This is a genomic window from Schlesneria sphaerica (assembly GCF_044336245.1).
Classification (GTDB): Bacteria; Planctomycetota; Planctomycetia; order Planctomycetales; family Planctomycetaceae; genus Schlesneria; species Schlesneria sphaerica.
The window spans coordinates 3,194,850-3,656,222 of the sequence record NZ_CP172346.1 but is presented as its reverse complement, the minus strand read 5'-3'; the positions used below and the strand labels follow the sequence as shown (position 1 = coordinate 3,656,222).

Here is a 461,373-nt window from a genome sequence, read left to right as displayed (position 1 = left end):
ATCTTCGCAGGCAGGCTTTTGTGAAGCTTAACCGCCCGTATGGCGGCGGCGAACTGAGAATTCTGCCTGAACCTGGCGGCCGGCTTCGGGGTCGTTGTTTGGTTTAATGGGATGTCTGATTGCTGCCCATGGGTTGCCGGGAGGCGTCACAGAGCGACATTGCATTGAGGCGTGCTGGAGCGGTGATTAGATGCTCAAGATGCTCAAGGTTGAGGAACATGAGCATCTAATCACAACACTGTAAAAACAGGGGTTTCTGCAATTAGGTGCTCAAGGTGCTCAAACGTGTGCAGCGTGCAATTCGGATTCCGGATTTCGAGGTGAGTTTGGTTGATCAGCATCGGATACCTTGGGTCCCAAGCCTGCGTCGAAATGCGTAATCGTGTTGTCAGTGTCCGTGAAGTCAGTGGGTGGCGGCGGGCGGGCGCGGAGGTAGACTGACTGGACTGGCCGGAGTGGTGGCGGAGATCAGGCAGGAACCCCTACCGGAATTTCGGTCCCGGCAGGGGATCATTTCAGCGGTCTTGAACTGGATGACGCTCACGCTGCGGGCGCAGCGTGAGGCGAGTTTACTTTATCAGGATAGAGATAATGGCATCGACGATCAGTGTGTTGTTGGAAGTGATGGATTTTTGTCGGGTTCGCACGCTGATGACGCTCGAAGAAATCGCGAAGCTGCCGGATCCCGCCGCAGTCCTGGGATGGCGGCCGGGGCCGGGGCGAGCGCACATCGGGTGGCAGTTAACTCATATTGGCATCACCGAAGAGCTGACCGCGACGGAGCGGATGCTGGGGACGACTCCCGCCTATGCCGATCTGGTTCCCCGGTTTAAGTTCGGCAGTGTTCCGGACGACGACATTCCGTCCGTCGAACAGATTCGCGAAGTGCTGGCCGAGTCGCGCAAGCACGTGCTGGAATGCTTCGCCCGGTTCAGCGATGCCGATCTGGACACGATCCCTCAGTGGTATCAGGAACGGGGCTGGAACATTCGCCGGATCCTGCAGATTTTGAGCTGGCACGAAGCGCACCATCAGGGGCAGGCACATATCACGTTCAATCTGTGGAAAGCCGCTCAGCCGAAGGCGGGAGCGTAGTTCGGGAACATGGACGACCGGCCTCCCGTGTCTGAGGCCGGTCGTGAAGCAGTGGCCGCTTACCTTCCCGATGTCGTCCCCCCCTGCTCCGCCAGAGGCCAAAGAGAGAATGGAACGTTCGCTGCCTGTCTGTGCATGTCAGATTGTTCTGCGAGCCGGGGCGACCATGATGCGATCAGGGGGTGAAGTCGCTCTTGGAATCGACAGACAGGCAGAACTGGGCGATGAGCTCTGCGGCCTGGTCGAGATCCTGAAGCGAAACGACCTCCACGGGACTGTGCATGTAGCGGTTCGGGATACAAACCAAGCCGGTGGCGACACCGCCGCGAGTCAGTTGAAGTTGTGCTGCGTCGTTGCTGGCGGCGGAGGCGAGGCCATTGACCTGTACCGGAATCGAGTTCTGTGCGGCTTTGGCAACGAGTTGATCGAAGAGGACGGGATTGACGTTGGGGCCACGATAGAGGACGGGGCCCTGACCGACTTTGATGCGGCCGAACTGGTTCTCGTCGATGGTGGGGCAGTCGGTGGCGTGGGTCACATCGACGACGATTCCCAGTTGCGGATCAATCTGGTGGGCACTGGTCTGGACACCACGCAGGCCGATCTCTTCCTGCACGGTCGAGACAGCGAAGACAGCCGCCTTGGGATTTTCCCGGCTGACTCGTTCGGCGGCGGAAATGACGGTCCAGGCACCGACCTTGTTATCCATCCCGGGGGCAGCGGCGAACCCGTTACGGAGTTCGCGGAAGCCGAGCTGGACGGTGATCGGGTCACCAATCGAAACAAGGCTGCGTGCTTCGGCACCGTCGCGGACGGCAATATCGACCCACAAGTTCTTGATTTCGGGGACCACTTTGCGGTCGTCGGGGGTTTGCAAATGAATCGCTTTGCGAGCGATCACACCGGGGATGGGGCCGTTTTTGGTCCAGACCTGAACATCCTGACCGAGCAGAACCTGAGGATCCCAGCCACCGATCGCGTGCACCCATAGGAAACCACGGTCGTCGATATGTTTGACAAGCAGGCCGATCTGGTCGCAGTGGCCCGCCAGCATGATGCGGGGTGAACCGGTCGGGTTGACTCCCACGATTACATTTCCGTGCCAGTCGGTGCGGATCGATTCGGTGAAGCCGCTCGCGTAGCGGCGCACCACATCCTGAACAGGTCGCTCGTATCCCGAGGGGCTGGGGGCGAGCAGCAGATCTTTGAGAAATTGAAGTGAAATACTGTCCATGGGCTGAAGCTTTTCGTTCCAGGGGAAGTGATTCGGTTTTGGGAGGAGGATGCGGTCCCGTCTGCTGAGGCTAAGTCTGCGGTAACTGGTGAGACTGGGCGATTTTTGCAGCAAATTGCTGCGTTTGTTTCCCTGAATTCGACTGAAATATTTGTGAAACCGGCTCGAAACCTTTGACCTTCTGACGGAAGCAGAATAGCGTGGCATTATCAACGACTAAGTCGCCATCCGTCCAGAGTTTAATGGTTGCATTGGGGGCGTGGCAGAGAACAGAAATGGTCTCTTTCAATTATGCAGCCCGTAGCGTCGGCGGACGGTTCGGTGAACTTGTCTTGAAATTGCGGTCGTGGGCCTTCTCTCAGAAAATCATGGAGGATGCACTATGCGTTTGACTCCCATCCCAACTCCGCAACAACTCCGCGAACTTCTCGGTCAGGTTGAGCAGGCCGTCCATGCACGAACCGGCGGACGTATCCGCGGCTTGCAGGTCCGGGTCGATGAAGGTTGCGTCGTCGTCTCGGGCAGCACCTCGACCTACTACAATAAGCAACTCGCCACGCATGCAATCCGCGACACGGTCGAGGACCTTGCGGTCCAGAATGAAGTGGAAGTCTGCTGAACCGAATCGATCATTTGGTTTGGTGGGCCTGGTTGAGTTGTGATATGCCCGAGCAGACGTGAACCGACTTCCACGCAGAAAGTCGGGCGAGGAGAGTTCGTTCTGTCGGTGATGCATATCTGCCCGGGATCGATATAATTGCCGTCGCGCTGTGCGGAACGAGACTTGGTCTCTGCAACGACAGCGCACCTTCAAATCGGCCCTGACAGGGTGCTGGCGGGTGGTGGATGACCTCGTTTCATTTCCCACGAAATGGGGATGTGATCCGTAAATGGGGCCACGGTTGAGAATCAGCCTCCATTCCACCAACATAGGGCGGTCCGTGGTGTGTCTGGTGCGTTCTCGCTCAGGACATCCCGTTCACGTTATGTGCCCGGCGCTTTACGAACATTCCACCAATACGAACAGTCTCCAATATGGTTGTCGAACGTCTCAGTAAGACTTGGTTCAATCTCGTTCATGGACGGAACATCGTCTACAACCAGTGTTGGGAAGATCCCCGACTCGACCGGGTTGCTCTGGAACTGACACCGCAGGACCGCGTCGTCGTCATCACCTCGGCCGGCTGCAACGCGCTGGACTACGCTCTGGCGGGGGCCGGGCACGTGCATGCGGTCGACATGAATTCCAAGCAGAACCACCTGCTCGAATTGAAACTGGCGGGGGTGCGGCACCTCGATTACGACACGTTCTGGAAACTGTTCGGGAATGGATGTCTGCCCGAATGGAATTCCGTCTATGCGAGCCAACTGCGGCCTCACCTCCCTTCCGATGCTCGTCGGTATTGGGATCGCAAGGGAGCCTTGTTCAAGGAAGGCCGTCGCAAGTCGTTCTATTTCCGCTGTACCAGCGGCACCTTCGCGTGGTTCGTCAACTATTACATTGATCGTGTCGCCAAGATGCGCGATGCCGTCAATGCACTGCTTTCCGCCGAGAATGTGGAACAGCAGAAGAGCCTGTTCGAGCAATACGATCTGGCGAAGAAGCTGTGGCGTCCGATGATCAAGTTCGCCATGCGGCGTGACGTGACACTGTCGCTGCTGGGTGTTCCCCGAGCTCAGCGGAAGCAAATCGACGAAGGATACCCCGGTGGAATTCTGCAGTTCGTCGTCGATCGCGTGGAAGCGGTCTTCACCAAGATCCCGCTTAAGGACAACTATGCCTGGCGAGTCTATCTGACCGGCCAGTACTCCCCCGAGGCCTGCCCTGAGTACCTCAAGCCAGAAAACTTTGAGCGTCTGAAGGGGGGTGTGGCTGATCATGTCACGACGCACACCAACACGGTTCAGGGTTTTCTCGAACAAGCGGAAGAACCCGTATCGCGATTGGTTCTACTGGATCACATGGACTGGCTGTCTCGCGACCCGGCCAAGCGGATTCTGACTTCGGAATGGCAGGCCATTCTCGACAAAACCACCCCCAATGCACGCGTGTTATGGAGAAGCGCCGGCCTCGATGGAACGTTCATTAATTCCGTGGAAGTCAATGTCGATGGCCAGAAACGTAAGCTGGCGGACCTGCTCCACTACAATCACGCCCTGGCGACCGAACTGCATGCAAAGGACCGCGTGCATACCTACGGCAGCTTCTGTATCGCGGATATTCACCGGTAACGGTAGCGAGAGAGTCCTTGAGAGGAAACCGAGCCCGCCGCGTGTCGCGCGGCGGTTATTCGGGGACTCGCAACAGACGGAACTGGTCGTCGGCCAGGTTGCCGATCATGACTGTGTACTGCGAGGCCCGATGAAGTGCACCGGGATTGATGTCGCGAGTCGCCCCTTCGATTCGATCCGAAGGGATATGCGTGTGACCGGTAAAGAGGTAGTCGGGGTTGCTCGCTCGCAGCCGCCGGTACTCGCGAGGGATATGACCATGCGTGATGCCGATTCGCTTCCCCGCGAGAGTGACTTCGCCGCCCCATCCCAGGTTGATCGAACCTTGGGCTTTCTCGATCGCAGCTTGAATTAACTCGGCACTACACAGGTCATTGTTCCCGAGGACAAAGTAGCACTGGAGGGCCGAGCAAATCGTCACGATGTCGGGGTCGGTCAGGTCGCCACAATGAATGAGTGCTTCTGCCCCCTCGTCCTGCAGGAGTCGAACGGCTGACTCGGTACGTCTTCGCTGGTTATGCGTGTCTGACAAGATACCGATCAGCATCGAAAATTCTCCTTAGCGTGAAATCAAAGAGGCACTTTCTCAACAGAGTGGACGAAGGATCGCGGTCGAGACTGAAGTGAGTCTCTCTATCGGAACAGACAACGGAAATCCCGCTGACGATCCCGACGAATGGCACTTTCAAGTTTTTGTCGGTCGGACTTCCGACCAAAGATGTCAGATCGTGGAAAGAGTAAGGCGCAGGCTGAGCCGACATAAGGGCCGAAACAAAATGTGGGATGCTTTGGGAGAGGTGCAGTCTAGCAAACTCGCGAAGGAAAAAGCTCTATCGTCAGTGCGATCAAGGCGATATCTTCCCAATTCATGCACCCTGGTTTATGTGGCTGTATCGCCGAAAAGATCGACCCTCAGGCAGGAGCGGCCGGCTCAAGGTGACGTTTTTTGAAGGTTCGCTCGACCCTGTAACTGTGAGTTTCCGCCCGGAAGAGATTGAATCGATCGAGCGAACACTTGTCGTGTGGTTCCTCTATTTTCTGATGAGACCCCTATGCGTGCCATCCAACTCGAAAAGCCACTTCAGTTTCGTTTGATCGATATCCCCGAGCCAGAAGCTCCGCAGGCGGATGAGGCCGTTGTTCGAGTCCATCGAATCGGGATCTGCGGAACCGACCTCAGTGGCTACCTCGGCAAGATGCCGTTCTACTCGTACCCGCGAATTCCCGGTCACGAGCTGGGTGTCGAAGTGGTGGCGGTTGGTTCGGGAGTCACCAACGTCAAAGTGGGAGACCGCTGCTCGGTCGAACCTTACATGAATAACCCCAACAGTTTCGCCAGTCGCCGGGGCCGCCCGAACTGTTGTGAGGACCTGCAAGTGTTGGGGGTGCACACCGACGGCGGAATGAGGCCCCTGTTCAAGGTCCCTGCTCGCAAGCTACATCCCTCCGCAAAGCTCTCGCTGGAGCAGTTGGCGCTGGTGGAGACACTGGCCATTGGGTGCCACGCCGTCGCCCGTTGTGCTCCTCAACCCGGAGAGGATGTTCTGGTGATTGGAGCCGGACCGATCGGCCTGAGCGTCATCGAGTTCGTGAAATTGACCGGCGCAAACCTGATCGTGATGGACATGGTCGCCAGCCGACTGGAGTTCTGTCGCAATACGATGGGTGTCAAGCACACCGTTCAGGCCGGGGACGGTCAAGAGGAAGCGACGCTGCGCAAACTGACCGACGGCCATCTTCCGACAATCGTCATCGACGCCACGGGAAGCTGCAAGTCGATGTCACATGCCCTGAACTATGTCGGCCATACGGGCAAGCTGGTATTTGTAGGGATCACGACCGAGAACGTCTCGTTCGGTCATCCCCTGATGCATCGGCGTGAGATGACTCTTCTGGCAAGTCGCAACGCACTCCCGGAAGACTTCGGCCGGATCATTGGGCTGATCGAGGCGGGGACGATCGACACACGTCCCTGGGTGACGCACAGAACAAGCTTCGACGAATTGATCGCGGAGTTCCCCAGCTACACGAAACCGGAAACGGGGGTCATTAAGGCGATCGTGGAAGTGCCGATGTCCTGATAGCCGCAAGGGACCTCCCGCAGTTAAGAAACGGGCGACGCGGTGGCTTGGTCTGCCGCTCGCCCGGGGCACTTTAATCGACCATAGAAACGCAGGACGTTTGAGAAAAACTGAAGGAGCAGACGCGGGGCCGCTCACACCTGAATCGAGACCGGCTACACGGTCTGGTCTGTGCCCGCTGACGTAGCGGCATCGGCCTGCTGCTTCCGCTGTGCTTCGAACGCTCGCTTCATCGCGGTGTAGCGGCGTTCCAGGAAGAAGATGATGAGCAGAATGATCGGGATACCGCCCCACTTGATCAGGGGCGAGTTTTCGAGGTTATCAGGGAGGCTATCCTTCACGAGAACCGTCAGTGCCAACATGGCGCCGTTTCCGATAACGGCCCCCAGTGTACTCCCCCAGAAAATGGCCCAGCGGGAAAGACCCAGTAGACGACCAAAAATGGCACCACCGGCACTTCCGGTAGCAGCCAGAGGAAATGCGATAAACGCCAGGAGGCCCAGAAACGTCATGCGTTTCATCCAGGGCTGGTGAGCCAGAATGAACTCGCTGTCACTGGACAACGAGGCGATTTTGGGGCCGATCCACGGAAGACGAAACATGAAGCCCACATGGAAGGCAAAGAACAGTGCGACCATCGCATCCTGGTAAGTCACCATCCAGAAGAGGGTCGTCGGGCTGAGACCACTAAAGGGGGTGACGATCGAAAAGCGACCGAGGAAGGCGAATGAGCAGGCGGCAGCAAAGAGAAGCTTTCCGCAGAAGACCGGACCGCTGACGAGATAGACCACGCCGAACAGCAGCATCGTCGTCAGTAGGGGACCAATCAATGTCCCCAGCCAGATCGCAAAGTGATTTTTGTGGAAGTCCTTCTCGAACTTCAGAAACGACTCCACCATCCGCTCGTGTTCCACGGCGTCCGGCAGGGTGTTCTCAGGCGGAGGTGAGTGGTGGTTTTCGAGCATGTGGATATCGGGAGAATTCAGCTCGCATCCGGCCAGTTCCCTTGTTGAGGTCTCTGGTCGGATGCGATTGTCGAGCGTGATCTTCATCATCCCGAAAGATCATAACCAATCAAATTGCGATGCGAGAAGCAGAGGGTCTCGCACTTCACATTCAAGGCATAATGCTTTGGATTGGAGTCCACAGCCAACCGGGCAGGAAGAACAGCCCAATGGTACCAATCAGGCAGAGTCCGGCAGCGATCAGCGAAGGCGTTTCCGGCTGACTATCGTACTCGCTTCGATCAACAGGGTCACGCAGGAACATGACACCGATAATCTTCAGATAGTACCAGGCACCCAGAACCGCGTTGATCGCGAGGATCACGGCCAACTGCTTGCTCCCTTCGCTTCCCTGTGACCAGGCGGCGAAGAAGAGATTAAGCTTACCGAGCAAACCGGCTGTCGGTGGCAACCCGGCGAGACTGAACAGAAAGACCGAGAGGATCAGAGCCAGAGCCGGGCGGTGGTGAGACAACCCGTTCAGGTCATCGTAGGTTTCAATTCGCTTGTTCTTCCGGCTGGCGGCAATCAGAACGGCGAATGTACCCAGTGTCATAGAACCATAGACGGCGAGGTAGAACAGCATAGCGCCGATGCCACTGACGGCATTCCGGGTAACTCCCTCCGCCAGGGTGCCGGTTTCTTTGTGGAACTCGTGCTCCATGCCCACAATCAGACCGACCATCATGTAACCAGCGTGCGACACGCTGGAATAAGCCAACAGTCGGCGAATGTCGGTCTGAAGCAGAGCCATGAGGTTGCCGACAAACATCGTGATGACCGCCAGCCACCACAGGACGGGAACCGCCGCGGGTGTGATCGACCACGCTGTCAGAATCTCATCGGAACCGGTCGCTGGGACGAGAAGCCGGAGCAATGCGACGAGACCCGCCACTTTGGGGATGAACGACAACATCGCAGCCGATGAAGTCGGAGCCCCCTGGAAGACGTCAGGAGCGTAAAAATGGAACGGCACAGCAGTCAATCGAAAGCCGAGACCGGCGATGATCATCACCGTGGCAACCGTCACCAGAGAGTTGATCGGATGAGGTCCTGCAGTGAGGGCGGCGTGGATCGCCGCAAGATTCGTGGTTCCGGTGACTCCGTAGAGATAACTCATTCCGAACAGCACGAAGGCGGACGAGAAGATACTCAGCAGGAAGTACTTCAGCGTTGCCTCTTGAGCAGGGGCGTCACGTCGAGGAAGCAGCAGGAAGAGGTAGGTCGGGACGCTGACCAGTTCCAGAGCAACAAAGAGCTCGACCAGATCATTTGCGGCGGCGATCAAGTTGACGCCCGCAAGAATCGCCAAAAGGCAAGCGTGAGATTCGGCCGACCGCGAGTCGTCAGCCTGATTCCAGTGCAGCAGAACCAGGATGGCACCGAAAACCAGTGTCAGGCCACGGACGTACCAGGTCAATTCGTCAAGAATGAAAGGGCCGAGTGTCCGGGTAACAGGGGTCGACTGCCACCAGGCGCAGCCAGCGATCAGGATGGCCAGCAGGGAAAACATTCCCCAGCGATGTCGAAGACCTGCCGGCGCTTCTCCTCGTTCACTCACGAGAAAAGGAGCGGCAAAGAAGATCAGACATGCGGAGGCCAACAGGATCGCATCTGGGACAACGAGCGAGAATGCCCCATTCAGATGTTGAATGGCTTCGTTCAAGGGAGGACCTCCGAGCCGAGAGCCACGCTCGGCAGATTATTCAAAGTTGTATGAGTTGCGACTTCAGGTTGAGTGGCCTTGAAGTTGCCGTAGAGCTTGGCGACGGCTTCAACATCAGGCCGGATCAGGTTCAGGAGGGGCTGTGGGAACAATCCCAGCACCAGGCACAGCGTCAGCAAGGGAGCCAGTGCGGCGACTTCGCGGACATTCAGGTCGGTAGCAGGCTCATGGTGTCCGTGACTATGGTCTTCAGCGGGCAATCGGACCTTACCGAAGAATGCGTGCTGCACAACACCGAGCAGATACCAGGCACCGAGAACGACACCCACGGCACCAAGTGCGGCGAGGATGACTCCCTGTCCGCCACCTGCCTTGAACATCCCGGCAAGGCACAGGAATTCACCAACGAAGCCGTTCAGGCCGGGCAGGCCGATACTTGCAAAGGAGGTGAAAACCATTGCCACGCCCATCAGCGGGAGCTTGGTGGCAAGGCCACCCAGTTCGGTCAGTTGGCGAGTGTGATAGCGTTCGTAGAACATCCCGACGATACAGAACAACGCCCCGGTCGATAGACCGTGGTTGATCATCTGCAGCACGCCGCCGCTGATCCCTTCAACGTTCAAGGCAAACAAGCCCAGCATGCAGAAGCCAAGGTGAGCGACCGAACTATAGGCGACTAGTTTCTTAATGTCTGTTTGTGACAGAGCACAGAAGGATCCGTAGATGATGCCAATGGCGGCCATGCTTCCGATCAATGGCAGGCCAGTGTTGAGGCATGCATCGGGCAGCATAGGCAGCAAAAGTCGGAGAAAACCGTAGGTTCCAAGCTTGAGGAGGACACCTGCCAGCAGGACCGAACCTGCCGTGGGGGCTTCCACGTGAGCCAGTGGAAGCCACGTGTGGAACGGGAACAAGGGGACCTTCACCATGAATCCGGCTGAGATCATGAGGAATAGTGTGAACTGTGTTGCGGCCGGCAGCGGATTGCGTACGAGAGCCGATGCCAAGTCGGGGATGGAAAACGGGGTAGTCAGACCGGGATTGAGCTGGACTGTCGTCACGACGAGGGAGACAAGTCCGAGCAGCGTGATCAAGCTGCCAGCAAGAGTGTAGACGAAGAACTTGCCTGCGGCGTAACGTCGAAGCGGCCCCCCCCAGATGCCCACGAGGAAGAATAGCGGGATCAGCGTGAACTCGAAGAACACATAGAACAGGATGATGTCGAAGGCGCAGAAGACCCCAATCAGCCCTGTTTCCAGGATCAGCAGGCACGCATAGAACTCGGCAGCACGCTCCTTGATGGCCGTCCAGGAGACGAGCACCGACGAGATGGTCAAGATGGTCGTCAGGACCACCATTGCGGTACTGATTCCATCAAGACCGAGGAAAAATTCCAGCTTGATGTTGGGGCTATGCGGACCTGCTTGTGACAAATCCAGCCAGGTGTGGCGCTGGACAAGTTGTGGATGAACCGGTCCACGCTCGGAAGAGGGGACTTCCGGCAAGGCCAGAAACTGAGCCGCGACACCCCACGAAACGAAGAAGGTGACCAGCGTGGCCAGCAAGGCGACCCAGCGAGCGCGTGATGCAGGAGCCTGTGGATCCAGCAGCAGCAACGCCCCTGCAGCGACTGCCGGTATGAAAATCATGATCACTAATAGACTGGACATCGAAAAAACTTCCTCACATCGTTGCCGCTAACGCTCTGAGCACCGAGACCAAGCACACTACGAGACCAATCATCATGACGGCCCCGTAGTTCTGCACCATGCCGTTCTGGACTGGCCGGATGATGCTTCCCAGCAGGCCGGGAAGAAATCCAAAGCAATCCACCAGCGTATCCACTACCCAGCGATCGAAGAGTTCGCAAATGGTGGCGAAAACTCGAAGCGGAGCGGCGATGATTTTGTAACCCAACCAATCGATATAAAGACCTTCCTGTGAGGCGGCGTAGCCGTAGGAAAGTTTCTGTTTGAGGTTCTCTGCAGTGCGAGGGGAAACAACGTAGAGGAAGTAGGCGATCGCAATGCCGCCGATGGCGAGGACGGAACTGATGCCCATCATTAACCAGTTGAGGGCAAAATCGTGCCCCTCTGGAAGACCGGGGGTGTGATGCAGATAGTGGCTGTAAAGGTGTGTTGGTCCGGTGACGAGACCGATCGCCAGTGCGGCAACAGCGAGAATGGCAAGTGGTCCTGCCATGGCTGGTGGGGCGTCGTGCGGATGATGACCTGCTTCCTCGGGGAACTTCTCTTCGCCCCAGAAGGTCATGAAGTAGGCGCGGAATGTATAGAACGCCGTCATCAGGGAGGTCAGCAACGCGACACCGAGAATGATGCGGTAATAGCCAGGGTTTCGGCCGTGGCTTGAGGCCGAGGCCAGAACCGCCAGGATCTCGTCCTTACTCCAGAAACCGGACAGCAGGGGGACACCGGCGAGAGCGAGTGCTCCGGCGAGGAAGGCCCAATGGGTAATAGGCAAGGCCTTACGCAAGCCGCTGAAACGCCGCATATCGATAATGTCGCCCATCGCGTGCATGACCGAACCTGCTGAGAGGAACAGGACAGCTTTGAAGAACGCGTGTGTGAACATATGGAACATGGCATAAGTGACAGCATGAATCGCCAGGTCTTCGCTACTGCCGGCAGCACCCAGAGACATGAACATATAACCGAGTTGACTGACCGTGGAGTACGCGAGGACGCGTTTCAGGTCGTATTGAGTCAGTGCGGTGATCGCAGCAATCAAAGCCGTTGCGGCACCGATTCCTGAGATACCCATTTGGATGTAGGGGGCATGAACGAAGAACGGAGTACAGCGTGCGACAAGGTAAACGCCTGCGGTGACCATGGTGGCGGCGTGGATGAGTGCCGAAACAGGAGTCGGACCTTCCATCGCGTCGGGAAGCCACACTTGCAGTGGGAACTGAGCCGACTTACCAACGGCTCCGACGAACAGCAACAGGCAAATCCAATGGAAGACCTCTGGCTGGGATTTCAGAACTTCGTTGATCAGATCAGGCGACTCGAACAGCGCGATGAAATCGAGAGTGCCAAAGGTTTGCCAGATCAGGAACATTGCCAGCAGGAAACCGAAGTCGCCGATACGGTTAACGACGAAGGCTTTCTTGGCTGCCGCGGCGGCACTGGGTTTGTGAAACCAGAAGCCAATCAACAGATAACTGCAAAGGCCCACTGCTTCCCAGAACACGAACATCAGCAGAAAATTGCTGGCGAGGACGAGCATGCACATCGAGAAGACGAACAATGACATCGCGGCGAAAAAGCGGGGATAGCCGGGATCACCCTTCATGTAGCTGCTGGCGAAGATCGCAACCAGCAGACTGACCGACGTCACCATGGCAAGCATCAGAGCCGACATGGCATCGGCGCGAAGCGTGACGGGAACATCGAGCGTTCCGACCTGGATCCATTGGTAGATGAAGGTCGTGATGGAATGGCTCGCCTCGTGTGCATCGTGTCCAAACCCCTGCGGCACTACGGCCAGCAGAAGATAGAGCGATGACAGGAAGGAGACCGTCAATCCGAGCACCAGAGGTCGGTGCGCGTATTGTCGGCGGACCACCTGCCCTACCAGCACAATCCACAGGCACGCCAGCAATGGGGCGGCCGGAATCAGCCAGAGCACGTTTTCTTGCAACCAGTTCGTCACGTTGAACTCCGCGTTTTCATTCGCATTAAAACTTAAAATCTGGCGAGCCGGATTTCTTTATGTTCCCGATTCGGTGTGCAGCGTCCATCGGGGTGGTGGGTAGGTCGAGTCACCTCAGCGAGGCCAGTTCCTGTCGAGATCAGGTCCTGGCGTGAGTGCCGGTTGGCGTTTTTGGCATTCGCCCAGCAGGTGTCAGGTGAGGCAAATCCAGGTTCGGGTCTGGTGTCACAGGTGCTTGAGGAGCAGGTGGGGCCGTAAAGACCGGCAAGTCCTCTTCACCCAGCTTGCCCCAAAGATTGACGTCCAGGGATTTCCGGCGCTGATAAAGTGAGAGGATCATGGCGAGGGCGAGGCCTGCTTCACACGCAGCGATCGTTAGCACGAAGATCGTAAAGACATCCCCTTGCGGGTTGCCATGGTAGCGGCTGAATGCGGTGAGGTTGATCGAAACTCCGTGCAGCATGAGTTCTGCAGAGAGCATAATCAGAATGAGATTCCGGCGCGTGAGGAAGCCGATCATTCCCAGAATGAACAGGATCGCGCCGATAACAAGTTGGCTTTCCAGAGCGGTGGCAGTCATAGTGTTCCCTGAGACTTTCGTGGCGCAATAGCGATGGCCCCAATGGTGGCAATCAGCAAAACTGTTCCAGCCATCTCGACGGCGTACAGGTAATCTCCAAACAGCGAGCGACCCAGCACACGCAACGAACCAATTTCGTGCGGATTGTCTACAGGTGCCTGGCTGAGTGGATTTGGGTGAAGTGCTTCAGGAACAGCAATGAACCGCCCCTGTTCTGCAGTAACGTTCTTGACCTTCCAATCCTGGAGCGAGAACAGGAGGGCGCCTAACAGGATGAAAGCACCCAGTGATGCAAAGGCGGGCTGACTCGGGTTGAGATCATAACTGGAGTCGGCACCAGACTGATTCGCGAGCATGATGACGAAGAGGAAGACGACGATGATCGCACCGGCGTAGACAATAATCGTGGAGGCCGCGAGAAACGGCGCCGAACTGAGCACGAATAATCCGCAGACCGCCATCGTCGTGAGCGCAAACCAGAGGGCCGAGTAGACCGGATTCGGATCTGTGACCATCAGACCCGCAGCAATCACTGCGGATGAGGCAAACAGATAGAAGAGAACGTTCCGGACCACATCCCCTGCGGGAGGCAGCAGCATCTGCTGAAGCATGAGGAGTGCAGCAAGTGCGGCAAGCCCGCCGAGGATCCGCGGTCGCTGTCTACCTGCGGGCATCAACCCCCAAACGGAGAGCCACCCCAAACCCAGGGGGATCAGCAGCAATCCGTTGTTGTCGTTCCATTCCATCTCGATCTCTTCCCTATTGCAATTCAGCAGAAGGATACTGGCTTTGATTACCGCCGGGTCGTCCAGTTGCCTGAAAGTTGTCACCGGACTGCATTCAGAAGAATGCTTGTATCACATTCGTGCAGGATTCTTTACTTGATGACCCCTGCCGACTCGGCCTTCGCGGCGCGGTCGTCAGGTCGAACTTCGGTTGCGGGGCCGAGGGTGGGAAGTTCGCTGAAGTCGCTGGCGTGCCCCAGCTTCCCTTTGTGCGTTCGAATTGGGTCTCGTCCCGAATCCTTCGTCTGGTCGAAGACGCTCAGCAGCTTTTCTTTGTCGAACAGCATTTCCTGTCGCGTCATACCGGTCAGGTCGAAAATGTTCGTCAATTCAATCGAATCAACCGGGCAGGCCTCTTCACACATCCCGCAGTAGATACACTTCAGTTCGTCGATGACGAACGACTTGGGGAACTTGTCCCGGTCTGCCCAGTTGGGATCGTCCTTAGGAGCATCCTGAGCGACGATCTCGATGCAGCGAGCCGGACAGGCCGTGGCGCACATCATACATGCAACGCACTTGACTCGCCCCTTGTCATCCCGGTTCAGACGATGAACACCCCGGTAGTGTAACGGGAGGTTCGGCTTCTGTTCAGGATAGAACTCGGTAATTGGATTAAAGTCGACAACGTGCTGACCTGTTGTCCGCAGGCCACTGACAACCGCGGGAAGATACGTCGATTCCCAAAAATTCATCGACGGTTCTTCAACCCACTCGATGTCCTTCGGATCAATTGGCATGGTCGTTCCTCGTTCTTTCCGCGCCGGCGTGTGCCGGAAAATCTCTTCGTGATCTCACACCGTAGTGGGCCACGTCTGTTAATTCGGTTCGTCTTGTCCTGATGTTGCTCGGTCTATCAATGGGCCGGTGCATGATGGGCATGCCCGTGCGGTTCGGGGACAGTGTCGACAACCCGGCGAGCGAAGGGCCGAGTGGCTTGCGTGCCAATCAAACCCGCACCCAGGAACAAGCCGGCTGACATCGGCAGGAGCCACCAGGGATTCAATTGAAACTGCTTTACGAGCATGACGCAGACGACGTTCAAGGTGGCCAGTGGGATCAGCACTTTCCAGGCAAGTCCCATCAGCTGGTCGAACCGGAATCGAGGAATCGTCCAGCGAAGCATTTGAATCACGATGATGAAGGCGAACGATTTCGTCAGCAGGACGAGTACTTTCACCAGTGTCGACCCGAGATAGTTGCTGTTGGCTTCTGCGATGAGGGGGAAATGCCAGCCGCCGAAGAACAGGATGCTCGTCAGGAAGCTAATTGTGATCACGTGCGTGTATTCGCCGAGGAAGAAGAGTCCCCACTTCATTGCGCTATATTCTGTGTGCCATCCGCCCACCAGTTCCTGCTCGCATTCGGAAAGGTCGAAGGGAAGTCGTTGTGCTTCTGCCATCGCGGCCACGAAGAAGATCACGCAGGCCAGGGGTTGATACCAGAAGTACCATCCGAGGACGCCAGCGTTGGCCTGGTTCAGCAGAATCTTTTCCACGTTCATTGATCCCGTCAGCATCGCCAGTCCGACGACAGAGAGACCGAGGGGAATTTCATAGCTGACCACCTGGGCGCTGGCTCGCATGGCGCCGAGTGCACTGTATTTGTTATTCGATGCCCATCCCCCGAGGATGACACCATACACAGCGAGACTGGAGACGGCGAAGATGAAGACGAGTCCCAGATCCACCCCCGGAGCGATGATGAAGGGGAACTGCCCATCGGTGGGGGTCAGGTTCGAAGGGACGGGACCGAAGGGAACGACCGCGAAAGCCAGCATCGTGGTGAAAACAGAGATACCGGGGGCCAGAACGTAAAGGAACTTGTCGACATGCCCGGGGATCACATCTTCCTTCAGCAGCAGCTTCAACATGTCTGCGACTGGCTGGAACAATCCCCATGGTCCGACCCGATTCGGCCCGACACGGTCTTGCATCCATGCGGACAGCTTGCGTTCCAGGAGAATCAGATACGAGCAAACCCCCAGATTCACCTGCAGCACGATGACGATTGTCAGCAACGGCATGATGAATGGGCGAGCCCATTCCGGAAACCAGTTAATCAGTTGTTCAAGCATGACGCAGGTCGACTCTTTAGTTGACGCTCATCCTCATCATGAGGGCGAGATGAGCGAAATTTGTGGTAAAGCTTCGAAGGACACCATCAGGTCATCCCCTCGGTTTCGTAGCGGAAGAGCGTTTTCCACGCGTCCTTCGGGGTGCTGCGGGAGGATCGCTTCCTCCGACGTTCTCGTAAGGATTTACTTGACTTCCTGCAGATCCGCAACAGGAACGGGTGAGTCCAGCATAACACCTTGTTCACCAAGTACACCTACACTCAAAGCTTGCAGTGCAGGGATCTCTGCCGCGATTTCCTTCCGCAAGCTGTCAGCGTGAAACAATTCCTTGCGGCCCAGCAACTCCAGGAGGATTCGGCCATCCGGACGAGATCCATCGGGACCTCGCAGACCGCGATGAATGGCCTGGGCGAGTCCTTTGTGGTTGATGAATGTTCCCTCTTTCTCGGCCCACGCACCCCCCGGCAGGAGGAAATGAGCCTTGTCGCTTGCGGAGCTGGAGAGCAGATCCTGCACAACGAGCAGCGAAAGTTTGTCGAGTACGCTGACGTCGGAATCGCTGATTGAGCCTTCCGGATCACCGCCCAGAACATACAGCGACTTGACTTCGCCACCCTGGACTTGCTTCAGCAGCGTCGAGAATGGGATGACTTCACCCTGGAAGTGCTTGAGTACGGCTTCCACCCCGAGTCGATTGGGACACTTTTCAGCCCGGATCGTAAACTTGGCGGGAGAGACAGCGTTGCCGTGGACGTCCTTCGGATAGTGATCGTCTTCACCGACGACGCGGACCGGACCGAGCGTCAAACGAGCATTCGGATGCTGCTGTCGGGCGAACTTGGCGAGCAGGTAAGCCTCTTCGACAGTCGCCCAGGGAGAGATGGAAACTGCGAAAACTTCTGACTTCTTGGTGGCCAGACTGGCGATCGTGGACTGAAGTGCGGACAGCACTTGATCCCAGTCGTTCGAGACGGTCTTTCCGCCAGAACGATGTTCTGGTGTCGACAGGCGACGATCGGAATGGATGTACTTCCATCCGAACCGTCCTTCGTCACACATGAAGCTGCCTTGAGCCTTGGGATTTTCACGTGGCTTCAAGCGGTAGAGGACATCGTCGTTTTGATCGACGGTGATGCTGCAACCCGTGCTGCAGTTAGGACAGACGCTGTTCTTGGATTTCAGCCACCAGACGCGTTGCTGGTAGAGGAAGTCCTTGCTGCACAGAGCCCCGACCGGACAGAGGTCGACAACGTTTCCTGCGAGTTTGTTGTTACACGGTTCGCCCGGGAAGATATCGATCTCTTCATGCGTGCCGCGGCTGATGACCTGCATTTCGGCCGTTCCGCTGATCTCGCGGGTAAACCGAACGCAGCGGGTGCACATGATGCAGCGATCGGTGAACAGCGTGATCTGATCGCCGATATAGTCCTTGTCCGGCTTAATGTTCTTTGGTTCCTGCAGACGGCTGTAGCCACGCCCGTAGGTGTAGCTGTAGTCCTGCAGACCGCATTCGCCGGCCTGATCACAGACAGGGCAGTCGAGCGGGTGGTTCAGCAGCAGGTACTCAAGTGTCGCCTTCTGTGCAGCGAGCACCTTCTCGCTGTTCGAGACGATGACGGTGCCGTCTTTCACCGGAGTTTGACAGCCGGGCGAGAGTTTTGGCTGCATGACGATGGTGCCGTCAGGCTTTTTCTCTCCGACTTCCACCAGACACATGCGGCAACTGGCCACGACGGAAAGGTCATGGTGCCAGCAGTAACTCGGAATGGTATCCCCTGCCCGCTCAGCCGCTTGAATGCAGTTAAGCTTCTCGGAAGAGCCAATCTCGACAGGCTTATTATTGACGATGACGGTAGGCATGGGAAATTAGTAGATTATCGCTAGTGTTAGGAAACTCTGTCGCGTCGAACCGACCATTTCACGACTCAATGCACTGCCATCAGTGCTTCTGCTGACTTCACCGTCTTGAGGCCCGAGTTGATGTAGTCTTCAAACTCGCCTCTAAACTTCTTGATTGCGTTCTTGATTGGCCATGCGGCACCGTCGGAAAGACCACAGATTGTGGTTCCGGGAATGATCCCCATCGACGAAGCCACTTCGGTCAGGAGATCCAAGTCGCGGATCTGCCCTTCGCCCATACGAATACGGGTTAGAATCTTGTGCATCCAGGCAGTCCCTTCGCGGCACGGCGTACATTGTCCGCACGACTCGTGAGCGAAGAACCGGGCACAGTTGAAGAGCACATCGACCATACTTGTCTGATCATCAATGACCGTGACAGCCGCCGTACCAAGACCAAGACAGCCGGCTTTTCCGGGCCCGTTGAAGTCCAGTGGCAGGTCAAGTTCGTCGGCAGTCATGAAGCCCATGCTGATGCCGCCCGGAACAACGGCCTTCACTTTGCGACCCTTCCAGACACCACCACCTTGCTCTTCAATCAACTGGCGTGAGGTGACGCCCATCGGTAGTTCGTAACACCCCGGTTTGTTGATGTGGCCGCTGATACAGTAGAGCTTCGGACCATAGCTTCCTGCATCGCGAGGGTTATTGGGGTCTGGCGGAACACCCATGCTTTTGAACCACTCGGCGCCACGGTCGAGGATCTGTTTCACACAGGCCATCGTCTCGATGTTGTTAACAATGGTGGGTTTACGGAACAAACCTTCGATTGCAGGGAATGGTGGTTTGATGCGTGGCCAGGCACGCTTCCCCTCGAGGCTTTCGATCAGTCCCGTTTCTTCCCCGCAAATATAGGCTGCAGCACCCCTGTGCAGAACGACATCGAGGTCAAAGCCGGTGCCGTGAATGTTCTTGCCGAACAAGCCAGCGGCATAACACTCTTCAATTGCCTTCTTAAGAGCGCGGTAGCTGCGTCCGTACTCGTAACGCAGATAGATGTAAGCCTTGTTTGAACGAATCGCATGGCAACTGATGGCGATCCCTTCAAGGACCTGATGCGGATCCATTTCCATCAGGATTCGGTTGTTAAACGTGGCCGGTTCCGATTCATCGCCATTGATGGCGAGATAAATGGGACCTTGATGATCCTTGGGCAGAAACGTCCACTTCAGTCCGGTGGGAAAGCCTGCCCCACCACGACCGCGCAGTCCAGAGTCTTTCACCAGATTGATGACGTCGACAGGCGCCATTCCGAGGGCCTTCTTGAAGCCTTCGTATCCGCCGTCTTTCCGGTAGGTTTCGAGCGACTGGCTGTCGGGCTTGCCAATCCGCGCCAGCAGTGTTGGTTCAAAAGTAGCCATGGTGTTTTAAAGGGATTTCCAATCGGGGAACGATGTTGAATTACGATTGCTGCATCGGTTGATCAACTCGATGGATCACCCATTTCTTTATTTAGAGGGACTTCAAAAGTTCATCCGCCTTCTCTGGCGTGATGTTCATGTGAGCTTCGTCGTCGACCAAGATGCACGGGGCACCGTCACACGCACCGAGGCACTCGGCGAATTCCATTGTGACCTTGCCGTCCGCAGAGGTTTCGCCTGGGTGAACGTGCAGCTTCTCGCACATGTGTTGCAGCAGTTCTTCGCCACCTCGCAGCATGCAGCTGATGCTGCGGCAGACCCACACTCGGTGCTTCCCCAGCTTGTGCTTTTCGTCTTTGAAGAACTGATAGAACGTCATCGTGTCGTGGACTTCGGCAGGACGAAGTTCCAGCAGTTCGGCGATCTCGCGAACGGCTTCAATCGAAACGTGTCGCTCTGCATCCTGCACCAGGTGCAGGGCTGGCAGCACAACGGCTCGCTTATTCGGATAGTTGGGAAACAGCGCCCGAATCTGGTTTCGCAGTTCCTCGCTCAACACTCCCATCGTTTCTCTCATTTCGCGAATAAGTGACTTCAGACAAAGCCTGCAACCAGTCCGCTTTTACAGGGGACACCGGCTCGGTTGCTTGATCACGGCTTATCAGGCTCGTAAGTCGGCTCGTAACAAAACATCGTTATAAGTCACCGCACTGGCAGCACGGTGGTGACTGCCGGACCGGGTTCGGGGTTACCGATCCAGTTCAGCAGCGATGATATTCAGGCTACCCAATACCGCAACGACATCACTGAGCTGATGGTTCTTGATGATGTGCGGGAAGGTTGCAAAGTGGATGTAGCTGGGTGGTCGTGTCCGTGCGCGATAGGAACGAGGACTGCCATCGCCAACAATGTAATAACCGAGTTCACCGTTCGGCGATTCGGTCGCTGCGTAGATTTCTTCCTTCGGAGTTGGAAACCCGCGGTTGGGCATCATGACTTCGAAGTGCTGGATCAGGCCTTCGATACTTCGATAGACCGCTGGTTTCGCCGGGATGACAGCCTTGCTTCCGGCGTCGACGTTGACCGGTCCTTCAGGGATGTTCTCGATGCACTGCTCGATGATCTTGATGCTTTCGAGCATTTCCTGCATGCGGACGAGATAACGTGCGTAGCAATCGCCGTCTTTCGAGGCGATAACCTTGAAGTCGAGGTCAGGGTACGCCAGATACGGTTCGTCCTTACGTAAGTCACGCAGGACGCCGCTGGCTCGGGCGAGTGGACCGGTGACGCCCATGTTGATGGCATCTTCGGTGCTCAGGTAACCGATTCCTTTGACTCGCTCGATGAAAATGCGGTTGCGGGTCAGCAGCCGATGGACTTCGTCGTGAACCGCTGCGAAGCCCTTGACGAAGCTGCGAACCTTGTCGACCCAGGCATTATTGACGTCGAAAGCGACGCCACCCACTCGGGTATAGCTCGTGTGGAAGCGCTGGCCCGAGGCAGTTTCGACAATGTCGTAGATCAGTTCGCGCTGACGGAAGAAGTAAAGGAACGCTGTGAAACCACCCAGGTCCAGCGCACAGGTGCCGGTGTTCAGCAGGTGGTCCTGAATTCGCATTAATTCGGCGAGGATCGTTCGCAGATACTTACACCGAGGAGTCAGTTCGATTCCGAGCAGCTTCTCGACAGCGTGGTGCCACGAAATCTCATTGTGAAGCGGAGAAATGTAATTCATCCGGTCCACAATGGTGACGTACTGATTGAAATCGAGATGCTCACCGAGTTTTTCAAACCCGGAGTGGAGATATCCAATGTGTGGCACCGCGTTGACTACGGTCTCACCATCCAGCGTCAGTACCAGACGGAGGGTGGTGTGCGTAGCAGGATGTTGAGGTCCGAAGTTGAGTGTCCAGAGATACTCTTTATCGGGGGCATCCAATTCAGCGAGATCAGAAACTTCAAAAGGCATGATCGTCTCTTGGACGGTTGTTGGAAATCAGACACGCAACAAAGATGCGGCCGTCAGCTTTCGGCGCGAGTGATCACAGGGAAGTTGTGACGCTCGCCGCGGCCTTTCAGCGGGTAGTCTTTTCGCAGCGGATAAGCCGTGAATTCGTCCGGGGTCAGAATTCGCCGCAAATCGGGGTGGCCCGAGAACCGGATTCCGAACATGTCATAAACTTCACGTTCCAGCCAGTCGGCCGATTTCCACAGGGAATAGACCGATGGAAGCAGCGGCTCGGGATCATTCACGTGCGTCTTCAGGATCAGACGTTCGCCCGTTTTCGTGTTGACGAGGACATAGACCACGCCGAACCGGTCTTTCGCTCCCTCGTACTCGAGGTAGTCGACGGCGGTGATCTCTGACAGCATGTCGAAGTGCTGCTCGTTTTTCAGAAAAGCCAGGATTTCAAACAGCTTTCCTGCTGGAACGACCACGCGTCGATTGTCACGAAACTGACTGAAAGTCAGTTCATCGCCGGGATATGTTGCCTTCAAGGCCTCTTCAGCAGACATTGTTTGTCAACCAGACTGAATAAGTGGATCAAGGTTTCAAGACACGGTCAAAAGGCTCTGTGAGAAGCCATTCAGCGGCAGCCCCTGTGGGTCGCCGCGGTGTCATTCAACTCAGTTCAACGCAACAAGTTTTTCGTTCGCTTCGCGGATGCGAATGAGTTCATCCAGATCGAATGGAGCGGGACCTGTTGGCTGGGTTCGTTTGCCAAACTCAGTTCCGTTCAGGGTGCCCCCGTTCTTGATTTTGTCCTGCAAGGCGATGATGCCTGCCATCAATTGCTCAGGACGGGGAGGACAGCCGGGAACGTAAAGATCGACGGGAATGAAGCGGTCGACTCCTTGCACCACGGCATAGGTGTCGAACACACCGCCGGTGCAGGCGCAAGCGCCCATGCTGATGCACCACTTGGGTTCGGGCATCTGCAGCCAGATACGCTGGAGCACGGGAAGCATCTTCATGGCGACGCGTCCCGCGACGATCATGAGATCGCATTGACGTGGACTGAATCGCATGACTTCGGCACCGAACCGGGCGAGGTCGAAGCGGGAAGATGCCGTTGCCATCAGTTCAATACCACAGCAGGCGGTGGCAAACGGCATTGGCCAGAGGCTGTTGGATCGGGCCCAACTTGCTGCCGCATCCAGACTTGTCATAAAGACATTGTCGGGAACGTCTTTCATCGCCATTTGAAGACCCCTTTTCGCCATGCGTAGACGTACGCAATTGCGAGTGTCGACATAAAGACCAGCATGACACCGAACACAGTGCCTCGCAATTCGACAGGAACGCCTACGGGATTAGCGCCTGTCGAGTCGTCGAGGTAACCCGCAACGGCCCATGGGTACAAAAACAAGAGTTCCACGTCAAACACGAGGAACAGAATGGCGACCAGATAAAACTTGACGTCAAAAGGCTGACGTGCATCGCCGACTGGATCCATCCCCGACTCGTACGGCATCTGTTTTACAGCCGTTTTCTTGCGAGGGCCGACGATGTGGATGATGGTCAGGTTCGTGATGACGAACCCCACCAAAACCCCGACGAACAGCAGTATCGGATACGAACTTTCCATGCGTTGCAGCCTTGGTCCTTCGTAAAATGGCTTCCCATAAGGGAAGAGGTTCCACTATGCGGCGGTCGAAATGCAAGATTCGCGCCACATGAGTCGGGTCGATTCGGGATTCTAGGACCGGCCCCGGTAAACTGCAACGCAATCTTTCGCAGGAAACGGGAACCAGCCGCTTTCTTCAGGGAGAATTGGTCTGAGCACGGACCAGTGGATTGAGAAACCACGTTCCTGGGCCGATCGGATCCGCTTCCGGTAAAGGATATTCCTCCCCTGTGAGTTCTTTTAATGCCCACCGCCTTGCGAGTGAAATGGCATCGTTAGAATTCCCTTTTTCGAGAAGGTTCCGAAATTCCGGCGCGTACTCTTGGGCTTTCATCCGCCCCAGCGACACGATGCTCAATTGTTTGATCAGAATGAACTCTGGAGGCATCGTCCCTTCGTCGTTCACGCGATCGATGAGCAGCTCGGCCACGGTGGGATCCGGGGTTCCCGCGTGCAACTTGCCCAAGGCCCAGATCGCCGCTCCTCGCGAACGCTCACCCATGGCTCCGACTTTGGGGATGTACCCGATCATGTCCCGCTCGGCCTGTTTGACCTGCATTTTTCCGCACGCCTCCAGGAGGTGGGCGACTTGCTGATCGAGCCCCGCGGGATAGACGTTCTTGCGCGCGATGGTCTGTCTGCGAATCTTATCCACGATGGCGGAAGCCGTCGCAGGGTCGGCAATCTTGCGTAAGGCCCAGGCGGAGCTCACCATCACCTCGCGCCGCTCTGATTCCAGCAGTTCGACGAATCGAGTTGAGGCAGGCTGGTGTTCGAGGGACCCGAGTAACAAGGCTGATTGTTCCTGTCCCTGCCACTGATCACGCTGCGCGATGGCCATGGCTGCTGATCGAATCGTTTCGTCAAGCGCGGGATCCTGGGCCAGTCGGAGTAGCTCCGTAGACACATGCTGCCGAATTCCCGGATGAAGGTCATTCAGCAGCTCTGCCAGCGCGGGGATTCGGTCGGTCGTCGGCAGCTTGATGTAGGCAATGGCCCCCTGCATCCGGACATCGGCGTCCAGATTTTTCATCGCCCCCTCGGCAAGTGGCAGCACCAGATGAGAGTCGATCTGGTTGAGTCGCTCCAGGGCGGCCGCTGCGAGTGTGGGTTCCTGTTCGGTTGCGAGTTCCAGCAGCGACTTGATTGCGGCTTCACTGGTGTGACGCTGGAGCAGATGGATGGCGCAGCGGCGATTAATAATCGGGGACTTCCGTTTCTCTGCCTGAAGCAACTGCGCGTCGGACTCAAGGCCGGTTTCCGCCAGTGCACCGGCCGCAGCCGCAGCCGCGAGACGAATATCGGGAGATCGAGCGACATCAAGAGCGATGTTTCTAAGCGTTGGCAGGGCGCTCACTTCCTGAACTCGGGCGAGGCCTCGGACCGCCAGCAGCAGTTCGCGACGATGCTGCTTGTTCGATGCGTCCAGTCGTTCCTTCCAGACAGTGCGAATCGGTTCGAAATCCCAGTCCGCCAGCGCCGGCTCAACGAGTTGCCGCAGATCGGATCCCCCCTTCTGGGACCATTCCAGCAGCTTGCTAGCGGAATCGCGTGAATCAAGCGTGATCAAAGCTCGGGCCGCCGCATAGCGAGCCGCGGGATGCGTTGATTCGGTTGTGAGAATGGTTTCGAGAGTAGGAATCGCCTGGAGCAGGTCTGGGACTCCCTTTTTGTGCGCAAGCGAGATCGATTCGGCGGCCATCCGCTGATAGTCCGTCTCGGGCCGCTTCAGAACTTCAAACCACAACTGAAGGTGCTTCGGCATCGGCTGGACTGGGGCCGGCGGCAGCGGTCGGCAATCCGGGTCTGACTCCATCAGGAAATCAGGCACGATTTCAGCGCAGGCCGTCGACACGATTGCGATGGTGAAGACTATTACGTAAGTGAAGATACGATACAACATGGCAAATCGTCTCTTGTCAGTTAACAGCATTCTTGATTCCGTCCGGTGCAGGCATCGAGGTGTAAAGAGGGGCGTGATCTCGTCAGGCCCCCCGCTCTGCCGCTATGAAAACACCAGACACAGGCAGCTTCGGCGCAATGGCCCTGCGTTACTTTGGCCGCGAGATTCGATACGTCTGCATCAGCAGAACGGCCAGCGAAAGGACTGAGCCAATCCCCAGAATCCACCAGTTTGCAGGGATCAATGAATAGTTTTGAAATCCGGGCATCCGTATGACGGACAGAGCTGCTGCGATCGGGTTGACCGTCAGTGCCGTTTCAACAGTTTTGTGGCCGAAAGGAGCATCTCTGCCCAGCCACACGAGCAGCGGCAGCGCGCAAATCGACAGCAGGATGCCATAAGCTCCGGCCGTGGCGGGGGCTGTCTGGGAGAAGAGGCTGCCGACAGCGGCACTTAACAACATGGCGAACACCGCTGTTGCAGCCAGGCAAACCACGACTCGGGTGACCTGTTGACTCATTCCCGGTTCGATGTAAACCATGATCAGATAGCCGGGCAATGTTGCGCACAAGATCAACATCAGCGGCAGCAGAACGCTGAGCAACTTGCCCCAGACGATCCGCGTGATGGACATGGGGGTTGCCTGCAGGAGTTGCCAGCCCCGGCTTTCGCGTTCGCTGCTCAACAGACCAGCGGACATACTGGGAGTGACGAGTACGACCAGTGCCACCTGCATCACAACCATGATTCCACCGATGGTTTCCACGCCCCAGTTGAACGTTCCCGCTGTGGTCGCGTAGGTGAGTGCCAGGGACAAGACGGCACAGAATGCGACGAGACGCAACAGCCAGTGCAGTCTGCCAAAGCGACGGCAACGGAATTCCTTCATCATGACGGGATTTACAAGCCCGGAAATGCCTTTGGAACGGCGCTGTGGATCCACCAGAAAGAAGAGTCGACGGAAGTACTGAACCGCGCCGGGCTGATCATCGCTGATCGTTCCTGCGGCCCGCGCCTTGTCGAAGATGGTGTGATTCAGTCGAGACATCGTCCAGATCGATGCCACCACCGAGATGATCAGTGAGGCGATCGTGAACTGCCCGAGCAGGTCTTTGTGCGACAGCAATCCCTGACTGCCTAAGTCACCCGCTCCTGTCAGTGAGAGCATCACTGCAAACGGAGAGAGGCTGCGCAGTACTTCACCGAGATCTGCCAGTGCCCCCTTGGTTCCCTGAAAGAAATAATGAGGACCAAGCGTCAGAATGCAAAGGCACAGGACGACACCGTAGGTGATCCGGACAGCGGAATCGATCGAACTGGCGTAACTGCTGACCAGCAGGCCCAGCACTGCGTACTGAACGGCGACCAGCACCAGCAGCTGATAGACTTTGCCAATGTCGTTGTAGAGAGACAGTCCCCCCATGGCGTAGCAGGCACTCGCGGCTGGAAGACTCATCACGAGGATGATTCCTGCGAAGGCGAGCACCGCTGCCAGCTTCCCGAAGAAGATTCGAGCCGGGCCGAGGGGTGTATTGAGCAGCAGCGCGAGCGTTCCCTGAATCTTTTCGCGGATGATGCTGGTTGCGGGAAAGACGGGCAGCAGTAGCAGCAGCGTCGCCAGCAGGCCATAAGCAAATAGCTGAAAGACCTGCTGTGATCGGCTTCCCGACAGGGCGACCCGTGCATCCGTGGGCCACCGCAGCGCGACGAGGACGGCGAAGAGGATGACCAGCCCGCATTGCAGTGTCATCATTCGTCGGCGACGCAGCAGTGTCGTGAGTTCTCGTAACACCATCGCTTTAAGCATGAACGGGACCTCCCGCTTTCACTGGCTTGGACGCAACGGCCACGGGGGGGCGTGTGAAGGACATGAAGGCTTCTTCCAGGTCTGTCTGCACTTCGCGGAACTGTGTGACCCGGATCCCCGATTGAACCAGTTGCGCCAGGACCGAACTGAGTTCGGCTTCCGGTAGTGCTGTGCGGAAGCGGACCGTGGCTTCGGCGGGGGACTCAACTACATCAGCACCGGGCTCGATGGCTTGCCGGATGATGTTACCCGCTTGCGGCACTTGTTCTGCCGAGACGAGTTGAGATTCGATGGTTCGTTGCTGGCTGACCTGGCGTCCAATTTCCGCAACAGTTCCAAAGGCACGCAGGGTTCCGTGCGTCATGATGGCGACACGATCACAAATGCGTGTCAGTTCGGGAAGAATGTGGCTGGTCACCATCAAAGTCTTACCCTGACGTGCGAGTTGAATCAGCAAATCTCGCATCTCGATACGGGCCTGGGGATCGAGGCCGTTGACGGGTTCGTCGAGGATCAGAACCTTGGGATCATGCAGCAGCGTGCGGGCGAGACCGACACGCTGTTGCATCCCGTGGCTCAGACTTTCGACAAAGCGATCCTTCATGTACTCGGTTCCGGTTGTCGCCATGACCTCGTTAATTCGTTGGGAGCGAGGTCCGGGCGCGATTCCGAACGCGGCCCCGAAGAAGTCCAGATATTCCCGCACACGCATGTTGTCGTAAGAGCCGAACTTGTCAGGCATATACCCCACGAGACGCTTGATTTTGGCTGACTCACGGACGCAGTCGACACCGGCAATGCTGGCTGTTCCCGACGTCGGTCGAATCAGACCGACGAGAATCTTGATCGCGGTCGTCTTTCCTGCCCCGTTGGGGCCAATCAGACCAAGGATCTGTCCCGCGTTCAGTGTCAGGGTCAGGTCATTCAGTGCTCTGAACGAACCGTACTCTTTCGTCAGGTTCCGCAGTTCTACAACGGGGGTATCATTTGCTGTTTCGGACGGTGGATTCGATTTCATGTGTTCAATCCTTCGCGACTTGTTCTGTTGCTTTGACCCAAAGCTGAAGCGTCATTGATTCGATTCGCCAGTAATTGACTTTTGAGCTTGGATCAAAGGCGTTATCTCCCAATGATTTCTTCCCCCCCGCTGCATCCCCGACCGCTTCTTTACGGCGGGTGTCTCCTGCGATGAGGCCCAGAGTCAGTTCTCCGTCCTCAGCAATTTTCAGGATGTCCGTGTCCGTTACATCAATCGCCAATTCCCCGACAGGGTCATTGACTGCCTGGACTGAGGTCACCTGGCCGTCCTTCAATCCCAGAATTTCAATACGCCCCACGGGACCTGAGACTCGGAAATCGATTCGAGCGCGACTGGCTTGAAGTGGCAGCAGTTCTTTCGGGACCTGAATTTTCAGCCAGCTCGTGCCCGGTTGGGCTCGTTCCTGCCACTCCTGCTGTGTGTAGCTCCACATCGTCGATGCGGGAGTTCCATCCGGGTGGGTCCGGTTGTGCATCGAGAGGAACGGCGAAGGTATAAGGAACTCGGTCCCCTCTTCGGGGCGTTCCAGAATCAACGGGATTGCCACCAGAGTCGCACCACGGGAGTGGAGATTTTCGCCAAAGCGAATCGAGGGAGCCCACTCGTCAGACCAGAACATCAATTGCGGGCGATTCGGGTAGTCTTTGCGTTTCGGGTTCGCGAGAAGTTTTTCGAACGTTCTGCGATGTCGATCCTGTTCATCACTGATGAGGTCGGCGCTCAGGAACTGATTGCTTTTGAAGACGGCTTCCGCTGGTGCGGAAAAGGTTCCATTGGAATTCAGTGTCACACCGAGCCGGCCTTCATGAGTGGCGATCAGTGGGTCGGTACCAGGTTTCAAGATTCCCGTATACTTTCCTGTGACACCGCTGGCATCAAAGGTCGCACGGGCTTCCAGTCGCTGAGGCACCGTCTCTGACCGGAGGAATGGTGCCGTTCGAAGGCCGGCGGGTTGAGGCAGGTTTTCCCAATGCCACGTTCCGAGATCTGTTGAAACCATCCGGCGGGCGGACCCTTCCAGGCCAGCCATATCGGGCATGAACTGCCCCCCCTTGTTGACTTCGATGCGCTCCGTGCTCCCCTCGGGATGGAAGGCTCCAATGATTCCTTCCAGTACGACTTCATCTGTTCCGGGAACGGCTCGGGCCAGCTGCAATGAGGAAACTGTGGGGGGAATCGCGTGTCGGTATGTGCGGCCAATCGAGATCAAGAGGATGCTGGCCAGGATGGCGAATAGCGACCCGATCCAGCCCAGGTGCTCGAGTTGACCCGTCTTGAGCAGCGCCAAGCTGCTTCCCACAAGCAGGACGGAAAATCCAAACAGAATTCCGACGACCAGATTCCAGGACGGAATGGTGTACCCAACGTATTCCCTCATCTGTGGCTCTACGTTGGCGGGGGGAAGCAGGTCCGCCTCACGCCGGCTGAAAAAGTCCGCCGCGATGTCGTACATTGGGGCCGTCGGGACAAATTCGGTCTGGTAGAGCGGGTCAGCGGACTGTTTCTCTGTTTCCGGTCGCGGGACGATCCAGCCCCGTGCTCCTAGTGTCGTGATAAACACGCGACCCTCACCGCACGGTCTCGACATCGCGGCAGGCCAGCCGTTGACTGCATGGGTGACATCGAGATTGGAAGCGTCCATCCGGACAAAATCGACCGGTTCTTCGAACTCACGTGTTTCCCCGACGACCCCCTGGAGGTCTGCGAGCGTCGGAAGCTTATCGACGCGAACCGATGTCAGACCAACCCGGTCAATGACGGCCCCGGCGAAGTCGTCGCCGAGGATCCGCTCAAGAACAACGGGATCGACCTTATCGAGCATAACCCAGAGTCGACCGCCCGAGTTAACCCACGCCCGCAGTGCAGACAGTGCGGCAAAGTCATCGGTAATTCGATTGTCGACAATGACCATCTGATCGAAACCATCCAGCCCACCGATGTCACCCGGGAGAAAGGTGTCGAGCATCAGAACATAGCCATTGGGCAATTGTTGCGAGACGCGACTGGCCCGGATCAGATCGGAAATCGCCTTGGAGGGGATTTCTTCCCCACCGGTGCTTGTTCCGATGACTCCCGTGTTACGAGTGGCGTGCGTGACATTGAGGACGCCGTCGTGCAGATTCTGCCCAGACTGATTTTTGAGGAACACCTCGTCTTTGGATGACGCATCCAGGACCAGTGTATGCAAGCTGACTGCTCGCCCTTTGGCAGGATCCGTCTTGGGGATCACGACCGGATGAGAAATGCTGAGCGTCGACTTGGCGGGGACCCAGACCCGTCTGGAATACTGCAATGTCGGCTGCTCATCGAAGTAGGTCGCACAGACCAGTTCGCGCGGTTCGTTGCGGGAGTTAACGAGGTTGATGTGCAGTTCGCTCCATTTCTCGGGAACGAAAATGTAACTGCCGCCGGTAGAAACCCAGGCGATCGAAAAGCGGAAATCGTTTCCTGATTCGTCTTCTGTCTGTTCCTGTCGCGCCGGAGTCGTCGTTTCGGCCTCTGTTTGCGCACGAACGAATCCGGGTAGAAAAAACGCAATCAGGACCAGCAGGTTCGCGAGTCTGAATCGAACGACGGGTGACTTGTGCCACGAAAGATTCTGCATGGGAAATTGACTTCAGGATGGGGCGACCAGGTTTGCCAGGGTCGGGTTCGAGGCGATTGTTCGGACGACCCTGTTTGAGCTGAGACGGTCACCGTCGGCAATGGGATTGGTAGCTCAAGCGGCTGATGGGACGTGCGTTGCAGTTCCGATCGGCGGACTCGAGGGACGCGGGTGCCCACTTGGTCACGGGGCCGGCAGGGAAGATCGCAGAGTGAATGTCGTCAGGGCGAACGTCGCGGCCGCAGCACTGCGTGAGACCCGGTTTCGAGCACTTACGTACATGGTCGTCTGGTCCCGTAGGAAAAGGGAACGAAGACTGCCACTCGCGCAGGGGCAAGGTGCAGTGCAATCGATTTGAAGTTCAACGGATTCGTGAATGTTGTTGTGAAGGCTGAAAGTGACCTGATGGAGGATACTGTTCTGCCCCAACTTCCGCCACGCAGGCGGTCTTTGAGGCCGTCAGGAGATGTTGAGATTGGTAATTAAGGAAGAACCCGAATTCGCAGGACGAATCTCTGCATGTTACCTAAAGGTTCGTAGATATCCCATGTTACGCTCGATTGGAAAGATGTTCCGCATTTGTCGGCGGTAAAGTCGGGTGCAACTTAGCTGACTGTTATATGCGGTATAACCCGAGCGCAAAATGACGCAACTCCCTTGTGAAATACAGGCTTGTGTTTCTCAAGAGCAGCCGCTCTTCCCGCCGATTCAATTGCCAGACCCGCTCAGAACGACAACCCTGCAAGCAGGATGAAACGATCGCAGCGAGGGCTGTGAAAGCTGCTCAGTCGGTTTTCGACTGAAGCGTCTGATGAATGAGAAGAGACCGTGATGGACCGTGATTGAGACGACTGAGTTCGGTTTTTTGAGAGCCGACAGAACTGCGACGCGCGTCGCGGGCGGATTGCAGACTCCGGGGATAGCGGAGTGCCGCCTGGGGTTCCTAGGCTCGCCAACTCAGTCGGGGATGAGTCAATGAAGACTCATTCATTTTGGGATTCCCAAGGGAAGGAGACGTTGTTCTATGCGATGGATCAAGTTCTGTGGTGCTGTACTCGCCGCCATGAGTATTGCTAACCTGGCGAACGCCGGATTCTGTGGTACCGCTGGAAACTGCGGTGCATCTAAAGGGAGTGGCTGTGCAACAACCTCCGGCCCCGCTTGCTGTAAACCCGTGATCGTTCGCCCTTGTGGCCCAACGGTTCACACGTATCAACGACGATGCTCAGACATTAAGCCACCTTGCTGTGACTCATGTGCTCCTGGTGGGTGTTCAACGACGAATGGTGGATTGTTCGGTTCACATGGTGGCCACGGCCACCACGGTGCCCTGGGTTGTGCTGCTCCTGCTGCCAACTGTGTTGGTGGCGGTGCAGGAAACTACGGCCCCGCTTGTGCCGCTCCTGCCGCTAACTGTGGTCCTGCAGCTGCTCCCGCTTACGCTGGTCCAGCAACCAGCTGTGCTCCTGCCGCCGGTCCCGCTTGTGCTGCTCCTGCAGCGAACTGCGGTCCTGCTGCGGGTCCCGGCTGTGCAGCTCCTGCTGCAACTTGTGTTGCCGCTTCGAACTGCTCAGGAACGCCAGCTTGTGGCAGCCACTTCGGTGGTGGATTCCTGAAGGGATTGTTCGGCAAGCACCACGGTGCTTCCGGCTGTGCCGCAACCTGTGCCGCTCCTGGTGCGACCTCTTGCACCGCGGTTGACACTCGCTGCTGCAACGCAGATCCCTGCGAAATTGCTAAGCTGATCTATACGTCCCAGACCGCTTGCTACGCACGTCAACGGGCTGCAGCTCTTCGCAAGCTTGGCAATCGCTATGATTGCATCTGCAACCCCGAGATCATGAGTGCATTCGTCTACGGGCTGAATGATGCTGACGAACGAGTTCGTGCTACCGCTGCTAAGGAAATTGGCGATCAGACCCGCAAGAACTGCTGCTGCAGCCCAGAAGTTGTCGCAGCTCTGACCTGTGCTCTTGCTGACTGTGATCGTGGTGTCCGACGCAAAGCTGAACGTGCTCTTCGCTCTTGCGGATACGACATCGTCGACGGTAACTGCGACACCTGCGTCGCAACCGGTTGCAGCAACGGTGGCTGTGCACCAGTCGGTGGTTCGGTTCCTTCGCTGAGCCCTTCGTCAGAACCAGTTTCGCCAGCACCTGTTCCTCCGATCGAAAAGACGGGATCTCGCAAGGGCCACCTGTCCAACGTTCTGGGAATGCGGTTCTAAGCCGAACTGAAAGATAGAGAGTCGACTTCTCAGACATCCTGAGAAAACGTACTACAGTGAACAGCGGCCCTCGGATTCGTCCGGGGGCCGTTTTCGTTGTTAGATGGTTCAATTTCGTCGCCGAATCAGCGATTCAGGCGTCGGCCCCCGTCAATCCCGATTTGCGGTCAGGGGGCACGTGACCTGCGCGAAACGGCCCGGCCTGTGCCCATCAATAAAGGCCCGTGTCAGTTTCGGGCCTTTATTGATGGGGAGAACTCTCTCCTTGATCGTTCCGCTTCATCTCTGCCCTGGTCGTCGACATGGCATCGCGTTTCACGCAGTCGGGCCGTAACTGCGAAGGTTCTTGCGGTGCATGCCCCCAAACCAAGTTTCAAGGACCACAGTCATTTCTTCATCAGGGGTGACATCCCCAGGCCTCGTCGATGGGAATCGCGAACCGCTTCGGAACCCAGTCTGTCCACAATGGCGGTGAAAGACTCTTGCAACCGATCTGCGGTAGCTGCTGCATCGAGCTGTCCTTCAAGGAATTGTCCCAGGATCTCGGACGTCACTGCGCGGAAGTCATTTGCTCCGATGACCGGAAGTTCATAAACAAGTTCTGAGTCACGCAGCGACTGAGCGACCGCGTCGACGTATTGGCTCGCCTCTTCTGACTGAAGTGACGGGGTATACCAGTTGGGTGCCAGTTCCAGTTGAGACTCGCGACAGGGGCTTTTGGGCAAATTCGCAAACGCTTCCTCGAAGAGGGGCGACGAATTCAGGCTTTCGATGAACTGGAGAGCTGCGGATTCCTGCGCTCGATCAGGGGGAAGAACCACTCCGGCGATGAGTCCCGAGAATCCGCACAGGGCCGGGGCGTGGACTGACCCTGTTGGAATCGCGTCCCACTTCTTCGAGTTGCGGTTGTAGACACGTCTCGATCCCGGCAGGCGACAGATTCCGATCTCAATTCCCTCAGCTCGAAGGACTGAGGTCTCTTCGGGGGAGGCTGCCTCCGCAGACGAATTCGACGGCTCAAATGTCAGTCCGATTGCGGCTTTTCCGGCCAGAATCTGATTGCGGCAGTCGGCGGGGGAATAAGACGCCACTTCCCGGGGAAGTTTGTTCCAGACTCTGCCCGCGACTTCCAGTGCTTCGATGAAACCGGGGGAATTCAGGGTCGGTTTGGCGGTATCGATATCGAACCAGACCGAATAGTTTTCCGGGTGTTTGCAGTAGGCGAGAGCGCGTGCAAAGAATGTGGTGGCTCGAGAATCCACGCTGAGCGGCTCGACTGCCACCAACCCATTGGCCCACTGATCGAGCGTGTCGATCAATTGGGTGTACTGGTCCCACGTCTCCGGGGCCTTAAGTCCTGCCGTCCTCAAAAGATCGGCGCGGTAATAGACCACAAGCAACGGGGCAGAGACTGGAATCGCAATGACTTCCCGTTCTCGAGACAGGGTACGCTCCCTCAACCCTTTAAAAATATCCCGGGTATCGATTGTCGTCAGTCGCGAAAGGTGGCGATCGGCCAGATTGAACTGGCGAAAGGGGACCAGAACCAGGCGACCGCCCGATTCTGGAGAAAGGTCGGACAGATTGGGGAACCCCTCGGCTTCGTCGTATTCAGAAATGCGAGTCGTTGCTCCGGTTTGGGACGACCATTCCTGAAGCATCACCTCCCATCGGCCGGGGAGATTGAGGGACTGCGGGGTGACGATTTCCAGTTCCTGCCCGCGCAGTTGTTGTGAGACATTTGAGGTCGGCGGGGGATCTGACGGGCAACCTGCCGTCATCGCGAGGAAAAATGGGGTCAAGATTCCCCGGAAAACACGTTTAACAGAATGCCGATCAAAGTTTGTCCTCATCAGTTCACAAATCCCTGTTTTTCGTCCTGTGTCGGAATGGAGTGCGTCCCTTTGTCGGGGCGGTTCCGCCGCGAGAGTTCGATCAAGCGGCGATTCGTCTGTCCGACGGCTGTCTACGTCTACGCCCGACCCTGCCTGTCTGTGTGATTTCTGTGATGAAATCGAAGGTAGAACCGGATTAATTGTTAGACTGGCGCAAAGAATCATCCGTTGCCTGTATTGCAACCGTTTTTGCGAAACGACGCAATCCTCGGCTGCCGACAGTGAAGATTGAGACCGCGCAGGATCAAGATACGTTCGTGCCAGTGCTGTATGTACTGGTTATGTCAGGTTGCGCGATTTCGTCGGAGAGGAAATAGATCTGAGGGTAGGTGAACATAAACTTCTTGACTCGTGCCAGGCGCCCCTTAGACTGAATATAAGTGTGCGCAAAGCGTAGTCACTTCGTTTCTCCGTCCGGCCATTGTCCATTCGTTGTCTGTTTCGCATTGCACGGTTCTCGCCAAAGGGAAGACCATGGCCTCTGCTGCCAATAAACCAGGTCCCGTACACTACTTTCTGGTTGCGTTTGTCGTGTCCTCTGTCGTTCTGGGGATCACTACATACATGTTCCACCGGGATGCATCTGACAAGTATGCAGAGGTGGCGAAGCTGAACGATGAAAATCAGAAGCTGAACCGGGCACAGAAGACGCGGGACGATGAGGTACTGGCACTCAAGAACAAGATTGGGATCAAGCTCGATCAGGTCGAAGACCCCAATAACCCAGAAAACAAAGCGACCGTCATCAAGGGCCTGGACTCGGAACTGCAGGTGAATGGGCTGGATGCTCAGGGACCCACTGTTGTTGAAACCTTGCGTAAGATGCGTGACGCATTGAATGCGACGACGGCTGATCGTGATTCGAAAGTCGCCAAGATCAACGCACTGGAAAAAGAAATCCTGGCACTCAAGGGTCAGTATCAAGGGCAGGTCGATAACTACGGGCAGCAAACCAAAGATGCCGAGCGAGACAAACTGGCTGTGATCAGCGACCGCGATGAGCGGGTGATCGCCAAGGATCGGGAAATCGCCGCCATCAAGGCAAACCTGAATGCGACCAGCGTCGAATTGACTCAGGAGAAAGAGTCGCGTGAGAAAGAACGCAAAGAGCTGAACGACTTGATTGCCAGTCTGGGTGCACGAATCGATTTCTTCAAGGAAAAGATCGACGAACTTGAGAAGCTGAGTTTTGAAGATGTTGACGGAATGATCCGTCGGGTCGAGCACGATACGGGGACTGTCTGGATCAACGTCGGGGAAGCTGACAACCTGAAACCCCGGATGACATTCAGTGTCTACTCAAAGGATAACCTGGGTGTCGGACGTGGCGCTGAAGATATCAAGGGCAAAATTGAAGTGACGCGACTGCTTGGCCCCCACATGGCCGAGGCCAAGGTCATTGATGAGGATCTCTACCGGCCGATGGTCGCTGGCGATCTGATCTACACCCCCATCTGGAGTCCCGGGCTTGTCGAAAAGATCTCTCTGATCGGTACGTTCGATCTGGACGGAGATGGTCGCAGTGACCGGGAAGAACTTCATCGCATGATGGCTTCCGCAGGCTGCATTATTGATAACGAAATTGATGACGACGGGAACCGGATTCCAGAGGACGGCAAGATCACCGTTCATACCCGCTTCCTGGTCAAGGGGGACATCCTCGAACTACCCAATGCTGTCGGTGCCGCAGAAGAAGCGAAAGCGACCAGACTGCAGAATCACTTGAAAGACATGGTTCAGGAAGCGCGTGCTAACGGTGTCCGCGTGATCAAGATGAATGACTTCCTGGCCTACATCGGGTACCACTCCAAGCGGCGAACGTTCCTTCCAGGTCAACCAGGCAACAAGTGGAACCTGAAGGCAGGATCGGCCAGCGAATCGACCAAAGATGTCACCGGAGATCGTACCTCGAGCGGAAACGTCTCTGGCTCATACTCAAAGCTTCGCCAAGCTCCTCAGCAGCAATCCGACGGGAACACCAGCAAAGTGTTTGGCGGATCAGGGCGATAGAGAGTTCAGTTGCTCATTCGCGTATGATCCGTTCATGGACGCTCAACTTGTCTTTCTCTGTAGTGCCGCGCTCGTTGCCGGAGCCATCAATTCGGTAGCGGGAGGCGGCACTTTGCTTACTTTTCCCGCTCTCACCTGGATTCTCGGGCCTTCCGCAGCCAGCGCCGTGATTGCGAGTGCCACCAGCACTGTTGCACTGTTCCCAGGTTCGCTTGCCGCGACCTGGGGATATCGTCGCGAAATCGTCAGCCAGCGCCGCTGGATCATGCCTTTGATGGTTCCTTCGCTGGTGGGAGGATCGCTCGGCACGTGGCTGGTGGTAAGCCAGAAGGATGCGATCTTTCAGGAAATGGTCCCTTGGTTGATTCTGCTGGCCTCGGCGTTGTTCCTGCTTCAGCCCACCATCAGCCGCTGGACGGGGATCGGTGGTCATCACGTAATGCCGACCACGACCACCATGGCGTGCATCATCGCCTTTCAGAGTCTGATCGCACTCTACGGCGGTTATTTCGGAGCGGGGATTGGCATTCTGATGCTCAGTTCGCTGGCTCTCATAGGAATCAGCGACATTCATCACATGAATGCGCTGAAAAGTCTGCTCGCGTCTGCCATCAATGGAACGTCCGTGGCCGTGTTTGTCTATAACGGCAAAGTCGACTGGACGTACGCCGTCCCGATGATCTTTGCGGGGATCGCGGGGGGCTTTCTTGGTGCGAGTATCGCACGTAAGCTCGACCAGAACGCAGTCCGGTGGGTTGTCGTTTGTATCGGGTTCGGATTAGCCACTTACTACTTCACTCGTGTCTATCTCCCTTCTCAATTCAACGCGTGATACGCGCGCATCTTGCTTGAACGACTGGGGCATTGGCAACAGATCCGTTCAAGATACGCCCGAGAATCCTCACTCGGGCTTCGTGTCCCGGGGGGCCTCTTCGCTGTTGGAGCGAAGTAGCGGATCGCGGCGGCGGGAACTCAATTTGCCTTGACCGGGCCTCTGGGCCGCGACTCATGACGGTGATAAGAGCCGGATCCCGATTTGAGCTGATCGCCAAACAGGGACCGGATCCACCCGCAGAGAAGTGCCTGGCCTCGATTCGAAAGGTGAATGCCGTCCACTGTCGCCCCCCGAGTGGTCAGAATGCTGGTGAACTGCCGTTTCGGGATGAGCGAAACGCGATGTCGTTGCGCTTGCCGTCGCTGGGCGAGACCATAACCGCCCGAGAATGGGGGCAGCGGCAGTTCGAGCATGACGATCGATCGTCCGGAGCCGCTCACTTCCGTTAATAACTGATCCAAGTCCCGTTCAAAGGTCTCGACAGGAAGTCCTTCCAGCATGTCATTGCCGCCAATTTCGAGTACGACGAGCCCGTTTTCGTTGGCGAGTTGCTCATTCTGCGTTCGAGCAGACTTCAATGTCGCTCCGGGCTGCGAGGCGTCATGAACCTTCACGCTGGATTCTCGAGCAAGCTTTCGTGGCCAGGTATCTTCGCCATCATTCAGGCCCGCCGTCACTGAGTCACCGATGACCAATAGCTCGTTGATCTCCACCGGAGGTGGAGGAAAGACGAGGTGGGGAATTTCAGGCATGATCCCGCTCAGCAGCCAGATCTGCGATCCGAGCAGCAGGATCGTTCGCCGCAATCCGCGTTGGGAATTCGGAAGACCTGCTTCCGGCGAGGCAGAGCCCGCGTCTCCGCGAGTTCTTAATGACCACACGATGATTGTCAGCCACAGTGCTGACGCGACCATGTATCCAGCGGAGAGAGGTGGGGGACTGCAAAGAGTAAATACACCCCCCATCACGAAAAGAGCCCCGACTACTTTTGGGCGTAGTTGGGGCATCTTTCGTGGCAACAACAGCATAAGCACCAGCGAACCGGTTGCGATGACGGCAAGTCGACCAGCGTCTCCTCCGGCGAAGAGGAAGATCACCCACCGTATTAGCACGCCAGGCTCTTCCATCGGCAGGTTTTGCTCCGGTTGAGAGGCGTTTCAGATCACTCTGGTGCTTTCGCTCGCTGTTCTGCGTCTTACTTACTGAAGGCGTAGACGTCGTCGATCCAGTCTTGGCTGACTTTCTTCATCTGGCCGACAGCATCAGCAAGCGCAACGTCGATAATGCTGGTTCCGGCGAGAGCGACCATTCGGCCGAACTTCTTTTCCTGGACCAGTCGACCTGCTCCGAGTCCCAGGCGAGTTCCCAGAACGCGGTCAAATGCTGTGGGGGACCCACCGCGCTGGATATGGCCCAGCACGACTTCGCGAGTTTCGATTCCGGTTTTCTCAGTGATGAGCTGCGCGACACGTTGTCCAATGCCACCCAATTGCTCGTGACCGAAGGCATCGACACTTGCACTACGGGTAACCGTCTCTGCGCCGAGCAACTTGGCTCCTTCGCTGACGATGATCATACCCCACTGTTTGCCAGCGGCGCGGCGTTTCTTCAGCAGTTCGCACATCTCGTCGATGTTGACGGGGACTTCGGGAAGCAGAACGTAGTCAGCCCCGACGGCCATCGCTACTTCGCAGGCGATCCAGCCGGCGTGACGTCCCATCGTCTCAACAACACCGATCCGGCGATGTGATTCGACCGTGGTGCGGACGCGTTCCACCGCTTCCACGGCGATATTGATTGCCGTGTCAAAACCGAACGTGACATCGGTGCAGCTGAGGTCGTTGTCAATGGTCTTGGGGCAGCCGACGGTGTTCAACTTGTAGTCAGCGTAAAGTTTACTGGCCACGCCGAGGGTATCATCACCGCCGATCGCGACCAGCGCATCCAGACCCACTTTCTTGTAGGTTTCGAGCAGCTTGGGGACGTCGCGATCCTTCTCTTTGTACGGGTTGGTTCGGGACGAACCGAGAATGGTCCCGCCCTTCCAAATGATGTCATCGGTATTTTCGATGGTGAGGGGCATCGTGTCGCCGTTAATGGCGCCCTTCCATCCATTGATGAAACCGACGCATTCGCCGCCAGCATTGTGGATCGAACGAACGACACCGCGGATGACCGGGTTCAAACCTGGGCAGTCGCCCCCGCCAGTCAAGAGACCAACCTTCATAGCATTCAGCCTTTCGTCATGTGGAAATGGCCGCCACAAGAACTTTCGCCACCACCAAAGAAGGTTCAAGGGGGCAGATCACTGCGGCGAGCGCGAATTCTCAGCTCGATTTTACGAGCAGGTTCTGTTCAATAAATGTCGTATCCATCTTGCCTTCGACGAAGGCAGTATGGTTCAGGATCCGTTTGAGAAGCGGAATTGTCGTCTTGATCCCTTCCACAACAAATTCGTCCAGACATCGCTTCATGCAGGCGATGGCTTCCGGACGCGTCGGTTTGTGGACGATCAGTTTCCCGATCATGGAATCGTAGTACGGTCCGACAACATAGCCTTCATGGATATGCGAATCCCAGCGGACACCATGTCCTCCAGGAATACGCAATTTCGTGATCTTTCCGGGGGACGGACGGAAATCGTTGTCGGGGTCTTCCGCATTGATTCGGACTTCGATGGCGGCACCCTGGCAGGGAATGGCCCGCTGTTTCCAGGGAAGCGGTTCGCCTGAAGCGACGCGAATCTGCTGCTGGATCAGGTCAATTCCCGTGACCATTTCGGTCACAGGGTGCTCGACCTGAATTCGTGCGTTGACTTCGATGAAGTAGAACTGGTTGTTCTTGTCGACGATGAATTCGACGGTACCCGCGTTCGTGTACTTGGCCGCCTGAATCAGTCGGACAGCCGCCTTGCAGATATCTTCACGAACCGAAAGAGGAAGATTTGGGGCGGGAGATTCCTCGATCAGCTTCTGGTGTCGTCGCTGGGAAGAACAGTCGCGTTCCCAGAGGTGAACGACTTCGCCGTGTGTGTCGGCAATGATCTGTACTTCAACGTGGCGTGGGTTCTCGATGTACTTCTCGAGGTAGACCCCGGCATTGTTGAAGGCCTTTTCCGCTTCCATCGCGGCGGCCTTCAGTCCCGCCTTCAGCGAGATGTCGTTGCGGGCAACGCGCATCCCTTTACCCCCACCGCCGGCAGTCGCTTTGATCAGGACCGGATAGCCGATCCGTTCGGCGATGACCAGGGCTTCGGCTTCATTGGTGATCAGGCCGTCGCTGCCGGGGACCAGGTTCACCTGAGCCTGTTTGGCGATTTCTTTTGCCGTGACCTTGTCGCCGAGCTTCGACATGGCATCGGCCGAGGGGCCAATGAATTCGATTTTGCACTCGCGGCAGACTTCGGCGAAGTGTTCGTTCTCAGAGAGAAAACCATATCCAGGATGGATTGCCTGGACATTGCCGATCTCGGCCGCTGCGATGATATTCTTGATGACCAGATAGCTCTGGTTAGCGGCAGCGGGACCGATACAGATCGACTCGTTGGCTGCCTTGAGATAGTCGGCGCCGCGATCGGCCGCACTACATACGGCAACAGTTTCAATACCCATCTCACGACAGGCTCGAAAGACTCGCAAAGCGATTTCGCCGCGATTGGCGACCAGGATACGCTGGAACATAGAGTGAAACGATTCCGTGTTCGAGGGTCAGTCAACTCTTGTAACGGAACAGCGGTGTATCGAATTCAACAGCGTCGCCATTCTGGACGAGCACTGCTGTAATCGTCCCGCTGACCCCAGCCTGAATCTGATTGAAGACCTTCATCTGCTCAATCGTGCAGACAACGGTCTCAGGTGTGACCACGGTTCCCACGCTGACGAAGGGGGGATCCGTGGGCGAGGGGGACGAATAGAACGTACCGATGGTCGGACTCTTGATCGAGAGGCCGCCAGCGTTAGCGTCTGCCGCAGCAGGAGATGCCGGCGCAGATGCCTGCACTGCCGGAGCGGCGGCCGCTGCTGGAGGCGGTGGCGGCAGGTATTGGACAGAGGGCTGAGGCACCGTCTGCAAGACTTCCTTCGCCCCACGTCGTAACCGCCACTGTTCATCGCCGCGGCGCAAATGAACTTCGCTCAGCCCGTGCTTTTCCATCATCTCAACGAGCTGTTGCAGCTTTTCGAGATCAAACGGAGCATTCCCGGAGGACTGTGGTTCAGCCATGCGTTTCCTTTTCGTCGGTTTCGGGGGAGTCCCATCCGTTTCCCGTTTCACGTCATCAACCCCCCAACTCACGAGAGACGGACGTTATGACTTCGTACCCGTCTCGCGTTACCACCACATCATCTTCGATTCGAACACCACCAATACCGGGAAGGTATATTCCAGGTTCGACGGTGACTACCATACCAGGCTTTAAAACTTCGCTGGAAATAGGACTCAGTCGAGGGCCTTCATGGATGTCCAGCCCGATACCATGTCCCAGTCCATGGCCAAAGTATTTCGCGTATCCTGCTTCCTCGATCACCGCACGGGCAACCCTGTCAACGTCCTGGCATTTGACGCCGGGACGAATGGCAGCAATCGCCGCTTGCTGTGCGTTTAACACAACTCCATATATCCTGAGGAGTTTGGGCGGGACTTTACCGGTGCTCCAAACTCGCGTCAAGTCACTGTGATAGCCCTGGGGGCTGACCGCACCCCAGTCACAAAGCACAAATGTAGACTCTTCAAATCGTCGCAGTCCAGCCCGATAGTGCGGAAGTGCGGCGTGATCACCCACGGCAATGATCGGTTCGAAGGCCGCTTTGAGAGCTCCGAACCGTCTCATCCCATGTTCGAGGTCGTGTGCGGCCTGGCGTTCGGTCATGGTCGGCATCAGCATCGACTTCATGATCGAGAAGCCTCGTTCGGCCTGATCGACTGCCAGTCGCAGCTCTTCGATCTCGCCCGCATCCTTAATTTGACGCAATTCTTCGACAAGCCCGGTCTTCGCCACCAGCGTCACTGATCCGAGTTTGTCGGCCAGGTTGTCCCTCACATCGACTGTCATCGATGTTGCTTCGATGCCCAGATTTGGAAGCTTGTGCTTGACCAGTTCCTGAGCCAGGAATTCGATCATTGTTGTCTTCGAATTCCGAATCATCGCGGGAACGCCTGGGCATTCCATCTGGAGCTGGGTCTCGAAGCGACTGTCGCTGAAGATCTGGACGTTTGTCGGGCCAATCAGCAGATACGAGTCCTCACCTGTGAATCCCGTCAGGTAAGAGACGTTCTTGGAGTTGGACACCAGCAGACCAGCGATACCCCCCTTGCGGATGGCCTGAATCAATTTCTGGCGGCGGCTGGAATGCCGGTCGTTCGTCATGGGGCAAGTCTCTTACATCGATGAGGGGGTGTCTACGGGGGCTGCAGGCTCTACCGGAGGTCCCCCCAACCAGGTGCCGAATTTTCCGAAACGACCGCTGTGGAGCAGCACGAGATAGGCTGGAACCAGGATCGGACGAACCACGAAGGTGTCGAGCAGAACGCCAAAAGCGAGGGCGAAGCCGAGCTGGATCATCCCTTTGAGCGATCCGGCACAGAGTGATGCAAACGTCCCCGCCATGATAATGCCGCAACTGGAGATGATTCTCCCGGTCTTTGAGAGCGCTTCGATGACCCCCTTCACCGGTCCATGCTTGCGCTGTTCTTCATCAATTCTGGTCATCAGAAAGATGTTGTAGTCTTCTCCCACAGCGATCAGGATTGTGAAGAGGAACATGGGGACCTTCCAGTCCAGTCCGGCGAACTGCGGATCCGTTACCCAGAAGAACGTATAAGTGGCCCCCAGCGCGACCAGATAGCTGAACAGGACTGTCAGAATCAGATACGTGCACAGTGCGACGCGCCGCAGTAACAGGACCAGAATAAAGAAGACGCTGACTACGACGAGTAAATCAATTCGAACTTGATCCTGGTCGGTCACCGATTTCAGGTCGCGAATACTGGCCGTGGATCCGGAAACAAGAATCTCGGTCTTCGACTTCAGTTCGTTGGGCAGGAGGCGCTTGATCTCTTGCTCCAGCCGAGTAAGCTGCTCAATGCTGTCCCGTGCAAATGGATCCAGTTCCGCCGTCATCTCTAACCGTGTGACGTGGGTCGGATGGTTCACGGACGAGACGTAGTACTCAAGCGATTTCTGCATCGCCACGCGTCGTCGACCCCCTGCTGCCATGTCGAGGATTCGCTCTTCTTTTCCCCCCAGCGGGCGGGAAACGGTCCGAATATCAGCCAGCTGAAGTTCGGACCGTTTTTCTTCGGTTGAGATCGCTTCGGTGAGTTCATCAATCCACGCAAAGCCGGTTGCCTCATCAGTAAAATCGACGTCGTCGTTCTTCAGCAGAACCGTAATTGATCCGGTTGCCCCCGCCGGGAAGTGATTGCGGACCGCCTCGGTTCCCTGGACGCTGGGGGAATTGACGCTCAAGTCGGAAAGGAGCCCGTAACTCAGGTGGGAATAGAACAGAACCCCTACAATCGCGAACGGAAGCATCAGCAGCATGCTGGCGACCCAGATGGCCATGGGCATCTTGAGCAACGCGCGGCCGACGATTTCCCAGGTGTTCTGCAGCCAGTGAATTTCGTTTAATCGCGACCAGAGTGAAGTCGACGAGATCCAGCCACCGCTGACTCGTTCCGTCCTCAGTTGAGGCCAGAAGGCCCATTTGCCCGTAAGTCGCAGCAGGGCAGGTGTAAACGTCAGTGACGCAACGAGGACGATGGTCAGTCCGAAAGAGATGGCGACGCCTGCGTCCCGGAACTTGCCGAATTTTGCGAAAATCATCATGCCGATGCCGCAGATGACCGTCCCTGCACTGGCAGCGATGGCGGCGCCGACCTTGGTCACACTATTAGAAACCGCTTCGTCATAGCTGACGCCGGCGTCGATTTCTTCTTTGTAACGCGCGATCAGAAACAGGCAGTAATCGACTCCGGAACCGTACATCAGCACGGCAACGTAGGACTCAATCCCCTGGAACAGAATGACCCACTGGTGGCTCGCCAGCAGTATCAGCAGCGACATTGAGAGCTGCACAGCGACAACAACGGTCACCAGCGGAATAAAAGCGAGTGCGGGGGAGCGGTAGATGGCACCAAGCAGAATCAGTACCAGGATGAAAGTGAGCCACTCAGTCGCTTTCGCGCTGTCCTTGGCTGCGTTGATCATGTCCCGGCCGACCGTTGCTTCGCCGCTTAATTGGACCGTCAAACCCTCGGGGATGGCCTTCGCGAATTCCTCGCTTTTCAGGATCGCTTCGATCTTGCCGACCGGAGTCCGGTTTCGGCCGTCCATGAATTCCGTGGTGAGGTCCACCAGAATCAGGCGCGCTTTGCCATCGTCGCTTTTGAGCAATTCTCCTGCGTTCGGATCACGGAATGTCCGAATTCCCGAGATGATTTTGGCCTCGTCGTGCTCAGGGTTCTCCTGTTCCTGCTGCAGATGGAGGAGCTGTTCGTAGAGTTCAAACTTACGGTCGGGATGAGTTACTTGATGCTCTGCTTCGTCGACCGAGTCGTCCAGAAAATCTTCATCTTCTGGCGTAATCCCACTTTCCCGGGTAGCGATCACCACGATCCGGCTGGGAACAAAGCCGTCAGGGAACGCCTTGCGAAAGAGTTGTTCGGACAGATGGCTGGGGCTGTCTGCCGGAAGGAACGCAAACTCTTCTGTTTGGGCGACGCGTTCCAGTGGTGGCGCAGCGATCGTTGCGCAGACGACGGCCGCGACCCACGCGATGAGAACCGCAGGCCACGCCCGGACGACAAACTCGCCCAACACCGAAAAAATCTTCTCTTCTCGCGACAATCTATCAGACAATTTTCAGTCCCGCTTCCCGGCTGATGTGTTGAAGAGCCCACTGGTCACTTCGACCATCCGGTCGACGATCGAACGAATGAGCTATGCCGGAACTGGTCAGAATTCTGTTCCATTCGCTGTTCATAGAGGGGCGAATAGAAGCGAGGTCATTAGGCCAGCATTCCCGAAAAGACGAGCGACTCAATGGCTGTCATGCGACGCAGCGTGATGCACGGAAGCATGATCGTGATGACCATGCGATTGATCAGCGTGTTCTGCATCGTCCGTCTCTTCCTCTTCGAACTGGGTTAGCGAACTGTACGCTCCCGAGAGCTGGACCGACCCGCATAAGGCCATAATGGTGAAGAGAATGGTGATGTAGACGGTTTTGCCCACGAAATTAGAGGGATGCAGTCCGAAGAGATGATGCACCCCATCGGGAGGTGGAGCGACGAGTCCCCAGACCAGGATCATCATCAGGCCGATCAGGGCAACACCGATCACGGCCCCGTTAGCCAGCACGGAATACAGCCTTTCCCAGTTGACCGCCAGCAGCCAGAAAGCGACCCACGCAATCAGAGGCGTCCACGGGGTCATCACCGCGAGTAACGTTACCAGGACGTCCCATCCCGCGACGAGCAAATTCTGCACGCTGATTAATAGTTGTTCCATTCAGGAAATCTTTCGACAGAATGCGACAATACGAACGGGCGAAACGCCAATTGTCTGTCAAAAGAGATAACACAACGAGCAACATGAAGCCAGCGTCAAGGATTTTGGGCGTGGACGTCAGGACAGTTGCGCCCGCGCGTCCAACTGACCTGGGCGCAGCAGGCGACCTTGCTGTTCGTGATCGAGAACACAGGAATGTGCTCTGATGTCCTGCCGACACCCCGGCATGAAGGGGGCATGGCGTGAGAAATCGAGGCGACAAAAATCGCTTCGAAGGTCGCCCGCTCGGCCAGTATGGCACTCAAGGTCAGGCAGGATCGCTGGCTTCGGATGTGTCGTTTTTGTTCTCAGAGACTTGCTGAATCAGCAGCCGATCGATCTTCGGTCCATCCATGTCCACAATTTCAATTCGCAGATCGTTCCAGTTCAAGACGTCGCCGATGTGAGGGGGACGTTTTAACAGAGCCAGAACCAATCCCGATATCGTGCCAACCCCCCGCGGCACAGGATCGGTCCAGCGGGAAATATCGAGAGCGGTTTCCAGTTCATGCAGGTTGCAGGTGCCGTCGACAGAGAGGCTGCCATCCTCACGATGCACGATATCCGGCTCGTGGCTGTCACCATCACGTCCGTGCCGGTGTTCGTCGTGAATGTCACCGACCAGCATTTCGAGCACATCTTCCAGCGTTACCATTCCCTGTGTTCCGCCGTATTCGTCCAGCACAATTGCGAGCTGAGTCTTGTGTTCACGAAACAGGGCCAGAAGCCGTGTGATCGTAATGGACTTGGGTATGAAAAGAGGTGCCCGAATCATCCGCCGCAAGTCGATGGGCCGACCGAGATACTGCTGAAGGAACACGTCCTTGAGATAGACGAACCCGAGGATGTGATCAATCGTTCCTTCGCAGACCGGGATACGTGAGAAGCCGGACATGGCCATGGCGCCGATGACCTCGTTGGATGGTGTATCGACATCCAGGGCGTCGATGTCGACGCGGGGCCTCAGAATTTCCGTGACGGTGCGATCCCCCAGACGGAGCGCTTCCATCGCGACTTTCTGTTCGGACTCTTCCAATAGTCCCGCTTCAGTCCCCGCGGTGATCAAATGCTGGATATCTTCCACCGAGACAGTGTGTTGCTGATCCGTTTTCTGACCCAGGATCCGCAGGGCCAGATTACTTGTTGCATGCAGGAACCAGATCGCCGGCCGCGTGATTCGCTGCAAGATCATCATGGGGTAGGCCACGATGCGCGCGATCGGCTCGGCATTCTGGAATGCAATCCGCTTGGGAACCAGTTCGCCCAGGATTAACTGAAGGAATGCGACGCCGAAGACCACGATGGTAAAGGAGAGGCTCGACTTGTTCTCGACGATCAACTGCATGGACGAACGAGCGAGCAGTCCTTCCAGTGGTTCTTTCAGGTGAGCGCCGGCAATCGCAGAAGCGAATGTGCCGACCAGGGTGATCCCCACCTGAACCGTCGGGATGAAACGGTCTGCATCGTTGGCGAGCCCCAGGGCGACACTCGACGAGCGATCCCCTTCATCCGCCCATTGTTCCAGTCGCCCTCGACGCGCCGTTAATATCGCAATCTCTGCTGCGGCGAAGAAGCCATTTAACAACGCCAGCAGTACGATTAAACCCAACTCAACAGGCCAAGGCACATTGATCTCCGACAAACATCTTTTCGTCAGCCGATTCGGCGAGCATCGAGATTATGAACACGTCGAATCCGAACAACCAGTCAACGACGTGTACGTAAGGTTAGTTCTTGCTGCGCACGTTCGTTTAGTTTTTTCGGCCTGCGAATGAAAAATGCCTGCAACTCTCGAAGAGTTTGGTTCTCAAAAAAAGAACTAAATTGCCTCAGATAAGACTACTTTTATTGTTCTTCGGTCATGCCGCCGATGATTGTCCGGTCATAGGCGCGTGATTTCTCTGTATTCGCCACAGCGCCGAGGCCTCGCTCATGTCGACTCCACCACGCGTCCGCATCGTCCATTGACCACGTTCCCGCTGTCGGACAACGTCGCAAAAGGTCCGCCAGATCACGGGCCGTGGCCGGACGCCGATTCCGCGATTTTTCCAGACACGCCATGATGGCGTGTTCCAGTTCCTGTGAGACCGGCTTTCCGAGTCGGTCAGAAACCGAACGAGGCACAGTCTCGACGTGTTGCTGGCAGAGTTCAACCAGGCTGGAACTGTCGAAGACCGGCTTGCCTGTCAGCAGGAAGTAGCCGACCGCACCGACCGCATAGAGATCGCTTCGTCCATCGACGGTGTTCGGTGCCTGGATTGCTTCGGGCGCCATGTAAAGAGGCGTTCCGGTGAGGGAGTTCGAGATAGTTGCTTCGACCTGTTTATTCTCGTCGAGTGCTTTGACCAGCCCGAAGTCGAGCACTTTCACCACGTCGGTTTCTCCGCCGCGGCGATTAATCATGATATTGGCCGGCTTGATATCGCGATGCACGAGTCCCAGTAAATGCGCTTCGTAAAGTGACCCGCAGATATGGGTCAAGATATGGATTACGCGTCCTTCCGGCTGGGGGCCGTAGTTTTCAACGAGTGTTTGCAGGTTAATTCCATCCAGGTATTCCATCGCATAGTAGAAGAGACCTTCGGGCGTGCGGCCATAGTCATAAATGGCAACGGTATTAGGATGGTTCAGCTTGCAGGTAATCTGGACTTCCCGTTCGAACCGGATCAGCGAAGCGTCGTTGACCTTGTCGACGTCCAGCATTTTGATCGCGGTCTCGCGTCGCAGCATGGAATGGTGTCCCTTGTAGACAACTCCCATCGCCCCTGCGGCAAGCTTTTTCTCCAGTGTGTACTGGCCCAGTTGCTGCGCTTCGATCTCGGCTTTCTGCGCCTGTCGACGCAGTCGTCGAACCATGACCGTGAAGACAAAAATCGCAATCGAGCAACAGCCGAGAAGTCCGTGCAGTACCCAGAAGGTGGATTGCAGGATGCTCAAAGGCTGAAACGCTTCCGCCGCATCGATCTCGGAGATCACCCCCAGGTTAATCTCAGGCATCCATTTCCACGCCCCGATGACTGTGACACCCCGGTAGTCTCGAAACCCGTCCAGATCGATCCCCGACGATTCCTTCGCGATGGAAGCTGCCGAACGAGTGAGGGGTAACTGAGTCCGTCTTACATTGGGGCGATGTCCTTTCGTGAGATCCCCCTGCGGATCGCGCACCTGAATGTTCACGATGGACCGGATACCCGGCTGGTCTGCCAGAATTCCAATGAGAATCAGAGAATCATCAAAGCGGCTGTTCGAGACCATCAGTCCTGACTTGTTCACGGCATAGGTTTCCCCCGACGTGCCAAAGCGGCCCAACTGAAGGATTCGCGTAAACTCGAACTCGGGTCGAATTCGCAGGGCGACAGCCGCAACAACTTCAAAGTTGCCATCGCGCAGCGGTGCGCAGACATACATTGTCGGAACCCCGGTGCGAGGCACACCGGCATCGTCCTTCATGGTCATCTGACTGGCAAACGGGGCACAGATCGTTGTCTCGCCTGCCATCGCCGGAGCTACAAATGTTTCGAACTCAAGGATGTCTTTCTTCCCTGTCAGCCCTTCAACCGACGAGGCAATGATGTGACGAGATTTGTCGACCACGAAATAGTCGACGAAGTCGTGCAGCGACATCACGGGACTCATCTGCTTCTGCAATTGCTTGTAGAGTTCTGGTAACCGTGTCTGTGGAGTCTGATCGAGGCCCGCTTCGTGGACTTCCAGTATTCCGTAGATTGTTTCCCGGATCCGCGGATCGTTCGCAGCCAGGGTGGCATTGGCCGACTGAGTTTTGATCCAGTTTTCCAGCATCGCGATTTCGACATCCAGCAGGGTCTGCAATTGAGACCGTAGTGACTCCTTCATGGTAAACTCGATCGCGCGATGCACACCGAAGGCAAGGAGCGAAAGCAGAGCAGTCGCAATGATCGGCCAGAGCCAGATCTGCTTTTTCAGGAAGACGCCAGTCCGCGAAACACTTCGCCCAAAGCTGCTCGTGTCCCACGTCATATGGGCGATGGGCGAGCGTGAGCGCGATCCGCTGCTCGGCTGAAGACGTCGAAAATAACTCAGAGGGTTAAACACAGTCCCTTCTCACGAAATCCACCGGGTGGTGGCCACGACTGCGCACCGGCGGTTGCCATCAGAACTCCTTCCAACTCGAGCGAGCTAATCGAGTAAAGGTAGATGAAGGGAAGTATGGGTCGAACCCCGGGGCGCGCGAAACGGGGATCCACACTGAGGCACAGGATCGGAAGCAATTGATGTTAAGAAGGGTGGGTGGTGATGTTCGTGGCGGTTTTAGCGGCTGCTTCGATCTTGCGGCGGACTGTCGAGCCGTCTCAGACGTAGGCTTCTTGTAGGCGATTGTGGCCGCCTGTCATTCGTGGCGCTAATCGGCGTGCTGCAGAGAAATCGCGAGCACCCGTGTTCAAATTCAAAAGAGATTGACAGCCGATCGCAGAATGATGATACCGTTAGCGAGAACTCAGTAATCCTTTGGAGGGATTGTCGATGCCAATGAACTCAGGATCGTATCGTCCTCAGTCCCCTTCGTCGCGGCCCGCGGCCTCCAGTGATTTCGAGGAACCTCCGATCCGGGAGGAATTTCTCGAACCCCCAATCCAGATTGAAGAACCGCCGATGTCGCAGCAGGAAATCGATGCCGCTGCAGCGGATGAGTTGCTGAAGATTGCGGCCGAGGAAGAACGTGCACTCCAGAAGGTCCGTAAGGATTTGCAGGCCAAAGATACGTTCGTCGTCACGTGCCCGAAGGGGTGCAAGATCCGAGTGAAGGAACAGCACCGGGGCCGTGCGGGCAAGTGTCCCCGCTGTCAGTCAGATTTCATCGTGCCGAAGAAGGCCGCCACCGGGAAAGGTTGATACCGCCATGGGAGATCGGTGCACGATCCTGTCATGAATCCTGCACCCGCGCGGGGACGGCTCCTCAGGCTTCAATCGCACCGCCACGTTTCAGGGTGAGGTGCAGCGGAGAGGGCTTACTTGGGCTCTTCTTCGGTCTTTGAACCCAGCGAATACCGGTAGTAGACCTCAAGGCACATGGTGCTGAGAGCCGTCGAATAAAGTCGGCCGCCGATGCCGGCCCACTTGCCGCGAGGATCCCAGCTTCCCGACAGTGGGCCATCATGTCGCTGCAGCGACACCAGCATGTCCCGCAGCGAAGCGTTCCATTGCTGCCAGGCTTCGTCGTCCTGATTGTGCAGAGCTAACGTCCCGTAGTACCAGTAGTATTCGTCGTAGGCTGTCACGCGGGGAAGGTTTTCTTTCAAATACTGGACGGCTTCCTGGCTGGCTTCGTCATTAGGGCGGATGGCAAACATCTGGCGACAATATAAGGCTTCTGCGGTCATGGCGGGGGTGGGGCGGTCAGCAGTACGGTAACCCGCGAGGCCACCAAACTTTCCACGGCCGCGCGCTTCCAGGAACTTGACCATTCCCCGACGTGTCTCTTCGGGAACCGGAATTCCGGCGTTTACAGCGCTCTTGAGTGCCATCAGTTGCCAGCCGAACATGCTCATGTCACTTTCGGAACTCTCGCCCCCTTTGCCATAGCGCCAGCCTCCGTCCTCATTCTGCAGGACGGAGATCATTTTGATCCCTCGCTTCACGGCATCACGCAGGGCGGGAAAATCGGCAGCGTCATTCTGCACTGCGTACGCTTCTGCCAATGCGAATGTCGCGATCGCATGACAGTAGTTCTGGTCGTATCGAGTCGCATTCCCCCCCAGGTAGCCATTGGGCAACTGCTGGGAGATGAGCCAATCGATCGCTCGCTTCATCTGCTCGGTATAGGGACCTTTTTCGTGGGTGTAGCCCGCTCCGAGAAACGAAAGCACGACGAGACCCGTCACACCGGAGTCGGCGAACTTTCCTCCGTCCTGTCGATCCTGACCCTGGGGATCAAACTTGACGGAGCCTCCCCCATGCCGAGCCGAGGACCAGCGACCGTCAGCTTCCTGGATCGAGGCGAACCACTTCAAGCTGTTCTCGACAGCCTTCTCAGACTCCTCGGTTCCCCCGTGCTTGATGACGTTGGCTTTACGCTGGACAGAGGTGCGTGCCTGGTAGGTTTCGGCGGCACGGGCGGGTGCCCGCATCGAAGCAGGTGCGGATGGCCGTACGAACGCCGGTTGCGGCGAATCGTCCAGCGGGGACGACAGGCTCCGGCCGTTGAGCATGCGATCATCCGGCAGGCGACCTGTTCTGGCTGCATTGCTGGCAACCGTCGGTCGCGAAATCGGTTCATCGGGATCCGCTTCGGGGCGAGTCGCCGGGCGACTATTCCGCTCGGTTCGACGTGTCGCTGCGGGAGCCGGTGCGGTGAATGGGTCCTCTGCACTACTCATTTCGAGGTCTTGCAGTTCAGCCGGGCTGGGCAGGTTGGATCGCTGAATGGTATCGCTGTCGGCCATGACAGGCGGGGCAGGCATACTGTCAGGATTGATGTCAGAAGGGAGTGTCATCGAAGAAACATCTTCTGGCAGCGAGCCGCCCCGTGACGGCGCGGTCCGCTGGAACGCCGGACGCGTGAGTCCTTCGCTGGCTGCGGGAGAACGGCTGATTGACGTTCGCGTGGAGGCTGAACTGGTTGCTTCAGGTCGCGATTCGGATGTAGGTTCGTCGAGCATGAATTCGCTTGACGCGGCGGCGGCCGCCGGTGGACTGGCGGACGACTGCTCAAGACCGGGTGCCGATTCTTCAGTGAAGGCAGTGAAGTCCGGGATCTCGGGCGCGATGACCGTCTCAGGGGCCTTGTCGAGTTCAGGAGACTCAATTTCTGCTGCCAGCTCGTCTCGTTCAACGCGTGACATCGTGCGAGGATCACGAGCAATGAGCGGATCCTGGGTGGAGACACCCTGGTTAAAAATGGGAAGGGGGTTCGTCCCTTCGTCCCGGGCAGCGTCGTCAGCATCAATGAAGGTGATCGGCGTCTGGACAGTGTCACCCTGCCGTTTGGTGGGGGTCTTGGGGTACGAGTCCGCGACAGTGACCCAGCCCATGCAGAAGCAAGCGTGCAGAACCAGGGACAGGAACAGCGACTTGCCCAGCGTGTTCTGATCGCCGTAACGGGTTCCCCAAAGGGAGAATAAATGGACGGTGGCGAAAATGGATAGAGCGGCCAGAACTACGCGCAGCAGGACCCCGCTAGCGTTCATCCCCGCCGTGCTCGCTATCAGGATCTCGAGTAATCGTGTCGGCATCAGATCCCTTTCGGTTTGGGGGTATGTGCCACCGATACGTTTCTAATTCCGGCTTCTTTACACGTCGAGAAGACATCCATCACGAGTTGATAGGGGCAGCGACCGTCACCACGGATCACGACCGATTGATTGGGGTAAGCAAAGCGCGCTGCCTCCAGGAGGATTTTCAGCGCGTCGACATCGAGCTCTTCTTCTTTAACCATGACTTTCCCGGCCGCGTCGACGTTGACGATGATCTCATCAGGTTGACCCGACAGGGCAAAATTTTCTGAGACGCTGGGAAGTTGAATGCCTGTCTGTCGCTCATCCTCGGCGAACTGAGTTCCCACCATAAAGAAGATGATCAGCAACATGACGACATCGAGCATCGACGTCAGGTTGATGGACGGTTCTTCCAGGGGTTCAGTCTTCAGAGGCATCCGAATTGCCAGTGCTGGTAAGATTGTTGAGAATTCTCAGGCGGCCTGATCAGGCAATGTATCATAGCAGATCGGCAATTCTGGCAAGAGGGGTGAGTATCCCGGTCGGAATGTCCCCTAATGCCTGCTCGTCCCAGAATCTGCAGGTCTACGCCTCGTTACAGGTTGCCCAGTCGTTCAGGTTCTTGCAGTGAGAACGGGTTCGGGTTTCGTTCAGCTCACCATCCTCAGTGATGCCATGTTTTCCCTGCCGACGTCTCTGCGGCGGGATCTCGACCACCACAGTACAAACTGAAAGGCGGGGTTGTCGAGATTTTCAAGATTCAGTACAGAGCCGTCTATGAGACCATTGGATACAGGCGCCGATTTCGACTCAAACTGGGCGCGAGGCGCCTGGACCTGGATCGTGATTGCGCTCTCTTTATGTCTTTCAGTCGGTTGCGCGACTCCGCATCGATTGTCGTCACCGACGGCTGCGGGGATCAAGCCAGCCGACCTCGTGGACACGACGGCCGATGGGCTCGACGGCACGCCACCGCTCGTGTTCCGACAACTTTTCGCGCAAGGGGAACGAGTTCGCGAATCTCAAAAGCCCAAAGTGCTTCCTCCCAAAAAGACCGCCCTGGTACTGTCAGGTGGAGGTTCTTATGGAGCCTACACAGCGGGGATACTCTGCGGCTGGACCGAATCGGGAACACGTCCTCAGTTCGATGTCGTGACCGGTGTCAGTACGGGAGCACTGATTGCCATTTTCGCCTTTCTTGGTCCCGAATACGATCAGGAGCTTCGTCGCAACTATACCATGGTCAGGTCCAGGGACATTTACCGACGCAAACACCTTCCCTGGGCTCTGTTTACGGACTCGCTCAATGACAGCAAGCCGCTCTTGCGGCAGATTGAAGCCAACGTCACTCCGGAAGTTGTTCAGAAGATTGCGGACTCACATAACTGCGGACGTCGATTATACATCGGGACAACGGATGTTGAGGGACGTCGACCCGTCGTATGGGACTTGGGGGCGATTGCCGCATCCGACAGACCTGATCGTCGGGCCCTGATCTGCAAGCTGCTACTGGCTTCTGCTGCGATCCCCGGGTTCTTTCCGACGGTTGAGATTCCGGTCGTCGTGAATGGAAAGCAATACATCGAAAGGCATGTTGACGGCGGTCTGACTCAGCCCCTGTTCTTCAGGCCGCCGGCGCTTTCCGAAGATCAGTATACGGCCTCGAGTCTCGCCGAATTGCTTTACGGTTCCGATGAATATGTCATTGTTGCCGGGAAGTTGTATGCTGACCCGCACCCTGTCACGACGCGGGTGCTGAATGTTGTCGGGGATAGCGTTTCGATCTTTCTCTATGCACAAACTCGCGACGCATTGGTTAAGCTTTATATGCAAAGCCTGCTCACGGGTATGCAGTACCATCTGGCTGCGGTGCCCGGCGAATTAGAAGTTTCCAAGTCGGCGGCCGACTTTGATTCGGAGATGATGACGACTCTTTTCGAGGAGGGCCGTCGTCAGGTGCTGGCCGGAACCGCCTGGCGCCACACTCCGCCAGGAATGGCCGGTGGAGAAGAGTTACTGCAACGTGCCGGTACCACTCTGGAGATCGTTCCCCAGGCGCTCAGGACTCTGCCGCAGTCGATGCAAACAGAGGAACTTCCCCTGCCCGACGATTTCGATGACGTCCCTCCCCTGCCCGACGAATAGTCTCTTTTCCGTTCGATGGAAGACTTGATCGGGAATCAGGATGCGGCTGCGTCGCCGCTCGCTCTGGATTCCGTCACAGCGTTGTCATGTTCGTTGTCTGACGTCGTTTACGACTGATTCATCGGGCGATGAATGTTGAACCATTTGTGACAGAACGGGCATTTAACGTCACCCAGCGGGGAAACGTCCGCTCCTTTTCCCAGATGTGCACCACAATTGGTACAAGAATAGACCGGGTGAGTTGGAGGACGCTCACTCGTGTTAACCGCCGGGGAGTCCGGTCTCTCTCGGTGCAGGTCTGCGGGGCTCAACATCGATCCCCCCTTGAGAGCCGCCAGGAACGTGGTTCCTCCCATGACGACGAATATCAAAGCGATGAACGAGCCGAAGACTCGGAAGAACAGGGGTGGCGATCCAAAAGTGTTGAATGGTGTCAGCCAGAGAAAAGCAAGAACGGAAATCCCAATTCCTGCGAAGGCAAACCCGAATGTTCCCGCCACCAGTCTTCCCGCCGCGTTGACAGATGTGGTGGGATCAGGAGGGTTTCGCATGCTCACTCGCCTTGTAGAGGGGGTGTGGTGTGGCGGGTTGGTATGTTGACGGTCGAGCCAGCGTCGCGCACGAACCTCGTCCATTCCGGTTGCTGCCGTCTCCCGTTGCTGAGGTAAGGAAGAATACTAACGGCTTTTACCGCATCACGGATCAAGATCAGGCGAAGATTTGTGTTTGCCAGTTCTTTTGGGAGTGCGGACGAGCAGTCCCTCTTCGATCATTTTGACTGCTGTGTCGATATAAGAATCATTGTCAACAGGCTTACCAAACCGCTCAGCGAAATGCAGGCGGTTGTCGAGCCAGAAGAAGACAATCCCCAGAATCATGACGCTGAGCTGCTGGGCATCCAGGTCGTCGCGGATGAGCTTCTTCTGTTGTGCCACTTCGATCCGCTGCCGGATCAGGTTGAGAAGGTCTGGTTCGCCCGGCCAGACCTGGTGGTCTCCATCAACGCGCGTTCGCGCGCAGAGCTTCATGGCGAGTTCATTTTCCCCGACATAGGTCAGAATCCGCTTCATCTCTGCACGCAGATTGATGGGACGATTGATCGCGCGGGCTGCGGCGGGAAATCGCTGCGCGTAGCCCTCTACCACTCTACGCTTCACTGACGAATAGAGTTCTTCCTTGCTACCGAAGTGGTGCAGGATCAGAGGGTGCGAGACCCCTGAATGGCGAGAAATCTCACGCAGCGACGTATCGGCAAAGCCATGTCGTGCGAACAATTCCAGCGCAGAGTCGAGAACGGTCGTGCGGACGGCGTCAGGGTCTCGAACGCGTCGACTCACCTGCGTCATGGGGAACTCCAGTTCGAATCGGGAGACAAATGCTAAAACGACAGGCCAATGGTGTCAAGAAGTGTACACCAATCGTCTCGCCGCAACATATTTTTCCACAGGCGTTTGTGAATTATCAGGGAGGAGTGCGAACCAAGTGCCTGGCGTGACTGTCCCACCCTGGTTTGCATCGTGCACAGTCTTGCGGGGGCTTCACACGTAACCCGTAATTGATGATGCGGCTTGTTGGGGTGCTGACGGTCAAACCAGGATTGACGCACGTTCATCCATGTATAAGATATTGACCGTTCGGTCAATTGTATTGACCGGGCGGTCAATTCTAACTGGGAGACGAATCGTGTCTATACGAAAGACGGGAATGGCCCTTTGGCTGGCGATGGCTGCTGCGGGCTGCGGTGCGCCGAATGCCTATATCGAGCCTCCCCCTCCCGAAGTGACCGTCAGTAATCCGATCAAACGGACGGTGACCGAGTATCTGGAATTCAGCGGTATGACGCAGCCGATGGAGACGGTTGAGATCCGGGCTCGCGTCAAAGGCTTTCTGAAAGAGAAGCACTTCGTGGAAGGTGCCGAAGTGAAGAAAGGCCAACTGCTTCTGGTGATCGACGAAGAGACCTTCCAGATCCAATTGGATGCCGCCCGGACGCGCCTGCGCGAAGCACAAGCGGCCCTGCAGCAGGCCACAGTTTCGAAATCTCGCGAAGTGGCTCGAGCTCGTGTGAATCTGAGTGAATCGGAAGTGCGACTGGCACGCCAGGAAGAACAGCGCGTTCGCGGACTGTTCCAGAAGCAGATCGCAACTGAGTCAGACATGGATCAGGCATCCTCGACACGCAAGTCACGCGATGCCGATCTGGAATCGGCGAAGGCGAATCTGGAGCAGGCACTGGCCACCTACGAGACCACCATTCTGACCTGCGAAGCGCAGGTCGAGTCAGCCAAGATCGCGGTTCAGAATGCGCAGCTGGATCTCAGCTACTGCCGCATGTCGGCACCGATCGATGGTCGGATCAGTCATATCAATGTCGATATCGGAAATCTGGTCGGTGACGGGCAATCATCGGTACTTGCCACCATCGTCAAGATGAATCCCATTTACGCTTACGCGACGATCAGCGAATCCGATGTTCTGCGGACCCCCGCGCTGACAAAATTCGGATCCGAAAGCACCGATTCCGAGGCCGAGCCAGTTCCTGTTGAACTGGGGCTGGCCAGTCAAAACGGGTTCCCTGCACAGGGCCAGATTAACTACACGGATCCCGGTCTTGATGCCGGGACCGGCACGCTACGTGTGCGAGGCGTGTTCCAGAACGATGACCGAACTTTGCTCCCCGGAATGTTCGTGCGGATGCGAATTCCTGTCGTTGAACGAGTGGATGCCCTGCTGGTTCCCGAGCGGGCGCTCGGAACAGATCAGTCGGGCCAGTATCTACTGGTGGTCGCGGCGGATGGGACCGTGGAATACCGCCCCGTGCGAACGGGTGTCTCTGTCGATGGCTTGCGAGTCGTCGAAGGACAGATTTCGTTAAGTGACCAATTGATCGTCGACGGATTATTGCGAGCCCGACCTGGTGCCAAGGTCTCTCCGAAAACAGAGCCCGCGCCCGCGACCGTGTCGTTAACGACAGGTGCTGGTCGACGTTGATCGGGATTTATTCCTGTACCGCCGTCGTTGTCCAGTTCGCAGCATGACCGCGTAATTCTTATGGTCGCCCCGTACCTCTTGCCAGCAGACGATTATGTTCTCGAAGTTCTTTATTGAGCGGCCGATCTTCGCCAATGTGATCGCCATCGTCACGATGCTGGTCGGTATCGTTGCGGGGATCTCGCTGCCGATTGAGCAGTATCCCGAAATTACACCCCCTACCGTGCAAGTGGCGGCGGTCTATCCAGGTGCCAATGCGGAAGTTCTTTCCGATACGGTCGCAGGCCCCATCGAGCAGGAAATTAACGGTGTCGAGAACATGCTTTACATGTCCTCGTCCTGTTCGAGTAACGGCTCTTACACGCTGACCGTCACCTTCGAGGTGGGAACGAACCTCGACGACGCTCAGGTTCTGGTCCAGAACCGTGTTGCCGTCGCGATGCCGCGACTTCCTCAGGAAGTGCAGCGGCAAGGGGTCACGACCAAGAAACAATCGACGAACATCACTCTCGTTGCGTCACTGATTTCGCCAGACGGAACCTATGATGACCTGTATCTGAGTAACTTTGCGACTTTGCGAGTCAAAGACGCGCTGACTCGGCTGGATGGGGTTGGCGATGTGCAGGTCATTGGTGGCGGTACTTACGGCATGCGAATCTGGATCAGCCCGGATTCGCTGAAGGCACGTAACCTGACCACGGAAGACGTTCTGGCTGCGATTCGCGAACAGAATGTGCAGGTTGCGGCGGGGCAGGTAGGCCAGGCGCCCACTCCCCGTGAACAGGGCTTTCAGTACAACGTGATGGTTCAGGGGCGGTTGAGCGATCCGTCTCAGTTTGAAAATATCATCATCAAGTCAGTTTCGGACGATCGCTCCGGGATGCGAGTGACCCGGGTGAAGGACGTCGCCCGCGTCGAACTGGGGGCTCAAACCTACGACCAGTGGTGTGAAATCGGTGGACGTCCGGCCGCCAGCTTGCTCGTCTATCAGTTGCCCGGAGCAAACGCACTTCGCGTGGCCGAGAACGTCAAAGAAGCGATGCATGAACTCGAACGGAACTTCCCCGAGGGGATCAAGTCCGAGATTCCCTTCGATACGACAATCTTCGTCGATGAGTCGATTCATGAGGTTTATAAGACACTGGCCGAAGCAGGCGTGCTGGTGCTGGTGGTGATTCTGGTCTTCCTGCAGGACTGGCGAGCCACGCTGATTCCTGCAACGACCGTCCCGGTGACCTTGATTGGCGCATTTGCCGCCATGGGGGCCCTGGGCTTCTCGATTAACATGCTGACGCTCTTCGGTCTGGTGCTTGCCATTGGTATCGTTGTGGACGACGCCATCGTGATCGTCGAAAACGCAGTGCACCACATTGACCATGATAAACTGAGTCCCAAAAACGCGACGATTGTCGCGATGGGCGAGGTGATCGGGCCGGTGATGGGGATTACGCTTGTGCTGATGGCCGTGTTCCTTCCCACCGCATTCATGGGGGGGATCACTGGTCAGCTCTATCGCCAGTTCGCACTCACCATCGCCGCGACCGCCGTGATCAGCGCGTTAAACGCAGTGACGCTCAAGCCGGCTCAATGTGCCGTGTATCTGCGGCCAACTCCTGAGAAGAAGAATCTCTTCTACCGCGTCTTTAACCGTGTGTACGACTGGACGGAAGGAGTCTACACGGCGATCGTGAAAGTTGCGGTGCGGCAGATCGTACTGATGATGCTCCTCTTTGTCGGGCTGGTCGGGTTGACGGGATGGTGGTTCGTACAGCTTCCGACCGGCTTCGTGCCCACGGAAGATCAGGGCTACGCGATCGTTGCCATCCAGCTTCCTGATGCGGCATCACAAGAGCGTACTCGCGAAGTGACCCGCAAGGTGAACGCGATTCTGGCCGAGACTCCCGGCGTGCGGACCTGGTTCTTGCTGGGGGGGATGTCGCTGCTGGATTCGTCGGTGACTTCGAACGCGGCCACGATGTTCATTACCTTCACCTCCTTTGAAGATCGGGCCCACCATCCGGAACTCAGCCAGGATGCCATTCTTGGCAACCTGATGGGGCAGTTTCAGTCCGTGCGCGAGGCAATGATTCTGGCGTTTCCACCTCCAGGGATCCGTGGTTTGGGGGTCGCCGGGGGATTTGAAATGAAGATCGAAGATCGCGGTGGTGTCGGGCTGCCGGAACTGCAAAGCGTCGTACAGGAAATGGTGCACGCAGCGGGAGGTCAGACCAGCTTAAGCCGTGTTCAATCGACGTTCCGCTCTGGTGTTCCCCAGATCTATGTCGATATCGACCGGGTCAAAGCCAAAAGCCTTGGGGTGCCTCTCGATACGATCTTCGGCACGATGCAGGCGGCACTCGGTTCGGCCTACGTGAACGACTTCAATAAATTTGGAAAGACCTATCAGGTTCGCGTGCAGGCGGATCAGCAGTTCCGCTTACATCCGGAAGACATCGGTCGACTGGAAGTCCGTAACCGCGAAGGTCGGATGATCCCGCTGGGGACACTGGCGACGATTCGCAAGACGCTCGGGCCGCAGATTGTCCCTCGTTACAACCTGTTTCCTTCCGCGACGATTAACGGAGCGGCTGCTCCGGGCGTCAGTTCGGGACAGGCACTGCAACTGATGGAGCAGATGGCCGAAGCCAAACTTCCCTCCTCCATGGGTTACGAATGGACGGGGATGTCGCTCCAGGAAAAACTGGTCGGATCGCAGGCGATCTACGTTTTTGCTCTGGGGGTGCTCATGGTCTATCTCGTACTGGCCGCCCAGTACGAAAGCTGGCTGATGCCGGCGGCGGTCATCATGGTCGTGCCACTGGCGCTGCTGGGGACTGTGATCGCTGTCTGGGTCCGCGGGATGGATAACAATATCTATACGCAGATTGGAATCGTCCTGATTATTGCTCTGGCAAGTAAGAACGCGATTCTGATTGTGGAGTTTGCTCGCGAACTGCGCATGAAAGGCAGATCGATCATCGATGCTGCGGTCGAAGCCAGCCGGATGCGGTTCCGACCGATTCTGATGACTTCGTTTGCGTTCATCCTCGGGATCGTTCCGTTGATCAACGCGACGGGGGCCGGTGCGGCAAGCCGACGGGCATTGGGAACCGCAGTGTTCGGGGGGATGATTGCGGCGACGGTACTGGCAGTCTTCTTCGTTCCTGTGTTCTATGTACTGATGCAGCGAATGGCTGAGTTCCGAAAAAAGGATCAACCCCAAGACGGGGCCTCTGTCCCTCATGATCCCGCTGGCTCACACGCCGAAGTACGCCCGGTGCTCGTTGCGTCGAGCTCTCAGCATTGATTCGCAGGAAGATTGGTCGAACGAGCGAACCAGAACGTAGAAACGTTGGTCAGTGACCTGTGGCGAGCATGGCAATCGGGAACGGTTGCCATGCTCGTTTTGTTTGGGTCAGATGACAAAGCCTGAGTTGTCCCAACCGGAGACTCGGGGCGTAGTCGTTTGCGTCTTGCGCAACGTGCATGACGCGATCCATGCCAGCGATCAGGGGACGACACGTTCTGCTGGGCTGTGCCACTCGGTCGGAATGGCAGATGCAGCAGGAGTGCGAATTTTACGACTGGCAAATCCTGCCGAACCGGTATGGACACGATTGGCTGCATCCTTACAATCCCGGCCGTCCGACGCTGGGGGGCGACGGGTGCGTCGACAGTTCGAAGTCAGTTCCCAAAGGACTGGTCGTATGCATTGCCGTTTGATTATGTCGGTTGGTCTACTCACCCTTATGGCCTCAGGCTGTATGCTTCACGGTTATCCACCGGGGACGTACGGAAGCAGTCCATACGTTGTCCCGGCCCAGCCATCTGGTAGTTACCCGAGTGGTCCGGTCTATCAACCCGGGGGGACATATACGGCTCCCCTGAACGGCGCGCCGTACGTTCCAGGCAATTCGCCAGGCGTCACGACTCCGACCCCTCTGTCGCCACCAGGTTACTCGACGCCGACTCCGACGTATGAGGCACCCACTAACGGGAACTCGCCCACGTTCAGTCCTGAGCCGGAATCGCCTCGCGGGCGAAACGCGGTTCCGCTGCCGGAAGATGATCCGTCAGAACGCGGAACAAATCGCAGCACGCTGACTCCGACCAGCCACTTCGACCCAAGTGAGGACAGCACACCTTTCACTCAGCAGGAAAGCCGACGGCGCACTCAGGCGTACGACGAAGAGTCCACCGTGAATTCGGACGATCAGGAGATCGAGTTCGAAGAACCGGAGATTCGTCAGGCGTCCGGGGAAGAAGATGACGAGACAAGTGGTATTCAATACAGCCGAGAATTCGGTCGGACGGCTCGTAAGCCGGTACGCAATGGGGGACATCATCCTCAATTCCGCTGGGTCGAAGGGTCCGTCGATTACGACGAATCGACGAAAGAGTGGATCGTGATTTACGATAAAAACCCTTCTGCTTCGGATCAGCTCGGGGGAGTGATCACGCTGGCGGACACCCCTGCTCTCGGCCGATTGAGATCTGGCGATCTGATTCGGTGTGAGGGAGAGCTCGACGGGACAACAGGTGACTCGCGGCAGCTTCCCGTTTTTCGGATGAACACGTTTAAGCGAATCTAATCCTTTCCGCAGTCGTGTTTTACGCACGTCCAAAGGGGCTTGTCGACTTCAGTGTGATCAGTCGCCATGCTCCTGCGGCGGCACTTCTCGGGCTCGTCCACCCGTGATGGAGAGTGAAAAAACGGAGCAATTCCAGATCGCCCCGCGCAGAGATATTCGCCGCAATCTCACGGGAAGCTGATCGGCTTGAGTGGCATCATCACCCCCGAATGTTATCATATCGATCTGTCTCTCGTCAGATTATGGAAATATTCGTTTCAATAGCCATCGAATTGACATCAGTCGCTGACTGATGATTTGAGGTTCTGGAGGGATGATCTGAGTGCGGGAATGGGAGCAATTCCCTTACGACCGCTCAACTCAAGTCCTGATGTCTGACTGCGGAACCGGGTTTCGCGAGTTGACGTCCTTCCGGCAGACTCTCTGATCGCTCGATGGGCCTATTGTTTTGCTGGAAAGCGAGCCCGTTCGTGCCCACAAAATGGATTGCGTGGCAACAGGTTTCTCAGTCGATTCAGGCCGACGACGCGATTCGTGTGCTGCAAGCGGTCGAACAGTTCGTAGCTCGTGCAGTACCGGCGAATTCCGCAGCGGAATTCCTGCGGGATCAACTTCCCGAGATTGCGGGTGAACTTGCCGCGAACTCCGTCGGCTTTTTTATGCGCAATCCTGATTGGGTTGCCGTGAGCCAGCATGGCCGCATCGGTCTGGCCGAAATGCCGAAAAGCCTGTTGATGGATGTGCTCGACCGCGATGCGGGAGTAGTCGCCTCGCTGGATAGCGTTCCGGGGACCTACCTTGCTGCGACGCCCGTTCCCAGCCGCAGTCATACCGGCGCCGTGCTGACATTTGCCGGCCGCAGCTTTCCTGATGATGCACTGCCGTCAGCCATGCTAATGGCGAAGGCGATTGGTGCGTGTCTCGACTTTCTCGCTCGTCGCAGTCAGTCCGTGCGGAGAATCGATCAACTTCAGAGCATTCTGCGGATTTCCTTGAATCTGTCTGCCGTTCATGAAACGGAGCCGCTGCTGCAGTTGATTGCCAAAGAGGCGACTCGGCTGCTGGAATGCGATCGTGCCAGTATTTTCATCTGGGACAAAGAGCATCACGAGCTCGTCGCCTGCCCGGCGCTGGGGGTTGAAGGGAACTCGCTCAGGCTTCCTGATAACACCGGAATCGTCGGTGAGGTGATTCATCAAGGGGTGACCTTGAGAATCGACGATGCCTACAACGATCCACGGTTCAGCCGAAAAGTGGACAACGCCAGCGGTTACAAAACGCGTAACCTTTTGTGCGGTCCCCTTTACGGTTCGGACAAGAAACTGCTGGGGGCGTTCGAGGTCATCAACAAAAACTCGGGGTCCTTCACTGAAGAAGACGAAATCACGCTTGCCGACCTGTCGCTTCAGGTTGCGGTGGCGCTCCAGAACACGCGTGAGCGTGAGTCGTTGCTCAGGTCGCATCACCAGTTGACGCAGCAGGTGACCAAGGGGGCGACCATCATCGGCGACAGTCCGGCGATGCAGGCAATGCGAAGTACCATTCGCCGACTTGCTGCTACGGACCTTCCGATTCTTATTCTGGGCGAGAGTGGAACCGGCAAGGAGGTTGTCGCGCAGGCCCTGCATTATCAGGGGCCCCGGTCCGACCGTCCGTTCGTGGCCGTCAACTGTGCGGCGCTGACAGAGACGCTGCTTGAGAGTGAATTGTTCGGCCACGAAAAAGGGGCCTTCACTGACGCGCGCGAGATGCATCGCGGCAAGTTTGAAATCGCCGAGGGGGGAACGATCTTTCTGGATGAGATCGGTGACATGAGTCCCGGTGGGCAGGCCAAACTGCTGCGGGTGCTTGAGCAGAAAGTGATCACCCGCGTCGGGGGATCTCTTTCGATACCGATCAATGCCCGAGTGATCGCCGCCACGAATGCTCATTTGGCCGATGCGGTTCGGGCGAAGAAGTTTCGTGAGGATCTGTATTTCCGCTTAAACGTGGTCACGCTGGATCTTCCGTCGCTGCGAGAGCGGGCGGATGACGTTTTGCCACTTGCCGATCATTTTCTGAATCTGTTCGCTACTCAGGCCCGCCGCCCCAACCTGAAGATGTCGCCTGAGGCACGAAAGCGCCTGCAAGCCCATGCCTGGCCCGGCAATGTGCGAGAATTACGGAACCTGATGGAACGCGTCGCCTTTCTGGCGACAGGCGATACCGTCGAAGTCGACGACCTGGCATTCATTCTCAGTCCCGAACAGTTGAATGTCTTCGAACCCTCTGTGGACATGCGTCTCAACGAAGCCACGAACGGGTTCCAGCAAAATTTCATTCGCAAGGCAATTAAGCGGGTGAAAGGGAATATGAGTGAAGCGGCCAAGTTGCTGGGACTGCATCGATCGAATCTCTACCGCAAGATGCGCCAACTGGGGATGAGCGAGGCTGGGGGGAAGGACGACGATGTCGACTTTCCGGACGACATGGTTTAATGCTGATTCTGGCAAGATGGGCGATTGGCGAAGCTTGTTTTTGTTCTTCTGATCGTGCCACACAATTTGGTGCTGCGAGTTGAATTTCGGATTCAACCCTTGGAACCCTCACACTCCGGCGAGCCGTTGCGACGATCACTATGTCGTCCGTGAATTGTCCGTTGTCGGAAGTCGACCGGCAGAGTCTGCGGATGGATCGCCGGCCAGATGTGAGGAGATGGTAATGCGCAGTCGGATGGATTTCAGCGTGCGAGTCTGCTTGCTCAGCGCGGCGACAGCAGGCCTGCTGTCGCAGTCAATGACGGTGTACGGACAATCCAAAAACCCCGTCTTTACGAACGCAAAGAATCCCCCTCGATCAGGTGCGGGGACAAGTCCAGTGAAAGCGACTGGCGACGGCAAGACCGAGGTTCAGCGACAGCTGGAGATGCTGTACGAAAAAGATGGCCGCGAAATGCCGGAAATGAACGTCCAGCCGATGACTCCCCTGGCGCGAACGCCTCAAGTGGTCCCGGCTGCTCCATCGGAACAGGACGATCTGGGGCCAGCGAACGTCCAGCCGACGCAGTTGTCTTTCGGAGCGAACACCTCCCGCTCGCGATCGACACCGGCACGAAGTTCCTCTTCGGATGAAGCGGACTATGAAGATGATGAAGAGGCCGAAAAGGCACAGGAGCGGCCAAAACCGATCCGCGGTTTCTTCAAAAAGCTGAATCCCTTCTCAAAGAAAAAGTCGAACTCGTCCGCGTCATCCGATTCGCAGGGGACGATTCCGAATGTCCCGCCTGCATCCGGTGATCGGTCACCGTCATCGCGATCGAACTCGACCCGGTATGGATCGTCAGGGGGCAAATCGACAGCCAAACTGTCTACGAACGCACAGAAGACAGGGTCGAAGCCGGTCTTGCTGCCGGTTCCGGAGGACGCGGCCCCCATTCCGCCTGTCCCGCCTCCCCCCTCCTCCTACGAGTTTGGCCTGGATGACGCCGATGAGGACCCTCTCCTAGAGCTGGATCGTGACCTACCTGCTCTGCCGGACCTCTCTGATGACGCAGAACTTCCTCCCTTGCCGCTGGACTCGTCACCGCGCGCACTCTCTTTTGGAACAGAGAAACCTACTCCTTCTCCTGAACGGCTCAACCCCTTCTCACGGCGGGAGCAGGAAGCGGAAGAGACGGAAGATGACGCGGAAGGGGAGGAAATGGGGCAACTCGTTCTTCCAGATCAGCAAGATCTGACGGAGGACCTGGCGGGATCTTCGGAGGAAGAAGATCCGTTTGCCGTGCAGGGCAAGGCTTTCATTGAACCGCCACTGGAAGATATTGGGACTCCACCGTCGCCCCTCGCCCTTCCCGCACCTGATGAGGGGCGTCCGGCACTCATTCCTGCATTCGACAGTCAGGGATCGATCATCCCTGAAGGTTCGAGCGAATCCTATACAGAGAAAATGCGGCGGATTCGGTCCCGTTTTGGAATGAAAGGCCTGAAGGGGTTCTGTCCCGTTACTTTGAAGGATCGCCGGGAACTTCGAGATGCCAAACCTGAATTTCAGGCGACCTTCCGGGGTCAGAAGTTCCACTTCGCCAGCGAGGAAGCACGCGATCGATTTGCAGACAATCCGGCGTTCTACGCTCCTGCGGCTTATGGTGCGGATGTCGTTGCACTCGGACGAGACAAGGACGTCGTGGAGGGGACGCTGGACTATGCAGCCTGGTTCCAGGGACGCCTCTACCTGTTCGGCAACCAGGAAAACTACGCGACGTTCGTGAAGTCCCCTGCGACTTTTGCGACCTCGGTGGGTGAAGAATAGGTGTGATCAGGTGACTGGGAGGTCGCGCATAGCCTTTGAATAAGCGGCATGAGAGAGCTGCTGATCGCACGACTTTTCGCTTGGCGGAAATTCCTCATTCGCCTGCTGTCTGTCAGCGGCGGGTATCGCACCCGCCACCGCTTGCGTCGAGCGGAAAAAGAACCGCAGGGATGCCTGATTTCGCGTGGAGCCAGGGATGGAACGAAAAGACAGCGCGTCAGAGTGGCCTCTCACGCGCTGTCCTCCCGCACTCTTTTGATTCGTCCAGCGATCCGGGGAGATGTACCCTCTCCCCTTTGTGTCAAAACCCTGTCTTGGGCCTATCGGCCGTATTCCGGTCGGCGCTCAACTAGTCCTTCTTTGAACTGGAAGAATCTCGCTTGGAAGAACTGTCCGCATGGGCCAGTTCTTTCATCAGCTCTTCCGCCTTCTTCATGTGGCGTTCGGTGGTTTCGGCACCCTTCGCCAGGACGTCTTTAAGTTCGCTTGAAGCGTGACGTTCAAACACGGTCAGTTTGGTCTTCATTGCGGCGTGGGCGGCAATCTGATGTCCCACGAAGCATTCATCGAACTTGTCTCCCTCTTTTTCGGTCAGCATCTCCTTTGCGTTGCGGACGCATTCTGCCGCGATCTCACGATGCAACTGAATGAAGTTGACTCCATGATGCCGGTCAGCCGTTTCTTCGGTACCTGCGGTCTGCTGAACCTTGCCAGCTGATGCTTTCACGGTCCCGCCTGCCAGACCGACCTTAGCCTCGACCCCCGTGGTCTTGTCTGCGCCAGCGCGGGTTTTATCGTTGGTGGAGGGTTCATGCTTTTCATGCAGAGAGCCGTCTCGAGCGGCTTCCGGGGCAAATTTTTCCAGCTTTTCAAGAAAGGCCTGATGGTCTTTCACAAGCATCTTCGCAAACTCTTTCACGTCCGAGCTGCGTGCTTTCTCCTGTGCGAACTTGGCGATCGCGATCTCTTCCTGATTTGCTATCGCGACGCACGTTGCCAATGTGTGGTCGGCGGACTTCCAGTCTGACCGCTGGTCGTGCTGTGTGGCGGCATCCGATCGATTGGGCGTTGTTTGTGGCGGTGCATTGTTATTTGTCTGCTGGGCTCCGCTAACGCTGCAAAGACACAAAGCTGCACTACATGCGCTAACGCTAATCCATTTTCGCATCATGATTCTCCATTCCGATCACATTGAGAAGGTGGCACTGAGAAAAGAGATTGAACACTTCAATCAATCTCTCGGGTCTAGTGGTTTTCGTGCAAAGTCAATGCCGGGGTGTGCAGACTGTGACGGAGAAGGGGAACTTATGACTCACCTTTATCACAGGTGGGTCATGACAAACTACGGTCCCTAATTTCGGCATGGACTCGTTTACGGGTCATGGAGTTGAACATAAGACCTTGCAATCCGATGCCCGGCAGTTTCACATCGACTCTGGGTGTCAGTGGGCGCCCAAACAATACCAGTGAAGGGCGCTTCAAAAGGTACCAGTTGAAGACAAAGGGGCTTTTGTTGTCTCGTGACTCATTTTCTTCACAGAAAACGAGTGCATGGGGACGCAATGGCTTATCAACTGGGCATGGACAAGATCTTATCTATTCAGCAGTTACACGCGAGCGGGATGTCGGAGCGTGGAATCGCATTGGCTCTGGAAGTTTCTCGAAACGCTGTTCGGCGTCATTTGTCGGAAATCGGGGCAAACGATACCAAAGCGCCCACCGGCAAAGCGCCCACCGGGTCGGAAGGTTCAAACGATACCACGGCGCCCACCGGGTCGGACGAGCCGGCCAATCACGTTGCAGAGGGCGTTTCCCGGAGCCGTTGCGAGCCCTTTCGTGATGTCGTTTTGTCGAAGCTGGAGCAGGGTCTGGACGCTCAGCGGATCTATCAGGATTTGGTGGAAGAAAACGGCTTTGAAGGAAAATACTGGTCGGTCCGTCGCTTTGTGAAGCGTCTGGGAACGTCACGGGAATTGCCGTTTCGGCGAATCGAAGTCGATCCGGGCTGGGAGCTTCAGGTCGACTTTGGAGCGGGTCGCCCGTGCCCTGATCACACAGGAACGTTACGCAAGACCCATGTCTTTCGGGCGGTCCTCAGCTATTCGCGAAAGGGCTATACAGAAGCGGTGACGCGTTTGACCACCGAGAGCTTCATACGCAGTTTGGAGAATGCGTTTTGGAGACTGGGAGGTGTTCCGAAAACCGTCGTCTTCGATAACGCCAAATGTGTCGTGCTGAAGGCCGACTGGTACGATCCGGAACTGCATCCCAAGATCAACGAGTTCTGCAAACACTACGGCTTCGTGCTACTGCCCACCCGACCAGCGACACCTCGGCATAAGGGGAAGGTCGAACGCGGCGTGGACTATGTGCAAGAGAATGCCTTGAAGGGAAGAACCTTTGAAAGCCTGGCACAGCAGAATAGCCACTTGGATCATTGGGAGAAGACGGTCGCCGATACGCGGATTCATGGAACGACGAAGAAACACGTCGGAGTGGCCTTCGAGAGTACCGAGAAGCCTTGTTTAAAACCGCTTCCGAAAGATCGATTCCCGTTTTATCACGAGGAACAGCGCAAAGTTTCTCGCGACGGTCACATTGCGATTGAACGGGCCTATTACTCGGTTCCACCGGAGTACCTGGGTCACGATGTCTGGGTCCGCTGGAATAGTCAGACGGTTCGGATCCTGAATCAACGCATGGAAAGCATCACGGTCCACTGCACGAAACCAGCTGGCCGATTCAGCACATTGAACGAACACATCCATCCTTCGAAGACTCACATGATCGAGCGCGGGCTCGAATATACGCTACGAAAAGTGCGATTTTTAGGGCCTCACGCAGCGCGTTGGGCGGAAGCCACGATTGAGGCTCGCGGTATTCCCGCAGCTCGAGTCCTTCAGGGATTGTTGAGTCTCACGAAGAAATATCAGACGGAACAAATCGATCGAGCGTGCGACACGGCCTGGCGCAGCCAGGCGTTCAACTATCGCGTGATCAAGCGGCTGCTGGAGAACCAAACAGCCGCCCAACAGCAGACCATGGAGTTCGTGGGCGACCATCCGATCATCCGATCGGTGTCGGAGTACAGCGATTTTATTCAACGTTCCCTTCACGGAGACTAAGATGATGTCTGATGGTTTAACAAACATGCTCAAGAAGCTTCGACTATCGGGATTGGGCGATTCCCTGGAAATTCGATTGCATGAGGCCTCGAGTCGTGGCCTCACGCACCGCGAGTTCTTAGAGTTGATCCTTCAAGATGAATTACTCGTGCGGGATGGCCGACAGATCTCACGCCGAATCACGTCAGCCTGTTTTCGTGATGTGAAGCGGTTGGAAGATTTTGATTTTGGTTTCAATTCCTCGATCAAAAAGAACCGAATCTTCGATCTGGCGACCTGCCACTTCATTCGAGACAAACGTGATGTACTCTGGCTCGGACCTCCTGGGACAGGGAAGAGCCATCTCTGCCAATCGATTGGTGTCGCTGCGATCCGATCCGGCTTTACAGTGTACTACCGCTCGATCTTTGACACGGTCCGCGACTTCCTTCACGACGAGGCGATGGAGGGCCACGAACGGATCCTGCAGCGATACCTCAAGCCCGATCTGTTGATCGTTGATGACATGGGAATGAAGCAGTTGCCGAAGCGATCCGGCGAGTACCTCTTCGAGATCATCATGCGCCGCCACGAACTTCGTTCGACCATGATGACGAGCAATCGCCCCTTGGATGATTGGGGCAAGTTGATCGGTGATGTCCCCAGCGCCACGGCCATTCTTGACCGCTTCCTTCATCGCGCGGAGATCGTGCAAATCACCGGCAAAAGTTATCGATTAGAGAATTCTGAAAAAGGTTCAAAAAGTACCAAAGCGCCCACCGGGTCCAAGACCGAAGAATAAGAGGGCAAACGGAACCATTTCAGACAGAACCACTCAAAATGGTATCGTTTGAGGCGCCCACGACTGGTATCGTTTCAAGCGCCCATCGACACTGGGGATTCCACTTTGGTCCATCCGATTCCTGGCCGAAGGTGTGGTCTGGTTATTAGTGAAATGAGTTGTTCGCGTAGCTTTGAATTGATAGCGATGAGTTCCCGAAGCTGTGGGTAATGTAATGCACGCTTCATCGCGGCTCGCGAGGTGCGGGGTGTAAATGGAAGGTCTTTACCACTCCCGTTCGGCGACATGCCTTTTCTGGTACAGCCGATGAGATGGCTTCGGGCGGTCCACTGGTTGAGCTCTCTGGTCCGAGGCGACTCGCTCTCGCGCCGTGAGGCAACTTGCCAAAAGAAGCTGCCCTTTCAGGTGCCGACGGCGCCGGTTCTCGATGGACAAGCGGCCAATGCTGCCCGTTCCACGTTCGCGGATTGTGGACTGAATAAATCCCCCGCAGCCCTCGAGTCGACATCCGCGATGGGAGAGTTCTTGAGACGCAACAGCTACCACTCGGTTCTATCACCGTATGTACAGCGGAGACTTTCTGCCGGGGTAATCCGCTGCCTGGCTTGATGATACCAGGCACTTGGTTGGGAGCCTCATGGACTAGGCACACGGGTAGGCCCTGGACAGGGCAAGGTTTGAAGTACGCGAAGCGCACTCGTGCGTGCTGTAGAGTGGATTTCCCAGGGAGCGATCGCGATTGAATCGGTCAGGACATCGCATTGATTCGTTGAAGGACCAGGCCCGCGATCGCCGCTCGTCTGCCTGCGTTCACGGTGACCAGCGAGGTCCCCTTGCGAAAGTCCCGCTCATAGCGAGAGGCTGCTTCACCCAGGACCCCCATGTATGTTAGGAGGCCAGCAAGGTTCGAGTCGGGATAGTTTGAGAGGTTGGCCGCCAGTGTTCCTGCCAGGATCGCGGAATCGATTTCGGGGAAGTGCCGGGAAATCAGCAGGAGTCTTCGAGTCATTCCCGGATGATCGGTGGTCCGCGAATCCGAGTCTCCCATCACTTGAATCTGGAGTACAGTATCCTGATGGGTGGCGATGCCAACCTGTGACGCGGAGAACCCGAGATACCCGAGCTCATCAATCGCGGACTTGAGGCTCCATCCGTCGGAGGCGACACCTACGACATTACCCCAATTAGGAAGCGGGCTGCTCATCACTGCACCTGACGGTCTGTACGAGACCCAGAAGGCCGGCACACATTGAGGCCGGTTCATAACACACTTGAGACTGACCGGCCGCGAAACTCGCGACCCGGTTGAGCCTCCAGTTTCTACCGTTCGCAAGATGCATGCCAAGGGCCCGTTATTCAGATGGGGCTTGTTCCTTGCAGTCTTCTTTCACTCCAACAGGCATCGGCTCACGCACGGCATTCCTGCAGCGAGAGCAAGCGCGCCACAAGGATCGCCTCTAAGTGCGATGCCTCGGCGAATCTCAGCGGAGGTGGAGAGGATTAAGGGAGGCAGGAACTCCGGGGTCTGAACACAGAAGAAGGCTTCCGTCTCAAGTGAGGCAGATCAGATCACCAGACGTAGGTTCACCGGGAAGCCGCGTGATGGTGTCTTGAAGGCTCCCAATTCTGTGAGTGGAGATCCCGCCCGCCCGGGGTGCGCTAAATGCATGGGCAAAATAGAACCACCCCCGCAAGCGGAGGCTTGCAGGGGTGTTTGTGTTCCGAGCAACTTGCGGGGATGCGTAAGCGGTCACCGAGCGTGACGGGACGAAGAGGCTTTGCCTGATCGTTATCGGAAACGGTACTCGGGATTGGTCGAATCAAAGTCAGAATCACTTAATGACTGATCAAAGCGAATTTCGGAAAAGTGGTATAACTCGATGAGAGTTACCTCGTCGATCTTTGCCTCGTCAGCACCCTCCTTTGCGGGCCATTCATAGTGCTTCGACAGGCATGGTACGTTCCACTCCTTGTCGATAAAAGTAATCGACTTTCGGTAGGTGGGAGAAATTTCTCGCGATTTGTACGTTGTCTGGAAGACATGACAGGGGCGTCCCTCAAGCTCGCCATCTTCCAGGTGTGAACATGATTTGACGGTCAGCTTTGTGAGATCTTCTTGGTGCGCCTTGAGCATGGTTTCGACGAGTCCTAACAGACCTGCTGAGGTAATCGGGTAGCGTGCACCGCTCATTGCGAGAGCACAGTCTGGTTCGAGGAAGAACGCGGGTATACGAGACTTCCACCCCCCGTCATGGGCAATCATCCTCCCATTGTGCTTCCCTTCGACGTAAATCACCTCTCGTCCGACATCTCCCTGATGCCAATTCAGGTACACGCTGAAGGGTTTGTGACGACACTTGAGCAAGATCCGTTGCTCGTCGAGCAACTGCCCCTGGACGACTTCCTGCTTCGTCAACATGGCTGTGTAATCCGGTTTCTCCTGCAGGTAGGTATAACCTTTTTCCAGAAGATCAACTTTTTTCTTCAGCACTGCATGCGGATCACCTTCAGCAAACGTCATTGTCGAGGGTGAGGCGTCCCGCTCTAAACCGGTGCTACCACGACTTTGCCCTGCAACTCGTTCAGCCGGCCTGAAGGCGAACCGATCACGCTGTGCCTCTTCTGCACGGACGCGACGCAGGAGCTGGACTTCGGTATCAGTATCAAGTTGGACAAATGGCAACCAACCAATCGTCCCGAAGGCCATCGCGGAGAGGATGCCTAGTGTGCGATAGGTGATAATTTTCATTTGAATCGTTCCGAGAAATTGACCTCTTGTTAGTCGACGGTGAGTCCGTCGCCAGATGTCAATCGCAATATCCGTTCCAATGAAGAAAACCTCATGGAATCAGGCTGTAAACCGCTGATTCGGGAAGTTTGCAGGCGAGTCTCCTGGTCTTTGGAGTGTCGTGAATCGAGCGATGCCGGGCTGCAACAGGTGCCCCTGTTCGAACCAGGTTGCACTTACTTCGACCATGAACATCTTTTGGGGAACAATCATTCATGCGAACCTCAAGTCATAGGCAGTGAGCTCGGGTCGTCCCACTGAACCCCCTCCAGTCGGCGCAAAACTTGCCTTCCCTTTTCGACAGAACATTCCCTCAGCGACCTTACTGAGGACCGGTAAAAATCTGTTTGAGACTAAGGCACCACAAATTTCAGGGGAAAGATCATGACTGAAATCCCGTACGCATCCGGTAGTCCCATGCCCGCGCAGCAGCAGGAGCACCCCGGGCTGGAATCCCGGATGAAGCCACTGCCACAGTACAAGGCTCCACGCTATCGCGGATCGGCGAAGCTGCTCGATAAAGTGGCCCTGATCACCGGGGGCGATTCAGGGATTGGTCGCGCCGTCGCGGTACTCTACGCGCGTGAAGGAGCCGACGTTGCGATCGTTTACCTGCCCGCCGAACAGTCGGATGCCGAGGAAACACGTGATGCCGTCGAGGAGGAAGGTCGCAAGGCGTTATTGATTCCGGGCGATGTAACGGATCCCGAGTTTTGCCGTTCGGCAGTAGAGAGAACCGTTCGGGATTTGGGACGGATCGATATTCTGGTGAATAATGCCGCCTATCAGGAATCCGCTGACCGGTTGGAGGATATCACTCACGCTCAATGGGATTTGACCTTTCGGACGAACATTTATGGGTACTTCTACATGGCGCAGGCCGCCCTGCCCTACATGAATGAAGAAGGAAGCATTATCAATTGCGGTTCAATTACCGGTCTGGAGGGGAATAAGACACTGATCGACTATGCTGCGACCAAAGGGGCCATCCATGCTTTTACCAAGTCGCTGGCACAGAATCTGGTGGACCGCAAAATACGGGTGAATTGTGTCGCTCCCGGGCCAATCTGGACAGTTCTGCAACCGGTATCCAAACCCGCTCAGGATGTGGCGGAGCATGGCCTGAAGTCGCCGATGCAGCGGCCTGGTCAGCCAGAAGAAGTCGCGCCCGCATTCGTCTTCTTTGCGTCGAATGCGGACTCAAGCTACATCAGCGGGGAAGTCCTGACCCTCCTCGGGGGTGAGACCAGGGCGAGCTGATTCAGGAACGTCGGCGTCTGCTGAAGGGGGGGCGCACTTGCTGAGCGACATTGCGCTGCCAGAATCGATTCTGGCAGCGTACGACGTGAATCCGTCCTGGTTTAGCAGGGCGAGAATCAGGTCGATCAGAAGGAGAATGCACGTCAATCGCCGTTTTGGGAAGGAACGCCCCCGCGAATGACATCGGTCAGCAGGTCCATGCTGACGGGTTTCGTCAGGTGCTCATCGAACCCGGCCTTCATACTTTGAGTACGGTCCTCGTTCTGCCCGAATCCGGTCAGAGCGACGAGCCTGGTCGTACGGAGCTTCGGAATCGCTCGCAGCCGGCGTGCGACTTCCAGCCCGTCCATGAGGGGCATGGCAATGTCCAGGAAGATCAGGTCAAAGTTCTGTTCTGTTGCCAGCGAAATTGCGGACATTCCGTCGAACGTCGTTTCCACATCCTGCTCCAGCGCTTGCAGCATCATCGCCAGTGTCTTGGCGGATGCCTGGACATCATCGACGACTAGAATCCGAAGTTTTGGCAGGGGAGTGGTCGGTTCCGGTGGAGCCGCCGTAATTTCCCTGGGAGGCTGTTGCAGTTCTTCCTTGATGGGAAGCCGGACGGTGAATTCGCTGCCGCGCCCCACTCCTTCGCTGGCTGCAGTGACGGTTCCGCCGTGCATCTGGACCAGGGTGCGAACCAGCGTCAGTCCGATTCCCAAGCCACCGTTAGCCCGGTCCAGTGTCCATTCGACCTGCATGAAGACGTCGAAGATTTTGTTCAGCATCTCCTTGGCGATACCGGATCCATTGTCGCGGACACGGAAGATGGCTTCGTTTCCTGCTCGTTCCACAGTCAGCCAGAGCTGGCCTTCGGGGTCCGTATACTTGGCCGCGTTGTGCAGCAGGTTCGTAAGGATCTGAGCCAGTCGTGTCGGATCGGCCTCGATCCAGATTTCTTCTTGCGGGACTTTCGCCGTCAGTTGATGGCGGCGCTCGGCGATAATTGGCTGAACCCCCTCCACCGCAGCGGCGACCGCACTGGCGACGCTGATTTTTTCGCAGCGCAGCCGCATTCTTCCCGTGGTGATGCGGGACAGGTCCAGCAGGTCGTCGATTAAACGCGTCATCTGCCGGAGTTGTCTTCTCATGATGTCCAGAAGATCCGCGGCGATATTGGGATCTTTATAGGCCGCCGAGAAGACTTGGATGGCGTTGCTCAGCGGGGCGAGTGGATTGCGAAGTTCGTGCGCCAGGAGGGCGAGGAACTGGTCCTTCCGGATGTGGTCCTCCCGCAGCGCCTCCTCCGCACACTTGTGGTCGTGAATATCCGTATGCGTTCCGACCCACATCGCAATCTGGCCGTCAGGCCGATAGAGAGGCAGGGCTCTGGAGAGATGCCAGCGGTACTCGCCGGTATGTTTCAGGAAGCGTTCTTCAATCTCAAACATGTTGCCGCTCTTCAGCGACTGGGACCACTTCTTCAAGTGATGGGCCACATCGTCCGGATGAACCAGCTCGCGCCAGTCCTTGTCTGTCATCTGTTCGGCTGTCAGCCCGGTATACTCCAGCAGCATCTGATTGACGTAGTCCAGTGTCCCATCCGGGCGAGCCGTCCAGACCTTTTGTGGCATGCATTCCGAGAGGACTCGGAACCTTGCCTCACTCTCCCGCAGCGCTGCTTCGGTCTTCTTGCTTTGCGTCAGATCGGTGATAAAGACCACAATCTGGTCGAGCTCATTCATCAATCTCGCGGCAGAGATCAGCACCGGGACCCGGGTGCCGTCATTGCGAGAGTATGTTTTTTCAATCGGGCCGCAGACACCCTTCTCACGAAGCTCGTCCCACGATGCTCGGTCGAGTGGCGTCTGATTCACAGGGACACCGCTCCAGCTTAGCTTCGTATTATCAAACTCTCCGAAGCGATAGCCAATGAGATCTAGAAACGCGTTATTTGCCTCCAGCAGGCTGCCTTCGGAGGTTCCGATGGCAATTCCGATCAGGGGCGTCTCGAAAACCCGTCGGAAGCGGCGTTCACGCTCGTTTTTCTCTTTTTCGAGTCGTAAGCGTTCCGAGCAGTCACGGAATACAAACACGACTCCCGTGATTCTGCCCATCGTATCCCGGATGGGTGCGGCATTCTCTTCAATCGGGATTTCGGAAAAATCACTTCGACGCAGCAGCGTGTCACCCGTTCGGCGGGGGAAGGTTCCTTCCGTCAGCACCTGGTTGAACGGGTTGGCAATGGGCTCACGCGTGTGGGCGTCGATGAGAGAAAATATTTCCGGCAGGAACCGTCCCTCAACTTCGAGCGGATCGCCCATCAACTGTTTGGCGACGGGGTTGGCCAGCTTGATCTGTCCCGAAGCATCGGCAACGATCACCCCGTCACCGATGCTGGTCAGGGTGACCCACAGGTTCTGTCGTTCAGACAGAGCAGTGGCTTCTGCCTGACGGCGTCTTTGCAGTTCTCGGTCAACAAATCCCCAGGCCGCGATCGTGAGAACCGTTCCGATACAAACGGCGGCGAGATTCGCGGACAGAACTTTGAACAGTCGATGATCCTGTTCCTGGCTACGGACACCCTTCAGTCGAATCTGTTCCTTTTCCAGTTCAGCAATCAACTGCCGAACCTGATCCATGAGCGTTTTCCCGCTGCCCGTGATCACAATCTCACGGGCGGAATCAAATCCTTTCTCTCTCGCATCGATCACTGTCTGGAGCAGTTCGAACCGGTCCTCTGCCAGCTCCCTGATTTGCGCGACCCTTGCGACCTGGACAGGATGGTCAGTGACGGACTCACTCAGTCGACGAAACTGTTCGGGGAGATTCGCCAGCCGGGCCGAGTGCTCGCGCAGGAACCTCTCGTCACCTGCAATTGCAAATCCCAGTACGTCTGTTTCGGCATCGAGGAACGTCGCGAGAAGAGCGCGACTTTGAAGCATGGCTTCGCTACTGCCGTTAATGACCTCTTGTCCCTGATGCAGTGCGATCGAGTTACTGTGAAGGATGAAGCTGTTAAGTACCAGCACCACCAGGACGAGTGCGAAATTTGCCGTCGCATGGGGACTTAAAAACCTTTTCCGCAACCCGTTCATTGGCCGTGCCTTCTGCGAAGCAGTGTTGGTTCGAGCTGTCTTCGGGCCGAACGTAGCGTTCCAGTGGGCAGATTACTACCTGTCATGGGGTGTGTCTTATTCATTACCTAGAAGAGGTTGCCGGGAATTGTCATTCACCAATGGGGCCGTGGCGGTAGGGAAGTTGGGCAGGGCCTCGCAATGTTGTCGTAGCAGAGTACGTGCCGTCGGGGGGAAATCTGCGCGGGGGAGCGCCACACCCGGGATGACCGTGGTGTTGCAAAAACGGGCATGGGGGCTGAGTGGTCGTGTACCTTTTCAGGTCCTCATCTTGCAGAACACGCCACAGAAGCGACCTGGCTTCGGGGAGATCCGGTCCCCGGCGGCTAGTCTATTTGCTACAATCGGTTACAATGGGCCCTCCTTCATGTGTGATCGAAACGTCCCATATCACTACTGATACTCCTGAGTCTTCGGCTCGCTCTTCCCCACGTACGAGATTACGTATGGCATTGGTTCTGGTTGTAGATGATGATCGAAGTGTGCGTCACATGTTGACGCAGACACTGGAGTCGATCAATTACGAAGTCGCCACCGCAGAGACCGCTGAGCAAGCCTTGGTGCTGGTTGCCGAGCGCCAACCGGATGTCGTACTGTTGGACATCATGTTACCCGGGCGGTCGGGGTTAGACGTGCTTCGCGACATTCAGTCGATCGACCGTCGGCTGCCCGTCATTTTTGTGACGGCCGACAGTGGAAGTTCAACCGCCATCGAAGCGATGCAGTTAGGTGCTTACGACTACGTTTCAAAGCCGCTTGATCTGCCCCAACTCAATCGACTGGTCGAGTCTGCGATCGACTCCCGCCGTCTGATGAGTGTTCCCGTCGCGCTATCGGTCGACTCGAGCGGTGAGCAAACGGGAAAGTTATTTGTCGGCCGAAGCCCGGAAATTCTGGATGTTTTCAAGTCGATTGGACGCGTCGCGGCTCAGGACGTACCCGTTTTGATTCGTGGTGAGAGTGGTACGGGGAAAGAACTGGTTGCGCAGGCGCTCTATCAGCATAGCCACCGTCGCGGCGCACCGTTCATGGCAATCAATTGCGCGGCGCTTCCCGATACGTTGCTGGAGAGTGAACTGTTCGGGCACGAAAAAGGTGCTTTTACGGGCGCGGACCGCCGCCGCATCGGAAAGTTCGAACAATGCCACGGGGGGACGATTTTCCTCGATGAAGTGGGCGATATGGCCCCGATTGTCCAGGGGAAGGTGTTGCGCCTGCTCCAGGATCAGCGATTCGAACGCGTCGGCGGAAATGAAACGATCGGCACTGATGTGCGTGTCATCACCGCGACGAATCGACCGCTGGAAGAGATGGTGGAGTCGAAGGCGTTCCGGGCAGATTTGTTGTACCGTTTGAACGGCATGACGATCTTTCTACCTCCGGTTCGTCAGCGCCGCGAAGATGTGCCGCTGCTGCTGAAGTATTTTCTGTCTCGCGCTCTCCAGTCGCTCAATAAAACGCACATTGAGGGGATGTCGCCCGAGTGTCTCGAAATACTGATGAGTTACAGTTGGCCGGGTAATGTCCGGGAAATGCAGAGTGTGGTCCAGCAGGCCGTCTTGAACGCCATTGGTCCCATCATTATCCCCGAATTCTTACCTCGCGAGGTGACTCGAAATCGTTCAGCCGAACCTGTCTCCGTACAGGCAAAGCCCACCCCTGCGGCACCGACGCCGACGGAGGGTTCGGCCTCGCCCGAGGATTCACCTACATCGACCATTGCGGACTTGGGGCAATTCGTCGACGAACAGTTAAAGTCAAATCCCAAAGAGCTTTATAACTCGGTCATTGAACGCGTTGAACGCTACCTGTTCACTCGCGTGCTGCAGGAAACCAACGGAAACCAGAGCCAGGCAGCAGAGATTCTGGGCGTGACCCGAGGGAAAATCCGCGATCGAATTGCCACATTCAACATCTCTATGGAACGTAAAGTGCGGTCAGATCTCGAAACGGGCGAATAAGGGCTGTTGTGACCTGCGTCGTCACGACAGTGTTTGCGGGAGTCTCGCATTTTTCTGTCACGATAGCAGAGTGAATAAAATGATCTCGATGTCTCAAGGGTATGCCACCGCAAATCGTCAAGTTGCACTGAAGCGGTTGGCAGGAAACGAGGCGCTTTTCAAAACCCTCATTGGATTCTTCCTGGAAGACGCGCCATCGCAGTTGGCGCAACTCCAGCAGGCGATGGCGATTGCAGACTGGCCGACCGTGGCGATGAAGGCCCATAGCCTCAAAGGGCTCTCTTCAACGTTTGAAGCGATCCCGTTCATGCAACTGGCTGCTGCAGTGGAATCGCAAGCCGTGCAAGAGGATCAGTTCCATGTCGCTGAGACTGTTCGACAGCTCCAATCGGAATTCCATCGGCTGGTGGCTGAACTGCAGTCTTACGCCCGGTAACTGGGGATGAAACGGGTCAATCATAGAGAGCGATTGCTCAACGCCTTCAAGGGGACTGACACAACGCCTCGGCCTTTGGCTTGGTGCGGTGATTGCTTTTGGCAATGCGCGGAGACGGGTTGAGCACGATTCGGGCAGTCTGAATTTAAATCAGTCAATCCGTTCAGAAATCTTCTGACGTGGGTGCTCGGGACCGGTCCTTGATCGGTGCAGCTTTACACTTGATGTCTGTTGTGTTGCGGCTCGCTGGCTCCCCTCCCCTTATCTCGAACCCAGGTATTCCTGTTGGGAACCTACGAGGGGCTCACGACAAGACAAAATGTTCAGATGCAGATCGGCTGAGGCTCTGACTCACTCCGTGCGATGGAGAATCCTCAGGCATGCATGTATCAGAGTGCTAAGGGCGACGCTCTGCTGAGTTGTGGGATCGACTTGCGAACCCGGGGTGCTCAATAGAACCTCGCCCTTTTTCGTGACCACACGCGCGTGGCGAGCGGAGTCGCCTCCGTCGCTAAATGATCAGCGATACCGCCTGCAGAACCAGCTGCGCAAATGTAATTACGGTTAGCCACGGAAAGCTCATGAAGATTCTGATCATCTGGTCTCATTCCTTCTGCAAAGTCACGCCGGGGTTGATACCGCCAGTTGCTGACGTAGAACAACATCCCTGTTCAGCAAGGGGTAGCAAACTTCGGTCCAATCGGCGTGGACATCAATGACATGGTTCATAGAAGTGGTGCGACGTTTGCTCCCGATTCGTGAAGGAATGACTGGACGCTGCGATGCATTCCACCGGCGATAGGGAAAGCGGCACACCCAGGCAGCGTCTAGAGGAACTCACTGAGTCGGCTTGTCCCCATCGGCTTGATCTGAAATGGCTTTTTGACATGAGGAGCTCGCAATGATCGCATCTACTGTTGCACGTGTTCCTGTTAATACGGCGGACGACGTAAACGAGCGTATCCGATTGATGACCGAGCAGAGTGTCGCGTCGTGTGCCGCTCGCGGTCCGGCGGCGATCGAGCAGCGGCTGGCCGAACTCGATGAGGAATGGGACGTTGAAAGGACGCTCGAAGCGAATGCTTCGATTGTGTCGCTTGTCGGATTAGCATTAGGGGCCACGGTCGATCGACGATGGTTCTGCCTGCCCGCTGCCGTATCGGGTTTTTTGTTGCAACACGCTGTCCAGGGCTGGTGCCCTCCCTTGACCATTCTGCGGCGCCTAGGTGTGCGGACAGCGTCAGAAATCGATTATGAGCGTTACGCCCTGAAAGCCATTCGCGGTGACTTTAAGAGCGTGCCCAGTGGCGCACCGACCTCATTCCAGACTGCTCGTCACGCCTTGAATATCGCACGGCGGAATTAACCTCGTCCATGTGATTGAAGAGGGCGGACACGCCCTTCAGACAATGTTTCGTAGTCACCACAGTAAGGGAGTCAACGCGATGGGACCTCAGCGAGAAATTCCGCCGCGGGAGCCGAATGAAATTCCCAATCCCGCCCCAGATACGTTGCCACCACCGCTTCCTGCCGAGGTTCCGCCGCTGACGGATCCTCGGCCTCCTGCACCGATCAGCCCAGTAGAGCCGATTCCCCAAGAGCACCCTCCTGAAGAGCCGCTGGTGACCAATTAGGCCCAGCAACCAGAGAACGACATTTTCGACCCCTTCCGCGCTCCGGATCTCGCGCGAATTTCATCGCCTGCGGGAATCAAAGTGACTGCCTGCAGGAAGGTTCATGGTTTTCTCATGGCGAACCCTGAGCGTTTCGGCTACTCAATCGCCGTAAAGCGCAGCTCGCGCAAATCACATTCTTGCCCTTGCACAAATCCGCAGAGGCCCCCTTCTCCCACAGAGTTTCCGCCTCCCCGTCGAGATGGGGAACAGCGCGGCGCAGCCCGTCAAACATGTTCAAAAACTTGCATCTTGAAAAATTAAGAATTTGTAAGTATTGTTTGGCTGAGCTGACGTTCGGTGGCGATTGGATGGAAGGGGTGCTTTGTGCCCGTTTCATTGAAGGGATTTCCCGTCGCCTGCAAAATCCACGCAGGAAAGAGTCGGAATTATTGAATGAGTGACATCACAGTAAGAGCGGACGCGAACTCAATCAAAAAAGACTTAGTGGCTGGCGTCATCGTGTTTCTGGTGGCGCTGCCACTCTGCCTGGGCGTGGCCATGGCGTCCAATGCACCGTTGATTTCTGGCGTGCTCGCAGGAATTGTCGGTGGCGCCATCGTTGGGATTTTAAGCGGCTCACACACCAGTGTAAGCGGTCCCTCACCCGCGCTCGCGGCGGTCGTCGTTGCTCTTCTCGCCCAACTCGGTTCCTTCGAAGCGTTGCTGCTGGCGATTCTCGTCAGCGGTGTGATACAGATCATCCTTGGTCTGCTCCGCGTGGGATTCATTGCTGCTTTTATCCCCTTTAGCGTGATTCAGGGGTTGCTTGCCGCCATTGGCGTCATTCTGATTCTGAAGCAGATTCCTCACGTGCTGGGACGCGACACAGACCCCGAAGGAGATATGTCCTTCATTCAGCCAGATGATCAGACGACCTTTTCTGAGTTGGGCGAGCTGTTCACGGGGTTCCAACCCGGCGCCGCCTTTGTTGGGTTTGTCTCGCTGCTGATCTTGAACTTCTGGCACCGCTCCAAAATCTTGCGGCGGCTGCGTATCCCCCCTCCCCTTGTTGTCGTGATGTTCGGGGTTGCTGCTGTACAGATCTTCCGCCAGATCGGTGGCACGTGGTTAATCGCGGAAAGTCATCTGGTACAGGTCCCGGTTGCTCAGTCGTTTAGCGATCTGTTTCAGTTCCTCCATTCACCGGACTTTTCCCGGTGGGATCAGCTCGCCATCTACCAGGCCGGTCTGACGATTGCGATGATCACCACGCTGGAAACGCTTCTAAATATTGACGCGATTGACAAGGTGGACCCCGAACGCCGGGTATCTCCTCCAAGCCGGGAACTGCTCGCTCAGGGGGTTGGGAATGTCATCCTCGGGCTGATTGGCGGGATCCCGATTTCCTCGGTCATTGTCCGCAGTTCGGTCAATATCAACGCAGGGGCTCAAACCAAGCTGTCTGCGATCTTTCATGGCTTCTTGATGCTCTTCTGCGTCATGATGCTGCCGACGTATCTGAACATGATCCCCCTGGCCTGTCTGGCGGCGATCCTGTTGATGACAGGATTACGGCTGATCACTCTTCAGCTCATTCGCAAAATGTGGAGTGATGGGAGGTATCAGTTTATTCCCTTTGCGACCACTCTGGTCGCCATTGTATTGACCGACCTCGTCACAGGAGTGTTGATCGGTCTGGCGGTCAGCATTGGATTCATTCTCAACAGCAATTTCCGGCAACCGCTCAGACGGATTCTGGAGAAGCATCTGGGGGGTGACGTGCTGCGAATTGTGCTCGCAAATCAGGTCAGCTTTCTGAATCGAGGGGCGCTTGAGAAGATATTGCGAGACCTGCCTGAAGGGTCTCATGTATTGCTGGATGCGGAGTCCACCGACTACATCGACCCTGACGTATTGACGCTGATCAGTGACTTCAAGGAACGAGTTGCGTCCAATAGAGGAGTCAAAGTCAGTCTGCGAGGGTTCCGGAAGAAGTACCATCTCGAAGACGACATCCAGTTTGTGGACTACTCGACTCGTCAGCTTCAGGAGAATTTGACTTCTCAGGAAGTGCTGCGGATTCTGAAGGAGGGCAATGAACGGTTTTATACCGGTCAGCGATTAACCCGTGACCTGGGCCGTCAGCTTCATGCGACGTCACAGGGGCAAAGCCCGATTGCGGTGGTGCTGAGCTGTATTGATTCCCGCGCCCCGGCCGAACTGATTCTCGATCTGGGGATTGGCGATATCTTTAGTGTGCGCATGGCCGGGCACGTAACCAGTCAAAAAGTGCTGGGGAGCTTGGAGTACGGCTGTAACGTGGCCGGTTCAAAGTTGATTCTTGTGCTGGGGCACACTCGCTGTGGCGCCGTGACCGCTGCTGTCAATCTGGCTAAAGCGCGGCAGAATGCAGGGCAGGTGACCGGATGTCAGCACCTCGAATCGATTATCCATGACATTCAGTTGGCAATCGACCCACCGACCTTGCAAGTGCTGGAACGAGCTACCGAAGATGAGAAGCCGGCTCTCATTGAAAGTGTCGCCGTTCGGAACGTCGAACTGTGTGTGAAGCGAATTGTCGAAGAGAGTGAGACGATTCGGCGGTTGGTCGAAGAAGGCCGCGTTGCCGTGGTGGGGGCTGTGTTCGATATCACGACAGGAAAAATCGAGTTTCTTAACGATGAATCGACGGTCGACCAGCGCAGCTCCGTGGCATCACTGAGCGCCTCTCTGACCAAGACGGGCTGATCCTCTATTGAATGGCCCCGCCCGTCAGGCAAGCTTCTCGAGATGTTGCCCAACAGCAATACCGTGTGCCGCTGTGCTCGTAATTCTCCTCCCGCTGCTTTGAGGGAAGTAGCGTAGTGAAGGTCTCATTTCTTCACGCGATGGATGAATTACGAGCACAACTGCACACGGGCGGTGAGACGTCGATCTCGAAGAATCTGACGAGCATGCCTCATCCGTTGACGCCTGTCACCTCGGACGGCTGCCACGAATCTCGTCGTCCGGGCTGTCTCGATTCATCAAGAACAGATCGCTCTCGAACCGTCACTGGAGCGGCTGGAACTGCCGCACGATGACTCGTGCGGTTCGAAGTCCGTCGACGGCCGCGCTGACAATTCCGCCCGCATAGCCTGCTCCTTCTCCGACCGGATACAAGCCGGCGATTTTGGGGCACTGCCGCGTTTCAAGATGTCGGTCGATACGAATTGGTGAGCTCCCTCGCATTTCGGGGCCGACCAGAATCGCATTCTTCAGAAAGTTCCCTCGCATTTTCTTATCCAGGATCGGTAGGCCGCTGCGAATCGCTTTGACGACGACTGGTGGCAAAAGCTGATCGAGCTGGCTGGGTTGTACTCCCCGCTGGTACGAGCACTCGAGCCTGGCAGAGGAATCCGGTGCGCGGCCTTTGAGAAAATCCGCAGCCGTCTGAATGGGTGCGAGGTAGTTCGATTGTCCCACTTTATAGGCGATCGCCTCGAACCGCTGCTGCAGGTGGACTCCCGCCAATGGATGAGTATGACCGAATTCCTCGGGATCGAGCGTGACCATGATTCCGCTGTTGGCGAAGGGAGTGTCATGCCGGGAGTTGCTCATGCCGTTCGAACAGAACATGTTCGGTTCGCTGATGCTGGGCATGATGATTCCGCCCGCACACATGCAGAACGTGAAGACATCTTTGGAACCCCGTGCCTGCAACGAATAGTCGGCGGCGCCCAGAATATCGAAGTATTCCGGCCTGCCATACTTGTGGTGATTAATCTGTGATTGGGGCTGCTCGATCCGCAGGCCAAGCTGAAATGCCTTCTGCATCAGCGGGACGCCCAGCTTGTGCAGCATCTGGTACGTGTCCCGGGCGCTATGTCCGATACCCAGGATGAGCTGGCTGCAAGGAATACTTCCCGAGGAAGTGCTGATTCCGACGACGCGCCCGTCACGGATGTCAATTCCTTCCAGTCGACAGCCGAACTTGTATTCGCCCCCCAGAGCCTCAATTTTTCTGCGATAGTTACGGCAGATCATGGGCAGCTTGTTGCTTCCCAAGTGCGGACGATTTTCGTAGATAAGGGAGGGTCGCCCCCCGCAGTCGACGAAACTCTTCAGGACCCAGTCGACATCAGGTCCTTCCAGCCGACAGGTCAGCTTGCCGTCGCTGAAACACCCGGCTCCCCCTTCCCCGAACAGATAATTGTTCTCTCGATCAAATTCCTCCCCCCGGTCAAAGGCGCGTACGACGGGGACACGGTTTTTGACCGCCTCGCCTCGTTCGATGATGAGCGGGCGGTATCCCTTTAGCGCCAGGTAGTAGGCGGCCAGCAGCCCCGCAGGACCTGAGCCGACGACGACGGGCCGCTCTGCAAGTGGGTCTGAACCCGGAACCGCATCATCGAATGATTGTGGTTCGTAAGCCTGGATATCGCCGGAATTGGTACCCCGACCGGGACGGGCGACCCAGTCCGGCGGGGTCTCGACCACGATGGTGTAGACGAACTGCAGATCCCGGTGCGAGCGTGCATCCAGACTTTTCTTCAGAATTCGCCAGGCGGCAAGATCTGCAAGGCGGACCCCCAATCGGGCGGCGATGTGCTGAGGAAGTTCGGCTTCGGGGGTTGTGACGGGAAGACGCAGGTTGGATACACGGATCGGCATACGGTTCAGTCAGTTTCAGGACGGAATGAAAGATCGGATTATAGCCGATTCTACGGTCGATCGGTGGAGCGGCAGGGAGAGAATTCTCGCGGACCGTCTTCCTGTTCGCGGTTGATGCGCTGCACGAGGTTCAGGGATGCGGACTCACGGGGACCTCACCCGAGCGATCGTGCTTCAACAACCGCTCAAGTTGTTCGACCAGTCCCGGTTCGAGCACATGTTCTATCAGATCAGCCTCGCGATCGACCCGGTTGGGAGCGATGTCTGCAAAATGGATCAGATAGAGTTCCCACAACCGATGATTCCGGACCGCACGGGCCGCAAGCCTGACGCCCGAATTGGTGAAGCGATATTGGTCGTCAGAACCGTGTCGCAGCCACCCTTCCTGAATGGCGGATTTCAGCAGTTCGTCTACCCGACCTGAGGACCAGCCACGCGCCGCAATCAGACTGTCGCGGGTGAGCGGGAGTGCTGTCAGATCCGGGCCATCCTGATTTGGATGAGTTGCCCCGGCTTCGCCAAGGGGGAACCTCCCTTCCAGTTCTTCAAAGCAGGCCCGAAGCAGGTCGAGTTGTCCCTTGCGTCGGCTGGCGGTTCGCTGGCGCCAGAACTGCCAGTAAGTGCCCCGCGCGGTTCCGAACAGCAGGCTGAGTCCGAAGGCAAGTGAGCCGACCAGCACAATGATGGGGCCAGCGGCCAATTGTTTAACGGACGCGCTCAGCAGAACGCCGATCGAAGAGCTGATCCCGCCAATCGCCCCTGCAATCAGCACCATCGGCCCCAGTCGATTACTCCAGAACCGGGCTGCCGTGGGAGGAATAATCAGCAGTGCGACTACAAGCAGCAGTCCAACACTCTGCATTCCGATCACCGTCACGCCGACCACCAGCCCTGTCAGCAGCAGGTCGAGTAATTTAACGGGCCATCCCAGTGCGGCGGCGTATTCTTCGTCAAAACTGAGGACCGCAAATTCTTTGAACAGGGCGAAACAGACGAGCAGCACAATGGCGCTGGCCGCGGCAATGAGGCTCACATCGATTGAGGTCATCGACGCGGCCTTTCCGAAAATGAAGTCACTCAGGCCGGCGGCGCTTCCTGTCCTCATCCCCTGGATGATGGTGAGCAGGACGATTCCGGCACCGAAAAACAGACTGAGGACGATCCCCAGCGCGGCGTCTTCTTTGATCAGTCGAGTCTTCTGAATGAGGTTTGTCACCATCACGCCCGCGGTGGCGGAAAGTGACGCCCCGAACAAGAGCCACGGCAATGATTTGCCTGCTCCGGGGGAGAATGCTTCGACGACAAGGTACGAAATGCCGATTCCCGGCAGTGCAGCATGGCTGGCGACATCACCGACCAGCGCTTTCTTGCGCAGGAGCATAAACGCGCCGACGACACCGCTGCACATTCCCAGCAGAAATGTCCCCAGCAGGACGATTCGGGTGTTATACGACATTTTGAATGACTACTCTTAATCGCAGAAAACGATCGCAGGAAACGCGTTTATCCCGGTGGACATTGCCCAGCTCGTTCCTGATACGAAGGCCGACTGAGTTGCGTCTGTTCGTCGTTCTATCAAACGCTGACCGCGACGAAAAACAGAAGTGCTCTCAAAGCCGGTGAAGGGGCCGTTATCCGGACCGAATTCTAGCCAAGTTGAAGTGAACTTGCTGATGGGGACAGGAAAAATTACTCCCCAGGGTTTTGCCGGATTCTCACTCCGAAGTCTACCGATGTGTGTCCCGGCGCGTGTCTAACCAGAATCGCTGCGTCCAAATCAGGAAACATTGCTGCGTGGGTGTCGTTGCACGAGTCGGTTACTTCGGGCGCCGTTTGCGCAACGTCGAAGGGCCTTTCGCACCCCTAACTCCGTTCCAATTCCCGCAGAAAAGGGAAGGATCCTGCCGCTGCGAAACCGTTCGCAGCGCTGACGAATCGTTCAAACGTCCATCGGGAACGACAGGCTTGACTTCACCTTGAGCAAGCCGGATGATCAAATGAAGTGCAAACATCGTAAGTTGTGATGATGCCCATGATCATCCAGAGCGACGGAAATCGGACAGGGAACTGACTATGTCAACGGGTCAAAGGCGAATTGATATCGAAGAAGTTGGTGATGTCACTGTCGCCAAGTTTGTGGATAAGAAGATTCTTGATGAAGCCAATATTCAGGCGATCGGAAACAACTTATTCGCCCTGATCGACGAAGACGGTCGCCGCAAGATCGTGCTGGACTTCAGCCTGGTCGAGTACCTGTCGAGTGCCGCGCTGGGAAAACTGATCACGATGGACAAGAAGGCCAAGGCCGCCAAGTCGAAACTCCGACTTTGCAGCATCCGGCCAGAGATCTACGAAGTCTTCGAGATCACTCGATTGAATAAAATCTTCGATATTAAGGCGACGCAAGAAGACGCTCTCGAAGGTTTCTAAGCTGTGGTGCCAAATAGCGATCAGTTCGAGGTTGTGATCCAGAGCGATTACGAATCGGGGCAATCGATCGTCGAGCGCATCATGGAGGTTGTCAGCCAGACGGGATTCTCGACTCGGGATCAGTTCGGTATCCGACTGGCCGTGGACGAAGCGGTGACTAATGCGATCAAGCATGGGAACCAGCTTAGCCCCGAAAAGAAAGTTCGGATCGATTTCCGAAAAAGCGATGCCGGGGTGCGCATCGAGATCGAGGACGAAGGGGACGGGTTTCGGCCCGAAGACGTTCCCGACTGTACCGCCGATGAAAATCTCGAGCGCCCCACTGGTCGCGGCCTGATGCTGATGCGGGAATTCATGACACGCATTGAATACAGCGAAAAAGGCAACAGGGTCGTGCTCGAGAAACTGCACGGTTCTTGACGAATTACCATGGCCAGACGTGTTCGAACCACTCGCCGCCTGGAAGTGTGGCTCAAAGACACCTCGGTGGCATTGTTCGTGCTGAATGCGCACCGGCGATTAGTCTTTTTCAATACGGGCTGCGAGCGTCTGACGGGGTGGGTCCCTTCCGCCGTACTGGGGCAGGTTTGCGAGTTCGTCTCGGAAGCCGACCCGCACTCAGCGGCTGCTCTTCTGGCATCGCTGGCCCCCCCTGCCAATGTCTGGCGAGGCGACACGGTGACCGTGCCCGCCGTCGTGGCACATCGTGAACTCGATCCCGTCACCAGCCAGATCCATTTCTTTCCTCTGACAGATACCGATAACAGGGTTCAGGCCGCGCTGGGGATTATCCAGTCTGCAGCAACCCCTTCTGCAGCGAGTTCGGTTTCCACGACGCAGCGCTTGCACGTGGAATTGGCCCTACTGAGAAATTCGTTGCGAAAGAACGTCGGGGTGGGGGCACTGATCGGTCAATGTGCGGGGATGCGACGCGTCTTCGATCAACTGCAATTGGCACAGCGTTCCTCCTTGCCGTTGCTGTTTGTCGGTGAGACAGGAACGGGTCGCGAACATATGGCTCGCGTCATTCATGCGGCGGGAGAGCGAAGTGACGACCTGTTCGTACCCCTGGACTGCCGAAGGATGCCTGCTGAACTCCTGGAGTCGACTTTTAAGCGGATTCTCGATTCGCATGCCGGCGCAGGATTTCTGCCGGGGACCCTTTATCTCAACCAGATCGACACGCTGTCCCGCGATCTGCAGTACAGCGTCTTGAGGCTGATCCAGTCTGAGAATCCCTCCGCACCACGAGTCATGGCAGCCGCGTCCAAGCCACTCGAACCACTCATCGAATCCGAGCATTATCTCGAAGAGTTTGTGTATGCTCTGACACCGATGGTCATCACGGTTCCACCCTTGCGCAGTCGTGAGAACGATATGGAGTTGCTGGCGCAATACTTCCTGGAGGAATGCAATCGGAACGAACCCCAGCAGGTGACGGAGATCGACGAAGAGGTCTGGGAGAGGTTTCGGCGATACAACTGGCCGGGGAATGTGGGCGAACTTCGCACCGTTGTCTGGGAGGCACGCAAGACATGCGCTGGCTTCAAGATCGAATCGGCTGACTTGCCATTTCGATTTCGGGCCGGAGTCAGCGGGCAGGCGATCGGTCCGCGGCAGCCGACTCGTGTCGAGCCGTTAGACCCTCTGTTGATGAGGGTCGAGCGTGAGCAAATTGAATTGGCGTTGAAGACGGCCCGCGACAATAAGGCGAAAGCAGCAGAGCTTCTGGGGATCACTCGCCCCCGACTCTATCGTCGAATGGAAGTATTAGGAATCGTCGATGCGGATTCCGCAGCTTCCGATAACACGACGTCTGTCGGCACCAGCGAGATCCCCACCGCGGCAATCCCGGAAACCTTCGAAGACACGGGGCCTGTTGAACCCCTCGAGAACGGTCCCTGACGAGATCTCGATCGAGCCGCCGGAATCGAATCGATGCACATGCCCTACCTCAGGTGATGCTCATTTGCTCGATTGCTTGATCAGGCAGCGATCGATTCCGATGGTTTCTCGACCCAGCTCAGAATGACGTCGGCAGTACGGCGAGTTGCACCTGTGGTGTGGACTCGGCTTCGGAGTGATTCGAGTTCCTTCGTGGCGTCAGCGAGCGCGGTGGGATCGCTGAGCCACAGACTGGCGGAATCCACAACCTTTGCGATGACGGGTTTCGGGTCACCAACGCTGAAGTGCTCGGGCATAATCTTTCGGCCTGCGATCAGATTGGGCAGCGACCAGTACTTGCAAGTAATGACGACGCACCCGACCACGTAGGTCAGCCAGCTCGACCGGTACATCGCGACAAACGGTGTTCGTCTTGCCAGCATTTCAAGGCTGACTGACCCTGACACCATCACGGCACAATCGGCGATTTCGATAATTTCTGGCGTCTTGCCCACGAAAAACGACAGAGGAAGCGGTTGTTCCAGCTTTTGATACTGTTCAACACAGTAGCGCCGCTGCGAGTCTTTGTAGTTGGCAACCAGGAAATTGACATCGGGGAATTTAGCATGCAACTGCTGGATCGTGCTGAGCAGAAGCGGCCAGCAGCGAAGCACTTCCTGCCGCCGGGAACCCGGCAGGATCGCCACCGTGCGGTTGTCAGTGGAGGACCATTCCCGGCAGAAGACCTGATCCAATTGGCGTTCGGCAACCTCATCGAAGAACGGGTGACCGACATACATGACCGGGATACCCCTCTCGGCGTACCACTCTGTTTCAAACGTCAGGCCCGAAAGGACAAGGTCGACGTATTTGCGGACGCGACGGATTCGCCACGAACCCCAGGCCCAAAGTTGGGGGGGCATGTAGTAGATGACAGGAATCCCGGCTGCTTTGGCTTTGCGGGCGATCCACCAGTTGAAACCAGGGAAGTCGACAAGCACAACGACGTCAGGTTTGTGACGGGCAAAATACTGTTCTGCCTGTTTGACGAGTTTATAGAACTTCCAGATCAGCGGAAGGACAGCCACGATACCCATGACGGCCATCGATGTTAACGGAAACAGCAGGTGACACCCTGCTTCTTCCATCGCGGAACCACCAAATCCTGAAATTCGAAGGCCCGGTCGCCGCCGTTGCAATTCCTTGATCAGGTGTGCGGCATGTTGGTCGCCGCTCGGCTCACCGACAGAAAAGAAGATATGCATGGGCTGAATTCGTCATTCTGGAGAGTCGTTGATACCACAGCAAAGATCGAACGGTTCTCAGAAATTGCAAATCTGGTCAAGAGGAATGTTCCGCCGTCGAGGCCCGAGGGGGCCGCGGGGTGTGTCAGCTGTTTTAGGGTTTGCAGTTTAGATCCCCGCCTGCGCTGGGATTTTCACAATCAATTTCCGGATGATCGTCTGCTGTGCACATCGTTGGGTTTTCGCTCAATGTCTCACTGGCCGAATTCCCATAGGAATTCGAATGTCATGTCGGAAACGAAAACGCGGTGCCCGGCGCTGAATTTGCTTTCTGCTGATTCGGAGCCTGGGAGGCCCTGAACCCGTCCACGGATGTTTCATTGACCTCCACTCCTGGACACATCATGTCGTTTCGATCCAGCTGGAAGGGCTATCTCAAGCTCAGTCTCGTTTCTGTCCCGGTCAAAGCGTACTCGGCGGTCAGTTCTGATGAAGGTGAGATTCATTTCAATCAGCTCCATGAAAAATGCCATAGCCGCATCAAGTACGTGAAAACCTGCCCCAAGCACGGGGCAGTCCCATCAGAAGAGATCGTCTCGGGTTACGAATACGCCAAGGGGCAGTACGTCGTCATGGACAGCAGCGAACTGGCTGCCTTGCGGGCTGACAAGGAAAAGTCCGTCAACGTGGAAGCGATCGTTCCGGTCGGGGCAATCGATCCGATGTACCTGACCGAGAAATCGTCCTACCTGATTCCAGATGGACGCGTTGGGGAAAAGCCTTACGCGGTGATCGAACAGTGTCTTGCCAGTCAGAATTCAATCGCCGTGGGGCGGCTGGTCATCAATGGCAAGGACGAAGTCGTCATGATCCGGCCGCTGGATGGATTACTGGTCCTGACCGTCCTCAGCGGGGCGGCGCAAGTGAAACAACCGGGACTCTTCGCGTCCGAACTTCCCAAGGTCAGCGTCTCTGCAGCCGAAGTCAAAATGACGAAGACATTGTTCGAGGCCTATTATCAGGATGAGATCGATCTGGCTCAGTTTACGGACCAGTATACCGAGCGGGTAGCCCAGTTAGTGGAGTCGAAGATCAAGGGGGACGACATCGTCACATCTGTTTCCAGTGAAGAACCGGATGTGATCAACCTGATGGACGCCCTGAAAAAGAGCGTGGAGCAGGCGAAATCCCATTCCAGAAAAACCAAGGTGATGGCGGAAAAGACCCCCGCCAAAACGACTCGGCTGAAAACCCCGGCGAAGCGGAAGTCGAAGTCTGCGTGATGCACTTGAGCCTGCGGCTGTCTGGCACCGACAGCCGCAACTTGCTTTGCCTTGGGCAATGAATGGGGGACGGCCCCTCGTCCTGCACCACCCTTCACTCCTTTAGTTCCGCAGGACCTTATCCAGTTTCTTGCTCGGGGCAGAGAGGGATTGGCGGACTTTGGATATTTCCCGCCAGGGGTCTCGTTTCAGTGTGGCCAGCCGCTGCAGGGCTGTCTTGATTGTGAAGTAGTCCGAAGTAATCTTCGTGGAAACTTCTTCCCACTCCAGTGGCATCGAAACGAAGGCATTCTCTTTGGCTCTGGTCGAATAGGGGGCGACGGCCGTTGCCCCGCGCGCGTTTCGCAAGTAGTCGATAAAGATTTTGTTCTTTCTGGCGGCCTTCGACATGTTCGAAGTGAAGTGGGCGGGAGCCGCTGCGACGATCGCGTCCGCCACGCGTTTGCAGAACTCCTTCGCCTCGTCCCACTCATGTCGACGCTCAATCGGAAGGACGATGTGCAGGCCCTTGCCGCCTGTTGTTTTAATAAAACTCGCTAACCCGAGTTCGTGCAGAAAGTCGTGGATTTGTCGCGCGGACTCAACGACTTTCGCCCAAGAGACATTCTCGTCAGGATCGAGATCAAAAATCAGACGATCAGGGCGTTCGAGGTGATCCTCGGTACTGCCCCAGGTGTGAATCTCGAGGCTTCCCATCTGGACGAGTGACAGTAAGCCCTCAACATCGTCCACCACCACGTAATTCTTTGTCGCGGTACTTTCCTTGATTGGAATTTGTCGCAGATTCTCTGGAGCGCCGGGTTGGGGATGCTTCTGGTAGAAGCACTGTTTGCCAGCCCCGTCGGGGCAGCGCACCACCACGATGGGGCGATGCACGACGTGTGGCAGGATCCATTCTGCGATTTCCCGGTAATAACGAGCGATGTCCAGTTTGGTGAGTTCAGCTTCCGGGTAGACGATTTTTTCAGGATGAGTGAAACGGACCCCCGCAAACATTTCTGACTGCGGATCGTAATCGGAGTTACCTTCTGCGGGTGCACTCTTGCTGTTCTGAGCCCGTTTGCTGCGGGACGTTTTCTGGGTCGCTGCCGCCGATCGTGCCGGTTCCTTCTTGCGAGTGGCTTTCCTGGGGACGGGATTGGTCAGCACTTCCTCAAGTTTGGCAGGTACTTCCTGGCCGACGTCGCGTGGTGGCTTATCCTCTCGCAGGCCCTGGAAGGAGGCGTGTCGCAATCGCATGTCGCGAGTTTTGTCAGCGAACTTGATCTGTCCGACCAGCTTCGGCTGGATCCAGTGAGCCGTCCTCGCATCGCCGACTTTTCGCTGCAGATCAACGAACGGGGAATCTGACACTTCCAGTTCCTTCATGTTCGCATGAAGTTCTTTCAGCAGTTTTGCATCGAAGCCGGTGCCCACCTTACCGGCGTAGTGCAGTTTTTGTTCGTCGTCATAAAAACCAACCAGCAGAGCGCCAAATCCGGTTCGCGATCCGGAGGGGTCCGTGAAGCCACCAATCACGAACTCTTCCTGTTTTAGACACTTCACCTTGAGCCAGTCGGTGCCACGTCCCGGACGGTACGGCTGATCCAGTCGTTTGCAGATGATCCCTTCCAGATGGAGTTTGCATGCTTGTTTGAGGAAGACATCCCCCCTCCCCATGATCGGCTCTGAGTATTGGATGGATCGATGGCTGGATGTGGACTCCAGCAACGTCTGGAGTGCCTGTTTGCGTTCTTGCAGCGGCTGCTCGCGCAGGTCTTCTCCATCCAGATACAGCAGGTCGAAGACGTAGTAGCGCAACTGGTCAGTACCCCGATCACGGAAGGCGTTCTGCAGCGATTGGAAATCGGTCGTCCCGTCGCTACTCATGGCGACGACCTCGCCGTCGAGAATGGCCTGATCGCACTTCAGATGAGCGGCCTGTCTGGCCAGTTCGGAAAGGCGCGCCGTCCAGTCTTTGTGGTTGCGTGTGACAAAGCGACTGGTTCCATCATCAATGTGGCAGAGGATTCGATAGCCATCAAATTTGATTTCGTGGCACCATTCATCCCCTTCTGGCGCTTCGTCAACCAGGGTGGCCAGTTGAACGCTGATTTTGTCGGGCTCGGGGATTGATGAAGCTTGAGTTCGCTTTGATTTGCTCGACTTGGGGGAACTGCTTGAGCGAGTTCGTGATGTGGGGATGTCGGCCGTCTTTGTCGTTTGTTTTTTCTTTCCGGCGTCGGCGTCAGCAGCGATGGTGTCCAGATCGCGTTTTGACGAAACGCTGAGAGGTTGTTCCTCCAGGATATCCCCGTCGTCCATGGAGCGTGCCTGAGCATCCTGTTCTTTGATGAGGAGCCATTGGGGCTTTTGAGACGAGCTGCCCTTGCGGCGAGTGCGGACGAGAGTCCAGCCCCCCTTCAGCTTCTTGCCTTTGAGATTGAACTTCAGCTTGCCTTCCCGCAGTCCAGCTTCCGGGTCCCCGATCGGTTCCCAGCTTCCCGTATCCCACAAGAGGACGGTGCCTCCTCCATACTCCCCCTCGGGGATCGTCCCCTCAAACGTGCCATAGTCGACGGGATGATCTTCGACCTCAATGGCGAGGCGCTTCACCGTTGTATCGAGAGAGGGCCCTTTTGGGACTGCCCAGCTCTTCAGGACTCCATCCAGTTCCAGGCGGAAGTCATAGTGCAGGTGCGATGCGTCGTGCTTCTGAACGACGTACGACCAGCCTTTTCCCGCCTTGGTTTGGGCCGGGGGTTCCGGCGTTTTGTCGAATCGACGCTTGCGCTGGTAGTCGGTGAGTCCCATCTAATGATCCCGCTGATCAATATGAATGGAGAGCGACCAGGGAGCGGACGGCGAGCACGCACCCGTTCGGTTCGCACCCACTGCTGCCCCATCTGGTATGACCTGCCAAAATGAGTGAGCAGGTCTCATACCCCGATGCTCACAGGCAGCCAGAGGCCACTCAGATTTGCCTGGAAGGGAGAGTCACCGGCACGGGAGTCCGGAAGGTGCCGCAGGCAAGAAAATAAAGGTGGCTGCGCGGAATCTCTCTTCCGCCGCAGCCTGATTCAATGGCGCTCAATCATAAATGACTTGAGCAGCTGAGACTTGGGACGGGCAGGTGCTGCTTCCATCATGCCTTGGCGGTTTGCAGGGCTCGCAGTTCCCGTGGAAGTGGGAATGAGACGTGTTCTTCCCGCGTCGTCACCTCTTCTGCTGTGGCGCCGAATTCGGTGCTCAGCCACCCGATGCAATCCTGAACGACGACTTCCGGCGCGCTGGCCCCGGCCGTGATCAGCACCGTCGAAACGTTCTGGAACCACTCGCGCTGCAATTCCTGAGCTCCATCGATCAGGTGCGAGGGCTTCCCGAGTAACGCACCGATTTCCTGAAGTCGACGACTGTTAGAGCTGTTCTGGCTTCCCACGACGATCACGATGTCAGAACGTTGGGCGAGTTGTTTCACAGCATCCTGGCGATTGGTTGTCGCGTAGCAGATGTCTTCCTTCGGGGGACTCTCGATCTTGGGGAATCGCTGCTTGAGCGCCGAAATTACCCGACCCGCTTCTTCAACGCTGAGCGTCGTCTGGGTGAGGTAAGCGAGCTTTGCGTCGGGTGGGAAGGACAGCTTTTCAATGTCTTCGGGTTCTTCAATGAGTGTGATGCTGGCGGGGGCCTCACCCATCGTCCCGATGACCTCGTCATGTCCCTCATGCCCGATCAGGATGATGTGGTACCCCTCTCGCGCGTATTTAATCGCTTCGAGATGGACCTTCGTTACCAGGGGGCAAGTGGCGTCGATGGTTTGCAACTTACGCTGTCGGGATTGTTCCCGGATTTCCGGTGACACTCCGTGTGCCGAGTACAGTAGCAGTGAACCGCTGGGAACTTCGGAAACAGAATTGACGAAAGTCACTCCCTGCTTCTGAAATCGCTCGACCACGTACTTGTTGTGCACGATCTCGTGGTAAACGTAGATGTTCGAACCGAACATGCGAATTGTTTCGTCCAGACATTCGATCGCCATATTCACGCCGGCACAAAAGCCACGCGGATTCGCCACAAGAATTTTCATCGAGATTCCAATTCCAGAAATTCATTCAGGTCCCGCCCGGATTCTAGCAGCGGAATCGGGATTGAGGAGAGCGCTCGCAGGCTTCGTGAGTCATGACACGGGAATCGGGCAGCACGCCTGTCACGTGACTTCGGCTGGTTCGCTGCCACTTGTTTCGCTTGATGAGGGCCGGAGATTCAGGATGACCACAGTATCCGCAGCCAGGTCACCCAGTCGCTGCCAGTGAGGAGTAAACGCAATCAGCAGGACGCCCGGGATCCACGTCAGGAAAAAGAAGCCATCAACGTACACGAGAAGTTCGCGGGTCAGCGACCGCAACAGCCCAGGGGGCCGCAACGTGGTCCGCAACGCGCGGATTCCACAAAGCCACTTGCCTGGCGTAATTCCGTACAGTCCTTGTATGAAGCTCAAGAAGATGACTCCGAGGAACCAGATTCCGAACGTGGCGAACACGAGTTCCACCAATTGAGAACGGATCGGATCTGTCATCCCCAACTTTTCGGCCTCGACTAGATACGGCACTGACATGCCGATGCCGATAAATACGGGGCAAGTGGAAATCAGCAGGTCGATGCCACGGGCAATGGCTCGTCGAGCAACGGAGGCCTGGGTGACGGTCCGCTTGCCAAACAGATACCCGCTACTTCGGTAACGGCGCATCAGCCAGGAGGTGCCGACGGTCAGCATCGTGACTCCGAGAGCGTAACTCAGGAATGTGGGAACGACGGAGAGAAACCATTCCAGGAGGGGCGAGATGGGCTCGAACGGGGCGACTCGCTTCAGCGTCGAGTTTCCCAACTCATACAAATGCAGGAAATCGCTGACCAGATACGCGGGCGTTCCCCCCACTCCCGCCAGACTCTCTGTGAAGAGATTCTCAGAAAGGGGCATGTGGATCCAGGCGTTGTCCTGCCAACGAATTTGCTCAATACTATGGTTGAGGGAAGGCACGTAGTAAATACGGATGTCTCCATCAACATCGACCACGTCCCATACTGTTCCCCAGTTGGAAATTTGATTGATGGGAGTCCAGCCAGCTTCCCTGTCCGTCTCCGAACCCAACTCCGGGAGCGGACTGTTAGCGGGATTCGCTGCCGACGCCGCAGGCGAGTTGCTCACAAATGAAAGTCCCTCACGAAAACGGACTGACGTACCATTGGAGTGGAACAGATAGATCGAGTTCGATGTCGCCAGGACGCGTACTTGGGGGAATAACCAGGCGGCTCCCGTCGCGTTCATTCCAGGGATATCAAGCCTCCCCGCTTCAGACCACTCGTTGTTCTGCCATACCAGTAGATCGTAGTCGTCGTTCGTGTTGCGGTCGATCACCGCTAGTTCGCCGTGGTAAAGAAAAGGATTTGAGGGCTCGTTTAGAGCACGGATCGGCCGTCGAGGAATGGCCTGCTCATCCACGATACGGGTCATCACCCATTTCGAGATGCACCATAACTCATCCCCTACGGAAATTACCCCGGTTGCTCCCGGCTCCAGGCTGATGCCTGAGTCCCGAGTCGCCCCGTCGCTCGGGTTGATGACGACCAGCCGCGATTGTGGCGGAACAAATCCCGGTCGGCGTACTGCGGGAAGAGGTGTCGTGGCAACCGAGACCCATAATTCCCCTTTGTGAAGGGCCGCGCAGTGAGGCAGCAGCGAGTTGTTCCCGGTCCCGATGGCGCTGGAGCGACCTCCTGAACGGGGATACTGCAGCCCGATTGAAATCGCCGCGAAAGAAATGACCTGTAACGCAATCGACGCGAAAGTCAGGAGAACCACCAGGAAGATGTATCTTCCCGGATAGGGAGGCCATATGAGAGTACTCGGATCGGGCACCGCTCGGTTTGTCGACATGGCCAAGGTCCATTCCTGAAGTGTGTGGCGACCCGGAATTCTCTCTGGGGGGTGAATTTACCTGATTTTGTCTCAAATTCCATGGCGAATGGTCTGACGGGTCAATCGGGGCATCGAAACAGTGCAGGACAAACCAGAAAGTGGTTTCATCGGTGAACGTTTCGGCGAGCAAAAGGGCCGGAGGTGGGGATCGGGCAGGAATGTTTTCCGACCCTCGGAACGGGCAGTGGTATTGGCGTTTCCAAGAGTCAGCCGATAACCTACTCTCCTCTGGAATTCTTGTGGAAGGGTAATCCCCCGTCCTCACGCCATTCCACATCTGACATCCAAAGTCAGAGTCCATTGTTGTAGGCCGTTGCTTTTTCGAGTGCTGTGTTAACCTTTGGGGATCGGCTACGGTTAGCACAGGGGCCGACTGGGTAGTTGCGAGATCCGATCCGAAATCACGGTGTGAAATGTCTCATCAGAGTTCAGGCGAGTCAGTAGTGCAGGGTGTTCCGGTTTTGACCGCGGTAGAACAGGCCATCGGTCCGGAATTGCTCGAAGCTGAGCAGATTCTGGCCGAAGAACTGCACAGCTCTAACCCCTACGTGTGCGACATTTTACATCATTCAACGCGGTTTCGTGGCAAGCGGTTACGCCCGATGCTGCTCTTACTGACAGCGAAAGCGACAGGCGGAATTCGACAAGACCACAAAATTCTTTCTGCTGTCGTCGAGATGATTCATCTCGCGACTCTGGTCCATGATGACGTTCTGGACGAAGCGGAAACGCGACGCCATGTGGCAACCGTCAACTCGCGCTGGAACAACGAAACCAGTGTACTCTTCGGTGACTACCTCTTTACCCATTCGTTTCATCTGGCAAGCAGTCTCGACACGACGTACGCCTGTCGCCGAATCGGTCGGGCGACCAATATGGTCTGCGAAGGAGAACTGTCTCAGATCAAGGAGCGGGGTAATCTGGATCTGACCGAGGAAGCGTACTTCAAGATTATCGATGGGAAAACGGCTGAATTGACGGCGCTGTGTGGTCATTTAGGGGCCTACTATTCCCAGTCGGATCCCTCAGTCGTTGCCGCGCTTGAGCAGTACGGTCGATCGCTCGGGCTGGCATTCCAGATTGCTGACGATGTACTGGATTTGATGGGCAGCGAAGGAAAGATTGGTAAGTCACTGGGCAGTGATTTGCTCAAACAGAAACTCACCCTGCCGCTGATTCGCCTCCTTCAGACAGCTTCCGAGCAGGAATCGCAAGAGATTCGTCAGTTGCTGGCGCATCCCGATGAAACTACGCGAAGTCGCCTGACACCTTACTTCGAGCGCAGCGATGCGTTCAGCTACACCAGTCGCGTGGCGAAGAATCTGGCCAGCGAGGCACGAAATCAACTGGAACTGCTACCACAGACACCTGCCCGCCGAATCCTGGCAGACATCGCCGAGTTTGCTGTGCAGCGAACGTTCTGATCCTCGGGCGGCGTCGCATTCATTCCGCGTTTCGATAAATCCAGTGACATCGCTGGGGGCAATGGCGCCTGCTCGAATAGATGGACTGTGGGCAGCTCGTCAGTGAATAGCGTTTGAGTGATCGACGTGTGTTGATGCGTGGCGTGCAGCAGTTCAAAGACGACAAACCTGATACCTCGATTGCACGATAAAAGAGGTCGTTCAGAGCACTACGTTATTCCGATTCTCACAAGGGGGCTCAGGTCTTAAATAATCCCTGCCCCAAACTTATCTTCTTCGTCGTGCCCATTACGCTGGGCGACTGCGAAGGGATTGGAAGAGTTTTCTACCCTGTTCATATGCGGCGTCGAGTGCCGGATATCGGGCAGGTCTCTTCGATGGAGAGATTCTCCATTCCGTTGCAGACGAGGTAGCTCGCTGAGGGGGGACTCGTCTTCACCCAGCTGTGCGTAGCTGTCTTCGCCGTAGTCGTCGTAGATGCAGACATAACCCGGTTGCTTTGAACGTTCCAGTTCGCTGACATAAGCGATAAGGACTTGCTCCTGGATCGTTTCCCGGCAATCAGAATTAATCGGGTGAGCGATATCGGCGTAGAGTTTTGCGCGTCCGTCTTCTGACTTCGCGGCCCGGTCCTGATGCAGCCGAACCCCGCATTCATTGCAGAACTGGGCTCTCAAGTGGTTTTTCGCTGAACAGCGGGGGCAATGGTCTGTTAACTTACGGCTGGGCATCGCCACGAAGGAACCTTTTGTTCCCTGGATGATCTTCAGATCACGGACGACGAAGCTACCGTCAAACGTCAGCGAACAAAATGCCTGCAGACGTTCATTAGGATCGTTCATCAATTTGATGCGAATCTCGGTGATTTCCACAGATCGTCTCCTTAACTCACTACGAACTCACTGCGTGCAGCTCCTGACAACGTAAACCCAGGGAATGCCAGAAGCTTTCAAGCGAGCTGCCATCGATCTGGCATGTCGGGACGAGGAACAAATCCCAAAATAGGACGTGCCACTTCCGGTCATCTGATGGGCGAAAACAGGTAGTTTGTTAAATAGGTTTCGTAAGTGTCGAACGTCTTCGTTCAAGAGCTCTGCTGGTGACTGCAGGTCATTGTGCAACAATCGCACCATGTGGTGAGACTGTGATTGCGGGAGAGTCCGAACAAATTCCTCGACCGTCGTTTGGGTGCGTCCCGGTTCACACTGCTTGAACACCGCTGGGGTGGACAGACCTGACGCCGGTTTGGCAACGACAAAGTGTTGGCTGACTGGGGCTTGCAGCGGGTCGACACGTTCGCCCCGTCCGCGGCAAACCGCCGTCGCAGTCTTTCCGACGAAGAACCCGACGTCACTGCCGAGTTTGGCGGCAAGCTGAAAAAGCTCGTCCTGTGTCAGCGAAATATTCCAAAGGCGGCTCAGTCCTTTGAGTGTTGTGGCTGCATCGCTTGAGCCACCTCCCAGTCCCGCTTCAGACGGAATTCTCTTGATTAAGGTAATTTCTGCCCCTGCCGCGACTTTCGCGTATTCTTTGAGCAGCGTTGCTGCACGGATCACCAGGTTGTTGGGGCCCGTTGGGAGCGTCGGCTGAGGCGGGGTGTGTTGGTCACGTGCAGCACCCATGACGATCTTCAAAGTGACGTCTGACGAGTCGTTTGCTTTGAAGACGAGGGTGTCGTACAGGTTGATCGCTGTCATCAGGGTTTCCAGATCGTGGAAACCATCTTCCCTGCGCCGCACCACGCGCAAGAAAAGATTCAGTTTTGCGGGAGCCCGCATCGTAAGAGAACAAGCTGTAGGCTGGCAGAGCATTCTGGTCACATCCTGTTGACCCGCCCGACCTGCGTTAGTTGATCATGTTGAGCGGAGACTTGTCGAGTCCCCTGGCAATCAACGGACGAAGGGATATTTACCAATTGACGATTCATCGAACGATGAGATCGTGTCTCAAGTCGAAAATCGATGGTAGACCGACTTGTCAAGTCAGTCAAGATGAGTTTAAAGCATCTCAAATCCGGGCAGCCCGCCGAAGCTTGTGCCCTATTCGGGATTCTGGAGTTCGTCCAGGCGGCGGATCGTCTGCTGCAGCAGTTGAGGCAGGCCTTTACCCGAGACGGAGGAGATCTTCAGAACAGGGCGACCAATCCGTTCTTCCAGCAGTTCTGCTGCGGCATCCGCATCCTCAAGTTCCCCCTTGGTGATGCAGATAATTTCGGGTCGAGAGGCCAGTTCTTCGTCATACAGCCGCAGTTCTTCACGGATCGCCAGATAGTTCTCGATCGGATCTGTCTGGTCATCCGGAGAGGGTTCGACCAGATGGATGAACATCTTGGTTCGTTCTACGTGCTTCAGAAATTCGTGGCCGAGTCCCACGCCGGCGTGAGCCCCTTCGATCAATCCCGGAATGTCAGCCATCACAAATTGACGTTCCTGGCCAACCCGGACGATGCCCAGATTGGGGTACTTCGTTGTGAACGGATAATTCGCAATTTCGGGGTTTGCCCGCGACAGCCGGCTCAACAGAGTTGATTTACCCGCATTGGGTTTGCCAATCAGACCGACATCCGCGATGACCTTCAGTTCCAGAATGACGTCGCGGCTTTCACCCGGTTCGCCGGGGCCGAATTCGCGGGGGACGCGGTTCGTCGATGAAGTGAAGCGAGCGTTTCCTTTGCCCCCATCGCCCGCTCGCGCGATAACGACACGGTCTCCGTGCTCGACGAGATCCTTGAGGATGAAATCTCTCTTTGCGTCGCGCAGGATTGTGCCAGGCGGAACGCGGATTACCGTTTCCGCACCCGATTTGCCTGCTTTCAGGGTCGGCTGACCTGGGTGTCCGTTTTCTGCATGCCAGTGTCTCACCCCGACGAGATGGACGAGGCTGCTGACGTTCTCATCCGCTTCGATGACAACGTCCCCTCCCCTGCCACCGTCGCCGCCGTCTGGACCACCGCGCGGAATATGAGCTTCTCGCCGGAAGCTGCATGCACCCGGACCGCCGTCACCCGCTTTACAGAATATGCTGACTTGATCTACGAACATGTTGGTATTCTAGCGGTACGTCCGTCCGCTTAGTAGTGACTAAAAGCTTGCAATCCAAAGGCCCATCGCCGTTCCGCCGGGCTCGTTACAGTCACTTAACTGACTCTGGATTGTGATGAGGGGCCAACGAAGAGGTCTCCGCGCCCGCCGAACCCGAAGTCCCAAACTATTGAATTCGTCCACTTTGGAAGTGACTTCGGAACAGACCTGTATCATCGATCCTGCGGCCGTCGAGGTTCACAAATTGTGGAGATTCCTCAACACGCGGAAAAGTCGGTTCGTATTCGGGTCGACATGCCCTGGCCTTTCTTCACGACGGGATGCTGCATTTCAGAACCAGTTTCGTCAGTTCGGGAACACAATTGTAGCGGACGGGTTCACGACCGCTGATCCCGCGCGACACATACATCAGCGTCGGGTCAATCCAGAACACGCCTGAGGCATAGCGGCAGCCGAATCGACTGGGTGAATAGACCGGTCCTAGAATCGGCAGGCGGATCTGGCCTCCGTGCGTGTGACCCGCCAGCATCAGGTCGATTCCCTGCTCAGTCGCCCAGGTAATGTTATCAGGTGTGTGGCTGAGCAAGATACGGAAGTGCGAGGGATCCACCTGGCTCAGGTCGGGATGAGTGCCCATCCACGGGGTCTCGTCACCAGCCAGAATCAGCGGGCGGGTCTTTTCGGGTGATCTCAGCTCAATGCACTGGCTGGCCAGATCAATCCAGCCCTGCCGCTGCAGTTCCGCACGGATTCGCTCGGCCCCGACCAGCCAGTCGTGGTTGCCCAGAATAAAATACTTGCCCAAGGGGGCGCGAAGTCGACCAAACGTGGAGGGAAGCCAGTCGAGGGTGGATAGATCGTCAAGCAGGTCTCCCGTGAACAGGATGACGTCAGGCTTCAGTCCATTGGCTTCTTCGCACACTCGCTCGAAATAAGTCCGTTTGACGCCACCCAGGAAATGGGTGTCCGCCAGATGCAGAATCGAGAGTCCGTCCCATTCGACGGGAAGTCGTGGCAGGGTGTACGTTTTTGTGCTGACTTCCAGCGTGAATTGCTCATTCCCGGGTAGCAGCGCGATTCCCCGCATCGGCTTTTGTCCCACCAGTGCGTGGTGCCAGTGTTCCGCCGCAGCGGCGTCGCCCGAAGCAGTCGCGGGACCAGGGAATTTCGTGCGGAAATCAAGGATGCAGGTCTCTGACGAGATTTCGCACCGCGGTGGTTGATACAGTTGGAACTTCAATGTCGATCGGACGAGAAATACGAATCCCAGGCATCCCAGCGCGACCAATCCCGCTTCCCAGAGGTTCAGGGACTGCCAGTGGAATTGGCCGAGACTGGTGGTGCGATTCCCCAGACTGAGGGTCAACACGAGGGGATAGAGTGGAATGCTCAGCAGTTGGGGAACTTCGACCAGAACCTGTGTTCGTTTTGATCGAGGGGTCGCCAGAAGGCGGTTCAGCCCCGCAGTCGACAGTTTGGCAAATCCAGCCGACAGCAGCGTTAGCACGCCCAGCGACATCCAGGTCATTCGAATTCCTTAACCGGCTTATCATTGCGACTCAGCGGATTCGACGGGCTCCAGATCGGCGGCGAACTGAAGCGCCGCCAGTTTCGCGTACTCGCCCCCCTCTCGCAGAAGCTCTTCGTGCGTCCCTGATTCAACGATTCGTCCTTGATGGAGAACATGGATTCGATCCGCGTGCCGAACGGAACTGATACGACTGGAAACCAGGATTGTCGTTCGGCCCGCTCCCGCCGTCTGGATGGCCTCTTGAATTTCGTGCTCGGTTTCTGCATCGACCGCAGCAGTTGCATCATCGAGCATGAGGATCGGAGGGTCAAGAAGGAGTGCCCGTGCGATGGCCAGTCGTTGCCGTTGGCCTCCTGAAAGGTTGGAGCCGTGTTCGCCGACCAGACTTTGGTATCCTTGAGGCAATTCTGCGATGAAGTCCGCAGCGGATGCGAGTTGCGCTGCACGCTCAACATCGGTCAAGTCGGCCCCTGGTCGACCAAAGGCAATATTGGCAGCGACAGTATTACTGAACAGGAAGCTCTCCTGGAACACGATTCCGATGTTCCGACGCAAATCCTGTAAGTCGAGTTCCCGGACATCCACTCCGTCGACCAGGACCCGTCCCGAGGTCGTGTCATAAAATCGGGCAATCAACTGCAGCAGTGTTGTCTTGCCCGCACCGGTCTCACCCACGATTCCCACGCATTCACCCGGATGAATCGTCAGGTTGATTTGGTCGAGAACAGGAACGGGATTGTCCTGAGGGGTTTCCGCTTCTGGATTGAGCGAGGTCCCGAGTTGGATATCGATGTCAGGGCGGTGGTAGGTGAAGCTGGCGTTTTCGAACGTGACTTCACCCCTTGCTCGCGCCAGGGGGACGGGATCAGGGAGGCTCTCGATTTCGATCCGGGCATCGAGGATGGCAAAAACACGGTCTGCGCCTGTCAGGCTGCTTTGGATACTGTTGGCGATGTTGATGATCTGGCCGACCTGATTGGCAAACTCATTGATCAGGTTTGCGAACACGAAAAAGCCTGCTCCCAGCGGCAGTTCTCCGCGGATCACCAGCATTCCTCCGTACCCGATCAGGATCAATTGATTGACTTGAGTCAGCAGACCCATGACGGGCTGGTAGAGGCTGAGGCTCCAGAAGATATCAAATTTCTGATCACGCAGCTCACGATTCGCTTGGCGAAACCGCTCGATTTCGTCGTCCTCGCGGGCAAATCCTTTGACGACCTGAATGCCCTGCACGTTCTCCGAAAGGCGCAGGACCATGGTGTCGCCGAGTTCGCTGCTGCGCTGGTACAGGGGACGAACTTTTCGGGAAAACCAGACCGAACCGACGTACAGCAGGGGAGACGTCAGCAGGCATGCAAGGGCGAGTGTCACATGCACCGACAGCATGTAGGCGAGATAGAAGGCCAGCGTCAGGGCCACGGTGAGGATCTTCAGAATAACACCGTCGATGAAGCTGCGAACAGATTGGACGTCTCCGGCGACGCGATTGATTAACGAGCTGCTGTCATGGGCATCGAAGAATCGGAAGCTTAATCGCTGCAGCTTGTCATAAACGTCGGTTCTCAACTGAACGACGATTGCGTGGCTGAGGGCTGCCCCGGCGACGGCAGTGATGAATTTCAGCGCGGCCTGGACCGCTGCCATCCCCAGCACCAGTCCGGCGACAAGAAACACGACCGACATCGGGGTCCAGTCGCTGGGGGGCTGGAAGCCCAAGGGCCACTGGACGGGGGGGCTGCCCGGCTCCAGGGCGTTCCGCAGGACGTCAATCCCCAAGCCGGTGAAGCCCAGGCCGGCCAGGTTCAGTCCTACCAGTAACAGGTTGAGTGTCAGTACATAGACCGACATCACACGGTGTTTCCAGCCAAGCAACAGCATCCGCTGTATCAGAGACCAGTTGGATGCGCTCGACACACGAGGTGGTGGGGAAACAGCACGCACAGACATCGGCTTCGCACGAGGACGAGATTCTGCAATCGACACAGGTCCAAAGATGAATGATGCAACACGGAAGTGCAAGCCGCTCCCCGCCGCACACGTCAATCGGCCCATGGTTGAGGTCAGGCAGAGAAGGTGGCAATGCCGCTCGAAGGTGTTGCCGAGCGATCATCAACATCCCTGGAATGAGCCTGAGAACCGCGAATTGGCGGCTCGTTTCGCAACTTTCGTCAGAACAGAATGCGCGACTGGCGGGTTTATGTTATAGTGCACAAACAGGAGAAACGTGGGCTTTCGAGGAGTTTGGTGGATGAGTTCGATTTCCGCTGGTATGAGACAACTGCACAGATTACGCATTAAACTGCGTGAGATTTCCGATCAGTTGGAAAGAGGCCCCCGTAAAATCGCGGCTCGCAAGCAACTCATTGAGAAGAAAAAAGAAGAGATCGAAGCCCAGCGCAACAAGCTGAAGCAGATGAAGCTGGCCGCCGACCAGAAGAACCTGCAGCTTAAATCCAGTGAAGGACGGATCTACGATCTCTCTGGAAAGCTCAACGCCGCCGCGAGTAACCGCGAATACGAAGCGCTTCGCTCACAGATTGCTGCTGATACGATGGCCAAGAGCGTTCTTGAAGACGAAATTCTGGAAGCGCTCGACAAGGTCGACGTCATCCAGATGGAAATCAAAAAAGCCGAGTTGGACATCACGACCATCGAGTCCGAGCTTCAGACGCTGGTTCAGGAGGTCAATTCCAAGGAAGCGGGTTTGAAAGAACAAGCCGCTGCGTTGGAAGTGGAAATTGCTCAGGCTGAAGAAATCCTCCCCCCTGATATTGTTCCACAATATCGGCGTCTGGTTCAGGCCTACGGGGCCGATGCACTGGCTCCGGTTGTTAACAAGTCCTGCAGCGAGTGTTACGTGTCACTCACAGCCCAGGTCTATCTTGAACTGCGAGCAGGTCGGGTTCGGTTTTGTACTTGTGGCCGTCTGATGTACGTCGCAGAAGAAGAGTAAGGCCCGGACGAGCCCAAGAGTTGCCCCTCCTGATGCAACTCTTGGGCTCTCGTTCTTCCGATCTGAGGCATGACGCGCTTTGTATGTGCTCGATTGACCTCAGTGGGGCTGCTGCTGCATCGCGCCAAGACGTGGCACTGTGCCACGCACGCTGTTAAGACCCCGCAGCGAGGGTGTGGCTTTATCGCAACATTGACATCAGTCGCTGTGGTGAAATTACCACAGCGGTCGGTTCTGCTCCCGTCTCGGCAGGATTTATATCGATCGCAAACCCTTCCGTGTCGGTTGTTTGCGATTCTAACTTCAGGGAAGGTGGGTTCATTTCAGGTCCTCGGTCCAGTCTTTGCGATTAGTGGTGATCGTACCCCGAAGCATCGTTTTCGGAGTTGGCGTTCGTTCCACTCGTGACAGGACAAGGCTTTCATGGCAGTTCAGCGGCGCTTTAAACGGATGCTGATCGACGTTCGGGATGAGTTCTACCTTCTGCAGCTTGGCGAGATGGAGATCTGGGACGGTGCTGACCTCGCGCTGCTTCGCGAAGGGCTGTTTCGCTTGATTCACGATGAGCGTTGTGAGTCGATTGCGATCGACATGCAGTATGTCAAATACATTCCCAGCGGGTTCTTCGGAATGCTGTTTGACTGGCAGGAGAAGTGTGGAACCTGGTTCGCCCTGACGTCTCCACAGCCTAATGTGCAAAGAATGCTGTGGTTCCGACAATTCTTCAAATTAAACAGCGACGGCGTCTACGAGATGATGTCGGAGCCGCAGGAGTCGCTGCTTCCTCCGGAGGCTACTTCCGAGGTCTGCTTGACCGGGCAGACCGTCTGAGTCGGGGGTGGGCTGCTTTAAGACTGGGGTTTGCGCATAACCGAATTCGAACTACAAACTTGCCCGACAATCACACAGGTTGCTCGGCGAGGGCCCGCGACCAGACAATTCCATAACTCGCGTGGAGTTCGTTATGAAATGCCCCCAGTGCAAAAACGATGACGTGTATCTGAGCACGAGTGGTAATTCGAAGGGTTCATTCTGGACCAAGGCTGCACGCTGTCACCGGTGCTGTTACCTGTTCAAGGTCGCCCGTTGGGTGCATGTTCCAGACAAAGAGCCGGTTCGCCAATGCGCTGAGCCCATTCGGCGTGCGGCCTGATACTTGCCTGCCCACGTCCCGGTGATCGTTCTGTCCGCGGGAGCAATGCTTTTACGCTCCTCTTGCGGCCCGATCATTAATGACGCACCACCCGATCGCGTGGTGGTCGCAATACCCACAGGGCTGGCTGAAATCTCGCGGCGGACCTGCGAGGTGTACCGACGAGTTGTAAGCTTTTAAGGAGTGCCTGGCGTTACGCTCGGGGCGATGGGGCGACAAATCTCTTAACGAAAACTTTGGCGTCAGCGGTGCCCTGACTCGGGGCGCGTGTTCTTCAGGGAGAGCCTGAGCCGCGTCGTTTGATCATTCACTGTCGATGATCGCGGGGACCAGGAAGTAAGAGCCGTCGGTGCGGGGTGCGTTCGACAATGCCAGTTGCCGATCGAGCGACTCGGCGACGACATCGGGCCGCAGAACATTTTGAAGTTCTACAGCATGCACCATCGGCGCGATCCCTGTGGTATCCAGTTCGTTGAGGATCTCCACATAACCAACGATTGCGCTGAGATCGCTAACAAGTGTATCTAACTCGTGGTCAGAAACCTTCAGGCGTGCGAGATCTGCGACTTTCTGGACTACGCTGCGCGTGAGTTCCATTGCCACCTCGAAAAACGACGTGACACGACCACCGCGCGACAATCGCAGGCGATCGTGTCACTGACGAAAAATCAGCCTTCGATGGTGAATGGCTTCTTGACCACTCGCTTGACCACCAGGCCCGAGCGAAGGCACTGAACGCATACGCGAACTCGCTTGGATGATTCGCCCAACTGCATCCGCAGAGACTGAAGGTTGGGGCGGAACCAGCGCTTCGTGATACCAGTCGTCTTGCGACCGTTACCGCCCAGGTACTTTGCCTTACCGCGTTCGACCTTCTGGTTGCCGCGAACCGGTTTCTTTTGACAAATAGCGCACTCAGAACCCATGACAACCTCGAAAATCACTTGCGAAAATCTGTTGCTATAATGGCGCCGGCCGAATTGCAGCCAGTGCGGAACGCAGGAGTATAGCTATTAGGGCGCGGGATGCAAGTTAAAGTTCTCCCGTCCCGCAGTCTCGATCAGAAGCTCCCACTGTGGCAGCTTCAAGTTAATGATTAAACCGAAAGATTACAAAGGTTTGCGGAGACATGGCCGGCGACTCCACCGTCCTTCTTCACTTAGCCACCGGATGGGCGAAGCGGATCTGCTGAAAAAGCTGGGTGGACCGTCGGTCATGAAATTACCCGCGGAGGTCCTCAAACAGAGCGGTTGAAAGATAGCGTTCACCGCTGTCGGGCAGGATTGTGACAATCGTCTTGCCGGCCGATTCAGGGCGGGCAGCGACTTTCAGTGCCGCGGCCATTGCGGCTCCGCAACTGATACCGCAGGTGATTCCCTCGAGCCGCATCAGCTTCTTCGCCGTCTCAATCGATTCCTCATCGGTTACCTGAACCACTTCATCGATAACTGAGCGATCGAGGATGTCAGGGATGAAGCCGGCGCCGATCCCCTGAATCTTGTGTTTTCCAGGGGCTCCGCCAGAGAGAACGGGGCTGTTGGTCGGCTCAACCGCGATCGACTTGATCGGCAGCTTCTTCTCGTTTTTCAAGTATCGAGTTACGCCGGTGATGGTACCGCCCGTGCCGACCCCGGCCACGAAGATATCAATCTTCCCTTCGGTGTCGTTGTAGATTTCAGGGCCTGTGGTTTTGAAGTGGATCGCAGGGTTGGCTGGGTTCTTGAACTGTTGTGGCATGAACCAGCCGTCTTGCCGCGAAAGTTCTTCCGCCTTGGCGATAGCCCCTTTCATCCCGTCCGCGCCGGGGGTCAGAATCAGCTCGGCTCCGAAGCTTCGCAGCATCATGCGTCGCTCGACTGACATCGTTTCGGGCATGGTGAGGGTCAGTGAGTATCCGCGAGCCGCACAGACGTAGGCTAGCGCGATCCCGGTGTTACCGCTTGTCGGTTCGACCACGTGCATTCCGGGTTTGAGTTTGCCGTTGGCTTCGGCATCCCAGATCATGGCGGCGCCGATTCGGCACTTGACGCTGTACGCGGGATTTCGGCCTTCAATTTTTGCCAGAATTGTGGCGTTCAAACCCTCGGCGAGGCGATTGATCTTGACGAGTGGTGTTCGGCCGATGGATTCCGAATTGTCCTTAAAAACTGGCATCTGCGAGCTCCCTGCAGCGGTTCGTTGAGTGGAATGGCGAATTGAACACTATTGCATGTCGAGAATTCGGCCTTTTGCCTTAAAGGTAATCGGCTCTTCTCGGCCGCTGATCGTCAAAAAGAAGGTTTCCTCAAACAATCCGGGCTTGTTGGGGGGCGTGAACGTCAAGGTGATCTGGTGAAGCACTTTTGTCTCGTCCGTTTTTTTGACCCGGATCGACGTGTCCTGCTCCGTACGCTCACATTTCTCAATCTTGAACGGCTTGGCGGGCGTTTTGGTGGAACGGACCAGCACCTGAATTTCTTTTGGTTTTCCGGGGGTGAGCGTTCCGAAGTTGGCCTCGGTTACGACAATTTCCGGTTCAATTCGGGCTTCAACCTGCACTGGAATCTGGGGGTTGTTGACGTCGTCTGTCACAAGCATCATCTGGTCGCGGAGCGCTCCGATGGGTGCCGTCGGCTTGAGTTTCACGATCAGGTCGTAGTTGACATTGCCGTTCGCTCGAGATTTTTCCACAATTTCGGCGACAAGGTGGGGGCTATTGAATTTGGCCGATGTGAGCGTCCAGTTATTTCGGCCGGCGTAACTGACGGTCAGGGTCTGTTCTGCCCCTTTTTCCGGGTCAACCGAGCCGAAATTGACTGAACCAGGCTGCAGTACGACATCGGAGCGGATGTAGCCTTCTGCATAAATTCGGGTTGTGCCGAAAATGTTCCTGCTGGGGATGAAGAACGTCACAATTCCGTGCGTTCCGCGTTTTTCACCGTGATGGCGAATCGTGTCCAGACGAAGATTAATATACTTTGTCTGGCCCGGAGGAATGGTGATCGCGGCGGGAAGAGTCAGTGCCCCTGTGGGAGAGAGTCGATTCTCGTCCCATGAGAGGCACCCGCATGACGTCGAAAGTGCGGTAATTTGCACTTCGTCTGCGTGAACATTGGTGACAGGTATCCGAAAGGAAACGTCCTGTCCTCTCGCAACGCTTTTGTAGCTGATCTTTTGCATGTCTTTGTCGATCAGCGCCTTGGCCCAATCGGGGTCCTCTGGCGAGTCTGCGTGCAGCACCGGGGACATGATCAGAAGAAACCCGATCAGACCGAAACACCTAGCTACGGGCGCTTTCGACATTGCTCAAACTTCCTGCAAACACGACACGGATCGTGCTGAGCAGACTATGGTTGCGGTGCGGAAGTTTCAATCACTGGCTTGGCGACAGTGACCGAATGTTCTGCCACGCGACCTTTCGCCTTAAAGGTCACTGGTTGCTCACGTCCGGAGATAGTAAGTGAGAACACTTCTTCAAACAACCCGTCCTGCTCTGACGGAGTGCAAGTGAGTGATAAGGTGTGGATCATCTGATCGGCATCGGAAGATTTCACCTTGAACACATCGTCCTGTTTCTCACGGTCGATTTTCTGGATGCGAAAGGGCTTTTTGCCACGCACGACCACGGTCACTGTCTTCGACTGGCCTGCATCCAATTTCCCTAACTGGACATCTGAGACCACAATGTCGGGTTCAATTTGGGCATCGACGGTGGTCGCATACCCATTGTCACTTCCTTCGTTTGTGACGATCAGCATCTGGTCCCGGAGTTTTCCGACTGGAGCTTTGGCGTCGAGGGTGACAATCACTTCGTAGTTTGCTGTTCCGCCACTGCGGTTCTTTTCCACGACTTTGGTCGTCAGGTGCGGGTTGTTGACTTTTGCGTCAGTAATCTTCCAGTCGGGGCGACCACCGCTGTAGGAAACCGTCATGCGATGCTCCATCGCGCGGCCGATATCAACGACGCCAAAGTTGAGGTTGTTCGTCTGCAGCACAACATCCTGCCGGATTCGGCCTTCGACAGGGATGGTGACCTGCGAGGTCGAGCCTCGGGTCGGTTCCAGCAAGGAAACGAACGCGCGGACGTGTTTGTCCCCCTGGTGCCGGATTGTGTCGAGGCGGATTGTCAGTTCCTGGCGCTCACCCGACGGGATCGTAATGGGAGTTTTGTCCTGCCACGAGATGCAACCGCACGAGGTGCTGACGCTGGAGACCTGAATGGCCTCCTTAAAAATGTTTGTCAGCGTAATCTTGAAAGTTACATCGGAGTTTTTGGCGACTGAACCAAATTTGATTTCGGTCTTGTCGAACATCTTTCGGCCCCAGTTCTGGTCTTGTGCCGATAAGGGGCTGACAGCGAGAAAGGCGGAGAGAAGGCAGGCGGTACGAACTACGCAGAGGAACATTGTCGTCTCGCTTCTGTGAAGCTAAACCCAATCGATCGATGGAAAAGCCTTGGCATGTCCACAGCCAGGGCACGAGGACAAAACCTGTCGTCTCGTTTTGCACATCATTACAACGTCCGTGTTTGACATTATGCGCGCTCTGCACAGCCGTCAACGGAACTTTTTTGCAGAGCGTTTCGAAGTTTCTTCAAATGATTTTGCGGTCCACTTTACGATCAGCAGATCCCTCTCCCCTTTTTTTGACGTTACAGGTTTCCTTTGTGGTCATATCCCGCACGATTCGCCCGGGGACGGCGCATGCAGTCCAGGATCCGAGGCTGGGCATCACATCGTGGGATGATTGCTCTCTGCTCAACCTGACTGAGTGTCGGCCAGGCACCTTCCCCTGTTTTTCAGGCGTTGGCAACTTTTCTCATTTTGAGTTACAAAATACCCAGAGGGAAATAAACCAATATCTGACTTTTGTGGCACTTTCGGTGGGGACGGAGATCGTCTTACGCAAACGGGAGGCCACTCGAGCAAGTTTTCCGAAGTGACTGTTGGGGCATCGCGGAATTCAGTCGGTCATCGCAGTACCGCTGGAAATGAGTCAATCGCCTAGAGACGTTGTCCTGAATCAGTGAGGGGTTTGCACCATGAGCAATTCGCAAGTGAACGTCGCCATGATCGGACTTGGCTTTGGAGCCGAGTTCATTCCAATTTATCAGGCGCATCCCAATGCCAACGTCTACGCCATCTGTCAGCGGAACAAAGAGCATCTGAACGTGATTGGCGATCGATTCAATATCGAGAAGCGATTCACGGATTACAGCGAAGTCCTGAAAGACCCCAAGGTCGATTTCGTTCACATCAATTCGCCCATTCCCGATCACGCGACGATGTCGATGCAGGCCTTGCGGGCGGGCAAGCACGTCATGTGTACGGTCCCGATGGCAACCACGGTCGAAGAATGTCAGCAGATCTGTGAACTGGTCAAGCAGACCGGCCTCAAGTACATGATGGCGGAAACCGTGGTCTACTCACGTGAATTCCTCTTCATCAAGGATCTCTACGAGAAGGGTGAACTCGGGAAAATCCAGCATCTGGCCGCTTCGCATCCGCAGGACATGGATGGGTGGCCCTCGTACTGGGAAAAAATGATCCCGATGCACTACGCCACCCACGTTGTCAGCCCGTGTCTGGGGTTGCTCAACGGGCGTGCCGAGTACGTCAGTTGCTTTGGTTCAGGGACGGTTCGGGACGATATCGCACAAAAGTCGGGGAACAAGTTCGCGGTGGAATCCTGTCACATCAAGATCAAGGATTCTGACGTCACCGCGCACATCTGGCGATTCCTGTATGACGTCGCGCGACAGTACCGTGAGAGCTTCGATGTCTACGGGACCAAGAAGAGCTTTGAATGGACGCTCGTTGAGGGTGAACCTCACGTGATTCACACCGCGAAAAAGCCCGAGCATGAAATTCCGTCCAAGATCGAAGTGCCGGACTTCGCTCACCTCTTGCCAGAGCCGATCCGCAAGTTTACACAGTCAATTCAGGATGCAGATCATCTGTCGTTCATTCAGGGAGGTGGGCACGGGGGATCCCATCCGCATCTGGTTCACGAAATGGTCAGCGCACTGATCGAGAATCGTGATCCCTGGCCGAATGCCACTCTATCCGCCAACTGGACCTGCGTCGGAATTCTGGCGCATGAATCGGCGCTGAAAGGTGGGGAAGTCCTGCGACTGCCCGAGTTTACACTGTCCTGATCGATACCTGCTGATCGACACAGAACGATAGCAAAAAATCACGCGAACCTGGATCGGAACTGGCCCACCTTGAGAAGATTCTTCTCAAGAGGGGTTCGATGGATCCAGGTTCGGAGCACAGTTGGGGGGACACAGTTCCACTTTAACTGACTGACTTAGAACCCAAATTCAAGTTGTTTCTACTACGTACCGGAAGGACACATCCGACATGGCCGTCGAAAACCGTATGGACAAAATCGTCGCGCTTGCGAAGCGGCGGGGATTCATTTTTCAGTCGTCCGAGATCTATGGCGGTTTGAACGGATTCTGGGATTACGGTCCGCTTGGTGTTGAACTCAAGCGAAACGTGCGGCAGGCCTGGTGGGCCGACATGATCACCGAGCATGACGAAGTCACGACGCCCGAAGGGGCACCCAGTCCGTTCGATATGGTGGGTGTCGAAACGTCGATCGTGATGCACCCTCAAGTCTGGAAGGTGTCGGGCCATTTCGATCTGTTCGCGGATAAGCTTCAGGATTGCCGCGAATGTAAAGGACGGTTCCGCGCGGACCATATCGGGACCAGCGAGTGTCCGCTGAAGCCTTCGAAGCATCCTGGCGAGCATGACAAGTGCCAGTTGACCGAACCTCGCGACTTCAACCTGATGTTCGAAACGCATACCGGCGCGGTTCGTTCTGAAGAGACCCGGGCATTCCTGCGGCCTGAAACGGCACAGGGGATGTTCGTGAACTTCAAGAACGTCTGCGATTCCAGTCGCGTCAAGATTCCATTCGGGATTGCGCAGATCGGTAAGAGTTTCCGCAATGAGATCACACCGCGTAACTTCATTTTCCGCTCTCGTGAATTTGAGCAGATGGAGATGGAGTTCTTCTGTCATCCAAGTCAGTCGCTCGAGTGGTACCGCTACTGGCGCGACCGCCGCTACAACTGGTATCTCAAGCATGGGATCTCGGCAGGGAATCTGATTTTGCGAGAACATACCGCCGAAGAGCTTGCGCACTACTCAGTCGGTACTGCGGATCTCGAGTACGCCTTCCCATTCCTCGAAGAGGGATCGTACGGAGAACTTGAAGGGGTTGCGCACCGCGGCGACTTCGACTTGCGGTCCCACTCGGAAGGGAAGCTCTGCAAACAGGATGGCAAGCTGGTCGTTGAACTCGGGCCTGATGGAAAGCCCAAGTATGCGGGGAGTGGCAAAGACCTGTCTTACTTCGATGACCAGATTCGCGAACGATATGTTCCTCACGTGATCGAACCCGCAGCGGGCTGTGATCGTGCCACCCTGGCGTTCCTCTGTGAAGCCTACCACGAAGATGAACAGCCGGACGAAAAGGGTGTCATGCAGTCACGCGTGATGCTGAAGTTCCATCCGAAGCTGGCTCCGATCAAGGTTGCGATCTTCCCGCTGATCAAAAAGGATGGTATGCCAGAGAAGGCGGCCGCCATTTATCGCGAGTTCAAACAGGCCGGGATTGCCGCTGCCTACGACCAGCAGGCCGCGATTGGCCGCCGGTACCGCCGTATGGATGAAATCGGTACTCCGTTCTGCGTTACGGTCGACAGCGAAACCATGTCGGGTGATACCGTCACGATCCGGGACCGCGACACGCTCGAACAGATTCGCGTTCCCGTCAAAGAGATCGTTGACCACGTTCGTAGCCGCATGGCGAGTTGCTGAGACTCGATCAGTCAGACTCGACCGCATGCTCGAATTCAGTTCGGGCATGCGGTCGTTTTCGTTTGACGCAGGTGAGTGACGCTGTGGATTGGATCGAATAGGGCCGGGAACCTGCCGGCATCCCCCCGTGATTTGAAGGCACAAAAAACGGTCCCAGGGCTCTGCACGAATTCGCTTTGAAACGGGTTTCCGTACCAGTGAGTGGGGAGGTCCAAATCAGGCCAGGATGTCGTGCAGGACGTGGCCGTGCACATCGGTCAGGCGGCGTTCAATCCCGTTGTGGTAGAATGACAGTCGCTCGTGATCCAAACCTAGCAGGTGCAGAATGGTCGCGTGCAGGTCATAGATCGTGGTGGGCTGGACGACGGCAGTGTGTCCGAAGTCATCCGTGGCGCCATAACTATACGCTCGTTTGACGCCCGCTCCTGCCAGCCACGTTGTGAACCCCTTCGGGTTATGGTCGCGGCCACTCGCTCCTTTCTGAAACGTGGGCATGCGACCGAACTCTGTCACGAAGACGACGAGTGTATCTTCCAGCAGGCCTGTTCGTTTCAGGTCCGTCAACAATGCGGCGGCGGGCTGGTCAAGAATGGGAGCATGCACCTCGTATTGGGATTTCAGGGTCTTGTGGCCATCCCAGTTTCCCACACCTTCGCCCATGGCATACGAGCCGTTAAAGAGCTGGACGAATCGGACCCCTTGTTCCAGCAGTCGACGTGCGAGCAGACAATTCCGACCGAAGCCAGCTTTGACAGGGTTTGCGTCGAGGATGCCGTAGAGTGCTTGAGTTTCCTGACTCTCGCGGGAAAGGTCCGAGACTTCGGCGGCCCGCAGTTGCAGGCGCGCGGCCAGTTCATAGCTGGCGATCCGCGCTGCGAGGTTAGAATCACCCTGGTGCTGCTCGAGGTGCCGCCGATTGAGTCGCTTGAGGAAGTCGAGCGTGGCCACCTCGTTCGCCTCAGGGATTTCCGCCGGCCTCGACAGGTTCGCGATGGGCTTGTCTGCATTAAACGGGGTTCCCTGGAATACAGCGGGTAGAAAAGCGCTGTTCCAGTTGTTCGATGCTGCTTGCGGGACCCCACGAGGATCGGGGATGGCAACAAAGCTGGGAAGATCGGCGGTCTCACTTCCCAGTGCATAGCTGATCCAGGCACCGATACTGGGGAATCCATCGAGCGTGAATCCGGTGCTCATCTGATTCTCGGCCGGTCCATGCGTATTACTTTTTGCCGTCATGGAATGGATGAAGCACATCTCATCCGCCAGTTCTGCCAGATGGGGCAAGAGTTCGGAGACCATTTTCCCTGACTCACCCCGTGGCTTGAACTCCCATTGTGGGGCAACCAGGTTCCCCTGTTCCCCCTGAAAGGTGATCAGTTTGTCGGCACCGGGAAGGGGTTGCCCGTTGCGTTTGATCAGTTCCGGTTTGTAGTCGAACGAATCGACATGGCTGAGGGCGCCAGAGCAGAAGATCATGACCACGCGTGAGGCACGCGGGGGGAAATGGGGTGCCCGTTGAGCCGTCGGAGCTTCAGGGTTGATCAACGGTCGAATGGGAAGTTTGACGTCGTCGCTTGCGCGAACAGATTGATCCTGAGCCAGCATCGACAAAAGGGCCATCGATCCCAGTCCTGAGGATGCGTCGAACAGAAACTGTCGACGTCCCAGTGGAGTCTGATGGGGGACGAATGATTTCGCTGGTGCGGATCTGGATGTCACGGGTGAGTTCCTGTCTGACCTGGTCACATGGTTGTGTCCGGTTTCAAGTGGCTTGTTCTTGCTTCCACTCTAGTCGACGCGCTGCACTTGTGAGATGTTAACGCATCAATGGGGACAACGCCCACCTCGATTTCATTTCCTGACGCCAGCAGAATTGCGGTGGGTCAATACTTCACAAAGAGGCTTCAATGGATCTTCATCTGCAGGATCGGGTTGCAGTGGTTTTTGGCGGGGCGAGTGGTATCGGACTGGCTTGCGCGACCGAGCTGGCACGTGAAGGCTGCAGGATCGCGCTTTGCGATGTTTCGTCGTCAGGAATCGAAGCCGCGGCATCCCTCGGACACGAGTTTCCGGTTCCAGTAATCGCACTGTCGGTTGACGTGAGTCGCCAGGATCAGGTGCAGTCGGCAGTAGAACAGTTGGAGGCCGAACTGGGACCGGTCGAGATCATGGTGCATGCTGCGGCAGTCGGTTCAGGCAAGTTCGGCTTTCCCTTCACGAACCTGTCTCCTGCTGACTGGCCGCGTGTGCTGGAGATTAACATTCTGGGGATGGTGAATGTGGCCCACATGATTGGTCCCCGCATGATCTCACGCTCTCGTGGAGCGATGACGTTTGTCTCATCGGTGGCCGGACAGATCGGCTCGCAGACAGATCCCCCTTATAGCGCTAGTAAGGCGGCAAACATTAACTTTGCCCAGTGTCTTGCGAAGGACCTGGCCCCACACGGTGTCCGCGTCAATACGGTCTGTCCGGGAATGGTTCAGACGCCGCTGAATCGCGCTGTCTGGCAGGCGTGGAATGATCAGCAGCCGGAGGAAAGTCGCCGCAGCTACGAAGATTGGGCGAACGACAAGGTTCGTAGTGTGATCCCGCTGAAACGCTGGCAAAAGCCGGAAGACATTGCGAATCTGATCACCTTTCTGTCGTCCGATCGCGCTTCGGAAATGACGGGCCAGACCATCAACGTCGATGGCGGGTTTGTCATGCACTGGTAATGCGATCGGTCAGGATAAAAGGCCTTGAAGTGGCTGCGGAAATCCGACGTAATCCTGGGTTGTCTTCTTGATTACGATCGGTTTCTCTCCGGGAATGAGCTGGCTATGATTCCATTCTGATCCGTGTCATTTTCATTGAAAGCCTGAATATCATGAGTGCCGAAGCCCGCGTCGCCGAGTTACAACTGGAACTTCCTCCGGCTCCGAAGCCTGGTGGTATTTATCATCCGGTGTTGATCGTCGGGAACCTGGCCTATGTCTCCGGGCATGGCCCCCTGCGGCAGGATGGGACGATGATTACCGGCCGGGTGGGTGACTCGATGAGTGAAGCTGATGCTTACCTCGCTGCCCGGCAGGTGGGCCTCACCATGCTGGCGACCCTGCGCCGAGAACTGGGAAGCCTCGATCGAATCGAGCGGCTTGTCAAAACTCTGGGAATGGTCAACGCCACTCCCGACTTTGGCAATCATCCCCAGGTCATCAATGGCTTCAGTAATCTGATGGTGGAAGTCTGGGGTGAAACGAAAGGCCGCGGAGCCCGCAGCGCTGTCGGAATGGGGTCGCTCCCTTCGAACATTCCGGTCGAGGTCGAAACGATTTTCGAGTTGAAGGCGTGAACCGTCTCACCCGGCGGAATTGATGATGCAGTTCTGGCGGAAACCGGCATGTGCTGTGAACGCCCTGTTTCCGCCGTCCGTCACGAGTTTCGCGAGGCACCTCGATCGCTCTGGCGACGAACGGCTGACTTTCGTCATATTCCTGACAACCCTTCGTCATTGGCGTGAGAAATATCGCGGCGAGTTCTCACGCCGATTTTCGCTTGGCTCAGGCCCTCACCCGGATAGATAATCACTCATCTCAATGCGCCTTCGTTTCCATTTGTTTCGATCTTCGGATCGGCGAAGGAGTACCCGTCGGTTTCCGCTGACGCGTGCTTTTATCTGTTTTGGTCGTGACGTATGCTGTCAGGATTATGACTTTCCCACTGGAATCACGAAATCAGGTTCGTCAGCGGCGTTTAGAGCTGAATATGACGCAAGCTCAGCTTGCTGATCAGGCGGGGATTTCCCGTACAGCCGTGACCGCCATCGAGGGAAATCGCCTGGTTCCGTCGGTCGCGTCGGCGCTGGCTCTGGCGGCTGTTTTGAAGACATCCGTCGAGGAACTCTTCGCTCGCTCTTCTGCGGTACAACCGACAGAGGTCTGGGCCTGGAAGGGGGGCTCGGAGACAACGCGATGCTGGCGAGCGGATGTCTCGGGAAGGACGGTCATCTATCCAGCCAGTGCCTCGCCCATGCTGGCAATGATCGCGTCATCCGTTAGGCCGTCGCCGGAAGACAGCGCTACGGATGAAGCGAGTGAAACGCTGGTGATGGCGTGTTGTGATCCTGCGGCGGGGCTCTTGGCGAGCTTGTACGCCGCCGTGACGGGTTTGCGTCTGATCGTCCTGCCTCGTTCGAGTCGCCAGGCGATCAGGATGCTGCAGGATGGCTTGGTCCATCTGGCGGGGTTGCACTTTTCGACTCGGGAAGAGCCCGATCGAAACTTTGATGTGATCCACGAGACACTGGGAACCGGCTTTCAATCGATCCGGCTGTCTCGCTGGCAGGAAGGGATAGTTGTCCGTCCGGAGCCGAGGCCTCGAACGGTGGAAGCTCTGCTGAAAACAAGGCTGCGGTGGGTCGGACGTGAGGCCGGTTCGGGGGCCCGCCAGTGCTATGATCGTCTGACTCAGAACGGAAAAGCACCGCGGCATCTGGCCTCGGACCATCGGGGCGTCGTGGAAGCGGTCAAAGCGGGTTGGGCCGACGCAGGAATTTGTGTTCAGCTCGCTTCCGCAGAAGCGGGCCTCGATTTTCTACCTCTTCAGGAAGAGGCGTTCGATGTCTGTTTTCGGGCCGGCAGCATCGATGACCGACGGATAAAAGCCTTTATTAAAGTTGTTCGTTCAACCGCCTACCGCGAAATGATCGGCGAACTGCCGGGGTATGACGTGCGTGAAACGGGCGAGATCAAGGTCTGCCAATGAAAAGATATGGAAGCATGAGGATACAACAGTTTCGCGCGCCCGTGATCGGAGCATTTCTGCTGCTGGTGCTCACCGGCTGCGATCAGTTCACCGATTCCCGCCCGGTACAAAATTCAGCGATCGTCGAACCGAAGGTAACGATCAGTGTTGCCGCCGCGTCTGATCTGAAATATGTACTGGAAGAGATCATCACCGAGTTTCGGCAAGCTCATCCCGAAATCGCCGTCAAACCGACCTATGGCTCGTCGGGAAGCTTCTATTCGCAGCTTTTGAATAAGGCTCCCTTTGATGTCTTCCTCTCAGCGGACGTCGCTTACCCGCAGCAGTTAATCGACCAGGGGCTGGCGATTTCCGAGTCCCTGATCGTCTATGCGATGGGGCGGATCGTGTTGTGGGTCCGTAATGACTGTCCCGTCGATGTGGAACGGGAAGGGATTGCCTCGCTACGAAGTGCCAGCATCAAGAAGATCGCCATCGCCAATCCCCAGCACGCCCCTTATGGTAAAGCGGCCGAAGCTGCGCTCTACCATTTCGATATCTATGAAGAGGTCGAGGATCGAATCGTCTTTGGTGAGAATATTGCTCAGGCAGCTCAGTTCGTCGAATCGGGTGCCGCCGATATCGGAATCATCGCCGTCTCTTTGACGATCGCCGACGCGCTGCGGGAGAAGGGGCGACAGTGGCCATTCCCCAAGGATTCGTACCCGCCCCTGGAACAGGGCGGGGTCATCATGAGTACGACTCAGGAACGGGGGGCGTGTGAAGCGTTCCTCAAGTTCCTGGGCTCGGACGTTTGCCGGGACATCCTGAAACGGTATGCATTCTCGTATCCTGGTGAGATGACTCTGGATGGTCCTGTGGCTCCGTAGGATCTCGATTTCCTACTGCTGTCAGACTGGCCCGGCTCGTCGGCGGACTGGCAGCTCTGTGCGAGGCAGTCTCGATTTCGTTCCCGAATCGTTTGGAATCTGAAGTGCAAAAACCACTTTGTCTGACGCTGCTGTGCGGAATCCTGTGGACCATCCTGGCGCCAATCGGGCTCGCGGGTGAGGTTCACGACCGACACGTGATCGTCATCTGCGTGGATGGTCTGCCCGCTTATCTGTTCGGTGACAAGAACGCTCCGATGCCAAACATTCGGAAGCTTGCGGCGAATGGGGTGGTTGCTGAGGGGATGGTTGTTGCGAATCCGGCTGTGACCTGGCCCAATCACACGTCGCTGATGACGGGTGTCTGGCCAGAGCGACATGGCGTGCTGTTCAATGGTGTGCTTGAACGACCGGGGCTGGGACTGCCGATCAAGGTCAATCCTCGCAAAGACAAGCTGGATCTGGTCCAGGTCCCCACGGTTTATGATGCCATTCATCAGCACGGGATGAAGGTTGCTGCGATCAACTGGCCTTGCACGCGGAATGCATCATCCATCGATGACGACTTTCCGGACGTGCCGGACACGTTCCAATTCACGACGCCGCGACTGATTGCCAGCATGAAGCAGGCAGGGGTCGTCACGGATGAAGATATCGAAGGCTTCATAAAGTTGAGCTCACCGGCACGCGATCGTGTGTGGACCGAGGCGGTCTGTCACGTGATTCGCGAACGAAAGCCGCAACTGACTCTGTTCCATTTATTGAATGTCGATTCAGTTCACCACCAGTATGGCCCGCGGACGAACGCAGGGTACTCTGCTGTTGCTTATGCTGACAGTTGTGTGGGGGATGTCATCGCCGCCGTTGACGACGCCGGTATTCGGGACCGAACGACCATTCTGATTGTCTCGGATCATGGATTTATTCCGGTGCCGAGAACACTTCTGCCCAACGTCGTCTTGCGACAGGCGGGCCTCTTGACGGTGGAAAACGGTCAGGCCGTGACGGCGCGCGTTCATGTCTATCCTGAAGGAGGGATCGGGATGGTTTATCTCACCGTTCCGGATCGGCGTGAGGAAGATCGAGCCAGGGTGATTGAACTCTTCCGCGACCGTCCCGAGATTGCCGAAATTCTGACGCCGGATGATTTTCCTCGTTTCGGCCTGCCCCTTCCTGGCGATCATCCGCAGATGGCCGATCTGGTGCTCGTGGCGAAGGATGGGTTCGGGTTCAACATCAGGCCGACGGGCGATGAGTTCGTCATCAACAGTGAAACGACCGTGGGGATGCACGGCTTTCTGTCGACGAATCCCCGAATGAATGCGACGTTTGTCGCTTCCGGCCACCGCATCCGAAAAGGAATGTCTCTGGGAATGATTGAAAACCGCGATGTCGCACCCACGATTGCGACATTGCTGAGCGTCCCGTTCGAAACGGCCGAGGGACGGGTTCTGAACGAAATCTTCGATGGACCCGCTCAGTCCGCCGAGTAGTCTCTGTGGACGCCGGCATGGCGGGGGGCTTTCCCTTCGCACGATTGAACAAGACGCACGCGGTTCCAGCCTTCAGACATGGTCGGAGCCGCGTGTATCTTCGTACGATTGTTCGAACGTTCGTTGTGCGGAGAGGGACGGGGTGGGAGTCCTGACTTGCCGTCAGGTTAGAACTCGCCCACGACCTCGCCCCCTGCGCGAGTGGCCATCGCTCGCCAGATCCCCAGATCGATATTCTGCGAGATCGTGCGGACGGAGCCGTCCGCGAGAAGGCTGTTGACTGTACCGGTGTGGTAGCTGCGTGAGGTCACGGCCGAGTAGCTGACGCGAGCCAGGTCTGAGCCTTCCTGACGGGACGCAAAGTCACAATCGTAAGTCCCCGCGTTGACGGTGTAGTTCCCTCCGCTGATGGTAGAGCCGACGACCCATTTCACTGCCGTGTTCGGGGTCATCGTCGCTGTGAAGCCGCTATGATGCGAGTGCCCGTTGGCCCATTCCGAGTGCTCCGTTGGTGGATCGACCCGGTCAGGAAGTCCTGTGACGACATACGACAGAACTTCTGCCGGTGTCGCGGGGATGGGAGGAATCTCTGTCGTGCCGGCATTACGGGTATAGGCCTGCCACGTCTTGACTTCGGATGTTGCCAGCGTGTTGCTCGTTCCGTCGGTGATGTCGGACAGACGGATGCGCGAGTTGGGATAGAAAAGGCCTGGCCCCCCTGCTCCGGTGGCGGGATTGAAGACAAACCAGGTCCCGAAGTTGAAGCCGTAGTTGGTCGGGTACAGGCTGACACCTGACGCTAGTCGCGGGGTATCACTTTTAGGATCGGATGGGCAGGCGTAGACAGGAACCCGTCGACCTGAAACGACAGGTCCATTGGTCGCGCTGGACCAGTTCTCCTGAAGGTTGATCTGATTGAAAAAGTTGGCCTGGTCCATATAGGGCATCAACCTGCCATGCACAGACCAGGATGCGTTGGCAGTGACTCTCGGGTTGATGGCCATGCTGGGAGGCAGTGTGTCGAAGGTGGCACTGTAGTTGTGGAGTGCCAGTCCAATCTGCTTCAGGTTGTTCTTGCACTGTGTCCGTCGGGCGGCTTCGCGAGCCTGCTGCACGGCAGGTAGCAACAGGGCGATCAGAACGGCGATAATCGCGATCACAACCAGTAACTCAATTAATGTGAATCCTGCAGGTTTGACCATCTTTCGAGACGACTTCAGCTTCATGGGGGGATCCCGGCAAGACTAATCATGTGCAATCGGAAGAATCGTCGTTCAGCATTCACGACAGTGATGCTGAAATGTTTGTGATGAGTCCCCTGGCAGACCACAGGGGCAAGCTCGGCAGCGGGCCGAGTGACCCCGTTCAAGGGGGCTCGATTTCCTGTTTTTCGGCCCGTTACTTCGAAAGGGTCGAGATCGGCTCGCAATAGCTGAGCGACAAGAGTGCGAAAGCGGTGGCGAGGTCGGGATTCCCTTCAAACCAGCGGTCGCTCTTATTCAGCCAGGCGCCGTTTTCCTGCTGGATGTCGATCAGGTGGCTCGCGAGCTCATTCCTCCAGTCGTGTTGCACGCCCTGGTCGTCCTGCAACCGATCCAGTTTCAAGGTGGCAAGCGTTTTCGCGAAGACGTGGAAGTAGTAGAACTTCCCCTGCTGGCCCAGTCCCGGATTTTCTTCTACCGTGTAATGCTTCTTGATCCACTCTAGTGCCGCTTTGACTCGTTTGTCTTCAGGAGTCAGGCCCGCATAGACCATACTTTTCAGACCTGCGTAGGTCATGCTGCCGTAAGAGCGCAATCCACCGTTCTCAGTGGTTCCCGCCGGTGAGCTTCCGCCTGCGGCGGGGGTGTAGATGAATCCCCCGTCATTCACCTTTGAGGCTGCGGGCAGAGTATTGTGCTCGGACTCGAGGTTCTGACAGCGAGACAGGAAGACGAGAGCATTCTGGACGGCTGGATCGTCGGGTTTGGCTCCGGCAGCTTCCAGGGCTTCCAGAAAGAAGGTTGTGTTCGACAGGTCCGGGCGGCTGTTAGGCCCCCCATAACCGGCTCCCCCAAACCGGGGGTCTGCTTTCTCGGTTTGCTGAGTGTCATCCCACTGCAGATTGCGGAGAAAGGTGTCCGCGTTCTTAATCACGGAGTCGTATTTTTCGCCCTGGTTCGTGGCGCGAAACACGAGCACCAGAATCGATGTTTCATAATTGGCGTGCTGACTCTTGGGCGAGTAGATCCCGCCGTCAGGCTGCACGAATGTTTGGAGATGCTGCAGCGCTTTCGCAATTTCGGGGGTATCTGGTTTTACGCCCGATTCGAGCAGAGCATAGGTCACCAGTCCCGAAATCGCGGGGGACATGGGTGTCGTCCAGCTTCCGTCCCTGGCCTGGGCCGTTTTCAGGTAATTGATCGCCTTCTGTCGCGCAACATCCATGGCGTCTGCCTTCGAGTCCTCCGATTGGGCCCGGAGCGGGGGACTGGCGGAAGCAAGCAGGGCGATGATGAGCAAACAGACAAGGCGATTCGGTTTCATGTCAGTCCTTTTGAAAGGCGTTTCGTCGCACGAAAGGACCGATGGCGAATTTTGGGCCAAGATACTGAAAACTCTTCAACTCAATTGAATCCTTTCGAACAGGTCGCCGCAGCGGCTGCACGGGTTGCTCAAGTGGGGAAAACTTCCTCGCGATGGGGAAAAAATCATCGAAGCCCGCAGTGGCGCCGAGTACTCGGACCGAGGTCGATGGGCGAGGCTCGCAACATCCTCTTGAAGGGGGCCAGGGGCGACGAGATGAGGTTTGCCTGCGATACGGGGCTGACGCGCTGATCGCGAAATCCGTCCTCGATTGAGGAACCGAAAATTACTCTCACGGCAGGCGTCGTGCGGACGATATTTGAGCCGTGAAATGGCAAAGGGGAATCGGCATCACTCAATGCCGATTCCCCCCCCGTTCGTTTCATGACGTCTCTACAGGACTCTGTCAGGCAGTGTTGCGCGCGGCTCGTTCGTTGTCGACGATGTAGTCGCGGACGATTGGCACGGCGTCCCGTTTGTTTGCCAGGATTAATTGGAAGATCATTTCAGAGCCGGTGAGAAACGCGAGTTGTGCGGAGATCAGATAGAACTCCCACATACGGCACATGCGTTCGTCGTAGATGGCGGCGGCCTTGTCCCAGTTCGCCATGAACCGGTCTCGCCAGTCGCGCAGGGTGTAGTAGTAGTGGAGCCGCAGAATTTCACAGTCGGCAACCCAGATCCGCTGACGCTCAGCAGGAGCGAAGATCTCGGACAGTGACGGGGCGTAACCCCCCGGAAAAATGTACTTTCGCACGAATGGGCTGACCGTTCCCGGTGGTGCGTTCCGGCCGATGCTGTGAACAAGGCCAAGACCGTCCTCGTTCAGCAGGCTGCGAAATTTACGGAAGAATTCGTCGTAGTGCCCGACGCCGACGTGTTCGAGCATGCCGACGGAAACCACTCGATCGTACTTACCTTGAAGCTGGCGGTAGTCCATGTGCTCAAAGTGGACCCGGTCCGCCACTCCCAGTGCCTCGGCTCGCTGGCGGGCCACACGAATTTGCTCGATGGAAAGATTCACGGCGGTGACTTCCACGTCCGCAATCTGAGCCATGTACAGGGCAAGGCCCCCCCAGCCGCAACCCAGTTCGGCGATTTTCATCCCGTCCTTGATCTGCAGTTTTGCGCAGACGTGTCGTTTCTTGTTGAGCTGTGCCTCTTCAAGCGTATCGTTGGGGTCGAGGTAGTACGCGCAGGTGTACTGCATGTCTTCGTCGAGGAAGAGGCGGTAGAACTCGTCTGACAGGTCATAGTGATGGGAGGCGTTCTTCAGCGACCTGCTGATGGGGTTGTGCTGATGGAAGCGACGTAGCGAACGCCAGGTGTGTCTCAAAACGGATTGGACGGGATGCGAGGTCAGACCCGTACGGTTGTTCGAAAACAGGTTCAGCAGGTCGAAGACCCGGGAACCTTCTTCAAATGTCAGTTCGCCATCCATGTAGGCTTCACCGACGTAGAGTTCCGGATTGAAAAAGAGTTTTGTGTAGAGCGACTTGTTGTGCAGTCGCATGGTCACGACCGGTTCCGCCGGGGTTCCGGTAAAAGTGTGCAACTTCCCTTCCGCGTCATAGACACGCAGGGTTCCGCTCTTCACGAATCGCCGCAACAACGTAGACAGAAGTTTCATGGTTGCCTTTCGATGACTGCCTGGTTACTGCAATCACGCCCCGGCCCGGGTCCTTCGGCGTAAATGCGGACTCTGATCGTGTGACGTGTCCTGACCCTGACATGTATTTCAGGCCGCGGATCAATCATTTTCAGAACAGATGTGCACAGGGACTGCGTCCCGGCGGCGGTTTTTTAGCAAAGGAGTACAAGTGGGGCTAGATTTATCTGGCCCGATTGAACCGTGTCACTTCGGTGTGAATAAGTACGTCGGGAATGCATCCATTCAGGACGCACTTCTGCTTGGAATGCACGGGGTACTCGCTGCCGTTCTCTGGCATTCTCATCACCTCACCACGCCAATCGCGGAGCGTGACGGCAGTATTCAACGCGATAACATTCTGAAAACAAATTGGTTATGTCTGTTTCTGTGAGGCCGATGCCCTTTGCTCACCGTTGTATTCGGGGAACTGGCAAGCCGGCATGGTTCAGCAAAATGTCCGTTCTGCAAAAGATTTCGTTTGACATTGAGACTCAGTGTCAATAATATCCTCGTCGACCCCCACCGGGGTGCTGGATTCCGTACATTGAACTTCAGCTCACGCGCCCCCAGACGGGAACCGGAGCGGAAGGTGGTGTGCTGAGACGGTGACGAGTCTGGAGGTCGTCAGGACCCCTGTCGGAATGAATTCAGAGCCGATTCGCTCCCAAAGCTGTTAACGACTGGTGGCAAGGCCGGTCGCAGCTGGTGCTCAGAACGGTTCGAGGTTGTTTACGGACGATGAGGACGATTTCGAGTGATGCTTGCCGCATCTGAAGAATGATCTTCTGGCAGGAACGTCAGCCCGGTGACGACCCAGATTTGAATTGCCTGTTCCCCATAGCCAGCCACCGAATGGTAGCCAGCCAACGACTCGGAAGACTTATTTTTTTCGCCTAGTTGGTTCTACCCGTTTGAGGAAGCTGGAATGTTGCGTACCCGTTCGACACGGTCTGCATTTACGTTGATTGAGCTACTGGTGGTGATTGCCATCATCGCGGTGTTGATTGCACTTTTGCTTCCCGCTGTGCAGCAGGCTCGTGAAGCCGCCCGCAGGACACAGTGCTCCAACAATCTGAAACAGATTGGTTTGGCGATCCACAACTACCATGACACCAACACACGTTTCCCGCTAAGTTCGATCGACACCGCTCATGCTCGTTCGGGGGCCTTTGCGAGCATTCTTCCATACATCGACCAGGCGAACTTGTATCAGCGTTACGACTTCAGCCTGGGTAACTCTGATCCCGCCAACCTGATTGCCGTTTCACAGAAGATTACGGCTTATTTGTGTCCGTCTGCTCCGTTCCGCCGCCCTGTTCCGATCAGTGGCTGTGACGCGAACAATCGTGCTCCTGGCACGTACGCCGTTTCGACAGGCAGTGGCGATCCCTGGGGCACCGTTGCATCAGGGGCTCCCCACAACGGGGCAATCGTGAACGCTGGCAGCGGCAGCACCTCGATGCGGGACATCACCGACGGAACTTCAAGTACGTTTCTGGCGGGAGAATCGGCCTGGAATTTTGCTGACTATCTCTTCACCTCGGGGCCCTGCAACGGGCAGGTTCGTTGGGGCTTCACCTACTGGTCATCGCCTTATCCGCTGGCAACGGCCTTCACGACGCGAGGTCCGTTCAATCCGAAATCCCGTGCTGATGACAGCGATCGCCTGGCGAACTTCCGCAGCGAGCACATTGGTGTGGTCAACATGCTGCTGTGCGATGGCTCGGTGAGATACGTCAGTGAAAACATTGATCACACTTTGCTGGACAAGCTGGCAACGCGTGCTGGTGGTGAGACCGTGGGTGAGTTTTAAGCTCACTTCGTCCCACATGACCTCGTTGTTGATTGCAAATCAGGCTCGCCCATCTGAGTGCGACCTGTTCGGCAATCTGTTTTCACCTGCGTTTTTTCTTCTCTCCGGTCGTTTTCTGGATTTCAGAAATGCAGCATCGCATCTTCGGTCATTCTGGGTTTCTGCGTACCGCCTCGTGTGCTCTGATTGCCGCCTGTCTGGCCGGTTGCGGTCAAGCACCAGGACCGCAGCGAGTCGCCATCAGTGGCGAAGTTTTGTTCGGCACCGAGCCACTGGAATCAGGGCGGATCCACTTTATTCCCATCGAGGGGACTCAGGGCCCCGCTGCGGTGGCCCTCGTGACCGACGGGGTCTACTCGTTTGAGCGAAACAATGGACCGGTCGTCGGTACGAACAAGATCATGATCGAGTCGGTGATCGACCCCGGTTTCGAGATCGACGATGAAGTTGCTTATGCCGAAGCTGTCCGTGCTCGGAAGGGGCGACCGGTACTTCCTCGAGAAGTGATTCCCCCGGAATACAACACGAAATCGAACCTCGTGGCCACGGTTTCGCTCGACGAACCCGTGCTGGACTTTGAGCTGAAAAAATCTGAAGTGGCTCAAAAACATTAGTTTGCAACCGCCTGACCTCGGACAGTCGGTGGCTGTTCGAGGTGAGATCATTCCCCTGCGACTCGTCGAAAATTACTGGAATGTCGTTGGGGCGGTGATGGGGGACGTGCGAGGAAACAGGCCGATTGCCGGACTCGCCGGATCAGAGTCCGATTTACGGCGCGCGAGACAGTTTCCCTGGTGGAGTCGATGAGAACGTGCTGGTCGCCCCATTGTGAACGGCTCTACGGTGCCGTTGGGGGGAGCAGGAATCGGAGTTGGTTTTAGGGTCCTTGCCACGTGAGCCAGGGACGAAGTGAAAAGTAGACTCGAGGTAGAAGCATGAGCAGGAATGGACGTTTGGCCGCGATGTGGCGGATCGATCTGATGAGCTTTGGATTGGTCGCGCTGGCGGTCTTTCTGACCTCGTTGACTCACGGGGGTGATGGCACGCAGCCAGCACCGACTGCGGTCAGCCTGATGGAAGAAGCTCACAATGGGCGAGTTGTCTGGAAAGATTTTCCTGGCTTTCGAGCAAAAATCCGTGCCGCGGCTGATGGAAAAGCCGTTGAGGGGACTGTGACCGTCAGCTCCAAGGGGACGATTTCTCTGGAGCTTCCCTCAGGTGAGGGATTCGCCTGGGTCGAAACGTCGCTCAAGTCACTTGTGGGTCACCGCCTTTCCGATGACGGCGCCATCACGACCGTGGCCTTCGCGGACGATGTTACAAGCCATCCATTGGGACGGTTGCTGAAGTCGACAGATGAGTCCGACAAGAGTCTGTGGCGCGTGCAGGGCGATCTGCTGACCGAAGTGCATCGATTCAATGGGAAAACTCGCTTCGTCATTAGCGTCGCGGACGTGGCCCGCAACGCTGAAGGGAAACACCTGCCAAAAAACTTCAGCGTGACAACCTGGGATTCCGTGACCGGACAGATCAAGACGAGTCGCCAGGTCTACAACGAATGGGCTCGGGTCGGGCACCTCGATTTGCCGGCGAAGTTGCTGGCGGCCACCAGCAAAGATGACGGATCACGCCGGGTTGAGCAGTTGGAGCTCTCTGGCCACGAATTGCTCTCAACGACGGCGAATGCCGCTCCGTAGTACGTGACAGGGGATCGCCCTGTCGCACCTGAATCGAAAAGTCACCTCGAACGATGCCTCTTGTTTTACTTCACGGCTGAGGAGCCACTATGAGAATTCGCAGACTTGTACTGGGTTTACTTTTGATGGTTGTGTCTGCTCCAGCGACCAGCTGGGGACACTTCGTCTGGATCGCTTCCGGATCCCAGGCCAAGGATGGCAAGGTCCACGTTTACTTTGCAGAAGCTGTCGAGCCCGATGATCCCGATCTGCTGAACAAGCTGGCCACATTGAAGCTTTGGCAGGTTTCCCAGGACGGAAAAGCAACCGAACTGAAGACGACGAAGGATGCCGATTCCCTGGTCGCAGACGCAACCGAGTCATCGAACTCTATCTTCACCGTCAGTCACAACTATGGCATTCTGGCTCGAGGCGACGAAACCTTTCTCCTCAAATATCACGCCAAGTCGCTTCCCTCCTCCGATCCAAAGTCGTGGCGCGGTGTCGGCAACGCGGCTGTGTTGCCGTTTGAAATTGTGCCGAGTCCGGGATCCGAGAAGACGGTCCTCACCGTTCTCTGGCAGGGTAAGCCACTGGAAGGCTCGATTGTCACCGTGACCGGTCCGGGTATTGAAAAGAAACTGGAATCCACGACTGATGCCAAGGGTGTCGTCGAATTCGACCTTAAATCGGCCGGTCTCTACTCCATCCGAGCGAAGCACAGCGAAGCCATCAAGGGTGAGCATGAAGGGAAGGCGTACACCTCCGTTCGTCACTACACCACGCTGGCGCTGACTCGTGCTGATGCGGGAGACAAGGTGAGCTCAACCGCTTCCCCGTCCGTCGCTCTGCCTCCACTCGATCCCGGCGTGACCAGCTTCGGCGCCGCCATCATTGATAACACCCTGTATGTGTACGGTGGGCACTTTGGTAAGCCTCATCACTATTCCAAAGATGGTCAGTCGGCGAATTTGATGAAGCTCGACCTGTCTCATCCCTCGAAATGGGAAGTTGCTTCGACCGGTCCAAAGCGAACTGGCCTCGCCGCTGTGGCCCATGGTGGCAAGTTCTATCGCATCGGTGGCTTTGAAGCCCGCAACGCCGAAGCCGACAAGCAGTCGCTGTGGTCGATGTCCGACTTTGCTCGATTCGATCCAAAGACCAACCAGTGGGAAACGCTCCCTTCCCTGCCCGAAGGACGCTCCTCGCACGATGCTCTCGTTATTGGCAACATCCTTTACGTTGTCGGTGGCTGGGAACTTCAGGGCGAAGGCGAATCGAAATGGCACGACACGGCGTACACGGTCGATCTGTCAGCCGATCAGTTGGAATGGAAGTCACTCCCTCAGCCACCATTCCAGCGGCGAGCACTAGCCCTGGGTGAATGGCAGGGAAAAGTGGTGGCTGTCGGTGGAATGCAGTCTAAAGGAGGCACGACGACCGCAACGGCGATCTACGATCCCAAGACTCAGGCCTGGGCGGCCGGTCCCAAGCTGAATGGGGAAGACATGGACGGGTTTGGTTCTTCGGCGTTCCTCTGTGCTGACAAGCTGTGCGTAACGACCTTCTCTGGCAGTATTCAGATTCTGTCAGACGACGGTTCAAAATGGGTGAATGCCGGTAAAGTAGCTCATCCACGCTTCTTCCATCGCATGCTGCCGCTGAACGCGACGCAAGCGCTGATCGTCGGAGGGGCGAACATGAAGACGGGGAAGATCATCGAACTGGAAACGATTCCGGTTTCCCTGAGTGCCTCTGGGGATTGACGATCCGAGGGAAGCAGCGGCAGCTAATTCTGCCGCTGCACGGATCTTCTCGCATCTGACGTCCCGAAGACGTCGTGCGGTACCAGGTAAGTCTGGGCGCTACGTGCAGTGACTCCTCAAAATCACAGAAGAATTCATGTCTGAGTGCAGATGTTGATCAAGGTGTCGTTCTGGCGATCTCGGGAAACGGTGACAGGTATGAAACGCAAATCAATGACTTATTCGCTGGCGACGTGCATGGGACTCAGCCTGCTGTCGATGGCCAGCGCAAATGCGACAGAAGCTTGGACAGAGTTTCGCAATGGCGGAAATACGTCCATCGAAGCTCAAGGATTGCCTGTCACCTGGTCGCCCGATGAAGGGATTGCGTGGAAGATCGAGCTGCCCGGTTACGGACAGTCATCCCCCGTTATCTGGAAGGATGTTGTTTATCTGACATCCATTCAGGGAGACGACAAAGAGCAATGCTTCCTGGTTGCGATTGAGATGGCGTCTGGCGACGTTCTCTGGCAGCGTGAGTACCCCGCCACGGTTCGGCTGAAAAATGCAGAGATGGTCAGCCGTGCCGCCCCGACTCCCGTGATTGATGCGAACGGTATCTATGTGCTGTTTGAAAGTGGCGATCTGCATGCCATCTCACACGACGGGTCGTCGCAGTGGCACAAGTCTCTCTTTGAAGATGCCGGTTCCTACAAGAATAATCACGGCTATGCGGCATCGTTGACGCAGATGGATAATGCGGTGATTGTGCTGGTCGATCATACTGGCCCTTCCTATCTGCTGGCTCTGAACAAGCAGACGGGCGAGGAAGTCTGGAAGACCGAACGAACATCGCGTACATCGTGGTCTTCTCCCTGCGTCACGCAGTTTGGAGATCAGGTTCAGGTGATCGTCAGTTCGGGAGGAACTGTCGATGGCTATGACGCGCGAACGGGAAAACAGCTTTGGAGCTGCAGCGGGCTTAATGGGAATACAATCCCTTCTGCGACGCCGGTCGGTGATCTGATCTTTGTCGGTGCGTCACAGGCTCGGGGCGGCGCGAGTGAAGCGGCAGCCGCCTCGAACTGCTGCGTAAAAATTACCCCCGGCGGCGATGCTCCCTATCAGGTCCTTTGGAAGGCCGAAAAAGCACTTTGCAGCTACGTGAGCCCCCTCGCGCATCGCGGGTATGTTTACTACGTCAACAGTGTCGGTGTGCTCTATTGCCTCGAGGCCGCCACGGGTCGACAGTGCTACGCAGAACGAATTGACGGTGCATGCTGGGCTCAACCCGTTGCTGTCGGTGATCTGATTTACTTCTTCACGAAGAAGGGTGTGACTTCGGTTGTGAAGGCCGGTCCGGAATTTGAACAGGTTGCTTCGAATCGATTATGGACTGAAGAAGCCCCTCCTCGCAGAGCTGCGGAAGAAGCCGCACCTGGCGGCGAAAGTGGCGCGGAAGCTCAGCCTCGCTCTCGAGAGCAGATGGATCCCATCATTTATGCTGTTGCAGCGGTAGACCGAGCCTTTGTGATTCGCCTGGGAACGCATCTGTACCGGATTGGTACCAACGTCGCCGTTGCAGCGGGTGAGACCGGCTTGAAATGAGAATCCGTAGCGAGGCATTGGGGACACCTCGCGAGAGCTGTATCCGTTTCATCAGATCGCAAATCAGAATTTGACGGAGCGCGTCAGTCAGAGTGGGATCCCGTCGACGCGTCTGGGTTTGTGAGGAGATTGAGATGAGCGCCCCCGGACGGCGTTGAACACGTTCGGCAGAATCAGATTTCTCCGTGCTGACAGATCAGATGAGTTGGTGGTGCTGAATCAAAAAAAGATTTGTGACGGGTACCTGATATGCAGTCATCGGAGAGTGAGCAGGTGAACGGAGAAGATCTCCGGGCTGCAGCAGCAGTTTTTTGAGTTGATGATCCGGTCGTCGCATTCCTTCTGTTGCACGCAAATTCGAGAAGTGGTCTGCAAACTATGAACTCCAGTCTGGAAAACTCTGAAGGTGCCGAGTTCGATCTCCCTTGTGGGGAAATGCCCGAGGTGGGCACTCCACCGTCCACTCAGATGACACCCAGGTATCGGTATGCCGATTTGAGTCGGGCTGGTCGCGAGGTGTTGATTGAATACGAAGGTCAGATGTATCGCTTACGCACAACACGGAACGGCAAGCTGATCCTGAATAAGTGAAAAACGGCCCCTGCAGAGACTGAGCTGCAGGGGCCGTTTTTCTGTCAGTCCCTCGGCTAGCGTGGTGGAATTCCGAGCGAGAATTCGGTCGCGGGAACGTGATGCGGATACTTCCACTTTCCTACGTTGTCGCGCACCCACTCATAGTAAAACCGGATTCCGCGATCATTGGGTCCTGTCCCGTACCCACCCATTTCGCCGTGGGGGGCGGTGCCGCTGAAATTGGTGATCCCCTGTACGAAGCCAGAATGGAACATGAAGACGGCATGAGGTGCGTCGAGATAGTTTCGACAGTTCGCATAGACCGCGTCGATGTTGGTTTTGTTGAACAGGCCGTCGTTGTTGTAGTAGTCCTCGCGGATCGGCTCGACATTCACCACGAATCCTTCTTTCGGGATCGCCATCCCCTTCTGAATGATTCGCACGTCCATGGTGGGGTATTCGTCTGACGTTCCCGATTTCCAGTGAGGACCCACACCGACAGGGATGTCGCTGGCAATCGCCTTGAACCAGGCCGTCAACTGATCCTTTTTCTGAGGGCCGTCCGGTTCCCGGATCAGCAATTTGTCGGCGGTAAGGGGATGGTTGAATTCGTCGCACAGGTTGACGAAGACATTTCGCAGCCCCTTCTCTTTGAGAAAACGAGCTGTTTCTTCAATCGCGGTCTGGATCGCTTTGTCGTCATGAAAGTCCTGATCCTTGCGAGGGGCAATGACGCCGATCATGACGACCATTCCCCTGTCATCGGCTTCACGAACGAACGATTCAATACGTCGGGCGACCTCGGGTAGCAGCTTTCCGTGTCGACTGAAGCCATTCAGGCCGGCGTTGCCGTCAGGGAATCCCGCATTAACTCCCTGAATGTAGGCCCCGACGAGGTTGATGCCGTGAGCGTTCATGTTATCGAAGTTGCGAATATACCGTTCCGTCACCGCATCGCTGTAGAAGGCGTTACCACAGCGAATCCCCCATAAGTCGATCTCGTGTCCTCCCAGGTAGGGACGGTTTTCCCGGATTTCGAACCTCTTCGTTTCGCCCCGGGGTTCGGCGGGCTTTAAGACGATGGCTTCACCGCTCGCTTTCAGATCATCGAAGTAGGACTGAGCATCCGCTTTCGACCACAGACCGATTCGTCCGAATCCTCGGATCGAGGCATCTTCGACTTCCAGACGAATCTGGTCATCGAGCAGGCAGACGATCTGTTGACCTTTCATTGTGATCTGGAGCGTATGCCAGCGATCATCTGCCGGGGCTTTGACACTGCCGAGCTGAGATCGCTTGCCGTCGATGACTTTGTAGAGACGGAAAGAGTCTTCCAGTGGATTGTATCTGGCCACGTAGTATGTCTGGGCGTTTTTCGCTCGCCAGACAAGTCCCCCACCTTGATCGACCACCCCCTTTACGCCCTTCAGTCGGACGCTCAGTTCGACATCTTCGAAAAGGAGTTCCGGTCGGAAGATAAGATTAAATGCGGAGTCCGCGCTTTGCTCCGTCTGCGCCAGAACTCGATTCGTTCCGTCCATCGTCACGGACCAGCCCCCCACAGCAGTCAAAAATCCCACTGCGGGTGCTGCTACTGCATCCGATTCAAAATCGAAAGCTTTTGACACACGGGTGACTTCCTGCGCTCGTAATGGTCCCAGACAGGCTAGCAAGCCAATCCAGGCGACGATCGACAATCTTCTCATTGTGGCAGCTCCTCAACAGCTTCTCAGAGACAAGTCGCACTTCCGCTTTCAGAATCGTCCTGGCATTCAATCGTCGCCCCGCAGCACAGTCAGTCCTGGGTCGATACCGACCTGGTACTGCACCGTTTTGCTGATGGCTTCCCCTTGGGGTGTCCGCAGTTCAAGTTCGACGCGAACGGTTTGATAAGGAATAATGGGGATCGATTCGTCTTCGAGTTCAAATCCCAGTAGCTGGTTCCCCGCCAGCAGATCATCATCCACAAATCGAATGGGGGGATTCCGTTTGGCCAGGGTCCCGGTCTTTCCGTCTTTCCAGGCCTGGAGAACCGTTTCCAATGTCTGGCGGGCGAGTTCCGGGTCTTGCTCAACGAGGTGGCTGGCGGAATCACGACAGCCACACGTCCCCCACGACCAGACAAGAGCACTACAAATCAAAATCGTGCGCATCGAGGTGTCCCATGGTTTTGATGAGCGGGGATTCAACGATCTCAACAACGCGCACCACGCTCAGACAAACGGGCAACGCCGTCGGTATGACAGCGATCGGGATGTGAGTTGATTTGGAGCCTTCTCGGCTGACGGACGGGCTCAGTAAGAATCTCCTGAAAGGACTTCTGAACCCGCGACTGTGCCAAGCGCACGCCAGATCCGCCCGTCGACAGACGACGAAACAAATCGGACGGTACCGTCCCCCATCAGTGAGTGGACACCTCCGATGTGGTGGCTGCGTGAAGTGATTGCGGCATAGGTCGGCCCCCCCACCCGTTCACGCTGGCTGTTAATGTCAACGTCAGGATAAGCGTTACCAGGTCCGCCGGGGGTCACTTTATTTGGCGGCCAGGCGGTGGTGAATCCGTTGTGATGCACGGCCATTTCTGCCCACTGCGAATGAGCATTCAGAAAGAACGAGCAGCCCCCGGCCAGGTACTCGGGCGCGACCGTCTGCGGGTCGGCGTCAGGTCCGGGGATGTTGTCTGGGGTGTTGATGTTGGCAAGCGGACCACAGTCACGGACATAGGGGGTGTAGTTCTTCACTTCGGACATGAATAGCGTACTGCTGAGTCCATCGGTGATGTCTGCGAATCGTCTTCGTAAATTGACGCCGAAGGCAGACCGCGTGGGTGGACCACCATCAGGGCCTCCCCAGACATACCAGTCACCCATGCTGAATCCATAGTTAACTCCACCGATGGGGCCGAACGTGGCGTGCTGCTGGGGCTGACTGTTCGGTTCGCTCGGGCAGAGAAATCCCTTTGCGACTCGCCCAACAGCGGCTGTGTTAAAGGTGTCTCCGTAGGAGGAGTTCACATTCATGGCGTTGAACGTGTTCCCCTGATCGATAAACGGCAGGATGCGTGCATGCGGTCCCAGGTAACTGGTCCACAATGTGTTGTTGGGCAACCGGACGACAACGGCAGTCGGAGGAAGGCAACTGGCCGTGGATTCGTAGTTGTGCAGCGCGAGGCCCAGTTGCTTCAGGTTGTTTCGGCACTGGGTTCTGCGGGCGGCCTCGCGGGCCTGCTGGACGGCAGGCAGCAACAGGGCAATCAGCACCGCAATGATGGCAATCACCACCAGCAACTCGATCAGCGTGAAGGCGGAACGTCTCGCAGAAAGACGGCTTTGCATGGGGCATCCTCTGTCATCGAGTTGTGAAAGGCGGAATGTCTTGAAAAAGACATTCTTGTTGTAAAATGGCAGAGGCCCAATGTCAACCAGCGGGCTACGACGTTCATCGGTACGTCGCAACGTTCGGGCAGAACGCGAGTTCACACGTCTCGCATGCCGTAGAGGGTCGGATGGCAATGCCTGGAATTGGTTTGCGACATTCGTCATATACGATGTGGGAGGGCGAGCAGAACGGGAGGTGAAAGTGTTTCGCGAAAAACCGATTTCGACTGCAGTTGCTTGGCTGTGATTTCTCTGCAAATTCGCTATCGTCATTTGTGTGGAGTGCGATTCGTTCAGGCCAGCACGCTGCCCGTGAATGACGGGTAAGGCGAACGCTGATGCGATGGTTCTGTAGCAAGTTCCGACTTGAATGCTCGAAGCAGCAGTGGATAACGCTGTTGCTGCTCGCGGTGTTCCTTGCTGCGCTTCTCCCGTTCCCCCTTTCGATCGGGCGAGGTGTTCTTTCCAAGGACTTGTCAGAGCCCTTCCCCTGTCAGGATCGCCCATGCGCGTGTCGCACAGCCGCCCAGTGCAAGAAGCAGTGTTGCTGTTTCACAGCAGAACAAAAACAGGCATGGGGTCAGCGGCATGGCGTGAAAGCCTTCGCTCAACCTGACAATCCGCCGAAGCCTCCTGCGAAGCTGTTGGCGGATCGACAGGGGTGCTGCGAACTTGCCCATTCCGACTCAGATGCCACGAGCACTTCCACAAACGCTCCCGCTGTTGAGGTGACCACTGCGGAAGCGAGTCCTGGTGCCGCGGACCCACGCCCTTCTGCTGGGCAGCCCGTGAATCGATCGTCACGGTATAAGCTGGTCATCGGCCACTTTGCTCAGCAGTGCCAGGGGGTCTCTCATACGCTGGCGGGACTCCCTATTTTCATCGTGCCGCACCCGGTGGAGTTAGTCGCCGGTGTGCCGCGTTCGGTCGAAAGATTCGCGTTCGAGTCTGTCCTGTTTGAATCGGCGAGCCTTGCTCCCCCCGTTCCTCCGCCCCGTCTGGCGTGACGTCGAATTTCATGGCCGGGCGGTCTCGTGGATCTGGTATGCGCGCTGCCCCCTGGCATCTGTTCAGACGGAATCTGACGCCCGAGCGGTCTGAGATGGCGCGCTCACGGCTGGCTGCCGATTCGCTCTCCACAAGTGTGTCTTAGCCCCTGCGTGAGCGTGCCATTCCGGACCGTAACGGCCTGAAATGATTTCTGTGTCGACTCAGTATGCCTGCGCCCTGTGTGATGGCACTACTCAGGCGGAATACCTCGATTTCGATGCAGAAAGCGATTCATTTCGAACAGAACGTCATTCATGGATATCGGTCAGAAGTATCTCAGTCAGGAATAACCCAAGGCTGTTGATTTCCTCACAGTTGATTTCTTCTCAGTGGAGCACGAATGCGCGTGGTGGCGCCGGGTCGTGGCGCTGAGTGGTGGAATGCTGACACCTTCGTCTTTTCCTGACAGAGAACTGCCGACTTGCACCGATGTCCTGCATCGAACTTATTCGCTGGATCGGGAGAATATTATGACTTGCTTTCAAAGTGGCCGGCGTGCTCGCGGGTTCACTCTTATCGAGCTTCTCGTCGTGATTGCCATCATTGCAGTCCTGATCGCGTTGTTGCTGCCTGCCGTTCAGCAGGCCCGCGAGGCGGCACGTCGGACCCAATGTAAAAATAATCTGAAGCAGTTCGGGCTGGCCATGCATAACTACGAGAGCAGTTTTCGTATGTTTCCGATGGCGAGTGCCCAGCTATCCAGCTCGCAGGGATTTTCACCACAGGCACGCCTGCTGCCTTATTTCGATCAGGCGAATCTGCAGTCACTACTCGATTTCAGCCAGCCGGCATTTACTGGTCCCTTCAATGCGCTGGTTCCGAATCCGGCATTCGTGACGGCATTCGCGACGCCGCTCACCCTGATGTTGTGTCCCAGTGACCCTGTACCATCACAGACCCATGGAAACGGCGGGTTTGTTTATGGAGGAACGAACTACATGGTCAGTTACGGCAGTTCGACACGGACCAACTATGACTTGCGCTGGCCGACGGACGGTGTTGTCTATGAAAACTCAAGCGTCGGTTTTCAGAGCATTACGGATGGCGTGTCCAATACCGTAATGATGAGCGAAGCAATACGCAGCGTCGGAGCCACCGTGACACTTCCTCCGGGGACACTTCCCCCCTTCAATTATCGTCTGACATTGAATGGGTCATCGGGTGTCAGTTCGGCGCTGCAACCCGTGCCTGGGCTGGCCGCTTCCGGAAGCTGGTCCGTGTTCACGAATAGCGCGGGAATGATCTTCAACCCCGACCTCGACGACATCTGGCCGAGCATGACCACCTGGCGCGGACCGGCGGACGGGACGATGCGAGGGCGAGGTGTCTCATGGGCGCATTCCGGTGCACTCAGCACACTCACGAATGGCTACAACACGCCCAACAGTCGCATTCCTGACGTTGTCACGCACTTCACGGGATTCTTCGGTCCCCGCAGCATGCACACAGGGGGAGCCCATCTTCTGATGGGGGACGGAGGGGTCCGATTCGTCAGCGACAACATCGACGAAGCATTGCATCGCGGTCTGCACAGTCGGAATGGAGGCGAGGTGACCGGTGAGTTCTAAGCAGGCTGACCGTGCCTGAATGGGAGACTGTTGCGAACTACGTCCTCGCTGGTGTGCAGGCGCGATACGCAAGTGGGTGTGACCGCACTTCCGGAGGATTATGCAGCGATGGCGCAGTTTTGTCGGAGGAATTTCTGGAAGTCGTCCCCGAGGCACCGGCAGGGGGACATCCCATCTTCTGTTGCACTCAATGCGGTTCAGCATTTGATTTTGATGCCTGAAAGGCATCCACAAGCCAGCCCAGGGCAGAACGCCGCGGCAAAGCCGCAAGCGTCGCCCTGGGTTAGGGGCATCATTTGTTGCCAGCCCTGTTAAGGGCGACACGTTCTTTCGCGGCCTGTCTGCGTGTCGGGAGCAGGGTCTTTTAGTCCGAACGTCTTGTTTGTGGGATTCGGTGGCGTGACGTTTGAATGGTTGTTGTGCCCTTAACAGGGCGGAGGAGACGCAACTATTCGCCAACCCAGGGCGGCGCTTTGCGGCTTCGCCGCGGCGCTCTGCCCTGGGCTGATCTCTGGTGGCCTTTCAGGCCGGCGCTAGGCGGTGCGCTCGGGGCCGGGGGGCACAGCAGATCCAAGTTCATACGCTCGGGGGTGGGTCCGGCGGGGGCAACCTCTTGCGGCTGACGCCTGCGAACGGGTTGCACCGGTTGACCGGTCTTCCGGGCTACCGGTGTGCGAAGCACACGAGGTTTTTCCCAACATAACCCAATGCTGCAGAAAGACGTTTCGCACGGGGGTGCGTCCGGCTGGGACAACCTCTTGCGGCTGACGCCGGCCAACGGGTTGCACCGGTTGACCGGTCTTCCGGGCTACCGGTGTGCGCAGCACAAGAGGTTTTTCCCAACACGACCGAATGCTGCAGAAAGACGTTTCGCTCGGGGGTGGGGCCGGCGGGGGCAACCTCTTGCGGCTGACGCCGCCCCGGTAGCCGCGAAGCCCCGGCAACCGGGGCTATCCGGTGTGCTCGGGGCCGGGGGACACAGCAGATCCTGTTCTGGTCGCCTTTCAGGCCGGCAAAGAGGCCGGGGAGGGTCCATTGTCCGCACGTGTCCCTTCTTCCAAACGTCTGGATGTTTGGGCTCGTCGGGTTGCTGTCGGTGATTGAAACTACCCGCATTCCAAATCCTGTGTGGAATGGCGACGAGACCAGAGCGAGGGAATTCAAAATTGAAGAACTTTTTTCGTCAGCGATTTCGGTCAGCGAATGAGGGCGAAGCCCAGCGAGGCGTCGTTCGTCTGGCAGACACTGCACCTCGTCGTCGAGACTCAAGTGGTGAAGGTGAAGACCGTCCATCATTGCGCGAGGTCTTGGGGATCTGGGGCAGGGGGACACGAATCTTGCGACAGGGCGACGTGTCTGCGTGCGATCGGGACGTGGGAGATTGCAAGATTGCCGGGGACGACCCGTGTCGAAGCGTTGTTTCGAGCAGCGGGGGACGTTTGCCGCGACGGGAGCTTTCAACGGGATTTTCAACCCTGTTCAGGGCCTGCTGTGGGGCACTCAGGAAGACGATTCGGGGTGCTGCCGGGGGGCGGGGGGGGACTGGCCAGGCTGGCCAGCCCTTGGCCAGTCGGTGGCCAGTCCCATGTCTCACCGCGATCACGGGTTACGTGTTTTTGAGGGACTGGCCAGGGTGGCCACGGGATTTCTGCTGAGGGCCTTTTCCGCCACTTCACGCGTTGATGAGCGAAGACGCTGAATGAGTGGGGATCACGGCACACAACGGCATATTGAGAGCCGCAGACCGGATCGATGGATTGACTGATCTTTGACAATTCGGAACAAGAACGCGTCGTGCCAAAAGCGGGGCTTCGTGTGGAACCGGCATCCTGCCGGTTTTTGGGACTATGTTGGTCCCGCGTGAAGGGGGGGCCTTGGAATTCACCGGACTGGGGAGCTGAACCGGCACGATGCCGGTTCCACGAGGGCTGTCATGCTCATCGTCGGCATCCTTGCCGTTAATGCCATGGATCTGCTCTCTACCCCAAAGCATGGCATGGAGGCCGCTTTCTTGCACCATCGGTTTCTTACCCAGACAATTCCGGAAGTCCGTTCATACCCTACGCAAGTTGCGGTGGAACACACACACACACACACACACACACACACTTTGCGCATTTCCGTTGGAGGGAGCCGCGTCAGAAGCGAATCGTGACTGGGAAATGGCCTATGGTTCGGGGAATTTCCAGAAAACGAGACTGATCTTCTCGGCGGGCCGGTGACCCTTTTCGTTGCCGGTTCGGGGGCGTAGCATACTGCGATGATCGCCGAGTTTTCTCTATTGCTGATCGTCGGAATGAGTCTAATGTGGTGCCTGATGCCGCGTGCCCAGGTCACAGCAGGGTTCTTTCGTATTCAGATGATGATCGTGATGGGGTTGAGCGTGCTGGCAATCCTGACGCTGGGAGCCCTGTTGAGTTCCGAAGGGGAGCGTCTTGCGGGGCCACTCCTGCGAAATGCTCGAATTGCTGCTGGTACAGCACTGGGATTTGCCTACTTCGGCTCCATTGTCTGGCTGTTGGGTCGCCGAGTTTCCGGCACGGTGGCGATGGTGGGAGTTTTGCTCTCGTCCTTAACAAGTCTGATCCTGGCCCGTGGCGGGGTGAGCACCCTGGGGTTCAATGAGAGTGGCTTTCATCTGCTGTCGAGTCTTGCCACGGCGGGAGTTCTCGGCGGAGTCGTGACCGGCATGTTGCTGGGGCACTGGTACCTGACCGCTCCCACGATGTCGATCACTCCGCTCAATGTACTCTGCTGGTGGCTTGCCGCGGCGATCGCAGTACGGTTTGGGATTTCGACATATGCCTGGCTGGATGCAGGGCACAACCTTCACGGCGGCGTGCAATGGACGTGGTTCGCGCTCCGCTGGCTGGGGGGAATCCTGGGTCCGTTCGTCATCGCAATCATGGCGATTCGGATTCTGCGTTACCGGAACACTCAGGCGGCGACAGGAGTTCTCTTCGCAGGTGTGATTCTGGCGTTCATTGGTGAAATGTCCGCTGCGCTGCTGTATGCAGAACTTCGGCTTCCCTTCTAATTCGAGTCTTCCGATGCAGCTCTATTTCGATTGTCCGAAATGTTTACAGTCGTCTCGCGAGGAAGTGACATCGGCCAGTCGCGAGGTGCGGTGCAATCACTGTAGCTGGGTCCGTCCGATTGATGAGCAGGACATGAAAGGTGACGCCCTCGCGAACTGTGTCGTCTGCGGGTGTGGCGACCTGTGGAGGCAGAAAGACTTTGATCAACGACTCGGCGTCGTGATCGTCGGACTGGGAATCGTGATGAGCACGGTGGCCATTGCTTACATGATGCCAGGCGTCGCGATGATCATTCTGATGGCCTTTGGGTTGGCTGACTGGATTCTGTATGCGATTCTGCCTGACAGGATGGTCTGTTACCGTTGTCATGCCCGATATCGTCAGGTTCCCGACCTCGCTGCGGTTGAAGCGTTCGATCTGGAGGTGAATGAACGCTATCGACAGGAGGCAATTCGGCTCAATCGATCAGCAGATTCTGCCGCCCGCGAATAATGCCGTCCTTCTGCCCCCCTGAATCGTGGATTGGTCCGGATTGTGTTTGCCTTTCCACGGTCTTCGGTCGTTATGCTATCTTGAGGCTCAGAGGAACCATCGTGGCCAGGTGGCGGCGTTGCAGTTCCTGAAGAACAAGACTGGCAGGATGATTGATGAACGAAGCGCTGACCGAAAACAGGGTCTGGGTTGGATTCGACCTTGGCGGCACGAAGATGAACGCCATGCTTTTCGATAGCAAGTTTGACGTACTGGGACGTCGGCGCAAGAAAAGTCGCGGCTCGGAAGGGGCAGACGCGGGTGTCGGTCGCATCATCAACAGCATTACCAAACTTCTGGAAGACGCCGGTCACAAAAAAGAGATGCTGGGCGGAATCGGAATTGGCTGCCCGGGACCCCTCAATCTTGAAGAGGGTGTGATCCTCGAGCTTCCCAATCTCGGGTGGAAGAATGTTCCACTGGAGAAGACGCTGGAAAAAGAATTTGGTTGTCCCGTCTTCGTCTGCAACGATGTCGATGCCGGGCTGTACGGTGAATACCGTTTTGGGGCAGCGGTCGGATCGCGGACAGCCCTCGGCGTCTTTCCCGGCACCGGGATCGGCGGGGCGATGATTTACGACGGCAGAATTTTTCGTGGTCGCACAGGCAGTTGTCTGGAAATCGGACATGTCCCGGTCGATTCCGATGGTCCTCTTTGTGGCTGTGGCCGACGTGGCTGTCTGGAAGCGATTGCCAGTCGTCTGGCGTTGTCAGCCGAGATCGCGAAAGCAGCCTACCGCGGTCAGGCCCCGAACATTCTGCGCGCCGCCGGAACCGATCTGACCAATATTCGCAGCGGCACCATCAAGGATGCGATTGAAGCGGGAGACAAAATCGTCGACGACATCCTCAGGGAAGGGGCACGCCAAATCGGATTGGTACTCGCCGGGACCGTGAACCTGCTGGCGCCCGATATGATCGTACTCGGGGGGGGACTCGTCGAAGCCCTGCCGAAATTATTCGTGGACGAAGTGTCGAAGACGCTCGCAAACCGTGTGATGCCCTCGTACCTGAAGACCTACGATATCAAGGTTGCGAAACTGGGCGACGATGCCGGTTCGATGGGGGCCGCCGCCTGGGCTCGACAATGCGTTGAGGAAGCGTGATGGCAACGGACGCGATCTGAATCGTCCTGACTCGACGGACATCAGCGAAGGGCCGCCCGGCGGATCGCTCCGCTGTGACGTCCTGAGTGGGGCTGCTTTTGTTCATGCCCTCCAGCAGGCAGATCAAGGCCGCAGGTGGCAGCACGAATGGAGTTGTGAAGAGATGAAGATTCTCTTTTTACACGGTTGGAATTCGGTCCCTGGCGGTGTGAAACCGACGTATCTCAAAGATCACGGGCACATCGTGTTCAATCCGGCTCTGGACGACGACGACTTTCGCGCGGCAGTACAGACGGCTCAGGCCGTCTATGATCAGCAGCGGCCTGACGTTGTCGTCGGATCGTCGCGTGGTGGCGCCGTCGCCTTGAACATCCAGTCAGGCAGTACGCCACTCGTACTTCTCTGCCCGGCCTGGAAGCGGTGGGGGACAGCGAAATCAGTGAAGTCCAATGCACTGATTCTCCATTCGAGAAGGGATGACGTCATCCCGTTCACCGAATCCGAGGAATTGATCCGGAATAGTGGTCTGCCGAGAGACGTACTGCTGGAGGTGGGGAATGATCATCGGCTGGCCGATGAATCGTCACTGGGTGTGATGCTCTGGGGGTGCGAACTTCTCACCTCGCAGGAACAGTTGCCGATGCTCGATGAGACGTTGATGGCCGGCACGGAAACTTCAGGGGATGTCACGTATATCTGCGATGCCTGCGGTGAGGAAATTGTGATCCCTCTCGACCGCACGGAAGGGACTCATCAGACGTACGTCGAGGATTGTCCCGTCTGCTGCCGGGCCAATCAGATCCACATCACGATCGACGAGGACGGGACGGTTCAAGTCGCGGCACAGCCGGAACAGGACTATGAAGAGCACTGAGCGTACGATTTCACGGTTTCCCATGCAGGGGTGGGCAGTGGGTACCGGTTACTCACAAGAAAAGAAGTCAGCTGCAGTGGTAAGACTGCAGCTGAGGAGAGAACCGGTCAGATCTAGTCATCGCTGGTTCAGATGATTCCCGTCGGAGCCATGCAGTTTGACCATCTTGTTATACAGCCCCAGAATCAGCAAGGTGGGAGCCCACTGCCCGACGAAGACCCCGTCTTCTTTCCGGTCCGAACAATGGAGTACGAGCGAACCGACGATAGAGGCGCCGGCCGCCCACAGGAACCAGTCTGACGGAATCTGAACTGTCTGCTGCTCGATTGTACGGGCCACAGTCCCTTCAGCGACAGGGGGTTGAGATTGCTGCGGTTGCATCGATCCTTCGTTCCATGGCTCACGACGACCGGATGCCTGCTTGGACGTTTTGTCTGCTTGTGTGAGAGTTTCAGCCATTTTGGGGTGTCCTCATTAACGAAAGAGTGGGTTACACATCCCTTGGGTTTAGCAATCAATGTGCCCAAGCCCCGTGACCACATGCCACCGTCTGGATGCTTCGAGACTGGATTGAATTCCGTCTTGAAAGGATTGCTCCGCCCTTCCCTGGCCCTGATTGCGCGTTGGCCGACCTCCTGCTATTCCTGATTCTCATACGGTATCGCGGTCGCCTTCCTGCGACTTTGAAGACGGAAGAGAAGAGTTCTTGATTAGCCGTAGCGTTAGCCTAAACAGGCCGAGAACTTCGATTTAAGATCCGGCAATCTCGGTTGAAAAAGATTGCCCAATCTGATTGCGCTCGGTTTATTGGGGAGCCGATTCACCCTGCGGACGAACGGAATCTCGGTTACTTGCGGGGCTGTGAAAGATGCTTTTCAATGTCGACGTTGTCTTGATTTCCAGAATCCCTCACCCAATTCCACATGTGGGGCTTCGGTAAGCACCCGATACCACGGCTGGACGTGAGGGGGTGGATCTCCTCTTCTGTAGAAAGCTGCGGGAGAGCTAACAGACAACGATTTCAGCCAGTTTTCACAATGACAGCGCGGACTCGTTTATAGATTGCGATGGCGCGCTGCGTCTGGTAACGCTGCACTCGATGGGCGACCACGATGGCTGGGAACCGCGCATTGAGTCTGTTCGTGTTTCCCATCGTGCTGTTGCCGAGGTTCCCTCTCTATCGAACTCGATAGAGAGGGTTCGTTTCGCCATCTGAAGACGCGTCACCGTTTCGAGCAGGTGTGTATCGAGCCAGTAGTATTACTGAAGTGCCTGCTGCAACGGACAATCGGAGTGTGGTGTTTCTCCGCGTCGATACTGGGTCAGTAAGTCCTTTGATCGCTGGGCCAGCATCCGGCGGACTTCTCGACGTTTCCCTTTGACCCGTTCGATTTTCATCGAGTCGTAAGCGGTTGTCTGATGTCGCATCCACGCGATGACTGCGGCTTCAGCGCGCTGTTCCACAGGGATGCGGGCGGTGCGAGCCACGGTCCCACTCCCTACCGGGGTGGCGTGCTCCGTGACGGCTTTCGCTAACCGCTGTGCGAGCTCGGCGTACCGAGCGTGAAAATCAAGGAACGCGAGGACGGCTCCATAGAAGTCCGTGACATACTCGGATTGGGCTTTCTCGCGACGTCTGGCGTCTGCTTCCTTTTTGCGTGCGTGCCCTTCCGTTGATCGCTCGGCTGCGAGGTCGATCCGGATTCGCTCGATAATCTCTGCGGATGCCCATACACCTTTCGAAAAAACCTTCCTTCCTTTCTTCTCCGCGACGACAAAGTGTTCGCCAGCCCCTTTCACTCGGCGAGTCAGTGCCGCATCACCGGGAGGGAGCAATACCCAGCCTGCGGGGATGGAGAGCACCGTCCCGTCGGCGGCCCGGACTGTATCGGGGGTTAATCCGGGACTGAAAATCCTGTCGCTCATCGGTAAGTCACGTCCTTGGTCTTCTGATTTCGATGGTTGAATTGGGGAAAGGGACGGCACCGCCTCGCGTTCTCTGGCAAGGGGCTGACAACGCTCATGAGGCCTCGAGGTCTGTGCGGCCAGACAGAGACCTACTGTGAACATAATCCCGCAAGCTACGCACGTTACCTATTGTTGATCACAGCAGCCGACCTGCTGCCATGCCGACGGTGACGGCAATCAGACCGAGCACGACCTGTCCGACGATGTTGCCGGCGGCCATCAGCCATTCTGTGTTTCGTATCAGCCCGTCGGTTTCAAATGCGAAGGTCGAGAATGTGGTGAAGGCACCCATGAATCCGGTCAGAATGATTGCTCGATGTTCCACGCTAATGAGCGACCGGCCTTCCGCCAGGGACCAGACGAAGCCAAACATCAGACAACCGAGGACATTAATGACGAACGTTCCCAGCGGGAACGGGCCCTCGTACCACCGATGGATGAGATTGCCGAGTCCGAATCGTGCGAGAGCTCCTAACCCACCGGCGACAAAAATCAGACTCAATTTCGACATAAATCCCGGTTCCTGTGAGTCAGAGTCGGTGAGACGAGCCGGGCCGACTCCGGTATCGAACTCTGTTCTTCATGAAATGCAGGAGGCCCACAGCGAGGCTTCTAGCAACGAATAATGTAGCGGGTCGAGTCGCCAGAGTCTCATGTTCCGCAGCCTGTTTTTGTTCACGCAAAGGTCGGGTGATGCGACGAAGTGAGCTGGCCGCGCGGTGGCCCGTGTTGACCATTTCGAGCCGGTGACTTTGAGGGGCTCACGTCACGTTTTATCATCAGGGGACCGCTGCGTCAGTTCCGCACCACAACGGTGGCCCACCGCAGAGCGGGCGGAGTAGCCTGTTCTACAGTCACTCTCAGCGCGGGAAGGGGACGGATACTCCCGTTCCGTAGTGTCTCTCAACTGGAAGCCGTTTGCCGAGGAGTTCCGAGAATGAAGGCTGTGCGACTACTGACCATCCTGGCGGCAATGGCACTTTGTGGCGACTCGTCCCCCGTGGCGGCACAGGAATGGACGCGGTTTCGAGGGCCGAATGGCACCGGAGAGAGTGAGGCGACGACGACTCCCGCGACATGGACGTCCGAAGACTACAACTGGAACGTCAAGTTGCCCGGACTGGGGCACTCCTCCCCCGTGGTCTGGGGAAATCAGGTGTTTCTGTTGAGTGCAGATCCCGAAACGGCAACCCGTTATGTTTTGAGCTACGACGCAACGCTTGGAACGGAGCTTTGGAATCGTTCGTTCGAATCGACGCCCCACCACCTGCATAAGCAAAGCAGTTATGCATCGAGTACTCCTGCAGTGGACGCCAATCGTGTGTATGTCGCGTGGTCAGATCCTGCCAGCGTGACATTGATGGCGTTATCGCATCAGGGAGAGATTCTCTGGAAAAGTGATCTGGGACGATGGTACAGCCAGCACGGGTTCGGTACTTCGCCGATGCTGGTCGACGATCTCGTCGTGCTGTCAAACTCACAAGAGGCCAAGGATGGTCCCAATCCGGCGGAGGAACCGCAAAGTTTCATGATGGCATTCGATGCCGCGACCGGGGAAGAACGGTGGCGCATCCCCCGTAATCCGGTGAACACAAGTTATGCCGTACCAGCCTTGTTCGAACCGAAGAACCGACCACGGCAAATCGTCTCCATGAGTACGGGTGACGGAATGTTTGGACTGGATCCGCGCACGGGAAAAGAAATTTGGTTCAACAAGTGCTTTGATAAGCGGACCGTCAGTTCGCCACTCGTGATGGGCGACATGATCTTCGGCGGAACGGGTTCGGGCGGCGGAGGCAGTTACGTGGTCGCTTTGCGTAGCGATGGGACCGACGCGTCCCTGGCGTACAAGTTCGACGCTCAGGCCCCTTATGTTCCCACGGTTGTCGCTCGAGGTGACCTGTTGTTTCTGGTTTCCGACGGGGGAGTTGCGAGCTGTATTGATCTCAAGACGGCGAAGGTTCACTGGCGACAGCGGATTGGTGGCAACTACAACAGTTCGCCCGTCCGCGCGCACGACAAGCTGTATTGTCTCAGTCAGGATGGCGAGGTCGTCGTTCTGGCTGCGGAAAAGGAGTTCGCTGAACTGGGCCGAGTTTCGCTCGGTGAAGGTTCACGAGCCACACCGGCGATTGCCAACGGCACGCTGTTCCTGAGAACGTTCTCGCACCTGATGTCCGTCGGTGGTCCCAACGGAAAGCGGGGCGAACGCTGATCCCGATCGGGTGGATGCCGACGTCCACCGTACCGGTCTTGCCAGAATCTCGTCGATCCGATCGCCACAGTCGCAACCGGGACTGTGGCGGCGGGTTATGCTCTGTCCCCTATTTGGAGGCCGACGCAGCAACCCGATGGGTCGGCTGTGGACGGCCTGGCCGGAACATTTGAGCTTTTCCGAAGACAGGAGTTGTCCCGGTCTCGGCACAGATCTTTCGAATCGATTCTTCGCTCAACTTGCCAAGCAGATCCGGGTCGCAGGCCACCCGTGCGTTGAGGACCAGATCGATCTGGCGCGTTGAAGCGTGTGAGGGGAGAGACAGTTCGGGGGCCAGATCACGAGTGACAAGGTTCGCCACTCCGAATGCCGCGGCGCTCAGCCCGATGACTTTCAGGTGCGCGATTTCAAACCCCTGCTCGACGAGGCGGGTTTTGATGTCGCCAATCACTTTTAACAGAAACTGATCGAGTACGAACTCGCTCGGGCTGGTGATCTGCACACTGCTGTTCAGCCAGCCAAGTTCCGCTTCCCCTTCAGCGTAGGTGTCGTAGTCGATGTCGAGAATTCGTCGACCAAAGTCACCCACCTGATCGAGGAATTCGAGATAGGCATCAAATCCCGCACCAGACTTCGCGGAGACGGCGAGTCGGGGTGTGTTGGGGAACTGCGCTTCCAGCAGCGCGTGGAGTTCCGCCAACTCTGCTGGCGAAAGTTCATCGACGCGATTAATGAGAATCACATCGGCCTCTTCCAGTTGCTTTTGCAGGATGTAGGCTGCTTTCGGAGAGAATCCGGTTCCCGGTTCGTTCTTGAGAATCTTCCGGCCCTGGCTCGGTTTCAGAATGACGCCGTAAGGAGCGATTTGAAACCGCGACTGATAAAGCTGTTTGATGGGCTGGATGACGGTGGCCACGAGGTCTGTACAACTCCCGACCGGTTCAGCAAGAATCACATCGGGAGCCTTCTCGATTCCCAGTGAATCAATCGTCGAGATGAGGTCGTCAAATCGGCAGCAGAAGCAGGCGCCAGCCACTTCGCCGACATCGAAACCCTGCGAACGAAGGGATTTCGTATCGACCAGGTCGGCGGCCTGATCGTTGGTCACGATCCCGACATTCAATCCCTTGGAAGTATAGTGACCAGCCAGTCGCGAAAGTGTTGTCGTCTTCCCTGCCCCCAGAAACCCACCGACCATGATGAATCGAACCGACTTTGACATGTCTTCCCTTTCGTGACCTGCGCTGCAATGGATTGAAACTCTCGACGGCAGTATGCGAATCCCGCTCAGGTCCCTGCCTCTCCATGTGCGGCAAAGGTGAGGGACGCTGAGGGTGTTGATCATCTTCTGCTGAATCGTTCCGAGCATAATGGCAGAGAATGATTAAGTTAACCAACAGGGGCGACCGCGTTTGGGGTGGTCAGCATGAGGGGGGGGCGAGACTGCCCGGCTGTGGTGGAACTTTCGGGCGAAAGCGGGATCCCTCAACTGCAACCTCTTCTGCGCTTCACCCGAATTCGATGTCAGGGATGCCGCAGCGTCATGACTTACTTTCAGAACGGGTTCATCCTGTCTGTCCTGCGTTCTGAGTCTGTCGTGATCGGCGATCTCTATTTCTCGGACCTCGCCGCTTTTTCTGCCTCTTTTCGCTTTTTGAAGTCGGCCAGCGTCCCTTCGGGATCGTCATTGAAGGCGTCACGGCAGCCGGTGCAGCAAACGTAGTAGGTTTTGCCCTGATGCATCACGGCAATCGTTCCGAGACCTCCGGTTACGACACATTCCGGACCGGAGTTTCCGACAGCGGCGAGTCTTGTCCCCTCTCGCTGGTATCCGATCTCGGCGACGCGCGAGAAAAACGATTGCTGGTGGGGCCGCTTTTCCAGCAGCAGCGTGATGCGATTTTCGTTCAGGAGGGTCAGAGTGGCTCGCTGGACATCTGGGTCATCCTCCGATGCAGACTCCAGGACCAGCCGTTTTTCAATTGGCTTACCCCGGTAGATCCGAGTCGACTTGTCAGCGAGTGTCACCGTCAGCGTGAACGTTTTGTCTTCTTCGTCGTAACTCAGGAGAGCAGATTCCCATTGTTTGCTCCCGCTGATGGCCCAGCGAATTCCCGTGCTTTTGGGTTTCAGTTCCCAGACCGATTCCACACGTTCCTGCCAGGCTCCGGCTTGTGAACCACGCTTTGGCTGGCCGATTCCGCGCCATGTTCCCACCAGAACGTTGTATTCCTGAAGAGCTTGAATCGCGGCTGACCTGGTTGTCTCTTCCTGTGGCGTGTCAGCCGCCGCAGCGACTGTGATGGCGAGGCAGAGAATCAGGAGTGTTCGACGCAGAAATGGACAACTTCGCATGGTCTGGCTCTCATTTTGGTCTCAGTCATTTTGACTTGTGCAGTATCCCAGTTGCCGGAGCAAAACGCCAGAACGAATCCGAACGACGGTGGAACCGATACGTCCCCAGCGAACTAAGCGGCACCCCTGACTGGGGATGTGAGGAGACGTCGGATCGCCAAGGCCTGTAATTGTCGACGGCGTGCGGCGATCAGCCAGAGTCGCTTTGGGGACAGATACGGATTGTCTATCGCCGATCAACTCCGAAACACTGCCGCAGTGCAGGACTGCATCGCAAACGCGGGAGCTTCTTTTCGAGAACTGAAGAGCGGCATGTTTGACGCTTTCCGTTCAGTTTTTCTTTCATTCCTGGCGATAGCGACGTAAGGAATGGCATCGAATCAGAAGCGATTTGGAACCATACCTCAGTGGCGACATTGGTCTTGAGGTTCTCTGGCCAAAAAGAAATCAGGCCGTCGGAAAATTGATTGACCAACGGGCCGGCCTGGGAACAATCCCAAGTCGGCCAGCAATCCGCGAGCGATGTGTTGATGCATAAAATGTGCAAACGCATTGCGTTCGTTTTCACCGAATGCTATCATCTCCACATCTTACTCATCTTCGTGTTGAATTTTTTTCGGGGCAAATTCATGGGACCCACGTCATCTTTCTCCAGAAATGGTCGCGCTGCGAAATCCCTCCTCACGAACCGACGTCCACCGATCAATCGACAGCGCGGAATCCCCCGCGGTTTTACGCTGATCGAACTGCTGGTCGTCATTGCGATTATCGCGGTACTGATCGCTCTATTGCTGCCCGCAGTACAGCAGGCGCGCGAAGCGGCTCGCAGGACGCAGTGCAAGAACAATCTGAAGCAGATTGGACTCGCTCTGCACAACTACCACGATAATTTTTCTACGCTGCCACCCGGCTGGATCGGTGTGACTGGAACCACTCCCGATGTCTTCGGGATGAACGGTTGGGGCTGGGCCTCGAAGATTCTCCCCCAGATCGATCAGGGACCGCTCTATAACAGCATTAACTTCAGCGCCAAGATGGAGTCACCTGCGAACGCGATTGCCCGTATCAGTCCCATCTCGGCGTTTCGGTGTGCATCCGATACGGCGCCCGGCTCTGTCTGGAAGATTCAAGATGAGTCCGCAACGGATCTCGCCGAACTGGCGGTGGCGAACTACATCGGTGTGTTTGGGACCAGCGAGATGGACCATTGCGCCGATCACCCCAACGCTCCGTGCATGGGTGAGGGGACCTTTTTCCAGAATAGTCGCGTCCAGATTCGTGATATTACCGACGGGCTGAGCAACACATTGATTGTGGGGGAACGAAGGACTCGCCGCGACAACGGCTATAGCTGGACCTCGACCTGGGCCGGGGTGGTCGCCAATGGTGACGACGCGATCACCCGCGTCCTGGGAAGCAGTGATCACACACCGAACAATCCGGCCAACCACATCGACGATTTCAGCAGTTACCACGTCGGGGGAGCTCACTTTGTACTGGGGGACGGCTCGGTCCGGTTCATCAGTGCGAATATGGACCACGGCCTCTACCAGAATCTGACGACGCGAGCCGCTGGTGATCTGGTCGGCGAATTCTAATCGGGGATTGCTCCCGCTAACGCCCGGGGACTCGATGTCTCTCGATGCCGAATTTGGCCGGGGAGGCGCGTTTGGGGTGCTGAACACAAGGGGCGGCCCGTGGCTCCGATGAACTCGTTCGCACGTTTTTCAGTCGTCTTCGTCGCCTTAGAAGAAACTGAAATGGTAGGGGAATGAGTGTGATCCCAGAGGCCACTCGCTATCCTTCCCACCACGTGTCAGTGAGCCGTTCAGGGCTATCGAAGTTCGAGGTGCGTTTGATGAATCGTCCGTTCCCGATGCTTGTGAGCGTGTTGTGCTGGCTGGCCTGTGCTGCTGTTTCTACCGCGGTGGGGGCGGAACAGACGCCGCCTGCAACGCCCCCATGGAGCGGATTTCTGACGGGAATCTCCAGCAACCCGGTCGATCCAGAGCAATTGCCACTGACGTGGACGCCTGAAACCGTGACGTGGAAAGCCTCGCTTCAGGGGGACGGGCAATCGAGTCCCGTGGTTTGGGAAAATTCTGCCTATGTGACTTCGGTTGAGGGACCGAATAAAGAAACGTACTACGTTTCACGAGTTGATCTGGCGGATGGCTCGATTCGCTGGAGCAAACCAATTCCATCGACCGATCCCGTCGAGAGCACGTATCTCATCAGCCGGGCCGCCCCGACTCCCGTCTGTGACGCGACGAATGTCTACGCCTTCTTCGAGAGTGGCGATCTGATTGCGCTGACTCACGATGGCAAGGAAGTCTGGAAGCGGTCACTGTCGGTCGATTACGGTCGCTTCGACAACAAGTTTGGGCTGGCTTCATCGCCCGTTCAGGATGAAAGCTCGCTTTACATTCTGATTGATCATGCCGGACCATCATACATCCTGGCGATCAATAAGAACGATGGCTCGACGCGCTGGAAGACCCCACGCGAGAGTCGCCGAAGCTGGAGTTCACCGTTTCTGGCCCATATTGATGGTCAGCCCCAGATCGTGTGCAGTTCGGTCGGCAGTGTCGATGGATACGACCCCGCTTCGGGTCAGCAGCTTTGGTCTTACGAAGATGTCGGCGGAAATTCGTCCGCGACCCCGATCGTCTTCAATGGAGATCAGGTGCTGCTTGGTGCATCCGCGCGTTCCTCAGAGGGGACGTCAGAAAAGGGTGAGCGGACCAACCTGCTGGGGAGGATCGTCCGTGACAATGATGGCTGGAAGTTCAATGTCCAGTGGGTTGCGGACAAGGCACGAGGCTCGTTCAGTTCACCCGTTTGTTCGCAGCAGCGGGCCTACTGGATCAATTCGTCAGGGGTCATCTTCTGCCTGGATCTGGCGAGCGGCAAGGAGCTCTTCTCTCGCCGCCTTTCGTGCGGAGCATGCTGGGCGACACCCATTCCGGTCGGCGACCGAATCTATGTTTTTGGCAAGGACGGAATTACGACCGTGCTGCAGGCTGCGGACGAATACATCGAACTCGCCGCGGTCAATCGACTCTGGCCATCCCCCGAAGAGGCAGAAAAAAAGCCGGATGTTCCCTCGATCCAGGGGGAGCAGGACCCGAACCGTAGAAGGGCCATGCAGAACGCTGCCGGCCCGATTCAGTATGGAGCGGTCGTCATTCCCCAGGGTGTGGTCATTCGGTCCGGAAATGCGCTCTACTGCGTGAAGATCGTTAGCGCCTCCCAATAACCCGTACACACACACACATGCGAGTTGAGCCTTCGTCGTTGATCCGCATCAGACGTCATCGCCCGATTCCGGTTCTGGCAGTGCGGGCATTCCTAACGCGTCTTCGATTTTTTCCGCGGCTCGCGCCAACCGGGCGAACAGGCGTAGCTGAATCGTCGTCAGTCGTGACTGCATTTGATAAGCGACATCAATCAGTCCACCCAGATCCTGTTCTTCCGGAACATGAGGCAGTGCGTAATCACGCAGGGTGATGTCTGCACGGGCATGATCGAATGGGTAAAGTTGATTTCCCATCTCCTGCTGGATTGTCTCAAGTCGCGATTTGAGAGTCGACAGTTGAGTTTGAAGCAACTTCAGGACACGCGGGCTGAGTTCCCGTGATGCACAGTGCTCCCACAGAGTCATCAGGCGGTGAGTCGTGGTTCGCAGCGATGGCAGTTCACCAATGAGTCGGCTGACGTATTGTGCCTGCGGAAGCAGGTCATCGACTTCATACCATAAGTTTTCACCGTCGCTGATTTTCTCGATAAGATCCGGGACGTGAAGCAGTTGCAGTGCGAATGACAGGCGGTCACCTGCTTCGGTTTCAAAAGCGAGCATTTTTCCGGCGAGTACCATGACGCCATCGCGAGCGCGCTCCAGTTTCGTCTCTACGGCGGGTGCAGATGCGTCTGTCAGGCGATACTGGGCGGGAGGAAACGGAACCTGGGCCTGAAGCAGTATCTGGGCCGCGATCGTGTCAAACAGGACCTCTTCGGCATAACGGTACCGGGGTGAGATGCGCTGATACGTGGGCAGTTCTTCAATCATTCGCTCGCGGGCCCGCTTCAAATGACTGACAATCTCGTCCGGATTCTCGGGGGCGGCTGTCGATTGGGGTGCGATCGGCAGCGGACGCAGGAGGGGAATTTCGGTTTGAAAGTAGCGTCGCAGCGCCTTGCCCGCGTTGATTTCTTCGGTCTGTCGCTGCAGCATTTTCTCCACCGGGTGGATCAGTCGCTGAGAGAATTTGTCATTGAGGGAATCGCGATAGAATTGCTCGGTCACTCCTTTAGAGATCTCCCGAAAGCGATCGAACAGGATCGTTGCGGGAAACTTTTCCCCACTGATCTCACGCGGAAACTGACCTGGAGAACCGTCTCTCTCTGCGGCCAGGATACGATCGCGATCGGAGGGGTGGGTGTCCAGCAGTGATGATTTCTGCTGGGTCATCATCTCACGAATTTTTGACTTCACTCGGGGAGTAATAAATCCCGCGTTGGCGACAGACAGGGCAATGATGTCGTCTGGAAGTCGTCCTTCGTCGTAGAAGGCCGAGATGTCGCGAAGTGACGTCTGTTGTGCGACATCCAGCTCACGCAGCCTGCGCATGGCAGAGGCGAGTGCCTTTGCTCCGACCATTCGGACTTCGCAACGGTCGGCGTTGAATTCCATCTCACGCGACATCAGGCAGCTAATGGCCGTTCCGGCCATCGCAAAGGCGTACAGAATCCAGCGGGAGACCCAGATCATCGCAAGAATCGCCAGCGAACAGATGGCAACCAGCCCCCCCATGGAAGATAGCTGCATCAACCGCTCGTCGACGGCGTCCCGTTCGTACGCAACCGTGAACAGCCAGTGATTTGTGCGGCGGACCATGTTCTCCAGCCACATCGCCGTTTGCTGCGTGAAATGGCCCAATTCATGGGCGAGGATTCCGGTAAACTGCTGTAGGTTCATTCCAGCGACCAGCGGCAGTCCGATGTAGAGAGAAATTCCCCGGCGAATTCCACCACCGGTCCAGCGCCGGCGGATTTCTGCGGCGGCATTCAGGTCACACGTAATGTGAATGGCGGTCGGGCGAGGTGCCCCCAGTGCGTCGCAAAGCCGGTTGATGTATTCAAAGAGAAAGGGCTCCGCTTCTTTCCTCAGGGCGCGAGGTCGCTTGATTGCGGCAGTTCGGGCCAAAAAGGGCTTCAGTAATGCCAGTAGCAGGCCCGTTCCCAATAAGACAACCAGTCCGACCAGGGTTCCCCGTAAGAGAGCGGGCCAACCCGGAAGAATGTGATCGGCGTACCGCACGGTGGCGAATATCAGTCCCGCCAGCAGGATCATCATCGCGAAGTAAAGCAGAGGTAACAGCAGAACCGCTGCAGCAGTGAGCGCCAGGCCCATCACATATTTGTGCGTTACCGGCGGGAGTGGGACTTTTTTCTCGACGGCTTCGAGGATGCGCGCTTTCTGCTTAGACGAGAGGGGCGAAGCTCGAAGTGTCATAGGAGGTCGTCGGTCCAGCCGGGATGAAGTGCTCGAACTTAACTATTTGACAAGACCTGTGAAATTCTGGTGGTGCACTACGATCATTCAGCTTCCGATTATCGGTCGCAGGATTGAGGTTGCTCGTGAGATGGGGGACGGCTGTTGGGCGTTCTCTGCATTCAGAATGCCATCAGAGATGAATGATCACCGATATCAGCCAGATGGCAGAGGCCAGGGTGAGACCGACGGCAAGGGCCGCAAGGATCGGTACCAGGCGGTACCAGCCCGGATTTGCATCCTCTGCTTGCCGGCGACGTAACCGACCTCGTTCTTCAATATAGTTCTCCGGCGTAATCGTGTTGTTGTCCAGGACCGGTATGGGCGTCCCACATTCCTTGCATGCCATAGTACGCCCCTTCCATGCGTCTTTCACACGGTGCTGGGCTCCACAGATATCACATTCCGCCAGGATCGCCATGCGGCGAAATTCCTCTTCCTGTAAGCACAGGATTCTTCAAGTTTTGAAATAACGGACTTAGCAAGCCTGTCATGAACAGCTAGCAGTTGCAGAGTTCTACCTTATACCGGTTTCATTCATCAACCCGGTTAGAATGACGCCCCGAAGTGCGGAATTGAAGAGGAATCATTGTCTGAACCTTACGATTCTGACATTGCTAATCACGGTCAGCTTGTTTTCCGCTTTGATTGCGGTTCAGTCCACTAATGACCCAGCGGACTTATTGACCGTTGGCCAGCGACAAACTGCCGTGCTGCAAGTTGTCGCTGGCCTGGAGTCCGACTGAAAACAGGCCATTGATGATCAGGAAGAAGGGTCAGTCGAGGGACCCCTGATCCCGAATAAAGTTTCGCAGGTAGACTGCGCTTTGCTTGAGAGACGCCTTGCGGGCGTCGAGAGATTCTTCGTAGGCCCGATCTTCTACTTCGACACAGACAGGGCCCCGATAACCGACGTCACCGAGTGTGCCAAAGAACTGGCCCCAGTTGACGTCTCCCAACCCGGGCAGCTTGGGGGTGTGGTACTGGTTTGGATGCGCCAGAATTCCCACTTCATCAAGTTTATGCCGATCGATGCGGACGTCTTTCGCGTGCACATGGACCAGCCGGTCGGCGAATTCACGAATCGGCTTCAGGTAGTCCATCTGCTGCCAGATCATGTGGGACGGATCGTAATTCAGGCCAAAGTTCAGGCTGGGAATGTCATCGAACATCCGTCTCCAGATCGCCGGTGTTGTGGCGAGGTTCTTGCCCCCGGGCCATTCATCCTTTGAGAAGAGCATGGGACAGTTTTCGATCCCAATGCGAACACCGTGATCTTCTGCGAATTTGACCAGTGGTTTCCAAGTGTCGATGAACCGGGGCCAGTTATCGTCGACGGACTTCGTCCAGTCGCGCCCCACGAAGGTGTTGAAGCGGGTTAAGCCGAGCAGCGAGGTCGCTTTAATCACCTTCCGAATGTGCTCGACGTACCGTTCGGCTTCCGCGAGGTCCGGTGCGAGTGGGTTCGGATAGTATCCCAGGCCACTGATCGCGACCCCTGCGTCGCTTATGATCCCCTTCACTTCGTCGGCCTGAGCGGACGAGAAGTCGGTCACATCGACGTGCGTCACCCCGGCGTAGCGCCGCTCGGCTTTGCTGGGGGGCCAGCACATCAGCTCGACGCAGGAAAAACCGTAAGTCCTCGCGAGCCTGGCGACTTCTTTCAGAGAACATTCAGGAAGGATTGCACTGACAAAACCAAGCTGCATTCGTGGGATTCCTGTGAGAACAGACGGGAAGCAAATTCAGGCCGAAACAGGATAGTCACGCCCGGGGAGATTCACCACACAGGCCCTCTCCCCTTGATTGCAGACGACCAGCCAGGCGCTTGTTCACCTCTGCGAAACAGGTTCCTGCCGGGGAGGCCCTCAGCGAGCGAATGCCATCCTCAGAGAGTCGTCATAGATGTGAAAGGGGCACTCTCGTGAGGCTTCGTCGTTCCTGCGAAAAGCTCCCGGGTTACTGGGGGATGCGATTCAGGGTGTAATACGCTTCCTTGTGCAGCAGTGGTTGGCCTGCAGCCGAACGAACTCCACCCGAGATCAGCTCGTGGACGTTTCCTGCTTTCAAACTGTCGACCACCAGCCTGACCGTGAGTTGATCGGGTGAGACCGTGGCACTCACGATTTTCGGATGGGTCTGATCGACTTCGGGACTGCCATATTGGGCCTGGTAGATGTAGCCGTAGGTTTCGAGCTGATAGCTATCGATTGCGGCGGCTGACTTGGGGTCGACGGGTTGAGTGAATTTCAGCTCGAATCCGTCTGGCTTGGCCCGCATTTCCTGAATTTCGAACGGAGTTTTCCCTGTCCAGACAACGCGATCCAGGGAGCCTGGCTTCTGGCCCCGCGAGGCCCAGCCACGATTGGTTCCGCCAACAAACAGTGTACCCGTGTCGGTCAGCAGCATGCCGACGCAGCCTGACCCAAAACCCTCGCGGAATGGGAAACACGCTCCCTGATAATGGCCATCGACCTTTTCGAGAAAACAGCGCATGACTGTGCTGTCGCTCTGGTCTCCGACGAACATCTGCCCCGTGAACGGACCGAATCGTCCCTCGGTTGTGTCGCAGACAATCCCACTGGCGGATTTACCCATTTTGCCGTAGGGGAACAGGACTGCGGCAGGTTCGTACTCGGGAATCGTGCCTGCTTCTGTCATGAAGCGGCTGCCACTTTGCGGGTCTTTCGGGCGAGGTCCCATGGCGGCCTGCACCTCCGGAAGATCGTACCAGCGGTTCCCACCGGGGTGGCCGACAAACTTACCGGGGGAGAGATGCTTGAGCCCACACGTTCCGTTCCACGGTCCCTGGTTGTCGGTATAGAACATCTCTCCTTCTGCGTTCATCCCGATCCCCCCTGGTGACCGAATGCCACTGCAGGTTGGGATCGACTTGCCATCGGGAGTGATCCGGAGGCACCACCCGCGATACTTTGCGTCGCTGCCGAACGAGCCTGTCAGGCAGAGTACGACCCAGATGTTGCCATCGCGGTCGAATCGAGAACCGAAGGCGTATTCATGATAGTCGCCAGAGATCTGCCAGTCGTCGTTAACGGTCTCGAAGAGATCCGCCTGCCCGTCTCCATTGTCATCACGCAGTCGGGTCACCTCACCCCGCTGTGTGGCGTAAAGCCAGCCGTCGCGGTAGGCCAGCCCCAGCACTTCGTGCAGCCCGTGAGCGAAGCGTTTGAACCTGGCGTCGGTCGGGGATTCTGCGAACGGCTTATCCACCAGCCAGATTTCACCCCGACGGGTTGAGACTGCCAGTTCGCCATTGGGGAGCAGTTCGACTCCACCCGCTTCGAGCATGATTTCCTTGGGGACCTCGAACGAGGCCATGCGATAGAAATCGTTCTCGACAGGCTCGGTGTCGGCGCCCCGGACGGCAGTCGAAGCGGGCCAGAAGGCCAGCGCCAGAACAACGTATCGTAAGAACCGCGTCAGGTTTGCTTCGGGTGTCCCCGAGCCGCCGGACGTCCTCGAGTCTGTCTGGTCACTCATAGGGTTCTCGATGTGCGAGGGAACCGATCGGGCGAGAAAATGAAATCTACTTGTTCAGCACTTCATCCAGGTTCATCAGCTCGTTCGCCAGTAACGTCCAGGCGGCCAGCGTTTCGGGCTTGATTGCCGGATCTGGTTTTGATTCCCCGTCTGTGATGAGCTTGTTCGCGTCGTCGGGGTGAGACTCGTAGTACTTTACGAAATCGTCCAGTGAACTCTGGATGATGGGAAGTTCGGCTGACCGGAAGGGGCGAGCAAGCAGTCGCTGGGCCATCGCGTTCAGTCGATGTGTGTCATCGGTTGAGCTGGATTGTTCGTCCGTCAGAACCCTCTGGGCGAGATGTCTGGCTGCCTCGACGAACTGGGTGTCATTCAGGGTCACGAGCGCCTGAAGGGGCGTATTCGTTCGTTCGCGCCGGACGGTGCAGGTTTCACGTGCGGTGGCGTTGAAGATTTCCATCGACGCGGGTGGGGCTGACCTTTTCCAGAATGTGTACATGCTGCGTCGGTAGAGGTTTTCTCCAGAATCACGGCGATAGTCACGCGTGTTACTGCCAATCATTGCCACGGCTTCCCAGACTCCGTCAGGCTGGTAGGGCTTGACGCTGGGGCCGCCGATCTTTTCAACAAGCAACCCGCTTGCAGCGAGTGCGTAATCGCGGATCATTTCGGCATCCATGCGGAAACGAGGTCCACGTGACATCAGGCGGTTTTGTGGATCTTTCTCCAGCTTGTCGGGGGTTGCTTCGGCAGACTGCCGGTAGGTGCTGGACGTCACGATCAAACGGAAGAATCTTTTTACGTCCCACGGTTTGACCTCGGCCGCGGTCTCGAATGGCCAGTTGAGACTGGGACTTCCTTCCCGGAATTCGACCGCCAGCCAGTCGAGGAGCGCCTGGTTGGAAGGAAGTTCACCGGCAATGCCAAAGTCGCCCGAGGTTCTGACGATCCCGGTCCCGAAGACTTCCTGCCAGAAGCGATTGACCGTCACACGAGCGGTGAGGGGGTGAGCCGGTTCCAGCAGCCATTGCGCCAGGCCAAGTCGGTTCCTGGGAGCGGTCGTCGGGAACGGAATTAAAGCGGCAGGAGTCGAAGGCTTAACCGCGTCGCGGCGTTTGTCATAGTCACCTCGAAACAGGACGTAGGCCATGGCCTCTTCGTTCCGTTCGTTCATGACGTGGGCCACGGTGCCCCGCGCTTTGATCGCGTTCTGCTCAGCCTCAAGAGATTCCAGCTTCGCCGTTTGCTCCTGGAATGGGGCGTCACTGGTTCTCAGCCACCACGGGTAAATTTCATTCTTCTCGGCGTCCGTCCGCTGGTCGGCGGGCTTGGCGAGAATTCCAGTAAAGCGAGAGACTTTGGCCATCGACTCGACTTCCGCTGGCGAGAGGGCTCGTTGATAGAGTCGCAGGTCCTGCAGCCCAGTCCCGCTCGCGGGCTGGCCAGAACTTCGTTCACCGATGCGGAACGGGACGCTGGTTCGGATCGATCCCTTCAGGCTGTCGACTTCCGTGTTCGTCACCTGAGCCAGCCCATTGAAGTAAATCTTGACTCCCGCCCCTTTGGACGAGCCGTCATAGGTGATGGTAACGTGAGTCCATTCGTTTCCCGGGAGCTGCGCCTGTGTCAGGACCTTCAGGGCGTCCGTTGGCCAGTTGCTTACCATGTGGGTTCCGATTCGACGACCTTGAACCCACAAGTCCCATCCCTGATGGCCCGGGGGCGGCGCCATGCGTGCCAGAATCGCTCCCGAAGAATCATTCGACTGCACTTTCACCCAGGCGGTGCAGGAGAAGGCCTGGTTCGAATCAAAGTCGCCGGTGTCGGCCAGATCTGCGGCCGCACCTTGTGTTTCCAGCGATTTCGAGGTCAGGCCATCAATCCAGCTCGCCGAATCGTTGAGGTTCACGTCCCGAATTTGTCCATTGATGGCAACCTTGGTGACCTTCCCTGCTCCTTCGTTGAGAGGGGCGTGCATAACCAGGTCCCTGGTCGGGATCGATTGGGCGACTGTCCCCACGTTCGCAGTAGCTAACCAGGTATCGAATTCCGGTCGTGCGTCCCGGCGTCGGGCTTCGACCGCCTCCCGAGCTGAATGAATTTCGGCAGGAAGTGCTTCGAAGCGAGGCCGATCGGCGACGGTGGGGACAACTACGACGGGGGGGGTATCCTTGATGTTGCCGTCCATCGCGTTCTGTGTAGTGTTATTAAAGAACGCGGCCAGTTCGTAGAATTCCTTCTGCGACAGCGGATCAAACTTGTGGTCGTGACAGACGGCACAGCCGGCGGTCATACCCATCCAGACTTGCGCGACGGTATCTGTTCGGTCGCGGCTGTACAGGACGAGGTACTCTTCAGAGATCGCTCCCCCTTCGCTGGTGGTGATGTTGCAGCGATTGAATCCCGATGCGATCTGCTGATCGAGGGATCGACCCGGCAAGAGATCGCCAGCCAGTTGTTCGATCGTGAACTGGTCGAAGGGTTTGTTCTGGTTGAAGGCTGAGATGACGTTGTCCCGGTACGACCACATCTCGCGATAGTTGTCGAAATGGATTCCATGAGAGTCCGCGTAGCGTGAGACATCGAGCCAGTAGCGTCCGCGATGCTCGCCCCATTGCGGTGACTCGAGAAGCGAATCGACGTATTGTTCATAGGCATGAGGACTCGTGTCGGTCACAAATTTCTCGACCGCTTCGGGCTTGGGAGGCAGGCCAATCAGGTCGAGACTCAACCGCCGGGCGAGAGTCCGGCGATCCGCTTCCGGCGCGGGGCTCAAGCCAGAGGCTTCCAGCTTTGCGAGCACCACAGCATCAATGGGATTTCGGACCCAGGCAGTGTCCTTGACAGAAGGGATCGGAGAGCGGACGGGGGCGAGAAATGACCAGTGGGGCTGGTATTCCGCACCTTGCTCAATCCACCGTCGAAGAAGCTGCTTCTGTTCGGGGGAAAGCTGTTTCTTCGTCGCCGGAGGGGGCATGACTTCGTCGGGATCAGCCGATTCGATCCTGTTGATCAATTCGCTTTTCGTGTGATCGCCCGGCGTGATCGCGCTTCGCTCGACAGCCGCATCACGCACATCCAGGCGAAGATCACCTTTGCGAGAAGCACTGTCCGGTCCGTGACATGAGAAACAGTATTCAGTGAGAATCGGCCGAATGTCGCGGTTGAATTCGATCGACGTGTCAGCAGCGAGGACGCTGTTCGAGGCCATGCTGGCAAGAATCACGACGGCCGCACAGGAAGCCGCGTGAAGGATCGTTCGACAGTTCATCAACAGCTCCACAAGCAAAATCGCAGTTTAAGAGTGCTTTCACAACGAAGATCGACTTTGGATGGCCCTCGAACCGTTCGATTCTACACAAAGGGAGACTGGGCAAAAAGTGAGTATACAACCTTGCAGGAACAGGCGCGGGCCTCTGGAAGAGGCACAGAGAATGGACAGGGCAAGAAGGCGATGATGGCGGTCGGCCTGATGAACGGGCCGATACCGTGACGGGCGGCCGCGTTCCGGCAGTTTTCGTCTCGTTCCTGCTAGGATGAAACTCTGTGCCTCTGTGGAGCAGTTATCTTACTTCTGCATTACTTACGATTCGAAGTGGTACTCCTGTTCGGTGAGGGGTTGGTCCAGGATCGAGACCGGGGGGAGTTGTCGGGGCCGGGTTGCCAGTACCCCACAGACGGTCCCCCGCTGACGCCCGGTTCGATAGGCAAGTGCCTCACTGAGGCGATCAGCGCGGAACGTGACATGGGTCTGTTCGATGACGACGTAGCCGACACCGTTCAGTGGCTCCAGTTCATCCTCACTCAGGCATTTCACGTTTGACATCGATTCGAAATAGAACGACCGTTCATGATCCTTGTCGAGGTCGCGACCGGTGACGAGCCATCTTCCCCGTTTCAGTAAGGGATTCAGCGGAAGTGTCGTCGGGTCAAGCGGCTCGTGGTGGACGTCGCGAATCGACACCACCTCGATCCGCCGCAGTTCCGTTCTGTCGGGAAGCTGCTGATAGTTGTAGCGAGGGTAAAGGAACGAATAGGCGCGACCAGGCTTCAACAATCCAGGCTGCATGGGGATTCTCCATCTTGAAGATCCGGCGCGATCACGGGCATGACCTTCCAGGTCACGGCGCGCCACCCGTGAAAGAGTTCACGGTCCAATCCGAGGGTTGTATTGAATCGCTCGTCTCAACCCTTGTCGAGCCACAAACTGTAGTGTACTAAATATGTGGTAGCACCAATTTGATGCGAACGCGGTTTTTATTGGCGCTGGAGTGTGGCACATCGCCACGTTTTTGCCGGTGCCATTCGTGGCCGAAAACGCGTTCAGACTGGTGCGGAGTGACCTGAAAGGCCGTCTGAGAGCGTGCTGCGGATGACCGCGAACTGCCGTGAATATGACGATCGCGGAGGCTCTCTCAAGATCATTTCGGCTCACGCAGGAGCGACGCACTCAGTTACCCAAGGCAGAGCATCGGCGTGTCAGAATTTTTTCTTAATCTCTCTGCCCCTTCCGGGTGTCCGCGTTGCTGAGCAGGAAGCGACGTCACAGAGGGGGGGAGTTCGATCGCGTGGCTCGACCATGTCCCGTGGCAAACCTATACTTGCAAAAACGACTGTGCACTCGATCTCTTCAACTTTGTCTGAGCTTTCATGAACATCCTGCCCTACCCTCACCCCGCGCTGCGATGGAAATCCAAGCAGATCCAGGAAATCAACGACGATCTGCGTCGCGTCGTGGCCGAAATGTTCACTTTGATGTACGCCGCGAAAGGGATTGGACTGGCGGCAAATCAGGTTGGGCTCCCCTACCGGTTATTTGTCCTCAATTTGTCCGGCGATGCAGAAGACAAGGAAGAAGAACTGGTCTTTATCAATCCTGAGATTCTGAAACGCAAAGGGTCGACCGAGGGCGAGGAAGGGTGTCTCAGCTTTCCCGGCATGTACGGGCAGGTCAAACGAGCAGCAAAAATTGAAGTCGAAGCCTTTGATCTGAATGGCCAGTGTTTTGGCTATTCTCTGGATGATCTCGCCGCGCGAGCCGTTCAGCACGAGACCGATCATCTTGACGGTGTCTTGTTCATCGATCGGATGACGGAGACGGCCGCCCGCGATTTGCAGCCTGTCGTCGCCGACTTCGAAACCCAGTTTCGCCGCTGGCAGTCCGATGGGCGTTATCCGTCCGATGAAGTTCTGAAACGCGAACTACTTGCAATGGAATCACGGCCCCCCCTGGTGGCAAAGTCGTAATGAAAAGGTCGTAGCAGAGCAGCGGGGTAAACGTGTCGATTCGCATTCTCTTTCTCGGGACCGGGCCGCTGGCGCTCCCGACTTTTCAGGCGTTGTGTGACTGGCAAGAGCACCACGTCGTCGGATTGGTGACCCAACCCGATCGGACAGGGCGCGGTCATCATCAGCACGTCAACCCGTTGAAACAACTGGCCACCGAGCGAGGTTTGGTCGTCCTGCAGCCGAGTTCGATCAAAACTCCGGAAAGTGTCGATGCCCTGAAGGAGACCGAAGCAGATCTGTTCGTCGTCGCGGCGTATGGCCAGATGCTGTCTGATGCCGTGCTGGCAATTCCGCGACTGGGTACCATCAATCTCCACGCCTCGCTGCTGCCGAAGTATCGAGGGGCAACTCCTATTCATGCGGCGGTCCTGAACGGTGATCGTGAAGCGGGCGTTACGATCATGGAGATCGTCAAGAAGCTCGATGCCGGACCGATGCTGGGGGTTGCGAAAACCGAGATCGGGACGAAGGAAACAACGTCGCAGCTCGAGCAACGGTTGGCCGAGCTGGCGGTGCCTCTCGCGCTGCAGGTCATCAATCAGATCGCATTGGGGCAGGAAACGAGGGTGCCTCAGGACGAATCGCAGATGACTCACGTCCGCAAGCTGTCCAAGAGTGACGGTCTGATCCCGTGGGAGAAATCTGCGGTCGAGGTGGAGCGTCACGTGCGAGGAATGCAGTCGTGGCCCGGCCCCTTCAGCTACCTGCATCAGCCCGGCAAGCCTCCCTTGCGCCTGCAGATTCTGGCTGTGGATCCCGTGGAAAATGCCGCTGGGGCCTTGGCAGTCGTTCCCGGCGCGGTGATCGCGTTGGACTCCAGTTCGATCACAGTCCAGTGCGGAACAGACGCTGTTCGGCTGCAGAACGTGCAACCCGATGGTAAACGGCCCATGCCTGTTTCTGACTTTTTGCGGGGGCGGAAAGTGGAATCCGGTGACCGGTTCGGAGCGGAAGCTCGAATGGAATGACCTGACCGACAGGCCTTTCAGGACGAACGGGTAAGCAACTGCTGTAAGAGCGTTCGAGGAACTCCAATATCAATCACCTGGACCTGGCCCACCCAGTTGGCGGCGCCTGATCGACTGAATCCGATTTTCGGGGCAACGAACGTGGCGGTGTGATCGGCTCGGACGCAGACCCCCAATGGTTCGCCCGTGTCGCAATCAAGGCCTGAAGGGAGGTCCACGGCGTAGACTCGGCAGTTGGAGCGGTTTATTGCATTGATGCAGCTCACGAACGGTTCGCGGATCGTTCCCGCTGTTCCGGTTCCCAGCAGGGCATCGATGATCCAGTCACTTCCGGCCAGTTCCTGATCCCAATCGAGGGGGGGCGACTTGATCGGGGTCCCCGCGACCTGAAGGACCTTCAGATTGACTGCGGCATCCCCTGTGGCCGTTGACGCAGGTGCACATAAGAGGACCTTCACCGCGAACCCACGGTTCTCGAGGTGGCGGGCGATCACAAACCCATCGCCGCCGTTGTTTCCCTTACCGCAACAGATCGTGATCCGGCCAGAAATCCCGAGGTTTATCAGGTGTTCTGCCGCGTTCCGGCCCGCGTTCTCCATCAGCACCAGTCCAGGGAGGCCGTATTCTTCGATCGCAATCCGATCGACTTCGCGAACCTGATTTCGCGTCAAGGGAGGCATCAGCGCGGTTTGCGGGGATGAGGCTGTCATGGGGTTTCTTTCGGCCGTCAGAAGCAGTTCGTTATTACAGGTTCTTCGGGGAACCGCACCGGGCGATGTAGGTGAGGGCTAATTGGTTCCTGAATTCGGCGAACAGTGTGCACGCCTACCATCGGTCATTATCTCAGCCCTTTCGATGTAACATTCTGATGTCACATATTCTTAGATCGATAGTATGGCTTATCGCGAGTGTTGCTTGAGGAATCCAGCTATTAAAAAGTCTTTCACGCGGGTTTGGCGACAAAAAACATTTTCACTTTCGGGCCGGTTTCTTTATTATAAACGAACGTTTCTGCGACCTGCGAGCGCGGTCAGGGATCCGAGACCCGTTGCGAACATACCTGCAAACGTCTTTGGGGACTGGTATTTATGTCGGTTCATCAGCACACACCCGACCACGCTTTTGCCTCCATGCGACCCCGGGAGCTGGAAGGTGTGACCGTACTTGGTCGCCGCAGTATGTTGAAAGCCAGTCTCGCCGGGCTGTCAGGGCTTTCGTTGCCCGGACTGCTGCAAGCGAAAGAACAGGCGGTGACGGGTGGTAAATCATCTCCCCGCCAGAAAAGTGTGATTCTCGTCTGGATGACGGGGGGCCCAAGTCACATCGATACGTGGGATATGAAGCCTGCCGCACCGATCGAAGTGCGGGGACCCTTCTCCCCCATTTCCACCGCGTTGCCGGGAGTGCAGATTTGTGAGTATCTCCCGTTGCAGGCGGCGATGCTCAACAAGATGACACTGATTCGTTCGGTCGACTGCCGGTTCTCCAATCACGAACCGAATATGGTCATGCAGACCGCGAATCTCGACGCGGAACCGCGAATCAATCGTGAGGCAGAAAAGTTTCCTGCGCTCGCCTCGATTATCGCCCGCGAGCGGTTGGAGAGTAATCCTGACCTGCCCCCCTACGTCGTGCTCAATATGAAATCTCGTTCCCATGTTGCCTGGGGCGGATATCTGGGGCACGCGTATGACCCCTTCCAGGGAAAGGATGTCGGAAGCCTGTTTTCCCTGCCGCGCGGGTTGACGACAGAGCGGCTGCATTCCCGTTCTCAATTGACCTCCGACCTTGATCGGCTGCGCCGGGATCTCGATCTTTCGGGCTCGATGGAAGCGACCAACCGCTTCACTCAGCAGGCGGTCAGTATGGTGACCGGCGCGAGTGCTCGCGATGCCTTCGACATCAGCAAAGAACCGGAGTCCGTGCGGTTGAAGTACGGCGACCACGAATGGTGTCAGCAGGCGATGCTGGCAAGACGTCTCGTGGAATCGGGTGTCAGTTTTGTGACCATTGATCTCAGCAATCATGGCGCTTCCGGGACGTGGGATACTCACGGAGATAACATTCCTCCCTATGGGGGAATCTGGAATGGCTTGCGTCCTCTGCTGCCGGTCTTTGACCGGTTGATCACCACACTGGTTAGCGATCTTGAGGAACGGGGACTGCTGGATGATGTCCTGGTGCTTGCCATGGGTGAATTCGGACGAACACCCAAAATCGGGACGCAGGGAAGTTCGGACGGACGAGATCACTGGCCGATCGTGTCGTCGATCACGGTTGCGGGAGGTGGATTCCGCCACGGCCAAGTAATTGGAGCCACCGAGCGTGACGCAGGTCAAATTCTGGAACGTCCGGTCACCCCCGGCGATCTGGCCGCAACAATCTTCCATCACATGGGAGTTCCGCTCGATATCTCGTATCTCGATAATCGCGGCCGTCCTCGCTTCGTGATTGATCAGGGAAAGCCGATCGCCGAACTCTGTGGGTAAGTTCCACTGCTTGCCTTCTTGTGGTTCTCGTGTGGTCAAAGCCTCCGGAGAACGAGCGCCATTCCTGCAGTCACGTCTTCCCGCTGCTAACATCCCTGAGGCCGAGTCGGGAGCCTGGTTGTTGGGGTTTCTGGCGGCATGCCAGTGTGTGATCGTTTGCCGTTTATTGAGCGGAATCCGTCGATCCAGTGGCTTCCCTCTTGGTTCGTTCGCCCAGAATGAGTGTGATCTCCATCTCGCCCTGAAGAATGCCTGATGACGGATGGGGCAGAACGCCGTTGCTGGTTCGCCTCAATTACTAATCAGTCTTCTTGCGTCCGCTTGCGAGTGGACGCGAATTCTGAGATAGCTCTGCAGCGCCGACCGAGTTCCCGATATTTTGAAAGTCGAAAATGGTCTTGCCGAATCGTTATCTCGAGATGGAAGTTGCGGGGACGCCGCGTGAAATGGGGCGTCAGCTCGGCGAAGCAGCAGGAGAACTAATTCGGGGGTTCAGCGCGATTGCGATGGATCGCGTCAATTTGACCCTCGCAATTTCGCGTGAAGCAGCACTGGGTGTAGCGCGCGAATCGATTCCTTTCGTCGAGCGTTACTCGGTCGACATGCTGGAAGAAATGAAAGGGGTCGCAGAAGCCGCCCGGATCTCGCTGGACGAGCTGATGTTGTTGCAGGTCCGCAACCAATTACAGGCGTCCGACTCGGGGTGTACCTCCCTTTCACTGGGGCGCCCGTTTTGTGAGCAGCGGATCCTGGCCCAAAACTGGGATGCGGATCCAGCGCTGGATGAGTTCACGATCGTCCTGACTCGCCGGCCAGTGGGAAAGCCTGCATTCATGAGTGTTACTCAGGCGGGATTGATCGCGTACATCGGGTTCAACTCGGCCGGTGTCGGACTGTGTGCCAATACACTGCCAGCACCCAGTCGCAGGCTGGGCGTTCCGCATTACTTTCTCATCCGCGGGGTCTATGAATCGACCAGTCTGGAGGAAGCGGTTAATGCCGTATCACGGGCTGAGCGAGCGATTCCTGCGAACATGATGCTGACGACCCCACAGGGCCCGGCTGATCTGGAAGTGACTCTGGAATCGGTACAAGTCCTTGATGGTGGTGCGTCAGGCCTGGTGACCCATACGAATCACTGTCGACATCCCGATCTGATCCGGATCAATGACTCGTTTCCCGAACTGATTCAGTCTCATGCTCGCCAGACGCGAATCGACGCACTTCTAAACTTCGGGAACAGGAATGCCGAGCCGGGGTCTCAGGATGCGACGGTGAGCCGGCTGATGACCGCGCTCAGCGACCACGAGGGGCATCCGAGATCGATCTGCCGGCATACGAACGATGATTTACCGCATGGTTTCTGGCAGACGGTGTTCTCTGTCATCATCGAACCTGACAAGCAGCAAATGCAGATCACGCGAGGCACCCCCTGCGATCACCCGTACGAACGCTACATTCTGGCTTGATGTTTCGTTGATCGAGGGAGTACGGCACAACATCAATGCGTTCCTTAATTCTGACTGACTTGAGGGGCAGAGGTGCATTTCCCGGGAACTTCTTGTGGGCAGGAGCCCTTACTTTTATGGCTTTCTTTTCGATCGTCGCGGTGACGGTCGAATGGTAAAAAGTGTTCGTCGGGGACTGTCGATTCTCTCTTGATCTTTTGTGAGTCTTCCTTCATTCTTCCGAAACGGCGAGTTCAGGCATTTTTCGAGCTCGGTTCGGGGCCGTTGAATCGACTTGTGTTGTGGAAAGCCGTGAAAAAACGTCATGAGGAAGACGTGTTTCACCTCGTGTTATTAGGCCGTTCAAGGATTCGTCATGCCTCCTCAAGCGATTTACAGCTTAGATAATCTGGATTTCGATAAGCCTGTCTTCACACTGGAAGACATTCGCAAAGTCAATCCGCAGCGGTTTGAGATGGAGCAGTTGACGGCAATCCTGTCAGTCGACCGCGAAGGGAACGGTCTGATCGGCTATAAGGATATTACGCCCAATGAATTTTGGGTGCGGGGCCACATGCCCGACTTCCCCTTGATGCCTGGGGTCGTCCTGTGTGAGTGTGCCGCACAGTTGGCCGGATTCTACGCCCGGAAGTACGAACTCCTCGCGGGAGACTTCCTGGGTTTCGGCGGTATGGAAGAAGTCCGCTTCCGCTCTCCTGTCTTCGTGGGCGATCGCCTGCTGATCATGGTGAAGATGACGAAGCTGCGACCAGGCCGCCGCGCTGAATTCGCGTTCCAGGGTTTCGTGGAAGAGAAAATGGTCTTCAGCGGTGTCATGATCGGCGTCCCCATTCATCGCGATAAACCGCAGACCGGCGACGAATAGATCGGACAACACCCCCCTTCAGGGTGGGTGACTGTCTGCTCGCTGCCTCACGCTGCGGCCGAACCGCCTGCTTTGGCACGTCTCTTGTAACTCGTTTTGAAGGAATGAGTTGCAAAAGGTGGGTGGTGGGACGCGCTACCCCTTGCGCTGGCAAGGGCGTTCTGTCGATCGTCTGAGGGGGGCTCGCCGGGCTGTTGGCTCCTTGGGGAACATGCCAATCGAATTCTGGTGACGATGTCGCATCGCCGGAAATTCGCTATCATCGTGGCCCTCGTTTGAGCTGCCGAGTTGTCCCTCTTGAGCGGATGCCGGCAGAGTTCCCTACTTGCGCGATCGTTCACGGCGTTGCCCAAACGGGCAGCGAACACAATGCCTCAGCCCGTCGTTGATTTGCACCCCTACTTTGCTCCTCTGGCCGAATTCGAAGGTCTGGTCGATTGGCCAACGATGTTCGGTAACGACCATCCCGTGGAACTCGACATCGGATGTGGTCGGGGGAAGTTTTTGCTCGATTCGAGCCTTGAACACCCGGAGACCAACTGGCTGGGGATTGAGCTCGACTTTGTCGAAGGGCGTCGGGCGGCCAAACGGCTGGCCAAGCGGGAACTCCCCAACGCGCGAGTGATTGGCGGCGATGCAAAACAGTTTCTGATCAATCAGGTTCGTCCGCATTCGGTCGATGCGGCTCATGTTTATTTCCCGGATCCCTGGTGGAAGCGAAAGCACACCAAGCGTCGACTCTTTACTGATGAGTTTGCTGACCTGCTGTCGCGTGTCGTCAAGCCCGGTGGTTTCGTCCATTCCTGGACAGACGTCGGCGACTACTTCAAGGTCATCTCCGGGTTGATGAACCATCACGAGGATTTCGTGATCGATGTGCCGCCTCCCGAACCGGTGGGTGGCGATGAGATGAATTTCCTGACGAATTTCCACCGCCGGGGACGGAAATTGGGCTGCGAAATTCACCGAGGTCTCTGGAAACGCAAACCCCTGTAATCGTATTACCTGGGCGACGCTGCAACGTAGATCATCGACAGTCCGTGCTCAGCAGTTTCGCGGGTGAACCTGCTTCTGCAGGCACAGCCGTCTCCTGACTCCCGTTCAGCGAACGGCATCCGTCGCCAGTTGCGCTTCATGAAGATCGATGAGTTTGAAGAACAGCTCTTCCAGGTCCTGTTGCTGGTGCCGTTCGCGCAGTTCCTCGACCGTCCCCAGTGCCAGAATCTTGCCGCGGTAAATGATGGCGATCCGATGGCAGAGCTTTTCGACCTCACTCATGATGTGGGTCGAGTAGATGATGCACTTGCCCTGATCACGCAGGGATTTGACTTCGTCCAGCACGTTGCGGGCGACCAGGACGTCCAGTCCCGAAGTTGGTTCGTCAAAGATGAGAACCGGGGGATCATGCACGAGCGCGCGGGCGATCGACACCTTTTGTTTCATACCGGTCGACATCTTCGAGCCCAGCACGTCACGAATCGGGTTCATCTTCAGGCGGTCGAAAAGTTTTGCGATCCGTTCCTGCAGTGACCGTTCAGGGATCCCGTACAGACGACCGAAGTACTGGACCATTTCCCAGGCGGTCATGCGGTCATAGATACCTGTGTTGTTCGAGAGAAATCCGATCCGGGCACGAACCTCTTCGGGTGACTGAGCGACATCGTAGCCTGCCACGCGGGCTCGCCCGCGGGTGGGCTTCAGCACCGTGCTCAGGATTCGCAGACACGTGGTTTTACCAGCCCCATTGGGACCGAGCAGTCCAAAAATTTCACCCGGCTGGACGGTGAAAGTGACATCCTCCAGCGCAGTAAAAAGTCCTGCACGCAGGTCTCCGAACTGCTTGGTGAGTCCCTCAACGTTGATCATCTCATCCACTTTGAGAATGCTCCCGACCAATGCTCGATTCAATTCGCTGCCTGAGGAAATCTGCTTCCGATTTTGCCTGGCAACGGAAAATTCGCAGTCCGTAGGAAACCTGAGTATCGATCAGGCCGAGATTGTGTCAACAGGGGTAGAAAAAGGATCGCGCGTAAAGAAAGCCATGGACGAAGCTGGCTAGACTTCGATGGATTCCGGTGGGATGATAAGTTCTCAGTTCCTCTGCACGTTGACGGGGTGGGCTAGACGGGTGCTACCGACGCCCGCTGTTACGTCTCCTCTCCGGTGGAATGGCGATGAACGGGTACAGGCGGTTGGCTGCTGTACTCGTCATGGCACTTCACGACCTCAACATGCGAGGGGCTCGGCTTGAGACGACTTTTCCCAGAGGCGCAGTGTCAAATGTCGATTCAAAGTCCAATTTCGATTCCTCGTTTACCGGCGACGACGACTGTTATCTGCGTGGTGACCGCAGTGCTTTTCTCCTGCAGAGGACTCTTGCTGGCTGAAGAGCGAGTCGAATTTAACCGTGATATTCGACCGATCCTGTCGGACAATTGCTTCGCCTGCCACGGCCCCGATGAAAAAACGCGGTACAGCGGTCTTCGCCTGGATCTTTCGGAACCCGCCCGTGCGGAACTGGAATCGGGCAAGACGGCAATCGTGCCGGGACGGGTGGACGAGAGCGAAATGATCCGTCGGATTCTGGCGGACGATCCTAACGAAAGAATGCCACCAGCAGACAGCGGCAAGTCGCTCACACCGCGACAGATTGAACTGCTTCGTCAGTGGGTTGCCCAGGGGGCAGAGTATCAGCGGCACTGGTCATTTGTCACACCGCGACGACCTCGTGTTCCAGCGATCTCCAGTGAATGGGCACGGGGGCCGATCGATACCTTGGTGGAAGATCGACTGCGACGCGAGGAGCTATCCCCTTCGGAAGCGGCTGACAAAGAACGGATCATTCGCCGAGTTACGCTCGATCTGACCGGGACACCACCGACCATCGCCGAGGTCGATGATTTCCTGGCGGATACTTCACCTGACGCCTACGAGAAACTGGTAGATCGATTGCTGGCGTCACCCCGCTACGGAGAGCGGATGACGCTGGAGTGGCTCGACGCCGCCCGTTACGCGGATACCCACGGATTTAACAACGACACCACCCGCTATATGTGGCGATGGCGAGACTGGACGATTGAAGCCTTCAATTCGGGGATGCCGTTCGATCGCTTCGTGACGGACCAGCTCGCGGGGGATCTGGTTCCGAACCCGACGCTGGATCAGCGGATCGCGACCGGATTCAATCGAAATCACGTCATCAATTCCGAAGGGGGAATCATCCCCGAGGAATACCGGGTCGAGTACGTCGCGGACCGCGTCCATACGACATCCACGATCTTTCTCGGCCTGTCGCTGGGGTGTGCCCGCTGCCACGATCACAAATTTGATCCTCTTACGCAGCGCGAGTATTACCAGTTCTTTGCCTTCTTCAATCAATTGAATGAGCAGGGAGAGGCGGGGCGGGTCGGCAATGCGGAACCCATGATCAAGGCACCCACGCGGGATCAGGTTCAGCAGCTGGATCTGATGACCCAGAGACTTGCGACGATGAGTCGATCAATTGACGAGCAGTTGGCCGAAGCCAGCAGGACCATCACGGAATGGGAACCTCGATTGAGAGAGGTCGCGAATACGACCCCGCAGCAGGCCCAGCCTCTATTGCGCTGGACCTTTGACGAGACTGCCGGCAACGAGGTGACTGAGTACCGCGATTCCCTGCGTAAAGGACAAGTGGTGGGGAACCCCGCCTGGACCGCAGGCAAGCTCAACGGAGCGATCAAGCTGGACGGCAACACCTACGTCGAAGCGGGCGACTTTGCTTCGTTCGAGCGAACGGACAAGTTCTCGTATGGAGCGTGGATTCACGTTGAAAACAAAGAGGCCGCAGCCGTCATTGCCCGGATGGATGATGCGGATGCGTTTCGGGGCTTCGATCTTCTTCTGGGGGGCGGGAAACTGACGGCTCATCTGGTCCATCGCTGGCCGGACGAAGCTTTGCATGTCGTTTCCAAGGCAGAGATCCCCGTCAATCAGTGGACCCATGTGTTCGCGACCTATGACGGATCATCAAAGGCCGAGGGCTTCAAACTGTATATCAACGGTCAGCGGCAGGAAGTGGAAATCACCCATAACCTGCTGACGGCGACGACGAAGACCGAAAAGCCCCTGCGAATCGGTCGGCGTAACCCCGGGGCTCCGTTCAAGGGGCTGATTGATGACGTCCGGATCTATGATCGGGAACTGACGTCACAGGAAGTGCTGGAAGTGGCAGAAGCGGACATCCTTCCTGATCTGCTTGCCATCAGTGCAGACCAACGGACGTCCGAGCAGACCCAGACGATCGTGAAGACCTACCTGAAGCGTTTCAATCCTGCGTTCCTGTCTCTGACCGAACAGCATGCCGAACTTGATAAACGGCGAAGCGAGTTCGAGAAGTCCCTTCCGTCAGCGATGGTCATGCAGGAAATGCCTGAACCACGAAAGACGTTCCTGCTTGGACGTGGTCAGTACGACGCGCCGGAAGAAGAAGTTCAGCCCGACGTACCCGCCAGTCTTCCCCCCTTCCCCGCGAGTGCTCCACGAAATCGGTTAGGACTCGCTCAATGGCTGCTCAGCGCTGATCACCCGCTGACCGCGCGCGTTGCGGTCAATCGGGCGTGGATGACGTTCTATGGGGACGGTTTGGTGGAAACCGTCGAGGACTTCGGCTCGCAGGGGCAGTGGCCCAGCCATCTGGACCTGCTCAACTGGCTGGCGGTCGAATACCAGCAGGGCAGCGGTGGCGATGCCAGCTCCGGCCTTGAGCCACGTCGCTGGGATACCAAGGCCCTGCATCGGCAGATTGTAACCTCTGCGACCTACCGCCAATCGTCTCGTGTCTCACGCGAACTGCTCGAACGGGATCCGTCGAACAAACTGCTGGCCCGAGGACCGCGGCACCGACTTCAGGCAGAGCTGATTCGGGATAACGCACTGGCCCTGGCGGGTTTGTTAAGTGATCGCAGCGGAGGCCCCAGTGTCTCACCCTATCAGCCGGCGGGGCTGTGGGATGATGTGGCGGTGGGGGCCGACTACGAAGGAACCGTCTACAAGCAGGACAAGGGAGAGGGGTTGTACCGAAGGAGTATGTACACATTCTGGAAACGAACCTGTCCTCCACCGGGGTTAAACACCTTTGATGCCCCGGAACGTGAAGTCTGCACCGCTCGTCGTTCTCGCACGAATACTCCACTACAGGCCCTGGTGCTCTTGAACGATCCCACGTATCTGGAAGCCGCGCGCAAGCTGGCGGAGCGAGCGATCACAGCCGGCGGTACGACGGATGAACAGCGAATGGAATTCGCATTCCGGCTGGCAATGTCGCGCAAAGCGACCCCTGCAGAAATCAAGGTTCTACTGAAATCGTTGCAGCAGCGACGTGAACACTATCGGCAGGATGCTGCCGGGGCGAAAGAATTCCTTTCCGTGGGTGAGTCGTCACGAGAAGCTCCTGTCGAGGACAGCGAACTTGCGGCGTGGGCTTCAGTGATGAGTTTAATTCTCAATCTGGATGAAGCGATCACCAAAGGGTAGGTGCACGTGACGCGGTCCTTGTTGGAAGATCAACAACCTGAATGAGTGCTGGAAAACATGCTCCGTAACATCTTTGCACTGTTCTTCCGCTCGCTTCGTAGCGACAGCCGCTCGCTCTGGGTGCATCTGTCATGGTTGTTTCTGCTGCTGGTGATCTACCTGGCGCTGTTATCGGCACAGGAGCAGAGTCGCTACACCGGGGCGCCAGGCCTTGAGTTCTTTCGGATCGTGATTTACCTGGACCTGGCGTTCGTAACGTTGCTGGGGGTCAGCTTTTTTTCCAGTGCGATCTCGGAAGAAAAGGAAGAAGATACCCTGGGGCTGATGACCATGGCGGGTATCAGTCCGTTAGGGCTGTTGCTGGGGAAGTCGACGACACGTTTGTTTCAGGTTTTCCTGCTCTTGGCGGTGCAGTATCCGTTTACCCTGCTGGCGATCACGCTGGGGGGGCTGATGCCGGATCAGATCTATGCGGCGTACGCCGCGCTGCTGGCCTACACCGCGCTGCTCGCCAATATCGGGTTACTCTGCTCGGTTCTGGCCCGCCGCAGTCGGGATGCCGCTGGTCTGACGATGCTCTGGCTGGTCGGATATATCTTCGGTCCACTCTTTGCGCTGGCCGGGTATTCGGCCATCACAACCACCGGTGATCCTTTCTGGGTTCCCTGGGCTCCAGTTCTCAGTCCCATTCTGCAACTGATCTCGAAAACCAGCGTGTTTACGGAACTGTATGAGGTGACGGAGACGGGATATCAGCTTCAATGGACTCCCCAGGTGATTTCAAATCTGGCAGGCGCCGTCGCCCTGTTCGTTCTGGCCAGAATCCTCTTCCCGTTTGTGTCTCATGACATGTCGCAGGAATCGACCCATCGAATGATGGTTCCAAAAGGAGCCGGGCGTTTTCGGGTTCTTGGTACAGGTCGAGCCTGGGGGCAGGCCCTCACCTGGAAGGATTTTCACTTTATTGCGGGCGGCTGGGCGGGAATCTTGATCCGCTGCTGCTTGTATGTTGGTCTGTACTTTCTTGCCGTGGCGGCTTCTTACCCCTGGGATCAGCCTGTGGGGGGGCGGCATCTCCGGTGGGAGGACGTCACCTTCGGCTACGAATTGTTTGTTGTGCCGTTGTTTATTGCCGATTGCGCCATGTGCGCGTCGCGAATCTTTCATGACGAAATTCGCCATCAGACACTCGCCTCGCTGCTGATGCTGCCACGAAATATTAACGATGTGGTCTATTCGAAGATCTGGGGATGTCTCTTCGGTCTGTTTCCCGGGGCCATCGCAGTCGTCGCCTCCTTTCTGGTCATGCAGGGTGGTCGGCGCAGCCTGTACGAGGGGATTGATGAGCCCGTCGCGTGGTGGATGGGTTTGAACTTGATCCTGCTCGTGCATCTCTGTCTCGTAATTTCGTTGTATCTGCGGTGGGGCGTCATTGCGACTGCTGCCGCGTTGACATTTGGTTCGATGATGTTGACCACGATCTTTGCAGACATGTTCCTGCGGCCGATCAGCAGTGGTCGACCCGACGACTACTTCGTTATTCTGATATTCCCCGTGGTACTGGCCATCGTCGGTTGCCATGTGGCTGTTTTGTTGCGATTGCCCGCACTGGGCGAGAAATAGTGATGAATCGAACCGAAAGTGACTCAGCGTTGCCGGCGATCGGTCTTCACCGAAAGGACCCAGAGTGATGTCCCGCCCAGGAACGCGTCAGTCCAAAGAGACACGTGCCGACGAAGTCACTGATGACCAGTTGATGTATCAGCTTCAGGGAGGGGACCGTCACGCGTTCGACCAACTGGTCCGTCGTTATCAGAACCCTCTGGCGGGATTCTTCTTTCGGCATTTACGTGACTGGCAACTGGCCGAGGATTTGACGCAGGAAACCCTGATTCGCGTCCACTCGACGGCGTGGGACTACCTGCCCCGAGGTTGTTTCAAAGGTTGGATGTTCCGGATCGCCCGCAATTTGATGATCGACAGCACCCGGCGGCGATCTCACGACGCTCTGGTGAACGCGTCTCGTACACAGCGGCCCCGCGATGACGAGGATGACATTCTCGAACGGCTGGCGGGTGATTTCGTCCTGCCCGAAGACAAAGCGGATCAGAACGAGTTCGCTCAGATCGTCGGGGACCTGCTGCAGAAAATTCCGGAGGAACAGCGGCTGACATTTATGATGCATCACTTTTCAGGGCTTAGCCTTCCAGAAGTGGCTGACGCCATGGAAGCAAATTTACCGACAACCAAGAGTCGACTTCGCCTGGCACGCGAAAAATTGCGTGAGCTTCTGGCTGAGAGGGGAATTCTTAATCCGGCTGATCTCGAAACGCGTAATGGAGATCGCGAGGTCGAGGTTCCGCAGAATCTGCTTGAGAAATGAGGATGCAGACCAGAATTTCAAGTCCGTATCGATAAAAATGAGAAGTCATGCTGATCCAGCGTGCAACGACTTGCGTTAGGCTCAGGATGATCCCATTCAAACAAGGGGCCGGTAATCCGGCTGTGGAGTAGAGATACAAGATGAGTTATTTCAGCCGTCTGACCGACATTGTCACCTGTAATCTCTCACACTTGCTCGCGGAAGCAGCGGACCCTGCAGTAGCGATTGTCGAGATTATCAAAGAAATGGAGGAAGGACTCACCGGGGCTCAGCGCAGCGTCCGGACGGCTCGGGCTTCGGAAGAGACTTTGCGGCAAGAGATTGACGCACATCGGGTTCAGGTGGAGATGTGGACGGCCAAGGCCAGAGAGCACCTGCAGTCGGGGGCGGAAGCGGATGCTCGCCAGTCGCTGCTGCGTAAACGGGAAGTCGAAGACCTTATCGCCGGTTTGGCGCAACAGCACGAAGCCGCCATCAAGTACTCTGAGCACCTCGCTACCATGCAGCGTGCGCTTGAAGCCCGGCTGGCAGACGCTTTGCGACGTCGCGATGAGATGGGAGTCGATCGATCGGATTCCGAGACAAATGTCCCGCGGTACCTCAGGGTCCCCACTGCCCCTGATGTCAGTGACCTGCATCGGGAAATTGATGATGAGCTCGAAGTATTGCGAAAGCAGATCAGCGGTTGATTGATCGCGATCGGAATGAACTGCTGCAGGCTGGTCTGGCCAGGGGGGCCCGGCGATCTATCCACGACGCCGGGCGGTTCACACGGATTCGGCCTGTGGGTCAGTGGCAGGTTCGTAGAACGATTGTCGTGCGAATTCCAGGTCGCCGTAAATGTCCAGCAGCTTATCTATGCGGACAAGACGTAATATCTGCATCACCGTCCCTTGGATGGCTGCCAGCTTTACAGTCCCTCCTTTTCTTGCCAGTCGTGCTTTCAGTGCGACCAATGCTCCGATTCCCACGCTGGAAATAAAGCCCATGTAGCGGCAATCAATAATGAATTTGGTGAAGCCTGCATCGAGATGGGTCTGGAGCTGACGCTCAAATTCCGGGGTTGAAATGGAATCCAGGTCCCCGCGCAAGACGATGGCCAGGATGTCACCATCGATGATCTCGGACTGGAAAGAAACATCGGAACCCATGATTGCAACCCGCTCGAGTGAATTCGCGATTTGACGAACGTTACGCTGGCCGCCATTAGGCCGTCGTGCTCAAGAGATTGCAACCAAAAACAGGCTGGCACTCGTCAGAACCACCTTCTCTGCGTCTAATAATCCGGTAAGCATCGATCGCCCCGACGGGGGTCGCATCGGGTGAATACCCATCCGACGGGTAGAGACTGTGGCCTGGCCCAGAGCAGGATTGCGTCCCTCCCCTGTCGGTCAGACTGTCGGTGAGACTGCCGATCCCCACGCTGTCGATGGTATCCTGCCATCTTTCGGCTGGTCCCGATTCGTCAGCGCATCATCTGACCGGTCCAACCTGACGCAATCGCTGCTCGTTTCGAACAATTCCCGTCTCTAAGGGGCATTTCATGCGAATCGGCTTCATCGCGATGAGCGGAGTTCGCGCCTGGGATCCCGAGCTGCTGGAACTGGGGCTCACGATGCCCGGATTTGTTGAGCGCAAGGAAGTCATCGCTCAATTACCGAGCCTTGGTCTGTTGACGCTGGCGGGCTTAACGTCAAATCTGGACGAGATTTCTTACCACGAGTTCTTCGATTTCAACCGGGATTCACCCCCCGACGACCAATTCGATCTGGTCGCGATCTCCAGCTTTACGGCTCAGATCGAGGATGCCTACCGGCTTGCGGACCTGTATCGAGAAAGTGGCACGAGAGTGGTACTGGGGGGATTGCACGTCAGTTCTTTGCCTGATGAGGCCATGGAACATGCGGATGCGATTGTCATCGGCGAAGCAGAGGCGATCTGGCCCCAATTAATCGAAGACGCTCGTTCGGGCGGGCTCAAGCCGGTCTATCGCGCGATCGCACCTTGGAATCTTGCGGACTCTCCGATTCCACGCTTCGATCTGCTCGACCCTGCCAAATACAATCGTATTACCGTTCAGACTGCGCGGGGCTGTCCCTGGAGATGTGATTTTTGTGCCAGTTCCATCCTGATTGCTCCCCGATATCAGACCAAGCCCGTTTCCCAGGTAGTCAGCGAAATTCGACGGATCAAAGCGATCTGGTCACGCCCGTTCATCGAGTTCGCAGATGACAATACGTTCGTTAACCGCGGGCATTCCAGAAGCCTCATGCGGTCTCTGATCCCTGAGAAGATTCGCTTCTTTACGGAAACGGATATCAGTTTTGGAGAAGATCTCGAGCTCATTTCACTGGCCCGCGATGCGGGTTGTCGACAGGTTTTGATCGGTTTGGAAAGCCCCTCGTCAGTCGGGTTGAACGGGCTTGAACTGCGGTCGAACTGGAAGCTGAAACAACTCGAACGATACCACGAGGCAATTGCGCGAATTCAGGCCGCAGGCATTACAGTGAATGGCTGCTTCATTCTTGGATTGGATGATCAGTCGACAGAAGTGTTCGACCAGGTGCTGAAGTTCGTTCGAGAAGCGGGCTTGTTTGAGGTTCAGATCACATTACAGACCCCCTTCCCCGGCACTCCACTCTACGACAAGCTCCGTCGCGAAGGCCGACTGTTTGAGGACCGCTTCTGGGAGAAATGCACTCTGTTCGATCTGACACACGAACCGCGCGGAATGACAGCGCAAGAACTGAGATCCGGACTGATCTGGCTGAGCCAGTCTCTTTACAATGAGGATGCAGTCTGGGACCGACGGCAGCGCTATCACCGTGGTGCAAGCCCGGAAAGCTCAGCAAGCGATGATACAAGTCGGAGGTAGCCCTGGCGGTCCCCTACCCTCGCGATGAGACCTCGGAAAACCAGTACAATTGCTAAGGGTAACTGTTCCGGCTTGGGCGGGGGAGCCTTGTCTTTACGATTCTCGCTAAGTAGCACACGAAGCCGGGCGAACGATTCGCTGTCAGTCGTATCAGAATAAAGGCCTTCGCGTGGTCACCGACACTGATTCACCACCCTCAACAGAGCCGCTCACTGTCGTCACACTGGTCAAGTACCTTTTGGGCTCCCGCCAGGCCATTCTCACTGTCGATTCGAATCCTGCCTCAATCTGGGTGGGATTTCTGTTCGTTTTATCGGCAGGATTCGCGCGCGAGTACGACCGCGAGGATCTGCTGCGTGAGCCCTGGCATCTTCTACTGCCATTCGCAGCTTCGGTGGTGACATCAGGCCTGTTGTTCATCATAGTGAGCCGGTTGGCCAAGGTTCGGAATGCAGGTCTCAGGCCGTGGTATGCCGAATATCGCTCATTTCTTGGTCTCTACTGGATGACGGCCCCGCTTGCCTGGTTGTACGCCATCCCCGTCGAAAGACTGTTCAGTCCTGAAGGCGCGGTCAGATCGAATCTTTATCTGCTGGCGATTGTCTCGGTCTGGCGCGTCGCATTGATCATCCGTGTGATTATTGTGACGTATCATGCAAACTTCATCGCGGCAACGTCCGTCGTGATGCTCTTCGCCAGCTTTGTTACTCTCACTCTCTTGGGAATGCTGCCTCAGCAAGTCTCTCTCATGGCATTGATGGCGGGACTCCGCATGACGGAAAGTCAGCGCTTTATCCTGGATGCAACGCTTAAGGTACAGGTGTTAACTGCGCTGTTGCTGCCGTTATGGATCATGGCAACGTTCTTCGCATTCCTGGCACGTACGCCCCGCTGGAGACGAGAGATTCTTCCGCAGGGGGCTGAAACGCGTGCTGGATGGTCAATCTGGTTGCTCTCTATTGTTTCGGTCGCAGGATGGTGTGCGGTACTCCCCGCAACTCAACGCGAACAAGCGCTGCGAACTCAGGTGGAAGACGCGATTCGGGATCACAGATTCGAGGATGCTGTGAATATCATGGCGAGCCATCCACGAAGCGAGTTTCCGCCCCTCTGGGCTCCTTTGCAGCATTCCGACTATCTCACCCGGTTCAAAGTGATGGCGGCGTTGCTCGATCCGTTGGCGGACCGCCCGGACGTGTGGGCGAGATCTCTCGTTCTTGAGGAATTTCGCCGTCAGATACAGGTCTACCACCTCTCGGGGAGTGCTCTCTACGAACTGACGGATGAGGAGCGAGTCAACTTATTGGAAATGTTGAAACGCTTGCCTGAACGGTACGAGATTATCAACGGGGGGGACGACGATAAAGGCTTGAGTCGCGCAGGATTCCAGCACATCCTGCGCGATCTCGCTGGAGAGAACGCAGGGGACGCAGGTGGGCGTCAGGGCCCGCATGCCAAAAAGGTTCTTGACCTCTCTTCGACCTTGTTGCGGGAGTTTACGGAATGGGAAGAGAGCAGAAACTAATGAGTCGTCACGACGATTATGGAGTGTCCGTACGGCATGCTCGTCCTCCGATGTTACTGCTTGCTAGCCAATAATGTGACCTGGAAGGGGGTTCGACCTGCGGATGTCGATTCATGACGGTCTTGCACAGTGAGTTCGTCAGAAGTCTTCGTCGAAATCATCCTCCTCATCATCGTCATCCGCCGTGGCGTATTCTCCGCGGGCTCCCGCTTCCAGAATGGCTTTTCCGGCTTCTACCGAGCGAACCTCGGGAGCTCGAATATCTTCATTCATTTCCAGCTCCCAACAGCAATGGAGCGCATACGCGTCTTCCGGGGGCATGTCGGGGTACGTTTCATCGAACAATGAGAAGGTGGTGCCGCCGAAGAAGCCGAGGCCGCAATCATCCATTTCCCCGGGCTCTTCCGCGACGTACCGGTACTTGAACAACCAGAGCTGCCTGACGTCGTTAGTCGGGGGCCAGAAGATTTCGCGGGTATCGTACTGTTCGATCTCGTCCGGCGCGCGGCCAAACTCTTGCGGATGTGCCAGCCAGTCACACATATCCGCCATCGCACGAAAATTGGCTTCATTCGCTTCGTCAGGAATGAGGTCGTCTCGATTGAGCTCTTCAAGATAGGCGCAGGCCGTCGTCGAAAAGCTGCGATCCAGTGTCAGGCGAACAAGAAACTTGAGCCCCGCTTCACTTCCCAGTCGGGCGGACGCCCATGCGGCTTCCATCTGAACTTTCGGATCAGGGTGATCCATCGCCAGCGCGAGCAACTGTTCCCGGTGGGGTTCGCTGATAAACGGAAGCGAGGCCGCAGAACTGTGCGCAAAACTGAAGTCGTCTTTTTTGCTGCTGCGTAACCAGTGCCGCAGCTTCTGGACCCCTTCATGCGAGTCGAACGGATGCTGCTCGATCACGTCTTCCCGGACCAGCCGGTTCACCCAATCCAGGAATGCGACGCATGCGAAGCCATCCGGCAACGGATCACTCATGCGGTCAACCAGGTCGGGAAGGAGCGGGTCCTGATCGCCTAGCTGTTCGAAGATCACCGACCACAGATACCCTTCACGCAGAACCGGGTGATAGGCGGCCTGCACCAGTCGGTCGAGTCCCTCTTCGAGGCCGTAGCAGGCGAAGATTTTGACCGCGAACAACAATTCGTTCTGCTGTTCTTCCGCGAACGGCAGCCGCTGATCATAGGCTCGGATCAAAGGTGGAATTCCACGCCGGACCAGGTACTGGAACACGCTGACCGTGCTGACTGACTGAAAAAGCGAGACGAGCTGATGAAAGGCGGTGAAAACGCCCGGCGCTTCAATCGGTCGTTCGATGTAAATCTCGAGTGCGTCGACAAGCGCCTCAGCATCGTCAGTGGATTCGATCCGATACTGCCCGAGCTCGTTCAGGGACTCGAACAAGTTCGCGTCGTCAGCCAGACCCTGTTCCAGCGCCGTTTGCAAAGGTGTCTTCTTTGTCATCCGCATCCATCTCACTTCAAATCGACTGATTTCAGACTGCATCGCGCAGCGGTGTCAATTGGCGTTCCGCCGCAGTGCCTGCCGGATCTCACGATCGGCATCATGTTCTTTGAGTTTTTCTCGCTTGTCGTGTCGCTTCAGACCCTTCCCCACGGCGATGGTGACTTTCACATTACCGCGGACCAGGTGGACATCGAGCGGCACAAGCGTCAGACCTTTCTGGCTGGCCACTTCCGCAAATTTACGAATCTCGCGTCGATGGAGCAGCAACTTACGCTGACGCTTCGGATCATGGTTCAGGTAGGTGGCCTGAGGGTATTCAGCAATGTCACACCCGACGAGCCAGACTTCGCCACCGTTGACCCTGACGTGCGCTTCTTCGATCGAGATTTTGTTATTGCGGACGCTTTTGACTTCGCTGCCATGCAGCATGATGCCACATTCGAGCGAGTCCGTGAGTTCGTACTCGTGCTTCGCGCGGCGATTTCGACAAACGACGCGGGACAGGGAGTAGTCTGGTTTGGATTCTGCAGGTTTGGCCATATCTTTTCTCGCGGCTGACAAGGCATTTTCGGAAGCCGGTTTCCGCGTTGTTGCTGAGGCCGAACGCGAAACTCGCCTTCTGGTGCTCTTACCCCATTCTAGTCAGGAACGGTCAGTCCGCGAAATCCGTACGGTCGTGAAATCCGTGAACTCTGGCCCCTTCCCTATTTGAGGGAATGCTCAATAGTCGCGGAGACCGGGCAGACGTGCAGGACTGACGATGGGTTGCTCGGATCCGTTGCCCGCGAGGGCGTAGAAGTTGTGCGATTCCTGTATTCGCTAAATCTGGAATTGCCGGCGCGGCGGACCCGTCTGTTTACGAAAATCAACGCTGTCTACGCAACATATTGCATTTAGTGAACTAGGTTTGATTGTCCGGTGTTCCGTGTGGCGTTCACAGCATGAAACCGAGGTAGAAGTATGACAACCGCGACGGTCAGACAAGATTTCGAGAAACTTCTCGACGAAATAGTGAGCAAATTCCTGGGGCATGCGCCGATTCGACCCGGAGTTCGCAAAGCGCGTCCGCGGTCCAGGTCACCCTTGGTGAAGCGTAGCCACTTTCCCTCATTCAACGGCGAAAGTACCCCCCTGCTGCGCAGAAGGTAACCTGCGCCCTGCGCATTCATACCGAATCACATCGCGGTCAGTGATTCGGTTGAGGATGTCTATCGCAGGGAGCCTCATTGCGGACCTCTGAAATAAATACGTCCCCTCGCACCAGTTCTCTCCCAAAAACTGGCACGAGGGGATCGTAGTTTTTACGTGGCGACGGCAGTGAGCCATCGGGTGTTTCTTAATGTGTGGACTTCCCACCGCTCAATCTTGCCACGTCAGCGTCGCGGACGCAGAGGACGTAGCGGGTGCGGTTGTGATGACCGGTCTGACTGGCATGGCCGGCCGTCGCGGGGGAAATCAGGCAGCGCGTCGGTCCATCATGTGCGAAATTTCGGCGGGTGCATCCATCGGCTGAGTGGCAGGTGACCAGGCCTTGAGGTTCGATCCTGGCCCCCCTCGTGGTGGGTAACCGTACTCGCGGAGTTTTCCCGAAAGAGTTCGGATTCCTATCTGCAGTGCCTTCGCTGTCTTTTCACGATTGCCCGCAAAGCGATTGAAGGCGGCTTCGATCAGCTTTCGCTCCATCTCGGCCAGTGTCATGCCGGGCAGTGCATCGGGACCATCGTTCGTACACTCTTTTGACATCCAGGGTTCGAGCATCGCAGCGGTGAGCTTTGAGCCCCAGTCCAGTGCACACGCACGTTCAATGATGTTTTCGAGTTCGCGAACGTTGCCGGGCCAGTCGTAGCTTTGCAGGACATGCAGGGCTTCGATCATGATCGAACGGGTCGGTTTGCCTTCGCGACCGGCGACGCGACGGAGGAAGTGTTCGGTTAAGGCACCGATGTCTTCCTTGCGGGATCGCAGTGTCGGCAGAACGATCGAAATGCGACAGACTTCTTCGTAGAGATCACGGCGGAAGAGACCACGATCGACGAGTGTTTCCAGTTCGACGTGTGATCCAAACACGAACCGAACGTCAAATCGGATGCGTTCGCGGGTCACGGGGTGTTCAAACCGCTGTTCACGCAGCAGGTTGACGAGTTGTTTCTGGACGGGCAAAGCGATGTGCTGAACCTGGTCGAGCAGCAGTGTGCCGCCGTCTGCCTGTTCGAGTCGACCGGGACGGTGGCGGGTCATCCCCCCAGGTTCGTGTTCGAGCTGTCCGAACAGTTCCTCTTCGAGTGTTTCGGCCGACAGCACGCTGCAATCGACTTTCACAAAGGGGCGATGAGCGCGTCGGCTGGAATCGTGGATGGCCTGTGCGACCAGATCGATTCCTGTCCCTTGTTCTCCCTTCAGCAGTACGCAGCCAATCTGTTCGGCGGTTTGCTGAACCTGCTGACGCAGGCTCTGCATGGCAGGGCTGTGTCCGACCATGTCCCGCAGGTTGCGGTTGCTGAGTTGTCGTTTCAGACGACGGTTTTCGGCGTGCAGCCGTGCTCGCTGGCTGGCGTTGTTCAGCACTCGAGCGAAGATCGCTGGCGAGTAAGGCTCGGCCAGGTGTTCGATACCCGATGCACTGGAGAAGAGCTGAGGGCTGTCCGCAGTGGCTTCGGCGACAACACAGATGACCTGTGTTGACCACCCCTTCTGCTGGATCTGGCTCGTAAACCCGGCGACGGTTTCCCCTGCTCCAAGCACACCAACCAGACAGATGTCGGCTGATTGCGTGTGAAGTGACTGTAGTGCTGCTTCCACGGATGAAACCGTTCGGCAGACCATCCCAAGTGTTTGACCATCGTCACACAGTCGTCGAGCCATCTCGGTGTCAGATGACACCACGAGGACCGAGGGAGCGGGCTCGCTGACATGGACGGGAGCAGCCGGAGGGGCAGCTACCGCTCGTTGTGGAAACGGGATCACATCGGGATAGGAGAAGGTCATAGATACACCGTGGTCTGGGAGGAAACCGGGCGAAAGGATATGAGCGCACCGAGTGCGGTCGGGCTAAGAAGTGAGTTGCCCGAAGCGGTTCGATGCAGACGAATTGTTGAGGGATATACCGACAGACGAACTGACATGTGGCAGCGAACGAATGTTCTTTGCCCGGGTGCCAGTCATCGCGTGTGATCAGTCCGGACGACACACACGGTGCCGACGGGAGATCGCTGTCACAGCCGATGACTGGCGAGTGATTTGAGTTGTGTTTCGTTTGGAGTAGGGGAAAGGCGGGCGAGATGTAATGCTAACCCGGAAGTGTGTCAATCTGTTTCGGCCCTTGTTTTTACGAGATTTCCTGAAGTTGTAGGATCTGCAAAACCGCGTACGAATTCGTGGAATTGGCAATGAATTTCGACCGTCCGCAGAGGAGGAATCGGTGTCGTGAAACCCCTGAGGGGACTTCCGGGCCACCACCCGAACCCCCGCGGCGCTGGCTGACCCAGACACCAGCGCAATGCCCCATCGCGGGAGAATGTCTCCGCCGAGCGCAGAACGGGAGTGGTCTGGCGCGGCTACTTTGACGCCTGTTCGCGTCATGCTCCGCATCACCTAATTGAATTGTGGCGCGGCTTGGGCAGTGTTGGGCATGCGCTGACCGTCCGCGCGGCACGCCAATGCAGAGGAGGCGTGGGGACCTGAAGGCGGACGCGTTTCCGTGGGCTCAGTGTCCTGCGACTTCGGGGCGATCCTGTTCGCTTCTGGTGCGGTTGTGTCAGCGGCATCGTACGTCAAGCGGCCGGCATGCCCTGCTCAGGCGTGTCGGCACTGCTCGATAGCGAAATCTCGATGGTGACGATGAGATCGATCGTGATTTCTTCATACGCGGTGGTAAGCGCGATACCACTTCACGAACCGATCAACTCCGGTCTCAATCGGCGTGCTGGGGCGAAAGCCGACATCCCGCGTCAGGTCATCAACGTCGGCATACGTCGCTGGGACATCACCGGCCTGCATCGGAAGAAAGTTCTTCCGGGCGGTCATCCCCAGCGACTGCTCAAGCGTCTCGATCAGGTGCATCAGTTCCACTGGCTGGTTGTTGCCGATGTTATAAATCCGGTAGGGAGCACGGCTGGTTGCGGGGTCAGGATGAGCCCCCGACCACTCGGGATTTCCTGTGGGAATCCGATCAGTCACGCGGATGATTCCCTGTACGATGTCGTCGATGTACGTGAAATCTCGCCGCATCTTGCCGTTGTTGAAAACGTCGATCGGTTCGCGCGCGAGAATCGCCTTGGTGAACAGCCACAATGCCATGTCTGGCCGACCCCACGGACCATAGACGGTGAAGAATCGCAGTCCCGTTGTGGGCAACTGGTAAAGATGACTGTAAGTGTGCGCCATCAGCTCATTTGCCTTCTTGGTCGCTGCGTAAAGACTGAGGGGATGATCGACGTTGTGGTGAATTGAGAACGGCATCTCGGTGTTGGCGCCGTAGACGGAACTGGACGAGGCGTAGGTCAGATGTTTGACACCGTGATGACGGCAGCCTTCCAGGATGTTCACGAATCCGACGAGATTGCTGTCGACGTAGGCATGAGGGTTCGTCAGTGAGTACCGAACCCCAGCCTGTGCTGCCAGGTTGATGACAGCATCAAATTTTTCTGCGGCGAAGAGGTTCTCCACTCCCGGACGATCGGCCAGTTCCCCTTCGACGAAGCGAAAACCGGGCTTCCCGCTGAGCTGCTCCAGGCGCGATCGTTTCAGTTCCACCGAGTAATAGGGGTTCAGATTGTCGAACCCGACAACCTCGTCACCTCGCCCCAGCAACTCCAGGCTGACGTGCATGCCGATGAAACCCGCCGCGCCGGTGACAAGATATTTCATACGATGAACACTCCGTTTTGATCTCAAGGCGTTGCTGACACGGCAGAGAGTGAATCTGATTTGAAGCAGACCCACCGAAATCCGTTCCCGAAACAGCGAGGCGACGAAACCCTCTTTCGCCGGGCAAAGTCTATGACCCGAGCTTGCGAATGACAAACCTTGTGGAATCCTCACCCTGGAATTCGCTGTGGGGGACTACCGCAGCGACAGACCTCCTGTGCGATTGAGGAGTCGCAGGGCCCCGACCAGTACCTCAGACCGTATCACCATGAGGTCCCGCGAGGGGAGCGCAGCAATCGTCTTGGGCTGAATGACTCGTGGACTGAGCGGGCCCCGGAACAACACACCTGCACACGGCAAATGGGTGAATAGGGGGCTTTGGTGCCAGACTCGGTGTCGCCAATTCGATCAGGCGGCGGGCTGCTGTGAATCGGGGTCGACGTCCCCTTCCGCCTCGGGGGCGTCCCCTTCACTCGTTGCAGTGAGTGTGTATTTGTTTTGTCGCAGCGTGTCCGCCATCGGTAGAGAGTCGAGGCTGGCGAGTCCAAAAAGTTCCAGAAACTGCCGCGTCGTTTCGTAAAGAAATGGTCGGCCCAGCGAATCTTCTTCGCCCCCGATGCGCACCAGACCACGTTCCATCAGTTGTTTGAGCATATCCGAGCACTGGACGCGACGGATTTTTTCGATGTCGACGCGTGTGATTGGCTGACGGTAAGCAACGATCGCCAATGTTTCGAGCGCGGGAGGGGTCAGCTTTAGTTCTGCATTTCGCTGATGCAACTTGCCCAGCCAGAATGCGTAGGCGGGGACGGTCAACAGTCGGAATCCACTGGCGACTCGTTCAACACGGAATGCTGAACCATCAAGATCGTACGCCTGATTCAGTCGCTCGATCAGGTCTCGAGCCTCCGCGACATCGGCCAGAGTTGCCAGTTGCGCGAGGCGTTTTGCGGAGACGGCGGCGTCCGAGACCAGCAGCACAGCCTCGACGCGCGCCATTTTCGGGCTGCGAATACAGGCAGGGTTCGTTCCCGACACCACAAACAGGGTCGGAGAATCGTGCGGGCCCCGGCAAAAGAATGCCCAGCGATGGCCGTTTGCGTTTTTATCGGGCCATGCGGTGTGAGAGGGACCAGGTCGATAACAGGGGGGACCCCAGTTGGTCATTGCTTCTGTCGCCAGGCAACGATCTGTTCAAGAACTTTTTCAACCGCCTTAAGTGGCTCATCCGCTCCGGCCTCGAATCGGTAGGATACAGTCGGCTCCTCAGGGCTGGCATAGGTGCAAATGAAGACAAACTGGCCTGACCGATCGCCGGGTTCCAGTCGAAAATTGCGGATATCGAATTCGTTCAATTGTTCGACTGCCGCGGCCCACGTGAGTGATGCAGGGGCTGTTTCCCGTCGCGATTGACCGCGTGGATCGGAGGGGCGAGGTGTATTCGGTGACTTCGGGCGGCGAGGCTGTGGTTCTTGGGGTTCCGCCTGTTCGTAGGCGACCTGTTTGATCCCGTCATCCTGCTCCTCACTGTCAACTGGCCTGGTTTTGTTTGAGGGATTCTCCTCACGCCGTGACTTTCGTTCATAGCGCGAAGGGAATCCGCCACCTTCTGCCATGGCCTGGAGGTTTCTTTCCATCGCAGCGCGTTCGGCTGCATCCAAGTCGTCAGGTTCGGCGGACGCGCTACGACGCGGAGTTTCCGGCCAGTTCGAGTCGGCTTCGAGATCGTCACCCCACCCAGCGGCCGCACTCTCAGTGCTTCGGCGGTTCCCAGTTTCACGGGATGCCAGTCCCTTTGAATCCCGGTTGGAATTCCCGCGGCGTAACGATGTGCTCGACCCACTTTTCAGTCGGGGTTGCGAGTCCAGCCGGTCCATCTCATCCGGGGCTGCTTCCCGCTGGCTTCGTGATGAGCGGCTAAGCCGCATCTCGCGATCAATCTCGCTGTCGTCCTCGAGGGGTGAGGCCACGACGGGGGCAAACTGAGGGATCCCAAATATGGCAAGAGCCGGTACTGTCAGCACCGGAATTAATATCAAGATCGTGGCGAGACCGTTTGATTTCATCTCCACCTCCATGTGGAATTTCGGTTCACGTCGAATGCCTATCTCCCCGGCATTCTTAACGTATTCTGAGCAAGATCGTAGAACAACTCGTCAAAGCCCGCAATTGGAAATTGTCATTTCGGCATTTCGGACACTTATCCCTCTCAATGGCATGCCATTTGTTTCAGGGTGACGAATGTTAAGGGACGTCTGTTTAGGTCGTCTTGCGTGACTGGACGCACGTATAAAACTCTGTGTCCAAGCCAAATAGTGTATCACAACGCGCAGGTGAAAGATTTTGACCGCGCCGCAACACTCTGTTTGAGTGTGCGAAAATGGCTCAGAATGTAAGATTCGATGCCGCAAATGGTATTAGGACATGAAATCCAGGTAAAATACGCTTGATATTTTGCTGGATGTTTTGAACGATTCCCCGTAGCATTTCCATGAATTCAGGGTGTTTATTGCAGATTTGTCCGCCCCGAGGGCAAGCGACTTGAAATCGCATGTTTTCTGAGCGTAATATGGTGTATAAAATCGAATACCCAATTTGCGACGCCGGATCGGTTGTTCAATCAGCAGGCCCTGCGGTTCATTTGCTCTCCCAGCGTTTTCGGTTCACTCCCCGCGTAGAAGCCTAGAAGCGAAGAAAGAACATGACAAATAAACAGGCTGTTGACGACACGGCGATCATCAAATCCAGTAGAGTCGTAAAGCCTACAGCGCAGTTGGTGATCCGGAGCGGTCCAGCCGAGGGGAGTTCGGTTCCTCTGCAAGTGGGTCAGATCATCACGATCGGTCGGGCGCAGACGAACCGGCTTGTGATTCCTGACGAAATTTGCAGTCGAAATCACTGCGAAGTTTTCTATGACAGTGGTGTCTGGAAGCTGCGCGATCTGGGAAGTCGTAATGGTACACGTGTCAATGGCGAACCGATTTCAGGTGATATTCAACTTACCGATGGAAGACAGTTTCAGATTGGCAGTACGTTTATTGCCTTTACCTGTAACACCAGGACTGGTGCAGGAGACGAAGTAGGCGTGAATACAACTGCGAACCAAATCAATGAAACTGTCAACCATGGCCAGCGACACACGGTGCTGGAGCCACGTCCGTCCGGACAGTTGCCGGAAATCATTCATCGAACGGAAACAACTCGGTACAGATCGCCCGATGTCGCCAACGTGCATGAAGTACGTGGCCACGAAGCACAGCGACTGGTTCGCCTTGGGCTGCGAATGGCAGAAGAGACCGATGTGCGTGTCCTCGCCTCGATCGTACTGGACGAAATCTTCGCAGTAACATCGGCCGACCTGGGGGCTGTGTTGCTCTGGAACGAAGCGGATTCGTCATACCGCGATCACCGCAACCTCGACGTGGTTGCATACAAGTCGCGAGATGCTTCGCGGCCGTTCGAGCGGATTTCGGATTACGTGACCAACATGGCGTTGGAATCACGCACCGCTATTGTCGCTCACGACATCAAGTCTGATGGTCAGTTCACCGCCAGCGACAGTTTGCGGGCGATGCAGGCGGAAAGCATTATCTGTGCTCCGATCCGTACGTCGGATCGCCTGCTGGGTCTGATCCAGCTCTACTCCACCAATCCCGATAATCGCCTTCAGGCTGATGATGCCGAGTTCGCTCTGGCCGTCGCTGATCAGCTCGCAGTTCTGATCGAGAATCTGAACGAACGCCGCCGGCTGGCTGCCGGATTGGCCCGGGTCGAAACGGAAAACAAGACACTACGTGAGCAACTGCTGATCGAAACCGAGCTCGTCGGGGATAGCGAATCGATCCGACGGCTGCGAGACCGCATCCTGCGTATCGCCCCGACCGGTGCAACGGTGCTGATCCGTGGAGAAAGTGGCGTCGGTAAAGAACTTGTGGCTCGTGCGATTCACCAGCACAGCTCGCGAGCCGATGGGCCGTTCGTCACCATGAACTGTGCCGCATTGAGCGAAAGCCTGCTGGAAAGCGAACTCTTCGGCCACGAAAAGGGATCGTTCACAGGGGCTGTCAGCCGAAAGATCGGTAAGTTCGAGCAGGCACACGGCGGTACGATCTTCCTGGACGAAGTCGGTGAAATGAGTCCTGCCATCCAGGCCAAGTTCCTGCGAGTGCTCGAAGGTCATCCTTACGAACGAGTTGGCGGCGGCGGCGAAGTTCGCGTGGACGTGCGAGTTGTCGCTGCCACAAACCGTGACCTGGAAGACTCGGTCGAACAGGGCCGCTTCCGTAAAGACCTCTACTTCCGACTCCAAGTGATGGAATTGGTCGTTGAGCCGTTGCGCGAGCGACGAACCGATATCGCCATTCTTGCCAAGCACTTCATGCAGCGGTTCTCGAAGAAGTGTGGTCGCAACGTGACCTCGATTCTGCCTGCCGCAATGTCGACGCTGGTGAACTATGGCTGGCCTGGCAACGTTCGTGAACTTCAGAACACCATTGAACGTGCGGTTATTCTCTGCTCAGGCGACACCTTAGCTCCTGTTGATATTCAGTTGTCGGCACTCGGCCGGAGCGATGCACCCGCAACGTCGTCGCTGTCGAACTCGGGCTATCGTGCAGTGCCGATCGATGTCATCGAACAGGAGCACATCCTGGCGACACTCGAATGGACAAAATGGAACAAGTCGCAAGCCGCTCACATCCTTGAGATTGAGCGATCGACACTCGATCGTAAGCTGAAGAAATACGAAGTCGAACGACCTTCACGGAAATAGTTTCTTCATCAGCGTCGACGTAATTGACTCAGCCGCGTCGGCGGACTGGCTGATCCTTCAAGAGAGAGCTATTGGGAGATTCCTGATGGCTCTCTTTTTTTGCGTCGCATGAGAAAATTGAAGCGGCGTTGCAATGTGGGGTGTGAGACGATTGGTCTGGATGGGTATTTCCAGAAATTACCGTGTACTTCAAGGCGTCTGTGGCGCTTTCGAGCCTTTCCTTACTGCCTGTTTATTGTGCAGGCAATGTTTATACGGGCGCATTTTGCACGTTGCTCAGGGATGAGTAATGTCGCATCCGGACAGACCGAGCATCGATTCCAGTGTCCGTCAGCGGGATCTGGGGGGCAAATTGATTTTTAGTGCAGAACTCGATCAACGTATCTGATTGCGGTAGTCTCTGGCAGGGCGTAAATGGACATGGCCAGGCGGTCGCTGACTCCGTTTTTGAGCGGATCGTTGAGGTCAGGACGTCCTTATTTTCGTCGCTGAAACTGGAACATTACCTCTGTGGCCTCATCAATGTCTCATCCGATCCGAGCAGGTTTGGGCGATCGTAATGTGGGGAGGTACCCCGTTTGGCTGGTCGTGTCGCTGGTGTGGCTGCTCGGGTTCTTTGCCTGGTTTCAGACGTTTGGGTTTCCCAACAATCCCGCTCTTCAGCGATCCATGGTTTGGGGCGGAATTCCGTTTGAATTGTTGGATCTGGTCGATCCCCCTTTAGAACCGGGGGCCGCACCGTGGAGTTGGTGGAACCTGTTGCAGCGAGGCCCTTACCTGCTTGCCGCGATTCTGATCTGGGGTAGTGCGTGGGGGTTGGGATCACTCGCCCTTCGATGGATGAAACTGCCGCTGCGGGGTGCAGAACAGCTCTTCTTTGCTTGCTCATCGGGGTTGTCCCTGCTGTCGCTTGTGACCCTGTTACTGGGGCTGGCGGGTGGTTTATCTCAGGGACCCTTCGGGGCTCTGCTGCTGATCAGCATCGCCATTGCTGTTGTGGTCCACCGTCGCTTTTCAGTGACCACCGTTGCTGCTGCTTCCGAGGCATTGGCTCGGAAGAGGGAGACTGGGGCTGCAGGCGTCTGTTGGACATGTCGCATCGTGGTCTTGTTACTCATTCCGTTTGTCTTCGTTCAACTGCTGGGGGCGATGACCCCTCAAACCGATTTTGACGTCGTGGAGTATCACCTGGGTGGACCAAAAGAGTGGTTTCTGCAGGGAAGTATTTCACGGCTGCCGCACAACATCTACACGAATTTTCCCTTCCTGACCGAGATGCTCATCCTGGATGGAATGGTCGTTTGTGGCGACTGGCGCTGGGGGGCACTCGCAGGCCAGGCCGTGTTAGCGGGCTTCGCACCGCTGACGGCGCTGGGGCTCTACGCCGCGGGTCGGAGGTGGTTCAGTTCGCAGGCAGGCTCTATCGCCGCGCTGGTGTATCTGACTTCGCCCTGGACCTACCGGATCTCGATTATCGCCTACGCTGAAGGGGGGCTCGCTTGCTACCTCTTCGCGGCTCTCTTTGCGGGGTTGCGAGTCGGGGAGGAATGGGCGGCCTCCGGAAATGACAGAAAGTCTGTGCCCCGCGGCCTTCTTCTCTTGTGCGGCGCGTTGGCGGGAAGCGCCATGGCGTGTAAGTACACCGGTCTCACGTCGGTCGTGATTCCTTTGTCGCTGCTGATGCTGTGGATCTTCCTCTCGCGACCCGGGATCCCTTCATCCCAGGGAGGCAGGCATTTCCCTCAGGTCGTGCTGGCGCTGATGTTGTTCGGTGCCGGGGTGGCAGTCACCGTCGGTCCCTGGTTATTGAAGAACGCAGTCGCAACAGGGAATCCCGTTTATCCGCTGGCGTATCGCGTCTTCGGTGGCAAAGACCGTGATGAGGAACTCGACCAGAAGTGGCGACAGGGACACGCAGCAAAGACCTACACCAGTTGGAGCGAACGGCTGTCTGATCTGCCGGTCAAGTTGTCTGACGTGATGGCCAACAATGACTGGCACAGCCCACTGATGTTCGGGCTGGCACCCTTATCGATCTGGTGGCTCAGAAGGAGACGCGATCGAGCCCCGATAGATGCTGCTGACCCGCGTCAGGGGAGCGACATCGTCATCGTTCTGTGGTTATATGTCGCCTGGCAGTTTGCGACTTGGTGGCTACTGACACATCATATCGATCGCTTCTATGTCCCTATGTTTTCGGTCGTCGCCTTGCTTGCGGGGATAGGAATAACCTGGCCATTCCTTGCCGGGGAGCACGCGAAAAAGGGAGCGTGGTCCTTTGTCTGGCCACTGGTGTCGACCGGCGTTGTCGTCGCATCGATCCTCTACAACGTGCAGATCATGCTGTACGTGGGGGGATTCAATGCTGGCCGTCGCGACCTGAGGGGGGCCGAGCTGATTGCCATCGCACCACGCATTCAGTGGCTGAACGAGATGTATGAATCAGGTCAACTGCCTGCCAAAACGAAGGTGCTCTGCGTGGGCGAGGCGGCATTGTTTCATGCTCGTTTTCCCTACGTCTACAACACGGTGTTCGATCGTTCTGTGTTTGAAGAGATCTGCAAGGCCCCGGGGGACACCAACGGCTCGCTTCGTCCGATTGAGGAAATTCGAAGTGAATTTCACCGGCGTGGGATCACCCATATCGATGTGAACTGGGCCGAAATTCAGCGGTATCGAGCGCCCGGAAGTTACGGTTACTCCGAATTCATTCAGCCGGAACTGTTTGCAGAACTCCAGAAACAAGGACTGTTGGGACCCAACTTGTTCAAAACGGGCCGAGCTGAAGAGGAAAACTCGGCACAAGTCTTTGCTGTTCTGCCGGAGTAGCGTTTACGGAAAGTCTTCTGCGGGCGTGCACCCGGCACGTTGGTGTGAGCCTACATCTGAAGACGTGCCCCCAGACGCGAATGCATCACCACATCTGGAAGCAAGGAGGACGCGGTCAGTAACACGATTGTCACGGGCCGGGCCGCTGACGGCGTTGCCGGCGTTCTTCACGCATTCGTCGGGCTTCTTCGCGGCGCTGGATCATTTCAGGGGTGGGGCCCTCTTCGAGAGCCCGCAGGGCATCCTGCGGTATCGCCTGCTGAAGACCTTCGGGGATGAGAGCTCTGAGGAAAATGGGTCCCAATCCTCGACCTGCAGGTTTGTTGGCGGCTTTTTCGTCAACCTTCTTCTCCGCTGCGGCGGGAACCACCTCACCCTCTGCGGGTCCCAGCACAGCTCCATCGGCACCGGCGGCACGTCGCCGTAGTTCTCCCAGCACTTCAAATTCTTGAGCGTGCCATGACCGGTACGCCGATACCAGGGCCAAGCCAACCTGCACCGGGGGGGCATTGTGCGATTCAAACATCAGGCCATCCGGTTGCCGTGTAATCACCGCTGTAGAATCACCGAAATAGGGTGCAATCGCTGCTGCGGAGGGAAGCGAGAATGCATCCAGTACGACCCCCTCTATCTCAAGTCGCCTGAGCAGCACGTCACCCAGGTAGGGCAATAGGGAACTCATTGTGCTGCTGGCACGGGGGCCATTGAGATAACCATACGAGAGAGTTTCGCCAGCCTGCAGATTGATCTTGCGACCTATTTCCTGATCGAACCCGGGCCGCTTCGATTGTGTGTGACGCAAATGAGCCTTCATGGCCTGAGGATGGACGGCGAACAGCAGGTGTCGATCGAGCAGGCAGAACGTCGGCGTGATCGATACGCGGCCGCGAAATCCCCCGTTGGCGGTGTTGACGAAGTAGAGTGTCTGGCCCAGGAACGTCTGTTGACGCAGCGTGACCGTCGTACCGTAGTCATACTCCGGGTGGTCCGATACGAGAGATTGCTCAATGAGATTCATCAGCCGATCGAAGACCACGGCAGCCTTTTGGGGATTCTTGACCTCCAGACTGACAACCAGACTGGTGGCGATCATTCCTCCGGCGGCGGGTGAGTCAAACGCGACGATTGTATCGCCAAAGGCGGGAAGGACGTCTTCGACAATCCTGAGTTGCAGTTCTGATTCGAGTTGTTTCACCGCTTCATCGAACACGCGCACCGAGATCGGCTGAACTCGCGACAGAATTTGGCGCGACTCCTGGAAAACCCGAGTCAGATTGAGGCTTGTTGCCAGAACCAGATCCGCATCGCCCGGGACATGAGCGAAGTGGTGAGGCTTCAAGGCCTCGCCTGCTGTCAGAACCATGATTCCATCGGTACGCCCACCTGTTGCGATGAACGTTCGCTGGACCATCGTGTCCTGATCGACGCCCGTTGTCTGGACGATGTGATCCAGGGCATCGACTCCGGTCATATTCAAAAGTGGACGCATTAACGTGCCGACGGGGCCGAGGGCGGTGATGACACCATTGAGGATTCCGGCCCCATCGACCCAGCCGACCGTTGCAAGGCGGGGGACGGTGACACGTGCGAGCGACTTCTGGAAGCGGGGGTTCGTGTCGAGACCTGGCTGCCGACCCGCCAGGCCATCGAGAATGCGGGGAAGAGTCCCGTCTCCCAGGGCAAGCAGAACATGCGAACCCTCACGATGCGCCAGCAGCGTATAGCCGGGAATGGGTATGGGGATGGTTTGAGTGGCGGAATTAGGATCGAACTGAAAATCGGGCAGCGTACTCAAGAGTTGATTGAGGGATTGCCAGAGTTGTTCGGTGTCGTCCCCGCTGCTCAGAATGACCCCCGCATGGACGCCTGAGAGCATTCTTACAAACAGCGGGAGGTTCGGGTTGTTCGGAGGTGGCTCCAGTCCCACAAAACCGCAGCCCGGATGAGCAGTCATTAACTTTAATAGCTGCGGGGAGAGAGAGCGTATTTCCGGTAGCAGATCGGATTCGTCCCCCTCGACAAACTCAGCAGTCCCTGCCCGATTGGCGAGTGCGGTGTCGAGAAGCTCGAAGAACTGCTGGATTTCGGGGTCGGCGGCAAATCCGTCGACGCCTGCTGCACCCGGCTTTCCGGGGCCTCGTGCAACCCATTCGAAGTAGGCGACCGTCTGGGGAGGGACCGCTTTGATCAGGGCGGCATCCCGTTCACCGGGGGGGAGTCCGAAGAGTCCACTTCCTGTGAAGATCCAGAACAAGAGTTCCCATATTCCACGAGTCGCTTGCGCCTGCATATTGATTCTCCTTGGCGTCCATTTTCCTGAGGCATCCCCGGAAAGGGAAGGCTGGCGAGGGGAGTGATTCCGCATTCCGGGTCTGGACGGGCCCGATCGGGGAACCAGAGGAGGATGCATTTGGTGTTCCATTCCTCAAGCGCTGGAGCAGGTGATGAGAGGAATGTACCGCCGCTTGGCAGGTGTGAGAAAACCTTGCAGGGTCAGGTTTGGAGCGAACGGCAGCCGGAATGACGCGGTCAAAAACGAAAACGCCCCGGTCCAATATCCAATGGACCGGGGCGTCCCGAGTTCCGCGTCATGTACCGATCCATCAGCCGTCGGCGCGGTCGGAAAGACTTCAGGGGCTAGATGCCGAGCATCTTTAGATGATCAGTGGCTCTCCCTGTTTCAGCTTCTTGTCCAATCACCTTGGCAGATCGGGCGCGATTTTGCAACTTCCACATCAACTGCATCCGTGGCTGGTTCCACAGTTATGGCAGAGATAGCAATTTCCATTTCGCACCGTGATGGCACCACAGTTACTGCAACTGGGGGCATCCGACTGGAATTTTGCAAATTGCTGATTGCGATTCGATACGGATTCTCCACTGGATGCTGCAGCAGGAGCGATCACCACAGGTGATGCCATTCTCTGCAGCACGGCTGTTGGCGTCTTGCCATTGCCACTGGCGTGACCATTCGCGACATGGCCATTGGTCTGGCCATTTGAGTTCGACCCGGTCTGGGGTCGGGTGGAATGGTTTCCATTCACCTGACCTTTTGTCGCCGTGGCCGAAGTTGCAGGCTGTGCCTTGCTTACAGCAACTTCGGCCGAACGATGACTTTCCGAGGTCTCCTCACCATCGTCGAGCCCATTGGATTCAGCCCGTTTCGGGACGTTGGCCTCCCGGAAGCCAGGCAGGAACTGGATGCCCAGCCACCGGAAGATGTAGTCGACCACACTCTTGGCGTTGGGAATGTCCGGGTTGGGTGTCCAGCCGCTTGGTTCAAACCGCGAGTGAGAGAACTTTTCGACCAGCACCTCGAGCGGAACCCCGTACTGCAGACCCATCGAGGTTTCGGTTCCGATGACGTCCATGAGTCCGCCGATCGTGCTTCCCTCTTTGGCCATGCTGATGAACAGTTCGCCCGGAGTGCCGTCCTCGAACAGCCCTACCGTAATGTATCCTTCGTGCCCACCCACGCTGAACTTGTGAGTCAGGGAATGTCGCGTCGCGGGAAGGCGTCGTCGTGCAGGGCGATCGCCGTTGGATCCCCCCTTCTTGCGATCCCCTTCTTTGGTCGTCGACAATGGCTGGCTTTGCTTTGAGCCATCGCGATAGATGGCCAGAGCCTTCAGGCCGAGTCGCCAGCCTTCGAAGTAGGCCTTCTCGATGTCCTCGACGGTACTGTCCGCAGGCATGTTCACCGTTTTGGAGATCGCACCTGACAGGAACGGCTGGGCGGCGGCCATCATGGTGATGTGTGCCTTCCAGTGGATCGTTCGGGTTCCGTTGTTGGCCTTAAAGGCACAGTCGAAGACATTGACGTGCTCGGGCTTCAGATCCGCCGCACCTTCGATCGTTTCGGACTCTTCTATGTGCTTAATGATCCGATCGATCTCAAGGCTGTCGTAGCCGAGCGTCTTCAGGGCGAGCGGAACAGTGCGGTTGACGATCTTCATCATGCCGCCCCCCGCCAGTTGCTTGTACTTGACCAGTGCGATATCGGGTTCGATCCCCGTGGTATCGCAGTCCATCATGAAAGCGATGGTACCGGTCGGTGCGAGCACTGTCGCCTGAGCGTTTCGGTAACCGAACTGACGACCTGAATCAACGCATTCGTCCCAGACTTTACCGGCGGCGTTCCGCAGGTATTCAGGGCAGGACGAGTCGATGCGGTCGACCGAATCACGGTGCATCCGCATGACCCGCAACATCGGTTCGGCGTTCTCTTTGTAGCCTGCGAAGGGACCAAGATAGCCAGCGATACGGCTGGAAGTCAGGTATCCCTGGCCGGTCAGCAACGCAGTGAGGGCTCCTGCGATTCCGCGACCTGCATCGCTGTCGTAGGCAATCCCCATCGACATCAGCAGGCTGCCCAGGTTGGCGTAGCCCAGACCGAGTGGTCGGTAGAGGTGGCTGTTTTTGGCGATGGCCGGTGTCGGGTAGCTCGCGTGATCGACGAGAATTTCCTGGGCCGTGATGAAGATCGACGCGGCGGCGCGGAACCGTTCGACGTCGAACTCCCCTTCGGGTCGCTGGAACTTGCGGAGGTTAAGACTCGACAGGTTACAGGCCGTGTCGTCCAGAAACATGTATTCTGAACAGGGGTTCGATGCATTGATACGACCAGAGTTCGGGCAGGTATGCCACTTGTTGATCGTCGTATCGTACTGGACGCCCGGATCCCCGCACGACCAGGCCCCTTCGGCCATCTGCCGTAGAATGTACTTGGCGTCATACTCGGGGCCGAACTGTGTCTGGTCGGTGACCCAGCGCGTCTTCCACTTCTTTCCTTCTTCGACGGATCGCATGAACTCGTCGCTGAGGCGAACAGAAAGATTGGCGTTCTGAAACATGATCGACGAGTAGGCTTCGCCGTTGAAGTTGGCGTCGTACTCACCGCTATCGATCAGGACGCGAGCCTTCTTCTCTTCCCGCTTCTTGCACTGGATAAAGTCCAGAATGTCGGGGTGCCAGTCCTTGAGTGACTGCATCTTGGCAGCCCGCCGGGTCTTACCGCCCGACTTCACGACAGCGGCGATCTGGTCATACACTCGCATGAATGAAAGCGGGCCGGAAGGAGTCCCGCCGCCAGAGAGCTTTTCTTTCGAGCTGCGAATGGTCGAAAGGTCGGTCCCTGTTCCCGAACCGAATTTGAAGAGCATCGCTTCGCTGGTTGCCAGCCGCATGATGTCTTCCATGTTGTCGTCGACAGCCTGGATGAAGCAGGCGGAAGCCTGAGGCAGTTCGTACGACGTCGCTGGCCGCTCAACCACTTGCGTAGCCGGGTTGAAGTGGTAGTTCCCCCTGGCTCCCTTCACGCCGTACTGGTGGAAGAGTCCGACATTGAACCAGACGGGTGAATTGAACGAACCGTACTGGTGCAGGCAGAGCCAGGCGAGTTCGCGATAGAAGTTCTCGCCATCTTCACGACTGGCGAAATAACCACCGCTGATCCCCCAGTCGGCGATCGTGCGTGCCACGCGGTGGATAACTTGCTTCACACTGGTTTCACGCTCGGGCGTGCCGTGCTCACCGTAGAAGTACTTCGAGACGACCACATTGGTGGCGAGCGGTGACCAGGATGCGGGGATTTCGCAATTGGTCTGCTCGAACAAGACCTTGCCGTTTTCGTCCTTAATCGCTGCCGTTCTGTAATCCCACTCCACAGTGGAAAACGGATCGGTATCGGGAGGACAAAACCGAGGCTGAACTGACATCGCCCGAATTTCTGGGAGGGGACGTCCCGGAAAAGAGGCACCGTTGGGAACAGTCGGAGCGGCCATTGCAGGGCCGGACGAATTCAACTGGTGCATCATGCACACTCCTTATGAAATCCTGGGAGATAAATAACTGCCACAGCCCGGCAGAAGGCATACAGAAAGACGTTGAGGAACTCGAAAACGAAGGTGCTTGCATCACCTGCGGGCGGCACAACCAGTAGCGGTTCAGAAGTGAATTTCACGCTACATATGGGTGCAGACGCGGCAGGGCCACAATAAAAATCGGGGGTCGGAAAGTCAATAGTCTGGATTCGGAATCGCTATTGACAGCCCCCGACAGGCCGCCTAAGTCGAAATTCATCATTGGGTTATTTTCTGACGAAAAAACGGGAAATTGTCGGCCCGATCGCGAATCCGATTTAAATTTCGACACGTTGTGCCGATCTCCAATTCGGTTCAGTGCGGGCGCGCGTCGTGTCGCCAAAACGGGCTGTTCAATGATCGCGCGCAATCAGGCTTGGGAAAGAGGTCGAGCAAAGCCGAAAACAGGTTTTCGTTCACTCGATGTTTCCCCCGTCGTGCGGGGGAGTGACATCATCAAAGCAGAATTGGGCCCGGTCATCGAGGCTCACGGAGCGGACGGAAGTGATTGATTCCGGGAGAGAAGGGAGTTTTCGGGTATTACTGATCTAACCGTTGCTTTCCAACGTTTTCGCCGCGTGATACGATCTTCGGGGTGAACAAATCTTGAAAATTCAGGGGTTTTTGCGGCTTTGCCGCAGAAGAAACAGGACCCCCAATTGAATATTGAATCGCGGCGATCAGCCGCGTGAGTTTTGCTCTCGAAAGCACTTTCTTGGATTTACGGGCAAGGAAATCAGATATGGCGGGGACGAATCCCTTTGGTGTCGAGTCGGTGCTGAAGACGAGTGGCGGCGAGTTCAAGTACTTCTCGCTGCCCCAGTTGGCTGCGAAGGGTTTCGGACAGATCGAAACCCTTCCATTCTCCATGCGAGTCTTGCTGGAAGCCTGTTTGCGTAACGTCGACGGGTTTGTGGTCACTGCAGACCATGTTTCGCAAGTCGCCAACTGGGATGCCGGCAATCCACAGCCGGTGGAAGTCCCCTTTATGGTCGGCCGTGTCGTTCTGCAGGACTTCACCGGTGTTCCCGCGGTGGTCGATATGGCTGCCTTGCGCGATGCCATGATCCGCATGGGAGGCGACCCCAAGAAAATCAATCCTCTTGTTCAGTGCGATCTGGTCATCGATCACTCGGTCCAGGTCGACTACTTTGGCGACAGCGATTCGCTGCAGAAGAACGTCGATCTCGAGTTCGAGCGAAATCTCGAGCGATATCAGTTGCTGCGATGGGCACAGCAGGGGCTCAGCAATTTCCGCGTGGTTCCTCCGGCCACCGGGATTGTGCACCAGGTTAACCTGGAATACCTGGCGAAAGTCGTTCTGACCAAGGACGGGGTGGCCTACCCTGACAGTCTGGTCGGTACAGACAGCCATACAACGATGATCAACGGTCTGGGGATCGTCGGCTGGGGTGTCGGCGGAATCGAAGCCGAAGCCGTGATGCTGGGACAGCCCATCTACATGCTGATGCCACAGGTTGTGGGTTTCAAACTGAGTGGCAAGCTGCCTGAAGGGACCACTGCGACCGACCTGGTGCTGACCGTCACGCAAATGCTGCGAAAGCATGGGGTTGTTAACAAGTTCGTGGAATTCTACGGTCCTGGCCTGGACGGAATGTCGCTGCCTGACCGGGCTACACTCGCCAATATGGCTCCGGAATACGGAGCGACGATGGGCTTCTTCCCGGTTGACGAAGAGACATTGCGATTCCTTCGCCGCACCGGCCGCACCGACGCCGAAGTGGAACTGGTCGAAGCCTACTACAAGGCTCAGGGAATGTTCCGCACGTCCGCCTCGCCCGAGCCGCGGTTCTCGTCGACGCTGGAACTCGACCTGTCGACCGTCGTGGCTTCGATGGCCGGTCCAAAGCGGCCTCAGGATCGTGTCCTCCTGTCCGATATGAAATCGGCCTGGCACAAAGAACTCACGACCAGCTTCGGTCACCCCGTACCCGCCAAGCCCGTCCCCGTGGCAGGAATCGATACCACCATTGGCGATGGTGCTGTGGTGATCGCGGCCATCACCAGCTGTACCAATACCAGCAACCCTTCCGTCATGCTGGGGGCGGGCCTGCTGGCTCGTAATGCAGCGGCGAAGGGATTGAAGAGCAAGCCATGGGTCAAAACCAGTCTTGCTCCCGGTAGCCGTGTCGTTACGGAGTACCTGGCAAAATCCGGTCTCGACAAGTCGCTCAATGCGCTGGGCTTCAATACCGTGGGCTATGGATGTACGACCTGTATCGGAAACAGTGGTCCCCTGCCAGACAATGTTTCACAGGCCGTTACTGAAGGGGATCTGGTTGTCTCGGCCGTGTTGTCCGGTAACCGTAACTTCGAAGGACGTATCAACCCGCAGGTGAAGGCGAACTACCTCGCCAGTCCACCCCTGGTTGTGGCCTATGCTCTTGCTGGAACGACCGACATCGACTTTGCCACCGAGCCACTGGGCAAAGACACCAATGGTCAAGACGTCTATCTGAAAGACATCTGGCCATCGTCACAGGAAATCGAATCGACCATCGCGTCGTCGATCACGCCTGAGATGTTCACGACGGAATATGGGCACGTCGCTCTGGGGCCGGTTGAATGGCAGAAAATTACCGGGGCGACTGGGCCTCTGTATAAGTGGGATCCCAAGAGCACCTACGTTCAGGAACCACCGTTCTTCATCGACATGCCCAAAGAGCCCCAGCCGATTCAGGGGATCAGCGGAGCGGTCTGTCTGCTGTCCGTTGGTGATTCGGTCACCACGGACCACATCAGCCCCGCCGGCTCGATCAAGGCCAGCTCGCCAGCAGGTCTGTTCCTTCAGGCGAACGGCGTCGCACCACTCGATTTCAACAGCTACGGTGCCCGGCGTGGTAATGACCGGGTGATGACGCGAGGGACCTTCGCGAACATTCGCCTGCGAAACCTGCTCTGTCCAGGGACCGAAGGGGGCGTTTCGAAGTACTTCCCCACCGGCGAGCAGATGTCTGTCTATGACGCCGCGATGAAGTACAAAGAGACCGGTACCCCTCTGGTCGTCCTCGCCGGGGCCGAGTACGGCACCGGTTCGTCACGCGACTGGGCGGCGAAAGGGACGTTCCTGCTGGGAATTCGTGTGGTGATCGCGACAAGCTTCGAGCGAATCCACCGATCCAACCTGGTTGGTATGGGGGTCCTGCCCCTGCAGTTCCGACCCGGCGAAAGCCGTGAATTCCTCGGGTTGGACGGAACGGAAACGTTCGACATCCAGCTCAATGACAACCTGAAGCCACTGCAGGCCGTCGAAGTGATGGCCACGAAGCCTGACGGAACGGCGATTCATTTTGTCGCCACCTGCCGCATCGATACACCTGTGGAAGTCGAGTACTACCGCAACGGCGGCATCCTGCACAAGGTCTTGCGAGATCTGGTCAAGAGCTGATCCCGACTCTTGTCGAAAGCAACCTCACGCACGCTTTGGAACTCACGTTCTGGAGCGTGCGTGATTTTATGTTAACTCTGGAATCGTGTCTTTGTGGGGGTCGAGCCTCGACATTTCAATGGGTTGACTGCGACTGTATGCTGCCAATGATTCCACTGTCATGATCGTCCCTGCTGCAAGTCGGGCGCGATTTTCAATGTACCTGCAACGGATCGTCTATCGCTGAACGTTCACTTTCTCGAGGAATTGTCCTTATGGCTCAGACTAACGCGCCGACTGAATTCAAAGCTGTCCTCGACCCTACTGACCTGTCCGCAATCCCGCGTGACCTGAGTTTTCATCCGGTCGCAAATCCCCAGCCCCGGGTTTTGACGAGCGAGCAGATTGAGCAATTCAATCGTGAGGGGTACGTGAAGGGGATTCGTGTCTACAGCGACGAAGAAATTAAGAGTCTTCGCGCGTACTTCGATGCGCTGCTGGCCAAAGTTGTCGCGGAGGGGGGGGATAGCTACTCGATCAGTTCGGCCCACTTGAAGTATGGCCGTGTCTGGGACATTGTCACCAATGCGAAAATCGTTGCCTGTGTGCGCGACCTGCTGGGTGAAAATGTCGTCGGCTGGGGTTCGCACTTCTTTTGTAAAATGCCTCACGACGGAAAGAAGGTCGCCTGGCATCAGGACTCGAGCTATTGGCCCCTCACACCCTCGAAGGCGGTCACCGTCTGGCTGGCGATTGACGATGCCGACGTTGAGAATGCGTGCATGCGGTTTGTGTCCGGGTCCCATCATCACGGCGCAATGACGTTCCGGCCGAGTGATCCCGCCGAGCACAACGTCCTTAATCAGACGATCGAAAATGTGGAGCAGTACGGTCACTTCGTCGATGACTGTCTGAAGGCGGGGGAAATCTCGCTGCACTCCGATCTGTTGCTGCATGGCTCAGAGGCAAACGATTCGGATCGCCGTCGGTGCGGTCTGACCCTGCGTTACGCTCCCGCGGATGTGCATGCCTATCTCGGCTGGAATCAGAAAGGTGTCTGGGTCAGCGGATCGGATCCAACAGGCCACTGGCTGAACCGTCCTCGTCCTGAAAACGAGTGATCGTCCGCTTCTCGACAGGCGAATCGAACTGGCCTCAAACGAGGGCCCGTCGTAACGCGAGAACAGGGCGGCTGAGGATTTCAGGATCGAGCTGAAAAGAGTGGGGGAGGTTCCGATCAGGAACTTCCCCTTTTTTGATAGAGGCGTTCGCGTCGACGTGAAAGGTCAATTGCCGCTGCGATGTCGGAGCGAACGATCGTCCGCTCAGTGTCAGGTCCCGGCGGATGGGAATACTCGCGAAGCTGACTCTCTTCTTTAACGGGAGAGAGTCGACTTCATTCCGAGTGGCCTTCTTTCAGGCGATGGACCAGAAGTCGTCTTCATCGACTTCATGCGAGCGTGAGATCGGAGGTGGCATTTCATCCACGTGCTTGATCACACGTCGGGATTCGACAGGGTCAATTCCGGTCAGTGGGTATGCACTGAGAAGCTGATTAATCCGGATTTCGATGTTCGTCAACTGCTGACCTTCATCGGGCGCGACGAAGGTGATCGCCGCGCCGCTTCCTTCGGTGGAGGAAAGCCGGCCCGTACGTCCCACGCGGTGGACGTAGTCATCACAATCCTGTGGGATATCGTAATTAACAATGTGCGAGATCCCGCTCACGTCGATCCCGCGCCCCATCACGTCGGTGGCGATCAGCAGGCGGATTTCTCCTTTGCGGAACTGCTTCATCACGCGGTCACGAGCGCTTTGTGCCAGGTCGCCGTGAATAAAGGCCATCTTGTTCAGCTTGCCTGCAAAACGCCGATGGACTTCTTCTGCGCCCCGCTTGGTTCTGGTGAAAACGATCGCTTGCTGGGGGCGTTCCTGCAGCAGCAGGCGGACAAGCGTGCCGAACTTTCGGTGATGATCGACGGTGATGTAATACTGGTCGATCGTTCCGTGCGAAATGTTGGTCGCTGATACGTCAATCCGTTCTGGTTCGCGCATGTAGCGGCGAGCCAGTCGTTCGACCGGGGGAGGCAGCGTCGCAGACAGAAGCAGCGTCTGGCGCTCTTCGGGACATTGTCGCAAAATCTTCTCGATGTCAGGACGGAAGCCGATATCCAGCATCCGGTCCGCTTCATCCATCACGACGATACTCAGGTCATCCGTCTTCAGAATATGACGACCCATCAGATCAATGACCCGCCCCGGGGTTCCGATCACAATCTGGGAACCATCCTGCAACCGGCGAATCTGCTGGTGGATGGGGCGGCCTCCGACACAGCAGGCGGTTGTGACTTTGCACTTGTACGCCAGACGCTCCACTTCGTCAGCGACTTGCTGGCTGAGTTCACGAGTCGGGGTCAGGACGAGTGCCTGGGTGCGTGGATCTTCGAGATCGATCCGTTCAAGAATCGGCAAAACAAACGAAGCCGTTTTGCCAGTGCCGGTGCGGGCTTGACCGATGCAGTCAACACCGGAAATTGCGACGGGGATAAATGCGGCCTGAATGGCACTCGGCAATGTGAAACCTGCTCTCTTAATCGAGAACAGGGAGTCCTGACTGAGTCCCAAATCTTCAAACCGGATTGGAGCCTTCTCCATTTCGACGATCAAACGATCAATTCCTTTCCAAACCAACCACCAGGGCAGCTTGTGCCACTGGTATTCAATCTCTCTGCTTCGGGGTTGCTAACACGGGGTCAGAGAGGATCCGGGTTGGCCAACCCTCCACTGCTCTGAAATGCTCCGTTTCCCAAAAGCCACTTTCACTTCTGTGCTAATAGCGTAAGACGCGGTGAGACTCCGGTCAATCGTCTTGCGCGCTGTAACGGCATTACCGGAGCTGAGTGTCGGTTCGAGCAGGCAAAGTCGACTTCTGTGACGCTCTGATCCCCCTGCCACGTGAACGCTTGTGGCGCATCCTGATCGACTCAATGCCATTCATTGAGATTCCCCGAATGCCGTGTCCCCCCTCCCATTCCGAGGTCAGTGGGAGAGGATGCTCTGTCGGCAACGGCTGCGAAAACGCCAACTTCAAGGAATCGGGCGCCGGATATCCTGCGGACGTATTCCGCAGCGAACGGTGTTTGCGGGGACGCACCGAGGTCTCGGTTCTCACGAAAACCGCCGCGTGACAGCGACGTCCCGGTTTCCTGCTGCTGGGAGAGTGGTTGGAGCGAACGTGCGGGTTTTGTTGCTGGCGTGAATCGCGGTCCGCAGCGGCTTTTGTCGAGCCGCTATCGGATGCAGAAAATGTAAGGTCGGCTCAAAGTGCGTGGTACAGCCTTTGCGAATGCCGCTTCTCACACAATCCCACCGGCAAGTCCGATTCTTGACTCCTGCTCCCCACCGCTCAGGCGATGCGAAGCGGAGTCACGTTACGGGACCTGTCCCCTGTTCCTGATGCCGGTCCTGGGGCGTTCACCTGTGGTCTCAAGGAGTTGAGAGACGGGTGTTTCGTTCCACGGTGCTCCAGGAAGGGGTGCGGAGCGGGACAATAACAGACACCTGTGGATCATTTGCTTGAGTAGAAAAGGTTGGAATGTCGCGCCTCAATAGTCGGCTGGTCCCACGCTTCGTTTCTCTCTCCAAACCCTATCTGGCTTCAGAACAGAAGTGGGTGGCACGAGGGCTACTGGCGCTGCTCGTCGTTTTAATGCTGACCAATACAGCGGCCAGCGTGCTCCTCAATAAACAGACGGGCGAATTCTCAGACGCTCTGGCAGACCGCGATTCGGATCGCTACTGGCGTTCGATCTATTATACGCTCGGGCTCATCGCCATCGCGGTCCCCGTGTACGGGCTTTACTACTATGTTCGCGACCGGCTGACCAATCATTGGCGGCGCTGGATGACCACCCGCTTCATCAATAACTATTTCAGCAACACCGCCTTCTATCGGCTGACGTTTGCTGCAGAAATCGATAACCCGGATCAGCGAATCGCCGAAGACATCAACTCGTTCACACAGAAGTCGATTTACTTCCTGCTGATCTTCATCGAGACGGGACTGCAGTTGATCGCGTTTTGCGGGGTCCTGTGGAATATCTCGCAGATCTTGGTGTACTTTATTGTGGTTTACGCCATCGTAGGGACCGCGGTTACCACGTTGGTTTTCGGGCGACCACTGGTCGGCCTGAATTTCTTTCAGTTGCGCCGCGAAGCGGATCTTCGCTATAGCCTGGTTCGTGTGCGAGAAAACGCGGAATCCATCGCCTTCTATCGTGGTGAAAAGCAAGAATCCGATCTGGTGCTGGAACGGTTCAACGATGCCTATATCAACTTTAACAAGCTGGTGAACTGGCAATTCTTTCTGAATATTTTCCAGTACGCTTATATCACGATGACAATGATCATTCCGGGCATCATCCTGGCACCGCGCGTCATGTCCGGGGACATCACGATTGGGGCTGTGGTTCAGGCGACGGGGGCATTTGCAGCCATTTTCGGTGCCTTGAACGTGATTGTGAACAAGTTCGACGTGCTGAGCTACTTCGCTGCGGGAGTCAGCCGACTCGATCGCTTTGCCAAAACCCTCGAAGCGATGGCGCAGACGAGCACCGTTGCGCCCGATCAGGAGCACATCACGACGCAAGAGGGCGACCACTTTCAAGTCGAGCAACTCACCGCCCAGACTCCGGATGGGAAGCGTGATTTAATCAAGGACCTTTCACTTTCGCTCAACGAAGGAGATGGACTCCTGATCGTCGGCGCCAGTGGTGGAGGAAAAAGCTCGCTACTGCGCGTGCTGGGAGGCTTGTGGGACTACGGCAGCGGTCAGCTAACCCGTCCTGGGCTCGAAAAGATGTTGTTCCTGCCTCAGCGCCCCTACCTGATCATCGGCAGCTTACGGGCTCAGTTGCTCTACCCCAACTATCGCGAGGGAGTGACCGACGAAGAATTTCAGTCGATCCTGGAAGAAGTCAATCTTCCGAATCTGATCGAACGCTGCGGGGGTCTGGATGTCGAAGCGGACTGGGGAAAGATGCTCTCGTTGGGTGAACAGCAACGACTGGCCTTCGCGCGAGTCCTGCTGGCAGAAAAGCCGTATGTCATTCTGGACGAAGCGACCAGTGCGCTCGACGAAAAGAACGAAGCGACCCTCTACGATCGACTGCGGCAGGGCGAAGTGACACTCATCAGCGTCACTCATCGGCCACAGGTCGCCCGGTATCACACGCACGTCCTCAGTCTGACCGGAAAGGGGGACTGGGAACTCAAGACGGCGGAAGAGTATCTCGCCGAAATGGAAGCCGATTCTCAAATCGAAACCGCGTGAACTCGCGAGTGGTGTGTGCTGGTGGTGTGCAGACACCCCACACACCACCACCCAGGTGGCGGGTTTTTCTCCTTCCGCCGGGGGGCGAATGCATCCACCCGGAGAGGCATCGCGCGGATGACTCCCGAGGGGGCTCTATTTACTTTCCGAAGTGCCGATAGAAGAAGAACTTCACCGTTTCCATTCCCAGTGCATAAAGAGCTGTGATGATCAGCATCATACCCAGCAACAGTGGCGAGGGAGGAATAAAACCAAGTGTGCTGGCCAGCGGACTGTAGGGAAGCCCGACGACAATCACTGCGATCAGCGCGCAGGCCATCAGCAGCAGCGTGGACGGTTCGCTGCGGAAGAAGGGCCTCTGGGTCCGGACGATCAGCAGAATCAAAAGCCCCGTCAGTGTTGATTCCACAAACCAGCCGGTACGGAACAGATCGTGATTTTCTGCACCGAAGACCAGAAGGATTGCCCCGAACGTCAGGAAGTCAAAACTTGAACTGGCAAAGCCGAAGAACAGCATAAAACGGAAAATGGATTTCGTATCCCATCGCCGCGGCTGAGCCACCTGTTCGGGGTCCACCGAGTCCGTCGCCAGCGACATGGCAGGAAAGTCCGCCAGCAGATTGATCAGCAAAATTTGCGAAGCGAGCAGCGGCTCGAAGGGAAGAAACAGCGAGGCGATCGCCAGGCTGAACATGTAGCCGAAGCAGCCGGCAATGGCGAAATAGACGTACTTGAGTGTATTGGCAAATGTCCGACGCCCCTCTCGAACCCCTTCCACCAAGACGCCGAGGTCGTGTTTCAGCAAGACGATCTGAGCCGCTTCTCGGGCAACATCAACCGCCGTGGCGACCGAGATGCCGACATCGGCCACGTGCAACGCTGATGCGTCATTGATTCCGTCGCCGATGTAACCGACGACCTCGCCGTTCCGCTGCAGTGAACGAATAATCTGTTCTTTCTGATTCGGCTCGATTTCTGCGAAGACGTCCGCCTCACTCACTCGGTGCCGCAGGGCCTCGTCGCTGAGCTGTCGCAACTCCGAACCAGTGATGACTTTCGATGCGGTAATGCCAACCCGCTGGCTCACCGTCGCCGCCACAGCCCGGTTGTCTCCGGTGATAATTTTGAGTTTGACGCCCAACTGCTTTAACTGCTCGAGCGTTTCCCGCGCGTCCGCTTTCGGTGGGTCCGTGAAGACCAGAAACCCGAGGAACGTCATCTCGCACTCGTTCGCCTTCGTCAGGTGCGGCGAGTCGTCTCGACGAACAGCCAGGCCAAGGATCCGCAGCCCTTCGTTGCTCATCTGAGTGAATTGCCGTTCGATCGAATCCCGCAGGGATGCGAGGTCGCAGCAATTGCCTTCGGTCGTTTCGACGGTGGAGCAAACTTCGAGGATATTGGCGAGAGCCCCTTTGGTGATCAGGAGTTTTTCGCCGTCCAGCAGCAGGCGTACGCTGAGTCGTTTGCGGAGGAAGTCGTAGGGAATTTCATCCAGCTTCTGGATGCCGTTTGTCGTAAACCGGGCATCGTCTGCTGTCATCGCGGAAGCGGCGAGTATCGCCCGGTCGACCGGATTCGCGAAACCTGTCTGAAAGAAGGCATTGAGATAGCTCAGTCGTGTCACGCGTTCGCTGGGGTTGCCCGTCGGATCCAGAGCCGAGTGAAGGTGAATCTCCCCTTCGGTCAGGGTTCCCGTTTTGTCCGAGCAGAGGACGGTCATTCCGCCGAGATTCTCGATCGAGAGCAATTGTTTGACGATCACATGATGCCGGGCCATTGACTTGGCCCCTGCCGAGAGCACGACACTGGTGATGGCCGGCAGTAGCTGAGGCGTCATCCCCACGGCCAGGGCGAGTGTGATCAGCAGTGAGTCGGTCACGGGGTCGCCTTGCCAGCCCACTTTGACCGCGAACAGGACAACCGTGATGACACTCACGATCTTGACCAGCATTCGACCAAACTGAGCGAGTCCGCGCGCGAAGCCGGTTTCCGGTCGCTTCTGCTCCAGCCGTTCGGAAATCTTGCCAAATTCGGTATCGCGTGCGGTTCTCACCACCACAGCGGTCCCCATCCCGCTGACAACATGGGTTCCCAGGTAAAGCGTGTTGATTCGCTGGCTGAGCGGGGTCGCCTTCTCCAGAACGGAGTTCACCTTTTCCGCAGGGAAGCTTTCTCCGGTCAATGCGGCTTCGTTCAGGTACAGGTCCTGAGCAGTGAGCAGTCGACAGTCACCGGGAATCAGGTTTCCGGCAGTCAGTCGAATGACATCCCCCGGTACGACAGCGTCGATCGGGACCTCACAGTCTTCGCCGTCGCGAGTCACCATCGCACGTGTCTCAATCAGTCCCAGCAACTTCGCTACCGCGTCAGCCGCGCTGAGTTCCTGCCAGAAGCCGAGCAGCCCGCTGGCGAGCAGAATAAAGATGATGATCCACGCATTCGCGCTCTCGCCCGGCAGACTGAACGAAAGCATGGCGGAACAGAGCAACAGGAGAATGATCGGGTTCTTGAACTGATCGAGCAGCATTCGCCACGGAGACTGCTTGCGGCCGATCAGGCTGCGGTTCGTTGCCAACCGCTTTTGCGCCTCTGCCTGACTGATCCCGTCCTCAGAAGACCCGAGCAGTGTCAGTACCTTCTCCACAGGAACTGCCCAGAAAGGGAGGTCCTGAGGGACGGCCGATCCGGCGCGGCCATTCGTGAGTGAATCCCGTCCTCGCTCTTCTTCGCGCACCGCTTTGACAGGCACCGGTCCACTACCTTCCCAATGAATGATGTCCCCAAGCACTCACCGCCAGAAAATCGCCTCCAGTTGTAGCCCTCAGCGACCCACCACGCCAACATCGAAAGCTGGCCTGTAAGACAGCCCGCCGCGCGACTTCTTTTCCTCTTTCCGTTGCAGTCTGAAATCGTGAACCTCTCGATACCTGGGCATCGACTTACGGAGAATGAATCGCAGTTGTCGAGCGTACGTTGACGGAGCAGGTGACACGAGCGCCAGCCATGCTCAGCGGATTGTTGCTCGCGATGTGCAGTAAAAAATCTTGACGGAAATATGTGTTTGTTTTATCTTCTCGTTCAAGGACGTCAGCTTTGTGTTGAACGAGCGCATGACAAATGACTTTTGCGGAACAATTGCACTGTCGAACGATCGATTTGGAAGTTGCTCAATTCGGGTTTGGAAGTTGTGCAATTTGAGCAACTTTGAATGTGCTGCGAGGACCTGAAAACAGCGGGTTTCCGTTGAAGTTGCTCAACTTGCTCATGTCGCTCAACTCAAATTTTTCCCCCGCGGATTTTGAATTGCACTTCGGGCAATTCCCTCTCGCTGCGCCGCTGGAGAGGTAGTGAGCGAGAAACGGGCGAAATGGGTTGGTTTCGGATGCCTGGGGTGATTGTAGGCTTTGTGGCGATGGTTTTTGTGGATCGCGATCGAGAAGTGCTCGGCAGGCTTTCCCAGTGCCTGGGCGCGATCCTGGTCGCGTCGCAGAGCCCGGACGGGGAAAAATCTCTCGTTCTTTGCCTTCTGGAGAGCCCGGCTGACGAGCCATGGGTGCTGGTGGGCCGGCGCCCCTTTTGGTGGTGCGGTGCTGCGGGACGAGTTTCCTTTCAGGATTCAAGGAAACGCAGGGCGCAGTGACATTGGTTTGCCGATCAATTGCGGGGTTGAAGACTCGTCTTGTATTCTTTTGGACCGACCGCTTTGTCCGCTCCCAAAGTAGAGAACTGATTCGCATGAAGCCCATTCAGAAGCTGTTGATCGCCAATCGTAGCGAGATCGCCATTCGTGTCTGTCGGTCTGCTCATGAGCTGCGGATCCGGACTGTTGCCATCTATACCTACGAAGATCGGTATGCTCTGCACCGGTTCAAGGCCGATGAGGCTTACCAGATCGGGGAACCCGGTGAACCGATTCGGGCCTATCTCGACATCCCCGCAATTATCCAGATCGCCAAGCAGGCGAACGTCGACGCGATTCATCCCGGTTATGGATTTCTCTCAGAGAACCCTGCACTCGCCACCGCTTGTGAAGAGGCGGGGATTGTCTTTGTGGGTCCCTCGGTCAAAGTGCTGGAGTCGCTGGGAAACAAGATCACGGCTCGTGAGATTGCTCGAGCTGCGGGGGTTCCCGTTCTCGGGGGAAGTTCAACACCCATCGCCGATGTCGAAGATGGTCGGAGACTGGCGGAAGCGACCGGTTATCCTGTCATCCTCAAAGCTGCCAACGGTGGGGGCGGACGCGGGATGCGAGTGGTCATGCACCCTGAGGATCTTCCCGGCCTGTTCGATCAGGCGCAGCGAGAATCGATGTCAGCGTTCGGTTCGCCTGACATTTTTGTCGAGAAGTACATTCAGCAGCCGCGACACATCGAAGTGCAGTTACTCGGTGACCGGCACGGGAATCTGGTTCACCTCTTTGAACGCGACTGTTCGGTTCAGCGGCGGCATCAGAAAGTCGTTGAGATCGCGCCGGCACCGTTCCTGGATGAAGGGATCCGTAACCGGATCTGTGAAGCGGCGATCAAAATTGGTAAGGCCGTCGGCTACGAAAATGCGGGGACGGTTGAGTTCCTTTACGACACGGCCAAGAACGACTTCTACTTCATCGAGGTCAATCCCCGGATTCAGGTCGAGCACACCGTTACTGAAGAAGTAACCGGAATCGACATTGTGAAGTCCCAGATCCTGATCGCCCAGGGAACGCCCCTTTCCGATCCGGAAATCAACCTGGGGGCGCAGAGTGAAATCAAGACGAACGGTTACGCCATTCAATGTCGAGTGACAACGGAAGATCCCGGCAACAACTTCATGCCTGACTATGGTCGTGTTTCTCACTACCGCGCCGCAGGGGGAGCAGGCGTTCGGCTGGATGGAGGAAACGCGTTCTCCGGAGCAATCATCAACCCGTTCTATGACTCGTTGCTGGTGAAAGTTTCGGTGCGGGGCCGCCGGTTCGGCGATGCGGCAGCACGGATGGAGCGAGTGCTGCAAGAGTTCCGTATCCGGGGCGTGAAGACCAATATCCCGTTCCTGATCAAAGTGATGACTCACCCCAAATTCATCAATGGGGCCTTCACCACTCGATTCATTGACGAAACGCCAGAACTGTTTCAGTTCGCGCCGCGAAAAGACCGCGCGACGAAACTGCTCACCTTCCTCGCGGATACCATTCTGAATACGGGTAAGGTTCACGCAGTGGCGGCGACCAAGGTCGACCGCTCCCCTGCCCCATTGCCCGTGATTGATCGCAATACGCCCATCCCGAAAGGGACTCGCGACAAGTTTCTTGAACTGGGGCCGAAGAAGTTTTCGGAATGGATCCTGGCTCAGAAGCCGTTGCTGATCACCGATACAACGATGCGCGATGCCCACCAGTCACTGCTGGCAACGCGGTTCCGGACGGTAGATCTGCTGAATATCGCCGATGCCTATGCACGTCTTTGTCCGCAATTCTTCTCACTCGAGATGTGGGGTGGTGCGACCTTCGATACGGCGATGCGTTTCAATAAAGAATGCCCGTGGGACCGGCTGACTCAACTGCGTGAGCGGATCCCGAACATTCTGTTCCAGATGCTGCTGCGGGCATCGAATGCGGTCGGCTACACGAATTATCCCGACAACATCGTGGTCGAATTCGTGAAAGAAGCCGCCGCGGCGGGGATGGATATCTTCCGCGTCTTTGACTCGCTGAACTGGGCACCGAACATGCGTGTCGCCATGGATGCGGTCTGCGAATCAGGGAAACTCTGTGAGGCGGCCATCTGCTACACCGGTGATATCCTCAATCCATCCCGGCCCAAGTATGACCTCAAGTATTACGTCAATCTGGCCAAGGAACTGGAAAAAGGGGGCGCTCATATTCTTGCCATCAAGGATATGGCGGGTTTGTGTAAGCCGGCCGCCGCAGCCTTGCTGGTCAAGACGTTAAAGCAGGAAGTCGGAATACCGATTCACTTTCATACGCATGACACCGCAGGGATTCAGGCGGCATCGATCCTGATGGGAAGCGATGCGGGACTGGATATCGCTGATGCGGCATTGGCCCCGATGTCCGGTGGAACGTCTCAACCGAACCTCAACGCGCTTGTCGAGGCGGTCCGGTTCTCTGACCGAAATCCAGGGCTGAAGACCGAGTACCTCGATGCACTCGCCCGGTACTGGGAAGTCGTGCGGCAGTACTATCAGCCGTTCGAGACGGTGATGCTGCCTGCGACCGCGGATCTCTATCAGCACGAGATGCCCGGGGGACAGTACACAAACCTGTATCAGCAGGCCAAAGCCCTGGGTCTTGCCGACCGCTGGCCCGAGGTTTGCCAGGTCTACGCCGAGGTCAACCAGCTCTTCGGTGACATCGTCAAGGTGACACCCAGTTCCAAAAGTGTTGGGGATATGGCCCTGTTTATGGTCGCGAATAACCTGAGTTCGGAAGATATTCTGAACGAGTCCAAAGACCTGTCGTTCCCGGAAAGTGTGATCGACCTGATCAGTGGAAAAATGGGCCAGCCACCCGGTGGCTTCCCGCTGGCCGTACGCCGTCGAATTCTGCGTGACAGGCCGCTGGTGACGGGACGGCCCGGTGAAAGCCTGCTACCAGCGGACTTTGCGGCAGCGGGTGAAAAGGTTCGGCAGGTGATCAAACGGGAACCGACCAACCGCGAGATCGTGACGTGGCTGCTCTATCCGAAAGTGTATGAGGAATTTGTTGCTCATCAGCAGTTGAACTCCGATACGAGTTGTCTGCCGACACCGGTCTTCTTCTACGGTCAGACACCAAGCGAAGAGATTGCGTTCGACATTGAACCGGGTAAGCGACTGATCGTTAAGTTCCTGTCGATCAGTGATCCACATCCCGACGGTAAACGTACCGTCTTCTTCGAACTGAACGGCCAGCCGCGTGACGTGACCGTGGTCGACAAGTCGCTGGAACCGAAGGGCTCATCGAATCTCAAGGCAGATTCGTCGAACCCCTGCCATATCGGAGCCAGCATGCCAGGGATGATTTCCACAATTGCTGTCCAGCCGGGTGACAACGTCACCAAGGGCCAGAAGCTGTTGAGTCTGGAAGCGATGAAGATGGAAACGAATCTCACCGCGGATCGGGATGGAAAGATTGGTCAGGTGCTGGTCAAGCGAGGGATGCAGGTGGCGGCCGGTGACCTGTTGCTGACACTGGAGTGAACCTCGTTTCATCGAGTCAGTGCGCCGAATGAGTCATTCGGCGCACTGAATGACTGCGGCAGATTGTCCGCGAAACCGGAGACTGTGGAGAAGCCATGAAGCGAGCATTGCTGGTAATCGATGTGCAGAATGAGTACTTCACAGGAGCCTTGCCGATCACCCATCCGGCGGGACACCTTGAACAGATCCTGAAAGTGATGGATGAAGCGGCCAGAAAGAGTGTTCCCACGGTCGTTGTTCGGCATCACCAGATCGAGCCTGACTCCCCCTTCTTCCGGAAGGGATCGGCGGAATGGGAACTGCATCCCGAGGTGGCTCGTCGTCCTTCCAACCTGCTGATCGACAAGACGTTGCCTGGTAGCTTTACCGGGACCGGACTTGAGGATTGGTTGAAGCAGTCGGGAATCGACACGATTTCGATTTGTGGCTACATGACCCATATGTGCTGCGACACGACGGCCCGACAGGCGATGCACAATGGGTATCAGGTCGAGTTCCTCTCGGATGCGACAGGAACACTGGCCGTTCAAAACGCTGCGGGATCCGTGACCGCAGAGGAACTGCACCGAGCCACGTTGTGCGCTCAGCAGATGTTTATCAGTGAAGTGATTAACACGCCTGCCTGGCTGGAGCGGCTCACGTAGCAGGCTCGACAGACGCAGCAGGATGCGTTGGGGAACAGCGGCCGAATGTTGGAAACTTGGGCGGGTTCGCCAGGCGACTGGCGGTTGCGGTGAGATGCCTTCCAGGACGCTCGGTCCTGTTCTGCGTCTGCGGTGTGGAATGGAAGAGCTGCCTTGATGTGGATCGGGTGGCGGCGTGGTTCGAAGTTCATCCTTATCGGGATTCGTTATGCCCCTTTCTGCCGTCACTGTGAGTCTGGTTGCTGAAGCCAAAGGGGGCCCCTTTGTTTTTTGGGACGACCTTCCGGCTGCTTGTGCTCAGGCCAAACGACTGGGGTTTGATGCGATCGAACTTTTCGCGCCGGGACCAGATGCGGTCTCACGGGAAACACTCGGGAAGCTGCTGTCGACACATCAGCTTCGTCTGGCTGCAGTGGGGACCGGAGCCGGGTGGGTCAAACACAAACTCAGCCTGACCAGTCCCGATGCGGATGTCCGTAAGCGGGCCATCGACTTCATCCGTTCGATGGTCGACTTTGGCGGTGTTCATCAGGCGCCGGCCATCATTGGTTCCATGCAGGGGCGATGGGGAGAGGGCGTCTCGAAAGAACAGGCGATTGACTGGCTTCGTGAAGGGCTGAATGAATTGGGGGAACACGCGAGGGGATACGGTGTGCCACTGATCTATGAACCACTGAACCGGTACGAAACCAATCTGGTGAATACGGTTGACGCGGGCGTGGAATTGATGGAATCGCTTGCCACTAACAATGTCCGGCTGTTGGCCGATCTGTTCCACATGAATATCGAGGAGGGTGACTTAGCTGCGGCACTCACGCGTGGAGGTCGGTGGATCGGGCATCTCCATTTTGTGGATTCCAATCGACGACCAGCCGGATGCGGTCACATCGACTATGCACCGATTGCGAAATCGCTGAAAGACATTCATTACGCCGGATATCTCTCGGCCGAGGCGCTCCCCTGGCCGGATTCATCCGCGGCCGCCGAGCAGACGATTTCCGCGTATCGACGCGTTGTTGATATGGTCGAATCGAGCTGATGTCATAGAATTCCAAGGCGACTGTCGCAGCAGGAGCTTCGTTCCGGGCGATCGTGCCGTGAAGTCAGGCGGGGAACGAGCGGTGCGGAATTCCGCTTGCTGTGTGGCGGACGTTGCGGGCTTTTGAATCCGACCCTCGCCTGTTGTTGATGAGTTCAGAGAATTTTATTTCGCGTGATTGCATGTTGTCTCAAATTCGCCATCTGCTGGAACTGATCCGGTTTAGTCATACCGTTTTTGCTTTGCCATTTGCCCTGCTCTCTGCGGCTCTGGCCTGGCGGATGCCGGACAGTCCGTTCTCGTGGGTGCACCTCTTGGGGATCGTGCTCTGCATGATCTTTGCCCGTTCGGCAGCGATGGCCTTCAATCGGATCGTTGATCGCAAATTCGACGCAGAGAATCCCCGCACGCAAAAACGGCATATCCCTGCGGGACTGCTGAAGCTGTCGACGGTGATCCTTTTTACGCTGGTCAGCTCGGCCGGGTTTGTGGCCTCGACACTGCTGTTCCTGCCTAATCCCTGGCCACTGCGTCTATCGGTTCCCGTGTTATTGTTTCTGATGGGCTACTCGTACGCGAAGCGATTTACGGTGCTGTGCCATTACTGGCTCTCGGCGGCGCTCATGCTTTCCCCTCTGGCGGCCTGGATTGCGATCCGAGGGGAAGTGGCCGTCATTCCCGCACTGTTATCTGCGGTAATCTTCTTCTGGGTTGGGGGCTTCGACATTCTGTACGCGTGCCAGGATGCCGATTACGACCGCGAACGGAACCTCTTCAGCATTCCGTCCCGCTGGGGAATCAGGACGGCCCTGCGAATTGCGTTGATCAGCCACCTTTTGACCATTGCCAGCTTGTTTGCCGTCTGGCATTTCGGCGGGCTGGGAACACCGTTCCTCGTCGGTATCATCGCGGTATCGGGCTTGTTGCTCTACGAACATTCACTCGTGACGCCCGCGGACCTCACGAAAGTGAATATCGCCTTTTTCAATGTGAATGCCGTTGTGAGTCTTGGGCTACTGGCAATTGGACTGGCCGATATCTGGTACAACCGGCTCTCAGCCCCTTGACCGTCGAGCTGCGGCCGTGATGACCATTTCGACTCGATACCCAGGAGACAATGCTGCCTGGACACACGCCCGCGCGGGAGCATGGCCTTCCGGAACCCAATTGTCCCAAAGTTCGTTCAGTGCCGGTCCGTCCGTCAGGTCAGCCAGATAAATGAGGACCTGGAGAAGATCCTTTCGGTCACTTCCAAACAGAGCCAGACGAGCGTCAATCTGCGCGAGGATTTGGGCGACCTGACCTGCGACATCCTGCTGCGGATCGTCCGCAACTTCGACGAAATAGGCGGTGCTACCATGGATTACGACATCTGACCAGCGGCGAGTGACGCCGATTCGTTCAATTTCTGACATTTTGTTCCTATTGCGAAGCAGCTCGGCCACAAACGTCGGGATTTCCCGCTTATATGGCACTCCGTTGGCAGTGACTCTTCAGTCAGGAATCCCAAATGGCGAATAAAAACCTCAGACCATTGGGTTGCCTTGAGCCTTCGATTCTACTCGTTCCGACAGAGAAGTCGCTGCAGTCCAGTTTGAAATCAGGACGACTTTGAGATCGAACTCCTGATGAAATAAACCTCTGGGACAAATTCTGGACAAATTTCCACAATCAAGAATTGCTGAGACTGATACGAGTCACAACATCTAAAATATTGTTCGGTCTTTCAGAATTGGACGATGTATAATCGTGCGGGTTTGACCGCCGATGCCGTCTGGATTAATCGAAATCGTTTTCATCCCCCAGTACTTTCCCTCAAGGCAATGATCCATGGCCGGAGAGACCATTCAATCGAGTGATGGGCCTCAACGGCCAGAAAAGGGAACTCCGTCACTGGCCGATCCCCCTGAGAATGTCCCCGCGTGGTTCTCGACTCGCCGTGACCAGAAGATGCGGGAGGATAAGGGCAAACAGGTTCCCTCGCATGATTCTGGTTCGATTCCGCCGCTGGGTGCAACAGTTCTGAAGCCGGTTATTCCCCCGTTACCGGGGCAGCGAGTGAATCCGAAGACAGCAATCGTGAAGGTGGATAAGCCATCGAAGGATCAGGAGGAAACGCACTGGATCTCGAAACAAGGCTTGATCGGGATTGTAACATCCCTTGGGATCCATGCGGTCATTCTGGTGATTCTGGCCTGCATTCTGGTTTCGCGGGTCACGACACAAGAGGTTTCGAGCATTTTTGGGACGAATGGAACAGGGGACGAATTCGCCGCTGATGTCATCCTCGAGACCGAGATGGCAGGTGAAGGAGCGGAAGCTGGTGAGGCGGCTCCGCTCCAGACGTCCGACTTGTCCAAGGTCCTCGACTCTACGGGCAAACAGGGCGATATCGCGGAATCAATGCGAGTCGGACTGGGGGGCCAGGGCGAAGGGGGAGAAGGCGAGGGGGACGGAGACTCTGTAGGAGTTCCCAACGTCCGTGTACCGGGGTATGCCCAGACGAAAGGGAGTTTCAGTGCCTGGGCGGATCCAAAAGATCCGAAACCGGGCGAGGACTACTTCGTCGTCATTCAAGTTCGCTTGCCCAGTCACGTCACCAAGTACCGAGGTTCCGATGTCTCTGGGAACGTCATTGGGACCGATGGTTACAAGCAGCCAATTCGGCTGAAATCGAATGTGATGTTGCCCGTTGAAGATGGTGCTGTGCAGATCAGGATTCCCGTTCCTGGGGCTCGGCAACTGGTCCGGGACACAATTCGGGTTGAATCGAAGCTGTTGAAAGAAAAACAGACATTCGAGATTGAGTTTTAAACTGCAATCTCGAATGTCTGCGAATTCTTAGCCAGAGAGTGGATGACTTTTAGCGGCTCTTGGACTTCGAGCCGCGCCCTCCCTGCTGTTGCTGCATTCCTGGCATCATGCCTCCCGGCATCCCGCTGGCACCACCGGGCATCATCATCATCATTCCCATACCGCCACGTTGTCCCGCCTTTCGGGGATTCTTTTTCTTAGCGCCCCCGCCCTCACCATCTTCTCCATTGCCAGCCATCCCCATCATACCCATGGGTCCCATGCCACCAGGGCCCATCATTCCGGCAGGACCCATATTGTTTTGAGGTGAGAGGCTTTCGCGTGACTTGATCACCGCACGTTCTTCGCTTTCGCGTTTCTTCCAGAAATTGAGGCTCTCGCGATCAATTTCATTCATCGGGCTTCCCAGCGATCTCAGTTCACCAAAAGATGTTGCGACCAGCGCCTCTTCGAGCAAACCCAGACGGACCGTGGGACGTTTTTTATCCGGGGTCAACTTCAGGTCGGGGTGTTGATCAGGAGCAATCTCGATGTCGCTTTCAACGTCAACGAGCATGTCCTGGGTCGAGAAAGCATGCTCGCCCTTTTCCAGCGTTCCGGCAATCAGGTCAGGGATTGGGGTCGCTTTCTTGGTTTCCCCAATATAGGAACCGATGGCAGGTAGGTTCAGCACGTCGCTAAGAACTGCACCCTTCTTGGTGTCCCAGTCATACATGGAAATGAGTGCGACAGGTCGGGTGCTGGATCGGACTTTTTCGTCGGCATACGGATCGCGTTCGATGTCCTGCAGGTAGTAAGCCGCCGTGGGGCGAACATAATCCGGGTTCGAGATGTTGCTCCAGGGAGTTTCACGTTCTTCACCTTTCGCAATTTCCATATCGGCACCGGCCAGTTCTTCGGCAGTCAGTTCGAAGTTCGGGTTTCGAAGCTTCAATTGAACGCGGTAGCGATAGGCTTTGCCCGATTCGACATCGAAGTCAAAGTAACGGAACAGCAGGTATTTGCGTCGTGCGGTCAGGAAGTCGAGCGGATTATTACTGCTTCCTCGCATGCCGCCGCCCATGCCGGGCATTCCCATAGTACCTCGCATCCCGGGCATCCCCATCGATGAACCACCCATTGGCATTCCCTGCATTCCGCGGCCGCCAGCAGCACCCATGGCTGCTCCAGCAGGCATCCCTCGCATGGCTGCTCCCATGCCTGCACCTCCAGGCATCGGCGGCATTCCTTGCATGCCTCCGCCAGTGCTCCGCATGGACTTCATCATTTCTTCCATCATGTTCCGACCGTTGTTATCCGATGAGACACGGCTGGCGAGGTTTCTAAAGTCCCGCTGTGCCGGAGCCAAACCTCGTCGTCGGGGTTGAGCCTCGTCACCCAGGTTCGCTCCGACGGCCACTTCGTTGATCGTTTCAAGGAGCCTCATTTCTTCGGCGATGGCCTCAGGACTCAGTTCCTCATCCCTGATCCGCGGATGTGTGGCATACTCTCGCCAGACTCCCAACAGGTTGAGCGGCAAGTCCATCGTGATCACAGAATCTCGCAGCGCGGTTGGGACGGGATCCTCGGCATCGATGTCAGAGCTATCGGTTAAAACCTGAAGAGCATGCTGGATATCGACGGTTTCCCACTTTGCGTTCTCCCACGGATTGGGCCCGGCATGCGCCGTCTGCCGCTGGAGTTCGAAGTCCGTGATTTCGAGGAGATCTGCCGCCTCTGCTTCTGTAATGTGCAGTGCGTTCTTGTAGTTTTCAATCTGTTTACGGACAGGGAAGACACCTCGGACGGCCATCAGCCGGACACCGCGAACGTCGTTGTCCGAACCCATTCCCATCCCCATTCCGCTCATCATTCCCCCGGGACCCATCATTCCCGCGCTTCGCATGTCTTCATCATCCCCGCGGGCACCGGGAGGCATCATATTGAGACCGGCGCCGGGCCGACCCCTGCCACCGGGAGCAGCATGAGCACCGGGCATCGCTCCTCGGCCCATTCCCGCAGGTCCGGCCATGGGCCCACCGGGACCTGGGCGACCAAACGGTGACTGGCCAGTACCCCCGGAGGAACTCCGCCTGCCGAATTCCGAGTTTTCGTCGTCTTCGGTCGTCTCTTCTTCCGCTTGTTCGGACAGCGCCATTTCAGCCCGCTGCCGTGCTTCCTCGGAAAGAATGCTCAGAGGGACGAATGCCGATTTGACAATCAGGTTCTGTACCGCTTCGTAGATAGGTTCTCGCTTTGGTTCGTCCTTCCGATACAGTGGATGGAATAACCATTGTGAGAAGTCATAGCGGGCGATCGAAGGACTGGTGAAAAGCATTCTTGCTTTCTCAGAGAAGTCGACGATCGCAAACGCGGCCTGTTTCTCTTGGGGCCAGACGTTGTTCGCAGCAATTTTGGCTCGCGCATTCTTGATGTTTTGCTGCATGGTGTCAGGCGTAATCTTCGAATAGCGAGCCCAACTGGTTCCGCCAGCGAGGACTCCGAGCACGATCAGGACAAACAGGCCGAAGACGATCTTCTCGGCATGATTGACGAGCAGTGCTTTCAGGTTCAACTTTTTCATTTTACATGTCCTCCGTCGATTCGACGGGCGAAGAAATCAGGACGGGAAAGGGACCCTGGTCGTTGGAACGCGCTACTTCTCTTCTGTTTCAGGCTCGCCGTCTTCACCTGGAGTGACGGGCGCCGGATCGTCTCCAGTACCTCCCCCTGCGTCGACAGGGGTTTCCCGGGGCGTGTCTCCAGTCAACTCAGCCTCGGCTGCAGGTTCGGTCGCATCGACTTCTTCCGTGGCCGGGATCGCATCGCTCATCTCAGGACCGCCAGCTTCGCTGTTGTCTGCAGCCTCAGACGCTTCTGATTCCTCGGAGGAATCTGCCTCCTGAGGCGAAGACGTGGATTCCGAGTCCGCCTCGACCTTGGTTTCCTCGACCTTCTTATACATGGTGAAGACGCCGCAGAGAGTTACCTGAGCCATGTAGGGATCTCGCAGTGCGATATCCAGCGATTCCTGAGACTCTTTCACCTTTTGCATCAACTGCATACTGGTCGCAGGATTTCGGTTTCCGAACGAGCGGGTGTTGATGAAGGCATCGTATTCATCATCACCACCTCCGCCGAGTGTTGACATGGCTCCCATCGGACCACCCCCCATCGGGCCGCCCGTCATCCCACCAGCGGCACCCATTCGCATCCCCGCTGATCCGCCCGAGAATCCGCTGGCATAAGTGGCGTCGTCTTCATGAAGTCGGGACATTTGCACGCGAAGAATTTCGACCGGCCAGACTGACTTTTCATTTGCCGTCAGCTCGGAAATGAACTGCGGGATTTTTCGGTGGTCCATCTTGACCGACATATAGAAGCCACGAGTTTTGTAGGGCAGGCTTTCGTCCTGCGTCACGTAGCGTTTGATCACTTTTTCCGACTGGGACGAGCCCATTCCTTCATCGTCCATACCACCCATTGCGCCCCCCATCATGGCCATGCTGCTCATCATGCCCATGGGAGCGCCACCACCACCGCCACCACCACGATTGCCTGCACCGCCACCCGCGCCGCTACCATCGTCTCCAAACTCTTCACGGACGTCGAATTCGGCGGAGACAGAGGGAACTGCCGCTGCGCCCCCTCCGGGCATACCGGCCATTCCGCCTGTTGCACCCATATCGCCGCCGCCCCCTCGCATTCCCATGCCGCCCATCATTCCCATCCCGGCAGCACCGCCGAATCCGGCCATGCTGCCGTCGTCGGAACCCCCTCCCGAGCCCCCCAGAGAGGGTTTTTCACCACCTCCGCGCAGTTCAAGAACGTCAATCTGGTGAACACAGGCTTCAGCACGCCCAGCATCAGGACCTCCGTTGGCCTCTGTGATTGACTGGAAAAGTCCTTCCAGCAACCACAGATCTTCCATCACTTCCCAGATGATTTCTGATTTAGGGGGTGCCTTCGTCCACGGCTTCTGGTTCATCAATCGGAACATGGACTGAATGGGAAAATTGACGACCCCAGTTCCATCGGCATCCATCGGGTTAAGCGTCTTCCAGACGCGGGTCACTTCTTCAACATAAGCATCGCGGAAGAGTTCTCGCTCTTCGTTCTTGAGCTTTTCATCGTATTCGACGTGAGGCAGGCCGGCTGGAAGCACCATCCGTTCCTGCTGGCGCTTCCAGAGCCCTAACTGGGTCGACTTGATGGACGATTCCTGTTTCCCATTGACCTCGGCCAGTCGCTTGGTCCAGACCTCGTTTGGAATGTCGGCCGTTGGGATACTGGTGTTGGCGGCTTCAATTTTTGAAGTCCGTTCCGCAATCGCAGCGGCCGTCTTGCCCGTTCCGCTCCACCAGCCAAAGAACGTCATCAATAGTCCGATGCCCAGCAGAATCCAAAACTTCTGTTTCAGGACGGGTTCGAGGGCTTCCATGATTTCTACCTTCTCGGAAAACTGACAGTCTGCAATTCGATGTTGTGCGTAAGGCGGTCTGGTCTGGAACGATCCGTTGCCGTAAGGAATTAACCTTACTGCTCTTCCGTTGCACCCGTCGATTCAGAATTGGTTGGAGTGCCGGTTTGCTCGGGAGGCCAGGGTTTACGTTGGTCAAGTGGCGTTGGCTTCCAGGCAAACACGACCTTGAATACTGTTCGCTGCAGAGTGATGGACTTTTCCGAACCATCATCTTCGCTTTGCAACCGACCTGCATTCGGAGCATATCCCGTAGCACCGCCGGGGAATCCTGCAGGGCCGCCGAATGCTGCACCTGCCGGTGCACCAAAGGGTGCTGCTCCTCCTCCAAAGCTGTTGCGGGACTGTGGTTTTCGGTTGGGAGTGAACAGAATTGGCGTGGACGCGGTTGCCTCGGGCATCGTGGCATGCGTAATCCCGATCAACCGAACGGGCGTCTCGACAAGAGGACCGCCCGAGGGGTCTTCTCGTTTAACCGTCCAACTCTGCAAATTCTTCAGGAATTTGACATCCACATAGGTTGCACCACGTCCCTTGGGGTTTTTGTCCTCGTGGTGGTAGTGAATCCCATGCAGTGTAAAGACGTAGCCCTCGCCGGTGGGACCCACCGACCGGTCGTTGATTTCGTAATCAGGATTCGCAATTTTATCATCGAACTTGGATGCGTTGTCCGGATCCTTGTCTTCACGGAAATAGAGTTTCGCTTCTCCTTCTTCCGCTGCGATTGCCGGTTCGCTGAACCACGAACTGAGGTCACTGTATTTCTTGGTGGTAATACTGCGAATCGAAATCCGATCGCGCAGAGCCATGTTCATTTCATCGAGCTGGTTGTCGGTGTCTCGTGGCAGACATTCATCGATCGCCTTGTAGACTTCCAGCCACTGTTCCCGCGTGTCCAATGAGCGGACCAGAACGTCCCCTGAGGCTTTCAGGGATTTGTTCTTCCCCTCTTCTCCTTCGTAGTCGGAACGAAGTTTACTCGCTTCCTTACTGATTTTTTCTGCTTCTGCCTCCGCTTCACCAAAGCGGGTGGTGCTGACTGACTGCAGGACGTTGCCAAAACCGGCAGCGGAAGTCGCCAATCCCAGCAGCAATGTCGCAGCAGTGGCGACAGCCCAGGGCTTTTTGCGGCGAATCAGACGTGCAGTCGCGATTTCCGGCGGAAGCAGCGTGGTGTGGATGTCAGTCAGATTCAGACACTGAAGCGCCAGACCATACGGGACGCAGAATGTCAGCAGGTTTTCCTGGAACAGGGGAGCGTTGAGGACATTGTCACCCACGGCTGCCTGGAACGTATCGACACGTTCAACCTCGTATTGGAGATTCTGCTGGAGAAACTTCTGCAGACCGGCAAGACGGAAACCGTTTCCGACGCCGATCAGGCGGGAAATTTTCGCACTGCGATTCACGCTTGAGAAAAAGCCGATCGAACGTTGAATCTCGGAGACATAGTCGTTGAAGACAGGACGCAAGGCCTGAAACACGGCTCGCGGATCGGGTGCTTTCGTGGCGTTGCACTTCAGGTGTTCGGCCTTGGCGAACGTCAGCTTCATTTCCTTCGTCAATGCCCGGGTAAAGTGGTTCCCACCCACCGGCATATTGCGAATCCAGATCTTCTTGCCATTGGTCACCATCAGCGACGTAGCATCCGAACCCATGTCGACGACGACTGAGTAGTCTTCGCTCGGCTCACGAGGCTCGTTCTTGCGGTAGCCGAGACGGTCGTAGCACAGGAAGTTGTAGAGCGACAAAGGAGCGATCTGAATCAGCTCAACTTCGACTTTGCGATCAAGAAATGGCTGCAGGTGATGCTGAACCTGCTCACGTTTCATCGCGAAAAGTCCGACTTCGCCGTCCAGCAGGTAGCCACTTTCTTCAACCCCTCCGCCCAGTGCCTGGAAGTCCCAGATCACTTCTTCCAGTGGAAAGGGAATCTGCTGGCGCGCTTCGTACTTCACGATCTCGGCGACTTTGCTCTGTTCAACCGGGGGAAGCTGAATGAACTTCGCCAGCGCGTGCTGACCGGGAAGACTGATCGCGACCAGATCGGAGCCGATCGGGTTTCGTGAAAGGAAGGTGTCCAGGGCCTGCCGAATCAGTTCATCGGGGACGGCATCGGGCTGATTCAACAGTTTCGGATGGGGAATGTAGTCAAAGGCGACGGCCACGACCTGCTGGGCAGCCTCGGTATAGCGGAGCTTGATTGCTTTCAGGCCCGCCTGACCAATCTCAATCCCCCATGCTGCCTGGTTCTCTGCCATGACGAAACTCTTTCCTACAGAGGCCTAAATGGGCAATCCGCCGTTGTTCTTTACGCCGTTCGCGCAAGGCACCACAAGATCACCGCACAATCACATTCTGCAAACCGAAGGGACGACTTTTTGACAAACTCAAGACCGGAAAGGATATCAAATCGAGGGCTGAAAAACCGATATGACGAGCTCAGAAAATGCCCACGGCTGACCAAAACGCGTTCCCAAGAGATACTTACGAATTGTAGCAAAGTCAACAAGAAGAACAGGATCACGCACGGAACGCAGTGGCTTCAGTATCGGCCGAGTGGAACGGAAATGCGATGGTGACGTGACTCGCTATTCTACACTATGAGACGGCATTCTGGCGGGCGAAGTTCCCCACAAACGGGAATTTCAAAGAACTTGACGGCGGCAATTGGGCCGAAAATCAGAACTTTTTCACGGGATCGGCTCAAAAGGACGCACCTCTCCCCGATTGTACGGTGTTTCCGGCACGATCTTGACCTGCGGGAAGGCTTGTTAGATCAGTACAGAAGGTAAAACCTGGTGGTTTCGTTCCTACCTGTCGTGTTCCTCGCTGGATATCATCGGGCTTCCCTTGTCACCGCCATCAAGGTCATCGAGCCGCTGTTTGATTTCGCGCCGACACGAGATCGGGCCGTACAGAAGAGTTTATTGAACCGGAATGACGCATTCCGGCACGACCATTAACTTTGAACGTAACTGACGATCCATGCATTCTCCTGATATTCAGATTTTGATTCCGAGTCACAGTCTCGACGACTTCCCGACTGAACAGACGGACGACCTGGCGGCGAGCCTGCTCAACGCCTTCGCAATCGCGTTTCATCCTCGGCTGCTGGCCTGGACGGGGGAAATGCCTCGCTGGCGTCGCGCGGATGATCCGCCGATTCCCGGTTCGGGACAATTGGTCATCGTCCCGACGGTCTCTGCAGACTGGCTTCCCTGCAGTTGGATCGATGATGCCCGCAAGGCCGGGACGACCGTCGTTTCGGGGTTGTCTGAACGATCGGAAATGTTGAAAGTCGCCCTGACAGCCATCGACAAATCGACGGAGGACCGTGCCGCGGACGGGGAGAATGCAGGAGAACTTCCGGTAGAGGCCTTCTCGGACCCGGCTCCTGAGATCCCATTGAGTGGTGCGGGGGTTGGGTTGGCCGGAGAGCCTGATTCGCAGCTCCCGGTATTGGAATCGGAAAATACAGACCTCGCGACGCCGCTGTTCGATGATCTGGCCGCCGATTTCATGGCTCTGGGGACCTGTTGGCTGCTCGTCGAAATCCTGACTCGCAAAATGAGGCAGTTCGGAAATATCGACGAAACTCGATTTTTCCAGCGAGCCCACGCCGGAGCGAAAGCCGCCATCGCCGAGGATCGGGAAACGGCCGAAGCTCATCTTTCGGGTTGCTTCGAGATGCTGCTGGAAGCGCGTGAACGCTTCTACCCCGTCGAATGTTACTTGCTCGACCTCTGTCTGGCAGTTCCCGACGTCGAGAGTGCACCTCTGGTGGAAGACGCCCGACAATCGATCCCCTGGAGTCTGCTGGCCACCTCGCAGGACCTGAAGGCGATCTGTGAAAAGACCCCAGGGCTGGCGACGGAACTCTCTTCCGCTTGGAATGCCGGTCGAATCAGCGTCCTCGGTGGCGAGGACGAGGAGGCCTCCCTGCCACTGCTTCCGCTTGAAAGTCTCCTCTATCATCTGGAGCGGGGACGAAGCGAATGGCTGTCTCTGGTCGGTCGTTCTCCCACTGTGTGGGGACGGCGCCGCTTTGGATTGACACCACTTTTGCCTCAGATCCTGGTGAAGTCGGGCTTCCTGGCAGCCATGCATGTGGTCCTGGATGATGGAATTTACCCGGATGCCGAGTACACCAAACTCCGCTGGCGTGGTGTTGATGGGACCCTGATCGACGCCTTCAGCCGTATTCCGCTGGCTGCAGAGGGGGCCTCCAGTTACCTGCGATTCCCCGCGCGAATGGCTGAGTCCATGGATCAGGATCACGTTGCCGGTCTGATTCTGGCCCGCTGGCCTGATATCGAAGCACCCTGGTACCACGACCTGCGGCGTTCGCAGAAGTACGCCCCGTGTCTGGGCCGTTTTATCTCGTTTGATCGCTTCTTCGAAGAGACCGAACTTCCCGGTCAGCATAGTACTCATAAGCCGAACGAGTACTTTTCGCCGATCCTGATTCAGCACGTCGCGCGACGTGAGAAGGATCCGATTCAACGGTACACGCTGCATAACAGGCTTCGCCGGCAGTGGGATGCGACAGCGTGGTGTCATGCCGCCGCAGATGCGCTGATGAATCGTCCCATTGATGTTCAATTCGGCCAGGAGGTCGAAACGCGACTCGAGTCTGCGCTGCTGGATCGGGAATTCTCCACGGCAGAGCAACTCGAATCGGACCTGCTTGAGGCGCAAAACGGGGGTGCCCGGCGACTCGCGCGGATTATCATGCATGGGGCCACGGGAGAACGGGGATTCCTTGTTCTCAATCCCCTCTCCTTCACACGTCGGGTTGTCGTTCCACTGCCCGGTATTAAGTCTCCACCACCCATCTCGGGGCCCGTCAAGGCGATCGAGTTCAATCCGGCTCATCCCGAACTGACGGCCTGTGTCGTTGAGGTTCCTGGCAATGGATACGCCTGGATTCCCGAGGCCTCGCAGTCGCCCCGCCCCGCTTTGCCCAAGCAACCTCTCGCCGAAGACTGGCTGCTTCGTAATGATCACTTTGAAGTCGCGATCAATGAGCGAACAGGTGGAATCGCGCATGTGCGGCTGCATAACCAGCGAGCAAAACGGGTCAGCCAGCAGTTGTCGTTTCGGTTTCCTCGGGAGCGGGCCATTCCCGTCGTCGACCAACCGGGCGAGACCACCAAGTCGCAGTACGCGGAAATGCGATGTCTGGGGCACGAAGTGGTTCGCAGCGGCACGGCATGTGGCGAGATCGTCACCTTTGGTGAAATTATCGATCAAGCCAAATCGCAGCGTTTGGCAGCGTACCGGCAAACGGTCCGTGTCTGGCGCACTCGTCCCACGGTCGACATTGAGGTGGAACTGACCGACGTGGTCATGCCCGAGGGGGATCCGTGGAACAACTACTTTGCATCGCGGTTCGCCTGGAGTGACAGTACTGCGGTGGTGACCCGCAGTATCTACCATTCGGCACAGAACTTTGCTGGCGAAAGATTCGAAACGTCCGACTACATCGAAGTCGCTTCGGAAGACGAACGCATGACGATTGTCCCGCATGGTCTCGCTTTTCATCGCAAGACCGGGGATCGAATGGTGGATTCGCTGCTGCTCGTTGCAGGAGATACCGTCCGCAAATTTAAGTTTACGATCGCCATCGATGCCCTGTACCCGCTTGAAGCGGCCTGGAACGAGCTGACTCCCGCACCCGTGGTGCCGACCGAAGTCGGACCCCCTCGAACAGGAGCGACGGGGTGGTTCTTCCATCTGGATTCCCGACACGTGCAGATGACCCGTCTGCTGCCGGTCGAAACCGACAAAACCCCTCCTTCGCCATTGGAACAGTTCGAACACACGAGCGTGCCGAATGATCCGGGTTTCGCGATTCGGTTGATCGAAACCGAAGGATTGTCGAAACCGGTCAAGCTGCGCTGCTTCCGGCAGCCAACGTTCGCCCGCAAGCGAGACTTCCGGGGCGAGACCCTCTCGGAACTTCGGATTGAGGGGGATGCCGTGCTGATTGATTTGACGGCGTTTGAAATCGTCGACATCGAACTCCGTTTCGGTCAGGTGTGAATTTCCCGCCTCTGTCGTGACGAGGCCTTGAGCCTCGCCAGATCATGGCTGTGTGCGATCGTGCTCAAAGAGGGCGATGGCAGACAGTCATGAGTCGCGTTACCTGCAGGAGAGCTTCCCCGTCTTCGACATCACCCGGGCCCCTTTGCCCCAGAGAAAATGCATCAAGGACGGACCTCTTGGTCCGTCCTTGGTTGTATCAATAGACATCGGCTATCCCTTGTCCGATTTGAGAATCATTCATTCGTTTCTGCCGCTTCATGCGGCAACGTGGGTGACGGGAGCTGTGCTGCTGGATCGTCGCAATCGCTCGGCCATGATCTTGGTTCGGAAGTCCTGGATCTGTCGGATCCCCTCTTTCAGCACTTCGTCCTGTTCCTGATCTTCCGTCGACTTGGTCGCCACTTTGAAATCGGGCGTCACACCTGCTCCTGCCATCTCCCGTCCATCCGGACTATAGAACTTGGCGGTGGTCAGCCGCAGTGCGGCAGGAACCGACTGGAGCGGAAACAGCGTCTGAACGGTGCCCTTTCCGTAAGAGGTTTCTCCGATGATGACACCTCGATGGTTTTCTTGAATCGCCGCTGCAAAGATCTCGCTGGCACTCGCACTGTTATGGTCGATCAGCACGACCAGAGGGACACTCCACGTATTCGCATACTGAGCGACTTCTCGGGAGTTATCTGCTCGAGTCCGGCCACGCGTTTCGACGATCGTTCCCGAAGGAAGGAACTTATCCGAAAGCGCGATTGCTGTTGTCAGTAGTCCCCCGGGATTGCCTCGCAGGTCCATAATCAGTGACTTCATCCCCTGCTTGTGAAGTTTCAGCAGTGCGGCATCGATTTCGTCCATCGTGGAATCTGCAAACTGTTCCAGTTTCAGGTAGCCAATTCCCTGATTTTCGTCCTCCATTCGAACATCGACGACACTGTGGAAGACGATCTTCTGGCGGGTGAGTGTCACTTTGCCCGAGCGGTCTCCTCGCGAGGCCTGAATCTGGATCGGGCTGCCGACAGGGCCGACGATCAGGTCGACGGCCTGTTGCAGGTCGAGCGACTTCAGATCCTTTCCATCGACATGGGTAATCACGTCTCCCCGGCGAAAGTCCGCTTGTTCTGCGGGCCCCCCCTGCAGCAGCTTCAAGATCCGCAGACCTTTCGGATGGGATTCAATTTCGACCCCGATCCCCACAATGTTTTCGTTCAGTCCTACGCTCGGTCCTCCATTCTTTTCCGGCGGCAACAGCATTGAGAACTGGTCCAGACTATCCGTTGCACCATAGAGGAATTCGAGTCCCACGGCGGAAGGGTTCATCTTAATTGACCGGGCTGCCTGCTTCTGGACGTCTCTCATCACCATGATGGCATCGCTGGTACTTCGTACTTTGGCCTGACTTCGGATCCGCTCCAGATCGTCGCGAAACTTTTCCACCGCTTCTCCCGATCCCTGGACCTGTGCCGCTTTGATGAAGGCAGGAACCTCGAGCGCGTGGGACAGATGATTGAGTGCTCCATCCACCCGGCGGGCATAACTGGCCGGCGTGATGTGTCGTTCGTCAATCAATTGCGAAACCTCAGCGTAGAAGGATTCCGTTCCTTGAGAGGTTAGCTGCTCAAGCATCCGCAGAACGCGTGGATCCGAGTAACGCTGTCGTATCTTATCTGCGATTGACGGTTGAGTAGGGGCAGTCTGGTCGGGGGTATTCGAAGGTGGGGGCTGACGTTTCTGGGTCGCAACAGGCTCAGCCGATTCTGTCGGAATCAGCGACGGGCTGCTGCGAGTGAGAGGCGAGAAAAGTCCCCCTTCCTCCTGATCCAGATTCGGGTCGCTGGGGTAATAGGGTGAGGTGATGGGAGGAGCATCCTGAACCCGCAGACGGTCTGTGCGAGAGCGTGTCGCCACGTCATTCGACGGGGCGGTGCCTCGGTTGATAACGCCTCGTACAGGGGGGGCAGCACAGCGGGAACATCCATTCTGTACCTGTGCTGTCGCGGGAAGCGACAAGCTGAAAGTCAGTGCGAGAACTGACGCGATGGAAGCGGGAATTGGCAAACGCATGAACAGACCTCCTGATTGAATTCTTGCGATGAAGACCAAGGCAACGTCACATGAGCCTCGTGCCGTCTCATCGCTCCTGAATAGTCCATACCGTCCATCGAGTAGACTCAGTTGCACACCAGCAACGCTTCCAGTTCAGCGATATCGTACGATTCTTCACCGTCATCGCTATCAGCAACAAGCGTGGCTTCCGCAGGCGTTTCGACAGGAACGACTTCCCCTCGCAGGACGCGGACTGAAGCGGGGGCCTCGATCCCCAACTTGACGGACCCTTTGCTGGTCCTCATTACGCGGATCACGATGTCGGAACCAATCTTGATGAACTCGTCTCGTTTTCGCGTCAGCACTAACATGGCATCGACTCCCATTCTTGCAGTATTAGCCTGAACTCGTCATTCGCCTCCCTTGGCGAATCCGTCGTTCAACGAAAGGCTAGTAAAGCACCCGCCGTGCCAAACTCGTCGTTAGTGTCAATAGCGGTCTCGAACGGTGAATCAGAGGCGTTTTTCCCTTGAAAATCAGCTCAAACGGATCGGAACGGCAACATCCGCCGCCGGATTCGTGTAACCCATGCCAGTAAATCGAAGCGAGGGTGTAATTCTTACGAAAATCCCTTTTTGCAGCATTTGGGTTCAAGATTTTACTCAGCCACCGTATTCGATCCGCTACGGGAGTCTTGTCATCCAGGAGGGCCTTTACCTCGCGCGAGTGCAGAAGCTGCCGAGGAGGGGACTCTCGGATCGGGAGGGGTACTCTTGAAGTGGCGACGTCCCCTGGAGCAACTGCTGGGCGAAGGTCGTGAGAACAGCGGCTTACTCAGTACTGAGATACATTCGGCTTGTTTTCTCCATGGCGACTGCCAGCAGGTGTCAGAAGCTGGACGTACACCCGTCCGTCGCTGAAGCAGAATTCAGATGAGCGAGAGCGATGTTTGGGAGATTATTCACGCATTGAAATTTTGGACGCGGGCCCCTTCTGTCATTAACTCCGGGGAATAAGACAAGTTCGATCAGCACGAAGAGGCCGACCGCGATGACGACATCGACTCGCGTCAGTCTCGATCGTGAAGGGTGTTCCGATTGATAATCCCGGTACATATCGACGTCCCCTGAGAAGCTGATCTAAGTGTCGGTATCCCGTCTGAGAAGGTCTTTCCGTGGTTCGATACTGAGGTCGGTCCGTGGCTCATTCGTCGACAATTTTCGCCGTCGTCTGTTCAAGCCGGGCGATTCGAACTGTCTAAGAATCACATCTAATTCCTGAATCCGTTGAGGGAATTGTCTCGCATCCTCTTGTCACTATGCCTGAAATCCGAGTCTGATGCGATTGTGGACATGCTGTCTTTAACACCTGCAAAGTCGTTACCTTATGAGAGCTCGATGCGGCCCATTCATCGCGAACACAGAAAGTGACATTATGCTGGAACGAACTCTCGAGCCCGAAGTCATGGACTCGGAGGCGGAAGCCAGGGACTATGATCAGATGGATCATAGCCAGGTGAACCGTATCTTCGTCGAGGATTTTCTGTCATCGCTCCATCGCTTTGGAGTTGCTGATACCAGCGGCATCCACGTCTTCGACGCGGGGACGGGAACGGCATTGATCCCGATTGAATTGATGCAGCAAGGCTTTGCTGGAAACGTGACAGCCAGTGATCTGGCCGAATCAATGCTGGCCGTCGCGCGGAGGAATGTTCAGGCCGCGGATTTGTCGGCTTCGATCAATGTCGTGTTGCGGGACTGCAAACAACTGCCCGAGCCCGAGGCTACCTACGATGCTGTGATGTCTAACAGCATTGTCCACCATATCCCGGACCCCGGCAAAGTGCTGGCGGAACTCTGGCGAGTCCTCAAACCCGGGGGGCTGCTCTTCGTTCGGGATCTGGTGCGACCCGCCTCGATCGAAGCTGTTGAGAAACTCGTTCTCACCTACGCGGGGGACTCAAATGAGCACCAGCAGCGGATGTTTCGTGAATCGCTTCACGCAGCACTCACGTTGGACGAAGTCGCTGCCATCCTTCAGGAACTGGGTGTCGATGCCAATTCAGTGAAACTGACCAGTGACCGACACTGGACGATCTGCTGTCGCAAATCTTAACGGCATGGGAAGTGGTGTGCTGACTGCGTTTCCCTCGCTGAGACCCCTGAACGGATTCGAGGATCAACCGACCACATCCGGGAACATGATCATTCTCTGCTGCCACATCTCAACTACGAGTACCTGCCCGGGAGACTCCATCTCCCCAGGCTTCAGCTCGCGACGGAACCTGCTGCCGCTTTGACGGTCGATGCGACCAGGGGGAACTTCAGTGTGAACATCGTTCCCGACCCGACGGCACTTTCGACTCGGATCCGGCCGCCGTGCGCTTCCATCACTTTCTGGGCCAGCGAAAGTCCCAGGCCGGTCCCCCCCTGCCCTTGATCGTCGGCTGTCTTCGTCGTGAAGAACGGCTCAAAAATCCGTCGCAGCTTCTCGGGTGGGATACCGCAGCCGCTGTCTTTGATACTGATTTCCGCCTGACCCAGCTCGCGATTCTGGCGGACTGCAATCGTCAGGTTTCCTCCCTGCTCCATGGCCTGCCGTGCATTCACGATCAGGTTCAGCACCACCTGCTGGACCTGACCCGAGTTCACCGCAGCAATCGGGTGATCGTCAAATTGAGTTGTCAGGCGAATCCGGTACCGCTGCAGATCCTTCTCGACAAGCACCAGCACGTCTTCGACCAGCGGGACCAGATCCATCGGTTCTCGACGGTCACTCTGCTGACGTGCGTAGGACAGCATTCCGGTCGTGATCTTTGATGCACGATGGCCTGCCGCCAGAATCTTCTCGAACGATTTGTCACGAATGGCCGGATCTTTATGCCGCACGCCCATCTTCGCATAGTTGATCACCGTCATCAGAATGTTGTTGAACTCATGCGTGATCGAGGAGGCCAGAGCCCCGACGGAGCTCATCTTCTGTGCCTGCAGCAGTTGCTGTTGCAGTGACTGAATCTGCTGCTGCAGTTCGGCAATTTTTGCGGCTGCCCGTCGTTCGTCGAATTCGGGTGGGGTGGCCTTCATGTCGGAAATTACCTTGAATGAACACACAATCAATTTCAGACGACACGTTGACGCGGACAGATTGTGAACCCGCAATCGCTCTCATGTGGTGTATCGGAAACCGCGACGAGTCGACTTCATGCCGATGAGTCGGCGGCGTGTTGTCAGTCATTCGGAATGAGAACGGGATTCCGCGTGCTGAAGTTGTGACAGGCAGGTAATTCAGGGAGGATGTGTCGTCTGTGGCTGTGTTGGACAGGCGAGCGTCGATTCCATGTCCAATCGCACAGGTTGCAGACGGATTCCATTCAAGATTAGGCTGACCCGATGACCGCAGTTCACGTGGATGGTCTCCTGGCGATCGAAGTGAAGGCGGAAAGCTTTCGATGGAGTTAAGTGCGGGGCAGCAGATCCTGCCATGGCGCGAGTCGAGGCTTGAACAGAGACGGCAACGGAATCACAAGCGAACATCGCAAGGGCAGAACGTGCGACGTTGGTGACATCAAACTTGGCTTCAACAGGAAAAATAAACGATGCGCAATTTGAAATGGGTGAATGGTCTGGCTTTTCTGACATCGGTCCTGGGTGTCTCCGTCTGCGGTCACGCTGATGAGTATCTCAATGGAATCGAATGGAAAGAACCGGCTCTGGTTGTCCCGGGTGAGAACGGTGGGGCTCCGTCGGACGCGGTCATCCTTTTCAACGGTAAAGATCTTTCAGCCTGGCAGGGGGCCGAGAACTGGAAGATCGACAACGGTGCGATGGTCAGCGGCAAAGGTGATGTCCGCACAAAAGAGTCCTTCGGTGACTGCCAGCTCCACATCGAGTGGTCTGCTCCGACACCCGCTGTGGGAAGCGGTCAGGGACGGGGCAACAGCGGAATCTTTTTGATGGATACCTACGAGCTTCAGGTGCTCGATTCCTACGACAACAAGACCTATTCCGATGGTCAGGCAGGAGCCATCTACAAGCAGACCCCGCCGCAGGTGAATGTGACTCGTGCTCCTGGCACGTGGAACATCTATGACATCATCTGGACGGCTCCTCGCTTCAAAGAAGATGGTGCACTGGCATCGCCCGCCTATATCACGGCGCTGCACAATGGGGTTCTGATCCTGAACCACTTCGAGCTGAAGGGAGATACTCCTTTCCATCGTCCTCCGGCCTATACCAAGCACGCTGATCGTCTTCCGATCCGCCTGCAGGATCACGGAAACCCGGTCCGCTTCCGAAACATCTGGATCCGCGAAACAAAACCCGTTGTCGGTAAGGCGGTGAAGAAGCCATTCCTGCGTGACGACAAAGGGAACGAAAAACCCATCGAGTAAGCATCAGGGAATTGGTCAGTACGACGGTCAGTTCCCGATGACAATCTGAATTCCGATGCCACTGTACGACCGTCTTCGGTCGTGCAGTGCGCTCTTCAAAAAACGACCGGCCCTTCCCAATCGCCAGCCAGAGACTGATAGGGAACTGGTATCTGAAGGGACTGCTCTTCCGAAGACTGCAGAGCAGTGGCATGTCTTGTCTCAGATCCCCTGCACAAATTTCATATCCGTGGAATATCGAACTCCGATGCCACTGTACGACCGTCTTCGGTCGTGCAGTGCACTCTTCAAAACGACCGGCCCTCCCGATCGTCAGCCAGAGTCTGATAGGGAACTGGTGTCAGAAGGGACTGCTCTTCCGAAGACTGCAGAGCAGTGGCATGTCTTGTTTCAGATCCCCTGCACAAATTTCATATCCGTGGAATGTCGAATTCTGATGCCACTGTACGACCGTCTTCGGTCGTGCAGTGCACTCTTCAAAACGACCTGTCCCTCCCGATCACCAGCCAGAGACTGATAGGGAACTGGCATCAGAAGGGACTGCTCTTCCGAAGACTGCAGAGCAGTGGCATTTCTTGTCTCGATTCCCCTGCTCTCGTGTGACAACAAAACTACCGCGTGCGGGGATTCCGTAAGTAGTAAAAGCGGCCGTCTTCGGCTCCGCCCAGAAAATCCGGGATCCCGTCCGCGTTGAAGTCGACGATGGCTGGACTGACATCGTGACCTTCGATGTTTTGCTGGGCGAGTGACCCGATATGCTCAAACCGCCACTGGCCGTCCACCTGCCCCAGGCCCCGGTAAAGATCTGCGTTGGTCGAATTCAGCAGGATGTCGAGGTTTCCATCTCCGTCCCAGTCGACGACGGCCAGCTTGCGACGGCCGCTCCCTCCTGCCGTGCGATTGTTGAATTGAAGCGGCTTCCCGTCCCTGTCGGTGAACAATCGGCGCGGAGCCAACAGGACGAGGGCACCGTCCCGCCGAGTTCGTTCAAACAGGACGAAAAATCCTTCGTGATCGAGCATTGCCAGGTCAGGGAGACCGTCTCCTGTGAAGTCGTGTACGACCGGTGTTGTTCGCCATTGAGTCACCAGCGCATTCCCTTCCGGCTCCCACCAGGTCCATGCCGGTTTGCGGGGGCCGTCCGTCCATTCGACTGTGACTGGGGTCGCCTCGGTGAACTCGGGAACTTCCCGCGTTCCCATGTTTTTCAACCACTGCACCCGGCCAAGAATGGAATTGAAGAGGATGTCGTTCAGGCCATCTCCATCCCAGTCCGCGACGTTGAGTGTGGTGTATCCCCATTTGGCTTCTGCCGGACCCTGGATGCTTCCATTGGGACCCGCCATCACGCGGAAGACCTTAGAGTTGACCTGCAGTCGACGTGGAGCGGCCCACTTTGGTTGTTCGACCCCACGACCGCTCAGGTTCTCAAAAATCTCGATATAGCCGGCTGTGTTTCCAGAGATGATGTCGATGTCTCCATCAGCGTCCCAGTCGATGGCGAATGGGGTTGCCAGAGCACCACATTTGAGCGTGTCGGCTTCCTGCTGGAAGTAGCGAGGAGCGGCGAAGAGGGGCATGTGGCCCGTCGTGGGTTTCGCTTCCTGTTCCGGTCGAACTTCAGGAGTGACGTTTTCGACGAACGCGACTCGGCCATCTTCGTCGCCGACGATCAGATCCAGGTCACCATCCTTGTCCCAGTCGAAGGCGACCGGAACGATCATCTCCAGGTCCATCTTGAGTGGCGATTCATCCGCTTGAAGCAAAGGAAGACCGGGGGCGTAGACGGGTTCCGTGCGTGTCCCGGTGTTTTCAAAATAGGTGAATCCGTCCAGGAATTCGCCGCAGATCAAATCCAGATCGCCATCCTGGTCAAAGTCGCCGAAGTTGGGCGACGGACAGCCGAACACATCGATCGGTTTGTCTCCCGCCATGATTTTGACGGGGCTGGCGTACTTTGGTTCCTCGGTCGTTCCTTCGTTACGGAGCAGCAGGACGAAACCGTGCAACGGACCATTGGTCCATTCCCCTTGAGCATTAAAGGCGTCGTCCCAACCGTACTCGCTCCAGTCTTCGATCCCCGTGACGAGGTCGAGTGCCCCATCGCCGTCGAAGTCGACGTATCGCCACTGATTGTGTCGAACTTTGGGGCCTTTGGGCTGATTCCAGGCGGGGCGATAGAAGTTCGCCGGGACGGGAAGCGGCAATCGATCTTGCAGCCCTCGTGTCAGGAAATGGGGGTAGGAAAATCCGGGGGTGAGAACATACAGCTTCCCGTCAACGTAGCTGGGCATGACATAGTGCACTGTGGAACTCAGCCGGGTCGCGGGGCGGAAGGTGGGCATTTTATTGACTGAGGTATCGCCCGAGTCGTTGATGAACAGCCAGACCCCGTTGGAAGGTTTGTCGGGGCACGAGACGATCAGGTCGTAATCCCCGTCGCCATCGGCATCGCAAGGAACGGGCCAGGCCCAGAGTCCGACACCCAGGTCCACCTGCAAGCCGGGGTGGTTGTAAGGGAGCCTGGTGAGCCCCTGACCGCAGGCGACATACGGGAACAACAACAGGCACAGCAGCGACAGCGAGGACTTCATCAATCGTAGGCTTTCCACTGTTCGACGGCGCTCAAGGGTGAGGAGGAATGGTTGCGGCTGGATCCGGAGAGGCTTCCGTCGAAGTTGACGAGCCACAACCCCGGCGGGAAACTGCACTTGAGAAGAAACCTTTTCAAATCCCGCGACATCGTACTCCGCCACAAGTCCCGTGATAACCCGCTGGGACGATTTAAGCCCCTCTTTGGGAATTCGCTACCGTCTCTGAGACTCATACGGGTGTCGGATGTCATTCCAGAGAATCGACACGGTTCGATTCTCGTTTTTCGGATGCCATTGAAATGCGCGCTGCAGATTCGTGAGCACCTTGAGCACCTAATCGTCCAAATCCCTGTTTCGCAGGGGTTTCAATTAGATGCTCAAGCGTGAGCATCTTGAGCATGTTGAGCATCTAATCGACCGAACGATTCCGCAGCAGGATTGTGCCGCTGTGTGTCCGGGCAACTCTGTTCGGATCGGTTGCATGAGGATTTCGCCTTTCACGTCGAGCCCGAAAGCGGCTGATTGGTACGGACAGAAAAAACTGGTCTCAGGAACCAATTCTGCCAGGCAAAGCCCGCAATCGATCCCCTTCGCCGATTGTTCCTGATCTTCTTTAATGAAAACAGAAAAATGCGTCAAGAGTAAGTGTCGTTATGAAGTCGTTGTGACGGGTTGAGAATAACGCCCTCCTGTTCTGCTGCCGGGTCGGAGGCTTCGTGGGTTGCCTGCACTGCAAAGTTGCGTGTCGGCCGATGACGACGTTCCGCTCGGAATCTGCGATTGTCGGGAAAAGACGTTAACGATGAGCGGCGCAATTAACGGATCAGTGCAACATCCCGGTGGTTGGAAGCGGAGGCGATCTGTGTGGAAATTCCACTTTCAGATTGGGGCACCATGAAAGCCGAATTGGCTCACGATCCCACAGTTAAGCTTGCCCACAGTTAAGCTTGTCGCGGGAACCTGGCGACGACCTGAGTTCCGCAATCAGGCTGAGACTGAATTTCCAGCGTCCCACCGTGGGCCGAGATGATCTCGCTGGCGATACTCAATCCCAGACCCGTCCCCTGGTTGTCATCAAAGGTGCGAGCACGGTCGCTTCGAAAGAAGGGTTCCAGCATGTGCGGGTGATCTGCCTCAGAGATGCCAATTCCCGAATCAGAAACGACAAGCCAGGCCTGGTCATCCTTGGGGAAGACCGAGACGTGGACCGTCCCGTTTGGTCGGTTATAGCGAATTGCATTAGTGATGAGATTTGTTGCAACCTGGTTCAGACGCAGGGGATCTCCGTAAACGCGTGCAGGTTGCCAGTCCGTTGTGAGTTGGATCGATCGCTCGACCGCAAGGGGTTCCAGCAGCGTCACGACTTCTTTCACAATCTCCCCCAGATCGAGGGAAATCTGCCTTAGTTCAAGCTGGCCCATGTCGGATCGGGCGAGAAGCATGAGGCCATCAATCAGTTGCTTCATTCGCCCGGCCGCAGCGACACAGGTTTCCAGGGCGCTGCGATAGTCTGCGGAACTGCGAGGCCGAGACAGAGTGTGTTCCGCCTGAGTCAGGATGACGGCGACTGGCGTGCGCAGTTCATGAGAAGCATCGGCTGTAAACCTGACCTGCCTCTCGAAGGCTTGTTGCAGTCGGTCCAGCATGGTGTTGATCACGCGGCTGAGCCGTCCGACTTCGCTGGATGTGGCGGGTGAGTTGAGTCGCTGGTTCAACTGGCGCGACGAAATTTGCTCGGCCGTGGAAGTGATTCGTTCCAGAGGGAGGCAGATCCGTCGGGCCAACCACCAGGCGCCGGCGACTCCCACTGCCAGTGCCACAACTCCGAACGTTGTGACTCCGATCAGGAGTCGACGCAGTTCATCGTTCTCTTTTGCCATGGGACGTCCGACCAGGACTTGCTCACCGCGGGGGCCGGTGACGACGATTTCTGCATGGGGCCCGTGCATTCGAGTGAGGTAGGGGCGGGGGCCGGTCAGAGACGACGGATCCTTCACGGGGGCAGCAAACGGAGGGTGAGGCATTGTCCCCCCGATATACTCGCCGTCCCGATCCCAGACAGCAAAGTAGGCATGATCACGAGGGGCCGGACCGAAGCGGTGCCGGTACGTCCTCGCGATTCTCAGCGATGAGAGCTGATCGTGCTTCTGAAGGTCCTGTGAAAGGAGTTGTGCGGCGCCGAGAAGGTCGGCTTCTACCTGGCGATGGGTGGCCTGTCTGACGAGCCAGTAGATCGACCCCCCGTACACCAAGACCAGCAGCGACAACAGGATCAATTGTGAGAGAACCAGATCGGTTCGAATCGATCGCGACCTGTGCCCCTCGTGTGGTTGGGTTGCTATTGAAGTGAGGGCCGCCGATGAGGTTGCAGCGCCAGCGCCGGGACTGGTTCGGTCGGGAAGTGGCGAAGAGTGAGAAACAGGGGGGGGCGATATTGCGAGTGGCTCACGTTCCGATGGATTACTGGGTGACGACATAACCCTGTCCCCGCCGGGTGGCAATGACGTCCCGGCCAAGCTTTTTGCGTAAGTTCGAGATGTGGACATCCAGCGAATTTGAAATGCTGTTGTCCGATTCATCTAACAGGTGATCTGTGATTTCATTACGAGAGACCACGCGTCCGCGATGGAGTACCAGATACTCCAGTACCGAAAATTCGCGTGCCGTCAGTTGTAGATCGACTTCATCCCGCAGGACGCGTCGACCTCGCAGGTCGACGACCAGATCCTCCAGCGAGATTGTCGACTGCGATTGACCGGCGGAGCGGCGAATCAGTGCTCGCAGTCTCGCTAATAACTCCACTCTTTCGAATGGTTTGGCCAGGTAATCGTCCGCACCCAGATCCAGACCCAGCACGCGATCCGAAAGCGCATCCCGGGCGGAGAGGATCAAGACCGGAGTATTATGCGTTTCACGGAGGGATTCGAGCAGCTCCCACCCGTCCATTTGCGGGAGAAGAAGATCCAGAATCACGGCGTCATAGGGCCACGTCACCGCCTTCGATAACCCTTCGTGCCCATCGACAGCGACGTCGACACAGTAACCCGATTCTTCCAGAATCTCTCGCAATAGCCGGCGGATGTTGGGTTCATCTTCTATGACAAGAACTCGCACGCTGCGTTCCTCTCCTTGGCAGAGCTCATCGAATTGCCGCACGAAACAAGGCAAATGCCATGCCATGTTTTGGTCGTCAGAATGGACGACTCTCCTCACGTGACTCAATGGACTTGTCCCATGAGAGCCGCTCGGGGAGTTTATTTCGCAATCACGCCGAAAGAATCGCGAAGGAAAGTAGATGATGAACAGGGACGGCCACATGGCTTTCGCATGGACATTCTCGACGGCAGGATAGGACGTCGAGATATAGAAGTCCTGCGACACATGTGTCCGTCCCGAGGTGAATCACTGAAATGGAGAAGTTGCCAATGAGATCGCAATTACCTTATGGCTTCTGATTGGCTTCGAGCAATCTGCGAATTGCCCTCAGCTCTTCGAGGATTTCAGCGAAAGGTGGCGCATGTTCGTGGCGCCCGGGTTCGTCGCGTTCGAGGATTTTTCCGGTCGCTGACGAGGTAATTCGGTCGGCATGAAGGTGGATGTCTCCCTTCGGAGTCTCGTGTCGGCGGCCTTCGACCTTCACCTCGTCTCCGACTTTCGCGAGGGCTTGTAACTCCTCGCCCAGGTGTGGGGGAAGCTTAACTTCCGTGCCCTCCTCGAGAGCGAACCCGTCGACATCACCGTGCTTGTTTTTATGAAAGTCCCGGATTTTTCCGGCGGCCGACATGGGTCGTTCGGCCTCGCGCCGTGGGCCGTGGGGCGGACGTGGGCCACGGGGTGGTGCTGGTTCATCAATTTCGATCTTCGAATTCCCGCTCTCGATCCGCTCAGCACGGAAGACGGCTTCCCCTTTGGGGGTCGTGTGGTCATGTCCGTAAACTTTCACCTGGCTGTCGGGGGAGACGATTTTCTGAACCTCATCTCCCACGTGCGGCGGAAAATGAACTTTGGTTCCGTCCTCGAGCAGAAGACCGTCGACGTCGCCTCGACCGTTCTTCACGTAACTTTTGACGCGGCCCGTAACAGTTTTTGATCTTTCTTTCACTGCTTCGCTCCCCGGCGGTTTCGTTTCCTGGCCCGTTACCAATGGAAGTAGCCCAAGACCGCTGATTCCCAATCCCGCAAACAGAGTCAACGCCAGCCGATTTGTGCATTTCATTATGTATCAGCCTCTCATGATGCAATCCCGACACCGCTCAGGTCCACGCTGGACATAAGCGATGTCGCAGTACTCAATCATCACGATAGGCGCACAAGATTAAGCCGGCCTAAAGTCAATGATTATCATTCCAGTAAGGTTTGAGTGTGAGTAGGTTGCGATAATGAGAGGCTTTCGGAGGTCGTCAAAGACTGCTGCTGAATCGACGGAAGGCCAGTCTATTTTGCCACTGCCTGGAACCGGTTCCAGGTCGACAGGTCGTCCAAGGAGCGTACGTGCGGGAGTCGAGTTCAGGCAGGATCGATGGTCTCGTCGCTTTCCTCATGCTCCGACGGAATGGCGGGAATCAGGTCCATCCGCTTTCGCATCAGGTGGATGTCCATGCTGGCGATGGTCAGGACCTGGGTTGTTTCCCAGGCGAGCGGCATGATGAATTTGGCATCGCAAGGGGTTCTGAGTACCAGCAATGCGTCGTCGCTGGTCAGCTCGCGGCGCGTCAGTCGATCGAGTGATCGATACAGCAGCTTCCCGGGGTGCAGGTCTTTTTCGATCATGAAGTAGGGGGGATCGAAAAAGATAACGTTGTACGGATACCAGTCTTTCCCCTGTGCTTTGAAGGAACAGCGGAGACAGTCGACACGCCAGCAGAGGGTCCGGTCGGTCACCTTGAGGCTCTCGACATTCTTGACCAGCAGTTCATGAGCCCGATGATCCTGCTCGCAGAAGACGACGCTGGCCGCTCCACGGCTGAGTGATTCCAGCCCCAGTGTGCCCGTCCCCGAGTAAACGTCGAGAACCCTGCTTCCCGGAAGTCGGTGCCGGATGTGGTCAAACAGCATGACCTTCGCCCGGTCAATGATCGGGCGGGTCGTCATTCCAGGGTTGGTGAGAAGCGTTCGTCGACGAAACTGTCCGGCAATAATTCGCATGCATGCACTTTCGGGAGGATCGAAAAGGGCGAGTATAGCAGATTGGCATTTCTGTCCCAATTCGGGGGACACTGCCGGGGCGGGGATCGAGCGGGGGCTGCCAGGGAGGTTTTCCTCCCGGCTCGCCGTTCCGCCAGCGACACGCGGCGTGGTACAGCGGTTCGCCGATTACCTCGATTCCGTCCGAACGGGAAATCCTACCTGCGGCCCGAAGCCATGCGGGATTCCTTGAGCTCTTCCCATTCATCCATGGTCATGACGACTTCCCGGGCCTGGCTGCCGTTGTAACCACCGACAATCCCATCCTCGGCCATCCAGTCGATCAGCCGTGCGCCACGACCATAGCCAACGCCCAGGGCTCGCTGCAGCAGCGAAACGCTTCCCCGGCCTTCCCGGATGACAACTTCCACGGCGTCGTCATAGACGTCATCGCGTTCGCGTGGTTCGCTCGATCCACTCCCTTTACCACCTTTGCCAGACGAAGCCGCCTTCAGTTTGACAAGTTCTTCGTCGTACTGAGGTTCCTGATCGGCGAAGAACTCAATCACTTTTTCGACTTCTTCGTCGCTGACGTAAGTTCCCTGAGCCCGTTGGAGCGAGCTGGTTTCCGGAGCCATGTAGAGCATGTCTCCTTTACCCAGCAACTTGTCGGCGCCCATTTCGTCCAGCACCACACGGCTGTCCATACGGCTGGCAACCTGGAACGAGATACGGGCTGGCAGGTTTGACTTGATCAGGCCCGTGATGACGTCGACGGTCGGCTTCTGGGTCGCGAGGACCAGATGGATGCCCACGGCTCGGGACTTTTGTGCCAACCGGATGATGTGCCCTTCGACGTCTTTCCCTGAGGTCATCATCATGTCAGCCATTTCGTCGGCGACGATGACGATGTAAGGAATGAAGTCAGGGACCATTTCCGCTTCAGGAGTACCTTCCTCAAGCCCCATCTTGGCCAGAATCTTTTCGCGGCCCAGCTTGTTGTAGGAGTCGATATGGCGCACCCCGACGGCGGACAGCAACTGGTAACGTTCTTCCATCTTGTCGACGGCCCAGCCCAGCACGGCTTCGGCCTTCTTCATGTCAGTGATCACCGGATGCATCAGGTGCGGGATGCGGCTGTAGGGGCTCAGTTCGACCATCTTGGGGTCGATCATCAGCATCTTGACCTGGTCGGGGCTGCGGGTCATCAACATCGAGACGATCAGCGTGTTCAGACAAACGCTCTTGCCTGTCCCGGTACGACCGGCGATCAACAGGTGAGGCATCTTGCACATGTCCACAACCAGTGGCTTGCCGCTGGCATCCTTCCCCAAAAACATGGGAAGCGCTTTCGACTCGATGTCTGCAGCCGATGACGTGATGAGCTCTTTCAGTCGTACCATGACACGCACGGCATTCGGGACCTCGACCCCGACGGTGTTTTTGCCCGGAATCGGGGCAATCACACGCACGGACGAGACGCGCAGGGCGATCGCCAGATCGTCGGCCAGTGAGGTCACTTTTGACAGGCGCAGACCTTTTTCAAGTTCCAGTTCGAATTGTGTGATCACGGGGCCGGTGTCGATTTCGACGACCTTGATATTCAGGCCAAATTCCTGGAACGTCTTCTCCAGTGTCGCGGCTGCAATCTTGGCTTTGGAGGCCAGCGTGTCGTAGGGGAATGCTTCGGCGTCATCCAGAATCGAGATGTCCGGCAGGCTATACGGTCCGCTCAATGCCGCCTCGGCTTCTGACTCCGAGACACGTGCGTTCATCCCGATCGGCGGGTTGACCCGAATTGGCGATCGATCGGGCGAAAGCGTAAACGACTTCGGCGCAGGGGCGTCGTCATCGATCAGAGAATCCCCCTCAGGAAGGTCTTCTTCGAAAGAGTGGTCTGCAAAGGATTCGTCCTCGCGGGAGTCGAGTGTTTCGGAAAGGGGCTCCACCTCGGCGGTCGGCGCAGGAGTCTCCTGTTCGGACGTGGCGTCTGTTTCCTTCTTTCGCCACGGGCTGAAGAACCGCTGTCGCAGCGAGGGCTTGTCGGACGGAGCGGCGGCGTCAGGTTCGTCGCTGATCTCTGAGACGGGCTCCTCGGTGTCTGGAGCCAACGTGTCGTCGGTCGCTGCGGTCTCGCTTTCTTGGGAGAGCTCGTTCGCAGGATTAGAGATCATGCTGACGATCGCCGCCAGGGCCTCAGGCGACAAGTTGCCGTCGCTGACCACGACATGCGAGTCTGTCGCCACGTTCTCAGCCGTAGAATCATCCGACCGCGGTTCGTCCGGCTTCGAAAGATTCGCAGCAGGTTCAATCGTCGGTTCAGGCGAAGTCACCCGTTCCGGGGTCGCAACAACCTTGCTGACGGGCTCGGCCGCTTCCACTGGACTGGAGGTGGCAACCTTCGGTGGGGCAGGTTTGGCGGACTTTCGAGGGCCTTTTCCGAACGCCAGGCGACTCCACATCGTGATGGGCAAGGCGCACAGCGAGAGGATTGTCCAGCAAAGACGCTGTTCTCCGGTCAGCATGACCCCTGCGACGATCGCGGTGGCGATCATGATCAGGCTGCCCACCCGGGAGAATTGCTGATCGAGCAGAATGGTGCTCCATGCACCGACGTAGCCCCCATTTCCGGTCATCGAACCGGACAGGGGAACGGGAAGATACCACTGGGAGAGCGCGCACACGCTGAACATGATCAGGATCGCACCGCACAGACGTGTGAGCGGATCCTTGTAGACGTCTCGCGCGAACAGCCGGACGTCCAGAATGACAAGCACGACCAGAACGACATACGCTCCGGCCCCAAAGGCATTGATCAGGGTGTGAGAGAGGAGAGCACCCGTCGCTCCGCAGAGATTCATCGGCGGGTTATGGGTGGGGTAGACGATGTGAGCGGGAGGATCAGCCGGGTGATGGCTGACCAGGCTCAAGCCGACAAAGACCGTCGTCGCCAGTAAGGCGAGCGCCAGCAGGTCGGTTCTGAGCCGCCCGTAATCGATCATTGTTCCTCCCAGAGCGGTTCTTCACCTTGTGAACGCGTTTCGACAGGCGAATCGTCAGCCGTCTCATCCCTGGTGAAGCCACTGAATAAACAGAGTCCACAGAGAAACGTAGCACGGGTTTCGCAGCGCCGTTGAAAAAAGTGAACGTTCGGCGGCGTCTTTCCCCAAAAAGGGGATGGATCAGAGCGGTTGGTAGGGATCTGCGGGGCTTCAGCTTGTCAGATGAGCCGCGATCCATTGCCAGAGCTGGCTGGCGACGTCGGTCTTGGAGCCGGAGTAGTTCGCGACGCCTTTGCCGGATTTGTCGATGATTTCGATCTCGTTGTTCATCGAACCAATTGCGGTGGGACGGTTGAGGACGATGGCGTCGCAGTTCTTGTGTTTCAGCTTGCGAAGTGCGTTGATGTGAGCAAACTCGTCTGATTCGAGTGCGAACCCGACAATCCAGCGGCTTCCTTTGTTCATCCCGAGTTCGGCCAGGACGTCGGCGGTTTCCACCAGTTCCAGCTCGAGCGAGACCCCCGTCTTGGCGAGTTTCCCCTGGAAGCGTTCACGCGGGCGATAGTCGCAAACGGCTGCGGTGGCAATGACCCCGTCGCAGTCACCGAACAGGCGGTTGCACGTGTTGAGCAGTTGTTCTGTCGTCTCAACGTTGTGGGTTTCGCAGCCTTCAGGGGGAGTCAATGTCACAGGGCCCGTGACGAGCACTGCTTCGTGGCCTGCTGCCACGATCGCTTCGGCGATCGCGTATCCCATGCGTCCGCTGCTGGCATTGGAGAGGTATCGGACGTCGTCGAGGTATTCGCGGGTGGGGCCAGCGGTGATCAGGATTCGCATGAGTCTCAATTCTTGAGCCGCTTCAGGCTCACGCAGATTCGAGGAGTTTCGTGATCGCCGCCAGGATTTCGGCCGGCTCGGCCATACGGCCGGCGCCAACCTGACCGCAGCTCAACCAACCCGATCCCGGGGCCACAAAGTTCGCTCCGTCTTCACGAAGCTGGGTGACATTCCGCTGAACGGCTTTCTTCTCCCACATTTCGCAATTCATGGCGGGGGCGAGCAGCAGTGGGCAGGTCGCGGTGAGGACGAGGGTGGAAAGCAGGTCGCCGGCGAAACCTCCTGCTGCCTGGGCGAGGAAATGTGCGGTCGCCGGCGCCACGACAAACAGTTCGGCACGTTGGGCCAGACCGATATGCTCGCCGCGATAGTGTTCGACCGGGTCGAATGAGCCCGTGTAGACCGGGCGTCCGGTCAGCGCTTCAAACGTGGTCGCACCGATGAACTGGGAGGCGGAGTGAGTCATGACGACTGACACATGGCTCCCCACCTGGACCAGCTTGCTGCAGAGATCGGCTGATTTATACGCGGCGATCCCGCCGGTCACCCCCAGCAATATTTCGCGGCCCTTCATCGTCGGCGCGACCTCGATTGGATATCAAGAGACCCGTCAGGGCTTACATGTCGTCCAGTGACGGTCCGCTGGAGAAGTGGCGTTCCCGGTTTTCGTCCCCGCGGGTCATCACAGCACCACTGGCATCCAGGTAGATTTTGTCCTGAATGATTTCCTGAACGACGATTTCCATCGCGTTCTTGCTCTGGGTTTCCACGAGCGGACGAGTACCACGGTTGAGGACAACCATGCGTTTCTGGATCAGCGATGACAACTTGAAACGTCCGCCGACCTTCTTAACGATCTCTTCTTCTTTCAGTTCGTCCAGCATATCGAATTCCAGTTAGATTAAATCGCGTTCTTGACAATGATGGATTTGATCTCATCCACGGCACGGTCAAGGTCATCGTTCACTACTTGATAACAGTATCGGTCTGCCAATGCTAGCTCTTGGTGCACCTTCCGCAGCCGGCGCTGGATCGTTTCTTCCGAGTCGGTTGCTCGCGAGCGAAGTCGTTGTTCACAAATTTCCAGGGACGGAGGCTGCACGAAAATCGTCAACGCATCGGGATACACATCGATGATCTTAAATGCACCCTCGACATCCACCTCCAGAAACGCCCAGCCGTTGGCCTCTCTGGCACGTTGAAGTTCGGACCTCAAGGTGCCGTACCAGTACCCTGCCCCAAACACCTCGGCCGTTTCCAGAAACGCATCTTCAGCGCGGCGACGTTCAAATTCTTCCGGCGTCAGGAAATAATAGGCAACCCCGTCAACCTCACCCTTGCGCTGTGGTCGGGTGGTTGCGGAAATCATCTTCACCAGAGGGACCGGCGATTCAGCGACCAATCGTTCCACGATGGTTGTTTTGCCGCTGCCACTGGGGCCCGACAACACCAGAAGTTGAAACTTTTTTGGTTCTGGCGCTGGTTGCGACATTGTTTCAGCCACCATCGGGGATTCGCGATACTGCAACTGTGTCAATTCTCAGCGACTTTCAGTCAATTGCCAATTCGATAAGACCACGTCGAACGACCGTCACTCGACATTCTGAACGATCTCTCGGATACGTTCGATGCTCGACTTGAGATCAACGGCCGAATGTGACAATCCGATATGGTTGGCTTTGGAGCCAATCGTATTCACTTCCCGGAACATTTCCTGGCAAAGGAAGTCCAGTTTCCGACCGGGTGACGTGCCTGTGTCGATCAGCGACCGGAACTGACTCATATGACTCCGCAACCGCGTGATTTCTTCATGGATATCACAGCGGTCCGCATAGAGTGCGACTTCCCGCAGGACGTCAGACGGCTCGATATTGACGTCAGTCCCGGCGAGCAACTCGCGAGTTCGCTGCACCAGCTTCTCGTGGTAGTCGCGGGCGACTTGAGGGGCCATTTCGACGACCTGGCCAAGAACCTCTTCGATCCTCTCCAGAAGCTGTGCCAGCTCACTGGCGGTCGTGCTTCCTTCTTTCCTGCGGAACTCCTGCAGGTGGGTGGCCGCGGCCGTCACGGCCTGCTCCACCAGAGGCCACAGTCGTTCGACGGTGTCGCTGTCGTAGCTGTCTTCTCGCAGGACGCCGGGCAGATTAAGCAACTGAGCCGGTTCGGGAGCAGCGACGGAGAGTTCCTGGCAGACTTCGTTCAGTTGTCGCCAGTAAGTCTTCAGGAGCTGCGAATTCAGCCGCGGGCCCTGGATATCGCCAATCTGATCGATCTTTACGGACAGATGGACCGACCCGCGCGAGATTGATTCGCGTAGCAGTCGCTCAAAATCCGACTCGTGCTGCAGGAACCCGTCAGGACAGCGAAGTGCCAACTTGAAGTGACGATTGTTGACGCTTCGAATTTCGACACGACAGAACGCCAGTTCGTTCTGAACAATGGCTTCGCCGTATCCCGTCATACTCAGCAGCACGAACTTCACCTGTCAAAAGATCTCGATCTGTCGCAAACAACGCTTACTGTGGCGCTTCGGCGTCCGGTTGTTCCGTCTTGGGCTCTTCGGGTGACTTAGGTTCTTCAGGCGTCGCTTCCGGTTGAGGCTCGGGTTGCTTTTCCGGCGCTGGTTCAGGGGTTGTTGGAGCAGGCTCTTCGGGCTTCGCTTCTGCTGCTTCAGGAGCTGCCGGTTCGGCTTCCCCTTTCTCTGCAGCAGGTTCCGGGTTGGTTGGAGCAGGCTCTTCCGGCTTGGTTGGCGCGGGTTCTTCTGGCTTCGTTGGGGGTACGGACGATTCTGGTGCCGCATCCTGCTTTGGAGCCGGCTCGGTCGTGGTGGTGTCTTCAGGCAGCTTCAGGTCGTCGTCCTGCTGGCCGGACTGTTGTGATCGCAGGTTGTCCAACTGCTTCTGTCGGGCTTCGTCCTGGGCCTTGACGTCAGCGGGATCGGCGAAGGCCGTCGCCCGCTGAGCGGAGGAATTCTGCAGCGCGATCACGCCGCCGGCGCAGAAGAGAATCCAGGCGGCTGCGACACCGATCGTGATCCTGGTGAAAACGTCACCTGCCTTGGTACCGAAAGCGCTCTGGCCCCCCATGCCTCCGAAGGCACCTGCCAATCCACCACCTCGTCCCCGTTGGAGCAGGATCAGGGCGATGAGAAACAGGCCCAAAAGCATCAGCAGGGTCATCAGCACGTAGGAAAAAACGATCATTTGACAGCTAACTTTCCATCAATCGAAACAGAACTCTCAACAGGCTTTCGCGACCTCATTTGCGGCGCGGACGATGGAAAGAAACTGGTCGGCCTTCAAGCTGGCCCCTCCCACCAATGCTCCGTCAATATTTGGCTTTGCGAGCAATTCTTTCGCGTTGTCGCCTTTGACACTTCCGCCGTACTGAATTCGGGTGGCGTTGGCAACTTCGGCACCGAAGCGCTGTGTGAGCCAGTTGCGAATGTAAGCGTGAGTCTCTTCGGCCTGTTCAGGAGAAGCGGTCACACCCGTTCCAATGGCCCAGACTGGCTCATAAGCGATGACGACGTTCGCCATCTGCTGTGGTGACAGTCCGAGAAGTCCCTTCGTCAATTGCGTTTCCAGGACCGCTTCCGTGCGGTTTGTCTGACGGTCTTCCAGCATCTCGCCAATACAGAAAATGACTTTCAGGCCTCGTTCGAGGGCGGCAGTGACTTTCTTGTTAATGACTTCGTCAGTGTCGCCAAAGAACTGACGACGCTCACTGTGCCCGAGGATAACCCATTGGCACCCGACATCCAACAGCATTTCAATGGCCTGCTCGCCCGTGAATGCCCCTGGCTTCTCCGGTGACACGTTCTGGGCGCCAAGTGCGACGCTGGAGCCACGCAGCTTTTCAGCGATGGGCAGCAGGTAAGGTGCAGGTGGGCAGACGCCAACTTCAACGCCTGTGGAGCCACCGGCGAGACCCTGAACGATTTCGGCGGCGAGCGACTGGCCCGACTGCAAAGTCGTGTTCATTTTCCAGTTGCCGACGATAAATAGCGACCGTGTCAAAGCGTTACCCAATCATTTCACTGCGCGGATAGGATCCAAGAATTTCCATGCGGACGGCCAGTCGAGACAACTCGTCCAAGGTCCGCTTTACCTTGGCGTCTTTGGAGTGTCCATCGCAATCGATAAAGAAAATGTAACCGGTTTCAGGACCACGCAACGGGAAGGATTCGATCCAAGTCAGGTTGATCTTGTTCTGTTTGAACAAGCTGAGTGCGTCGGCCAGGGCTCCAGGTTTGTCCCCAATCTGCAGCAGCAGAGAAGTTCGGTCGCGACCCGTTGGTCCGACAGGCTTGTCGCCGATCATCGCAAAGCGGGTGACGTTGTTTTTGTTGTCCTCGACGGAATCCGCGAGAATCTGAAGTCCGTACTCGACGGCGGCCTGACGGCTGGCGATCGCTCCTGCCCCGGGCTTATCGCGAGCCAGTTGTGCAGCGGTGGAGGTGCTGGTGACTTCGATCAGTCGTGCCTGCGGCATGTTGCGGCTGAGCCAGTCGCGGCACTGCGAGAGTGCCTGCGGCTTGCTGTAGACTTCGTTGATCTCACCCCGTGACACTTTGCCCAGCAGGTTATGGTGAATGCAGAGCTGAATTTCTCCACAGATCCGCAGTGGCAGGCGTGTGAACATATCCAGGGTGTCGATGATCCGCCCGTCGGTGCTGTTCTCGATGGGGACCACGCCGAAGTCGGCATGTCCGCGATTCACTTCCTCAAACACCGCAGCGATGGTGTTGACGGGAATGAGGTCCGAGGATTCGCCGAATCGCTCGATGGCGGCCATGTGCGTAAAGCTGAACGCTGGGCCAAGATAGGTGACGCGGCGAGGGCGGACGCGGTTCCGGACAGAGCTCAGGATCTGACGGAAAACACCTCGCACGGCATCTGCGGGAAGCGGACCCTGATTTTCGGTTTCAATCCGCTTCAGAAGGTCGTCATCGGAGCGTGGATCGTAGGTGGCGGTCCACCAGTTGGGATCAGATTCGATCTGTTTTGCCGTAGCGGCTGCTCGACGATTGATCAGCTTGAGGATTTCGGAGTCGAGCTTCGCAATTTCGCTGGCGGATCCGGCGGCAGGCCGCGCGGAATTCGTTGCTGATTTGGCAGAAGTCGGTGCTACATTGCTCTTTGCGGCCTTCTTCGGCACCGGTTTACTGGCCATCCAAGCGACTCCGAGATAGATTCGTGGTACTTCATCAGACCGAGATAGTTGCTGATACCAAAATTCAAGAATTCTTTTACAGCTGAATACCAATAATTGCAAGGAAACGACATAGGGATGAAAAGAGCCCTGACAAACGATTGTCGTTTATCAGGGCTCTTAAATCGTCTCATTCAGACGGCTGGCGATCAGCCTTTCTGGAACATCTTGGTCAGCGCAGCGCCGGGGCTGTGGTCGTAGCAATCATTTTCATGCCACAGAGGAACACCTGCTGCGTAACGGGCTGCCAACATGAGCACTTTTTCTTCTGAGCCTGGCTTTGCGACTGTTGGACCACCGGGGTCGATCCCGAGCGAATCAAAATCGATTTCTTCAAAAATCGCTTCGTCGCCCAGATCTGCACCATCGATGTCGTCAGACACGAGGTCCAGTTCGGGGTCCATTTCGTCAACGTCAAAGTCAAACGACATTCGTGAGCTCCACAGTCCGATACAAATGAACACGAAACAGCGTGTTCACAACCAATTAGCGATAAATAGGGAAGTTCTTGGGCAACTTTTAATCCCATTGGGCATTGTTGAGTTGACAGAGTCGAATGTCAACGATTTTTTTTCTTCGCGTTGAAACATTTCAACGCCCCCAAAAATCAGTTCCCTACGGATTGCCTGGTGTCTCCAGTTCGCTGAACCGACACGACTGGGTTACACTTCGCTTTTCTGTCCTGCGGTGTCCGGATTCGGTGAAGTGGATCGGTCGCACGCGTTGTGGCGGGTATCCCTTATCGACGTAAATAGAGAACTGTTAATAACATGTCATTCAGACGTTATATACTTGCCTCACGCTCGCCCCGCCGGCTGGAGCTGCTGCAAGCAGTGGTACATCCTGATCTGATCGTCGTCACGCCTCCTCCGGTGTCGGACGAAGCGGGGTTTGAAGACTGTCATGACATGCCTTCGATCCGGCAAAGGATGCTGGAAATCGCTCGTCACAAGGCTCTTCAGGTGGTCGAACAGCTGAATCAAGAAGAGCAGGATTTATTCGAAAGACCGCGAACTCTGGTCATCTCTGCCGACACGACGGTGATTGTGGAGGGGGCGGGGGGCATTTTACGTGTGCTCGGGCAGCCCCCCGAGTCCGACGACTGGCGGGAAATTGTCCGCGAATGGTTTCTCGATTTCTACATCGGAAAGAGACACGTCGCTGCCACCGCCGTGCATGTGGTCACCCCCGATGGGCGAATGGCAGAGAAGATCGTCGAAACCCATGTCACTTTTCGCAGCGATGCGGAGCGTTGGTTGAACTGGTATCTGCTGACGGGCGAACCCCGCGGAAAAGCGGGTGGCTACGCCCTTCAGGGGGCCGGAAGTCTGTTCATCGATCGCGTTGAAGGGAGCATCAGCAATGTCGTGGGGCTTCCGCTCGAAGCGCTGCTGGAACTGTTCGCAGAAGTCTCTTTGCGGTAGGGCTTCCCTGAGGAGGCACCGCCGCATTCGTGAGTGTGGCGGCTTCGCAGGGGTCGATCTGGCTGTAACAACTCGTTCGCGACCTGTTCTGTTGGCCGAAACTCAATGAGAGAGGGGCTGATCCGTGTGTCGGCTGTGAAGCGGCTGCAGAGCCGTGTCTCAGTGTGGTGACGCGCGTTGTCGTTGCGGCTGAAAAAGTCATTCAGCAGTCGTTGTTGATCTGTGCCGAGTTGATCTGGATCGAGTCGCCGGTTACTCGGCCGAAATGACTTCGAGTTTCAGATTGCCGATGATGTTCATCAGCGGAGCAAAACCACTCATCGCTGCGGGGCCGTCATCACTCAGGCTGGAATCGGCCAGCTTGATGTGGGCCGCGCCGATTCCATTCTGGCCCAGTGTGGCGTCGAGCGGTATCCACTGGTCGTTGAGCCGGGCTTCGGTCCACATATGTCCGCCGAATGCGAACAGCCGATCCGCGTAGACCAGGCCGACCACCACTCGTGAAGGGATTTGCCTGGCTCGCAGCATGGCGGCGAGCAGGACGGCATGTTCGGTGCAGTCTCCCTCCAGGTTGCGGGCCACTTCTGCGGCGGAGGCCATCGCGGTCGAAAAGTTCTTCTTGCTGAGCTTGTCGCGGACATACGTTTCCATGCGTTGGGCGATGACTCCGGCATCTGTTGCGTCTCCGGCGGCACGATTGGCGTGCTTCTGCACCCCTTCATCGTCTCGCTGCAGGTATTGCGAGGATTCCAGGTATTCGGCGTCGGCAGTGCCGGCACGAGCTGGGGATGGAATCGGCAACGAAATGACGGTCAGTTCCGCTGTTTCGGGAGAGGTCGTTTTCAGTGTCTGAGTTTCACCGCTGGGAATCAGTTCCTGCGGGTTCTGATCGGTGATTGAAAGGCGGTAGACGACCCGTTTTGTGCCATGCCCTTTGACGAGTGGCTTCACCTTGACCAGCGTGTTGACTGCCAGGTCCAGTTCGGCCCCTTCGATGGTTTTCAAGGCTTCTTCTTGCGAGACGACGTAGATATCCATCGCAGAGCCGAGCATCTTGGATGAGACTTTCACGGCCTCGCCTGCGTCATCCAGATAGCTGTCCATGGTGAAGCCGGGAAGGAGTGAGTTGCTCACGCTGACCTTGAACAGCTTTCGCGACTTTCCGCCCAGCAGCTCTGTTTCAACGGTGTCGTGCGCTTTCATCGTCGTGGTGCCGACTTTGGCGAATTCAGGAACAAAGGTCTCGAAAGTGCGAGTCTCGCCCGGCTTCAGCGGGTTTTTCTTCAGGATGCGATCCTGGTAGGTAGGCGATTTGACACCCTCTTTCCAGGCCTGTGTGGTGGTCTTGGCTTTGCCGTTGACCTCCTGGCTGAGTGACAGTTCCTTCCCGTTGATCAGGCCACTGGTGATCGACGACATGGCTGGAGGATTCGCCATTTCAAACCGGAATCGTCGCAGGTCCCCATCAGGCGTTTCTTCTGTCGACAGGTGCTGTTTCATTTCCAGCGTCTGGCCGAATCGCTTGATCGCCATGAAGGTGTTCGTGCTTGACTTCACGACCTGTTCCCCACCGTCGTGCGTCACGGTTTCGACGAGGGAGCGACTGTATCCAATCCGCTGGCCGGCGAGATAAATGACCTGCCAGGACTCATCCTTCGCACTGGCTTTGGCGGCGGCGTCGTCTGCTGCGAAGGCCGGCAAGGCAGGTCCGCATGCCACCAGCGAAATCAGCAGAAACAGTCGTCCTGTGCACCGAATGAATGACGCTGGCATGAGTGGAGGTCCTGTCGGGGCGAGTGGAAAATGGCGGCAGGGCAAGGTTCATTCGCAGGAATTCCCTCCTGCTACCGCACCGTCACCGGGCCAAGTATAGGAAACTACCATTCAGCCGACAAAGAGGCGACTCATACTGTGCCAGAGTTCAGGATCGCACTGCTGACGACAAATGCAATCCAGGCCGCGACATACGCCAGGGACGTCATGTAGACGAACGTGAATACGGCCCAGCCCCAATGGTTTGTCTCGCGATGAATGACCAGCAGTGTCGAAGCACACTGAGCACACAGGGCGAAGAAGACCATGATCGAGATGGCGACCGGAATGGAATAGACGGGTCGACCATCGGGCCATTTTGCGGATTGCACAGCCGTCTGCAGCCCCTGGCTGTTTTCATCGACGTCGCTGCCGAGGCTGTAGATGGTCCCCAGGGTCGAAATGATCACTTCGCGTGCCGGGAAGGAGGCGAGGACTCCGACACCGATCTTCCAGTCCCAGCCGAGCGGTTTGACGGCCGGTTCAATGGTTTTGCCGAGGCGGCCGAGATAGCTGCTGGCGAGCAACTCTTCCGCGATCGCATTGTGTGTTTCTTTCAGTTCCTGCAGCGGTTGCAACTGAGACTCGATGGCCTCGATCTTCTGCTGGATTTCCGCTATCTGGGCGGTGGTGTCAGGAGTGGCTTCTGTCTGCTGCAAAGTCTCGAGCGATTCTTCCAGCGCCCCCTGCTCTTCCAGTTCCGCCTGGAATTGCGACTCCAACTGATCGATCTGTCCGAGGATTCGGTACTCTTCGCTGTGGTCAGACGGGAAGTAGCTGGCAGACCAGATCAGGATCGTGGTGGCGAGAATCAGGGTTCCCGCTCGCATGACGAAGGCGGCAGCTCGTTCGGAAACCCGATGCAGGACGATCACGGGGGATGGCCACTTGTACGTGGGAAGCTCCATGACGAACGGCGGCGTTTCCCCTTTGAACAGGGTTTTCTTAAACAGCCAGGCCACGGGGATCGCGACGATGGCACCGAAAAAGGTCATCGTGAAGAGCATCAGTCCGTGGAGTGTGATCCATCCGTTCGCCCACGCGATCGGGGGGAAAAACGCTGCGATCATGAGCCAGTAAACGGGGGCTCGGGCCGAGCAGCTCATCAAGGGCGCGATCAGAATCGTCACCATCCGGTCGCGCCGGTTCTCGATGGTTCGCGTGGCCATGATTCCGGGAATGGCACAGGCGAACGAAGACATCAGTGGCACAAACGACTTGCCGCTGAGGCCGACCTTTGTCATCAGCTTGTCCATCAGGAAGGCTGCACGAGCCATATAGCCGCAGTCTTCCAGCAGGGCGATGAACAGGAAGAGCAGGCAGATCTGCGGCAGGAAGACCAGGATGCCGCCAACTCCCGCGACAACTCCGTGCACCAGCAGGCTGCGCAAGGGGCCGTGTGGCAAGAGGGAACCGATGAAATCGCCGACTTGCGTCTGTCCGTATTCGAACAGGGACATCAGTGGTTCAGCGACGGTCGAGATCGACTGGAACACGACGAACATCGTGATGCAGAAGATGGCCAATCCCCAGAACTTGTGAGTTAACCAGCGATCAAGTGTGTCAGTGAGGGTGGTTTCCCGTTTCTCGGGGACCGTCATAACCCCCTTCAGTGTCTGCCGGGCCCAGGCGTAGCGAAGCTTGGCTTCCACGCTGGGAACACGGCAACCGGCGGCGGACAGTCGTTCTCGGGCCGCTTTGATGCGCGTGAGCAATTCCTCGGGGTTCGACCGGGTCAGCGTCGTCTCCAGTTGGCCACCGACATCGAGCAGCAGTCGCTTGATGAGGTAGATCGGCTGCTGTGCAACTCCGTGCTGCTGGAGATCCGACTGCAGTTGCTCTGCTTCCTGGGTGAAGGAGGCGGGAAACAGATCCGGGGGAGTGGCGGCTTTCTGGTCACATGCCCGCAGGATGGCGGTCCGGACGGCGTCGATATGTTTTCGTTTGTGGGCCTCGCAGGGGACGACGGTGATTCCCAGTCGTCGTTCCAGTTCAGCGACATCGATCTGGATACCCCGTTCAGTCGCAACGTCCCACATGTTGAGTACAAGGACCGTCGGCAGCCCCAGATCGAGAACCTGACTGACGACGTAGAGGTTGCGTTCCAGGTTCGAGGCATCGGCGATGCAGACGATGGCATCCAGCGAACCGACGTCCGGCTGGCTGCCCAGCAGGACATCGACCGACACCATTTCGTCGAGTGTTCGCGGGGAAAGGCTGTAGGTGCCGGGAAGGTCGACGAGTCGGACCGACTGCCCTTCGTGCTGGAACCAGCCCAGTTTCTTCTCGACGGTGACACCGGGGTAATTGCCGATCCGTGAGTGTACGCCGGTCAGGGCGGTGAAAAGCGTGCTTTTACCGGTGTTAGGGTTACCAATGACCGCGACGGTCCGTTCGGTGGTGAGTGTCTGAGCTTGATCGAGCATGGGTGAGGAGAGCCGTTTTGGTGTTCAGAGATCAGCCGCTCGCTCAGTGCCCTGCCTGGCAATGATCGTGACACGTTTCGCTTCCGCCTGGCGGAGCGAAAGGCGATAGCTGCGAATCAGGTATTCTTTGGGGTCGCCCAGCGGGGCAATTCCCACGAGGGTGATCTCTTCCCCCTCGGTGAGGCCCATTTCCAGCAGGCGGATAGCAATTCCGTCTTCACCCTGGACATCGACAATCTCAGCCGTTTGCCCGATTGCCAATTCATCCAAAGTCATTCTGCGATTTCCACCAGCACGGTCACCAGGTCGTCAAAACGGAACGAAAAGCGTTGCTGTTCAATCTCGAGAATGCACGGTGCCCCCGGCCGAATCAGGCGGATCCGGGTTCCGGTATGCAGTCCCATCTCGGCCAGGCGGACCACGAGTTCCGGAGTGCCATCAATCTCGACGACAACTCCCCGTTCTCCGGCAGCCATCGCCTCAATGGGCAGTGTTCGTGAAACCACGCTCGCCATTCGCGACACCTTCTCAATGCAGAGATCGCAACAGGGGTTGAGACTCAGTCTCAACTTTGATCACGGATTCTATCCACAAGATCGGATGTCAGCCAGTCAGAATTCAGTCCGAGCTCTGAATTTCCCCCCGTCAGCCCCCGTCCAGGGGATGGACACCTGGTCTCAGCTCAAAAGCCCTGAGATCCCGTCTCAACAGGTCGGGGCCGCTGCATCTGGTGGGAATTCCGCCCCCCGGCCCCCGGCACTCGCGTGTGACACGGAGTGGTTCCGGGGGGCGGGCTTGCAGAACGAATTTCTCGAATCGGCCGTCAGCTTCCGGAGACGGTCAGGCCTTATTCAGTTGAGGCCGGCCGGCTTCGACAACGAATGAGGCCCGGGTGACGATGTTGCCACCTGGGGCCAGGACGTCCTCCACGGCGACGTAGTCACTGGTCCAGCTTTGGGGCGTGACGGTACAGCGGATGTAGCCCCGTTCATTGTTGTGCAGCTTGACGAAGGGATGAGTCGCTTGCAGCAGGTCAACATAATCCGGGCGGGCACGCCCGTTTCCTCCGCTGCTCAGGCTGGTGGCGACAAACTCGGTCGCGACCAGCGGCGTGTCCGGATTCCGATCGTCGACTCGCAGTTCGTTGGCCCAGTTCGAGTGAATATCTCCCGTCAGAACTACGGGGTTGGGGATCCGGCGTTCGGCGAGGAAGTTCGCTAACTGGATTCGCTCGTGCGAGTAGCCTGGCCACTGGTCCATCGAATACAGCGGAGTGTCCCCTTCGCGACCAACTCCGACCATTCCCATCATGACCTGCTGCGCCAGGACGTTCCATGCCGCTTGCGAGGTCAGCAGCGACGACTGCAGCCATTGTCGTTGTTTGCGCCCCAGCAAAGTCGCCTGCGGGTTGAGAGCCGCGTCATTGATCGGGCTTCGTTTGTCGTTATTAGGCTGGTCTGTTCGGTACTGACGCGTGTCGAGGATCAGAAACTCGGCCAGGCGCCCGAACGATCCTTTGCGATAAAGTCGCATGTCCGGACCTTTCGGAAGTGAACGGGGCCGCAATGGCATATTTTCGTAATAGGCCTGGTAACTGTTGGCTCGCCGCTGGAGGAAGGCGACGGGGTCTTCGTTCAGTTGCTCCGAAATTTCGCCCGCGTAGTTGTTGTCAAATTCGTGGTCATCCCACGTGACGAACCACGGACAGGCAGCGTGCATCTGCCTCAGCAGAGGATCGGTGCGGTACTGGGCAAAGCGGATGCGATAGTCACCGAGCGAAACGATTTCCTTGCCGAAATGTTTGCGAACAAGATTGTCTCGACCGGGGCCTTCGTAAATGTAATCCCCCAGGTGAAAGACGAGGTCGAGGTCGTCTTTCTGCATCTGCTCGTAGGCGGTGTAAAGTCCCTGTTCGAAGTGCTGGCACGACGTCGATGCGAAACGCAATTTTTCTGGCAGTGAGTCGGCATGAGGCAGTGTTCGGCAGCGCCCGACAGGGCTCTGGGCGTCCCCCGCACGAAATCGATAGAAGTACCAGCGATCCGGCTCAAGTCCCTGCGCCACGGCGTGTACGGAATGTCCGAGCTGCGGAGTTGCCGTCGCTACTCCCGAGGCAGCGATTCTGCTGAACTGTTCGTCGTGCGCGACTTCCCACTGAACGGGGATAGGTTCGGTGGACATCCCCCCATAGGCGTCGAACGGATCCTGGATGAGCCGCGTCCAGAGCACGACGCTCGTCGAATCAGGATCGCCCGAAGCGATGCCGGAAGCGAAGGGGTCCGAAGAGAATGTGACGTTCTTTTCCGCTGCCTGTGCTCGTTCGGCCAACTGCGGGAGGCTTGCTAGTGCGGCACTGTAAGCGAGGAAAAGTCGCCGACTGATTCCCCCTTCGTAACGGACGGCATCGGAAATTCGGGACAGCTCAAACACCGGGCGGCTCCTTTCAGCAAAGTGCGAATATCTGCAGTTCCTGGGTGAGTTTTGAACCATGGCAGGCCCTTCCCGGTTTGTCGAGTGACATCGCCGGGTCGGGGCATTCTTCATCAGAAATTCACCGGGTCGTCGACATCGTCAGGGGCACTACGGGCGACCACAAGGGCGACAAAAAGCTGTGCGGTTCCAAGGGGCTTGAAGGGAGTCTGTGTCTGTCCTGTTGGGGCTTTCATGGGACGGGGGTGCGGCGGCCTTGAATCAGGGGAATATTGTGCGGGAATGGGCGGACCCCAAAGTTGTCCTCTTGGGGTGAATTGAGTAGTCCGAAAGAGAGTGAGTTTGGCGCCGATGTAGCTGTACGGCGCCAAACTCGACGGCCTGGCTGACTGCTGGCCGGGATCGATGTTACTGGCACTTCGCGTGAATGAGAGGCCTGGTGTGAAATCGAGCCACGGCCGACACTAACAATACCGAGCGAACTAGTTTGTTCGTGACGGGAAGCTGCGTCCCTGCTGCGGTGGAGCTTCGCTGGTACGTCGCAAGTCGCTGCGGTCGGCGAGCACGATGGCCATCGAGACCTTTTTCTGACCTCGCCAGACGAACATCCGGATCTGTTTGCCGATCGGTGAAAGGCTGACCAGGTTGATCAGGTGGTCGTGGTCCTGCACATCGATCCCGTCGAAGTTCAGGACGACGTCGTCAAGCTGCAGACCGGCTTTGGACGCAGGTGAATTGTCAAAGACCTGATTCACTCGTGCTCCCGTCACGCGGTCCAGCTTGAGCTTCGCGGCGACACGGGCATCAAAGTTTTCGTCGAGTTTGACGCCGATCCAGGCGCGGGGCACAACGCCGTATTCCAGCAGTTGATCCATGACTCGTTGTGCCAGTTGGCTGGGGATACTGAATCCGATCCCGTCATTTCCTCCGCTGGAAGTGGCGATCGCCGTGTTGATCCCAATCACCCGTCCCTGCAGGTCAATCAGTGGTCCCCCGCTGTTGCCGGGATTGATTGCAGCATCGGTTTGCAGAAAGTCCTGATTGATGACTTCGGTTTTGCCGAGCTGAAGCTTACGGCGGCCTCGGGCGCTGATGATACCGAGTGTGACGGAGCGGCTCAGTCCGAAGGGGCTTCCCATCGCCAGGACCATGTGCCCAATTTCCAGTTTGCGGCTGTCGCCCCACTTCGCGGCGGTGAGATTCGGAGCGTCAATTTTCAGAACGGCGACATCCGATTCCTGATCGGTGTAAACTCGTTCGGGCTGAATGACCCGTCCGTCGTGCAGAGAAATCGAGATTCCGTCGACAGGTGTCTTATCCACCACGTGGCAATTGGTGACGACGAAAAAGCCCGTGGCTCGGGAACTGGTCAGGATGACGCCCGAGCCGGTTTCTTCTTCTTTCGCCCGGCCGGGAACCCGCCGTTCACACTGAATATGGACCACACTGGGTGTGGTGACCGAAGCGATTTTTGCCAGGAGAGCGCTCCCCTCCTGGAGAGGGGAACTGACAGTGCTCAATTCGCGGTAGACACGCTCTGCTGAGGCACTATCTAGGTTCTCTGCCTGAAGCGAGCGATGGAGCGGGAGCGAGAAGGCTCCGGCACCAATCAGAATTCCGGCGACGAGCGTTCCGACACAAAGCATTAAGGCCGTTCGGTGGCGCATGCGATTTTCGATTCACCGCTGGGCGAGTGGAATCAGCCAGACCCATCTCGCAATCCTCGGCCATGAGAACATCCTGCCCCGGCCCTACAGTCAGAAACTTGGGAAGACGGGAAATGATCCGAGCTGGAATTCAAGTCTTCCTGTCTCTGAATGACTCGGCTTCCAGCGCGAATGCAGTCGACTCTATTCTCTATATTACTGGCTGAATCAAGGGTGAGGATTCCACCTATTGTGCCTGTCCCTCATCTCAACGAAATTGTACAGGCACTATCGGTCCGTCAGCGGGATCACTTGGTGTAGTTGTCGAAAACGCGGACTTTTTCCCACGTGGGCTTATTTTCTTCGATGAACTTCAGGTGGTCTGGAGCGGTCTGGTAGATGTCGTGGTCTGCTTTGGAGCGGAAGACGACCAGCAGGGCGACGTCAAAATCGCGATCATTCACGGGGCGAGCCAGTTCGGGGACCAGGGGGCCCGCTCCGAAGAAGGTGACTCCCGGATGATCTTTCAGGTACTTAAAGCAAGCGTCCACCAGCTTCTGGATGTTCTCTTCGGTTCGCTCTTTCAGCGTGAAATAAACATTGTGCACAAGCTGAAGTTGGTTCGATGCGTCGCTCATGTGGCTTTTCCCTGCAGGTTGCAAATCAGGACGAAAAATTCTGGCACTGCCGCCCGTGGCTCGTAGGGCGACACGATCAGCCGCCGCCTCGATCCAGGTTGTCAGGTCGAGGTCCGAAGGGGATCGGCAGGGCCGGGGTTCATCATCACTTTTTGACTCGTCGGTTGCTACCCTGCGGACTATGATCGTTCCGAAAATGCTCTCTGACAGGTTTGGAGTATCTCCCCGGGGCAAAGAGGCGAAATGGATTTACAGCTGATTGAAGACGCGTTGGGTGATCACCGGAACGCCCAAGTCCTTGCGAAGGCATCTGAACTGGCTTACTTGCCCGCCGAGCAGGGAGTGCAGCAATTCAAAGAGAGTCTGGGGTGCGACGCGCGCCTGATCAGTGCCGGAAATACGCAGGTCTACGTCGCGACGAACGACGATCATATTGTCGTTGCCTTTCGGGGGACCGAGTCGCCAGCGACGCTTGAGGGCCTGAAAGACTGGCTGCTTTCAGACGCGGTCAATCTGCTGATTCTACCGACAGGGAGGCTGGGGACGGACTTTGCCGCGGCGGGAGTCGGTGCACGGTTTCACCAGGGGTTCATTAACGCGTTGGATGATGTCTGGGTGCCGCTGCTGTCGGCGGTTCAGGAAGAACTCGCTCGTTCGGATCGTCCACTCTGGATCACCGGTCACAGTCTGGGGGGCGCGCTGGCGGTGCTGAGTGCCTGGCTCTTCCACCGCAAGTTCGTCAATGTCCATCAGGTCTATACGTTTGGTGGGCCGATGATTGGCAACGTCGAAGCTTCCAAGGCATTCGATCGGGAACTGGAGGGGAAAGTGTACCGCTACGTGAACGGCCCTGATCCGGTTCCAAAGCTTCCGACTGTCAGTCTCATCGCGAATGAATTCGGGCATGTGAATCGCGAGATGACGGCCGGTGTGGGGCCGGGGGCGTCATCCTCGGCCGCACTATTTGCCGAGTTCATCAGCCGTTCGGTCGACGGGCTGCTGCAGGGGACGCTGGTCGATGATGTCTGGAAAGCCGTGATGCACACGGTCGATGCTCATCTGATGCCCAGTTATCACAGTTTGATCGAGCGTCTGATTGGCAAGAAGTAGCCAAACGGAAAAACGGGCTGCGACCGCCTGCATTCAGGTCTGTGATGTGAATCGCCTCTCCCGGAGGTTCGACTCCGGGCTGTGTCGGGTCTGGGCTTCCTGCGGCTACGCGATTTTCTCTTTCAGCATCTTCATCGCGGCGTCGAGATCCCCCCGGCGGAAGATTTCGACCAGTTCCCGGTGTTCCTGGTAAATGTCGAGAAGATCGCTGCAGCGGCGCTGTCGGCTGCGGAAGTGCGAGCGGATGCGTCCGACCAGTGTTTCCCAGATCAGCAGCAGGTCCGGTTGCTGAGCCCGGTCAAGCAACTGGCGATGAAAGGCGATGTCGAGTTCGGCGATCGCGTGGTAGTCCCGCTGTTCGCAGGCGTCTTTCATCTGATGGAGTTTGTCTTCCCACTGCTGAAAATCCACCTCATTCAAATCATCGAAAACCATTTCCAAGGCATAGGTTTCGATCGAGCGGCGAATGGGAATGATCAGTCTGCGAATCGGCAGCGGGGCTTCGGGAGCGACGATGGCACCGCAATTGGGTCTCGCCTTCAGCAGGCCCTGTGCGGTGAGCATCTGCACTGCCTCGCGGGCCTGGCCACGGCCGACGCCAAATCGCTTTGACAGGTCCGCTTCGGTGACGCGGAGTCCATCTGTCAGCCTCCCAGAGAGGATCTCTCTTTTGAGCTGGTCTGCCACCCGGTGTGAATCAAGATTTTCTTCTGCCGATCCGAACTGCTTGCGTGCCATACCGAAAATTACCATTCACGATTGCACTGAGTTGCTGGAAATGCCGCAGGAAATGCGCCGGGATTGTCCGCAAACCTGGATTGATTGTCAACAAATGGCGCTGATGCATCAACAGTGATTGTTGACAATCCGAGGCCTCTTGTTCACACTTCAACCGAGATGGTCCAGCGTGAGAACGCTGTCATCGCTTTCGTGCCACTCCCCGAATTTTGACGCGGTGCAATGTCCAAAGTTAAATAGGCGGTGACGAATTGATGAGAGACTTGTTTGCGACGAGCAACCGCTCCGGGATGATTCGTTTAACACTCGTATGGTGTCTGTTCAGCACTGTGCCAGCTCTCGTCAACGGGGCCGAAGAATCCGCGATGGATTTCTTCGAGAAAGAGATTCGCCCTCTCCTGATCGAAAACTGCCAGAAATGTCATGGGGCAACGAAGCAATTTGGTGGCCTTCGTCTGGATTCTCGCGAAGCAGTTCTCAAGGGGGGCGAGAGCGGTGCCGCTGTCGTAGGCGGCAATCTCGCTGAAAGCCTCTTGATCCAGGCTGTGCGGCATGCCGACGGCTTGCAGATGCCACCTGATAAAAAGCTCTCTGCTCCGCAGATTGAAGCACTTGAACGTTGGGTGACGATGGGGGCTCCCTGGCCTGCCTCCGTCGCACAAACCGACGATCTGGCAGAGAAATATCGAACGCACTGGGCGTTTCAGCCTGTCAGCAATCCACCGCTGCCGTCGGTTTCAGAGGATCCCTGGTGCCGGACACCAGTCGACGCGTTCATACTTCAAAAACTGAACGACGTCACGCTCACACCATCACGACGTGCGGACCGCCGCACACTGATTCGCCGCGTGACTTACGATCTGACAGGTCTGCCCCCTTCACCAGAAGAGGTGGCTGCGTTTGAAAACGACGAATCTCCCGACAGCTACGCAAAGCTGGTAGAGCGATTGCTGGATTCACCCCAGTACGGCGAGCAGTGGGCCCGCCACTGGCTGGATGTCGCTCGCTACTCGGACACGAAGGGATACGTCTACGGCCGCGAAGAACGCGTCTGGGTTCACGCACCTGCCTACCGGGACTGGGTCGTCAAGGCATTCAATCGCGACCTCCCCTACAACGAATTTCTGCTGCTGCAGATCGCCGCCGATCAGGCTGCCCCCCACGATCCTTCGGCCGCTGCGGCGATGGGCTTTTTGACCGTCGGTCGCCGATTCCTCGGCGTAACACACGATGTCATCGATGATCGGATTGATGTCGTGACCCGCGGCACGATGGGACTGACGGTGGCTTGCGCCCGTTGTCACGATCATAAGTATGATCCGATTCCAACTGCTGATTATTACTCGCTTTACGGCGTGTTCATGAACTCCACGGAGCGGCTGTCGGCTGCCGGTGAGCCTGCCGTACGGGACGAAGCCTACGCGGCATTCGAAACCGAGCTGGAAAAGCGGAAGCAGACACTGCGCGACACGATGCTCGCCAAGCGGATTGAAGGTTCTGATCGACTCCGACAGCGATTTGACGAATACCTGATTGCGCAGACGGAGCTTTCGAAATATCCCGAGGAAGGGTTTGATCAGGTTCTGGCAGTGACGGACGTGCTTCCGGTCGCTGTGCGGCGCATCGAAGGCTGGCTGGCCATGGAAGACCGGGTCATTGACCCTGTTTTCGCTCCCTGGAGAGCGTACGCCAAACTGAAGGCCGAAGAATTTGCCAGCCGAGGTGGCGAGGTTCTGGCCGAGCTGGCTGCCAGCGGGATTGCGGTCAACTCCCGAGTCGCCCAGGCACTGGCCACGGCTCCCACCAGTATGCGCGATGTCGCCGAACGATATGGCAAGCTGTTCAAGGAAGTGAACCAGCAGTGGCGTGAAGCGAGCGAAGCGGCGAAGGGAGCCAGTCTGCCCGAACCGACGAAGCTGGAGGCTCCGGAAGCAGAAGAGCTGCGGCAAGTTCTCTACGGCCCCGGTTCGCCATGTCTGATTCCAGATGAGCCCATTGTTTCCATCGAGTATCTGTTCGACACGGGGACACTGTCCGAGTTGTGGCGGTTGCAGGGAGAAGTTGATCGCTGGATCATTCAGTCTCCACTTGCTCCTCCGCACGCGTTGTCTCTGGTCGACCGGGCTTCGATTCGTCCGTCGCGAATTTTCCGACGTGGTAACCCGGCGAATCGTGGGGCAGAAGTGTCGCGGCACTTTGTCTCTGTCGTTGCGGGCCCTACTCCGAAGCCATTTACCCAGGGAAGTGGCCGCCATGAACTGGCTCAGGCCATTATTGATCCCTCGAACCCGCTGACCGCTCGCGTCTGGGTGAACCGTGTATGGCAACATCACTTCGGGGTCGGACTGGTGCGAACACCCAGCGATTTCGGGATCCGGGCCGAACCCCCCAGCCATCCTGAACTGCTTGACTGGCTCGCCACGCAACTGATCACCGGGGGCTGGAGCACCAAGAATCTTCATCGTCTGATCCTGCTGTCCAATACCTATCAGCAGATCTCGGCTGCTCCTGCAGATCCTGTCGAGGCGCAGCGGGTCAGTCTGATTGACCCTGAAAACAAACTCCTCTCGCGGATGAATGTCCGCAGAATGTCGTTCGAAGAATTCCGTGATACGTTGCTCGCGGCTTCGGGCCGACTTGATCTTCAGTCGGGAGGTCGTGGTTCCGACATCTTCGCGATGAATGGGACACAGCATCGTCGTCGAACGTTGTATGGATTGATTGACCGGCAATTCCTGCCAGCGACTCTGCGAATCTTCGACTTTGCAAATCCGGATTTGCATATTCCAGCCCGAAGCGAAACGACCGTACCGCAGCAGGCATTGTTTGCGCTCAACCATCCATTCGTTGCCAGCCAGTCGAAGTCACTGGTGTCCTCAGTGCGGGAGGACGGTGCCACGGATGCTCAGCAGGTGACTCGACTCTTTCAACGGGTTTATCAGCGGGAACCGACTGCTAAACAGCTCGAAACGGCCCTGGCATTTCTGCAACTGCCCGCAGGGGAAGATGTGGCTCCGCGGACTGAAAGTCTGGCCTGGAAGTACGGCTACGGCGAGCTCAATCCGGCAACGAAAGAATTGATGAGCTTCACTCCGCTCCCCCACTACACCGGCAGCGCCTGGCAGGGTGGCGAAAACTGGCCTGATGCCGCACTCGGATGGGCCCGACTGACAGCCACCGGAGGACATCCAGGGAACGACCTTCAGCACTGTTGCGTACGACGCTGGGTCGCGCCCCGTGCGGGGACCTACTCTGTTGAATCGACTGTGATTCACAGTACGCCCGCCGGAAATGGGATTCGCTGCTGGGTCTTCTCCAGTCGGAACGGAGCGGTCAGTTCGCTCGAAACGCATAACCAGACGAAGCCGATGAACGTCACGTCGATTGAGCTGCACGAAGGTGATTCGCTGGATTTCGTCGTGGATCTCAACGGCGATTTGAACAATGACCAGTTCGAATGGTCGATGGTTGTCCGCCTGCAGTCAGGTGATGCGCCGGACGCCGCTCCAATGCCCCGTGTCTGGGATTCGGCACAGGATTTCACCGGCCCCATGATGTCACAACTCAATCGTTGGGAGCAGCTTGCTCAAGTCTTGCTAATTTCGAATGAACTCATGTTTGTCGACTGACGAAAATCGGCGATGAGCGAGATCCGGGAGAACATGATGGATTTGATGAAGTCGCTGGAATCACGTCTGACTCGACGATCACTCCTTGAGCGATCGGGGATGGGGATTGGTGCGCTCGCCCTGGCGGGATTGTGTTCGGACGACGCGAGGCGATATGCCCGCGGAGCGTCGGCTGCGGCTGACAAAGGACACGTACAGCAGCCCCACTTTCCAGGTCGGGCAAAGCGCGTCATTCATTTCTTCTTGAATGGCGGCCCCTCGCACGTGGATACGTTCGATCCCAAGCCGGCACTCGAAAAATACGCTGGCCAGCCAGTGCCGATGAACCTGACTACAGAACGGAAAACCGGCGCTGCGCTGCCGTCTCCGTTCAAATTCCAGAAGTATGGTCAAAGCGGACTCGAATTCAGCGAGCTCTTCGCCAAAACCGCGGCCCATGCGGATGATATCGCTGTCATTCGCTCCATGTACGCTCAGGTTCCGAATCACGAACCATCGCTCATGCTGATGAACTGCGGGGACTCCGTCCAGCCCCGTCCCAGTGTCGGCGCCTGGGTCATGTACGGGCTGGGGTCGGAAAACGAAAACCTGCCCGGCTTCATCGCAATGTGTCCGAACGGTCTGCCCGTCAAGGACACTGAGAACTGGCAATCAGGCTTTCTGCCCGGCGCCTACCAGGGAACCTATATCGATTCGCAGCGCAAAGAAATCGATAAGTTGATTGAGAACATCAACAGCCCTCATGCGACCGCTGCGACGCAGCGTCAGCAGCTTGATCTGCTGCGAATGCTGAATACGGAACACCGTAGTTCCCGTGCGGACAGTCGTCTCGAGGCCCGGATCCATTCGTTCGAGCTGGCTTTCCGCATGCAGCATGCGGCTGCAGAAGCCTTCGATATTTCACCCGAGCCCAAGCATATCCAGGAACTTTACGGCGAAGGGGTGCATGCTCGTCAAACGCTGATCGCCCGCCGCCTGCTCGAACGAGGTGTTCGATACGTGCAGCTCTGGCATGGGGCGGGACAGCCCTGGGACAACCATGCTCAGATCGAAGCCAACCATCGTCAACTGGCGGGACAGATCGATCAGCCCATCGCGGCCCTGATCACCGACTTGAAACAGCGCGGGATGCTGGATGACACGCTGATCATCTGCGGCGGTGAATTCGGGCGAACCCCGACCGTTGAACTGGGGGGCGATGGAAAATCGCAACTGGGACGCGATCACAATCACTACGGATTCAGCGTCTGGATGGCAGGGGGCGGAATTCGAGGGGGGACTGCCTACGGCGCCACGGATGACTTCGGGTTTAAGGCCGAGAAGAATCCGACCAGTGTCCACGATCTCCATGCGACGATTCTTCATCTGCTGGGATTTGATCACGAGCGTCTGACCTACCGATACGCAGGAAGAGATTTCCGGCTGACTGACGTCCATGGCGAACTGATCCAGGCAATTCTGGCGTAAGCCTTTCATTCGATAGAAAGTTTCACTTGATGTCTCGCGTTGTCGCCCGTCCAAAACAGCTTGATCTCGATTCTCCCGGTCGTCGTGACTACTGGGTCGCCCTTGAGCATGACAGCATCTGGGGGGATCACCTGATCCCGCTGACCGTCTGGGTTGGTCCCGAAGCCAAGCCGGACGAAGGGCTCGTTTCCTTCGGTTCGAATCATGGTAACGAGTACGAAGGGCCCGTGGTTCTTAAGCACCTGAGTCGCGAAATCGATCTGAAGGACGTTCGCGGACGAATCATTTTCATCCCCGTTCTCAACCCCTCTGCGTTTCGTGCCGGGACACGTGAAAGTTCTCCGGATGACCGGGTGAACCTGAACCGCGCATTCGTGGATGGTGCCGGTGTCCAGCCCTCACTCTCCGGAATTACACACCGCATTGCGGCCTTCGTCCGTGAATATATCTGGCCGCGAGTCCATGTCGTTATCGACCTGCACTCGGGTGGAAATGTGGCACGCTTCTCGATCTGTGCCAGCTTTCATCCTGTGGACGATCCCGTACAGTCGAAGAAGATCGAAGAGACCGCTCGCTGGTTCGGTACTCCCAGCCTGATGATTTACCAGAACATCACGCCCGGGTTGCTCCCCAGTGAAGCCGAACGACTGGGCAAAATCACGGTCGGAACCGAGCTGGGTTGGGGATGTGCGGTCAATCCTGAAGGGGTCCGTTACGGTCGCCACGGGGTGCTGGCAGCGGCCATCCATCACGATCAGCTCCATGGAACGATTGAGAAGATCGGCTATCACGCCGCGGGGACTCAGCGAAAGCTCGAAATGGTCGACCGTGCCTGCTTCTCGGTCGCTCCGTTTGATGGTCACTACGAACCGATCCTCGAATGTGGCACCCAGGTCAAGGAAGGTGACATCGTTGGCTACCTGCACGACTTTGACCATATAGACATGGACCCCTGGCCGGTGAGGGCTGGTGTCGATGGTGTGGTGCTGGCTCAGGCCTGGGTTTCACCGATTCCACGTGGACAACACATCGTCGTCGTGGGGCGGGTGATTGACTGATGGAAACGGGCTGAGAGCGCGACGGTCGTTTCTTTCAAACGGCTCTCAGGTAGATCAATCCTTTCCTTCTTTCCCATGACAGGTGAAGTTACGTATGACAGGTGCAAGCACGACAGCCTCGACATCGCTCGAGTCGCAGCAGACCACTTCTGATGTGGCTCTGCGTCCGACGAACGTCCGTTATGGAGTGCTTGGCCTGTTGTGCGGGCTGTCGATGATTACTTACATCGACCGCGTTTGTTTCGCTTCGGCAGCTTCGGGGATTACGAGAGATTTCGGTTTAAGCGGCCAGGAACAGTTAAAGTGGGCCTACACGGCCTTCGCGATTGCCTATGGACTGTTTGAACTTCCCGCAGGGTGGCTCGGAGATCGACTCGGGCCGCGCAGTACCCTGCTCCGAATCGTGATCTGGTGGTCGCTGTTCACCGCGGCCACGGGATTAGTTGGTCTCAAATTTGGCAGCCTCACACTGGGAGGGCTCACAACGCTCATCGTGATTCGCTTCCTGTTCGGCGCAGGTGAAGCGGGTGCGTATCCGAATATTACCCGAGCGATCCATAACTGGTTCCCCATGAAGAACTGGGAGACAGCTCAGGGCTATATCTGGATGTCGGGACGAATTGCCGGCGGCGTGACTCCGCTTGTCTGGGCGATTCTCGTCAGCGGTACGACATTTTCGACCCCCCTGCTGAACTGGCGCGGCGCGTTCCTCTTCTTCTGCGGACTCGGCCTGGTGTGGTGTGTGGTGTTTGCCTGGTGGTTTCGTGATCAACCGGCAAACCATCCCGCTGTGAACGCGGCAGAACGTGAATTGATCGGATCAACGTGGACTCCGCACAGCCACTCAAATATTCCCGTCAAGGCCATGTTGAAGAATCGAAGCCTGTGGGCTTTGTGTCTCATGTACTCGCTGATCAACTACGGATGGTTTTTTAATGTCAGCTATTTCCCAAGTTATCTGAAGGATCGCTTTCAGTTATCCGAAGGAGACTTACTGGGGGCGGTCTATGCGGGTGCCCCTTTATGGGTCGGGGCGATTGGCTGTATCTCGGGTGGGATCATCATCAGTTTCATTGCCGAGCGGATCGGTGACCGACGCCGGGCACGGCAGATCGTCGGATGTACAGCCATGCTGGTCTGCGCCCTGTCATGGTGGAGCGTCTACCAGGCGAAATCGATTCATCAGTTCTGCATTTCCATTTCCCTTGCGGCTTTATGTGTTGATCTGACGCTGGGGGCTGCCTGGGCGACTTGTCAGGACTTGGGACGACAACACGCCGCGGTGACCGGGGCGCTCATGAACACCGTGGGGACTGTGGGTTCGTCTCTGGCGGCCTGGTTAACGGGGGAAATCGTCCAGCGTTACGTCAAACAGGCTGCAGCTTCCGGGACCGAGGCCTTGACCGCTGCCGAAAAATACACTGCGTCGATGGCTGGCTATCAGGCCGTATTTTTCACGTACGCCTCCGTTTACGTGATTGCGGCACTCTGCTGGTGCTTTATCAACGCTTCGAAACCATTGGAGCCGGAGCAGGCTGCACCTCAGGTTGGAGGACACTGAAAATGAAATTCCTTCCACAAATCCAGACGACGCCACAATGGCACCGACGCCTGTGTCGTCTGACCTCCCTCGGGGGGCTGATCGCCTTGCTGGGTTGCCAGATTGTCTGGGCCAGCGAGCCGACCCCCGAACAGGCCGAATATTTTGAGAATCACGTCCGGCCCTTGCTGATTGAAAGCTGCCAGCAGTGCCACGGCAGCAAAAAGCAGGAAGGAAGTCTTCGCCTGGATAGTCGCGAGACGACTCTCAAGGGGGGGGACAGCGGGCCGGCCATCGTGCTGGGTAAACCGGAGGAGAGTCTGTTAATTGCTGCGGTCCGCCGGTCCGGCGATGCGTCGGCGATGCCTCCCGACAGTACGTTGAAGGCAAATGAAGTCGCGGTTCTCACAAAGTGGATCGAGATGGGAGCTCCCTGGCCGGGTTCGGTCGATACGTCGACCTCCGTCGCTCAGGCGGGGCCGCTGTGGTCGTTGCAGCCAATTCAGGTGGTTGACCCTCCTGAGGCCCAGGAGAGTGCCTGGAATCAGACTCGAATCGATCGTTACATACACGCTGGACATCTTGCACATCAGGTGAAGCCTGTCGGGCTGGCGGACAAACGCACCCTGCTGCGCCGTGTCACCTATGATCTCACGGGTCTCCCCCCGACTATTGAAGAAATCCGGGCGTTTCTCGCGGACTCCTCTCCAGACGCGTTTGCAACCGTCGTCGACCGCCTGCTGGCCACGCCGGAATATGGTGAGCGATGGGGTCGTCATTGGCTGGACGTTGTCCGCTATGCCGATACGGCGGGTGACGGAGCAGACTATCCCGTTCCGGAAGCCTATCGCTACCGCAACTACGTCATCCGATCCATTGCCAACGACAAGCCCTTCGACGAGTTTGTGCGCGAACAACTCGCGGGTGACATCATTGCCAAACAGGCGCTCGAAAGCGGGAATCAAACGCCCGAGCAGTACGCAGACCAAGTCATCGCCACCGGATTTCTGGCTGTCGGAAAGCGGTTCGGTTACAACGACAACACGGAATTCGTGCATCTGGACATCGCGGACACGATCGACTCTGTGGGGCGATCGCTGCTGGGGCTCTCGCTGGGATGTGCCCGGTGTCACGATCACAAGTATGATCCGGTCTCCGCCAATGACTACTACGCCCTGTACGGGATTTTTGCGAGCAGCCGTTTCGCGTTTCCCGGTGGTGAAGAACTGCAGCGTCCGCGACATTTTTCTCCGGTGGTGATGCCATCCGAAGTTCAGCGGCGTGACGAGGAACGTGCGAAGCAACTGGCGGTGCTGGATGGAGAAATCCGCAGACTTGATTTCGATCGCCTGACGCTCGATCCCGCAATGATCGGTGGCGGTCTTGATTACGGTGTGGAACAGCAGGAACTGGGGCAGGCTCCGAAGGCTCCCTGGGTGACTGCAGGCCCCAATCTCGTGCTGTCTGAAGCTCAGAGCCCTTTTACGCATGTGCATCCCGCCGGTTCGCGGGGAGTTCGCGTCAAGAACACCGTCCCGAATGAAGGTGTTCGACGGGAATTCCAGAATCACACGGTCGAGACTTCTCCACAGCTTTATTTCAACCTGGATTTCCGGAACGTCGATCGAGCCGAAGGGGAAGCGGCTTACCGGTTCTACCTGGGGCATGGTGCGATCGTCTCGCTGGCGTTTGAAGCGAGCATCAGTAACGAAGAGTTCCAGGTCCGTAACGGCGACGCGTGGGAACTGGTCTCATCGCTGGAAACTGGTGCCTGGTACAATCTGGCCATTACGTTCGATCTCAAGAATCGAACCTATTCCGGAACGCTGTTGAAGGCGGGTGAAACCAGTCCGATTTCCTTCGAGAACAAGAGTCTCGCAAGTAACTGGGACGGCATCATCAACACGTTTGTGTCCGACGGAATCGGAAAAGCTCCGGGACGGACGGCGGTGCGAGATCTGGACAATCTTGGAATTCAGAACCAGCCCTTTGCAATCTCACGTACCGTTCCTGCTTCGCCCGAGCAGGAGGCGAAGCTGAAGTCAGTGCTGGATTCGCTCGCAGAATTGAAAAAGCAGCGTGAACAGGTTGCGAACAACTCTCTGTACGAACTGGCCTACGCTGTTTCGGAAGCAACCCCGGTGAATGTTCGCGTTCAGAAGCGAGGTGAACCGGATCGTCTGGGAGATGAAGTTCCGCGGCGCAATCTCGAAATCCTGGGAGGTCAGCCCATTCCCGAGGGGGGAGGAAGTGGTCGACTTCAACTGGCGCAATGGTTCACGGACGAATCAAACCCCCTGCTGGCTCGCGTGATTGTTAATCGAGTCTGGCAGTTCCACTTCGGGGCCGGACTGGTTCGTTCCTCCAGCGATTTCGGAGTCCGAGGCGAACGGCCGTCTCATCCGGAACTTCTTGATGATTTGACGGCGACGTTCATTCGCAATGGCTGGTCGTTGAAGTCACTGCATAAGCTTCTCCTCCTTTCGCGGACGTACCAGCTCGCCAGTACCGATGATGCCGAGAATCTGAATCTCGACGCGGAAAACCGGTGGCTGTGGCGATTCCCCAGACTCTCGTTAGACGCCGAGTCCATTCGGGATTCGATGCTCAAGTTGAGCGGGCAATTGGATCCCAGGATGCCCGAGGGGCATCCCTTCCCGCCCACCAGTGCATGGAACTTCACGATCCATTACCCATTCAAGGCCAATTACGATTCGAATCATCGAAGCGTGTATTTAATGGTCCAGCGATCGCAGAAGCATCCCTACCTCTCCCTGTTTGATGGGGCCGACCCGAATGTGAGTACCGCCAGCCGGTTCACCACGACGACGCCGACGCAGGCGCTGTATCTGATGAATTCCCCTTTTGTGAACCGTCAGGCCAGCCAGTTCGGGTTGAAGCTGCTGGGGCAGGCTTCAACTGACGCTGATCGGATCCGGTTTGCGATCGAAAGTACGTGGGGTGTTGAGGCGTCAGCGGACGATGTCACTGATTTCCTTGAGTTCCTGGCGCACTACCGCGAGCAGTCCGCCCGCCTGAACCTGCCGGAAGAAAAGCAGAACGAACTTGCCTGGGGCGCGTTTGCCCGAGTGCTCATGACCAGCAACCAGTTTCTGTTTGTGGACTGATCATGAGACAACCTCAAGTGCTGGAGAATGCCATGAATTTAACTCGCCGGGAACTTCTGCATCGGTCGGCCGGTGGCTTCGGAGCGATTGCGCTGGCAGCGTTGTGTAATGACGTCGATCGGGCTCAGGCATCGGTGACCTCCAACGATCCGCTGGCGCCCAAGGAAACGCATTTTCCTGCCAAGGCCCAGAATGTCATCTTCATTTTTTCGACGGGGGGGGCTTCGCACGTCGATTCATTTGACTACAAGCCGAATCTCTTCCGCGATCACGGTAAGACGATCACCATCGACAACTGGCAGGGAAAGAAGGGCGAGTTTCATCGCGTCCTGAAAAAACCCGATTGGGAATTTCGTCCTCGAGGGGAAAGTGGCGTTTACGTCAGCGACCTGTTCCCCCGGATTGGCAGCGTGATCGACGATATTTGTGTCCTGAATTCTGTGTCGGGGGACCACACCGGACACGACAAGGCCACAATGGGGATGCACACCGGGTCGTTCAACACGGCGCGTCCCAGTATCGGCTCATGGGTCAGTTACGGTCTCGGGACGGAAAATCGAAACCTCCCATCGTTTATGGTTTTCGCTGCCTCGGCACCCTATGCCGGGGCACAAACCTGGGGAAGTGACTTCCTTCCCGGTTGCCACCAGGGAACTCATGTCGTCCCGGGGGCCGAGCCGTTGCCGAATCTTGTCCGCGCGACACCGGCAGAAGAGATGCAGCGGTCGGAACTGGACATGTTGTCCCGAATCAATCGTCGCCATCTGGAGCAGCGACAGGCGGACCTCGCCCTGGACGCCCGCATCCGTTCATTCGAAACGGCTTTCGGCATGCAGCGCGAAGCGCCTGCTGCCTTCGATGTGGCGGAAGAGACGAACGGAACGCTGGATCTTTACGGTCTGAACCGCGGAGATACGACCAGCTTTGGTTGGCAGTGCCTGGTGGCGCGCCGCCTGATTGAGCGCGGTGTGCGCTTTATCGAATTGATCGATACGGGCTCTGGTTCCGGCAGCAACTGGGACTCGCATGGGGACATGGCTGCACACGGTCCGCTGGCGCGTGCGATCGATCAGCCGGTTGCAGGTCTAATCACAGACCTGAAGCGTCGCGGACTCCTGGAATCGACACTCGTCGTCTGGACAACCGAATTCGGCCGCACCCCCTACAATCTCACCGCCGAAGCCAAAGGCCGGGAGCACCACCATCAGGTCTTCTCGTCGTGGTTGGCTGGGGGTGGCGTTAAGGGAGGGATGACCTACGGGACATCGGACGAGCACGGCATTGCGGTTGCTGAAAATAAGGTCCACGTCCATGACTTCCATGCCACAATCCTGCATCTGATCGGTCTTGACCACGAACGGCTGACATACCGCCACGCCGGACGCGATTATCGATTGACGGATGTTCATGGTCGTGTGGTGAGAGAGATCATTGCATAGGCATGATAACCATGATTTAAGAAGGTGCTTAATTGACGTTTGCTAATGTGCGCAGGATTTAGGTGTTTTGTCTTGTTGTTCAGGTGTTGAGAAGCAGCTAATGAGCAATAAACCGATAGCGGAAAGGTCCTGTGTTCACTGTTCCGGCATATTAGGAGGTGCGTCTTGATATCTGCGGCAGTAACCCCTAGAATCGCATTTACTTATCTGTTTCCTCGCCCTAATCGCTTCAACAGGGCTAATATGTTCTCTCGCACCGATTCAAACGGCACTCTGCCCGAAATTTGACATTGTTTCTAACGCTTTCGAGCTTAGCGTCGAATTGACATCGTTCTATATGTTATCCTGTTGCAACGGTGTAGTGTACTGCATTGATTGCGTTCGTTCCCGTTCTTTTCTCGGTTCGTACCTGGTTCTGTACTTTTAAGAGGTTACGCACATGAAGCTACGTCGTAAAGGTTTTACACTGATCGAGCTCCTGGTCGTTATTGCGATCATCGCCGTCTTGATCGCTCTGTTGCTGCCTGCGGTTCAGCAGGCACGCGAAGCGGCTCGCCGGACACAATGTAAGAACAATTTGAAGCAGCTGGGATTGGCTCTCCATTCGTATCACGACACGTTCAGTACGTTGCCTCCTGGCGCGATTCAGGTGTTTGAAACCACGGCACGCAATGAAGCGACCTGGGTCTCGATGATTCTGCCATATATCGATCAGGCCCCCCTTTATAATCGCGCTGATTTTAATTCATGTTTCGGTTGTGTTGCTGGGGTCGGCAATCCTCCGAACGAGATTGTTTCAGTCTCGCTCCCCGGTATGACCTGTCCTTCTGATCCCAACTCAGGCAAGATGGCTTTCAACGCCTATCGCCGTGGAAACTACGTTGCTAACAGCGGAATTGGTGCATTGCGTAGCGTCACCAATCCCGATGATCCATCACGCCTCTTTCCCGGTCCGTTCACAATGAACAGCAAGCGAAGCTTCCGTGACTTCATCGACGGAACCAGTAACACCGCGCTGGTTTCGGAACTGCTGAACTCGACAGGCGACGATTTCCGAGGTGTGATGCACTATCCGGAAGGGGCTCTCTACCAGCACGATCGCAATCCCAACACGACGATTCCCGATGAGTCGCGTGCCGCGTTCTGCGTAAACGGTCTGCGATACCCCTGTATCGGAACGTCGTCCAGCTATGCCGACCGTGCATTGATTTACTCGTCTCGCAGCCAGCACATTGGTGGTGCTCACGTCACCATGGCCGACGGTGCCGTTCGATTCATCAGTGAGAACCTCAGCCTGGTGATCTGGCAGGCGATCGGAACACACAAAGGCAACGAAACGATTGGCGAGTTCTAGTCCAAGTGTTTCCGGGATTCAGCCGAGAGTCATCGTGTCGACTCTCGGCGAATATTTTGTGATCGCTCTTTCATCGGTTTTGAAAATGAAATTTCAGTTTCAGCGAAAGGCTCGAGTCGCCCTGGCTCTCGTCGCATTCGTGTCGACGACTTGGATGTACGGATGCGGAAAGTCTGGCCCGCCACGATACGAGATCTCCGGAACCGTTACCGTTGATGGAATTGCCGTTCCTTCAGGAACGATCGGTTTCTTTCCCGACGGTATTGAAGGGCCCGCTGCGGGTGGCCAGATCGCAGATGGCTTCTACAAGATCAAGGCCTCACAAGGCCCCACGTCGGGAAGTCACAAGGTTGAGATTCGAGGTTTCCGTGAATCTGGTAAGCCGGTGACCACGGGGATCGGTGGAACCACAGTTGGTCCTTCCGCAGTCTCCTCGGCGCAAAAGGTTGAAATGTACGTCCCCGATAAGTTCAACTCCAAGACGACGTTGAAGTATGAAGTTGAGCCTACGAAGAATGAGATGAACTTCGATTTGAAGACGCACTGATCGCTGCGGAGTTCGGCTTCTGCAGGTGAGTTCTCGCTCTGCTGAACGTTGGACGCCAAGTTTGTGGCTGTAACAGGCTGTGGGATTCGCTGGTTGAATCCCACAGCTTTTTTCGTTGTTATCACCATCGCGAGAAGTTCTGTGTCGGGGCGACGAAGTGTGATGTCGTTGGTATGAAATATGAATGTGAAGTGAATGTCGTGAACGATGAATGATGATGCGGGAGCAGTTGTTCGCGGCAGTTGAATTCCTCTAGGCTCCTCTTCTGCAGGTGCGTTCGCTGATCAGTGTTGGGGATCTCATGCCAGCATCTCTTCGAAGTCGCTGACAGCGAATAATTCGCCGAGGGAGGTGTCATCGCATTCGCCGTCCCAGCGTTAGTCACAAGATCTGCCGTCAAGATCGACAGCCACGTCCTCCGGTCTGCGATTCTTTAATGCGGGGGTTCATTCTGAGCGGGCTTGCATCCGCGATCCGGGTGCCGCTTGATTGGGTCGCTGTTTCCTGGGGGGACTTTCCAGAATCAATGCACCGTCCGGTGCGGTTTTGTGAGTCCCCCTTGATCGCCTAAGTGCAGTTTTTGTCAGGATGTCCATGCCCGGTGTATCTCTCATTCCGGGAAAGTCTGAAGACCAGAGCGACTTGGAGCGAAGTGTGGCTCGGGTGGCGATGCGAGCAAATGCGAGTGTGCTCATATCGAGGTGCTGCAGCGAACAGCCTGGCGAAACAGCAACTGATCAAGCTGACGTTACCGCCCAGCAGAACCATCGCGAAGCTCTCGTTGTGGGGCAGTGACGTCTGCATTGCCTCGGGGCGGGTTGCGGTCCGTCGCCTTCTTTTTTTCGGGTGAGGTCGATTTGAACTCGACCGGTTTTCATTGGAGGGGGCCACTTGGCGTTTCCGGAGAACATTTGGTGCATTTAGGCTAGCAAACCAGCCGGGTTCGTCACTTCGCAGTAGAGTCAAAGGCGATCGGCAGCAGCATTTGGCAGGGGCCGTCGACCTAAGCTTGGTTAGAAACCTGAAACGGCGTTCTATGGCCGTTTTGACTTGAGCTCGTCTGCGCGAAGCGTGAGGAAGGGCTCGAGCGTCCCACTCGCGCGCTCACTGATTCCGGTAGAATAAACCTGAAGTTTCCGCGTTTCAGGTCGCTTTCTGCTGCCATGAGAGGGTCAATTGCGCGGTCTCGAAGCGGCGATCACCTGAATTGAGACACAAATCGGGGGTTGGACAGGGTTTTGATGATGATTCGATCAAATCTGCTGCGGCCGAGCATCATTCATGGTCGCCCGTTGTTGGTGGTCTTAGAGAGTATTATGGTGGTCTTAGAGAGTATTAATAGCAATCAGAATGTGGCTTAGTGAAAGGGGGATCGTCTCAAAAGGAGATAATCGCGGCGGCCTGGTCGCGACATCTGTCTCATCGGTGTACGACAAAGGAGAGAGACGTCTTGTGACCTTGTCCGATTTCCCGGTAGGGGCGCAGAATATCCCCGTGTACGAGCGGAATGGTTTCAGGCCGACAAGAAGTAGCTCAGCGGTTTTATGGTCGCGAGCTTGGATTCGGCAGAGATCACTCCAGGGATCAGGAGCCACCCGCGTCCGTGCAAGGTGTTGTGTTCCTGTCATTGCGCCGATCCCGTCCGGCGCAGTCCCGAGCGTTATGCGAGTTTCGCGGAATACTTCACTGCGAACGTACGCAGTTTGCCCAGTGCGATCCCTTCGATTTGACGCACGCGTTCTTTGCAGATGCCCAGTTCACTCGAAAGTTCCATCAGCGTACGTGGTTCTGCTTCGTTCTTGAGTCCGAAGCGACCTTCGATCACGCGGAGTTCCCTCTCGGTCAGATGGTCTGACAGCACTAGCAACATGTGATTAATCAGCTGAGTCTCGTTCGGGGCATCGAAGTCGACTTCGCGGTGGTCAACGGCACTCGTCAAGACTTCAGGGTCCGTCACGGTAAATCGTGTGCGGTCCTTCTGTCGGCGACCAATCTTACGGAAAAAGCTCCGTCGAATGGCGTGCGTAGCGTAGGTGCTGAAACGAAAACCTCGCTGGTAGTCGAATTTCTCTACCGCTTCCATCAGGGCGAGTGTTCCGTCGCTCACCAGGTCTTCGAAGCTGTAGCTGGTAGTGCAGTACTTACCCGCATTTGCGACAACCAGCCGCATGTTGGCGCGGATGAGGTGGTCTCGTGTCTGTTGAGCTTCCGCGAGGAGCCGCTCGATCTCAGCAACCGTTCGCGCGTCAGGGTTCGACTGATCCAGTGTCGACTGTAGACGCTGGGCCGAGAACTTCAGGAAGTTCATACGGCGAAATTCATGCTGTTCTTCGGCGAACGACAGCAGTGATTCACCCAAGGCCGGGGCAAGGCATTTGAGGCTTTCGTCTGATGCCGCGTCCTTGCGTACGACGCTTCCATTCAGGGGAACGGCTTCCAGGACGTTCAGTCGAGCCTTAGCGACTAGCATTGGCTCGAATTCCGTGCTGGGGATGAATTCGATCTGCATCTTCAGGATGCGATCAGACTTCGTTCCCGGCCTTGCTGGCTCGACAACAGAGTCGTGCACTTCTTGTTTTGCAATCACGATTCACGCCTTACAAAAAATAAAAAACGGTCAAATCATTCATCGATCCGACCGCCGAATCTTAAGTTTTGAAAAAAACGTTGACAACCCCCCGCGCATCGAGCTCCTCAGGGGACGAACCCGCGAATAATGCAGCACTTCGTGGGGATTACCCGGAAAAGGCGTGTCAATTGTGAGCGTTGCGTTTACATCAGGGGTGGTGAGGAGGGTGGTGCAAATCGTTCAAATCGTGATATTCGCCTTGACATCCCCAAGGTGTAGCGGGTGTTTAAATTGTCTGACTGATTTGGCACATTTGCAAAATCGGGCGAAGTCGTCCAAAAGGTGCCTCACATCGATTTTAACTGTTGTGACGAAAATTTTATGAAAAATTAGAAGAATTTGGAAAATTGTTTTCCTCGGGTGGCATCCGACCCGAACACGACATGGCTGAGTGGCATGTTTCCCTATCCATCTAGTCATGCAGGCATCCCCCCCCCCCCCACCAGCGTCATTCTCAATGGAAATGCTGGTTAGCAGGGGTATAAATGAAAAACGCGGAGCGATTGCTCGCTCCGCGTTCTGGTTCATATCGATTGGCAGTCAGTTGCGTCCGGATCAGGAAGCGACTGTGCTCTTTTCCGCTGACTTGGCTTCTTCACCGCTGGCAGCTCGTTCGACAACCTGGAGGTTGGGGACCGAGATGTTGGTGATCTTCACGCGGGTGTATTTCTGGCGATGGCCAGTGTGTCGCCGGGAAGCGTTACGGCGGTGGAAGGTCTGAATTTCGAGTTTCAGGCCTTTCAGTTCTGCGGTAACGACTTCTGCGGTGACCGACGCACCGGAGATGACAGGCTGTCCAACGACGCTGGCTCCGCCGCCATTGGCTAGCAGAACCTTGTCAAACGTAATTGTTTGCCCATCTTCCACATCGCTTCGGTAATCAACGGCGAGGACATCGCCCGTCTGGACGCGAAATTGGCGACTTCCGTCTTCAAAAACTGCGAACATAGCATCCGACCTTGAAAGCTTTCTTCCCCGTGTCGGGGCAAACAATTGACGTACCAACTCTGGCGACCCAGAGGGGGAGGGAAAGAATACCGGTTTAGCTCTTCGATTTCGAGTCTGACTGGGTCAAAATTCTCACTTCCGTCCCGGTCGCATTGGAACAGTGGAACTTAAGGTGCTCAGGGCCGACCCCTGTTTTGGCATCAACGGTGATCGAAACGTCGTACGTCTCTTCGAGTTGCGTAATATCTTTGCGTTTCCGGTTGTTCAGAAAGGCGGCGACGCGTTCGTGTGCTTCGACTGTCACTTTCGAAACATCGTCACGATTGGCGTGTGACATCAGTAATCTCATGACGTCGATTGCCATGCTTTCGGCCGTTTTGACCTGTGCTGTTCCCGAGCAGCAGGGGCAATCTTCATAGACAGAACGGCGAAGCGAAGGTCGAATTCGCTGCCTGGTCATCTCGATCAGGCCGAACGGGCTGATGTGCAGGATCTTGGTTCGGGCCCGGTCTCGCTTGACGGCGTTGTGCAGGGCTCGTTCGACCCCGCGTCGGTGCCGTTCTTCCCGCATATCGATAAAGTCGTTGACAATCACGCCGCCGAGATCGCGAAGCCGGATCTGGCGACTGATTTCTTCTGCCGCTCGCAGGTTGACCTGGTAGGCGTTCTCTTCCGCGTCGTCGTCCATGCGGAAGTTTCCGCTGTTAACGTCAATGGCAACAAGAGCTTCCGTCTGGTCGATGACGATCGATCCCCCGCCCTTGAGTGGAACATGCCGACTCTGGATGCGGGTGATTTCCTGCTCGATATCGTACTGCTGGAAGATCGGCTCTTTGCCGTCGTACAGTTTGACTCGGTCGACGTGTCGTGGGAGGACGATTTTCATGAACTCGCACGCCCGTTCGTAAGCGCGGGGTTCGTCGATCCAGATCGCGTCGATTTCAGAGGTGTAGATATCCCGGATTGTCCGGGTGATCATGTCACTCTCTTCATAGATATCGACGGGAGCCGGGAATTTTTTGACGCGGCTGACGATGACTTTCCACAGTCGCAGCAGGTAGTTCAGGTCGCGCTGGAGGTCCGCCTGTGAGCGATCAACACCGGCTGTGCGGATGATGAAGCCCAGTCCTTCGGGGGGGCTCAGGTCGCGGAGAATCCGCTTCAGTCGCTTCCGTGCATCGTCATCGGCGATCTTCCGGCTGACGCCGACTCGCTGTAACCCAGGCATCAGAACGAGGTAACGTCCTGGGATACTGACATAGGTCGAGAGTGTGGGACCCTTGGATCCGATGGCACCCTTGATGACCTGAACGAGGACTTCGCTTCCCCGCTTGAGGATATCCTGAATCGGGGGTTTGTTGCGGACGCTTCGTTCGTTGAATTTGCCACGGGGCTGTCGTGAGGGCCGGCCTTCGTCGTCGTCGTCGTCGCCACCCAGGTCTTCGCCCTCTTTCTCGTCGACCAGATGCTTATAGTACTGGTATTCGACATCGCTGACGTGCAGAAATCCATTGCGTCCTACGCCGAAGTCGACGAAGGCTGCCTGGATGCTGGGTTCGATATTGACGACCCGCCCCTTGTAGATATTTCCGACGTAGTTTTCGAGGCTGTTTCGTTCAACGTAAAGTTCTTGCAGGATGCCATCTTCAACGATGGCAATCCGACTTTCCTCCGGTTGGAGGACATTCATCAGCATTTCTTTTTTCATGACTCACCCTTATCCAGGAATGAGTGCGCTGTGCGCGTTGCAAACTTGTTGAAATGACGGCGAGTCGAGTCCCCGGATGGCTGCCTTGTGAGCGATTCTCACAGGCCAGAGAAGTCTGAATTGAGAGACTTCGGGACAAGAATGGTACGAACAAGTTCAAAAACGACGCACTGTGCCCAGATGTGCAAACCAAACCAAACGGATGATTCGCTTGCTCAATGTCTACCGAACCGGGGTCGGCCTGAACAGTCGATGACGACCGGGAAATCTTTTGATGCGGGGCGGGACCGCGCACGGTGAGAGATTCGACGTGCGTTGTGGTCGTAACCTGTTTGTGATTTCCCCGTTCCCAGACAGCTCCTCCAGCAGGTGGCGGGCTGTAATGACGGTCGTACTGGTCTATCGGCGGCCGGCCTGGTGCGCACTGACCTGCTGACTGCCCGGGGCAGCCAAATCCTTGGTCATCGTTCCAACATTGCGATGCTCGATCAATCGGCAGTCGGTTGTCGGCACCTGGGTCGCACTTGCGCACTCGAAATGATTCCAATCCAATGTGTTTCGTCGCGGTCACACGACCGCGGCAACCTTACGGTTTATGCAGGCGACATGAGCATGGCGAGCCATCGTAAAGGTGGCATTCGCGGTTCAGTCCAACTGCACCAAATCGGGACAGAGTCGCCTCAGTTCCCCTCCAAGATAATTCTCGACATCACGAGCGACCTCAAATGTTTCGGCTCGTTTAGCGATGTTCTCCGCTTTCGAGATCGTCAGACTACGAATAACCTCCTTCAGTTCAGGTATCGCGTGAGGTGTTACACTAAATTGTCGAATTCCCATCCCGATCAGCAGCGGCAGGAACAGAGCATCAGAGCTCATCTGTCCGCACACGGAAACGGGAATGTTGTACTTCACTGCCGCATTTACAACGTTGCGGATCATCCGCAAAATTGAGGGATCGCCCGAACGATAGAGGTTTGCCACTGCCTGGTCCGCTCGATCCACCGCAAGAGTGTACTGGATCAGATCGTTGGTCCCAAGCGAGAAGAAGCCGACTTCCTGAGCGAATTCCTCGGCCATGATGGCCGCTGACGGCACCTCGACCATCATTCCGACAGAAACATCTCGCCGGAACGGAATTCCTTGTTCCTCAAGATCTTCCGCAACATCGCTCAGGACCATCTTGGCCTGGCGGAACTCCAGCAGTGTAGAGATCAGAGGGAACATGATCCGCAGGTCACCGTAGAGGGCTGCCCGCAGTGCGGCTCGCAGTTGCGTTTTGAAAAGCTGCAGGTGTTGCAGGCTGAGTCGGATGCTCCGCACACTCAAGGCCGGGTTGACGCTATCGGGGTACTTTGCCCGGAGCGCCCCGGGCATCTTGTCCGATCCCAGGTCGAGCGTGCGGATTGTCACGGGGCGGTTTGGAAAGGCTTTCAGAACCTGACAATAGGCCTGATAGTGGTCTTCTTCCGTCGGTTCCCGGTTGGATTCCAGATACAGAAACTCGGTGCGATAAAGACCAATCCCGGCCGCCCCTTTTTCCTTGCAGGGCTCGGCTTCCTGAGGGAACTCAATATTCCCCAGCAGCGTGATCGTGACACCGTCCTGGGTCTCGCAAGGGAGCTTGCTGAGTGATTTCAGGCGGCGTTCCTGACTGCGGTACCGCTCTTCCGAGCTGCGGTACTTGATCAACGTCTCTTCATCGGGGTCGATGATGACCAGGCCATGGCTGCCATCGATGATGATCGTTTCTGAGCCGGTGACATCCGACAGGAATTTTCCAATCCCGACGACCGCGGGGATTTCCATCGCTCCTGCAAGGATGGCGGTATGGCTCGTGTGTCCACCGACTTCTGTCGCAAAGCCCAGGACGAGCTTGCGGTCGAGATTGGCTGTTTCACTGGGGGTGAGATTGTTCGCCAGAAGCAGGACGGGCTCGGTCAGGTGCCCCAGTTCTTCGCGACGTTCCCCCAGGAGATGTCGCAAAATGCGCTTCTCAAGGTCAAAGATGTCGACAGATCGCTCAGCCAGGTACTGCCCCCCCAGATTCTGCAGTTGCTTGGCGTACTGGCCCAGGACCTGGCTGACGGCGTACTCGGGAGACTGCTTCTGTTTGATGCGGTTTTCGACCTGTTCCAGCAGTTGCGGGTCGCGGACCAGCATGAGGTGGGCAGAGAAGATGGCGGCATACTGCTCGCCCAGTCGCTCCCGGGCCAGCTTCTCATTGGTGGAAATTTCGCGACAAACCGCTTCCAGAGCCGCGTGGAACCGAGTCAGTTCGAATCCGACGGCACTCGCCGAGAGATAGCGGTGGGGAATACGAAAATTCTCGGAGCCCAGCACCATGGCCGGCCCAATCGCGACACCGGGCGAAACTGCTATGCCGCGTTTGATCTGCATGAAGACAACAATCTACAGGAAACGTCGCCGGAGTATTGGATCAGTACTAAGTCGAGCATTAATGAGATTGATTCGGCGTCTGGAAGCCACGGCTGAACAATTCTGACACTTCAGACAAAACATCGACGGCGTCCGGGCCGCTCGCTTCCAGTTCCAGGTCGGTCCCCTGCTCGGCCGCGAGCGCCAACAGCTCCAGCAGGCTTTTGGCATCGGCGCGGGTGGATCCCCGGGTGATGATCATGGAGCTTTGGTGTTGCTGTACGGCGAGCGCGATCAACTGGCAGGGGCGAAAATGCAATCCCTGCTCGTTGACAACAGTCACTTTTCGGCGATGTACGGTAGGCTCAGACATGATGAAGAGTCATCACGTGGATGTTTATGGTGCAAATACACAGTTGAGATGCGGCGAAATTTAGCGAAATCGGGCCCGTCTCGGCCGTGATCATGACAGATGTTATGAAAAATCGCCAACGTCGCCGCAAGATGAGGCGGTCTGCTCGGGACGAGACGACCGCCGTCAGCGGCTAGATCTCGTTGTTGTCCGCTTCCATGAGCAGTTCCCAAATGTCTTCACTGGTCTTGGACTGGCGAAGGAATTTGCAGAAGTGGTCGTTGCGAAGGTGACGTGAGATGTTTTCGAGCCCACGCAGGTGGTCGCCGGGGCGATCAGGGGGCGAGACCAGCAGGAACACGATGTAGACGGGTTCTCCATCGAGGCTGGCAAAGTCCACGCCGTCTTTGGCCAGAGCGACCGCCGCGATCAGCTTGTCGGTCGAACCATGCTTGGTGTGCGGGACGGCCACGCCGCGGCCGATGCCGGTGGAGCCGAGCTCTTCTCGCTTCAAAATTGCGGCGACGATGTTCTCTTCGTCTTCAGCCTTGATGCTGCCCGCTTTCTGCAGGCTCGACACCATTGCCCGAATGGCGGTCTCTTTCGTCCCTGCTGGAAGCTCCGGGACGATAGCGCCCGGAACAACGAAGTCACACAACTTCATGAAATTTCCCCTTTCGGCTGATCGCCGATCTGTCTCGGTGTTCGGTTTCTGCTGCGACCGCGATCGAGGCATTCTACGAACGCAGTTATCTGCTTCCGGTCCTGGAAACAATCACCATCCTGGAGTCACAGGCATTGCCGCGGCTATTCATCGCCTTCGGAATTGCGCTTTTCCGCAGCTTCCGCGATTTCATTCAACGCCGGGTCACGGCGATGGTCTTGAATCTTCTCTTTGTACTTACGGACTTGCTGTTCCATCTTATGCAATGCCGCGTCGAAAACCGCAATGACATTCTCGCCTGTTTCGCCCAGATGACTCGCCACGAGGTCATGGCGGTGTTCGGCGTCAACAAGGATTTCAGCGTTCACGCGATCGTTATTGAAATCGATTGTGACGTTAATAGCCGTCACGCGATCGAAGAACGTCAGCAGTTTTTCTGCTTTCCGCGCAATATGTTCGTGTGCGCTGGGACTGAGAGACCCGTGTCTGCTGGTAATGGCGACTTGCACCGAAACCTACTCTTTCTTAAAAAACTCACTCAGCGGTAGTACGTCGCGTAAAGTGACCCAGGGGAGGAGCTTCCCTCGGCACCGATCGGCGATTGTATTCATCAGGAATGCTGCGTCAATCACCGGAGTCGTACGCGTTCTGATTGGTGCTGCCCAATCACGTGTTCACCGCCAGGTTCGATCCTCTGCGACCTGTCTGGCTTGTTCAATCGTGACAACGAGCCAAAGTGTAGCACCCCAGCGCCCGAAGGAAAACTGCACAGTTTGCCATCTGACATTTGTCAGTCATCCCTGCGGGAAGGCGTCCCTGCTCTGAACTGAGCATTAATCCTCATCAGCCGCAGAATACGCACGACGGCGCGTGTTCTCACCTGCTCTCGGCAAAGTGAACCTGTTACTCACCCAAATCGCCTCGGCGAGTGAAACTCAACGCCATCCCGAAAGTTCGTGAGCGGTGCGGCGACCCGTCATCGTCTGCACAATGAGGATGTTTCTGGCGGATCTCACTGAAAATCGATCTTGAGGGATGCTGCCCGTCGATCGCGCGAAGCAGGGAGGTCGTCCGTACGAGGTAACGGAATGGAGGCGACTGGTGGATCTTGCGTCACTGTCAAAGAGGCCGCGGTGGGCTGGCCCGTTTTTCCTCTCGGGGTTGAGGGTGTGACTGGATCTGACACGAATTGGGTGGAGACGGGCTGCGAAGAGTGCTTTTTTGAGTCGGATGCGTGATTGGTCGCGGAGTTCTGGAACGCGACCTTCACGGAGACTTCGTCGCGAGACGACCGTGAAATTGACTTATAAGAGGGCGCTGTGTCTTTGCGTTTCCGCTCTTTCAGCTCCAGTCCGAAGAACGGAACGCGCGAATTACTATCAATCGCGAAGCTCTTTCCACCGACCGTACAACCGCTCACAGGTACGGCGAGAGCCAGCATCATGCAGGCAGTCAGCGCAAAACGATGATTAGCGGCCTTCATGGCACGCCCCTTCGAAGGACAACATCAATTAGAGGAGTGATGACGGGGTAATTATCAGGAAGTCGAATTTGTGCAAAGACGAGTTTCCGTCTGGGGGCCAGCAACTCGCACGATTCCTTCCGTCTGGGCAAGGTGAGGGTGCCGTCGTTCGATGAATCGGGAGATGCTGTGCGGAGAAAAAAACTGTTGAGCAAGTTGAACGAGTTGAGCAAGATCCCTGTTTTGTAGAGTCTGGCGAGGGTTTTGAAGTTGCTCAAAATGAGCAGGTTGAGCAACTTCGAATTGCCCGTTGCCAGATACTTCGAATCTCCCTGAGCTTCCCGCTCCTTCTCGATCCGGGCGCTGCCAGCACGTTTCGATTGCTGGCGGGCCATCTGAAGGAGTCGGATTCAGTGTCGGGGTGCCTTGCCTTCGTCGATTTGCAGGCAGCGACCAGCCCGGGGTTCGGCGGATGTCAGACAAAGGAAAGCTTTACCCTGCCGTTCTGAAAAGCTGCTGCGATCGGGTTCTTCCGTTCCATGAATTGAAAATATCACAACTAGCGACAAGTGTCAATATCGCAATTCGGACTGCGGCGACGTACCGGCCGATCTGTCCGGGCAGGCCGACAAGGCCGATAAACGGACCGAATGACAAGCACAAACGTCCCCTGTCACTTGACGATCAGTAGCGTGGCCGTGCGCAAATGGCGTGCGGAACAGTGTTGGCGGTGCTCCGGAATGCAGTCGCCGCAACGCACTGGAATTCATGCCGAGTTTGCTTGGCCGGGTGCTGACAGACTGAATTGAATCTTGTGGATGTTCTACGGCGCCGTTGGAGAAACCTCTTGCGGCTGACGCCGCCACGGTAGCCGCAGGGACGCGTCAACCGTGGCTATCCCTGCGATTGCTGAGTGGGTGTTGATCTGTTTTGTGGAACTTGAGTTTCCTCTTAGGCCAGCAGTTTGATTGTTCTCGTGATCGGGATGCTCAGCGCTGGGACGAGCGAGTCGTCGCTGGCGATCATCGTAAGAACGCGATCGGTCGTGCTGATGTTGGAGCCTGTGGAACTGAAGGTGACGGTTCTCAGCGCTTTACGATAGTCCCCGACGTAGGCTGTGCCAGAGAGTGTGAGCGTCCCCGTGGCGGTATCGAACGAACCGGTGATGCCGAACTGGCTGGTGAAGGAGAGGAGATCCTTTCCGTTGGCATCGTTCTGGTAGCCGGATGTGATCTGGACAGTCAGCTTCGTCAGATTGTGGCTGTCGGGATCGCTGGCCAGGACGGTGTCGGAAATGGTTTTGGGCGGGTCATTCGGCTTGTAAGTCAGAGGTGCCGATTCGATTCCGCCGAGCCAGGGTCGGTGGTTGACTGCTGCGATCGTTCGTGTGACCGGTGCGCTACTGGCCGGTGTGGGGGATTTGTTGTCGGTCGCGATGATCGTGATGACCCGATCGGCCGTGGTGACGTTGGCTCCGGTGGAACTGTAGGTGACCGACCGGAGTGCGGTTCGATAGCTGGCGGCATCGGCTTCACCGGTGAGTGTCAGCGTTCCGGTGGCAGAGTTAAACGAACCTGTGATTCCCAGCTTGTCGGTAAACGAGAGGAAATCCTGTCCGTCGGCGTTGTTCTGGTACCCGGAGGTGATCTGGAGGGTGACCTTGGACAGCTTGGCGCTGTCGGAGTCGGTGACGTCAATCGTGCTGGAAATCGCCGTGGCGGGTGCATTCGCGGAGTACACCAGATTTGCTGTTTCCAGTCCCGAGATGACCGGCGGGAAGTTGAAAACGATTGTCCGGTTAATCGGCAGGCTGAGTGCGGGATTGGGTGAACCTTCATCGGTGGCGATGATGGTCAGAACACGGTTTGCCGCACTGACGTTGGACCCTGCGGAACTGAAGGTGACAGTTCTCAGCGCTTTGCGGTAGTCCCCGACGTACGCGGTTCCGGAGAGAGTGAGTGTCCCCGTGGCGGCATCGAACGAACCGGTGATGCCGAACTGGCTGGTGAAGGAGAGGAGATCCTTCCCGTTGGCATCGTTCTGGTAGCCCGAGGTGATCTGGACGGTCAGCTTCGTCAGGTTGTGACTGTCGGGATCGCTGGCCAGGACGGTGTCGGAAATGGTTTTGGGCGGATCATTCGGCTTGTAAGTCAGAGGTGCCGATTCGATTCCGCCGAGCCAGGGTCGGTGGTTGGCTGCCGTGATGTTTCGTGTGACCGGTGCGCTACTGGCTGGTGTGGGGGCTTTATCGTCGGTGGCGATGATCGTGAGGACCCGATTGGCCGTGGTGACGTTGGCTCCGGTGGAGCTATAGGTGACCGACCGTAGTGCATCCCGATAGCTGGCCGCAGTGGCACTGCCGGACAGTGTCAGCGTTCCGGTGGCAGGGTTAAACGAACCTGTGATTCCCAACTTGTCGGTGAACGAGAGCAGATCCTGTCCGTCGGCGTTGTTCTGGTACCCGGAGGTGATCTGGACAGTGACTTTCGAGAGGAGTGTGCTGTCGGCATCACTGAGGTCGATGGTGCTCGAGATCACTGTCGCGGGCGTGTTCGCAGCGTAGGTGAGGTTTGCCGATTCCAGGCCCGTGATGACCGGTGCAAAGTTGAATACGACGGTTCGCGTAACTGGCTGGCTGAGGGCGGGATTGGGTGAACCGTCATCGGTAGCGATGATGGTCAGAACACGATTTGCCGAACTGACATTAGATCCTGTGGAACTGAAGGTGACGGTCCGGAGCGCTTTGCGATAGTCCCCGACGTAGGCTGTTCCGGAGAGTGTGAGCGTCCCCGTGGCCGCGTCGAATGTGCCTGTGATGCCAAACTGATTGGTGAAGGAAAGGACATCCTTTCCGTTCGCATCGTTCTGGTAGCCGGACGTAATCTGGACGGTCAGCTTCGTCAGGTTTTGGCTGTTGGGGTCACTCGCCAGGACAGTCTCCGAAATGACTTTCGGTGGATCATTCGGTTTATAGGAGAGTGGTGTCGATTCGATTCCACCCAGCCAGGGGGATGGATTGACGCCTGGAATTGCGAGGACGGTCATCTTCATCAGATGCTCTGTCAGACCAAGATTCACACCCCCGTTTTCGGTGGAACCATCATCCTGGACCTTGAAGGCGAATTGGGAATAGCTTGCTCCAACGGCATTCAGCGCCGGGGTGAAGACGAGCTTGCCCGCGCTGATGTCAGCGACAGAGACGAACAGGTTCTGAGAAACGGCGATACCGTTATAGGTTAATGTTCCCGCCGTCGGCAGAGAGGTGATCTGGACTGCTGAGAAGTTGTGAGACGGGTTGTCATTTGGATCTGAGAACCCAAAATCCGCTACAGCAAATGGGTAGGAGGTGTTCCTGTTGATCGCGATCGTGTTGGCTGCCCCCGTGGGTGGCTGGGAGACCTGGAGGGAGGTGACTTGAAAGTCCGTGCTGCTGTAACCCGTCCCGGCATCGCTGCGAACGGCGATCTTTCCGGTGGAAGCTCCCTGTGGCAGGGTGACTTTCACGGTGTTTGCGTCGACCACGATAATGCTGCTGGCGGCTGCGGGGATACCATTAAAGGTGATCGATTCGACCACGGGTACAAAATTGGTGCTCCCCACCAGAGTGTAACCGAATTGGGCTCCGGTGATGGTGATCTGTGTTCCCGGTGCGCCGCTGCTCTGCGAAACCTGGGTGATCACAGGAAGCAGGGTATTGAAGCCGGTCAGTGTGAACGTGGTATTGGGTGGCCCGTCCGTTGAGGGGACTGTGCCGGCGGGGCGGCTCACGAAGACCGCGCCATAGCCCTCCGGGTACGAGGGATCGCTCACACTGTTCTGGTAGGCCACGACGCGCGTTCCTGCGGGCAGGCTGTTGTCACTGGCGGTGACAAGCGCACCGGTGGTGTTCTGGTCTGCGGCGACGAGCAGTGGAATGAGACTCGTGGGGAGTTTAATGACCGTGACGGGGGTGCGATCCGTGTTGCCCGGAATCAGGAATCCCTCTTCGCGCATCTTGGCGAAGGCTACGGAGGTGTTATCGATCTGTCCCTCGCCTACGAGTGTCCCGTAGGGGGCTCCTGACGTGTAGTAATTCAGGTTGTTTAGCTTTTGCGTCGTTCCCGGTGCGGTTGCGGCAGTGCTTCCGTAGGCAATCTGCAGGTTCGATCCCAGGCTCCCAACATCTGCGGTGTCGTCGTCAACCGAGAAGCCATAGCCATTCATCCCCAGCACACGGTGGACGAAGAAGACATACGGATTGAGGTTAAAGACGTTGGATGTGGTCTGTGTCTCGTTGACCAGAGCGCCCGGCAGAACTTTGGACGGATCCGGGTACCACTGTGATGTGGAGCGTGGGTCCTGGATGGTGCCGAACTCCGGGAATTGCTGGAAATCCGAGACGCCGCGCATGATGGATTTGAGCGCGTCTCGTAACTGATCCTGACGCAGGACGGGGACCAGTGAATTACCAGCGAATGAACCAATGTTGCAGCCAATGCAATAGCTGAGCAACTGAGCTGAGAGGCTCAACTTGGCACCCGAGGGGGGGATCTTGCTGAATCCGGACATCACATCGTAGACCGTCTGGGCAAACTCGAGGGGGTTTTCTCCGTAGGGGGCGGTGAATGTGTTATCGAATGTCAACTTATTTGCGGGGTCACCGAATGCGGGTGCGTCACTGGATCGGACGATCGGCAGCGGTGCGCTGAACGTATAGGTGCCGGTTGCGGAGGTCAGGACGGCGTTACTGAGTTGGACAGACGTCGCCGAAAGAATTTTGGTGATGGTGGTGTTGGAAATCGTCAGATTGGCTGTTGCGCCCGATCCTTGTCCCCCCGTGAAGCTGACGATGCCAGCGGGAATCTGAGAATAGGATCCGCTCTGAATGACCTGGATCGCTGTCAGCGCGCCGGCGCTATTGACGCCAAGGACCTTAATCTGCGCCGCGCCGAAGGGGGCGATGGTCGCGCCGCCGGAAACCGTCAGGATGTCGCCGACCTGATAGCCTGTTCCGCCATGGTGGACCTGTGCGTCGCTCACGCGATTCAGGGCAATGTTCGGCCCCGAGACGACGCTGCCGACTCGCAGCTGGCTGGTATCACTGAGGTCGGAAAGGATCAGTGCTTTTTCATCCAGCAGCGAGTTGGTCCCGGTCGTCTTGCCAGACAGGGAGACGGTCGTGGCATCAACATTCTGCACATAGTAATCGGCCCAGGCGTACCACAGGTTGATCAGCTTTTGGGCGACGTAGGAGGCGGGGCTTCCGGCGAAGACGTACGGCGATCCCGCCGATCCAGTTCCTGCGGCAGGAACAAATGGATTCTGGTTCGCGTCGACAAGCGTGACTTCATTGAGGCCGTTGATCGACTGGATGACGGCATACCCGGTAATGCCTGGACCGGTGACCAGCATTCCCGGGCTGAGGAACTGGACCGCTTCGGGATCCAGCCCGGTGATTCGTGGTTGGGTGCCGTCGGTGGCTCCGGTGCTCGAATTCCATCGCGACCCGAGGAACGTCAGTGCGAAGGTCCCCCCGCTGTTACCGGAGTTATCGAAGTAGGCTGGGGTACTGAGTGTCACCGAGTTATTCGCGAGATTAATACTTTCGATGTAGGTTCCCGCACTGAAGTAATTTCCCTGTGCTCCGGGGCCGCTGCCCGAGTCCAGGATGATCATTCCTTTCGCAAGTTGCTTCACGACCGAAGGATCGAGTCCTGTGACTACGTTACTGCCGACCGTGACGACTCCGTTGCCGTTGATGTTTCCTGTCGCGACACGGTTAATGGTGCCGCCACTGACGAGCTTGAAGTGCTGGAACTGTGCCGTGTTGTAGGTAGATTCGCTGTCCGCGAGAGCGGAATCTGCGAAGACGTTGAATCCGCCGGGCAGCAGGCTGAAATCAGAAAGGCTGCCGGGGAAGACGTATTGGTCGTATCCCTTACCGCCAAAGTAATCCCCGAGCAGGCTGTTGGGTGTCCCCGGGATCGTTTGCGTGAACTGGGCAATCAACTGCTGCATCTGCGGGACACTTAAGTCCGCGCCAATCCCGGCGTAAGGTTTGGGGCCGAGTTCCGGATTTGTCTTGGGGAACCCGTCGGTCGTTTCCATCATGGCGGGCAGGCCAAGCTGATCCACGTACGACACGTCATAATTCAGAATCGGATTCACCAACTCGGACTGGGGCATGTTGGGAGCCCAGTTGACCTGCATCTCGTCACGAATCGTGAACTCGGTCAACTGGCCAGGGGTGTCATTCGCGAATCCCTTGGGGCCACCGATCAGCACGTTTGAGTCGTGATACCAGAGCACGCGTCCGTTGGAATTGGCAATGCCTGTCGCAGGGTCAGGAAAGGTGGCACTGTAGGCGGCACCCGGTGCGGGCATATAAGCTTTGGCCGAGAAATTATATTGCCAGGGGTCGGCAGATTGGATGGGGTTGCCGGGGTCGGACGCAGACTCCAGCGGATCCGAACCATTGGTGGCCATGAAAATTCGGGCGCCATCCCAGAACACGAGCGGGAGCTGGATCGTTACCTGACTGTAAGGCTGAAGTCCCGCAATGACTTCGTTGGGGTTATTGGGATTAACCTCGCCAATGTAACCTCGGAAGCCCTGATTGAAGGGGTCGAGCGGATCGTACTGCGAGGTGGGTTTCGTATACGATCCTGCGGTACTGATTGTCGCTGTCGCCGCCGCATTTCTCCCTTTGTTGCCATTGGCACTATCATCAAAGGTAATCGTTGGTGCTGATGTATAGCCCGAACCGATGGGCAGATTTCCCAGTCCCAGCGTCAGCGCGTAGACTTGCCCTTCGGCGTTGACGGAGGCCCGAGCGAACGCACCCGAACCGCTGCCCCCCTCGAATTTAACAAGGGGCGGATTCGCCGGGTCATATCCACTGCCTCCGTTGGTCAGTTCAATCCGGACGACCTGACCTGCCGTGTTATCCATCGTCGAATTCGCGCCGATAAAAATCGGATAGACGACATCCGGACTGTTGTTCATGATCGTCACGTACTTCACCGGAATGTCTGCCGGGATCTCTGGCGCGAGGGTATAGAGTACCTCATGCAGGTTGTTGGCGGTGTTCGTAAGTACGGGAGTGAAAGACAGCAGAATTCTGTCTTCCAGCAGCATGATGTGGCAGGCGAATGCCAGCTTCTGTCGGCCTCTGCGGGTTTTGCTGCGAACGGTGTGACGAGGACGGAACGCAGCTAACCACTTGGAAATCAGCATCGGAGGCACTCTTGCTGGGGAAGGATGTTCGATCGCGGTCATGCTGGCAGTCGTTGCCGAGATCATCTGATCGAGTCGCTGTATGGGCCAGATGACTGCGCAGTTCTGAGAAGCAGGGTAAGATTTCATCTTTGTCGACACGTTGACGTGTGTCAATCAAAAAGAGAAGAGTGTCAACTGTGGAACGAGGCAGGTGACACACCTGGCGCGTACGGTGGGCGGACGGGAGCCTGAGACGTGTCTTGCAGTCACGTCCGCCTGTCATCCTGGTGGACGCGGGTGCCAGGAGCATGCTCTGTCGGGTTAGTGAAGGGATTGCCGACGTGTTTCCAGCAGGTCGTGCTCTGGACCCGAGTGACACGATTGAATGTCGTCTCATCTCTCGGATGGATCATGGGAGTGCGACGATCCTCCTTCGAGCGTCTGCAAGAGATCGTTGGTTGTCTCAGGGTGCTCATTCGTTGCAGCTGAGAGGGAGGCTCATCACGCGGGTCGTGGCGAGCCTCCTTTGAGGAGATGATCGTTGGCGTTGCGGGTTACGACAATCTTCGTCGTCGGTATCTGGCAACGGCCATACTCAGTGTCCCAAGGCCGAGTAGCGCAAGAGACGATGGTTCGGGAACAGGTTCCGGAATTCCGACAGGAGCTGTCGTAACAAAGAAGCTGAAGTAAGAGTTCTCCGGGTCTCTGGCAACACCAGACCCTTCCACGCCCGTTCTACCTGTGATCCGGTAGGTTCGACCGGCGCGCAGCAGAACAGGGTCGACACTCAGCCAGACACGATCATCGGAGAGCGATACAGTCAATGGTCCTTCCTCGTAGGAAGGAGAGTACTGTGTCGTGGAGAGGAATTTATTGTTGTCAACGTCGTATAACCACGCCAGGTAATAGCCACCAAGATCAAAGTTGGATTCAATCCTCAGATAGGAATCAACATCAACGGTGAAATAGACCTCGTATACCCCTCGAGAGTAAGAGTAGTCACTCGCGACCATACTTCCATTAAAGATGCCCGTAAATCGGTCGGCTGATTGATTCAACTGGGCTTCCGCGAATCCGCCTCCAGGAAGTGTGACGTTGACGAGGGACAGATCAGTCACACTTTTTGCGTCTGAACCGATTCCATCGGCTCCGAGTTGAACGGTGGTCTGTGTCGATATCGGACTAATGACTGAGGCGAATACCTTCGTTCCTGAACTCATCGAAACAATCGATGCAAGACAAAGCACAGCCTTGACGAGGCCTTTCATGTGTTCTCCCATTTTCCTGAACTGTTTACCCACTTGAACCAGAGCGCTTAAATTTCTGACGATCGAGTTTGACATTGGGAGTATTCGCACTGGCCCGTGTCAGGCTGCCTTCCACTCTCGAACAAGAATCCGTTCGGTGCAGCCTGAAATGTGACACTCCGTCACCTCGGTACGACCTGCATCGTACTGGACTACGGGTGTTCAGTAAATCAATTGAGCGGGGGGAAAGCGTCAATGAGAGATCCTGTCTGTTGCACCGATGGTCGAATCGAATGCGGTGCCGTGATGAGCGAAGTCCACGTGGGTACGGAATGGCAGTCGGGAGTGCCCAGAGAACACAGCGATGGGATGCCAAGAAAAACTCTCCCCAGTTCGTTGCGTACGGATTGGGAGGGGCTGTTGCGAAGGGCCTAATCGGGGACGTAAACGACTTCCCCGCTTTTCAGGCGATAGGCTGTTCCCAGTCGTTGTCCTTCGCCCTTGAGTTTTTCGTGGCTCACACGGAACTGATCGAGGCGGGTTTGTTGCTCGGACGGGGTCACTTCCGTCGTGGCTGCGGCCTCTGGTGATGCCGCAGATCCGAGTTCCCGGGTACGTGATGCGCTGACCAGGGCCAGCAGCAGCGCGATCGAGAAAACCATCCAGAGGTCGAACAGGTTGACCAGCCCCGCAAGCGGATCATCCTCGGACGCGGCCTCCCAGCGTCGTACCTTACGTCGCATGGCAGGTGTCCTGCACAGAGACGGTCGCGGAATCGCTGACGGAATCGGACTTCAGGAGCGTCGCAACGAACTCGAGATCGCTGAGATCCTGTTCGTACCAGCTTTTGCGGGCTACGCTGGCGGCGTACGAGAAGCCTCCAATCAGAATCCCAAACACGGTGGTGGTAAAGGCGATCACGAGGTTGCTGGAAAGGGCCTGAATATCGCCAGAGGCGAGACCCGTCAGTGCAGGGCCCAGCGGAATCAATGTTCCGATCAGTCCCAGCATTGGTCCGAGCCGGGTACTGAATCCCAGCCGCGCCAGACGGCGTGTGATATCCAGCTCCAGATCTTCCAGCGATTTATTCACCAGTACGGATTGCGAGGCATGGTTCAGTCGCTGCGTCGCCCGCTGATAACGGGCGGGATAGCCGACGAGCAAGAGATCATAGAACGATGCCGCAGCAATTTTTCTGGCGCGGAGCTGTGTGAGGAAAGACCTCCAGCTTCGCAGGCCGAACGCGCGATCGAGGAATTCGCGCAGCAGGCCGCCGAGCATCAGCAGATTTCCCGCCAGAAAGGTGACAATCAGAATGAGTGTCGGAGCGAGCAGTCCTTCGGAGAGAAGGTAGAGAATTTCGACCAGTCGATCCGTCATGGTGTCCCTCGTCGTGCGGCAAATCCAGCGACCATCAGCAGGAGGATCGCCGCTCCCAATGACCAGTAGAGAAGCGAGGGTTTCCCTGGAGGAACGGGCGCTGGAGCCAGATTTTGCTGGTGTTGAATCGATGGGGATGGTGAGGGTTGAAGTCGCTGGCCTTCCACCGTGGTCAGAGGGGTCGCTGGTGCATTTGTCGATTCGAACGGGGTGGTGGCTTGTGTCGAAGTCGAAGCCGGGTCCATGGCCGGAGGAGGAACGGCGTCTGTGGCCGCCGCATCCGAAGGAGCGGTTCCCGGGGCCGTCGTTCCTGCGGCGATGTCCACGGCGGTTCGCTCCGTTTGTTCGTTGAACCGTTGAGTATAGTTGGCCAGCAACCGGGTTGCGGTTGGACTCTGGATCCCCTCCAGTTGTTCTCGCACCATTGTATCGAGCGAAGTATTTCCGCCGCTGGTCATGTGTCCCGACATTCCGTGCCGTGCAACGTTTTCGGCATACGCGCGGGCGACCTGTTGTCGGGTTTGCTCATCGGCTTGCCAGTATCCTTTTCGCATCGCTTCCAGCATCACCGCCATGGAATCCTGGTAGGCGTAGGGATTATTGCGATCCATCCAGTCGGGCAGGCGAAGGTTCAGTTTGTCGTCGATCAGGACCTGTTTCATTTCCTGCCAGTTTTCGCTGCCGACGCTGCCGGGACGCATCACTTCCCAGCCGAAACTGTTGGAGGTCATGAAGCGGATCTGGTCGGCCCCCGCGTAGCCTTCTTTCATCATCCCTTCGAGCCACTTCCGGTTGAACAGCCGGACGCGGTATTCACGTCGCAGAGCGTCTTCGGCACTGATCAGACCCGCTTTGTCGGGGTCACGGACGTCGGATAGAACGAACTCGGGCTTTTTGCCGGTCAGGGCCTCAACGGCGAGACTGAGCGAACCGCCATGCAGCCAGACATATTTACTGGCCAGGGGACTGGTCATGTGATCGGACCAACTGCGGACGACAGTATGCGTTCCCTGAATTGCCGCATCGTAGAGGGGAGAGGCTTCTTCACCCCAGGCCCCTTCCGTGTAGACATGTTTGTGATGGGCGAGGTATTCGGCGGCGATGTCGTCACGGCTGTTCCAGTCGCCGGACTGAGCGACTTTATAGCCCAGGAAGCTGCCCGATTCCCGTCCGGGGGCTCGACCGAATATCCGGGCATGCGACAGCAGTTGAGCCCGGTCTTCCGTCAGTCCCTGACCGACAAGCGTCGTCCGCAGTGTCTGCGTATTCTGGAACAGGGGGTTGTCAGGTTCGTCGGCCTGCGTCGCGAGTCGAATTGCCTTGTCCCAGAGGTTCAGTCGGCTGGGAAGATTCGACTCATACCATGATCCTGCAGCAATGAACACGTCGACGCGCGGGCGACCCAGGTCGTCTCGCGAGATCAGTTTTACGTCGCTCACAAGTTGCCGCTCGTCCCAGACCGGTTCGATTCCGATCAGTCGCAGAATCTGCGCTTCCATCACACCGTAGTCGCGGAACGTGGCCGAACTGCGAAGATCGAATCCGACTTTGGTGGGGAACTGACCGGTTTGCGTCTGGTGCCGTGTGACCAGTTCTTCCGCCAGGCGGTGACCGAGTTCCCAGGAGGGCCGCGAGGGGATTTCTTCGGGGTTCAGCAGGTACATGTTCCGTCCGGTGGGAACGGCACCCGGGTTTCGGATGGGACTGTTTCCCGGACTGGGGGGGACGAACTTTCCCTCCAGTCCTGCCAGCAGATTACCAATTTCATCCGCAGTCCGGTCGAAGTCGGCGTTCAACTTGATCGCCAGTTTCAGGCCTTTGTCGATCGCTTCGGGTAACTCCGAGAGCGTTGTTCCGAGAGTGGCGTTGACGGCATCCAGCGGGTCCATCTGCCGATTCAGTACCAGTTGCAGGATGGCTTCCGCTTCAGGACGGACACCGTGACTGTGCCCCTCGTGGTCGTGATCCCGATTGGCCTGATGCTGCTGATCATGCTTGAGTTCTTTCAATCCATTGATGAACGGCGTTCGCAGGATGGTGACCATGTAGGGGATCAGCAGGTCGCTTCGTGGTCGTTCGCCGTAGACGTGCAGACTGGTCGGAGTGGTTTCTTCCTGGATGGCATGCAGGTAATCAGAGACTTGCCTGATGGCATCCCGCGTCAGCTTTCCATCGTCCGGGATTGTGAGGTGCAGGTCGGTTTCGAGATGGCAAAGCTGGACCTGGCGCGTGATCTCTTCACGGAAATTTTCCTTCAGTGCCCCTTCCTCGAGCGTTTCCCATTTGTCGAGTGTTTCGTGCAGGTTGGCCAGATCGTCACTCAGCCCTGCATCGACAATCGGTGGCGGCAGGTGGCTCAGCAGTGTCCCGTAGACACGTCTGCGGACAGGCGAGGATTCCACCATGTTCTCGATGATCCACGGATTGAAGTTCGGCATCGAGCCCATGATGACGTCACACCAGTCCCGTTGTGACAGGCCGTTCGGTTTGCCCGGCAGGGCGAACTCAGAGCCATGAGTCCCAAAGTGGATCAAGGCATTGGCGTGGAACTGGTGTTCCAGCCAGAAATAGGTCGCCAGATAGTTATGAGGAGGTGTTGTCACCTTGTCATGCGCCTGGGCGTTGGCCCCTTCCTTACCGTGGATTTCCCCTCGGAGCGGTTGGGGCAGGAGGATGACGTTGCCGAGCTCGATCCGGGGAATGACAAGATGCTTACGGCCGTCGCGCTGCCAGACCATGAACTGGCCGGGAGGGGGCCCCCACTTGTCTTCCATCTGTTGCCGGCGATCGGCGGGCACAAACTTTTCGTACCAGACGCGATAGTCGTCCTCGGAGACCAGGACCGGGTCCCCGTGCTGGACAAGTCGATCCAGCTCGGCGGGGGCCCAGACACCAATCTGCCGACCCCGCTCGATCATTCGCATCAGCAATTCGTCCTCGTGCCGGGGGACGCTGGTCATCTGATAACCATGCTTCTGCATTTCCTGCAGGACGTTAGTCAGGCTGCGGGGCCCGTTGAGGTGCATCCCCGTGGAACTGCCTCGCATCAGTTCCCCCTTCCCCATTTCGCGATCGTAGTAAATGATGGCGATCTTCTTCTGCGGGGCGGGTGTTTGAGCCATACGGGCGTGGCCCAGAGCACGCTTGATCAGGTGCTCGACTCGGTCAGGAATGGGCTGAAAGGCCTCGGCACTCCCCTGCCCTGATGTCGTACCGGCGGCCACTTGTGGCTCGATGCCGCCGATCAGTTCCTGACCGATGATGTGGAAGGCAAGTTCGCTGGACGAGAGTCCCTCGGTACTTTCCTGCCATTCGGCGATCGATTGTTTGCGGATGAAGATCGAGTGCAGGTGGGGGACGTTCAGGGCATTTCGCAAAGCGACGGTGTCACCGCTATGGCAGGTATGGATCACCGCGTGCGGAGCAAATGCGACGGCCTGTTCTTCGTACGTTTTTGAGCGGCCGTCAATGATCCCCACGGCGACGGCACCTTGCCGTTCGGCTTCGCGAATCAACGCGTCGACGACACGCGGTTGCTGAAATGCGAGATGGGTGTTGTGAACTGTGATCAGCAGGCGAGGTTTCTCGGGACTGAATGTCCCCCGTGTGCGGCTCCAGACTTCGAACGCACCGGATGAGGGAAAGAAACCTTCGTGGTCGGGATGGTAGAGACCTTCCCGCTCGACTTCCTGTGGGGGTTCGACCTGCAGATCGTGACCGAGGCGTCGGGCTGCGATGAAGATTAGCATCCGCCGGAGATTTTCCGCCGAGCTGCCGTAATAGTTCGCCGCGTCGGAGTCACGTTCGACAGGCTGCTTGAGGTTCATCGTCCGGAAGAAGTCGACCGCATTGGCGGGAAGGACAAAGACGCGCAGGCCGGGATTTTTCCTGGTTGCCTCATCGAGCAGCAGGCGGTAGGTGTCGCGGTCTTCTTCGCGTGTGTGCTGAATGTAGAGCAGGCGTACGGTGCTGAGATCCACCCGTTTGTTCGCGACATCGCCATCCTCGAAATAGGTGAGTCTCAGGTTCAGCGGTTTCGCGTAAGTCTGAAGCTGTTCGTAGACACCGCCGTGCAGTCCGATAAACCCGATCTCGAAGGCGGGGACGGGTGGATCGCTGTCGCTTGAGGCGGGCGATGCCGTTGTCGCTGTCTGAGCCCGCGAGATGGAGGCTGCGCTCGTCAACCCGAGCAAGCTGGCTGCGAATACCGCCATCAAGACCCGGAACCGATGGCCTGACGCCGCCAGGGGAGTTTGAGAGGGGGTGTGGGAATGGAGCACCATTAAAATTCCCCCACGATTTCACCACCTGCGCGGCTGCCGAGTGCTTGAAAGGTGGTGATGCTGATGTTCTCTGAGATGAAGTGGACCGATCCGTCGGCGAAGATCAGGTGGGCTCCTCCCACATGGGCACTGCGAGCGGCCATGTTGGTACAGCCGTAGTTGGGGGCAATACAGTCGAACTGTTTGTCATTGGGCGGGCGGAGAGTGGTCATGATGTTGAACTGCGGTTGACCGCCAAACCAGGCCGTGGCTCGGTCCGATTGAGTCGGGGCGACCGACTGGCAGGTCGAAACGTTCGAGGCGGTCGAGCCGGAAGCGTTGGTGAAGATGTAGTTGTCCTGCAGTGTGGCGGGATTCAAATCCCCTTTCAGGGTTTCACCGCAGGCAATCGTCTGCGACAGGCCATCGGTGATCCACGCGAGACGCGTGTAGGAGCTGTGTCCGAACAGTCCATTGCACGAGTTTCCACGGCAGTCGCAAAGGCTTCCCTGACTGGCCATGTAGTTGGAAGGGGCCAATGTGGGACTGACTCGGCCGATCGGATCACTGGGGCAGAGAAATGCCGGAACGGACTTTCCTGCGACTTCGTAGAACTTCGGGTTCACGTTCGCATTCAGCATCACGTCGGCGTTGCTGAAATTGATCATGTTGAATAAGGGGGTCTGATCGATGTACGGCAGAATTGCCGTCAACCAGCTGAACTGGTGACGGGCCCCGGCGGAGATGTAATCCGTGTAAGTGTCCATATGACCGGCCGGAAACATCCCGAAGGCATCGGCATAGTTATGCAGTGCGAGCCCGAGTTGTTTCAGGTTGTTTTTACACTGGGTTCGGCGTGCTGCTTCGCGAGCCTGCTGAACGGCGGGTAACAGCAATGCGATCAGTACTGCAATGATGGCGATGACGACCAGCAGTTCAATCAATGTGAATGCGCGTCGCCGGTCGCGATGGTTGATTCCTGGTCGCATGTCAGTTCAGGGCTCCTTGATCGTTGATCTTGCGTCTTGTGATTGAGCCGGCACGGCAGCAAAGGGAATGGCTGAGTCGTGTGCCCGCTTAGTGGCTGTGTCCTTCGTGGGCATGCTCCACGTCCAGATCTGCTCTATCAGCACATGCTTCGCTACAGACGATGAACTGATTCCCTTCGACGGTGACCAGATTCTGCTCGGTCACCGATTCGATTTTTCGGCTGCAGGAGACGCAGACTCCTTCCCGTCCGAGGGGGGTGGCCACGGTGACGGTCGGGTACCCGCGCGATTGCCCACAGCCGGCGGGAATGCCTGAGAGCAGGACCAGGAAGACGAGTGGTATCGAGGTTCGAGACCGTGGCAGGGGGATTGTCATGTCAGACAGAGGCTCGGATGCGTGGGGGTGTACGTCAGCGGGCTGTTGCGGACCCACTGGTGCGGGACACGAAGACTGCCATGGGTAAGCAAACGGCGGGCCGAGGCATGCTGGTGACCTGCCTATGCTTCAACACCGGCAGCGTCTTTGGGGCTTTTTCAGCTTTGATCCGCATAAAGCGTGAGCCATCGAATGCGCGCGAGAGAAAATTCCCCAGGCGCGGCGAAGGTTTCACCATGTGAAGGGAAGCGGAGGAGGCGCCGTGGCAGAGGAGCATCGAGAGAGAGACCCGCGCGTGCTGCTCAAATATCAAGAGAGACGGTAGGGGCTTGATACCCCAGTGTTTGATGCCCCGGCGATTGATATCCCGGCGTGGAGCTGAGGAGAATTAGGGGCGAGTCGCACTTTCGGGATCTGCCGGTTGGACTGTCGTCGTGGGGGATGTGCGGGGCGTTCGGATAACGATGGTGTCGGCAACCATGTCGCCGAGACGCTGGCGGTCTTGGCTGAAAGCGAAAATCAGAGTGATCGGGATGTAGGACATCAGGGGAAAGGTATCGATCGCGAACAGCAGGTCTCTGACAAGGGCACGGAAAAACCCGCAGGGGCGAAGCGTGGTTCGAACGGTACGGATGCCGCAGATCCATTTTCCCACGGTGATCCCCCACCTCCCTTGTGTGATGCTGGTGATCGTCAGATAGACCAGGCCCGAGACAAGTGCACCGATAAAGAACAGCCCCATGGGGCCGAGTGAACCATCGGAATCAAGTAGTCTGTCCATGTTTTCGGCGACCTGTTCCTTCGTCGCCACACCCAGCAGAACTGCGAGCAGGTAGTTCGGAATCCAGTACACGAACGAATCGATCAACTTCGCAAAACCGCGCCGGGTGTAGGAAGCTAACTGGACTGTCGTATTTCCGAATTGGTAATCCGAAGAGAGGTAGACGCTCATCAGGCGGCTGAGGCTAAGTGCCAGGATTAACAAGCCGGGCCAGTAGACCCACTTATAGATCTCGGCCCCGCGTTCAAGGGGCTGCTGCATCGGAGTGACGGGGGCTCGCAGGGCGACACCCGTCTGTTTAAGTCGCCCATCGGTAACCTGAAAGAGCCTGAGCGTTTGAGCGACGGACTGGGCGGCGGTATAGACGTTCTGACCGTCAGAGACCAGCACCAGCGACAGCATCGCAGGGGTCGATTTTTCGTCGCTCTTCTGCCATATTTCCTGCTGCTTTCGATAGAGGACCAGTGAGTTTCTCTGGAAGGGATTGCCGATCGCGGATCCCGTCGCGACCACGATTGGCGTTCCCGCAGCGATTCCGGCCTTCCAGCCCCGAAGGTTGCTTCGTCCCCCCGGCACCTGGCAGACAGCCTGCCAGGCGTCGAGATTGCTGTCGTCGACGGCCTCTTGACCCTCTGCGGATGTCTCGGCTGAGTTGGTGGCGAATTCGATGCCCTGGTGATAGGCCACGACTGCTCCGTCGGACACAAACAAGTGATATTGTCCCTCGGCAGGAATGACTTTTACGTCCATCATCCTGGCGCCGAGGCTCGATGGAGATGAAGACTTTACCAGGGTCAATTCGTCGTCCTGCATCGTGGTGGCTAATGCGAACGGAATAAGGACATCCCCTATGGCAGTCCATTCCCCGTCGACCAGTTGCAGCAGCTCTGGATAGGGCAGAGACGTCAGCTCGATCACTGCCACTTTTCCCTCGTAGAGGAACGGTTCGCTCGTTCGTCCTAATTTTCGTTTTGGTTTGTCTTCCACCTGGTTCCCCTGGCGGTAGCGCGTGACCGAGGTCGTTGTCACGCTCCAGAGATGGTCGCCATCTGCGACGAGACCGATAAGCGGATTGGGGGTCGTGAGAGCAGAGTTCTCCACACCACCCTTCACGGGATCGAAGGAAGCGAATTCCGCAACACCGGTGTTACTGTTGGGACCGACTTTTAGAACGGGATACCAGACCCGTTGATTCCAGATGACCGCGTGGCGGTATTCGTGCACCGGCGTTGTGAGCAATTCGGGGAACTGGGGAATCCCATAGGCCCATAAATAGAGGCCAAGCGGGATTGCCAATGTCAGTAGACTGATGGTGCCGACCAGCAGCACCACCCACAGGATGTAGAGCGGTTGCTCTGCGACGCTCTTGCGATCTGTCGAATCAGGCATCGTCTCTTCCCTGTCCAGTGATCGGTGCTGAGAGAATCAGGTATCGCCATCACCTAGAGGCAGTTTCAAAACCCCTTTATTGCAATAACGATTCTGGCAGGCAATTTGCATACCGGTAAGGGAGAAAGGAGTCCCTTACATGCGAATTACCCTGTCCATGTGGCCCCAGCGACGGCGGCCGAATACGACAGGGTCCAGGACGGTCCCGAAGCCTTTTCTTGATGATGCCCAGTGGAATTCCATCAAAGATCTGTTTGCAAACCCTCTTCCATCCCCACTGGGAGGCCGACCACGAGTCGAGCCTCGACCCTGTCTGGAAGGAATTTTGTGGGTCCTGAAGAGCGGAGGACGATGGCAAGATTTACCAGAGCGATACCCGTCTCCTGCAACATGCTGGCGAAGGCTCAAGGAGTGGACGGAGAGAGGAATCATGGTCAAAACGTGGGAACGTCTCCTGAAGTCCCTTGATCGACAGAAACAGCTGAACTGGTCGCAGGCAATGGGTGATGGCACCTTTTCGCCTGCAAAAAAGGGGGCGCCGAGGTTGGTAAGACCAAGAAAGGTAAAGGAACGAAACTCATGCTGATGACGGACGGTAACGGCGTCCCCATCTCGGGGTTCACCATTTCTGCACAGGTCGCCGAAGTCAACACGATCGAGACGCTGGTCGACATTCAAGTTGCTGGCCAGAAACCCGAGAGGCTGCTGTACGATAAAGCGGCTGATGCCGATTGGATTCGTGATACGCTCAAACTGAGAGGCATTGAGCAAATCACACCCCACCGAAAAGGCCGGAAGAAGCCGTCTCGACAAGACGGGCGAAGCCTGAAGAGATATGCGAGTCGCTGGAAAGTGGAACGCACGATCAGTTGGCTAGGCTATCAAAGAAGGCTTCTTGTCCGGCATGAATACTACCCACATCTCTTCGAAGGCTTTTTCCACCTCGCCTGCGTAATGATATGCTTGAACCGGTTTTGAAACTGCCTCTAAGATGACGAGTCGTTATTTAATACTCAATTTCTCTAACGGGTCGCTACCAGTGGCTGCGCGGGTTGCCGTTCTTGCGAGGGCTGAACGTCCACGAGACGTGAAGAGATCAAGCTTCCGAAAAGTTCAGGTCGAGGAGGAGGCGGCGAACTGTGAACGAGGTCGGACGATTTCGTGGCTGATCGCAGCGTGTGCAGTAAGAAACTGCGCGGGAGAAGCAGGGGAAGAGAGTGAGCGAAGGGCCTCGGGCGGGTACGCTGCGCGGCTGTACCCTGGTTTCACCTACAGGGATTTCATGCACAGGCGCGAGCGGGAGCAGCACTGCATGACGGCGGCCGTCATGCAGTGGCATGCTGGCATTTCAGCGGTACGCGTTACAACAGCTTTCCGGCGGCGGTTCCGGCAGCGAGGTCCGCGATCATCTTCTTCGTAGCGGCCTCGGCGGCGGCTTCCCACTGCTTCGCCCCGTACTGTTCGTCATAGGGGGAAGCTTTGAAGGCAAAGTTGATCCCGCGTGAGTTATTGACGACCGCACCCAGGCCGTTGGCATCAAAGGCGGGGGCGACGTCTGCTGCTGCACCCCCCTGGCTGCCGTAACCGGGAATCAGCAGCGGGACGTGTGGCATGGCCGCGCGGAGTTCGACGAGTTCGCGGGGATAGGTTGCCCCGACGACGGCGCCGATACTTCCGTAACCACTTTCGTTGGTCTCGAGGGCCAGTTCTTCGACGACCTGGGCGACGTGGCGGAAGAGTGTTTTATCTTCGGTGATCTTGTCCTGGAACGAGGCTGAACCGGGATTACTGGTTTTGACGAGGACGTAGATGCCGGCTCCTCGCTCGGCGGCCACCTTCACGAAGGGTTCGAGAGTGTCCCGGCCGAGATAGGGGTTGACCGTGAGTGCGTCTGCCTGCCAGGGAGCCGCTTGCGGGTCTGCTCCGGCGAGGTAAGCGCGTGCATAGGCTTCGGCCGTTGTTCCAATATCACCCCGTTTTCCGTCGAAGATGACGATCAGTCCCTTGGTCCGGGCATAGCGGATTACACGGGCGAGGGCGAGGCAGCCATCGGGGCCCCATTCCTCGAAGAACGCCGCCTGCGGTTTCACGGCCGGGACCAGCGGCGCGACGACATCGATGAGCCGGACGCAGAATTCCTCAAATGCCGACGCGGCGACGGCGACCGGGTCGTCGTGAAGTTCGCGGGCGTGTGCGAGGACATCCGGGGGAAGCTGGTTCAGTCGTGGGTCAAGACCGACCAGTGCCGGTGTCTTCTTGGCCTTGATCGCTTCATGGAGTCGTGTTGCGTAGTGAAAACTCATAGTAACCAGTCCTCTTAGCGATGGAGATTTTTTGGTATTAGTACGATTCGACTTAGTTACATTGATTGATCGGTGGAAGTCTCTCTGATCTGGGATGTGATCTTCCCTGCCGTCGTATCACTCTTACGGGTGTGAGCCGCTCGGGTTCTGGGCGGGGGCGAGTTGCTGTTGTCGGATGTTGAGGCCGAATCAGGTTGAGTTCCAGAGGCAGTCAGGTCTTGGCGAATTCCTCGTCGTCCTCAGGAATGTCTGATGTCAATCGTTCCTGGGCCAGCCGCAATTGCGATACGAACCAGTACCCGCAACTCAGATACTGGCACATGACAATCTCACGACCGAAGTGAGCTGCGACGGTCCACCACCAGCGTTGCCCGCTGACCAGATAGGACAAAATCAGGAACACCGTGCCGAAGGAACCCCAGACCCGGAAAGTCAGCCGGGGATAAGCCATCATGAGTGGCAACAGTAAACGGCCGAGCAGACCGGTCAGCAGCATGATGGCGAACGTAACGGGAAGGTAGCCTCGTCGTGAATCGAACCAGACCTGATAACTCAGGTACAGCACGACCATCAGGAGCTGAAGTCGTGTTCCCCACGACACGGTCGTCAGGAATAATTTCAGGCGTCTCATGCGGGCGACTCATTTCCAGGCAAACGTCGTTCCCGTCAGGCGTTCGTATGCTTCGATGTATTTATCCCGCGTCTTGACGACGACGTCCTCTGGAAGTGCGGGAGGGGGGCTGTTCTTGTCCCAATCGGTGGTTTCCAGCCAGTCACGCACAAACTGTTTGTCGTAGCTTGGCTGAGCTCCACCGGGTGAATACTGGTCTGCGGGCCAGAAGCGAGAGCTGTCTGGAGTCAGGACTTCGTCGATCAGGATGATCTGGTCATGAATCACGCCAAACTCGAATTTGGTATCCGCGATAATGATCCCTTTGGACCGGGCGAACTCGGCGGCCTTTGTGTAGACATCCAGGCTGAACTGCTTCAACTGTTCCGCCCGATCAGAGCCGATGATCTCGGCCATGCGTTCGAACGGAATGTTCTCGTCGTGACCCGATTCCGCCTTTGTCGCCGGGGTGAAGATGACTTCGGGGAGCCGTTCACTTTCGCGCAGGCCGGCAGGAAGTTTCAGTCCGCAGACCGTCTGGCTGGCTTTGTATTCTTTCCATCCTGATCCCGAGAGATACCCGCGAACGACACATTCGATCGGGAAGACACGGGTCTTTCTGACCACCATGCTGCGCCCCTGCAGCGACGCGATATCTGTCTTTGCTGGCAAGGGAACATCTTCCGGGTTCATCGACAGCAAGTGATGGGGGACACCCAGGCGGTCGAACCAGAATTTGCTGATCTGCGTCAGGACGCGTCCCTTGTCGGGAATCCCGGTTGGCAGAATCCAGTCGAAGGCACTGATCCGGTCCGTGGCGACGATGAGCAGACGGTCACCGAAGTCGTAGACGTCGCGAACTTTTCCTCGACCTGGTTCCAGACCGGGGAGTTGGCTTTGCAGCAGGGGCGAATTGAGGGGTGCGGGGCTCATCAGATGCAGATCAGTTCCATCTCGAGGCAGGAGAAATACTGCAAAAAGGCTACCAGAAGGCGAGCTTCTTGAACAACCCGCAAGCCGGGACTACACTCGCTGATTGGTCCAGGGAGGCAGGCTCGGTTCCTAATTTCTGGGCGGGTGCGTCTGTGTCATTGATTGCGAAGTCAAAATCAGCATAGACTTATCGTTTCCTGTAGAACTTCTGTGCACCGATTTTTTCCTCTTGATGAAGCAGGCCGGAGCCGCGATGGGGTTGATTCGCTTTGCCGTCTACCCCGCCAGCCTCGTAAACGACTGGCCAGAGGTTCACGCGGGTTATTTGACGGGTGCTGATGGCAGGATCTTTTCGACTCGCATCGAAATCGTCGATAACATTATCGAATGCCGTCGCAGTTCGTCGGAAAGCGTGAAATTCCATGTGGCCTGGCCCGTTCCCGGCTATGGTCGCATCGTCATTCCGACCGCCTCGCTGCCTGAACGGGAAGAACCTTACCTGCTCGCGGTGGAACTGGCTCGCGGTAAGATTGTTCAGGTACGGAATCAGTCGTCCCAGTGGGAACTCGCCGGACTTCAGATTCCCGAAGAATTCCGCGGACCGAACCGGGCCGCCCATCAGAGCTTCTCGCGTGCTGCCGCATCGCAGTCTCAACCCGAACTGGCCAGCCAACTGGCCGAGGAAGCGATTCGCCATGCTTGCGAGGCGGCTGAAATCCTGACTCGGTCGTACGGCGCCCAGGCGCTGGCGGGGCGACTGCAACGATTTGGTTCGCTTCCCGTTTCGATCGGCTGCGAACTCGACGGAGACGTTCCCACCCCGGAAGGGACCGTTCACTTCAACAATGTCTTTCATTCCGCGACCGTCGCCATCCCCTGGACGACCATCGAAGCGGTCGAGGGAGAATACAACTGGGACGCGACCGACCGGCGGGTCGAGTGGTGCGAACAGCAGAAGCTGATGATTCGCGGGGGACCGCTGATTGATCTCGGGCCAGGTGGACTTCCCCCCTGGCTGGCGTTGTGGGAACAGGACGTTTTCAATCTGCAAAGCTTCGTCTGCGATTTTGTCGAGACCGCGATTGCCCGATACTTCGGGCGAATCCATACCTGGGAAGTCTGTACCCGGATGAACACCGGTGGTGCATTGACTCTCTCGGAAGAAAGCCGTCTGACGCTGACTGCCCGTGTCTTCGACGTGGCACGACAGGTAGACGAGGATGCGCACCTGATTGTGCGAGTTGATCAGCCGTGGGGGGACTACCAGTCACGTGGTTCTCACGGACTTTCTCCCATTCAGATGGTCGATGCCCTGATTCGTTCCGGTGTCGGCCTGTCGGGAGTGAATCTGGAAGTCGCGATTGGCTACCGCCCGCACGGTTCGGCACAGCGCGATCTGCTGGAGTGTTCGCGCTTGATCGACACGTGGACCAATCTGGACATTCCGATTTTCGTGACCCTGGTTTGTCCGTCGAGTTCCGAGCCGGACGAGCTGGCTCTGCCAGACATTCAGGTCAATCCCCGTACCTGGCCAACACCGGGCAATGAAAAGATACAGGCGCGCTGGATTGAGTCGATGCTGGATCTGCTCGTGGCCAAGCAGCGGGTAGCGGGTGTGCTGCTGCCCCACCTGTCAGACGGGCAATCTCACCGGTTTCCTCATGCTGGCCTGTTAAACCGGGATGAAACTCCCAAGGAGATCGTCGAACGGCTGATCTCTCATCAAATTAATCAGCGTCTTAAATCCTGATTCGAAAGGATTCCTTGTGAAGGGACTTGTGACATCTTCTCCCGGTGGCTGGCAAAACACGCGGCTGGAACAAGTGGACCTGAGGGTCGGGCGTCCCGAGGAAGTTCTGGTCGAGATCCGGGCGGTGGGACTCAACCCGGCTGACAATTTTCAGATTGAAGGAAAATACCCGGGTGGGCCTCAGCCACCCTTTCTTCCCGGCCGGGACGCCTGTGGAGTGGTCATTCAGGGAGATTCTACAGGGCGCTGGCAACCCGGTGACGAAGTTGTTGCGCTGCAGACATCGACCTCGAACCTCCGCGACGGGACGCTTTGTGAGCAGCAGTGGCTCGCGGCCGAGAACCTGGCCCGCAAGCCCAGGGGCTGGAGTGATGTGGAAGCGGCGGCCGCACCACTGGCCTATCAGACCGCGTGGAAGGCCCTGTTCGATGTGGGCGCTCTCGAGGCGGGTCAGACCGTTGTTGTGACAGGGGCTTCTGGTGGTGTTGGGCTGGCCTGCGTGCAGCTTGCCAGCGCACTCGGAGCCAGAGTTGTGGCACTGTCTCGCTCGGAAGAAAAACGGCAAAAGCTACAGCGGCTTGGTGCCAGTCACGTGTTTGCTCCGGACCATCCCCAGTTAAAGGACCAGATCTTTTCCGCGATCGGAGCTAAAGGAGTCTCTCTTGTCGTGGAGAATGTCGGGGGGCCTTCACTGGCGACATCGATCCATCTGCTGGGGGTGCATGGCCGGGTCAGCGTGGTGGGACTTCTGGCGGGAGTCGAATCGGTGGTTCCTCTCCCCTCGCTGATGTTTAAGCGGGCTTCGATTCACGGGGTCCTGGTGACGGATGACTCGCCCCCCAAAGCGCAGTCTTCGTGGAAAGCGCTCGTTGAGTTGATGAACAGTAAGCAGATTCGGCCGATCGTCTGTGCCACCTACCCGCTGGACTCTGTCGAGAAAGCCTTCAAGCATCTCGGGGGCGACGTCTTCGGTAAGGTCGTCGTCGAAATTCCGTCCGCAATGTGACGGAATTCCGGCGTCCGTTGCGAGAGTTGCCGCTCAGCCGACTCCGCCTTCCTGAATAAATTCCGACCGTCGAGCGTTCTTCTCGGATGATGAGCGGAGAAATGTTCGGTGAGTGAAGCTGCGCAGACTGTTTGGGACCTGTCTGTTTTGTGTGCAAAAGGAGATGCTCGGATCTTTTGTGCAAAGTTGCTCCGATACTACTGAGCAGTGGATTACACGTTGCGTTTGCACTTCGCGGCGGGGGTCCCTGATCACGTTGACCGAGTGATCAAAAGAGATGAGATCCGGCACCCGCTCAACTTTTGCCGTGGTGATCGAGAGAGGGGATGCAAGGCGGTTAGAACCTGGCGTTTGCAAGGATGCAACGAATGAAACCGATAACCCGCTTGTGGCAGAAGTCTGTTGCAGCGTTGCTACTGGGGGGAGCCTTGTCTACAGGGCCGTCAGGCCTGGGGCAGGAGTTTCTGTACGACTCGCCGGTGGAACCAGCTCCCTTTTCTCAGGCATCTCCTTATTTTTCTCCGCAATCGATCGCCGGCAACGCGGCCTACGGATTGGAGAACGATTCGCTTCCTGCTGAACTTGCCGAAGAAGTCGCCGGGGCACGTGTCAGTCAGCCGCTGGGACCACATCCCGTCAGTGATGTCGGTTTCCTGATGAACGAACTGGGGATGAAAAACCTGTTCGGCGACAGCGGGATACGGACTTTCGGCTGGTTCGAGACCGGGTACAGCGGTTCCTCATCAGGGTCTGGACTCTTGTCTGTTCAGCCACGTCAGAACCGGTTTGGAAATGAGTTGCTGGTGGACCAGATCGGCCTGGTGATTCAGAAGCCGTTGAAGCAGGATCAATTCGACCTGGGTTTCAATATTCGCTACTTCGCGGGGGCGGATGCGGCACTCGGTCAGCCCAAAGGGGGGATTGGCAACGCAGACAACACGCGGTTCAGTCAGGACTTCCGAGATTTGAATATCTCTGCCCATTTGCCGATCCTGACGGAAAAGGGGATGGATGTCAAAATTGGCCGTATGAATTCGATCATCGGTTACAATGGCTTTCTCGCTCCGTACCGTCCGTTCTACTCCAGTGATTATCAGTTCTTCTATTCACAAGACGGCGCCTTCACCGGGCTTTTAACGAATCTGCACGTGAACGATCAGCTCGATATCTGGAATGGTATTACATTAGGTGCTAATACGTTCTATACACTGCGAAGTGATAACTCGTACTGCTATATCGGCCAGTTCAACTACTGGCTGACCCCGGAAAAACGGACTCGACTGACGGGCTCCGTCTATGCAGGTCCGGACGCCATTTTCGCTGCACCAGGAATGAGTGGTGACTTCAACACCACGGTTGAAATTCGACTGCAGCATGCCTGGAGCAGATACTTCACGCAGGTCGTGCAGAACAATATGGGGTGGGACCGGAACACACCGGTCGGAACCGGATCATGGTACGGTCTTTACACCATCGGAATCCTGCACCTGAATGCCGAGGTTGATGCCCTGCTGCGGGTGGAATGGTTCGATGACGTTCAGGGGACTCGTACTGGAGTCGCAGCCAATTACTCCGAAGTCACTCTGGGTACGAACTGGCACCCCAATAAGTACCTCGAAATCCGCCCTGAAATTCGGGGCGACTTCGCCGACCGGGCAGCGTTTGGTGTCGGAGGAGCACATACGAACCACAATCAATTGACGGGTGGTATCAGTGCTCTGGTGAAATTCTGAGACGGGCGTGGCGCGGTCCCACTGATCGATTGTCTTGTGATGACCGTGCGCGGAACTCCGAAGTAAAAACTCCAGCTCGAGGGAGGTCCAAGATGAGCCTTCCCTCGAGCTGGCTGTTCGTTTGAGGGACTGCTAAGTCAGTTCCTCGGCGACAACGGGGGTGGTGCCGCGGTTCCAGTCATCGGCACTCATGAACCAGTGGTTTGGAGACAGACTGGAGGAATTCAGCAGCCACGGTGGTGACTGTGGCCCCGATTTCCACGCGGCGGCGATGTGCATGGAGAGGCTGACCAGGTCGGTCGTTACGGCGGAAGGATCACCGCACCAGCGGAAGCATGTTCCCTCGGTGCCGAGCGGAAAGACAGAGCGTCCGGCAGCGGGATTGGGTTCCGGCAGGGAATCCGGTAGCGGACCTCCGATGAACAGGCTGCCGCAGGCCAGCTCGCCCCCGAAGTACCAGCTCGCTTCTTCCGTCGACCAGGGGCCGTCCCAGCGGAATCGGTCACGGTAGATCAGTTCGCCAGCACGGCGTGCTTCAAAGTCCTGCACGATACAATTGAACTGAAAACGTTCAGAAATTTCGGCCCGTTCGTATCGCCCCGGCAGCCAGATATCCCCCCAGATCAGTTTGGCTCGAGGAGCCAGATTGACGCGACCTCGCTGGTAATACTTGCACCCCGCGAAGGGGATGTTCGGTCCCGGCAGAACCACCAGACAGGCATCGTCCTCGACGTCGATCGTCCACTGCTGTGAGGCAAAGCTTTTCAGCGCAGGATGGATTCTCGTCGCTGACTGACCTGTGATCACCGCCTGTGTGCCGCTACGTGCGACGATTTCCAGGTGATGGATGTCGCCATCCATCAGCCCGGCTGTCAGGTTGATGACGTAGAGCAAGGACGCGTGTTCTGATCCGAACACAAACGGCGGCAGCACCCGGACGGGGATCTGCTGGTAGCAGCTCCCCAGTCGCGTCGCGTTGCCGGATTGAACCAGTTCGATTCGTGCTCCACCAACCCGCCCCGCAGGGTGATGGATCGATTCCAGTCCAGCGAATTCGGGTGGTGTCAGGACTTCTTCACGTGTAATGCGAATTGCTCGCGTACCCACTGGACGACTTTCTCCGTTCCTTCTTTTTGCCGAATGCTGATCATCATGAAGGGGCGTTCCCCGCGATTCTTCAGGCTGTCGCGGCGCATGACTTCCAGATCCGCTCCGACGTGCGGTGCCAGATCGATCTTGTTGATCACCAACAGGTCGCTGTTGCAAATCCCCGGCCCCCCCTTGCGTGGAATCTTGTCGCCTTCGGCAACATCAATAACGAAAATAAACTTGTCGGCCAGTTCGCGAGAGAAGACCGCCGTCAGGTTGTCACCACCCGATTCCACGATGACCAGTTCCAGTCCGGGAATCTGCCGCTCGAAATTGGCGATCGCACTGAGGTTTGCGCTGGCGTCGTCGCGAATCGCCGTGTGCGGGCAACCCCCGGTTTGCACCCCCATGATGCGTTCCAGTGGAAGTGCCTGGCGTCGTGACAGGAACTCGGCATCTTCGTGCGTATAGATATCATTCGTAATGACGGCCAGATTGATCTCTGGCCACAGGGCGTGACAGAGGGCTTCCAGCAATGCTGTCTTGCCGGATCCCACTGGACCACAGACACCCAGGGTGAATGTTTTTCGGTTGTTGACCGCAAAGCGGCTTCGTCCGCTGGCCATCTCGTCGTTGTAAGGGAGATGAAAGCGAAGTCCCAGACGGGACAGTCGTCGCTGGCCACGTCGTCGGGGATGGAAGATCTCTCGCGGTTCGAGGCCGTTTTCATGACCGGAACATGCGGGAATAAAGTCGAGTCTGTTCATCACAAAGAACCTCATAAAAGGGGCAACCGGCACCGGCTGTTTCGGCGTCGCGATCGACGAGGGTCGCAACAAGCTCAACAATGTCGTCTTGAAGATAGGCCAGCACCTGTTGTCCGTGTGTGTGGCCGACCGGAATGGCCCTGACTCCGGCGCCGATCATGCCAAGTGCGGCCTGATTCATATAGGCGGTCAGGACGTCCGTGGGTTCTCCCCCGGCAATGGCACCCATGAGCCCGAAGGCGACTGAGTGATGCCAGCCGCGAAGCTCTTCACCCGTTCCTGACAGGCAGGCATGGAGTTCTGCTTCGCTCCAGGCCCACGTTGCCCCCAGTGCAAGGAGCTGTTCGCCCATTTCTCGGCTGGCGCTCCTCACAGTGGGGGGAAGAATGGATGCCTCGGCCTGACGGTTAAGTCGCCGTAAGGTGGCCGAGTCGCGATTTTTACCGGCACGGCAGCCGGCTGCGACCAGGACCCCTTCCAATGGACCAAGGCAGGTCTTCAGCCAGCGACGCGTCCACGTTTCCAGGGTCCCGGGATCATGGACGATCCCGCGACCCATGGCTCCTTCAAGTCCCCAGGAATGTGTGTAGCCTCCAATTGGCAACGCCGAATCAGAAATCTGAAGCAAACGGAGGTTCATCGTTTTCCTGGGCTAGACCGTAATCGTCGTCAAGTAACCGCTGGCGCAGAGGCCATCGTTTAGAACAGGAAGTATCGCTGTGTCATCGGCAGCGTGGCAATCGGCTCGCTGCTGACCTTTTCACCATCAACCCACACCTGATACGTGTCGGCGTCGATGCGGATATCAGGAGTGGCCTCGTTGCGAACCATGTTCTTCTTGCCGATGTTACGGCAGTTTTCGACGGCGACGAGTTCTCGCTGCAGGCCGTATTTCTCGCCGATGCCGGCATTGATCGAGGCCTTGGAGACGAACGAGACGCAGGTCTTGGAGAGTGCCCGACCGAAGGCACCGAACTGAGGTCGCATGTAGACCGGTTCGGGCGTTGCGATACTGGCGTTGGGATCACCCATCTGAGCCATCACGATCATACCACCCTTGAGCACAAGGAACGGCTTGATGCCGAAGTACTTTGGCTCGTAAAGGACGAGGTCTGCCAGCTTGCCCCCTTCGATACTGCCGACACAATGGCTGATTCCGTGAGCGATGGCGGGATTCAGAGTGTACTTGCAGACATATCGCTTGACGCGTTCGTTATCGTTGCGCGAACTGTCTGACGGAAGCGGGCCGAACTGCACCTTCATTTTGTGTGCGGTCTGCCAGGTTCGCAGGATCATTTCACCCACGCGACCCATGGCCTGTGAGTCGGAACTCATGATGCTGATGATGCCGCGGTCGTGAAAGACATCTTCGGCACCGATGGTTTCCGCTCGAATACGGCTTTCTGCGAAAGCGACGTCTTCGGGAATCGACTTCTTCAGGTGGTGACAGACCATCAACATATCGAGGTGTTCGTCGATCGTGTTGTGGGTGAAGGGACGTGTGGGGTTGGTACTGGCGGGCAGCACGTTAGCCTGACCGGCCACTTTCATAATGTCGGGAGCGTGACCACCCCCGGCACCTTCCGTGTGGAAGGTATGAATCGTGCGTCCCTTGAACGCGGCGATGGTGTCATCGACGAAACCGCATTCATTCAGCGTGTCGGTATGGATGGCTATCTGAATGTCATAGTCGTCGGCCACATTCAGGGCGTTGTCGATGACTTCAAGAGTAGTCCCCCAGTCTTCGTGCAGCTTGAGCGTACAGGCACCGGCTTCGATCTGGTCTTTCAACGGTTTGGGAAGGCTGCCGTTGCCTTTGCCCATGATGCCGATGTTGATGGGGAGCGCTTCGAAGCTTTGCAGCATCCGCATGATGTTCCAGGGACCTGGCGTACAGGTCGTCGCCCATGTCCCGGATGCAGAGCCTGTTCCCCCGCCGATCATGCTGGTCACGCCGGTGGCGATGGCGACTTCGACCTGCTGTGGGCAGATCAGGTGGATATGCGAGTCGATCCCCCCTGCGGTGACGATCTTTCCTTCGCCCGAGATGATTTCTGTTCCAGGGCCGATGACCAGACGGGGGTCAACGCCGTCCTGAACCAGTGGGTTGCCCGACTTTCCTACGGCCACGATCCGGCCATCGCGAATTCCGATATCCCCTTTCACAATTCCCCAGTGATCGATGATGACCACATTCGTGATCACCAGATCGCAGTGAGGGGGACTCATGGGTTCGTCGAGAGGGCACTGGTCCTGCCCATCGCGGATCGACTTACCTCCTCCGAACACGGACTCTTCACCGTAGGACGTATAGTCCTTTTCGATTTCGATGATCAGTTCGGTGTCGGCCAACCGAACCCGGTCGCCCGTCGTCGGTCCGTACTTCTCTGCATAGGCCTGGCGGGAAAGTCTTGTACCCATGGGATGAGTCCCTTCAGCAAATCAAATTTTGGAGGATCGAACTGGTTCGTCGGGAGTGCAGTGGCCAGGTGGCGGCGCCATTACGGAGTCATTGCTGCGGCAGCAGAACTACTTGGATGACTTCGGCGGCTTGGTCGCTTTGGCGGTTTTCGCCTGCCCTTCAGGCTCGGCTGGCTTGTGTCCGAAGTTCTGCTCAATACAGCGTTTCATGCTGCATTCACGGGTGTAGGGATCATCCAGACGGCCCATCACCAATCCGTTAAATCCGTAGATCACCCTGTGGCCCAGATAAGGGATCAGTTTGACTTCTTTGACATCACCTGGTTCGAAACGAACGGAGGTTCCGCTGGGGAGGTCCAGTTTCTTCCCGTAAGCCAGCGATCGATCGAAGACGAGGGCGCGATTGACTTCGAAGAAGTGGAAGTGAGCACCAATTTGAATGGGTCGGTCACCCGTGTTGTTGACCGTGATTGTCGTGATCGGACGTCCCTTATTCAGCTCAATGTCTTCGCCATCAAGGATGTACTCACCAGGAATCATGGGAGGCCTCTCTAAAAATTTGGCAGGGGACAGTTCTTAACCAGGAATGCCGGGAGACGGCAGTGGACGAAAGGTGATTTAACGAATGGGTTCGTGAACGGTGACAAGCTTGCTTCCGTCCGGGAAGGTTGGCTCCACCTGAATCATGGTGACCATTTCCGGAACACCTTCCATCACGTCATCTCGAGTGAGGATTTCGCGTCCACTGCTCATGATCTCGGCAACTGACTTGCCGTCACGGGCGAGTTCCATCAATTCCGCTGTGATCAAGGCGACCGATTCGGGAACATTCAATTTGAGTCCGCGCGCTTTGCGATCGCGGGCTACTTGAGCTGCCACGTAAATCAGCAGCTTGTCACGTTCTTGAGGTAGCAGATTCATCGTTTCATTCCTCGGATAGAAATACCTGAGAGCCCCGGCACAAGGACCCGGTGATCAGGAGGGGGATGCCGCTGATTTTTTCAACAAACTTGCTTCGGTCCAACCGAGCAACATGACCAGCCAGGTCGTCAACACGAAGGGGGCCGTGAGGGCCGGAAGCCCCAATGTGGGGATGAGTTCCGTCACGGGCACGGAGAGGATCATTCCCAGCAAGGGGGGAATGACCGACTTTCGCCACAGATAGAGTGCGACGGCAGTCAGAGTCGCGTTGTACCCATAGAGGCCTAAAGCGATGTTGTCAGAGTGCGCATGCTCGAGAAGTCTCTCGATATGCAGCGCGTCAGAACCCGCAGTGGCGTGGTAGGCGGACACCAGCATTCCCACCACCGACCCCAGGAGAACCCAAACAGCATGCGTCCGGTTGCTGATCGCGATTCCCAGCAGGAAGAAGGCACCCCCCCAGAGAGTCCCCTGGAACATGACTTGTCCAATTCCATGGGCAATCACAGAAAGAACACCGACATCCCTCAGCGGAGCACCCGGGTCAACGTGGACCGCGCCCAGCGACCGGCCCAGGAAGTAGATGCCCCAGGTCGTCACAATAAAGGGGGTCGTGTAGGTGGGAAATGGAAGCGAATGTCGCATCCAGCGTGTCAGGAGTGTGGCGACCACGCAGCCCACAAGCAGCAGAAGGAGTGAAACGAGTCCGGGGCGAAAATAGAAAAACGTCGCCATGCCCACCAGTGCGGAGTTAAATCCGTAGATACCCGCCCTGGTTTCGCCTTCATCAAATTTGAGCGTACGGGCGGTGGCCAACCCGATCAATGACCCGACGACGCCACCGACTGCCTCAAGAGGAGCGCCGAAGGCGATCCCGATCACGAACAGAAGTCCGGAAAGGGCATTCTCCTGGAAGAAAACCTGTCCGATCCCCTTCAGCACAACGGCCGCATTCTCCCACAGCAGATCCGGGGAGGCGACGGAATTGGGAAGCGGAGTGTCGGTCTGGCTAGTGCTCACACTCGCCTCCTGAAAATGATGGGCCCAGTGGAGGGGTTCGAGCCTGAACAGCTCGGCCATTCCACATCAACATGTCAACAAGCGACAATCATGCACTCAAGTGCGAAAACGAAAAACGTTCATCAAGGAGAATCAGGATCATAGCACGACAATTTTGTTCAGACAGAATCGTCTTATGAGGCTTGGCCTCTTCGTCAATGGTTCACTATGGCAACAATGCCTCATCGGCCGGTGGGCCTTCGTTCGAGAGAGAAATTACAAATCCACCAAATCTTCTTCGGTGGAAAAGGATCTCGCTAAAGTTTTGGCAGCAAAAGAAATGCAAAAATTTTGTAGTCTGATCGGCAGCCGTTTGCAAGAAACAAGTCATTTCGATGAGAGAAAAATCAAAACAGCCTTCCCAGGGGACTGGTCAAAAATGTGACAGGTTTGAGAAAGGCCTCCCCGTTCGCCGGGAGTCGACCACTTTGCCTCAGTGGACCGAGATTGGCGTTCAGTGGTGATTCCAAATTGGTTGAATTGGCCTCGCCTGACGTGAACGGCTTGCGGGCGTTCCAGGAGGGAGAGTGGGATTCATAAGAGGTGAAATGGAGAGAGCCGCGCGAAGAAATGCTCTTCGTGCGGCTCGTTGCAAAATCAGAGTTGTCTCGTCGGGCGTGTCAGCTCAGCTTAGAAAATCCAGACGACGTCGGTGACGAACAGTCCCTGGTTGTTTTTGGTTCCTGCATCGTACGGAGCGAGCCCGGCGGGGTTCACGTCACGGTTGATGTTGCCGTCGAACCAGTCGAATCGCAGGTTAGGTCGGACGAACAGATTGGGGGTCCCTTTGGGGTACCAGCGTGGTCCAACGGTCAGCTGGTAGAAGTCACCCTGATAGCCCCCGGGCAGGTTGGTGGTACCATTGGGGTTGCCCGTGATACCGCTGGGAAGGTTGCTGGGGAGGAACTGAGCGACTCGGTAGCCTTCTTCGTCACGCCACCATTCGAAGTTCACACCCCATGTCCATTTTTCGTTGACCTTGTAGTAGAGGTATTGGTCAATACCGTACCAGTTGGCTCGTTCGCCCTTGATGGTCGCATCTCGCTGGGTACCGAAGTCGGTCTGTCCGACATATGTCCATTTTTCGTTGATCGGTTTACTGTAGACAACCGACTGGTAGTAGCGCTGTGTGAACTCGAAGTTGAAGTTCGGTTCCTGTGTCAGGAACACGGCATGCGAAAGGCTGGATTTGTCCTGGAAGGTGTAAGCCCAGGTGCCCAGGTATCCCATGTGGGGGTTGTGGCCGTCGAAGTTGTCCCAGCCCTGGATGTAGCCGCTGCTGGCGATGAAGTTCTCGCTGAATTCGTATGTTGCCACCACACCGGTGTGGGTGAATGGTTCCCCCCACTGATAGGTGTAAGGAATCGTATTGAAGAAGTTTTGTGAGGTATCAATGGTGAAGTAACCGACGGGCGAAACGAAGTGACCGGCTTTCACTTTCAGTTTCTTGTACGCCACTTCCGCGTACAGGCTGGGGATCGCCAGTCCATAGGTTCCCGGACCGTTCAGGTTCGGGGTTTCGAGACCGGTCGAGGTTGCCAGACGGGCGTTGGTACCGAACAGCAGGTCAACGCGACCCCCGATATCCCAGTCGTTCTTCGAGGTATCGGTCGCCTTTTCGGCGAACATCCACAACTGGTTGAGCTGGTACTGGTTGGCCTGGTCGGTCCAGGTCACGGGGCCGTTCCATCCGTTACTGGGGTTCTGCCAGTTCCAGGTATAGCTCTGAGCGAGGCTACCGCCGATGTTGTAGCCGTTGTCGGTCAGGTGGTTGTTGCCGCAGTCATCTTCAAAGAGGTCGACCAGAGTCCAGCATTTGGGAGTCTCTTCGCCACTTCCCTCTCCGTCGCTCGAACAGCCGCCGACGCCGCAGGCGGGTGCTGGTAATGCCGGGCCCGAGCCACCATCGCCTTGCAAACCGGCATACAGGCCTCTCAGGCGAGCGGCCGCGTCTGCGAAAATTTGATCATTGCAAACCGGGACTCCCGAAGCGTAGCCGGGAGCTGGCGTGCACTGCATTTCGGCAGCAGTCAGGGCACCTGCCACCAGCATCCCCGCTGTGCCGAACATCATCGACAATCCTGTGCCGATGTCGACAAACCGAACTCGTCTTAGACCCAACATTCACTACTCCTTTGGATTAGAAGGCTTTTTCTGCCATGGGTCGCCGCGTCGCGGATGGGCGTTTCCTCCGGGGGTTCACTTCACAGAGAGTGTGAAGAACTCAAGGCGGAAGACGCTACGTCGCTGGCGATCTCGTACTCACTCCGTTGTCCTCTTCGCGAGCAGCAGAAAGAGGTCAGGTCTACCAAGGCTATCGGACTGTTCAGTGGGACGGTGCGAACTGGAAGTCGTGCTCACATCCGCATGGAGTAATTCGCACAAGTTCGCTGGGCCGTAAAATCTTACATTCCGTCAATTTACGGCGATTTTTTGATCGGCGGAACTGGCCGGAACGGACTTCAGCACCCGGATAAGTCAGAGATTCTGTGGTCTGGGGAAGAGATTTCCTGTGCTGATCGTGCGAGGGGGAAATGCATCTTCGAGCGAGAGGGAGTTTCTGGACAATGTCAACCCGTGATTTGGGTGGCTTACAATACTGTCAGGTTGCTTGTGTAGGGCTGCGTAGCACTGTCGTACCCCCCTTACTATCCTTCTGACCTCGTTTCAGTCCGGACGGCAACAAGGTGTGGGCCGTGAGTCTCCGGGGGACCTGAAATCGACATGGATGAACTGAGAACGATTGTTCGGCCCAGGAGGTTGGTATGCAGATGCTGCAAATGAAGAATGCTTTACAGGGCAGGATGTACGCCCTGTGGAGCAGCCTGTTCTCCGTCGCCCTGTTGGCGACAGTGGCACAGGCCGAAGAGCTCAAGGGATTTGAGCGGGGACGCGCGATCGACTGGAGGGCCTCATATCGCCAGGCAGTCGACGAAGCGAACCGTGACGGGAAGCCACTCATCGTTTCGGTGACAGCGAGCTGGTGCGGTCCGTGCCGGCAAATGAAGCAGTTGACGTTCAATGATTCTCGATTGATTGAAGTTGTCCAGTCGCAATTTGTGCCCTACATGATTGATGCGGATGAACAGCCTGATCTGGTCAGCGGACTGGGGATCGAGGCTTATCCAACGACGCTGGTGATTTCACCCGATCTTTCGATCCAGAAGCGTTTGTCGGGGTTTCAGTCGGCGAGTGAACTGGTCAATGTGTTGAACTCACTGGGGAGTTCCGGCACGTCGGCTCGGACGCTGGTCGCCACCGACGAACCGGCATCGGCCCTTTCGCCGGTCAATGCGGTCTCGTTTGGCTTCGACGGCTACTGTCTGGTCAGTATCCTGGAAGAAAGTCGCGTTCAGCGTGGTTCACCTGAATTTGTTGCAGAGCATCGGGGTCAGTTGATCTGCTTCCAGTCGGATGAGCGTCGCCAGAAATTCCTGGCTAATCCAGAAAAGTACTGGCCCGTTGCGAACGGTCAGTGTCTTGTCAGTTCTCGTGAAGGGACCGAATCCGGGAAGGGTGATCCTCGGATGGCTGTGACCTGGCGAGGCCGGATCTGGTTGTTCAGCGATCGGGAACGGCAGCAGCGTTTCATTCAGATGCCGCTGTACTACGTGAATGAGCTTTGATCTCTCGCACCTCTAATCAGGTCTGAGATCGAAGGTACGACAACAGAGTTGGGCTGGGGACTGTAAAGCCTCTGGCCTCGGTTGCTCGAAAGTGGGTTGAGCAGCCGAGGCGGGTTTTTCTGCAATCAATCGTTTCTGTCTTTTATTGTTTCGTCTTGGGGCCAGCCATCTGGCATGTGTCGCCGCCAGCAGATGTGCTGGTGCTGACGCGCAATTCCCCTCTGCATCGCGAAAACTTTCACAAATCGGTGCCGCCAGTTTTCTTCGGCGGTTCACAGCGTTACATTGGCGGCTTCGGTCCAACAAATTGATCAGGATCGACGTACACACCGCCGCCGGGTCGATTTTCGATCGCGGTGAAGCTCGGTCTACGCTTGTTCTGTTTTGTTTCCGCGAGGTTGTTCATGCTGTCATCGTCACTGTTACCCGCTTTGTTGCTGGCTGCGGAAGATGCCACCCAGCGGGGTTCCTATAACTGGCTGCCTGCGATTCTGATCAGCGTGGCGCTCCTGGTGGCTCTGCTGATTTTTTCTTACGGCACGAAGGCCGGGATCATCGCGCGGGCCACGACGAAAGAGGCGGTGCGACAACCGATCTTCCTGTTGTGTATGGCTTTAGCTCTTGTTGTGCTGCTGCTCAACTACGTCCTTCCGTTTTTCTCACTGGGTGAGGACGTGAAGATGGTGAAGGACTGCGGTCTGGCCACCATTCTGATCACCGGCCTGTTGATCGCTGTCTGGACGGCCAGTACCAGCGTCGCGGATGAAATCGAAGGTAAGACGGCGATGACGCTGCTCTCAAAGCCGATCAATCGCCGCCAGTTTGTGCTCGGCAAATATATCGGGATCCTCCAGGCCGTCCTGTGGTACATGCTGCCCGTCATCACGGTTTTTCTGGTGCTGATTTACTTCAAGGTCAGCTATGACGCGAAGGAAGGCTCGAAAGATATTCCTCCCCATGCCGAGCGGATCGTGGAAGTCTACCAGGTATTGCCCGGCATCGGCCTGCTGTTCATGGAAATCGCGGTGTTGACCGCTGTCAGTGTGGCGATTTCCACCCGGCTTCCGATGGTTGTGAACCTCACCAGTTGTTTTGCGATCTTCGTGGTTGGCCACCTGACCGGTTTACTCGTGCAGGGTGGTGCCCTGAAAATCGAGTTTGTGCCGTTTATGGCGAGGGTGATTGCGACAGTACTTCCGTCACTTGACCTGTTTAATATCAGTGCTGCCGTCGCAACCGGGGATATTGTGCCACCGGTGTATCTTGGCTATTCCGCAATCTACTGCGCCTGTTATTCGGCAGCAGCCATTCTGATGGCGTTCATTCTGTTCGAGGATCGCGACTTGGCATAGTCGTCCCGTTTTGACGGCGAGAAATACGGGAATTTGCTGCCAATTCGGTTTCATTCCGATGGCGGACAGGTGATGATGCAGAAGTGATCAGACCGTTTTGCACGGTCGTCTCTACTCACGGAGGGGATCATGGTTTCTCTCGTGGATTGGCAACGATCGTGGAAGTGACTTCTGCAAGTTCTCTCGACCGAATTATTTCTCGACGCAGTCTGATTCGTGGGCATGCCCGCGTGGCCACCTTCTGGTCAGTTGCGGCCATGCTCGCTTTGATTCTGCTGTTGCTGGATCTGGGGTTGCTGCTGGGGCTACTGGCTGATCGCGGGCGACTCGAACTGCATCTGTCCCCCGCGGAAGTGACCCGATTCGAGCAGCTTACCGGGCTGAACGTGGTCAAGAAGGTGACTGATGAAGTCGCTGAAGAGGGGGAGGGCCCTGCCCCTTCGCCCACGCCTGCACCGGAGGAATCGCTTGCCCCTGCTGATGAAACCGAGTCCACCTACGTCTTTTACGATGAGCATGGAATTCTGCCCGCGGTCTGGCGGACTCGTGACTTCTGGTGGGGCGGGCTGCTCGCAAAGTTATACCGCCAGGTCAGTTGGCTGCAGATGAACATTCTGGCCCTGATCTGGATCCTGTCGGTCGGCGTCTTGCTATTCGTCATCCGGGCGTTCTGTCTCAGTCGGCTACGATACCACTGTTATCGTTTTGCTATCGACGGCGTTTCAGCGACACGACGGCAACTTCATCGCCAGGCCATGCGTCTGGGGCCGGAAGATCTCGACGGAACGGGACACGAGCAATCGATTCAGCTTTTCGTTGGCGAGGTTGACGGCCTGTGTAAATCGCTGTTCGAATCCGTCTCCATCATGACCCGCTATCCGCTGGAACTGGCGGGGTTGCTGATTGTGCTGGTGAGCGTCGACTGGCGGCTGTCGCTGCAGTGGATTGCATCGCTGGCGCTCGGAGTTCTGGTTCTTGGCAGTATTCGCCGCAAGGCTCAGCAGCGGAGTCGACTGGCTGAGGATCGAACTCGGGACGACCAGCAGATTCTCCTGGCCAGTTTCAAAAATGCCCGTTTGACGCGAGGATTGGGGATCGAGCGTGAAGAGCACGACCAGTTCCAGAAGCACCTCGATCGCTACCACACGCAACTGACGAATTTTGCCTGGGCGGAAGAGGCGGTGCATCACCCCCCTGCTCCGGTGATTCTGGCAGGGGCGGCGCTGGTGGCAGCGCTTCTGTTCCTTGTCTGTATTAACGTACTTTCGGCGGGGCGGCACAATGGCCACTCGGGATTCACAATCGCCGAAGCGCTCGTCTTCCTGGCCACGGTGGCCGTCGCCATACCCGGCTTGCTCGCATTGCGGACGCTCGCAGGGTATCGCCGCGAGCTGACGTTAGGTGCGGACAAGATTCAGCGGTACCTCAACCGCGTTCCGGCGGTCAGCCAGGCGGTGGGAGCCAAGTTCCTTCAGCCGCTTTCCAAGGCGCTGCACTTCGAAAACGTGAAGTATCAGACTCCTGCCGGCGAGAAGATTCTGGACGGTGTCGACTTCAAACTGGAAGTCGATAAGTGTTATGCGATTACCTCGATTAATCCGCTTGAGGCGCGAGCCGTCGCACTGATGCTCCCCCGGTTTATTGAGCCGCGCGAAGGGCGAGTCTTGATCGACGGGGAAGATATCTCGTGGGTCACGCTCGAATCACTGCGGGCCGAAACCGTGTTTGTTGCCGCAGATGATCCCCCGTTTGAAGGAACGGTGTTCGATAATATCCGGGGCGGTCAGGCGGACCTCACCCTGCAACAGGTGACCGAAGCGGCCAAGATCACTCATGCCCACAACTTTATCGTCAAGTTGTTCAATGGTTACGAGACCGTCCTGACCAGTCAGGGGGATACGCTCGATCCCGGTCAGCGATTTCGGCTCGGTTTGGCTCGGGCCATCGTTCGTAATCCTGCCCTGCTGATCATCGAGGAACCGTGGTCGACGCTCGATGAAGATACGAAGACGCTGCTGGTTGACGCGTATGATCGCATCTGTCGGGGCCGTACTGTGATCTTCCTGCCCGCCCGGTTATCCACGGTTCGGCGGACCGATCAGGTGATCGTCTTGCACGACGGAAAGGTGGCGGCGATCGGCCCCCATTCGAAACTCGTCTCGCAGTCCGCAATTTACCGTCACTGGGAGTACCTCCACTTCAACGAGTTCCGAAACGAGAGCTGATCGGGCTTCCGGTTGAGGAGCGAATTGAGACGTGACCAGGTACCCATTAGACCAGGTTGGACCAGGGCGGAGAATTCCGCTTCAACGATTCGACAGTCGAGACCGGCAGGGGTGTCTTGTCGCAACCGGACTTTGCGAGTCACTGCGGGATCACGCGAACGTCTCTCGTTCGTGATAGTTGACTTTTGCCTGCTCAACCGCGCTACTGACGCTTGCCACGGTGCTGGCGGTTGAACAGGAATCTGAAAGACGTGCCGAGAGGCATTAGGCAGGAGCGGGACGGAATGGGTAGAGTTTTAACAGCGTTTCGAGCATTCTTCGGAGCGTTGTTCAATGCTGCGATCGCGGCTCGGGTCGAACAGGCGCTCAAGGCAGGAGCCGAAGGTGGGGTTTCGGGTCTGGAGACCACGGTGCCCGTGGTGCCGCCGCAGCTTCAGGAAACAAAGCCGCTGCAAAACGGCGGGATTACCTTGCTCGCAGCCCTTCAGCGCGAAGCACGTTTGATCGATTTCCTGAAAGAAGACATCACCCCTTACACGAATGAGCAAGTGGGAGCGGCCGTCCGGGAAATCCACCGTGACAGTCAAAGCGTGCTCGACCGATTCTTCTCAATTCGATCGATCCTGACTGAAGAAGAAGGGGCTTCGGTTGAAGTTCCCGCTGGCTTCGACGCGGGTCGATACCGGCTGACGGGGAAACTGGCGGGAACGGGCCCCTTCCGCGGAATCCTGCGTCACCATGGCTGGGAAGCCACCCAGTGTGAAATGCCCGCCTTCACGGGCAGTGATTCGGCAGCGAAGACGATTGCTCCGGCGGAAGTCGAAATCCTCTAAACAGGTCCGTACTGCGACTGGGCGAAATCGAGGGTGGGGACTGAGAGGCTGAGCACGTTCGCTCGATCAAACGAGAGAACGGTCAGTCGGTGAAAGGCTTTGTACGAAGCATGTTGGCTCGGGCTTGTGTTGTCCGGTGGCGAAAACATTCGCGGAGCGACATCAAGGCTTAGCGGCTTACGGCCATGAATCTGCCGAGTCCTGAAGGGATGACTCTTCAAGATTTTCGTCGTCTGTGATGGAACTGACCCCTTTGTCGTCGCCGACTGTATCATCCCAGCTTCCACGGGAGGGGGCCCTGCGTGTTGTCGTGGGGAATTCGACGCGGTCGGGGGCATCTCGGGAATCGCGTTCCAGGCCACTCTGCTCAGGCAATTGGTTGTTGTTTGGCCAAAGTCCCTGGTAGGGCCTGGAATTGGTACTGGAAGAGGTGAATTCGGGTTCACTTCCCGGGTGGTCGGCTTCCTCGGCGGTCGTCGTGCGGCGGGTGGTGGTCTGCTCCCATTCCGCAGCCCCCTCGGTGTCTTTCTGGAGAGCTTTTTGATCTGGCAGGGATGCCGCATCCAGTTCCTCTGCTGGCTCAGAAGCCTCTTCTGCCATCGCAGCGGAGTCAGGCGAACTGGTCGTTTCGATTCCTGTTACGACAGAAAAAAGATTTCCGGGGCCGACGTTGAGTCCGAACTCCGTCGCGCGCTGGCTCGACGAACGTGCCAGGGAATTTCGAGGGGTCGCGGGACGAGGGGTGGGCTGGCTGGGGGCGGTTGATTCCGAGGGGATCAGATCGAGCGAAGCCAGAGCGGACTGGCCTCGGGCAGGCTTCACCTGCGAATCTGATTTCATTCCGTTGCCTGATCTCCGAGTGCGGTCGGTGGGGACCGGGACCCCTTGCGGGTGTGCGTCGGCAGCGACATCGTCTGAATCGGCGGCCTGGTCATCCCACGAAATCTGGGCGGTGGTACCGAGTGATTGCGAGGCTGCGGGGTCAACGGACTTGCCTGATTTCCCTCGACCGGTGCGGCGCTGCATCTCGGCCTGCAATTCTTCAGTGCTGACAAGACTCAGGTTTCCGGAACTGGAAGAAGGAACAGACTTGTCCTGCTGGACAGCTCCAGGACGGGTACGGCTTGTCTTGTCGGCGAGGTCAGAGCGTACGCGGTCAGGGAAAAGCTGGGCCAGGTACTTTTCGGCCTCGGCTTCCGATGTTCCGGCCCGAAACAGGGCTTGTGCTTCAGAATACCGATCCTGTTTGGCATAAAGAGAGCCGAGATTGGCCATCGCGGCTCTGTTGCTGGCGTCGATTTTGAGCGCCTTCTTCAGGGTCTTTTCCGACTTTTCCAGATTTCCTCGCAGCATGTACGAGTAACCGTGGTCACTCAACAAGTTGACATCGTTCGGATGAATCTTGAGTGCGGCATCGTAATGCTGATCGGCGACCTCGAACTGTTTCTGTTTATCCGCGAGTATGGCCAGGCGATGGTGAATGTCGGGGCTCTGCGGTGAGATCATCAGGGCGCGCTGGTAGACGACCCGGGCTTCGTCGTACTGCTGATCTTTGCGAAGCGCGTCTCCTTTCTCCATCAGTTCTGCGATTTGCTGCCCTGATCTGGCTCGGTCGTCATCTTTTGCGGTGGCGCGATTATCGGACTTGCCTTTTCCGGTCAATCCCATGGGCCATTTACCCGCAGGCAACTGGCAACCCGAGAGAGCGAACAGCGCAAGGAGCGTCGCACCAACATAATGCGGGGATGAAATTACAAACATTCAACCGATCCTGGTTGAAAGAGGAATCGAACGAGCTTCATTCTGGCAGACTTCGACAGACTTGAATTGGCAAAGCAGACGAGATCGAAGGGGTATGTCCTAATGGATTCCCTATTGAAACAGGGCTTCAGGAAAAAAATCTAGAGGGTATTCCAAAATCTGTCGAGACGAAGTTCTACAGGGGTTGCCCCCCTATCTTTGCCCGTCGCCTTATTCTCTCAATTCAACGGGAAAAGGATCTTGTCTGGATTTGTTCTGAAGCAAATACTGGACTATCTTTGACACTAAAAAGGTAGCAGAATCAGTCTATTAAAGGTGCAATTCGGCGCCGTAGCGATACAGTTGTTCCTGACAGCGATTCTTCGGTCTTCTGAGAAAAATCTGTGCGGAAAGCGAGACAATGCTACGGGGGCCAATCGATTTTGATCTCCTGAGGCTGCTCGATGCAGATGCGCTGCATCCGATGCTCGCACTGCAATTTGAACGTGCCTGGCAAATCCAGCGTCCCGTCTCGATCGAAGAAATTGTTCAGCGACTGCCATCGGCGGATTCCCGCCAGCTGGTGATCATGCTGGCAGAGCTGGAATTTCATCTTCAGCAAAAACGCGGTGAGCAGCCGAGTGCGGGGGACTATCTGAAGCGGTTTCCCCAATACGCCCAGGAATTAAAGGAAGTGTTGCCTGCGGACGAAGCGGGCACATCACATACCATTGGCTCCACCTTGGGCATCGATGACAGCGCTTACGGTAAAAGACTGGCGGCGCGTCAAAACTTGAGCAATTCGGGGCTGGGCCGTTACCAGGTTATTGAGCAACTGGGGAAAGGTTCCTGGGGCGAAGTCTGGAAGGGCTATGACCCGGTTCTGAAACGAGACGTCGCGATCAAACTGCTTCGTGTCGATCGCGGTTTCGGGGCCGACGTTGAAAAGGAATTTCTGGATGAAGGGCGCAGGCTGGCGCAATTGAATCATTCCGGGATTATGGCGATCCACGATGTCGGTAGCGTCGATGGCAACTATTTTCTTGTTTCAGAATATGCCGACGGGGGGAATCTGGCTCAGCGACTCGATAACCCCATCAGCGTCGCGGAAACGATCCGGATTGTCGCCGCAGTGGCTGACGCTCTGCACTATGCGCACACTCACACTTTCGTGCATCGGGATGTAAAACCTCAAAACATCCTGCTGATGAACGACGGGACGGTCAAGCTGGCCGATTTTGGAATGGCTGTCTCGGAAGAAGAACAGCTAGATGAAGAGGCCTCTGTCCGTGGAACCCTGGCGTTCATGCCACCGGAGCAACTCAGAGGCGACAGCCACCTGGCGGATGCCCGATCTGACATTTATGGCTTGGGAGCGGTGATGTACCGGATGCTGGCGGGTCGGCCTCCGTACCTGGCAAAATCGCTGAAGCAGTTACGCGAAGTAGTCCTGAATCGCGAACCCCGTGCGGTCCGCACCTTCAACGATCAGGTCCCCCTGGCGCTGGAAAAGATCTGCCATAAGTGCCTGCGTCTTCAACCTGGTGACCGCTATACAACGGCACTCGACCTGGCGCGTGACCTGCGAGCAGTGCTGGCTCCCACACCCCCTCCTCCCCCTCCCGCCGGGCTTCACTGGCGACGGGATTTCGCGGTCGCCATGATGGGATGCGCGACGATCTTCTGGTGGTTCTCGACCGACCGAACGTTTTCACCCAGAATGCGGGGGCCGATCGATGCCGTGGTGGGGGTGATCAATCAATGGTTCTCGAAGCCACCAGCCTCTCTTCCGGAATCGAACCCGCCGAGTCCTGATTTGCACATCCCTGTGCAGGCGCCGATTACCGTTGCGGCAGATGGTTCCGGCGACTTCCGGACGATCAGTGAGGCTCTTGAACAGGTCCTGCCCCGAGGAACGATCCGGATCACTGACTCGGCCATGTACCAGGAAAACCTGACGATCGATTCCTCCCGCCTCGAAGGAATCACGATCGAAGCGCCGGGGGGGGCGACATTGACATCCCGGTCAGTCGATAGCCCGATTATCAAAATCCACGGTGTCAACCACGTATCGATCCGGAACCTGAAGTTACTGATTGCGAAGTCTGAACACGGCGTGATGATTACTGAGGGAGCCGAGGGAACTCGGCTGGAAGGTCTGAAGATCAGTCAGCCAAAGTCCCCGGATACGGGCGCGGTGCAGATTTACGGCGCAAACCTGCGTCAGGATTCGGCCGAGACTGTGATCACGGACTGCGTTTTTGAGTCACTGTCGACCGGACAGAACGTATGGGTTCACGCAGAACCGGGGGCGATTTACAATCTGGTGATCCGTCGAAATCATTTTCAAAGTCGCAGTAGTGGGTCGCTCGTTGTCGTCCTGGGGACGCTGAGGAACGTCGTTATTCATGACAACCAGTTTGAGGGAGGTCACATCGGACTCAATCTGAGTGCCAGTCCCGCGAGCCGGCAGTCGATCAAGATCCATGGGAATGTGTTTTTACGGTGCGAGAAGTGGATGGGTTTCGTGGATACTCAGCCTGCGAATGTGCAGGGCCACATCACGGGTAACCTAATTCTTTCCTCCCCGATGATTGACATCAAAGATTCTCAACTGGCTGATATCCGTAAGGACTGGGTGATCCAGGATAACTGCTGGGAACTGAACCCGGCGACCGTGACAGAACATTCTCAGTGGGCCCTTCTGGCCCAATTTTATCCCCAGATCCAGGTTACTCCTCGCAAAGACCGGGCAGGTTTTCTGGAACCTGTTGGTCCTCTCCCTTGTCTCAAGCCGTTAGCGAAGGATGAGGGAGACTGAGATCACCCTCGGATCATTCGGTCGAAGTTGCCTGGTCCAGGAACGTCTCTGAATCATCAGGGTTGAGTCTCCGACGCGACTTCGCAGGCCAGTAGCCGAGGCGATCCATCTGAGGAGTGAGTAGCGGGATCCCCCCTGGATTCCTGCGGGAAAGCCCGGTTGCTTTTTGGGAGCAAGGCCTACGTTGTTCGCCCTGTTCCACCGTTGGATTGTGGTGCGGCATTGGTTCGATGTCGCTTCTTGACGTTTCAATGTCCTGTTTTGTCGTGTTACGTGGAAGCCCTTTCTGGAAGTTCTGATGAGCCACCCTGTTCTGCAAGCATTTTCGATGACTCCTTATGGACTTCAGCGCGATTCCACATTGGCGGAATTGCAATTGGCATCGTCTGCCTTTGCCGTTGGGCCGCAACTGGCCCGGGCCGCTGACCCCGTCCCCGGGGCAAAGCCGATCTCAGTTGCGCACCTCGGCCCGTGCCTGTTCCGGGGTGGGGCCGAGCAGCAACTGATCGACCTGCATCATTTCTTCGATCCCAGTCAGGTCGTGCTGACGAAGTGTCTGGTGACAAACTCGAACGCAATTGACCCGCGCGTGGCCGCTGATCTCAAGTGTCCGGTCCTGGTGGCCACGACAGAAGAGCTGGCCAGAACGGCGACAGAGAATGATATTCTGCTGTTCTGGGGGCTTAAGCTGGATGAACTGTTGCCAAAGTCAGACGCTTACAAGGCCAAGTGCGTTTATCTAGCGCATGGCGACAGTTGGTGGACCAAAGAACTTCTGGATGGCAGCAGGGGGATGACGACTCACACGATTGCAGTCAGTCAGCGTGTCGTTGAGGAAACCTGTGATCATGTGCCGCATACGAAGATCCACAACGGCGTTGATACGGCACGTCTGGCGACCACTCGCTCACGCGATGAGATGCGTGCGTCGCTCGGGTTTGAACCCGAAGACTTTGTGGTGGGATTTGTCGGACGGTTCTCGCCCGAGAAGCGGCCCGAACTGCTGATCGAATCGCTCTCCCGGCTGCCCCGTCACTACAAGGCACTGTTCGTCGGGTGGGGTACCCAGCGACAAGAGTTAATGGACAAGGCAAACCGGTTGATCCCGAACCGTTACGCCTTCGCCGTCGCCGACCAGTATCTGGGGGACTACTACCAGTCCATGGATGCTTTCTCATTGCTGTCTGTTCAGGAAGGCTTTGCGATGGTCCTGATCGAAGCCATGTTCAGTGGATTGCCAATCGTGGCGACAAGTGTGGGAGCGGTTCCCGAGGTGATGGTCGATCGGGTCAACGGGTTGGTCGTCGATGGAACTTCCGATCAGATTTCTCGAGCGGTCTCTCTGCTGCAAGAGCGTCGTGAGTGGGCCGCGAGTCTAGGGCGGGAAGCACGCCGATATGCCTGTCAATTCGGGCATGCCCGGCGAATGGCACTCGACTATCAGAATCTGCTGACGTCGCTGTGCCGACAAGGAGCGTAGTTGCGCTTCGACGGAGCCCGGGCTGCTCGGAGACTTTGCGGATGCGTCTCTCAGGGCGTGCGCGGCAGGGGCGAGGGGCATCCGGCGTATGTTGATTCCGAACCGATCCGGTTGGTAATGCAGAAGACGACGTCTACTGGAGAGTGCAACATGATTCGACTGACGAATCGCTTGTTCGGCAGCCATCCCATCGTTGTGCATTGCCCTGGTCCCGTGCAGGGGCATCTCGGTTGGCAGTCCTTTGCTGCCTCGGCGCTGGGGGTTCACGTCGATTCTCACCCCCCTGTCGAGTCATTCACGTTGCTGACCTGGAATGGAGGGGATCGACCGGAAAAGCCGAACGGGATTCTGGAGTCTTCCGCCGCTCGTTTTGGCTGCGAAACACTGGTCCTGGGGCAGACGGTACGTCCGTGGGTGAATGGCAAGAAGCTGCAACTGACCGCCGATGCATTGGCTGGGGTGACGACGGAGTTTGTCGTCGGGATGGATTCAGGAGATGTCCTGCTGGTTGATCATCCCGACGTCATGGTCCAGCGATTCCGCGAGCATTTCAGCTGCGACTTGCTCTTCAACGCGACCGGGTCTGACTGCTGGCCCCCACGTCCGGAATTTATCATGTACGAGCAGCAGCGCCCGGCCGCTCGCTGTGCACAGGGGCGACACTGGTTGAATGCCGGTTGCTGGGTCGGGCGGACTGAGTTCTGCCGGAAGTACTTTCGCGACCTTGCTTCGTTTGCGGCCACGAGCGAATCAGGGCATTGCGATCAGACGATTGTGAAAATGACATGGCCACAGTGGTATCCGCGCGTGCAACTCGATTACGGCTGTCAGATCTTTCAGTGGTTCAATGAGGATCGTCGTGTGTTTCAGGTCGAACGACCTGTCGCCGATCGTCAGTGGCAACTGACGCAGTGGCTACGAGAATTCGACAACGTCCGGTACGGCGTGGAAGTTGGTGTGTTTGATGGCAGTACGAGTGACGTGCTGCTGCGGGAATTTCCGCAGCTCACGTTATGGATGGTTGATCCCTGGGCTCCCTTCACGGGTTGTGAACCACTGTCCCATCTGGATCAGGTTGCCTTCGAGCGTATTTTTCACGAGGCGCTGTGGTGGACCAGTCATGCACCGGAACGGCGTCACGTCCTGCGTGAGACATCAAACAGGGCCGCCTCCGGGTTTTCCGACGGATCGCTCGACTTTGTGTTTATTGATGCGAATCACCAATACGAAACTGTGTGCACGGATCTCGACTGCTGGTGGCCCAAAGTGCGGACGGCAGGGTACCTGTGCGGTCATGACTACGGAGTCTACGGTGATGCAACGGGAGAATGGGGGGTGAAGCGAGCGGTCGATGCATTTGTTGCCACCCAATCACGCGAGCTTCGACTGGGCCGGGACGGAATGTGGCTGCTGCGGAAATAATCGATGCTGTCGTCTGATTACTGCCGTGATTCTTTAGAAGCGGACGTCGATTCGAGCCGAAACGAATATGCCGTTGTCGATCTCAACCGTATCGATTCCTTTCAGCTCGAATCCATCGATTTCCGAGAAGTAGCGATCGAAGGCCCAGCCTGTGGCCACGTCTAAACCGACGTTGGGCTGAACCCACCAGACCATGCCCGTCACCAGTCGCTTCTCGTAGTAGAAGAAATGGCTATCTTCGTTGACTCGCTGAGACAGTCGCCAGTTTTCGTTCGTCCAGTCGAACCCCGAATAGGCCTGCCAGCGGCTGCTGGGTTGATAAACAGTCCGTGCGTGCATGGTTGTCAGGAATGCCCAGACATATTGCATTTGCCAGTCTTTCGCCGGTTTCCAACTGAAGACCGAGAAGGGAAACCCCATGATCGCCTGGAATTCGTCGTTCGGATGATAGAAGTACCCACCCCCGGGAATGGGAAGCCCTGCCAGTACCTGGCTGTTCGTCGATGCGTTGACGCCGACGAACCAGGAACCGGTTTCATCCTGGGGCATCAGCAGGAAAGCGGTTCCCGAGACGAGTGCGTCACGGGAACTCTGGAAAGGTTTGTCTGTGGCGGTACCGACATCAAAGACAATCCCTCCGATATTCCCCCCTTCAAATTGACGGTAGTAGTTACCGCCGATCGCGATGTTGAACAGATCCTGAGGAAACTGCCGCATGGTATTGGGCAGGATGGCGTTCGTGTTGACGTGCGTCGTCTCCACGTCCCCGGTCAGCAGAAAGGTGTTGGCGCCCTTTGAGTACACAGGGACGGCACCCTGAAGGTCTGTTCGAAGCATGCTCAGCGTCGTACCGGGCTGATCCGTGTTCTGTTCGGGATACCAGGACCCACCAGCTTGAGGGTTCGACATCAAGAGGGTGCCGACTCCCCCCGGAAGATTCTTCAGTCCCTTGATGCCACGAAATGACGGAAGGGCGTCGAGTCCTGTTCCCGTCTTCGCACTGCGAGTTCCCAGGTCCTGGGTGTATTCGGGGGGCTCGCCGTATGTCAGGCCGTCGTACGACGGGTCCGCAGGCGGAAGCTGAGTGTTCGTCAGTTGGACGGTCGCCAGAGGTGAGGTACTGGAGATGAGTTGTATCCAATTGCCGGGCGGATCCTGAATCGCCAGCGGGAGAGCACCGGAAGGACGACCGACATGATCGGTTGCCAGAAAGCCTTGGGCAGAGGCAGGGACCCAGTTGACAATCAAAACGAGTGTCAGGGAAAGAGCCGCCATCCGAACGGGCCGCGTACTCACGTTGTAAAACCCCGAAAAAACAGAATCGAAGCCGGCATCCAGTCGCCGGTGTGTCGTCGGCGGGATTCTAGTTGCGATTAAAAAGTGGGTGTAGAGGAAGTTACGGCCGGCGCCACAGCTTCACTCTGCAAGCTCATCTGGAGGTGATCGTTTCCGGCCCATTCAATCAGAAGCGTGCAAGGCGGCAATTTTTGCCGATCGACGATCCTCACTGCTTGATGAGCTGGAAAGTGTGGTCAAGAAAAGAGAAATGGAGCGTGAAGTCGGTAGAACTTCGTCGCGGAGGGGCGGATTTTTGATCATCACGGGGTCAGAGTGGTTGACATTCAACAAAACCGATCTAATATATCATTCATGTGGTCGTCATTAAATTGATGGGCCACAGGAGCGAATGAGCGGCACAGCCGCATTCGTGAATCTGACTCTCTCTGCGTGCAGTCGATGGTCTTCCAAGAAGCCTCGGGATTGCATCTGGCGACAGCGAAAATATCGCTGCTCAGCCCCTGCCCCTCTCGAGACGTCCTATGCGATTTGATCTTCGGGTTCCCTTTGCCCCTGTTTGTGTGCTCGCGCTGTCGTTGTTGCTGGCTGGTTGTAGTGGGAACAAAAACATCGCTTCGGTGACGGGAACGGTGTACCTGGATGGAGAACCACTTCCCAAAGCATTTCTCATCTTTACTCCCCAGGAAGGGGCTGGCGCACCGTCATTCGGCCGAACAGACAATTACGGTCGTTATCAGATGATCTTTTCCACCAACACGAAAGGTGCGTGGATTGGACGGAATCGGGTCACGATCAGTACGGCGGATGCCATCAGCCCCGAAAAAACCACTCCGGAAGTTGTGCCGTCGCGCTACAACCAGAAATCGGAACTCTATGAAGAAGTAGAACCGGGCAGTAACCAGATCGACTTCGATCTCGAGGGGGATGGACACATCAAGAAGGAACTGCCCTATACGGGTTGATCGATCTGAATCCCGCTGCTCTGACCCGATTTGACGCTGCGATCTGTTTTATACGTCTCTTTCATTCAACGAATCATTTTGAAAAGGTTGTCTCCGTGCTTTCTCCCTTGTTTTCGCTACCGCCCAAGCCACTGTCGGGAACCTCGCCCGTGCACCGCAGATCCCGAGGATTTACACTGATCGAACTGCTGGTTGTGATTGCCATCATCGGGGTCCTTGTGGCCCTCTTGCTTCCCGCCGTCCAGCAGGCTCGTGAAGCCGCGCGACGGACGCAGTGTAAGAATAATTTGAAGCAGATTGGTTTGGCACTTCATAATTATCACGATGCCTATAACCAGTTTCCCCCTTCGATGATTTTCCAGACTCAGCATCTGACGGCCCGCGCCAATCGGCCTCAACGAGCCAATGGGTGGGCGTGGACGTCGTTCATTCTGCCCTATATCGATCAGGGGCCGCTCTACAATCAGTTGAACTTCAACACGTCACTGGTGACGCCTGAGAACCAGCTGTTGGTAGGGACCAAGTTGGAGGTTGCCGTCTGCCCTTCAGTTCCCTCGATCAACCACGTCGTTGTCGGTGCCATCAACGCTCCAGGGATCACGGCCACAAACTATGTTGCGAACAGCGGGTCGTATTCTCTGAGTGCCTATTACAACGCTTCAGCAACGCGTAGGAACGGTGTCTTTTCTGAAGATAGCCGAGTCGGAATTCGGGATATCACCGACGGGACTTCGAATACGATCGCCGTGGGCGAGACGGTGTTCTGGGGAACGGGAGACACCGCCAATACCTTCTACTGGGACCCCAGCTGGTTCGGACGTGTGCAGGCGGGAATTCCTACCAGCGACTGCCCCGAGTGCATTACGCGGAACGGTGCGGTTCGCATGAATCCCCCCCGTATCGCCAGCGCCGTGGTCCTCAGAAATGCCTTCTCGAGCAAGCACGTGGGAGGTGCCCAGTTCCTGCTGACGGATGGATCGGTCCGCTTCATCAGCGAATCGATCAACACGACGTCCGTGGATGACGAAACGCTTCCCCCAACGGCGCTCGGTGTCTATCAGTTGCTGTGCGGACGTAACGACGGTCAACCCGTCGGCGAGTTCTAAACGACGAGTTGTCCGACGCGAACGGGGGGACTGCGACGCCCCCCCGTTCGCTGGCTGTTCCTCCCCCAGCGGTGATGGCGTGGAGGCGGATTGATTGATGCCTGTCGCCGGGCCTGTGCGACCCTGCCAGGGCGCGACGACGTATGTTGACATCACGCCCGGAGCCCTTCTCTCCAATATCTGTGCTGTACCATCTGTTCTGATGCGGTCCCTCTCGTAGGATCGATCGGAACAGGCTGGTGCGCCAAGTGGCTGTCGCCGGATTGATCTCAGTGTGGATCGGCCGTTGAGCTTACCTGACAATTCTTTCTGCATCGCGAGGATGCCGTTTCTGGAACACACCTATGCTGAGAATTTTATTCCTATCGACACCCGTTCTCCTTGCACTGGGGGGGCTGCTGACAGCGACCGGGGCTGCTGCGGCAGAAGCCCCGGCAAAAACGGGTCAGCCTAACATTCTGTTTGTCTTCACCGATGATCAAGCGGTCGATACGATCCGGGCGCTGGGGAACTCGGAAATCCAGACACCGAACTTTGATCGTCTGGTCGCCAGCGGTACGACGTTCACTCGCTGTTACAACATGGGTAGCTGGTCGCCCGCGGTCTGTATTGCCAGCCGATCGATGCTGCTTAGCGGGCGGTCGGTCTGGCGGGCTCAGAAAATCTATGACACCGCAGAGCAGGAACGTGAGGCAGGGCGCTGGTGGCCTGCTTACTTCAAGGCGGCAGGTTATCGCACGTATCTGACGGGCAAGTGGCACGTGAAGGCCTCGCCCGAGAAAAGCTTCGATGTCGTGCGTCATGTTCGCCCCGGGATGCCCAGGGATACACCAGAGGGCTACAACCGCCCCCTGTCAGACGCGGAAGACGCCTGGTCACCTTCTGACCCGAAATTGGGAGGCTATTGGCAGGGAGGAAAGCACTGGAGTGAAGTGGTCGCTGACGATGCCGTGGATTATCTGCGTCAGGCCTCTGCAGAGGCTAACCCGTTCTTTATGTATATCGCGTTCAATGCACCCCATGATCCCCGACAGTCACCACGTGAGTTCGTCGAGATGTACCCTCCTGAGAAGATCTCTCTTCCCGGGAACTTTCTGCCCGAGTATCCGTTCAAGGATCTGATTGGCTGCGAACCTGCCTTGCGAGATGAGAAGCTGGCCCCGTTCCCTCGAACTCCCCATTCGATTCGCGTTCACCGCTCAGAGTACTACGCCATCGTTTCGCATCTTGACCGGCAGATCGGCCGTATTCTCGATGCGCTCAAGGAATCGGGGAAGCAGGACAATACGTGGATCTTCTTCACGGCCGACCATGGACTTGCTGTGGGACACCATGGACTTGTCGGTAAGCAGAACCTGTACGATCACAGTGTTCGTGTGCCGTTTGTTGCGGTGGGCCCTCAGGCGATCGCCGGTGAGCGGATTGATGCGGCGATCTATCTTCAGGATGTGATGCCGACCGCCCTGGAACTCGCGGGCGTTGCCAAGCCGGATCACGTCGACTTCCACAGCATTCTGCCGCTCATCAGAAAGGAAACGACTCAGTCGTCCTACTCCGCGGTCTACGGTGCCTATCTGGGATTGCAGCGCATGGTTGAGTCGGACGGTTTCAAGCTGATCGTCTATCCGAAGGCGAATCGCCTGCGACTGTATCACCTTGCCGAAGATCCCCTGGAAAAGCACGATCTGGCCGACGACCCGCGGTATCGTCCTCAGATTCTCAGGCTGGCCAAAGCTCTGCGGGAGAACCAGGAGCGAACAGGTGACTCGCTCTCGCTGGCGAGCTTACTGCCTGCGGAATAGTCTGGACGTTTCGCGTCGAGTTCGCTCCAGGGACCGCACCTTGCTCATCCGCCTCTCCGTCAAAACGCATAACCGGGAAAGTCCTTCTGCATGATATCTCACCTGAGGATGTTCGCTCACAAAACTCGTTCTTCGTTCCCGTCGGCGATGACTATCGGTCAAAGAGGCCCGTGGTCGCTGCTTTCGATGGCGTTGGCCCTTCTCGTCTCGACAGGGGTTTCTCTGGCTGACGGTGACCGTCTGAAACCCAATGTGATTCTGATTCTGACCGACGATCAGGGAACGGTCGATGCGGGTTGCTACGGCGCGAAAGATCTGCAGACGCCGAACATGGATGCATTAGCGGCTCGCGGAGTCCGGTTCACTCAGTTCTATGCAGCCGCCCCGGTTTGCTCTCCCTCTCGAGCGGGCCTGGTAACGGGACGCTACCCGGTACGGGCAGGAGTTTCGAATAACGTCAGTTCGACCGCAGGAGTGGCAGGCATGCCCAACTCCCAGACGACAATTGCGGAGACGTTTCAGGCCGCTGGATATGCCACCGCGCATATTGGCAAGTGGCACCTGGGCTACAGCGGCGAGACCATGCCGCTGGCTCAGGGGTTTGGACTCTCGTTCGGGCACATGGGGGGCTGTATAGATAACTTCTCGCACTTCTTTTACTGGCAGGGACCGAACCGACACGACCTGCACAAAAATGGAGTGGAGATTCAGCGACCGGGGCGGTACTTCCCCGACCTGATGGTGGAAGAAGCGGGGCAGTTCATCGAGTCACATCGTGAGAAACCGTTCTTCATGTACTTCGCGCTGAATGGGCCCCACTACCCCTATCAGGGAGATCCCGAATGGCTGGAGCATTATCAGGATCTCCCCTACCCTCGTAATTTGTATGCAGCGTTTCTGTCATCGATCGATGCACGCATTGGTGCGCTGCTGAAACGGGTCGACGAAGCAGGTCTGCGGGAGCGGACGATTGTTGTATTTCAGTCCGATCATGGCCATTCGACCGAAGAACGAGGCCACCTCGGTGGAGGAAGTGCCGGTCCTTACCGTGGAGCGAAGTTCAGCCTGTTCGAAGGGGGCATCCGGGTCCCGGCGATGATCTCGTGCCCTGCCGGTCTGCCACAGGGCGTTGAACGCAATCAACTCGCTCATTCCTGCGACTGGTTGCCGACAGTCGCCGAACTGGCGGGTATTCCCTTAGTCAATCCGGATCTTGACGGTCTGAGTCTGGTCTCCGTGCTGAAATCGGAAGACGCACCCACGCCCCACACAACAGTGCACTGGCATGTTGGTGACAAGGGGGGCCAATGGGCTGTCCGCGAAGGAGACTGGAAGCTGATTGGCAACGCCATCGACAGCTCGGGGGGAGAACTGACCCCTGATGACAAGAAGCTGTTTCTTTCGAATGTGGTGAGCGATCCTGCCGAGCGTCACAACTTCGCCGCACAGCAGCCCGAGCTCGTGAAAAAATTGCAGCAGGCTCACGATACCTGGCACGCAACAGCCGTCGCCACGGGCACAGCGAAAACATCACGCTGATCGTCTTTCCAGTGTTCCTGTTGCTGCGCTGTGCGTGGGTTTCACGGCCCCGCACAGTTCGCGGAACCCAAAGCCGTCTCTCGCAGGACCAGCAAGCCGAGGTCGTCCCTACCTGAGTCGCCGCAGTTGGGCTTTCCGCAGCTCGGTCGCCCAGCCTCCCTGCGTGATGTGCCGGCGGTTTGCCCGCGATCTCTCTGGTTGCGACTTGGGGTTGGGTAAATTTTTGGGAGCGGGTCATCCCCCCCGCAGAGGTCTCGTTGCACTTGCCCACGGCGACGGGCGAGGTTTCTCGGCGCCTGATTCTCTTTCCCGGTAGGACTTGGGGCTTTTTGCGAGCGGTTTTTCACTGATCGGGGAGCGTCCTCTCGTTGCGAGGGGGCCACACTGCAAGGGGTCACACAGAGACAGGCGATGCGTTTGCGAGGTGATCAAAACGAGAAAGACCACGACTGCCGGAGCGGTCGTGGTCTTTGTTGTGTTCTCGGGTTTTTGATCGCCTGCGGGTCGGGCAAGAACTATTGGATCGAGTTCGGGCCGGCACAGCGAATCAGGTGATCGTGGTCGATGTAGACGACCTGGATTGATTCGTCTTCGTGGCGGAAGGGGATCGGCCAGTCAGACCGCTTGATCAGGTCATAGTAGACCGTGCACTTGTAGTGACAGTGGTGCAGTCGAGCGGGACCAGCGAGCGGGAAGAAGCGGCATTCATCCAGTCGGTCGACAATCGGTTCGGTCACGATCTTGACGTTGTTGCGAACCGTTTCGGCCAGGAAGACCCAGCCGCCCGAGGTTTCCTGGGGCAGTGCCCGCATGACCTCGTCAGCAGAGGGGGGATCCATGCAGAAGATGGGTGCATGTTCACCTTCCACGGGGTCCAGAATCGGTACTTTGTCGTACCGTTCTTCTTTGATGTAAGCATCTTCGATCAGCTCACTGTAGTACGGACTCACCGGAATCAGGGGTGTCGTACCATAGAAAGAGCTGAGCGTGAAGGCCATGGTCAGCATTCTGCCGAACAGGACGCATCCGCTGTTGCTCATCATCATCACGCCAATCGCGGTGATTAGAGCAAATCGCTTCGTTACTGAGCCAGGCTTCGTCATCATTTCTCTCCGGCAGTTCCCGAACCCGCTGAATTGGCGATCATGGGACCGTGTATAGCTTTAGTATCGAAAATACTGATTGAAGACTTGCGAGAATTTTCCGATTTTTCTGATAGTAGGAACTGGAATCCCCATATCGGTTTGGGGCAGCCAGGCACTGGCGTGCGTGACACCTAAGGTCCCTCTCCTCTGTCTACCATCAACCGGTGGCTGGGCACTGAAATGATTAAACAGAAACGTCTGCGGCAGTATTCCCGCCGCAGACGTCGAGCCATTCGGGTACCATCACTCTGTTTACACAGAGTCGTTTCCATGCACTTTCCGCAGGGAGCCCGCCATTCCGGATGAAGAGTGCTCGCACTCATTCATCCGTCGAATGATCACCAGTTGTTAGGATTCATGAACCACCACCAGCGATCGGTGCGCGGTTTGAACATCAGATTCCACTGACCATCGTCCCATCGCAGGGTTGCATCGCGCCAGCCCAGCGGTACCTGTGGATAAGGATAGAAGGGACCGATATAGGGCCATGCACTGGCACTATATTGCTGCGGGTACGACACCGCAGCGGAGTTGGGGTACTGAGCATACGAGGGCCACGCGTGGTCCGGCATGCTCGGGCTGTTGTACACAGCAGGATTGGCTCCACCACCTGGATGCCCGTAGGCAGGCGGATAAGGAGGAGCTCCCCCCGGTCCCATTGGCATCCCGCCACCGGCTGGACCTCCGTAGCCTGGGTATCCCTGTCCTGGTGCAGGAGCAGGAGGAAGTTCCTGACCCGACATCTGCTGACCTGGATACTGCTGCGACATGGCGGCGTACTGAGGGCCACCTTGAGGCATGTAGGCTGCACCGCGGACATTGCCACGAGCGGCGGGGCCGGGGCCCATGCTGTCGGCACATCGCAGCCGGTTGGCGACTTTCTGCACGGCAGGGACCGATCTTGTGGCACGTTCGGCAGCAGCCCGTTCGGCCTGCGTTCCGACCGTTCCTTCCAGGGTGGCGACACCGTTCTGGAACTGAATCGAAATGTCGTAGCCGTCCAGATGGGCTGAAGTCAGAACTTCACCGATCTGCTGGGCGATCTCCTGGTTCCCGACAGCCGCTCCATTGGCACTGACTCCTTCTGGAGCCATTACTTCGGAGTTGACTTGCTTGACGCGGTCACGCTTGGCGGATTCGCCGGCGTGTCCTGCCTGAACGACACTGTTGGTCGATCCTTCGGCGTCAGCACCACGTGAACGTGATGGTGAGCCTTTCTTGCCATTGACGGCCAGGCGATTGTCAACCTTGTTGACGCCGGAAACTTTTCCAGCCAGTTCGGTTGCCTTATCGCGGATCTTGGGGTCGTTCACGGAACCACTCAGAACAGCGGTGCCGTCCCGGTATTCAATGCTGATCTCGCCCTGAACCTTGCCTTTGAGCGCGTTTGCAATCGATTCTGCAACGCGCTGATTGTCGGTCTTCGCTGCTCGAGATCCGGCCGCAGGTTTCGACTCCTTCGACTTCGGACTCGCCGCGAAATTCAAACCGGGGGTTGCCGCCAGCAAGCTGAGCGTTAACACCCACTTCCCGTACTTTCGCATGGAACGTTCTCCTTCCAATTCCTCCCTGACATCTCTGAGGCTGGTGAGCGGAATCGTTCGCAAGGGCGGCACCCGAATGGCATTGTGTGTCGCTGGACTTGATTTTCGAACGCCAAACCGAAGTACCCCTCGATCTGGTCTCATCCGTCACTGGCAGGCGAAGCAAGCTCCGCCCGCGAGGCGCGCTGGCTCCCCGCAGTCTATTCATCGGATGAATTCACACGCTTGCACAACTTTTTCTGATTAATTCGGTAGAAAGTTTTGTAGTGATTTCAGCGAGGGTGCCGGTTTGCGGCTCAGAATGGCCAGATGCGCCGGTTTCAGGTCTCTGTTGGCGGTCCGAATCCCCTTGAGATATACTGGAAGCAGCAAAATCTGCCGGGTGAGTGAATCGCCCGGTTTTCCTCGTAGAAGAATCAATCGAAAAGGCGACGTTCGCAATGGCTAGCAAACGCATGGAGTTGAGAAAGCAGGTCGAAGCTGTTGAAGCTCGCGGCGGCTCGGTCGACACTCCAAAAAAGACAAAGAAGGCGGCCGGCACCAAAACCAAGCGAGTGAAGGAAAAGGTCCAGGCTCGCAAGCGATTGGTCTGGGTCGTGTACAACGGCAGCATGAAAGAAGAGGGGCGATTCCCCTACGACCAGCGAGATGCCGCCGAAGAGAAGATTGAGCTGCTGCGCCAGAAGTCCAAGAAGATGTACTTCATTCAGCCATTGAAAGAAGTCATCGGTGAGCCACCCGGTACTTCCAAGCCAATTTCCGTTGCGGAAATTGAAGATGATGAACAGAAGGTTCTGAAAAGAGCCAGCCTGGAAGACGAGGACGAGGAAGAAGAAGAGGAAGAAGACGACGAGGATGAAGAAGAGGAAGAAGAAGACGACGACGATGAATAACGTCGTCTGACTGATCGGCTACATTCATGCGGCCCCCGACTCGGTTTCGAGTCGGTCGGGCTGTGTGGAGACAAAAAGGGCCCCTTGAGAGTTCTGGTCTCAATCGCTGTCGATTCGCGCCACTGCCGCGCTCCCGCCCTTGCGGTGGAGGATTGGTCCCGTTGTTTTGGGAGTGCCCCTTTCTCGCTTCGGTTCCGAGTCGTTCTCCCGGGGCCGTCTGCACGGGCGTTCGAGATTAGGCGATGTGTTCCCCCTAGCGGCGGAATGGATCGCGGTTTCCGGTCGATAAAACAAAGAACTCACCCCGATTTGTCGGGGTGAGTTCTTTGTTTTAGTGCGAGGCCCGCTGGCTACCCCATCGGCTGAATGTGGTTTGACGACAAGCGGATTGCCGGGTTGTGTCGGCTGGACCTGCCCGGTTCACCATGTCGCGGGATGCACGACTGACGATGAATCGTGATGCAGGACCTGTTCTGGTTTCTCTGCCGGCGTGCTAGGCGAAGTCTCTGTGGTTGGGCGCCGTCCTCTGTGTATGGACGACGTCCGGGGTGTCGATGGCCGCCGGAAAACTTCCCCTCAGTCGGTGTCAGTCTAACGATCTCTGCGGGGTGCCATCTCGCGACATTCGACTCTGGTGTGCACGGTGCGAGCGCGGAGCGCCAACCTATTCCTTGATTCCGAGCTTGTCACGCATGGCCTTGACCTGATTGCGGAAATGATTCGCGTGGAACATCCAGGTTCGTCGCTTTGGCTTGCTTCCGGCAACAGAGGCAAGTCGCTCGTACTTTTCCGCCAGGGCGATCTTCACGTCAATCTTCTTCAATTCGACTTTGGACATCTATAGAGACCTTCAACCAAAAACAACCGAAACCGTCTATCGAAAAGCAATAGACCCGGCGGACCGTCGACGAATCCCGAATGTTAGCGGATTTCCTTCGTCGAGTGTAGCCCTGAAAGTAAGAATTTGATGGACCGATTATAGTGTTGGTTCATAGTGTCACTTTGATGCGTTGTGCGCGGGGTGGTGTACTGGAATGGTGCGGTTTTTCGCTTTTTTGGGAGATGTGGCCTAGAAAAACACCTGACAATGTCGCTATTTTGTGGAAGTGTTCAAGCAAAGCGAAGCGCCTGTTCGGAAATGCTGGTCACGCCTTTCTGCAGATGCTTCGGTTTCGTGCGCACGAAGACGTGAAGAGTAATGGAACTCGGACCAAAGGATTGACACGGTTCCACCAAAGGATTGAGCGCTCAAGCCGCAAGTGGATGGATGTTGATGGTTGCTGGTCGCAGAGCTTTTCGGAAGCGAATCCGATTTTCGCCAAATCGAATAAGCAGCGTCCAGTCTCAATCGACAGTGTTCTCGTGTGCAGAGCTTGTCAATATTGAGGTTCAGTTCTCTGTCGAATTCTGCTCTTTCTTTCGGCAGCGTTCAGTCCCTCGGAGCTTGAGCGACTCTTCAATTCCGCTTGGCGAGACTAAGTGGTCTCGCCGCAGTGACGTCGGCAGCGGTGCGACAGGGCCCAGGGAAGGCACCTCAACAGCGCATGATGTTGCTTCTCCCATCATCGAGAGTAGCGCCGGAAGCTTGTCAGCTGATCAGTCGTTCTCTGGTCGATTGAGGACCAAGTCGGGCGGTCAAGTGACATCTTGTTCACGGCGGAATTCTCTCCAGGCGCCAGTGGTCGACTCGACGGGGCTGGGATCCGATTCTGCTTTCTTAACCTGTCTTTCTTCCGGTCGATGTCGTCAGGATGTTGACGGTGGAGTTGCTAAAAGAGGACAGAGTCGGAACGGTCGAGCCTCCTACGTCTGGCGAATTGGGGGTGACGGAGTTGCTCCAGATTGGTTTTTCGCCAGGGCAGCAGGTCAAAAGCTGTGCGGTAGCGAGGTCTGGGGCTCGGCGAATCATCGCGACCGAGGAAGTGGTGAGGTCCGGCGAGCAGGAAGCTTGCAATTTCCACAGGCAGGTCCCTTGCGAAGAGGCGACGGCCTGTCTGTGGGTGGCATGGTACGTGCACGGGGGTGGGCTGGTCCGTCTTGGGGTAATCTTTCGAACAGTTGTCGCTGCCTTGCGTACATCTGCCATTTTGAAAGTGAAGTCAGGTCGGATTTGATCTCCACTCGTCGAAAGTTCGTTGACGCGAATGTCAGGGTTTTGGAGAGATTGGGGCTTACGCTTAACAGACTGGACAAATGTCGTGACTACCCAAGTTACTTATTCTGTTTGTTCAGTGGTAAAGCGTGAATTCGCGTTACGCGTAGCTGCGTAAAGCCGCAGCACTCCGCATGGAAGCCAAAAAAAGTCTTGCTGAAAAAATCAATGTTGGGATAATCCCGTGGAGCTGCCTGCTGTGCGTTTGTTGTGACCGTAACGCATGTGGAGGTGGTTTTAAGGATTCATAGGTTCGCGTTGCTGAAAGGCAAGTGGATTTTAAGGAAAAATTTCCAGGGACGGGTTGGGTGAACGGACCCACATCACAGTCGAAGGAATGGCTGATTGGGGGACTTCTTAGGACCCTGCAGATCATGCTTACCGGATGGTTGTGGTAAGGAAGTCCAATGTCGTCATTGTTTCCGAGTCGAAGATTCGGAGAGATGGAATGACGCAGTTGAGCGGGTCGACGGACTCGAAGACGTTGGCCCGCGACCGATCGAGTAGATTGGATTTCAAACAGGTTTAGCGGATTTAACGAGGATGGACGTGAAGACAAGTTTGGTTTCAGGGGAGAACGCCATGTGACCTTCTCGGTCGCAGGACCCACCCGCTGATGCGACATTTCAACAATCCGCGCTCTTAACATTCGATCGTGCTAGAAATTGAAGAAAGACCACCAGATGAGAATCCTACCGAAATTCTTAACCCGTCGTGCGCTGCTTTGTGCTGCGCTCCTGATTGTTAACGGTGCAAGCCAGTGCTTTGCCGGTGCGATCGCAACGCCACCAGGTGTCTGGGGAGGACAACAGTTCCGCATCGTGTTTGTCACACCAAACACCACCAATGCGACGTCTTCGAACATCAGCGACTATGATGATTTTGTGAATGCACAAGCAGGGGGCGCTACTTACAACGGAGTCACTGTTCAGTGGCAGGCAATGGCCTCCACCAACGCGGTAAACGCCCGTGATCACGTTGGGCAAACCGGTACGGCAGTCTACCTGGCTGACGGAACTAAGGTTGCCAACTCGGACACCACCGCTGCAGGTGGATTGTGGAGTGCCGGTGGACTTCAGGCCAACATCAGCCAGGACCTGGATGGTAATGACTACTCAGGTCTTGTTTGGACCGGATCCAGCGGGATTGGTACGACGTACGCAACGATTCCCGTTCCTGGCGATCCACCGGTCCAGTGGGGATTGGGATCAAGCGGCTTTAACGGCAACAACAAGTCGGAAACCGGGAGCATCCTCGGTGGTATCGGTGGTTACACGTGGCTCTCGATTCCAGCCGGTGTCCAACTGAATACCGACCTCTACCAGGTCTACGGAATTTCAGAAGTTCTGACCGCAGTGCCCGAACCTTCGTCGTTCCTCATGTCGGGGATCGGACTTGTCGCAATCGGCTTCGTGACGAAGTTGCGACGCCGTCAGGCAGTCGGTTCAGAAACGGTTTGATATGAAAACGGTCACACGTTTGATCTAAATCGATCATAGTGCAAAGTTGAGAAAAGCGGGCTGTGGTTTCACCACAGCCCGTTTTTCTTTCACGGCCTTCGCTGTAACAGAGGCGATCGACCCTCGCAGCCGGCCTGGGTACGGAACCTCGTTCCCCGCACATCAGCCGCAACGTATCCGCAAGAGGAAACGCTCGTCACAGGACTCGCCCTCATCAGAAGCCCTTTTGGATGCGCGGTCGGTCCGGTTCGTTTTTGTTTCCCGTACAAGCGGCGGTCGAACGGAACGGGCGTCTCAGACTCAATGATGACCGGCTGATCCACCGGGAACGCGAGGGGTGCTGCCGGGTGCCGAGGGTGTGGGCGGCAGTGCCATCGCAAAGCCGCCTGATCGGGGCTGAGTCCCTTTCAGGGCGTGATCCACGCCTGTTCCTGGGCGGATCGTCCCGTATTGACTGATCGCCAAACGGTGTGGGGATCGCAGTGCTACGCAGCGGACGATTGTTGAGGCGATGTCTTAAAGTTGCCGTCGTCGCTGACGTCTTCGAATCGGACGCTCATTCGTTTTGAGATCCCCGACTCTTCCATCGTCACTCCGTAGAGGACGTCGGCGACCGTCATTGATCGCTTATGGTGCGTGATCATGATGAACTGGGTGGATTGCTGGAATGCCTTCACCACCGCAGTGAACCGTTCGACGTTGGCTTCGTCCAGTGCTGCATCGACTTCGTCAAGGATACAGAACGGGCTGGGCTTGCTCTTGAAGATCGCCATGATCAAGGCGATGGCCGTCATGGTTTTTTCACCCCCGCTCAGCAAGGAAATGCTGCGAAGTTCTTTCCCGGGGGGACGGGCTGCGATGTCGATGCCGCAGTCGAGCACGTCGTCGGGGTCTTCGAGGACAATGTCCCCTTCACCTCCACCGAACACCTGACGGAACAGTTCCTGAAAATTCTTTCGAATTGTCTCGAACGTCTCGGAGAACAGGCGCCGACTTTCGGAATTGATCTTCCGGATGATGTCTTCCAGTGTCTGTTTGGCTTCGACCAGGTCCTGCAATTGGGATGAAAGCTGCGAATAGCGGCTTTCCAGCATGTCCAGATCGCGGAGGCTGTCCGTGTTGACGGCCCCCATCAGTTTCAGTTGTTTTCGCAACCGGTTCACACGGGATTCAATTTCCGGCCGGACGTCTTCGAATCGCAATCCGCCAAATGGCGAATCTTCGTCGGTGTCCGTAGCGTCCTTATCCTGATGGTCGCTGCCGGTCGATGCCATTTCACCAGCATCCGGGTCGGTTGCGTGCCCGGAATGGACTTCGCGGGTTATCCGGGATTCGAATTCACCCTCTGCCGGATCGCTGGCCGTCGTGTGGGACCCGTCACCTGGTGCAGCAGCCTTGGCCGCTGCGGACTTTCGGCCGGCGTTCAGCCCATTCTTTCCGAGACCGCCCCGTTCGTCGAGGAAGAGTTTGAATGCGGAAACACCTGACTGGACTACCTCAGACAGTTGCAACTGGTAGTCTTCTTCGAGTTGCTCGGCCAGTTTGGCGAGTGAGTTATTCATGTCACGGACGCGGATCTCGTCCGTATGATGGCGATCGGCCAGTTCACGGCGTTCCTTGCGGATGACCAGTTCCTGCTCGACGATCTGACTTCGCTCCACGCGAAGGCCCATTTTCTGTCGGTCGAGTCCTCGTGCCGCCGTCTGGATCTGTTCGGCCGTGAGCAGTAATTCGTCACGCATGGCACGGGTATTCAGGATCTGAAGCAGGATCTGCGATCGTTTACTCGTCGACATCACGAATCGGCGTTCTGCTTCTTCATCCTGTGCAGAACGGGATTGGTGCTCGACTTTCAGCCGCAGCACGTGGGCCTGAAGTCCGTCGAGACGTTCTCGCTGTTTTACGAGGTCGAGCTGCCCTTCACTCCGTCGGTGCTCAATCTCTCGACAAGCTTTTTCCAGCGTCTGCAGTTCCTCTCCGGCGACATCGAGTTTTGCCGCAAGTTGCTGGAGCTGTTGCTCGGTTGCGAGAGCCTGTTCTTCCACCAGTGCGAGTTCCTGTTGCTGGTTTCGCAGGATCTCATCGCTGCTGGCAAGTTGTTCGGTGAGGGTCTGCCGTTCCTGTTTCAGGCGATCGAGGGTTTGATCAACGGCAGAAAGTTCCGCCTTGAGATCAGCCAGTCGCTGATTCGCGTAGTCGAGTTCCGCCGCAGCGGCCTCCAGTTCTGTGTCGGCGCCGGTGAGTGACTGATACATCGCCTGAAGCGAGCTTTCTGCGGCGGTGATATCGCGATCCAGCAGGGACAGGTCGTTTTTCAGTCGCCGCAGTTCGCTCTTGCGAGACAGCAGTGACGTTTCGCTACGGATCGGGCCGACGATCAGGGTTCCATTCGCTTCGAGCAATTCCCCTTGCAGCGTCACGAATCGCAAGTTCGCACCGGGACCCGTTGCAAGGCGCACGGCCACGTCCATGGATTGGACGATCCAGGTGTCCGCCAGGACCGCCGCGGCAAGTCCCTCGATTCCCTTGGTGGAAGCGACCAGCAAATCCGCTCGCATGACGACCCCGGGTTCCTGAGAGAGATCAGGAAGGGCCGCAGGATTGAGCTGCAGATGGATGAAGCGGTGATTTCGAGTGACGGGGGGGACGGCAGCGCGGCTGGTGCGGTCGGGAATCGCCAGAAAGCCGACGCGACCCGAAAGCTGAACGGTCCCCTGGTTCAGGTAATCGAGCAGTGCCTGATACTCTTTGAGAATGATGAGCTGAGCCCGCGAGCCGAGTGCCACTTCGAGTAGTGCGGCCCGTTCGAGATCGACATCCAGCAGGTCAGCAACGCAGCCCTGGATGGAATTCCACGGCGCTTCTCGCGATGTGCGGGCTCGGGTGAGGATATCTTTCACCCCGATCCCCACCCCTTCCTGACGCAGTTCGAGGTCTTCCAGCAGGCTCTTGCGCGCCTGCGCTGCACTGCGGCGTTCTCTCAGTTCCGCGAGCGATTGTTTGGCATTCTCTTGAACGCCCATCAAGTGGCTGCGGTGAGCCTGAGTGTTCCGCAGGCTTTGCAAAGCGGCGGTCTGGATCTGGGCAGCGACGTTGGCGCGCTCGAGGCAGCGTCCCCGCTCGATTTCCCGTTCGGCAAGAGTCCCTTCGAGAGCGTCTCGCAGAGACAGGATTCTTTGTCGATCGGTCTGCTGTCCCGCAATATGAGCCCGTAGCGAGGCGACGGAGTTGGTGGAGGCCGAGACGGTTCGGGTCAGTTCCAGACGCTGGGTGCGGTCACGTTCCACTTCTTCGCGTCGTTCTGCAAGCTCGCGTGCCGCCACCTGCAGGCGTTCTTCCTCGTCCGCAACGCGTTGCTGATTCGTCGCGTAGTCGGCTTCGACTTGTTCCAGCCGCTGCTGCTCGAGCTCGATCTCCAGCGTTGTCGCTTGTGCCCGGCGGGCCAGGGTCAGCTTCTGCTTGCGGAGACGGGCAAGCTCCGACTCCAGTTCCTGAAGACGAGCACTCTGGAACTGAATCGTCGCTTCGTGACCGGCGATCGCTTCGCGTCCGATGGAGTTCTGGCGCTCGACGTCGCGAAGTTGATCATCAAGCGTGGCGAGTTCCGCGTCGAAGGCTGCCTCACGTTGTTCGATGACAGCCTGTCGCTCGTTCAAGACGGCAAGTCGCCCGCTGGAGACGACAAGTTGATCCTCCAGGATTTTTCGTTCGGCGGTGAGGTGTCGGAAATCATCTGCCGCCAGACCCAGCCACCACTGCTTGAGCGCGGTCGAGATGTCATGGTATTTGGCCGCCTTGGCCGCCTGGCTGCGAGTGGAGTTCAGTTGCGCTTCGACTTCGTCGACGATGTCGGTCAGCCGTTCGAGATTCTGCCCCACGCGTTCGAGTTTTTTCTGCGCCTCAACCTTACGGGCCTTAAAACGGCTGATTCCCGCTGCTTCTTCGAAGACGGCACGTCGGCTGGCCGAATTTCCCTGCAGAATCTGATCGACACGTCCCTGTTCGATGATGCTGTAGGCGGCTGTCCCCGCTCCCGTTCCCAGAAACAGGTCCTTGATATCCTTCAGTCGCGCGGGAGCCCGATTGAGAAGGTACTCGGCATCCCCGTTTCTCCAGATCCTCCGACCGATCTGAACTTCCTGCATGTCGAGCGGAAGCTGACCCTGGGAGTTATCAAAGGTTAATGTCGCCTCGGCAAAGGCACTGGCTTTACGACTGGACGAACCGTTGAAGATGACGTCCGTCATCTCTTTGCCACGGAGACTTTTGGCGGACTGGTCCCCCAGAATCCACTTCATTGCGTCGACGACGTTGCTCTTCCCGCTCCCATTCGGTCCGACAACGCAGTTAATACCTGTCGAAAAATCGAATCGAGTTCGGTCGGCGAAACTTTTGAAGCCGAACAGTTCGAGTGACTTGAGCATTTTGGGGTATCGCGTAAGGGAATGACTCATTCCCGGTCGGTCGCTTGTGCGGCCTTCGTGTCGTTGACGGGACTCGCAGAGGGGAGCGCTCTGCTCTTCGGATCTTCATCGGTCCGGGGAGTGTGAGCGTCCCTGAGTGAAGTGGATTCAGTATGTCGGGATGGGCCTCGGCTTTCGGCGGGAACAGGATGGAAATGGGGACGTGCTATTTTTTATTGAACCAGGACCAGCTTCCCTTGGATTTGTCACCTTTCTTTCTGGATGACCTGGAACTGCTGGATTCCATTTCTGCCGGTTCACTGTTGATCGGCTCGACGGGAATGTTGGCCATGGTTCCGCTTCTTTCTTCGTCATCGCCCCGCTCTTCGCGAGCCGAGTCTTCTTTCCGGCGAGCGGCTTCGTCAGGATCATGGATGGCGGGAAAGCTGCCGGGAGCGGACTGGTCGCGTCCAATCTTGACTGCCCGTTTACCCCCGGTGATCGCATCGGCCGAGGGACGATGGTAGACACGGCCGGCTGCCGGCAGTTTGTCTGCGGCGAGTGGGACGGCCAGGTTCTTCTGCTTGGAGGTGTCGGCCAGAAGTTGCAGAACATCCGGGTACGTCGCACCCAGTTCGTTTGCCGCCCGGATCACGTCCGCGACCTTCAGTGAAACTTCTTTACGCTCATCCGGTTTACCCACTTCAAATCGTGCCAGCGAGACCGTTGTGGCTCCGGGTTGAGCAGTCACGATGATCTTCTTCCCCGCCGATGCGTACATGGGGGGGCGAAATTCCTGATGAGCTCCGAAGACGACAATCTCAGGTCGGGTTCTCAGAGTGACGTGGACGAGATCGGGGCCGGTCGTGTGAACGACATGCAGCTTGTACTCATTGTCGAGGTTCTCGTCCCCCTCGCGAATCCCGAGTCGTTCGCCCCGAATGAAGGGGTCGTTTCGATCGAGCGTCCAGAGCGCGCGGAAAGCACCGTAGCGGGTCTCGTCATTGGCCTCGTTCATCAATTCCCGTAGAGCCAGATGAGCTTCTGCGTCTTCCAGAGTTGAGATGGCGGACAAGGCAAAGACGCGGAAGGCACGTTCCTTTCGGGCCGCTTCGATGAGGGCAGGTAAACCGGATGAGTCACCCAGGTAGGCCAGCGCCACGGCAGAGTGAAATCGGGACTCCAGTGTTGGGGCGACAATCCCTTTTTTCAGAATCGGGATCGAATCGTTGCCGATGGCTTCGAGTTGCAGGGCACTGGAGTGAGCCGTTTCGGGAACTTGCAGATCGTGGGCCAGACGGGTCATACGGACGCGCAGCTGAATCGGCTCTTCGCGAAACGCCATGTGCCGGATGACCTGCAGATAGCGGGGAAAGTTATCGCGATAACGGGGGTGGACCGAAAGAACCAGCCGTTGATCAGTCTTGGCGGTCGCAAGTGGTTTCTTGATGCCATGTTCATCGAAGTGGTGGAAGCGACGTCCGATGGCGTCGGCGATGCGTTGTGCATTTCGAACGCTGCGGAAGTCGTTTTTCAGGAACATCGAGAGCTCGCGTTCCTTCTTGACGACCGCTCCACTGAGAACGCGGCCCCGACGCAGCAAAGCAGGTTCCGTGGTGGTGTGAGCGGCCAGTCCGGCAGTCAGAACGGGGCCACGGGCGATGGCGTAATCCCAACCGCTCTTGAGCTCGCCGCCGACCATGGCTTTGTCTGACAGGCGGACATCCAGCAGTTCACCCCCCACCAGGCTGGTGGCATTGGCGCTTTCCGGGATCTGGACTTCGACATCCAGACGATCCCCTTTTTTGGCGGTCGGCGACAGGTAGGCTCGCACGGTCACGAGTGCGGTGGTCGGTGACTCGAGGATCGCATTGGGCACCCGATATCCCTGCTGCTTCAGGTCTTCCATCAGCAGGGAACGGAATTGGGAAGGAGCCGGGTCACCACCGGTTCCCGAAAGTCCGCGGACCAGACCGACGCCGTGAAGAACAATCGGATCCAGGCCCGCGAAGGTCGTATGGTCGCCGATGAGAGGTGTATTGACCTTGGTCTGATATTTCTGGTCATCCTCTTCGTCTTCGTCATTGATCTCGATCGGAGCAGCCGGGCGGGCCCATAGCAATGCGGGAGTGGCGGCAGCGATTGCAGCCGAATGGAGCCAATGGCGTCGGCTGAAGCCTGTTGAATTGAACTCGTTCATGGATTGTGATTCCTTTCACAGTGAATCGATGCCGCTCGAGCTTCGACGATCGTGGACCTGTAAGCTGGGATCGCCAGCTCGTATGCACTAGCCTGAACTGTGAGAATCAATGGCGAAGATCGGGATGTGATCAGCTTTGAAGTGATGCTGGCGAACGTGTCTGATGAAGGACCGTTCCTGACTCGAATTCAGATTGTGCTTCGGGAATGGCGCGGAAGTTATGTTCAGATGGCAAGACGGTCAAGATGAACTTTCCTGCGCCGACGGGCGGGGAATGTCTGCCCCCCAGGCTGTGCGATTCTTCAGTGGGCCTGTCGTCCCGTCCTGTCCTGCGAACCGGCTTTGAATGAGGTGGTGCGAGGAACTGCTGGCGAGACCTGATGGCAGCAAGTCGTGAAATTCGTGGCACTTATGCCTGCGTTTCTCTCATCACCAATAAAGGCATGTGTTGTCGGGGATTAACCGCGGGCATGGATCTTTTTGCTGATTTTGTTCGGTGCGACTTTGATCTAAGTCAGTCTGTTGATTAGCATACTGCGTTGATGGACCGCGGCTTGGGTTTGGACGAAGGGTGACCTGAGCGATCTCTTGAAGTAGTCGCATGGATGCGGGTGGACTCAATGTCAGTGGCTGGCCAACAGTTTGAAACCGATCTGGTAGAGTTGCGTAACCGCGTTAACGCGCGGTTGGCCGACTACATGACTACGTCGACTGACTGTCCCGAGAAATTGCGTGAGGCAATGTCTTACAGCCTTCTCGCCGGGGGCAAACGCCTTCGCCCCGTGCTGGTGCTACTCGCTTGCGAAGCGTGTGGAGGCAAGCTGGAAGAGGCACTGCCCGCCGCTTGCGCTGTCGAAATGATACACACTTATTCGTTGATCCATGACGATTTGCCGGCGATGGACGACGATGATTATCGCCGCGGACGATTGACCAACCACAAGGTGTTCGGCGAAGGGATGGCGATTCTGGCAGGGGATGCGCTGCTGACGCTCGCCTTTGAAGTTCTCGCCCGCGATATTCAGCCAGCAGCGGTCGCTGCGGCCTGCTGTGCCGATCTGGCTTCAGCCGCCGGTTGTTGTGGGATGGTGGGGGGGCAGGTCGCTGATCTGGAAGCCGAACAGCAACTGGAAAAGCAGAACCAGAATTCGACCGATGCACACGGCTCTGGTTCCGATCCCGAGCAGAATCGTGTCCATCTTGCCCAGCTTGAAGCGATTCACCAGCGTAAGACCGGGCGATTGTTGACGTCGGCCGTCACCATGGGGGCACGCGTTGCGCAGGCGAGTGTTGATTCGATTCACCGGCTGCAGGAATTCGGAAAACGTGTTGGTTTGGCCTTTCAGATTGCGGATGACTTGTTGGATGTGACAGGAGATGCCGCAAAGCTTGGCAAAAAGGTGGGAAAAGACGCGACACTGGGGAAAATGACGTATCCTGCCTTGCTGGGGATCGATGCCAGCCGCAAAAAAGCAGATGACCTGATTACTGAGGCATGTCGACTGATCGAGCCGTTGGGGGCTGGAGCTCACCCGCTAGGGGAACTGGCCAAGTTTGTCGCGAGACGAGATCACTAAGACCGAACGCAGAGCGTCGGTAGCGTATAAGATATGATTCCCATTTCGTTTCGGGAATTAATTCACTGGAGTCGATAATGAAGTTTGAACTGCTGCCACGAATTCACTCGCCCCGGGATCTCAAAGGTCTGACGGACCAGCAGCTGGTTCAACTGGCTGACGAGATTCGTGAGGCGTTGTGTAACCTGGTGCAGGAACGGTCGGCTCACTTTGCCAGCAACCTGGGTGTTGTCGAGCTGTGCCTCGCGCTTCATCTGGTCTACGACTTCTCCAAGGATCGCCTGATCTGGGATACCGGTCACCAGATCTATCCGCACAAACTGATCACCGGTCGTTTCGAACAGTTTTCCACGATTCGGACCAAGGGGGGGCTGATGGGCTTTCCCAATCCGAATGAAAGCCCCTACGACCTGTTCATGACGGGCCACGCCGGGGCGAGTGTTTCGACCGTCCTGGGGATGAAAGCGGCAGATGATCTGCTGGGCGATTCGTCCCGCAAGTCGGTCGCTGTCATTGGTGACGGTGCACTGCCATCGGGCGTGGTCTTCGAAGCGATGAACAACGCGGCCGAACTCAACAAAGACCTGCTGGTCATCCTCAACGATAACGAGATGGGGATCTGCCCGCGTGTCGGTGGCTTGGCGACCTATCTCGACAAGGCCCGGACCGCTCCGTTCTATAATGGACTCAAACGGGACGTGAACTGGCTGCTGAACAAGCTGCCGATGGTCGGAAAAACGTCACGCGATGCGATCGGTCAGTTCAAGGACGCGCTGAAGGCGTTCCTGCATGGGGGAATGCTGTTCGAAGAGATGGGCTTCCGGTATATCGGTCCCGTTGATGGCCACGACCTGTTCGCCTTGCGCAATGCGCTCGAGATGGTGAAGGAAGTCACCGGGCCTGTCCTGCTGCACGTCTTCACCCAGAAGGGACATGGGTTTGAGCCGGCATGTGAAGACCCGGTTACTTACCACGCCCCCGCCCCGTTCGCACGGAACACGAAGAACGAAGTCGTCTCGATCAAGAAGTCGACGGCTCGTGCCTATACCAATTCGATGAGCGATGCGATTTACGATGCCATGCAGAGTGATCCCAAAGTCTGCGTCCTCACTGCAGCCATGTGCGAAGGGAACAAGCTGGGCCGGGTTCGCATGGATTTCCCGGATCGGTTCTTCGATACCGGAATTTGCGAGGCACACACCGTTGCCTTCGCGGGGGGGATGGCCAAGAGCGGGATGCGGCCGATCGTGAATATCTACAGCACGTTCCTGCAGAGAAGCTTTGATCATATCTTCCAGGAAGTTGCGCTTCAGAATCTGCCAGTCACGTTCTGTCTGGATCGCGGTGGATTCGCCGGTCCTGATGGACCGACGCACCACGGTGTCTTTGACAATACCTACATGCGTGTGTTCCCGAATATGACTGTGATGGCGCCGGGGGACGAACTGGACGTCGCACCGATGCTGGACTTTGCGCTGGCTCATAGCGGACCGACTTCGATCCGCTATCCGAAAGCCAACGTTGAACACGTGGCACGTGCTGAATGTCCCATCGAGTATGGCAAGGCAGAAGTCCTTCGCTGGGGCGAGGACGGCATGTTCGTCGCCTTCGGGTCGCTGTTTACCGCCTGCGTGGCCGCCTCAGACCGTCTCAAGGAAGAGGGGCTGGACGTGGGGGTGATCAACGCTCGTTTCGCCAAGCCCATCGATCAGGCGACGATCTTCCGTGCACTTGAAGAGACCGGATTCGTCGTCACCGTGGAGGAAAACTCCCTCTGCGGAGGTTTCGGAGCGGCTGTGCTCGAAGCTGCGAACGCTGCGGGAGTCTCCACGAACAATCTCAAGTGCCTCGGCATCCCCGACCGGTTCATCGAGCATGGTGAACGGGAAGAATTACTGGCCGACATCGGGCTGGATGTGGATGGACTTGTTGCCACTGCTCTCGCCCTGGCCGATCGAGGGACACTCGTCGAATAGCTGGCAGGAATCGCCTCACCATCAAGACAAGGATGTTGTCTATGCGCCAAACAGCCCGCTTCGTCTGCCTCGCCCTGAGCGGACTCCTGTTGATGGGACCGTCGATCGCCAGGTCGGCCGACAAGTATAAGTTGGAAGAACCTGTCGATGACGTACGCGTCTTCGGCGTGGGGACTCGCGTTGATGTGTCGGGCAAACTGCTGGTCGCGCCGAAGGCCGAACCCCTTTCTCAAAGCGTTTCGGCCGCTTTGTCTTATCGTGAGCGAAGACTGCTGGGGCCGGGAGCCGAAGCAGAGTCATTTCGGTCGGTCCGGGAATACGAAACGGCGCAGGCCGAGATCAATGTCGACAGCAACAAGACGGCGATCAAGTTGCCTGATCCGCTGAAGCTGATCGTGGCTCAGGGGCGTCCAGATGGTGTCGAACTGTATGGCCTGGCAGGTCTGTTGACCGCTAACGAACTCGATTTGATCCGCTCGCCAGCGGATAGCCTGGCACTCATCGCGCTCCTTCCGAATAAAGAAGTCGAGGTCGGTGATGAGTGGACCGTTCCCGGGTGGGCATTTCAGATGCTGACCGCCCTCGATGCGGTGATCAAGGGAGAACTCAAGTGCAAGCTGGAGTCGATTGAGAAAGGCGTTGCGCGGATTCGAATGAACGGAAAGCTGGAGGGGGCGGCCGTCGGTTCCACGACGGAAGTGACCGTCTCAGGCTTCTATTCCTACCATCTCGAAGGGAAGTACATTTCGGATACCGACTTCGTGCAGCTCGAAACGCGCGCTGTCGGGCCGGTCAGTCCCGGCCTGGAGATCAAGGCCCACATTCGGTTGCTCCGTCAGCCTGCGAAAGTTCCCGGGCGACTGGGCGATCGGAAGATTATTGATCAGTCTAGCGAAGAACCGGACGAATCCGCCAAGTACATTCGATTTGAATCCCCCTGGAATATCGGACTTCAACACGGGCGGCACTGGCACCTGTTCAAGGTTGATGAGAATGTTGCCGTCTTTCGACTGCTGGACCAGGGGAATTTCGTCGCCCAATGTGACATGGCTTCGATTGCTGCCGCCAAACCGGGTGAGCACCTGCCAGAACAGACATTTCTCAGTGATATCCGACGTTCCCTGGGGGATCGCGTTCGTTCGATGAGTAAGGGTGATGTCGTTCCTTCCTCAGATCGCAAGTTTGTGTTTAAGGTGATGGCAGAGGGACTGGTTGGCGAGCGCGCCATGACCTGGGTCTTCTACCTTGTCGCGGATCCGTCGGGGCGGCAGGCATCACTGATGTTCTCTGTCGATACTTCGCTGGTCCCCACAATGGGGAAACACGATCGTGAACTGGTGGATTCTCTGAAGTTCGGCCCTGCCCCACCGCCACGTGCCGCAGGAAGATAGGCATACGACGGGGCGAATCTTGTTACCTGCAAAAGAACGACCGTGAATTCTGAATCGGCTCCTGGTTCACGCGACACACAGGCACCTCTCATCCTGTTGCCAGGTCTGGGGGGTGACAGCCGTATGTTCCGCCCTCAGCGCGTCGCTTTTCCCGACTTGATCGTTCCGGAGTGGATCGAGCCGCTTCCCCGGGAACCTCTGGTCGAGTACGCAGCCCGACTGGCGAAAGAGATCGATCCCGGAAAACCCTGCTACATCGGCGGGGTCTCGTTCGGGGGAGTCGTGGCACTGGAGTTAGCGACGCACTTAAACGCGCGGGAGTGCTTCCTGATCGGGAGTATCCGGTCACATCAGGAATTGCCGCGACGGTTGGCGATGTTTCGTCCGGTCTCGAGTCTGGTCATGGTTCCCAAGTGGCTTTCCCCCTTCGTATTGGGATGCTTTGGCCGCTATTTGCCACCGCTCCGACGGGGTGTGCTTCACCAATTGAATGACGCCGAAGGACGTTTTCTTCGCTGGGCCGCTCAAGCCATCCTCCGCTGGAAGCCTTCGAAGGGAGTCGAGAACCTGCGTGTGTTTCAGATTCACGGTGACCAGGATCTGATCTTCCCGCCCCAATTGACCAGGGCCGATCGAGTGATCGCGGGGGCCGGGCATCTGGTCTCCATGACCCACTCGGCTGCCGTCAACGGGTGCCTGCGCGAGCGGATGACGTTCCGGGATGCGTTGCCCGGTGCGGACTCTCCGCAGGGGTTTCCTGAACTGGACTGAATCGAAGGGCGTTCTGCCCTCCAGGCTGGTCTTCGCGTCACCGAAGTGAAGGTGGTCGAGCGTTGCCGACGTGATCGTGAACGCGGTAGGCTGGAACTGTCTGATCGACAATCCACCACGTGCGGGCCGTTCACTGAAGTCACAGGAGCCTGATTCCATGAAGATTACGAAGTTTGGTTCAGCCGTCTGGGAGGGAGGACTCAAGGATGGCCGAGGGGCGATCTCAACCGAGAGCGGCGCATTGAGCGCTTATCCCTACGGATTCAAGAGTCGGTTCGAAGGGATCCGGGGAAGTAATCCTGAAGAGCTGATTGCTGCGGCTCATGCGAGTTGTTTCACGATGGCATTGTCGCTGATCCTGGGCGAGGCCAATCTGACGGCTGAGAAAATGGAGACGAAAGCGGATGTCACGCTTGAGCAGGTCTCTGACGGATTTGCGATTACGTCGATCCACCTGACGCTCAATGCGAAGATTCCCGGTGCCGACAACGCCACATTTCAGGCACTTGCGGCGAAAGCGAAAGCGGGCTGCCCGGTTTCCAAGCTGATGAAAGCAGACATCACCCTGGATGCCAGGCTCGATGTCTGAATGATCTGATGTTTATGGAATTCCATGAGCGGGGGGGCGAGTCAATCGCTTCCGCCGCTCAGGAATGGATCTGGGAACTGAGGTGAAACGGGCTGGGCGAAAGCCGTCCTTTCGTGTTTCAGGGCCAGTCGATTGAGGTGTGCCTGCGTGATCCCGTTTCCGAGTTCCGTAAATCGCTGTGGGGCGTACCCTAAATCCACTCCTTTCGGAAATTTCGTTTTAGTTGAAGCGAGTTGAGAGCTTCACCCGATTTACTTTATGGGTTAGGAAGGCGGTCTGCCATATAAGGGAGTTGCCGATGGCGTCCATCCTGGATAGTTTGCCCAGTCATCGCGAAGGCGTGCTTTCACTCGCATTCCGACGGTGGCAGATTCAGAATCGGTTCTATCGAAGGTTCGGAACCTACGTAAACTTCAACAATCCGCAGACGGTCAACGAGAAAGTGCAGTATCGCAAGCTGTTTGGTAATCAGCAGCTTTATGCTCTTCTCGCCGATAAGTACCTCGTCCGACAGTTCGTCGAAGAGCGGGTTGGCGGGGGCATCCTGATTCCCTTGTTGGGTGTCCACGATCGTCTCACACAGGATGCGTTTGATCATTTGCCGGACAGCTTTATTATTAAAGCCAATCATGGATGCAAGTGGCATCAGATTGTCCGCGATAAATCAACGCTGGATGTGAAGGCCACCTGCCGCCGCTTTAATCAGTTTCTTGGCCAGAACTATGCCAAAGCCTCGGGTGAGTATCACTATACGTTTATCAAACCTCGCATCATCATAGAACAGCTGCTGGATGATGCGGGTGACTCGCCCGTCGATTACAACTTCTTCTGCTATAACAGTTCCGAAGGCTTTGAGTACTGTCTGTCTGTGTCCACCCCTCGTTTGGAACGTCACGTCCATTTTGAACCGCACGGGGATGGATACGAGGGGACTTGTTCGGCTGAGGAAGTGGGTCGGTTGCGGAACCCGAAAAACTTTGATCGCATGGTCTCGATTGCTCAGGCGTTGTCGCGGGGTTTCGATTTTATGCGAGTAGACCTCTACAACCTGAACGGGGCAATTTACTTCGGTGAAATGACCAGTACTCCCGCCAGCGGGATGCGGGCGATTTCCAATCCCGTCCGGGCTGAACTTCGCAGCCGGCTCTGGAAACTGGATACGCATAATCCCTTGCTCTATCGCCCTCGAAAAGCAGCCTGATGTGCAGGTCGCAGGAGTCGCTGACAGACGTAGTCTCCACAGCGACCTTGAACTGCCAGACACATTGCTGCAGCCCGTGGTCTCTGTGGGCCCTGCAACTGCTGCCGTCGAATAACGAAGTTTGTCACGCTCTGCGCTTTCGTCGCCAAGTCACCGCGGCTCACGGTATGTGAGCTGGAAGATCAGGTTCGCTCTTTTACACGTTGGCGTCCCTTTGTTCTGCGAATTCAGGAACGTACGGACTATGTTCGACACTGTCAGGTTCAATGCAGACAGAGGTGCGCGAATGCGAGTGGGCTTTCTGGCGGATTCATTCCTGCCCACGGTCGGTGGAGCAGAGACCATGCTGGATGGGCTTGCGACACGTCTCACCCAAAGAGGTGATCACGTAACGGTTATGGCGCCGTACATCCGCGGCCGAAATAACTGTCTGAACGTTCCCTATTGTCTGAAGCGTTTCAGTCGCCCGTCATCCAAGCACTTTGGTGTCCGGCAATTGCTGATTCCGCTGGCGTGGCACCACTGGCGACACCAGTTCGATGTCCTGCATTGTAATAGTTCGTACCCATCTGCATTTCTTGGAACGACGCTGAAGTCGTGGACCAACCTGCCGGTTGTCGTTCGCCCGCATGGTGACGACATTCTTCCGAATCAGCGGATCTGCCGGCATCCCAAACTGGCCGCGCGCGTGAGGAAATCCTTGTGCAGCGCGAATGCAATTGTGGCTCAGGGCCAGTTCCTCAGGTCCGCGCTCCTGAACATCGGCGTACCGGACCGGCTGATTCATGTCATCCATAACGGGGTCGATCTGGATCGCTTTGCGGAAGGAGAGCCGTTTCCTCATCCTCGACCCTATATTCTGGCACTCGGCAATCTTTTTCGGCGTAAGGGTTTCGACGTACTTCTGGAAGCCCTGGCCCGAACTCGTCGTTCCGGGATTGACCTGCTGATCGCCGGTGACGGGCCTGAACGGGAACCGCTCACCGCGCTGGCGGCTGAATTAAAGGTTTCTGACCGGGTTTATTTCCTGCGTCATGTCAGCGGTCAGAAAAAGATTGACCTGCTGAGAAGTGCTCTCTTCCTGGTGGTCCCCTCTCGTTGTGAACCATTCGCGAACGTGGTTCTGGAAGGGCTCGCTGCAGGGTTGCCGGTGGTCGCGTCTGAAGTCGATGGCAACCCCGAGATGGTCATTCCCGGTCGGAACGGAACGCTGTTCCCCAATGAAAATGTCGAAGCTCTGGCGGCAGAGCTTCAGCGGTTGATGGAATCCCCGATCGAGCGAGACCGACTCAGGCAGGAAGTCCCCGAGACGGTGCAGCGATTTGACTGGTCACAGATCACTCAGCAGTACGAGTCGCTGTACAGGTCCGTCATTCGCGAGGCCCGGCACACGGGGATCTGGGAAGAACGCAAAGCCGCTTGATGCAGCGATGTTTCAGAAATCTGTCCGAGGCGTAGGACCCTGACCGATTCGGCCGCACTTGCCGACTTAGTTCTGGTGGATGACTCGCGTCAGGTTTTCGAACAGATTGAGCGGGAGAGCAGGCTCGTGCGGTGTCTGCCCCAGTTGCTCGTCTGTGGAAACTCGTCGACCCACGAAGACACGGTCCTTCGGTGTGTCACGACCTTTCAGTCGGTCACACGAGATCACGGCAATCTGCGTCCACTCGAATGGCAATTCCGGCGGGTCGCTGTCGCAGGTGTGCAGGCAGAAGTAGTCATAGTCATCATCGCCGTCTCCTTCCGGAATCGTGACGATGGGAATCGGCTCTTCGTAAAAATACGCGAACGCGTGGTGTACGGGACCCAGGCTGACGAGTTGTGAATCGGCGGGAAGCGATTGCTTGAGCTGTTCAAGTTGGCCGGCAATATCTTCGCAACGACGCTCCTGCACGGTCACAATCAGGCAGACCTCAACCAGGGCCAGAAAGGTGGCGATGCTCATTACGCCGCGTCCCATTCCTCGCTCTGACAGATCCTTGAGGGACGACCAGGCAATGTAGGCCAGAGCGAGAGCCGCCGCCGCATACCCCAACGCGTTGACGACCGACAGGGCAATGCGCATGGCTGGAAACAGCATGGAAACCGCTACGACAACAACGGCGGAACCCGTCATCAGGTAGACCATCGACTGGACATAATTGGTCCAGGCATTATCGGGATCAAGGGTTGGACGGAGTGCTGCCAGTCGATCGACCGCGATTCCAATCAAGGCCGCGAAGCAGGGGAACAGGGGCATGTAGTAGCGCACTTTTGAGCCGGGTGGCAGCCAGACTGAGATGAATGAGAAGCCAATGCAGATGGCCAGAAACAACGCACCTTCCCGCTGTACTCCCGAAAGCTGGCGAACGCGACGGCTGCCATAGGCCAGCAGCAGCAGCGACCAGGGCATCAGTCGCACAAACAGCAGTTCAGCGGGAAATGTGACGAGGTGGCCCAGAAAGACACCCCAGTGACGATCCACGAACCGACCGGCGACGTCTCCGAAATAGATGTTCCAACTGTCTTCGATCCCGCGATACCAGGCGAATGGACCCTGCCACGCTCCTACGGTGACGATGAAGACCGAAATGCCAAGGATGTGAGGCCAGGTGACAATCTTTCTCCAGTTGTTTGTGGCCAGCAGGAAAAGCGTGGTGGCACCAACAAAGTAAAGCGGGGCCTGCAGTCCTTTGGTCAGCATTCCCATCGCAGTAAAAAAATAGCCGATCGACCAGAGTTGCCATTCAGGCCATTTCTTCATCCAGCCCCAATGCCAAAGCAGCATCGATGCCGCGACGAACAGGCTGAATACCGCTTCGGTTTCCGCCGAGCGACCGAATTCCATGACAAGCGTCATTGTCAGAAACGAGGCCACACCTGTCAGGCTGCCAAGTCGGCCGATGTACTGGCGCAGATATCCATACATCATGACGGCGATCAGGGCGACCGAGATGACGCTGGGGATTCGCGCGGACCAGACATCGAAGGCTCCCGTCATCAAACCGACAAACGCAATCAGCCAGTTTTGCAGGGGAGGCCGGCTGGGGAGAAAAACTCGTTGCGTTCCGGGAACCAGCCAGTCACCGCTCTCGACCATTTCGCGAGCGATCTGCGCACGTCGGGGCTCTTCACCAAACAGGGGGAGCGCATCGAGTCTTACGCAGAAAGTGATTCCAATGAGGAACAGGATCAAAAGCAATTCCCGCTCTGTCCACCACCGGGGTTGCTGTTCTGGGTCAGTGGGACGGGGGGTAGCTTCAGACATCCGGACAATCCTTCTTCCAGGTGTGACGAATCCTTGAATGGAAGCGGGGACTGACCTGGAATGACAACCTCGGCAAGCTGGCAAAAACCGCCGATCCCTGCCCGACCAAGTCCTTCCCTGGAGTGATCGCAGCGGGGTTCTAGAAGAATGGGCAATTTCGGTCAATGTGATTTGCACCACCGGCAAAAACTGCCGGAGCGATTTTCGAAATTAGCTCGAAGTTGCCAGCGGTACCGTTCCGATAAGAGCCAGATCAGACTCCTGTCAGTTCGCCTTGCGCGATCCCATCTGTGCACGTCGGCTTCGTTTCCTCGGTGAGAATTGCCGTGTCCACGCTCACGCCTGCAAATGGTCAAAACCGGATCAACGCCTTGAGCGTGCCTGTTTCCGTAGTTGTCTGCGAGAAGGTTGTGAAGCTGGAACAGCTTCTTCAGTGGAGCCCCGGAGATATTCTGACCTTCGACAAATCGCCGTCGTCCGAGTTGTCGCTGCAAATCGGTCATCGCCAGGTTGCTTCCGGCCGAGCGGTAACGGTAGGAAACCATGCAGCGATTCGTCTGGTGAATGTCAGCGACTCGCGTTCGTCTGTCCGCTGACCCTGTGCACGTCCACAGGATTTATTCCTCTGAGACGGACGACTTCCCCTGCAGTCCATTCACAGTTTTCTCGGTCCACAGAATTCCGCGACCCTCGGGCGTGAACAGGATCTCTCTGGGTTCACTGTCCACGACAAGACTCTGTACGACCTCGCCCGTCTGACCACTGCAAATCAGTAACCGCCGAGGCTCGTCTGATTTTGTTCCGATTGGCCAGGTTGCGATCGTCTCGAAGTTAAGTGGTTCCGCAGCATCCTCGGGCAGGGTCTGGTCAGGGCCGGGATGGCCACGCGGTGGCCAGATTAACGCGGTCCGCCACTGCGTCGATACATCGCCCAGGTAGCATTCAAATCGGACCTCGCCGCTTGTCAGTGAGACGCTGCGAAGAGTTCCCTGACTGGCTGCGTAGAGCGTGTTCGGGCCTCCGGTAATCTGCCGGTCGGGTTGTTCGACGGGGAAATCGGCAATCCCTGTCGACCATTTCCGACGACCGTTCACCGGATCAAAACAGAAGAGGGACGACCCGTCGGCGATGACTGTCAGTTCTGTGGGGTGGGGCCAGAGGACCGGGTAGGCATTCCCGATGGAAAAATTTCGATACTCCCAGTCGTTCTGTCGGGTTTCGGTGGTCGGGAGTCCGGTGGTGGCGGGTGTGGGATCCAGTTGCCGCCAGACATACAGGCTCGACAAGTCGTCGAGGCCCGATGTTTCACGGATGCGTGAGTTTCGTCGACGGATGAAGACTTCTTCCGCGATCATCTGCTCCGCCTGCGATGAGGCTGCGACTGGCGTGGTAGGGTGACTCACCTGTGATTGTTCGGTCTTCTGGCAGACCAGATGGAATTGCTGATTGATTCCCATGATGCGACCGCGCATGCTGACGGGGGCCGATTGCCATGGCTCTCCCGCGACGGGAATCTGACTGACTTCCCAGCGCTCGTCGGGGGAGGGAGCGGTGGCCAGCCACGTTCTTGTCGGTTTGGTGGTTTCCATGATCACAGCCAGCGAACGCTGAGGCGTGAGCGAAGTTTGTCCCTCGCCGTCCCGGGGACCGGCGCCGTCGTTGTTGGGACTGGCATCGGGATTCGCACGTGCGGGCACAATAACAGAGCCAATATTGTGGAACGCATGCAAGCGTCCCGGTGGCTTGAGTGTCGCCACCAGTTGTCCGTCATCGGGATCGATGATCCGCAGGCCGCGATCGACGTCGAACTGCGCGGGAAATTTCCCGGACGTGCTCACGTCTAGAGATTCACCAAGGATGTACGGCGTCGACTGGATAAAACTTGTCTCATTCCAGATCCGGCGTCCCGTCTCAGGGACACGGGCTTCCCAGCCGTAGGGGGTTCCGATCAGGAGGTGGGTGTTGGTCCAGCACGCCATCACAGCGGCGTGTGGAGCGTGCTCTTCCCATCGTACCTTCCCCGTTCGTGAATCCAGACATCGCCATACCCAGTCGTTGCGGGTCTTGCGCCGTTGTTCACAGAGCAGGATCGAGGCAAACTCAGGAGAAGGAGGGACGTCTTGCGGCACGACCACTTTTGTTTCAAGGGTGACTGGTCGAGACCAGTTTCGTTCGAGAAAGAAAGGGAGTTGCCCCAGCGAGTCGTGTGCGTGTTTCTTCGCAGACAGAAATTCACCCAGACTGGAGGTCTTGCCACGCGACGTAATGGTGATCGAAGGGTCGAGATGACTGAGCGATTTTCGTAATCGGGATTCAGCCGTTTCCAGTTTTCCTGCTTCGACAAGATCGATCATGGCGACGGTCGATTGGGCCAGTGTCTGGTCATCGGTGGCGTCGCGGCGGAACTCGTTCAGCAGTGCATACGCTTGCGAGATTTCGCCAGCATCCTGATGAATCTGAGCCAGCAGACGACGGGCCTCCCGGGTGACCTCGGCGTGCGGGTAGCTCTGGAGCAACCACTGAATCTCGGCTGTTCGAGGCGAGTCTTTCAGCTCTTCGAGCTTTCGCACGGCCTCGGCTTCGATTTCTCGATAAGGAACCCGGCCATGAACATCGATCAGAGCGGCCATACGGTCGATCGCGTCCTGACCTGCCGTGCGAAATTCGCGTGGGTGCTCCGCCAGCATTTCATCGTTCAGCAATGACTGAAGGCTGGTCAGTGCCGCTTCGATATCTCCCAAGGCCTCTTCCACCCGGGCAAGATCGAAGCGAAGCTGAATACGATCTGTGATTTCTTCAGCCACCTCCTTCGCCCGGCTCCAGTAGTCTCGTGCCGAAGCAAGATCGCTTTTGTCGAACGCGGCCTGTCCCGCAGATTGAAGGAGTTGCGTGAGCTTGCGGCGGGCGAGGGGGACGTTGGGATCGCTGCGGTCTCCTCGCGTCAGAATTGCGCCGTATTCCGTCGCGGCCTGTTCTATGCTGCCTTCCGCCGCCTCGATTTCTGCGAGTTGCAGTTGAATCGACGTATTATCAGGCTGTTGCGTCAGCTCACGCTCAATCCGCTGCCGCAGGATACTGTACTCGCAATAGGCAGACAGGCGATTCGATTGCGCGACCAGGAGAATTCCGTTCGCCAGGGTCAGATTTCCACCAAGCTGAGCCGAGTCGGGAGTACGAAGCGGAACTCGTCGGACCAGATCGCCGGTCTTTTGAGAAACAAAGTCGATCGTATCGCGACCGGGGATAAGAATCTGATCACTGGTCAGGAGACCGCGGCCGGTGCCGGTGACACGCGGGCTGGATGTCGTCCAGACACGGGTCCCTTCGTTGATGTCGATCGCCCAGAGAGAGGTTCCACTGACGATCAGCCGGCCCGCAGCACCTCCTTCGGCCACTCCCAGAATATGGTGCCACTGATTTTCACGTCGTTGCCGGGTTTCGAGTTCGCGGCGTTCCAGCTCGGAAATCTGGTTTGGTGAACTCGTCAGGTAAGGGAACTTCCATAGAGTCTGCCCGGAATCGGCTTGAATGCAATAAGCAAAATCGGCGTCGTTCGGTGCGACGAACAACAACCCGCGGTGGAACATGGGGGGAAGCAATCCCTTACGGCTGGGGTCGCTCAGAACGATCGCAGAGTCATTCGTGCGGCTTTCGTAAGTGACGGCCCATTCCAACCGCCCATCCTGATCATTAAGTGCGATGATCGCTCCCACGTCAGTCGATAAGAACAAGCGGCCTCCCCCTGCCGTCAGCAGCAAGTGGCTGACGCGGTTCGCGCTTTCATCCACGGAGCTGCGAAACCCGCCAACCGGGGTACGCCACAGCAGTCGACCCGACGACGAATCCAGGCACACAACCATCAGCTCCAGTTGCGGATGGCGGCGGCAAACGGCGAAGTAGGCTCGGCCTCCGACGACAACGGGTGATCCTTCGAATCGCCAACCCTCTTCAGCGAACAGTTCTCGCGAGGCGATTTTCCACACCAGCTTCCCTTCCTGAGTCAGATCCAGGCAGACCAGATCCGAGGTCAACTCACGGGACTGCTGGTTCGACGGGCAGTTCACCGGGGATCCCATCCGGGCATAAAGTCGCCCTGCAGAAATCGTCATCGTGTAGTAAGGGATACCGACCGAGACTCGATCCGGGATTTCATTCTGCTCGTCTGGGACGGAAGGATAGATGACAGCCGGATCGTCGCCACTCGACCGCCATGCCGGTTCGCCAGTAAGCAGGTTCCAGGCCCGAATCGAATCCGAGTCGTTAACGAGGACTGTGTTCTCGTAGACGACGGGAAAATAGCTGAGCGGTTCGAACTGAAAAGGAAATGGATCGACCGGGCGGCGCAACAGATTGGGCTTCAGAGGGCGTAGCCACCTCAGTGAACCGACATCGACGGTCTCGGGGCTGTTCCAACTTCGGGTCGGTGTCATGGCAAACGTTTCGACGGTTCCCGTTTTCGAGTTCGGGACCCACGTTTGTGATTCTTCCAGCAGGTTTTTCAGTCGGTTCGCCAGAATGACTCGCTCACCGGCAAGCCAGCCTTCGGACGTGGGGTAGCGTTCTGTGAACTGGCGCACCTCTTCGGTGGCACGGTAGCGGTCCTGTTCGAGTATCGAGCACATGACGATGCGAGCGAGAATGGTCGGTTGATCGAGATCGGCGTCGGGATACCGGAGAACAGCGGGATAGTTGAGGGGATTGACCTTTTCCGGCAGCGGGACGAGTTGTTCCCACCACGATCGGGCCGCCGAAAATTCTCCGCGATCCCATGCTGCTTCACCCAGCGCCAGCAGTGCATCATCACCGTAGCTGCTCATGAAAAATTGATGGACAATGCGCTGTAGTTCTCCCGCATCCCGGGTTCTCTGCCAGTTCTCGTACCAGCGCTTGGCCTGCGGATCGAACTTGCTGCGGTAGGACTGACGCCCTGCTTCAGGGATTCGCGAAAGCAGCACGTTGCAGCGGGATGAGACGTTCAAATACGTGGCCACACCACCGGCAACGCCAGGCTGCAGGCGGACGAGTCCCTTGTTTTCGCTTTGGGCAATCTCCTGCAGGATTGCGATTGCCTCGGTCCATCGTTCATCGGCCAGCAGGTCATTGATGGTTTCAAACCGCTTGAGAAGCTGACTATCAAAAGGAAGCGAGGCGTTTTCGCGGAACGAGCGATGCGGCGGCTGGTTGGTGTGCTGATTCCGGGCCGGCCTGTCACGCAGCACCTCCGTCCCCTGTTCGGCTTCCGCCTCGTTGGGACGCTCTTGGGCCAGAGACGCTGAAGTCCCTGCGAGAATCCCCCACACGATTGCGATCAGGGCTGCGCGGGCCAAAGCATGAATTCGATCGACAGAGTGTCGAATTCCAGCAGACTGCAGCATGGACGTTCTCCAAGTCTTCGACCGACGCGTACGACTCTCTGATCCTGCGAAAGCCGACATCGGATCGGCACTCCATTTAAGAGAGGCCCACGTGACGATGCAAGGTGTGGCCTCCTTCCATGGCCGAAAGTCGGCCCATTTCTCTCGCTTCGCTCAGCGAAGGCAGGGCCTTCACCCAACGCACCTTCGATCAACGTGACAGCATCACGGTGCCGGCCGAACGCGGATCCGCACGCTCTCTCCCGCAGCCCTGTCTCGCCTGCGGGCATTGTTGGTGTTGAACGAGGATTGTCTGCGCCGCCAAACGGGGGCGGAGGGACTTTGTATGGGATCGCTAAACTAAGAGGCTTCCCGCAGGGATGTTCCGATCCAGAAGAGGACCACTGCTGCAGTCAGAAGTCCGGGCATCCAGATCAGGCTGAAGCCAAACTGAAGCTGCCACCATGAGATGAGCGGCGTGGCCGTCAGCACCAGGAATTGCAGCGTAAGGCCGAGGTAATGCTTGATTCGCATGGTGGTTTGGCCGGCGCGAAAATGCTAATTGACCTGATCACAGTGTGGCGAATGTTCGCTGGAGTGTCGCCCATGCTGTAGCCCCAGTGTCCGTCGTCACTTCAACGTCGTTCGTAAAAGTGAGGCAATAGGCCGCCGAAGCGGACGACGGGGCCGGGCGATATGCTCTCTGATTAACCGAGATGCTGTCGTGAACCCTGGATGAAGCCCATGACTTCAGCACGGCTGCTCTGATTGGTTTTGAAGAGTCCGCGGACGGCGCTGGTGATGGTCACGCTGCCCGGCTTGCGGATGCCTCGGATGGTCATGCAGGAATGGCCCGCTTCGAGCACGACGATGACCCCCTTTGGATCCAGTTCTTCCTGGAGAAGGTCTGCGATCTGGTGAGTCATTCGTTCCTGCACTTGAGGTCGATGAGAGACCTCTTCGACAACGCGAGCCAGCTTGGAAAGCCCAACGACTTTTCCTCGCGGCAGGTAACCGACATGCGCGACACCGATGAACGGCAGCAGGTGATGTTCACACATACTGTTGAACGAGATATCACGAACCAGGACAAGTTCGTCATACTGTTCGGCGAAGACTTTCTTGAGATGCCGGCCTGGTTCGAGGTGCAGGCCCATGAACAATTCGGCATACATACGGGCGACGCGTGCGGGAGTTTCCAGCAGACCGTCTCGGTTGGGGTCTTCCCCGACCGCTGCCAGAATTTCCCGGATTGCGCGTTCAATTCGCGGCAGATCTGCCGCGAAGGGAGTTTTCGCCGCCAGTGGCAGCGATGAGCTGCCACTGGAATGCGAACCGTGAATGCAATCGCCGTCTTCTTGCGTTGATGACTCACTCACAATACGAGCCCCCTTCAGGCATTGGCCAACTGACGTGACCGATTTTGCTTGATCGAGGGGGGCATGACGCCGCGCTCAAGTTCCCGAACTTCTGCGGTTGAGGCTTTGAATGCTTTGCGTAGCACTTCCGCAGCCGCTTCCGGTTTGGTCGTAGAACCACAGGTAAAAACGTCGGCCGCCACATATCCGTATTCGGGCCAAGTATGAATCGAAAGGTGGGATTCAGCCAGAACTGCCACTCCGGTGACACCTTGAGGACTGAATTCGTGCACAAAGATATTCAACAATGTCGCGTTTGCAGCTTGCACAGCGTCACGCATTGAGCGTTCGACTCGCGCCGCGTCATTGATGATTTCGCCACAGCCCCACAATTCAATAATGACATGCCTGCCCAAGTGCTCCATCAAAACGCTCTCTTTCTAGCTTGTTGTCGGCGGTGGCCGACGCGGAAACATTGCCCACCCGTGGTGCTGATTCGATTTCGTCTTCAGTCGGTTGCGTGACACGGGTTTCATTCAAAAGGGTGACAGGGACAGAACACCTGACATGATCCAGGTGAACCGGACGCCCACATTTGCCGGTTTTGTCCGTAAAGGATCGTGAGAAGAGATTTCTGCGTGCAGCTTAAGGATGCTGCCGCGTCTCGAAGTTGCCTCCTGAACGGGACAAGATCATCACAAATCTCAGAGGCGGGGTCAATCCGCCCACCATTGTTTTAAGTAACCAAGTGCCGATCCAGTGGTCTTTTGCCCAAATAAAAGGACCTTTCCCCACGGATATCACACCGCCAAAAGCTGTTTATCGGAATTAGTCGCATTTCCCGAATATCACGTCGGCCAATCTTGATGTTCCTGGCACCGCAAGTCGGCCACCGGCGGCGTCATCGAATTGGTGAAGTGATCTCGGCTCACTCTGCCCGGCCTTTTGAGTGAACCCATCGACGAAGCGAACGGAACTGTCAGAGATCTGGTGGTTACCCGGCCGAACAGCAAATTCTGCCGACCGGGCTCCAAAATGCAGCGGAATCAGTTCTACGCCGGGGCGCGATGAATCGTTGGCGCGTTTCGCCGTTCTGTCGCGGGATTCAACTCCCTTGATTCAACCACACGAGTGCGAAGCATGCCCGGCGCCAGGCTGAGGGTCGTTATTTTCCGGCCGCCCTTCGATGTAGAACCAGTTATGAATCGGTTTGAGAATGGCCTGAACTTCTGCGAGCAGTGTGAGATCGATCGGTTCGTCCGCCCAACGTGCCCACTCCCGAATTCGCTCGGGACGTGCCGAGCCGGTGACGCAGGTCGTCATATCGGGATTAGCGAGCGAGAATTGCAGTGCCAGTTTAGCAATGTCGGTTCCGCGACTGGCGCAGTGATCGGCTGCGGCTTTCGCGATTCGCCGAACTTCCGGGGTCGCCTTGTGCCAGGGGGGTAACGGATCATTCGTCAACAGGCGTGCCGAAAACGGGGCCGCGTTCATGATCCCCACATGCTTCGATTTCAGATACGGAACCAGATCCCCAAACATGGTGTTCTGCAAGGTGTAGTGGTTGTACGAGAGCACGACGTCGAGATTGGTCTGGTCGAGGATGAATTTGAAGATCTTCATGGGATATCCGGACACCCCGATGAACCGGACTTTGCCCTGCTGCTTGATCTTGAGCAGCGCGGGAAGAGTTTCGTCAATGATCTGCTGCATCTCCACGAATTCGATATCATGGCACAGGCAGATATCCAGGTAATCGACACCCATCCGGTGCAGGCTGACGTCCACGCTTTCCATGACGCGGCGAGCCGAAAAGTCGAAATGAGCCTTATCGTAGCGCCCCAGTTTGGTGCCGAGGATGTATCGGTCCCGCGGAATTCCTTTCAGCGCCGGACCGAGCAACACCTCGGACATTCCTCGCCCGTAGAACGGCGACGTATCGATAAAGTTGATTCCGACATCCAGCGCCGCGGGGACAGACGCAATCGCCTCGCTGATCTCGACCGGGCGAAACTCGGCTCCCAGCGACGACGCACCGAAACTGAGAGCTGACAGTTTGAGACCGGTGTTTCCAAGCGTGCGATATTCCACGGTAGGCCGTCCTGATAGGGAGTCGAGTCGCGAATCATCTGACGTTGCCTGCCCTGTAATTCCCCAATGGAACTGTGGGCAAGGCGAAACAAGCGAGGGGTACCAGAGTACACAATCGGACACTCAATCGACAGGTCCTCATCGGCATCGGACCTGTGCCGTCGATGGCCTGTTTGCCAGAAAACGAATCAATCCCCGGCGAATCGGGGCGGTAGGTGTTCCCATCGCAGCCCGTGACTTTGCTCACGCTGCCGAGCGATCGGCTCTGTCGCAGGGCTCTGTCGCAGAAAAAGCACGAGGTCGAGAGGAAGCAACGCTTTCTCGACCTTGGGCCTTGAGGTACTCCGCCTGAGCGAGCTTCTCACACAAGGGATGATCCCCGCTTGTGTGACTGCCACCAGGGACGAATTCCACGAACGCTTTCTAAGACGGGAGCGATTGCCGTTTTCTCGGGCTGCGGGCTCGCTGAGGGGCGGGAACCCGGCGGTGCGGCAGCGAAGCCGTCCCGACATCCCGTTCGGGCAACGCGGACGTTGCGAGTGCCGGATGCGCGATGACCATTGGCTTGATCGCCGCCTGTGCCGTGGGCAGGGTCTCGGACAATCTTCTGGAACACTGCTCGTGGATTCCGTTGGCGATTTCCGTAACGACATCCCACGTATGGCGGGCACTCGGCTCAGAAACGTAGCGTGTCAGGTAGAAAGCCGCCCAACGGAGCACGATGCTGGCCAGGAACATGATCTGGAAATTTTCGATCGAGAAACCCAGGATCTCCACGTGGAATCCCGCGAGGACCTGCATCATCCACCCTGCCAGGATCGAGGTGATCCCGCCGACCATTCCGGCAATCGCCGTGGTCGCCGCGATGTACATCGTGCGGTTTTCGGTGGGCGAATTTTTGATCATGAATCCATTGTTCGCGATCAGAATTCCCGCATTCAGCACCGCGTCGAGCATGAAGCACGGCGTCAGCACCCAGAAGGCGATGGTCGGAGATCGCGGAACAAAGAGTAACGCCAGCATGTTGCTCGATTTGAGGGCGACACACATCACGAGTACCGGCTGTGATCCGTGCAGATCGGCCCACCGCCCCATGGTTCGGGAAAGCATTGCTCCCCCAATCCACGAGATCGTCCAGAGCATCAGCACATGGAACAGGTCCATGCCGATTTCTGCCAGCAGGTACAGGCTGATGAAAGGGGCACCCGCCATGGCGGCGAAGTTCCAGAAGCACATGAAGCCGATGTAGCGGCGAAATTCGCAGTTGCGGAATGGTTCGGCCAGCACCGACCAGAGCCGTGGTGAGGGAACCTGCTTCACGGGAGGTTCGAAAACCTTCCGAAACAGCAGCAGATCAATCACACCCAGGGCCGTACCGACGCATGTCATCACGGCATAGCTGACCTCAAGTGACAGCCCGCTGTGCAGGACGAAGAACGCCGCAGCCAGCAGCGAGGCGGCAGCCGTCACCTGCATCCACAACTGACGGCTTCCCCAGAAGCTGCTCAGTCCTTCATGTGGCAGATAGTCTCCCATCCAGCTCAGCCACAGCGGCGAACTGAAGTGGAGCAGTGTCTGGTTGATGGCGGTGGTGAGCAGCAGTACCCAGATCCAGAACTCACTGGAATACCCGGGAAACATCCACGGCCCTACTGCCGTCGGCAGCAGCATCAGGCGGTGGGTGAGCGCCGCCCAGAACCACCAGTGACGACGGTATCGCAGGTGATTAACCATCACGGCTGCGACGAATTGCATGAAGAGCATCAGCGTCGGCAGTGCTCCGAGAATTCCGATGTGGAACTCATTCGCACCCATCGACCGTATGTATGCGATCGTCGCCGGAGAGGTTGTCAGTTGCGTATATGCGGCGGCCAGGCAACCAGCGACAATGATCGCTCGCTTTGCACCGTTCAGAGACCACACGATGGTATTTCCAAGGGAAGACTTGAAGAATTACGAGTGCCGGAGCATCGAAATCCGTTCATGAGGGGAGTTGGTGTGAGAGGAGGAGGGGCGGGTTCTATCATGGGACGCATGTTCAGGGAATAGCGATTTGGACAGGATTTTCTGTCGCATTTCGGTCTTCCGCGAAGGCGTCCATACTTGTACCGAGGTGGGGTACCTCAGGCTAGCACTTACTGCAGAAACTCAGCTGAATTCGTGTTTGTCGTGTCGCTTTTCCTGCCGGCTGAACGGCACATGACTGCGCCATTCCTGATCGAGAAGCCCTGCAACAAACCCGTTCACAGCATGGCCCTTACGGGGGACACGGGGATGACACGGCTCAGGGGATCAGGTTCGCCTTCAGGAAAAGAACTTCGACGGCCCTCACGTAATCAGCATTGTCCTTCTTCGCAAATCCATGTCCTTCGTTATCGGCATAAACGGTCCAGACGGTACGGTCATTCGCGCGAACTTTGCTTGCAATCTGTTCAGCTTCGTAAAATGGGACGCGAGGATCGTTCCGTCCGTGGACGACAAGCAGGGCGGAGCGAATCTTGTCTGCATGGTTCAGCGGGCTGATCCGTTCGAAAAACGCTTTCATCTCGGGCAGGCGTTCATCCCCGTATTCAGCACGCCGCAAGTCCACCCGGTAACCAGCCGTTTTTTCCAGGAAGGTGACAAAGTTGGCGATCCCGACGACGTCGATTCCCGCTTTGATGCGATCTCCGAAATGCGTCAGCGACGCCAGTGTCATGTAGCCCCCATAGGAACCCCCGGCCACGGCGATCCTCGATGCATCGAGTTCCGGCTGCTGTTCGATCCAGTCAAGCAGTGCGCCGATGTCTTTCACGCTATCTTCGCGTTTCTCGGCGTTATCCAGCTTAAGATACGTCTTCCCATATCCGCTGGAACCTCGCACATTCGGGCAGATGACAGCGATTCCCAGTTCGTTGAGGTAGTACTGGATGTTGGGTGAGAAGAACGGCTGATACTGCGCTTCCGGACCACCATGAATGCTGATGTAAACGGGGAAGCGGGGCTCGGTCCCTCCCTGTCCGGTCCTGGTCTGTTCCGGCTTGAGGCGCGGCTGGAAGTAATACGCGGGGATCATCCGTCCGTCGAACGTACGGTATCGAATGCGAGTCGGGGTGACGAAGGATTCGGGGTCCAGACCACCGACTTCGCTGAAGGTCCACCGGGTGAGTTCGCCCGTTTCCAGCAAAATGGAATAAGCATCAGGAGGGGCATCGGGGCGTGCGAGTGTAAAGCCGATGCGCTTGCCGTCGGCGGAAAAGTCGACTCCGGAAATCACACCGAGCGGGACCTGAAGTTCACGTCGGGTCAAATTGCCTTGAGCCAGCAGAAAAAGTCGCGTGGCGCCATCTTCATTGACGGTCAAGGCCAGCTCGCTCGTGACCCGGTTGACCGCCAATTCGTTCACGTCCCATTCCAGGTCCGTGGTTAACCACTGGTAGGAATGGGTGGATCGATCCAGTTTGGCCAGACGCCGGAACTCGTTTCCGGCATCACTGGTGAGGAAGATCGATTTGCCGTCAGCCGAGAATGCCATCGTCCCGAAAGCGGCTTTTTCGTCCGATGCGAGATCGGGTGGCACTGGAAGATCCGTACGGGCTCCGGAGTCAATATCCAGCACGGCGGGATAGGTCTCATTAATCGAGACATACCGCGAAATCAGGACCTGCTTTCCATCGGGTGACCAGTCGTGTGCGTGCCAGGTCTGATTCTCGACTTGCATCAGCAGCTTTGTCCCGTTCGGCTGCCCCAGGTCACACAGGTACAGATCGCCATCGCGCCCGTTCCGGCGATTACTGGAAAAGAGAAATCGATTTCCGTTCGGGTCCATGGCACCCAGCCTGTTTCGACTGGTTCCGTCCGTCAGCAGAGCGGTCGTGTACTGTTGGCGATCGAACAGATAGATCTGATCATTTTCATTGCCACCCCGATCCTTCAGCAGCAGGATTGAACCGCTGGCGGACTGTGGCAGGAATCGTCCGGTAACAGGTTCCTCCGAGAACGTGATCTGCTCCCGCCGACCTCCGGGAGTATAGACCCGGTGAAGTTGAGACGAGTTACCAAAACGGGTGTTAATGAGGATTCCCGTTCCGTCTGAGGCCCAGCCTCGAAATGCCGCTCCGCGAACGTTCTGGTATTGCGCCAGTCGCTCAAGCATCTCGGGGGGGACAATGGGGACATCCTGCGCTTCGATCGCGGCGGGTTTCCGCGGATCGGTCTGGGCAACTGCTTCGTTGGCCGCGAAACGGACCGCTCCCAGGATCATCGAGAGCCACGTTAAGCTGAGTGTCCAGGTCTTCATAGGGTCTCTTTCATGAACTGCGAATGGCGGTTCTCGATGAATTCGTCTCGGCGATGCCGACAGAATCAATGTCTCTCTTCGTGTTGCGTGGGACTTCGGGCCTTCCGAAGTTCAGCCCCCTGCGTCCATTTCGGCAGCGATCTGAATGTCGTAGAGCGTCCTTCCGCAATCCGCCGTACTGAGGGTGAGGGGGGCGAGGGTCAGTGGGGTCAATCAGGTAGTGAGACGCCCGCCAGTCGATGAACGGCTTCCCATTCTTCACGAGTGACGGGTTGAATGGACAGCCTCATCCCGCGCTTCATGACGAGCATTTTGCTGGTTGTGTCGTCTTCGGCCAGCATGTCCCGGGTGACGGGTTCGGGGAACTTCTGGATCAGTTTGACATCGACCATGAACCAGCGGGGGTTCTCCGGATTTCCCTTTTCGTCGAAGTACTTGCTTTGGGGATCGAACGCGGTGAAGTCGGGGTAACTCGTGCGGACAATCTGCATAGTGCCGAACACCCCGAGCGGTTCCTCGCGGCTGTGATAGAACAGCACCTGGTCCCCAAGCTGAACGTCATCTCGCAGAAAGTTGCGAGCCTGATAGTTACGGACGCCATCCCAGGGGGCGGTCTTCCGGGGCGATTTCGCCAGATGTTCAATACCGAACGCGGAAGGCTCGGATTTGAATAACCAGTATCGGCGTGGCGATTCGGCTGCTTTGTCTTTCTTCATGCTCGCAAGGACTTCCCTGTAATCAAACTCAATCAGTACGACAGCCTAGTGTCAGTAATACATTGGCCCAGAGATGCTGATCAGCGGTCTGGATCGTCAGGACATGGTCGCGGGACGCGACGGCTTCATAGAAGGCCCATTTGTCGATCGGTTCAAGCTCCAGCGTCGATCCCGAGTCGGCCAGAATGCGACGATAGTCGGCCCAGACGACGGGGTCCCCTTTCAGGGCGTAGGGATCATCAGCCGGAATTCCCATGGTGTTGATGGCATCGATGGGAATGGCGGTCAGCAGGGTCTCGAGAACCTGCGAGACCGTCACGATTCCTGGAGCCAGGTTCAGACTGACCAGCCGGGCATTGGGCCCCAGTGTGGTGGACGCGGGATAGTTTCCGTCCGCGATCAAAACCTTCGCGTGATGGCCTGCGCGAGCCAGGATTTCCAGAATTTCTGGATGCAGGAGTCGGTGCTTAAGCATTCAGGCGTTTCTCTGTTATGCAATCTCGAGGCGATTGGAACGACACAAGGGGACGGTAAGGGTGGGAGGGTTAAATTCCCAGTTCCTGCTTGACCTCCGAGAAGCACTGGATGGCGAATTCCAGATCTTCACGGGTATGAGCGGCAGAAACCTGGGTACGGATCCGCGCTTTCCCCAGCGGTACGACGGGATAGCTGAAACCGATCACGTAAACACCCTTCGCCAGCATCGCATCGGCGAACTTCGCAGCCAGTGCGGCGTCTCCGAGCATAATCGGGGTGATCGGATGCGTTCCCGGAGTGATCGTAAATCCGCGACGGGTCATCTCCGTACGGAAGTAAGTCGTATTCGATTCCAGCCGATCGCGCAGCTCTGTTGACTGGGTCAGCAATTCAAGTGCGGCAAGCGAGCCTGCCGCAATGATGGGCGCCAACGTGTTGGAGAACAGATAAGGGCGAGACCGTTGACGCAGGAGATCGATGATCGGCTTTCGTCCGCTGGTGTATCCTCCACTCGCACCACCGAGTGCTTTGCCGAGTGTGCCCGTCAAGATATCAATACGGCCCATGACTCCCTGCAGCTCGTGTGTTCCCCGTCCCGTGGGTCCGGTGAAGCCGACGGCGTGTGAATCATCGACCATCACCAGTGCATCATACTTGTCGGCGAGTTCGCATACGCCGGGCAGGTTGGCATACAGCCCGTCCATGGAGAAGACACCGTCGGTCGCGATCAGCTTGAAACGAGCCTTGGCATTCGTGGCTTCGATCAGCTTTGCTTCGAGGTCCGCCAGGTCGTTGTTTTTGTAGCGGAACCGCTGTGCCTTACAGAGGCGGACCCCATCGATAATACTCGCGTGATTGAGTTCATCGGAGATGACAGCGTCTTCCGCGCCGAGCAGGGTTTCAAAAAGTCCTCCATTGGCATCGAAGCATGAGCTGTACAGAATTGTGTCGTCCGTTCCCAGGAACGCAGAGAGTCTGTCTTCCAGTTGCTTATGAACGCCCTGTGTTCCGCAGATGAAACGAACAGAAGCCAATCCATAACCCCACTGATCGAGGCCCCGGTGGCCTGCCTCCCGAATGGCGGGGTGTTGTGCCAGTCCAAGGTAATTGTTGGCACACATGTTCAAGACGGGCTTCCCGTCCGCGACACGCACGAAGGTTCCCTGCGGCGTCGAGATAACGCGTTCATTCTTGTAAGTTCCCGCCGCTCGGATGTCATCGAGTTGGCGGGAAAGATGCTGGAGGAACGCTTCACTCATGGTTCAGCTCGCAAGGGAGTGGGGCGGCTTGAGGTGTCTCTCTACTAAAGTAGAGAGCCCTGTGCCGTGAGTCGAGTCACCTTGTCGGGTTTCTGATGCACACCCCGGATGTTGGGCCATCGTCCGGCTCCCGAGTCACGTGCGCGTTCGTCAGAGGACTGTCAGAGGCGAGCCCCAACTCATGTCGGGTGATGAAGCGGAAGCGACTTTCCCGGGGAAGCCTGGGCAGTACCCTGGAGATTTCCAGGTGCTTTCCTGAGGGAAATCCCGTGGTTCGACGTTCCACAAGCCTTCCGCAGGAGACGCTCGCTGTGTGAGGGGAATGTTGAGGCTCGCGAGTACGAACCCTGTCGCGGGTGACGGTTTGTTACTGAAACCCGGATCCCTGACCGTCGCTGGCCCCAATGACTTTCCAGCCGCGGGTCACCGGATTGAAGTGGATGCGCCCCCCTCCGAGGGTCGCTTCACCGACCCGGGTGAGTCGGGCGGTCTGCTTGCCCTGTGCGTTGAGAATGTAGAGTGACGTTGAACCGTCGTAGATGATCTCGTCGGCGGACGCCGTGAAGCGACGGCCGTCGACCTGACCTTCGACTTCGGAATTCCCCCGGCAGATCATCTCACGGTACTCGACAGGGTTGGATTTCGACTTGGGGTGATTCAGGAACTCAAGCGAGCTGCAGCGGAGTGTTCCCGCGCGAGAGGGAAGGTTGTCTGGATCGACAATATCGTTCGGCGAATTGACCGGGCCGTAAATCACTTCAACCCGGTCATCGATGGTGACACGTTGGCGGTCTGAGTTCCCACTCAAGTGCCCATCGACACGTCCTTCCAGTTTTCCCTCGAATTGAACGCGGGTGTAATCCCATTCTGAAATTTCCACCGGGATCGGGCGATTCGCCTGACTTGTCTCACGGGGTGAGATTGCATGGCTCCCCTTTTGTTGCCGGCGCCAGACCTGGACCTGACCTGGTCCCTGAGCTTCAATATCACCCGTTTCGTGATACCAGGTGAACTCACCGACCCGGCCACGATACTTGTCGACCAGTTTTCGTTCGACGTGGGTCGAATTTTCAAAACGGACGTTCTCACGGCAGCGAACCAGCCGAATCGCCGGTTCCTGCGTCATGTTGTCCGATTGAAATGAGAGTCGTTCCTGAAGCTGGACGTTCATCTGTTCGCACAGCATCGAGGCCTGTCCCAGTTTCGCTTCGACCCGGCCGACGAAACGGGCTTCGAGACCGTCGAATCGCATCGCTTCATCCCACCGGACGTTCAAGTCCCGGTTACCCGTTTTTTCCACCCCCGGAACTTGTGCCTGATCGGGGATCGCAATCTTCATCCATCCCGATCCTTTGACCTTGGCTTCGTTATCGCCGCGGTTGAGGTAGATGTCTTTCCCTTCCAGACGGAAGCGATGATCGCGAATCTGCGCGGGTTTACCGGTGATCTCGATGACTTCGCGTTGGACACCCTGATTGTCCAGTTTGACGACGTCCCCTTCGAGTTCCAGCGGTCTTTCCCCCGGAGCCCCTTCCTGCGTGATATTCACATTCCCTTCGGAGCGAACAGCGACAAGTTCGGGCGTCTGAGTCCCTTCGACCTGACGCACGCGAACCGCAATCTGGTCGGCCGAGACGAAGATCGGTTTACCACTCCCCTGGGAGGCCAATGGGTTTCTGGTTGTCGGGCTCGATTTTTCACTGGCTTCAGAATTCGGGAATGCGGTCGCGTCGGCGGTTGCAGGGATGCTGGCGAACCCGATTTGTCCTCGTCCCCGCGTCGTCAGGGATGAGGGGACAAGACTGGTCCGATTCTTCGGTGCGGACGAGACCGGGATTGCGGCCACTGCGGGTTCGAAACGGACGTCCAGTTCATTCGTTCGACGAATGCGAAGTTGAGGGCTTTTCAAGCCGACATCCCGCTGTGCGAGAACTCGTTTCAGTTCGGGTGGGGGCGTCTCTTCGGCAGGGCCATCTTCGACACCAGGAGCGGTGAGCTTGATAGGGGCCAGCCAAATCTTGATCAGTTCGGCGATTAACCCCGTCTCGATCAGCCCCGACTTGTGGTCGGGAATACCGAAGTGGGCCGTTTCTTCCAATTGGATCAGGTCGAGCCTGGTGTCGGGATCGGTGGTCTTGCTCAGTTGCTTTTCCCACGTTGCGACGAAGGCCAGCTTGCCTGTTTTTTCGTCGACGTAGTTCAATGCTCCGGGACCACGGCAGATCAGTGACGCCAGACCGACAGGTTCTCCCGGAACCTGGTCGAGTTGTGCTTCGATCTCAGGGACTTTCAACTCGGACCCCTTCTGGGTCACTCGGACGGCGCGACCTGAGGTGCCGGAACTCATCAGCAGCACCTTGGATTCCGCACTATAAGTCAGGCGGTCCATGTAGGCTTTCGCCTTCTGCGACATCGAGATGATCATCAGTTGTTTGCCGGGCTTCCCTTCGGCCTCGAGCCAACTGAATTCGAGATCACGTTCAATCTGCTGATACTCGTCTTTGGGGAGAGATTCTTCTCCCGTCGGCTCCTTCACTTCCGCCACGACCTCGTCGGCTGCAGGTTTCTTCGGCGTGAACTGCAGCGTCAGTTTGTGGCACCCCAACCGGTCATTCAGGTCCTTGGGGCCCGTCGACGCGATGACATCCTCGGTCAGGACGATCGTATTTGTTGCGACCGAATAGATGAGGTCACCGGCACATTGGACCAGGACGTCTCGTTGCGTGTCCCCCTGGGGGACCTGCAGTTCCAGTTGAACAAGAGACTGGCTGGGGAGACTTTTGTTGGCCAGCAACTGCACGGTTTCAACACCGTAGATGTGGGGGCGGTCCTTACCGGGCAGACCTTTGCCGGGGATCAAGCCCATCGTCATACGAGATGCGGAACCCCGATGAGACTGATAGCGGAAGGTGACAGGGTAGAAGGTTTGAAGCTTCAGTTCGGATTCGTCGAAAATGAAGTTTTGACCGATCACCGATAACCCGTCCGGTCCGGCAATCTGGACATCTCCGATCAGAACCGCGCGAATGATGCGGCCCGGGTTGGGCGTTCGCTCGTCAAACGCGGCAGAAAACTCGACGAGTGCTTCATCACTGACGATCGAAAACGCTTGTTCGTTCCCTTCCTTATCGGTTGTCAGATAGACGATGGCGAACTTCTCAAACCGGACCTGCTTCTGGTTATCCGGGACCTGTTTCCAGTGTTCGGTGTAGAAATAGGCCTGATCCGATCGGAGCATGTACTTGGACTCGGCGGCCCATTCCGCATGAGGAATAAATGTCTCCGCGACCAGCACGTTATCTGGAGGTCGGTGTGGTTCGCTCTGGATTTCATCTTCCACCACCGCTTCCGGGATGTCGGGAATGACGACCACTGGCCTGATCATCACAGCGTACAGCATGCTCAGCCCGGTCAGGCAGAGAGCTGTTGCGACGGTGAAAAGCAGGCGTTGAAACACGGTTCGGGATGACAGTTCTAAAAGAGTTCTGGATGAAACAGGTCGAGGCGTTCAGTTGATCGGTTGGAAAGCGAGGGGAAACGCGCCTTCTGAATGGATTCTGTCATTTGCTTGTGCCGTCGGTACTGGAATCTTTTCCAAGACCAATCACATCGGTGATGTCGATCATTCCCAGCGGAATTCCCTGCTCATCGACCACGGGAAGTTCGCTGACATGTCTGGCACTCAGCAGTTGGAGTGCTTCTTCGAGAATCGCATCCGGTCCAACCGTCAATGGGCGGACCGTCATGACTTCGGAGATCGGTCGGTCAAACTGGGTGTCACGTCGCTGTTCAAGCAGTCGCGCGAGATCGCTGTCCGTAAACAATCCGGAAAGACGACCCGATTCGTCGACCAGAATGACTGCCCCGGTTCTACGGCCTGGACGCGAATGGTGCACAAAGACTTCGCGGATCGTGGCTGTGTCTTCGGCGACACGGACCTGATCGACGGATCTCATGACGTCTTTGACGGATGCCAGCCGCCGGCCCAGGCTGCCACCCGGGTGAAACGCGGCGAACTGCTTCGGCGTGAATTTCTTCTTTTGACTGACGACCAGCGCCAGCGCATCACCGACTGCGAGCATGGCAGTCGTACTTGTCGTGGGGGCCAGACCGTGGGCCCCTGCTTCGATCAGTCGCCCCAGGCAAATCGTGGCGTCAGCTTGTGTTCCCAACGTGCTGGCGTCGCTGGCGGTCACCGCGATGATGGCTTGTTTCTGGCCACGAATAATCGGCAAAAGTCGTGTCAGTTCCTCGGTCTCGCCACTGTTGGAGAACAGCAGCCAGACATCGTCACAGCCCACGCAACCCAGATCACCATGCAGTGCTTCGGTGGGGTGCAGGAAATAGGCGCGTGTGCCCGTCGAAGAGAGTGTGGCGGCGATCTTCTGGCCAATCAATCCGGCCTTGCCGACTCCCGAGACGATCACGCAGCCCGGACAACCCGAGATCAGATCGACGGCCGTGCAGAATCCACGATCCAGCCGGCGGGACAGCTCGAGCAGTGCTTCGCCTTCGACCGTGAGAATAGCGCGAGCTTCTCGCAACTGTTCCAGGTGCGAGAAAGGGACAACGGATTGTTCAGCGGCGCTCATCGAAGGGCATCCTTGCAGAGCTTTTTCGACCATCCTGGTCAAAGGGGGAGAGTTGTACAGACGCCGGGAAAATAGGTCAATCTGTCTTTGTTTGCCCCTCATCGACCGGCAGAATCAGCCGGAAAGAGCTTGCCTTCAACTCCTGTGGCTACTTCTAAACTTCGCTATCGGCACTACCAGCGTTCGACTGGTCCATTTGGGACTTTTATTAGAGCAGTCGGCATTTTTGACTGACGTTCTCCATGGCGAATGCGAACTTCTGCGACGATCTCGTCAAACTCGGTAACTGACGCAAACTTGCGAAGTCGGTTCTCAAGATCATCCGGGATACCCAGACGTTCTCCGTACCAGGCGGCAAACTTCCGGAACAGAAAGCAGCTCCGGTCGGCATGTTGCTCGGTCATCAGACTGAAGTGGCGAACGAGGAACCGGATCTGTTCGTCACGCGACGGTTCCCGCGGAACTCTGCCCTGCTCGTGATCCTCCAGCTTCCGGAAGATCCAGGGGTCAAGCATGGCCCCCCGTCCGATGGCGACTGCGGAGCAGCCTGTAACGCATCGCATGTGGACCGCATCTTCGACACTGCGGACATCGCCATTGCCGATGATGGGAATCCGGTCAACGGCGGCCACGGTGGCAGCAATTCCGTCGAGGTCAACACTTCCCTGAAACCCTTGCTGCCGCGTCCGTCCATGGATCGTAATGCCCTGAACCCCTTCCGCCTCAAACCGGCGAGCGAGGTAGGGCGATGAGATCGTGTCCCTGTCCCAACCCAGCCGCATCTTGACCGTGACCGGCAGCTTGACGGCGTTCACGACCTTTCCCACCAGTCGACAGGCCAGATCGGCGTCGCAGAGCAGGCGTGCTCCCCCCCCCTGCCCGTTCACTTTTGCCATCGGGCAGCCCATGTTGATGTCGATTCCCGAGTAGCCATGGTCCTCAAGCCATCGTGCTGCGGCTGCCAACTGGTCGACGTTCCCTCCGAAAATCTGGACGCTCAGCGGTTGATCGTCATCGTGAGTTTCGACCAGTTCCAGCGAGTGACGGTGACCTCCGCAAAGTTGTGTTGCGTGGACCAGATCCGTGGTCGCCAGTCCCAATCCTCCCAACTCGCGTATCGCTCGGCGAAAGGCAAGATGCGTGTATCCCGCCAGGGGAGCCAGAAAATAACGAGACGGCACAATGCGGTCTCCGATGGAGAAGCTGCATGAGGCTTCCGTTGCGGGGGTTGACGTTTGATTCAGGGGCGTGGACATCATCTTCGACGGGGACTTTTCTGTTTGCAGCGTGATGCTGGTCAGCTTTGCAAAAAGGGGGAGTGAGTTGTGGCTGGCAACTTCGTCCGTGGCGGCCTCAGGCGAGAGGCTACCCGCCGACTCGGACTTCAGCACAATGTGACGGATTCCGGCCACGTTCGTATAGAGCAGCCGCAGATTCTCTCGGTGGGAGTGAATACCCGCTATTTGGACATCGGGATGGCCGGGTTTGACCATTCCCTGGCCAGTGCACGGGATTGGTCGTGTCGATTGGGTTTGTCTGGCCTAAGCGGACTCCGCCAGCGGGAGGCGGATCGTGAACGTCGTTCCCCGGTCGAGCTCGCTTTCGACAGTGATCGTCCCTCCGTATGACGCAACAATCGAAGCGCAAATACTCAGGCCCAATCCGTTCCCGCGATTCGTTCCAAAACGCTGGCGCGACTTTTCCACCTGGAAGAATCGGTCGAAGACCCGACCGACCGCGTCGGGTGGAATTCCAATTCCGGTATCCTTGACCGTGATCTTGCCGAGGCCCTGTTCGCGTTCCCATTCGAGTCCGACGGTCACTGTTCCGCCGGATTTGGAGAACTTGATGGCGTTATCGACCAGGTTCGTGACGACCTGTCTCAATTGCCGTGATTGCCCGAGCACCTGCACATCATTACGGGGATCAAAGACGATTTTCACTCCCGCTTCTTCAGCAACGGGATCGAACATTTCGATGATCCGGGTGATAATCTCTGACAGCCGAACCGCTTGCCGAGGCGTTTCTGCTTCAGGTGCCTCCGTTTCGGCCAGCATCAGAAGTTGATTTACGACCTGGGCGAGGTGGCGCACTTCGTCTGTGGTCTGGTAGAGCAGTTCAACGTATTCCTCATCCGTTCGCGGCTTCTCAAGTGTCACTTCGACGAGACTTTGGATGGCGGCCAAAGGGGAACGGAGATCGTGCGCGGCGTTCGCGACGAACTCGCGGTTTTTCTTGAGGTGGTCGGCGATCTGGTCGAGGAATTTATTGATCTTTCCTGCGAGTTGGTCCAGTTCATCCCCCACCCCACGCAGTTCAAGTCGCTCGTCCAGATGACTGGGGCGAAGGCGTTCGGTCGTCTGAATCAGACGCTGAAGTGGCTCGATCGCCTGTTCTGCCAGAAAGAATCCTCCCAGGGGGGCGATCACCAGGATTGCCAGTCCGACGGGCGCGAGGATTCCCGTCAAACGATCAACGTCGTCGCTGACAAACTTCATCGTAGTGCCAACACGAATTCGATAGCGGGGAATGTTCGGTCGGTCCAGTTCCCGTTCGATCGACCGGTGCACGTCCGAGCCCCAGATCGAGTAACCTTTCTTCGCTCCGAGAAACTTCGACAGGGGCATATCGGGGGCGAGTTTACTTTTCCAGATCGTCGTCACCCCGTCTTCGTCGATCCACCGGATATGCCACTTTCTGTCGAGGTGGGCTTCGTCCTTCCCGTTCAGCATGGCGAGAACTTGTTCCCGCTCGGGATAAAACTTCTCGACGGTCAGCAGGATCTCTTTGACTTCATCATCGAGAACGGCATCCGTTTCCAGAAGCAGGTAATATCGCAGCCCTTCACGGACGGCGAATAGTGCGATGAACACCGTGACGAACACGACAAACGTGTTCCACATGGTCAGGCGGAAACGAAGCGATCGCGAAAAGTCGCGGAATCGATGCCATAAGGCGATCAGGTCATAAGCATCTCGATTTGCTATTTTCACAAACGTCGCTTCCAGCCCACACGTGTTAAGGTAATGAACGACCCTCGCTCAGTAGGCGCCGCCTGGCCAAGCCAGTTGCCGGGCTACGGGGTGACCGTTGCCGCTTCTTCCGCAGCCACGCTGTAGCCACGTCCACGGATTGTCTTGATCAAGGAGTCGGACCGGCCCTGATCGAGTTTCCCGCGCAGCCGATTGACGTGCACTTCAATCACGTTCGTGGTTCCGTCCCAATTGAAGCCCCAGACGTGTTCGCACAGCATCTTTCGCGTAACGACCTGCCCTGCGTACCGCATCAGCAGTTCGAGCAGGCTGAATTCGATGGGGGTCAGGTCGATATCACCGCCAGCGCGGGAAACGCGGCGAGTGGTGAGGTCGAGTGTGAGGTCGTTGACCACCAGCAGCGGAGTGGGACGGACGCTGGTCCGTCGCACGACGGCGTTGAGTCGAGCGAGCAGTTCCGCGAAATCGAATGGCTTGGGAATGTAGTCGTCGGCGCCCGTATTGAGACCGGTGATCCGGTCCTGGACGGAACCCATTGCCGTCAAGAGAACGACAGGCGTCATCACTCCGGCGGCGCGAATCTCCCGCAGCAGATCCAGCCCGTTCATTCTCGGCAGCATCTGATCCAGAACAATGGCGTCCGCCTGCTGAGAGCGGGCAGCGGCGAAACCGGTTTCGCCATCCTGCATCCAGTCGCACTGGAACCCAGCTTCGGTGAATCCCTTTGCCAGTGCCCGACCGATCGCCAAATCATCCTCGATCACCAAGACTCGCATGATTCAATCCTTGACTAAGACAAAGGACCACCGCGGCATCAGAGGAACTCTCCCCTTCTCCGCGAAAACTCATCCCAAACCAGCAGGGGGTTGACAGAACCTGTTCAGCATGTCGAAAACGGTTTAGAGTGAGATTCGTCGGCAATTATATCACCCGCTGCGGCGTAAGATGCCCAGATCTCAGCAGAATCTGGAGATTTAGAGTACTCCATCGCAGTCACCTGACGGGGTTGTAAGTCAGCCTCGCCTTCACCGATTCCCGGTGATGGTTATATTTGAACTTCGAATTGTAGACATTTTTGTCCGTTAACCGAATGATCAGGTTCACGTGCCACACACTTTAGAGCAGACCGCCTCTCCGATTGATTCCGACAATGCTTCAGCCAAGGCCACCGAGCTGAAAAGCGTCATTCAAAGGGCGGCTTCGTTACTTCCTGCGCAGGGGCCGATTACCGCGTTCGTCTTCTTCAATACGCTGCAGGCTCTGGAAGATCTTCCTTTCGACGAAGGTGTTCAAAAGGGGGCCCGACTTTTCGGCTGTCAACCTTACCTGTCTGAAGACACTTATCGTGAAAAGCTGACCCAGGACCGCATCCATCTCGACGACCTGGCTCTTGCACTGAAACGCGATCTCAAGGAACAGTCGGACATCGCCATCGCGACGATCACCACGCGGCACCAACTGCGGCTGGCGATGCTGCAGTATCCGCTGCGAACTGGTCCGACCGAAGAATTGAAGTGGTTCGTCGCGGAAACCGATGCACTGACACAGATTCGTTCCGATGCTCCCCCATCTGTTCGCGACCGATTTCTGATCGAGACCAAGCACTGGGTCATGCGGGATCTGCGGATCAGTGCAGGGCGAACTGCGAAAGTCTCTCGCGCTGCGTCCGGATACGTTCCTCTTCCTCTGGATGAGTTGATCGAACGTTTCGGGAAATCTTCGATCGAACGATGGACCCCGGCAACGTGGCAGGCATTCGCACTGCAGGCATTGTGGCGCGTCTGTCGAAACGGGATGCACAATGTTCCTCCTTATGTCGAGTCGCGCGTTCCATTTGTTCGACACCGGGATGTTCTGCGGGAAGCGACGAGTTTTGACACGGATAGTCTGGTTCACCCCCTGTTAATTCGATTCTGTGCGGCCTTCACTGATCAGGGGTTCGCCAACTGGTCATTGCCTTATCGCGAGCAGGGATTTTTCCATTCGTTTCTGGACCTGTATTCCCAATCGTCCGGTCCCCCCGATCGGTGGATGGCCGAACTTGCTCCCGAATTGTCTCAGATCAAAGCTTCTGGGCAGGGCCCACTGCAAAGTGTGATTGAGTCTCTCGAAATCCTTGGCGTAAAGCATGAGGAGTGGGAAGATTTCATCACGGCCAGTCTGCTGGCATTGCGGGGCTGGACCGGGTTGATCTGGCAGTTGGAAGCCCGGCCAGACCGGCAGGCGATCTCTGCCCCGCCAGGAAGCTTGATCGAGTTTCTAGCTGTCCGCCTGATTCTCGAGAGGATTGCCCTGCGCTTTGCCGCCCGGGAGTACCTTCAATATTCGGGGCCGCTCAGTCAGCTCCGCGAATCAGCGGGAGCGAAGTTGTCGAAGTTGTCGCACTCCAGTATCGAGCAGCGGGCATTCCTGGTGTTTCAGCTTGCTCAGGTCCTGGGCTGGTCTCCCGCGAAGCTGTTCCGGCTGACACCTGCAGACTGGTCCGATCTGATCCACGAGATCGAGACATTCACCAGCATGGAACGACGTCGGATCTTCCATCAGGCGTTTGAACGGCACATGCGCGCTCAGACGCTGGATGCGATGTCGGTGCACACGCAGCGCACCTGTTCCCGGGCCGAAGCGCCGAAGTTTCAAGCGGTCTTCTGTCTGGACGCTCGCGAAGAATCGTTTCGCCGTCATCTCGAAGAAGTGATGCCCCGGGTCGAAACTTTTGGGGCGGCGGGTTTCTTCGGTGTTCCCATGTACTACAAGGGAGTCACCGACGCCCATTTCACCGCTCTGTGTCCGATTGTGATTCGGCCCCAGCACTGGATTACGGAAGAGGTCGATGCAGCCCTCGAGGACCAGCATCAGCGACGGGCGAAAACCCGCCGCGCGATTGGCGCTGCATCGCACAATGTCCACGTTCGCAGTCGCAGTGTGACTGGGGGAGCTTTGCTGACGGCAAGTCTGGGTGTGCTGGCCTCGATCCCTCTGGTGGCACGAGTGCTGTTTCCTCGCTTGACTGCTCGTATACGACGCCACGCAGGGAAGTTTGTCGAACCGCCCCGGATGACACGGCTGCATCTGGAGCGGAAGGGAGCCAAACCGGGGCCCACTCCCGAAGGAATCGGCTTCACCGTTGAGGAAATGGCCAACATCGGTGAACGCCTTTTGCGGGATATCGGACTGACATCGGGATTTGCCCGACTTGTGCTGTTCATGGGGCATGGCTCGTTTTGCCTCAACAACCCTCATAAGTCGTGCTATGACTGTGGGGCCTGTTGCGGCGGTGCCGGGTCGCCGAATGCGCGCTCCCTGGCGGCGATGTTGAATGACAAACGAGTGCGGACGATCCTGCGAGAGCGGGGATTGCCCATTCCGCAAGACGTTCACTTTCTGGGGGGCCTGCATAATACCTGCACCGATTCTGTCACCTTCTTTGATGTCCACCAGCTCCCCGATTCTCATCGTGCTGATCTGGCGGAAGCGGAGCAGGCTCTTGAGCTGGCCTGCGAACGTAACGCACACGAACGGTGTCGCCGGTTCCAGTCGGCTCCGCTGGATTTGACCTTCGCTGCCGCACGGCGACATGTGGAGGGGCGGTCTCAGGACCTGGCACAGACTCGCCCGGAATTCGGGAACGCATCGAACGCAATCTGCTTTGTCGGACGACGTGCACGTGTACGTGGTTTGTATCTGGATCGACGCTGCTTCCTGCAGTCGTATGAACCGCACGAGGATGATGCCGACTGCTCGATCCTGGCTCGAATTCTCGGCGCCGTGGTTCCTGTCTGTTCGGGGATCAACCTCCAGTACTTCTTCTCGTACATCGACCCCGCCGGCTGGGGCAGTGGCACGAAGCTGCCTCATAATGTGACTTCGCTGCTCGGCGTCATGGATGGTGCTCTGAGTGACTTGCGGCCGGGACTCCCGTGGCAGGGGGTTGAGATCCATGAGCCGGTCCGTCTGCTGATGATTATCGAGACGACCCCGGACGGAATCCGACGCATCATGGAACGCAGCGAAACCGTTCGGAATATCATTCAGAATGGCTGGGTACAACTGGCACTGCTCGACCCCGATTCGAATCAGATCCTTGTCTTTCGTGAGGACGAGTTCCACCGATACCAGCCCACCAATACCGATCTTCCCCAGGCGATGACATCGGCTGACTGGTACCGAGGATGGCGGGAACATCTGGGATTTGCCCAGATTTGCACATGAGCCTCGGACGAGTCAGTGTGGTGGTGGGGATGAGTTCGGTGTCTGCAAGAATAGACTGATAACATGTTGATGGCTTTTCACACGATGGGACTGCTTGCTGCGTCCGTCGTTGAGTCGCAAGCGGAAATTGATCCAGCAGCCAGCGCTGTGCGGCAGCTTGTGTTTAACATTCTGGGCTTACTGGTTGTGGGTGCCCCCGCGATCCTGTTCGCCGTGCTGGCTGTGGCGTCGCTGCTGCGTGATCGACCCTTGAGTGAACGGGTTATCGCACGCTGTGTGCAGACGGGAATCGTCACCGGCTTGCTGGCTGCGGTGTCCATTCTGGTCCTGATGCTCGTCTGGAGTGACACTCAGGTGCCGATCGAGATCGGCAGTTGGGTGAACGTTGAGAATCACGACCTCCATAAGAAGTACCACTTCGTCTTCAAATTTGAGTTCGATCGCCTGTCTGTGCCGTTTGTGATACTGACGTTCGTGCTGTGCGGTACCATCGGCGCGTTTGCCAATCGGTACATGCATCGCGAGAAGGGCTTCAACCGGTTCTTCACCCTGCTGTCACTTTTCGTCGTGGGCATGGTTACCACGTCATTGGCAGGAACGATTGAGACCCTTTTCACGGGATGGGAACTTGTCGGTCTGTCATCGGCATTGCTCGTCGCTTTTTTTCATGAGCGGCCTGCTCCGTCGACCAACGGTCTGCATGTCTGGATCGTCTATCGTGTTTCGGATGCCGCTTTGCTGCTGGCTGCGGTGGCTTTGCACCACATGAAAGGGGAAGGCAACTTCGATCACTTCCTTTCGGGACAATGGCCGGAAGCAACGACGTTTCTCGAACCCCGGCAGGCCTTCTTTGTGGGGGTGCTGCTGCTGGTGGCAGCGATGGGCAAGTCGGCGATGGTCCCTTTTTCCGGTTGGCTTCCCCGAGCGATGGAGGGTCCAACTCCGTCCAGTGCCATCTTCTACGGGGCGCTTTCCGTTCATCTGGGGGCATTCCTGCTGCTCCGTTTCAGCCCGATCATCGCCCGGTCCCCCGCTCTCCAGATATTGATCATCGTCGTCGGGCTGGCAACGGCGATCTTTGGCACGTTCGCGGGAACGGTGCAGACCGACATCAAGAGCGCTCTTTCGTTTGCTTCGATGTCACAAGTCGGCCTGATTTTTGCCGAGATCGGGTGTGGCTTTCAGTATGTCGCTCTGGTTCATATTCTCGGGCATGGTTGTCTGAGAACGCTGCAATTTCTGAGGGCACCGACGCTATTACATGACTATAGGTCAATGGAAGACGCCATCGGGGGACGACTGCCTCAGTTTTCAGTGGCATGGCTGAGACGGGCTCCCGAAAAGTCGCGCGTCTGGTATTACCGGGTTGCTCTGGAACGTGGGTACATGGACGCTTACCTGCAGGACTATGTCGTCCGGCCATTTTTGTCGGCACTCCGCAAATGCGATCAACTTGAACGCCGCTGGACGTGCTTCCTTTCCGGAAAGCCCCATCCTGAAACCACTCCTGAAGAGGCTTCTGCCTTACTGGAGGAGCTGCAATGAGCGAACTTCACTTTCCCTGGATGGAAGCATCCGTCTTCATCGCTCTGTTCGGTGCTTTCTGGGTCGCGCTGGTTCGCGATCAGTTTGTTGCCAGTCGGTACTCCTTGTTCTTCACGACACTTGTACTGATCACCACCACGGGGGCCTGGATCGACTATGAGTTCGTCAACCCCTACAACGCCAGGCCTAGTGACGCTCAGGACTACTGGAATCCATTAACTAAACTCGTGGGTCGGGAAATCTTCGTGATTGACCCGCTCAGTTCTCCACTGCTGTCGCTCGTTGCGTTGCTCTATTTTCTGGTTTCGCTGACCACACTCCGTACCAAGATTCGTCGATTCAGCTTTGCCTGGACACTGGCATCGGAAGCCATAGTCCTCGCGACATTCGCTTGTGAGGACCCCTGGCTGATTACCGGTCTGCTTGCAGTTGGCACGATTCAGCCGTATCTCGAATTGCGCTCCCGGGGCCAAAGTACGCGAGTCTATGTGCTGCACATGGCCCTGTTCATTATTCTGCTGGTCGTTGGTCAGGCCGCTGTCGAGTACGAAGGTCGTGAGAAGCAGGTCCATTCCCTGTGGGCGATCGTGCCGCTGTTGATTGCCGTGTTCATTCGGAGTGGGATCGCCCCCTTTCATTGCTGGATGAGTGACCTCTTCGAGCGAGCGACTTTCGGGACGGCTCTGCTGGTGGCGATGCCGCTGGTCGGTGCGTACGCCACGATTCGTCTGGTTCTGCCCATCGCTCCTGACTGGGTCTTGCGGACCATTGGCGTCTTGTCGCTTTTAACTGCGGTCTACGCGTCGGGCATTGCCCTGGTTCAGACGGATACCCGGCGATTCTTCTGTTATCTCTTTCTCAGCCATTCCGCCCTGGTGCTGGTGGGGTTAGAGGCCGTGACGCCAATCAGCCTGACGGGTGCGTTGTGCGTCTGGATGGCGCTGAGCATCTCGCTGGGAGGGTTCGGATTGACGTTGCGGGCGCTGGAGGCGCGGCGAGGTCGACTTTCGCTGAATGAGTTTCAAGGGCTCTATGATCATACTCCCGCCCTGGCCGTGCTCTTCATGGTCACTGGTTTGGCCAGTGTCGGTTTCCCGGGGACCTTTGGGTTCGTGGGGACAGAGATGCTGGTCGATGGTGCCGTCGAGGACTTCCCGTATATCGGTGTCGCCGTTGTTGTGGCCGCGACACTCAACGGGATCGCGGTTGTTCATGCCTATTTCCGGCTGTTCACAGGAACGCGTCACCAGTCACTAGTGTCGTTAGGGATCGGTCGTCGCGAGCGGTTCGCGGTCGTCACTCTGACCGCGTTGATCTTCCTTGGCGGCCTCATCCCTCAGTTCAATGTGACGTCACGACACCGGGCGGCCGATCGGATCCTCCGTGCCCGCAGTCAGCTCTCTCAGGTTCATAGCCTGACCGACTATCTGGGCTTCGACACCGATGGTCACTGATCGGGGTTCACCAGGCTTGAAGGGATGAAACCGGCGTCAGGACCATGGCCCTGAACCTCAGGCAGTCGGTTCTGTTGTGGGCGGCGTCGGGGTTGGCACGACCGGCGATTCGCCCCGGGCTTTCTTTTCATCGAAGTACATCCGTGCGACGGCCCACATCCCGATCAGGCTGCCCACGGCGGCACCACCAAAAACATCGCTTGGGTAATGAGACAGGGTGACGATTCGCTGCATGCCGACCAGGGCCGCCAGGATGGCAAAGTACCAGCGGCCGCGTGGATACAGTGCCGAGAGCACGACGGCGAGTCCGACGGCAGTGGCCGTATGTGATGAAGGCATGCTTTGTGACCCGTCCATACGCTGGAAGGTGTCCCACACGGATGTCATCGAGAAATCGAATTGACGGGGGCGCGTTCGGCCCAACGTCAGCTTGAGAATGTTGCTGATCAGGCCCGAACCCAGAGACCCCGCAATGAGGAGTGGAGTCACTTTCCACGCGGTACGATCCAGAACGACGACTGCGATCAGGATCATGGCGACGCCGTACCCATTGCCAAAGACTTCGCAGTTCTCAAAGAACTCGCCCAGGAACCTCGGAACCCCTTTCTTGAAGTACGCCGTGACCGGGAGGTCGATTGCCAGGGCACAGACCGCGGCGATGGCGTAGGCGATTGCGATCCCCCACCGTCGCATTCGCGAATGTTGAGAGGGTGGTGCCGAGAGATCGATTGGTGAAACTGCATCCATGTATTCAGCCGATCCACAAAAACGCGAAGATCTTCTATTCGACCATGCTGCGAGGCCAACGTGGTCACTGCAATAACTGTTCGACTCAATTCACCCCGGACCGTCCTGCCGGGAATTCGATATCCGTCTCTCGCAGGGGCATGATTTGTCGATGCTGGTGTCCCGGTTGTTGACGCTGTTCTGAGATCTTCCTGGCGTGGCGTCGTCAATCAGGTGAGTGACCCAATGCGGTCAGAGTGACTTCTCCAGCACCCAGAGCATCAATCCTTTGGCCAGATGCATCCGATTTTCGGCCTGCTGGAAGACGATGCTCTGTTTGCTGTCGATCACCTCATCCGTTACTTCCAGGCCCCGTTTGGCAGGCAGGCAATGCATGAAGTAGCAGCTCTTGGGGGCGAGCTTCATCAGGTTCTGATTGACCTGATACCCGCCAAAGATTTTCTGCCGTTCTTCCGCTTCGTCTTCTTGTCCCATGCTGGTCCAGACATCGGTGTAGACGATGTCGGCGTCTTTCAGGGCTGATTCAAAGCAGTCGGTCTGGACGACATTCGCTGCAGGAATCTTGTCGACCAGTTCTTTCAACAGGCCTGCTTCCAAACGGTGACTCTCGGGAGCGCAGACAGTGAAGTTCATTCCGCACAGGGCGGCAGCAATCGCCAGTGAATTCGCGACGTTGTTACCGTCACCTACGAACACGCACTTTCGACCGCGCACATCACCCAGGACTTCCTGCATGGTGAAGAGGTCTGTCAAAGCCTGACAGGGGTGACGCTCATCCGACAGGCCGTTGATAACGGCCACACCGGAATGTTTGATGAAGTCGTCAATCAACTGCTGGGAAAACGTTCTCAGCGTGATGACGTCCGAATATCCCCCGATCACGCGCGCGACATCTTCGACCGATTCACGTCCACCCAGTCCTGCGTCTTCGGCTTTAAGGAAGATGCTGGCCCCACCCAACTGCATCATCGCTGCGTCGAAGCTAAGCCTCGTTCTGAGAGACGGCTTCTCGAAGATCTGGGTCATGACATACCCGGATAAGATCTGCGGCCGGTCTCCGGCACGCAGTCGAGTTTTCAACGAGCGGACCAGTTCGAAGATGCTTTCCACGTCGGAAGGCATCAGGTCCATGAGTGAGTTCAAATGACGCATGACAAGTTGTTTTCCAAGCCGTTTGGCAGTATTAGTTCCTGGCGTCGCAAAGGCACTGCGGATCGTGTTAAACGAACTACGTCAAATCAATAGTTCCATCAATAACGGTCTGAATCAGGCGACGAGAGTGCGATCGTCGCGACAAACATGGCCGGCGCTGAGGCGACACCCGGAGGTAGAGTGTCACTACTCAGAGCTGCGAGACGTGGATGCCTCTTCAGCCATCTGCTTCAGCACCTCTGTGATGACTTTGCACCCTTCGTCCACCTGCGCGGGCGAAATGTTTAATGCGGGCAGCAGCCTGACGACGGTATCGTGAGTCGCGTTGATCAAGACCCCTCGCTCCATGCACTTGGCAACAGCCGGAGTCGCGGGAATGTTGAGTTCGATCCCGATCATCATGCCTCGCGATCGCACTTCGTGAATGATCGGCAATGTCCTCTTCAGCTCTGTGAAGTGCTGGTGGAACCGGTTCGACATTTCGCGGCAATGTGCGAGCAAGCCCTCTTCTTCGATTGTCTGCATGGTCGCGATTCCGGCAGCCATGGCGAGCGGGTTGCCTCCGAAGGTGCTGGCATGCATGCCGGGCCGCAGACTGGGAGCAATGTGGTCCTGGCAGACGAATGCTCCGCAGGCAACGCCTGCCGCCAGTCCTTTCGCGAGCGTCATGATGTCGGGCTGGACGCCGTGGTGCTGATAACCGAACCAGTGTCCGGTACGGCCCATGCCGGTCTGGACTTCGTCGAAGATCAGCAGCATGTTCCGTTCGTCACAGAGCTGTCTGAGTCCCTTGAGGAACTCTTCCGTGGCGATGTTCACGCCCCCTTCCCCCTGGATGGGTTCCAGCAGAACGGCACAGGTTTCATCATCGGCCAACGCCTTGACGGCATCCAAGTCGTTGTAGGGAGCGTAGCGGAAGCCGGGCAGCAGAGGGCCGAGACCTTCATGATACTTGGGCTGGGCTGTGGCCGTGACGGAGCCGAAGGTTCGGCCGTGGAACCCGTTCTCAAACGAGATCACGCGGAACTTCTGAGTCCCCCCCGACGGGTTGGCGAAGTGCAGTCGAGCCAGCTTGATGGCCCCTTCGTTCGCTTCGGTGCCACTGTTGGCAAAGAAGACTTTGCCGAAGCTGCGAGTCACGATGGATTCTGCGAAATCTCCCTGGGCTTCGGTGAACCAGGTGTTCGGGATGTGGATCAGGTGCTCGACCTGCCGCTGAATGGCTTTGACGACCTTTGGCGGGCTGTGTCCCAGGATGTTGCAACCCCAGCCGGGAAAGAGATCGAGGTACTTCTTGCCTTCCGCATCCCAGACGTAGCTTCCCTCGCCGTGGACGAGACAGACCGGGTATCGCCGGTAGTTGGGAATGACATATTTGGCAAATTGATCGATCGTTTTCTGACTGGAACGGGTTGCAGCAGGATGCATAGGATTTCTGAGCTTTCGCAACTAAAGGACGATCTCGGTCCCGATTCCCTCGTTTGAGTAAATCTCGAGTAAAACGGAGTGAGGAATTCTGGCATCGATGATGTGGACTTTTTGAACGCCCGCTTCGAGGGCTTCCAGGGCCGCTTCGACTTTGGGAACCATCCCGGCGTCGATAATGCCTTCGCGAATCAATTCACGACATCGGGCGGCGGTCAGATGCGACTGCAGCGTCGACGGATCTTTTCGATCAAGGTAAATGCCCGGAACATCGCTTAAGAACACCAGTTTTTCAGCTTGAATGAGTCTGGCTACTGCCGCCGCTGCGGTATCCGCGTTGACGTTCAGCTTGCCACCCTGATCATCCAGTGCCACCGAAGGAAGCACGGGGATCTGGTCAGCACGGCAAGTCATCAGCAGCAGGTCCCGATCAATGTCGGTCACTTCTCCGACACGGCCCAGGTCAATCGGTTCGCCCTGTTCGCCGGGAAGCGTCAGGCGTTTCCCTTTCAGACAGTTCACCGTCAGGTAGCTCAACGCACGGGCGTCGCCTCCCTGGCGAATAATTTCGTCGACGAGGTTTTGACAGATTTCACCGGCGAGTACCCGGGCGACAATCTCCAGTGTCTCGTCGTCGGTATAGCGCCGTCCCTGCACGAAACGCGGCGGAATGCCCGCCTTGGACATCGCGGCATTAATCGCTTTGCCCCCCCCATGGACCAGAATCGGCCGCATGCCGACCGACGACATGAAGATCACGTCGGTCAGAAAATGCTTCACGGCTTCCGCTTCGTCCATCGCGCTGCCGCCGAGCTTGATCACGACGTGGCGACCGCGGAATCGGCGAATCCACCCGAGGGCTTCGAGTAAGACACCGGCTTTGCGAACAGCTTCTTCGAAGTTTTGAGACATTTTGCTTACGCGGCCAGAGACAATAAGGGTGAAAAACCTGAATTCTAGGGTTTCGCTGAGATAAGTGTCAATTCGGCAGATTTTCTGAACTGGAACTTCGCCAGGGATGAGAAATCCCTGGCGCGGTTTTGCCGATTGGCCATTTTCGAGTGGGCTTGAGCCGTTTCGTAATGAGCATCATGCCTGAGCACCTTACTTGAGCATCTTCCATTTGAGGGATTTTTTGAATGGCGTAAGTTCTGTTTCACTAGTTGTTTATGGGAAATATGTCGTGTCAGGGCTTTAAAGTGAAAGGAAGATGCTCATGGAAAATTTGAGCATCTTCCTTTTCCGGCGTGTCTCACGCGATCAGGCTGGCGGTTCGCCAAATCTCCGTTTCTCTTTTCGATATACGGTTCGTTCGTACGTTTCGCTGGCTGGGGTTTTACGAGTTCTCAATGACAAGTGAAGCAGGGGGCGAGAGTTGCGAACTGACGTGCTCAACACCCGATGCACAGGCACTAAGGGGGGCTGCACAAAGTGGAATGCCATCGATTCCAGGTGTTCGTGGCGGGAAACGAGCCAACGTCTCTGGAGCGACATCCCGCTTTCATTGAAAGAGGGCACTGCTCAATTCCCAGAGCAACATGAGCTCGCTGACATGGTGACGCATGGGCCGAACAGGGGCTCTCGCTCGAACGTGGATGCCGCCCTTGCCTCGGTACTGTCGGTCTCGTCTTCTTAATTTTAAAAAATAGAACCGGTGCGTCAAGATGTGTTGACGCATTTATGCGTATTCGCTCGGAAAGGCGACCTGAAGAGCCTGGCGATTGACGAAGGCGAGGTGAGAAAATCGGCTGCGGCGGATCCGTTCCGGGGGGCTACACGTCGAGGTAAACCCATCGACGGAAAAAACAAGAGCGGCCAGAATCATCAGGGCTGATGCACTGAGGTGATTCTGGCCGCTCTCGCTGCATTTCTTGAGAGAGGAGTTCCTCCCGGGAGGCAGACCTGCCGGGCGAACTCCTTCTGAGTCAAGTGAATGGCTACCCGCTCTGTCTATCGGCCGAGCATCTTGGCGATGACATAGATCACGAAGGCTCCGAAGAATCCCCCTCCTAACAGCAGATAGACCAGAGAATATTCGGCGGCGGCAATGATCAGTGGGACGTCGAGTGGTGTCATTTGAGTTACCCCTTATTGTGAAAGTGAGTCGCGATGTAGGTGAGGCAATTGCTTGGCAGAAGGTAAACGCAAGATGTGTGCCGAACGGAATTCATTACTCACAAGGGCTCTTTCGGGGGCATCATCGTGCTATGGCTGAACATCTCTCCCAGACGCCTGCTCGGCGGCCCTACGATTCGCACGATGATCGTCCAATCGCTTCGGAAACAGGGGGAAAACGGGGTGAAGAAGCTCTCAGGGGATGAAGAACTCGAGCTGTAGGAAGAACGCCGAAAGGCTCTCTCAGCCGAACGAGAGGAAGGTCTGCGGAGACATCTCTCGGTATCGGAATCACTCAGGGCGAATCAGCTCAGTCCCGCTCTACGGCAAGCCCCCTCACTGACCCCCTCATCGCCACCACCAGGGCGGGGATTGCTACCAGAGGCACCCCTGTTTCGCCCTTGTTCCCGTGATGCCTGTTCGGGCAATCAGATGCCGGGCGGGAGTATGGAAAGTCCCCTAGCGAACGGGAGTGAGGAGCAGCGTGAGGGGGCTAAGAGCCATCGGCCACGCTCATCAAGGTTGATGGACCGCGTTCGAAGACGTCGATATACAACTGAAGCCGCCGTATTAAGGTTAGTCTTTGGAGCCCTCTCCTTGAAGTTGCTCTGGCGGAATAAACGAAGACCCGTCGAGGGTCTCTTGATCGACCATCGACGGGTCTAATTGAAATAATCACTGACTATTTGCGAATATGTAGTCTGCTTGGTGCTATCGCTCTCTCGGCCCGGGCTTTTTGAAATCAGTGGCGATGTAACGTCACTTCCGGATTTCGCGACCAGTGACCCGGGATTGAATCCCGTCGGCCTCAGGCGTCTTGTGAGAAGATCAGCATCGAATAGGGGCCGATGGAGATCGGGGCGGAACATTCATAACCGTCCCGTGCCTCGTCCTGGGTAGTGACGTCGCTGCTGGGGATGTTAGCAAAGTCCGCACTGTAACCTTTCCAGTCCGAATTCAGGCGCAGTTTCCAGGTCCCCTCCGCAGGGAACCCCAGGAGATAATCACTCCGTTCCTCGTTGGCGAGGTTCAACACCACAATGACATCGTCACCGGGACCATGATCGTACCAGCGGTGAAAGGCCAGCAGGTTGTCAGCGGGATTCGAGTGGAACACGTGACAACCTGATCCACACAATCCCCGGGTCTTGCCTGTCTGGTTCAGCCTCAGCCGGATCAGGTCACGGTAAAGTCGCACAATTCCGCTGTACTCTTCGGTATGCGCCCAGTCGAGGGGGACGGTGTCCTGAAACCAGCCCCCCTCAAGAAATTCCTGTCCCTGAAACAGCATGGGAACCCCTGCCGCGGTGAAGACGAGACCTGCGGCGAGCGTGGACCGCTTTTTCGCGAAGTAGTTGCCCGGATCCTCGGGATCAATTTCCGAAGGGACACGTTGTTTACCGTTGGCAACCTCGTCGTGGGATTCGCTGTAAATCACCCGCTGGAAGGGATCGCCATTGTAGGAGGCCAGCAGGGCACTGATGACGCTGTCGAGCGAGCGATCCTGATCCTCAACCGTCGTGACCGTCGCACGGATGGGGTGGACAAACTGAGCATCCCATTGCAGGTGAAAGCCAGCGCCTCCTTCAGCCGGATCCTTGGTTAACCAGTCATTGTTCTGAAGATCCTCTGCGATCAGCAGTTTCGCCGGATACTTGGCGCGGATTGCCCCGTTCATCCCCTGAATCAGGTTCCAGCCATCGGGTAACTCGGCCTGGGGGTCGCTGTCTCCCCGAACAGTTCGAATGAACAATGTCATGTCGTAACGGAGTCCGTCGAGGTGAAAATCCTCCAGCCAGAAGTTGGCGTTGTCCTCGATGAAGCGTCGGACTTCTTTTCGTCCGTAATCGGGACGATTCCGTCCCCAGGGCGTTTCGGCGCGCCAGTCGTTGTAGAAGTAGATACCCCCACCGTCGTTCTCACTCCAGCCATCGAATTGCCACAGGTCCAGATCACTCGGGCCAAAATGGTTGTAGACAACATCCAGGATGACGGCGATGCCGCGGCGATGTGCTTCTTTCACGAATTGCTTGAGCGCTCGTGGGCCGCCGTAAGTTGTTTCGACGGCGAAAATGTGTGCCGGGTTGTAGCCCCACGAGTAGTCCCCCGCGAATTCTGCAGTCGGCATGACTTCGATGGCGTTCACACCAAGCTGCACGAGATGATCAAATTTTTCGATCGCTTCTTCGAAGCCACCCGGGTGATCGGGGGTGGTGGGGTTATAAGTCCCGATATGCATTTCATAGATGACGAGTTCATTACGTGGGGGCATGACAAAGGCATCACCTTCCCAGTCGAAGCTCCTATCCGAGATCACACCGTTGCCGATGGAGTTCGTCACTTCCCGGGCATAAGGGTCAATGCGGAGAAGTTCCTGGTCTCCGTTAATGATTCGAAAACGATACTCATCGCCGAACTTGGCATTCGCAACTTTCGTCGACCAGTGATCTGCTTCATCTCGGACGAGTGGGTTCGCCTCTCCGTTCCAGTCATTGAATGTGCCGACGACAGAAACCTGTTGAGCGTGAGGTGCCCAGACACGAAATGTCACTCCATCATTCTCCACGGTGGCGCCCATGGGGGACGGTGATTGATGAGTTGGCCCGCTTTCAGACATGAAGGTTCTCCGGAAGATTGGGACGATTTGTAAGTAAGGTGATTGAGGAATGGGATCAATCCATGAGCGCATTCTCGACGATCGCACCGAGAATGCGCGTGAGAAAAGAAGTGATCTCACGCAAAGAGACTGCTGACGTTCAGGTCAGTCGTTGGCTTGTCCCACTGGGGCAGACAGCATTGTTGCAATGACATGGCATCCTGCTGACTCGGACATCAGTGACAGAAGGCCATAGAAGCATTTCGCTGAATTTAATTCGGCACTCGTCACGTCATTCAGCAGCGCGAGGCGCGGACAGCCATCCACGCCTCTTCCTTTTTTCGACTGCACGAGATCCTGACGTAGACCATGCAAATACGAGGCTATCGGTCGATGTTGCCAGAGGGCATGCCGCGGTCATCGCGGTTGCCCACGTTCAGGCCACGGGCCTTTGCCCCTGAGTCCTGCCGATCGACATTGACTGACCGTCGGCTGGACGCCACGGCGCTGGAGATGACGGAGGCGGAGCCAACCACTGCGACCGCAATCCAGGCAGTCATCGCGACTCGCTCGTGATTGGTAAGCGATGTCGTCACCGCGGCGGCAACGGCGAGTCCCAGTGGGACGACCGAACCAGCAGCAACAACCTTCCAGGAATTGGGCTGTGGCTCACGCTCAATACTTCGCTCAAGTGATCTTTCATGGGATCGATCCTGAAACTGCTCACGACCTCGCTCGAGCGAACGGGTCGGCACTTCGGGCCTTTCCGCGTTGACTGTGGATATCGACATGATTTTCCTCCTTTGAAAGAGCCCGCTTCCGTCACGCGACGGGCGTTGGGTTACTCGTAGATGCGTCATCAGGGTAGCAAGATTGCGGCCTGATTCGATCCGCAGTTTTGCACGTCGGATCGCTCTGGGAGATGTTCTCGCCCGCTTACCACTCGGTGCGAGTCACATGTTCCCCGGCGTTGAGAGTCATCAGATCAACAACTTCATCCCCGTCTTCAGGACGGGTTTGCACACTGATCACGGCGCCCCCATCGAACAAGGCCTGGCGATAGTCCTCTGCAACAGGGGCGGGAACTCCGATACCGGCCAACCCGCCGATGATTCCACCCGCTAAAGCCCCGGCACCACCGCCAGCGAAGGCAGCCATGAGGGGGCCGGCCACGACGAGGCTAAGGCCGGGAATAACGACGGTGGTTCCTGCGGCGGCCAGTGCGGCGAGTGTCGCACCCGCAATCGTGCCGATACTGCCACCCAGGCCCATCCCTTCGGGCGAGAGGGTCTGTGTTGCCTGTTTGGTTTTCCGCTGAGTGCAGATGGCGACTGCAGCCACATTAGGACCTTCATTGTCCATCGATTCGACGCGGGCCTCGATTTCTTCGTCCGGTTCCTCTCCACCCGAGAAGACCTGAGTTCGAGTTTCATCGGACATCATCAGATTGATGTCGCTGGACTTAAACCCTCGACGGAGCAGGTCGAGGTAGCAATTGTTGGCATCGGCGTGATTACGAAAAACACCGATCACTGCGGTTTGATGGGTCGTGGCTGTCATGGTCAATGTTCCTTCACAGAGGTCTTACCCAAGTCCATCTGTCGAGTACCGACCCGACACGGAGCGAGGATCTCAAAGTCAATCTTGTCGAATCGGCACCGCCAGGTTTCCCGATACCCCGACAATGCGGAGGAGAAACGGGCCTTGCTGTCTGGCCTCAGCTAATCGAGCTTCGAGCGTCAGCGTTGCTTGTCCACTTTCGATGTAGGTGGAAAGAAGGCAGCGGTCACGCGATAAGGGACTGCTCCATTCCGAAAGTGATCATTAAGCAGAACGCGTGCCAGAGACTTGAGAGGTAGGGACTGGCACCCCTTTATCCGACATGGCCCGGGTCAAAGATCTGGCGAACGTCGCTGATCAGCGGCAAGAGAGGTGATTGCGCCAACGGGACTTGTGACGACCCGCAACACGGCTGCGGAGGGCGTTCGGACCTTTCGAAACATTCAGGAAGAGTTCCGGTTGGGCTGTGTGGTGATGCACCAGTCCGTTCGTCCGTTAGTCGGGCCGCTATACCAGTTCTCTATGAGCGTCCCTACTTTGGCTTGGTCCCCCAAAAGGATGGATTGGTAAGTAATGGGTCACCAACCGTAGCACGCAGAATTCCCCTCTTCGGGTTGATTTGACTCCCCTGTCCTGGCATCCCCTTACAAGGGAAGTCGCTTGTTGGAAGCGGATGGGGGGTGGTGACTGTTGGGGAACCTCTCGTTGACGCCGCCGCACCGAACGGCGCGAATTCGCGGCAACCGCGGATTCCTCATCACGGAGCGGACGTTCCGCAATCGTGATGAGGCAAGCTGGGAACTCTACCGCGGTATCTTAGTGGGCGGGAATCTGCGTTATTCGTGTTACGAGAGAAATCACTATCTCGTACGATCAGCTACGTATAGCGGCCCAACTTATTTGGTCGAGGGGAACAGGAACTGGTGCGGTAGAGTCACTGAAGTTTGTACGTCCCAGAATCAGCGTGGAACGAAACCGCTCATTCTCAGAGTTTCCGGGGGAAAATCTGGTAATCCAATCAGTAGCTCAGAAAGGCCTGATTTACAGGCGTACGGACATTGCCTGATGAACTCCGGACGGCCCTCCCGTCGCAAATTCCGAGTGGCTGTTTTTAGTCGTGGCATCCTGTTTGCAATCGGATGAAGGCAGAAGCAAGCCGCTTTAGGCACGTTGGTTCTGCTGGTCAGATTGCTGACCAGGCTTAGGAGAGCGGGAGATTTCCGCAGAGATCCAGCGAGATCAATCCAGCTTGCGACTTCAGTTTGATGTCATTTTCGGCATCTCTCAACTTCACCTTCTGGCGGGGACTACCATGTTAAACTGGGCGCTGACATTTTTAATTGTCGCATTGATCGCAGGGGCTTTGGGCTTTGGTGGAATTGCGGGAGATGCCGCATGGATTGCAAGAGTGTTGTTTGTGGTGTTCCTCGTTCTCTTCCTGTTCTCGCTTTTGACAGGACGACGGGTACCGCCGGTCTAGCGACCGACCAGCTCAGGACGCTGCTACCAGTATCCTGCTAACCTTGCCCTCTCTCCGTTCTTCGGAGCGAGGTGCAGGTTAGGTCGCCTCACTCAGCCATCGGGACATCTTCCCACTGCAGTCATCACAGCTCGTGGTCTGCCATCCGACAGAACTGTCGCCCCGACTCATAAAGGCACGAAGTACGGTTTTTCGGTGAAAAGTCGTACTTCGCATCTTTCGTAAGACGTGTGCTCTTCGCACGTTTGAATGCGCCGCCGTTCGCTCCGGTTTTTTGTCACTCTGCAGGGAAGCCTTCATTAGCGGCGTTGCTCCCCTTCTCGAATCTGTTTTTCGTCCTGGCGATATTCGTGCTTGATTGAGGGATCGCTTACCGTGTCCAATTCCCGTTCCGTTCCCACCATTCAACGGGCGACTGTTGTCCTCACAGGGGCTGTGGTGACATGTATCGTCGTAATGGCTTTGCAATGGGGACGCCCTGTCCTGATTCCGATCGCTCTGGCGGTGCTGTTGACGTTCCTGCTGAATCCCATCGTGACGGCACTGAACCGACGGGGAATTCATCGAATCGCTTCAGTGGTAATCGCTGCAGGAATCGCGGGCGTGATTCTCTTTGGCATCGGCTGGCTGTTGACGACACAGGTGACGGGGATGCTGGAGGAACTTCCTCGGAATACGGAAAGAATAAAAGCGAAAGTCAGGGCTCTCAAAGAATTTGGTTCAGGGCCGACACGAGAACATATTGCTGAAATGATCCAGGAGATCAGCGAGGAACTGCAACTTCCCGCGAATGGAAAAAAAACCGTCCCTACGTCTGAACAAGAGGGAGCGCCGGGGCCCGTTGTCGTGACTCCCGGTGGCGAGTCGTGGTTCAACTACACGGAATACCTCGGTTCTGCATTCGAAACCTTAGCGACGCTCGCCTTCGCCTTCGTCCTGCTGATGTTCTTCCTGATTGAGCGTGAAGACCTACGGGATCGCATTGTTCTGCTGGCGGGTCGGGCGCGACTGGCAGGGACCAGTAAAGCGGTCGAAGATATTACCGACCGTGTCAGCCGCTATCTGGGAATGGTCGCGCTGGTCAACGGGGGATTTGGGGTTGTGCTGACGATCGGGTTGCTGCTGCTGGGGGTTCCCTACGCCATCCTCTGGGGATTTCTGGCCGCGGCACTCCGCTTCATTCCTTATATCGGACCTTGGGTGGGCGCGATCTTCCCCATCGCGATGAGTTTCGCGATGTCAGACGGGCTTTGGCAACCCATGTCGGTGCTGGCTTTCGTCCTGGTGATTGAGCTGATCTCCAATAATGTGGTGGAGCCGTTGTTGTTCGGACACACCATTGGAGTGTCTGCCACGGCGATGATCATTTCGGCGGCGTTCTGGTTGTTCCTGTGGGGCCCGGTTGGACTGGTCCTCTCTGCACCCTTCGCCGTTTGCCTGGTTGTACTCGGTAAAAACGTCGAATCACTACGATTTCTCTATCTGTTGCTGGGTGATAAACCGGCTCTCTCCGCCGACCAGAGCCTTTACCAGCGACTGATGCTTGGGGATGAGCACGAAGCCAAAAAACTGATCGAAAAGCGGATGAAAGACGCCGATTCCGTCCCTGATGAAATTTATGACCAATTATTTGTTCCTGCTCTGGTCTACTCCAACCGCGACGTCCAGCGGGGATTCCTGGACGAGGAAGAACAGGAAGCCATTCATACCACGATGCGGGAGTGCCTCAATGAAGTGCCCCTGTGTGTGGTAAATAAGGAGGAATCCGAAGAAGAGTCGGAACTGCAGAGGGAGTCAGCCCTGTCGGCCCCTCGCGCACGCATCCTGGCGTGTCCGGGTGCGAACGAGTCCGATGTTGTGGTTCTGACGATGCTAGAGCGTCTGCTGGATCCTCTGCACTTCGACGTGCAGATCCAATCGCTTGAAACCCTTTCGTCAGAGCTGGCTGCGGAAGTCAGGGGTTCGGCACCAGCCATGATTTACATTGCGTCGACCCCCCCGGGGGGGATGGGTCACGCAAAGTATCTGTGTAAGCGACTGCACGCAGCGGCACCCAATGTGCCAATTGTGGTCGGGCGTTTCGGACCCAAGCGAAGCCGTGCCCATGACCGTCAGCAGCTCGAAATGGCGGGGGCGAGCTTCGTGGTCACAAGCCTTGTTGAGTCGAAGAAGTTGTTTCAGGCGCGGCTGCCTGTACTGATCTGCGATCACCAATCGTGCCCTCCCGGAGAGTGTTCCATGACGCCGGAAACGGAGTCAACCGCAGTCGGCGCGACGATGTTGGGCGCAGCAGCTCATTAACCGCTGGTCAAATTTGCAAACAGATTTGGGGTGTTTCCCCTGTAAGTCCGTAACACGATTTGAGGATGAGAGAAGGAGAAAATCATGAACTGGGATCAGATCGAGGGAGGCTGGAAACAGCTCCAGGGCCAGATCAGGGAAAAGTGGGGAAAGCTTACGGATGACGACTTGACTGTCGTCGCCGGTAAGCGGGACCAGCTTGCAGGTCTGCTCCAGCAGAAGTACGGCTACGCCAAAGACCGGGCTGAGAAAGAACTTGACGACTTTATCCGCGCCCTCAAGTGATGTCGCTTCGGACATTCCTGATACGTGCTGTGGGTTGTACTGAATTGTAAGAGACAGAGATTCGGGCCCGGGTAACATCGTCGATCATTGTCGATCACAGAAAAATCCCGGGCACCTTGTTTTGAGTTGTGTTGAAAGGACTTTGAGAATGCGAAACCTGATTTCCACCACCTGCCTGCTCGCTTTGACCACGGGATTCTTCGTAGGTTGTTCGGAGACCTCCACCGTGAAGGATGAGACCAAGATTCAGACCCCGGGTGGTACGACGACCATTACGACGGAAAAGGAAGTGGAAAAGACAGGGGATCATAAGGGAACTGATGCGGTTCCCGTCACGCCGACGACTCCCTGACGGATGTGTGCACACGCATTTCAGATTGAGTGACGATGAGTGGCCTTCGAACAGCACGAACGCCAACCAGTCATGCACCCAGATGTGCTGCTTGCGATAACGTGCCAGTCGATCCGTTTTCAGCCAGTAAACAGTTCCACAGGTCGAAAAAGCGACTGGCACGCTAATCGCTATTGCTATACTCCACGATGTCAGTCTTCGACACCGTGGTTCCAAACCTTACGAACAGGAGTACGAGTATCATGGCAGACACAACAACAATGGCGAAGAACAAAGTCCAGGAAGCCTCGCAGGCCGTTGCTCAAGGCGCCCAGGGTGCCGTGGACAATGTACGGAAGGCTGCCGGGTACGTGGCTGACCAGGCCAGCGAAGCGGCCTGCAATGCCTCGAAGGGGATTGCAAGCGCAGGGTCGTACCTGGACCAGAAAGCCGAAGACGCAGCATGTGCGATCGGTGGCGGTTTGAAGGCCGCGGGCGAAGCCGTCCGTCACAACATCCCCCAGGAGGGGCGTCTGGGTCAGGCTTCCTCGGCTGTTGCCCAGCGATTGACCGAGACGGGCGAATACCTGGAACGTGAAGGCCTCGACGGCATCATGCAGGATGTCTCATCGGTCATTCGCAAGAATCCGATTCCCGCCCTGCTGATCGGGATCGGTCTGGGGGTTCTTGTCGCGCGAGCTACTTCATCAAGGACATAATCCATGTCAACTTCCATTTCCCCCGAGCCGGGTGTGGAGCCCTCGGTGACTGAACTCGTCAGCGGAATCGTGAGCGATCTTCAGAACCTGGGTATTCAGCATCTGGCTCTGTTTCGGAACGAAATCAAGCAGGACTTAAAGACGGCAACAACCGGTGCCTCGTTCCTGGGGGCGGGATTTGCAGTCCTGCAAGTCGGATTGATTCTGGTCTGTCTGATGCTGGTTCACTTGCTGTCTACTCAGGTTCCGACGTTGTCACTGTGGATGTGCTACGGGATTGTCGGAGCTTTTATTGTGGTTTTAGGGGCCATCGCAGTGGGGATCGGCGTCAACCAGATGAAATCCGTTGAAGCCCTGACTCCCAAAACTGCACAAGCAATGAAAGAGGACACCGAATGGCTGTCGACACCGAAATAGCACGTGAACAGGACGAACTCCTGGCTCAAATGGAAGAATCGCGTGAGTCACTGGCTCACAAGATCGAGTTGCTCGAAGGAAAAGTCGCCGAGACAGTCGAAACGGCAACCGCCACCGTACAAGAGGCGACGGCCAATGTGCTGGAAACAGTACAAACCGCTACGGCTACCGTCTCGGAAACGGTCGGAACTGTCACTGACGCCGTACAAGGGACGGTGCAGGATGTTCGCACGACACTCTACGATGGAGTCGAAAGCGTCAAAGGAGCTTTCGATATCTCACAACATGTCGAGAAGCACCCCTGGATCTCCATGATGGGTGCTGTGGCAGTGGGATATGTCGGCGCATCGCTTCTGCACCGCCCCAGTGCGGAACCTCGAACAAGGTCAAAATCCTACGGCCACTCGGGAATCCAGGGGTTATCGAGTCGGCCTTATGAAGAATTTGCGCCCAGTCCGACGAATACGGTTCCTCCCACCGTGGTCCAATACGCTGCGAATGATTCCACACTGCGTCCCTTGAGCAGCGCGCCTCAGTCATCAGCACCCCCGAGTAAGTCCTGGATTTCCATGCTCAGCGAAACGCTGGGACCAGAGATCAACAAGTTGAAGGGACTTGCGATCGGAACGGCGCTAGGAGCCGTACGGGATTCCGTTCTCCAGTCGGCGCCTGAAGCGATGAAGAAGCCACTGGCAGACGTCATTGACGAAGTGACGCAGAAACTGGGCGGCGAATGCCTGCAGGGCTCTCTGTTCACTTCGGATTCCACTTCAAGCGGTGGTAGCCAGTCTCGGGGTGTCCCCTCCGTTCCCCGATAATTTCTTTTTCGGTTTTTTACCGAATAACGATCCGCCCTGTCGGCGCGGTGGCTCATCGAGACCGCGCCGGGGGGCAATCGCCCCCTCGTTGTTGTCCTCTCGAGAGAACCCCTTTTTCGATGCCCTCTACACTCACGCCATCAGATTGTCTGACCTCACGGAATTCGTGTGATAATTCGTTGCCCGCTTGCGAGGATCCAGGTTTGTTCGAGTCGATTGATCGCGTTGTCACCCGTGGCGAGCTCGAAGCAGCGATTTCGGATTTGATTGTGAAGTTTGAATTGGAGTACTTCGGACGCGGACCTCAACAGATTCGGACCCATTTAATTGGCGACATGCTCCTCGTTCGCATGTCAGGAGTTCTGACACCATCGGAACTTCGACTGGTCCGTGGGGCCAATTCGGCGGCCGCCACGGTTCTGTTGAAACGGATGAGGACCCAACTGATTGAGACGGCGACCCCTCTGATTCAGTTAATTGTAAAAAAAGTCACGCAGGTGAATGTGGTCAGCATGATGTACGACCTGGGACTGGCGACCGATGAAGAGATTATTCTTCTGACCCTGAGCAACGCTCCCGATTGTTGTGAAACAGCGATGTCTTGACCGGCTGTGCCAACAAGGCCTAGGGGGCCAATCTGAGCCAAAAAGAGCGAGCCACCAGAAATGTGGGCTCGCTCTTTTTTTGCACGGTTGAACCGAGTTTGGCGGACGAAGTTTGGGCCATCGTTTGGAAGTCGTTATTCCCATTTCCGGATGAAGGTGATTCACAATCGGGCCGTCAGATCGTTCTTTGGACAGGCAGGGCTTCGCAACGGAAGTGATGTACCCCGGCGGACATGGACGGCAGGTTTCCAGCCTCGCATGGCGATGAGGGAACGTTAAACTACGGCCATGTTTAACACTGGACGCTATTTCTGCTTGTTGCTGGTGGCCTTCGCCCTGACGTTCCTGTTCTGGTGGCCGCTCTTCTTTGGATACGGTTTTATTGGCGGGGACCTGTATCCGTACTTCTTCCCCCAGAAGGTCTTCTATGCGGATTGTCTTCGTGCGGGGGAATTGCCGCTGTGGAACGATCTCACCGGCTTTGGTTATCCCATCCTGGGAGAGAGTCAAACGGGGGCGGCTTATCCCTTGCACGTCGTTTTGTACGGTCTACTCTCGGTGAATACGGCGTACAACGTCCAGCATCTTCTCCATTATCTGATTTGCTTCGTCGCTACGGCACTCTTCGCCTTGCGGGTTGGGAATTCGGGGCGAGGTGCGATGCTGACGGGTCTGGTTTTCACCTTCGGGTGGTTTCCGCCCCGCTCCTGTCTGGAATGGGCCATTTTGACGGGCTGCTGGCTCCCCGTCGCGATGTACTGTGTGGAGTCTTTTCTTCAGACCCGCTTGTGGCGGTACTCGATCGGTCTGAGCATTGCGCTGGGGCTGCAGTTGCTGGCGGGACATTACCACCTGGCTTTTATTACCCAGTTGATGGTTGCCAGTTATGCCACATGGCGGCTTTGGGCGGAGCATTCTCAACAGGTGCAAGTCCATCCCGGGACGGAACAAGGACGTGTGTCACGCGGTGCGCTGGCACTGATTCTGGCGGGCATCGCCGGGGTTTGTCTGGCGGGAGTTCAACTGGTTCCCTCATGGGAACTGAAGCAGCGCAGTTCGCGCGTGGTGGCGGGAAGCGACTACGATCCTGCTTACGGACACATGCCCCCGCTCTATGTGACCCAGCTGATTGCTCCGTGGTGCTGGTACAGTCCGCAGGCGATCGGGGAAGACAATCTGGTGCGAACGCTGGCAGAACTGGTTGCGCCGTGGCAGCTTTTCGGTCCCAACCACGAGCTTGACGAGGCGATTCGGCAGGCACGCCTTGCTGCATTGGAAACGGGAACCAATAAGGTCGAGGCCCACGTGTACTGTGGACTCGTCCCGCTGCTGCTGGCTGCATTTGCCGTCATCCGCTGGGCTCGACACCGGCGTTCATCGAATAACGCTCAGGCGAACGCATCCGTGTTGAATGGCACCACCGGTTACTGGCTGATGGTGGGAACCGTGGCACTCATCTACGCAACGGGATGGCTGCTGCCCATAGGAAAGCATTTGCCCGGCTTCAGCTTCTTTCGGGGGCCGGGGCGATACGGGATCGTGACTACGTTTGCCATCGCACTGCTGGCGGGGCAGATGCTCAGTCACCTGCAGCGCTGCGCCTGGCCGATGACCGCACGGGGGATCGTCATAGGGGCGATCTTCGCCTCGACGACCGGGGACCTGTGGATGGTGAGTCGCATGGTGACCTATACGGCGATCGTGTCGAAGCCGGCAATTTCGTTCCGTGAGGACAGCCCTGTTCGAAAGCTGCTGGCTGGCGAAAAGGAGCTGCCGCGGCTGGTATCGCCGGGTCCCAATGTCGGGACACTGCTCGGTGTGTCGTGCGTCCCCTGGTATCTGGGGATCGCTCCTGCAGAGTATGTCGATTCCCAGTTTGCGATGCCGGATTCTCCCAAACCGCTTCCCTCGGGTCGGCCGACTCCCGCATCCACCCCCTACCTCGAATGGCTCAGTCAGGCGGGCGTGACACACGTTCTCAATTTTGAACCTCTCGACGAACAAGGTTGGGGCGTCGAGCTTTTGTGGAAAGGGGTCGACCCGTTTCTCAATCGGATCTGGGGACGCATGGAACCGATCCATTTGTATCGGTTCAAGCAGCGGGAAGCAGGCGGCGACGCCGTTTCGTATCCCGGACGTGCCCGTATCGGCGCGAACGGAGTGAGCGTTTCGAATCGACCGGAAAGTCCGTGGGGACGGGGAACTCGCAAGGTCGTCGTCGAGCAGGCTCCGAAACCGGATGAGCCTCTCATTCTCACAGAACTTGCCTATCCGGGCTGGACTGTCGAGAAGAATGGCATCCCAACGGAAGCGCGTCAGATAGGCCAATTTCGGGCTGTGGACGCTCCAGCGAAGGGAGATATCGTTGTCTGGCGCTACCGCCCTCTCAGCGTCATCATCGGAGCGATCGTCAGTCTGTTCACCGCGTTCCTCCTGGCGGCGGTTGCTCACGTCCGCTTCTGGCACACGGGGCTGACCGATCGATTCTTACGCTGGGCCTGCTCAGCGGGCGACGGTGTGCCCGGAAGCGAGAACCGCGCATGAACGGCCGCGCCATTTCGTCATTGCGATATTATTAAAAACGTCACGGAGTCGACCCGCTCGGCAGGTGCACGCTTACATTCTCGACACGTTAAGAGAACTTAATTCGTCTTGTCGTACAGAATGCGTTTCAATACCGCTGAGCCCGCTACGCGCGGGGAACGAATGTCAGACTTTGGTCTCTGTCGATGATTCGAACTGAGCGAGATAGCAGAAGCAGGGGATTCATCCTGCGCGAGGCGCACGACCGGTGCAAGCGCCGCTCGCTTTCGAAGACGTCGTTCGAATGCCGGGATGATTTGCAAAGGACTTCGGCAGACGTTGCACACGACAAGAGTCGTTGTCTGGTCGTCACGACACTCGCGAAAACGCGGAGAGAGTGAGGGTGGTTCACTGTAAAAGAATGTCCGAGACACTTTTACGTTTCGGCCGCGTGCTGGTTCGGTGAGGCCCCTCGAGGGGTGTTGGCTGACTTCTTCGTCAGCCCGATTGATCGGCACAGGGGCTGCTTTCGCTCGCTTCCACGTTCGTCTGTGGAGCGTGCTCTGCCGGGATTACTACTAAGGGATATGCGCTGTGCTTCATGAATTTCTTGATAACTTCACTCACAACCTGTTCAAGCCGTTACTGCTGTTTTTTTATGCCGGCTTTCTCATTCCCATGCTGCACGTCAAGCTGGAATTCCCCAAGGCCGTCTATCAAGGTTTGACCATCTATCTGTTACTCGCCATCGGCTGGAAAGGTGGCGAAGAGCTTGCGGGGCTGGAGCCACATCTTTACGGACAAGCGGCCGGGTTTATGCTGATCGGCCTGGTGACCAATTCGATTATCGGTGTCGTCGCTTTTTATACGCTCCGTCTGACCACGAAACTGCGCCAGATCGATGCGGCCACCGTCGCCGGGTATTACGGTTCGGATTCCGCAGGGACTTTCGTGACCTGTATGGGGGTGCTGACTGCCGGCAAAATCGCCTTTGCTCCCTACATGCCTGTGATGCTTGCGGTCATGGAAATTCCCGGCTGCCTGGTCGCCCTGTATCTGGTGGCCAACATGCGGCAGCGGGGAATGGACGCCAAGGGGAATATGCCGGGTGAGGCTGGGTATGGCCAGTTTCGCAGAGCCATCCCGCCCCAGCACGAACATGAGGAGGATCTCGACGAACAGGAGCATGACTACGAAGACGAGTACGCTCTGGAGGAAGAATACGCTGCCGTGGGAGCCGGACATGCCCACGTTCGATCAAACGGTGTGTCGAAAGCGGGCCGATCATCGGTCAGCGGAACAGCAAGAGGGGGACGGAATACGGCTGCCCTGCGAACTCAATCGACAGAATCCGAAAGTTCCACGACAGCACAAAACGCCGCCGACGAAGCGGAGGCAACGATTGCTCTGCAGGAAGTCGACCTTCATGCGGGAGAGGATGCACCCACTCAGAAAGTGCGGGGTGCTTTCTTGAGCAAGGAACTGCTTCACGAAGTCTTCCTGAATCCCGGAATCTTCCTGTTGTTCGCGGGTATCGCCATCGGTTTCATCTCGCGACTGCAAGGTGAAAAAGTGACAGCGATGGACGACGCGTTGTTCGTGAATCTGTTCCACGGACTGCTGTGTGTCTTCCTGCTGGAGATGGGAATGACCGCTTCCAAGAAGCTCAAGGATCTGAGAAATGCAGGCTGGCAGTTTGTGACGTTCGCGTTAGTGGCTCCGAACGTCTTCGCAGTCATGGGGATGTTGATCGCCCATGGGTACAGCCTGTTCCTGGGACAGCAACTGGAGCTGGGGACGTATGTGCTGTTCGCTGTCCTATGTGGTGCCGCCTCGTATATCGCTCTTCCCGCAGTCCAGCGACTGGCGATTCCCGAAGCCAGTCCCACCTTGCCGCTCGCTGCCTCACTGGGGGTGACCTTCAGTTACAACGTCACCATCGGTATTCCCGTCTACCTGATGATTGCCACAATCATTACCAGGTATGCTCCGGTCGCTGCGGCGACGACTCATGCGGCCCTCTGATTGACGTGCATGTTTGGCACGTTCGTCAGAGATAACCAAACAAAAAGCCCCTGCCAGGAAATCCTCGCAGGGGCTTTTCGATTGGTTGCTTTGTGACATCGTCGCAATGCGGGATTCATGCCAGCGATCAGAAAATTCCCAACTGATCGCGTGCATCGTCGGTCATGCGGTCGGGCGTCCACGGCGGGGTCATCGTCAACTTGATTTCCGCCTGATCCACGCCGGAGAGTTTTTCCAGCGACATTTTCGCTTGCGAGATGATTTGCGGACCCGCGGGGCAAGCCGGGCTGGTCAACGTCATCTCGACGAGCACTTTTCGTTCGGTGTGATTGATGGAGTAGACCAGTCCCAGATCCACGATATTGATCATGAGTTCGGGGTCGATCACTTCCCGCAGGGCGTCAATCAGAGCCGCATCGTCGGGTGCGGATTCTTCCCCGGCTTCCGAAGCAGCGGCCTCTGGAGAGGCTTCAGCACCGGCTGTAGCTGACGAGCAGCTTGGATTGGTCGACGGAATCGCCTCGGCTGTGGCTGCGGGCGTAGATGCTGATGATTGGCAGCAACCTTCTGATGTCGTCGCGGACTTATCTGCGGACGTCGGTGTCTCTCCGGCTGCGGAATGATTGTCAGAACAACAATCGGTGGCGGGAGCGATTGGAATGGAATGCGTTTCAGGGTTCATGTGCGGGGCCTCACGTAAATGTCGCCGTCGCGAACTTGGACTTCAAAGGTAGAAATCGGTTCGATGGCGGGCATGCAAAGGGGTTTCCCCGTTCGAAGATCGAATCGCGCTCCATGCCGGGGACAGACGATCGAGCAGTTTTCGACGGGCCCATTCGTCAATGGCTGCCCATCGTGAGAACAGACGTCCTCGATCGCAAAAAAATCGTCCCCGATCCGGATCAGCAACGAAGGAACCTCGTCCACCAGAATCGATAATCGCCCCCCGGAGGGAACTTCGCTTACAGACGCAACTCGTTCAAATTCAGACATGCACTTCACATTCTTTACTGGGGCACCGGTACAGGGGCGATGAACGGGCTTGTGACAAGCGAGTACGCCACCGACGAAACACCGTCTGTGGCGCTGCGTTGCCCTCACCAGCCGCAATGGAACTCAGCTCAAACAGGAGAGACTGACTGTGGTTTACAGTCCGCCGATTCCCAGTTTTCGCTCAACCGCCTGTCCGAGAGTTTCTCGCACGATTTCGACCGGGATGCGGTCATAAACCCGCTGAAAGAATCCCTCCACAATCAGGTGCATGGCTTCAGCCCGACTGAGTCCTCGGCACATGCAGTAGAACAATTGCTCTTCATCGACACGACCGCAGGTGGCACCGTGGGTACAGCGGACGTCATCCGCTTCGATCTCAAGACCGGGGATGGCATCGGCGCGGCACGTTTCGCTCATCAGCAGGCTATCGTTTCGCTGGTAGCCGTCTGTTTTCTGAGCGTCTTTGGCGACCTTGATCATTCCACGCCAAACGCAGCGGGCGTTGTCGCGGACGACGTCTTTGTAAAGCAGGTCGCTGCGCGTATGGGGCGCGTTGTGAGTCTGCTGCGTGTAGTACGACAGGAGCTGCTTTTCGGTGGCGAACGTGACGCCGTTCACTTCCGCGGCAGCCCCTTTTCCGTCCAGGAAAACGTCCTGGTGGACGTGAGCGAACCGGGCGCCCAGACCAGCCACGGTCCATTGCAGCGAGGCACTCGCGTCGACACGGCCCACCTGATGAGCGAAATGCCAGACCTTGTCGTTCCAGTTCTGAAGCTGGACGTAGCAAAGGTTTGAGCGAGGTGCGAGCAGCAGTTCGACAGCGCCGACGTGAACCCCGGGCAGGTCCGGCGAGGTCGACGACGTTTCTTCCAGCAGTGTGGCAGAAGCCCCTTCTTCCAGGATCACCAGCGTGTGACTGAAATCGGCAGCACCCGCGGCAGCCAGACCGATCAGGCTATACAGCGGTTTGCTGATCTGGACGTTGCGGGGAACATACAGGACGGTCCCGCCCGTACAGTAGGCGGCGTGCCAGGCGGCAAACCGATCTGCTTCCGGCTTGACCGCTCGGGTCATCAGGTGCGGCTTGAGGATGTCGCCGTGAGTCTGGAGTAAGTCGGATAGGTTTCCATACAGAACCCCCTGCTTGACCAGGTCCTCGTCGAGCTTCGAAGGCGAACTGGCGCCATCGATGTGACTGACGAAGCCAGCGAACTCGGCTCGGGTTGCGAGGAGAGTTTCAAAGGCAGCGACCGCATTTGCTGTCGAGGGAGTCTGGATGGCAAACTTGTCTGCGCGGAAAGCCCGCGTATCGACTCGCTTCCATTCTTCCGGATCGAGTTCTGTTTGGAGCAGTTCACGGTAGGTTTCGAACGCACCGCGGCGCAGGTCGCTCATCCACGATGGTTCGCGGCGCGAGGCAAGAAACGATTCGAAGGCGTCAGTACCAAACGCCGCATGAGAGGGTGTCACAGTCAACATGGCTTCGGAAATTACCCGACACTCCCTTCCATTTGTAATTCAATCAGCCGATTCATTTCGACTGCGTATTCCATTGGCAATTCTTTGACGAGCGGTTCAATGAAGCCGGTGACGATCATCGCCGAGGCTTCGGTCTCGGTCATCCCGCGGCTCATCAGATACAGCAACTGTTCTTCGGCAATCTTGGAGACGGACGCTTCGTGTTCGATCGTCAGATTGTCGTGATTGACTTCGATGTACGGATAAGTGTCGCTACGGCTGTGTGGATCGAGGATCAGCGCGTCACAGACGACGTTGCTCTTGCAGTGATGAGCGTCGTGAGTGGCTTTCACCAGGCCACGGTAGCCCGCCCGACCTCCGTCCTTCGAGATACTCTTGGAGATCACGCGACTGGACGTATGCGGAGCACAGTGAACCATCTTGGCTCCGGCGTCCTGATGCTGACCCTTGCCCGCGAAGGCGATCGACAGGGTCTCGCCTCGGGCACCCGGTTCCATCAGGTAGATGGCGGGATACTTCATGGTCAGTTTCGAGCCGAGGTTACCGTCGACCCATTCCATGAGCGAATCACCGTACGCCTGGGCTCGCTTGGTGACCAGGTTGTAAACGTTGTTCGACCAGTTCTGAATGGTCGTGTAACGGCAGCGGCCCCCTCGTTTGACGATGATCTCGACCACGGCCGAGTGCAGGCTGTCGCTGCTGTAGGTGGGGGCGGTGCAGCCTTCGACGTAGTGGATCGAGGCCCCTTCGTCCACGATGATCAGGGTCCGTTCGAACTGGCCCATGTTCTGCGTATTGATGCGGAAATAGGCTTGCAGCGGGAACTCGATCTTCACCCCTTTCGGGACGTAGATGAACGAGCCACCCGACCAGACGGCGGAGTTCAGCGCGGCGAATTTATTGTCAGCAGAGGGAATGACCTTGCCGAAGTATTCGCGGAACAGATCCGGATGATCACGCAACGCCGAATCGGTGTCAGTGAAGATCACACCCTGGCGGCTGAGGTCTTCCTGTAGACTGCCGTAAACGACTTCGGACTCGTATTGGGCTTTGACACCTGCGAGGTACTTCTTTTCGGCCTCGGGAATCCCGAGTCGATCGTAGGTTTTGCGGATATCGTCAGGAACATCCTCCCACGACTTCTCCTGCCCTTGCGATGCCTTCACGAAGTAGAACATCTTCTGGAAGTCGAGTTCGCTCATGTCACCACCCCAGGTGGGCATGGGCTTGTGAAAGAAGAGATCGAGAGCTTCCAGGCGGAAGTCACGCATCCACTTCGGCTCGTTCTTCATCTCAGAGATCTGTTCGACGATCTCGCGATCAAGACCCCGACGGCTCTTGAAAACATACTTGTCGGTGGGGTCATGGAATCCGTACTGGTAATCGCCAACACCGATTTCGTCGTCTACGGTCGTTGTTTCTGTCGTCATGATATCTTCGTCTTCCCTTAGTGGGTCGCTCGTCTATTCGGTTCTCGGTCATCGGTCAGGGTACGATCCGTGGATGCCCTCGAGGCCAGGCAAGGTCACCGATCGTTGACCGTTATCGTTTCACTGTCGTCTTGCATCCGCTCGGACCTGTCGTGAGTTCCGACAGAGGTGACTCGTGACTGGATGGCATCTGGAAAACCGATCGTCTGACGCAGGGTGAGTTCGCCGACCGACCATTTCTGGTCGGGGAAGTCGGTTGCGTCGTTTCGTGGTTGCCGGATGCCGCTTTTTGTGTGTTTACTTGGTTCCTGCTGCGACGGCAGCGGGGACACTCTTCTGCTGTTCCTGTTCTTCGGCCGCTTCAGCAGGATGGCGAAGTCGGATATTGGCATAGCCGTTGTTATGCAGTTCATGTGCCAGCGAGGCGTCGCCGGTTTCGACGATGCGGCCCGCGAGCATGACGTGGGTGTACTGTGGAACGTTGTATTCCAGCAGACGTTCGTGGTGCGTGATGATCAGGACACCCATCTGAGGTCCTGCCAGCTTTCGGAGTCCTTCACTGACCACTCGAACAGCATCGCTGTCCAGTCCGCTGTCGGTTTCGTCGAGGATCGCAAACTTGGGCTGGAGCATGGCGAGCTGGAGAATTTCCATTCGCTTCTTTTCACCACCCGAGAAACCGTCGTTCAGATAGCGGCGAGCGAATTCCACGTCCATGCCAAGTTCTTCCATGCGGCTTTTCAGCTCTTTACGGAAGTCCCGCATGGGGATCAGGCCTTCGCCCTCTTTTCGAGTTGGGTTGCGAATGTTGGTGACAGCATGTCGCAGAAAGTCCGCTACCTTCACACCGGGAATCGTGACCGGGTACTGGAAGGCCAGAAACAGGCCGAGTCGGGCGCGATCGCAGGGGTCCAGCTCGTTCAGCGGCGTGCCATCCACTTCGATCGAGCCACCCGTGATTTCGTATTTGGGGTGACCGACCAGGGTGTAGGCGAGGGTGCTTTTACCGGATCCGTTCGGGCCCATGAGTGCGTGGATTTCGCCCTGACGAATTTCGAGACTGACGCCCCTTAAAATCGGTTTGTCGTCCACAGACACATGCAGATCGGTGATTTTCAGAAGACTGGACATTGAATGCGAAAACTCTACTTGTGTGGAAAAGAAAACTGACTCAGTGAACGATCACGGGTGATCGCCCGATCGACGAACTTCGATCGGGCCTCACTCGAGGGCCTCGCGGGGCCGGCTCCAAGTCTCAGTCGCGTCAGGCACGGCTCGTTGTTGCGAGGTTCCCTGCCTGAAGGACCGTTGACTTGTCAAAAAACGAATTCTGTGCGGACCGGATTCGCGGCTGGATTAGACCGCAGTACCGTCACGCGATTGATTCCATCAGACGACTTCCGTCAATGACTGGGTTACGGGAAGAGCCACTCGTCCCGTGTGGTGCGGAATCGGCAGGACTTCCTGTGTTCGGGTAATTTTCTTGGCTTTGATTTTGTCCTGGATTCGCATCAGACCTTCGAGCAGGGCTTCAGGTCGTGGTGGGCACCCGGGGACGTAGACGTCGACAGGGACGACCAGGTCGACTCCCTTTACAACGTGGTATCCGTATTTGAAGTAGGGGCCTCCTCCGACTGTGCAGGCTCCCATGGCAATCACGTACTTGGGGTCGGGCATCTGTTCGTAAAGGCGGCGGACGCGGCTGGCCATCTTATAGGTGACCGTCCCTGCGACGATCATCAGGTCGGCTTGTCGTGGCGTCGCGCGGAACGCACCAGCACCAAATCGATCCATATCAAACCGGCTTGCACCCGCAGCCATCATCTCAATTGCGCAACACGCCAGACCAAACGTCATCGGCCAGATACTCGACTGCCGCGCCCAGTTCATCGCCTGTTCCAGCGACGTGGTGATAACGTTTTCTTCAAATCGGCCTTCAATCCAGGTTGTCATGATTGCAGTGTCCGTTTTTGTTGCGTTACTGGAGATGGTGCCGGGAACTGTCCCGCAAGGGAACGACTTTAACAGTAATTGCCGTTGCTTTCACCCAACCTCGTTCCTTGCCAGCGGGCTGCCATCCTCGTGGCAGGCACTTCCACACACTTCCTCAGCCGAGCCGCTGTCTGAATCGTCTTAACGGTCTGTACTGAACTGCACTTTCCTCACTCTCTACTCGATGAATGTTCTGGCGGCTGACTGCCGGCCACTTGATTTTCGTTGTTTCTCTTCTGGTTACTATGAACTTCTGGTCACTATGAAATAGGGTGAATTCGAAAAACTGCACATCACGCAGGATGGAACTCGCAGCAATGTCCGCCATCCCGACAGCAGGACGCTAAAGTCAAAGGAACCCCCAGCACCCGCTCAAAAACCTGTTGTTCCAACTCGCAAATCCCTGGGTCCTGCTGAGCCAGCTCGTGGTACGGGCAGTGATTCTCGCGGAGAATCGGCAGCGCTTCTCGCGTGTCGACTTCGACGGAGAACCCACGGTCAGCCAGTGCGATTCCCAATTGGGCGAAGCGATCGGACAGGAGCGCCCCCTGCACGTTTGCGCCATACTGACGAACCATGGCATCACGAATGCGGCCTGTGACCCGCTGGCGCACGTCGATTTCGTCAATTGTCTGGAGTTCCGACCACAGCAGTTGAGCCAGTTCGGAATAGTTATCGCCGAGTCGTCGTCGACCCAGTTCCGTGATTTGGTAGGTATGGTGAGGGCGTCCGCGGCCCGATCGAATCGTTTGGCGCTCAATCAGCCCCAGCGATTGAAGACGACTGAGACGTAACCGAATCGCCGTCGCTGTGACTCCTGCAGCGTCGCACAAATCCTGAACGGTTCCTCCTCCGAGCCGTTGAAGGCTCAGCAAAAACTGTTCGTCATCAGGTTCTAATGCAGGTTTCATCTTTTGTTCTGGTGCTTTCCTGGCAGCGAACTCGCGCCGCTGCCAAGGATTTTAGTCCCGACACGAATTAAAACAATAGCCGCAGCGAATAATGCGGTAATTTCCCAGGATCGAGAAACCGGCCTGTTGATCAGCGAAGAGGGAGCATGAGTCGGCGGCAAATCGGCCTCACCTGGGCGGCTCACAGCGGCAAGGAAGTGAAAGGACCGACAATCCCAGCCTCCATGGCGCATCGACGGAGCTTGGCGGCACGCATCACGTCGGCTCGATGGATTGATTGTTTCTACTGAACGGGCCGCGTATTGTAAGTTGTTGTTGAAATTCTGAATGAGTCAATCTGATCGCTACAGTGTCTATGCATCAAGTCGTGTGGGGCCCCGCGATGTTAACGGCGGATGGCAGGTCGAACGGAGATTCCGGGAGTCGTCCACTTTCGGACCACTCTGGTGATCGTCCGCAGACACAACCCAACTCAAGCCAGGCAGCGCCGATCACAGGGTCCGATCTGCCGTGTTCACACACCTCATACACGGCTCTTTCTGATTCCCCTGCAGCGAAGTCCTGGTCGCTCCGTTCGGCGTGGGTGCCTGAAAGAGTGTTCACTGTGTTCAGTCGCTTGGGACGGCAAGCCACGGTGAGTTGGCGCTTCGTAACCCCCCCGGTGCCCAAGGGGGGAAGATGATGAATATTTCATTGGAGAAGCTCGAGGAGTTGCTGGCGGAAGGAGATCCTTCACAGGTCCAGTGGCTGAATGAGACTGTGAAGCGGATGGGGACCGGCCAGACTGCTCCCGATCCCCATCGCATCATTGAAGAGATGCTCAAAGCGAGAATTATTACCCCGTTGCAGTCTCAGTTTCTGCTGGAAGGCCGCAATCTGCTGATGGGGCACTATGTCTTCTGGGAAAAAATCGGCGAAGGGGGCATGGGGACGGTTTACTCGGCCCGGCACCGTCTGATGGGGCGAATGGTTGCTCTCAAGGTCATCCGGCCGGATCGTTTCAAAGCTGAGGGGACAATCGATCGATTCCTGCGAGAGATTCGACTGGCGTCGCGACTGCATCATCCCAACGTGGTCACATCTTATGACGCTGGCGAGTGTGAAGGATCTCTTTATCTTGTCATGGAACTTGTCAGCGGGATTGATCTGAAGCGACGCATTCAGACCAGCGGGTTGATGTCAGTCCCCGTGGCGCTGGGCATTATCCGGCAGGTAGCGACCGGGTTGGCCTATCTCCATTCTGAAAAACTTGTGCATCGTGACATCAAACCCTCGAATCTGATGCTGGACCGCAGCGGGGTTATGAAGATCCTTGATCTCGGTTTGTCACGGATGATCGAATGGACGGATACAGCGCAAGGGGACCCCTGCTACGACATCACTGGAACGGGGATTGTCACCGGTTCTGTCGACTTCATGCCACCCGAGCAATTCGTCAATCCACGCGAAGTCGATGCCCGTGCCGATATTTACAGCCTTGGCTGCACGCTTTACTGGTTGCTGACCGGCAAGCCCCCCTTTCCCGGCAATTCCGTGGGGGAAATCGTGGTGGCTCATCGCGAACATGCGATTCCCCGTTTGCAAGACACGTTGAAAGATGTTCCCCTCGGGCTGGATTCCCTGCTCGCGGCAATGCTGTCCAAAGATCGTAAGACACGACTGATGGATGCTCAGGCCGTCATCGAGGGAATCGATGCACTGGAGGTCTTATCCCCAACGGAAACGGGGCACTCTTTTGCCGTTCGAAGACCGCTCCTGAGCGACGAAACACAAGAAGTCACTTCTGAGGGACTGCGGACACTTTCTCGATCCGCCACGCAGACATTGCATGAATGCGAAACCGTGACCGAAGGGCTTCCGGATACTCCCTCCCGGAGAAACGTCATATTCGGCAGCCTGATCGGAGTCACCCTGCTGGCTGTGACACTGATGGCGAAGGGATTTCTCGCGGAGCGCCTTACTGACGCTCCTGATAAGGGGGAGGCCAGGGACAAGGGGCGAATCGACACCGACGAGGGCGATTCAAGCGGCATGCTGGGGCATCACGGTCCGATCGCTACGTTGGCGGAGCTTCCTGTCTGGCCGGTCGGTGCCCCTGAGAAGGCGGTTGCCCCCTTCGATTCCGATACTGCGAAGTCACATCAGGAAGCGTGGGCGAACTATCTGGGCGTTCCTGTCGAGTTTACGAATTCCCTGGGGATGAGTTTTCGTTTGATTCCTCCTGGCGAATTCATGATGGGAGCCACCGAGGACGAGATCGAAGAGTGGACTCGAAACTGGCCCGCGAATACTGCGGACCGGCTGGCCGTGGCGAAGAGTGCCGGGCCGCAGCATTGGGTGATTATTTCGAAGCCTTTTTATATTGGGACGCACGAAGTCACTCAGCAGGAGTTTGAGAAGGTTCTGAAGAAAAATCCGTCGATGTTTCCCTCGAGGATGATCGTTCCCGATGGATCGGAGCCCCAGGAAATGCGGCTGCCAGTGGAGTATCTAACATGGGGGGATGCCGACCAGTTCTGTCGACTGTTGTCGGAGCGGGAAGCGGACCAGTTCCGCAAGTACCGACTTCCGACGGAAGCGGAGTGGGAATTCGTGTGTCGGGCGGGGACGACGACCAGGACCTGGCTGACGGATACGGATGCTTTGCAGGTTCTCGGCCCCAATTTCAATCTGGCTTCGACGCAGCCTGTGGGAAGCCTTGCCGCCAATCCATTCGGCATTCACGACATGCTGGGAAATGTCTGGGAATGGGTCTACGACTGGTGGGACGTCGATTTCTACCAGCAACATTCCTCCGGGCCGGCGATCGATCCCATTGGTCCGCTGAAGGGGACCAGGAAGTGTTTGCGGGGCGGGAGCTGGGGGCAGGATCTGACCCGACTTCGCAGTGCAAACCGGTACTGCGAGCCCCCCGACGCAAAAAATGCAGGATTTGGGTTTCGAGTCGCTTTGTCAGTCAATTTCAAACGCTAAGCGACCGACGACAACGCTTCCGAAGTTTCCAGAAGTACGACGGCAATCTCAATGACTGGGGACCGACAGAACGTTGATCACTCGGCGGAAGGATCACTCCCCGTTGCATCGGAGCGCGCCCGCCGAGGGGGGACTCGACTTGAGCAGTTGGCGTCACTGTTGCGGAACTCGCCGCCGTTTCTCACCTGAACAATCGCTGCAGCTCTTGGAGAGGCCTGAGTAGATGACTCGACTGACGATCGGGATGGCAACGCATCGGGACTTTGATGGAGTTTACTTCACGGTCAATGCGCTGCGGCTGTACCACGCCGAAGCGATGCCCCGCTGCGAGATCGTCATCGTCGACAATGATCCGGACGGTCCTCAGGCCGAGTCGCTGAGACATTTTTGCTCATCCATCAGCGTTCCACATCCGGACTGGCCCTGTCCCTTTCAGGTCAGGTATATCCCATACAGGGAGGCTGGCGGGACGGCCGCGCCCCGGGATCATATCTTTCGCATCGCCGCGGCCGATGCCGTACTGGTGCTCGATTCTCACGTGAATTTATGGCCGGGAGCGATCAGCCATTTGCTGCAATGGTACGACGACCATCCCGAATGTCAGGATTTGATTCAGGGCCCGCTTGTCTACGATGATCTCCAGTTCGTCAGTACCCACTTCGACGATATCTGGCGGGACGGGATGTGGGGGACCTGGGGGACCGACCAACGGGGGATTGATCCGTCTGGTTCCGCGTTCGAGATTCCCGCACAGGGGCTCGGTCTGTTCTCGTGCCGGACTGAGGCCTGGCTGGGGTTTAATCCCTGTTTCCGCGAATTTGGTGGGGAAGAGTGGTACATCCACGAAAAGTTTCGTCAGCACGGCCGACGATGTCTGTGTCTTCCCTCATTGCGCTGGATTCATCGATTCGAAGCTCCGGGCGGGGGACGTGCCTATCACTTCACGCTGCTGGGGAAGGTGCGGAATTATATTCTGGGGTTGCAGGAACTCGGGCTGCCGCTGGATCGACTCCGCAGACATTATGTGGAAGGCTTGAACGAGGATGTCAACGAACCGATCAACGCTGACGCGCATCTGACTGCGAGTGATTTCGATCGATTGGTGGAACTGGTGACCAGTCATCCGAATGTGCCACTGGCTGAATTGCTGGCCTCGACTACGCCAATCGAAGGGTTTTCTGCTCGAGCGGAAAGTGATGGGACTGCTCCGCAGGTCACCCTTGAAGATCTGTATCGCAGTGCCGTCGAGACTCCGTCGGACATTAACGAACACTGTGACAAGCTCCGTCAACTCGCTGCCTGCTGCGAGACGGTCGTGGAATTCGGAATGCGTCGCGGCGTCAGTACGGTGGCGCTGCTGGCCGGTCAGCCCGCGAACTTCATCTCGGTCGACTTGATCGCCGATCCGATTGCGGAGTTACTGGCGGCCAACGCCTGGCGCACACGATTCGAGTTTCGGCTGGGTTCGTCCCTGAGCGTGACTATCCCCGAGTGTGACCTGCTGTTCATCGATACGCAGCACACCGCCCGGCAACTGCGCGGTGAACTGCGACGCCATGAATCACGAGTCCGTCACTGGATTGCGTTTCACGATACCGAGATCTTCGGCGAACGGGGTGACGATGGCGGACCGGGGCTGCTGGTGGCGCTGGAAGAATTTTTGACCGAGCACTCCGAATGGCAGCCGCTGTTTCATGCACAACACAACCACGGATTCACCATCATCGGCCGCGTCACCGCACCGCCACTTCCGTTTGAGGCATGCGATCCGATTCCCGAGCGGCTGAGCCTGGCCCGGTCAACCTGAGGCGGGCGATCCCGAGACTTCATTCTTTCTCGAAAGGTGACACGACTTGTCTCGATCGGGAATGAGTGAGATTCCGGATTTGCTGAGTTGGCACCGTAGCCGGTTCAGGGGCTGCACCGCCGACGACTGCAGAATGTTCGGTCACCACATGAAGAAACAACACGATGGACTGTTACCTGACTGTCTACGAGCAACTGACCTGGCCCCGGCAGATGGCGGAGGAATGCGTTCGTCTGGGGTTGTCGCCTGTGATTCTTGATCACGGCAGTACCTATCCGCCGCTGCTGAAGTGGCTGGATGAATGTCCGTACCCGGTGATCCGCGTTGCGCACAACGCGGGCTGTTATGGCTTCTGGTGGACAGGCCGCTATCGCGAGATGAGTTCTCAGTACATCGTTTCCGATTCGGATCTCGATCTGTCACAAGTCCCCGATGACGTCGTTGAGCGACTACAGCAGGCACTGGCCGAGAATCCGGATGTGGCGAAAGCGGGGCTCTCGCTGGAGATCGAGGATATCCCGGACACCTACCCCTTCCGTGAGCAGGTGATGGTTTGGGAGCGGCCGTACTGGACTGAAAAACGTTCCGGCGCATGGCGTGCGAACATCGGGGCCACGTTCGCCCTGTACGATCCAGCACGCCACGAGATGCTGGACGAGGATTTCTATTCCGCCGTGCGACTGGATCGGCCCTACACTGCCCGCCATTTGCCCTGGTATCTCGATTTCCAGCAGCTCGATCCAGAGCTCCGTTACTATTTTGATCGCTGTGACAACGTGGCTTACTGGGGCAGTCTGACGAAAAACTATCTGAAAGAGCTTGCTCCATGACGAACGCCGGCAAATGGGAAGTCTTTTTTCGGGGGGCGGATCCATTTCCCTTCGGGGCGGATACGACTTACCAGCTTGGGGCTGAGTTTCTGTCCGGATGTCGGGACGTTGAGGACTGGGGATGTGGAGCTCAGTGGTTTCGGCAGGTGATGAGCGGGATCAATCCCGATATTCGTGTCACCGGCCTGGATGGATCGGCGGGACTTTGTGACCGTGTGGTTGATCTGTGCGACTATGTTCCGACAGATCCACCCGATGGACTGATGATGCGCCATGTGCTCGAGCTGAACGCCGACTGGCGTACGATCCTTGACCAGGCACTGAAGTCGTTCACACACCGGATGGTGCTGATCCTTTACACGCCCATGGCGGACGAAGAAAAGTCCCTTTGCGAATACCTGTTTCCCGATGGAAGTTCCTGTGCTTATCTCGCGCTGCCGCAGCATGAACTGGAACAGATGTTTGAGCGGCATGGTTTGAGATATGTTCAGGAAGCGATTGCCATACCAGGCTCGCAGTTCGGTCACGAGACCCTCTACCGGATTTCGCGTCCGCAACGCATTTCGATCGAGGAAGGTGGCCCTGTCTCCACCGAGCGAGACCGGCCGGTGGGGACGGGGGGCGACTTGCCCTTTGTTTCCTGCGTATGTCCGACGTTTGGCCGGCCAGCACTGTTGGCGAATGCTCTTGCCTGTTATCTGGCTCAGGACTACCCGCTCGAGCGGCGGGAATTGATCGTGCTGGATGATGCGGGCCAGTACGGCTCACAGGCCGGTGAGGGATGGGAAGTCATCTCCGTTCCGCGACGTTTTCGATCGCTGCCCGAAAAGTACAACGCTCTGGCGGGCCTTGCGCGGGGGGATGTGATCGTCGTCTGGGAAGATGATGATCTCTATCTTCCCTGGCATGTCTCTGCTCATGTTCGGGCACTCGGTAGTGGTCTGGGATATTCCAAGCCCTCGCGAGTGCTGTCCAGCGGGACTGAGACTCTTCAAACGGAATCGGCGGTCGGACGCTTTCACGCGAGCATCGCGTTCAGGCGGCAATGGCTCGAACGAGTTCCCGGCTGGCCACTGACCAGGCGAGGTGATTTTGACCAGCAGTTCATGTCAAAACTCGCTCGACTGGGCCCGACTGCCGATCCGCTGGAAAGCGATCCGCCGTCTTACATTTTTCGCTGGGCGTCGACGGGGGACTATCACGGATCCGCCCTGATGGCCTCGCCGGAAGACGAGGGTTGGTATGGGCGAGTAGAGATTGCTTGTCAATCGGATTCACCGAGCCCTTTGCGGCCCTGTTTCGATAAGCATACGGTCAAATGCTTTGCCGAGCTGCAGATTCCTCTTCCACACCTGCACGAAACTTCCTCGCGACGTCCCTCGCCGGCCGGCTAAGAGGCGGGCCGGGTCCGAGGGATCCCCATTTTCTAAAGGTGTGTACGAAAGCACAGATCCGTTCGGTGTGGTATGGTATCTGACGACTGCCAAGCCGGTTGGCAGCGTTCGTATAAGTAACTCATCTTAGTAACTCATCAGGAATGCGAACTATGACGCCGAGTCAGCCCGGTATCACAACCGCGACCACGACGACAACGCCACGCCCTACGACAACGACTCCGCCACCCACGACGACAACACCAAGACCTACGACGACTACACCAAGACCTACGACCACGACGGGACGCTCTATCACGACAACCAATCAATAGCAATTCCCGAGGATCCGCAGGCCGACCACAACGCCGCCACCCTTAGCTGCCTGTTGAAAAAGTGGGACAGGCACCTTGAGCAATGCAGATCGCTCATTGTTCTCGAGCGGACTTCGGATCCATTCCCCTTTTTCAACAGCCTGTTTGGGGAGCTCCCCCTCGACTTCCAAGGAGTGCCGATCAGGATGTTCTCCCGGAAGTGAGCACCGAGCGTTCTCCTTCAGCCGATTTCCGTTCCGTCAGAGGGACTCAGAAATTCTGTTGAGGCGACGACCTCTCAGTTCGCGGTAGCGGTTGTGTGGGTTTGGCTTCGACTTCACACGTCATTCCTGCGAGGTGAAGACCGGGACCAGCAGGTTGTCGACGGGGGCAAAGTCATCCGTCAGGATTTGTCCTTCAGACAAGGCGAGTACGGCGCTCATTTGACCGCTGAGAATTCGCTCGTTGGAACCGGGGGGGGTTTCCAGTGAGGCAAAGGGGCCTCCCGTCCAGTCGCCGGTGTCGTCGAGCGATTTAAGGTCGATGGGCTGCCGTGAGCAGACCATGACGAATGTGTCGCGACTGGCACTCGGCTGCTGATACGAGGTACTGAAAACGTAGACATTCGGAAACACGCTGGCCGCTGTCGCCACGTACCGCCCCAAAAAGCGCCCCGCGATCTTCTGGCGTGATTGTTCGGCGACGGATTTCACTGCCTGGACCCAGGGAGGATTCCCCGGATCGAGTTCCATCAACTGCTGTGCGATCTCAGGGGTGATAATTCCGCGAAATCCCAGTACTCGTTGATCTGCATCCGTGCGAAGAGTTTCCACAAATTCGAAGGGGGCGGGTGAGGGGGTCCAGGTTTGCTGTTCCTGGTTCGCAGGTTCTAACTGAGCAGGCAGTTTCCCGGCAAAGGGGAGACGCTTTCGGGACTGAGTCATCAATTGATTGATAGCGCGATTCCAGCCACTCCGTTCTTCCTCGATTTTGATCTCGGGCTGAAACCCTTTGGAGATTTCAAACTCGGTCGCAGGTTTGATGGCGTCCCAGAAGGCGTCCTTCAGAAAGCTCTCTTCATGCGCGGTCGGGGGGCGCTGGACCCGCAAACGGTAACGGTTGGAAAGGAGTTCCATCACCTCCAGCGGGGCGAATCGTTTCGTCGCGGGGATGTACTTGTCCCGTTTCGGTTCATCCCGCAGCACTCCGATCGGCAGACGGCCCTGATAATCTGCTTCGGCCTCATCTACCGTCCGACCGGGATATTCCGTACGGGGATAGATGTCGATGATGTTTGCCTGGAAGACACCCCGTTCATTCAGCAATTCGTACGTCTTCTGCTGAAACTCACGAGTGGTCAAATGCCAGGGAATACTGAAGTCATTGAACGCGTCGGCGTAGATAAAGTCATAGGTCACGGGAGCCTCAGACCTGCTGGCTCGTTCTCGATTGGCCCTGAGTGAATCGTCGACAAAGTTCCGCGCGTCGCCGATGATGGTCCGGATCCGCTGTTCCAGTTCGGGTGTCAGTCCCATTTCCTGAGTCACCGCGTAATGGACCGCTGGATCAAGTTCCGCGACATCAATGTGTGCGCTGCCGGGAAACTCTTTCAGAAACCAGCGAGGGAAGATGAATCCGCCTCCCCCGTAAAAGCACGCAGAACTGCGACGTGATTCCCGTATGAGCCGGGTAATTTCGTTGTACCACCGGGCCGACGGCGTCATGGCGATTAGCTGGTCTCGTGCCGCGTGAGAAATCGGTTCATAGGCGATGAGGACTTCCAGCGATTCGTCATGACGCAGTATGGCGTTGAACTCGGGAGGAAGAATGATTCCCTCTGGAAGTCCTTTCAGATTCACAGAGGAAAAGCCCCCCCAGAGCGGCTTGTTTGTTTCCGTATGCAGCCATTCGATCGCTTTCCAGTATTCCGCCTCCGGGGCCAGTGCCAGTAGCTTCTCAAAGACCCCCATCGTGGGTTTTGCGATGTTCAGTGACTGACCCGTTTCATCCAGATGCACATCCTCGGGCAGGTCTGCGGGGGACAGGTTGAGGCCCTCCAGACCTTTCAGTGGCAGTGACAGGCTTTCGAATGTCGGGGGGGCTGCAGCCCTCTTCGTGACGGCGGCGTAGATGCGTTCGTATTCATAGTGGAGTGACGTGGGATCCCCCGGGTCGTAGTAGCTGTGGATCAGCTTGTCGAGCTTCAGCATTTTAACGGGCCGCTCGTTGACCACCGTATCGTTGACCAGGATGTCGAAGTAATTGCTTTCATCGTGATACTTGTTCAGCGGATCGTCACGAAGTCGCAGCAGCAGTCCCACTTCATGGAATTTCTCACCGACATAACGTCCGTACTCAAGCCATGATTCCTGGGCAGAAACGGCTTCGAGTCGGGGCTTTGTCATCGTCAGACATTTTCCGACGGTGAGGCCCACCGAGCCCATTGCGCTGTTATTACAGGTGGCAAACAACATGGTCCATCCCAGAAGTTGCAGCCAGCCCAGCAGGACGGCCGTGCGAAACCCCCGACCTGCGCCGACAACAATCACCGCCAGGATCGCGAGTGTGGTTGCAGTCAGCCCGATGATGGAGCGGGTTCCCCAGACATCGATCAGGTAGAAGCCCGTCAGAAACGTCCCGACGATCGATCCCAGGGCTCCCCAGGCATAGACGTTTCCCACGGTCGAGCCCGTCTTCGTGCTGCGGTCGATGGCCATGCTGGCGACCAGCGGAGATGTCGCACCGAGGGCGAGCGCCGGGACCAGGAAGATCAATGCTACCACCGTAACGATCCAGGCGGGCCAACTGAATGAATCCGGTCGCGGGATGGTCCCGACAATCTGATCCAGCCAGAGGACGGTTCCGCAGGAGACACTTCCCAGCAGATACATCCAGGCCAGGGCTCGCTTGCGATCGAATCGATCCGCCATCCAGCCACCCAGCCAGTTCCCGAAGGTGATCCCGGCCAGCACGACGCCGATGACAGAGGTCCATGTGTAAAGTGATGAACCGACGTGCTTGCCGATCAGGCGCGAAGCAGTCAGTTCCAGCGTCATCACGCAGACACTGGTCACAAAGACCAGTGCATTGAAGCCAATCATCTCCATGACGTTGGATGGTTTCGGTTTGGCAAATTTCCTGGGAGTGGGTAGTTCAACGGGGGGAGGGGGCTGAATCTCTCCCTTGGGAATGGGAGATTCTGTTGCCAGACGGTAGGTCAATTCGGGTTCGTTTTCGGGACCTGGCTCGCCCGAAGTCGATGGTGAACTCATGAACTCAATTTCCGAAAGTGGACCGTAATTGTGAAAGGGGTGTCATGATAAACATTCCAATCACGAACTTCCCACCCGGGCGGGGAAAGTGACCAGCCCCGGAGATTGTTCTGCGATCCACTGGAGCCTACCGGGTTCCAGTCGTCCCGGCCGTGCGTCGGCAACATGAGCTGCGAAAGCCGTTTGCCTTCTGCATTGACCCGCTTCTTTTGCCTACTGTGGAGAACGTAGTCGTGATCTCCCCGCAGGAAGGGAGCGTCGACTCCTGCACCGATAACAACGGGACATGGATCTGTTTGAACGAGATTCCGATCAGGTCAGCAGTGCCGTGCAGCAGCAGCCTGCGACGTGGATGTCGAAAAGCGGAGAGTTTGACGCTGAAAGCAGTCAGGCGTCGCCCACTGCGAAAAGCAGAGGGGCGACGCCTGATGAGATATTGTCGGTGGGTTGTTGTCTGCCGACTTCAAACGCCGACTTCGTGAGCGATCAGGTCTTCGTAGGTCTCACGGCGGCGGATGACGGTGACATTACTCCCATCGACCAGCAGTTCCGTGGCGCGGGGGCGGGTGTTGTAGTTGCTGCTCATCGTGCTGCCGTAGGCTCCGGCGCTGAACGTGGCGAACAGATCTCCCCGTTTGAGCGGTGGCAGGTACCGGTCCTTGGCGAAGTAGTCACTGGATTCGCAGATCGGTCCCACGACGTCGGTCTTTTCGCACCCTTCGATCGGGTCTTCCACGTTTTCGGGCATCGGGACCAGCGGTTTTACCGGCCAGACGCGGTGGAATGAATCGTACATCGCAGGTCGGACCAGGTCGTTCATCGCTCCGTCCTGAATGACGAAGAACTTGCCCCCTTCGCGTTTCGTGAAGACAACTCGGCTGACCAGGACGCATGAGTTTCCGACGACGAATCGGCCTGGTTCCAGAGCGAGTCGGCATTTGGCTTTGACGATCGAAGGAACGATGACATCCGCGTAGGCAGATGCCGGAAGCCCTTCATTTCCGCGGTAACTGATGCCGAAGCCGCCACCCAGGTTGATCCAGTTGATGTCGTGTCCGTCAGCACGAAGCTGTTCCACAACTTCAATGGCCTTCTTGCCCGCAGCTTCATACGGGTCGGTGGTGAGAATCGGGGAACCCAGATGCATGTGGATTCCCTTGAGTGCCAATCGCTTATCTTTCAGGACTTTGGCGGCCAGTTCGCGGAACCGCTCAATGTCCATTCCGAACTTGTTTCCCTTTTTCCCGGTCGTCGTTTTGGAGTGCGTCTTCGCGTCGATATCCGGATTGAGTCGCAGGACGACTCGACCGACTTTGCCCATCGAAGAAGCCACTTCGGCAATCGCGTCGAGTTCCTGTTCGCTCTCGACGTCGAACATCAGGATGTCGTTTTCAAGGGCGAAGCGGATCTCTTCGTCGGTTTTCCCCACGCCGGCGAACACGACCTTGGACGTATCGCCACCCGCTGCCTTAACCCGGTACAACTCACCGCCAGAGACGACGTCGAAGCTGCATCCGGCATCCCGGACGACCTTCAGAATGCCAAGCGTCGAGTTGGCTTTCACCGAATAGCAGATCACGGGATCGACGGCGGCAAATGCGGTCTGGATCTGGTTGAGCTGCCCAAGAATGAAGGACTTGGAGTAAACCCAAAGTGGCGTACCATATTGTTCAGCCAACTTCGCCACGGGGACATCTTCACAATAAAGTTCGCCGTCGCGATAGTTAAATGCCTGCATAGATCAACCTCTTCCAGTCGGTCAGCATCCCGCCCGATGCGTGAGGGGGGATGTGAAATTACCATCGAGCTTTAATTCAACAAACGGGTTGTGATCCGTGAAAGCGGATCACAACCCGTCCTGTCGCAAATCGGATTTGGTTTCTTCTTTCGGACAGCCACTGCATGAATGCGGTGGTGTCACGAAGAGGAAATATTATTTCTTGAAGTGCTTCGCCAGCAGTTCGGCGATCTGAACGGCATTCGTGGCGGCACCCTTTCGCAGGTTGTCGCTCACGCACCAGAAATTCAATCCGTTCGGGTTGGTCAGATCCTTGCGGATACGTCCGATGAAAACCAGATCGCTGCCGGTCGATGTATGGGGCATCGGGTAGCCCCCCTGCACTTCGTCGTCCTGAACGCACAGGCCCGGGAACGCACTGAAGAGGTGCTTCGCTTCTTCCACCGAGACGGGGCGCTCGGTTTCGACCAGAATTGTTTCGCTGTGGCAGTTGGCGACAGGGATACGAACGCACGTCGCGGAAACGAGAATGGATTCATCACCGAGAATCTTGCGAGTCTCGTAGACCATCTTCATTTCTTCGCTGGTGTAGCCCTGCTCTTTGAAACCACCGATCTGAGGAATGGCGTTGAATGCAATGGGTGATTTGAAGACCTTATGCTCGTAAGTCGCTCCGGCGAGATTGGCCCGGGTTCCCTCGATCAGATCTTCCGTCCCTTGAAGTCCGGCGCCGCTGACAGCCTGATAGGTACTGACGATGACCCGTTTGACCTTCGCGGCATCGTGCAGGGGCTTCAGAGCCATGACCATCTGGGTGGTTGAGCAGTTCGGGCTCGAGATAATCCCCTGGGCGTTCAGAGCGTCCTGTGGGTTGATTTCGGGGATTACCAGAGCGACATCCGGGTGCATCCGGAAGAATCCCGATTCGTCGATCACCTTACAGCCTGCCGCGACGGCGTGGGGCAGATATTCCGCCGCCACTTCGTCAGGTGTACTGGCGATCACAACGTCCACCCCTTTGAAGGCGGCGGGCTCAAGCAACTCAACCGTGTACTCACGTCCTTTGAATTTCAGTTTGGAACCGGCACTTCGCGACGACGCCAGAAACCGATAGGTTTCGGCCAGCATCGGTCGTTCTTCGAGAAGCTCCAACATGATGCGACCCACTGCACCGGTCGCACCAACCATCGCCATCGTTCCAAACACGGTGTCTTGTTCCTGGAATAGGGGTTTTAACTTTAATTTCGCGGACGGTCAGAGCCCGGCCGGACGATTATAGCAGCGGAACATCTTACTTTCTCAGGGAAATCCGCCGCAATCATTTCCTGAGTCCTCAGACATTCCGACCGGTTTTCGATTTATTCTCGGCATTTCGCGGGCGGAATACGACGGAAATTGATTCTGGCCGTCCGCACGGGCCGGTCGATCAGATCGGATTTCTCTCGGATAAGCTCCTACGACAATGGCGGCCGGTTTCAGGTTCGCGAGGGATCTGGCTGGTCCCATGCGTCGTTGGCCCCAGGTGTAACCTTGAGGTTTCGCAGGTCCCTTCAGGCCGAATTCCGCCGCACGCTGAGACGACGGGGATTCGCAGCAATCCCGCCACTCAGGCGACAATGGCGTGGGAACTGGTGGTCGACTCTTCCGCCGATGCGACCAGTTTGGCAAAGATTCCCCCCTGATTTACCAGTTCGTGGTAACTCCCCTGCTCCGCGATTCTTCCCTCGTTGAATACGAGGATCGTGTCGCAGTTTTTCAGCGTGCTCAGTCGGTGCGCGATAATGATCGTGGTCCGTTTTTTCTCGGCGACCCCCAGGGAATGCTGGACGACCCGTTCACTGATGTTGTCGAGGGCGCTCGTGGCTTCGTCGAGAATAATGATGGGGGAGTTGCGTACCAGGATGCGGGCAATCGCCAGACGCTGCCGCTGGCCCCCCGAAATGTTCTGGCCTCGCTCCTGAATCACTGTGTCGTAACCGTTCGTCATGGCGAGGATGTCGGCGCTCAGATTCGCCATCTCCGCGGCTCGCTGGATCTCACTGTCGCTGACCTCGCCGTTGCCGTAAGCAATGTTTTCACGAATTGTTCCCGAGAAAACGAACGGATTCTGACCTACGTAAGAAATCAACCGGGCGAGGTCACCCCGGCTGACCTGCGTGAGCGGGGTTCCGGCGATAAAAATTTGTCCGTCAGTGGGGTGGAGCAGTCGCAGCAGGGCTTTGATCCAAGTCGATTTTCCCGCTCCCGATGGTCCTGCAACCCCGATCGTCTGGCCGTGAAGAATCTTTAGCGAGACACTGTCGAGCCCGCGCTTGATCTTGCCGTCGATCGTCCGATAGTCGAGCACCAGATTCTGCAGTTCGATACCGACGCCTCCCCCGACGAGATTCATTGCGGGATTGTCGGCCGAATGAAACGATTGATCGACCGGTTGCGCCAGCATTTCGAGCAGTTCTCCGACTCGCAGGCTGGCCTCATGCCCCTCGTCCACCACCCGGTGGATTTCGTTGAGAGGCGTCATCACGTTCAGAAACAGGACCGAGAATGTCAGGATATCGCCGAAGCTCACCTTGCCGTTGATCGCCAGGTAAGTCGCCAGTCCGAGGACAACGACGTGAAAGAAGCCTTCATTCAGCGACTTGGCACAACCGAAAAGGGACATCTGGAAGTGATGGTCAATTTCACGTTGTCGCCGCTTGTTCATCGCCTGCGACAGGCGATCGACTTCCAGGTGCATGGTATTGGCGACGCGGATGTATTCCGTTCCATTCAGTTGTTCGACGATCGTGCCGTCGATCTCTTCGCAGTCCTTCATCAGGTCCAGGCGGACTCCCTTTTGCGAGGCTAACTGTTTAAGGGTCAGCAAGACCGCCAGCGGGATGACTCCGAGCATGACGAGTCCCAGCAGTGGCTGCTTGGTCGTCGCGGCGACCAGCGCGAACACGCCGGTCAACAATGCGGGAAGACAATCCAGAAACAGCAGACGGGTGAACCGGACCAGACCATCGACACTGCGAAGAATCTTCCCGTGCAAGGCACCGACTTTATCCTGAGAGATAGCGGTCAATTCCGTCTGAAGAACATGCTCCACGACGCGCAGTTGCATATCCCGATTGATCGATGTGCAACTGCTCTCGACCAGAAATCGTCGATAAACATTGATCACTTCGCGGATCAGATAGATGGCCGAGATTGTTCCAAGGACCTTGAACGCTGTCAGATAAAGCTGTTCATGTGGCTGATCGCTCTGCAGCCCTTTCTGGATCCGATCGATCAGCCAGCCAAGTAAGAGCGCAACGGAGGTATTCCCGGCACTGGTGATCACCATCAACAGGGTGGCGCCCGCGAGAGCCAGCTTTCGTTGGCGGGAGATCAGAGAGAGGACCTGAAAACCCCGTTCTGACACCATTTTGAGTTCGTGTAACAAACCGCGGCTCCCCGACTCGCAGTGCCTGCTCTAAACGAGAGTCGGATCCACCTGGACGGACGATCCCGTCGACGTGTCATTGGCGGCGACTCACGGCCAGCGGAAGGGTGCAACCAATGTGCCGATGCGCAAAACCGAAGAATCATCTGCGCGCGAGCATTCCAAAGGGCCGTCCTGATATACGATCCGGCAGTGGAAGGCCGGGAGAGATGCCGGTTTTCGATCAGACTGGTGCTTAAACACAAGCCATGGTCCGATGGTGGGCATCGAGACGGTCCTGTTGGGAGGTGATTATCCCGACGGCATTCCTCTAGCACCACCAGAGGTTCATGGTGATCGAGTCTGCTTTTTCCCGATAGCCGAGACAATCTGCAGGAACTCGTTGACGTTCTCTGCGGTCAGCAGTCCGACGAGGTGGTTTCGATTCATGACGGGGGCCGTAGAACAGCATTCTGCCTGCCGAATCCGTGAGAATGCCAGATCGAGCATCTCGTTCGAGTCGACGGAAAGAAAATCGCGGCGCATGACCTCGCCCACCTGCTTGTCCGGGCCATGCTGCTGCAGGGCAATCATCAGGTCGCGACTGGGAAGAATGCCCACCACCTGCGAATCTTGCATGACGGGAAAATCGGTCTGGGGGGTCGCCAGAATCAGTTCAATCGCCCGTTGCAGCGTTTCTTCCGGGTGAAGCGAATGAAACTCGGTCATCATGGCCCGTTTGACGGGAATTCCGCCCAGTGTGGTCTTCATCGTGACCATGCTGGCTTCCTGTTCGGCTCCGATCCAGACGAACAGAGCAATGAACATCAGGAACGGATTGGTAAAGAAACCCACGAAGGCGAACAGCAACGCGATCGCTTGGCCGATCGATGCGGCAATGTTTGTCGCCTGGGCATATTCCAGCCGCGTCGCCAACAAGGCACGCAAGACCCGCCCTCCGTCCATCGGAAAAGCCGGGATCATGTTGAAGACGATCATGATGATGTTCACCGCCATCAGTCTCACGACGAAGGGGCCGCTGGTGACACTGAATTGCTCAAGAGATGAAACTCTTGAAATCAGCAGCATCCAGGCCAGCAGCACCGCGGCGATGATGACGTTGACTGCCGGTCCGGCCAGGGCGACCCACAGTTCCTGCAGGGGATCTTCCGGCATCCGTTCCAGTCTTGCGACGCCGCCGATCGGCAGGAGCGTGATGTCTCGCGTCCTGATTCCAAACCGGGCCGCCATCAGTGCGTGACCGAACTCATGCAGTACAACGCAGGCGAAGAGTGCCAGGGTGAACCCGACACCTTCGAGGGTTTTCCCGAGTTCGTGGCCCTCGCTCCAATGGCTCAGGACCACAAACCCGATCAAAATCAGAAACGTGGCATGCATGTAGACTGCGATGCCACGAAACTCGCCCAGCTTCCAGGACCACTTCACAATTCACCTTCTTTCAAAGGTCGCGACGGGATGCCGCCGCGACCTTTAAAGTGCCGGTTTCACATCATGCAACGGCTTCGACTTCGAAACCCTTCGTGTACTTCTTCGTCAACAGGGCGTTCGCTTCGGGAACATTCTTGATCCGCAGAGCTTTCGCGTCCCATTCCAGCGTTTTGCCAGGATGGAGAGCGGCGATGTTGCCCAGTTGGACGGTTTCCGTAAGCGGGCCGGAGTAGTGGAATCCATCACTGGTCGGGGTGTTGGAGAGGACTGCATCGACCCAGACGTGCCAGTGGCTGAGAGCCTTTTCTTCCGGTCGTTTGAAGTCGGCGAACTTGGCCTGCGGGTAGAGCTGTGGCATTCCGATGTGAGGAAGAACCATCGTTCCCCCTTCGCCAATGAACAGCGAGCCGCCGCCGGGCAATTCGACTCCGTCGGGTAGCTGCGCCAGATCGCGGAAGGGTTTGCGGCCCCCGTCGTACCAGGTGACCTTGAGGGTATCCCCTTTTGTGAATGGCGTTGAGGGGAAGACGTACGTGACCGTTTCGGGGCCCGGCCAGAGCTCGGGGTTGAACCCTTCATGCTCGGCCGTGATGGACAGAGGTGCGGTCAGATCCAGAGCCGAGAACACGGGATCCAGAATATGGCAACCGAAGTCGCCCAGAGCGCCGGAGCCAAACTCCTGCCATGCGCGCCAGTTGAAGGTGTGGTAGGCCTTGTCTCCATAGGGTCGATCGGACGCCGCTCCCAGCCAGAGCTTCCAGTTCAGTGACGCGGGGACTTCGGCAACGGGTGGTCGGCTGGTACCGGCGTAGTGCTGGTGTCCATTGACGCCAATCCAAGAATGAACGGCTTTGATCTTTCCAATTGCCCCTTCCTTGAGCAATCGGACGCCGAGGCGGTACTCGAGATTGGAATGAATCTGATTTCCCATCTGGGTGATCAGTTTCTTCTTTTCGGCCAGCAGTCGCATCTGGCGTGCTTCCCAGACAGTGTGCGTCAGTGGCTTCTGACAGTAACAGTGCTTGCCGCGGTTCATTGCGAACATGGCTGCGGGGGCATGCATGTGATCCGGGGTCGAAACGATCACGGCATCCAGCTTGTCGCCGAGCTGTTCGATCATTTCCCGGTAATCGGCGAAATGAGGGACACCGGGGTAGTGTTTGTCGACCTGATCGAATCGTTGGGAGTCGACATCGCAGAATCCGACAAACTTCACTTTCGGATGAGTGCCAACGCTCGACAGGTCGGCCCAGCCCATTCCATTTGCTCCGATTGCCGCCACGTGCAATTCGGCCTTCTTGGTCTCCTGAGACAGGACGGCAGGAGCAGCCCAGGCCGCCGCAGCACCCGCAGCGGTTGTTTGAAGAAACGAACGACGGTTCAGCAATCTCTGACTCATAGGAGCTCCCTCACTGTAGTTGACGATCTATCCATCGACTTCGATGAATCGATATTGGAAGTAGTTCTGTTTCGAAGGGCAAGTTCTGCCAAAAGATTCTTGGCGTTTTCCCCACAGACATTCTGTGGGCGAATTAAAACGATTTGCATGCAATCCAGTCGCTGCGCCGGAAGCGGATTGAGTGCGTGCAGTACGGAGGATCGGGAATAGAAACCACAGATCGCAGTTTGACCATCGCGCAGGGGTTTGCGGTGAGTCACCCAAAGCGTGATGGTGATGCTGTCCCGCAAACGGGGTTTGATGACAAGACGAGGCTCACGACAGCGGAATCGGCCAGGGCATTCCGCAGGTGATGCCGCCATCGACGTAGATGACCTGTCCGGTTAGAAACGCGGCTGCCGGACTGGCGAGGAAGATGGCCGTCCCGATCAGGTCTTCGGGTTGTCCCAGTCGCTTCATGGGGCAGTTGGCGGTGTTCCAGGCTTGCATTGTGGGGTCTGACCAGAGTTTCTTCGTGAGGTCAGTCAGGATGAAGCCAGGGGCGATGCCGTTTACACGGATACCGTGCTCACCCCATTCCATTGCCATGCCGCGGGTCATGGCCGAGATTGCGGCTTTACTCATGGCATACGGCTGGACCCCCTTGAGGGGACGGAATGAGTTCAGTGAGTCGATGTTGATGATCGAGCCACCCCCTTTCCGTTCGAGCATGTGTCGCCCTACCTGCTGAGCCACCAGAAAGGCTCCTTTCAGATTGATGTCGAGGATCCCGTCGAACTCTTCGATTGTGTAGGTTTCGACTCGCTTGCGGATATTGACACCGGCCACATTCAGCAGACAGTCGATCCTGCCCAACGTGCTGATCACGCTTTCGACCATACGGGGAATGTCGTCAGGTTGGGCGACGTCGCAGACGAGAGTTTCAACAGGATGTCGCCCGGTGGAAATTTCCGAGGCTGCCTTTTCGAGAGTGGACAAGTCTCGGCCGGTTATTGTCACGCGGGCACCACGACGAGCAAATCCTTCTGCCAGTGATCTTCCGATCCCCCGACTTCCCCCAGAGACCAGCACGGAAAGGTCAGTCACGGAAAAGAGCGAATCCGTCATGGTCTGCATTCCTCAATTTGTAATGACATGTGGTAGAACACGCGGCGAGAACGCGTCGTGTTTTGTGCGCTACGGATAATCCTGCAAGTTTCTCGGCGGCTATTAAACGATGTGCGAAGTCGACTTGCCACTATGTCGACCGGACCGATGTTCAGGAGTGGCCGACGCCGTGTCCGCAGGGAATCTGTCGTTGCCGAGTTCTTCATGCAGTCTGGAATCGGAAGCAAAGGTTGGTCATGAATCGAATCACTGTCGGCGTTGCCGGACTGCTTGGATTGCTGCTGGTCGTCGTCCTGATGGAGAGGCCGCAGACAGAACGACTTTCGGCGCAGGTCGACAGGAAGCGGGCTCATGGAGAGGTCAGCGTGCTGGACTTCGGCGCGATCGGCGATGGAAAAACGGATGATCGGGCTGCCATCCAAGCGGCGATCGATGCGGGTGACGAGATTCATTTTCCCGATGTTCCCCAGTTCTACCGGATCAAGGGGACGCTACAGATGGGAGGCAGCAAGCAGTCGGGTGGCAAGCGGCTGATTGGGCATCGTCCCTGTCGCGGGGGAGGTGCCTTCCAGGGGAAAGGCCCTCTCTTACAGGGTGAGGGAGCGGGGCCGCTGTTTGTCGCCAAGGGAGGGACGCAACAGAACCGGGCGATCGAACTGGTCGGTCTTTCCGCTCTGAACGAGGGCTCGTCCGTGGTGGACCTGATGAGTGGCATTGATGCGATGATTGACAATTGCTGGCTGAAAAGCCTGAGCAACCCGGACGCCACGGTGCGATTACGGGAAAGCTACAACGTCACGATCCGGGAATCGACGATCGTGTGCAGCGGTGGTGGGTTTGCCATCACGGCATACCAGCAATGCAATAAGCTGCGGGTGCAGAATTGTCGCCTGGGTGGTGGTGATCTTGGCGGGGCGATTCACGTTGAACAGTCTGCCAATGTGCAGCTGGAAGGTAATCTGGTCGAACTGGGTGTCTACGGGTTTGTCGTTTCATCAGGGATTCGACTGGACCAGCCCGATGCAGGAAATGTTGAAGGGGCGGGGGTCTGTCACGCCTTGCGGATTGCCAGCAATTACTTCGAGAACGTGCAGCATCCGCTGGTGATCGGTTCGGCGTTGAACCGGGGACAACATCCGGGGCAGGCGGTGTTCGGGGCGGTGATCGAATCCAACAACATCGGCACCTATGGCTTCGATAGCCCGCTGATGACTCTGGGCCGGCTGAGAGCGGCGTCGATTCGGGGTAACAGCTTCTGGCGCAAGGCAGACGGCAAGGCTCCGGCCATCCTGGTGACGTATGCAGCGGGGGCAAATCCCTCACACCCCACGGGCTGTGTCGTGGAAGCGAATCACCTCACGAATGGAGCGGGGCCCTTCTTCACTGGGGCAGAAGCGAAAGCTGCTGGCGCCACCCTGTTGCAACGGCTGAGAACTGATAACGAGATCAAGCAGCCCGAGAAGTAACACCGTTATCTGGATAGGTCAGGAACGAGGGCAAATGATCTTGGCAGGCGCGGAAAGGGATCTTACTTTCCGCGCCTGCCGATTTCTCGATCGCTTGCCGCTCGTTCCGGATGGTGAAGCCTGCTCAGGCGGGGAGCATCGGGAACAAATGCTTGCGGGTTTCTTCCGTCATGGGCGAACCGTACTCGCACGGTTCGAACGCTTCGATCCAGCGAACCTTCTGTCCCCGTTCCGCGCCGTATGTCTTGATGATCTGATCTCGGAAGCGATCGGCGAGCGGTCCGTTGAATTGCAGGAAGAACTCACGCAGGTACTCTCGTTCGGCCTGCGGGTCGCGAGGGAAAGTTGCTTCCTGGCAGAGGGTGTAGGGGAGCCATTCAAAGAACTGTGAGCGATGGCAGGCCATCTGATCGAGCATCGTTTCCAGCACCGGTTCCACATCGACGACGATCGAGGGCTGAAACGGTGCGGGACGCTGAAAGTTATCCGAGAGGTAGGCGATCACGGGATTGACCCGCAAGGCAGGAACCTCAGGGACGATGTGGGGAACGATCACCATATAGGCCGCATCGCAGACCAGGGTCGATGTGGCGCGGTGGTCGGGGTGATAGTCATTCGGACGATGGGTCAGGATCAGATCCGGCTGGTACTTGCGGATCAAGGCGATGAGCTCGAAGCGAGCCTCGATTGTCGGAAGAAGCTGACCGTCTCTGTTGCCGAGGATTTCGTACTCAATCCCCATCAAGGCTGCGACGGCATCGGCTTCGGCCCGACGGACCTTGACCAGTTCGGGCGGTTTCAGGCGATGATGTCCTGCTTCACCATTCGTGAGGCAGACGTATTTCACCTGATGGCCCGCCTGGCGGTACAGTGCGGTCAGGCCGCCGGCCTTGAGTTCGCAATCATCGGGGTGTGCTCCAATCACGAGCAGTCGTAGGGGATCCGATGTCTTCATTCTTACCTTTTACTCAACCTTCTGCCGTGAATTTGACTGAGGGATCGTCTGCAATGTTGACCCAGACGTGAACGTGGGGTGTTCCCCGGTGGTGCCAGACGAACGAGGGACCTTCGAGCCGCCAGTTGTCCCATTCGTCATCCTGACCGAGGTCGTCCGACTTGTAGAATGCCAGTCGGCACTTGTCGAGCCCACCCTGGGCATCGAGACATTTGACGCCTTCGTCACGATCTTTCGTTCGGTAGGGCTCGATCAGGGCGTAGGGGGCTCAGCATGCGCGGCACTGAGGTCAATTACAAAACGACAGCCCCCTTCCCAGCCTCTGTGAGACCCCCAGCAGAAACGGTGAAAACCTGATGTGCTTGTAGTTGGAATCCGTTGTTGCCAAAATGACAGCGGGTCGATTTGGTGTGAGGCGACGCAGGGCTGCAAAAACGGCAGTGGCTCTGGGAAATCTGAAAGCGTGCGAGTGAGAGGCCCTGAAAAACAGGGGTTTCGGAGAAGATTACCGAAGAAGTCGAAGTTGGCGCGGCCTTTGCAATCAGGGGACGCAGACGTGTGGAGACCTGTCAAATAACCTCCTTTCAACTTTGGAGACATCGGCTATGGCCATTCAAGAGAAGATCATCGGCATTGACCTGGGGACGACGAACTCGGTTGTCTCTGTGATGGAAGGGGGCGAGGTCAAAGTCATTGCGAATCAGGATGGGAATCGGATCACCCCCAGCGTCGTCGCTTATACGGAAAAGGGTGACCGACTGGTCGGTGACCCAGCCAAGCGTCAGGCGGTCACCAACCCCCGCAACACCATCTACTCCATCAAGCGATTCATGGGTCGACGTCACAGTGAAGTCGAATCCGAAGAAAAGATGGTCCCCTACAAAGTCGTGGGTGGGCCCGAGGAATACGTAAAGGTCGATGTCCATGGCAAGACCTACACGCCGCCAGAGGTTTCGGCTCAGGTTCTGCGCAAGCTGAAGGAATCTGCGGAAGCGTATCTCGGACATACCGTCACGCGTGCTGTGATCACCGTTCCCGCCTATTTCAACGACGCTCAGCGTCAGGCGACGAAGGACGCGGGTGAAATCGCCGGCCTGAAGGTCGAGCGAATCATCAATGAGCCTACGGCCGCAGCGCTGGCCTACGGTCTTCAGAACAAGAAGAACGAAAAGATTGCCGTCTTCGACCTTGGGGGCGGTACGTTCGACGTTTCGGTTCTGGAAGTCGACAACGAACTGGTCGAGGTGCTGAGCACCAACGGGGACACTCACCTGGGTGGTGACGACTTTGACGAAGTGCTGATCAAGCACATCGCTGACAAGTTCCAGGCCGAACACGGGATTGATCTCCGCAAAGACGCCATGGCCCTGCAGCGTCTGCGTGAAGCGGCCGAAAAAGCCAAGAAGGAACTGTCGGGTCAGCAGTCGACCGACGTCAATCTGCCGTTCATTACCGCTGATGCGTCGGGTGCAAAGCACTTGCAGTTGACGGTCACGCGAGCCGAGTTCGAGCGGATGATTGATCCGCTGGTCGAACGCTGCCGCAAGCCAGTCGAGAACGCCCTGCGTGACGCCAAGCTGTCACCCAGCCAGATTGATGAAGTCGTGCTGGTCGGTGGTTCAACCCGCGTTCCGAAGGTCCAGGAATTCGTGAAGAAGATGTTCGGCGGGAAAGAGCCTCACCGGGGCGTTAATCCTGACGAAGTGGTGTCGATCGGTGCTGCCATCCAGGGGGGGATCATCTCGGGCGATGTGAAGGACATGGTCCTGCTCGACGTGACTCCACTGTCGCTGGGTCTGGAAACCGAAGGGGGCGTGCTGACCGTTCTTATCGAACGCAATACGACGATCCCCAAGACGGCCACACAGACCTTCTCGACCGCCGCCGATGGTCAGACCGCTGTGACCATCAGTGTCTACCAGGGTGAACGGCCGATGGCACGCGACAACCGCCTGCTGAATCAGTTCAACCTCGAAGGGATCATGCCCGCTCCTCGTGGCACGCCGAAGATCGAAGTGACCTTCGATATCGATGTGAACGGGATCCTGAACGTGAAGGCCAAAGACCAGGCGACCGGCAAAGAGCACTCGGTCAAAATCGAGAACTCGAGCGGTCTGGACTCGGGCGAAATCGAAAAGATGAAGAAGGATGCCGAGGCACACGCGGCCGAAGACAAACAGCGCCGTGAACTGGCCGAAGCAAAGAACAAGGCATCGACCTCGGTCTACGAAGTTGAAAAGGTGCTGAAAGAGCACGGAGCCAAGCTCGACGCCGCGTCGAAGGGCGCCGTGGAAGCCAGCATCGAAAAGGTGAAGGCTGCAGAAAAGGGCGACGACATCGCCGCCATCAACTCGGCCGTCGACGCCTTGCAGCAGGCCAGCTACGCCCTCAGTCAGCACATGCAGGGGCCCGCGGCGGGCGGCGGTGCTGAGCCGGAAGCCGCTCCAGAAGGTGGCAAGCCGGATGACGAAGTCATCGATGCCGAGTTCGAAAAGAAGAGCTGAGGCGGTTAAGGAATAAGAGTGAGCGTCCGGAGTGGGGGTTCGCCCACGCTTCGGACGGCTCTTGTTCGTGACAACAATCAGAAGTAGTGACCAGGCGTGCCGAGTGGCGTCAGCCCTCGGATTTCTCTCTACAGAACCGAGGCCGACCCGATCGGTTCGCCTTCGTCATTTTACAGGGAAAAAATTATGGCGTTTCGTCCAGACAAACTGACGGTCAAAGCTCAAGAGGCTCTTCAGTCGGCCCAGCAATTGGCTGAATCGCAAGGGAATGCTCAGCTCGTGCCACTGCATCTCTTAAAGGCCCTGCTGGACGAACAAGGAGGGATCGTACGTCCCCTGATGGAGAAGATCGGTATCCGCGTACCGCAACTGCGGTCGATCGTCGATGCCGACTTGGGCAAGCTGCCACGCAGTTCAGGCGGCGGGAGTCAGGTCGGCGCCAGTCAGGCGATCCGCCAGGTCCTCGACAAAGCGGCGGACCAGGCCGACTCGATGAAAGACGCCTTCGTCTCGACCGAGCATCTGTTGATCGCGTTGACGCTCGTCGATGACCAGGCTCAGCGTGTGCTGAAGCTGAATGGCGTCACGGAAGTCGATGTTCTGAATGCCCTGAAAACCGTACGGGGTTCCCAGACGGTGACCGACCAGAATCCCGAAGACAAATATCAGGCTCTGGAAAAGTATGGCAAGGACCTGGTGGCGCTAGCCCGGCAGGGGAAGATCGATCCGGTGATCGGCCGCGATCAGGAAATTCGCCGCGTGATTCAGGTTCTCTCCCGCCGCCGGAAAAACAACCCTGTTCTGATCGGTGATGCGGGTGTTGGCAAGACGGCCATCGTCGAAGGACTGGCTCATCGAATCGTGCTGGGCGACGTCCCTCAGAACCTGAAGGACAAGACGGTCATCGCGCTGGATATGGGTGCCCTGATCGCCGGGGCCAAGTACCGCGGTGAATTTGAAGACAGGCTGAAGGCCGTGCTGAAAGACGTCGCCGAAGCCGAAGGCCGGGTCATCCTGTTCATCGACGAACTGCACACGGTTGTGGGAGCGGGAGCTGCGGAAGGAACGATGGACGCGGCCAACCTGCTGAAGCCGGCCCTGGCACGTGGCGAACTCCACTGTGTCGGTGCAACGACGCTGGACGAGTACCGCAAGTCCATTGAGAAGGACCCGGCGCTCGAACGCCGCTTTCAGCCAGTCCTCGTCAACGAGCCCAGCGTCGAAGATACGATTTCGATCCTGCGTGGTCTGAAAGCACGGTATGAGTCCCATCATGGCGTGAGGATTACGGACGATGCACTGATCGGTGCGGCCACAATGTCGGACCGCTACATCAACGACCGGTTTCTGCCGGACAAGGCCATTGATCTGGTCGATGAAGCGGCAAGCCGATTGCGGATGGAAATGGACTCGATGCCCGCTGAGATCGACGAATCGACCCGTCAGTTGACTCGTCTGCAGATTGAGGCAGCAGCGCTGGCTCAGGAGCCAAGTGCCGACAGCAAGGCACGGCTGCAGGAGTTGCGAAAGCAGATCGCTGATCGAGAAGAGAGCGTCAACGCCTTGAAAGCTCGCTGGCAAGCCGAGAAGGAGGCGCTGGTTTCGATTCGGCCGCTCAAAGAAGAAATCGAACAGTTGCATACGGCGTACGATCAGGCCTTTTCGCAGGCTCAGCGAACAAACTCCAACGATGATTTCGTGAAGGCGTTTGACGTCGAAAGAAAACTGAAGGAAGCACAGAAGAAGCTGGAGCAAGCGGAACAGCGTGCGTCGCAACTGGGAGATCCCGGTCAGCGATTGCTGCGGGAAGAAGTGACTCAGGAAGACATCGCGAAGGTGGTTGGCACCTGGACCGGAATTCCTGTGTCCCGACTGCTGCAGACCGAGAAAGCAAAGTTGCTGGAGATGGAAGACCGAATCCATCGCCGGATGATCAACCAGCAGGAAGCGGTGACCGCGGTTGCCAACGCTGTCCGTCGCTCCAGGTCTGGACTTCAGGACCCTCATCGGCCGATTGGTTCGTTCATCTTCCTGGGACCTACCGGTGTGGGAAA

323 protein-coding genes (1 of these 323 cut by a window edge) are annotated in these 461,373 nt (G+C 56.8%); 135 read left to right on the top strand and 188 right to left on the bottom strand.

Features of this window, described 5'->3' with window-relative positions; translation table 11 throughout:
* Positions 1-591 precede the first annotated feature (591 nt).
* Positions 592-1,095, top strand: a complete 504-nt coding sequence (locus ACGY09_RS13310) for a DinB family protein (protein WP_397568101.1) — start codon at positions 592-594, stop codon at positions 1,093-1,095.
* A 175-nt stretch (positions 1,096-1,270) separates the two neighbouring features.
* On the opposite strand, the gene ACGY09_RS13305 is transcribed toward ACGY09_RS13310, so the two are convergent.
* Positions 1,271-2,329 (bottom strand): M42 family metallopeptidase, encoded by a 1,059-nt coding sequence (locus ACGY09_RS13305; RefSeq protein ID WP_397568100.1) that lies wholly within the window; start codon positions 2,327-2,329, stop codon positions 1,271-1,273.
* 382 nt (positions 2,330-2,711) lie between these two features.
* On the opposite strand from ACGY09_RS13305, the gene ACGY09_RS13300 reads away from it, so the two are divergent.
* Together ACGY09_RS13300 and ACGY09_RS13295 are read left to right on the top strand one after the other, a co-directional pair.
* Positions 2,712-2,948: a hypothetical protein gene (locus ACGY09_RS13300; RefSeq protein WP_397568099.1), complete on the top strand. Its 237-nt coding sequence runs from the start codon at positions 2,712-2,714 to the stop codon at positions 2,946-2,948.
* A 416-nt stretch (positions 2,949-3,364) separates the two neighbouring features.
* On the top strand, positions 3,365-4,561 hold the full coding sequence (locus ACGY09_RS13295; RefSeq protein ID WP_397568098.1) for a DUF3419 family protein: 1,197 nt from the start codon (positions 3,365-3,367) through the stop codon (positions 4,559-4,561).
* Between the two features lie 55 nt (positions 4,562-4,616).
* Here the strand turns inward: ACGY09_RS13295 and ACGY09_RS13290 are convergent, their stop codons facing one another.
* Positions 4,617-5,108 (bottom strand): metallophosphoesterase family protein, encoded by a 492-nt coding sequence (locus ACGY09_RS13290; protein ID WP_397568097.1) that lies wholly within the window; start codon positions 5,106-5,108, stop codon positions 4,617-4,619.
* 505 nt (positions 5,109-5,613) lie between these two features.
* Between ACGY09_RS13290 and ACGY09_RS13285 the strand changes: the two genes are divergently transcribed.
* Positions 5,614-6,642 (top strand): zinc-binding alcohol dehydrogenase family protein, encoded by a 1,029-nt coding sequence (locus tag ACGY09_RS13285; protein WP_373649763.1) that lies wholly within the window; start codon positions 5,614-5,616, stop codon positions 6,640-6,642.
* 155 nt (positions 6,643-6,797) lie between these two features.
* On the opposite strand, the gene ACGY09_RS13280 is transcribed toward ACGY09_RS13285, so the two are convergent.
* The 19 genes from ACGY09_RS13280 to ACGY09_RS13190 form a co-directional block, all read right to left on the bottom strand.
* Positions 6,798-7,697 carry a small multi-drug export protein gene (locus ACGY09_RS13280; RefSeq protein WP_373649764.1) on the bottom strand — a complete coding sequence of 300 codons (900 nt, stop codon included), beginning with the start codon at positions 7,695-7,697 and terminating at the stop codon, positions 6,798-6,800.
* A gap of 61 nt (positions 7,698-7,758) precedes the next feature.
* Positions 7,759-9,312, bottom strand: coding sequence for an NADH-quinone oxidoreductase subunit N (locus ACGY09_RS13275; protein WP_373649765.1), 1,554 nt, complete (start codon positions 9,310-9,312; stop codon positions 7,759-7,761).
* Positions 9,309-10,982, bottom strand: coding sequence for a NuoM family protein (locus ACGY09_RS13270; RefSeq protein WP_373649766.1), 1,674 nt, complete (start codon positions 10,980-10,982; stop codon positions 9,309-9,311). Before ACGY09_RS13270 ends, ACGY09_RS13275 begins: the two co-directional genes overlap by 4 nt.
* A gap of 13 nt (positions 10,983-10,995) precedes the next feature.
* Complete coding sequence (nuoL, locus tag ACGY09_RS13265) at positions 10,996-12,984, bottom strand: NADH-quinone oxidoreductase subunit L (RefSeq protein WP_373649767.1); 1,989 nt, start codon at positions 12,982-12,984, stop codon at positions 10,996-10,998.
* Positions 12,985-13,123: 139 nt separating this feature from the next.
* Positions 13,124-13,564, bottom strand: a complete 441-nt coding sequence (nuoK, locus tag ACGY09_RS13260; protein ID WP_373649768.1) for an NADH-quinone oxidoreductase subunit NuoK — start codon at positions 13,562-13,564, stop codon at positions 13,124-13,126.
* Entirely contained in the window at positions 13,561-14,310 is a 750-nt protein-coding gene (locus tag ACGY09_RS13255) for an NADH-quinone oxidoreductase subunit J (RefSeq protein ID WP_373649769.1), read from the bottom strand. The genes nuoK and ACGY09_RS13255 overlap by 4 nt, the downstream gene beginning before the upstream one ends.
* Positions 14,311-14,441: 131 nt before the next feature.
* Positions 14,442-15,089, bottom strand: coding sequence for an NADH-quinone oxidoreductase subunit I (locus ACGY09_RS13250; RefSeq protein ID WP_373649770.1), 648 nt, complete (start codon positions 15,087-15,089; stop codon positions 14,442-14,444).
* Between the two features lie 116 nt (positions 15,090-15,205).
* Positions 15,206-16,426 carry an NADH-quinone oxidoreductase subunit NuoH gene (nuoH, locus tag ACGY09_RS13245; protein ID WP_397568095.1) on the bottom strand — a complete coding sequence of 407 codons (1,221 nt, stop codon included), beginning with the start codon at positions 16,424-16,426 and terminating at the stop codon, positions 15,206-15,208.
* Positions 16,427-16,609: 183 nt separating this feature from the next.
* Positions 16,610-18,286: a molybdopterin-dependent oxidoreductase gene (locus tag ACGY09_RS13240; RefSeq protein ID WP_397568094.1), complete on the bottom strand. Its 1,677-nt coding sequence runs from the start codon at positions 18,284-18,286 to the stop codon at positions 16,610-16,612.
* 65 nt (positions 18,287-18,351) lie between these two features.
* Positions 18,352-19,686, bottom strand: coding sequence for an NADH-quinone oxidoreductase subunit NuoF (gene nuoF / locus ACGY09_RS13235; RefSeq protein WP_373649773.1), 1,335 nt, complete (start codon positions 19,684-19,686; stop codon positions 18,352-18,354).
* A 91-nt stretch (positions 19,687-19,777) separates the two neighbouring features.
* Positions 19,778-20,251, bottom strand: a complete 474-nt coding sequence (locus tag ACGY09_RS13230; protein ID WP_373649774.1) for an NAD(P)H-dependent oxidoreductase subunit E — start codon at positions 20,249-20,251, stop codon at positions 19,778-19,780.
* A gap of 183 nt (positions 20,252-20,434) precedes the next feature.
* Entirely contained in the window at positions 20,435-21,655 is a 1,221-nt protein-coding gene (gene nuoD / locus ACGY09_RS13225) for an NADH dehydrogenase (quinone) subunit D (RefSeq protein ID WP_373649775.1), read from the bottom strand.
* Positions 21,656-21,708: 53 nt separating this feature from the next.
* Complete coding sequence (locus tag ACGY09_RS13220; protein WP_373649776.1) at positions 21,709-22,203, bottom strand: NADH-quinone oxidoreductase subunit C; 495 nt, start codon at positions 22,201-22,203, stop codon at positions 21,709-21,711.
* Between the two features lie 111 nt (positions 22,204-22,314).
* Complete coding sequence (locus ACGY09_RS13215) at positions 22,315-22,890, bottom strand: NADH-quinone oxidoreductase subunit B (protein ID WP_373649777.1); 576 nt, start codon at positions 22,888-22,890, stop codon at positions 22,315-22,317.
* Positions 22,881-23,276: an NADH-quinone oxidoreductase subunit A gene (locus tag ACGY09_RS13210; RefSeq protein WP_373649778.1), complete on the bottom strand. Its 396-nt coding sequence runs from the start codon at positions 23,274-23,276 to the stop codon at positions 22,881-22,883. The genes ACGY09_RS13215 and ACGY09_RS13210 overlap by 10 nt, the downstream gene beginning before the upstream one ends.
* Positions 23,277-23,451: 175 nt before the next feature.
* The gene (locus ACGY09_RS13205; protein WP_397568093.1) at positions 23,452-25,248 is read right to left on the bottom strand and encodes a HEAT repeat domain-containing protein; all 1,797 of its coding nucleotides are present in this window, start codon (positions 25,246-25,248) and stop codon (positions 23,452-23,454) included.
* A 118-nt stretch (positions 25,249-25,366) separates the two neighbouring features.
* Entirely contained in the window at positions 25,367-27,025 is a 1,659-nt protein-coding gene (locus ACGY09_RS13200; RefSeq protein WP_397568092.1) for an ABC transporter permease, read from the bottom strand.
* On the bottom strand, positions 27,018-28,043 hold the full coding sequence (locus ACGY09_RS13195) for an ABC transporter ATP-binding protein (protein ID WP_397568091.1): 1,026 nt from the start codon (positions 28,041-28,043) through the stop codon (positions 27,018-27,020). Before ACGY09_RS13195 ends, ACGY09_RS13200 begins: the two co-directional genes overlap by 8 nt.
* Before the next feature lie 4 nt (positions 28,044-28,047).
* Positions 28,048-30,669: a hypothetical protein gene (locus tag ACGY09_RS13190; RefSeq protein WP_397568090.1), complete on the bottom strand. Its 2,622-nt coding sequence runs from the start codon at positions 30,667-30,669 to the stop codon at positions 28,048-28,050.
* Between the two features lie 1,291 nt (positions 30,670-31,960).
* Here ACGY09_RS13190 and ACGY09_RS13185 point away from each other — a divergent pair.
* Complete coding sequence (locus ACGY09_RS13185; RefSeq protein ID WP_373649783.1) at positions 31,961-32,896, top strand: HEAT repeat domain-containing protein; 936 nt, start codon at positions 31,961-31,963, stop codon at positions 32,894-32,896.
* Positions 32,897-33,282: 386 nt separating this feature from the next.
* Here ACGY09_RS13185 and ACGY09_RS13180 read toward each other — a convergent pair whose 3' ends face one another.
* Positions 33,283-34,698, bottom strand: coding sequence for an extracellular solute-binding protein (locus ACGY09_RS13180; protein WP_397568089.1), 1,416 nt, complete (start codon positions 34,696-34,698; stop codon positions 33,283-33,285).
* Positions 34,699-35,265: 567 nt separating this feature from the next.
* On the opposite strand from ACGY09_RS13180, the gene ACGY09_RS13175 reads away from it, so the two are divergent.
* Both ACGY09_RS13175 and ACGY09_RS13170 read left to right on the top strand, forming a co-directional pair.
* The gene (locus tag ACGY09_RS13175) at positions 35,266-36,801 is read left to right on the top strand and encodes a hypothetical protein (RefSeq protein WP_397568088.1); all 1,536 of its coding nucleotides are present in this window, start codon (positions 35,266-35,268) and stop codon (positions 36,799-36,801) included.
* A gap of 34 nt (positions 36,802-36,835) precedes the next feature.
* On the top strand, positions 36,836-37,633 hold the full coding sequence (locus ACGY09_RS13170) for a sulfite exporter TauE/SafE family protein (RefSeq protein WP_397568087.1): 798 nt from the start codon (positions 36,836-36,838) through the stop codon (positions 37,631-37,633).
* Positions 37,634-37,773: 140 nt separating this feature from the next.
* Here the strand turns inward: ACGY09_RS13170 and ACGY09_RS13165 are convergent, their stop codons facing one another.
* From ACGY09_RS13165 to ACGY09_RS13125, 9 genes are all read right to left on the bottom strand, one after another.
* Positions 37,774-38,748, bottom strand: a complete 975-nt coding sequence (locus ACGY09_RS13165) for an SGNH/GDSL hydrolase family protein (protein WP_397568086.1) — start codon at positions 38,746-38,748, stop codon at positions 37,774-37,776.
* An 83-nt stretch (positions 38,749-38,831) separates the two neighbouring features.
* Positions 38,832-39,863, bottom strand: a complete 1,032-nt coding sequence (locus tag ACGY09_RS13160) for a 6-phosphofructokinase (RefSeq protein WP_373649788.1) — start codon at positions 39,861-39,863, stop codon at positions 38,832-38,834.
* Positions 39,864-39,963: 100 nt separating this feature from the next.
* A complete protein-coding gene (accC, locus tag ACGY09_RS13155; RefSeq protein WP_397568085.1) occupies positions 39,964-41,316 on the bottom strand; it encodes an acetyl-CoA carboxylase biotin carboxylase subunit in 1,353 nt (450 codons plus the stop codon).
* Between the two features lie 31 nt (positions 41,317-41,347).
* On the bottom strand, positions 41,348-41,857 hold the full coding sequence (gene accB / locus ACGY09_RS13150) for an acetyl-CoA carboxylase biotin carboxyl carrier protein (protein WP_397568084.1): 510 nt from the start codon (positions 41,855-41,857) through the stop codon (positions 41,348-41,350).
* A gap of 55 nt (positions 41,858-41,912) precedes the next feature.
* The gene (locus ACGY09_RS13145) at positions 41,913-43,001 is read right to left on the bottom strand and encodes a M24 family metallopeptidase (protein WP_397568083.1); all 1,089 of its coding nucleotides are present in this window, start codon (positions 42,999-43,001) and stop codon (positions 41,913-41,915) included.
* Between the two features lie 12 nt (positions 43,002-43,013).
* Positions 43,014-45,455, bottom strand: a complete 2,442-nt coding sequence (locus ACGY09_RS13140) for an MMPL family transporter (protein ID WP_397568082.1) — start codon at positions 45,453-45,455, stop codon at positions 43,014-43,016.
* Between the two features lie 219 nt (positions 45,456-45,674).
* Positions 45,675-46,145, bottom strand: coding sequence for a hypothetical protein (locus ACGY09_RS13135; protein ID WP_397568081.1), 471 nt, complete (start codon positions 46,143-46,145; stop codon positions 45,675-45,677).
* A 307-nt stretch (positions 46,146-46,452) separates the two neighbouring features.
* On the bottom strand, positions 46,453-47,811 hold the full coding sequence (locus tag ACGY09_RS13130) for a hemolysin family protein (RefSeq protein WP_373649794.1): 1,359 nt from the start codon (positions 47,809-47,811) through the stop codon (positions 46,453-46,455).
* Positions 47,812-48,029: 218 nt separating this feature from the next.
* A complete protein-coding gene (locus tag ACGY09_RS13125) occupies positions 48,030-50,258 on the bottom strand; it encodes a serine/threonine protein kinase (protein WP_397568080.1) in 2,229 nt (742 codons plus the stop codon).
* Between the two features lie 429 nt (positions 50,259-50,687).
* On the opposite strand from ACGY09_RS13125, the gene ACGY09_RS13120 reads away from it, so the two are divergent.
* The gene (locus ACGY09_RS13120) at positions 50,688-51,056 is read left to right on the top strand and encodes a hypothetical protein (protein WP_397568079.1); all 369 of its coding nucleotides are present in this window, start codon (positions 50,688-50,690) and stop codon (positions 51,054-51,056) included.
* Positions 51,057-51,172: 116 nt separating this feature from the next.
* Here ACGY09_RS13120 and ACGY09_RS13115 read toward each other — a convergent pair whose 3' ends face one another.
* Together ACGY09_RS13115 and ACGY09_RS13110 are read right to left on the bottom strand one after the other, a co-directional pair.
* Positions 51,173-53,395, bottom strand: coding sequence for a hypothetical protein (locus tag ACGY09_RS13115; protein ID WP_397568078.1), 2,223 nt, complete (start codon positions 53,393-53,395; stop codon positions 51,173-51,175).
* On the bottom strand, positions 53,395-53,814 hold the full coding sequence (locus ACGY09_RS13110; protein ID WP_373649798.1) for an ExbD/TolR family protein: 420 nt from the start codon (positions 53,812-53,814) through the stop codon (positions 53,395-53,397). Before ACGY09_RS13110 ends, ACGY09_RS13115 begins: the two co-directional genes overlap by 1 nt.
* A 340-nt stretch (positions 53,815-54,154) precedes the next feature.
* Here ACGY09_RS13110 and ACGY09_RS13105 point away from each other — a divergent pair, with 340 nt between their 5' ends.
* Positions 54,155-55,522 (top strand): patatin-like phospholipase family protein, encoded by a 1,368-nt coding sequence (locus ACGY09_RS13105; RefSeq protein ID WP_397568077.1) that lies wholly within the window; start codon positions 54,155-54,157, stop codon positions 55,520-55,522.
* A gap of 107 nt (positions 55,523-55,629) precedes the next feature.
* Here the strand turns inward: ACGY09_RS13105 and ACGY09_RS13100 are convergent, their stop codons facing one another.
* Together ACGY09_RS13100 and ACGY09_RS13095 are read right to left on the bottom strand one after the other, a co-directional pair.
* Positions 55,630-56,073: a hypothetical protein gene (locus ACGY09_RS13100; protein WP_373649800.1), complete on the bottom strand. Its 444-nt coding sequence runs from the start codon at positions 56,071-56,073 to the stop codon at positions 55,630-55,632.
* A 144-nt stretch (positions 56,074-56,217) separates the two neighbouring features.
* Entirely contained in the window at positions 56,218-56,868 is a 651-nt protein-coding gene (locus ACGY09_RS13095) for a TetR/AcrR family transcriptional regulator (protein WP_397568076.1), read from the bottom strand.
* A gap of 337 nt (positions 56,869-57,205) precedes the next feature.
* Between ACGY09_RS13095 and ACGY09_RS13090 the strand changes: the two genes are divergently transcribed.
* The 6 genes from ACGY09_RS13090 to ACGY09_RS13065 all read left to right on the top strand — a co-directional run bounded on the left by ACGY09_RS13090 (position 57,206) and on the right by ACGY09_RS13065 (position 67,392).
* A complete protein-coding gene (locus ACGY09_RS13090) occupies positions 57,206-58,513 on the top strand; it encodes an efflux RND transporter periplasmic adaptor subunit (protein WP_397568075.1) in 1,308 nt (435 codons plus the stop codon).
* A gap of 94 nt (positions 58,514-58,607) precedes the next feature.
* The gene (locus ACGY09_RS13085; RefSeq protein ID WP_397568074.1) at positions 58,608-61,820 is read left to right on the top strand and encodes an efflux RND transporter permease subunit; all 3,213 of its coding nucleotides are present in this window, start codon (positions 58,608-58,610) and stop codon (positions 61,818-61,820) included.
* A 191-nt stretch (positions 61,821-62,011) separates the two neighbouring features.
* Positions 62,012-62,236, top strand: coding sequence for a hypothetical protein (locus ACGY09_RS13080; RefSeq protein WP_397568073.1), 225 nt, complete (start codon positions 62,012-62,014; stop codon positions 62,234-62,236).
* The gene (locus ACGY09_RS13075) at positions 62,221-63,105 is read left to right on the top strand and encodes a hypothetical protein (protein WP_397568072.1); all 885 of its coding nucleotides are present in this window, start codon (positions 62,221-62,223) and stop codon (positions 63,103-63,105) included. The genes ACGY09_RS13080 and ACGY09_RS13075 overlap by 16 nt, the downstream gene beginning before the upstream one ends.
* Before the next feature lie 470 nt (positions 63,106-63,575).
* The gene (locus ACGY09_RS13070; protein WP_397568071.1) at positions 63,576-65,582 is read left to right on the top strand and encodes a sigma 54-interacting transcriptional regulator; all 2,007 of its coding nucleotides are present in this window, start codon (positions 63,576-63,578) and stop codon (positions 65,580-65,582) included.
* Positions 65,583-65,805: 223 nt separating this feature from the next.
* Complete coding sequence (locus tag ACGY09_RS13065) at positions 65,806-67,392, top strand: hypothetical protein (RefSeq protein WP_397568070.1); 1,587 nt, start codon at positions 65,806-65,808, stop codon at positions 67,390-67,392.
* A 349-nt stretch (positions 67,393-67,741) separates the two neighbouring features.
* On the opposite strand, the gene ACGY09_RS13060 is transcribed toward ACGY09_RS13065, so the two are convergent.
* On the bottom strand, positions 67,742-68,563 hold the full coding sequence (locus ACGY09_RS13060; RefSeq protein ID WP_397568069.1) for a DUF4142 domain-containing protein: 822 nt from the start codon (positions 68,561-68,563) through the stop codon (positions 67,742-67,744).
* Positions 68,564-68,954: 391 nt separating this feature from the next.
* On the opposite strand from ACGY09_RS13060, the gene istA reads away from it, so the two are divergent.
* On the top strand, positions 68,955-70,517 hold the full coding sequence (istA, locus tag ACGY09_RS13055) for an IS21 family transposase (protein WP_397568068.1): 1,563 nt from the start codon (positions 68,955-68,957) through the stop codon (positions 70,515-70,517).
* Between the two features lies 1 nt (position 70,518).
* Entirely contained in the window at positions 70,519-71,298 is a 780-nt protein-coding gene (gene istB / locus ACGY09_RS13050; protein WP_397568067.1) for an IS21-like element helper ATPase IstB, read from the top strand.
* A 748-nt stretch (positions 71,299-72,046) separates the two neighbouring features.
* Here istB and ACGY09_RS13045 read toward each other — a convergent pair.
* On the bottom strand, positions 72,047-72,502 hold the full coding sequence (locus ACGY09_RS13045; protein WP_397568066.1) for a hypothetical protein: 456 nt from the start codon (positions 72,500-72,502) through the stop codon (positions 72,047-72,049).
* Positions 72,503-73,087: 585 nt separating this feature from the next.
* Positions 73,088-74,047, bottom strand: coding sequence for a DUF1571 domain-containing protein (locus tag ACGY09_RS13040; RefSeq protein ID WP_397568065.1), 960 nt, complete (start codon positions 74,045-74,047; stop codon positions 73,088-73,090).
* Positions 74,048-74,470: 423 nt separating this feature from the next.
* On the opposite strand from ACGY09_RS13040, the gene ACGY09_RS13035 reads away from it, so the two are divergent.
* Complete coding sequence (locus ACGY09_RS13035; RefSeq protein WP_397568064.1) at positions 74,471-75,346, top strand: SDR family oxidoreductase; 876 nt, start codon at positions 74,471-74,473, stop codon at positions 75,344-75,346.
* Positions 75,347-75,489: 143 nt separating this feature from the next.
* On the opposite strand, the gene ACGY09_RS13030 is transcribed toward ACGY09_RS13035, so the two are convergent.
* Positions 75,490-78,426, bottom strand: coding sequence for a PAS domain S-box protein (locus tag ACGY09_RS13030; protein ID WP_397571837.1), 2,937 nt, complete (start codon positions 78,424-78,426; stop codon positions 75,490-75,492).
* Between the two features lie 485 nt (positions 78,427-78,911).
* Here ACGY09_RS13030 and ACGY09_RS13025 point away from each other — a divergent pair, with 485 nt between their 5' ends.
* The 5 genes from ACGY09_RS13025 (at position 78,912) to ACGY09_RS13005 (ending at position 85,226) form a co-directional block, all read left to right on the top strand.
* Positions 78,912-80,426 (top strand): sigma-54-dependent transcriptional regulator, encoded by a 1,515-nt coding sequence (locus tag ACGY09_RS13025; RefSeq protein WP_397571836.1) that lies wholly within the window; start codon positions 78,912-78,914, stop codon positions 80,424-80,426.
* A gap of 79 nt (positions 80,427-80,505) precedes the next feature.
* Positions 80,506-80,862: an Hpt domain-containing protein gene (locus ACGY09_RS13020; RefSeq protein WP_397571876.1), complete on the top strand. Its 357-nt coding sequence runs from the start codon at positions 80,506-80,508 to the stop codon at positions 80,860-80,862.
* A 901-nt stretch (positions 80,863-81,763) separates the two neighbouring features.
* Positions 81,764-82,228, top strand: a complete 465-nt coding sequence (locus ACGY09_RS13015) for a hypothetical protein (protein ID WP_373649813.1) — start codon at positions 81,764-81,766, stop codon at positions 82,226-82,228.
* Positions 82,229-82,307: 79 nt separating this feature from the next.
* Entirely contained in the window at positions 82,308-82,496 is a 189-nt protein-coding gene (locus ACGY09_RS13010; protein WP_373649814.1) for a hypothetical protein, read from the top strand.
* A 435-nt stretch (positions 82,497-82,931) separates the two neighbouring features.
* Entirely contained in the window at positions 82,932-85,226 is a 2,295-nt protein-coding gene (locus ACGY09_RS13005) for a bifunctional SulP family inorganic anion transporter/carbonic anhydrase (RefSeq protein ID WP_397571835.1), read from the top strand.
* Positions 85,227-85,529: 303 nt separating this feature from the next.
* Here ACGY09_RS13005 and ACGY09_RS13000 read toward each other — a convergent pair whose 3' ends face one another.
* Entirely contained in the window at positions 85,530-87,131 is a 1,602-nt protein-coding gene (locus ACGY09_RS13000) for an NAD(P)/FAD-dependent oxidoreductase (RefSeq protein WP_397571834.1), read from the bottom strand.
* Positions 87,132-87,261: 130 nt separating this feature from the next.
* A complete protein-coding gene (locus tag ACGY09_RS12995; protein WP_397571833.1) occupies positions 87,262-88,587 on the bottom strand; it encodes an iron chelate uptake ABC transporter family permease subunit in 1,326 nt (441 codons plus the stop codon).
* A gap of 617 nt (positions 88,588-89,204) precedes the next feature.
* Between ACGY09_RS12995 and ACGY09_RS12990 the strand changes: the two genes are divergently transcribed.
* From ACGY09_RS12990 to ACGY09_RS12980, 3 genes are read left to right on the top strand one after another with little or no spacing between them, the layout of a single operon-like run.
* On the top strand, positions 89,205-89,561 hold the full coding sequence (locus ACGY09_RS12990) for an STAS domain-containing protein (RefSeq protein WP_397571832.1): 357 nt from the start codon (positions 89,205-89,207) through the stop codon (positions 89,559-89,561).
* A 6-nt stretch (positions 89,562-89,567) separates the two neighbouring features.
* On the top strand, positions 89,568-89,981 hold the full coding sequence (locus ACGY09_RS12985; protein WP_397571831.1) for an ATP-binding protein: 414 nt from the start codon (positions 89,568-89,570) through the stop codon (positions 89,979-89,981).
* Between the two features lie 9 nt (positions 89,982-89,990).
* Positions 89,991-91,466: a sigma 54-interacting transcriptional regulator gene (locus ACGY09_RS12980; protein ID WP_397571830.1), complete on the top strand. Its 1,476-nt coding sequence runs from the start codon at positions 89,991-89,993 to the stop codon at positions 91,464-91,466.
* Positions 91,467-91,546: 80 nt separating this feature from the next.
* Here ACGY09_RS12980 and lpxB read toward each other — a convergent pair whose 3' ends face one another.
* Positions 91,547-92,710 (bottom strand): lipid-A-disaccharide synthase, encoded by a 1,164-nt coding sequence (lpxB, locus tag ACGY09_RS12975; RefSeq protein WP_373649821.1) that lies wholly within the window; start codon positions 92,708-92,710, stop codon positions 91,547-91,549.
* 383 nt (positions 92,711-93,093) lie between these two features.
* Between lpxB and ACGY09_RS12970 the strand changes: the two genes are divergently transcribed.
* Complete coding sequence (locus ACGY09_RS12970; RefSeq protein WP_397571829.1) at positions 93,094-93,972, top strand: Ku protein; 879 nt, start codon at positions 93,094-93,096, stop codon at positions 93,970-93,972.
* A gap of 102 nt (positions 93,973-94,074) precedes the next feature.
* On the opposite strand, the gene ligD is transcribed toward ACGY09_RS12970, so the two are convergent.
* The 3 genes from ligD to ACGY09_RS12955 form a co-directional block, all read right to left on the bottom strand.
* On the bottom strand, positions 94,075-96,765 hold the full coding sequence (gene ligD, locus ACGY09_RS12965; protein ID WP_397571828.1) for a DNA ligase D: 2,691 nt from the start codon (positions 96,763-96,765) through the stop codon (positions 94,075-94,077).
* A 331-nt stretch (positions 96,766-97,096) separates the two neighbouring features.
* Positions 97,097-98,038, bottom strand: coding sequence for a 4-hydroxy-3-methylbut-2-enyl diphosphate reductase (gene ispH, locus ACGY09_RS12960; RefSeq protein WP_397571827.1), 942 nt, complete (start codon positions 98,036-98,038; stop codon positions 97,097-97,099).
* Between the two features lie 120 nt (positions 98,039-98,158).
* Positions 98,159-99,886, bottom strand: a complete 1,728-nt coding sequence (locus tag ACGY09_RS12955) for an RDD family protein (protein ID WP_397571826.1) — start codon at positions 99,884-99,886, stop codon at positions 98,159-98,161.
* A gap of 455 nt (positions 99,887-100,341) precedes the next feature.
* Here ACGY09_RS12955 and ACGY09_RS12950 point away from each other — a divergent pair, with 455 nt between their 5' ends.
* The gene (locus ACGY09_RS12950; protein WP_397571825.1) at positions 100,342-101,352 is read left to right on the top strand and encodes a polyprenyl synthetase family protein; all 1,011 of its coding nucleotides are present in this window, start codon (positions 100,342-100,344) and stop codon (positions 101,350-101,352) included.
* A gap of 245 nt (positions 101,353-101,597) precedes the next feature.
* On the opposite strand, the gene ACGY09_RS12945 is transcribed toward ACGY09_RS12950, so the two are convergent.
* The 5 genes from ACGY09_RS12945 to ACGY09_RS12925 all read right to left on the bottom strand — a co-directional run bounded on the left by ACGY09_RS12945 (position 101,598) and on the right by ACGY09_RS12925 (position 107,775).
* Positions 101,598-102,224: a SpoVG family protein gene (locus ACGY09_RS12945; protein ID WP_397571824.1), complete on the bottom strand. Its 627-nt coding sequence runs from the start codon at positions 102,222-102,224 to the stop codon at positions 101,598-101,600.
* Between the two features lie 27 nt (positions 102,225-102,251).
* On the bottom strand, positions 102,252-103,130 hold the full coding sequence (gene ispE / locus ACGY09_RS12940; protein WP_397571875.1) for a 4-(cytidine 5'-diphospho)-2-C-methyl-D-erythritol kinase: 879 nt from the start codon (positions 103,128-103,130) through the stop codon (positions 102,252-102,254).
* 261 nt (positions 103,131-103,391) lie between these two features.
* Entirely contained in the window at positions 103,392-104,393 is a 1,002-nt protein-coding gene (gene obgE / locus ACGY09_RS12935; RefSeq protein ID WP_373649829.1) for a GTPase ObgE, read from the bottom strand.
* A gap of 310 nt (positions 104,394-104,703) precedes the next feature.
* The gene (locus tag ACGY09_RS12930) at positions 104,704-105,921 is read right to left on the bottom strand and encodes a metallophosphoesterase (RefSeq protein WP_397571823.1); all 1,218 of its coding nucleotides are present in this window, start codon (positions 105,919-105,921) and stop codon (positions 104,704-104,706) included.
* 21 nt (positions 105,922-105,942) lie between these two features.
* Positions 105,943-107,775, bottom strand: a complete 1,833-nt coding sequence (locus ACGY09_RS12925; RefSeq protein ID WP_397571822.1) for an ABC transporter ATP-binding protein — start codon at positions 107,773-107,775, stop codon at positions 105,943-105,945.
* 400 nt (positions 107,776-108,175) lie between these two features.
* Between ACGY09_RS12925 and ACGY09_RS12920 the strand changes: the two genes are divergently transcribed.
* Both ACGY09_RS12920 and ACGY09_RS12915 read left to right on the top strand, forming a co-directional pair.
* The gene (locus ACGY09_RS12920; RefSeq protein WP_397571821.1) at positions 108,176-108,880 is read left to right on the top strand and encodes a zinc ribbon domain-containing protein; all 705 of its coding nucleotides are present in this window, start codon (positions 108,176-108,178) and stop codon (positions 108,878-108,880) included.
* A 423-nt stretch (positions 108,881-109,303) separates the two neighbouring features.
* The gene (locus ACGY09_RS12915) at positions 109,304-109,711 is read left to right on the top strand and encodes an STAS domain-containing protein (RefSeq protein WP_373649834.1); all 408 of its coding nucleotides are present in this window, start codon (positions 109,304-109,306) and stop codon (positions 109,709-109,711) included.
* Positions 109,712-110,336: 625 nt separating this feature from the next.
* Here the strand turns inward: ACGY09_RS12915 and gatC are convergent.
* The 5 genes from gatC to ACGY09_RS12890 form a co-directional block, all read right to left on the bottom strand.
* A complete protein-coding gene (gatC, locus tag ACGY09_RS12910) occupies positions 110,337-110,630 on the bottom strand; it encodes an Asp-tRNA(Asn)/Glu-tRNA(Gln) amidotransferase subunit GatC (RefSeq protein WP_373649835.1) in 294 nt (97 codons plus the stop codon).
* 71 nt (positions 110,631-110,701) lie between these two features.
* Complete coding sequence (gene rpmB, locus ACGY09_RS12905; RefSeq protein ID WP_373649836.1) at positions 110,702-110,959, bottom strand: 50S ribosomal protein L28; 258 nt, start codon at positions 110,957-110,959, stop codon at positions 110,702-110,704.
* 295 nt (positions 110,960-111,254) lie between these two features.
* Positions 111,255-112,187 (bottom strand): cysteine synthase A, encoded by a 933-nt coding sequence (gene cysK, locus ACGY09_RS12900; RefSeq protein WP_397571820.1) that lies wholly within the window; start codon positions 112,185-112,187, stop codon positions 111,255-111,257.
* Positions 112,188-112,235: 48 nt separating this feature from the next.
* The gene (locus ACGY09_RS12895) at positions 112,236-113,315 is read right to left on the bottom strand and encodes a hypothetical protein (protein ID WP_373649838.1); all 1,080 of its coding nucleotides are present in this window, start codon (positions 113,313-113,315) and stop codon (positions 112,236-112,238) included.
* 44 nt (positions 113,316-113,359) lie between these two features.
* The gene (locus ACGY09_RS12890) at positions 113,360-114,418 is read right to left on the bottom strand and encodes a DUF1573 domain-containing protein (RefSeq protein WP_373649839.1); all 1,059 of its coding nucleotides are present in this window, start codon (positions 114,416-114,418) and stop codon (positions 113,360-113,362) included.
* A 635-nt stretch (positions 114,419-115,053) separates the two neighbouring features.
* Here ACGY09_RS12890 and ACGY09_RS12885 point away from each other — a divergent pair.
* Both ACGY09_RS12885 and ACGY09_RS12880 read left to right on the top strand, forming a co-directional pair.
* Positions 115,054-116,169, top strand: a complete 1,116-nt coding sequence (locus tag ACGY09_RS12885) for a Gfo/Idh/MocA family protein (RefSeq protein WP_397571819.1) — start codon at positions 115,054-115,056, stop codon at positions 116,167-116,169.
* Positions 116,170-116,377: 208 nt separating this feature from the next.
* A complete protein-coding gene (locus ACGY09_RS12880; protein WP_397571818.1) occupies positions 116,378-117,847 on the top strand; it encodes a glycine--tRNA ligase in 1,470 nt (489 codons plus the stop codon).
* Positions 117,848-118,063: 216 nt separating this feature from the next.
* Here ACGY09_RS12880 and ACGY09_RS12875 read toward each other — a convergent pair whose 3' ends face one another.
* A complete protein-coding gene (locus ACGY09_RS12875; protein ID WP_397571874.1) occupies positions 118,064-119,467 on the bottom strand; it encodes a DUF1501 domain-containing protein in 1,404 nt (467 codons plus the stop codon).
* 287 nt (positions 119,468-119,754) lie between these two features.
* Here ACGY09_RS12875 and ACGY09_RS12870 point away from each other — a divergent pair, with 287 nt between their 5' ends.
* The 5 genes from ACGY09_RS12870 to ACGY09_RS12850 all read left to right on the top strand — a co-directional run bounded on the left by ACGY09_RS12870 (position 119,755) and on the right by ACGY09_RS12850 (position 124,955).
* Positions 119,755-120,564 carry an SDR family NAD(P)-dependent oxidoreductase gene (locus ACGY09_RS12870; RefSeq protein ID WP_397571817.1) on the top strand — a complete coding sequence of 270 codons (810 nt, stop codon included), beginning with the start codon at positions 119,755-119,757 and terminating at the stop codon, positions 120,562-120,564.
* 152 nt (positions 120,565-120,716) lie between these two features.
* Entirely contained in the window at positions 120,717-121,181 is a 465-nt protein-coding gene (locus tag ACGY09_RS12865) for a RidA family protein (RefSeq protein ID WP_373649844.1), read from the top strand.
* Positions 121,182-121,537: 356 nt separating this feature from the next.
* A complete protein-coding gene (locus ACGY09_RS12860; RefSeq protein WP_397571816.1) occupies positions 121,538-122,593 on the top strand; it encodes a substrate-binding domain-containing protein in 1,056 nt (351 codons plus the stop codon).
* 14 nt (positions 122,594-122,607) lie between these two features.
* Positions 122,608-123,462, top strand: coding sequence for a molybdate ABC transporter substrate-binding protein (gene modA / locus ACGY09_RS12855; RefSeq protein WP_397571815.1), 855 nt, complete (start codon positions 122,608-122,610; stop codon positions 123,460-123,462).
* 104 nt (positions 123,463-123,566) lie between these two features.
* Positions 123,567-124,955, top strand: coding sequence for an alkaline phosphatase family protein (locus ACGY09_RS12850; RefSeq protein ID WP_397571814.1), 1,389 nt, complete (start codon positions 123,567-123,569; stop codon positions 124,953-124,955).
* 167 nt (positions 124,956-125,122) lie between these two features.
* Here ACGY09_RS12850 and ACGY09_RS12845 read toward each other — a convergent pair whose 3' ends face one another.
* The 3 genes from ACGY09_RS12845 to ACGY09_RS12835 all read right to left on the bottom strand — a co-directional run bounded on the left by ACGY09_RS12845 (position 125,123) and on the right by ACGY09_RS12835 (position 129,150).
* On the bottom strand, positions 125,123-126,181 hold the full coding sequence (locus tag ACGY09_RS12845) for a DUF1559 domain-containing protein (RefSeq protein WP_397571813.1): 1,059 nt from the start codon (positions 126,179-126,181) through the stop codon (positions 125,123-125,125).
* Between the two features lie 172 nt (positions 126,182-126,353).
* The gene (locus tag ACGY09_RS12840) at positions 126,354-127,481 is read right to left on the bottom strand and encodes a prenyltransferase/squalene oxidase repeat-containing protein (protein WP_373649849.1); all 1,128 of its coding nucleotides are present in this window, start codon (positions 127,479-127,481) and stop codon (positions 126,354-126,356) included.
* 445 nt (positions 127,482-127,926) lie between these two features.
* Positions 127,927-129,150, bottom strand: coding sequence for a class I SAM-dependent methyltransferase (locus ACGY09_RS12835; RefSeq protein ID WP_397571812.1), 1,224 nt, complete (start codon positions 129,148-129,150; stop codon positions 127,927-127,929).
* A gap of 946 nt (positions 129,151-130,096) precedes the next feature.
* Here ACGY09_RS12835 and ACGY09_RS12830 point away from each other — a divergent pair.
* The 6 genes from ACGY09_RS12830 (at position 130,097) to hemP (ending at position 136,604) form a co-directional block, all read left to right on the top strand.
* Positions 130,097-130,984 carry a DUF1559 domain-containing protein gene (locus tag ACGY09_RS12830; RefSeq protein ID WP_373649851.1) on the top strand — a complete coding sequence of 296 codons (888 nt, stop codon included), beginning with the start codon at positions 130,097-130,099 and terminating at the stop codon, positions 130,982-130,984.
* 128 nt (positions 130,985-131,112) lie between these two features.
* Positions 131,113-131,598, top strand: coding sequence for a hypothetical protein (locus ACGY09_RS12825; protein WP_373649852.1), 486 nt, complete (start codon positions 131,113-131,115; stop codon positions 131,596-131,598).
* A gap of 321 nt (positions 131,599-131,919) precedes the next feature.
* Positions 131,920-132,681, top strand: a complete 762-nt coding sequence (locus ACGY09_RS12820) for a DUF3386 family protein (RefSeq protein WP_397571811.1) — start codon at positions 131,920-131,922, stop codon at positions 132,679-132,681.
* 89 nt (positions 132,682-132,770) lie between these two features.
* A complete protein-coding gene (locus tag ACGY09_RS12815) occupies positions 132,771-134,426 on the top strand; it encodes a hypothetical protein (RefSeq protein WP_397571810.1) in 1,656 nt (551 codons plus the stop codon).
* Positions 134,427-134,624: 198 nt separating this feature from the next.
* Positions 134,625-136,013: a PQQ-binding-like beta-propeller repeat protein gene (locus tag ACGY09_RS12810; RefSeq protein WP_397571809.1), complete on the top strand. Its 1,389-nt coding sequence runs from the start codon at positions 134,625-134,627 to the stop codon at positions 136,011-136,013.
* Positions 136,014-136,391: 378 nt separating this feature from the next.
* Positions 136,392-136,604 (top strand): hemin uptake protein HemP, encoded by a 213-nt coding sequence (gene hemP / locus ACGY09_RS12805; protein ID WP_397571808.1) that lies wholly within the window; start codon positions 136,392-136,394, stop codon positions 136,602-136,604.
* Between the two features lie 56 nt (positions 136,605-136,660).
* On the opposite strand, the gene ACGY09_RS12800 is transcribed toward hemP, so the two are convergent.
* The 3 genes from ACGY09_RS12800 to ACGY09_RS12790 all read right to left on the bottom strand — a co-directional run bounded on the left by ACGY09_RS12800 (position 136,661) and on the right by ACGY09_RS12790 (position 139,921).
* Positions 136,661-138,292, bottom strand: coding sequence for a hypothetical protein (locus tag ACGY09_RS12800; RefSeq protein ID WP_397571807.1), 1,632 nt, complete (start codon positions 138,290-138,292; stop codon positions 136,661-136,663).
* A 66-nt stretch (positions 138,293-138,358) separates the two neighbouring features.
* A complete protein-coding gene (locus ACGY09_RS12795; RefSeq protein ID WP_397571806.1) occupies positions 138,359-138,739 on the bottom strand; it encodes a hypothetical protein in 381 nt (126 codons plus the stop codon).
* 141 nt (positions 138,740-138,880) lie between these two features.
* Complete coding sequence (locus tag ACGY09_RS12790) at positions 138,881-139,921, bottom strand: DUF1559 domain-containing protein (protein ID WP_397571805.1); 1,041 nt, start codon at positions 139,919-139,921, stop codon at positions 138,881-138,883.
* A gap of 380 nt (positions 139,922-140,301) precedes the next feature.
* On the opposite strand from ACGY09_RS12790, the gene ACGY09_RS12785 reads away from it, so the two are divergent.
* From ACGY09_RS12785 to ACGY09_RS12755, 7 genes are all read left to right on the top strand, one after another.
* Complete coding sequence (locus ACGY09_RS12785; RefSeq protein ID WP_397571804.1) at positions 140,302-140,970, top strand: hypothetical protein; 669 nt, start codon at positions 140,302-140,304, stop codon at positions 140,968-140,970.
* 513 nt (positions 140,971-141,483) lie between these two features.
* Positions 141,484-142,581, top strand: a complete 1,098-nt coding sequence (locus ACGY09_RS12780) for a DUF1559 domain-containing protein (RefSeq protein WP_397571803.1) — start codon at positions 141,484-141,486, stop codon at positions 142,579-142,581.
* 1,405 nt (positions 142,582-143,986) lie between these two features.
* Positions 143,987-144,280 (top strand): hypothetical protein, encoded by a 294-nt coding sequence (locus ACGY09_RS12775; protein ID WP_397571802.1) that lies wholly within the window; start codon positions 143,987-143,989, stop codon positions 144,278-144,280.
* Positions 144,281-144,877: 597 nt separating this feature from the next.
* Positions 144,878-145,618, top strand: a complete 741-nt coding sequence (locus ACGY09_RS12770; protein WP_397571801.1) for a hypothetical protein — start codon at positions 144,878-144,880, stop codon at positions 145,616-145,618.
* 133 nt (positions 145,619-145,751) lie between these two features.
* Positions 145,752-146,111 carry a hypothetical protein gene (locus ACGY09_RS12765; RefSeq protein WP_373649863.1) on the top strand — a complete coding sequence of 120 codons (360 nt, stop codon included), beginning with the start codon at positions 145,752-145,754 and terminating at the stop codon, positions 146,109-146,111.
* 155 nt (positions 146,112-146,266) lie between these two features.
* The gene (locus ACGY09_RS12760) at positions 146,267-147,256 is read left to right on the top strand and encodes an ROK family protein (RefSeq protein ID WP_397571800.1); all 990 of its coding nucleotides are present in this window, start codon (positions 146,267-146,269) and stop codon (positions 147,254-147,256) included.
* Between the two features lie 163 nt (positions 147,257-147,419).
* Entirely contained in the window at positions 147,420-148,130 is a 711-nt protein-coding gene (locus ACGY09_RS12755; protein ID WP_373649865.1) for a CPXCG motif-containing cysteine-rich protein, read from the top strand.
* Between the two features lie 117 nt (positions 148,131-148,247).
* On the opposite strand, the gene ACGY09_RS12750 is transcribed toward ACGY09_RS12755, so the two are convergent.
* The 3 genes from ACGY09_RS12750 to crcB all read right to left on the bottom strand — a co-directional run bounded on the left by ACGY09_RS12750 (position 148,248) and on the right by crcB (position 150,609).
* Positions 148,248-148,589 (bottom strand): hypothetical protein, encoded by a 342-nt coding sequence (locus tag ACGY09_RS12750; RefSeq protein WP_373649866.1) that lies wholly within the window; start codon positions 148,587-148,589, stop codon positions 148,248-148,250.
* Between the two features lie 801 nt (positions 148,590-149,390).
* Positions 149,391-150,056 carry a DUF2293 domain-containing protein gene (locus ACGY09_RS12745; protein ID WP_397571799.1) on the bottom strand — a complete coding sequence of 222 codons (666 nt, stop codon included), beginning with the start codon at positions 150,054-150,056 and terminating at the stop codon, positions 149,391-149,393.
* Positions 150,057-150,234: 178 nt separating this feature from the next.
* Entirely contained in the window at positions 150,235-150,609 is a 375-nt protein-coding gene (gene crcB, locus ACGY09_RS12740) for a fluoride efflux transporter CrcB (protein WP_397571798.1), read from the bottom strand.
* Positions 150,610-151,035: 426 nt separating this feature from the next.
* On the opposite strand from crcB, the gene ACGY09_RS12735 reads away from it, so the two are divergent.
* Positions 151,036-152,313, top strand: coding sequence for a PQQ-binding-like beta-propeller repeat protein (locus ACGY09_RS12735; RefSeq protein WP_397571797.1), 1,278 nt, complete (start codon positions 151,036-151,038; stop codon positions 152,311-152,313).
* Positions 152,314-152,422: 109 nt separating this feature from the next.
* Here the strand turns inward: ACGY09_RS12735 and ACGY09_RS12730 are convergent, their stop codons facing one another.
* Together ACGY09_RS12730 and ACGY09_RS12725 are read right to left on the bottom strand one after the other, a co-directional pair.
* Positions 152,423-153,535, bottom strand: coding sequence for a GTP-binding protein (locus ACGY09_RS12730; protein ID WP_397571796.1), 1,113 nt, complete (start codon positions 153,533-153,535; stop codon positions 152,423-152,425).
* A 389-nt stretch (positions 153,536-153,924) separates the two neighbouring features.
* Complete coding sequence (locus ACGY09_RS12725; protein ID WP_397571795.1) at positions 153,925-154,668, bottom strand: hypothetical protein; 744 nt, start codon at positions 154,666-154,668, stop codon at positions 153,925-153,927.
* Positions 154,669-155,297: 629 nt separating this feature from the next.
* On the opposite strand from ACGY09_RS12725, the gene ACGY09_RS12720 reads away from it, so the two are divergent.
* Positions 155,298-156,266: a DUF1559 domain-containing protein gene (locus ACGY09_RS12720; RefSeq protein WP_397571794.1), complete on the top strand. Its 969-nt coding sequence runs from the start codon at positions 155,298-155,300 to the stop codon at positions 156,264-156,266.
* 260 nt (positions 156,267-156,526) lie between these two features.
* Positions 156,527-157,927 carry a PQQ-binding-like beta-propeller repeat protein gene (locus ACGY09_RS12715; protein WP_397571793.1) on the top strand — a complete coding sequence of 467 codons (1,401 nt, stop codon included), beginning with the start codon at positions 156,527-156,529 and terminating at the stop codon, positions 157,925-157,927.
* A 48-nt stretch (positions 157,928-157,975) separates the two neighbouring features.
* Here the strand turns inward: ACGY09_RS12715 and ACGY09_RS12710 are convergent, their stop codons facing one another.
* The 6 genes from ACGY09_RS12710 to ACGY09_RS12685 form a co-directional block, all read right to left on the bottom strand.
* Positions 157,976-160,183, bottom strand: a complete 2,208-nt coding sequence (locus ACGY09_RS12710) for a M48 family metallopeptidase (RefSeq protein ID WP_397571792.1) — start codon at positions 160,181-160,183, stop codon at positions 157,976-157,978.
* A 172-nt stretch (positions 160,184-160,355) separates the two neighbouring features.
* Entirely contained in the window at positions 160,356-160,643 is a 288-nt protein-coding gene (locus ACGY09_RS12705) for a hypothetical protein (RefSeq protein ID WP_397571791.1), read from the bottom strand.
* Positions 160,644-160,998: 355 nt separating this feature from the next.
* Positions 160,999-161,931 (bottom strand): sugar phosphate isomerase/epimerase family protein, encoded by a 933-nt coding sequence (locus ACGY09_RS12700; protein WP_373649876.1) that lies wholly within the window; start codon positions 161,929-161,931, stop codon positions 160,999-161,001.
* Positions 161,932-162,181: 250 nt separating this feature from the next.
* Positions 162,182-163,723: a hypothetical protein gene (locus ACGY09_RS12695; RefSeq protein WP_397571790.1), complete on the bottom strand. Its 1,542-nt coding sequence runs from the start codon at positions 163,721-163,723 to the stop codon at positions 162,182-162,184.
* 46 nt (positions 163,724-163,769) lie between these two features.
* The gene (locus ACGY09_RS12690; protein WP_397571789.1) at positions 163,770-166,994 is read right to left on the bottom strand and encodes a DUF1553 domain-containing protein; all 3,225 of its coding nucleotides are present in this window, start codon (positions 166,992-166,994) and stop codon (positions 163,770-163,772) included.
* A 312-nt stretch (positions 166,995-167,306) separates the two neighbouring features.
* Positions 167,307-167,792, bottom strand: a complete 486-nt coding sequence (locus ACGY09_RS12685) for a hypothetical protein (RefSeq protein WP_397571788.1) — start codon at positions 167,790-167,792, stop codon at positions 167,307-167,309.
* A 581-nt stretch (positions 167,793-168,373) separates the two neighbouring features.
* On the opposite strand from ACGY09_RS12685, the gene def reads away from it, so the two are divergent.
* Both def and fmt read left to right on the top strand, forming a co-directional pair.
* Positions 168,374-168,970 (top strand): peptide deformylase, encoded by a 597-nt coding sequence (gene def / locus ACGY09_RS12680; RefSeq protein ID WP_397571787.1) that lies wholly within the window; start codon positions 168,374-168,376, stop codon positions 168,968-168,970.
* A gap of 32 nt (positions 168,971-169,002) precedes the next feature.
* Positions 169,003-169,980 (top strand): methionyl-tRNA formyltransferase, encoded by a 978-nt coding sequence (fmt, locus tag ACGY09_RS12675; RefSeq protein WP_397571786.1) that lies wholly within the window; start codon positions 169,003-169,005, stop codon positions 169,978-169,980.
* A 17-nt stretch (positions 169,981-169,997) separates the two neighbouring features.
* On the opposite strand, the gene ACGY09_RS12670 is transcribed toward fmt, so the two are convergent.
* Positions 169,998-170,690 carry an NAD(P)H-hydrate epimerase gene (locus tag ACGY09_RS12670; protein ID WP_397571785.1) on the bottom strand — a complete coding sequence of 231 codons (693 nt, stop codon included), beginning with the start codon at positions 170,688-170,690 and terminating at the stop codon, positions 169,998-170,000.
* A gap of 378 nt (positions 170,691-171,068) precedes the next feature.
* Between ACGY09_RS12670 and ACGY09_RS12665 the strand changes: the two genes are divergently transcribed.
* The 4 genes from ACGY09_RS12665 to trmB all read left to right on the top strand — a co-directional run bounded on the left by ACGY09_RS12665 (position 171,069) and on the right by trmB (position 175,799).
* Positions 171,069-172,469, top strand: coding sequence for a DUF1501 domain-containing protein (locus ACGY09_RS12665; RefSeq protein WP_397571784.1), 1,401 nt, complete (start codon positions 171,069-171,071; stop codon positions 172,467-172,469).
* A gap of 392 nt (positions 172,470-172,861) precedes the next feature.
* Positions 172,862-173,938: a C45 family autoproteolytic acyltransferase/hydolase gene (locus ACGY09_RS12660; protein WP_397571783.1), complete on the top strand. Its 1,077-nt coding sequence runs from the start codon at positions 172,862-172,864 to the stop codon at positions 173,936-173,938.
* Between the two features lie 355 nt (positions 173,939-174,293).
* The gene (locus tag ACGY09_RS12655) at positions 174,294-174,803 is read left to right on the top strand and encodes a 3-hydroxyacyl-ACP dehydratase FabZ family protein (RefSeq protein ID WP_397571782.1); all 510 of its coding nucleotides are present in this window, start codon (positions 174,294-174,296) and stop codon (positions 174,801-174,803) included.
* Between the two features lie 369 nt (positions 174,804-175,172).
* Positions 175,173-175,799, top strand: coding sequence for a tRNA (guanosine(46)-N7)-methyltransferase TrmB (gene trmB, locus ACGY09_RS12650; protein ID WP_373649886.1), 627 nt, complete (start codon positions 175,173-175,175; stop codon positions 175,797-175,799).
* A 105-nt stretch (positions 175,800-175,904) separates the two neighbouring features.
* On the opposite strand, the gene ACGY09_RS12645 is transcribed toward trmB, so the two are convergent.
* Positions 175,905-176,669, bottom strand: coding sequence for an ABC transporter ATP-binding protein (locus tag ACGY09_RS12645; RefSeq protein ID WP_397571781.1), 765 nt, complete (start codon positions 176,667-176,669; stop codon positions 175,905-175,907).
* Positions 176,670-177,083: 414 nt separating this feature from the next.
* Between ACGY09_RS12645 and ACGY09_RS12640 the strand changes: the two genes are divergently transcribed.
* The 4 genes from ACGY09_RS12640 (at position 177,084) to ACGY09_RS12625 (ending at position 183,389) form a co-directional block, all read left to right on the top strand.
* Positions 177,084-180,317, top strand: a complete 3,234-nt coding sequence (locus ACGY09_RS12640) for a DUF1553 domain-containing protein (protein WP_397571780.1) — start codon at positions 177,084-177,086, stop codon at positions 180,315-180,317.
* Positions 180,318-180,374: 57 nt separating this feature from the next.
* A complete protein-coding gene (locus ACGY09_RS12635) occupies positions 180,375-181,940 on the top strand; it encodes an ABC transporter permease (protein ID WP_397571779.1) in 1,566 nt (521 codons plus the stop codon).
* Between the two features lie 67 nt (positions 181,941-182,007).
* Positions 182,008-182,700 (top strand): RNA polymerase sigma factor, encoded by a 693-nt coding sequence (locus ACGY09_RS12630; protein ID WP_397571778.1) that lies wholly within the window; start codon positions 182,008-182,010, stop codon positions 182,698-182,700.
* Between the two features lie 140 nt (positions 182,701-182,840).
* Entirely contained in the window at positions 182,841-183,389 is a 549-nt protein-coding gene (locus tag ACGY09_RS12625) for a PspA/IM30 family protein (protein ID WP_397571777.1), read from the top strand.
* Between the two features lie 78 nt (positions 183,390-183,467).
* Here the strand turns inward: ACGY09_RS12625 and ACGY09_RS12620 are convergent, their stop codons facing one another.
* Positions 183,468-183,851, bottom strand: coding sequence for an STAS domain-containing protein (locus ACGY09_RS12620; RefSeq protein WP_397571776.1), 384 nt, complete (start codon positions 183,849-183,851; stop codon positions 183,468-183,470).
* A gap of 392 nt (positions 183,852-184,243) precedes the next feature.
* On the opposite strand from ACGY09_RS12620, the gene ACGY09_RS12615 reads away from it, so the two are divergent.
* On the top strand, positions 184,244-185,575 hold the full coding sequence (locus tag ACGY09_RS12615) for a B12-binding domain-containing radical SAM protein (RefSeq protein ID WP_397571775.1): 1,332 nt from the start codon (positions 184,244-184,246) through the stop codon (positions 185,573-185,575).
* A 169-nt stretch (positions 185,576-185,744) separates the two neighbouring features.
* The gene (locus ACGY09_RS12610) at positions 185,745-187,100 is read left to right on the top strand and encodes a hypothetical protein (RefSeq protein ID WP_397571774.1); all 1,356 of its coding nucleotides are present in this window, start codon (positions 185,745-185,747) and stop codon (positions 187,098-187,100) included.
* Between the two features lie 138 nt (positions 187,101-187,238).
* On the opposite strand, the gene ACGY09_RS12605 is transcribed toward ACGY09_RS12610, so the two are convergent.
* The 6 genes from ACGY09_RS12605 to ACGY09_RS12580 form a co-directional block, all read right to left on the bottom strand.
* Entirely contained in the window at positions 187,239-188,567 is a 1,329-nt protein-coding gene (locus ACGY09_RS12605) for a HEAT repeat domain-containing protein (protein ID WP_397571773.1), read from the bottom strand.
* Between the two features lie 54 nt (positions 188,568-188,621).
* Positions 188,622-189,110 (bottom strand): SsrA-binding protein SmpB, encoded by a 489-nt coding sequence (smpB, locus tag ACGY09_RS12600; protein ID WP_373649896.1) that lies wholly within the window; start codon positions 189,108-189,110, stop codon positions 188,622-188,624.
* A gap of 915 nt (positions 189,111-190,025) precedes the next feature.
* On the bottom strand, positions 190,026-191,555 hold the full coding sequence (locus tag ACGY09_RS12595; RefSeq protein WP_397571772.1) for a sigma-54-dependent transcriptional regulator: 1,530 nt from the start codon (positions 191,553-191,555) through the stop codon (positions 190,026-190,028).
* A gap of 873 nt (positions 191,556-192,428) precedes the next feature.
* Positions 192,429-193,436, bottom strand: coding sequence for an NAD-dependent epimerase (locus tag ACGY09_RS12590; protein WP_397571771.1), 1,008 nt, complete (start codon positions 193,434-193,436; stop codon positions 192,429-192,431).
* 408 nt (positions 193,437-193,844) lie between these two features.
* Positions 193,845-194,603: an SMC-Scp complex subunit ScpB gene (gene scpB, locus ACGY09_RS12585; RefSeq protein ID WP_397571770.1), complete on the bottom strand. Its 759-nt coding sequence runs from the start codon at positions 194,601-194,603 to the stop codon at positions 193,845-193,847.
* Complete coding sequence (locus ACGY09_RS12580; protein ID WP_397571769.1) at positions 194,600-195,502, bottom strand: hypothetical protein; 903 nt, start codon at positions 195,500-195,502, stop codon at positions 194,600-194,602. Before ACGY09_RS12580 ends, scpB begins: the two co-directional genes overlap by 4 nt.
* Positions 195,503-196,137: 635 nt before the next feature.
* On the opposite strand from ACGY09_RS12580, the gene ACGY09_RS12575 reads away from it, so the two are divergent.
* The gene (locus ACGY09_RS12575; protein WP_397571768.1) at positions 196,138-198,207 is read left to right on the top strand and encodes a sigma 54-interacting transcriptional regulator; all 2,070 of its coding nucleotides are present in this window, start codon (positions 196,138-196,140) and stop codon (positions 198,205-198,207) included.
* A 522-nt stretch (positions 198,208-198,729) separates the two neighbouring features.
* Positions 198,730-201,036: a hypothetical protein gene (locus ACGY09_RS12570; RefSeq protein WP_397571767.1), complete on the top strand. Its 2,307-nt coding sequence runs from the start codon at positions 198,730-198,732 to the stop codon at positions 201,034-201,036.
* A 130-nt stretch (positions 201,037-201,166) separates the two neighbouring features.
* Here ACGY09_RS12570 and ACGY09_RS12565 read toward each other — a convergent pair whose 3' ends face one another.
* Together ACGY09_RS12565 and ACGY09_RS12560 are read right to left on the bottom strand one after the other, a co-directional pair.
* Positions 201,167-203,326 (bottom strand): hypothetical protein, encoded by a 2,160-nt coding sequence (locus tag ACGY09_RS12565; protein WP_397571766.1) that lies wholly within the window; start codon positions 203,324-203,326, stop codon positions 201,167-201,169.
* 445 nt (positions 203,327-203,771) lie between these two features.
* Positions 203,772-206,819 carry a vitamin B12-dependent ribonucleotide reductase gene (locus ACGY09_RS12560; protein ID WP_397571873.1) on the bottom strand — a complete coding sequence of 1,016 codons (3,048 nt, stop codon included), beginning with the start codon at positions 206,817-206,819 and terminating at the stop codon, positions 203,772-203,774.
* An 820-nt stretch (positions 206,820-207,639) separates the two neighbouring features.
* Here ACGY09_RS12560 and acnA point away from each other — a divergent pair.
* On the top strand, positions 207,640-210,306 hold the full coding sequence (gene acnA / locus ACGY09_RS12555; protein ID WP_373649905.1) for an aconitate hydratase AcnA: 2,667 nt from the start codon (positions 207,640-207,642) through the stop codon (positions 210,304-210,306).
* Positions 210,307-210,560: 254 nt separating this feature from the next.
* Entirely contained in the window at positions 210,561-211,406 is an 846-nt protein-coding gene (locus ACGY09_RS12550) for a phytanoyl-CoA dioxygenase family protein (RefSeq protein WP_397571765.1), read from the top strand.
* Between the two features lie 295 nt (positions 211,407-211,701).
* Here ACGY09_RS12550 and ACGY09_RS12545 read toward each other — a convergent pair whose 3' ends face one another.
* Positions 211,702-212,952, bottom strand: coding sequence for a DEAD/DEAH box helicase (locus ACGY09_RS12545; RefSeq protein WP_373649907.1), 1,251 nt, complete (start codon positions 212,950-212,952; stop codon positions 211,702-211,704).
* 928 nt (positions 212,953-213,880) lie between these two features.
* Between ACGY09_RS12545 and ACGY09_RS12540 the strand changes: the two genes are divergently transcribed.
* The gene (locus ACGY09_RS12540; protein ID WP_397571764.1) at positions 213,881-215,617 is read left to right on the top strand and encodes an ABC transporter ATP-binding protein/permease; all 1,737 of its coding nucleotides are present in this window, start codon (positions 213,881-213,883) and stop codon (positions 215,615-215,617) included.
* A gap of 139 nt (positions 215,618-215,756) precedes the next feature.
* Here ACGY09_RS12540 and mgtA read toward each other — a convergent pair whose 3' ends face one another.
* Complete coding sequence (gene mgtA / locus ACGY09_RS12535) at positions 215,757-218,366, bottom strand: magnesium-translocating P-type ATPase (RefSeq protein WP_397571763.1); 2,610 nt, start codon at positions 218,364-218,366, stop codon at positions 215,757-215,759.
* A 986-nt stretch (positions 218,367-219,352) separates the two neighbouring features.
* Here mgtA and ACGY09_RS12530 point away from each other — a divergent pair.
* The 4 genes from ACGY09_RS12530 (at position 219,353) to ACGY09_RS12515 (ending at position 225,546) form a co-directional block, all read left to right on the top strand.
* Entirely contained in the window at positions 219,353-222,796 is a 3,444-nt protein-coding gene (locus ACGY09_RS12530) for a pyruvate carboxylase (protein WP_373649910.1), read from the top strand.
* 95 nt (positions 222,797-222,891) lie between these two features.
* A complete protein-coding gene (locus ACGY09_RS12525; RefSeq protein ID WP_397571762.1) occupies positions 222,892-223,440 on the top strand; it encodes a cysteine hydrolase family protein in 549 nt (182 codons plus the stop codon).
* 208 nt (positions 223,441-223,648) lie between these two features.
* Positions 223,649-224,479, top strand: a complete 831-nt coding sequence (locus tag ACGY09_RS12520; protein WP_397571761.1) for a TIM barrel protein — start codon at positions 223,649-223,651, stop codon at positions 224,477-224,479.
* Between the two features lie 182 nt (positions 224,480-224,661).
* Complete coding sequence (locus ACGY09_RS12515) at positions 224,662-225,546, top strand: UbiA-like polyprenyltransferase (RefSeq protein WP_397571760.1); 885 nt, start codon at positions 224,662-224,664, stop codon at positions 225,544-225,546.
* Here ACGY09_RS12515 and ACGY09_RS12510 read toward each other — a convergent pair.
* A complete protein-coding gene (locus tag ACGY09_RS12510) occupies positions 225,535-225,894 on the bottom strand; it encodes a RidA family protein (RefSeq protein WP_397571759.1) in 360 nt (119 codons plus the stop codon). The genes ACGY09_RS12515 and ACGY09_RS12510 overlap by 12 nt on opposite strands.
* 415 nt (positions 225,895-226,309) lie before the next feature.
* Between ACGY09_RS12510 and ACGY09_RS12505 the strand changes: the two genes are divergently transcribed.
* Entirely contained in the window at positions 226,310-227,293 is a 984-nt protein-coding gene (locus tag ACGY09_RS12505; protein ID WP_397571758.1) for a hypothetical protein, read from the top strand.
* A gap of 49 nt (positions 227,294-227,342) precedes the next feature.
* On the opposite strand, the gene ACGY09_RS12500 is transcribed toward ACGY09_RS12505, so the two are convergent.
* The 3 genes from ACGY09_RS12500 to pilM all read right to left on the bottom strand — a co-directional run bounded on the left by ACGY09_RS12500 (position 227,343) and on the right by pilM (position 234,013).
* On the bottom strand, positions 227,343-229,856 hold the full coding sequence (locus ACGY09_RS12500) for a hypothetical protein (RefSeq protein WP_397571757.1): 2,514 nt from the start codon (positions 229,854-229,856) through the stop codon (positions 227,343-227,345).
* A 72-nt stretch (positions 229,857-229,928) separates the two neighbouring features.
* Complete coding sequence (locus ACGY09_RS12495; RefSeq protein WP_397571756.1) at positions 229,929-231,713, bottom strand: hypothetical protein; 1,785 nt, start codon at positions 231,711-231,713, stop codon at positions 229,929-229,931.
* A 95-nt stretch (positions 231,714-231,808) separates the two neighbouring features.
* Positions 231,809-234,013 carry a type IV pilus assembly protein PilM gene (gene pilM, locus ACGY09_RS12490; RefSeq protein WP_373649918.1) on the bottom strand — a complete coding sequence of 735 codons (2,205 nt, stop codon included), beginning with the start codon at positions 234,011-234,013 and terminating at the stop codon, positions 231,809-231,811.
* Positions 234,014-234,740: 727 nt separating this feature from the next.
* On the opposite strand from pilM, the gene ACGY09_RS12485 reads away from it, so the two are divergent.
* Positions 234,741-237,800 (top strand): hypothetical protein, encoded by a 3,060-nt coding sequence (locus tag ACGY09_RS12485; RefSeq protein WP_397571755.1) that lies wholly within the window; start codon positions 234,741-234,743, stop codon positions 237,798-237,800.
* 258 nt (positions 237,801-238,058) lie between these two features.
* On the opposite strand, the gene ACGY09_RS12480 is transcribed toward ACGY09_RS12485, so the two are convergent.
* Positions 238,059-239,858 carry a S41 family peptidase gene (locus tag ACGY09_RS12480; RefSeq protein WP_397571754.1) on the bottom strand — a complete coding sequence of 600 codons (1,800 nt, stop codon included), beginning with the start codon at positions 239,856-239,858 and terminating at the stop codon, positions 238,059-238,061.
* Positions 239,859-239,965: 107 nt separating this feature from the next.
* Positions 239,966-240,211: a carbon storage regulator gene (locus ACGY09_RS12475; RefSeq protein WP_373649921.1), complete on the bottom strand. Its 246-nt coding sequence runs from the start codon at positions 240,209-240,211 to the stop codon at positions 239,966-239,968.
* 1,063 nt (positions 240,212-241,274) lie between these two features.
* Between ACGY09_RS12475 and ACGY09_RS12470 the strand changes: the two genes are divergently transcribed.
* Complete coding sequence (locus ACGY09_RS12470) at positions 241,275-241,955, top strand: class I SAM-dependent methyltransferase (RefSeq protein WP_397571753.1); 681 nt, start codon at positions 241,275-241,277, stop codon at positions 241,953-241,955.
* Positions 241,956-242,107: 152 nt separating this feature from the next.
* On the opposite strand, the gene ACGY09_RS12465 is transcribed toward ACGY09_RS12470, so the two are convergent.
* Positions 242,108-242,923: a sensor histidine kinase gene (locus ACGY09_RS12465; protein ID WP_373649923.1), complete on the bottom strand. Its 816-nt coding sequence runs from the start codon at positions 242,921-242,923 to the stop codon at positions 242,108-242,110.
* 512 nt (positions 242,924-243,435) lie between these two features.
* On the opposite strand from ACGY09_RS12465, the gene ACGY09_RS12460 reads away from it, so the two are divergent.
* A complete protein-coding gene (locus ACGY09_RS12460; protein WP_397571752.1) occupies positions 243,436-244,230 on the top strand; it encodes a DUF1080 domain-containing protein in 795 nt (264 codons plus the stop codon).
* 611 nt (positions 244,231-244,841) lie between these two features.
* On the opposite strand, the gene ACGY09_RS12455 is transcribed toward ACGY09_RS12460, so the two are convergent.
* The 15 genes from ACGY09_RS12455 to ACGY09_RS12385 form a co-directional block, all read right to left on the bottom strand.
* Positions 244,842-246,824 (bottom strand): FG-GAP repeat domain-containing protein, encoded by a 1,983-nt coding sequence (locus ACGY09_RS12455; protein WP_397571751.1) that lies wholly within the window; start codon positions 246,822-246,824, stop codon positions 244,842-244,844.
* Positions 246,825-247,765: 941 nt separating this feature from the next.
* A complete protein-coding gene (locus ACGY09_RS12450; protein ID WP_397571750.1) occupies positions 247,766-249,301 on the bottom strand; it encodes an ATP-binding protein in 1,536 nt (511 codons plus the stop codon).
* Positions 249,285-249,938, bottom strand: coding sequence for a response regulator transcription factor (locus ACGY09_RS12445; RefSeq protein ID WP_397571749.1), 654 nt, complete (start codon positions 249,936-249,938; stop codon positions 249,285-249,287). Before ACGY09_RS12445 ends, ACGY09_RS12450 begins: the two co-directional genes overlap by 17 nt.
* Positions 249,939-250,266: 328 nt before the next feature.
* Positions 250,267-251,040, bottom strand: a complete 774-nt coding sequence (locus tag ACGY09_RS12440) for an OB-fold nucleic acid binding domain-containing protein (RefSeq protein ID WP_397571748.1) — start codon at positions 251,038-251,040, stop codon at positions 250,267-250,269.
* 290 nt (positions 251,041-251,330) lie between these two features.
* Positions 251,331-251,969 carry an RsmD family RNA methyltransferase gene (locus tag ACGY09_RS12435; RefSeq protein ID WP_373649929.1) on the bottom strand — a complete coding sequence of 213 codons (639 nt, stop codon included), beginning with the start codon at positions 251,967-251,969 and terminating at the stop codon, positions 251,331-251,333.
* 197 nt (positions 251,970-252,166) lie between these two features.
* Positions 252,167-254,950, bottom strand: coding sequence for a DNA translocase FtsK 4TM domain-containing protein (locus ACGY09_RS12430; RefSeq protein WP_397571747.1), 2,784 nt, complete (start codon positions 254,948-254,950; stop codon positions 252,167-252,169).
* 210 nt (positions 254,951-255,160) lie between these two features.
* Positions 255,161-255,787 (bottom strand): phosphopantothenoylcysteine decarboxylase, encoded by a 627-nt coding sequence (locus ACGY09_RS12425; RefSeq protein ID WP_373649931.1) that lies wholly within the window; start codon positions 255,785-255,787, stop codon positions 255,161-255,163.
* 28 nt (positions 255,788-255,815) lie between these two features.
* Complete coding sequence (locus tag ACGY09_RS12420; RefSeq protein ID WP_397571746.1) at positions 255,816-256,361, bottom strand: flavoprotein; 546 nt, start codon at positions 256,359-256,361, stop codon at positions 255,816-255,818.
* 43 nt (positions 256,362-256,404) lie between these two features.
* Entirely contained in the window at positions 256,405-256,671 is a 267-nt protein-coding gene (locus tag ACGY09_RS12415; RefSeq protein WP_373649933.1) for a DNA-directed RNA polymerase subunit omega, read from the bottom strand.
* A gap of 17 nt (positions 256,672-256,688) precedes the next feature.
* On the bottom strand, positions 256,689-257,279 hold the full coding sequence (gene gmk, locus ACGY09_RS12410; protein ID WP_397571745.1) for a guanylate kinase: 591 nt from the start codon (positions 257,277-257,279) through the stop codon (positions 256,689-256,691).
* Between the two features lie 99 nt (positions 257,280-257,378).
* Positions 257,379-258,260: a YicC/YloC family endoribonuclease gene (locus ACGY09_RS12405; protein WP_397571744.1), complete on the bottom strand. Its 882-nt coding sequence runs from the start codon at positions 258,258-258,260 to the stop codon at positions 257,379-257,381.
* A 43-nt stretch (positions 258,261-258,303) separates the two neighbouring features.
* A complete protein-coding gene (gene secG / locus ACGY09_RS12400) occupies positions 258,304-258,990 on the bottom strand; it encodes a preprotein translocase subunit SecG (protein WP_373649936.1) in 687 nt (228 codons plus the stop codon).
* A 36-nt stretch (positions 258,991-259,026) separates the two neighbouring features.
* Positions 259,027-259,806 carry a triose-phosphate isomerase gene (gene tpiA / locus ACGY09_RS12395; RefSeq protein WP_375314951.1) on the bottom strand — a complete coding sequence of 260 codons (780 nt, stop codon included), beginning with the start codon at positions 259,804-259,806 and terminating at the stop codon, positions 259,027-259,029.
* Between the two features lie 4 nt (positions 259,807-259,810).
* Positions 259,811-260,962, bottom strand: a complete 1,152-nt coding sequence (pheA, locus tag ACGY09_RS12390; RefSeq protein ID WP_373649938.1) for a prephenate dehydratase — start codon at positions 260,960-260,962, stop codon at positions 259,811-259,813.
* Positions 260,963-261,150: 188 nt separating this feature from the next.
* The gene (locus ACGY09_RS12385; RefSeq protein WP_373649939.1) at positions 261,151-261,432 is read right to left on the bottom strand and encodes a hypothetical protein; all 282 of its coding nucleotides are present in this window, start codon (positions 261,430-261,432) and stop codon (positions 261,151-261,153) included.
* 339 nt (positions 261,433-261,771) lie between these two features.
* Between ACGY09_RS12385 and ACGY09_RS12380 the strand changes: the two genes are divergently transcribed.
* A complete protein-coding gene (locus ACGY09_RS12380) occupies positions 261,772-262,425 on the top strand; it encodes a nucleoside triphosphate pyrophosphatase (RefSeq protein ID WP_373649940.1) in 654 nt (217 codons plus the stop codon).
* Between the two features lie 252 nt (positions 262,426-262,677).
* On the opposite strand, the gene ACGY09_RS12375 is transcribed toward ACGY09_RS12380, so the two are convergent.
* The 7 genes from ACGY09_RS12375 to ACGY09_RS12345 all read right to left on the bottom strand — a co-directional run bounded on the left by ACGY09_RS12375 (position 262,678) and on the right by ACGY09_RS12345 (position 271,377).
* Entirely contained in the window at positions 262,678-264,198 is a 1,521-nt protein-coding gene (locus ACGY09_RS12375) for a transglutaminase family protein (protein WP_397571743.1), read from the bottom strand.
* A gap of 131 nt (positions 264,199-264,329) precedes the next feature.
* Positions 264,330-266,663: a ferrous iron transport protein B gene (gene feoB, locus ACGY09_RS12370; RefSeq protein ID WP_397571742.1), complete on the bottom strand. Its 2,334-nt coding sequence runs from the start codon at positions 266,661-266,663 to the stop codon at positions 264,330-264,332.
* 24 nt (positions 266,664-266,687) lie between these two features.
* Entirely contained in the window at positions 266,688-266,939 is a 252-nt protein-coding gene (locus ACGY09_RS12365) for a ferrous iron transport protein A (RefSeq protein ID WP_373649943.1), read from the bottom strand.
* On the bottom strand, positions 266,936-267,178 hold the full coding sequence (locus tag ACGY09_RS12360; RefSeq protein ID WP_397571741.1) for a ferrous iron transport protein A: 243 nt from the start codon (positions 267,176-267,178) through the stop codon (positions 266,936-266,938). The genes ACGY09_RS12365 and ACGY09_RS12360 overlap by 4 nt, the downstream gene beginning before the upstream one ends.
* A 325-nt stretch (positions 267,179-267,503) precedes the next feature.
* Positions 267,504-269,084: an alkaline phosphatase D family protein gene (locus ACGY09_RS12355; protein WP_397571872.1), complete on the bottom strand. Its 1,581-nt coding sequence runs from the start codon at positions 269,082-269,084 to the stop codon at positions 267,504-267,506.
* Positions 269,085-269,575: 491 nt separating this feature from the next.
* Positions 269,576-270,760 carry a S1C family serine protease gene (locus tag ACGY09_RS12350; RefSeq protein ID WP_397571740.1) on the bottom strand — a complete coding sequence of 395 codons (1,185 nt, stop codon included), beginning with the start codon at positions 270,758-270,760 and terminating at the stop codon, positions 269,576-269,578.
* Positions 270,761-271,047: 287 nt separating this feature from the next.
* On the bottom strand, positions 271,048-271,377 hold the full coding sequence (locus ACGY09_RS12345; protein ID WP_373649946.1) for a Dabb family protein: 330 nt from the start codon (positions 271,375-271,377) through the stop codon (positions 271,048-271,050).
* Positions 271,378-271,620: 243 nt separating this feature from the next.
* Here ACGY09_RS12345 and ACGY09_RS12340 point away from each other — a divergent pair, with 243 nt between their 5' ends.
* A complete protein-coding gene (locus tag ACGY09_RS12340) occupies positions 271,621-272,487 on the top strand; it encodes a lipase family protein (protein WP_397571739.1) in 867 nt (288 codons plus the stop codon).
* A 105-nt stretch (positions 272,488-272,592) separates the two neighbouring features.
* On the opposite strand, the gene ACGY09_RS12335 is transcribed toward ACGY09_RS12340, so the two are convergent.
* Positions 272,593-273,225, bottom strand: coding sequence for a GntR family transcriptional regulator (locus tag ACGY09_RS12335; RefSeq protein ID WP_397571738.1), 633 nt, complete (start codon positions 273,223-273,225; stop codon positions 272,593-272,595).
* Positions 273,226-273,479: 254 nt separating this feature from the next.
* Here ACGY09_RS12335 and ACGY09_RS12330 point away from each other — a divergent pair, with 254 nt between their 5' ends.
* The 8 genes from ACGY09_RS12330 to ACGY09_RS12295 all read left to right on the top strand — a co-directional run bounded on the left by ACGY09_RS12330 (position 273,480) and on the right by ACGY09_RS12295 (position 287,387).
* The gene (locus ACGY09_RS12330) at positions 273,480-276,854 is read left to right on the top strand and encodes a PSD1 and planctomycete cytochrome C domain-containing protein (protein WP_397571737.1); all 3,375 of its coding nucleotides are present in this window, start codon (positions 273,480-273,482) and stop codon (positions 276,852-276,854) included.
* A gap of 12 nt (positions 276,855-276,866) precedes the next feature.
* Positions 276,867-278,321, top strand: a complete 1,455-nt coding sequence (locus ACGY09_RS12325) for a DUF1501 domain-containing protein (protein WP_373649950.1) — start codon at positions 276,867-276,869, stop codon at positions 278,319-278,321.
* Between the two features lie 29 nt (positions 278,322-278,350).
* A complete protein-coding gene (locus ACGY09_RS12320) occupies positions 278,351-279,379 on the top strand; it encodes a succinylglutamate desuccinylase/aspartoacylase family protein (RefSeq protein ID WP_397571736.1) in 1,029 nt (342 codons plus the stop codon).
* A 94-nt stretch (positions 279,380-279,473) separates the two neighbouring features.
* On the top strand, positions 279,474-280,940 hold the full coding sequence (locus ACGY09_RS12315) for an MFS transporter (protein ID WP_397571735.1): 1,467 nt from the start codon (positions 279,474-279,476) through the stop codon (positions 280,938-280,940).
* Positions 280,941-280,942: 2 nt separating this feature from the next.
* Entirely contained in the window at positions 280,943-284,047 is a 3,105-nt protein-coding gene (locus ACGY09_RS12310; protein ID WP_397571734.1) for a PSD1 and planctomycete cytochrome C domain-containing protein, read from the top strand.
* A gap of 2 nt (positions 284,048-284,049) precedes the next feature.
* Positions 284,050-285,486, top strand: a complete 1,437-nt coding sequence (locus ACGY09_RS12305) for a DUF1501 domain-containing protein (protein WP_397571733.1) — start codon at positions 284,050-284,052, stop codon at positions 285,484-285,486.
* A 439-nt stretch (positions 285,487-285,925) separates the two neighbouring features.
* Entirely contained in the window at positions 285,926-286,840 is a 915-nt protein-coding gene (locus ACGY09_RS12300) for a DUF1559 domain-containing protein (RefSeq protein WP_397571732.1), read from the top strand.
* Positions 286,841-286,925: 85 nt separating this feature from the next.
* Complete coding sequence (locus ACGY09_RS12295) at positions 286,926-287,387, top strand: hypothetical protein (protein WP_397571731.1); 462 nt, start codon at positions 286,926-286,928, stop codon at positions 287,385-287,387.
* Between the two features lie 1,660 nt (positions 287,388-289,047).
* On the opposite strand, the gene ACGY09_RS12290 is transcribed toward ACGY09_RS12295, so the two are convergent.
* From ACGY09_RS12290 to ACGY09_RS12220, 15 genes are all read right to left on the bottom strand, one after another.
* A complete protein-coding gene (locus ACGY09_RS12290) occupies positions 289,048-289,974 on the bottom strand; it encodes a sigma-70 family RNA polymerase sigma factor (protein WP_397571730.1) in 927 nt (308 codons plus the stop codon).
* 597 nt (positions 289,975-290,571) lie between these two features.
* Complete coding sequence (gene rplU, locus ACGY09_RS12285) at positions 290,572-290,964, bottom strand: 50S ribosomal protein L21 (RefSeq protein WP_397571729.1); 393 nt, start codon at positions 290,962-290,964, stop codon at positions 290,572-290,574.
* A gap of 94 nt (positions 290,965-291,058) precedes the next feature.
* Entirely contained in the window at positions 291,059-292,672 is a 1,614-nt protein-coding gene (locus ACGY09_RS12280; protein ID WP_373649959.1) for a ribonuclease E/G, read from the bottom strand.
* Positions 292,673-293,317: 645 nt separating this feature from the next.
* Positions 293,318-295,069, bottom strand: a complete 1,752-nt coding sequence (ptsP, locus tag ACGY09_RS12275; RefSeq protein WP_373649960.1) for a phosphoenolpyruvate--protein phosphotransferase — start codon at positions 295,067-295,069, stop codon at positions 293,318-293,320.
* Between the two features lie 58 nt (positions 295,070-295,127).
* Entirely contained in the window at positions 295,128-295,421 is a 294-nt protein-coding gene (locus ACGY09_RS12270; protein WP_373649961.1) for an HPr family phosphocarrier protein, read from the bottom strand.
* Positions 295,422-295,593: 172 nt separating this feature from the next.
* Positions 295,594-296,064, bottom strand: coding sequence for a PTS sugar transporter subunit IIA (locus ACGY09_RS12265; RefSeq protein WP_373649962.1), 471 nt, complete (start codon positions 296,062-296,064; stop codon positions 295,594-295,596).
* A 143-nt stretch (positions 296,065-296,207) separates the two neighbouring features.
* Complete coding sequence (gene hpf / locus ACGY09_RS12260; protein ID WP_373649963.1) at positions 296,208-296,573, bottom strand: ribosome hibernation-promoting factor, HPF/YfiA family; 366 nt, start codon at positions 296,571-296,573, stop codon at positions 296,208-296,210.
* Positions 296,574-298,477: 1,904 nt separating this feature from the next.
* Positions 298,478-304,741 carry a beta strand repeat-containing protein gene (locus ACGY09_RS12255; RefSeq protein WP_397571728.1) on the bottom strand — a complete coding sequence of 2,088 codons (6,264 nt, stop codon included), beginning with the start codon at positions 304,739-304,741 and terminating at the stop codon, positions 298,478-298,480.
* 536 nt (positions 304,742-305,277) lie between these two features.
* Entirely contained in the window at positions 305,278-305,943 is a 666-nt protein-coding gene (locus tag ACGY09_RS12250; RefSeq protein WP_397571727.1) for a PEP-CTERM sorting domain-containing protein, read from the bottom strand.
* Positions 305,944-306,401: 458 nt separating this feature from the next.
* Positions 306,402-306,713 (bottom strand): DUF2149 domain-containing protein, encoded by a 312-nt coding sequence (locus tag ACGY09_RS12245; RefSeq protein WP_397571726.1) that lies wholly within the window; start codon positions 306,711-306,713, stop codon positions 306,402-306,404.
* Entirely contained in the window at positions 306,703-307,350 is a 648-nt protein-coding gene (locus ACGY09_RS12240) for a MotA/TolQ/ExbB proton channel family protein (RefSeq protein WP_397571725.1), read from the bottom strand. The genes ACGY09_RS12245 and ACGY09_RS12240 overlap by 11 nt, the downstream gene beginning before the upstream one ends.
* Positions 307,347-311,633, bottom strand: coding sequence for a cobaltochelatase subunit CobN (locus ACGY09_RS12235; RefSeq protein WP_397571724.1), 4,287 nt, complete (start codon positions 311,631-311,633; stop codon positions 307,347-307,349). Before ACGY09_RS12235 ends, ACGY09_RS12240 begins: the two co-directional genes overlap by 4 nt.
* On the bottom strand, positions 311,633-312,601 hold the full coding sequence (locus ACGY09_RS12230) for a DUF1559 domain-containing protein (protein ID WP_397571723.1): 969 nt from the start codon (positions 312,599-312,601) through the stop codon (positions 311,633-311,635). The genes ACGY09_RS12235 and ACGY09_RS12230 overlap by 1 nt, the downstream gene beginning before the upstream one ends.
* 88 nt (positions 312,602-312,689) lie before the next feature.
* On the bottom strand, positions 312,690-312,977 hold the full coding sequence (locus tag ACGY09_RS12225; protein WP_397571722.1) for a hypothetical protein: 288 nt from the start codon (positions 312,975-312,977) through the stop codon (positions 312,690-312,692).
* 388 nt (positions 312,978-313,365) lie between these two features.
* A complete protein-coding gene (locus tag ACGY09_RS12220) occupies positions 313,366-315,147 on the bottom strand; it encodes an RDD family protein (protein ID WP_397571721.1) in 1,782 nt (593 codons plus the stop codon).
* A gap of 139 nt (positions 315,148-315,286) precedes the next feature.
* Between ACGY09_RS12220 and ACGY09_RS12215 the strand changes: the two genes are divergently transcribed.
* Entirely contained in the window at positions 315,287-315,733 is a 447-nt protein-coding gene (locus tag ACGY09_RS12215) for a transposase (protein ID WP_397568161.1), read from the top strand.
* Positions 315,727-316,125, top strand: a complete 399-nt coding sequence (locus tag ACGY09_RS12210) for a transposase (RefSeq protein ID WP_397568160.1) — start codon at positions 315,727-315,729, stop codon at positions 316,123-316,125. Before ACGY09_RS12215 ends, ACGY09_RS12210 begins: the two co-directional genes overlap by 7 nt.
* Positions 316,126-316,508: 383 nt before the next feature.
* Here ACGY09_RS12210 and pyrF read toward each other — a convergent pair whose 3' ends face one another.
* From pyrF to ACGY09_RS12195, 3 genes are all read right to left on the bottom strand, one after another.
* Positions 316,509-317,450 carry an orotidine-5'-phosphate decarboxylase gene (pyrF, locus tag ACGY09_RS12205; protein ID WP_397571720.1) on the bottom strand — a complete coding sequence of 314 codons (942 nt, stop codon included), beginning with the start codon at positions 317,448-317,450 and terminating at the stop codon, positions 316,509-316,511.
* A gap of 211 nt (positions 317,451-317,661) precedes the next feature.
* A complete protein-coding gene (locus ACGY09_RS12200; RefSeq protein WP_397571719.1) occupies positions 317,662-318,081 on the bottom strand; it encodes a hypothetical protein in 420 nt (139 codons plus the stop codon).
* Positions 318,082-318,090: 9 nt separating this feature from the next.
* Positions 318,091-318,993 carry a phosphoribosylaminoimidazolesuccinocarboxamide synthase gene (locus ACGY09_RS12195; protein WP_397571718.1) on the bottom strand — a complete coding sequence of 301 codons (903 nt, stop codon included), beginning with the start codon at positions 318,991-318,993 and terminating at the stop codon, positions 318,091-318,093.
* A gap of 232 nt (positions 318,994-319,225) precedes the next feature.
* Here ACGY09_RS12195 and ACGY09_RS12190 point away from each other — a divergent pair, with 232 nt between their 5' ends.
* The 3 genes from ACGY09_RS12190 (at position 319,226) to ACGY09_RS12180 (ending at position 323,482) form a co-directional block, all read left to right on the top strand.
* Positions 319,226-320,743: an endo-1,4-beta-xylanase gene (locus ACGY09_RS12190; protein ID WP_397571717.1), complete on the top strand. Its 1,518-nt coding sequence runs from the start codon at positions 319,226-319,228 to the stop codon at positions 320,741-320,743.
* A gap of 16 nt (positions 320,744-320,759) precedes the next feature.
* Positions 320,760-321,749, top strand: coding sequence for a zinc-binding alcohol dehydrogenase family protein (locus tag ACGY09_RS12185; RefSeq protein ID WP_397571716.1), 990 nt, complete (start codon positions 320,760-320,762; stop codon positions 321,747-321,749).
* Between the two features lie 368 nt (positions 321,750-322,117).
* Positions 322,118-323,482: an outer membrane beta-barrel protein gene (locus ACGY09_RS12180; RefSeq protein WP_397571715.1), complete on the top strand. Its 1,365-nt coding sequence runs from the start codon at positions 322,118-322,120 to the stop codon at positions 323,480-323,482.
* Between the two features lie 132 nt (positions 323,483-323,614).
* Here ACGY09_RS12180 and ACGY09_RS12175 read toward each other — a convergent pair whose 3' ends face one another.
* The 7 genes from ACGY09_RS12175 to ACGY09_RS12145 all read right to left on the bottom strand — a co-directional run bounded on the left by ACGY09_RS12175 (position 323,615) and on the right by ACGY09_RS12145 (position 329,700).
* Positions 323,615-324,589: an urease accessory protein UreD gene (locus ACGY09_RS12175; RefSeq protein WP_397571714.1), complete on the bottom strand. Its 975-nt coding sequence runs from the start codon at positions 324,587-324,589 to the stop codon at positions 323,615-323,617.
* Entirely contained in the window at positions 324,547-325,197 is a 651-nt protein-coding gene (ureG, locus tag ACGY09_RS12170; RefSeq protein ID WP_373653846.1) for an urease accessory protein UreG, read from the bottom strand. The genes ACGY09_RS12175 and ureG overlap by 43 nt, the downstream gene beginning before the upstream one ends.
* A gap of 100 nt (positions 325,198-325,297) precedes the next feature.
* Positions 325,298-325,978, bottom strand: coding sequence for an urease accessory protein UreF (locus ACGY09_RS12165; protein WP_397571713.1), 681 nt, complete (start codon positions 325,976-325,978; stop codon positions 325,298-325,300).
* A 59-nt stretch (positions 325,979-326,037) separates the two neighbouring features.
* A complete protein-coding gene (ureC, locus tag ACGY09_RS12160) occupies positions 326,038-327,759 on the bottom strand; it encodes an urease subunit alpha (protein ID WP_397571712.1) in 1,722 nt (573 codons plus the stop codon).
* A 108-nt stretch (positions 327,760-327,867) separates the two neighbouring features.
* The gene (gene ureB, locus ACGY09_RS12155) at positions 327,868-328,299 is read right to left on the bottom strand and encodes an urease subunit beta (RefSeq protein WP_373649982.1); all 432 of its coding nucleotides are present in this window, start codon (positions 328,297-328,299) and stop codon (positions 327,868-327,870) included.
* Between the two features lie 78 nt (positions 328,300-328,377).
* Positions 328,378-328,680: an urease subunit gamma gene (locus ACGY09_RS12150; RefSeq protein ID WP_373649983.1), complete on the bottom strand. Its 303-nt coding sequence runs from the start codon at positions 328,678-328,680 to the stop codon at positions 328,378-328,380.
* 54 nt (positions 328,681-328,734) lie between these two features.
* A complete protein-coding gene (locus tag ACGY09_RS12145; protein WP_397571711.1) occupies positions 328,735-329,700 on the bottom strand; it encodes an urea transporter in 966 nt (321 codons plus the stop codon).
* A gap of 175 nt (positions 329,701-329,875) precedes the next feature.
* Between ACGY09_RS12145 and ACGY09_RS12140 the strand changes: the two genes are divergently transcribed.
* Positions 329,876-330,124, top strand: coding sequence for a hypothetical protein (locus ACGY09_RS12140; RefSeq protein WP_397571710.1), 249 nt, complete (start codon positions 329,876-329,878; stop codon positions 330,122-330,124).
* Positions 330,125-330,369: 245 nt separating this feature from the next.
* Here the strand turns inward: ACGY09_RS12140 and ACGY09_RS12135 are convergent, their stop codons facing one another.
* Positions 330,370-331,863, bottom strand: a complete 1,494-nt coding sequence (locus ACGY09_RS12135; protein WP_397571709.1) for an outer membrane beta-barrel protein — start codon at positions 331,861-331,863, stop codon at positions 330,370-330,372.
* Positions 331,864-332,504: 641 nt separating this feature from the next.
* Between ACGY09_RS12135 and ACGY09_RS12130 the strand changes: the two genes are divergently transcribed.
* From ACGY09_RS12130 to ACGY09_RS12115, 4 genes are all read left to right on the top strand, one after another.
* The gene (locus tag ACGY09_RS12130) at positions 332,505-333,365 is read left to right on the top strand and encodes a DUF255 domain-containing protein (RefSeq protein WP_373649987.1); all 861 of its coding nucleotides are present in this window, start codon (positions 332,505-332,507) and stop codon (positions 333,363-333,365) included.
* A gap of 404 nt (positions 333,366-333,769) precedes the next feature.
* Complete coding sequence (locus tag ACGY09_RS12125) at positions 333,770-334,717, top strand: ABC transporter permease (protein WP_373649988.1); 948 nt, start codon at positions 333,770-333,772, stop codon at positions 334,715-334,717.
* A 164-nt stretch (positions 334,718-334,881) separates the two neighbouring features.
* Positions 334,882-336,942, top strand: a complete 2,061-nt coding sequence (locus tag ACGY09_RS12120; RefSeq protein ID WP_397571708.1) for an ABC transporter transmembrane domain-containing protein — start codon at positions 334,882-334,884, stop codon at positions 336,940-336,942.
* Positions 336,943-337,226: 284 nt separating this feature from the next.
* On the top strand, positions 337,227-337,775 hold the full coding sequence (locus ACGY09_RS12115; RefSeq protein ID WP_397571707.1) for a DUF2760 domain-containing protein: 549 nt from the start codon (positions 337,227-337,229) through the stop codon (positions 337,773-337,775).
* A 177-nt stretch (positions 337,776-337,952) separates the two neighbouring features.
* Here ACGY09_RS12115 and ACGY09_RS12110 read toward each other — a convergent pair whose 3' ends face one another.
* Positions 337,953-339,536, bottom strand: coding sequence for a tetratricopeptide repeat protein (locus ACGY09_RS12110; RefSeq protein WP_397571706.1), 1,584 nt, complete (start codon positions 339,534-339,536; stop codon positions 337,953-337,955).
* Positions 339,537-339,936: 400 nt separating this feature from the next.
* Between ACGY09_RS12110 and ACGY09_RS12105 the strand changes: the two genes are divergently transcribed.
* The 3 genes from ACGY09_RS12105 to ACGY09_RS12095 all read left to right on the top strand — a co-directional run bounded on the left by ACGY09_RS12105 (position 339,937) and on the right by ACGY09_RS12095 (position 345,238).
* The gene (locus ACGY09_RS12105) at positions 339,937-342,336 is read left to right on the top strand and encodes a protein kinase (protein ID WP_397571705.1); all 2,400 of its coding nucleotides are present in this window, start codon (positions 339,937-339,939) and stop codon (positions 342,334-342,336) included.
* A 298-nt stretch (positions 342,337-342,634) separates the two neighbouring features.
* On the top strand, positions 342,635-343,816 hold the full coding sequence (locus tag ACGY09_RS12100) for a glycosyltransferase family 4 protein (RefSeq protein ID WP_397571704.1): 1,182 nt from the start codon (positions 342,635-342,637) through the stop codon (positions 343,814-343,816).
* Positions 343,817-343,966: 150 nt separating this feature from the next.
* Complete coding sequence (locus ACGY09_RS12095; protein WP_373649994.1) at positions 343,967-345,238, top strand: class I SAM-dependent methyltransferase; 1,272 nt, start codon at positions 343,967-343,969, stop codon at positions 345,236-345,238.
* Between the two features lie 33 nt (positions 345,239-345,271).
* Here the strand turns inward: ACGY09_RS12095 and ACGY09_RS12090 are convergent, their stop codons facing one another.
* Positions 345,272-346,534, bottom strand: a complete 1,263-nt coding sequence (locus ACGY09_RS12090) for a hypothetical protein (protein WP_373649995.1) — start codon at positions 346,532-346,534, stop codon at positions 345,272-345,274.
* A gap of 524 nt (positions 346,535-347,058) precedes the next feature.
* On the opposite strand from ACGY09_RS12090, the gene ACGY09_RS12085 reads away from it, so the two are divergent.
* The 4 genes from ACGY09_RS12085 (at position 347,059) to ACGY09_RS12070 (ending at position 351,946) form a co-directional block, all read left to right on the top strand.
* Entirely contained in the window at positions 347,059-347,499 is a 441-nt protein-coding gene (locus tag ACGY09_RS12085) for a carboxypeptidase regulatory-like domain-containing protein (RefSeq protein ID WP_373649996.1), read from the top strand.
* 149 nt (positions 347,500-347,648) lie between these two features.
* A complete protein-coding gene (locus ACGY09_RS12080; RefSeq protein ID WP_373649997.1) occupies positions 347,649-348,605 on the top strand; it encodes a DUF1559 domain-containing protein in 957 nt (318 codons plus the stop codon).
* Between the two features lie 344 nt (positions 348,606-348,949).
* The gene (locus ACGY09_RS12075; RefSeq protein ID WP_397571703.1) at positions 348,950-350,407 is read left to right on the top strand and encodes a sulfatase-like hydrolase/transferase; all 1,458 of its coding nucleotides are present in this window, start codon (positions 348,950-348,952) and stop codon (positions 350,405-350,407) included.
* A 186-nt stretch (positions 350,408-350,593) separates the two neighbouring features.
* Complete coding sequence (locus tag ACGY09_RS12070) at positions 350,594-351,946, top strand: sulfatase (RefSeq protein WP_397571702.1); 1,353 nt, start codon at positions 350,594-350,596, stop codon at positions 351,944-351,946.
* 515 nt (positions 351,947-352,461) lie between these two features.
* On the opposite strand, the gene ACGY09_RS12065 is transcribed toward ACGY09_RS12070, so the two are convergent.
* Together ACGY09_RS12065 and ACGY09_RS12060 are read right to left on the bottom strand one after the other, a co-directional pair.
* Entirely contained in the window at positions 352,462-353,052 is a 591-nt protein-coding gene (locus ACGY09_RS12065; protein WP_373650000.1) for a hypothetical protein, read from the bottom strand.
* 377 nt (positions 353,053-353,429) lie between these two features.
* On the bottom strand, positions 353,430-354,635 hold the full coding sequence (locus tag ACGY09_RS12060; RefSeq protein WP_373650001.1) for a BON domain-containing protein: 1,206 nt from the start codon (positions 354,633-354,635) through the stop codon (positions 353,430-353,432).
* 440 nt (positions 354,636-355,075) lie between these two features.
* On the opposite strand from ACGY09_RS12060, the gene ACGY09_RS12055 reads away from it, so the two are divergent.
* Positions 355,076-355,528, top strand: a complete 453-nt coding sequence (locus tag ACGY09_RS12055) for a hypothetical protein (RefSeq protein ID WP_397571701.1) — start codon at positions 355,076-355,078, stop codon at positions 355,526-355,528.
* Positions 355,529-356,192: 664 nt separating this feature from the next.
* Here the strand turns inward: ACGY09_RS12055 and ACGY09_RS12050 are convergent.
* The gene (locus tag ACGY09_RS12050; RefSeq protein WP_373650003.1) at positions 356,193-356,366 is read right to left on the bottom strand and encodes a hypothetical protein; all 174 of its coding nucleotides are present in this window, start codon (positions 356,364-356,366) and stop codon (positions 356,193-356,195) included.
* Between the two features lie 1,997 nt (positions 356,367-358,363).
* Between ACGY09_RS12050 and ACGY09_RS12045 the strand changes: the two genes are divergently transcribed.
* Complete coding sequence (locus ACGY09_RS12045) at positions 358,364-359,140, top strand: PEP-CTERM sorting domain-containing protein (protein ID WP_373650004.1); 777 nt, start codon at positions 358,364-358,366, stop codon at positions 359,138-359,140.
* Between the two features lie 485 nt (positions 359,141-359,625).
* Here ACGY09_RS12045 and ACGY09_RS12040 read toward each other — a convergent pair whose 3' ends face one another.
* Both ACGY09_RS12040 and ACGY09_RS12035 read right to left on the bottom strand, forming a co-directional pair.
* Positions 359,626-363,594: an AAA family ATPase gene (locus tag ACGY09_RS12040; RefSeq protein ID WP_397571700.1), complete on the bottom strand. Its 3,969-nt coding sequence runs from the start codon at positions 363,592-363,594 to the stop codon at positions 359,626-359,628.
* Positions 363,595-363,769: 175 nt separating this feature from the next.
* The gene (locus ACGY09_RS12035; RefSeq protein WP_397571699.1) at positions 363,770-365,743 is read right to left on the bottom strand and encodes a flagellar basal body P-ring protein FlgI; all 1,974 of its coding nucleotides are present in this window, start codon (positions 365,741-365,743) and stop codon (positions 363,770-363,772) included.
* Positions 365,744-366,363: 620 nt separating this feature from the next.
* On the opposite strand from ACGY09_RS12035, the gene ACGY09_RS12030 reads away from it, so the two are divergent.
* The 7 genes from ACGY09_RS12030 to ACGY09_RS12000 all read left to right on the top strand — a co-directional run bounded on the left by ACGY09_RS12030 (position 366,364) and on the right by ACGY09_RS12000 (position 374,671).
* Positions 366,364-367,320, top strand: coding sequence for a polyprenyl synthetase family protein (locus ACGY09_RS12030; protein WP_397571698.1), 957 nt, complete (start codon positions 366,364-366,366; stop codon positions 367,318-367,320).
* A 77-nt stretch (positions 367,321-367,397) separates the two neighbouring features.
* Complete coding sequence (gene dxs / locus ACGY09_RS12025; RefSeq protein ID WP_397571697.1) at positions 367,398-369,296, top strand: 1-deoxy-D-xylulose-5-phosphate synthase; 1,899 nt, start codon at positions 367,398-367,400, stop codon at positions 369,294-369,296.
* Between the two features lie 41 nt (positions 369,297-369,337).
* The gene (locus ACGY09_RS12020; RefSeq protein ID WP_397571696.1) at positions 369,338-370,687 is read left to right on the top strand and encodes a hypothetical protein; all 1,350 of its coding nucleotides are present in this window, start codon (positions 369,338-369,340) and stop codon (positions 370,685-370,687) included.
* 42 nt (positions 370,688-370,729) lie between these two features.
* Positions 370,730-371,458 (top strand): alpha/beta fold hydrolase, encoded by a 729-nt coding sequence (locus tag ACGY09_RS12015; protein WP_397571695.1) that lies wholly within the window; start codon positions 370,730-370,732, stop codon positions 371,456-371,458.
* A 157-nt stretch (positions 371,459-371,615) separates the two neighbouring features.
* Entirely contained in the window at positions 371,616-372,047 is a 432-nt protein-coding gene (locus tag ACGY09_RS12010; protein WP_397571694.1) for an OsmC family protein, read from the top strand.
* A gap of 298 nt (positions 372,048-372,345) precedes the next feature.
* Positions 372,346-373,248, top strand: a complete 903-nt coding sequence (locus ACGY09_RS12005; RefSeq protein ID WP_397571693.1) for an ATP-grasp fold amidoligase family protein — start codon at positions 372,346-372,348, stop codon at positions 373,246-373,248.
* Between the two features lie 286 nt (positions 373,249-373,534).
* Positions 373,535-374,671: a glycosyltransferase family 4 protein gene (locus ACGY09_RS12000; RefSeq protein ID WP_397571692.1), complete on the top strand. Its 1,137-nt coding sequence runs from the start codon at positions 373,535-373,537 to the stop codon at positions 374,669-374,671.
* Between the two features lie 66 nt (positions 374,672-374,737).
* Here ACGY09_RS12000 and ACGY09_RS11995 read toward each other — a convergent pair whose 3' ends face one another.
* Positions 374,738-376,495, bottom strand: a complete 1,758-nt coding sequence (locus ACGY09_RS11995; RefSeq protein WP_397571691.1) for an ArnT family glycosyltransferase — start codon at positions 376,493-376,495, stop codon at positions 374,738-374,740.
* Between the two features lie 326 nt (positions 376,496-376,821).
* Between ACGY09_RS11995 and ACGY09_RS11990 the strand changes: the two genes are divergently transcribed.
* Positions 376,822-377,091 (top strand): FliM/FliN family flagellar motor C-terminal domain-containing protein, encoded by a 270-nt coding sequence (locus tag ACGY09_RS11990; RefSeq protein ID WP_373650015.1) that lies wholly within the window; start codon positions 376,822-376,824, stop codon positions 377,089-377,091.
* Positions 377,092-377,112: 21 nt separating this feature from the next.
* Here ACGY09_RS11990 and ACGY09_RS11985 read toward each other — a convergent pair whose 3' ends face one another.
* The 15 genes from ACGY09_RS11985 to ACGY09_RS11915 form a co-directional block, all read right to left on the bottom strand.
* Positions 377,113-381,870, bottom strand: a complete 4,758-nt coding sequence (locus ACGY09_RS11985; RefSeq protein ID WP_397571690.1) for a PQQ-binding-like beta-propeller repeat protein — start codon at positions 381,868-381,870, stop codon at positions 377,113-377,115.
* A 339-nt stretch (positions 381,871-382,209) separates the two neighbouring features.
* Positions 382,210-382,383: a hypothetical protein gene (locus tag ACGY09_RS11980; protein WP_373650017.1), complete on the bottom strand. Its 174-nt coding sequence runs from the start codon at positions 382,381-382,383 to the stop codon at positions 382,210-382,212.
* A 173-nt stretch (positions 382,384-382,556) separates the two neighbouring features.
* A complete protein-coding gene (folE, locus tag ACGY09_RS11975; protein WP_373653847.1) occupies positions 382,557-383,159 on the bottom strand; it encodes a GTP cyclohydrolase I FolE in 603 nt (200 codons plus the stop codon).
* Positions 383,160-383,242: 83 nt separating this feature from the next.
* Complete coding sequence (gene speD, locus ACGY09_RS11970; protein WP_373650018.1) at positions 383,243-383,632, bottom strand: adenosylmethionine decarboxylase; 390 nt, start codon at positions 383,630-383,632, stop codon at positions 383,243-383,245.
* A gap of 694 nt (positions 383,633-384,326) precedes the next feature.
* A complete protein-coding gene (locus ACGY09_RS11965) occupies positions 384,327-385,298 on the bottom strand; it encodes an aldo/keto reductase (protein WP_397571689.1) in 972 nt (323 codons plus the stop codon).
* A gap of 423 nt (positions 385,299-385,721) precedes the next feature.
* Entirely contained in the window at positions 385,722-387,221 is a 1,500-nt protein-coding gene (locus ACGY09_RS11960) for an MFS transporter (protein ID WP_397571688.1), read from the bottom strand.
* Between the two features lie 361 nt (positions 387,222-387,582).
* On the bottom strand, positions 387,583-389,577 hold the full coding sequence (locus ACGY09_RS11955; RefSeq protein WP_397571687.1) for a prolyl oligopeptidase family serine peptidase: 1,995 nt from the start codon (positions 389,575-389,577) through the stop codon (positions 387,583-387,585).
* 209 nt (positions 389,578-389,786) lie between these two features.
* Entirely contained in the window at positions 389,787-390,293 is a 507-nt protein-coding gene (locus ACGY09_RS11950; RefSeq protein ID WP_397571686.1) for an EVE domain-containing protein, read from the bottom strand.
* Between the two features lie 28 nt (positions 390,294-390,321).
* Complete coding sequence (locus ACGY09_RS11945) at positions 390,322-390,768, bottom strand: RbsD/FucU family protein (RefSeq protein ID WP_373650023.1); 447 nt, start codon at positions 390,766-390,768, stop codon at positions 390,322-390,324.
* Positions 390,769-390,838: 70 nt separating this feature from the next.
* A complete protein-coding gene (locus tag ACGY09_RS11940) occupies positions 390,839-392,029 on the bottom strand; it encodes a glycine C-acetyltransferase (RefSeq protein WP_397571685.1) in 1,191 nt (396 codons plus the stop codon).
* A 367-nt stretch (positions 392,030-392,396) separates the two neighbouring features.
* Positions 392,397-395,429, bottom strand: a complete 3,033-nt coding sequence (locus ACGY09_RS11935; protein WP_397571684.1) for a hypothetical protein — start codon at positions 395,427-395,429, stop codon at positions 392,397-392,399.
* Between the two features lie 160 nt (positions 395,430-395,589).
* Positions 395,590-396,621 carry an SIS domain-containing protein gene (locus ACGY09_RS11930; protein WP_373650026.1) on the bottom strand — a complete coding sequence of 344 codons (1,032 nt, stop codon included), beginning with the start codon at positions 396,619-396,621 and terminating at the stop codon, positions 395,590-395,592.
* A gap of 173 nt (positions 396,622-396,794) precedes the next feature.
* Complete coding sequence (locus ACGY09_RS11925; RefSeq protein ID WP_397571683.1) at positions 396,795-398,114, bottom strand: tRNA dihydrouridine synthase; 1,320 nt, start codon at positions 398,112-398,114, stop codon at positions 396,795-396,797.
* A gap of 48 nt (positions 398,115-398,162) precedes the next feature.
* Positions 398,163-399,614: a sensor histidine kinase gene (locus tag ACGY09_RS11920; protein WP_397571682.1), complete on the bottom strand. Its 1,452-nt coding sequence runs from the start codon at positions 399,612-399,614 to the stop codon at positions 398,163-398,165.
* 83 nt (positions 399,615-399,697) lie between these two features.
* Entirely contained in the window at positions 399,698-400,390 is a 693-nt protein-coding gene (locus ACGY09_RS11915; protein WP_373650029.1) for a response regulator transcription factor, read from the bottom strand.
* A 328-nt stretch (positions 400,391-400,718) separates the two neighbouring features.
* On the opposite strand from ACGY09_RS11915, the gene ACGY09_RS11910 reads away from it, so the two are divergent.
* From ACGY09_RS11910 to ACGY09_RS11900, 3 genes are all read left to right on the top strand, one after another.
* Positions 400,719-403,823: a DUF2309 domain-containing protein gene (locus tag ACGY09_RS11910; RefSeq protein ID WP_397571681.1), complete on the top strand. Its 3,105-nt coding sequence runs from the start codon at positions 400,719-400,721 to the stop codon at positions 403,821-403,823.
* Positions 403,824-403,886: 63 nt separating this feature from the next.
* Complete coding sequence (locus tag ACGY09_RS11905) at positions 403,887-405,368, top strand: proton-conducting transporter membrane subunit (RefSeq protein WP_373650031.1); 1,482 nt, start codon at positions 403,887-403,889, stop codon at positions 405,366-405,368.
* Entirely contained in the window at positions 405,365-406,822 is a 1,458-nt protein-coding gene (locus tag ACGY09_RS11900; RefSeq protein WP_373650032.1) for a proton-conducting transporter membrane subunit, read from the top strand. The genes ACGY09_RS11905 and ACGY09_RS11900 overlap by 4 nt, the downstream gene beginning before the upstream one ends.
* Positions 406,823-406,879: 57 nt before the next feature.
* Here the strand turns inward: ACGY09_RS11900 and ACGY09_RS11895 are convergent, their stop codons facing one another.
* The 8 genes from ACGY09_RS11895 to ACGY09_RS11860 all read right to left on the bottom strand — a co-directional run bounded on the left by ACGY09_RS11895 (position 406,880) and on the right by ACGY09_RS11860 (position 416,417).
* Positions 406,880-407,569, bottom strand: coding sequence for a phosphatase PAP2 family protein (locus tag ACGY09_RS11895; RefSeq protein WP_373650033.1), 690 nt, complete (start codon positions 407,567-407,569; stop codon positions 406,880-406,882).
* Positions 407,570-407,800: 231 nt separating this feature from the next.
* The gene (argF, locus tag ACGY09_RS11890; RefSeq protein ID WP_373650034.1) at positions 407,801-408,721 is read right to left on the bottom strand and encodes an ornithine carbamoyltransferase; all 921 of its coding nucleotides are present in this window, start codon (positions 408,719-408,721) and stop codon (positions 407,801-407,803) included.
* 186 nt (positions 408,722-408,907) lie between these two features.
* Positions 408,908-410,149, bottom strand: coding sequence for an aspartate aminotransferase family protein (locus ACGY09_RS11885; protein WP_397571680.1), 1,242 nt, complete (start codon positions 410,147-410,149; stop codon positions 408,908-408,910).
* 21 nt (positions 410,150-410,170) lie between these two features.
* Positions 410,171-411,058, bottom strand: a complete 888-nt coding sequence (argB, locus tag ACGY09_RS11880) for an acetylglutamate kinase (RefSeq protein WP_373650036.1) — start codon at positions 411,056-411,058, stop codon at positions 410,171-410,173.
* A gap of 1,038 nt (positions 411,059-412,096) precedes the next feature.
* Positions 412,097-412,222: a hypothetical protein gene (locus tag ACGY09_RS11875; RefSeq protein ID WP_373650037.1), complete on the bottom strand. Its 126-nt coding sequence runs from the start codon at positions 412,220-412,222 to the stop codon at positions 412,097-412,099.
* A gap of 847 nt (positions 412,223-413,069) precedes the next feature.
* A complete protein-coding gene (locus ACGY09_RS11870) occupies positions 413,070-414,878 on the bottom strand; it encodes an alpha-amylase family glycosyl hydrolase (RefSeq protein ID WP_373650039.1) in 1,809 nt (602 codons plus the stop codon).
* A 362-nt stretch (positions 414,879-415,240) separates the two neighbouring features.
* Entirely contained in the window at positions 415,241-415,648 is a 408-nt protein-coding gene (locus ACGY09_RS11865; protein WP_373650040.1) for a hypothetical protein, read from the bottom strand.
* A gap of 145 nt (positions 415,649-415,793) precedes the next feature.
* A complete protein-coding gene (locus tag ACGY09_RS11860) occupies positions 415,794-416,417 on the bottom strand; it encodes a hypothetical protein (RefSeq protein ID WP_373650041.1) in 624 nt (207 codons plus the stop codon).
* Between the two features lie 1,312 nt (positions 416,418-417,729).
* On the opposite strand from ACGY09_RS11860, the gene ACGY09_RS11855 reads away from it, so the two are divergent.
* The 10 genes from ACGY09_RS11855 (at position 417,730) to ACGY09_RS11810 (ending at position 427,921) form a co-directional block, all read left to right on the top strand.
* Positions 417,730-417,897, top strand: coding sequence for a DUF1328 domain-containing protein (locus ACGY09_RS11855; RefSeq protein WP_373653848.1), 168 nt, complete (start codon positions 417,730-417,732; stop codon positions 417,895-417,897).
* Between the two features lie 375 nt (positions 417,898-418,272).
* A complete protein-coding gene (locus ACGY09_RS11850; protein WP_397571679.1) occupies positions 418,273-420,198 on the top strand; it encodes an AI-2E family transporter in 1,926 nt (641 codons plus the stop codon).
* A gap of 84 nt (positions 420,199-420,282) precedes the next feature.
* On the top strand, positions 420,283-420,483 hold the full coding sequence (locus tag ACGY09_RS11845; RefSeq protein ID WP_373650043.1) for a CsbD family protein: 201 nt from the start codon (positions 420,283-420,285) through the stop codon (positions 420,481-420,483).
* 148 nt (positions 420,484-420,631) lie between these two features.
* Complete coding sequence (locus ACGY09_RS11840; protein ID WP_373650044.1) at positions 420,632-420,835, top strand: hypothetical protein; 204 nt, start codon at positions 420,632-420,634, stop codon at positions 420,833-420,835.
* A gap of 242 nt (positions 420,836-421,077) precedes the next feature.
* Entirely contained in the window at positions 421,078-421,533 is a 456-nt protein-coding gene (locus ACGY09_RS11835; RefSeq protein WP_373650045.1) for a hypothetical protein, read from the top strand.
* A gap of 3 nt (positions 421,534-421,536) precedes the next feature.
* Positions 421,537-421,950, top strand: a complete 414-nt coding sequence (locus ACGY09_RS11830; protein ID WP_373650046.1) for a phage holin family protein — start codon at positions 421,537-421,539, stop codon at positions 421,948-421,950.
* On the top strand, positions 421,929-422,768 hold the full coding sequence (locus tag ACGY09_RS11825; RefSeq protein ID WP_397571678.1) for a hypothetical protein: 840 nt from the start codon (positions 421,929-421,931) through the stop codon (positions 422,766-422,768). The genes ACGY09_RS11830 and ACGY09_RS11825 overlap by 22 nt, the downstream gene beginning before the upstream one ends.
* 203 nt (positions 422,769-422,971) lie before the next feature.
* Positions 422,972-423,373 carry a DUF2294 domain-containing protein gene (locus tag ACGY09_RS11820; RefSeq protein ID WP_397571677.1) on the top strand — a complete coding sequence of 134 codons (402 nt, stop codon included), beginning with the start codon at positions 422,972-422,974 and terminating at the stop codon, positions 423,371-423,373.
* Between the two features lie 288 nt (positions 423,374-423,661).
* Positions 423,662-425,917, top strand: coding sequence for a hypothetical protein (locus ACGY09_RS11815; protein WP_397571676.1), 2,256 nt, complete (start codon positions 423,662-423,664; stop codon positions 425,915-425,917).
* Positions 425,918-426,490: 573 nt separating this feature from the next.
* Positions 426,491-427,921 (top strand): sodium-dependent bicarbonate transport family permease, encoded by a 1,431-nt coding sequence (locus ACGY09_RS11810; RefSeq protein WP_397571675.1) that lies wholly within the window; start codon positions 426,491-426,493, stop codon positions 427,919-427,921.
* A 127-nt stretch (positions 427,922-428,048) separates the two neighbouring features.
* On the opposite strand, the gene ACGY09_RS11805 is transcribed toward ACGY09_RS11810, so the two are convergent.
* The 7 genes from ACGY09_RS11805 to ACGY09_RS11775 all read right to left on the bottom strand — a co-directional run bounded on the left by ACGY09_RS11805 (position 428,049) and on the right by ACGY09_RS11775 (position 434,726).
* Positions 428,049-428,603: a metal-sulfur cluster assembly factor gene (locus ACGY09_RS11805; RefSeq protein WP_397571674.1), complete on the bottom strand. Its 555-nt coding sequence runs from the start codon at positions 428,601-428,603 to the stop codon at positions 428,049-428,051.
* On the bottom strand, positions 428,600-428,914 hold the full coding sequence (locus ACGY09_RS11800; RefSeq protein WP_373650051.1) for a non-heme iron oxygenase ferredoxin subunit: 315 nt from the start codon (positions 428,912-428,914) through the stop codon (positions 428,600-428,602). Before ACGY09_RS11800 ends, ACGY09_RS11805 begins: the two co-directional genes overlap by 4 nt.
* A gap of 153 nt (positions 428,915-429,067) precedes the next feature.
* Positions 429,068-430,393: a Fe-S cluster assembly protein SufD gene (gene sufD, locus ACGY09_RS11795; protein ID WP_373650052.1), complete on the bottom strand. Its 1,326-nt coding sequence runs from the start codon at positions 430,391-430,393 to the stop codon at positions 429,068-429,070.
* A gap of 11 nt (positions 430,394-430,404) precedes the next feature.
* Complete coding sequence (sufB, locus tag ACGY09_RS11790; protein WP_373650053.1) at positions 430,405-431,823, bottom strand: Fe-S cluster assembly protein SufB; 1,419 nt, start codon at positions 431,821-431,823, stop codon at positions 430,405-430,407.
* Positions 431,824-432,120: 297 nt separating this feature from the next.
* Positions 432,121-432,954: a Fe-S cluster assembly ATPase SufC gene (gene sufC / locus ACGY09_RS11785; RefSeq protein ID WP_373650054.1), complete on the bottom strand. Its 834-nt coding sequence runs from the start codon at positions 432,952-432,954 to the stop codon at positions 432,121-432,123.
* Between the two features lie 258 nt (positions 432,955-433,212).
* Entirely contained in the window at positions 433,213-433,776 is a 564-nt protein-coding gene (locus ACGY09_RS11780) for an NADH-quinone oxidoreductase subunit B (RefSeq protein WP_373650055.1), read from the bottom strand.
* 332 nt (positions 433,777-434,108) lie between these two features.
* Positions 434,109-434,726: a helix-turn-helix transcriptional regulator gene (locus tag ACGY09_RS11775; protein WP_373650056.1), complete on the bottom strand. Its 618-nt coding sequence runs from the start codon at positions 434,724-434,726 to the stop codon at positions 434,109-434,111.
* 678 nt (positions 434,727-435,404) lie between these two features.
* Here ACGY09_RS11775 and ACGY09_RS11770 point away from each other — a divergent pair.
* From ACGY09_RS11770 to ACGY09_RS11755, 4 genes are all read left to right on the top strand, one after another.
* On the top strand, positions 435,405-437,699 hold the full coding sequence (locus ACGY09_RS11770; protein ID WP_397571673.1) for an SUMF1/EgtB/PvdO family nonheme iron enzyme: 2,295 nt from the start codon (positions 435,405-435,407) through the stop codon (positions 437,697-437,699).
* 223 nt (positions 437,700-437,922) lie between these two features.
* Positions 437,923-439,506: a glycosyltransferase gene (locus ACGY09_RS11765; protein WP_397571672.1), complete on the top strand. Its 1,584-nt coding sequence runs from the start codon at positions 437,923-437,925 to the stop codon at positions 439,504-439,506.
* 164 nt (positions 439,507-439,670) lie between these two features.
* Positions 439,671-440,336 carry a hypothetical protein gene (locus ACGY09_RS11760; RefSeq protein WP_373650059.1) on the top strand — a complete coding sequence of 222 codons (666 nt, stop codon included), beginning with the start codon at positions 439,671-439,673 and terminating at the stop codon, positions 440,334-440,336.
* A complete protein-coding gene (locus ACGY09_RS11755; protein WP_397571671.1) occupies positions 440,333-441,730 on the top strand; it encodes a glycosyltransferase in 1,398 nt (465 codons plus the stop codon). The genes ACGY09_RS11760 and ACGY09_RS11755 overlap by 4 nt, the downstream gene beginning before the upstream one ends.
* Positions 441,731-442,367: 637 nt before the next feature.
* Here ACGY09_RS11755 and ACGY09_RS11750 read toward each other — a convergent pair.
* The 7 genes from ACGY09_RS11750 to ACGY09_RS11720 form a co-directional block, all read right to left on the bottom strand.
* A complete protein-coding gene (locus ACGY09_RS11750) occupies positions 442,368-445,295 on the bottom strand; it encodes a fused MFS/spermidine synthase (protein WP_397571670.1) in 2,928 nt (975 codons plus the stop codon).
* Positions 445,296-445,758: 463 nt separating this feature from the next.
* A complete protein-coding gene (lysA, locus tag ACGY09_RS11745; protein WP_397571669.1) occupies positions 445,759-447,033 on the bottom strand; it encodes a diaminopimelate decarboxylase in 1,275 nt (424 codons plus the stop codon).
* Between the two features lie 195 nt (positions 447,034-447,228).
* Positions 447,229-448,239 (bottom strand): aspartate-semialdehyde dehydrogenase, encoded by a 1,011-nt coding sequence (locus ACGY09_RS11740; RefSeq protein ID WP_397571668.1) that lies wholly within the window; start codon positions 448,237-448,239, stop codon positions 447,229-447,231.
* A 400-nt stretch (positions 448,240-448,639) separates the two neighbouring features.
* Positions 448,640-450,442 (bottom strand): ABC transporter ATP-binding protein, encoded by a 1,803-nt coding sequence (locus ACGY09_RS11735; RefSeq protein ID WP_397571667.1) that lies wholly within the window; start codon positions 450,440-450,442, stop codon positions 448,640-448,642.
* 345 nt (positions 450,443-450,787) lie between these two features.
* A complete protein-coding gene (locus ACGY09_RS11730; protein ID WP_397571666.1) occupies positions 450,788-451,885 on the bottom strand; it encodes a site-2 protease family protein in 1,098 nt (365 codons plus the stop codon).
* A 64-nt stretch (positions 451,886-451,949) separates the two neighbouring features.
* A complete protein-coding gene (locus ACGY09_RS11725) occupies positions 451,950-453,287 on the bottom strand; it encodes a Gfo/Idh/MocA family protein (RefSeq protein ID WP_373650066.1) in 1,338 nt (445 codons plus the stop codon).
* Positions 453,288-453,602: 315 nt separating this feature from the next.
* Positions 453,603-454,394 carry an SDR family NAD(P)-dependent oxidoreductase gene (locus ACGY09_RS11720; RefSeq protein WP_397571665.1) on the bottom strand — a complete coding sequence of 264 codons (792 nt, stop codon included), beginning with the start codon at positions 454,392-454,394 and terminating at the stop codon, positions 453,603-453,605.
* 236 nt (positions 454,395-454,630) lie between these two features.
* Between ACGY09_RS11720 and ACGY09_RS11715 the strand changes: the two genes are divergently transcribed.
* The gene (locus ACGY09_RS11715) at positions 454,631-455,860 is read left to right on the top strand and encodes a glycosyl hydrolase family 28-related protein (protein ID WP_397571664.1); all 1,230 of its coding nucleotides are present in this window, start codon (positions 454,631-454,633) and stop codon (positions 455,858-455,860) included.
* A 124-nt stretch (positions 455,861-455,984) separates the two neighbouring features.
* Here the strand turns inward: ACGY09_RS11715 and ACGY09_RS11710 are convergent, their stop codons facing one another.
* The gene (locus tag ACGY09_RS11710; protein ID WP_397571663.1) at positions 455,985-456,815 is read right to left on the bottom strand and encodes a PIG-L deacetylase family protein; all 831 of its coding nucleotides are present in this window, start codon (positions 456,813-456,815) and stop codon (positions 455,985-455,987) included.
* A 605-nt stretch (positions 456,816-457,420) separates the two neighbouring features.
* Here ACGY09_RS11710 and dnaK point away from each other — a divergent pair.
* Both dnaK and clpB read left to right on the top strand, forming a co-directional pair.
* Positions 457,421-459,319 (top strand): molecular chaperone DnaK, encoded by a 1,899-nt coding sequence (gene dnaK, locus ACGY09_RS11705; RefSeq protein ID WP_397571662.1) that lies wholly within the window; start codon positions 457,421-457,423, stop codon positions 459,317-459,319.
* Positions 459,320-459,505: 186 nt separating this feature from the next.
* Positions 459,506-461,373 carry the 5' portion of an ATP-dependent chaperone ClpB gene (gene clpB / locus ACGY09_RS11700; RefSeq protein WP_397571661.1) on the top strand. It continues 754 nt past the right edge of the window, so only the first 1,868 of its 2,622 coding nucleotides appear in the window; its start codon is at positions 459,506-459,508; its stop codon lies beyond the right edge, outside the window.

What these genes read in the sequence shown, in the direction of transcription:
- ACGY09_RS11895 (WP_373650033.1), bottom strand. Translation starts at nt 407,569, where the DNA reads ATGGATGCAGTTTCACCAATCGATCTCTCGGCACCACCCTCTCAACAT.
- nuoK (WP_373649768.1), bottom strand. Translation starts at nt 13,564, where the DNA reads ATGACTGCCACCGCTCTGGAAAGCCAACTTGTTATCGGCGCGATCCTG.
- ispH (WP_397571827.1), bottom strand. Translation starts at nt 98,038, where the DNA reads ATGAAAATTCTTGTGGCGAATCCGCGTGGCTTTTGTGCCGGCGTGAAT.
- ACGY09_RS12815 (WP_397571810.1), top strand. Translation starts at nt 132,771, where the DNA reads ATGAGAATTCGCAGACTTGTACTGGGTTTACTTTTGATGGTTGTGTCT.
- ACGY09_RS12020 (WP_397571696.1), top strand. Translation starts at nt 369,338, where the DNA reads ATGCGCCAAACAGCCCGCTTCGTCTGCCTCGCCCTGAGCGGACTCCTG.
- ACGY09_RS11760 (WP_373650059.1), top strand. Translation starts at nt 439,671, where the DNA reads ATGGACTGTTACCTGACTGTCTACGAGCAACTGACCTGGCCCCGGCAG.
- pheA (WP_373649938.1), bottom strand. Translation starts at nt 260,962, where the DNA reads ATGGCCAGTAAACCGGTGCCGAAGAAGGCCGCAAAGAGCAATGTAGCA.
- ACGY09_RS12875 (WP_397571874.1), bottom strand. Translation starts at nt 119,467, where the DNA reads ATGGCCCTTTTGTCGATGCTGGCTCAGGATCAATCTGTTCGCGCAAGC.
- def (WP_397571787.1), top strand. Translation starts at nt 168,374, where the DNA reads ATGAACATCCTGCCCTACCCTCACCCCGCGCTGCGATGGAAATCCAAG.
- ACGY09_RS11950 (WP_397571686.1), bottom strand. Translation starts at nt 390,293, where the DNA reads ATGAAGAAAGACAAAGCAGCCGAATCGCCACGCCGATACTGGTTATTC.
- ligD (WP_397571828.1), bottom strand. Translation starts at nt 96,765, where the DNA reads ATGGGACTCACCGACTACCAGCGCAAGCGTCGATTCGACAAAACGCCG.
- ACGY09_RS12645 (WP_397571781.1), bottom strand. Translation starts at nt 176,669, where the DNA reads ATGATCAACGTTGAGGGACTCACCAAGCAGTTCGGAGACCTGCGTGCA.
- ACGY09_RS12435 (WP_373649929.1), bottom strand. Translation starts at nt 251,969, where the DNA reads ATGCGAATTATTGCCGGACAGTTTCGTCGACGAACGCTTCTCACCAAC.
- ACGY09_RS13135 (WP_397568081.1), bottom strand. Translation starts at nt 46,145, where the DNA reads ATGGAACAACTATTAATCAGCGTGCAGAATTTGCTCGTCGCGGGATGG.
- ACGY09_RS12235 (WP_397571724.1), bottom strand. Translation starts at nt 311,633, where the DNA reads ATGGTGCTCCATTCCCACACCCCCTCTCAAACTCCCCTGGCGGCGTCA.
- ureB (WP_373649982.1), bottom strand. Translation starts at nt 328,299, where the DNA reads ATGATTCCTGGTGAGTACATCCTTGATGGCGAAGACATTGAGCTGAAT.
- ACGY09_RS12995 (WP_397571833.1), bottom strand. Translation starts at nt 88,587, where the DNA reads ATGTCGTATAACACCCGAATCGTCCTGCTGGGGACATTTCTGCTGGGA.
- ACGY09_RS12470 (WP_397571753.1), top strand. Translation starts at nt 241,275, where the DNA reads ATGCTGGAACGAACTCTCGAGCCCGAAGTCATGGACTCGGAGGCGGAA.
- ACGY09_RS11825 (WP_397571678.1), top strand. Translation starts at nt 421,929, where the DNA reads ATGGCTGTCGACACCGAAATAGCACGTGAACAGGACGAACTCCTGGCT.
- crcB (WP_397571798.1), bottom strand. Translation starts at nt 150,609, where the DNA reads ATGTCGAAATTGAGTCTGATTTTTGTCGCCGGTGGGTTAGGAGCTCTC.
- lpxB (WP_373649821.1), bottom strand. Translation starts at nt 92,710, where the DNA reads ATGCATATCTTCTTTTCTGTCGGTGAGCCGAGCGGCGACCAACATGCC.
- ACGY09_RS12150 (WP_373649983.1), bottom strand. Translation starts at nt 328,680, where the DNA reads ATGAATCTGCTACCTCAAGAACGTGACAAGCTGCTGATTTACGTGGCA.
- ACGY09_RS11865 (WP_373650040.1), bottom strand. Translation starts at nt 415,648, where the DNA reads ATGTCGATATCCACAGTCAACGCGGAAAGGCCCGAAGTGCCGACCCGT.
- ACGY09_RS13200 (WP_397568092.1), bottom strand. Translation starts at nt 27,025, where the DNA reads ATGCTTAAAGCGATGGTGTTACGAGAACTCACGACACTGCTGCGTCGC.
- ACGY09_RS12720 (WP_397571794.1), top strand. Translation starts at nt 155,298, where the DNA reads ATGGGACCCACGTCATCTTTCTCCAGAAATGGTCGCGCTGCGAAATCC.
- ACGY09_RS12330 (WP_397571737.1), top strand. Translation starts at nt 273,480, where the DNA reads ATGAGAGACTTGTTTGCGACGAGCAACCGCTCCGGGATGATTCGTTTA.
- ACGY09_RS12495 (WP_397571756.1), bottom strand. Translation starts at nt 231,713, where the DNA reads ATGGAAGCCCTCGAACCCGTCCTGAAACAGAAGTTTTGGATTCTGCTG.
- ACGY09_RS12520 (WP_397571761.1), top strand. Translation starts at nt 223,649, where the DNA reads ATGCCCCTTTCTGCCGTCACTGTGAGTCTGGTTGCTGAAGCCAAAGGG.
- ACGY09_RS11735 (WP_397571667.1), bottom strand. Translation starts at nt 450,442, where the DNA reads ATGGTGTCAGAACGGGGTTTTCAGGTCCTCTCTCTGATCTCCCGCCAA.
- ptsP (WP_373649960.1), bottom strand. Translation starts at nt 295,069, where the DNA reads ATGCAGATCAAACGCGGCATAGCAGTTTCGCCCGGTGTCGCGATTGGG.
- ACGY09_RS12670 (WP_397571785.1), bottom strand. Translation starts at nt 170,690, where the DNA reads ATGACAGCCTCATCCCCGCAAACCGCGCTGATGCCTCCCTTGACGCGA.
- ACGY09_RS12590 (WP_397571771.1), bottom strand. Translation starts at nt 193,436, where the DNA reads ATGAAATATCTTGTCACCGGCGCGGCGGGTTTCATCGGCATGCACGTC.
- sufD (WP_373650052.1), bottom strand. Translation starts at nt 430,393, where the DNA reads ATGTTGACTGTGACACCCTCTCATGCGGCGTTTGGTACTGACGCCTTC.
- ACGY09_RS12760 (WP_397571800.1), top strand. Translation starts at nt 146,267, where the DNA reads ATGAACGAAGCGCTGACCGAAAACAGGGTCTGGGTTGGATTCGACCTT.
- ACGY09_RS11875 (WP_373650037.1), bottom strand. Translation starts at nt 412,222, where the DNA reads ATGACACCACTCGACGTCCCACTGATCATTGCCGCCGCCGAATATTCT.
- ACGY09_RS13215 (WP_373649777.1), bottom strand. Translation starts at nt 22,890, where the DNA reads ATGGCGATGAAAGACGTTCCCGACAATGTCTTTATGACAAGTCTGGAT.
- ACGY09_RS12695 (WP_397571790.1), bottom strand. Translation starts at nt 163,723, where the DNA reads ATGAGTGACCAGACAGACTCGAGGACGTCCGGCGGCTCGGGGACACCC.
- ACGY09_RS12830 (WP_373649851.1), top strand. Translation starts at nt 130,097, where the DNA reads ATGTTGCGTACCCGTTCGACACGGTCTGCATTTACGTTGATTGAGCTA.
- ACGY09_RS13285 (WP_373649763.1), top strand. Translation starts at nt 5,614, where the DNA reads ATGCGTGCCATCCAACTCGAAAAGCCACTTCAGTTTCGTTTGATCGAT.
- ACGY09_RS12000 (WP_397571692.1), top strand. Translation starts at nt 373,535, where the DNA reads ATGCGAGTGGGCTTTCTGGCGGATTCATTCCTGCCCACGGTCGGTGGA.
- ACGY09_RS12315 (WP_397571735.1), top strand. Translation starts at nt 279,474, where the DNA reads ATGACAGGTGCAAGCACGACAGCCTCGACATCGCTCGAGTCGCAGCAG.
- ACGY09_RS11955 (WP_397571687.1), bottom strand. Translation starts at nt 389,577, where the DNA reads ATGAAGACCTGGACACTCAGCTTAACGTGGCTCTCGATGATCCTGGGA.
- ACGY09_RS12440 (WP_397571748.1), bottom strand. Translation starts at nt 251,040, where the DNA reads ATGAAATGCACAAATCGGCTGGCGTTGACTCTGTTTGCGGGATTGGGA.
- ACGY09_RS12955 (WP_397571826.1), bottom strand. Translation starts at nt 99,886, where the DNA reads ATGTCGACAAACCGAGCGGTGCCCGATCCGAGTACTCTCATATGGCCT.
- ACGY09_RS11835 (WP_373650045.1), top strand. Translation starts at nt 421,078, where the DNA reads ATGGCAGACACAACAACAATGGCGAAGAACAAAGTCCAGGAAGCCTCG.
- ACGY09_RS12250 (WP_397571727.1), bottom strand. Translation starts at nt 305,943, where the DNA reads ATGAGTTCAGGAACGAAGGTATTCGCCTCAGTCATTAGTCCGATATCG.
- ACGY09_RS12220 (WP_397571721.1), bottom strand. Translation starts at nt 315,147, where the DNA reads ATGCCTGATTCGACAGATCGCAAGAGCGTCGCAGAGCAACCGCTCTAC.
- ACGY09_RS12380 (WP_373649940.1), top strand. Translation starts at nt 261,772, where the DNA reads ATGTCATTCAGACGTTATATACTTGCCTCACGCTCGCCCCGCCGGCTG.
- ACGY09_RS13190 (WP_397568090.1), bottom strand. Translation starts at nt 30,669, where the DNA reads ATGCAGAATCTTTCGTGGCACAAGTCACCCGTCGTTCGATTCAGACTC.
- ACGY09_RS11715 (WP_397571664.1), top strand. Translation starts at nt 454,631, where the DNA reads ATGAATCGAATCACTGTCGGCGTTGCCGGACTGCTTGGATTGCTGCTG.
- ACGY09_RS12885 (WP_397571819.1), top strand. Translation starts at nt 115,054, where the DNA reads ATGAGCAATTCGCAAGTGAACGTCGCCATGATCGGACTTGGCTTTGGA.
- ACGY09_RS12060 (WP_373650001.1), bottom strand. Translation starts at nt 354,635, where the DNA reads ATGCGAAAGTACGGGAAGTGGGTGTTAACGCTCAGCTTGCTGGCGGCA.
- ACGY09_RS11905 (WP_373650031.1), top strand. Translation starts at nt 403,887, where the DNA reads ATGTTGATGGCTTTTCACACGATGGGACTGCTTGCTGCGTCCGTCGTT.
- ACGY09_RS12210 (WP_397568160.1), top strand. Translation starts at nt 315,727, where the DNA reads ATGCTGATGACGGACGGTAACGGCGTCCCCATCTCGGGGTTCACCATT.
- ACGY09_RS12725 (WP_397571795.1), bottom strand. Translation starts at nt 154,668, where the DNA reads ATGCGAAGTTGTCCATTTCTGCGTCGAACACTCCTGATTCTCTGCCTC.
- ACGY09_RS12735 (WP_397571797.1), top strand. Translation starts at nt 151,036, where the DNA reads ATGAAGGCTGTGCGACTACTGACCATCCTGGCGGCAATGGCACTTTGT.
- ACGY09_RS12115 (WP_397571707.1), top strand. Translation starts at nt 337,227, where the DNA reads ATGGGTAGAGTTTTAACAGCGTTTCGAGCATTCTTCGGAGCGTTGTTC.
- ispE (WP_397571875.1), bottom strand. Translation starts at nt 103,130, where the DNA reads ATGCGGGCTCCCGCAAAACTGAATCTTTTCTTGCGCGTGGTGCGGCGC.
- ACGY09_RS13305 (WP_397568100.1), bottom strand. Translation starts at nt 2,329, where the DNA reads ATGGACAGTATTTCACTTCAATTTCTCAAAGATCTGCTGCTCGCCCCC.
- ACGY09_RS13095 (WP_397568076.1), bottom strand. Translation starts at nt 56,868, where the DNA reads ATGACGCAGGTGAGTCGACGCGTTCGAGACCCTGACGCCGTCCGCACG.
- ACGY09_RS12500 (WP_397571757.1), bottom strand. Translation starts at nt 229,856, where the DNA reads ATGAAAAAGTTGAACCTGAAAGCACTGCTCGTCAATCATGCCGAGAAG.
- ACGY09_RS12415 (WP_373649933.1), bottom strand. Translation starts at nt 256,671, where the DNA reads ATGCTGGACGAACTGAAAGAAGAAGAGATCGTTAAGAAGGTCGGCGGA.
- ACGY09_RS13295 (WP_397568098.1), top strand. Translation starts at nt 3,365, where the DNA reads ATGGTTGTCGAACGTCTCAGTAAGACTTGGTTCAATCTCGTTCATGGA.
- ACGY09_RS12630 (WP_397571778.1), top strand. Translation starts at nt 182,008, where the DNA reads ATGTCCCGCCCAGGAACGCGTCAGTCCAAAGAGACACGTGCCGACGAA.
- ACGY09_RS11860 (WP_373650041.1), bottom strand. Translation starts at nt 416,417, where the DNA reads ATGACAGCCACGACCCATCAAACCGCAGTGATCGGTGTTTTTCGTAAT.
- ACGY09_RS12755 (WP_373649865.1), top strand. Translation starts at nt 147,420, where the DNA reads ATGAAGATTCTCTTTTTACACGGTTGGAATTCGGTCCCTGGCGGTGTG.
- ACGY09_RS11870 (WP_373650039.1), bottom strand. Translation starts at nt 414,878, where the DNA reads ATGTCTGAAAGCGGGCCAACTCATCAATCACCGTCCCCCATGGGCGCC.
- speD (WP_373650018.1), bottom strand. Translation starts at nt 383,632, where the DNA reads ATGGAGCACTTGGGCAGGCATGTCATTATTGAATTGTGGGGCTGTGGC.
- ACGY09_RS12505 (WP_397571758.1), top strand. Translation starts at nt 226,310, where the DNA reads ATGGCCGGAGAGACCATTCAATCGAGTGATGGGCCTCAACGGCCAGAA.
- ACGY09_RS12950 (WP_397571825.1), top strand. Translation starts at nt 100,342, where the DNA reads ATGTCTCATCAGAGTTCAGGCGAGTCAGTAGTGCAGGGTGTTCCGGTT.
- ACGY09_RS12570 (WP_397571767.1), top strand. Translation starts at nt 198,730, where the DNA reads ATGTCTCATCCGATCCGAGCAGGTTTGGGCGATCGTAATGTGGGGAGG.
- ACGY09_RS12245 (WP_397571726.1), bottom strand. Translation starts at nt 306,713, where the DNA reads ATGCGACGTAAGGTACGACGCTGGGAGGCCGCGTCCGAGGATGATCCG.
- ACGY09_RS12100 (WP_397571704.1), top strand. Translation starts at nt 342,635, where the DNA reads ATGAGCCACCCTGTTCTGCAAGCATTTTCGATGACTCCTTATGGACTT.
- ACGY09_RS12425 (WP_373649931.1), bottom strand. Translation starts at nt 255,787, where the DNA reads ATGCGAATCCTGATCACCGCTGGCCCCACCCGCGAATACCTCGACGAC.
- ACGY09_RS13145 (WP_397568083.1), bottom strand. Translation starts at nt 43,001, where the DNA reads ATGACGAACGACCGGCATTCCAGCCGCCGCCAGAAATTGATTCAGGCC.
- secG (WP_373649936.1), bottom strand. Translation starts at nt 258,990, where the DNA reads ATGATCGTTTTTTCCTACGTGCTGATGACCCTGCTGATGCTTTTGGGC.
- ACGY09_RS11750 (WP_397571670.1), bottom strand. Translation starts at nt 445,295, where the DNA reads ATGAGTTCACCATCGACTTCGGGCGAGCCAGGTCCCGAAAACGAACCC.
- ACGY09_RS12255 (WP_397571728.1), bottom strand. Translation starts at nt 304,741, where the DNA reads ATGCTGATTTCCAAGTGGTTAGCTGCGTTCCGTCCTCGTCACACCGTT.
- ACGY09_RS12280 (WP_373649959.1), bottom strand. Translation starts at nt 292,672, where the DNA reads ATGAAAAAAGAAATGCTGATGAATGTCCTCCAACCGGAGGAAAGTCGG.
- ACGY09_RS11805 (WP_397571674.1), bottom strand. Translation starts at nt 428,603, where the DNA reads ATGAACCCTGAAACGCATTCCATTCCAATCGCTCCCGCCACCGATTGT.
- ACGY09_RS12475 (WP_373649921.1), bottom strand. Translation starts at nt 240,211, where the DNA reads ATGTTAGTGCTGACGCGAAAACGAGACGAGTTCATCAAGATTGGTTCC.
- ACGY09_RS12765 (WP_373649863.1), top strand. Translation starts at nt 145,752, where the DNA reads ATGAAAGGTGACGCCCTCGCGAACTGTGTCGTCTGCGGGTGTGGCGAC.
- ACGY09_RS12990 (WP_397571832.1), top strand. Translation starts at nt 89,205, where the DNA reads ATGTCAACGGGTCAAAGGCGAATTGATATCGAAGAAGTTGGTGATGTC.
- ACGY09_RS11935 (WP_397571684.1), bottom strand. Translation starts at nt 395,429, where the DNA reads ATGCTGTACGCTGTGATGATCAGGCCAGTGGTCGTCATTCCCGACATC.
- ACGY09_RS12980 (WP_397571830.1), top strand. Translation starts at nt 89,991, where the DNA reads ATGGCCAGACGTGTTCGAACCACTCGCCGCCTGGAAGTGTGGCTCAAA.
- ACGY09_RS12655 (WP_397571782.1), top strand. Translation starts at nt 174,294, where the DNA reads ATGCCTCCTCAAGCGATTTACAGCTTAGATAATCTGGATTTCGATAAG.
- ACGY09_RS12455 (WP_397571751.1), bottom strand. Translation starts at nt 246,824, where the DNA reads ATGAAGTCCTCGCTGTCGCTGCTGTGCCTGTTGTTGTTCCCGTATGTC.
- feoB (WP_397571742.1), bottom strand. Translation starts at nt 266,663, where the DNA reads ATGCTCGATCAAGCTCAGACACTCACCACCGAACGGACCGTCGCGGTC.
- ACGY09_RS12515 (WP_397571760.1), top strand. Translation starts at nt 224,662, where the DNA reads ATGTTGTCTCAAATTCGCCATCTGCTGGAACTGATCCGGTTTAGTCAT.
- ACGY09_RS12055 (WP_397571701.1), top strand. Translation starts at nt 355,076, where the DNA reads ATGGCTAGCAAACGCATGGAGTTGAGAAAGCAGGTCGAAGCTGTTGAA.
- ACGY09_RS12750 (WP_373649866.1), bottom strand. Translation starts at nt 148,589, where the DNA reads ATGGCTGAAACTCTCACACAAGCAGACAAAACGTCCAAGCAGGCATCC.
- ACGY09_RS12895 (WP_373649838.1), bottom strand. Translation starts at nt 113,315, where the DNA reads ATGTCGAAAGCGCCCGTAGCTAGGTGTTTCGGTCTGATCGGGTTTCTT.
- ACGY09_RS13025 (WP_397571836.1), top strand. Translation starts at nt 78,912, where the DNA reads ATGGCATTGGTTCTGGTTGTAGATGATGATCGAAGTGTGCGTCACATG.
- ACGY09_RS13100 (WP_373649800.1), bottom strand. Translation starts at nt 56,073, where the DNA reads ATGCGAAACCCTCCTGATCCCACCACATCTGTCAACGCGGCGGGAAGA.
- ACGY09_RS11845 (WP_373650043.1), top strand. Translation starts at nt 420,283, where the DNA reads ATGAACTGGGATCAGATCGAGGGAGGCTGGAAACAGCTCCAGGGCCAG.
- istB (WP_397568067.1), top strand. Translation starts at nt 70,519, where the DNA reads ATGATGTCTGATGGTTTAACAAACATGCTCAAGAAGCTTCGACTATCG.
- ACGY09_RS12165 (WP_397571713.1), bottom strand. Translation starts at nt 325,978, where the DNA reads ATGAACCTCCGTTTGCTTCAGATTTCTGATTCGGCGTTGCCAATTGGA.
- ACGY09_RS13035 (WP_397568064.1), top strand. Translation starts at nt 74,471, where the DNA reads ATGACTGAAATCCCGTACGCATCCGGTAGTCCCATGCCCGCGCAGCAG.
- ACGY09_RS12540 (WP_397571764.1), top strand. Translation starts at nt 213,881, where the DNA reads ATGTCGCGCCTCAATAGTCGGCTGGTCCCACGCTTCGTTTCTCTCTCC.
- sufC (WP_373650054.1), bottom strand. Translation starts at nt 432,954, where the DNA reads ATGTCCAGTCTTCTGAAAATCACCGATCTGCATGTGTCTGTGGACGAC.
- dnaK (WP_397571662.1), top strand. Translation starts at nt 457,421, where the DNA reads ATGGCCATTCAAGAGAAGATCATCGGCATTGACCTGGGGACGACGAAC.
- trmB (WP_373649886.1), top strand. Translation starts at nt 175,173, where the DNA reads ATGCCTCAGCCCGTCGTTGATTTGCACCCCTACTTTGCTCCTCTGGCC.
- ACGY09_RS12270 (WP_373649961.1), bottom strand. Translation starts at nt 295,421, where the DNA reads ATGTCTGAGCCTACCGTACATCGCCGAAAAGTGACTGTTGTCAACGAG.
- ACGY09_RS11765 (WP_397571672.1), top strand. Translation starts at nt 437,923, where the DNA reads ATGACTCGACTGACGATCGGGATGGCAACGCATCGGGACTTTGATGGA.
- ACGY09_RS12870 (WP_397571817.1), top strand. Translation starts at nt 119,755, where the DNA reads ATGGATCTTCATCTGCAGGATCGGGTTGCAGTGGTTTTTGGCGGGGCG.
- pyrF (WP_397571720.1), bottom strand. Translation starts at nt 317,450, where the DNA reads ATGAGTTTTCACTACGCAACACGACTCCATGAAGCGATCAAGGCCAAG.
- ACGY09_RS12685 (WP_397571788.1), bottom strand. Translation starts at nt 167,792, where the DNA reads ATGCAGCCTGGATTGTTGAAGCCTGGTCGCGCCTATTCGTTCCTTTAC.
- ACGY09_RS13175 (WP_397568088.1), top strand. Translation starts at nt 35,266, where the DNA reads ATGGCCTCTGCTGCCAATAAACCAGGTCCCGTACACTACTTTCTGGTT.
- ACGY09_RS12635 (WP_397571779.1), top strand. Translation starts at nt 180,375, where the DNA reads ATGCTCCGTAACATCTTTGCACTGTTCTTCCGCTCGCTTCGTAGCGAC.
- ACGY09_RS11725 (WP_373650066.1), bottom strand. Translation starts at nt 453,287, where the DNA reads ATGAGTCAGAGATTGCTGAACCGTCGTTCGTTTCTTCAAACAACCGCT.
- ACGY09_RS12240 (WP_397571725.1), bottom strand. Translation starts at nt 307,350, where the DNA reads ATGACGGATCGACTGGTCGAAATTCTCTACCTTCTCTCCGAAGGACTG.
- ACGY09_RS12690 (WP_397571789.1), bottom strand. Translation starts at nt 166,994, where the DNA reads ATGAACTGTCGAACGATCCTTCACGCGGCTTCCTGTGCGGCCGTCGTG.
- ACGY09_RS13220 (WP_373649776.1), bottom strand. Translation starts at nt 22,203, where the DNA reads ATGTCTGCTGAAGAGGCCTTGAAGGCAACATATCCCGGCGATGAACTG.
- ACGY09_RS12530 (WP_373649910.1), top strand. Translation starts at nt 219,353, where the DNA reads ATGAAGCCCATTCAGAAGCTGTTGATCGCCAATCGTAGCGAGATCGCC.
- ACGY09_RS12840 (WP_373649849.1), bottom strand. Translation starts at nt 127,481, where the DNA reads ATGAAACCGAATCGCCTTGTCTGTTTGCTCATCATCGCCCTGCTTGCT.
- lysA (WP_397571669.1), bottom strand. Translation starts at nt 447,033, where the DNA reads ATGCAGGCATTTAACTATCGCGACGGCGAACTTTATTGTGAAGATGTC.
- ACGY09_RS12065 (WP_373650000.1), bottom strand. Translation starts at nt 353,052, where the DNA reads ATGATGACGAAGCCTGGCTCAGTAACGAAGCGATTTGCTCTAATCACC.
- acnA (WP_373649905.1), top strand. Translation starts at nt 207,640, where the DNA reads ATGGCGGGGACGAATCCCTTTGGTGTCGAGTCGGTGCTGAAGACGAGT.
- ACGY09_RS12550 (WP_397571765.1), top strand. Translation starts at nt 210,561, where the DNA reads ATGGCTCAGACTAACGCGCCGACTGAATTCAAAGCTGTCCTCGACCCT.
- istA (WP_397568068.1), top strand. Translation starts at nt 68,955, where the DNA reads ATGGCTTATCAACTGGGCATGGACAAGATCTTATCTATTCAGCAGTTA.
- ACGY09_RS11940 (WP_397571685.1), bottom strand. Translation starts at nt 392,029, where the DNA reads ATGAGTGAAGCGTTCCTCCAGCATCTTTCCCGCCAACTCGATGACATC.
- ACGY09_RS13210 (WP_373649778.1), bottom strand. Translation starts at nt 23,276, where the DNA reads ATGGAAAGTTCGTATCCGATACTGCTGTTCGTCGGGGTTTTGGTGGGG.
- ACGY09_RS12340 (WP_397571739.1), top strand. Translation starts at nt 271,621, where the DNA reads ATGGATTTACAGCTGATTGAAGACGCGTTGGGTGATCACCGGAACGCC.
- rpmB (WP_373649836.1), bottom strand. Translation starts at nt 110,959, where the DNA reads ATGGGTTCTGAGTGCGCTATTTGTCAAAAGAAACCGGTTCGCGGCAAC.
- ACGY09_RS12385 (WP_373649939.1), bottom strand. Translation starts at nt 261,432, where the DNA reads ATGTCGTTTGACTTTGACGTTGACGAAATGGACCCCGAACTGGACCTC.
- gatC (WP_373649835.1), bottom strand. Translation starts at nt 110,630, where the DNA reads ATGGAACTCACGCGCAGCGTAGTCCAGAAAGTCGCAGATCTCGCACGC.
- nuoD (WP_373649775.1), bottom strand. Translation starts at nt 21,655, where the DNA reads ATGCCTTTTGAAGTTTCTGATCTCGCTGAATTGGATGCCCCCGATAAA.
- smpB (WP_373649896.1), bottom strand. Translation starts at nt 189,110, where the DNA reads ATGGCCAAACCTGCAGAATCCAAACCAGACTACTCCCTGTCCCGCGTC.
- obgE (WP_373649829.1), bottom strand. Translation starts at nt 104,393, where the DNA reads ATGTTCGTAGATCAAGTCAGCATATTCTGTAAAGCGGGTGACGGCGGT.
- ACGY09_RS12230 (WP_397571723.1), bottom strand. Translation starts at nt 312,601, where the DNA reads ATGCGACCAGGAATCAACCATCGCGACCGGCGACGCGCATTCACATTG.
- ACGY09_RS12325 (WP_373649950.1), top strand. Translation starts at nt 276,867, where the DNA reads ATGAGCGAGATCCGGGAGAACATGATGGATTTGATGAAGTCGCTGGAA.
- ACGY09_RS13170 (WP_397568087.1), top strand. Translation starts at nt 36,836, where the DNA reads ATGGACGCTCAACTTGTCTTTCTCTGTAGTGCCGCGCTCGTTGCCGGA.
- ACGY09_RS12715 (WP_397571793.1), top strand. Translation starts at nt 156,527, where the DNA reads ATGAATCGTCCGTTCCCGATGCTTGTGAGCGTGTTGTGCTGGCTGGCC.
- ACGY09_RS11995 (WP_397571691.1), bottom strand. Translation starts at nt 376,495, where the DNA reads ATGTCTGAAGCTACCCCCCGTCCCACTGACCCAGAACAGCAACCCCGG.
- ACGY09_RS12195 (WP_397571718.1), bottom strand. Translation starts at nt 318,993, where the DNA reads ATGAGCCCCGCACCCCTCAATTCGCCCCTGCTGCAAAGCCAACTCCCC.
- ACGY09_RS13030 (WP_397571837.1), bottom strand. Translation starts at nt 78,426, where the DNA reads ATGAACGGGTTGCGGAAAAGGTTTTTAAGTCCCCATGCGACGGCAAAT.
- ACGY09_RS11815 (WP_397571676.1), top strand. Translation starts at nt 423,662, where the DNA reads ATGTTTAACACTGGACGCTATTTCTGCTTGTTGCTGGTGGCCTTCGCC.
- ACGY09_RS13110 (WP_373649798.1), bottom strand. Translation starts at nt 53,814, where the DNA reads ATGCCTCTGAAGACTGAACCCCTGGAAGAACCGTCCATCAACCTGACG.
- ACGY09_RS13300 (WP_397568099.1), top strand. Translation starts at nt 2,712, where the DNA reads ATGCGTTTGACTCCCATCCCAACTCCGCAACAACTCCGCGAACTTCTC.
- ACGY09_RS11780 (WP_373650055.1), bottom strand. Translation starts at nt 433,776, where the DNA reads ATGACAACCTGGATTGAAGGCCGATTTGAAGAAAACGTTATCACCACG.
- ACGY09_RS12365 (WP_373649943.1), bottom strand. Translation starts at nt 266,939, where the DNA reads ATGACTTTGGATGAATTGGCAATCGGGCAAACGGCTGAGATTGTCGAT.
- accC (WP_397568085.1), bottom strand. Translation starts at nt 41,316, where the DNA reads ATGTTCCAGCGTATCCTGGTCGCCAATCGCGGCGAAATCGCTTTGCGA.
- ACGY09_RS12510 (WP_397571759.1), bottom strand. Translation starts at nt 225,894, where the DNA reads ATGTCAGAAATTGAACGAATCGGCGTCACTCGCCGCTGGTCAGATGTC.
- ACGY09_RS12835 (WP_397571812.1), bottom strand. Translation starts at nt 129,150, where the DNA reads ATGAAACTTCTGTCTACGTTGTTGCGGCGATTCGTGAAGAGCGGAACC.
- ACGY09_RS12110 (WP_397571706.1), bottom strand. Translation starts at nt 339,536, where the DNA reads ATGTTTGTAATTTCATCCCCGCATTATGTTGGTGCGACGCTCCTTGCG.
- gmk (WP_397571745.1), bottom strand. Translation starts at nt 257,279, where the DNA reads ATGTCGCAACCAGCGCCAGAACCAAAAAAGTTTCAACTTCTGGTGTTG.
- ACGY09_RS13005 (WP_397571835.1), top strand. Translation starts at nt 82,932, where the DNA reads ATGAGTGACATCACAGTAAGAGCGGACGCGAACTCAATCAAAAAAGAC.
- ACGY09_RS11710 (WP_397571663.1), bottom strand. Translation starts at nt 456,815, where the DNA reads ATGAAGACATCGGATCCCCTACGACTGCTCGTGATTGGAGCACACCCC.
- pilM (WP_373649918.1), bottom strand. Translation starts at nt 234,013, where the DNA reads ATGGCAGAGAACCAGGCAGCATGGGGGATTGAGATTGGTCAGGCGGGC.
- ACGY09_RS12640 (WP_397571780.1), top strand. Translation starts at nt 177,084, where the DNA reads ATGTCGATTCAAAGTCCAATTTCGATTCCTCGTTTACCGGCGACGACG.
- ACGY09_RS12030 (WP_397571698.1), top strand. Translation starts at nt 366,364, where the DNA reads ATGTCAGTGGCTGGCCAACAGTTTGAAACCGATCTGGTAGAGTTGCGT.
- ACGY09_RS13010 (WP_373649814.1), top strand. Translation starts at nt 82,308, where the DNA reads ATGGGACCTCAGCGAGAAATTCCGCCGCGGGAGCCGAATGAAATTCCC.
- ACGY09_RS13105 (WP_397568077.1), top strand. Translation starts at nt 54,155, where the DNA reads ATGAGACCATTGGATACAGGCGCCGATTTCGACTCAAACTGGGCGCGA.
- ACGY09_RS12925 (WP_397571822.1), bottom strand. Translation starts at nt 107,775, where the DNA reads ATGTCGGTCTATGTACTGACACTCAACCTGTTACTGGTAGGACTGAAC.
- ACGY09_RS13115 (WP_397568078.1), bottom strand. Translation starts at nt 53,395, where the DNA reads ATGCCGACACGATTACTCGAGATCCTGATAGCGAGCACGGCGGGGATG.
- ACGY09_RS12050 (WP_373650003.1), bottom strand. Translation starts at nt 356,366, where the DNA reads ATGTCCAAAGTCGAATTGAAGAAGATTGACGTGAAGATCGCCCTGGCG.
- ACGY09_RS12200 (WP_397571719.1), bottom strand. Translation starts at nt 318,081, where the DNA reads ATGAGACGCCTGAAATTATTCCTGACGACCGTGTCGTGGGGAACACGA.
- ACGY09_RS12745 (WP_397571799.1), bottom strand. Translation starts at nt 150,056, where the DNA reads ATGAGCGACAGGATTTTCAGTCCCGGATTAACCCCCGATACAGTCCGG.
- ACGY09_RS12360 (WP_397571741.1), bottom strand. Translation starts at nt 267,178, where the DNA reads ATGGCGAGCGTGGTTTCACGAACACTGCCCATTGAGGCGATGGCTGCC.
- ACGY09_RS12625 (WP_397571777.1), top strand. Translation starts at nt 182,841, where the DNA reads ATGAGTTATTTCAGCCGTCTGACCGACATTGTCACCTGTAATCTCTCA.
- rplU (WP_397571729.1), bottom strand. Translation starts at nt 290,964, where the DNA reads ATGTTCGCAGTTTTTGAAGACGGAAGTCGCCAATTTCGCGTCCAGACG.
- ACGY09_RS13020 (WP_397571876.1), top strand. Translation starts at nt 80,506, where the DNA reads ATGATCTCGATGTCTCAAGGGTATGCCACCGCAAATCGTCAAGTTGCA.
- ACGY09_RS11855 (WP_373653848.1), top strand. Translation starts at nt 417,730, where the DNA reads ATGTTAAACTGGGCGCTGACATTTTTAATTGTCGCATTGATCGCAGGG.
- ACGY09_RS12710 (WP_397571792.1), bottom strand. Translation starts at nt 160,183, where the DNA reads ATGACACTTCGAGCTTCGCCCCTCTCGTCTAAGCAGAAAGCGCGCATC.
- ACGY09_RS12265 (WP_373649962.1), bottom strand. Translation starts at nt 296,064, where the DNA reads ATGAAGTTGTGTGACTTCGTTGTTCCGGGCGCTATCGTCCCGGAGCTT.
- ACGY09_RS12350 (WP_397571740.1), bottom strand. Translation starts at nt 270,760, where the DNA reads ATGCGCCACCGAACGGCCTTAATGCTTTGTGTCGGAACGCTCGTCGCC.
- ACGY09_RS12035 (WP_397571699.1), bottom strand. Translation starts at nt 365,743, where the DNA reads ATGAACGAGTTCAATTCAACAGGCTTCAGCCGACGCCATTGGCTCCAT.
- ACGY09_RS12465 (WP_373649923.1), bottom strand. Translation starts at nt 242,923, where the DNA reads ATGAAGGCCACCCCACCCGAATTCGACGAACGACGGGCAGCCGCAAAA.
- ACGY09_RS12800 (WP_397571807.1), bottom strand. Translation starts at nt 138,292, where the DNA reads ATGAGAAGATTGTCGATCGTCGCCTGGATTGGCTTGCTAGCCTGTCTG.
- ACGY09_RS12480 (WP_397571754.1), bottom strand. Translation starts at nt 239,858, where the DNA reads ATGCGTTTGCCAATTCCCGCTTCCATCGCGTCAGTTCTCGCACTGACT.
- ACGY09_RS13240 (WP_397568094.1), bottom strand. Translation starts at nt 18,286, where the DNA reads ATGCCTACCGTCATCGTCAATAATAAGCCTGTCGAGATTGGCTCTTCC.
- ACGY09_RS12095 (WP_373649994.1), top strand. Translation starts at nt 343,967, where the DNA reads ATGATTCGACTGACGAATCGCTTGTTCGGCAGCCATCCCATCGTTGTG.
- ACGY09_RS13280 (WP_373649764.1), bottom strand. Translation starts at nt 7,697, where the DNA reads ATGATGAAGATCACGCTCGACAATCGCATCCGACCAGAGACCTCAACA.
- ACGY09_RS11925 (WP_397571683.1), bottom strand. Translation starts at nt 398,114, where the DNA reads ATGGTCAAACCCGGCCATCCCGATGTCCAAATAGCGGGTATTCACTCC.
- ACGY09_RS12615 (WP_397571775.1), top strand. Translation starts at nt 184,244, where the DNA reads ATGCGAATCGGCTTCATCGCGATGAGCGGAGTTCGCGCCTGGGATCCC.
- ACGY09_RS11775 (WP_373650056.1), bottom strand. Translation starts at nt 434,726, where the DNA reads ATGAAACCTGCATTAGAACCTGATGACGAACAGTTTTTGCTGAGCCTT.
- ACGY09_RS12135 (WP_397571709.1), bottom strand. Translation starts at nt 331,863, where the DNA reads ATGTTGGGTCTAAGACGAGTTCGGTTTGTCGACATCGGCACAGGATTG.
- ACGY09_RS13290 (WP_397568097.1), bottom strand. Translation starts at nt 5,108, where the DNA reads ATGCTGATCGGTATCTTGTCAGACACGCATAACCAGCGAAGACGTACC.
- hemP (WP_397571808.1), top strand. Translation starts at nt 136,392, where the DNA reads ATGAACTCCAGTCTGGAAAACTCTGAAGGTGCCGAGTTCGATCTCCCT.
- ACGY09_RS12180 (WP_397571715.1), top strand. Translation starts at nt 322,118, where the DNA reads ATGAAACCGATAACCCGCTTGTGGCAGAAGTCTGTTGCAGCGTTGCTA.
- ACGY09_RS12825 (WP_373649852.1), top strand. Translation starts at nt 131,113, where the DNA reads ATGCAGCATCGCATCTTCGGTCATTCTGGGTTTCTGCGTACCGCCTCG.
- sufB (WP_373650053.1), bottom strand. Translation starts at nt 431,823, where the DNA reads ATGACGACAGAAACAACGACCGTAGACGACGAAATCGGTGTTGGCGAT.
- ACGY09_RS12605 (WP_397571773.1), bottom strand. Translation starts at nt 188,567, where the DNA reads ATGACAAAGAAGACACCTTTGCAAACGGCGCTGGAACAGGGTCTGGCT.
- ACGY09_RS12820 (WP_397571811.1), top strand. Translation starts at nt 131,920, where the DNA reads ATGAGCAGGAATGGACGTTTGGCCGCGATGTGGCGGATCGATCTGATG.
- ACGY09_RS13045 (WP_397568066.1), bottom strand. Translation starts at nt 72,502, where the DNA reads ATGAGCAGCCCGCTTCCTAATTGGGGTAATGTCGTAGGTGTCGCCTCC.
- ACGY09_RS12295 (WP_397571731.1), top strand. Translation starts at nt 286,926, where the DNA reads ATGAAATTTCAGTTTCAGCGAAAGGCTCGAGTCGCCCTGGCTCTCGTC.
- ACGY09_RS13230 (WP_373649774.1), bottom strand. Translation starts at nt 20,251, where the DNA reads ATGGGAGTGTTGAGCGAGGAACTGCGAAACCAGATTCGGGCGCTGTTT.
- ACGY09_RS12580 (WP_397571769.1), bottom strand. Translation starts at nt 195,502, where the DNA reads ATGAAATCAAACGGTCTCGCCACGATCTTGATATTAATTCCGGTGCTG.
- ACGY09_RS12595 (WP_397571772.1), bottom strand. Translation starts at nt 191,555, where the DNA reads ATGACCTTCTCCTATCCCGATGTGATCCCGTTTCCACAACGAGCGGTA.
- ACGY09_RS12575 (WP_397571768.1), top strand. Translation starts at nt 196,138, where the DNA reads ATGACAAATAAACAGGCTGTTGACGACACGGCGATCATCAAATCCAGT.
- ACGY09_RS12345 (WP_373649946.1), bottom strand. Translation starts at nt 271,377, where the DNA reads ATGAGCGACGCATCGAACCAACTTCAGCTTGTGCACAATGTTTATTTC.
- argF (WP_373650034.1), bottom strand. Translation starts at nt 408,721, where the DNA reads ATGCGTCATTTGAACTCACTCATGGACCTGATGCCTTCCGACGTGGAA.
- ACGY09_RS12790 (WP_397571805.1), bottom strand. Translation starts at nt 139,921, where the DNA reads ATGCAAAGCCGTCTTTCTGCGAGACGTTCCGCCTTCACGCTGATCGAG.
- ACGY09_RS12770 (WP_397571801.1), top strand. Translation starts at nt 144,878, where the DNA reads ATGAGTCTAATGTGGTGCCTGATGCCGCGTGCCCAGGTCACAGCAGGG.
- ACGY09_RS12970 (WP_397571829.1), top strand. Translation starts at nt 93,094, where the DNA reads ATGTCGTTTCGATCCAGCTGGAAGGGCTATCTCAAGCTCAGTCTCGTT.
- ACGY09_RS12140 (WP_397571710.1), top strand. Translation starts at nt 329,876, where the DNA reads ATGAGGCTTGGCCTCTTCGTCAATGGTTCACTATGGCAACAATGCCTC.
- nuoH (WP_397568095.1), bottom strand. Translation starts at nt 16,426, where the DNA reads ATGCTTGAACAACTGATTAACTGGTTTCCGGAATGGGCTCGCCCATTC.
- ACGY09_RS12730 (WP_397571796.1), bottom strand. Translation starts at nt 153,535, where the DNA reads ATGTCAAAGTCGGTTCGATTCATCATGGTCGGTGGGTTTCTGGGGGCA.
- ACGY09_RS12420 (WP_397571746.1), bottom strand. Translation starts at nt 256,361, where the DNA reads ATGAAGGGCCGCGAAATATTGCTGGGGGTGACCGGCGGGATCGCCGCG.
- ACGY09_RS12335 (WP_397571738.1), bottom strand. Translation starts at nt 273,225, where the DNA reads ATGGCACGCAAGCAGTTCGGATCGGCAGAAGAAAATCTTGATTCACAC.
- ACGY09_RS12665 (WP_397571784.1), top strand. Translation starts at nt 171,069, where the DNA reads ATGTCGGTTCATCAGCACACACCCGACCACGCTTTTGCCTCCATGCGA.
- ACGY09_RS12865 (WP_373649844.1), top strand. Translation starts at nt 120,717, where the DNA reads ATGAGTGCCGAAGCCCGCGTCGCCGAGTTACAACTGGAACTTCCTCCG.
- ACGY09_RS12085 (WP_373649996.1), top strand. Translation starts at nt 347,059, where the DNA reads ATGCGATTTGATCTTCGGGTTCCCTTTGCCCCTGTTTGTGTGCTCGCG.
- ACGY09_RS13080 (WP_397568073.1), top strand. Translation starts at nt 62,012, where the DNA reads ATGCCAGCGATCAGGGGACGACACGTTCTGCTGGGCTGTGCCACTCGG.
- ACGY09_RS12785 (WP_397571804.1), top strand. Translation starts at nt 140,302, where the DNA reads ATGCGATGGTTCTGTAGCAAGTTCCGACTTGAATGCTCGAAGCAGCAG.
- ACGY09_RS12320 (WP_397571736.1), top strand. Translation starts at nt 278,351, where the DNA reads ATGTCTCGCGTTGTCGCCCGTCCAAAACAGCTTGATCTCGATTCTCCC.
- ACGY09_RS12190 (WP_397571717.1), top strand. Translation starts at nt 319,226, where the DNA reads ATGAAGCAGGCCGGAGCCGCGATGGGGTTGATTCGCTTTGCCGTCTAC.
- ACGY09_RS12125 (WP_373649988.1), top strand. Translation starts at nt 333,770, where the DNA reads ATGCTGTCATCGTCACTGTTACCCGCTTTGTTGCTGGCTGCGGAAGAT.
- ACGY09_RS13060 (WP_397568069.1), bottom strand. Translation starts at nt 68,563, where the DNA reads ATGATGCGAAAATGGATTAGCGTTAGCGCATGTAGTGCAGCTTTGTGT.
- ACGY09_RS12070 (WP_397571702.1), top strand. Translation starts at nt 350,594, where the DNA reads ATGGCGTTGGCCCTTCTCGTCTCGACAGGGGTTTCTCTGGCTGACGGT.
- ACGY09_RS11830 (WP_373650046.1), top strand. Translation starts at nt 421,537, where the DNA reads ATGTCAACTTCCATTTCCCCCGAGCCGGGTGTGGAGCCCTCGGTGACT.
- ACGY09_RS12795 (WP_397571806.1), bottom strand. Translation starts at nt 138,739, where the DNA reads ATGCGCACGATTTTGATTTGTAGTGCTCTTGTCTGGTCGTGGGGGACG.
- ACGY09_RS12660 (WP_397571783.1), top strand. Translation starts at nt 172,862, where the DNA reads ATGGTCTTGCCGAATCGTTATCTCGAGATGGAAGTTGCGGGGACGCCG.
- ACGY09_RS12845 (WP_397571813.1), bottom strand. Translation starts at nt 126,181, where the DNA reads ATGAAGCTGAAGTCGTCTCGAAAGATGGTCAAACCTGCAGGATTCACA.
- ACGY09_RS11840 (WP_373650044.1), top strand. Translation starts at nt 420,632, where the DNA reads ATGCGAAACCTGATTTCCACCACCTGCCTGCTCGCTTTGACCACGGGA.
- ACGY09_RS12810 (WP_397571809.1), top strand. Translation starts at nt 134,625, where the DNA reads ATGAAACGCAAATCAATGACTTATTCGCTGGCGACGTGCATGGGACTC.
- nuoF (WP_373649773.1), bottom strand. Translation starts at nt 19,686, where the DNA reads ATGGCTACTTTTGAACCAACACTGCTGGCGCGGATTGGCAAGCCCGAC.
- ACGY09_RS11900 (WP_373650032.1), top strand. Translation starts at nt 405,365, where the DNA reads ATGAGCGAACTTCACTTTCCCTGGATGGAAGCATCCGTCTTCATCGCT.
- ACGY09_RS11980 (WP_373650017.1), bottom strand. Translation starts at nt 382,383, where the DNA reads ATGCGAATCAAGCATTACCTCGGCCTTACGCTGCAATTCCTGGTGCTG.
- ACGY09_RS12005 (WP_397571693.1), top strand. Translation starts at nt 372,346, where the DNA reads ATGGCGTCCATCCTGGATAGTTTGCCCAGTCATCGCGAAGGCGTGCTT.
- argB (WP_373650036.1), bottom strand. Translation starts at nt 411,058, where the DNA reads ATGTCTCAAAACTTCGAAGAAGCTGTTCGCAAAGCCGGTGTCTTACTC.
- ACGY09_RS12375 (WP_397571743.1), bottom strand. Translation starts at nt 264,198, where the DNA reads ATGCCAGCGTCATTCATTCGGTGCACAGGACGACTGTTTCTGCTGATT.
- ACGY09_RS12700 (WP_373649876.1), bottom strand. Translation starts at nt 161,931, where the DNA reads ATGCAGCTTGGTTTTGTCAGTGCAATCCTTCCTGAATGTTCTCTGAAA.
- ACGY09_RS11770 (WP_397571673.1), top strand. Translation starts at nt 435,405, where the DNA reads ATGATGAATATTTCATTGGAGAAGCTCGAGGAGTTGCTGGCGGAAGGA.
- ACGY09_RS13040 (WP_397568065.1), bottom strand. Translation starts at nt 74,047, where the DNA reads ATGAAAATTATCACCTATCGCACACTAGGCATCCTCTCCGCGATGGCC.
- ACGY09_RS12300 (WP_397571732.1), top strand. Translation starts at nt 285,926, where the DNA reads ATGAAGCTACGTCGTAAAGGTTTTACACTGATCGAGCTCCTGGTCGTT.
- ACGY09_RS12860 (WP_397571816.1), top strand. Translation starts at nt 121,538, where the DNA reads ATGACTTTCCCACTGGAATCACGAAATCAGGTTCGTCAGCGGCGTTTA.
- ACGY09_RS13270 (WP_373649766.1), bottom strand. Translation starts at nt 10,982, where the DNA reads ATGTCCAGTCTATTAGTGATCATGATTTTCATACCGGCAGTCGCTGCA.
- cysK (WP_397571820.1), bottom strand. Translation starts at nt 112,187, where the DNA reads ATGCCAGTTTTTAAGGACAATTCGGAATCCATCGGCCGAACACCACTC.
- ureC (WP_397571712.1), bottom strand. Translation starts at nt 327,759, where the DNA reads ATGGGTACAAGACTTTCCCGCCAGGCCTATGCAGAGAAGTACGGACCG.
- ACGY09_RS12215 (WP_397568161.1), top strand. Translation starts at nt 315,287, where the DNA reads ATGCGAATTACCCTGTCCATGTGGCCCCAGCGACGGCGGCCGAATACG.
- ACGY09_RS11885 (WP_397571680.1), bottom strand. Translation starts at nt 410,149, where the DNA reads ATGCATCCTGCTGCAACCCGTTCCAGTCAGAAAACGATCGATCAATTT.
- ACGY09_RS12430 (WP_397571747.1), bottom strand. Translation starts at nt 254,950, where the DNA reads ATGATCGATTACGGGCGGCTCAGAACCGACCTGCTGGCGCTCGCCTTA.
- ACGY09_RS13205 (WP_397568093.1), bottom strand. Translation starts at nt 25,248, where the DNA reads ATGCTGTTAACTGACAAGAGACGATTTGCCATGTTGTATCGTATCTTC.
- ACGY09_RS12225 (WP_397571722.1), bottom strand. Translation starts at nt 312,977, where the DNA reads ATGACAATCCCCCTGCCACGGTCTCGAACCTCGATACCACTCGTCTTC.
- ACGY09_RS12105 (WP_397571705.1), top strand. Translation starts at nt 339,937, where the DNA reads ATGCTACGGGGGCCAATCGATTTTGATCTCCTGAGGCTGCTCGATGCA.
- ACGY09_RS12010 (WP_397571694.1), top strand. Translation starts at nt 371,616, where the DNA reads ATGAAGATTACGAAGTTTGGTTCAGCCGTCTGGGAGGGAGGACTCAAG.
- ACGY09_RS12075 (WP_397571703.1), top strand. Translation starts at nt 348,950, where the DNA reads ATGCTGAGAATTTTATTCCTATCGACACCCGTTCTCCTTGCACTGGGG.
- ACGY09_RS12915 (WP_373649834.1), top strand. Translation starts at nt 109,304, where the DNA reads ATGGCAGTTCAGCGGCGCTTTAAACGGATGCTGATCGACGTTCGGGAT.
- ACGY09_RS13085 (WP_397568074.1), top strand. Translation starts at nt 58,608, where the DNA reads ATGTTCTCGAAGTTCTTTATTGAGCGGCCGATCTTCGCCAATGTGATC.
- ACGY09_RS13015 (WP_373649813.1), top strand. Translation starts at nt 81,764, where the DNA reads ATGATCGCATCTACTGTTGCACGTGTTCCTGTTAATACGGCGGACGAC.
- ACGY09_RS12525 (WP_397571762.1), top strand. Translation starts at nt 222,892, where the DNA reads ATGAAGCGAGCATTGCTGGTAATCGATGTGCAGAATGAGTACTTCACA.
- ACGY09_RS13065 (WP_397568070.1), top strand. Translation starts at nt 65,806, where the DNA reads ATGCGCAGTCGGATGGATTTCAGCGTGCGAGTCTGCTTGCTCAGCGCG.
- ACGY09_RS11930 (WP_373650026.1), bottom strand. Translation starts at nt 396,621, where the DNA reads ATGAGCGCCGCTGAACAATCCGTTGTCCCTTTCTCGCACCTGGAACAG.
- ACGY09_RS11985 (WP_397571690.1), bottom strand. Translation starts at nt 381,870, where the DNA reads ATGCTGCAGTCTGCTGGAATTCGACACTCTGTCGATCGAATTCATGCT.
- ACGY09_RS12130 (WP_373649987.1), top strand. Translation starts at nt 332,505, where the DNA reads ATGCAGATGCTGCAAATGAAGAATGCTTTACAGGGCAGGATGTACGCC.
- ACGY09_RS13160 (WP_373649788.1), bottom strand. Translation starts at nt 39,863, where the DNA reads ATGAAGGTTGGTCTCTTGACTGGCGGGGGCGACTGCCCAGGTTTGAAC.
- ACGY09_RS11945 (WP_373650023.1), bottom strand. Translation starts at nt 390,768, where the DNA reads ATGCTTAAGCACCGACTCCTGCATCCAGAAATTCTGGAAATCCTGGCT.
- ACGY09_RS13310 (WP_397568101.1), top strand. Translation starts at nt 592, where the DNA reads ATGGCATCGACGATCAGTGTGTTGTTGGAAGTGATGGATTTTTGTCGG.
- ACGY09_RS11800 (WP_373650051.1), bottom strand. Translation starts at nt 428,914, where the DNA reads ATGTCTGAATTTGAACGAGTTGCGTCTGTAAGCGAAGTTCCCTCCGGG.
- ACGY09_RS12920 (WP_397571821.1), top strand. Translation starts at nt 108,176, where the DNA reads ATGAGTTCGATTTCCGCTGGTATGAGACAACTGCACAGATTACGCATT.
- ACGY09_RS12450 (WP_397571750.1), bottom strand. Translation starts at nt 249,301, where the DNA reads ATGTCGTCACCCAGTAATCCATCGGAACGTGAGCCACTCGCAATATCG.
- ACGY09_RS12565 (WP_397571766.1), bottom strand. Translation starts at nt 203,326, where the DNA reads ATGCAGGCGCAAGCGACTCGTGGAATATGGGAACTCTTGTTCTGGATC.
- ureG (WP_373653846.1), bottom strand. Translation starts at nt 325,197, where the DNA reads ATGGCCAGCGGACGAAGCCGCTTTGCGGTCAACAACCGAAAAACATTC.
- ACGY09_RS12040 (WP_397571700.1), bottom strand. Translation starts at nt 363,594, where the DNA reads ATGAGTCATTCCCTTACGCGATACCCCAAAATGCTCAAGTCACTCGAA.
- ACGY09_RS12620 (WP_397571776.1), bottom strand. Translation starts at nt 183,851, where the DNA reads ATGGGTTCCGATGTTTCTTTCCAGTCCGAGATCATCGATGGTGACATC.
- dxs (WP_397571697.1), top strand. Translation starts at nt 367,398, where the DNA reads ATGAAGTTTGAACTGCTGCCACGAATTCACTCGCCCCGGGATCTCAAA.
- ACGY09_RS13195 (WP_397568091.1), bottom strand. Translation starts at nt 28,043, where the DNA reads ATGAAATCGAATCCACCGTCCGAAACAGCAAATGATACCCCCGTTGTA.
- ACGY09_RS11915 (WP_373650029.1), bottom strand. Translation starts at nt 400,390, where the DNA reads ATGCGAGTCTTGGTGATCGAGGATGATTTGGCGATCGGTCGGGCACTG.
- scpB (WP_397571770.1), bottom strand. Translation starts at nt 194,603, where the DNA reads ATGACCAACTGGGGTCCCCCCTGTTATCGACCTGGTCCCTCTCACACC.
- ACGY09_RS12045 (WP_373650004.1), top strand. Translation starts at nt 358,364, where the DNA reads ATGAGAATCCTACCGAAATTCTTAACCCGTCGTGCGCTGCTTTGTGCT.
- ACGY09_RS11720 (WP_397571665.1), bottom strand. Translation starts at nt 454,394, where the DNA reads ATGACGGATTCGCTCTTTTCCGTGACTGACCTTTCCGTGCTGGTCTCT.
- ACGY09_RS12305 (WP_397571733.1), top strand. Translation starts at nt 284,050, where the DNA reads ATGAGACAACCTCAAGTGCTGGAGAATGCCATGAATTTAACTCGCCGG.
- modA (WP_397571815.1), top strand. Translation starts at nt 122,608, where the DNA reads ATGAGGATACAACAGTTTCGCGCGCCCGTGATCGGAGCATTTCTGCTG.
- ACGY09_RS12485 (WP_397571755.1), top strand. Translation starts at nt 234,741, where the DNA reads ATGCATTCTCCTGATATTCAGATTTTGATTCCGAGTCACAGTCTCGAC.
- ACGY09_RS11755 (WP_397571671.1), top strand. Translation starts at nt 440,333, where the DNA reads ATGACGAACGCCGGCAAATGGGAAGTCTTTTTTCGGGGGGCGGATCCA.
- ACGY09_RS12560 (WP_397571873.1), bottom strand. Translation starts at nt 206,819, where the DNA reads ATGGCCGCTCCGACTGTTCCCAACGGTGCCTCTTTTCCGGGACGTCCC.
- accB (WP_397568084.1), bottom strand. Translation starts at nt 41,857, where the DNA reads ATGGCTGAACCACAGTCCTCCGGGAATGCTCCGTTTGATCTCGAAAAG.
- ACGY09_RS12890 (WP_373649839.1), bottom strand. Translation starts at nt 114,418, where the DNA reads ATGTTCCTCTGCGTAGTTCGTACCGCCTGCCTTCTCTCCGCCTTTCTC.
- ACGY09_RS12310 (WP_397571734.1), top strand. Translation starts at nt 280,943, where the DNA reads ATGAAATTCCTTCCACAAATCCAGACGACGCCACAATGGCACCGACGC.
- ACGY09_RS13250 (WP_373649770.1), bottom strand. Translation starts at nt 15,089, where the DNA reads ATGCCAATTGATCCGAAGGACATCGAGTGGGTTGAAGAACCGTCGATG.
- ACGY09_RS13075 (WP_397568072.1), top strand. Translation starts at nt 62,221, where the DNA reads ATGCATTGCCGTTTGATTATGTCGGTTGGTCTACTCACCCTTATGGCC.
- ACGY09_RS12705 (WP_397571791.1), bottom strand. Translation starts at nt 160,643, where the DNA reads ATGGCGATCCTGGCGGAATGTGATATCTGTGGAGCCCAGCACCGTGTG.
- ACGY09_RS13255 (WP_373649769.1), bottom strand. Translation starts at nt 14,310, where the DNA reads ATGGAATGGAACGACAACAACGGATTGCTGCTGATCCCCCTGGGTTTG.
- ACGY09_RS13120 (WP_397568079.1), top strand. Translation starts at nt 50,688, where the DNA reads ATGCCAATGAACTCAGGATCGTATCGTCCTCAGTCCCCTTCGTCGCGG.
- ACGY09_RS13000 (WP_397571834.1), bottom strand. Translation starts at nt 87,131, where the DNA reads ATGCCGATCCGTGTATCCAACCTGCGTCTTCCCGTCACAACCCCCGAA.
- ACGY09_RS12780 (WP_397571803.1), top strand. Translation starts at nt 141,484, where the DNA reads ATGACTTGCTTTCAAAGTGGCCGGCGTGCTCGCGGGTTCACTCTTATC.
- ACGY09_RS12930 (WP_397571823.1), bottom strand. Translation starts at nt 105,921, where the DNA reads ATGACCTGGATGTCGCTGGGCGTGCTAACGCTGCTGTCGGCTGGATTT.
- ACGY09_RS12460 (WP_397571752.1), top strand. Translation starts at nt 243,436, where the DNA reads ATGCGCAATTTGAAATGGGTGAATGGTCTGGCTTTTCTGACATCGGTC.
- ACGY09_RS12880 (WP_397571818.1), top strand. Translation starts at nt 116,378, where the DNA reads ATGGCCGTCGAAAACCGTATGGACAAAATCGTCGCGCTTGCGAAGCGG.